Source organism: Serratia sp. DFXYC6 (assembly GCF_057196085.1).
Genome location: NZ_JBXUNV010000001.1, coordinates 219,974 through 674,783, shown reverse-complemented (window position 1 = coordinate 674,783; position 454,810 = coordinate 219,974). Strand labels below are relative to the sequence as shown.

The 454,810-nt window shown below is 60.0% G+C and carries 421 protein-coding genes, 10 tRNA genes, 2 other RNA genes and 2 pseudogenes (2 of these 435 cut by a window edge); 188 read left to right on the top strand and 247 right to left on the bottom strand.

Annotated features, from left to right (window positions below; translation table 11 throughout):
• On the bottom strand, positions 1–328 hold the 5' portion of the coding sequence (locus AC2CGQ_RS03350; RefSeq protein WP_015378478.1) for a type II toxin-antitoxin system RelE/ParE family toxin. The gene continues 26 nt to the left of window position 1, outside the view; the window shows 328 of its 354 coding nt (coding positions 1–328); it begins with the start codon at positions 326–328; its stop codon lies off the left edge, out of view.
• Between the two features lie 436 nt (positions 329–764).
• Between AC2CGQ_RS03350 and tcuC the strand changes: the two genes are divergently transcribed.
• Together tcuC and AC2CGQ_RS03340 are read left to right on the top strand one after the other, a co-directional pair.
• Positions 765–2,060 carry an MFS transporter gene (gene tcuC / locus AC2CGQ_RS03345; protein ID WP_004935508.1) on the top strand — a complete coding sequence of 432 codons (1,296 nt, stop codon included), beginning with the start codon at positions 765–767 and terminating at the stop codon, positions 2,058–2,060.
• Between the two features lie 26 nt (positions 2,061–2,086).
• Positions 2,087–2,893, top strand: a complete 807-nt coding sequence (locus AC2CGQ_RS03340) for a substrate-binding domain-containing protein (protein WP_484593473.1) — start codon at positions 2,087–2,089, stop codon at positions 2,891–2,893.
• On the opposite strand, the gene psrA is transcribed toward AC2CGQ_RS03340, so the two are convergent.
• The 3 genes from psrA to AC2CGQ_RS03325 form a co-directional block, all read right to left on the bottom strand.
• Positions 2,868–3,767: an L-proline-binding transcription factor PsrA gene (gene psrA / locus AC2CGQ_RS03335; RefSeq protein ID WP_351006496.1), complete on the bottom strand. Its 900-nt coding sequence runs from the start codon at positions 3,765–3,767 to the stop codon at positions 2,868–2,870. The genes AC2CGQ_RS03340 and psrA overlap by 26 nt on opposite strands.
• A gap of 104 nt (positions 3,768–3,871) precedes the next feature.
• Positions 3,872–4,237: a diacylglycerol kinase gene (locus tag AC2CGQ_RS03330; RefSeq protein WP_004935528.1), complete on the bottom strand. Its 366-nt coding sequence runs from the start codon at positions 4,235–4,237 to the stop codon at positions 3,872–3,874.
• A 219-nt stretch (positions 4,238–4,456) separates the two neighbouring features.
• The gene (locus AC2CGQ_RS03325) at positions 4,457–5,581 is read right to left on the bottom strand and encodes a hypothetical protein (RefSeq protein WP_016927031.1); all 1,125 of its coding nucleotides are present in this window, start codon (positions 5,579–5,581) and stop codon (positions 4,457–4,459) included.
• Positions 5,582–6,320: 739 nt separating this feature from the next.
• Here AC2CGQ_RS03325 and AC2CGQ_RS03320 point away from each other — a divergent pair.
• Genes AC2CGQ_RS03320 through spt form a run of 4 tightly spaced genes read left to right on the top strand, consistent with a single transcriptional unit; the run spans position 6,321 to position 10,422 of the window.
• The gene (locus AC2CGQ_RS03320; protein WP_033645743.1) at positions 6,321–8,060 is read left to right on the top strand and encodes a fatty acyl-AMP ligase; all 1,740 of its coding nucleotides are present in this window, start codon (positions 6,321–6,323) and stop codon (positions 8,058–8,060) included.
• The gene (locus AC2CGQ_RS03315) at positions 8,057–8,971 is read left to right on the top strand and encodes an NAD-dependent epimerase/dehydratase family protein (protein ID WP_099982717.1); all 915 of its coding nucleotides are present in this window, start codon (positions 8,057–8,059) and stop codon (positions 8,969–8,971) included. Before AC2CGQ_RS03320 ends, AC2CGQ_RS03315 begins: the two co-directional genes overlap by 4 nt.
• A gap of 31 nt (positions 8,972–9,002) precedes the next feature.
• Complete coding sequence (locus AC2CGQ_RS03310) at positions 9,003–9,263, top strand: acyl carrier protein (protein WP_015378483.1); 261 nt, start codon at positions 9,003–9,005, stop codon at positions 9,261–9,263.
• Entirely contained in the window at positions 9,250–10,422 is a 1,173-nt protein-coding gene (gene spt / locus AC2CGQ_RS03305) for a serine palmitoyltransferase (RefSeq protein WP_004935542.1), read from the top strand. Before AC2CGQ_RS03310 ends, spt begins: the two co-directional genes overlap by 14 nt.
• A 70-nt stretch (positions 10,423–10,492) precedes the next feature.
• Here the strand turns inward: spt and AC2CGQ_RS03300 are convergent, their stop codons facing one another.
• Positions 10,493–11,224, bottom strand: coding sequence for a nucleoside/nucleotide kinase family protein (locus AC2CGQ_RS03300; protein WP_015378484.1), 732 nt, complete (start codon positions 11,222–11,224; stop codon positions 10,493–10,495).
• A 372-nt stretch (positions 11,225–11,596) separates the two neighbouring features.
• On the opposite strand from AC2CGQ_RS03300, the gene AC2CGQ_RS03295 reads away from it, so the two are divergent.
• The 10 genes from AC2CGQ_RS03295 (at position 11,597) to AC2CGQ_RS03250 (ending at position 21,113) form a co-directional block, all read left to right on the top strand.
• Complete coding sequence (locus tag AC2CGQ_RS03295; RefSeq protein WP_015378485.1) at positions 11,597–12,322, top strand: nucleoside/nucleotide kinase family protein; 726 nt, start codon at positions 11,597–11,599, stop codon at positions 12,320–12,322.
• Between the two features lie 30 nt (positions 12,323–12,352).
• A complete protein-coding gene (locus AC2CGQ_RS03290) occupies positions 12,353–13,147 on the top strand; it encodes a nucleoside/nucleotide kinase family protein (protein WP_075686268.1) in 795 nt (264 codons plus the stop codon).
• Positions 13,148–13,219: 72 nt separating this feature from the next.
• Entirely contained in the window at positions 13,220–14,557 is a 1,338-nt protein-coding gene (locus AC2CGQ_RS03285; protein ID WP_004935553.1) for a lipopolysaccharide biosynthesis protein, read from the top strand.
• Positions 14,554–15,423 (top strand): hypothetical protein, encoded by an 870-nt coding sequence (locus AC2CGQ_RS03280; RefSeq protein ID WP_015378487.1) that lies wholly within the window; start codon positions 14,554–14,556, stop codon positions 15,421–15,423. Before AC2CGQ_RS03285 ends, AC2CGQ_RS03280 begins: the two co-directional genes overlap by 4 nt.
• 20 nt (positions 15,424–15,443) lie before the next feature.
• Positions 15,444–16,010 carry a YtfJ family protein gene (locus AC2CGQ_RS03275; RefSeq protein ID WP_021505888.1) on the top strand — a complete coding sequence of 189 codons (567 nt, stop codon included), beginning with the start codon at positions 15,444–15,446 and terminating at the stop codon, positions 16,008–16,010.
• 28 nt (positions 16,011–16,038) lie between these two features.
• Positions 16,039–17,109: an LPS export ABC transporter permease LptF gene (gene lptF / locus AC2CGQ_RS03270; RefSeq protein ID WP_484593472.1), complete on the top strand. Its 1,071-nt coding sequence runs from the start codon at positions 16,039–16,041 to the stop codon at positions 17,107–17,109.
• The gene (gene lptG / locus AC2CGQ_RS03265; RefSeq protein WP_015378490.1) at positions 17,106–18,185 is read left to right on the top strand and encodes an LPS export ABC transporter permease LptG; all 1,080 of its coding nucleotides are present in this window, start codon (positions 17,106–17,108) and stop codon (positions 18,183–18,185) included. The genes lptF and lptG overlap by 4 nt, the downstream gene beginning before the upstream one ends.
• A 102-nt stretch (positions 18,186–18,287) precedes the next feature.
• Entirely contained in the window at positions 18,288–19,037 is a 750-nt protein-coding gene (locus AC2CGQ_RS03260; protein WP_099982713.1) for a glycosyltransferase family 2 protein, read from the top strand.
• A gap of 407 nt (positions 19,038–19,444) precedes the next feature.
• A complete protein-coding gene (locus AC2CGQ_RS03255) occupies positions 19,445–20,203 on the top strand; it encodes an ankyrin repeat domain-containing protein (protein WP_021505891.1) in 759 nt (252 codons plus the stop codon).
• 136 nt (positions 20,204–20,339) lie between these two features.
• The gene (locus AC2CGQ_RS03250) at positions 20,340–21,113 is read left to right on the top strand and encodes an ankyrin repeat domain-containing protein (protein WP_484593471.1); all 774 of its coding nucleotides are present in this window, start codon (positions 20,340–20,342) and stop codon (positions 21,111–21,113) included.
• A gap of 93 nt (positions 21,114–21,206) precedes the next feature.
• Here AC2CGQ_RS03250 and AC2CGQ_RS03245 read toward each other — a convergent pair whose 3' ends face one another.
• Positions 21,207–22,514, bottom strand: a complete 1,308-nt coding sequence (locus AC2CGQ_RS03245) for a serine hydrolase domain-containing protein (RefSeq protein ID WP_484593470.1) — start codon at positions 22,512–22,514, stop codon at positions 21,207–21,209.
• A gap of 107 nt (positions 22,515–22,621) precedes the next feature.
• On the opposite strand from AC2CGQ_RS03245, the gene AC2CGQ_RS03240 reads away from it, so the two are divergent.
• Entirely contained in the window at positions 22,622–23,536 is a 915-nt protein-coding gene (locus AC2CGQ_RS03240) for a LysR family transcriptional regulator (RefSeq protein WP_484593469.1), read from the top strand.
• A gap of 158 nt (positions 23,537–23,694) precedes the next feature.
• On the opposite strand, the gene AC2CGQ_RS03235 is transcribed toward AC2CGQ_RS03240, so the two are convergent.
• Positions 23,695–25,509 (bottom strand): hypothetical protein, encoded by a 1,815-nt coding sequence (locus tag AC2CGQ_RS03235; protein WP_484593468.1) that lies wholly within the window; start codon positions 25,507–25,509, stop codon positions 23,695–23,697.
• Positions 25,510–25,862: 353 nt separating this feature from the next.
• Between AC2CGQ_RS03235 and AC2CGQ_RS03230 the strand changes: the two genes are divergently transcribed.
• Entirely contained in the window at positions 25,863–26,867 is a 1,005-nt protein-coding gene (locus AC2CGQ_RS03230) for a LacI family DNA-binding transcriptional regulator (protein ID WP_004935582.1), read from the top strand.
• 6 nt (positions 26,868–26,873) lie between these two features.
• Here the strand turns inward: AC2CGQ_RS03230 and araD are convergent, their stop codons facing one another.
• The 8 genes from araD to AC2CGQ_RS03190 form a co-directional block, all read right to left on the bottom strand.
• A complete protein-coding gene (araD, locus tag AC2CGQ_RS03225; RefSeq protein WP_021505898.1) occupies positions 26,874–27,566 on the bottom strand; it encodes an L-ribulose-5-phosphate 4-epimerase in 693 nt (230 codons plus the stop codon).
• Complete coding sequence (locus AC2CGQ_RS03220; protein ID WP_484593467.1) at positions 27,560–28,429, bottom strand: L-ribulose-5-phosphate 3-epimerase; 870 nt, start codon at positions 28,427–28,429, stop codon at positions 27,560–27,562. The genes araD and AC2CGQ_RS03220 overlap by 7 nt, the downstream gene beginning before the upstream one ends.
• Positions 28,416–29,903, bottom strand: coding sequence for an FGGY-family carbohydrate kinase (locus AC2CGQ_RS03215; RefSeq protein WP_484593466.1), 1,488 nt, complete (start codon positions 29,901–29,903; stop codon positions 28,416–28,418). The genes AC2CGQ_RS03220 and AC2CGQ_RS03215 overlap by 14 nt, the downstream gene beginning before the upstream one ends.
• A gap of 8 nt (positions 29,904–29,911) precedes the next feature.
• The gene (locus tag AC2CGQ_RS03210; protein ID WP_004935592.1) at positions 29,912–30,901 is read right to left on the bottom strand and encodes an ABC transporter permease; all 990 of its coding nucleotides are present in this window, start codon (positions 30,899–30,901) and stop codon (positions 29,912–29,914) included.
• Positions 30,898–32,388, bottom strand: coding sequence for a sugar ABC transporter ATP-binding protein (locus AC2CGQ_RS03205; protein ID WP_015378501.1), 1,491 nt, complete (start codon positions 32,386–32,388; stop codon positions 30,898–30,900). Before AC2CGQ_RS03205 ends, AC2CGQ_RS03210 begins: the two co-directional genes overlap by 4 nt.
• A gap of 54 nt (positions 32,389–32,442) precedes the next feature.
• Entirely contained in the window at positions 32,443–33,360 is a 918-nt protein-coding gene (locus AC2CGQ_RS03200) for an ABC transporter substrate-binding protein (protein ID WP_484593465.1), read from the bottom strand.
• A 136-nt stretch (positions 33,361–33,496) separates the two neighbouring features.
• The gene (locus AC2CGQ_RS03195; protein ID WP_049189181.1) at positions 33,497–34,564 is read right to left on the bottom strand and encodes a zinc-binding dehydrogenase; all 1,068 of its coding nucleotides are present in this window, start codon (positions 34,562–34,564) and stop codon (positions 33,497–33,499) included.
• A 284-nt stretch (positions 34,565–34,848) separates the two neighbouring features.
• Positions 34,849–35,802 carry a LysR family transcriptional regulator gene (locus AC2CGQ_RS03190; RefSeq protein WP_484593464.1) on the bottom strand — a complete coding sequence of 318 codons (954 nt, stop codon included), beginning with the start codon at positions 35,800–35,802 and terminating at the stop codon, positions 34,849–34,851.
• Positions 35,803–35,942: 140 nt separating this feature from the next.
• On the opposite strand from AC2CGQ_RS03190, the gene AC2CGQ_RS03185 reads away from it, so the two are divergent.
• Both AC2CGQ_RS03185 and AC2CGQ_RS03180 read left to right on the top strand, forming a co-directional pair.
• Positions 35,943–37,151 (top strand): M20 aminoacylase family protein, encoded by a 1,209-nt coding sequence (locus AC2CGQ_RS03185; protein WP_484593463.1) that lies wholly within the window; start codon positions 35,943–35,945, stop codon positions 37,149–37,151.
• A complete protein-coding gene (locus tag AC2CGQ_RS03180) occupies positions 37,148–37,936 on the top strand; it encodes an ABC transporter substrate-binding protein (RefSeq protein ID WP_015378505.1) in 789 nt (262 codons plus the stop codon). Before AC2CGQ_RS03185 ends, AC2CGQ_RS03180 begins: the two co-directional genes overlap by 4 nt.
• A 158-nt stretch (positions 37,937–38,094) precedes the next feature.
• Here the strand turns inward: AC2CGQ_RS03180 and tmaR are convergent, their stop codons facing one another.
• The 3 genes from tmaR to AC2CGQ_RS03165 form a co-directional block, all read right to left on the bottom strand.
• The gene (gene tmaR / locus AC2CGQ_RS03175) at positions 38,095–38,412 is read right to left on the bottom strand and encodes a PTS system regulator TmaR (protein ID WP_004935612.1); all 318 of its coding nucleotides are present in this window, start codon (positions 38,410–38,412) and stop codon (positions 38,095–38,097) included.
• A gap of 160 nt (positions 38,413–38,572) precedes the next feature.
• Positions 38,573–39,640: an FUSC family protein gene (locus tag AC2CGQ_RS03170; RefSeq protein ID WP_021505906.1), complete on the bottom strand. Its 1,068-nt coding sequence runs from the start codon at positions 39,638–39,640 to the stop codon at positions 38,573–38,575.
• Positions 39,641–39,734: 94 nt separating this feature from the next.
• Positions 39,735–40,502, bottom strand: coding sequence for an N-acetylmuramoyl-L-alanine amidase (locus AC2CGQ_RS03165; RefSeq protein WP_015378506.1), 768 nt, complete (start codon positions 40,500–40,502; stop codon positions 39,735–39,737).
• 176 nt (positions 40,503–40,678) lie between these two features.
• On the opposite strand from AC2CGQ_RS03165, the gene AC2CGQ_RS03160 reads away from it, so the two are divergent.
• The gene (locus tag AC2CGQ_RS03160; RefSeq protein WP_004935623.1) at positions 40,679–41,425 is read left to right on the top strand and encodes a S24 family peptidase; all 747 of its coding nucleotides are present in this window, start codon (positions 40,679–40,681) and stop codon (positions 41,423–41,425) included.
• A gap of 36 nt (positions 41,426–41,461) precedes the next feature.
• Here the strand turns inward: AC2CGQ_RS03160 and AC2CGQ_RS03155 are convergent, their stop codons facing one another.
• Positions 41,462–42,571 carry an SDR family oxidoreductase gene (locus AC2CGQ_RS03155; RefSeq protein WP_004935629.1) on the bottom strand — a complete coding sequence of 370 codons (1,110 nt, stop codon included), beginning with the start codon at positions 42,569–42,571 and terminating at the stop codon, positions 41,462–41,464.
• 258 nt (positions 42,572–42,829) lie between these two features.
• Between AC2CGQ_RS03155 and AC2CGQ_RS03150 the strand changes: the two genes are divergently transcribed.
• From AC2CGQ_RS03150 to sbcB, 3 genes are all read left to right on the top strand, one after another.
• Positions 42,830–43,036 (top strand): hypothetical protein, encoded by a 207-nt coding sequence (locus tag AC2CGQ_RS03150; protein WP_076740640.1) that lies wholly within the window; start codon positions 42,830–42,832, stop codon positions 43,034–43,036.
• A 54-nt stretch (positions 43,037–43,090) separates the two neighbouring features.
• Positions 43,091–43,279, top strand: coding sequence for a DNA polymerase III subunit theta (locus AC2CGQ_RS03145; RefSeq protein WP_004935635.1), 189 nt, complete (start codon positions 43,091–43,093; stop codon positions 43,277–43,279).
• A gap of 90 nt (positions 43,280–43,369) precedes the next feature.
• Entirely contained in the window at positions 43,370–44,797 is a 1,428-nt protein-coding gene (gene sbcB, locus AC2CGQ_RS03140) for an exodeoxyribonuclease I (RefSeq protein WP_484593462.1), read from the top strand.
• A 71-nt stretch (positions 44,798–44,868) separates the two neighbouring features.
• On the opposite strand, the gene AC2CGQ_RS03135 is transcribed toward sbcB, so the two are convergent.
• Together AC2CGQ_RS03135 and AC2CGQ_RS03130 are read right to left on the bottom strand one after the other, a co-directional pair.
• On the bottom strand, positions 44,869–46,236 hold the full coding sequence (locus AC2CGQ_RS03135) for an APC family permease (protein ID WP_004935642.1): 1,368 nt from the start codon (positions 46,234–46,236) through the stop codon (positions 44,869–44,871).
• A 535-nt stretch (positions 46,237–46,771) separates the two neighbouring features.
• Complete coding sequence (locus tag AC2CGQ_RS03130; protein WP_031300715.1) at positions 46,772–48,190, bottom strand: glutamine synthetase family protein; 1,419 nt, start codon at positions 48,188–48,190, stop codon at positions 46,772–46,774.
• Positions 48,191–48,585: 395 nt separating this feature from the next.
• Here AC2CGQ_RS03130 and puuR point away from each other — a divergent pair, with 395 nt between their 5' ends.
• The 5 genes from puuR (at position 48,586) to AC2CGQ_RS03105 (ending at position 55,040) form a co-directional block, all read left to right on the top strand.
• Positions 48,586–49,143 carry an HTH-type transcriptional regulator PuuR gene (puuR, locus tag AC2CGQ_RS03125; protein ID WP_004935648.1) on the top strand — a complete coding sequence of 186 codons (558 nt, stop codon included), beginning with the start codon at positions 48,586–48,588 and terminating at the stop codon, positions 49,141–49,143.
• A 157-nt stretch (positions 49,144–49,300) separates the two neighbouring features.
• Complete coding sequence (locus tag AC2CGQ_RS03120) at positions 49,301–50,812, top strand: sugar ABC transporter ATP-binding protein (RefSeq protein WP_099981787.1); 1,512 nt, start codon at positions 49,301–49,303, stop codon at positions 50,810–50,812.
• Complete coding sequence (locus AC2CGQ_RS03115; protein WP_075685454.1) at positions 50,809–51,804, top strand: ABC transporter permease; 996 nt, start codon at positions 50,809–50,811, stop codon at positions 51,802–51,804. Before AC2CGQ_RS03120 ends, AC2CGQ_RS03115 begins: the two co-directional genes overlap by 4 nt.
• A gap of 244 nt (positions 51,805–52,048) precedes the next feature.
• Entirely contained in the window at positions 52,049–54,037 is a 1,989-nt protein-coding gene (locus tag AC2CGQ_RS03110) for a ligand-gated channel protein (RefSeq protein ID WP_004935657.1), read from the top strand.
• A 55-nt stretch (positions 54,038–54,092) separates the two neighbouring features.
• A complete protein-coding gene (locus tag AC2CGQ_RS03105) occupies positions 54,093–55,040 on the top strand; it encodes a siderophore ABC transporter substrate-binding protein (protein ID WP_351006275.1) in 948 nt (315 codons plus the stop codon).
• Between the two features lie 33 nt (positions 55,041–55,073).
• Here AC2CGQ_RS03105 and AC2CGQ_RS03100 read toward each other — a convergent pair whose 3' ends face one another.
• Together AC2CGQ_RS03100 and AC2CGQ_RS03095 are read right to left on the bottom strand one after the other, a co-directional pair.
• Positions 55,074–55,862 (bottom strand): ABC transporter ATP-binding protein, encoded by a 789-nt coding sequence (locus AC2CGQ_RS03100; RefSeq protein WP_015378515.1) that lies wholly within the window; start codon positions 55,860–55,862, stop codon positions 55,074–55,076.
• Positions 55,859–56,941, bottom strand: coding sequence for a FecCD family ABC transporter permease (locus AC2CGQ_RS03095; RefSeq protein ID WP_031300718.1), 1,083 nt, complete (start codon positions 56,939–56,941; stop codon positions 55,859–55,861). Before AC2CGQ_RS03095 ends, AC2CGQ_RS03100 begins: the two co-directional genes overlap by 4 nt.
• Before the next feature lie 364 nt (positions 56,942–57,305).
• On the opposite strand from AC2CGQ_RS03095, the gene AC2CGQ_RS03090 reads away from it, so the two are divergent.
• A complete protein-coding gene (locus AC2CGQ_RS03090) occupies positions 57,306–58,406 on the top strand; it encodes a GGDEF domain-containing protein (RefSeq protein ID WP_015378516.1) in 1,101 nt (366 codons plus the stop codon).
• A 45-nt stretch (positions 58,407–58,451) separates the two neighbouring features.
• Here AC2CGQ_RS03090 and AC2CGQ_RS03085 read toward each other — a convergent pair whose 3' ends face one another.
• The 3 genes from AC2CGQ_RS03085 to AC2CGQ_RS03075 all read right to left on the bottom strand — a co-directional run bounded on the left by AC2CGQ_RS03085 (position 58,452) and on the right by AC2CGQ_RS03075 (position 61,314).
• Positions 58,452–59,930, bottom strand: a complete 1,479-nt coding sequence (locus tag AC2CGQ_RS03085; RefSeq protein WP_033632569.1) for an amino acid permease — start codon at positions 59,928–59,930, stop codon at positions 58,452–58,454.
• Between the two features lie 221 nt (positions 59,931–60,151).
• Positions 60,152–61,018 (bottom strand): DNA-binding transcriptional regulator YeiE, encoded by an 867-nt coding sequence (gene yieE / locus AC2CGQ_RS03080; RefSeq protein ID WP_484593461.1) that lies wholly within the window; start codon positions 61,016–61,018, stop codon positions 60,152–60,154.
• 98 nt (positions 61,019–61,116) lie between these two features.
• Positions 61,117–61,314, bottom strand: a complete 198-nt coding sequence (locus AC2CGQ_RS03075) for a hypothetical protein (protein WP_103085500.1) — start codon at positions 61,312–61,314, stop codon at positions 61,117–61,119.
• 192 nt (positions 61,315–61,506) lie between these two features.
• Here AC2CGQ_RS03075 and AC2CGQ_RS03070 point away from each other — a divergent pair, with 192 nt between their 5' ends.
• Positions 61,507–62,580, top strand: a complete 1,074-nt coding sequence (locus AC2CGQ_RS03070; RefSeq protein ID WP_075685460.1) for a YeiH family putative sulfate export transporter — start codon at positions 61,507–61,509, stop codon at positions 62,578–62,580.
• Positions 62,581–62,680: 100 nt separating this feature from the next.
• A complete protein-coding gene (gene nfo, locus AC2CGQ_RS03065) occupies positions 62,681–63,520 on the top strand; it encodes a deoxyribonuclease IV (RefSeq protein WP_016926988.1) in 840 nt (279 codons plus the stop codon).
• 61 nt (positions 63,521–63,581) lie between these two features.
• Here the strand turns inward: nfo and fruA are convergent, their stop codons facing one another.
• The 3 genes from fruA to fruB are packed head-to-tail and all read right to left on the bottom strand — an operon-like array spanning position 63,582 to position 67,350.
• Positions 63,582–65,267, bottom strand: a complete 1,686-nt coding sequence (gene fruA, locus AC2CGQ_RS03060) for a PTS fructose transporter subunit IIBC (protein WP_160125627.1) — start codon at positions 65,265–65,267, stop codon at positions 63,582–63,584.
• Between the two features lie 11 nt (positions 65,268–65,278).
• The gene (gene fruK, locus AC2CGQ_RS03055; protein ID WP_004935702.1) at positions 65,279–66,220 is read right to left on the bottom strand and encodes a 1-phosphofructokinase; all 942 of its coding nucleotides are present in this window, start codon (positions 66,218–66,220) and stop codon (positions 65,279–65,281) included.
• Positions 66,217–67,350, bottom strand: coding sequence for a fused PTS fructose transporter subunit IIA/HPr protein (gene fruB / locus AC2CGQ_RS03050; RefSeq protein ID WP_048324383.1), 1,134 nt, complete (start codon positions 67,348–67,350; stop codon positions 66,217–66,219). The genes fruK and fruB overlap by 4 nt, the downstream gene beginning before the upstream one ends.
• 247 nt (positions 67,351–67,597) lie before the next feature.
• Between fruB and AC2CGQ_RS03045 the strand changes: the two genes are divergently transcribed.
• The 3 genes from AC2CGQ_RS03045 to torA all read left to right on the top strand — a co-directional run bounded on the left by AC2CGQ_RS03045 (position 67,598) and on the right by torA (position 71,901).
• Positions 67,598–68,020, top strand: a complete 423-nt coding sequence (locus AC2CGQ_RS03045; RefSeq protein WP_033632563.1) for a nucleotide triphosphate diphosphatase NUDT15 — start codon at positions 67,598–67,600, stop codon at positions 68,018–68,020.
• Positions 68,021–68,253: 233 nt separating this feature from the next.
• A complete protein-coding gene (locus AC2CGQ_RS03040) occupies positions 68,254–69,414 on the top strand; it encodes a NapC/NirT family cytochrome c (RefSeq protein WP_033632562.1) in 1,161 nt (386 codons plus the stop codon).
• A 12-nt stretch (positions 69,415–69,426) separates the two neighbouring features.
• Positions 69,427–71,901, top strand: coding sequence for a trimethylamine-N-oxide reductase TorA (gene torA, locus AC2CGQ_RS03035; RefSeq protein ID WP_049242541.1), 2,475 nt, complete (start codon positions 69,427–69,429; stop codon positions 71,899–71,901).
• Positions 71,902–72,137: 236 nt separating this feature from the next.
• On the opposite strand, the gene AC2CGQ_RS03030 is transcribed toward torA, so the two are convergent.
• Positions 72,138–72,392 carry a YkgJ family cysteine cluster protein gene (locus AC2CGQ_RS03030; protein ID WP_019453627.1) on the bottom strand — a complete coding sequence of 85 codons (255 nt, stop codon included), beginning with the start codon at positions 72,390–72,392 and terminating at the stop codon, positions 72,138–72,140.
• 265 nt (positions 72,393–72,657) lie between these two features.
• Here AC2CGQ_RS03030 and mtr point away from each other — a divergent pair, with 265 nt between their 5' ends.
• Positions 72,658–73,902: a tryptophan permease gene (gene mtr, locus AC2CGQ_RS03025; protein ID WP_118891850.1), complete on the top strand. Its 1,245-nt coding sequence runs from the start codon at positions 72,658–72,660 to the stop codon at positions 73,900–73,902.
• A gap of 126 nt (positions 73,903–74,028) precedes the next feature.
• Positions 74,029–74,601 (top strand): elongation factor P-like protein YeiP, encoded by a 573-nt coding sequence (gene yeiP, locus AC2CGQ_RS03020; RefSeq protein WP_004935725.1) that lies wholly within the window; start codon positions 74,029–74,031, stop codon positions 74,599–74,601.
• A gap of 42 nt (positions 74,602–74,643) precedes the next feature.
• Here yeiP and uxuA read toward each other — a convergent pair whose 3' ends face one another.
• Positions 74,644–75,834 carry a mannonate dehydratase gene (gene uxuA / locus AC2CGQ_RS03015; RefSeq protein WP_004935728.1) on the bottom strand — a complete coding sequence of 397 codons (1,191 nt, stop codon included), beginning with the start codon at positions 75,832–75,834 and terminating at the stop codon, positions 74,644–74,646.
• 292 nt (positions 75,835–76,126) lie between these two features.
• Between uxuA and AC2CGQ_RS03010 the strand changes: the two genes are divergently transcribed.
• Complete coding sequence (locus AC2CGQ_RS03010; protein ID WP_484593460.1) at positions 76,127–77,599, top strand: mannitol dehydrogenase family protein; 1,473 nt, start codon at positions 76,127–76,129, stop codon at positions 77,597–77,599.
• Positions 77,600–77,661: 62 nt separating this feature from the next.
• On the opposite strand, the gene AC2CGQ_RS03005 is transcribed toward AC2CGQ_RS03010, so the two are convergent.
• On the bottom strand, positions 77,662–77,970 hold the full coding sequence (locus AC2CGQ_RS03005) for a type 1 fimbrial protein (protein ID WP_033632558.1): 309 nt from the start codon (positions 77,968–77,970) through the stop codon (positions 77,662–77,664).
• 318 nt (positions 77,971–78,288) lie between these two features.
• Here AC2CGQ_RS03005 and AC2CGQ_RS03000 point away from each other — a divergent pair, with 318 nt between their 5' ends.
• The 8 genes from AC2CGQ_RS03000 to yejF all read left to right on the top strand — a co-directional run bounded on the left by AC2CGQ_RS03000 (position 78,289) and on the right by yejF (position 88,660).
• Entirely contained in the window at positions 78,289–79,263 is a 975-nt protein-coding gene (locus AC2CGQ_RS03000) for a CobW family GTP-binding protein (RefSeq protein ID WP_033632557.1), read from the top strand.
• Between the two features lie 77 nt (positions 79,264–79,340).
• Positions 79,341–80,051, top strand: coding sequence for a phosphatase PAP2 family protein (locus tag AC2CGQ_RS02995; protein WP_048324390.1), 711 nt, complete (start codon positions 79,341–79,343; stop codon positions 80,049–80,051).
• A 410-nt stretch (positions 80,052–80,461) separates the two neighbouring features.
• Positions 80,462–81,037, top strand: coding sequence for a bifunctional murein DD-endopeptidase/murein LD-carboxypeptidase (gene mepS, locus AC2CGQ_RS02990; protein ID WP_025303553.1), 576 nt, complete (start codon positions 80,462–80,464; stop codon positions 81,035–81,037).
• A gap of 412 nt (positions 81,038–81,449) precedes the next feature.
• Positions 81,450–83,036, top strand: a complete 1,587-nt coding sequence (locus AC2CGQ_RS02985; RefSeq protein WP_015378532.1) for a cyclic di-GMP phosphodiesterase — start codon at positions 81,450–81,452, stop codon at positions 83,034–83,036.
• An 89-nt stretch (positions 83,037–83,125) separates the two neighbouring features.
• On the top strand, positions 83,126–84,934 hold the full coding sequence (locus tag AC2CGQ_RS02980; protein ID WP_021505924.1) for an extracellular solute-binding protein: 1,809 nt from the start codon (positions 83,126–83,128) through the stop codon (positions 84,932–84,934).
• Between the two features lie 9 nt (positions 84,935–84,943).
• Positions 84,944–86,035 (top strand): microcin C ABC transporter permease YejB, encoded by a 1,092-nt coding sequence (locus tag AC2CGQ_RS02975; protein ID WP_004935753.1) that lies wholly within the window; start codon positions 84,944–84,946, stop codon positions 86,033–86,035.
• On the top strand, positions 86,032–87,057 hold the full coding sequence (locus tag AC2CGQ_RS02970; protein ID WP_015378535.1) for an ABC transporter permease: 1,026 nt from the start codon (positions 86,032–86,034) through the stop codon (positions 87,055–87,057). Before AC2CGQ_RS02975 ends, AC2CGQ_RS02970 begins: the two co-directional genes overlap by 4 nt.
• A 1-nt stretch (position 87,058) precedes the next feature.
• Positions 87,059–88,660, top strand: a complete 1,602-nt coding sequence (gene yejF, locus AC2CGQ_RS02965; protein WP_076740596.1) for a microcin C ABC transporter ATP-binding protein YejF — start codon at positions 87,059–87,061, stop codon at positions 88,658–88,660.
• 8 nt (positions 88,661–88,668) lie between these two features.
• On the opposite strand, the gene AC2CGQ_RS02960 is transcribed toward yejF, so the two are convergent.
• The 3 genes from AC2CGQ_RS02960 to rsuA form a co-directional block, all read right to left on the bottom strand.
• Positions 88,669–89,013: a YejG family protein gene (locus tag AC2CGQ_RS02960; protein WP_004935763.1), complete on the bottom strand. Its 345-nt coding sequence runs from the start codon at positions 89,011–89,013 to the stop codon at positions 88,669–88,671.
• A gap of 594 nt (positions 89,014–89,607) precedes the next feature.
• Complete coding sequence (locus AC2CGQ_RS02955) at positions 89,608–90,804, bottom strand: Bcr/CflA family multidrug efflux MFS transporter (RefSeq protein ID WP_015378537.1); 1,197 nt, start codon at positions 90,802–90,804, stop codon at positions 89,608–89,610.
• Positions 90,805–90,845: 41 nt separating this feature from the next.
• Positions 90,846–91,559 (bottom strand): 16S rRNA pseudouridine(516) synthase RsuA, encoded by a 714-nt coding sequence (rsuA, locus tag AC2CGQ_RS02950; RefSeq protein ID WP_004935770.1) that lies wholly within the window; start codon positions 91,557–91,559, stop codon positions 90,846–90,848.
• 319 nt (positions 91,560–91,878) lie between these two features.
• Here rsuA and radD point away from each other — a divergent pair, with 319 nt between their 5' ends.
• Both radD and rplY read left to right on the top strand, forming a co-directional pair.
• Positions 91,879–93,636 carry a DNA repair helicase RadD gene (radD, locus tag AC2CGQ_RS02945; protein ID WP_004935773.1) on the top strand — a complete coding sequence of 586 codons (1,758 nt, stop codon included), beginning with the start codon at positions 91,879–91,881 and terminating at the stop codon, positions 93,634–93,636.
• 162 nt (positions 93,637–93,798) lie between these two features.
• Positions 93,799–94,083, top strand: coding sequence for a 50S ribosomal protein L25 (rplY, locus tag AC2CGQ_RS02940; RefSeq protein WP_004935776.1), 285 nt, complete (start codon positions 93,799–93,801; stop codon positions 94,081–94,083).
• 84 nt (positions 94,084–94,167) lie between these two features.
• Here rplY and yejK read toward each other — a convergent pair whose 3' ends face one another.
• Entirely contained in the window at positions 94,168–95,175 is a 1,008-nt protein-coding gene (yejK, locus tag AC2CGQ_RS02935; RefSeq protein ID WP_172574843.1) for a nucleoid-associated protein YejK, read from the bottom strand.
• Between the two features lie 211 nt (positions 95,176–95,386).
• On the opposite strand from yejK, the gene AC2CGQ_RS02930 reads away from it, so the two are divergent.
• The 4 genes from AC2CGQ_RS02930 to AC2CGQ_RS02915 all read left to right on the top strand — a co-directional run bounded on the left by AC2CGQ_RS02930 (position 95,387) and on the right by AC2CGQ_RS02915 (position 97,724).
• Positions 95,387–95,614 (top strand): YejL family protein, encoded by a 228-nt coding sequence (locus tag AC2CGQ_RS02930; RefSeq protein WP_004935782.1) that lies wholly within the window; start codon positions 95,387–95,389, stop codon positions 95,612–95,614.
• Between the two features lie 9 nt (positions 95,615–95,623).
• Entirely contained in the window at positions 95,624–97,405 is a 1,782-nt protein-coding gene (yejM, locus tag AC2CGQ_RS02925) for an LPS biosynthesis-modulating metalloenzyme YejM (RefSeq protein WP_484593459.1), read from the top strand.
• Between the two features lie 78 nt (positions 97,406–97,483).
• Positions 97,484–97,560: transfer RNA gene (locus AC2CGQ_RS02920), tRNA-Pro, on the top strand.
• Between the two features lie 34 nt (positions 97,561–97,594).
• Positions 97,595–97,724: non-coding RNA, RtT sRNA (locus tag AC2CGQ_RS02915), on the top strand.
• A gap of 47 nt (positions 97,725–97,771) precedes the next feature.
• On the opposite strand, the gene ttrA is transcribed toward AC2CGQ_RS02915, so the two are convergent.
• Genes ttrA through ttrB form a run of 3 tightly spaced genes read right to left on the bottom strand, consistent with a single transcriptional unit; the run spans position 97,772 to position 102,595 of the window.
• On the bottom strand, positions 97,772–100,843 hold the full coding sequence (gene ttrA / locus AC2CGQ_RS02910; RefSeq protein WP_484593458.1) for a tetrathionate reductase subunit TtrA: 3,072 nt from the start codon (positions 100,841–100,843) through the stop codon (positions 97,772–97,774).
• A complete protein-coding gene (gene ttrC, locus AC2CGQ_RS02905) occupies positions 100,836–101,861 on the bottom strand; it encodes a tetrathionate reductase subunit TtrC (protein WP_088381794.1) in 1,026 nt (341 codons plus the stop codon). Before ttrC ends, ttrA begins: the two co-directional genes overlap by 8 nt.
• Positions 101,858–102,595: a tetrathionate reductase subunit TtrB gene (gene ttrB / locus AC2CGQ_RS02900; protein WP_484593457.1), complete on the bottom strand. Its 738-nt coding sequence runs from the start codon at positions 102,593–102,595 to the stop codon at positions 101,858–101,860. The genes ttrC and ttrB overlap by 4 nt, the downstream gene beginning before the upstream one ends.
• Positions 102,596–102,824: 229 nt before the next feature.
• Here ttrB and ttrS point away from each other — a divergent pair, with 229 nt between their 5' ends.
• From ttrS to AC2CGQ_RS02885, 3 genes are all read left to right on the top strand, one after another.
• Entirely contained in the window at positions 102,825–104,543 is a 1,719-nt protein-coding gene (gene ttrS, locus AC2CGQ_RS02895) for a tetrathionate respiration histidine kinase TtrS (RefSeq protein ID WP_484593712.1), read from the top strand.
• Entirely contained in the window at positions 104,518–105,117 is a 600-nt protein-coding gene (gene ttrR, locus AC2CGQ_RS02890; protein WP_085337402.1) for a tetrathionate respiration response regulator TtrR, read from the top strand. Before ttrS ends, ttrR begins: the two co-directional genes overlap by 26 nt.
• 91 nt (positions 105,118–105,208) lie before the next feature.
• Positions 105,209–105,451: a DinI family protein gene (locus AC2CGQ_RS02885; RefSeq protein ID WP_004935803.1), complete on the top strand. Its 243-nt coding sequence runs from the start codon at positions 105,209–105,211 to the stop codon at positions 105,449–105,451.
• Between the two features lie 141 nt (positions 105,452–105,592).
• Here AC2CGQ_RS02885 and AC2CGQ_RS02880 read toward each other — a convergent pair whose 3' ends face one another.
• From AC2CGQ_RS02880 to AC2CGQ_RS02800, 17 genes are all read right to left on the bottom strand, one after another.
• Complete coding sequence (locus AC2CGQ_RS02880; RefSeq protein ID WP_072010098.1) at positions 105,593–107,095, bottom strand: phage tail fiber protein; 1,503 nt, start codon at positions 107,093–107,095, stop codon at positions 105,593–105,595.
• Positions 107,092–108,252, bottom strand: coding sequence for a tail fiber domain-containing protein (locus AC2CGQ_RS02875; protein ID WP_033632543.1), 1,161 nt, complete (start codon positions 108,250–108,252; stop codon positions 107,092–107,094). Before AC2CGQ_RS02875 ends, AC2CGQ_RS02880 begins: the two co-directional genes overlap by 4 nt.
• Before the next feature lie 50 nt (positions 108,253–108,302).
• Positions 108,303–111,890 carry a TipJ family phage tail tip protein gene (locus AC2CGQ_RS02870; RefSeq protein WP_166445273.1) on the bottom strand — a complete coding sequence of 1,196 codons (3,588 nt, stop codon included), beginning with the start codon at positions 111,888–111,890 and terminating at the stop codon, positions 108,303–108,305.
• 53 nt (positions 111,891–111,943) lie between these two features.
• Positions 111,944–112,570 carry a tail assembly protein gene (locus AC2CGQ_RS02865; protein ID WP_166445274.1) on the bottom strand — a complete coding sequence of 209 codons (627 nt, stop codon included), beginning with the start codon at positions 112,568–112,570 and terminating at the stop codon, positions 111,944–111,946.
• Positions 112,571–112,626: 56 nt separating this feature from the next.
• On the bottom strand, positions 112,627–112,986 hold the full coding sequence (locus AC2CGQ_RS02860) for a hypothetical protein (protein ID WP_166445275.1): 360 nt from the start codon (positions 112,984–112,986) through the stop codon (positions 112,627–112,629).
• A 39-nt stretch (positions 112,987–113,025) separates the two neighbouring features.
• On the bottom strand, positions 113,026–113,730 hold the full coding sequence (locus AC2CGQ_RS02855; protein ID WP_166445276.1) for a C40 family peptidase: 705 nt from the start codon (positions 113,728–113,730) through the stop codon (positions 113,026–113,028).
• A 9-nt stretch (positions 113,731–113,739) separates the two neighbouring features.
• Positions 113,740–114,492, bottom strand: a complete 753-nt coding sequence (locus AC2CGQ_RS02850; RefSeq protein WP_166445277.1) for a phage minor tail protein L — start codon at positions 114,490–114,492, stop codon at positions 113,740–113,742.
• A 9-nt stretch (positions 114,493–114,501) separates the two neighbouring features.
• Positions 114,502–114,840 carry a phage tail protein gene (locus tag AC2CGQ_RS02845; protein WP_004935824.1) on the bottom strand — a complete coding sequence of 113 codons (339 nt, stop codon included), beginning with the start codon at positions 114,838–114,840 and terminating at the stop codon, positions 114,502–114,504.
• On the bottom strand, positions 114,840–117,170 hold the full coding sequence (locus tag AC2CGQ_RS02840; RefSeq protein ID WP_166445278.1) for a phage tail tape measure protein: 2,331 nt from the start codon (positions 117,168–117,170) through the stop codon (positions 114,840–114,842). Before AC2CGQ_RS02840 ends, AC2CGQ_RS02845 begins: the two co-directional genes overlap by 1 nt.
• A complete protein-coding gene (locus AC2CGQ_RS02835; RefSeq protein WP_019453673.1) occupies positions 117,163–117,384 on the bottom strand; it encodes a hypothetical protein in 222 nt (73 codons plus the stop codon). Before AC2CGQ_RS02835 ends, AC2CGQ_RS02840 begins: the two co-directional genes overlap by 8 nt.
• Before the next feature lie 17 nt (positions 117,385–117,401).
• Positions 117,402–117,767: a hypothetical protein gene (locus AC2CGQ_RS02830; protein ID WP_004935834.1), complete on the bottom strand. Its 366-nt coding sequence runs from the start codon at positions 117,765–117,767 to the stop codon at positions 117,402–117,404.
• A gap of 125 nt (positions 117,768–117,892) precedes the next feature.
• A complete protein-coding gene (locus AC2CGQ_RS02825) occupies positions 117,893–118,348 on the bottom strand; it encodes a major tail shaft subunit (protein WP_016926946.1) in 456 nt (151 codons plus the stop codon).
• A 41-nt stretch (positions 118,349–118,389) separates the two neighbouring features.
• Positions 118,390–118,782: an HK97-gp10 family putative phage morphogenesis protein gene (locus AC2CGQ_RS02820; RefSeq protein WP_033632534.1), complete on the bottom strand. Its 393-nt coding sequence runs from the start codon at positions 118,780–118,782 to the stop codon at positions 118,390–118,392.
• Positions 118,779–119,168, bottom strand: coding sequence for a hypothetical protein (locus AC2CGQ_RS02815; protein WP_033632533.1), 390 nt, complete (start codon positions 119,166–119,168; stop codon positions 118,779–118,781). Before AC2CGQ_RS02815 ends, AC2CGQ_RS02820 begins: the two co-directional genes overlap by 4 nt.
• A 56-nt stretch (positions 119,169–119,224) precedes the next feature.
• Positions 119,225–119,665, bottom strand: a complete 441-nt coding sequence (locus AC2CGQ_RS02810; protein ID WP_004935847.1) for a lysozyme — start codon at positions 119,663–119,665, stop codon at positions 119,225–119,227.
• Positions 119,662–119,973, bottom strand: a complete 312-nt coding sequence (locus tag AC2CGQ_RS02805; protein WP_028127738.1) for a phage holin family protein — start codon at positions 119,971–119,973, stop codon at positions 119,662–119,664. The genes AC2CGQ_RS02810 and AC2CGQ_RS02805 overlap by 4 nt, the downstream gene beginning before the upstream one ends.
• A 572-nt stretch (positions 119,974–120,545) precedes the next feature.
• Positions 120,546–120,908 (bottom strand): antiterminator Q family protein, encoded by a 363-nt coding sequence (locus tag AC2CGQ_RS02800; protein ID WP_033632532.1) that lies wholly within the window; start codon positions 120,906–120,908, stop codon positions 120,546–120,548.
• Positions 120,909–121,149: 241 nt separating this feature from the next.
• On the opposite strand from AC2CGQ_RS02800, the gene AC2CGQ_RS02795 reads away from it, so the two are divergent.
• On the top strand, positions 121,150–121,827 hold the full coding sequence (locus AC2CGQ_RS02795) for a LexA family protein (RefSeq protein WP_060559965.1): 678 nt from the start codon (positions 121,150–121,152) through the stop codon (positions 121,825–121,827).
• Between the two features lie 75 nt (positions 121,828–121,902).
• Here the strand turns inward: AC2CGQ_RS02795 and AC2CGQ_RS02790 are convergent.
• The 4 genes from AC2CGQ_RS02790 to blaSPR form a co-directional block, all read right to left on the bottom strand.
• Positions 121,903–121,978: transfer RNA gene (locus AC2CGQ_RS02790), tRNA-Thr, on the bottom strand.
• A 6-nt stretch (positions 121,979–121,984) separates the two neighbouring features.
• Positions 121,985–122,072: transfer RNA gene (locus AC2CGQ_RS02785), tRNA-Ser, on the bottom strand.
• A 157-nt stretch (positions 122,073–122,229) separates the two neighbouring features.
• Positions 122,230–122,559 (bottom strand): osmotically-inducible lipoprotein OsmE, encoded by a 330-nt coding sequence (gene osmE / locus AC2CGQ_RS02780; RefSeq protein WP_004935874.1) that lies wholly within the window; start codon positions 122,557–122,559, stop codon positions 122,230–122,232.
• A gap of 102 nt (positions 122,560–122,661) precedes the next feature.
• On the bottom strand, positions 122,662–123,561 hold the full coding sequence (gene blaSPR / locus AC2CGQ_RS02775) for an SPR family subclass B3 metallo-beta-lactamase (protein ID WP_166445279.1): 900 nt from the start codon (positions 123,559–123,561) through the stop codon (positions 122,662–122,664).
• A gap of 82 nt (positions 123,562–123,643) precedes the next feature.
• Here blaSPR and AC2CGQ_RS02770 point away from each other — a divergent pair, with 82 nt between their 5' ends.
• Positions 123,644–124,546, top strand: a complete 903-nt coding sequence (locus AC2CGQ_RS02770) for a LysR family transcriptional regulator (protein ID WP_015378549.1) — start codon at positions 123,644–123,646, stop codon at positions 124,544–124,546.
• Between the two features lie 6 nt (positions 124,547–124,552).
• Here AC2CGQ_RS02770 and AC2CGQ_RS02765 read toward each other — a convergent pair whose 3' ends face one another.
• Positions 124,553–125,020 (bottom strand): nuclear transport factor 2 family protein, encoded by a 468-nt coding sequence (locus AC2CGQ_RS02765; RefSeq protein WP_033633619.1) that lies wholly within the window; start codon positions 125,018–125,020, stop codon positions 124,553–124,555.
• Between the two features lie 105 nt (positions 125,021–125,125).
• On the opposite strand from AC2CGQ_RS02765, the gene AC2CGQ_RS02760 reads away from it, so the two are divergent.
• Positions 125,126–125,704: a TetR/AcrR family transcriptional regulator gene (locus tag AC2CGQ_RS02760; RefSeq protein ID WP_033632529.1), complete on the top strand. Its 579-nt coding sequence runs from the start codon at positions 125,126–125,128 to the stop codon at positions 125,702–125,704.
• Here AC2CGQ_RS02760 and AC2CGQ_RS02755 read toward each other — a convergent pair.
• Together AC2CGQ_RS02755 and ompC are read right to left on the bottom strand one after the other, a co-directional pair.
• A complete protein-coding gene (locus tag AC2CGQ_RS02755; RefSeq protein WP_082996570.1) occupies positions 125,698–126,114 on the bottom strand; it encodes a VOC family protein in 417 nt (138 codons plus the stop codon). The genes AC2CGQ_RS02760 and AC2CGQ_RS02755 overlap by 7 nt on opposite strands.
• Before the next feature lie 151 nt (positions 126,115–126,265).
• Positions 126,266–127,396 carry a porin OmpC gene (gene ompC / locus AC2CGQ_RS02750; RefSeq protein ID WP_031300730.1) on the bottom strand — a complete coding sequence of 377 codons (1,131 nt, stop codon included), beginning with the start codon at positions 127,394–127,396 and terminating at the stop codon, positions 126,266–126,268.
• A gap of 695 nt (positions 127,397–128,091) precedes the next feature.
• On the opposite strand from ompC, the gene AC2CGQ_RS02745 reads away from it, so the two are divergent.
• The 4 genes from AC2CGQ_RS02745 to rcsB are packed head-to-tail and all read left to right on the top strand — an operon-like array spanning position 128,092 to position 133,074.
• Entirely contained in the window at positions 128,092–128,499 is a 408-nt protein-coding gene (locus AC2CGQ_RS02745; protein ID WP_015378553.1) for a DUF4186 domain-containing protein, read from the top strand.
• 54 nt (positions 128,500–128,553) lie between these two features.
• Positions 128,554–129,708, top strand: coding sequence for an MFS transporter (locus AC2CGQ_RS02740; RefSeq protein ID WP_031300733.1), 1,155 nt, complete (start codon positions 128,554–128,556; stop codon positions 129,706–129,708).
• A 20-nt stretch (positions 129,709–129,728) separates the two neighbouring features.
• Positions 129,729–132,431 (top strand): phosphotransferase RcsD, encoded by a 2,703-nt coding sequence (gene rcsD, locus AC2CGQ_RS02735; RefSeq protein ID WP_342140094.1) that lies wholly within the window; start codon positions 129,729–129,731, stop codon positions 132,429–132,431.
• A complete protein-coding gene (gene rcsB / locus AC2CGQ_RS02730; RefSeq protein WP_004935900.1) occupies positions 132,424–133,074 on the top strand; it encodes a response regulator transcription factor RcsB in 651 nt (216 codons plus the stop codon). Before rcsD ends, rcsB begins: the two co-directional genes overlap by 8 nt.
• 61 nt (positions 133,075–133,135) lie before the next feature.
• Here the strand turns inward: rcsB and rcsC are convergent, their stop codons facing one another.
• Both rcsC and gyrA read right to left on the bottom strand, forming a co-directional pair.
• On the bottom strand, positions 133,136–135,997 hold the full coding sequence (rcsC, locus tag AC2CGQ_RS02725) for a two-component system sensor histidine kinase RcsC (protein ID WP_033632526.1): 2,862 nt from the start codon (positions 135,995–135,997) through the stop codon (positions 133,136–133,138).
• Between the two features lie 166 nt (positions 135,998–136,163).
• Positions 136,164–138,806, bottom strand: a complete 2,643-nt coding sequence (gene gyrA / locus AC2CGQ_RS02720; protein WP_015378557.1) for a DNA topoisomerase (ATP-hydrolyzing) subunit A — start codon at positions 138,804–138,806, stop codon at positions 136,164–136,166.
• Between the two features lie 212 nt (positions 138,807–139,018).
• On the opposite strand from gyrA, the gene ubiG reads away from it, so the two are divergent.
• The 4 genes from ubiG (at position 139,019) to yfaE (ending at position 143,933) form a co-directional block, all read left to right on the top strand.
• A complete protein-coding gene (ubiG, locus tag AC2CGQ_RS02715) occupies positions 139,019–139,744 on the top strand; it encodes a bifunctional 2-polyprenyl-6-hydroxyphenol methylase/3-demethylubiquinol 3-O-methyltransferase UbiG (RefSeq protein WP_004935909.1) in 726 nt (241 codons plus the stop codon).
• A gap of 438 nt (positions 139,745–140,182) precedes the next feature.
• On the top strand, positions 140,183–142,471 hold the full coding sequence (gene nrdA, locus AC2CGQ_RS02710) for a class 1a ribonucleoside-diphosphate reductase subunit alpha (protein WP_004935912.1): 2,289 nt from the start codon (positions 140,183–140,185) through the stop codon (positions 142,469–142,471).
• A 67-nt stretch (positions 142,472–142,538) separates the two neighbouring features.
• Positions 142,539–143,669, top strand: a complete 1,131-nt coding sequence (gene nrdB, locus AC2CGQ_RS02705; protein ID WP_004935915.1) for a class Ia ribonucleoside-diphosphate reductase subunit beta — start codon at positions 142,539–142,541, stop codon at positions 143,667–143,669.
• 3 nt (positions 143,670–143,672) lie between these two features.
• Positions 143,673–143,933 (top strand): class I ribonucleotide reductase maintenance protein YfaE, encoded by a 261-nt coding sequence (yfaE, locus tag AC2CGQ_RS02700; RefSeq protein WP_033632524.1) that lies wholly within the window; start codon positions 143,673–143,675, stop codon positions 143,931–143,933.
• 59 nt (positions 143,934–143,992) lie between these two features.
• Here the strand turns inward: yfaE and AC2CGQ_RS02695 are convergent, their stop codons facing one another.
• Positions 143,993–144,145, bottom strand: coding sequence for a Hok/Gef family protein (locus AC2CGQ_RS02695; protein WP_004935921.1), 153 nt, complete (start codon positions 144,143–144,145; stop codon positions 143,993–143,995).
• Positions 144,146–144,376: 231 nt separating this feature from the next.
• Entirely contained in the window at positions 144,377–145,093 is a 717-nt protein-coding gene (locus tag AC2CGQ_RS02690) for an AraC family transcriptional regulator (protein WP_238545843.1), read from the bottom strand.
• Between the two features lie 221 nt (positions 145,094–145,314).
• Here AC2CGQ_RS02690 and AC2CGQ_RS02685 point away from each other — a divergent pair, with 221 nt between their 5' ends.
• Positions 145,315–146,523 carry an FAD-dependent oxidoreductase gene (locus tag AC2CGQ_RS02685; protein WP_484593456.1) on the top strand — a complete coding sequence of 403 codons (1,209 nt, stop codon included), beginning with the start codon at positions 145,315–145,317 and terminating at the stop codon, positions 146,521–146,523.
• 3 nt (positions 146,524–146,526) lie between these two features.
• On the opposite strand, the gene AC2CGQ_RS02680 is transcribed toward AC2CGQ_RS02685, so the two are convergent.
• Complete coding sequence (locus AC2CGQ_RS02680) at positions 146,527–147,723, bottom strand: nicotinamide mononucleotide deamidase-related protein YfaY (RefSeq protein WP_075684552.1); 1,197 nt, start codon at positions 147,721–147,723, stop codon at positions 146,527–146,529.
• Positions 147,724–147,968: 245 nt separating this feature from the next.
• On the opposite strand from AC2CGQ_RS02680, the gene tyrP reads away from it, so the two are divergent.
• Positions 147,969–149,177, top strand: a complete 1,209-nt coding sequence (gene tyrP / locus AC2CGQ_RS02675; protein WP_015378562.1) for a tyrosine transporter TyrP — start codon at positions 147,969–147,971, stop codon at positions 149,175–149,177.
• A gap of 61 nt (positions 149,178–149,238) precedes the next feature.
• Here the strand turns inward: tyrP and AC2CGQ_RS02670 are convergent, their stop codons facing one another.
• A complete protein-coding gene (locus tag AC2CGQ_RS02670; protein WP_004935943.1) occupies positions 149,239–149,778 on the bottom strand; it encodes a YfaZ family outer membrane protein in 540 nt (179 codons plus the stop codon).
• 338 nt (positions 149,779–150,116) lie between these two features.
• Here AC2CGQ_RS02670 and katA point away from each other — a divergent pair, with 338 nt between their 5' ends.
• Entirely contained in the window at positions 150,117–151,553 is a 1,437-nt protein-coding gene (katA, locus tag AC2CGQ_RS02665; RefSeq protein WP_015378563.1) for a catalase KatA, read from the top strand.
• Positions 151,554–151,596: 43 nt separating this feature from the next.
• Here the strand turns inward: katA and menE are convergent, their stop codons facing one another.
• The 14 genes from menE to AC2CGQ_RS02595 form a co-directional block, all read right to left on the bottom strand.
• The gene (gene menE, locus AC2CGQ_RS02660; protein WP_484593455.1) at positions 151,597–152,982 is read right to left on the bottom strand and encodes an o-succinylbenzoate--CoA ligase; all 1,386 of its coding nucleotides are present in this window, start codon (positions 152,980–152,982) and stop codon (positions 151,597–151,599) included.
• A complete protein-coding gene (menC, locus tag AC2CGQ_RS02655) occupies positions 152,970–153,953 on the bottom strand; it encodes an o-succinylbenzoate synthase (protein ID WP_484593454.1) in 984 nt (327 codons plus the stop codon). Before menC ends, menE begins: the two co-directional genes overlap by 13 nt.
• Positions 153,953–154,810: a 1,4-dihydroxy-2-naphthoyl-CoA synthase gene (gene menB, locus AC2CGQ_RS02650; protein ID WP_015378566.1), complete on the bottom strand. Its 858-nt coding sequence runs from the start codon at positions 154,808–154,810 to the stop codon at positions 153,953–153,955. The genes menC and menB overlap by 1 nt, the downstream gene beginning before the upstream one ends.
• 11 nt (positions 154,811–154,821) lie before the next feature.
• Positions 154,822–155,592, bottom strand: a complete 771-nt coding sequence (menH, locus tag AC2CGQ_RS02645; RefSeq protein ID WP_015378567.1) for a 2-succinyl-6-hydroxy-2,4-cyclohexadiene-1-carboxylate synthase — start codon at positions 155,590–155,592, stop codon at positions 154,822–154,824.
• Complete coding sequence (gene menD, locus AC2CGQ_RS02640; RefSeq protein WP_484593453.1) at positions 155,589–157,265, bottom strand: 2-succinyl-5-enolpyruvyl-6-hydroxy-3-cyclohexene-1-carboxylic-acid synthase; 1,677 nt, start codon at positions 157,263–157,265, stop codon at positions 155,589–155,591. The genes menH and menD overlap by 4 nt, the downstream gene beginning before the upstream one ends.
• 380 nt (positions 157,266–157,645) lie before the next feature.
• Positions 157,646–157,957: a stress response protein ElaB gene (gene elaB, locus AC2CGQ_RS02635; protein WP_004935964.1), complete on the bottom strand. Its 312-nt coding sequence runs from the start codon at positions 157,955–157,957 to the stop codon at positions 157,646–157,648.
• Positions 157,958–158,038: 81 nt separating this feature from the next.
• On the bottom strand, positions 158,039–159,070 hold the full coding sequence (gene idnD / locus AC2CGQ_RS02630) for an L-idonate 5-dehydrogenase (RefSeq protein WP_015378569.1): 1,032 nt from the start codon (positions 159,068–159,070) through the stop codon (positions 158,039–158,041).
• Between the two features lie 22 nt (positions 159,071–159,092).
• The gene (gene idnO / locus AC2CGQ_RS02625) at positions 159,093–159,857 is read right to left on the bottom strand and encodes a gluconate 5-dehydrogenase (protein ID WP_015378570.1); all 765 of its coding nucleotides are present in this window, start codon (positions 159,855–159,857) and stop codon (positions 159,093–159,095) included.
• A gap of 363 nt (positions 159,858–160,220) precedes the next feature.
• Positions 160,221–160,730, bottom strand: coding sequence for a DUF1097 domain-containing protein (locus AC2CGQ_RS02620; protein WP_015378571.1), 510 nt, complete (start codon positions 160,728–160,730; stop codon positions 160,221–160,223).
• 235 nt (positions 160,731–160,965) lie between these two features.
• Positions 160,966–162,210: an MFS transporter gene (locus AC2CGQ_RS02615; protein WP_015378572.1), complete on the bottom strand. Its 1,245-nt coding sequence runs from the start codon at positions 162,208–162,210 to the stop codon at positions 160,966–160,968.
• 137 nt (positions 162,211–162,347) lie between these two features.
• Positions 162,348–162,884 (bottom strand): DUF2938 family protein, encoded by a 537-nt coding sequence (locus AC2CGQ_RS02610; RefSeq protein WP_015378573.1) that lies wholly within the window; start codon positions 162,882–162,884, stop codon positions 162,348–162,350.
• A gap of 19 nt (positions 162,885–162,903) precedes the next feature.
• Positions 162,904–163,767, bottom strand: a complete 864-nt coding sequence (locus tag AC2CGQ_RS02605; RefSeq protein WP_049241827.1) for a DMT family transporter — start codon at positions 163,765–163,767, stop codon at positions 162,904–162,906.
• A 43-nt stretch (positions 163,768–163,810) separates the two neighbouring features.
• Positions 163,811–164,236, bottom strand: coding sequence for a cupin domain-containing protein (locus AC2CGQ_RS02600; protein WP_004935988.1), 426 nt, complete (start codon positions 164,234–164,236; stop codon positions 163,811–163,813).
• Positions 164,237–164,318: 82 nt separating this feature from the next.
• Positions 164,319–166,148 (bottom strand): thiamine pyrophosphate-binding protein, encoded by a 1,830-nt coding sequence (locus AC2CGQ_RS02595; protein ID WP_015378575.1) that lies wholly within the window; start codon positions 166,146–166,148, stop codon positions 164,319–164,321.
• Between the two features lie 347 nt (positions 166,149–166,495).
• On the opposite strand from AC2CGQ_RS02595, the gene AC2CGQ_RS02590 reads away from it, so the two are divergent.
• The 3 genes from AC2CGQ_RS02590 to AC2CGQ_RS02580 all read left to right on the top strand — a co-directional run bounded on the left by AC2CGQ_RS02590 (position 166,496) and on the right by AC2CGQ_RS02580 (position 168,136).
• On the top strand, positions 166,496–167,368 hold the full coding sequence (locus AC2CGQ_RS02590) for a LysR family transcriptional regulator (RefSeq protein WP_004935995.1): 873 nt from the start codon (positions 166,496–166,498) through the stop codon (positions 167,366–167,368).
• 123 nt (positions 167,369–167,491) lie between these two features.
• Entirely contained in the window at positions 167,492–167,752 is a 261-nt protein-coding gene (locus tag AC2CGQ_RS02585) for a type II toxin-antitoxin system RelE family toxin (RefSeq protein ID WP_085337386.1), read from the top strand.
• An 18-nt stretch (positions 167,753–167,770) separates the two neighbouring features.
• On the top strand, positions 167,771–168,136 hold the full coding sequence (locus AC2CGQ_RS02580; RefSeq protein WP_103085514.1) for a helix-turn-helix domain-containing protein: 366 nt from the start codon (positions 167,771–167,773) through the stop codon (positions 168,134–168,136).
• 62 nt (positions 168,137–168,198) lie between these two features.
• Here AC2CGQ_RS02580 and nuoN read toward each other — a convergent pair whose 3' ends face one another.
• From nuoN to lrhA, 14 genes are all read right to left on the bottom strand, one after another.
• The gene (gene nuoN / locus AC2CGQ_RS02575; RefSeq protein WP_004936000.1) at positions 168,199–169,656 is read right to left on the bottom strand and encodes an NADH-quinone oxidoreductase subunit NuoN; all 1,458 of its coding nucleotides are present in this window, start codon (positions 169,654–169,656) and stop codon (positions 168,199–168,201) included.
• A 6-nt stretch (positions 169,657–169,662) separates the two neighbouring features.
• The gene (gene nuoM / locus AC2CGQ_RS02570) at positions 169,663–171,192 is read right to left on the bottom strand and encodes an NADH-quinone oxidoreductase subunit M (protein WP_004936002.1); all 1,530 of its coding nucleotides are present in this window, start codon (positions 171,190–171,192) and stop codon (positions 169,663–169,665) included.
• A gap of 95 nt (positions 171,193–171,287) precedes the next feature.
• Positions 171,288–173,135 carry an NADH-quinone oxidoreductase subunit L gene (gene nuoL, locus AC2CGQ_RS02565; protein ID WP_015378577.1) on the bottom strand — a complete coding sequence of 616 codons (1,848 nt, stop codon included), beginning with the start codon at positions 173,133–173,135 and terminating at the stop codon, positions 171,288–171,290.
• Positions 173,132–173,434: an NADH-quinone oxidoreductase subunit NuoK gene (gene nuoK, locus AC2CGQ_RS02560; RefSeq protein ID WP_004936014.1), complete on the bottom strand. Its 303-nt coding sequence runs from the start codon at positions 173,432–173,434 to the stop codon at positions 173,132–173,134. The genes nuoL and nuoK overlap by 4 nt, the downstream gene beginning before the upstream one ends.
• Positions 173,431–173,988: an NADH-quinone oxidoreductase subunit J gene (gene nuoJ / locus AC2CGQ_RS02555; RefSeq protein ID WP_004936018.1), complete on the bottom strand. Its 558-nt coding sequence runs from the start codon at positions 173,986–173,988 to the stop codon at positions 173,431–173,433. Before nuoJ ends, nuoK begins: the two co-directional genes overlap by 4 nt.
• A gap of 13 nt (positions 173,989–174,001) precedes the next feature.
• Complete coding sequence (gene nuoI / locus AC2CGQ_RS02550; protein ID WP_004936019.1) at positions 174,002–174,544, bottom strand: NADH-quinone oxidoreductase subunit NuoI; 543 nt, start codon at positions 174,542–174,544, stop codon at positions 174,002–174,004.
• Between the two features lie 14 nt (positions 174,545–174,558).
• A complete protein-coding gene (gene nuoH, locus AC2CGQ_RS02545; protein WP_004936022.1) occupies positions 174,559–175,536 on the bottom strand; it encodes an NADH-quinone oxidoreductase subunit NuoH in 978 nt (325 codons plus the stop codon).
• A complete protein-coding gene (gene nuoG / locus AC2CGQ_RS02540; RefSeq protein WP_484593452.1) occupies positions 175,533–178,271 on the bottom strand; it encodes an NADH-quinone oxidoreductase subunit NuoG in 2,739 nt (912 codons plus the stop codon). Before nuoG ends, nuoH begins: the two co-directional genes overlap by 4 nt.
• 77 nt (positions 178,272–178,348) lie before the next feature.
• On the bottom strand, positions 178,349–179,695 hold the full coding sequence (nuoF, locus tag AC2CGQ_RS02535) for an NADH-quinone oxidoreductase subunit NuoF (protein ID WP_015378579.1): 1,347 nt from the start codon (positions 179,693–179,695) through the stop codon (positions 178,349–178,351).
• A complete protein-coding gene (gene nuoE, locus AC2CGQ_RS02530) occupies positions 179,692–180,243 on the bottom strand; it encodes an NADH-quinone oxidoreductase subunit NuoE (RefSeq protein ID WP_015378580.1) in 552 nt (183 codons plus the stop codon). The genes nuoF and nuoE overlap by 4 nt, the downstream gene beginning before the upstream one ends.
• A 2-nt stretch (positions 180,244–180,245) precedes the next feature.
• Positions 180,246–182,042, bottom strand: coding sequence for an NADH-quinone oxidoreductase subunit C/D (nuoC, locus tag AC2CGQ_RS02525; protein ID WP_004936036.1), 1,797 nt, complete (start codon positions 182,040–182,042; stop codon positions 180,246–180,248).
• Positions 182,043–182,138: 96 nt separating this feature from the next.
• A complete protein-coding gene (locus tag AC2CGQ_RS02520; RefSeq protein ID WP_004936039.1) occupies positions 182,139–182,813 on the bottom strand; it encodes a NuoB/complex I 20 kDa subunit family protein in 675 nt (224 codons plus the stop codon).
• Between the two features lie 15 nt (positions 182,814–182,828).
• The gene (gene nuoA / locus AC2CGQ_RS02515) at positions 182,829–183,266 is read right to left on the bottom strand and encodes an NADH-quinone oxidoreductase subunit NuoA (RefSeq protein ID WP_004936040.1); all 438 of its coding nucleotides are present in this window, start codon (positions 183,264–183,266) and stop codon (positions 182,829–182,831) included.
• A gap of 708 nt (positions 183,267–183,974) precedes the next feature.
• Positions 183,975–184,919: a transcriptional regulator LrhA gene (lrhA, locus tag AC2CGQ_RS02510; protein WP_004936045.1), complete on the bottom strand. Its 945-nt coding sequence runs from the start codon at positions 184,917–184,919 to the stop codon at positions 183,975–183,977.
• Positions 184,920–185,774: 855 nt separating this feature from the next.
• On the opposite strand from lrhA, the gene AC2CGQ_RS02505 reads away from it, so the two are divergent.
• Both AC2CGQ_RS02505 and yfbR read left to right on the top strand, forming a co-directional pair.
• Entirely contained in the window at positions 185,775–186,989 is a 1,215-nt protein-coding gene (locus AC2CGQ_RS02505; protein WP_004936047.1) for a pyridoxal phosphate-dependent aminotransferase, read from the top strand.
• Between the two features lie 107 nt (positions 186,990–187,096).
• Positions 187,097–187,696, top strand: a complete 600-nt coding sequence (yfbR, locus tag AC2CGQ_RS02500; RefSeq protein ID WP_015378582.1) for a 5'-deoxynucleotidase — start codon at positions 187,097–187,099, stop codon at positions 187,694–187,696.
• A gap of 27 nt (positions 187,697–187,723) precedes the next feature.
• Here the strand turns inward: yfbR and AC2CGQ_RS02495 are convergent, their stop codons facing one another.
• The 4 genes from AC2CGQ_RS02495 to yfbV all read right to left on the bottom strand — a co-directional run bounded on the left by AC2CGQ_RS02495 (position 187,724) and on the right by yfbV (position 191,421).
• The gene (locus AC2CGQ_RS02495) at positions 187,724–189,574 is read right to left on the bottom strand and encodes an SLC13 family permease (protein WP_076740584.1); all 1,851 of its coding nucleotides are present in this window, start codon (positions 189,572–189,574) and stop codon (positions 187,724–187,726) included.
• A 79-nt stretch (positions 189,575–189,653) separates the two neighbouring features.
• Positions 189,654–190,310 carry a sugar phosphatase gene (locus tag AC2CGQ_RS02490; RefSeq protein ID WP_076740583.1) on the bottom strand — a complete coding sequence of 219 codons (657 nt, stop codon included), beginning with the start codon at positions 190,308–190,310 and terminating at the stop codon, positions 189,654–189,656.
• Positions 190,311–190,327: 17 nt separating this feature from the next.
• Positions 190,328–190,822, bottom strand: coding sequence for a YfbU family protein (locus tag AC2CGQ_RS02485; protein ID WP_004936059.1), 495 nt, complete (start codon positions 190,820–190,822; stop codon positions 190,328–190,330).
• Between the two features lie 143 nt (positions 190,823–190,965).
• Entirely contained in the window at positions 190,966–191,421 is a 456-nt protein-coding gene (gene yfbV / locus AC2CGQ_RS02480; RefSeq protein WP_004936061.1) for a terminus macrodomain insulation protein YfbV, read from the bottom strand.
• Between the two features lie 358 nt (positions 191,422–191,779).
• On the opposite strand from yfbV, the gene ackA reads away from it, so the two are divergent.
• Positions 191,780–192,982: an acetate kinase gene (ackA, locus tag AC2CGQ_RS02475; RefSeq protein ID WP_004936063.1), complete on the top strand. Its 1,203-nt coding sequence runs from the start codon at positions 191,780–191,782 to the stop codon at positions 192,980–192,982.
• Between the two features lie 74 nt (positions 192,983–193,056).
• Positions 193,057–195,216, top strand: a complete 2,160-nt coding sequence (pta, locus tag AC2CGQ_RS02470) for a phosphate acetyltransferase (RefSeq protein WP_004936066.1) — start codon at positions 193,057–193,059, stop codon at positions 195,214–195,216.
• Positions 195,217–195,279: 63 nt separating this feature from the next.
• Here pta and AC2CGQ_RS02465 read toward each other — a convergent pair whose 3' ends face one another.
• The 5 genes from AC2CGQ_RS02465 to AC2CGQ_RS02445 all read right to left on the bottom strand — a co-directional run bounded on the left by AC2CGQ_RS02465 (position 195,280) and on the right by AC2CGQ_RS02445 (position 199,317).
• Complete coding sequence (locus tag AC2CGQ_RS02465) at positions 195,280–196,239, bottom strand: transketolase family protein (RefSeq protein WP_484593451.1); 960 nt, start codon at positions 196,237–196,239, stop codon at positions 195,280–195,282.
• On the bottom strand, positions 196,232–197,083 hold the full coding sequence (locus tag AC2CGQ_RS02460) for a transketolase (protein WP_004936071.1): 852 nt from the start codon (positions 197,081–197,083) through the stop codon (positions 196,232–196,234). Before AC2CGQ_RS02460 ends, AC2CGQ_RS02465 begins: the two co-directional genes overlap by 8 nt.
• A 13-nt stretch (positions 197,084–197,096) precedes the next feature.
• Complete coding sequence (locus tag AC2CGQ_RS02455; protein WP_004936074.1) at positions 197,097–198,476, bottom strand: PTS ascorbate transporter subunit IIC; 1,380 nt, start codon at positions 198,474–198,476, stop codon at positions 197,097–197,099.
• A 23-nt stretch (positions 198,477–198,499) separates the two neighbouring features.
• Positions 198,500–198,781: a PTS sugar transporter subunit IIB gene (locus tag AC2CGQ_RS02450; RefSeq protein ID WP_015378585.1), complete on the bottom strand. Its 282-nt coding sequence runs from the start codon at positions 198,779–198,781 to the stop codon at positions 198,500–198,502.
• A 92-nt stretch (positions 198,782–198,873) separates the two neighbouring features.
• Entirely contained in the window at positions 198,874–199,317 is a 444-nt protein-coding gene (locus AC2CGQ_RS02445) for a PTS sugar transporter subunit IIA (RefSeq protein ID WP_021505562.1), read from the bottom strand.
• Positions 199,318–199,627: 310 nt separating this feature from the next.
• Here AC2CGQ_RS02445 and AC2CGQ_RS02440 point away from each other — a divergent pair, with 310 nt between their 5' ends.
• Positions 199,628–200,647, top strand: coding sequence for a LacI family DNA-binding transcriptional regulator (locus AC2CGQ_RS02440; protein WP_004936083.1), 1,020 nt, complete (start codon positions 199,628–199,630; stop codon positions 200,645–200,647).
• Between the two features lie 55 nt (positions 200,648–200,702).
• Here AC2CGQ_RS02440 and yfcD read toward each other — a convergent pair whose 3' ends face one another.
• Both yfcD and yfcE read right to left on the bottom strand, forming a co-directional pair.
• A complete protein-coding gene (gene yfcD, locus AC2CGQ_RS02435; RefSeq protein WP_004936086.1) occupies positions 200,703–201,248 on the bottom strand; it encodes an NUDIX hydrolase YfcD in 546 nt (181 codons plus the stop codon).
• Positions 201,249–201,347: 99 nt separating this feature from the next.
• Positions 201,348–201,899, bottom strand: coding sequence for a phosphodiesterase (gene yfcE, locus AC2CGQ_RS02430; protein WP_004936089.1), 552 nt, complete (start codon positions 201,897–201,899; stop codon positions 201,348–201,350).
• A gap of 233 nt (positions 201,900–202,132) precedes the next feature.
• Here yfcE and yfcG point away from each other — a divergent pair, with 233 nt between their 5' ends.
• From yfcG to AC2CGQ_RS02415, 3 genes are all read left to right on the top strand, one after another.
• Positions 202,133–202,762, top strand: coding sequence for a GSH-dependent disulfide bond oxidoreductase (gene yfcG / locus AC2CGQ_RS02425; RefSeq protein WP_004936091.1), 630 nt, complete (start codon positions 202,133–202,135; stop codon positions 202,760–202,762).
• Between the two features lie 111 nt (positions 202,763–202,873).
• Positions 202,874–203,245: a dihydroneopterin triphosphate 2'-epimerase gene (gene folX / locus AC2CGQ_RS02420; protein ID WP_004936094.1), complete on the top strand. Its 372-nt coding sequence runs from the start codon at positions 202,874–202,876 to the stop codon at positions 203,243–203,245.
• 16 nt (positions 203,246–203,261) lie between these two features.
• Complete coding sequence (locus tag AC2CGQ_RS02415) at positions 203,262–204,176, top strand: TIGR01777 family oxidoreductase (RefSeq protein WP_004936096.1); 915 nt, start codon at positions 203,262–203,264, stop codon at positions 204,174–204,176.
• 7 nt (positions 204,177–204,183) lie between these two features.
• Here AC2CGQ_RS02415 and hisP read toward each other — a convergent pair whose 3' ends face one another.
• From hisP to AC2CGQ_RS02340, 15 genes are all read right to left on the bottom strand, one after another.
• Entirely contained in the window at positions 204,184–204,957 is a 774-nt protein-coding gene (gene hisP, locus AC2CGQ_RS02410; RefSeq protein ID WP_004936098.1) for a histidine ABC transporter ATP-binding protein HisP, read from the bottom strand.
• 20 nt (positions 204,958–204,977) lie between these two features.
• Positions 204,978–205,682, bottom strand: a complete 705-nt coding sequence (locus AC2CGQ_RS02405; RefSeq protein WP_004936100.1) for an ABC transporter permease — start codon at positions 205,680–205,682, stop codon at positions 204,978–204,980.
• A complete protein-coding gene (locus AC2CGQ_RS02400; protein ID WP_015378590.1) occupies positions 205,679–206,365 on the bottom strand; it encodes a histidine ABC transporter permease HisQ in 687 nt (228 codons plus the stop codon). Before AC2CGQ_RS02400 ends, AC2CGQ_RS02405 begins: the two co-directional genes overlap by 4 nt.
• Before the next feature lie 82 nt (positions 206,366–206,447).
• The gene (gene hisJ, locus AC2CGQ_RS02395; RefSeq protein ID WP_004936109.1) at positions 206,448–207,230 is read right to left on the bottom strand and encodes a histidine ABC transporter substrate-binding protein HisJ; all 783 of its coding nucleotides are present in this window, start codon (positions 207,228–207,230) and stop codon (positions 206,448–206,450) included.
• 304 nt (positions 207,231–207,534) lie between these two features.
• Complete coding sequence (locus AC2CGQ_RS02390) at positions 207,535–208,107, bottom strand: UbiX family flavin prenyltransferase (RefSeq protein ID WP_004936112.1); 573 nt, start codon at positions 208,105–208,107, stop codon at positions 207,535–207,537.
• Between the two features lie 139 nt (positions 208,108–208,246).
• Entirely contained in the window at positions 208,247–209,764 is a 1,518-nt protein-coding gene (gene purF, locus AC2CGQ_RS02385) for an amidophosphoribosyltransferase (protein ID WP_033632500.1), read from the bottom strand.
• 21 nt (positions 209,765–209,785) lie between these two features.
• The gene (gene cvpA / locus AC2CGQ_RS02380) at positions 209,786–210,286 is read right to left on the bottom strand and encodes a colicin V production protein (RefSeq protein WP_004936119.1); all 501 of its coding nucleotides are present in this window, start codon (positions 210,284–210,286) and stop codon (positions 209,786–209,788) included.
• Positions 210,287–210,520: 234 nt separating this feature from the next.
• Positions 210,521–211,258 carry a cell division protein DedD gene (gene dedD, locus AC2CGQ_RS02375; protein ID WP_015378591.1) on the bottom strand — a complete coding sequence of 246 codons (738 nt, stop codon included), beginning with the start codon at positions 211,256–211,258 and terminating at the stop codon, positions 210,521–210,523.
• Positions 211,259–212,524, bottom strand: coding sequence for a bifunctional tetrahydrofolate synthase/dihydrofolate synthase (gene folC, locus AC2CGQ_RS02370; RefSeq protein ID WP_033632498.1), 1,266 nt, complete (start codon positions 212,522–212,524; stop codon positions 211,259–211,261).
• 190 nt (positions 212,525–212,714) lie between these two features.
• Positions 212,715–213,623: an acetyl-CoA carboxylase, carboxyltransferase subunit beta gene (accD, locus tag AC2CGQ_RS02365; protein ID WP_004936126.1), complete on the bottom strand. Its 909-nt coding sequence runs from the start codon at positions 213,621–213,623 to the stop codon at positions 212,715–212,717.
• A 232-nt stretch (positions 213,624–213,855) separates the two neighbouring features.
• Positions 213,856–214,518: a DedA family protein gene (locus AC2CGQ_RS02360; protein WP_064289764.1), complete on the bottom strand. Its 663-nt coding sequence runs from the start codon at positions 214,516–214,518 to the stop codon at positions 213,856–213,858.
• Between the two features lie 78 nt (positions 214,519–214,596).
• A complete protein-coding gene (gene truA, locus AC2CGQ_RS02355) occupies positions 214,597–215,418 on the bottom strand; it encodes a tRNA pseudouridine(38-40) synthase TruA (RefSeq protein ID WP_015378593.1) in 822 nt (273 codons plus the stop codon).
• Positions 215,418–216,428: an aspartate-semialdehyde dehydrogenase gene (locus AC2CGQ_RS02350; protein ID WP_004936134.1), complete on the bottom strand. Its 1,011-nt coding sequence runs from the start codon at positions 216,426–216,428 to the stop codon at positions 215,418–215,420. Before AC2CGQ_RS02350 ends, truA begins: the two co-directional genes overlap by 1 nt.
• Positions 216,429–216,538: 110 nt before the next feature.
• Positions 216,539–217,660, bottom strand: a complete 1,122-nt coding sequence (gene pdxB, locus AC2CGQ_RS02345; protein ID WP_088381811.1) for a 4-phosphoerythronate dehydrogenase PdxB — start codon at positions 217,658–217,660, stop codon at positions 216,539–216,541.
• A 53-nt stretch (positions 217,661–217,713) separates the two neighbouring features.
• On the bottom strand, positions 217,714–218,487 hold the full coding sequence (locus AC2CGQ_RS02340; protein ID WP_015378596.1) for an AraC family transcriptional regulator: 774 nt from the start codon (positions 218,485–218,487) through the stop codon (positions 217,714–217,716).
• Positions 218,488–218,604: 117 nt separating this feature from the next.
• Between AC2CGQ_RS02340 and AC2CGQ_RS02335 the strand changes: the two genes are divergently transcribed.
• On the top strand, positions 218,605–219,525 hold the full coding sequence (locus AC2CGQ_RS02335) for a DMT family transporter (protein WP_004936141.1): 921 nt from the start codon (positions 218,605–218,607) through the stop codon (positions 219,523–219,525).
• Here AC2CGQ_RS02335 and AC2CGQ_RS02330 read toward each other — a convergent pair.
• The 3 genes from AC2CGQ_RS02330 to AC2CGQ_RS02320 form a co-directional block, all read right to left on the bottom strand.
• Positions 219,522–220,940, bottom strand: a complete 1,419-nt coding sequence (locus tag AC2CGQ_RS02330; RefSeq protein WP_004936144.1) for a sensor histidine kinase — start codon at positions 220,938–220,940, stop codon at positions 219,522–219,524. The genes AC2CGQ_RS02335 and AC2CGQ_RS02330 overlap by 4 nt on opposite strands.
• On the bottom strand, positions 220,927–221,601 hold the full coding sequence (gene tctD / locus AC2CGQ_RS02325; RefSeq protein ID WP_004936146.1) for a transcriptional regulator TctD: 675 nt from the start codon (positions 221,599–221,601) through the stop codon (positions 220,927–220,929). Before tctD ends, AC2CGQ_RS02330 begins: the two co-directional genes overlap by 14 nt.
• A gap of 167 nt (positions 221,602–221,768) precedes the next feature.
• A complete protein-coding gene (locus AC2CGQ_RS02320) occupies positions 221,769–222,014 on the bottom strand; it encodes a hypothetical protein (RefSeq protein WP_229705507.1) in 246 nt (81 codons plus the stop codon).
• A 360-nt stretch (positions 222,015–222,374) separates the two neighbouring features.
• Between AC2CGQ_RS02320 and AC2CGQ_RS02315 the strand changes: the two genes are divergently transcribed.
• From AC2CGQ_RS02315 to AC2CGQ_RS02305, 3 genes are read left to right on the top strand one after another with little or no spacing between them, the layout of a single operon-like run.
• Positions 222,375–223,355 carry a Bug family tripartite tricarboxylate transporter substrate binding protein gene (locus AC2CGQ_RS02315; RefSeq protein ID WP_082996553.1) on the top strand — a complete coding sequence of 327 codons (981 nt, stop codon included), beginning with the start codon at positions 222,375–222,377 and terminating at the stop codon, positions 223,353–223,355.
• Positions 223,356–223,370: 15 nt separating this feature from the next.
• The gene (locus AC2CGQ_RS02310; RefSeq protein WP_048324522.1) at positions 223,371–223,802 is read left to right on the top strand and encodes a tripartite tricarboxylate transporter TctB family protein; all 432 of its coding nucleotides are present in this window, start codon (positions 223,371–223,373) and stop codon (positions 223,800–223,802) included.
• A gap of 11 nt (positions 223,803–223,813) precedes the next feature.
• Positions 223,814–225,331 (top strand): tripartite tricarboxylate transporter permease, encoded by a 1,518-nt coding sequence (locus tag AC2CGQ_RS02305; RefSeq protein ID WP_082996552.1) that lies wholly within the window; start codon positions 223,814–223,816, stop codon positions 225,329–225,331.
• Positions 225,332–225,365: 34 nt separating this feature from the next.
• On the opposite strand, the gene AC2CGQ_RS02300 is transcribed toward AC2CGQ_RS02305, so the two are convergent.
• Together AC2CGQ_RS02300 and AC2CGQ_RS02295 are read right to left on the bottom strand one after the other, a co-directional pair.
• A complete protein-coding gene (locus AC2CGQ_RS02300; protein ID WP_082996551.1) occupies positions 225,366–225,995 on the bottom strand; it encodes a CatB-related O-acetyltransferase in 630 nt (209 codons plus the stop codon).
• A 156-nt stretch (positions 225,996–226,151) separates the two neighbouring features.
• Positions 226,152–227,147, bottom strand: a complete 996-nt coding sequence (locus AC2CGQ_RS02295) for a DMT family transporter (protein WP_048324527.1) — start codon at positions 227,145–227,147, stop codon at positions 226,152–226,154.
• A gap of 172 nt (positions 227,148–227,319) precedes the next feature.
• Between AC2CGQ_RS02295 and pdxR (AC2CGQ_RS02290) the strand changes: the two genes are divergently transcribed.
• Complete coding sequence (gene pdxR, locus AC2CGQ_RS02290; RefSeq protein WP_484593450.1) at positions 227,320–228,786, top strand: MocR-like pyridoxine biosynthesis transcription factor PdxR; 1,467 nt, start codon at positions 227,320–227,322, stop codon at positions 228,784–228,786.
• Here pdxR (AC2CGQ_RS02290) and AC2CGQ_RS02285 read toward each other — a convergent pair.
• The 4 genes from AC2CGQ_RS02285 to AC2CGQ_RS02270 are packed head-to-tail and all read right to left on the bottom strand — an operon-like array spanning position 228,783 to position 232,437.
• Positions 228,783–229,283 (bottom strand): protein disulfide oxidoreductase, encoded by a 501-nt coding sequence (locus AC2CGQ_RS02285; protein ID WP_015378604.1) that lies wholly within the window; start codon positions 229,281–229,283, stop codon positions 228,783–228,785. The genes pdxR (AC2CGQ_RS02290) and AC2CGQ_RS02285 overlap by 4 nt on opposite strands.
• A complete protein-coding gene (locus tag AC2CGQ_RS02280; protein WP_484593449.1) occupies positions 229,276–229,992 on the bottom strand; it encodes a DsbA family protein in 717 nt (238 codons plus the stop codon). Before AC2CGQ_RS02280 ends, AC2CGQ_RS02285 begins: the two co-directional genes overlap by 8 nt.
• Positions 229,989–232,025 (bottom strand): protein-disulfide reductase DsbD family protein, encoded by a 2,037-nt coding sequence (locus tag AC2CGQ_RS02275; RefSeq protein ID WP_088381814.1) that lies wholly within the window; start codon positions 232,023–232,025, stop codon positions 229,989–229,991. Before AC2CGQ_RS02275 ends, AC2CGQ_RS02280 begins: the two co-directional genes overlap by 4 nt.
• A gap of 49 nt (positions 232,026–232,074) precedes the next feature.
• Positions 232,075–232,437 carry a hypothetical protein gene (locus AC2CGQ_RS02270; protein WP_015378607.1) on the bottom strand — a complete coding sequence of 121 codons (363 nt, stop codon included), beginning with the start codon at positions 232,435–232,437 and terminating at the stop codon, positions 232,075–232,077.
• 205 nt (positions 232,438–232,642) lie between these two features.
• Here AC2CGQ_RS02270 and flk point away from each other — a divergent pair, with 205 nt between their 5' ends.
• The gene (gene flk, locus AC2CGQ_RS02265; RefSeq protein WP_044030780.1) at positions 232,643–233,671 is read left to right on the top strand and encodes a flagella biosynthesis regulator Flk; all 1,029 of its coding nucleotides are present in this window, start codon (positions 232,643–232,645) and stop codon (positions 233,669–233,671) included.
• Positions 233,672–233,675: 4 nt separating this feature from the next.
• Here flk and AC2CGQ_RS02260 read toward each other — a convergent pair whose 3' ends face one another.
• On the bottom strand, positions 233,676–234,131 hold the full coding sequence (locus AC2CGQ_RS02260) for a rhodanese-like domain-containing protein (RefSeq protein ID WP_484593448.1): 456 nt from the start codon (positions 234,129–234,131) through the stop codon (positions 233,676–233,678).
• Between the two features lie 93 nt (positions 234,132–234,224).
• Between AC2CGQ_RS02260 and pdxR (AC2CGQ_RS02255) the strand changes: the two genes are divergently transcribed.
• Positions 234,225–235,655 carry a MocR-like pyridoxine biosynthesis transcription factor PdxR gene (gene pdxR, locus AC2CGQ_RS02255; RefSeq protein ID WP_484593447.1) on the top strand — a complete coding sequence of 477 codons (1,431 nt, stop codon included), beginning with the start codon at positions 234,225–234,227 and terminating at the stop codon, positions 235,653–235,655.
• Between the two features lie 27 nt (positions 235,656–235,682).
• Here the strand turns inward: pdxR (AC2CGQ_RS02255) and AC2CGQ_RS02250 are convergent, their stop codons facing one another.
• On the bottom strand, positions 235,683–236,579 hold the full coding sequence (locus AC2CGQ_RS02250; RefSeq protein WP_484593446.1) for an endonuclease/exonuclease/phosphatase family protein: 897 nt from the start codon (positions 236,577–236,579) through the stop codon (positions 235,683–235,685).
• Between the two features lie 217 nt (positions 236,580–236,796).
• Between AC2CGQ_RS02250 and pepT the strand changes: the two genes are divergently transcribed.
• A complete protein-coding gene (gene pepT / locus AC2CGQ_RS02245; RefSeq protein WP_004936192.1) occupies positions 236,797–238,044 on the top strand; it encodes a peptidase T in 1,248 nt (415 codons plus the stop codon).
• On the opposite strand, the gene AC2CGQ_RS02240 is transcribed toward pepT, so the two are convergent.
• Entirely contained in the window at positions 238,041–239,153 is a 1,113-nt protein-coding gene (locus AC2CGQ_RS02240; protein WP_060559993.1) for an SLC13 family permease, read from the bottom strand. The two genes, pepT and AC2CGQ_RS02240, sit on opposite strands and share 4 nt — an antisense overlap.
• 152 nt (positions 239,154–239,305) lie before the next feature.
• Between AC2CGQ_RS02240 and apbE the strand changes: the two genes are divergently transcribed.
• Positions 239,306–240,337, top strand: coding sequence for an FAD:protein FMN transferase ApbE (gene apbE, locus AC2CGQ_RS02235; RefSeq protein WP_021505583.1), 1,032 nt, complete (start codon positions 239,306–239,308; stop codon positions 240,335–240,337).
• Positions 240,338–240,389: 52 nt separating this feature from the next.
• On the opposite strand, the gene AC2CGQ_RS02230 is transcribed toward apbE, so the two are convergent.
• Complete coding sequence (locus tag AC2CGQ_RS02230; protein ID WP_004936201.1) at positions 240,390–240,611, bottom strand: putative periplasmic lipoprotein; 222 nt, start codon at positions 240,609–240,611, stop codon at positions 240,390–240,392.
• 212 nt (positions 240,612–240,823) lie between these two features.
• A complete protein-coding gene (gene fabB, locus AC2CGQ_RS02225; protein WP_004936203.1) occupies positions 240,824–242,044 on the bottom strand; it encodes a beta-ketoacyl-ACP synthase I in 1,221 nt (406 codons plus the stop codon).
• A 170-nt stretch (positions 242,045–242,214) separates the two neighbouring features.
• Between fabB and mnmC the strand changes: the two genes are divergently transcribed.
• Positions 242,215–244,236 carry a bifunctional tRNA (5-methylaminomethyl-2-thiouridine)(34)-methyltransferase MnmC2/FAD-dependent 5-carboxymethylaminomethyl-2-thiouridine(34) oxidoreductase MnmC1 gene (gene mnmC / locus AC2CGQ_RS02220; protein WP_484593445.1) on the top strand — a complete coding sequence of 674 codons (2,022 nt, stop codon included), beginning with the start codon at positions 242,215–242,217 and terminating at the stop codon, positions 244,234–244,236.
• Between the two features lie 40 nt (positions 244,237–244,276).
• On the opposite strand, the gene AC2CGQ_RS02215 is transcribed toward mnmC, so the two are convergent.
• From AC2CGQ_RS02215 to prmB, 6 genes are all read right to left on the bottom strand, one after another.
• Positions 244,277–244,558 carry a YfcL family protein gene (locus AC2CGQ_RS02215; protein ID WP_004936209.1) on the bottom strand — a complete coding sequence of 94 codons (282 nt, stop codon included), beginning with the start codon at positions 244,556–244,558 and terminating at the stop codon, positions 244,277–244,279.
• A 32-nt stretch (positions 244,559–244,590) separates the two neighbouring features.
• A complete protein-coding gene (locus tag AC2CGQ_RS02210; RefSeq protein ID WP_015378615.1) occupies positions 244,591–245,148 on the bottom strand; it encodes an elongation factor P hydroxylase in 558 nt (185 codons plus the stop codon).
• A gap of 80 nt (positions 245,149–245,228) precedes the next feature.
• On the bottom strand, positions 245,229–246,035 hold the full coding sequence (locus AC2CGQ_RS02205; RefSeq protein ID WP_015378616.1) for a sulfite exporter TauE/SafE family protein: 807 nt from the start codon (positions 246,033–246,035) through the stop codon (positions 245,229–245,231).
• A gap of 3 nt (positions 246,036–246,038) precedes the next feature.
• On the bottom strand, positions 246,039–246,866 hold the full coding sequence (mepA, locus tag AC2CGQ_RS02200) for a penicillin-insensitive murein endopeptidase (protein ID WP_088381817.1): 828 nt from the start codon (positions 246,864–246,866) through the stop codon (positions 246,039–246,041).
• 5 nt (positions 246,867–246,871) lie between these two features.
• The gene (aroC, locus tag AC2CGQ_RS02195; protein ID WP_004936219.1) at positions 246,872–247,957 is read right to left on the bottom strand and encodes a chorismate synthase; all 1,086 of its coding nucleotides are present in this window, start codon (positions 247,955–247,957) and stop codon (positions 246,872–246,874) included.
• A gap of 65 nt (positions 247,958–248,022) precedes the next feature.
• Entirely contained in the window at positions 248,023–248,955 is a 933-nt protein-coding gene (gene prmB, locus AC2CGQ_RS02190) for a 50S ribosomal protein L3 N(5)-glutamine methyltransferase (RefSeq protein ID WP_484593444.1), read from the bottom strand.
• 170 nt (positions 248,956–249,125) lie between these two features.
• Between prmB and smrB the strand changes: the two genes are divergently transcribed.
• Complete coding sequence (gene smrB, locus AC2CGQ_RS02185; RefSeq protein ID WP_004936226.1) at positions 249,126–249,656, top strand: endonuclease SmrB; 531 nt, start codon at positions 249,126–249,128, stop codon at positions 249,654–249,656.
• Positions 249,657–249,725: 69 nt separating this feature from the next.
• On the opposite strand, the gene sixA is transcribed toward smrB, so the two are convergent.
• From sixA to AC2CGQ_RS02165, 4 genes are all read right to left on the bottom strand, one after another.
• Positions 249,726–250,208 carry a phosphohistidine phosphatase SixA gene (sixA, locus tag AC2CGQ_RS02180; protein WP_004936230.1) on the bottom strand — a complete coding sequence of 161 codons (483 nt, stop codon included), beginning with the start codon at positions 250,206–250,208 and terminating at the stop codon, positions 249,726–249,728.
• Between the two features lie 388 nt (positions 250,209–250,596).
• On the bottom strand, positions 250,597–252,762 hold the full coding sequence (gene fadJ, locus AC2CGQ_RS02175; protein WP_176326407.1) for a fatty acid oxidation complex subunit alpha FadJ: 2,166 nt from the start codon (positions 252,760–252,762) through the stop codon (positions 250,597–250,599).
• On the bottom strand, positions 252,762–254,072 hold the full coding sequence (gene fadI / locus AC2CGQ_RS02170; protein WP_004936237.1) for an acetyl-CoA C-acyltransferase FadI: 1,311 nt from the start codon (positions 254,070–254,072) through the stop codon (positions 252,762–252,764). Before fadI ends, fadJ begins: the two co-directional genes overlap by 1 nt.
• Positions 254,073–254,269: 197 nt before the next feature.
• Entirely contained in the window at positions 254,270–254,566 is a 297-nt protein-coding gene (locus AC2CGQ_RS02165; RefSeq protein ID WP_176326406.1) for a YfcZ/YiiS family protein, read from the bottom strand.
• Positions 254,567–254,971: 405 nt separating this feature from the next.
• Here AC2CGQ_RS02165 and fadL point away from each other — a divergent pair, with 405 nt between their 5' ends.
• Positions 254,972–256,294 carry a long-chain fatty acid transporter FadL gene (gene fadL / locus AC2CGQ_RS02160; protein ID WP_033632473.1) on the top strand — a complete coding sequence of 441 codons (1,323 nt, stop codon included), beginning with the start codon at positions 254,972–254,974 and terminating at the stop codon, positions 256,292–256,294.
• Positions 256,295–256,411: 117 nt separating this feature from the next.
• Here the strand turns inward: fadL and mlaA are convergent, their stop codons facing one another.
• From mlaA to ccmA, 10 genes are all read right to left on the bottom strand, one after another.
• Positions 256,412–257,170, bottom strand: coding sequence for a phospholipid-binding lipoprotein MlaA (gene mlaA / locus AC2CGQ_RS02155; protein WP_004936247.1), 759 nt, complete (start codon positions 257,168–257,170; stop codon positions 256,412–256,414).
• Positions 257,171–257,198: 28 nt separating this feature from the next.
• Positions 257,199–258,413, bottom strand: coding sequence for a c-type cytochrome biogenesis protein CcmI (ccmI, locus tag AC2CGQ_RS02150; RefSeq protein ID WP_015378621.1), 1,215 nt, complete (start codon positions 258,411–258,413; stop codon positions 257,199–257,201).
• Entirely contained in the window at positions 258,413–258,880 is a 468-nt protein-coding gene (locus AC2CGQ_RS02145) for a cytochrome c-type biogenesis protein (protein ID WP_015378622.1), read from the bottom strand. Before AC2CGQ_RS02145 ends, ccmI begins: the two co-directional genes overlap by 1 nt.
• The gene (locus AC2CGQ_RS02140) at positions 258,877–259,428 is read right to left on the bottom strand and encodes a DsbE family thiol:disulfide interchange protein (RefSeq protein WP_484593443.1); all 552 of its coding nucleotides are present in this window, start codon (positions 259,426–259,428) and stop codon (positions 258,877–258,879) included. The genes AC2CGQ_RS02145 and AC2CGQ_RS02140 overlap by 4 nt, the downstream gene beginning before the upstream one ends.
• Positions 259,425–261,395, bottom strand: a complete 1,971-nt coding sequence (locus tag AC2CGQ_RS02135) for a heme lyase CcmF/NrfE family subunit (RefSeq protein WP_015378624.1) — start codon at positions 261,393–261,395, stop codon at positions 259,425–259,427. Before AC2CGQ_RS02135 ends, AC2CGQ_RS02140 begins: the two co-directional genes overlap by 4 nt.
• Positions 261,392–261,886 (bottom strand): cytochrome c maturation protein CcmE, encoded by a 495-nt coding sequence (gene ccmE / locus AC2CGQ_RS02130; RefSeq protein WP_004936264.1) that lies wholly within the window; start codon positions 261,884–261,886, stop codon positions 261,392–261,394. Before ccmE ends, AC2CGQ_RS02135 begins: the two co-directional genes overlap by 4 nt.
• Positions 261,883–262,119 carry a heme exporter protein CcmD gene (gene ccmD, locus AC2CGQ_RS02125; protein ID WP_004936267.1) on the bottom strand — a complete coding sequence of 79 codons (237 nt, stop codon included), beginning with the start codon at positions 262,117–262,119 and terminating at the stop codon, positions 261,883–261,885. The genes ccmE and ccmD overlap by 4 nt, the downstream gene beginning before the upstream one ends.
• Complete coding sequence (locus AC2CGQ_RS02120) at positions 262,116–262,853, bottom strand: heme ABC transporter permease (RefSeq protein WP_004936270.1); 738 nt, start codon at positions 262,851–262,853, stop codon at positions 262,116–262,118. Before AC2CGQ_RS02120 ends, ccmD begins: the two co-directional genes overlap by 4 nt.
• A 120-nt stretch (positions 262,854–262,973) precedes the next feature.
• Positions 262,974–263,633: a heme exporter protein CcmB gene (ccmB, locus tag AC2CGQ_RS02115; protein WP_484593442.1), complete on the bottom strand. Its 660-nt coding sequence runs from the start codon at positions 263,631–263,633 to the stop codon at positions 262,974–262,976.
• On the bottom strand, positions 263,633–264,265 hold the full coding sequence (gene ccmA, locus AC2CGQ_RS02110; RefSeq protein ID WP_004936275.1) for a cytochrome c biogenesis heme-transporting ATPase CcmA: 633 nt from the start codon (positions 264,263–264,265) through the stop codon (positions 263,633–263,635). Before ccmA ends, ccmB begins: the two co-directional genes overlap by 1 nt.
• A gap of 228 nt (positions 264,266–264,493) precedes the next feature.
• On the opposite strand from ccmA, the gene AC2CGQ_RS02105 reads away from it, so the two are divergent.
• The 4 genes from AC2CGQ_RS02105 to AC2CGQ_RS02090 all read left to right on the top strand — a co-directional run bounded on the left by AC2CGQ_RS02105 (position 264,494) and on the right by AC2CGQ_RS02090 (position 267,561).
• Positions 264,494–265,420, top strand: coding sequence for a formate/nitrite transporter family protein (locus AC2CGQ_RS02105; protein ID WP_484593441.1), 927 nt, complete (start codon positions 264,494–264,496; stop codon positions 265,418–265,420).
• A 129-nt stretch (positions 265,421–265,549) separates the two neighbouring features.
• A tRNA-Arg gene (locus AC2CGQ_RS02100) sits at positions 265,550–265,624 on the top strand.
• A 418-nt stretch (positions 265,625–266,042) separates the two neighbouring features.
• Complete coding sequence (locus AC2CGQ_RS02095; protein ID WP_103085531.1) at positions 266,043–266,648, top strand: hypothetical protein; 606 nt, start codon at positions 266,043–266,045, stop codon at positions 266,646–266,648.
• A gap of 25 nt (positions 266,649–266,673) precedes the next feature.
• Positions 266,674–267,561 (top strand): MBL fold metallo-hydrolase, encoded by an 888-nt coding sequence (locus AC2CGQ_RS02090; protein WP_166730221.1) that lies wholly within the window; start codon positions 266,674–266,676, stop codon positions 267,559–267,561.
• Between the two features lie 214 nt (positions 267,562–267,775).
• Here AC2CGQ_RS02090 and AC2CGQ_RS02085 read toward each other — a convergent pair whose 3' ends face one another.
• The 4 genes from AC2CGQ_RS02085 to AC2CGQ_RS02070 form a co-directional block, all read right to left on the bottom strand.
• Positions 267,776–269,050, bottom strand: a complete 1,275-nt coding sequence (locus AC2CGQ_RS02085; protein WP_257212337.1) for a lactonase family protein — start codon at positions 269,048–269,050, stop codon at positions 267,776–267,778.
• Between the two features lie 20 nt (positions 269,051–269,070).
• Positions 269,071–269,871: a helix-turn-helix domain-containing protein gene (locus AC2CGQ_RS02080; protein ID WP_021505596.1), complete on the bottom strand. Its 801-nt coding sequence runs from the start codon at positions 269,869–269,871 to the stop codon at positions 269,071–269,073.
• Positions 269,872–270,574: 703 nt separating this feature from the next.
• On the bottom strand, positions 270,575–270,733 hold the full coding sequence (locus AC2CGQ_RS02075; protein ID WP_230201404.1) for a hypothetical protein: 159 nt from the start codon (positions 270,731–270,733) through the stop codon (positions 270,575–270,577).
• A 64-nt stretch (positions 270,734–270,797) separates the two neighbouring features.
• Positions 270,798–271,769 carry a hypothetical protein gene (locus AC2CGQ_RS02070; protein WP_088381821.1) on the bottom strand — a complete coding sequence of 324 codons (972 nt, stop codon included), beginning with the start codon at positions 271,767–271,769 and terminating at the stop codon, positions 270,798–270,800.
• Between the two features lie 227 nt (positions 271,770–271,996).
• On the opposite strand from AC2CGQ_RS02070, the gene AC2CGQ_RS02065 reads away from it, so the two are divergent.
• From AC2CGQ_RS02065 to dsdC, 3 genes are all read left to right on the top strand, one after another.
• On the top strand, positions 271,997–273,493 hold the full coding sequence (locus AC2CGQ_RS02065; protein WP_099981916.1) for a helix-turn-helix transcriptional regulator: 1,497 nt from the start codon (positions 271,997–271,999) through the stop codon (positions 273,491–273,493).
• Positions 273,494–273,627: 134 nt separating this feature from the next.
• Positions 273,628–273,879, top strand: coding sequence for a CsbD family protein (locus AC2CGQ_RS02060; RefSeq protein ID WP_004936297.1), 252 nt, complete (start codon positions 273,628–273,630; stop codon positions 273,877–273,879).
• Between the two features lie 466 nt (positions 273,880–274,345).
• Positions 274,346–275,275: a DNA-binding transcriptional regulator DsdC gene (gene dsdC / locus AC2CGQ_RS02055; RefSeq protein ID WP_484593440.1), complete on the top strand. Its 930-nt coding sequence runs from the start codon at positions 274,346–274,348 to the stop codon at positions 275,273–275,275.
• 11 nt (positions 275,276–275,286) lie between these two features.
• Here dsdC and AC2CGQ_RS02050 read toward each other — a convergent pair whose 3' ends face one another.
• Genes AC2CGQ_RS02050 through AC2CGQ_RS02040 form a run of 3 tightly spaced genes read right to left on the bottom strand, consistent with a single transcriptional unit; the run spans position 275,287 to position 276,853 of the window.
• A complete protein-coding gene (locus tag AC2CGQ_RS02050; protein WP_015378633.1) occupies positions 275,287–275,589 on the bottom strand; it encodes a hypothetical protein in 303 nt (100 codons plus the stop codon).
• 3 nt (positions 275,590–275,592) lie between these two features.
• A complete protein-coding gene (locus AC2CGQ_RS02045; protein ID WP_484593439.1) occupies positions 275,593–276,516 on the bottom strand; it encodes a DMT family transporter in 924 nt (307 codons plus the stop codon).
• A gap of 46 nt (positions 276,517–276,562) precedes the next feature.
• A complete protein-coding gene (locus tag AC2CGQ_RS02040; RefSeq protein ID WP_099981928.1) occupies positions 276,563–276,853 on the bottom strand; it encodes a hypothetical protein in 291 nt (96 codons plus the stop codon).
• A gap of 397 nt (positions 276,854–277,250) precedes the next feature.
• Here AC2CGQ_RS02040 and AC2CGQ_RS02035 point away from each other — a divergent pair, with 397 nt between their 5' ends.
• On the top strand, positions 277,251–278,402 hold the full coding sequence (locus AC2CGQ_RS02035) for a porin (RefSeq protein ID WP_015378636.1): 1,152 nt from the start codon (positions 277,251–277,253) through the stop codon (positions 278,400–278,402).
• Positions 278,403–278,458: 56 nt separating this feature from the next.
• Here AC2CGQ_RS02035 and mltB read toward each other — a convergent pair whose 3' ends face one another.
• Positions 278,459–279,547: a lytic murein transglycosylase B gene (mltB, locus tag AC2CGQ_RS02030; RefSeq protein ID WP_015378637.1), complete on the bottom strand. Its 1,089-nt coding sequence runs from the start codon at positions 279,545–279,547 to the stop codon at positions 278,459–278,461.
• 285 nt (positions 279,548–279,832) lie between these two features.
• Between mltB and AC2CGQ_RS02025 the strand changes: the two genes are divergently transcribed.
• Positions 279,833–280,288, top strand: a complete 456-nt coding sequence (locus AC2CGQ_RS02025) for a DUF805 domain-containing protein (protein ID WP_103085532.1) — start codon at positions 279,833–279,835, stop codon at positions 280,286–280,288.
• Here the strand turns inward: AC2CGQ_RS02025 and pgaD are convergent.
• From pgaD to pgaA, 4 genes are read right to left on the bottom strand one after another with little or no spacing between them, the layout of a single operon-like run.
• Positions 280,285–280,725, bottom strand: a complete 441-nt coding sequence (gene pgaD / locus AC2CGQ_RS02020) for a poly-beta-1,6-N-acetyl-D-glucosamine biosynthesis protein PgaD (RefSeq protein ID WP_015378639.1) — start codon at positions 280,723–280,725, stop codon at positions 280,285–280,287. The two genes, AC2CGQ_RS02025 and pgaD, sit on opposite strands and share 4 nt — an antisense overlap.
• On the bottom strand, positions 280,722–282,056 hold the full coding sequence (gene pgaC, locus AC2CGQ_RS02015; protein WP_015378640.1) for a poly-beta-1,6-N-acetyl-D-glucosamine synthase: 1,335 nt from the start codon (positions 282,054–282,056) through the stop codon (positions 280,722–280,724). The genes pgaD and pgaC overlap by 4 nt, the downstream gene beginning before the upstream one ends.
• Complete coding sequence (gene pgaB, locus AC2CGQ_RS02010; RefSeq protein ID WP_484593438.1) at positions 282,053–284,059, bottom strand: poly-beta-1,6-N-acetyl-D-glucosamine N-deacetylase PgaB; 2,007 nt, start codon at positions 284,057–284,059, stop codon at positions 282,053–282,055. Before pgaB ends, pgaC begins: the two co-directional genes overlap by 4 nt.
• Before the next feature lie 10 nt (positions 284,060–284,069).
• A complete protein-coding gene (gene pgaA / locus AC2CGQ_RS02005; protein WP_075686108.1) occupies positions 284,070–286,526 on the bottom strand; it encodes a poly-beta-1,6 N-acetyl-D-glucosamine export porin PgaA in 2,457 nt (818 codons plus the stop codon).
• 581 nt (positions 286,527–287,107) lie between these two features.
• On the opposite strand from pgaA, the gene AC2CGQ_RS02000 reads away from it, so the two are divergent.
• Entirely contained in the window at positions 287,108–287,545 is a 438-nt protein-coding gene (locus AC2CGQ_RS02000; protein WP_004936322.1) for a type II toxin-antitoxin system HicB family antitoxin, read from the top strand.
• Positions 287,546–287,819: 274 nt separating this feature from the next.
• On the opposite strand, the gene AC2CGQ_RS01995 is transcribed toward AC2CGQ_RS02000, so the two are convergent.
• The gene (locus AC2CGQ_RS01995) at positions 287,820–288,590 is read right to left on the bottom strand and encodes a CDP-diacylglycerol diphosphatase (protein WP_484593437.1); all 771 of its coding nucleotides are present in this window, start codon (positions 288,588–288,590) and stop codon (positions 287,820–287,822) included.
• 367 nt (positions 288,591–288,957) lie between these two features.
• Here AC2CGQ_RS01995 and ypdK point away from each other — a divergent pair, with 367 nt between their 5' ends.
• Complete coding sequence (gene ypdK / locus AC2CGQ_RS01990; RefSeq protein ID WP_099782600.1) at positions 288,958–289,032, top strand: membrane protein YpdK; 75 nt, start codon at positions 288,958–288,960, stop codon at positions 289,030–289,032.
• 66 nt (positions 289,033–289,098) lie between these two features.
• On the opposite strand, the gene AC2CGQ_RS01985 is transcribed toward ypdK, so the two are convergent.
• From AC2CGQ_RS01985 to AC2CGQ_RS01975, 3 genes are all read right to left on the bottom strand, one after another.
• Positions 289,099–289,623 (bottom strand): cytochrome b, encoded by a 525-nt coding sequence (locus AC2CGQ_RS01985; RefSeq protein ID WP_044030756.1) that lies wholly within the window; start codon positions 289,621–289,623, stop codon positions 289,099–289,101.
• 110 nt (positions 289,624–289,733) lie between these two features.
• Positions 289,734–290,963 carry an alanine transaminase gene (gene alaC, locus AC2CGQ_RS01980; RefSeq protein WP_004936329.1) on the bottom strand — a complete coding sequence of 410 codons (1,230 nt, stop codon included), beginning with the start codon at positions 290,961–290,963 and terminating at the stop codon, positions 289,734–289,736.
• A 119-nt stretch (positions 290,964–291,082) separates the two neighbouring features.
• Positions 291,083–291,622, bottom strand: coding sequence for a GNAT family N-acetyltransferase (locus AC2CGQ_RS01975; protein WP_015378646.1), 540 nt, complete (start codon positions 291,620–291,622; stop codon positions 291,083–291,085).
• Between the two features lie 168 nt (positions 291,623–291,790).
• Between AC2CGQ_RS01975 and AC2CGQ_RS01970 the strand changes: the two genes are divergently transcribed.
• The 3 genes from AC2CGQ_RS01970 (at position 291,791) to AC2CGQ_RS01960 (ending at position 295,557) form a co-directional block, all read left to right on the top strand.
• A complete protein-coding gene (locus tag AC2CGQ_RS01970) occupies positions 291,791–293,035 on the top strand; it encodes a DUF1479 domain-containing protein (RefSeq protein WP_172574867.1) in 1,245 nt (414 codons plus the stop codon).
• 99 nt (positions 293,036–293,134) lie between these two features.
• A complete protein-coding gene (locus tag AC2CGQ_RS01965; protein ID WP_033632451.1) occupies positions 293,135–294,826 on the top strand; it encodes a sensor histidine kinase in 1,692 nt (563 codons plus the stop codon).
• Positions 294,823–295,557, top strand: coding sequence for a LytR/AlgR family response regulator transcription factor (locus AC2CGQ_RS01960; protein ID WP_004936341.1), 735 nt, complete (start codon positions 294,823–294,825; stop codon positions 295,555–295,557). The genes AC2CGQ_RS01965 and AC2CGQ_RS01960 overlap by 4 nt, the downstream gene beginning before the upstream one ends.
• 4 nt (positions 295,558–295,561) lie before the next feature.
• On the opposite strand, the gene AC2CGQ_RS01955 is transcribed toward AC2CGQ_RS01960, so the two are convergent.
• Positions 295,562–295,894 carry a DUF2502 domain-containing protein gene (locus AC2CGQ_RS01955; RefSeq protein WP_033632450.1) on the bottom strand — a complete coding sequence of 111 codons (333 nt, stop codon included), beginning with the start codon at positions 295,892–295,894 and terminating at the stop codon, positions 295,562–295,564.
• 397 nt (positions 295,895–296,291) lie between these two features.
• On the opposite strand from AC2CGQ_RS01955, the gene AC2CGQ_RS01950 reads away from it, so the two are divergent.
• Complete coding sequence (locus tag AC2CGQ_RS01950) at positions 296,292–297,521, top strand: L-lactate MFS transporter (RefSeq protein ID WP_004936347.1); 1,230 nt, start codon at positions 296,292–296,294, stop codon at positions 297,519–297,521.
• A gap of 69 nt (positions 297,522–297,590) precedes the next feature.
• Here the strand turns inward: AC2CGQ_RS01950 and glk are convergent, their stop codons facing one another.
• Positions 297,591–298,553, bottom strand: coding sequence for a glucokinase (gene glk / locus AC2CGQ_RS01945; RefSeq protein WP_172574868.1), 963 nt, complete (start codon positions 298,551–298,553; stop codon positions 297,591–297,593).
• 310 nt (positions 298,554–298,863) lie between these two features.
• On the opposite strand from glk, the gene AC2CGQ_RS01940 reads away from it, so the two are divergent.
• Positions 298,864–300,111: an ion channel protein gene (locus AC2CGQ_RS01940; protein ID WP_021505606.1), complete on the top strand. Its 1,248-nt coding sequence runs from the start codon at positions 298,864–298,866 to the stop codon at positions 300,109–300,111.
• On the opposite strand, the gene AC2CGQ_RS01935 is transcribed toward AC2CGQ_RS01940, so the two are convergent.
• Positions 300,108–300,800: an aspartate/glutamate racemase family protein gene (locus tag AC2CGQ_RS01935; RefSeq protein WP_015378654.1), complete on the bottom strand. Its 693-nt coding sequence runs from the start codon at positions 300,798–300,800 to the stop codon at positions 300,108–300,110. The genes AC2CGQ_RS01940 and AC2CGQ_RS01935 overlap by 4 nt on opposite strands.
• Before the next feature lie 66 nt (positions 300,801–300,866).
• Positions 300,867–301,319 (bottom strand): multidrug/biocide efflux PACE transporter, encoded by a 453-nt coding sequence (locus AC2CGQ_RS01930; protein WP_004936357.1) that lies wholly within the window; start codon positions 301,317–301,319, stop codon positions 300,867–300,869.
• A gap of 99 nt (positions 301,320–301,418) precedes the next feature.
• On the opposite strand from AC2CGQ_RS01930, the gene AC2CGQ_RS01925 reads away from it, so the two are divergent.
• Complete coding sequence (locus AC2CGQ_RS01925; protein ID WP_044030749.1) at positions 301,419–302,288, top strand: LysR family transcriptional regulator; 870 nt, start codon at positions 301,419–301,421, stop codon at positions 302,286–302,288.
• Here AC2CGQ_RS01925 and AC2CGQ_RS01920 read toward each other — a convergent pair.
• The gene (locus AC2CGQ_RS01920) at positions 302,285–303,946 is read right to left on the bottom strand and encodes an alpha-keto acid decarboxylase family protein (RefSeq protein ID WP_075686008.1); all 1,662 of its coding nucleotides are present in this window, start codon (positions 303,944–303,946) and stop codon (positions 302,285–302,287) included. The two genes, AC2CGQ_RS01925 and AC2CGQ_RS01920, sit on opposite strands and share 4 nt — an antisense overlap.
• A 188-nt stretch (positions 303,947–304,134) precedes the next feature.
• On the opposite strand from AC2CGQ_RS01920, the gene mgrA reads away from it, so the two are divergent.
• Together mgrA and AC2CGQ_RS01910 are read left to right on the top strand one after the other, a co-directional pair.
• On the top strand, positions 304,135–305,124 hold the full coding sequence (mgrA, locus tag AC2CGQ_RS01915) for an L-glyceraldehyde 3-phosphate reductase (RefSeq protein WP_076740563.1): 990 nt from the start codon (positions 304,135–304,137) through the stop codon (positions 305,122–305,124).
• A gap of 222 nt (positions 305,125–305,346) precedes the next feature.
• Positions 305,347–305,757, top strand: a complete 411-nt coding sequence (locus AC2CGQ_RS01910; protein ID WP_103085537.1) for a DUF2502 domain-containing protein — start codon at positions 305,347–305,349, stop codon at positions 305,755–305,757.
• A gap of 41 nt (positions 305,758–305,798) precedes the next feature.
• Here AC2CGQ_RS01910 and AC2CGQ_RS01905 read toward each other — a convergent pair whose 3' ends face one another.
• Positions 305,799–307,034: an Nramp family divalent metal transporter gene (locus AC2CGQ_RS01905; RefSeq protein WP_004936371.1), complete on the bottom strand. Its 1,236-nt coding sequence runs from the start codon at positions 307,032–307,034 to the stop codon at positions 305,799–305,801.
• Positions 307,035–307,411: 377 nt separating this feature from the next.
• Between AC2CGQ_RS01905 and AC2CGQ_RS01900 the strand changes: the two genes are divergently transcribed.
• The gene (locus AC2CGQ_RS01900; protein WP_004936373.1) at positions 307,412–308,599 is read left to right on the top strand and encodes a NupC/NupG family nucleoside CNT transporter; all 1,188 of its coding nucleotides are present in this window, start codon (positions 307,412–307,414) and stop codon (positions 308,597–308,599) included.
• 118 nt (positions 308,600–308,717) lie between these two features.
• Here the strand turns inward: AC2CGQ_RS01900 and AC2CGQ_RS01895 are convergent.
• Positions 308,718–308,793, bottom strand: a tRNA-Ala gene (locus tag AC2CGQ_RS01895).
• Between the two features lie 59 nt (positions 308,794–308,852).
• Positions 308,853–308,928, bottom strand: a tRNA-Ala gene (locus AC2CGQ_RS01890).
• 308 nt (positions 308,929–309,236) lie between these two features.
• Between AC2CGQ_RS01890 and AC2CGQ_RS01885 the strand changes: the two genes are divergently transcribed.
• Entirely contained in the window at positions 309,237–310,022 is a 786-nt protein-coding gene (locus AC2CGQ_RS01885) for a formate/nitrite transporter family protein (protein ID WP_484593436.1), read from the top strand.
• Positions 310,023–310,087: 65 nt separating this feature from the next.
• Here the strand turns inward: AC2CGQ_RS01885 and gltX are convergent, their stop codons facing one another.
• Positions 310,088–311,503 (bottom strand): glutamate--tRNA ligase, encoded by a 1,416-nt coding sequence (gene gltX, locus AC2CGQ_RS01880; RefSeq protein WP_004936379.1) that lies wholly within the window; start codon positions 311,501–311,503, stop codon positions 310,088–310,090.
• A gap of 294 nt (positions 311,504–311,797) precedes the next feature.
• Between gltX and AC2CGQ_RS01875 the strand changes: the two genes are divergently transcribed.
• The 9 genes from AC2CGQ_RS01875 to AC2CGQ_RS01835 all read left to right on the top strand — a co-directional run bounded on the left by AC2CGQ_RS01875 (position 311,798) and on the right by AC2CGQ_RS01835 (position 316,712).
• Positions 311,798–311,873 (top strand) — tRNA-Val (locus AC2CGQ_RS01875).
• Between the two features lie 29 nt (positions 311,874–311,902).
• Positions 311,903–311,978: transfer RNA gene (locus AC2CGQ_RS01870), tRNA-Val, on the top strand.
• Between the two features lie 39 nt (positions 311,979–312,017).
• Positions 312,018–312,093, top strand: a tRNA-Val gene (locus AC2CGQ_RS01865).
• A gap of 7 nt (positions 312,094–312,100) precedes the next feature.
• Positions 312,101–312,176: transfer RNA gene (locus AC2CGQ_RS01860), tRNA-Lys, on the top strand.
• Between the two features lie 75 nt (positions 312,177–312,251).
• A non-coding RNA gene (locus tag AC2CGQ_RS01855) (RtT sRNA) lies at positions 312,252–312,375 on the top strand.
• Between the two features lie 199 nt (positions 312,376–312,574).
• Positions 312,575–313,582: a Fe2+-enterobactin ABC transporter substrate-binding protein gene (gene fepB, locus AC2CGQ_RS01850; RefSeq protein ID WP_049278047.1), complete on the top strand. Its 1,008-nt coding sequence runs from the start codon at positions 312,575–312,577 to the stop codon at positions 313,580–313,582.
• 213 nt (positions 313,583–313,795) lie between these two features.
• Positions 313,796–314,851, top strand: coding sequence for a Fe(3+)-siderophore ABC transporter permease (gene fepD / locus AC2CGQ_RS01845; RefSeq protein ID WP_015378660.1), 1,056 nt, complete (start codon positions 313,796–313,798; stop codon positions 314,849–314,851).
• The gene (gene fepG, locus AC2CGQ_RS01840) at positions 314,851–315,888 is read left to right on the top strand and encodes an iron-enterobactin ABC transporter permease (protein WP_004936405.1); all 1,038 of its coding nucleotides are present in this window, start codon (positions 314,851–314,853) and stop codon (positions 315,886–315,888) included. The genes fepD and fepG overlap by 1 nt, the downstream gene beginning before the upstream one ends.
• A 17-nt stretch (positions 315,889–315,905) precedes the next feature.
• Positions 315,906–316,712 carry an ABC transporter ATP-binding protein gene (locus AC2CGQ_RS01835; RefSeq protein ID WP_004936408.1) on the top strand — a complete coding sequence of 269 codons (807 nt, stop codon included), beginning with the start codon at positions 315,906–315,908 and terminating at the stop codon, positions 316,710–316,712.
• Between the two features lie 28 nt (positions 316,713–316,740).
• On the opposite strand, the gene AC2CGQ_RS01830 is transcribed toward AC2CGQ_RS01835, so the two are convergent.
• The 3 genes from AC2CGQ_RS01830 to budA form a co-directional block, all read right to left on the bottom strand.
• Positions 316,741–318,327 (bottom strand): ABC transporter substrate-binding protein, encoded by a 1,587-nt coding sequence (locus AC2CGQ_RS01830; protein ID WP_048324631.1) that lies wholly within the window; start codon positions 318,325–318,327, stop codon positions 316,741–316,743.
• 140 nt (positions 318,328–318,467) lie between these two features.
• Positions 318,468–320,153, bottom strand: a complete 1,686-nt coding sequence (gene alsS, locus AC2CGQ_RS01825; protein ID WP_033632440.1) for an acetolactate synthase AlsS — start codon at positions 320,151–320,153, stop codon at positions 318,468–318,470.
• Between the two features lie 32 nt (positions 320,154–320,185).
• Positions 320,186–320,965, bottom strand: coding sequence for an acetolactate decarboxylase (gene budA / locus AC2CGQ_RS01820; RefSeq protein ID WP_004936416.1), 780 nt, complete (start codon positions 320,963–320,965; stop codon positions 320,186–320,188).
• A gap of 451 nt (positions 320,966–321,416) precedes the next feature.
• On the opposite strand from budA, the gene AC2CGQ_RS01815 reads away from it, so the two are divergent.
• Positions 321,417–322,319, top strand: coding sequence for a LysR family transcriptional regulator (locus AC2CGQ_RS01815; RefSeq protein ID WP_048324636.1), 903 nt, complete (start codon positions 321,417–321,419; stop codon positions 322,317–322,319).
• On the opposite strand, the gene eutC is transcribed toward AC2CGQ_RS01815, so the two are convergent.
• On the bottom strand, positions 322,298–323,089 hold the full coding sequence (gene eutC / locus AC2CGQ_RS01810; RefSeq protein ID WP_484593435.1) for an ethanolamine ammonia-lyase subunit EutC: 792 nt from the start codon (positions 323,087–323,089) through the stop codon (positions 322,298–322,300). The genes AC2CGQ_RS01815 and eutC overlap by 22 nt on opposite strands.
• Positions 323,086–324,471, bottom strand: coding sequence for an ethanolamine ammonia-lyase subunit EutB (locus tag AC2CGQ_RS01805; RefSeq protein WP_004936427.1), 1,386 nt, complete (start codon positions 324,469–324,471; stop codon positions 323,086–323,088). The genes eutC and AC2CGQ_RS01805 overlap by 4 nt, the downstream gene beginning before the upstream one ends.
• A gap of 159 nt (positions 324,472–324,630) precedes the next feature.
• Between AC2CGQ_RS01805 and AC2CGQ_RS01800 the strand changes: the two genes are divergently transcribed.
• Both AC2CGQ_RS01800 and AC2CGQ_RS01795 read left to right on the top strand, forming a co-directional pair.
• Positions 324,631–325,179, top strand: a complete 549-nt coding sequence (locus tag AC2CGQ_RS01800; protein ID WP_015378665.1) for a nucleotidyltransferase family protein — start codon at positions 324,631–324,633, stop codon at positions 325,177–325,179.
• A gap of 52 nt (positions 325,180–325,231) precedes the next feature.
• On the top strand, positions 325,232–325,699 hold the full coding sequence (locus tag AC2CGQ_RS01795; RefSeq protein WP_484593434.1) for a FlxA-like family protein: 468 nt from the start codon (positions 325,232–325,234) through the stop codon (positions 325,697–325,699).
• 1 nt (position 325,700) lies between these two features.
• Here AC2CGQ_RS01795 and AC2CGQ_RS01790 read toward each other — a convergent pair whose 3' ends face one another.
• Positions 325,701–326,621 carry a LysR family transcriptional regulator gene (locus AC2CGQ_RS01790; protein ID WP_484593433.1) on the bottom strand — a complete coding sequence of 307 codons (921 nt, stop codon included), beginning with the start codon at positions 326,619–326,621 and terminating at the stop codon, positions 325,701–325,703.
• Positions 326,622–326,718: 97 nt separating this feature from the next.
• On the opposite strand from AC2CGQ_RS01790, the gene AC2CGQ_RS01785 reads away from it, so the two are divergent.
• Entirely contained in the window at positions 326,719–327,717 is a 999-nt protein-coding gene (locus tag AC2CGQ_RS01785) for a bile acid:sodium symporter family protein (protein WP_484593432.1), read from the top strand.
• A 28-nt stretch (positions 327,718–327,745) separates the two neighbouring features.
• Here the strand turns inward: AC2CGQ_RS01785 and AC2CGQ_RS01780 are convergent, their stop codons facing one another.
• The 3 genes from AC2CGQ_RS01780 to zipA all read right to left on the bottom strand — a co-directional run bounded on the left by AC2CGQ_RS01780 (position 327,746) and on the right by zipA (position 331,087).
• Entirely contained in the window at positions 327,746–327,961 is a 216-nt protein-coding gene (locus AC2CGQ_RS01780) for a DUF3820 family protein (RefSeq protein WP_004936441.1), read from the bottom strand.
• Positions 327,961–329,982, bottom strand: coding sequence for an NAD-dependent DNA ligase LigA (ligA, locus tag AC2CGQ_RS01775; protein WP_484593431.1), 2,022 nt, complete (start codon positions 329,980–329,982; stop codon positions 327,961–327,963). Before ligA ends, AC2CGQ_RS01780 begins: the two co-directional genes overlap by 1 nt.
• A gap of 79 nt (positions 329,983–330,061) precedes the next feature.
• Complete coding sequence (zipA, locus tag AC2CGQ_RS01770) at positions 330,062–331,087, bottom strand: cell division protein ZipA (protein ID WP_021505621.1); 1,026 nt, start codon at positions 331,085–331,087, stop codon at positions 330,062–330,064.
• A gap of 221 nt (positions 331,088–331,308) precedes the next feature.
• Here zipA and cysZ point away from each other — a divergent pair, with 221 nt between their 5' ends.
• The 5 genes from cysZ to crr all read left to right on the top strand — a co-directional run bounded on the left by cysZ (position 331,309) and on the right by crr (position 336,211).
• Entirely contained in the window at positions 331,309–332,067 is a 759-nt protein-coding gene (cysZ, locus tag AC2CGQ_RS01765; RefSeq protein WP_015378670.1) for a sulfate transporter CysZ, read from the top strand.
• 185 nt (positions 332,068–332,252) lie between these two features.
• Positions 332,253–333,221: a cysteine synthase A gene (gene cysK, locus AC2CGQ_RS01760; RefSeq protein ID WP_004936453.1), complete on the top strand. Its 969-nt coding sequence runs from the start codon at positions 332,253–332,255 to the stop codon at positions 333,219–333,221.
• A 399-nt stretch (positions 333,222–333,620) separates the two neighbouring features.
• Positions 333,621–333,878: a phosphocarrier protein Hpr gene (gene ptsH, locus AC2CGQ_RS01755; RefSeq protein WP_004936458.1), complete on the top strand. Its 258-nt coding sequence runs from the start codon at positions 333,621–333,623 to the stop codon at positions 333,876–333,878.
• Between the two features lie 46 nt (positions 333,879–333,924).
• Positions 333,925–335,652 carry a phosphoenolpyruvate-protein phosphotransferase PtsI gene (ptsI, locus tag AC2CGQ_RS01750; protein WP_015378671.1) on the top strand — a complete coding sequence of 576 codons (1,728 nt, stop codon included), beginning with the start codon at positions 333,925–333,927 and terminating at the stop codon, positions 335,650–335,652.
• A 49-nt stretch (positions 335,653–335,701) separates the two neighbouring features.
• Positions 335,702–336,211: a PTS glucose transporter subunit IIA gene (crr, locus tag AC2CGQ_RS01745; RefSeq protein WP_004936467.1), complete on the top strand. Its 510-nt coding sequence runs from the start codon at positions 335,702–335,704 to the stop codon at positions 336,209–336,211.
• A gap of 84 nt (positions 336,212–336,295) precedes the next feature.
• Here the strand turns inward: crr and AC2CGQ_RS01740 are convergent, their stop codons facing one another.
• The 10 genes from AC2CGQ_RS01740 to AC2CGQ_RS01695 form a co-directional block, all read right to left on the bottom strand.
• Complete coding sequence (locus AC2CGQ_RS01740; protein ID WP_031300569.1) at positions 336,296–337,618, bottom strand: ATP-binding protein; 1,323 nt, start codon at positions 337,616–337,618, stop codon at positions 336,296–336,298.
• A gap of 6 nt (positions 337,619–337,624) precedes the next feature.
• On the bottom strand, positions 337,625–338,305 hold the full coding sequence (locus tag AC2CGQ_RS01735; RefSeq protein ID WP_025303784.1) for a response regulator transcription factor: 681 nt from the start codon (positions 338,303–338,305) through the stop codon (positions 337,625–337,627).
• 252 nt (positions 338,306–338,557) lie between these two features.
• Entirely contained in the window at positions 338,558–339,439 is an 882-nt protein-coding gene (gene cysM, locus AC2CGQ_RS01730) for a cysteine synthase CysM (RefSeq protein ID WP_004936477.1), read from the bottom strand.
• Between the two features lie 81 nt (positions 339,440–339,520).
• On the bottom strand, positions 339,521–340,609 hold the full coding sequence (gene cysA, locus AC2CGQ_RS01725) for a sulfate/thiosulfate ABC transporter ATP-binding protein CysA (RefSeq protein ID WP_033632430.1): 1,089 nt from the start codon (positions 340,607–340,609) through the stop codon (positions 339,521–339,523).
• Positions 340,599–341,474: a sulfate/thiosulfate ABC transporter permease CysW gene (gene cysW / locus AC2CGQ_RS01720; RefSeq protein WP_033632429.1), complete on the bottom strand. Its 876-nt coding sequence runs from the start codon at positions 341,472–341,474 to the stop codon at positions 340,599–340,601. The genes cysA and cysW overlap by 11 nt, the downstream gene beginning before the upstream one ends.
• Positions 341,474–342,313: a sulfate/thiosulfate ABC transporter permease CysT gene (cysT, locus tag AC2CGQ_RS01715; RefSeq protein ID WP_060560017.1), complete on the bottom strand. Its 840-nt coding sequence runs from the start codon at positions 342,311–342,313 to the stop codon at positions 341,474–341,476. Before cysT ends, cysW begins: the two co-directional genes overlap by 1 nt.
• Positions 342,314–343,336, bottom strand: coding sequence for a sulfate ABC transporter substrate-binding protein (locus AC2CGQ_RS01710; protein WP_033632428.1), 1,023 nt, complete (start codon positions 343,334–343,336; stop codon positions 342,314–342,316). It abuts the gene before it with no gap.
• 200 nt (positions 343,337–343,536) lie between these two features.
• A complete protein-coding gene (locus tag AC2CGQ_RS01705) occupies positions 343,537–344,436 on the bottom strand; it encodes a Dyp-type peroxidase (protein ID WP_160125678.1) in 900 nt (299 codons plus the stop codon).
• A 177-nt stretch (positions 344,437–344,613) separates the two neighbouring features.
• Positions 344,614–345,201, bottom strand: coding sequence for an RpoE-regulated lipoprotein (locus tag AC2CGQ_RS01700; RefSeq protein WP_004936494.1), 588 nt, complete (start codon positions 345,199–345,201; stop codon positions 344,614–344,616).
• Between the two features lie 156 nt (positions 345,202–345,357).
• Positions 345,358–345,822 (bottom strand): DUF2919 domain-containing protein, encoded by a 465-nt coding sequence (locus AC2CGQ_RS01695; protein WP_048324662.1) that lies wholly within the window; start codon positions 345,820–345,822, stop codon positions 345,358–345,360.
• A 173-nt stretch (positions 345,823–345,995) separates the two neighbouring features.
• On the opposite strand from AC2CGQ_RS01695, the gene AC2CGQ_RS01690 reads away from it, so the two are divergent.
• Positions 345,996–346,394, top strand: coding sequence for a YgiW/YdeI family stress tolerance OB fold protein (locus AC2CGQ_RS01690; protein ID WP_004936500.1), 399 nt, complete (start codon positions 345,996–345,998; stop codon positions 346,392–346,394).
• 41 nt (positions 346,395–346,435) lie between these two features.
• Here AC2CGQ_RS01690 and AC2CGQ_RS01685 read toward each other — a convergent pair whose 3' ends face one another.
• Positions 346,436–346,861, bottom strand: a complete 426-nt coding sequence (locus AC2CGQ_RS01685; RefSeq protein ID WP_004936504.1) for a GNAT family acetyltransferase — start codon at positions 346,859–346,861, stop codon at positions 346,436–346,438.
• A 205-nt stretch (positions 346,862–347,066) separates the two neighbouring features.
• Here AC2CGQ_RS01685 and amiA point away from each other — a divergent pair, with 205 nt between their 5' ends.
• The 3 genes from amiA (at position 347,067) to AC2CGQ_RS01670 (ending at position 349,389) form a co-directional block, all read left to right on the top strand.
• On the top strand, positions 347,067–347,948 hold the full coding sequence (gene amiA, locus AC2CGQ_RS01680) for an N-acetylmuramoyl-L-alanine amidase AmiA (RefSeq protein ID WP_021505629.1): 882 nt from the start codon (positions 347,067–347,069) through the stop codon (positions 347,946–347,948).
• A 65-nt stretch (positions 347,949–348,013) separates the two neighbouring features.
• A complete protein-coding gene (gene hemF / locus AC2CGQ_RS01675; RefSeq protein ID WP_015378680.1) occupies positions 348,014–348,934 on the top strand; it encodes an oxygen-dependent coproporphyrinogen oxidase in 921 nt (306 codons plus the stop codon).
• Complete coding sequence (locus tag AC2CGQ_RS01670; protein ID WP_004936514.1) at positions 348,934–349,389, top strand: YaiI/YqxD family protein; 456 nt, start codon at positions 348,934–348,936, stop codon at positions 349,387–349,389. The genes hemF and AC2CGQ_RS01670 overlap by 1 nt, the downstream gene beginning before the upstream one ends.
• A 22-nt stretch (positions 349,390–349,411) precedes the next feature.
• On the opposite strand, the gene AC2CGQ_RS01665 is transcribed toward AC2CGQ_RS01670, so the two are convergent.
• From AC2CGQ_RS01665 to AC2CGQ_RS01650, 4 genes are all read right to left on the bottom strand, one after another.
• A complete protein-coding gene (locus AC2CGQ_RS01665) occupies positions 349,412–351,673 on the bottom strand; it encodes a TonB-dependent receptor domain-containing protein (protein ID WP_049243142.1) in 2,262 nt (753 codons plus the stop codon).
• Between the two features lie 122 nt (positions 351,674–351,795).
• Positions 351,796–353,922: a S9 family peptidase gene (locus AC2CGQ_RS01660; RefSeq protein WP_103086345.1), complete on the bottom strand. Its 2,127-nt coding sequence runs from the start codon at positions 353,920–353,922 to the stop codon at positions 351,796–351,798.
• A 54-nt stretch (positions 353,923–353,976) separates the two neighbouring features.
• On the bottom strand, positions 353,977–354,774 hold the full coding sequence (locus AC2CGQ_RS01655) for a TonB family protein (protein WP_172574870.1): 798 nt from the start codon (positions 354,772–354,774) through the stop codon (positions 353,977–353,979).
• A gap of 102 nt (positions 354,775–354,876) precedes the next feature.
• A complete protein-coding gene (locus AC2CGQ_RS01650; protein WP_031300575.1) occupies positions 354,877–355,716 on the bottom strand; it encodes a ChaN family lipoprotein in 840 nt (279 codons plus the stop codon).
• 177 nt (positions 355,717–355,893) lie between these two features.
• On the opposite strand from AC2CGQ_RS01650, the gene mmuP reads away from it, so the two are divergent.
• Together mmuP and mmuM are read left to right on the top strand one after the other, a co-directional pair.
• Complete coding sequence (gene mmuP / locus AC2CGQ_RS01645; protein WP_172574871.1) at positions 355,894–357,303, top strand: S-methylmethionine permease; 1,410 nt, start codon at positions 355,894–355,896, stop codon at positions 357,301–357,303.
• A complete protein-coding gene (gene mmuM, locus AC2CGQ_RS01640; protein WP_172574872.1) occupies positions 357,293–358,231 on the top strand; it encodes a homocysteine S-methyltransferase in 939 nt (312 codons plus the stop codon). The genes mmuP and mmuM overlap by 11 nt, the downstream gene beginning before the upstream one ends.
• Before the next feature lie 9 nt (positions 358,232–358,240).
• Here mmuM and AC2CGQ_RS01635 read toward each other — a convergent pair whose 3' ends face one another.
• From AC2CGQ_RS01635 to AC2CGQ_RS01605, 7 genes are all read right to left on the bottom strand, one after another.
• A complete protein-coding gene (locus AC2CGQ_RS01635; protein WP_156865800.1) occupies positions 358,241–358,585 on the bottom strand; it encodes a type II toxin-antitoxin system death-on-curing family toxin in 345 nt (114 codons plus the stop codon).
• Positions 358,582–358,791: a type II toxin-antitoxin system Phd/YefM family antitoxin gene (locus AC2CGQ_RS01630; protein ID WP_004936539.1), complete on the bottom strand. Its 210-nt coding sequence runs from the start codon at positions 358,789–358,791 to the stop codon at positions 358,582–358,584. The genes AC2CGQ_RS01635 and AC2CGQ_RS01630 overlap by 4 nt, the downstream gene beginning before the upstream one ends.
• Before the next feature lie 110 nt (positions 358,792–358,901).
• Positions 358,902–361,181: an NADP-dependent oxaloacetate-decarboxylating malate dehydrogenase gene (maeB, locus tag AC2CGQ_RS01625; protein ID WP_004936542.1), complete on the bottom strand. Its 2,280-nt coding sequence runs from the start codon at positions 361,179–361,181 to the stop codon at positions 358,902–358,904.
• Between the two features lie 214 nt (positions 361,182–361,395).
• Positions 361,396–361,569: an Rz1-like lysis system protein LysC gene (gene lysC / locus AC2CGQ_RS01620; RefSeq protein WP_004936544.1), complete on the bottom strand. Its 174-nt coding sequence runs from the start codon at positions 361,567–361,569 to the stop codon at positions 361,396–361,398.
• On the bottom strand, positions 361,550–361,930 hold the full coding sequence (locus tag AC2CGQ_RS01615) for a DUF2570 family protein (RefSeq protein ID WP_033632420.1): 381 nt from the start codon (positions 361,928–361,930) through the stop codon (positions 361,550–361,552). Before AC2CGQ_RS01615 ends, lysC begins: the two co-directional genes overlap by 20 nt.
• Positions 361,927–362,307, bottom strand: a complete 381-nt coding sequence (gene chiX / locus AC2CGQ_RS01610; RefSeq protein WP_459213968.1) for an L-Ala D-Glu endopeptidase ChiX — start codon at positions 362,305–362,307, stop codon at positions 361,927–361,929. Before chiX ends, AC2CGQ_RS01615 begins: the two co-directional genes overlap by 4 nt.
• A gap of 10 nt (positions 362,308–362,317) precedes the next feature.
• On the bottom strand, positions 362,318–362,644 hold the full coding sequence (locus AC2CGQ_RS01605) for a phage holin, lambda family (protein ID WP_004936551.1): 327 nt from the start codon (positions 362,642–362,644) through the stop codon (positions 362,318–362,320).
• 294 nt (positions 362,645–362,938) lie between these two features.
• Here AC2CGQ_RS01605 and chiB point away from each other — a divergent pair, with 294 nt between their 5' ends.
• Positions 362,939–364,438: a chitinase ChiB gene (gene chiB / locus AC2CGQ_RS01600; protein WP_021505639.1), complete on the top strand. Its 1,500-nt coding sequence runs from the start codon at positions 362,939–362,941 to the stop codon at positions 364,436–364,438.
• Between the two features lie 85 nt (positions 364,439–364,523).
• Here chiB and AC2CGQ_RS01595 read toward each other — a convergent pair whose 3' ends face one another.
• Entirely contained in the window at positions 364,524–365,465 is a 942-nt protein-coding gene (locus tag AC2CGQ_RS01595; protein ID WP_031300578.1) for a LysR family transcriptional regulator, read from the bottom strand.
• Between the two features lie 404 nt (positions 365,466–365,869).
• Between AC2CGQ_RS01595 and cbp21 the strand changes: the two genes are divergently transcribed.
• Positions 365,870–366,463, top strand: coding sequence for a chitin-binding protein/chitosanase CBP21 (gene cbp21 / locus AC2CGQ_RS01590; protein WP_484593430.1), 594 nt, complete (start codon positions 365,870–365,872; stop codon positions 366,461–366,463).
• A 63-nt stretch (positions 366,464–366,526) separates the two neighbouring features.
• On the opposite strand, the gene AC2CGQ_RS01585 is transcribed toward cbp21, so the two are convergent.
• The 6 genes from AC2CGQ_RS01585 to AC2CGQ_RS01560 form a co-directional block, all read right to left on the bottom strand.
• On the bottom strand, positions 366,527–367,489 hold the full coding sequence (locus AC2CGQ_RS01585; RefSeq protein ID WP_004936575.1) for a sugar-binding transcriptional regulator: 963 nt from the start codon (positions 367,487–367,489) through the stop codon (positions 366,527–366,529).
• A 95-nt stretch (positions 367,490–367,584) separates the two neighbouring features.
• A complete protein-coding gene (dhaL, locus tag AC2CGQ_RS01580; protein ID WP_004936578.1) occupies positions 367,585–368,241 on the bottom strand; it encodes a dihydroxyacetone kinase subunit DhaL in 657 nt (218 codons plus the stop codon).
• A 3-nt stretch (positions 368,242–368,244) separates the two neighbouring features.
• On the bottom strand, positions 368,245–369,246 hold the full coding sequence (locus tag AC2CGQ_RS01575; protein WP_004936581.1) for a dihydroxyacetone kinase subunit DhaK: 1,002 nt from the start codon (positions 369,244–369,246) through the stop codon (positions 368,245–368,247).
• Between the two features lie 29 nt (positions 369,247–369,275).
• Entirely contained in the window at positions 369,276–370,046 is a 771-nt protein-coding gene (locus AC2CGQ_RS01570) for an SDR family oxidoreductase (RefSeq protein ID WP_016926758.1), read from the bottom strand.
• A 35-nt stretch (positions 370,047–370,081) separates the two neighbouring features.
• Positions 370,082–371,350: an MFS transporter gene (locus tag AC2CGQ_RS01565; protein ID WP_004936588.1), complete on the bottom strand. Its 1,269-nt coding sequence runs from the start codon at positions 371,348–371,350 to the stop codon at positions 370,082–370,084.
• Between the two features lie 66 nt (positions 371,351–371,416).
• A complete protein-coding gene (locus AC2CGQ_RS01560; protein ID WP_004936590.1) occupies positions 371,417–372,529 on the bottom strand; it encodes an erythritol/L-threitol dehydrogenase in 1,113 nt (370 codons plus the stop codon).
• A 318-nt stretch (positions 372,530–372,847) separates the two neighbouring features.
• Here AC2CGQ_RS01560 and rpiB point away from each other — a divergent pair, with 318 nt between their 5' ends.
• The 3 genes from rpiB (at position 372,848) to tkt (ending at position 376,463) form a co-directional block, all read left to right on the top strand.
• A complete protein-coding gene (gene rpiB / locus AC2CGQ_RS01555; RefSeq protein ID WP_172574873.1) occupies positions 372,848–373,306 on the top strand; it encodes a ribose 5-phosphate isomerase B in 459 nt (152 codons plus the stop codon).
• Between the two features lie 193 nt (positions 373,307–373,499).
• Complete coding sequence (gene tal, locus AC2CGQ_RS01550) at positions 373,500–374,450, top strand: transaldolase (protein ID WP_004936597.1); 951 nt, start codon at positions 373,500–373,502, stop codon at positions 374,448–374,450.
• A gap of 18 nt (positions 374,451–374,468) precedes the next feature.
• Positions 374,469–376,463: a transketolase gene (tkt, locus tag AC2CGQ_RS01545; RefSeq protein ID WP_484593429.1), complete on the top strand. Its 1,995-nt coding sequence runs from the start codon at positions 374,469–374,471 to the stop codon at positions 376,461–376,463.
• Positions 376,464–376,513: 50 nt separating this feature from the next.
• Here tkt and nudK read toward each other — a convergent pair whose 3' ends face one another.
• Positions 376,514–377,089 carry a GDP-mannose pyrophosphatase NudK gene (gene nudK / locus AC2CGQ_RS01540; RefSeq protein ID WP_015378696.1) on the bottom strand — a complete coding sequence of 192 codons (576 nt, stop codon included), beginning with the start codon at positions 377,087–377,089 and terminating at the stop codon, positions 376,514–376,516.
• A gap of 358 nt (positions 377,090–377,447) precedes the next feature.
• Here nudK and narQ point away from each other — a divergent pair, with 358 nt between their 5' ends.
• On the top strand, positions 377,448–379,124 hold the full coding sequence (narQ, locus tag AC2CGQ_RS01535) for a nitrate/nitrite two-component system sensor histidine kinase NarQ (protein ID WP_015378697.1): 1,677 nt from the start codon (positions 377,448–377,450) through the stop codon (positions 379,122–379,124).
• A gap of 161 nt (positions 379,125–379,285) precedes the next feature.
• The gene (locus AC2CGQ_RS01530) at positions 379,286–379,918 is read left to right on the top strand and encodes a response regulator (protein WP_015378698.1); all 633 of its coding nucleotides are present in this window, start codon (positions 379,286–379,288) and stop codon (positions 379,916–379,918) included.
• Positions 379,919–379,950: 32 nt separating this feature from the next.
• Here the strand turns inward: AC2CGQ_RS01530 and AC2CGQ_RS01525 are convergent, their stop codons facing one another.
• Positions 379,951–380,229 carry a winged helix-turn-helix domain-containing protein gene (locus tag AC2CGQ_RS01525; RefSeq protein ID WP_004941750.1) on the bottom strand — a complete coding sequence of 93 codons (279 nt, stop codon included), beginning with the start codon at positions 380,227–380,229 and terminating at the stop codon, positions 379,951–379,953.
• A gap of 293 nt (positions 380,230–380,522) precedes the next feature.
• Between AC2CGQ_RS01525 and acrD the strand changes: the two genes are divergently transcribed.
• On the top strand, positions 380,523–383,660 hold the full coding sequence (gene acrD, locus AC2CGQ_RS01520) for a multidrug efflux RND transporter permease AcrD (RefSeq protein WP_004941747.1): 3,138 nt from the start codon (positions 380,523–380,525) through the stop codon (positions 383,658–383,660).
• 126 nt (positions 383,661–383,786) lie between these two features.
• Here the strand turns inward: acrD and ypfM are convergent, their stop codons facing one another.
• The gene (gene ypfM / locus AC2CGQ_RS01515; protein WP_100396732.1) at positions 383,787–383,846 is read right to left on the bottom strand and encodes a protein YpfM; all 60 of its coding nucleotides are present in this window, start codon (positions 383,844–383,846) and stop codon (positions 383,787–383,789) included.
• 216 nt (positions 383,847–384,062) lie between these two features.
• Between ypfM and AC2CGQ_RS01510 the strand changes: the two genes are divergently transcribed.
• Positions 384,063–384,542 carry a tetratricopeptide repeat protein gene (locus tag AC2CGQ_RS01510; protein WP_015378699.1) on the top strand — a complete coding sequence of 160 codons (480 nt, stop codon included), beginning with the start codon at positions 384,063–384,065 and terminating at the stop codon, positions 384,540–384,542.
• A gap of 9 nt (positions 384,543–384,551) precedes the next feature.
• Complete coding sequence (locus AC2CGQ_RS01505; protein ID WP_004941740.1) at positions 384,552–384,983, top strand: GNAT family N-acetyltransferase; 432 nt, start codon at positions 384,552–384,554, stop codon at positions 384,981–384,983.
• A 7-nt stretch (positions 384,984–384,990) separates the two neighbouring features.
• On the opposite strand, the gene AC2CGQ_RS01500 is transcribed toward AC2CGQ_RS01505, so the two are convergent.
• Positions 384,991–385,416 carry a GNAT family N-acetyltransferase gene (locus tag AC2CGQ_RS01500; RefSeq protein WP_031299895.1) on the bottom strand — a complete coding sequence of 142 codons (426 nt, stop codon included), beginning with the start codon at positions 385,414–385,416 and terminating at the stop codon, positions 384,991–384,993.
• A gap of 532 nt (positions 385,417–385,948) precedes the next feature.
• On the opposite strand from AC2CGQ_RS01500, the gene AC2CGQ_RS01495 reads away from it, so the two are divergent.
• The 5 genes from AC2CGQ_RS01495 to AC2CGQ_RS01475 all read left to right on the top strand — a co-directional run bounded on the left by AC2CGQ_RS01495 (position 385,949) and on the right by AC2CGQ_RS01475 (position 389,123).
• Complete coding sequence (locus AC2CGQ_RS01495) at positions 385,949–386,500, top strand: LuxR C-terminal-related transcriptional regulator (protein WP_015378702.1); 552 nt, start codon at positions 385,949–385,951, stop codon at positions 386,498–386,500.
• Between the two features lie 253 nt (positions 386,501–386,753).
• Complete coding sequence (locus AC2CGQ_RS01490; protein ID WP_004941730.1) at positions 386,754–387,140, top strand: ArsC family reductase; 387 nt, start codon at positions 386,754–386,756, stop codon at positions 387,138–387,140.
• On the top strand, positions 387,137–388,264 hold the full coding sequence (gene dapE / locus AC2CGQ_RS01485) for a succinyl-diaminopimelate desuccinylase (protein WP_015378703.1): 1,128 nt from the start codon (positions 387,137–387,139) through the stop codon (positions 388,262–388,264). Before AC2CGQ_RS01490 ends, dapE begins: the two co-directional genes overlap by 4 nt.
• The gene (locus tag AC2CGQ_RS01480; protein ID WP_004941723.1) at positions 388,261–388,935 is read left to right on the top strand and encodes a M15 family metallopeptidase; all 675 of its coding nucleotides are present in this window, start codon (positions 388,261–388,263) and stop codon (positions 388,933–388,935) included. Before dapE ends, AC2CGQ_RS01480 begins: the two co-directional genes overlap by 4 nt.
• 2 nt (positions 388,936–388,937) lie before the next feature.
• Complete coding sequence (locus AC2CGQ_RS01475) at positions 388,938–389,123, top strand: YpfN family protein (RefSeq protein WP_004941720.1); 186 nt, start codon at positions 388,938–388,940, stop codon at positions 389,121–389,123.
• Between the two features lie 30 nt (positions 389,124–389,153).
• On the opposite strand, the gene ypfH is transcribed toward AC2CGQ_RS01475, so the two are convergent.
• The 6 genes from ypfH to dapA form a co-directional block, all read right to left on the bottom strand.
• Positions 389,154–389,843, bottom strand: coding sequence for an esterase (gene ypfH / locus AC2CGQ_RS01470; protein ID WP_015378704.1), 690 nt, complete (start codon positions 389,841–389,843; stop codon positions 389,154–389,156).
• Between the two features lie 120 nt (positions 389,844–389,963).
• Complete coding sequence (locus AC2CGQ_RS01465) at positions 389,964–391,976, bottom strand: tRNA(Met) cytidine acetyltransferase TmcA (protein WP_172574875.1); 2,013 nt, start codon at positions 391,974–391,976, stop codon at positions 389,964–389,966.
• A 56-nt stretch (positions 391,977–392,032) separates the two neighbouring features.
• On the bottom strand, positions 392,033–392,902 hold the full coding sequence (ypfJ, locus tag AC2CGQ_RS01460; protein WP_028127776.1) for a KPN_02809 family neutral zinc metallopeptidase: 870 nt from the start codon (positions 392,900–392,902) through the stop codon (positions 392,033–392,035).
• 209 nt (positions 392,903–393,111) lie between these two features.
• Entirely contained in the window at positions 393,112–393,825 is a 714-nt protein-coding gene (gene purC, locus AC2CGQ_RS01455) for a phosphoribosylaminoimidazolesuccinocarboxamide synthase (protein WP_004941708.1), read from the bottom strand.
• A 170-nt stretch (positions 393,826–393,995) separates the two neighbouring features.
• Positions 393,996–395,048, bottom strand: a complete 1,053-nt coding sequence (gene bamC, locus AC2CGQ_RS01450) for an outer membrane protein assembly factor BamC (protein ID WP_015378707.1) — start codon at positions 395,046–395,048, stop codon at positions 393,996–393,998.
• 16 nt (positions 395,049–395,064) lie between these two features.
• Entirely contained in the window at positions 395,065–395,946 is an 882-nt protein-coding gene (dapA, locus tag AC2CGQ_RS01445) for a 4-hydroxy-tetrahydrodipicolinate synthase (protein WP_004941701.1), read from the bottom strand.
• A 110-nt stretch (positions 395,947–396,056) separates the two neighbouring features.
• Here dapA and AC2CGQ_RS01440 point away from each other — a divergent pair, with 110 nt between their 5' ends.
• Positions 396,057–396,662, top strand: coding sequence for a glycine cleavage system transcriptional repressor (locus tag AC2CGQ_RS01440; protein WP_369783268.1), 606 nt, complete (start codon positions 396,057–396,059; stop codon positions 396,660–396,662).
• Positions 396,663–396,664: 2 nt separating this feature from the next.
• Complete coding sequence (gene bcp, locus AC2CGQ_RS01435; protein ID WP_015378709.1) at positions 396,665–397,129, top strand: thioredoxin-dependent thiol peroxidase; 465 nt, start codon at positions 396,665–396,667, stop codon at positions 397,127–397,129.
• Between the two features lie 44 nt (positions 397,130–397,173).
• On the opposite strand, the gene AC2CGQ_RS01430 is transcribed toward bcp, so the two are convergent.
• Complete coding sequence (locus AC2CGQ_RS01430; RefSeq protein WP_015378710.1) at positions 397,174–398,250, bottom strand: AI-2E family transporter; 1,077 nt, start codon at positions 398,248–398,250, stop codon at positions 397,174–397,176.
• Positions 398,251–399,102: 852 nt separating this feature from the next.
• On the opposite strand from AC2CGQ_RS01430, the gene AC2CGQ_RS01425 reads away from it, so the two are divergent.
• Positions 399,103–399,318: a hypothetical protein gene (locus tag AC2CGQ_RS01425; protein ID WP_004941687.1), complete on the top strand. Its 216-nt coding sequence runs from the start codon at positions 399,103–399,105 to the stop codon at positions 399,316–399,318.
• Between the two features lie 6 nt (positions 399,319–399,324).
• Here the strand turns inward: AC2CGQ_RS01425 and AC2CGQ_RS01420 are convergent.
• A pseudogene (locus AC2CGQ_RS01420) lies at positions 399,325–399,519 on the bottom strand (hypothetical protein); the annotation flags it as partial.
• Here AC2CGQ_RS01420 and AC2CGQ_RS01415 point away from each other — a divergent pair.
• Together AC2CGQ_RS01415 and AC2CGQ_RS01410 are read left to right on the top strand one after the other, a co-directional pair.
• Positions 399,504–399,932 (top strand): annotated as a pseudogene (locus AC2CGQ_RS01415) (cupin domain-containing protein); the annotation flags it as partial. The pseudogenes AC2CGQ_RS01420 and AC2CGQ_RS01415 sit on opposite strands and share 16 nt — an antisense overlap.
• A 43-nt stretch (positions 399,933–399,975) precedes the next feature.
• Positions 399,976–400,428 (top strand): GNAT family N-acetyltransferase, encoded by a 453-nt coding sequence (locus AC2CGQ_RS01410; protein WP_049242895.1) that lies wholly within the window; start codon positions 399,976–399,978, stop codon positions 400,426–400,428.
• A gap of 2 nt (positions 400,429–400,430) precedes the next feature.
• Here the strand turns inward: AC2CGQ_RS01410 and AC2CGQ_RS01405 are convergent, their stop codons facing one another.
• The gene (locus AC2CGQ_RS01405) at positions 400,431–401,048 is read right to left on the bottom strand and encodes a LysE family translocator (protein WP_021504393.1); all 618 of its coding nucleotides are present in this window, start codon (positions 401,046–401,048) and stop codon (positions 400,431–400,433) included.
• 194 nt (positions 401,049–401,242) lie between these two features.
• On the opposite strand from AC2CGQ_RS01405, the gene AC2CGQ_RS01400 reads away from it, so the two are divergent.
• Complete coding sequence (locus tag AC2CGQ_RS01400; RefSeq protein ID WP_021504394.1) at positions 401,243–401,704, top strand: Lrp/AsnC family transcriptional regulator; 462 nt, start codon at positions 401,243–401,245, stop codon at positions 401,702–401,704.
• A gap of 34 nt (positions 401,705–401,738) precedes the next feature.
• On the opposite strand, the gene AC2CGQ_RS01395 is transcribed toward AC2CGQ_RS01400, so the two are convergent.
• The gene (locus AC2CGQ_RS01395) at positions 401,739–402,947 is read right to left on the bottom strand and encodes an NAD(P)/FAD-dependent oxidoreductase (protein ID WP_015378715.1); all 1,209 of its coding nucleotides are present in this window, start codon (positions 402,945–402,947) and stop codon (positions 401,739–401,741) included.
• Between the two features lie 163 nt (positions 402,948–403,110).
• The gene (locus AC2CGQ_RS01390) at positions 403,111–403,650 is read right to left on the bottom strand and encodes an RrF2 family transcriptional regulator (RefSeq protein WP_015378716.1); all 540 of its coding nucleotides are present in this window, start codon (positions 403,648–403,650) and stop codon (positions 403,111–403,113) included.
• Between the two features lie 339 nt (positions 403,651–403,989).
• Here AC2CGQ_RS01390 and bepA point away from each other — a divergent pair, with 339 nt between their 5' ends.
• Entirely contained in the window at positions 403,990–405,459 is a 1,470-nt protein-coding gene (gene bepA, locus AC2CGQ_RS01385; RefSeq protein WP_004941664.1) for a beta-barrel assembly-enhancing protease, read from the top strand.
• A 20-nt stretch (positions 405,460–405,479) separates the two neighbouring features.
• Positions 405,480–405,833: an arsenate reductase (glutaredoxin) gene (arsC, locus tag AC2CGQ_RS01380; protein WP_015378717.1), complete on the top strand. Its 354-nt coding sequence runs from the start codon at positions 405,480–405,482 to the stop codon at positions 405,831–405,833.
• 48 nt (positions 405,834–405,881) lie between these two features.
• On the opposite strand, the gene hda is transcribed toward arsC, so the two are convergent.
• Positions 405,882–406,583: a DnaA inactivator Hda gene (gene hda / locus AC2CGQ_RS01375; RefSeq protein WP_025159568.1), complete on the bottom strand. Its 702-nt coding sequence runs from the start codon at positions 406,581–406,583 to the stop codon at positions 405,882–405,884.
• A gap of 272 nt (positions 406,584–406,855) precedes the next feature.
• Between hda and AC2CGQ_RS01370 the strand changes: the two genes are divergently transcribed.
• Both AC2CGQ_RS01370 and AC2CGQ_RS01365 read left to right on the top strand, forming a co-directional pair.
• Positions 406,856–407,371 carry a hypothetical protein gene (locus AC2CGQ_RS01370; RefSeq protein WP_021504397.1) on the top strand — a complete coding sequence of 172 codons (516 nt, stop codon included), beginning with the start codon at positions 406,856–406,858 and terminating at the stop codon, positions 407,369–407,371.
• A 32-nt stretch (positions 407,372–407,403) separates the two neighbouring features.
• Positions 407,404–407,652 carry a GlsB/YeaQ/YmgE family stress response membrane protein gene (locus tag AC2CGQ_RS01365; RefSeq protein WP_004941647.1) on the top strand — a complete coding sequence of 83 codons (249 nt, stop codon included), beginning with the start codon at positions 407,404–407,406 and terminating at the stop codon, positions 407,650–407,652.
• 47 nt (positions 407,653–407,699) lie between these two features.
• Here AC2CGQ_RS01365 and uraA read toward each other — a convergent pair whose 3' ends face one another.
• Together uraA and upp are read right to left on the bottom strand one after the other, a co-directional pair.
• On the bottom strand, positions 407,700–408,989 hold the full coding sequence (gene uraA / locus AC2CGQ_RS01360; protein ID WP_484593428.1) for a uracil permease: 1,290 nt from the start codon (positions 408,987–408,989) through the stop codon (positions 407,700–407,702).
• Positions 408,990–409,065: 76 nt separating this feature from the next.
• Entirely contained in the window at positions 409,066–409,692 is a 627-nt protein-coding gene (gene upp / locus AC2CGQ_RS01355) for a uracil phosphoribosyltransferase (RefSeq protein ID WP_004941642.1), read from the bottom strand.
• Between the two features lie 255 nt (positions 409,693–409,947).
• Between upp and purM the strand changes: the two genes are divergently transcribed.
• The 4 genes from purM (at position 409,948) to AC2CGQ_RS01335 (ending at position 412,700) form a co-directional block, all read left to right on the top strand.
• Positions 409,948–410,985: a phosphoribosylformylglycinamidine cyclo-ligase gene (gene purM / locus AC2CGQ_RS01350; protein WP_016926726.1), complete on the top strand. Its 1,038-nt coding sequence runs from the start codon at positions 409,948–409,950 to the stop codon at positions 410,983–410,985.
• Entirely contained in the window at positions 410,985–411,623 is a 639-nt protein-coding gene (purN, locus tag AC2CGQ_RS01345) for a phosphoribosylglycinamide formyltransferase (RefSeq protein ID WP_021504400.1), read from the top strand. Before purM ends, purN begins: the two co-directional genes overlap by 1 nt.
• 113 nt (positions 411,624–411,736) lie before the next feature.
• The gene (gene speG, locus AC2CGQ_RS01340) at positions 411,737–412,288 is read left to right on the top strand and encodes a spermidine N1-acetyltransferase (protein ID WP_021504418.1); all 552 of its coding nucleotides are present in this window, start codon (positions 411,737–411,739) and stop codon (positions 412,286–412,288) included.
• Positions 412,289–412,484: 196 nt separating this feature from the next.
• The gene (locus AC2CGQ_RS01335; protein WP_084827287.1) at positions 412,485–412,700 is read left to right on the top strand and encodes a hypothetical protein; all 216 of its coding nucleotides are present in this window, start codon (positions 412,485–412,487) and stop codon (positions 412,698–412,700) included.
• 29 nt (positions 412,701–412,729) lie between these two features.
• Here AC2CGQ_RS01335 and AC2CGQ_RS01330 read toward each other — a convergent pair whose 3' ends face one another.
• From AC2CGQ_RS01330 to AC2CGQ_RS01315, 4 genes are all read right to left on the bottom strand, one after another.
• The gene (locus tag AC2CGQ_RS01330; RefSeq protein ID WP_166445306.1) at positions 412,730–413,542 is read right to left on the bottom strand and encodes a hypothetical protein; all 813 of its coding nucleotides are present in this window, start codon (positions 413,540–413,542) and stop codon (positions 412,730–412,732) included.
• Positions 413,543–413,776: 234 nt separating this feature from the next.
• On the bottom strand, positions 413,777–414,589 hold the full coding sequence (gene pstB, locus AC2CGQ_RS01325; protein ID WP_004941613.1) for a phosphate ABC transporter ATP-binding protein PstB: 813 nt from the start codon (positions 414,587–414,589) through the stop codon (positions 413,777–413,779).
• A gap of 28 nt (positions 414,590–414,617) precedes the next feature.
• On the bottom strand, positions 414,618–416,267 hold the full coding sequence (gene pstA, locus AC2CGQ_RS01320; protein ID WP_015378727.1) for a phosphate ABC transporter permease PstA: 1,650 nt from the start codon (positions 416,265–416,267) through the stop codon (positions 414,618–414,620).
• Complete coding sequence (locus AC2CGQ_RS01315; RefSeq protein ID WP_041922266.1) at positions 416,264–418,435, bottom strand: ABC transporter permease subunit; 2,172 nt, start codon at positions 418,433–418,435, stop codon at positions 416,264–416,266. Before AC2CGQ_RS01315 ends, pstA begins: the two co-directional genes overlap by 4 nt.
• A gap of 396 nt (positions 418,436–418,831) precedes the next feature.
• Between AC2CGQ_RS01315 and ppk1 the strand changes: the two genes are divergently transcribed.
• The 6 genes from ppk1 to AC2CGQ_RS01285 all read left to right on the top strand — a co-directional run bounded on the left by ppk1 (position 418,832) and on the right by AC2CGQ_RS01285 (position 428,421).
• Entirely contained in the window at positions 418,832–420,895 is a 2,064-nt protein-coding gene (gene ppk1, locus AC2CGQ_RS01310) for a polyphosphate kinase 1 (RefSeq protein ID WP_004941606.1), read from the top strand.
• A gap of 10 nt (positions 420,896–420,905) precedes the next feature.
• Positions 420,906–422,456 (top strand): exopolyphosphatase, encoded by a 1,551-nt coding sequence (gene ppx, locus AC2CGQ_RS01305; RefSeq protein ID WP_004941603.1) that lies wholly within the window; start codon positions 420,906–420,908, stop codon positions 422,454–422,456.
• Positions 422,457–422,637: 181 nt separating this feature from the next.
• Positions 422,638–422,820, top strand: a complete 183-nt coding sequence (locus AC2CGQ_RS01300; RefSeq protein WP_004941600.1) for a YfgG family protein — start codon at positions 422,638–422,640, stop codon at positions 422,818–422,820.
• Positions 422,821–422,923: 103 nt separating this feature from the next.
• The gene (gene mgtE, locus AC2CGQ_RS01295) at positions 422,924–424,357 is read left to right on the top strand and encodes a magnesium transporter (RefSeq protein WP_015378729.1); all 1,434 of its coding nucleotides are present in this window, start codon (positions 422,924–422,926) and stop codon (positions 424,355–424,357) included.
• 185 nt (positions 424,358–424,542) lie between these two features.
• Positions 424,543–427,872, top strand: a complete 3,330-nt coding sequence (locus AC2CGQ_RS01290) for a diguanylate cyclase (protein WP_118891791.1) — start codon at positions 424,543–424,545, stop codon at positions 427,870–427,872.
• A gap of 195 nt (positions 427,873–428,067) precedes the next feature.
• Complete coding sequence (locus tag AC2CGQ_RS01285; protein WP_004941591.1) at positions 428,068–428,421, top strand: DNA-binding protein; 354 nt, start codon at positions 428,068–428,070, stop codon at positions 428,419–428,421.
• Positions 428,422–428,429: 8 nt separating this feature from the next.
• Here AC2CGQ_RS01285 and alkA read toward each other — a convergent pair whose 3' ends face one another.
• The gene (alkA, locus tag AC2CGQ_RS01280) at positions 428,430–429,920 is read right to left on the bottom strand and encodes a DNA-3-methyladenine glycosylase 2 (RefSeq protein WP_099982101.1); all 1,491 of its coding nucleotides are present in this window, start codon (positions 429,918–429,920) and stop codon (positions 428,430–428,432) included.
• A 164-nt stretch (positions 429,921–430,084) separates the two neighbouring features.
• Here alkA and yegD point away from each other — a divergent pair, with 164 nt between their 5' ends.
• Both yegD and AC2CGQ_RS01270 read left to right on the top strand, forming a co-directional pair.
• Positions 430,085–431,437: a molecular chaperone gene (gene yegD, locus AC2CGQ_RS01275; protein ID WP_033632391.1), complete on the top strand. Its 1,353-nt coding sequence runs from the start codon at positions 430,085–430,087 to the stop codon at positions 431,435–431,437.
• Between the two features lie 49 nt (positions 431,438–431,486).
• Positions 431,487–432,053, top strand: coding sequence for a GNAT family N-acetyltransferase (locus AC2CGQ_RS01270; protein WP_075684606.1), 567 nt, complete (start codon positions 431,487–431,489; stop codon positions 432,051–432,053).
• Here AC2CGQ_RS01270 and AC2CGQ_RS01265 read toward each other — a convergent pair.
• Positions 432,050–432,667, bottom strand: a complete 618-nt coding sequence (locus AC2CGQ_RS01265; RefSeq protein WP_004941582.1) for a pyridoxamine 5'-phosphate oxidase family protein — start codon at positions 432,665–432,667, stop codon at positions 432,050–432,052. The two genes, AC2CGQ_RS01270 and AC2CGQ_RS01265, sit on opposite strands and share 4 nt — an antisense overlap.
• 61 nt (positions 432,668–432,728) lie before the next feature.
• On the bottom strand, positions 432,729–433,682 hold the full coding sequence (locus AC2CGQ_RS01260) for an aldo/keto reductase (protein WP_015378734.1): 954 nt from the start codon (positions 433,680–433,682) through the stop codon (positions 432,729–432,731).
• 272 nt (positions 433,683–433,954) lie between these two features.
• Between AC2CGQ_RS01260 and AC2CGQ_RS01255 the strand changes: the two genes are divergently transcribed.
• The 6 genes from AC2CGQ_RS01255 to baeR are packed head-to-tail and all read left to right on the top strand — an operon-like array spanning position 433,955 to position 444,940.
• A complete protein-coding gene (locus tag AC2CGQ_RS01255) occupies positions 433,955–435,208 on the top strand; it encodes an MdtA/MuxA family multidrug efflux RND transporter periplasmic adaptor subunit (protein WP_015378735.1) in 1,254 nt (417 codons plus the stop codon).
• Positions 435,208–438,327, top strand: a complete 3,120-nt coding sequence (locus AC2CGQ_RS01250; RefSeq protein WP_484593427.1) for an MdtB/MuxB family multidrug efflux RND transporter permease subunit — start codon at positions 435,208–435,210, stop codon at positions 438,325–438,327. Before AC2CGQ_RS01255 ends, AC2CGQ_RS01250 begins: the two co-directional genes overlap by 1 nt.
• On the top strand, positions 438,324–441,404 hold the full coding sequence (mdtC, locus tag AC2CGQ_RS01245; RefSeq protein ID WP_015378737.1) for a multidrug efflux RND transporter permease subunit MdtC: 3,081 nt from the start codon (positions 438,324–438,326) through the stop codon (positions 441,402–441,404). Before AC2CGQ_RS01250 ends, mdtC begins: the two co-directional genes overlap by 4 nt.
• Before the next feature lie 10 nt (positions 441,405–441,414).
• Positions 441,415–442,845, top strand: coding sequence for a multidrug transporter subunit MdtD (gene mdtD / locus AC2CGQ_RS01240; protein WP_103086182.1), 1,431 nt, complete (start codon positions 441,415–441,417; stop codon positions 442,843–442,845).
• Positions 442,842–444,224, top strand: a complete 1,383-nt coding sequence (gene baeS, locus AC2CGQ_RS01235) for an envelope stress sensor histidine kinase BaeS (protein ID WP_004941570.1) — start codon at positions 442,842–442,844, stop codon at positions 444,222–444,224. Before mdtD ends, baeS begins: the two co-directional genes overlap by 4 nt.
• A complete protein-coding gene (baeR, locus tag AC2CGQ_RS01230; protein ID WP_015378739.1) occupies positions 444,224–444,940 on the top strand; it encodes an envelope stress response regulator BaeR in 717 nt (238 codons plus the stop codon). The genes baeS and baeR overlap by 1 nt, the downstream gene beginning before the upstream one ends.
• A gap of 7 nt (positions 444,941–444,947) precedes the next feature.
• On the opposite strand, the gene AC2CGQ_RS01225 is transcribed toward baeR, so the two are convergent.
• Positions 444,948–445,337 (bottom strand): type II toxin-antitoxin system VapC family toxin, encoded by a 390-nt coding sequence (locus tag AC2CGQ_RS01225; protein ID WP_021504433.1) that lies wholly within the window; start codon positions 445,335–445,337, stop codon positions 444,948–444,950.
• Between the two features lie 3 nt (positions 445,338–445,340).
• Positions 445,341–445,604 carry an antitoxin gene (locus AC2CGQ_RS01220; RefSeq protein ID WP_004941563.1) on the bottom strand — a complete coding sequence of 88 codons (264 nt, stop codon included), beginning with the start codon at positions 445,602–445,604 and terminating at the stop codon, positions 445,341–445,343.
• Positions 445,605–445,941: 337 nt separating this feature from the next.
• Between AC2CGQ_RS01220 and AC2CGQ_RS01215 the strand changes: the two genes are divergently transcribed.
• From AC2CGQ_RS01215 to AC2CGQ_RS01180, 8 genes are all read left to right on the top strand, one after another.
• Positions 445,942–446,280, top strand: a complete 339-nt coding sequence (locus AC2CGQ_RS01215) for a YegP family protein (protein ID WP_004941561.1) — start codon at positions 445,942–445,944, stop codon at positions 446,278–446,280.
• A gap of 178 nt (positions 446,281–446,458) precedes the next feature.
• Positions 446,459–447,811: a prephenate-dependent tRNA uridine(34) hydroxylase TrhP gene (gene trhP / locus AC2CGQ_RS01210; protein ID WP_004941558.1), complete on the top strand. Its 1,353-nt coding sequence runs from the start codon at positions 446,459–446,461 to the stop codon at positions 447,809–447,811.
• Positions 447,812–448,277: 466 nt separating this feature from the next.
• Positions 448,278–449,183 carry a lipid kinase YegS gene (gene yegS, locus AC2CGQ_RS01205; RefSeq protein WP_015378742.1) on the top strand — a complete coding sequence of 302 codons (906 nt, stop codon included), beginning with the start codon at positions 448,278–448,280 and terminating at the stop codon, positions 449,181–449,183.
• A gap of 168 nt (positions 449,184–449,351) precedes the next feature.
• Complete coding sequence (gene manD, locus AC2CGQ_RS01200; protein WP_015378743.1) at positions 449,352–450,566, top strand: D-mannonate dehydratase ManD; 1,215 nt, start codon at positions 449,352–449,354, stop codon at positions 450,564–450,566.
• Between the two features lie 5 nt (positions 450,567–450,571).
• A complete protein-coding gene (locus tag AC2CGQ_RS01195; RefSeq protein WP_161800768.1) occupies positions 450,572–451,588 on the top strand; it encodes a Zn-dependent oxidoreductase in 1,017 nt (338 codons plus the stop codon).
• A gap of 90 nt (positions 451,589–451,678) precedes the next feature.
• Positions 451,679–452,968, top strand: a complete 1,290-nt coding sequence (locus AC2CGQ_RS01190) for an MFS transporter (protein WP_015378745.1) — start codon at positions 451,679–451,681, stop codon at positions 452,966–452,968.
• A gap of 52 nt (positions 452,969–453,020) precedes the next feature.
• Positions 453,021–454,526: a mannitol dehydrogenase family protein gene (locus AC2CGQ_RS01185; RefSeq protein WP_172574882.1), complete on the top strand. Its 1,506-nt coding sequence runs from the start codon at positions 453,021–453,023 to the stop codon at positions 454,524–454,526.
• Positions 454,507–454,810, top strand: partial view of an MFS transporter gene (locus AC2CGQ_RS01180; protein WP_021504436.1) — the 5' portion only. 1,028 nt of this gene lie beyond the right edge of the window; 304 of the gene's 1,332 nt are visible here — the first part of the coding sequence; its start codon is at positions 454,507–454,509; its stop codon lies beyond the right edge, outside the window. Before AC2CGQ_RS01185 ends, AC2CGQ_RS01180 begins: the two co-directional genes overlap by 20 nt.

Here is a 454,810-nt window from a genome sequence, read left to right as displayed (position 1 = left end):
GCCAATTCGTGAATTCCCGATCGGCAATCTGCAGCATTCGATCGTAAAAACGTTTTTCATCGCCCGCTTTATTGCCCGCGCAAAGCACCATGCCGACGCGGTACGGATCGAAGGCGAAGAATGCCCGCAACGGTTCGCCACGGCTCTGAATACGCAGCTCTTTCATGTTGCTGTAACGCGAGCCTTTAACCGTATCGGCATAGGGTCTGGGCAAGCCGGGCCCTTTTTCCCGCAGGACCATCAATGCAGCAAGCACGCAGGCCCGGTCGGCATCGCTGAGTGATCTGAACCAATGATCAAATGCATCCGTTGTTTTAATTTCCCACACGGGCCCCCTAAAATATAGATCAATAGCTATATAGATGTAAAGCTATAGCAGAGAGGCACTGGGATGGCATGCAAAGGCATGCGTTGTTACTGCAAGGCTGAACGTACATCCACGCATTTTGCAAACGCAGTGCGCGGCATTCACCTTTTTACGCGCGGTATCGAATAATCGTTCAGAGGCACGGGGCGCTTCCCCGCCGCCCCTTTATGAACCCTGTCACAAAAAGCGCATAACGTTTTCGGCGTTCTGCGCAGCGGGCGATGAGCGACAAACTTGTTAACGCCACGTTACATCGGGTTAGGCAACATTGTTAACGCCGATTGATGCGCTAAACGCATCGCGCCATGCGTTTATTGCGCTTATTTACTTTATTTTCCTGAGCGAGTCTTCAGCAACAGGCGCGGCGTCAGGCGCCAATAACAAACTGGAGATAACGATGCATTCCTCTACCTCACCCATGACCATCCGGGCCAGATCCGGCGCGATACTGCGCGTCACCTCCGGCAACTTTTTAGAGCAGTTCGATTTTTTCCTGTTCGGCTTTTACGCTACCTACATCGCACACACCTTTTTCCCGGCCAGCAGCGAGTTCGCCTCGCTGATGATGACCTTCGCGGTATTCGGCGCGGGCTTTTTGATGCGCCCGATCGGCGCCATCGTGCTGGGCGCTTACATCGATAAAGTCGGCCGCCGCAAAGGGCTGATCGTCACCCTGTCGATCATGGCCGCGGGCACCTTCCTGATCGTATTGATCCCCTCTTACCAGAGCATCGGGCTTTGGGCGCCGCTGCTGGTGCTGTGCGGGCGTCTGTTGCAAGGCTTCTCGGCGGGCGCGGAGCTGGGCGGCGTGTCCGTCTATCTGGCCGAAATCGCCACGCCGGGCCGTAAAGGCTTCTACACCAGCTGGCAGTCCGGCAGCCAGCAGGTGGCGATCATGGTGGCGGCGGCCATGGGCTTCGCGCTCAATGCGGCGCTGGAAGAAAGCGCCATTCGCGAATGGGGCTGGCGCCTGCCTTTCCTGTTCGGCTGCCTGATCGTTCCCTTCATCTTCTTCCTGCGCCGCAAGCTGGAAGAGACGCAGGAATTTACCGCTCGCCGTCACCACCTGGCGATGCGCGACGTGTTTAAAACCCTGCTGAAAAACTGGCCGGTGGTGATCGCCGGCATGCTGATGGTCGCCATGACCACCACCGCGTTTTACCTGATCACCGTCTATGCACCGACCTTCGGCAAAAAGGTGCTGCTGCTCAGCGCCTCCGACAGCTTGCTGGTCACCCTGCTGGTGGCGATCTCTAACTTCATCTGGCTGCCCATCGGCGGCGCGCTGTCGGATCGTTTCGGCCGCAAACCGGTGCTGGTCGCCATGACGTTGCTGACGTTGGCCACCGCCTACCCGGCGCTGAGCCTGCTCGCCGCCGCCCCCAGCTTCGGCATGATGCTGGCCGTGCTGCTGTGGCTGTCCTTCATTTACGGCCTCTACAACGGCGCCATGATCCCGGCGTTGACGGAGATCATGCCAACGGAAGTGCGGGTGGCCGGGTTCTCGCTGGCCTACAGCCTGGCGACGGCGGTGTTCGGCGGCTTTACGCCGGTGGTCTCCACCGCGTTGATCGAATACACCGGCGACAAGGCTTCACCGGGCTACTGGATGAGCTTCGCCGCGCTGTGCGCCCTGCTGGCGACGCTGTATATGTATCGCCGCATCGCCATGCCGCTGCAAACCGCGCGCTAAGCCGCCATCTCAAAAGGAATGATGCCATGCAAAAACTCACTCGTTCGATCCTCGCCGCGCTGGTGTGCGCCTCCTGCAGTACGGCGGCGCTGGCCAAAGACGTGACCGTCATGATCTCCGGCGGCTTCAAAGCCGCACTAGAGAAGCTGGCTCCGGAATATGAAGCTCAAAGCGGCGACAAAATCATTCTGGTGTCCGGCCCCTCGATGGGCAAAACGCCGCAGGCGATCCCCGCGCGGCTGGCGCGCGGAGAGCAAGCCGATGTGCTGATCATGGTGGGCGACGCGCTCACCCAACTGGAAAAAGAGCGCTGGACCCAGCCGGGTTCGCGCGTGGAGCTGGCCGATTCGCCGATCGGCATGGTGGTCAAACGGGGCGCGCCCAAGCCGGTGATAAAAACGGATGCCGACCTGCGCAATGTCTTGCTGCAGTCTGACTCTTTCGCCTATTCCGACAGCGCCAGCGGCCGCTATGTCAGCGGCCAACTGTTCAAAAAGCTGGGCATCGAGGAACAGGTGAAAGGGAAAGCGCATAAGGTTGAGCGCATTCCGGTGGCCTCTGAAGTGGCGCAGGGGAAATACGCGCTGGGCTTCCAGCAGGTGAGCGAATTGCTGCCCGTGGCGGGCGTGACCTTTATCGGCGAGCTGCCTGAAAATGTGCAGTACATCACCCGCTTCGCGGGCGCGGTAACCGCCAAGGCGGAGCACCGCCGCGAAGGCAAAGCGCTGCTGGACTTCCTCGCCTCCCCTCAGGCGCAGCCGACCATTCGCGCGACCGGCATGCGAACCGTGCCGGCGCCGCAGCCGGTCAGGCAGAGTGATACTGTTCAGTAATCAGCTTTTCCAGCTCGGCGGCGACGAAAGACTGCATGCGGCCGCCGCGTCTGATGAGACCCACGGTACGTTTCACCACTGGATCGACCAGCGGCACCGACGTCAACACCGAGTGCTCTGAAGCGGGCATCGACATGGCGGGCACGGCGGCAATGCCGATGCCCGCCTCAACCATGCCCAGCATGGTCGTCACATGGCGAGTTTCACACACGCTGGGGCGTTCCGGCACGAGGTGTTCCAGGCGCTGATCGAGCAGATTGCGATTGCCGGAGGTTTTATCCAGCGAGACGTAATCCTGCTGATAGAACTCTTGCCAGGTGAGGCTCTTTTTAGCGGCGAGCGGATGGTCGCGCCGGCAGGCGGCCACGTAGACGTCCCCCACCAACGGCACAAATTCAAGATTAGGCTGCAGCCGCCCGGCGAAGCAGATGCCGAAATCGGCCTGGCCGCCGGTGACCGCCTCGATGACATTACCTGCGCTGCCGTCGATCAGCTTGACGCGCACGCGCGGATAGCGCAGCCGGAAACGGCGTATCACGTCGGGCATGAAATAGTAGGCCGCCGAGGGCACCGTGGCGACGGTAACCAGCCCCACCCGCTCCTGGCTGACCTTGTCGATATCGGCCAACACCGCTTCGACGTTCATCAGCAGCTGATCCGAACGCTCGGCAAAAGCCTGCCCGTACAGCGTCAAGGTCACGCGCCGGGTGGTGCGATCGAACAGTTTGCTGTCCAGCGCGTTTTCCAGCTTCTCAATCCTGCGGCTCAGCGCCGACTGCGACAGGCAGATGGACTCTGCGGCCAGCCGAAAATTGCCGTACTCCACCAGCGCGCGAAACGCATAGAGATCGTTGAGATCAAAATTCACGGGCATAACGGCCAACTCTCCTTGCTGAAAATGGCAGAAGACGCAAAACAGCGATGATAACCGCTTATATCGCCACGTTCACCGACTGGGTGGTTGAACCACCCAAGCCCCTATCGCCCCAGCAGTACCATTCCCCAAATAATGATAGTCATCACCACGGCTACCAGCTGCGCTGCGCCGCCCAAATCTTTGGCGCGTTTGGATAACGGATGCAATTCCAGCGAAATGCGATCGACCACGGTTTCAATCGCCGTATTAAGTAGCTCAACCACCAATAGCAGAAAACTGCAGGTGATTAATAACAGCCTTTCTATATTTGTAATATCTAAACCAAATGTAACAACCAGTAAAATGGCGTTAATAACCAATAATTGGCGGAACGCATCTTCGGTAAGCACAGCATCAATAAACCCGGCCCAGGAATTCCTAATGCTGTAGGTTAATCGGCTTATTCCTTTTTTCTTTTCCACAGGCATACAATCAGCTCTCGTCAAAACTGCGACAGTCACTCGCAAATAAATCACGCAACGTGAATTTATCTCGAGTTTATTAATTAAAAACCTTAACCGTTCTCTTTCAGGAAACGATGCATTCACTCACTCGCCGTCCCCCTGCTCCTGAAACGCCACCGCCCGAAAATGCCCTGGCGCGGTTATTATTCTGGGAGCGTAAAAAGGGGACGCGATATCAGCCGCTTAAAGCGTTTTCTCGTACAAGCGGTAACGCTTGTACGGCACCGCGCCGATGCGTTCTAAAATCGTCCGCATGCCGGTATTGGTTTCCAGGATCCACGACATTTCCAGCGCGTCGATATTGCGCTTCGCGAAAGGCTCGCGCAGCGCCTCAATCAGCAGCAGCGCAATAATGGGCCCGATGCGGCTGAATTGATATTCCTGGCGTACGCCCATCAACGGCACGCGCGCGGTGCGCACGCCGCTGACTTTCAGGCGCCACAATAGCTTCGCCCAGCCGAACGGCAATAAACGCCCCTGCAGATCGGCAATCGCTTCGTTAATGTTCGGCAGACCGACGATAAAGGCGCAGGGGGCGCCATCCACCTCGGCGATATGGATCATATCGTCGGGCACCAGGAACTTCAGCTGATCCCCCATGGTGGCGAACTCGTGCTCGGTGAACGGGACAAACCCCCAGTTATGTTGCCACCCGGAGTTGAACACCTCGCGCAGCACCTGCATCTCCTCGCGAAAGCGCTTGCGATTGAGACGGCGGACGGTCACCTTTTTACGCACCTGATCCATCATCCGGGTTAACGACGGCGAAAAATGCAGGTCGGTTCTTTTCATCCAATAGGCAAGCAAATCAATCCCTTCACTGTAGCCCTGCTGCGCTATCTGGGCCGCGTAGTAAGGTTTCGCGTGCGTCATCAGGGCGGAAGGCGGGGTATCGAACCCTTCGACCAACAGGCCGCTTTCCTGATTGATATTGAGGCTGAATGGCCCGGTGATTTTACGCGCGCCTTTCGACCTCAGCCACTCCTCCGCTACCGTGAATAAGGTGCTAAACACGGCGGGATCGTCAACGGCGTCAATCATGCCGAAATGGCCGGTATCCTCACCATGCAGCTCCCGGTGCAGAGAATCGATTTGCGCAGTGATGCGCCCAACCACTTTGCCCTGTTTTTTGGCCACCCATGCCTGCCATTCAATATGGTCGGTCCCGGGATTCTTCTTTGACAGGTGCTCTTCGCGCTCTACATGCAGCGGCTCAATCCAGTTCGGATCATCGCGAAACAGTTGCGAGGGGAAAGCAATAAATTCTTTAAGTTCGCGTTTATCCAGAACTTTCTCAATACGGATCATAAATAGCCTTACGTTTTAATAAAATAATTAAATAAGCACGCGACAACGCCTTTAGCATTTTTTATGCTGTTGCCTTTTATTGAATTGTGTATTGCCTCCGGCTCACTGATAAGAAAAACCGAATATTCCCCCCCCGGCGAATCAGCAACGTGTTGCCTGACATTCACCCTGTGATGTCCATAATTGATAAAAAAAGGAAACAGAAAGCGGCGCAGCCAGGCTACGCTAATAGTGCTCTTTTATTATTTCGTGCTGTTATGGTAAAAGAAACTCGCCGCTTTTAGTGTACCGACTTTAATCAGGAGGTGCGCCGCCATTTTTACCACTTAATGCTATTTTTAAGATTAGCCTTAAATGAATCGTTCACTTTTGAATTTCTTGCGGCATACTGTTTAGGAAGTGTTTAAGTTCCAAGATAGCCATGCATGAGGTCATAACCTATGAGCCGACAGTTATTTCCTGCCCGACAGATGCAGACTAAAGAACGGCGAAGTCCGGATATTACAATAGTCTCTCATATCTCGCCAGGGTGCCGCTCAAGGCTGATGACTCGGGCTACTTACGTTCTGCCCGGTTAATAACCGGCATGCCGCTCGAGCACGGCAATATACGCTGTTCGCGGAATGAAGATGGTTGAATAACAAACTTATTCAAAACCTATTCATAGTAAAACATCAATTACCTCGCCAAGAGTGATTTCTCTCTTTTGGTGATTTTTAATCTATGGCTAAGTTTGTCTATGTCTGAAACAAGTTCCGTTCATTCTCTTCCCATGCGCTATGCGGACTTCCCCACGTTAGTGGACGCGTTGGATTACGCGGCACTCGGTAATACGGGAATGAATTTTTACGACCGTCGCAATCAACTCGTGACCGTTCTCGACTATCGCACGCTGCAGCAAAAAGCGATCGCGGGTGCGCGGCGTTTATTGTCCCTGAAGCTCAAGAAAGGCGATCGCGTGGCGCTTATCGCCGAAACCAGCCCGGGCTTCGTCGAAGCCTTTTTCGCTTGCCAATATGCCGGCCTGGTGGCGGTGCCGTTGGCGATCCCGATGGGCGTTGGCCAGCGCGACTCCTACACCGCCAAACTGAAAGGGCTGATCGCCAGCTGCAACCCCGCGGCGATCATCAGCAGCGAAGAGTGGACACCGCTCATCGCGTCGGCCACGGAAAACACGTCGGCGATGCACATCCTCAGCGACGCAGACTTTAACGCCTTGCCAGAACCGGAAATCGCGTTGCCGGCGCCTTCGCCCGACGATATCGCCTATCTCCAATACACCTCGGGCAGCACCCGCTTTCCGCGTGGCGTGATCATTACCCAGCGGGCGGCCATGGCGAACCTGAACGCGATCAGTCGCGACGGGATCAAGTTGCGCGCCGGCGACCGCTGCGTTTCGTGGCTGCCTTTCTATCACGATATGGGCCTGGTCGGTTTCCTGCTTACGCCGGTGGCGACCCAGCTGTCCGTCGACTACCTGCGCACGCAAGATTTCGCCATGCGCCCGATGCAGTGGCTGAAACTGATCGCCAAGAATCGCGGCACGGTGTCCGTCGCCCCGCCGTTCGGCTACGATCTGTGTCTGCGCCGCAGCAACGCCAAAGAGCTGGCCGATCTGGATCTTTCCAGCTGGCGGGTTGCGGGCGTGGGCGCCGAGCCGATCCCGGCCGAGCTGCTCGCCCAGTTTGGCGAACACTTCAGCAGCATCAACTTCGACAGTAAAGCCTTCATGCCGTGCTATGGCCTGGCCGAGAACACCCTGGCGGTGAGTTTTTCCGACCCTTGCTCCGGCCCGCAAACCAACGAGGTCGACCGCGATATTTTGGAATACGAGGGTAAAGCGGTCGCGCCGGGCAAGAAGACCCGCGCCGTCTCGACCTTTGTCAACTGCGGCCGTGCGCTGCCCGGCCACCGCATCGAGATCCGCAGCGAAACCGGGCAACCGCTGCCGGAACGTCAGGTCGGCCATATCACGATTTCCGGCCCCAGCCTGATGAACGGCTATTTCTGCGACGATGAGTCCCAGCAGCAGATCCAGGTGACCGGCTGGATGGACACCGGCGATCTCGGCTATCTGCTGGACGGCTATCTGTACGTCACCGGCCGCAAGAAGGATTTGATCATTATTCGCGGCCGCAATATCTGGCCGCAGGATATTGAGTACGTCGCGGAATCCGAACCGGAAATCCGTTCCGGCGATGCGATTGCCTTCGTGACCGAAGAACACGACGAAGCGGCCAGGATCATTTTGCAGATCCAGTGTCGAGTCAGTTCGGAAGAACGCCGTGAACAAATCGTGCATTCGCTGAGCGCGCGCATTCAAAGCGAGTTCGGCATCGCGGTGGACATCGAGCTGCTGCCGCCGCACAGCATTCCCCGCACGTCGTCGGGCAAACCCGCACGCGCGGAGGCCAAGAAACGCTGGCTGAGCGCTTCGCTCTACCCGCAAATGCCGCAGCTGGCCGGTTTCGCGCAATGAGCGGCACCGTGGCAGTGACGGGCGCGACCGGCTTTATCGGCCGGCACATCGTCCAGGAACTGCTGGCGCAAGGGTTTAGCGTGCGCGCCCTGACGCGGCAAGCCGGAAAAGCCGCCGCAGACAACCTGCAGTGGATCCCCGGCGCGCTGGAAGATCGGCCCTCGCTCACCGAACTGGTGCGCGGCGCGGAGTGCGTCGTGCATTGTGCGGGCCAGGTGCGCGGGCATGCGGAAGCGGTGTTCACCCGCTGCAACGTCACCGGCAGCCTGAATTTGATGCAGGCGGCCAAACAGAACGGCCGCTGCAATCGCTTCTTGTTCATGTCGTCGCTGGCGGCCCGCCATCCGGCGCTGTCCTGGTACGCCCATTCAAAACAGGCCGCCGAGCAGCAACTCATCGCCGCCACAGGCGATATCGCGCTGGGGATTTTCCGCCCGACGGCGGTTTACGGGCCCGGCGATAAAGAGCTGAAACCGCTGTTCAACGGCCTGCTGCGCGGCGTGCTGCCCCGGCTGGGCGCGCCTGACGCCAGGCTCTCTTTTCTGCACGTGAGCGATTTGGCAAAGGCGGTCAGCCAATGGGTGCAGACCGAACCCGCGCAGCCGAATATTTACGAACTGTGCGACGGCGTGGCCGAAGGCTATAACTGGCTGCGCCTGCGGGACATCGGCGCCGCCGTGCGTCACGGGCCGGTGCGGCTGGTGGGCATTCCGCTGCCGCTGCTGAAAGCCCTGGCGGATATCAGCGTGGTGTGGAACCGCCTGGTAAAAAAAGAGCCGATGCTGACGCGCAGCAAAATACGCGAATTAACGCATCGCGACTGGTCCGCCAGTAATCAGGCGCTGTCGCAACAGATTAATTGGTCTCCACAGGTGAGTTTGGAACGCGCGCTGCGTGAAGGGCTGTTTTAATTATTCCAAGTAGAGGTGTGTCAACGTTCTTATGCTAAATCGCGATGCTGTAATGGATTATATCCTGACGTGTTTGCAAGGTATCGTCGAAGGCGGAGTGGAAATAAAACCTGATAGCGATCTCGTCAATGATCTTGGCCTGGAATCCATCAGAGTCTTGGATCTGCTGATGATGCTGGAAGATGAATTAGATATCTCCATTCCTATCAATATATTGCTTGATGTCAGAACGCCTGAGCAACTGCTTGACGCGCTGCGCCCTTATCTGGAGAAAAACCATGGGACTGTATGATAAGTTTGCGCGGCTCGCCAATGACCGTGAACAATTTCAAACGTCCGGTCTGAATCCGTTCGGCACCTGTATCGACGAAGTGTATTCCGCCACCCAAGGGCGCATCGGCGATCAAAAGATTGTCCTCGCCGGCACCAATAATTACCTTGGCCTGACGTTCGATGCGCAGGCGATCGCCGCCGGCCAGGCGGCTCTGGCCGCGCTCGGCACCGGCACCACCGGCTCGCGCATGGCGAACGGCAGTTACGGATCGCACCTGACGCTGGAACGGGAGCTGGCGGAATTCTTCGATCGCCCGAGCGCCATCGTGTTCTCCACCGGCTATACCGCCAACCTGGGCGTCATCAGCACGCTGGCGGGGCCGGGTGCCGTGGTGCTGATCGACGCGGACAGCCACGCGAGCATTTACGACGCCTGCGCCCTCGGCGGCGCGGAAATTATTCGCTTCCGCCACAATGACGCCGCCGATCTGGAGCGCCGCATGGTGCGCCTGGGCGAACGCGCCCGCGAGGCGATCATTATCGTGGAAGGCATCTACAGCATGCTGGGCGACGTCGCCCCGCTGGTGGAAATCGTCGACATCAAGCGGCGATTGGGCGGGTATCTGCTGGTCGACGAAGCGCACTCCTTCGGCGTGATGGGCGAGCACGGCCGCGGCCTGGCCGAAGCGCTGGGCGTCGAGCAAGACGTGGATATCATCCTGGGCACCTTCAGCAAAAGCCTGGCTTCGATCGGCGGCTTCGCCGTCGGCGGCAAGGGGATGGACGTGCTGCGCTACAGCAGCCGGCCGTATATCTTTACCGCTTCGCCGTCGCCGTCCAGCATCGCTTCGGTGCGCACGGCGCTGCAAAAAATCGCCCGCCATCCCGAGCTGCGGGAAAAACTGTGGAGCAATGCGCACCGCCTGTACCACGGCCTCGCCGAGCTGGGCTATACCCTGGGGCCGCGCATCAGCCCGGTGGTGCCGGTGATGATCGGTTCAAAGGAAGAAGGGTTGCGTTTCTGGCGCGAGCTGATCGCCCACGGCGTCTATGTGAACCTGGTGCTGCCACCGGCCGCGCCGGCGGGCGTGACCCTGCTGCGCTGCAGCGTCAATGCCGCGCACAGCGATGAAGAAATCGACACCATCGTGCGCGCCTTTGCGGCGCTGAAAAAATAAAGCCTTTCCTTCTCGGCCGCGGCGGCGGTGCCGAAAATGGCCACGCCGCCCTGCCGAACCGATGCGCACCTCAGTGCGCAGCCGTTGATACTCCATCAGCCGAATAGCGATACCCCTGCGCCGCCATAAATTCCGCGATGGCTTTTTCCGCCGCCGAAAGCACCTCCTCGATCGGCCGATCGGCATCGAGATCCACGATGTCGGCGCCTTCGAACGTCAATAGCGGCGTGACGGCGATCTTCTTCTCCAGCGCCGCTTTGCGGTGATCGGGTTTGCGCGCGCAGGCCACGTCCAGACTGACATTCAGCTTGAGCACCAGATCCGGTTTTTGCCCCGCCATCCATTGAAACGCCGCCCGTTCACGCGCCGCCAGCCAACGGACGAAACGGCTGCCTTCAACGTCGACGGGAAAAACCGTGCCGTCGTAAGCGCCAGGGATCTGCGCCTGCGGAAAACGGTCGGTCAACACGATGAACCCTTGCCGGCGATACGCCAGCATGCGGCGAAAACGCAGCAGCCGCCGCCCCACGAAAGCGATGATCACCGCCGACGGCAACAGGCCGATCCGGGATTTTTTCGTTTTGACTTTTTTGGTATTGCTCTCGATAGCCTTGCCCACCGAGCGCCCGAGCAGCGGCAATTTCGCCGCCGCGCGCCCGACATTGCCCGCCTGTTTGCCCAGATGCACCTGCACCGCCGGGCCATAATGTTTCACATACTCGATCAGATGTTCACAAACGGTGGACTTACCCGATCCGTCGCTGCCGATAACCGCAATCAGCGGCGGAAATTTTGCACTCATAATAAGACTCTCTTTCAATACACCAGAAACGGCGTGCCATATTTGAAGCGAACGATCGCTTATCATTGCCGCGGTGGCTGCGTGAAAAAAAATTTGCCATACGCAGCGCCAAAAAGCACAAAAGATTAAGCGAAAATTGAAAACCTCTGCTCTTTTTTCGCCGTGAGCCATGCCGAGAATTAACATAAAAAGCGAAACCAGCCCACGCACGAAAAATTAGCACAAAATAACAAGAACAAACGCCATGAATATCAATTCAAATAACGAAAAGGAATACCGATCTCATTATTTTATCGCAGCAAAGCACAATAAATATCTTGAACCCAAGGCGTATTGGAATACAATAGTTTTTTTCGCATTGGATCAATTATTGTGAGTCAGCAGATAAGACCTTCATCTGATCGCTCGCCCGTGCGCGTAATAGCGATAACCGGCTGTGACGGCTCGGGAAAATCCACGTTAGCCGCCAGCCTGGTCAACGCTTTATCGGCACAAGAACCTGCCGAACTGCTGTATCTCGGCCAGTCTTCCGGGCGTATTGGCGAATGGATCAGTTCGCTGCCGATTATTGGCGCGCCCTTCGGGCGTTATTTGCTGAAGAAATCGGAACGCGTGCATGAGCGCCCTTCCACACCGCCGGATAATGCCACGGCGCTGGTGATATTTTTACTCTCCTATTGGCGCGTTTATAAATTCCGTCGCATGCTGAAGAAAAGCCGCAGCGGCGCATTACTGATCACCGATCGTTATCCGCAAGCCGAAGTGGCGGGGTTTCGTTTCGATGGCCCGCAGCTGGCGAAAACCGCCGGCGGCAATCGCTGGATCCGCTGGCTGAGAAAGCGCGAACAAAACCTGTACCAATGGATGGCGTCTTATCAGCCCTTATTATTAATTCGGCTGGATATTGACGAACAAACGGCCTATTCACGCAAACCCGATCACTCGCTGACGGCGTTGCGTGAAAAGATCGCCGTCATCCCGCACCTGACGTTTAACGGCGCTAACATATTGGATTTAGACGGCCGCGAACCGGCTGACCGTATTTTCGACGCATCGCTGCGCGCCGTTAAAATATCGCTGAGGGCCGCCAATGCCTAGCCGACAAATAACCTTTCCGTACCGAAACAGATGAAAAAAAATAAACTCACCGCCGAACAGGATACCTCTCCCACCTGCATCACCGGGCTGATTGCCGTGGTGGGCAGCGACGGTACGGGCAAGTCCACGCTGACCGCCGACCTGGTGAAAAACCTGCAGCAACATCGCCCCACGGAGCGGCGCTATTTGGGGCTGATCTCCGGCGAAGACGGCGACAAAATCAAGCGTTTGCCGTTCATCGGCGTGTGGCTGGAACGGCGCCTGGCGGCCAAATCCGACAAAACCCAGCGCATGAGCAACAGGCCGCCGGCGCTGTGGGCGGCGCTGATCATGTACGGCTTTTCGCTGTGGCGCGCATCCAACCTGCGCAAGGTGCGGCGGTTGGCGCAGAGCGGCGTTCTGGTGATCAGCGATCGCTACCCGCAGGCGGAAATCTCAGGTTTTTACTACGATGGGCCCGGCATCGGCGTGGAACGCGCAAAAGGGTGGCTATTAAGCCGCCTAGCGGCGCGCGAACGCCGTTTATATCAACGCATGGCCGTCAATCGGCCGGAGCTGATCATTCGCCTTGATATCGACGTCGATACGGCCTTTTCCCGCAAGCCCGATCACAGTTACGAAGAGCTGAAAGACAAGATCGCCGCCATGGTGCGCCTGCAATACAACGGTTCACGCATCATCGAGCTGGACGCCAGAGCCCCTTACGACGAGGTGCTGAGCAATGCGCTCAACGCCATTTCCGCCGTGGTGAACCCCGCGAAGCGCCCGCAGAGCGATCTCGGGCAACCCGGCGAGAACGCCGGTAAAGAAACTCAGGTTTATTAAACGAATACAGGGTAAACGCATGACTGCGGAACACAAAATGCAGCAAAACAACGATAACGGCTGGTTTGGGCTATGAAACGGTGGTTTTCCGACGGCGCGTTTCGTTCCATTTTACGTAATGCCGCCTACCTGGGCTCCGGCAGCGTCGCCAGCGCGCTGCTCGGCCTGCTGGCGCTCTCCTGCGCCGGTAAAGGCATGTCGCCTGAAATGTTCGGCGTGCTGGTGGTGATTCAGGCCTATACCAAAGCGGTCAGCGATTTCATCAAATTCCAGACCTGGCAGTTTGTGGTGCAATTCGGCACTCCGGCGCTGGAACATCAAAATACCGGGCGCTTCCGCGACGTCGTCGCCTTCTCCTTTGGCCTGGATATCGCCAGCGGCGTCATCGCCGTGCTGGGCGGCATGATCATGCTGCCGTTCTTGTCTCACGCTCTGGGGCTGGACAGCGAAAGCTTCTGGCTCGCCATGCTGTACTGCACCCTGATCCCATCGATGACCTCGTCCACGCCGACCGGCGTGCTCCGCGCCTTCAACCGCTTCGATTTAATCGCCATCCAGCAGGCGATCAAACCGTTCCTGCAGGCGGTGGGCAGCGTCATCTCCTATTATTTCGATCTGGGGTTCCCCGGCTTTATCGTCACCTGGTACGCCTCTAACCTGATCGGCGGCACGCTGTTTTGGTGGTTCACCGCGCGCGAGCTGCGCCGCCGCGATATCCATGGCGCGCTGAGGCCGCGCCTGTTCAACGTCGCGCGCCGCATCGAGGGCGCCTGGAATTTCGTCTGGACCACCAACATCGCCCATACCATCTGGGCCGCCCGCAACTCCTGCACCACCGTGCTGGTGGGCGTGGTGCTCGGCCCGGCCGCCGCCGGGCTGTTCAAGATCGCCATGACCTTCTTCGATGCGACGGGCACCCCGGCCAAGCTGCTGGAGAAAAGCTTCTATCCCGAGATCATGCGCCTGGATCCGCGCACCAAGACCCCGTGGCTGCTCGGCCTGCGCTCTTCGCTGCTGGCCGGCGGCATCGGCCTGGCCGTTGCGGTGTTGATGTTGCTGGTGGGCAAGCCGCTTATTTCCGCGGTATTCGGGCAGCAATACCTGGAAGCCTATGACCTGATTCAAATCATGCTGGGCGCGATCATCGTCTCCATGATGGGCTTCCCGCAGGAATCCTTACTGTTTATGGCGGGCAAACAGCGCGCCTTCCTGATCGCGCAGGCGACGGCCTCGGCGGCCTACATTGCGCTGCTGGTGTCGATGGCGTATGCCTTCGGCGTGCAGGGCGCCGCCTTCGCTTATTTACTTGGGCAATGTTTAGACGTTCTGTTATCCCTGATACCGACGATCGGCGCCTACCGCAATCGCTTTATGTTGGGGCTGAATGTGCCCAAAGAGAGTAATCAATGACCGCTAGCAATAATTGGAAAAAGTTCTCAGCCGAAACCACCCAGGCGCTGTTTGTCGCGGTGGAAGAGGACGACCTGGTTGAGGCGAATATCAGCCTGCCGCAGCAGATTGATCTGGAATGCTCCCCCGAGAGCATTCGGGACAACTACGCGCTGTGCCTGCAGTTTTGGGAAGACGGCTTTTCCCGCCGCGAGCTGCTGCAATTGGTGAACGGTTTCCTGCAAGACCCGCAGTTGGCGGCGGCTACCCGCATGCGCTACAAATATATCCGCGCCCGCTATAAGCACCTGCGCTTCGCCCAGCAGCTGTACGGCGCCCCGCACCGCGCCAACCGCCTGTTCCACACCACCACCGTGGTGCTCGGCCATTTTCAGGACGCGTTTCGCAACGGCAACCAGAAGAACCTGACGCTTTACGGCAACCTGCTGCGGCTGCTGCTCAGCAAGCCGGTGTGGTCTTACGTGCGCTATGCGCTGCGCCACACCCGGCTGGAAAGCGCACAGGGCTTTATCACCTACCGCCAGGAGCAAATGCGCCAGCTGCAAACGCTGATCGCCGGCCCGTCGCTGACCGGGCATCAGTTCCATGACGTGCGCAAAATCGTCAGCCGCCAGGTCTCGTTCTACGACACGCTGAGATCGATCGATCCCGACAACCGCGAGGCCCGACAGATCTCGCGCTTCCTGGCGGCGATTAACGGCCTGATGGGCGACCGGCATGACGTGATGGTGGCGGACAAGCTGGCCGGCGGCGATATCTATGATCGGCCGGCGATCCTGGATATCGACATCCGCCAGCGCCTGGAGCTGCTGCTGGCGCGTTTTCCGCTGTCGTTTTCCCAGCCGGCCATCGCGGCGGGCAGATAAGCGGGTTGCCCGGAGCCATGATGACGTTACGTCGCTTGCTGCCCCTTGCGCTGCTGCTGTCGCCGCTGACGGCATCTGCGCATAACTTCGTGCATGGCCGGCCGGTGGCGCCGATCGCCATCGCCGATCGCGGCGAGCTGCTGCTGCGCAACGGCGATTTCAGCTACCGGCCGTGGAACAGCGCAAAACTGGCGGGCAAGGTGCGGGTGATCCAGTACATCGCCGGGCGCACCTCCGCCAAAAAGAAGAACTCGCTGCTGATCAACGCCGTTAAGGACGCGAACCTGCCGGGCGATCGCTTCCAGCCGACCACCATCGTCAACACCGACGACGCGATACCGGGCTCCGGCTTCTTCGTGCGCGGCAAGATCGAGAAAAACAAGCGGCATTACCCCTGGGCGCAATTCATCGTCGACAGCGACGGGCTGGGGCGCATGGCCTGGCGGCTGCCGGAGGAGAGCTCCACCATCGTAGTGCTGGACAAGGCCGGGCGCGTGCAGTGGGCGAAGGACGGCGCACTCACCCCGCAGGAAGTTGACCAGGTGATCGCCCTGCTGCGCGCGCTGATCGCGCAGGAGACGCCATGAAGCGCACGCCGCCGGGAACCGATAACGCATGTCTTTGATTGAACGCTATATCACGGTTGAGATCCGCCGCCTGGTGATGATGATCGCCGGGTTTCTGATCTTCATGTTCGCCAGCTACTCCGCTCAGCGCTACCTGACCGACGCCGCCAACGGCACGCTGGCGCTGCGGGTGGTGGCCGACGTGGTTTTCTATAAATCGCTGATCGCGCTGGAGATGATATTGCCCGTCGCGCTGTATGTCTCGGTGGCGGTCGCGCTGAGCCAGATGTACAGCGATGCGGAGATCACCGCCATGCTGGCCGCCGGCGCCAGCCCGCTGCGGCTGTACAAGGCGGTGCTGATACTCGCCGTGCCGCTGGCGATAGCGGTCACGCTGCTGTCGCTGTATGGCAGACCCTGGGCGTACGCCAATATTTATCAGCTGCAGCAACAGTCGCAATCGGTGCTGGACGTGAGCCACCTGCAGGCCGACAAATTCAACGTCAGCGGCAACGGCCGCATGATCCTCGCCAGTCACGTCGACAAAACGGCCAACCACCTGACGGACGCCCTGATTTATGTGCGCGGCGGCCATCACACCAACCTGTACCGCGCGCAGTCAGTGGAGGTGCTCGACGCCTCCCCCGCCAGCCCCGCCGTGCGGCTGAAAACCGGCACCGCCTATGTGCTGGATCGTGAGGGCACCGACGACAACGGGCAGAACTACGACAACTTCGACATCGCGCTCAAACCGTTCTTGCCCAGCGCCGAGAGCCGGCACAAGTCGGCCTCGCCGGCGGAACTGGCGCGCTCCGCCGATCCGGGCGACGCCGCCGAACTGCAATGGCGCGAGAGCCGCGGGCTGACCACCGTGCTGATGGTGCTGCTGGCGATCCCCTTTAGCCGCATCAAGCCGCGGAAGGGGCGCTACGCCGCACTACTGCCCCTCACGGTTCTGTTTACCGTGATTTTCTATGGCGGCAACATTTGCCGCACGCTGGTGGCCAACGGCTCTCTGCCGACGATCCCCGGCGTTTGGCTGGTGCCGATAGCGATGGCTGTCGGTATCGCCCTGCTGCTGGCGCGCGACCTCTCCCTGCTGCGGAAACCCTCCCGATGACCCTTTTTAGCCGCTATCTGATCCGCAACGTGTTCATCGGCTTCGCCGCCGCGGCCGGGCTGCTCATCCCGCTGTTCACCACCTTTACGCTGATCAACGAGCTGGAGGACGTGACCCCAGGCGGCTACCGCTGGCAGCAGGCGCTGCTGGTGACCGTGATGACCCTGCCGCGCAGCCTGGTCGATCTGGGGCCGTTTATCGCGCTGCTCGGCGGCATCGTTGGGCTGGGGCAGCTCTCCAAGAGCCTGGAGCTGACGGCGATCCGTTCCGCCGGGATGTCGATATTCCGCATCGCGCTGGTGATGCTCGCCGCCGGGCTGCTGATGAACCTCTCGCTCGGCGCCCTCGATGAATGGGCCGCCTCGCCGCTGCAGCAACGCGCGCTGCAAATGAAGAATAACGCCCTGGCGCAGTCGAATAATAACGACGTTACCGTTAACCCGCTGTGGGCGCGGCGTGGCAACGAGTTTGTGACAGTGAAAACCGTCGATGAGAACGACCAGCCCCACGGCATTGAGATCTTCCGTTATCAAGCTAACCGCGCGCTGGAGTCTTACATTTACGCCGACAGCGCCAGCACCGCCGCCGACGGCAGCTGGCTGCTGCACAACGTGATGCAGAAAAGCTGGCAAGGCAGAAAGGAGACGATTGCACGACAAGACAGCCTGCTCTGGCGCTCACTGTTCGCCGTGCCGAGCCTGAAAGAGCTGACCCTGCCGGCGGGCAGTTTCTCGCTCCAACAGCTGGATCGCTATATCGATTACCTGCAAGGCTCGGGGCAACCCAGCACCGAATACCGCCTGGCGCTGTGGAAAAAACTCGGCCAGCCCCTGCTGGTGCTGGCGATGATTTTGCTGGCCATCCCGTTTACCTTCACCGCCCCGCGCGCCCCCGGCATGGGCAGCCGGCTAGCGCTTGGCGTCATCATCGGGCTGCTGACCTACATCGCTTACCAGATCGTTCTCAATCTGGGGTTGCTGTTCGCCCTCAACGCGCCCTTCACCGCCCTCGCCCCGCCGCTTTTGCTCCTGGCGTTGGCGCTGGTGCTGGTTTATCGGTTTGACCGGCGGGGTTAAGCATTTTCTGAGGTTGATAAGGGATAAGAAGAGAATCGCAATTTCCATTCCAGAGAAAACATCACGCACTCACCTGCTCGCGATTTTTAAGGATGTTAGTTAATGGCAAAGATAGCTGTTTGTATACTGACTTTTAACTCCTCTCGTTTATTACACGAGGTGCTTTCTCCACTCATGGGCATTGCGGATGAGTGGATTGTGGTGGACTCCGGCAGTACGGATAAAACGCTGTCTATTTGCCAAAGCTTTGGAATCAGCCCTATTTATCATCGTTTCGAGACTCACGGACGGCAAATGAACTTTGCGATTTCTCAAGCTCATCATGACTGGGTGTTGTGCCTGGACAGCGACGAAATCCTTGATGCCGAAACCATAGCGTCCATTTTAACATTCAAATCGCAGGAAAACCCACCGCCACAGCAAGCCTTTAGAATCAAAAGGAATTGGTTTGTTCTCGGACAGCCAGTCAGAACGATTTATCCCATCTCCTCACCGGACTACCCCGTTCGGCTGTTCAATAGAACGCAGGTCAGGTTCAATGATGCTCCGGTAGATGATGCCGCTGAAGGCTATATTCACACGTCGGTCATTCCCGGCAATGTTAAGCACGATACCTTTTACTCTCTCCATGAAATATTCAACAAGCTCAATAGCTATACGACAAGGGTAGTAAAATACAGAAACATTAGGCCCTCGATATTTCGTGGCATCGTTAGCGCGATCGGCGCATTTTTTAAATGGTACATACTGAGCGGGGCATGGAAGGAAGGCAAAGTCGGCGCCGTCACTGGCTTTTATGCCGTGGCCTACAGTTTCCTGAAGTATTTTAAATCCTGGTATGGCAAAGATTGATAATGTTAAGGACAGAAACAGGGGCGTTTCCCCGCCGCTACTGATCCTGGCGTTGGTTTATCGATTTGAGCGGCGAAGTTAACACCCTACAGCAGCCTTTAGAAAACAAGAACTTTCCGGTTAATAGTTGACCGGCTTTACAAATTGGCCTGAGCCGTTATTATCCCTTATTTGGTGTCCTAAGCGCCGTTAGCTATCGCTGGCTGCCGTTCGATAACATGCCCCTCAGGGGGCCATCGAGTGCAAGGAGTGCGAGCGCCCGCCTGAACAGGCCAAGACGCAGCAAGCAAAGGAAGAGACACACTATGTTTTCCAGTTTGAAACTGCTGTATATCGCCGATGATATTATTTCACCTGATGATTGAAGATCAGAAAGACGAGGATGTCTCCACTATCAGGGGGAGAATATGAGCAAGTTGATAATGGCAATGGCGTTACTGTTTACTGTTCTCATGATGCAAGGATGCAAAAAAAACATGGAATATGAACCACAGGATTTTTTTGAAGGCCAGCAACTGGACATCGCACAGCTGATTTATGATGGCGATGAAGTGAAACTGAAAGAGAAACTTCCCTCTGTCAGCAAGGAAGAACTGAATCGACCGGTTAAGGCAGACATGACCCTGCTGTTTTGGTCGGTGCTAAACTCAATCTATGATAAAAACACGCCAGAAAGGCTGAAAATAATAACCGACTTGGTAAAAGCTGGCGCAGACCCGCTGCAACCCAGACCAGAAGGAGGAAGCAGCCCAGCGGAATTCGTCATGAAAGCCGACAAGGGGATTTGGGTCAAAGCCATGCTCGACGGCGGTTTACCGCCAAACGCAAAAGATAAGGTATTCAATGAGCCCATTGTATTCCAAACAATCAAAGCCAAGAACACAGAAACGTTAAAGGTGATGCTGGATTACGGAGCGGATATAAATATCAGAGACTCCTTACAACAAACCTTATTAATGGATGCTTTTTTTAGCTCAGCCTTTGAGCACATGACCCTACTGCTCAATCGGGGTGCGAATCCTAACCCGGTAAATATAAACAATCTTTCGCTGTTAACAGCAGTGAATCGGCAAATCAAAGACAGCCAAGATGGCTCAGAATACAATGAACAGTGTAAGAAAATACTCGAGCTCATGCTTTTAAAAGGAGCAAAGGAAACGCAGTAATTTCACTAACTCGGATCTGACAGCTGCCGGTTATTTATACTGAAGCTGTCAGGTTACATCTGGCTTTCGATAAACACGCTATAGACCAAAAAACTGATTGAAGAGACGAGGATGCCACCATTCTCAGGGGGAGAGTATGAGCAAATTGATAATGGCAATAGCGCTACTGTTTACTGTCCTCATGGTGCAAGGATGCAACAAAAGCATGGAATATGAGCCACAGGATTTTTTTGAAGGCCGGCAGCTGGAAGTCGCACAGCTAATTTATGATGGCGATGAAGTGAAACTGAAAGAAAAGCTTCCTTCAATAAGTAAGCAAGAACTGAATCGACCGGTTAAGGCGGACATGACCCTGCTGTTTTGGTCGGTGCTAAACTCAATTTATGATAAAAACACGCCAGAAAGGCTGAAAATAATAACCGACTTGGTAAAAGCTGGCGCAGACCCGCTGCAACCCAGACCAGAAGGAGGAAGCAGCCCAGCGGAATTCGTCATGAAAGCCGACAAGGGGATTTGGGTCAAAGCCATGCTCGACGGCGGTTTACCGCCAAACGCAAAAGATAAGGTATTCAATGAGCCCATTGTATTCCAAACAATCAAAGCCAAGAACACTGAAACGTTAAAGGTGATGCTGGATTATGGTGCGGATATAAATACAATGGATTCATTGGGGAATACCTTGTTAATAAACTCCCTAGACTATCGCTCGTTTGATCATACGATTCTTTTATTGGAGAGAGGTGCAGATAATAAAATCAAGGGTAAGTTTGGTTGGACTATGGGCAATCAGCTTCAGCGCTTTATAGATAGAGGTGTAGGCGACACCGAGGATAAAGAAAAAATCAACAAGATAAAAGAATTGTTAATTAAAAACGGTGGAGACTGGCCTCCTCTACCTATAGAGAATTGAGACTCCCTTAAGGTCAGCGTCGAAGACATGTAATATGCCGCTCAGGGGCGAAATGGCAACCGCCCCTGCTCGCTCTGTCGATAGTTGCCGGGGTTAACGCAATTCCTTCGCTATCGAGCTAAACATCAGCGACGCCTCCAGCGGTTGCGCGCTGAAAGAAGGCTCCGCCTGAGGCCAGGTGGACCACTGGACGATCACCAGATTCTCCGCCTGATTGACCATGAGCATCTGGCCGAAGATCCCCAGCGCCCGCAGGGAATGCTTGAGGGAGGCCTGCGGAGCGGGTTCTACGTTAATCGCATTCACCGGCACTTCGTTGTTCCACCACTGGTAGCCGTAAATGCCGTCGGGGTGCGCCGCCGACACCGAGCCCGCCGCCCGCGTCCAGTTGGCCGACTGGGCTACCCAATCTTCCGGCAAGATCTGTTTGCCGTTCGGCAGCGTCCCGTTATGCAGAATGAATTCGCCGAAGCGCCCCCAGTCTTCCAGCGTGGCGTTAAAGCCGTGCGCACCCACGTCGTGCTGGCCTTTGGCGTAGGCATGCCACACGCCGTCGCTCGCCATGCCGTACGGCTGCCAGATGCTTTGTTCCAGATAGGTCGCCAGCGGCATGCCGGTGGCGCGTTCCAACACGTCGCCCAGCAACCAAGCGCCGCCGGAGGAGTAAGACCAGTTCTGCCCAGCCGGATGCGCACGCTGCAGGCCGGCTACCAGCTTGCGCACACAGGCGTAGGTGCCAGGCCTGGCTTCACACTCGGTCAGCTGCGCGAAGTCCGATTTCGGGTTGGTGTAATCCTCATTCCACGCCACGCCGGAGGTGTGGGTGATCAGCTGCCTGAGGGTCACGCCGTCCCACGCGGTGCCTTTCAGATCGGGTTCGTATTGCGTGATGAGATCGTCGAGCGAGCGGATCTTGCCCTGTTTAATCGCTACGCCCACCAGCGTGGCGACCACGGATTTGCCCACCGAGCGCGACGTCCACAGCGTGGCGTCGGTATTACCCTGCCCCAGATATTTCCAGGCGATTTTGCCGTCTTTCAATACCAGCATGCCGCTGACGTTCTGGCGCTGCAGATAATCCTGCAGGTGGTAGGTTTTGCCATTCACTCGATAGCTGGCGTCCGTTAGCGGTTTAGCGGCAGCCAGCAGCGGCGCAGCGTTACCGTGGTGGAACACATCCCCGGCATAGTTGCGGTAGTCATTACGAAAACCGATCACCCGGTCGCTCTGGCTCCAGGTGAGCATCTTGTGCGTGTCCGGCAATTGCGCATCGAAAGGCGCGGGACAGGCGCTGAGTTCGGTGCCCGCACAGGCGGCCAGCGCGGCGGGCGCCAACAGGCCGCTGCAGAGACTGATGACAACGCCCGCCAGCAGGCTGCGGTTAAACACTTTGCTTTTCATATTTTTTCTCGCTTAGCTCAGGAAGGTGTTCAGCTTAAAAAAACGCGGCCTATAATAAAAAACGCCTGATGGGGGAAAATCCCCCGAAAAATCGACGGGAGAACCGCGTGCCGAGCCTGATTTATTCCTTTGCCCAACTGGAAGCCTTCACCGCCGTGGCCGAGCACGGCAGCCTGGCGAAAGCCGCGCTCAAGCTGGGCAAAGACCGCACGACGCTGCGCGATTTGATTGATTTTCTCGAGGATGGCTTGGGCTATGCGCTGTTCCTGCGCGAGGGGCGCAGCCTGCACCTGACGCAGGAAGGCGAACAGCTACAGCGCCAGGCGCATCTGCTGATGCGGCAGGTGAAAGCGTTTGAGGCGTTTGCCAAAGACGTGCCGAAGAGCACGGCGCAGGAAATCTCGCTGGTCTACGATCCCTTCACGCCCCGTGCATTGCTGCAAGCGCTGATTGCCGCCATGGCCCAACGCAACACGCGCCTGAGCCTGATTAACGCCTCGCGCGACGAAGCTGAAAGCCTGCTGGCAAGCGGCCAGGCCGATCTGGGCATCTGCCAGGCGCGCAACCGCAGCGTAGGCGACGCCATGGAGTGGCGCGCCCTAGGGGCGATAGAGATGGATTTTTACGCCGCCAAAGCGCTTTTCCCCGGCGCGGAACAGCCGCTTTCGCTGCTGGAACTCTCCCTGACTCCGCAGGTAATTATGCACCCGGATTCTGACGAACCAGTGGCGCGCCGCCTGCAAATTTCCGGGCACACTATCTTCACCAACGAACTGGAAATGCTGCGCGCCCTGCTCGAACAGGGCTGCGGCTGGGGATTCTTGCCGACGCATATGCATGCCGAGCAGTGGAAAAACGTCAACACGCTGCGCACCGAAGTCGGCAGCCAGGGGATCAGCCAAACCATGGTGACCATCTGGAAGCCCGGCAATGACCGGCGGGCGTTGATTGATGAGACGTTGGGGTTGTTGCCGGGGTTGTGGCGAGGGTCGGAGAAGAACGTGTCTTTGAGCGGAAGTTGAAAAACAAGTAGTAGCTAGTTGAACGACGTTATTCTAGCAGTAGATCATAGAGCTCTTAATTGCATTGCATGTAAAATCTCTTTTAAACTAAAACTTTTCTCTTAGTACCCCTTAGTCACTGGTAAATCTAGGGAGGTTTTTAATCCTCCCTATTCATTCTATTCATCACAATAAATAATTGGAACTGCATTAACCTCTTTTACAGCATGCGAAAATGATGACAATATCCATAGCAGCTGGATTACATGAGGCTTAACCGGCTCTTTTTTTTGTAACTTAGTAAACTCTCGCTTTATTTCTTTTTTAGAGATAAATGAACAACTGAGGATGCATTTTCTATGCAACCTAACATCTTTAAAAAGTTCGTCAAGATACTTTTTAATATGTCTAGTGTTACCTTTTCTTATCCTTTTTATTCTGGTTGGTGCTGATTGTTTTTTATAAACACCATCGTAATATTTCCTAAATTTATTTTTGATTTTATCGGTAAAATCATCAGTACTAAAATACATGTAACCAAGGTTTTTTATACCTTGCCCAACAACATCATGAAGTTTACTTGCTGAAGTACTTTTATCACCATGCTTTGAATGAATAAAGCAAATACAAGATTCAGCCTTGTTAAATGTTATATGGTCTGCCCACTCATCAGCTAGATCATCACAAAATATGTAGTCATCATTAACATGAATTTTCTCCACTACATCAAACATAGAATCATTATGAAAATCAACCATTCCTTTAGAAAGCCCCCCTTTTTCACTTGAGACATTTTTTATATTACTTTTAGGGATGAGCATGTCTAATATACTATTGATTTCAGATACCCCTGAAGAGTCTTCGAAACAATTACCCATGAAATACATATAACTAGGATCAGTAAATGTAATGCTATAGAAACCATTTTTATATATGAAATTTTGCAAAGTTACATCTTTAGCCTTGGATGAAACTTTTAATTTTTTCAGAATAGTCGCGTCAATCGTTAATGTCTTGTTATTTTTTCTAATTTTAGCTTTACCAGCTGGAACAAAAATAGTCAGATCTTCTTCTATTTGGTAAACTCTCTCTAGTTTACGGAGTAACCGATTTACTTGCATATCATTTAGAATATGATCCGTTCCATCAGGCAACTTATATTTTATTATCGCCCCTTCTGATTGTAACTTCTCATATAATGAAGTGCTTTCAATTAACAATGCATTTGGCTTCGTTAAGTCTAAAACTTCACCTAACTCTTTTTGTTTGGCAAAATAACTCAGGAAGTCTTTAACCCCTCCTCCTTGCCTTATCAGACAAAGTTGAGCATAAGACCATTCCGCAACTTCATAAAAATTCACTCTCTGTGAAGCTTCTACTAGTCGTCCAGAACCAGATATTGTCTTAATTACCGCGCCTTGTCTGAGCTTCAAGTAATAAGGTATTGATCTACCTGCAGCATGAGTAGAGTAAGAACCTTTAAGATCTGCTGACTCTGCTGATCTATTCCGTATTGCCTTGTCTGAGTTAGTGATTGTTCTCGTGGATATTTTTTGAAAAGAAACCTCAAAATCATTAAAAGTACCTACTAATAAATCACTCGATACCAAGTTAAAATTCTTTTCAATTTTATCTGATATATTTGAGCAACTTTTTTTTATGATCGCTATACTGTTGTCAAACTCAAGAATCAATATAAATGCATAAATCTTATCTTGATAGTTATTTCCATCATCAACTTCACCAATGAAATACACAGGCCTAAGTGATGGAAAAATTCTCAATGAGTACTTGTACGGGATATCACCCTCAATTAATCTATTTTCCACCCTAAAATCATTTATTAGATAACCACTATCAGGGTCAATATTTTCATCTGATGAATCTAAAATTGAATTTATTTCCACATCTGTTATTGTTCTATTTAAATTATCCTCAGGTATAATCAAATCATAGAACTGGATGTTTTTGGTAAGTTCCAATCTATCAATCATAATAACTACCTCATAAAAATCAGATTGTTATTTCCCTTCAAAAAAATGTATTACCTAAAAACCACATCATTTATATTTACTTATAAATCATAATGTAGTCGTTATCAACATTCATCTTAGCAGGGCAGCCTTCTAAACCAGAATCCCCCCAGCTAGTCATCAACAAAGTAAATCCATGCGATATCATTTAAATTAAAATTAATAAAAATATCATTATTTCCAATATTAGCATTTTTATTTATTCCTGCATCACCACTAATCATTCAAAAAATACCCCCCCAACTCCCCCTAGCACCGCCCCCGCCCTTTCCCTACAATAAGGGATCTGTTGAGGCATAACGCAAGGAAAGACGGTGTCAAAAGCCAATCCCAATGCCACTATCGTGGATATCGCCCGCCGCGCCAGGGTGACCAATATCACCGTTTCCCGCGCCTTCAATAAGCCCGAGCTGGTCAAGCCGGAAACCCGCGAGCGCATTCACGCCATCGCCAAAGAGCTGAACTATGTACCCAACGCGTTCGCGCAGGGGCTGAAAAGCAGCAGCAGCCAGATTATCGGCATCGTCACCAGCAGCATGTATAACCCGTTCTATTCCGGCCTGATCAAGACCGTGTCGCGCATTGCGCGCCAGCAGGGTTATCAGATCATGCTGTTCGACACCGACGGCAGCGAAGAGGCGGAAATGCGCGCCATTCAGGCGCTGTTCGGCTACAAGGCGCGCGGCATCCTGCTGTCGGCGGTGCGCGACGACAAGCGCTACCGCCCCGCCTATCTCGAGCTGGCCGAGGTGTACGGCGTGCCGCTGATCCTGATCGACCGTGACCTTTACGATCAGCAGCTGAGCGGCGTGTTCCTCGATAACCGCGAGATCGGCGTGCTGGCCGGGCGTTATCTGGCGGAGCAGCCGGAGCAGAAGCTGCTGATTATCGGCGGCCCGGCGGATTCGGAAATTACGCTAACGCGCACCGCCGGCATCGTCGCGGCCTTGCAGGGCAGCGGGCGTGAGATTCATATCATCAACGGCGACTACGATTTCACCTCGCAAGAAAGCGAGGTGCGCGCCTATCTGGCGCAGCCGGAGAACCGCCCGGATTACATCATCGGCCTGAACGGCATCATCACGCTGGGCGCCATCGCCATCTGCCACGAGATGGGGCTTTATCAGCAGGTGAAATTCTTCTCGATAGACGAACCACCGCGCGCCGGCGCTTACGGCCTGCACATTCCGGGGGTGTATCACGATACGCAGAAACTGGGGGAGATCGCCGCGGAGCTGCTGTTCAGCGCCATTAACAGCCCGCGCGGCGAGTTGCCGGTGCGCAGAGAGTTCTTCACCGGCTCACTGTTGAATCGCTGACGGGCGCTATTGCCCGTAGTAGGCGTGTTTGCCGTGCTTGCGCAGGAAATGTTTGTCCAATAGCTCCGGCTGCATCGGGGCGATGGCCGGCGCCAGCTGGCGCGTCGCCATCGCCATGATCGCCACCTCCTCCAGCACCACCGCGTTGTGCACCGCATCCGCCGCGTCCTTGCCCCAGGCGAACGGGCCGTGGGAATAGACCAGCACCCCCGGCACCTGCTGCGGATCGCGCCCCGCCTGATTGAAGGTCTCGATAATCACCTTGCCGGTTTCCCCCTCGTAATCCCCGGCGATCTCCGCCTCGCTCATCGGCCGAGTGCAGGGAATGTCGCCGTAAAAGTAGTCGGCGTGGGTGGTGCCCAGCGCCGGGATCGGCTGCCCGGCCTGCGCCCAGATGGTGGCGTTGCGGCTGTGGGTGTGCACCACGCCGCCGATATCGGCGAAGGCGCGGTACAGCGCCAGGTGGGTGGCGGTGTCAGATGAAGGTTTGCGGTGCCCTTCGCGCACCTTGCCCTCCAGATCCACCACCACCAGATCCGCCAGCGTCATCGCCTCGTAGGCGATGCCCGAAGGCTTGATCACCACCAGCCCGCTCTGGCGGTCGATCGCCGAGACGTTGCCCCAGGTAAAGGTCACCAGCCCGTATGCCGGCAGGCTGAGGTTGGCGGCCAGCACCTGCCGCTTGAGTTCGTTCAGCATGCGATGCCTCCATTGATCATCTGTTGTTCGATCCAGGCCTTGGCCTGGGCGATGCGTTGCTTGTCCTGCCCGTCTTCGCGCGCCCACATCTCCAGCAGATAGGGGCCGCGATAGCCGAGCGCGTTGAGCACGGAAAAGGCGTGGGCGAAATCCACGCAGCCCTCGCCGAACGGCACGTCGCGGAACTGCCCGGCGCTGCCCGGCCCCACCGCCACGGTGTCTTTGAGGTGCACGGCGGTGATGCTGCCGATGCCCAGCGCCAGCTCGGCGGCGACGTCGTTGCCCCAGGCGCTGAGGTTGCCGAGATCGGGATACACCGTGAACCACGGGCTGTTGACGTGGCGGGCGATGTCGCGCCATTTGCTGATGCTGTTGATGAACGGCGTGTCCATCACCTCCACCGACAGCATCACCTGCGCCCTGGCGGCCTGCGCCGCCGCCCACTGCATGCCCTCGATAAAGCGCTCGCGGCTGTGGCGATCGGCCGGTTCGTAATAGACGTCATAGCCCGCCAGCTGGATGTTGCGGATGCCGAGATCCGTCGCCAGTTCCAGCGCCTTGCTCATCAGCACCCGCGCCCGTTCGCGGGTGGCGGCGTCGGCGCTACCGAACGGATCGCGCCGGTGCGCCGACAGGCACAGGCTCGGCACCGTCACCCCGCTGTCGAGCCGCGCCTGGATAAACGCCAGCCGCTGGCGGCGATCCCAGTCCAGCCGCTGCTGGCGCGCCGGCTGTTCGTCTATAGACATCTCCACAAATTCAAAGCCCAGCTCGGCGGCGGTGGCCAGCCGCTGCGGCCAGCTCAGTTCGGCGGGCAGCGCCTTTTCATACAGCCCCAGACAGGCGGCGTTAGTCGTTTGCATCAGTCACCTCACTCAAAGCCTGAGCGACCGCCAGATAGCGCGCCTGCTGGGCGCGCAGGCGCCGATGGGCGGCGGTCGCGGGATAATAACAGCGCAGTTTGGGCGGCGCGGCGGCGATCGCCTCGGCGAACCCGGCGTACTCCCCGGCGCCGACGGCGGCGCACAGGGCGGCGGCGCGGCAGCCGCTCTGGCGCGTTTCCACCACCTCAAGCGGCAGGTTGCCGGCGTCGGCGTACATCTGCATCCACACCTCGGACTGCGTCGGCCCGCCGGTCATGCGCACCCGCTCAATGCGCGGGTTCAGCTGCACCATGCGCTCCTGATGGATCAGGTGCGAGAACACGATGCCCTGGTAGATCGCCTGCACCACGTCCGCCATCTCGTGGTGGGCGCTCAGGCCGATCAGCCCGCCCGGCGTGTTGCCGCCGAGGTTGGAGCCGTACAGATACGGCAGGAACAGCAGCCCGCTGGGCTGCTCGCGGCGCTCGGCCACCCAGGCGTTGAACTGGGCGTAGCGCTGCCGGTCGTCGGCGCAGAACTGGCGCAGGAACCAGGCAAGGTTGCCGGCCGAGGTCGGGCTGCCTTCGTGCACGAAATAGCGGCCGTCGATGCAATAGCGCCCCCAGGCGTAGGGGTAATCGGCGGGAATGATGCGATCGGTCACGCAGGTGGCGATCGACCAGGTGCCCGCCACCGCGCTGAGCGTGCGATCGTCGGCCACGCCGGAGCTGAGCGCCGCGCCCACCACGTCGAACAGGCCGCCGTACACCGCAGTGCCCGCTCGCAGGCCGCACTGCGCCGCCGCAGCGGCCGTCACCCGCCCGGCCAGCTGCGCCGAGCCGATCACCGGCGCGGTCTTCTCCTGCGCCTCTTCGATGCCGAAGGCCGCCATCAGCGCCGGATCGTAAGCGCCGCTGCGCTGGTTAAACAGGTTGCTGCCGGAGATGTTGGTCACCTCGGCCGCCGCCTCGCCGGTGAGGCGAAAGCGCAGGTAGTCGTGCGCCATCAGGATGCGATCGACGGCGGCGTACTGCGCCGGTTGCCGCTGCTTCAGCCAGCGCAGCAGCAGCGCCGGGTGGCTGGGCCACAGCGGCTGCAGGCTGCGCGGGTAGGTCTGCGCGTCCACCCCGGCGCGGCGCAGCTCCGCCGCCGTGGCCGCCGCGCGGTTGTCCGAAGAGAGAATGCCGTTGCCGACCGGTTTGCCGTGGCGGTCGATGGCGTACAGCCCTTTGCCGTGCGCCGAAAAGCTGACGCCGCGCACCTGCCCGGCCGCCAGCCCCGCCGCGTGCAGCGTCTGGCGGATCGCCGCGCAAACGTCATCCCACAGCGCGTCCATATTGCGTTCGCTAAAGCCCGGCTGGGCGGCAATCGCCGCGCCGTCGCGCTCGGCGATCGCCAGCTCTTCGCCGCTTGCCCGGTACAGCCCGGCCTTGATCACCGTGCCGCCGACGTCTATGCCAAGAAAGACTGACATCGCGCCTCCTATTTGCGCCGCACGGAGCTGAGGTAGATGGCGGCCAGGATGATGCCGCCCTTCACCACGTTCTGGATATACGGCGACACGTTCATCAGGTTGAGGCCGTTGTTGAGCACCCCGAGCATCATCGCCCCCACCAGCGTGCCGACGATGGCGCCGCGCCCGCCGGAGATCGCCGCCCCGCCCAGCACTACGGCGGCGATGGCGTCCAGCTCGAAGCCTTCGCCGGCGTTGGGCTGCCCGCTCATCAGGCGCGAGGTCAGCACCAGCCCGGCCAGCGCGGCGGTCAGGCCGCTGATCACGTACACCAGCATCTTGTAGCGCGGCACGCGGATGCCGCTCAGGCGCGCCGCCTCTTCGTTGCCGCCCATCGCATAGACGTAGCGGCCGAACGGCAGCTGGTTGAGCATCAGCCAGGCCAGCACATACACGCCGAGCATGATCAGGATCGGCACCTGGATGCCCAGCACCGTGCCGCGGCCGAAGAAGGAGAAGACGTCGGGCAGGCCGGAGATCGGGTAGCCGCCGGTATAGAGCAGCGCCAAGCCGCGGGCGATGCCCATCGACGCCAGGGTGACGATGATCGGCGGCATGCGCAGGTAGGCGATGCAGGCGCCGTTGGCCAGGCCGAACAGCGCGCCGAGCGCCAGCGCGGCCACCATCGCCAGCGGGATCGGCACCGCCGCCAGCATCAGCCCGGCGGCGACCGAACCGGCCAGCGCCATCACCGGCCCCACCGAGAGATCGATGCCGCCGGTCAGGATGGCGCAGGTCATGCCCACCGCGATGATGGCGTTGATCGACACCTGGCGCGCCACGTTGGTCAGGTTGTTGACGCTGAGGAAGCTGTCGTTCAGCAGGCTCATCAGCACGAACAGGACAGCGAAGCCGATAAACGGCAGAACCGCCGGGTGATGCAGCAGTTTTTCCCAGCGCTTGCCGAGGCTGGGGCCGGCGGCGCGGCGCGCCACGGCGGGTTGTTCAATTCCGATCATAAGGCACTCCCGGTCGCGTGAAGCATGATGTGGTTGGATTCGATGTCGTCGCCGGTCAGCTCGGCGACGATGTGGCCGCCGCGAAACACCAGCACGCGGTCGCACACGCCGATGATCTCCGGCAGTTCGGAGGAAATCATGATGATGGAGATGCCCTGCTGGGTCAGTTGCTGCATCAGCTGGTAGATCTCGGCCTTGGCGCCCACGTCGATGCCGCGCGTCGGCTCGTCGAAGATCAGGATGTTGCAGTCGTTGTTGAGCCAGCGGGCGATCACCACTTTCTGCTGGTTGCCGCCGCTCAGGGTGCTGACGGCGGTCTCGGCGTCCGGGGTTTTCACCCCCACGGCGCGGATCAGCCGCTGCACCACGTCGCGATCCTTGCGGGCGCTGACGAAGATCTTGCCGCGCCGGTGGTGCCGGTTGAGGGTGATGTTCTGCGCCACCGAGAACGGCAGCACCAGGCCCTCGGTTTTGCGGCTCTCCGGCAGCAGGCCGATGCCCTGCGCCAGCGCCTGCGCCGGGGAGCGCAGCGCCGCCGGTTGGCCGCCGAGGCTGACGCGTTTGCGGTGGCAGCGGCTGGCGCCGATCAGCGCCGAGACGGTCTCGGTGCGCCCGGAGCCCACCAGCCCGGCGAAGCCGAGGATCTCGCCCTTGTGCAGCCGAAAACGGTCGGTCGCGCCGTGCTTCTCGCGCTGGATCTCCGCCTCCAGCAGCACCGTCTCGGTATCAACCGGATGCTGTTTCACCGGGAAGGCGTTCTCGATTTTGCGCCCGACCATCAGCCGCACCAGCTCTTCCACGTTGGTGTCGCCGGTGGCCAGCGTTTCGATGTAGGCGCCGTCGCGCAGCACGGTGATGCGATCGCAGATGGTGAAGATCTCGTCCAAATGGTGCGAGATAAACACCATGCCAACGCCCAGCAGCCGCAGATCGTTCATCACGCTGAACAGGTGTTCGGCCTCGCCCGGCGTCAGCGTGGCGGTCGGTTCGTCCAGCACCAGCACCCGCGCCTCCAGCGACAGCGCCTTGGCGATCTCAACGAACTGCTGCTGCGCCACGCTCAGCTGCTCCACCGGGCAATCGAGATCGATAGCCACCGTCAGCCGCTTGAAGATCGCCTCGGCCTTGCGCCGCATCGCCCGCCGATCCAGCAGGCCCCAGCGGTTCCTGATCTCCCGGTTGAGGAAGATGTTGTCGATGGCGCTCATGTAGGGAATCAACGAGAATTCCTGAAAAATAATGCCGACCCCGGCCTCGATCGCCTGGCGATAGTTGTTAAAGCGGCGCTGCTCGCCGTCGATAAAAATGTCGCCCTCGTCCGGCTGATGGATGCCGCACATGATTTTCACCAGCGTCGATTTGCCGGCGCCGTTTTCGCCCAGCAGGGCGTGCACCTCGCCGCGTTGAATGGCCAGATCGATGCCGTCCAGCGCCTTCACGCCGGGAAAGCTCTTTTTTATTCGCTTCAGTTCCAGTAAAGGTGTCACCGCATTGCCCTCCGCGCCGAACGCCCCGCCGCAGCGGGGCGAACCTGGCCGCTGTTACCAGCTAAAGCCGGCCGCATTGCTGCGGCCGATCAGCTTCACTTTGACCGGCACGGTTTTCGGCACCGTGGCGCCCCAGTAGCGGGCCAGCGCAATGCCGAGCGCGATGCGCAGCTGGTCGCGCGGGAACTGCGCCGAGGTGGCGATGAACGGCGAATTCGGCTTGAGGATCTCTTTGATGGCTTCCGGCTGGCCGTCGACGCTCACCAGCTTGACCTTGGCGCCGTTGCTTTCGATCGCCGCCAGGGCGCCGAGCGCGCCGACGTCGTTGACGCTGAAGATGCCCGCCAAATCCGGCGCCGACTGCAGCATGTTTTCGGTGACGGTCAGCGCGGTGTCGCGCTCCTGCTTGCCGTTTTGTTTGGTGACGATCTTGATGTCGGGGTATTTTTTCATCGCCGCTTCAAAGCCGCGCACGCGCTCCAGGATCGGCACCACCGGGATGCCGTCGAGGATCGCCACCTTGCCTTTGCCGCCCAGCGCTTTCGCCAGGTATTCGCCCGCCTGGAAGCCGGCGTCGTAGTTTTCCGAACCGACGAACGAGTCCAGCGGCCCTTCGGCCTGCGCGTCGATCGCCACCACCACCGCGCCGGCCTTATGGGCGGAGATCACCGCCGACTGCACCCCCACCGAATCGGTCGGGTTGATCAGCAGGATATCCACCTTCTTCTGCAGCATGTCTTCCACGTCGCCGATCTGTTTGGCGACGTCATGGCGCGCATCGGCCACGTACACCTTGGCGCCGATATCCGCCGCCGCCTGATCCAGCGCCTGCTTCATGGTGACGAAGTAGTCGTTGTTCATTTCCTGGAACGACATACCGATAGTGATTTGCTTGGCCAGCGCCCCATGGCTGGCCGCCAACATTCCACCGGCGACGATAAAAGGCAGGGTCTTTTTGAATAATGAAAACATAGCCAATTCTCCTGTAGGGAAGCTTCTTGTTGTGGTTATCAGAGCAACAGCATGTCTTTACGTTTGGCCGACCGGCCGGCCCCTCCATTGCGGACGGGCCGACGGTCGTGACTGCAACAGCGGTACGGCGGGAGGGTCAGGGAACCAGGATCACCTTGATGGAGTCGGTCGAGTCCGCCAGGGCGAAGGCTTCGTCCCAGTCGTTCAATGAATAGCTGTGGGTGACCACGCCGCTTGAGGTCACCAGCCCGCGCTCGAACAGATCGATGGCGATCTCATAGCTGTAGGGCGCCAGGTGCGCGCCGCGAATGTCCAGCTCCTTGCGATCGCCGATGATCGACCAGTCGACGGTGGTTTCCTTGCCGAACACGCTGAACTCCACGAAGCGGCCCAGCTTGCGGATCATCTGCAGCCCCTGGGTGACGCCGATCGGCGCGCCGGTGGCCTCGATGTAGACGTCGCAGCCGTAGCCGCCGGTCAGCGATTTGACGATCTGGTCGGCGTCTTCCTTCAGCGGGTTGATCACCACGTCGGCGCCAAACTCCTTCGCCAGCGCCAGCCGCTCGTCGATGGCGTCGATCACGATCAGTTTCTTCGGCGTTTTCAGGCGCGCCACCTGCACCATGCACAGCCCGAGCGGCCCGGCGCCGGCCAGCACCACCACGTCGTCCAGCTGTATGTCGCCGCGCGCCACGGTGTGAATGGCGCAGGCCATCGGCTCGATCAATACCGCGTCTTCATGGCTCAGGCTTTCCGGGATCTTGTGCACGATGGCGTTCTCGGAAAAGCGCATGTATTCCGCCATGCCGCCCTCCGCCACGTCTTTCTGGAAGCCGTAAATGTTATGCGTCTCACACATCCAGTAACTGCCGGATTTGCAGTAACGGCACTCCCAGCACGGCACGATCTGCTCGGCGATCACCCGCTCGCCGAGCTGGTATTTGCCTTCCGCGCCCTCGCCCAGCGCGGCGATGCGGCCGTAGAACTCGTGCCCCGGCACCACCGGCGGTTTGACCCACGGGTTCTCTCCCCAAAACATCTGCGCGCCGTTCTTGCACTTGCAGTCGCCTGCGCAGATGCCGCATCCTTCCACCTTGATCACCAGCTCGCGCGCCTTCGGCAGCGGCGTGGGCACCTGTTCGAAACGGTAATCCTGCGGGCCGTGGCAAACGACCGCGCGCATTTTTTCCGGCAACTGGCTCATCTATCCCTCCAATATTCTCGTTAAACGCTTGAAAATTATAAATGTTGACGTTGTCATTTTTATCAAACAAAAAACAAACTGAGTTATAAAATTATAAATTTCAATAAATTAACCATTACACATCCCGATAACTAAAAATGACAACGTGAACATAGAGCGACATATAACCAAAGCTGCAAAAATAATTATTTGAGCAAAATCACAGTTCGTTAACATTGCGGCTAAAAATGCTACAAATGCGGATCGCGATCCCATTTACGGGATCGGCGATCCGGGCAGATCCGCTAAATCAGCAGGCGCACGCGATCGTAGATCTGGCGATCCTCCGGCCGCGACGATCGCACCTGCTGGCGCAGGGTGCGCACCAGCGTGTCGATAAACTCATGGGCGGCGGCGTTCAGAATGCTGTTGCGCCGGGTGACGATATTCAGCTGCGCCGGTTGGCAGCTCTCCCGCAGCGCCAGCGGCTGCACGCGGGAGGCAAACTGCGGCAGCGCGGCGATCGGCCGCGGGCACCAGGTACACATCTCGGCGGACTCCACCAGCGCCTGCAGCATACCGAACGAATGCGCCTGGATAATGCGCTGGCGCGGCAGGCGCACGCCGTGGCGGTGGAACACCTCGTCGAGCAGCGCATCGAAACTTTCCTGGGTATAGCTCATCACCCAATCCTGCTCCAGCAGCTGATGCAGCGAGGTGCTGTGCGCCAGCGGGTGGCCGCGCCGCACCATGTACGCCGTTTCATACTCCAGCAGCGGCTCGCAGTGAAACTCCTGCGGCGCCGACGACGCCGGCAGCGGCGTGATGGCGAAATCCATCGTGCCCTCGCGCAGCTGCGACTGGGCGTTGGCCATCAGGCTTTCCGACAGTTCCAGCCGCACCGCCGGCACCTTGCTGCGAAACGCCATCACCGCCGGCGGCAGCACCGTCAGCATCAGCCAGGGGGTAATCGCCGCCTTGACCAGATCCGCCGCACTCCCGCGCAGCGCCGCCATTTCGCCCTGCGCCTGCTCCAACTGGTTCAGCACCAGCCGGGCGTGCGCCAGCAGGGTTTTGCCGTAGGGGGTAAAACCCAGCCCGGTCGGCGTGCGGATCAGCAGCGGCAGCGCCTGTTCTTGCTCCAGTTCGCGCAGTGCGCGGGTCACCGCCGCCTGCGACAGCCCCAGATGCCGCGCCGCCGCACGAATGCTGCCGCTGTCGGCGCTGGCCACCAGCGCCTGCAGTTGGTGCAGTTTCATGTCCACCTCCTGACAATCATAGGTTGTCAGCATAACCGAACGGCGGCTACCCGACAAAAACGGAGTTTGCTAGTCTCGATGCCTATCCCCTCTGCCCCGTTCCCCGCCCACTGGCCGGGACCCTTTTGCCGGAGACCGTGATGACGCATTCACTGGTACTGCCTGAGATCGCCGCCGTTCATGATGAGATGGTCGCGCTTCGCCGCCACATTCACGCCCACCCGGAGCTGGGCTTCCAGGAGTTTGCGACGTCGGATCTGGTGGCGCAGCGGCTGGAGGAATGGGGTTACCGCGTCACGCGCGGCGTAGGACAAACCGGCGTTGTCGCCACACTGCAGCGCGGGCCGGGAAAATCGCTCGGCATCCGCGCCGACATGGACGCCCTGCCGATTGCCGAAACGACCGGCTTGCCGCACGCCAGTACCCATTCCGGGGTGATGCACGCCTGCGGCCACGACGGGCACACCGCCATGCTGCTGGCGGCGGCGCGCTATCTGGCGCGGCAGCCGAACTTTTGCGGCACGCTGCACCTGATCTTTCAGCCGGCGGAAGAAGGCGGCGGCGGCGCCAGAGTGATGATTGAAGACGGCCTGTTTGAGCGCTTCCCCTGCGACGCGGTGTTCGCCATGCACAACGTGCCCGGCTTACCCACCGGCCACCTGGGCTTCGCCTGCGGCCCCTTCATGTGCTCGGCCGATACGGTGCACATCACCCTGCACGGCCACGGCGGCCACGGCGCGGTGCCGCAGAGCACCGTCGATCCGGTGGTGGCCTGCGCAGCCATCGTTATGAGCCTGCAAACCATCGTGGCGCGCAATATCGATCCGCAGGAAACGGCGATCGTCACCGTGGGGGCGATGCAGGCCGGCCAGGCCGCCAACGTGATCCCGGCGACCGCCACCCTGACGCTCAGCGTGCGCGCGCTGACGGCGGCGGTGCGTGCGCGGCTGGAACAGCGCATCACCGAACTGGTCACGGCGCAGGCCGCCAGCTTCGGCGCCCGCGCGGAGATCGACTATCAGCACGGCTACCCGGTGCTGGTGAACCACCCGGCAGAAACCGAGCTGGCGCGCGCGGTGGCGCTGGAATGGGCCGGAGAGAGCCGGGTGATCCCCACGCTGCGGCCGTTTACCGCCAGCGAAGATTTCGCCTTTATGCTGGAGAAGTGCCCAGGCAGCTACATCTCGATCGGCAACGGCCCCGCCACGCCGGGCAATTCTCTGCACAACCCCGGTTATGACTTCAACGACGACAGTCTGTCGTTGGGCGCCACTTACTGGGTCAAATTGGTCGAGCGCTTTTTGCGCTCGCCCCGCGGTTTAATTGCCAACACAGAGGAAATGACATGAAAATCATCAAAGGGCTGTTGTTGTTGCTGCCGCTGGCCGCGAGTTTTCCCGCACTGAGCGGTGAATTCAGCGGCAAAGTGATCAAGCTGGGCATCGATCCCACCTTTCCACCGCTGGAGTATAAAAATCCGCAGGGCAAGCTGACCGGCTTCGGCGTCGATATCGCCCAGGCGCTGTGCGACCAGATGCAGGCCAAATGCGTGTGGGTGGAAAGCAGTTGGGACGGCATGATCCCCGGCCTGCAGGCGAAGAAGTTCGACGCCATCGCCTCGTCGATGACCATTACGCCACAGCGCCGGCAGCAGATCGCTTTCTCCAGCAAAGTCTCCAACGCCCCGGCGCGGCTGGTGGCGCATAAAGGCAGCAATCTGCAGCCTACCGCCGCCTCGCTGAAAGGCAAATCGGTCGGCGTGCAGCAAGGTTCCAGCCAGGAGGCCTACGCCAACGCGCTGTGGCGGCCGGCCGGCGTCAACGTGGTGGCTTACCAAAGCCAGCAGGAGGTGAACGAAGATCTGGCCAACGGCCGCCTGGATGCGTCGCTGCTGGCCAGCGTCAGCGCCAGCGAATTCTTCAAAACGCCCGGCGGCAAAGACTTTGCCTTTATCGGCGCCGAATTGAGCGACAGCAAGTACTTCGGCGTCGGCGACGGCATCGGGGTACGCAAAGAGGATACCGCGCTGCTTAACGCCTTCAACGCCGCGCTGCAGGCGATCCGCGCCAACGGCACTTACAAGAAAATCAACGACAAGTATTTCGACTTCGACATGTACGGCGCGGAGCAGTAACACGCGTTCCCCGGCGGTCACCTGCAGATCCTGCAGGATGGGGAGGCGCCTTCGGCCGCCGGGGAACGCCCCAACGGAAACGGCAGTGTCGGCAAGAACGGAAAATCAGGCGGGATAAGGATGCGGGCCAGGCAAGACGCCTGGCCCGATAAGGCGGGTTACTTCACTTCGCCCATCGCTTTCAGCTTTTTGGACAGCTCGCGGCGTTCTTTGGACAGATCGGCATTTTTGATGATGTAGTCATCAACGCGATCTTCGTAGTCGCTGCGCATGTTGGCGATGATGCCCTGAATGTCTTCGATGCTCATGCCGGGCTTGATGTACTCACTCAGGTTGTCGAGCAGCAGCACGCGCTTCTGGTTATCACGAATTTTCTTTTCGTTGTCGACGATCTCGCGTTGCAGTTTGTTTTTGCGGCGGAACATACGCACAAACTCCAGCACGTCCTGGAAACTCGGCTTATTTGCATTATCCATCTTTATACCCTTGCTTTAGTAATACACAGATTCATTTGCTTACGGCCACATGGCACCAAGATACAGGTTTGTGGCGGTCCGGCACAACAGTGATTGGCTTATCTTACCCACTTTGCCCCGGCGGCCAAAACCCAAAGCGCCGCCTTCATGATCTGACCCCTTATTCGCGCCCGGCGGCGGTGCAGACCTGGAGCAGATCCCCCAACTCTTCCAACTGCTGCGCCAGCTCCATGCTGAGCCAGACATAGCCGTAAATCGGCGCTTCGCCGTGCTGGCCAAGGCTGACCTCTTGCATCAGCGTTTTCAGCTCGCCGGCGATCTCCGCCAACTGCCCCGCCGCCGCCTGCCGCTGCGCCTGCGGCCCTTCGCGCATCAGCACCGCCAACGACTCCAGCGAGCTCAGCGTCAGCAGCTGGGTGCTGCGCAGCGTGCGGGCGTTCAACATAATGAAGTGCGTTTCGCGCGAGGCCCAGTAGGCGTCGGCCATCAGTTCCAGCGTGCACACCAGATTGCGGCTGAGGGTTTGCACCGCCTCGAACACCGCTTTGGGGATGCGGGTTTCCTTGCTGGCGGGCACGATCAGGCTGCGCAGCTTCACCACCTGATTCAACAGATCCTTGAGCTGCGGCTCCAACCGCGGCCGCTCAATGACGTTCGGCGAAAAATACGCGCCGTAGATACGGGCGGCGGTTTGCAGACAGTCCGCCATTTGCATGCGCCACAGAATATAGGCGCGCTGCGGGTAGATGCTGGTGAACAGCAATGCCAGCAGCGAGCCGAAGATCACGTCGCCGCTGCGCCACAGCGCGGTGTGCATGTCGCCGGCGCCCGCGCCGCACACCACCGCCAGCGTGATCCCCACCAGCAGCGCCATATACGGCCGTTTGCCGAGCGTCAGGTAACCGCAGACGAACATCACCACGCCGCACCATGCCAGCATCAGCGGCAGCGAATAGAGTTCCAGATACAGGGCGATCAGGCCGGAAGCCGCGCCGAACACCGTGCCGGCAATGCGTTGCAGCGCCCGCTGCAGCACGTTGCCCCAAAACGAGATCGGCCCCATCACCACCACCAGGGTGATCAGCGGCCAGGTGCCTTCGGGCACCGCCAGCAGGCGGATCAGCAGAAAGGTCAGGATAAACGCCAGCCCGATGCGCACGCCGTGAACGATGCGATAGTGGCGATAGGTCAGCAGTTCAAGTGAAGAGATTTTTCGATCGAGGCGCACAGTGCCTCCGATAAACACCAGCCAGGCCGCTATTTTAGCGGAGGAAGCCCGGCAAGGAAAAGGCGAATGAGGCGTCCCTCATTCGCACTCAGGCTCAGGCGACGTATTTGTCGACCAGCGCGCGCAGAACGGCGGCGGTTTCAACATCCATCACGCCGTCATACTTCTGCGGACGGAAGTGCAGCTGGAACGCGCGCACCAGCTGGCGATAGCCTTCTGCGGTGTTCGCCGCCGAGGTATCGTAGCCGTATTGGGCGAACAGCTTCAGCAGTTCAGCCTGCGCCGGCAGGCCCTGGCTGCAGTACTCCTGCTGGCGCTGCTGCTTGGTCGCTTCGTCATACCAGGCGCCGACGCCGGCCTGATACAGCTGCTGCCACGGGAACTGCGGGCCCGGATCGCTCTTGCGGCCCGGCGCGATGTCGGAGTGCGCCACCACGTTCACCGGCGAGATGTCCGGATAACGCTGCAGGATGTTCTGCGCCAGTTGGGTGACCGCCTCGATCTGCTGCGGATTGAACGGCGGGAAGGTGATGTTTCCACCGTCGCCGCTCGCCAGGTTGACGATCTCGATACCGATCGAGGTGTCGTTGATATTGCTGCGGGTGCCCCACTGGCTGGTGCCGGCATGCCAGGCGCGCTCGTTCTCGTCCACCAGGTTGAAAATGCGCACGCCGCTGAAGCCGGCGGCCTGATAGGTGGCATCGGTCGGATCCGGCACCAGATAGTGCGCGCTGACCGATTTTCCGGTCAATGATGTCACCGAGTCGGCGAAGTTTTGCGCCGTGTAGTGCAGCACCAGAAAGCGCACGCGGTGGCCGAAGCTGGCGACCGATCGGTAGCTATTGTAATCAATCTTGTACATCGTAAAGTCCCTCTCTCGTTTGATTTCACTGAGCGGCCTCTCATCATGACAGGCCGCTCCGCACAGGTGAACCCTTGGCTCACCCTTTTTGTTTTAGCTAATTGCTAAATCATGCACAAGCGTTTTTTAGCAAAACCGTTATTTACCTTTTTGCTAAAGAGTGCGATCATTGCACGATGGAAACTAAAGAAATCAGGCGCAACAATCTGCGCGAATTAATGGCCCGCTACGCCCGGCAAGGCGTCAACCAGAATGAGTTCGCCACGCTGGTTGAGTCTTCCGCGCCGACGCTGAGCCAAATCATCGGGGAGAAATCCTCCCGCAATCTTGGCGACAATCTGGCCAGGCGGATCGAGGCCAGGCTGAATTTGCCCAAGGGCTGGTTCGACGTGTTTCATGAAAAGCAGCTGGTGCGCCCGTTTGACAACGTGGCGGCGGAGTCGGACTTCCAGCCCGCCCGTTTGAAACCGGTGGTATGGGAAGATACCGAACAAGACAAGGAAGAGTTTGTGGAGATCCCGCTGCTGGATATCGATTTTTCCGCCGGCGACGGCTGCTACGAAATCGTCGATCGCGAGGAGTTTTCGCTGATCTTCCGCCGTTACTATCTGCACAAGATGGGGGTGGCGGTCAACGCCGCGCGCATTATCCGCATCTCCGGCTCCAGCATGGAACCGCGTCTGCAGGACGGCGACGTGGTCGGCATCAATACCGACGACACGCGCATCCGCGAGGGCAAGACCTACGCCATCCGCCACGGCAATTTGCTGCGGGTGAAGGTGCTGATCGAACAGCCGGACGGCGGCGTCGTCATCCGCTCCCTCAACCGGGAAGAGTACCAGGACGAGCATCTCAGCTATCAGCAGCGCAAGGAGCAACTGGTGGTGCTCGGCCGCGTCTTCTGGTCGTCTTCGTCCTGGTAACGGACGGTAACCTCGGGCGCCCGTTGCGCCCGGCGGTTATTTGAAGTCCACCACCATCTGCTGCTGGATAGACAGCCCGCGCGTCGACTGCACGCAGCCGGCGATGTAGTCGGTGAAACGCGGCGGTTTCGGCATGCCCAGCTTGAGGATCTTCTCGTTGCTGAAACGCACGTTGAGCATGGCGAACGATCCGTACAGGCGCATCGCCTTCAGCATCAGCCGCTCGTTGCACGGGCCGAAAATGTCTTTCAGCTGGCGGCGCATTTTCACCAGCGCGTCATAGGTCACCTGCGCATACTCATCGCCCACCGGCGCTTTTTCCAGGGCCGCCGCCATGGCGTTGTCAATTTCGGCAAAGCTGACGCTGCTCTCCTCACCGGCGGAGATGTGATAAACGTCGTTCTCCAGCGTTTCGCTGTTCATCAGCATCACCAGCGCATCCGCGCAGTAGTCCGCCGGGATCACGTCGATATTGTCCTGCAGCGAGCACATGAACTTGCGCAGCATCAGCGCCATGCCAAACACCCAGAAAATGCTGCTGGAAGGCTGGCAGCCCAGGCGGGTGTGCCCCACCACGATCGACGGACGAGCGATGGTCAACGGCATTTGCGGGCAGCGCTGGCGCATCAGCTGTTCGATGGTGGATTTGGAACGGGTATATTCCACCAGGTGTTCGGCGTCTTCCTCAAACTCGCCGCTCTCCGCCACCAGCGAACCCGGCTCCGGCGAACAGGACATGGCGGTGCCGACGTGCAGGAAACGTTTTAATCCCGGCACCTGCGCCATTCTTTCGGCAAAGGCCAGAGTGCCTTCTACGTTTACCTTCCAAATGAGCGGGTTATTACCAAATGAAGCAACGGCCGCGCAGTTAATAACGTGCGTAACATTGTTAATACGCGCGTCAGTTAAAAAGTCGGCCGGTTCGGAAAGGTCGCCCAATAATATATTTTCAATCGTAATTTTAGACAGCAGATTCGCATCGATATTAAACTTTTCCATATTCGCGCGAATACGGGCCAGCCCTTGCTGCGCATCGTCTGCACGCACCAGCAAAAGATAATTAACAGACTGATTTTCAATCAATAATTTTTCGAGAACCGCACCACCAAGAAAGCCGGTAGCGCCGGTCAACAGTAGCGTTTTCATCATTGTCACCCACATTGGCATTGAATGTGGTTGATTGTATCCGCGGATATTTAAACAAATATTAAATAGAATTACGGCGCCCTTAAACACTTTTCTTAATATTATCTTAAGGAATCTTTTGAAACATCCATCATGGGTTTAGTAACAAAAGAACCGCGTAGACTCCATGATTAATCTCCGCCGTTTAAATACCATTGATGTAGTGCCTGATTAAATTTAACGGTCAATGTTATTTCTCTTCTCGTCCGTGGAGGACTTATGACCTATAACCAAAAAATCTGGTTGGGGGTTTTGCTGCTGTGCACCCTGTTTTGGGCGGCAGTGATAAGCGGCGCCTGTTCGCTGTATAATCGGACAGATCGCCTCAATGCGCACCAGGCGCAGAGCGAGTTCGCCGCCCGCCACAGTCTGCCCCCCTGCCCGCAGCAAAGCGTTCAGGCCTCCGCCGCCCCCCGGAATGGGTAGGGACAATATCCGCTAACGATCCTATTATGCCCTAAGGTTAACAGGGAGATAACGATGGCTCGAAAGCTGGATAGCTTACCGCAGGCGCAACGCGAGAAAATAGAAACCGATTTGCTGGCCATCAGCGTGATCTACAACGAGCGCTACGGCATCGCCTCGACCCAGACGGAAACGGAACAACAGATCCCCGACCACCTGCTCCCCTACTTTCATCAGCGGCTGGATTACTATCGCCGTGCGTAATTGCGCGCATTTCTCTAACCGCCGCTTGGCATCGCTCCCCACGCCGTTACAATAGAGGCATATTGTATCCGCCACTGAAGAGACGCGATTTTGAGCAGCAAGGCAACGGCCACATTTTATATTCACGATTACGAGACCTTCGGCAAGAGCCCGTCGCTGGACCGCCCGGCGCAGTTCGCCGGCGTGCGCACCGATATGGATTTCAACATTATCGAAGAGCCGCTGGTCATCTACTGCGCCCCGGCCGACGATTACCTGCCGGAACCCGAGGCGGTGATGATCACCGGCATCACGCCGCAGGTGGCGCGCGCCAAAGGCGTTAACGAGGCCGAGTTCACCCGCCAAATCCATCAGGCCTTCAGCATGGCCGGCACCTGCATTCTCGGTTACAACAACATCCGCTTCGATGACGAAGTGAGCCGCAATATCTTCTATCGCAACTTCTACGATCCCTACGCCTACAGCTGGCAAAACGGCAACTCGCGTTGGGATCTGCTGGATGTGATGCGCGCCTGCTACGCCCTGCGCCCGGACGGCATCGTCTGGCCGGAAAACGAAGACGGTTTCCCCAGCTTCCGCCTCGAACACCTCACGCACGCCAACGGCGTCGAACACACGCAGGCTCACGACGCGATGTCAGACGTATACGCCACCATCGCCATGGCCAAGCTGGTTAAGCAGGCGCAGCCGCGGCTGTTCGATTTCCTGCTGCAGCACCGCAACAAGCACAAACTGAACGCCCTGATCGACGTCGCCGAAATGACGCCGCTGGTGCACGTCTCCGGCATGTTCGGCGCGGCGCGCGGCAACACCAGCTGGGTGTCGCCGCTGGCCTGGCACCCGGACAACAAAAACGCGGTGATCATGTGCGATCTCGCCGGCGACATGACGCCGCTGCTGACGCTGAGCGCTGAGCAGCTGCGTGAACGGCTCTACACCCGCCGCGACGATCTGGCGCCGGATCAGACGCCGGTGCCGATCAAGCTGGTGCACATCAACAAATGCCCGGTGCTGGCGCCGGCCAAAACCCTGCTGCCGGAGAACGCCGAGCGGCTGGGCATCGATCGCCAGGCCTGCCTGCAAAATCTGCAGCTGCTGAAACAGCACCCGGAAGTGCGCGAGAAAGTGGTGGCACTGTTCGCCGAAGCCGAGCCGTTCAAAGGTTCCGAGGACGTCGACGCCCGCTTGTACGACGGTTTCTTCAGCGACGCCGACAAGGCGGCGATGAGGATTATCCAGCAGACCAAGCCGCAGAACCTGCCGGCGCTGGATCTGGCCTTCAGCGACGGCCGCATGAAAGAGCTGCTGTTCCGCTTCCGCGCGCGCAACTATCCGAATACGCTGGACGACGCCGAGCAGCGCCGCTGGCTGCAACACCGCCAGGAAACGTTGAGCGCGGAGCGCGTGCAGAGTTACCTGCTGCAGCTCGAATCGCTGTATAACCTGCACGAAGGCGACAAAGAGAAAACCGCCCTGCTGAAAGCGCTGTTCGATTACGGCAAAGAGTTGGTGGGATAAAACCCGCAGCAAGCAGAAAAGGAAAAGGCCGCGAAAGCGGCCTTTTTTGTGGCTGAGGAGACGGCTCGCGCTTAGGCGGCGTCTTCGCTCGCTTGCGGCACCGGCAGACGGAAGCTGCGGGTAACGAAGGCCAGGTAGATCAGACCGATGGCCGCCCAAACCAGGCCCAGCGTCATCGAGCTGGCTTCCAGGTTGATCCACAGCGCGCCGACGGTCAGTGCGCCCATCACCGGCAGGATCAGGTAGTTGAACGTGTCCTTCACGGTGCGGTTCATCTTGTCGCGAATATAGAACTGCGAGATCACCGACAGGTTGACGAAGGTGAAGGCCACCAGCGCACCGAAGTTGATCAGCGCGGTCGCGGTCACCAGGTCAAACGACACCGCGGACAGCGCGATGGCGCCAACCAGCAGCACGTTCAGCGCCGGGGTACGCCACTTCGGATGCACATAGCCGAAGAAGCGAGTCGGGAACACGCCGTCGCGGCCCATCACGTACATCAGACGCGAAACGCCCGCGTGCGCCGCCATGCCTGACGCCAATACCGTCACGCAGGAGAACACCAGGATCACCGACTGGAAGAACTTGCCCGCCACGTACAGCATGATTTCAGGCTGCGACGCGTCAGGATCCTTAAAGCGCGAGATGTCCGGGAAGTACAGCTGCACGAAGTAAGACACCACGATAAAGATGATGCCGCCGATCAGCGCCGTCAGGAAGATGGCTTTCGGGATCACTTTCTCTGCGTCTTTGGTTTCTTCGGACAGCGAGCTGATGCCGTCGAAGCCCAGGAACGAGAAGCACAGGATGGTCGCGCCGGTAATCATCGGCACCACGTGAGCGTTATCGGACCAGAACGGGCGGCTGCTGACCAGCGTACCGGCGCCTTCGCCGTGGTAAACGCCGTTGATCACCAGACCCAGGAACACGATCATGATCGCCACCTGTACCACCACGATGATGGAGTTCAGGTTGGCCACCAGCTTGATGCCGCGCAGGTTGAAAATCGTCATCAACCCGACCAGCACCGCCACGAAGATCCAGGACGGGACGCCCGGGAAGATCGCTTCCAGGTAAATCTTGGCCAGCAAAATATTGATCATCGGCATGAACAGGTAGTCCAGCAGCGATGACCAGCCCACCATAAAGCCGACGTGCGGGCTGATGGCTTTCTGGGCGTAAGTGTAGGCGGAACCGGCGGAAGGGAACTTCTTCACCAGCTTGCCGTAGCTCAGGGCGGTAAACAGGATCGCCAGCAGAGCGAAGGCGTACGCGGTCGCGACGTGACCATCGGTCAGGCCGGATACGATGCCGAAGGTATCGAAGATGGTCATTGGCTGCAGATAAGCCAGACCCATCATCACTACCGGAACTAATGTCAGGGTTTTACGCAGCTGAGTGCGCTGAGCCGGAGCGGCGTTAAGGGTGTTATCGGACATTGTTCAGCCCCCCCTTACCTTGAGCCTTGCGGATGGCGGACACGCCAAGACTTAAGGTTGCGGGGAAACTTCGCAACGAGCGACTTAATTCTAAAAGAAGGGGATTGTAAGCTGGATAACGGGTCGAGGTAACCTCGGCTGCTCCATAGTCGCTGCGGCCACAGCGGAAACCGGCGGGCACCGGCGCTAAAGTGAAAAATTGCCCCATCTTTCTAATCCTCATGAGTCACGACCATAAAGTTTTGTTTGATCGTGCACGAAACTATTTATCTATCCGGATCGGTGTCCGGCCTCGCTTGGTGTATGAAACGCTACGTTGGTAAAACTTAATGCAAAAAAAATAACCGACGCTTTCAAAACGTCGGCTATCTGCATTTGAGATATTTTGCACCAGAATGCCTCCGGATGACAAGATCCGGAAGCCCTCAAATACAAATTCTTTTTGTCGATCGAACGGAAAACCAGCCCGGCAGGCGAATTAATCCGCTACCGGCAGGCCGGTCGCCCGCACATACTTCTTACTTTATACGCCCATTCAGGCATTTTTCAACATCCAGTCGATCTCGGTTTCCGTCACCCGCCGTTCAAACTGCAGCAATTCGTCCGTCTTGCAGGCGTGATAAACCTGGGTGAAACGCTCGCCCAGATAGTGGGTCAACGCATGCTGATGTTCAAACTCGTACAGCGCATCGCTCTGGCGGATCGGCAGCGGCAGCCCCTCCTGCTCCAGCCCGTTGCCGGTCACCGGCTCAGGCAACGGCAGCGCGTTGTCCAACCCGTACAACATGCCGGCCAGGATCGCCGCCATCACCAGATAGGGGTTGGCGTCGGCGCCGGCCACGCGGTACTCCACCCGATGATTCTCCGGTTCGCCGCAGGGAATGCGCAGCGCCACGGTGCGATTGTTGTGGCCCCAGGCGGCCTGGATCGGCACATACATCCCCGGTTGGAAACGCCGATAGGCATTGACGTTCGGCGCCAGCAGCGCCATCGACGCCGGCATCAGGGTGATCATCCCGGCCAGCGCCTGTTTCAGCAACGGTGAATCCTCGCCTTCGCCGTCGGCAAACAGGTTGTTGCCCGCCCCGTCCTGCATGCTGACATGCACATGCATGCCGCTGCCGGCGTAATCCTCATAGGGTTTGGCCATAAAGGTGGCGTGCATACCGTGGTTCTCGGCCACCAGCCGCACCAACCGTTTCAGCGCCAGCGCGTGGTCGCAGGCCAGCAAGATGTCGTCGGAATGGCGCAGGTTGACCTCGAACTGCCCCGGCGACGCCTCCGCCACCGCGCCGTCCGCCGGCAGCCCCTGCAGCTTCGCCAACGCGTCGATATCGTTCAGCACCTCGGCGAAATGGTTCAGGTTATCGACGGAGTACACCTGGCTTTGGGTATTGCGCTCCTGAGTGCCGGGCGCACACGGCGGCTGCAAATCGCCTTCTGCGTCGCGCTGCCTGTCGATGAGATAGAACTCCAGCTCTACCGCTGCCACCGGGAACAAGCCGCGCTGTCGCAGCGCCTGCCACACGCGGTTCAGCACATTACGGGGTTCAACGTCAAAGGGAGTGCCATCTTCATCCAGCATGGTCAGCAACACCTGGCCGATATGCTCCGGATCGGCGGCCGACGGCGTCAGCGAACCGGGCACCGGCAGGCAAATGCGATCCGGCTCGCCGAGCTCCTGCCCAAGACCGGTCTCCTCCACCACGTTACCGAGGATGTCCATGGCGAACACCGACGCGGGGAAGTAGCTGCCTTTTTCCAGTTTTTTCAACCCTGAGACGGGTATACGTTTGCCGCGGAAGGAACCATTGAGATCGGTAAGAAGGATATCGACATACTGCGTGGCGGGATGGCGTTCCAAATAATGAGCAACCTCATTTTGGAACGCGCTACTTCGCCTCTCTTCATGATGCTGTGCAAAATGTTCAACTGCTGCGCTATTGGTTTGCATACGTCACCCGCCATTATGCTCTTAAGGCGCGTTAGCGCCCGTCCGCCGTTCGATTCAACACATGATTGGATTTCTCGCCAGGTCGCGCCGCTGCCGGGCGCTCAAAATAACATCCACAATATGAAACATAGTCTTAACAGAATGGGTTTGCAAATGTTACAATCCTGTTTGATTATTCACCACCGGCTGCTAAATTGATAAAATATTGACCGAAAAGGCCTTGCTGCCATTTTTACGTCAACTATTTCGTCCAACGCACCGAGAGTGAACATGGGCAATATATTTTCCAAACCTGCCCTAACTATCGATATCATGCAGCATCGTTATCGCCCAGACAGGCGCCCGATAACGATATTCATGTCTGCCTGTCGCCCCTACCAGAAGGAAGTACCGCTATGAGCGAAGCCAGCTTGGCACCGGGCAAACGCCTGTCACAGATCCGTCAGCAATTGGGTTTGTCGCAGCGCCGGGTCGCCGAACTGTCCGGGTTAACCCACAGTGCGATCAGCACCATCGAACAGGACAAGGTCAGCCCGGCCATCAGCACGCTGCAAAAGCTGCTGAAGGTGTATGGCCTGTCGCTGTCTGAATTCTTTGCCGAACCGGAGGCCGTCGACGAACCGCGCGTGGTGATCGACGCCGAGGATCTGATTGAGATCGGCAGCCAGGGGGTGTCGATGAAGCTGGTGCACAACGGCAGCCCGACGCGCAACCTGGCGATGATGCTGGAAACCTACCAGCCCGGCACCACCACCGGCGAAAAGATCAAGCATCAGGGCGAAGAGATCGGCACCCTGCTGGAAGGCGAGATCGTGCTGACCATCAACGGCCAGAGCTATTGCCTGAGCGCCGGTCAGAGTTACGCCATCAACACCGGCATTCCGCACAGCTTCAGCAATACGTCGGCTCGCGTTTGCCGCATCGTCAGCGCACACACCCCTACCACCTTCTGACCGCTTCTCGCACCGGCGCAGCCTGACGCGGGTTGCGCCCCTGCCCACCCACGATTTTTTCATCGCCGTTATGCCATTTTGTTGGTTGCCAACGGCGCAATCTATGTTACAACAGAGCAAAACAGCCATCTAAACATCTAAACGGCCTTAACACCCTATGTCAACCGCAACGCCTTCACGCCTCGAGATGCGCAATATCTCGATCGCCTTCGCCGGCTTCAACGCGCTGCAGGACGTGGACTTCACGCTGCAGGGCGGATCAATCCATGCGCTGGTCGGCGCCAACGGCGCGGGCAAGTCGACGCTGATGGCGATCCTCTCCGGCGCCCACGATCATTATCGCGGCGAGATCCTGATCGACGGCCAGCCGGTGGCGATCCACTCCCCGTTGCAGGCGCGCCGTCACGGTATTCACGTGGTGCAGCAAGAGGTCGACGTCGCGCTGATCCCCACGCTGTCGGTAGCGGAAAACATCATGCTGGACTGGCTGAACGAGCCGGGCCACTGGCTGAACTGGGCGGAGCTGCACCGCCGCGCCGTGCAGCTGCTGCAGCAATGGGCGCTGCCGCTCAACCCGCGCAGACGCCTGGCGGACTGCACGCTGGCGGAAAAACAGCAGGTGCTGCTGGCGCGCGCGCTGTCGCACCGCTGCCGTTTTCTGGTGCTCGACGAGCCGACCGCGCCGCTCGATCGCGCCGAGAGCGAGCGCCTGTTTAACGTGGTGCGCCGCCTGCAATCCGAAGGCATCGGCATCGTGTTTATTTCCCACCGCATCCACGAACTGAGCGACATTTGCGATCGGCTGACGGTGCTGCGCGACGGCCGGCGCGTCAGCGAAGACGCCATGCGCGGGCTGAGCGGCGAACAGATCGTCGAGAAGATGCTCGGCCATCGGCTGGACGACATTTTCCCGCCGCCGCGCCCGCCACACCCTGAGCGAACGCTGCTGCAGGTGCAGGGCTTGCACGATCGCCATAAGCTGCGCGACGTTTCGCTGCGGCTGCATGAGGGCGAGATCCTCGGCATCGCCGGGCTGGCCGGGGCGGGCAAAACCGAACTGTGCAAGGCATTGTTCGGCGCCAGCGCCGTGCAGCTCGAGCGCGGCAAACTGCGCGGGCAGCCCTGGGTGCCACGCGCGCCGCACCTGTCGGTCGAACAAGGATTGGCGCTGGTGCCGGAAGAACGCCGCAAAGAAGGCATTTTCATCGACGAGGCGATCCCGATGAACCTGAGCGTCAGCGCCGACGACAGCTTCTCGCGCTGGAGCCTGTTCAGCCGGCGGCAAGAGCTGCGCTGGGCGCGCGAGATCATGCAGCGTCTGAATATTCGCGCCTCCGGCCCTCAACAGCGGCTGGCGCGCCTGTCAGGCGGCAATCAACAAAAAGTGGCGATCGGCAAATGGCTGCGCGGCGACGCCGAGGTGCTGATCTTCGATGAGCCGACCAAGGGCGTGGACATCAAGGCCAAACAGGAGCTGTTCAGCCTGATCGACGGCCTGGCCCGCGCCGGCAAAGGCGTGATTTACGCCTCCGGCGAGTTCGCCGAGCTGATTGGCCTGTGCGATCGCATCTGCGTGCTGTGGGACGGCCGCATCGTGGCGGAATTGAACGCCGCCGACATCGACGAAGAAACCTTATTGCTCTATTCCACCGGAGGAACCCCTGCGTGAGTAAAGAATTTGCCTTGCGGCCTGCGCTGCCCTGGCGCCAACAGCTGTTTGATTTCCTCTACAAGTGGGGCATGCTGCTGACCGTCGCGGCGCTGATCGCCCTGTTTGGCCTGGCGTCGGACAACTTTCTCGATGCCAACAACATCATCAATATCCTGCGTTCGATCGCCATCGTGACGGTGATCGCCATCGGCGTCTCCATCTCGCTGTCGGTCGGCGGTTTCGATCTGTCGGTCGGTTCGACCGCCTCGTTGGCCAACGCGCTGGTGATTTCGCTGTTCGTCTGGCACGGTTTCGGCACCGCCGGCGCCATCGTGGTGACGCTGTTGCTGTGCACGCTGGTCGGCCTGTTCAACGCCCTGCTGATCGTGGTGCTCAAAATCCCCGATATGCTGGCGACGCTGGCCAGCCTGTTCGTGATCCAGGGCGTGGCGATGACCTACAGCTACGGCGGCTCCATCACCCAAAACATGGTGCTGCCGAATGGCGACATGGCCGAAGGCCTGATCCCGGAGGTGTTTTCCGCCCTCGGCCAGGTGCCGGTGATCGTGCTGATCATGCTGGCGGTCACCGTGGCGGTGCAGCTGTTCCTGTCGTTGACCAAGCACGGCCGCCGCATGTACGCCATCGGCGGTAACCCCGAGGCGGCGCGTCTGTCGGGCATCCGCACCGTGCGTTACAGGGTTGCCGCTTACGTCATTTCCTCCTGGCTGGCGGCGCTTGGCGGCATCTTACTGGCGTCACGTATTGGCTCTTCGCAGGTCAATGCCGGCGGCGGTTATCTGATGGACGCGGTGGCGGCGGCCTATATCGGCTTCTCGCTGGCCGGCGCCGGTAAACCCAATGCGCTCGGCACCCTGATCGGCGCGGTGATCCTCGGCGTGCTGCAAAACGGCCTGGTGATGCTGTCGGTGCCCTACTACGCCATGGACATTATCAAAGGCCTGGTGCTGGCGCTGGCGCTGGCCATCACCTACATCCAGAAACGCTGATCCTTCCCGGCGCACGCCCGCTGCGCCGCTTTTCCCTTTAATTCATCCGGTTACCCTTTTCCGTCAGCAGAACAAGCATACAAATGATATGAATTATCATTAGCGTTTACATTAAGAAAAAAATCCTTACAATACCCTCACGCAACGCTGACGAAGCGAAGTATTTCTCAGCGAACGATGAATAATTTCATTAGAAATTCAATTGGTTAATTACTTTCACTTCAATCCAGGAAAGGTTTACCTCATGGAAACGCCACGTTACAGCAAGCTCGCCGCTCTGGTGATCGCCTCACTCAGCGCCACCGCCGCGCTGGCCGCGCCGCAGGACGACACCCAGGACACCATGGTCGTCACCGCCTCCGGCTTTCAGCAAAAAATTCAGGACTCTGCCGCTTCCATCTCGGTGATCCCGCGCCAGCAGATCGAAGATAAAGCCTATCGCGACGTGACCGATGCACTGAAAGACGTACCGGGCGTAGTGGTCACCGGCGGCGCCAGCAGCAGCGACATCAGCATTCGCGGCATGTCTTCCAAGTACACGCTGATTCTGGTGGACGGCAAGCGCGTCGACACCCGCGGCACCCGGCCGAACAGCGATAACGCCGGCATCGAACAGGGCTGGCTGCCGCCGATGGAAGCCATTGAGCGCATCGAAGTGGTGCGCGGGCCGATGTCTTCGCTGTACGGTTCCGACGCCATGGGCGGCGTGATCAACGTCATCACCCGCAAAACCTCGCGCACCGAGTGGAAAGGCTCGCTGCACGGCGACGCCACCCTTCAGGAAAACCGCGATTCCGGCGATCTGTTCCAGACCAACGCCTACGCCTCCGGCCCGCTGGTTGAAGGCCTGCTCGGCCTGCGGGTCAACGGCCTGCTGTCGCGCCGCGCCGAAGATAAAATCACCAACGGTTACAACGAGCAGCGCATGCGCAGCGGCACCGCGGTGTTCACCCTGACCCCGGACGAGAAAAACGAATTCGACTTCGAAATCGGCCGCTCGCTGCAGGATCGCAACAGCACGCCGGGCAAATCGGTGGTAGCGGAACGCTGCAGCAAAGGCAAATGCACGCCGACATCGCGCAGCGAAAGCCTGTATACACGCACCAACTACGCGCTGACCCACAACGGCTATTACGACTTCGGCAACTCCACCAGCTACGTTCAGCGGGAAGAGACCAACAACCCGGGCCGCAAAATGAAGATGTACAACACCATCTTCAACACCCAGAACCAGTTCGAGCTGGGTTCACACATGCTGAACCTCGGCGGTCAGTATCGCTATGAAAAACTGAGCGACAGCGGCAACCAGCTTGAATCGGCACAAGGTCTCAGCAAGCTGACGCGCTGGAGCTGGGCGCTGTTCGCCGAAGATGAGTGGGCATTGACCAACGACTTCAGTCTGACGACCGGCATCCGCATGGATCAGGACGAAAACTTCGGCAGCCACTGGACGCCGCGCATGTACGGGGTCTGGCACCTGACCGAACAGTGGACGCTGAAAGGCGGCGTCTCCGCCGGCTACAAATCGCCGGATCTGCGCCAATCCTCCGCCAACTGGGGCCAGGTCACCGGCGGCGGCGTGCGTAAAGGCATCATCGTCGGCAACCCGGATCTGCAGCCGGAGAAGAGTCTGAGCGAAGAGATCGGCCTGATGTGGGATAGCCTGAAAGGCGTCAACGCCGGGGTGACCGTCTTCAACACCGACTTCAAGAACAAGATCACCGAAGTGCGCCGCTGCGAAGACACGCCGGACTGTAAGATCGGCAATGACGTCTACGACTTTATCAGCGATCGCGTCAACGTCGACAAAGCCAATATGCGCGGCGTAGAAGCCACCTTCGGCTGGCAGATCAACAAAGACTGGAAGTGGAACACCAACTACACCTACACCTCTTCCGAGCAGAAGAGCGGCGAGTTCCAGGGCAAGGCGCTCAACCAGATGCCGAAGCACATGGTTAACACCGTGCTGGATTGGCGCGCCACGCAGGACCTCAGCCTGTGGTCGCGCGTTAATTTCCGCAGCAAAACGTCTGAGTATCTGAGCCGTACCTCGATGGCCAAGAGCACGCCGTCCTACACCTTCGTCGATGCGGGCCTGAGCTACCAGGCGGCGAAAAACCTGCAGCTGACCGGCGGGGTCTACAACATCCTCGACAAGACCGTGGATTACGATCACTACAACACCACGCTGGACGGCCGCCGTTACACCGTCGGCATGACCTACAACTTCTGATGCCCCCGGGCGCGCGCTGCGCGCCCTTTTCATTCCATCACCGAGAGGAAGCTCCATGAGATTACGCCGCTCCCCCCTGATGATCGCCCTGCTGGCCGCGATGGCGCTGGCGGGTTGCCACAGCAAAACCGACGCGCCGGCGGCCTCGACCACCGTCAACGTCCAGCACCTGAACGGCAGCACCGAGGTGAAGAAACACCCGCAGCGCATCGTGGTGCTGGATTACGCCTCGCTGGAAACGCTGCAGCTGCTGGGCGTCGAACCGCTGGCGCTGCCCGGCAATCGCAAAAACTTGCCGGATAGCCTGAAACGCTATCAGGACGACAAATACCTCAATGCCGGCACCCTGTTCGAGCCGGATATGGCCGTGCTGCGCGCCGCCAAACCGGATCTGATCCTGATCGCCGGCCGGGCGTCCAAAGCCTATGACGAGCTGAACACGCTGGCGCCGACGCTGAATATGTCCGTCGATCAGCAGGATCAGTTGGGCAGCCTGAAACAGCGCACGCTGCAGCTGGGTGAGCTGTTCGATAAGCAGCAACAGGCGCAGGCGGCGGTCGATAAGCTGGATGCGCAGATCGCGGCGGTCAAACCACAGGCCGCCCAGGCCGGACGCGGGCTGGTGGTGCTGTTCTCCGGCGGCAAGATCAGCGCTTACGCCCCCAAGAGCCGTTTCAGCTTCGTCTATGACGCCCTCGGCTTCGCGCCCGCACTGCAGTCCGATGAAAAAGACGTGCGCGGCAATAAGCTGACGCCTGAGCAGGTGGCCAAACTGAACCCGGACTGGCTGTTCGTCATCGACAGAGACGCCGCGACCGGGCGGCCGAACGCGGTGGCGCCGCAGAAAATCCTTACCGGCACCGCGCTGAAGAAAACCGCGGCGGTGAAGAAAGGCCAGGTGGTCTACCTGCCGGCGGCCGAGGTTTATCTGTCCGGCGGCATCGTCACCGCTCAGCACGTCGTCGAACGCGTGAGCGAGGCGCTAACCCACGCTGCGCGATAAAAAAAGCCCGGCGATGCCGGGCTTTTTCCTGGATTAAATCGTCGGCTGGTTTACCAGGCCGTCTATCAGCACCTGCGGCGTGCCCTGCGAACAGCGCTCGATGCGCCCGCGCACGCCGTAGACCCGCGCCAGGCTCTGCGGCGTAATCACCTGATCCGGCGCGCCGTCGGCGATCAGATCGCCATCCTGCAGCATCAGCACGTGGTCGCCGTGACGCAGCGCGATGTTGATGTCATGCACCACTACCACCGTCACGATATTGCGCTTGCGGGTTTCACGGCGCACCAAATCCATCACGTGGAACTGATAGTTGAGATCGAGCGCGCTCAGCGGCTCATCCAGCAGCAGCAGCGACGGCTGACGGATCAGCGACTGCGCCAACCCCACCAGCTGTTTCTGGCCGCCGGACAGCTGATCGAGGTAGCTCAGCGCCAGGTGGGCGATGCCCAGCTGTTCCAGCAAAGCCATCACTTCCGCTTCGCTGCCGGCGTTGCTACGGCCGCCCGAGGCGCGCTGCGCCACGATGATCGACTCCAGCACGTGCAGATGCACCCCGGCGGGCAGCGACTGCGGCAGGTACACCACTTTCTCCGCCCGACGGGCGAACGGCATCTGCATCAGATCGCCGTCGTCCAGCCACAGCTTGCCCTGCGCCGGGTTCAGCCCGGCCAGCGAGCGCAGCAGCGTCGATTTGCCGCTGCCGTTCGGCCCCAGCAGCACGGTGATTTGCCCGCGCGGCAGCATCGGCACCGAGAGATTGTCGATCACCTGACGCTTCGGATAGCCCGCCGAGAAGTTTTCTATGCGCAAGCCCTGATTCATACGTTCCCCCGATGGCGCAGAATAATGCTCAGGAAGAACGGCACCCCGACCAGCGAGGTGACGATGCCCACCGGAATGATCACGCCGGGCACCAGATTTTTCGACGCCACCGAGGCCATCGACAACACCAGCGCGCCAATCAGCGCACTGGCCGGCAGGTAGAAACGGTGATCTTCGCCGAAGATCATGCGGGCGATGTGCGGCGCCACCAGGCCGATAAAGCCGATCGGCCCGACGAAGGCCACCGCCAGCGCCGAGAGAATGCTGATGCGCAGCAGCGTGGTCAGCCGCAGACGGCGCACGTCGATGCCGAAACTCACCGCCCGGTCTTCCCCCAGACGCAGCGCGGTCAGTTTCCACGAGCTCATCATCGACAGCGGCAGCAGCACGGCGAATACCCCGAACAGAATACCCAGCTTGTCCCACGAGGCGCGCGCCAGGCTGCCCATGGTCCAGAACACCAGCCCCTGCAGCGTGTCCTCGCTGGCGATGAATTGCATCATCGAGACCAGCGCGTTGAAGGTAAACACCAGCGCGATGCCGAACAGCACCACGCCGGAGGTGGCGACCCGCGTCCAGCGCGTGATGCCGTCGAGCATCAGCGCGGCGAACAGCGCAAAGATAAAGGCGTTGGCGGAGATGAACCACTGATCGGGAATACCCGGAATGCCGATGCCGAGCACGATCGCCAGCGCGGCGCCAAAGGCCGCGGCGGATGATACGCCGAGGGTGAAGGGGCTGGCCAGCGGGTTATTCAGGATGGTCTGCATTTCCGCCCCGGCCAGACCGAGCGCAAAGCCCACCACCACCGCCATCAGCGCATAGGGCAAGCGGATGTCCCAGACGATCACCCGCGTGCCGGCATCGGCCGCGGCGGGGTCAAGCAGCGTTTGCCACAAAGACGACAGCGACAGGCCGGATGGCCCCATGGTGAAATCCAGCAGCAGCGAACCCAGGATCGCCAGTGCCAACACGCCCATCATCAACAGGCGATGGCGAAGAATATGCTGATAACGCCCCATCACGCCGGCGTTGGGTTGCCCCTTGGCGTCAGTCATGGGATCGGTGGATACGCTCATTCGTTAAGATACCTGTTACAACCATCATGACAGCGGCGCGAAGGCGTCCGCCGTAAACCGGAAAGCGCGCGGCGACCGCCTGCGCGCAGCCGCCCACAATAAAGCAAACGATAATACTTATCAATCATATCAATAGGTGAAAACAGCGTTGTCGAAATGTAATAATTTGTTTTTTCTCGCCATTTTTCAAACCACCACGCTTTCCCCCGCCAACGGCCAGTAGGTTAATTATTCTGAAAATTATTCCTGATCCGACCAGACTCTGACAAATAGCGGCAAAACCACATAGAATCCAAAACCACAGCACCGCGCGTGCAAAAAACTTTCAGGCCGCCGCAAGAGCGGCCTTATTGACGAGGCTGTAATGAGAAGTCCATCTCCGGCGGTAACGCCCAAACGCCCGGCGCTGCTGAACTGGCTGTTGCACAGCCCGCTGCACGCCGATGACGAACCGTTTCAACGCCAGCTGCGTCTCACGCTGACGCCCTCTCCTCTCACCCCCTGGCTGAATGCCGTGGGGCCAGCCGCGCTGTTGGTGGGGTACGCCTGGCTGAACCAACCGCTGGTCGGTATCGGCCTGCTGCTGCTGTTGCTGCTGTTGACCGCCGGGCGTGCCAGGTTGGCGCAAAGGCGCCAACCCGCTTGGCCGAACGCCATGCTGGTGACGGTGTTGTTGTGGGCGCTGCTGGTTGGCGCCAGCGCCGCGCTGGCGATGCTGTCGGGCCGCTTCGTGCTGATCCTGTTCGCCGGCCTGACCATCACCGCCCTGGCCTGCTGGTTGATGCAGCGCCATGCCGCCGCGCCGCGCTTCGCGCTGCTTGAGGTGATCGCGCTGACGCTGCCCTACCTGCTGGCGGCGCCGCTGTCGCGCGTGCAAAATCTGTTTGTCATGGCGGATCTCGCGCCGCTGTGGCTGGTGCTGGCCCATGGCATGATCGCGCGCTACCACCGCCAGTTGGTGCAGCACGTCACGCTGGCCTGGGAGAAGCAGCAGGCATCGCACCGCGATCGCCTGACCGGCTTTCTCAACCGCGCAGGCGGCGAGGTGGTGATGCGCAGCATCTGCCGCCCCGCAACGGCGCAGCCGATCTCCCACCTGTTCATTCTTGAGTTCGGTCCGCTGGCGGCGCTCTACCAAAGCCATGGCGTCCAGATCGGCGACGACGTACTGCGCACCGTCGGCGAGCGTCTCAAGACGCTGATCCGCCCGAGCGACTACGTCTGCCGCTATACCGGCGGCCTGTTTTTGATTCTGGTGCACGATCTGCCCTACGGCGCGGAAAGCGAGTTTCTGGCGCGCATCGTGCCACCGCTGGAAGCGCCTTACGATTTTGGCGCATTCGGCGAGGTGAACATGCAGCTCAACGCCGGCATTGTGGCGCTGACGCAGCATTATGCGACGGTGGAAGATTTGATGAGTTCGGCGCAGCAGGCGCTGGCGGAAGCCAAAGGCGGGAAAAAGTAAAGCCAAACGCGGCGGGAACCCCCGCCGCGTATCACTCACCGAAAATTACTTCACGTCCATCTTCGGGAATTCCATTTCGCTGTACTTCACGACACGGGTGCCTTGCGACAGCTTGTAACCGAACCAAATCAGCAGGAACAGCGGAATGCCGATGTAGGTCGCGGTCACGCCGTACCAGTCAATCTTGTCTTGCAGGAAGGCCTGGTAATTCTGGCCCAGGGTAATGATCAGGCACAGCACGAAGGCGAAGATCGGCCCCAGCGGGAAGAACCCGGAACGGTACGGTAAGTCGTTGAGATCGCGCCCCTGCAGCATGTAACCGCGACGGAAACGGTAGTGGCTGATGGCGATGCCCAACCAGGCGATGAAGCCGGTCATGCCCGAGGTATTCAGCAGCCACAGGTAAACCGACTGGTTGCCGAACATCGAGGTCAGGAAGCACAGCCCGGCCACTACGCAGGTCGCGTACAGCGCGTTGCGCGGCACGCCGCCTTTCGACAGCTTGGCGAAGATGCGCGGCGCTTTGCCTTCCGATGCCAGGGTGTACAACATGCGGGTCGATGCGTACATGCCCGAGTTACCGGCGGACAACACCGCCGTCAGGATCACCGCGTTCATCACCGCCGCCGCCGACAGCAGGCCGGCATGCTGGAACACCAGGGTGAACGGGCTGACGCTGATGTCTTTCACGTCATTGCGCAGCAGGCTCGGATCGGTATACGGAATGATCAGGCTGATGATCAGGATGGCGAAGATATAGAACAGCAGGATACGCCAGAACACCTGACGCACCGCGCGCGGAATATTTTTACCCGGGTTTTCCGATTCGCCGGCCGCGATGCCGATAAGTTCAGTGCCCTGGAACGAGAAGCCGACGATCATGGCCACGCCGATCATCGCCGAGAAGCCGCCGGCGAACGGCGCATCTCCAATGGTCCAGTTCTGCCAGCCGGCATGCTCGCCGCCTTTCAGAATGCCGACAATCATCAGCACGCCGACGGCGATGAAAATAATCACGGTGCTGACCTTGATCAGCGCGAACCAGTATTCCGCCTCGCCGAACCCTTTCACCGAAATGTAGTTCAGCAGGAACATCAGGCCGAGAAACAGCGCGCTCCAGATCCAGCCGGGGGTGTCCGGGAACCAGTAGCTCATCACCAATTGCGAAGCCACCAGGTCAACGGCGATGGTCACCGCCCAGTTGTACCAGTAGTTCCATCCCAGTGCGAAGCCGAAGCCTTCTTCCACGTATTTGGCGCCGTAGGTGGAGAATGAACCGGAGACCGGCATAAAGGCCGCCAGTTCGCCCAGACTGGTCATCAGGAAGTACACCATCAAACCGATCAGAGCGTAAGACAGCAGCGCCCCGCCGGGGCCTGCCTGAGAAACCGTGGCGCCCGAGGCGACGAACAGGCCGGTGCCGATGGAGCCGCCGATGGCGATCATGGTCAAATGCCGGGCTTTCAGCTCGCGGCGCAATCCGGGAGCTTGCTGCCCCGATGTTTTTATATCCTGCTGAGCCATTCGTTCCCTATCTATCTGCTCTTCGAAAAATGAGGGCGGATTGTAACAAATACCCGCCGGTGAACTAGCAACATTGCACCGATATAAGATAGCTTCATAATTCAGAGGCAATTATTAGCCGCGCCCCTTATGGCCTTACTTACTCTCATTAATGTGAGCGCGCGCAGGTTTTTATGCTTTCTTTGGCCTGCGCGGCGATAGAAGACGTGACGCGCTGTCGATTACAGCACGCAATAGCTGAGAAAACGCTGCAACGCATTGGAAATGTGCTTTTGCCGATGGTGGATCAGGTACAGCGTGCGCCGCAGCGGCGGCAGCGGCACCGGCAGTTCCACCAGCGCGCCGCTGGCCAGCTGCTCCGCCACCACCCGCCGGGACAGGCAACTGATGCCGATACCGTGCCGCACCGCATGCTTGATCGCCTCCGAGTTGCCGAGCTCCATCACCAGCTGAAAGTGCGGCAGGTGCGCCAACAGCAGATGATCCAGCACCTCGCGAGTGCCCGAACCGCGCTCACGCAGGATCCAAGGCGCATTCGCCAGCGCCTCCAGCGTCGGCGGTTGACGGGTCAGCGGGTTATCCGGCGCAGCGAACACCACCAGCTCGTCCTCCAGCCACGGCTGCGTCACCAGCTCCGGCATATGGCAAGGCCCTTCGATCAGCCCCAGATCGACGCGAAAATCCGCCACCGCCACGATCACATCCTGGCTGTTGCCGACGTTCAGCTCCAGCGGCGTGGCCGGAAAGTCCCGGCGGTAACGGGCGATCATCTCCGGCAGCATATAGTTGCCGATGGTGCTGCTGGCGGCGATGCGCAGCGCCCCGCCATCATGGCGAAACAGCTGCTCGATCTCCCCCGCCTGCTCCAGCAGCGCCAGCGCCTTGGGGTACAGCAAGCGGCCGTGTTCGTTGATCACCAGCCGTTTGCCGACGCGATCGAACAGCTGCACGCCCAACTGCCCCTCCAGATCCGCCAGCGCCGCGCTGACCGCCGACTGCGACAGCGCCAGCACCACCGAGGCCTGAGTGGTCGAACCGCTTTTCAGCACTTCGGTGAAAACTTCCAGTTGACGCAACGTGATATGCATAGCCGTCCCGGTATTGAAAGAAGGTTCTGCCAGAGAACCCCAACATGGTGATGTGGGCAGCCCGGCCAGGCTACCCTGTTTGCGGCCAGATCGGCGCGCTATTTGCCCAAGGCGACCAGCTGCGCCGCCGCGGCCAGCACCGGCTCTTGCGGCGTGCCGGCTTCGTCCCGCAGTATCAATTGCAGCATCGCCACGAGATGCTCGCGGTCGATCGTCTTGTTTTCTTCAATCAACCGCCGCACCGCGCGGCCCACTTCCTGATCTACCTGCTCTCTGCGTTGATCGTCGGTATCCATTGCCTGCTCCTGTTAGTTGGAAAGTTGACGGCGGCTCGCCGCTCCTCCACACCCTAGCCGCAATGCGGCGTTATGCCAATGCCTGATCCCATACCACTTATTCAGATAGGTTATAAATATATAATCAATTTCTCTTTTATTCAGCCCAAACGTACTCTTAGCAGCAAGAAACAGACTGAAGGACTGACTTTTATGGCGACTGATACCACTCACACCTATCCCGAGCGACGCTTTCCGCTGTTTGGCCTGCCGCGGCTGGTGCCGGGGCTGGCGCTGACCGGCGCGCTCACCGCGCTGGCCGTCTGGGCCGGCGATATTCCCTGGGTGGCGGAGCTGGGGCTGGGGGCACTGACGCTGGCGATCCTGCTCGGTATTCTGGTGGGCAACACGCTGTACCCCCACTGGCAAACCGTTTGTCACAGCGGCGTACAGCTGGCCAAACAGCGTCTGCTGCGTCTGGGCATTATCCTTTACGGCTTCCGGCTGACCTTTCAGCAGATCGCCGACGTCGGCGCCAGCGGCATCATCATCGACGCGCTGACCCTGATCACCACCTTCCTGCTGGCCTGCTGGCTCGGCAAGAAAGTGTTCGGCATCGACAGCCAAACCGCGATACTGATCGGCGCCGGCAGCAGCATTTGCGGCGCGGCGGCAGTGATGGCCACCGAGCCGGTGCTGAAGGCCGACTCCAGCAAAGTGGCGGTAGCGGTCTCGACCGTGGTGGTGTTCGGCACCCTGGCGATCTTCGCCTACCCGTGGCTGTATCAGTTGAATGAACACTTCCAGTGGCTGCCGTTCAGCCAGGAAACCTTCGGCATCTACGCCGGCTCCACCATTCACGAAGTGGCTCAGGTGGTCGCCGCCGGGCACGCCATCGGCCCTGACGCCGAAAACGCGGCGGTGATCGCCAAGATGATCCGCGTGATGATGCTGGCACCGTTCCTGCTGCTGCTGTCGGGCTACATCAGCCGCGGCAGCGCAGGCAAGGCGGAAAAATCCGCCATCACCATTCCGTGGTTCGCCGTGCTGTTTATCGTCGTCGCCGGGCTGAACTCCTTCAACCTGCTGCCGGCCACGCTGGTGCGCCATCTGATCACCGCCGACACCTGGATGCTGGCAATGGCGATGGCGGCGCTGGGGTTGACCACCCACATCAGCGCCGTGCGCCAGGCCGGGGTGAAACCGATTCTGCTGGCCACGCTGCTGTTCGTCTGGCTGCTGGTCGGCGGCGGCGCGATAAATCAGCTGGTGCAACACTGGTTCTAATCTCCCCTTCTGCGGCCCGCTTCGGCGGGCCGCCGCTTTTCACCATTCAATCCGCCCGCCATCAATGCCATAATGTCACCGATAACACAGGAGAATGAAGATGAAGTTTGTCGGTGCACATGTCAGCGCGTCAGGCGGCGTGGATCAAGCAGTTATCCGCGCGCACGAATTGGAGGCGACCGCGTTCGCCCTGTTCACCAAAAATCAGCGTCAATGGAAGGCCGCGCCGCTGGCCGCCGACGTGATCGATAAGTTCAAGAGCGCCTGCGCCCAGTACGGCTTCGGGCCGGGGCAGATCCTGCCGCACGACAGTTACCTGATCAACCTCGGGCATCCGGTGGCCGAGGCGTTGGAAAAATCGCGCGAAGCGTTTATCGACGAGCTGCAGCGCTGCGAACAGTTGGGGCTGACGCTGTTGAACTTCCACCCCGGCAGCCACCTGCTGCAAATCGATGAAGATAAATGCCTGGCGCGCATCGCCGAATCGATCAACATCGCGCTGGACAAAACCGCCGGTGTGACGGCCGTGATCGAGAATACCGCCGGCCAGGGCAGCAATCTGGGCTTCAAATTCGAGCACCTGGCGGCGATCATCGACGGCGTGGAAGACAAAAGCCGCGTCGGCGTCTGCATCGACACCTGCCACGCCTTCGCCGCCGGGTACGATCTGCGTACCGAAGAAGAGTGCGAGCGCACTTTTAAGCAGCTTGGCGACATCGTCGGCTTTAATTACCTGCGCGGCATGCACCTGAACGATGCCAAGAGCGAGTTCAACAGCCGCGTCGACCGCCACCACAGCCTGGGGGAAGGCAACATCGGCAAAACGGTGTTCAGCTACATCATGCGCGATCCGCGTTTCGACAATATCCCGCTGATTCTGGAAACGGTAAACCCGGACATCTGGGCGGAAGAGATCGCCTGGCTGAAGGCGCAGCAGTAACGCGGCGCCCAAACGACAAAACCGGAGCCTGGGCTCCGGTTTTTTTATGGCTGGATCGCCGTTACGCCACACTGGCCGCCGGTACTTCAGCACGTTTCAGCAGGGCATAAGCCACCCCGGCCAACAGCGTGCCGGCGGCGATCGCCACCAGGTACAGCAACACCGGCGAAATCGCGCCCGGGATCAGCAGCACGAACAGCCCGCCGTGCGGTGCCATCAGCTTGGCGCCGAAGGCCATCGACAGCGCGCCGGTCAGCGCCCCGCCGGCGATGCAGCACGGCAGCACGCGCATCGGGTCGCGGGCGGCGAACGGAATCGCCCCTTCAGTGATGAAGCACAGCCCCAGCACCAACGCCGCCTTACCGCCTTCCTGTTCGGATTTCGGGAACTTGCGGCGCGCCAGCAGCGTCGCCAGCCCCATCGCCAGCGGTGGCACCATGCCCGCCGCCATGATCGCCGCCATCGGCGCATACACCGAAGAGCTGAGCAGCGCCACGCCGAACGCGTAGGCCGCTTTGTTCACCGGGCCGCCCATGTCGGTACACATCATGCCGCCGAGGATTGCCCCCAGCAGTACGGCGTTGGCGGTACCCAGCGATTGCAGCCAATGGGTCAGACCTTCCATGATCTTCGCCACCGGCGTGCCGACCACGTAAATCATGATGAGGCCGGTGATCAGGCTGGCGACCAGCGGAATGATCAAGATGGGCTTCAGCGCTTCCATACTTTGCGGCAGGCGCAGCTTGCTGCTGATCGCCTTGGCGACATAACCCGCCAGGAAGCCGGCGATGATGCCGCCGAGGAACCCGGCGCCGGTGCTCACTGCCAGCATGCCGCCGATCAGGCCCGGCGTCAGGCCCGGACGATCCGCGATGGAGAAGGCGATGAAACCGGCCAACACCGGCACCATCAGCGCAAAGGCGGAGCCGCCGCCGATCTGCATCAGCGCCGCCGCCAACGTGCCTTTGACTTCAAACGCCTTGATGCCGAACACGAAAGACAGCGCGATACACAGGCCGCCGGCCACCACCATCGGCAGCATGTAGGACACGCCGGTCAGCAGGTGACGATACGGGCCGTTGCCCTCTTTCTTTTTCGCCGCCGGCGCCGCGCCACCGCGCTGCTGCGGCTGGAACACTTCGGCTTCGGCCTGCGCCTTGTCCAGTTCCTGGGCGGTTTTCTTCAGCGCCAGACCGGTGGAAGTACGATACATCGGCTTACCGGCAAACTTGTCCAGATCCACTTCGATGTCCGCCGCGACGATCACCAGATCCGCCGCCGCCACTTCTTCCGGGGTGATGGCGTTGCCGGCGCCGACGGAACCGCGCGTTTCCACCTTCACCCACCAGCCGCGTTTCTTGGCTTCACTTTCAATGGCTTCGGCCGCCATAAAGGTGTGCGCCACGCCGGTTGGGCAAGCGGTGATCGCCACGATGCGTTTTTGCCCATTGGCTTTCACCGGTGCCGCCGCCTGCGGCGCCTGATAGGTTTCAGCTTCGGCCTTGGCACGCGCCAGAAACGCGTCCGGTTCCCGCACCGCCTGTTCTACCTCGCCCACATACACCAATTTGCCGTTCAGCCCGGCGTCAGCAGGAGCAGCCTGCCCCGCCACCGCCACCAGTTCGGCGTCCTGCAGTGACTCGACCAGCGTCAGGCCAGTTTTGGCCGCGGCGGCCTCCAGCATGCGTTTCGCCAGGTGGCCACGGGCCTGCCCCAGCGAACTGTCTACCATCAGCAGCGTTTTCATTCTGCCTCCTGCTATTGATTGAAAGGTTTCAGGTCGACGCGCGCCATCATCGCGGCCAACTGGGGACGATCGGTCACGCCGACGTTGCTTTGGCTGACCGCCAGCGCCGCTACCGCCGTGGCCAGACGCAGAGTGTGTTCGCTGGATTCGCGCATCAGCAGACCGTAAATCAGGCCGCCGACCATCGAATCGCCGGCGCCCACGGTGCTGACCACCTCACAGGACGGCGGTTTGGCGATCCAGGCACCGGACGCGTTAACCCACAGCGCGCCTTCCGCACCGAGGGAGATAACCACGTGGGCGATGCCCTGCTCGCGCAGCGCATGCGCGGCCTCAACCACGTCCGCCAGCGCCGGCAGCGGGCGGCCGGCCCAGATTTCCAGCTCGCGGCGGTTCGGTTTGACCAACCACGGCGAGGCCTTCAGCCCGGCGACCAGCGCTTCGCGGCTGCTGTCGAAAATGATGCACGGGCACTTGGCGCGCAGCTGGGTCATCCAGTCGGTAAATGCGTCAGGATCGACGCCGGCCGGCAGGCTGCCGCTCACTGCCACCATGTCAAACTGGCCTAGCCAGCTCAGCGAGTCGCTGACGAAGCGATCCCAGTCCTGCGGCGTCACTTCGAAGCCGGAGAAGTTGAAATCGGTCACTTCGCCGTCTTTTTCCGTCAGCTTGACGTTGATGCGGGTGCGCCCCGGCACCACCTGAAAACGGTTGGCGATCCCCAGATCGCTGAACAGCAACTGGAAACCGTCCTGATTATCTTTGCCCAGGAAGCCGCCGACGGTGACGTCGATGCCTAAATCTTTCAACACTTTGGCGACGTTGATGCCCTTACCGGCGGCGTGCAGGCCGGCGGTTTTTACCCGGTTGACTTCCCCGCGCTCGATCTGCGGGCAGAAACCCACCAGATCGTACGCCGGGTTCAGGGTGATCGTTGCTACTCTTCTGCTCATGCTGCGCCCTCGCCCAGTCCTTCATTAATCGCTTCGCCGATCGCCTTCAGCGCGGCTTCAGCATCTTCTCCATTGGCGGTAAAGCGCAGGTGATGCCCTTTCTTCACGCCCAGCGCCACCACCTTCATCAGGCTGCGCCCGTTGGCCGGCTTGCCGCTGCCGTCCAGGTTGGTGACGGTGATGTCACTGTTGAAACTTTTGATCACGTTGACCAACGCCGTGCCCGGCCGCGCGTGCAGACCATGCTCGTTGCGGATCACGAACTCGGCGCTCAGCACGCTGCTCTCCTCAGCCACTTCGCTGGTCAGCAGCGCCAGCACGCCGGCGGCATCCGCCTTCAGCAACCGTTCAGCTTTATTGGCCAGCAGCAGATCGCTGAGGTAGTTGAGCACCGCCAGCGGCTGCGCGTCGGCGACCGACACCGTCAGCAGCAGCGCCACCGGCTCGCCGTCTTCCGCGAAAGCCTGCGCCGGGCGGCTGACGGTGGCCGCGCTGGCCAGGTTGCCTTCGACGCTGTCGCTCAGCCAGATGCCCTGCCCCAGGTTCAGCGGCTTGCGGGTGATGACATCACTGACGAACTGCGCGTTAACCGCGCCGGCCTTTTGCAGCCGGCCGGCGTTCAGCGCCTGCAGCGTCATCAGGCTGTCGGCGGCGACGTCGAGCGCAATCAGCGAAACGTCGAACTGGAATTCGGCGCTCTGTTGTTCGCCCATCAGCAGGCTGCGCAGTTCCTCCGCAGAGGTGGTTTGCGCCAGCCGCTCCGCCACGCTGTCATCGCTCAGCACGTGGGTGAGCTGGCGCAGCAGCGCCAAATGCTCGTCGGAGCGGGCGGCGATGCCGATCGCCACATAGGCGGTCTGGCCTTCGCCCCACGCAATGCCCTGCGGGAACTGGAACACCTGCACGCCGGTTTTCAACACCAGATCGCGGGTATCGGTGGTGCCGTGCGGAATGGCGATGCCGTTACCCAGATAGGTGGACGTCTGCAGTTCGCGCTGCAGCATGCCGTCCACGTAACCGGCGCTGACGCAGCCGGCTTCGGTCAGGGCGGCGGCCACCAGGCGGATGGCCTCTTGCTTACCGTCGGCAACGGCGCCCAGATGAATGTCTTGCGGTGACAACTGGAACATGATTCTCCTCTCCTGCTGAATTGAATCGTTTCAGCTTAATTGAGAAAAAGGAGCGTTATCCGTTCGCCACAAGCGGCCGGACAACGCTGAAACGTTTCAAGGAGTGTGTGAGCAGCGCAAGGCGAAAGCAAGCTTTCTCCCTTTCGCCATTGCAGATTTTTGAGCTTACGCACACTTTTGCCGGCGTATTGGCCAGCGCCGGGGCAAAATGACATACTGTGCTGAAACCTTGCTGACGGAGAAAAGCATGAACGTAGTGACGGGCGTCGGGGTGATCATCGTCAACCCTCAAGGCGAGATTTTGTTGGGCAAACGCTGCGGTTCCCACGCGCCCTTTTGGTCGATCCCCGGCGGGCATCTGGATGCCGGTGAAACCTTCGAGCAGTGCGCCCAGCGCGAAATCGCCGAAGAGACCGGGTTGCTCATCGACCCGCCGCGCTTCGTTGGCGTCAGCAACAATCTGCAAACCTGGCGCGCCGAAGGCAAACACACGGTGTCAATCTGCCTGCAGGTGGATCACCCCGGCGGCGACGCCGAGCTGAGAGAGCCCGAGAAATGCGCCGAGTGGCGCTGGTGCGCGCCTGAAGCCCTGCCGGAACCCCATTTCGAAGCCAGCCGCACCGCCATCCGCCTGTGGCTGAGCGGCCTGGCCTACCTGCCAGCGGTCTGATCCAATGCGAGCGTGTGCTGCGCTCGCTTCCCCTGCCGCAGCGCCCTATCGTTATATAAATTAGAATATAACGCTATTTTTTGCGATATACGCCATTTTTTTGACTACGGATAACCCTATGGGGTTAACCCTCTTCTATCATTACCCCTGCAATCGACGTGGCATTCTGACCTCCGGTCGGTGGCCTTTTGGCAAGATTTTATTTTAAATTCATAATTATAAGCGGGTTTACCATGAGCAAAAAACTGACTGGCTTTGAAAAAAAGCGTCGGTGGGGATGGCTATGGCTTTTGCTGCTGGGGATTATCCTCGGCGCAGCGCTGTTGGCCGGGACCGCCACCGTCTTCCATAAAACCAGCGATACCGCCTTCTGCGTTTCCTGCCACACCATGCAACAGCCGCTGGCCGAATATCAGGGCAGCGTCCACTTCCAGAACACCAAGGGCATCCGCGCCGAGTGCGCCGACTGCCACGTGCCGCACCAGCCGATCGACTACCTGTGGACCAAGATCCGCGCGGTAAAAGACATCTACGGCGAGATGGTCGGCACCATCGATACGCCGGAGAAATACGAAGCGCACAAGCTGGCGATGGCGCAGTCGGTCTGGAAAACGCTGAAAGAGAACGACTCGGCCACCTGCCGCTCCTGCCACAGCTACGATGCCATGGACATCACCGCCCAGCGGCCTGAAGCGCGCCTGCAGCACCCGGTGGCGATCAAACAGGGCGAAACCTGCATCGATTGCCACAAGGGCGTGGCGCATATCCTGCCGGACATGAGCGGCGAAACCCAGGCCGGCGCCGCCGAGCTGGCGAAGGCCGCGGCGTTGACCGCACCGGACGCCACCACCCTCTACACCATCGCCACCGAGCCGTTCTTCCTCGGCGCCAACGACAGCCATAACGCCGGCAACCTGATGCCGTCCACCGAAGTGCAGGTGGTCAAGCAGGATGGCGACAAAGTGCTGGCCACCGTCAGTGGCTGGCAGCAGGACGGGGTCAGCGAAGTGTTCTACGCCGCGCAGGGCAAACGCATCCTCAGCGTGCTGCTGGGTGAGGAAGCACGCCAACAGCTGAAGACCGCCGCCACCCAGACCGATGCGGAAACCGGCCTGGTCTGGCATCAGGTTTCTCTGCAGGTGTGGCTGCCGCGCAAGCAGTTGATTGACGATCAGCAAAAAATCTGGCGCTACGCCGCGGACATGATGTCGGCCAACTGTACCGGCTGCCACGGGCTGACCGCGCTCGATCGCTTCAACGCCAACCAATGGATCGGCGTCATCAAAGGCATGGCGCCACGCACCTCGCTGACGCAGGAACAGCTGCGCGTGCTGACGCAATACGTACAAAAACACGCCAGCGACATGCCACCTGCCGCACCGGCCAAGCTTTAAGGGAGAAGCGCAATGAGCAACCAACAACCGTTAACCATGAGCCGCCGCCGCTTCCTGACCGGCGCCGCCGCGCTGGCCGCCGCCCCGCTGCTGGCGGGCTTATGGCCCAAAGCGGCGCTGGCGCAGGCCATCAGCGAAGCGCTGCCGCAGTTCATCGTCTTGCGTCAGGCGCAGAAAGGCATTCTGACCGGCGCCCACTGGGGCGCGTTTGAGGCCATCGTGCAGGACGGCAAGATGGTCGGCGTGCAGCCGGTGCAGGACGATCCGTATCCCAATGAGCTGATCACCATGGCGCCTTATCAGGTGCACGCCGAGAACCGCATCAAATATCCGATGGTGCGCAAAAGCTGGCTGGAAGGCGGCCCCGGCAGCCGCACCGAACTGCGCGGCCGCGACGAGTGGGTGCGCGTCAGCTGGGACAAAGCGACCGAGCTGGTGTGCAATGAGATCGTTCGCCTGCAGAAAGATCACGGGCCGCAGTCGATCTACGCCGGTTCCTATGGCTGGAAAAGCGTCGGTATGCTGCACAACAGCCGCACGCTGCTGCAGCGTCTGATGAACCTGACCGGCGGCTTCCTCGGCTACGCCGGCGACTACTCCACCGGCGCAGCGCAGGTGATCATGTCGCACGTGGTCGGCTCGATGGAGGTCTACGAACAGCAGACCGCCTGGCCGAACGTGATCGAGAACAGCGAGCTGGTGATCCTGTGGGGCTGTAACCCGATGGTCACGCTGAAAAACAGCTGGAACGTGCCGGATCACGTCGGCCAGACCGGCTTCGAGGCGCTGAAGAAGAAAGGCACCCGGGTGATCAGCATCGATCCGGTGCACAGCGACAGCGCCAAGTTCGTCAATGCGCAGTGGATCGCCCCGCGCCCTTATACCGACGGCGCCATGCTGATCGGCATCGCCCACACGTTGCTGACCGAGAAGCTGCATAACCCGGACTTCCTGAAAACCTACACCGTCGGCTTCGACAAGTTCCAGGCCTACCTGCTGGGCGAGAGCGACGGCGTGGCGAAAACCGCCGAATGGGCGGCCGACATCAGCGGTGTCGCTGCCGACACGCTGCGCGGTCTGGCGCGTGAGATGGCGAAGCATCGCACCATGATCATGGGCGGCTGGGGCATTCAGCGCCAGCACCACGGCGAGCAGCAGCACTGGCTGCTGGTGACGGTGGCGGCGATGCTCGGCCAGATCGGCCTGCCGGGCGGCGGCTTCGGCTTCAGCTATCACTATTCCTCCGGCGGCAGCCCGACCGCCAAGGGCGGCATCATCGCCGGCATCTCCGCCGGCAACGCGCCGAAGAACTCGCCGGCGCCGATCCCGGTGGCGCGCATCGCCGAATGCCTGAGCAACCCGGGCAAAACCATCGACTTCAACGGCGCCAAGGTCACTTACCCCGAGGTGAAAATGGTGTATGTGGCGGGCGGCAACACCTTCCACCAGCATCAGGACACCAATAACCTGGTCAAAGCCTGGCAGCGGCCGGACACCATCGTGGTCAACGAGCCTTACTGGACCGCTACCGCCAAGCATGCCGATATCGTGCTGCCGGCCACCACCAGCTACGAGCGCAACGATCTGGAAATGGGCGGCGACTATTCGCAGCTCTACGTGTTCCCGATGCATCAATGCGTGCCGCCACAACACGAGTCGCGTAGTGACTTCGACATCTTCTCGGCAATGGCGGCCAGGCTGGGCGTACAGGAAGCCTTCACCGAAGGCAAGGATGAAACCCAGTGGCTGAAAGGCATGTACGACGACATGAAGAACCAGGCGCGCGCCGCGCGGGTGGCGCTGCCGCCGTTCGACATGTTCTGGCAATCCAACAATTACGTGCGCTTCCCGGTGCCGGAGGCCAATAAGCAGTGGGTGCGCTTCGCCGACTATCGCGACAACCCGCTGCTGAACCCGCTGGGCACGCCGTCGGGCAAGATCGAGATCTACTCCGACGCCATCGCCAAAATGCATTACGAGGATTGCCCCGGCATTCCGACCTGGATGCCGCCGCACGAGTGGTATCGCGGGCCGGAAGCGGCCAAATATCCGCTGTCGCTCAATACCGCGCACCCGACCAACCGGCTGCACTCCCAGCTCGATAACACGCCGCTGCGCGAGAAATACGCGGTAGCGGATCGTGAAGCGATCCTGATCCACCCGCAGGACGCGCAGCCGCGCGGCATCAGCGGCGGCGATCTGGTGCGGGCGTTTAACGATCGCGGTCAGATCCTGGTGGGCGCGGTGGTCAGCGAAGACGTGCGGCCCGGCGTGGTGCGCATCAGCGAAGGCGCCTGGTTCGATCCGGCCGATCCGGCGCAGCCCGGCTCGCTGTGCAAGAACGGCAACGTCAACTGTCTGACCTTCGACATCGGCTCTTCCAGCCTGGCGCAGGGCAACTGCGGGCAGATGGCGCAGCTGCAGATCGAGAAGTATCAGGGGCCGGTATTGAAAAATACCGCGCACGCAGTGCCGCAAGGCGCCTGATCCCACGGTAAACAGAGGGCGCAACGCGTAATGCCGGTCAGTTAAGCCTGACCGGCATTTTTTATCCAGTCTCTGTACGCGCCGTGCAAAAGGAATAGCCTTAAATATCCGGTATTTCTCTGCGACCGCCATGAACGGCACCTGGAGAGACAGCCACTACGCCGTTCCCCCACACTGTTCGGGTCGGCTGCGATGGCGGCAGGCGCGACGCTGTGTCTGTGGCGGTTGAAAGACGCTTAAGGCGCGGTGTCCGCCTCCAGTCTGGCGAGGTAAATCAGCGCCTGATCGCGGTGATCGTGGCACATGTCGCGGCTCGGCTGCAGGCTGCCGCACACCTTCGGCCGCAGCGGCGAATGAAACAGGCCGCAGCGCAGTTGTTCATCCAGATGAATGCAGCGGGTATTGGCGGGCTTGCCGTTCGGCATGCCGGGGATCGGGCTGGATATTGACGGCGCGATACAGCAGGCGCCGCAGTCGCTGCGACAGTCCATCAGCGCTACTCCTGGTGGGCTGGGGGGAAAGAAGCGCGACAATAGCAGCCGCACGCGGCCACCGCCAGCAGAATCCCTGCGTCCCCGCGATCTTTACACTCATCGCTCTGCGCCGGCCGGCTGCACCCGATGGCGAATAAACGCCCAGCAAACCTTGATTTAAAGAAAAAAACGCGTGAAACGTGCAATTCCTTCGCTTTACATGCGCCATGCGCCCATGTACTATTGAGCTAGTACAAAAGAACTTCTTCCCTCAGGAGCACGCATGTCTACGGACACCATTCAGAAGCTGGCCCGCCCTTCCGTCCTCGGCGGCGCGATGATCATTGCCGGAACCGCCGTTGGCGCCGGCATGTTTTCCATTCCGATCGTCACTTCCGGTGTCTGGTTCAGCGGCTCCGTCGCGCTGCTGGTGTATACCTGGGCCTGCATGCTGCTGTCCGGCCTGATGATCCTCGAAGCCACGCTGCACTACCCGAGCGGCGCCAGCTTCAACACCATGGTCAAGGATCTGCTGGGCAAAGGCTGGAACGCCGTGAACGGCCTGTCGGTGGCGTTCGTGCTGTACATCCTGACCTACGCCTATATCTCCGCCGGCGGCTCGATCATCGCGCACACACTGGAGGGCATCGTCGGCGTCGGCCAGACTACCGCCGGCCTGGTGTTCGCGCTGGTGGTGGCGTTTATCGTCTGGCTCTCCACCCGCGCGGTCGATCGCCTGAGCACCATTCTGATCGGCGGTATGGTGATCACCTTCGTGATGTCGGTGGGCGACATGTTCACCCACGTGCAGCCCGCGGTGCTGTTCAACACCGGCGACGATCGGGCCAGCTATCTGCCTTACGCCCTGGCAGCGCTGCCTTACCTGCTGACTTCGTTCGGCTACCACGGCAACATTCCCGGGCTGGTGAAGTACTACCACAAGGACAGCGGCTCCGTGGTGCGCAGCCTGGTGTACGGCACCCTGCTGGCACTGGCGATCTACATCCTGTGGCAGTATGTGATTCAGGGCAATATCGCGCGCGACGCCTTCAAGCAGGTGATCGCCGAGGGCGGCAATATCGGCAGCCTGCTCAAGCAAATGGGCAACGTCTCCAGCAGCCAGACCGTCAGCCAACTGCTGAACGCCTTCTCCTATATGGCGCTGGCCAGCTCGTTCCTCGGCGTGTCGCTGGGCCTGTTCGATTATCTGGCGGACTTCTGCAAGTTCAAGGACGACGCCGTCGGGCGCAGCAAGACCGCGCTGGTGACCTTCGTGCCGCCGACCCTGGCCGCGCTGCTGTTCCCGAACGGTTTCCTGTACGCCATCGGCTTCGCCGGGCTGGCGGCCACCGTCTGGGCGGTGATCGTGCCGGCGCTGATGGCGCGCGCCAGCCGCCGCCGTTATCCGCAGGCCGGTTACCGTGCACCGGGCGGCAACGGCGTGATCCTGTTCGTCATCCTGTTTGGACTGATCAACGCCGCCGCGCATATTCTGTCGCTGTTCGGCCTGCTGCCGGTCTTCCAGTAATCCCCGACGGGAGGGCTGCCGCCCTCCCTTTCCCGCACTGTTTTTGCGCCGGGCTATTGCCTGAAATCGGCGGCGCGAGTACCTTGTCGCAACTTCTCTAATACTCTTCATTGCGGATGAATTGAAATGGCAAGAGCTAACGAAATTAAACGCGGCATGGCGATCAGCTACAACGGCAAGCTGCTGCTGGTAAAAGATATCGACGTGCAGAGCCCGAGCGCCCGCGGCGCCAGCACCCTGTACAAAATGCGCTTCTCCGACGTGCGCACCGGCCTGAAAGTGGAAGAACGCTTCAAGGGCGACGATATCCTGGACACCATTTCCCTGTCGCGCCGCAAGGTGAACTTCTCCTATATCGACGGCGAAGAATACGTGTTCATGGATGACGAAGACTACACCCCGTACATTTTCAAGAAAGACCAGATCGAAGACGAGCTGCTGTTCATTCCGGAAGGCGGCCTGCCGGGTATGCAGGTGCTGACGCTGGATGGCCAGGTGCTGGCGCTGGAGCTGCCGCAGACCGTGGATATGGAAATCGTCGAGACCGCGCCGGGCATTAAAGGCGCTTCCGCCAGCGCCCGCAACAAACCGGCCACCATGGCGACCGGCCTGGTGATCCACGTGCCGGAATACCTCAGCGCCGGCGACAAAATTCGCATTCATATCGCCGAACGCCGCTACATGAGCCGCGCAGACTAGTCGCGCCTACGGGGCCGATACTCGGCCCCGTTTCATTTTCCGCTACGGCAATTCCGGGAAAAAGCGCCGCTTGAGCGCCAGCTCGACGCCGCGCAGCTCCGCCAGCCCTTTCAACCGCCCGATGGCCGAATAGCCCGGATTGGTTTTCTTTTTCAAATCGTCCAGCATCTGATGCCCATGATCGGGGCGCATCGGGATCGGCCGCCGATCGCCCGCCCGCTGCCGACGCAGTTCTTCGGTCAGGATCGCTTCGATCACCGCCACCATGTCCACATCGCCCTGCAGATGCGCCCCCTCGTGGAAGCTTTTCGGGTTCTCCTCGCGGCAGGTGGCGCGTAAGTGGGTAAAGTGAATGCGATCGCCGAAGGTTTCAATCATCCGCACCAGATCGTTGTCGGCGCGCACGCCGTAGGAACCGGTGCACATGGTGAAGCCGTTATGAATGCTGTCGACGGTCTGCTTCAGCCACTGCATGTCTTCGATCGTGGAGACGATGCGCGGCAGGCCGAGGATCGGCCGCGGCGGATCGTCGGGATGCACCGCCAGCCGGATGCCGGCCTCTTCCGCCACCGGCACGATGGCGCGCAGAAAGACCGCCATGTTTTCGCGCAGTTGCGCCTTGTCGATGCCGTCGTATTCCGCCAGGCGGCGACGGAACTGCTCCAACGTGTAGCCTTCTTCCGCCCCCGGCAGCCCGGCGATGATGTTGCCGGTCAGCGTGGCTTTCTCCTCCTCGCTCATGGCGGCGAAATAGGCCGCCGCCTGACTGCGCTCTTGCGCCGTATAGTCCGCCTCGGCGCCGGCGCGCTGCAGGATGTGCAGCTCGAACGCGGCGAAGGCTACCTGATCGAAACGCAGCGCTTTGGAACCGTCCGGCAGCGGATAGGCCAGATCGGTGCGCGTCCAGTCGAGGATCGGCATGAAGTTGTAGCAAACGGTGTCGATGCCGCAGGCCGCCAGATTGCGCAGTGACTGCTGGTAATTGGCGATGTACCGCCGCCAGTCGCCGCTGTGGGTTTTGATCTCCTCATGTACCGGCACGCTCTCCACCACCGACCACACCAGCCCCTTTTCCGCCAGCAGCGCCTGCCGCGCGCGGATCTCGTCGATCGGCCAAACTTCGCCGTTCGCAATATGGTGCAGCGCCGTGACCACCCCGGTCGCCCCGGCCTGACGCACGTCATCCAAAGAGACCGGATCGTTCGGGCCATACCAACGCCATGTTTGTTCCATGTTGTGTCCTTATGCCTGTCTCGCATCGCGATGTTGTTATACCAGTTTAATTTAGATGTCGGCTAGCTTTAACTTACTCTTTCGCCGCGCGCTGTCAAAATTGAACCGTTCATTGGTTGATCCGCTTCACGATTCTGGCTTATTTTGGCCTGACCAATTCCCTTAACCTGCCGACAACTTTAGACTGGTGGCAGTTTTTTATCGTCAGCGCGCCCTTGTTGATGGGGCGACAAACTGGTCCGCTAACTTGACGCAAGTGGCCCGCCAGCTGTCTACTCGCTTTGGAGATGAGATGAATACGATCGCCAACACCCCGCTGCCGGGCGCCGTCCGGCAACCGAATTATGATCGCCGGGCCCTGCGCAGCCGCATCGTGCACCTGGGTTTCGGCGCGTTCCACCGCGCGCATCAGGCGCTGCTGACCGATCGGGTGCTGAACGCCCACGGCGGCGACTGGGGCATTTGCGAGATCAGTCTTTCCGGCGGCGTGCCGCTGTTTGAGGCGCTGCGGCAACAGGATCATCTGTACAGCGTGCTGGAGAAAGGCGCGGACGGCCATCAGGCCATCGTGATCGGCGCGGTGCATGAGAGCCTGCACCGCAAACTGGAGGGCATCGCCGCGGTGCTGGAGAAGCTGGCCGAACCGCAGGTGGCGATCGTCTCGATGACCATCACCGAAAAAGGCTACTGCATCGAGCCCGGCAGCGGACGGCTGGACCGACAGCATTCAGGGATCGTCGCCGATCTGGCGTGGCCGCATCAGCCGCAGACCGCGCCCGGCATTTTGGTGGAAGCGCTGCGGCTGCGGCGCGAACGCGGCCTGTCCGCCTTCTCCCTGCTTTCCTGCGACAATATTCCGGAGAACGGCCACGTGCTGCGCCGGGCGGTGCTCGATCTGGCGCAGGCGCGGGATCCGTCGCTCGCCGACTGGATCGCCACCGCCGCCACCTTCCCCTGCACCATGGTGGATCGCATCGTGCCGGCCGCCACGCCGGCCACGCTGGATGAGATCGCCGCCGCGCTGGGCGGCGTGCGCGACGAATGCGCCATCGCCTGCGAGCCCTTCATTCAATGGGTCGTGGAAGACAACTTCACCGCCGGACGCCCGGCGTGGGAGTTGGCCGGCGCCCAGTTGGTCAGCGATGTGCTGCCGTTTGAACACATGAAGCTGCGCATGCTGAACGGCAGCCACTCGTTCCTGGCTTACTTAGGCTACCTGGGCGGCTACCGCTATATCAACGAGTGCATGGCGGATGAGCACTACCGCCGCGCCGCCCTGCGGTTGATGCTGGACGAACAGGCGCCAACGCTGAGCGTCACCGGCATCAGCCTGTCCGATTATGCCGCACAGCTTATCGCGCGCTTCAGCAATCCGGCGCTGCAACACCTTACCTGGCAGATAGCCATGGACGGCACGCAGAAGCTGCCGCAGCGGCTGCTGGATGCCGTGCGCTGGCATCTGCGGCACGGCGGCGACTATAGCGGGCTGGCGCTGGGCGTGGCGGGCTGGATGCGTTACGTCGGCGGCGTCGATGACGCCGGTGAGCCGATCGACATTCGCGATCCGCTGGCAGACGTGCTGCAGCAGACGATCGCCGCCACAACGGACGATCGACGGCGCGTAGCGGCGCTATTGGCGTTGAAATCGGTATTCGGCGAAACGCTGGCGGCGCATGCGGCGTTTAGCGAAGCGGTGACGCAAGCCTATTTATCGCTGCGCGATCGCGGCGCGCGTGAAACGGTGAAGGAATGGGTGATGCGGTGAGGAGCCTGCAGGGCCGAGAATAACCATGCCGGCGTAACGTTACGCCGGCATGGCGGAACGACTTAACGATAAACGACCGTCATAACAGCGAGTTTCTTCTGTTGGTCTACCCACTTCATTTCGGTTGTGCCTAGATTTAGCGGAAGTTCTTTGCGTGTAGTATCAAAACCTGACAACGCTTGCTGGGCCTGATAACGCTGGCCGTTGCGGTAACATTGCGTATTCGCCTTAGAATCTGCAATATTGACCGTGCAAGGACTTTCAACGATAGAACCGACGAAGCGAATTACCCCGCCGGCCACTCCTGCCTGACTCACTGCCGTCCATGAAAACAACATTCCTACGATCAAAAATAACCGAAAGGTATTCATGGCAACCTCATTTTTAGTTAAGCCAATTTAACCATAGAGGATCTTGTTAGGAATAATCGCAAGGAAAGGGACGAGATTTGATCGTTAATCTCGTCATTAACAATGTAAAAACAAGCTACTAACAAAAATTAACCGCATCTAATACAGGGTTTTATCTAAGAATTTTCTTGTTATAAACGGTGGATTTTGTCGGTTGAAAAGCGCATGGTGACGTGCAAAATTTGCGAGATAGAGCACAAATTAAATCGCGGCCGTTTCACCGACACGGCTGCGTAACTCATTTATTAAGCAGGTTAATTTTTGCGCCAGGAATTATTAATGACTAAAACCAATTTGATTACCGGTTTCCTCGGCAGCGGCAAAACCACCACTATCCGCCATTTGCTGGCTCATAAGCCCGAACATGAACGCTGGGCGGTATTGGTCAATGAATTCGGCGAGATCGGCATCGACGGCGCGCTGCTGGCGGACAGCGGCGCGGTGCTCAAAGAGATCCCCGGTGGCTGCATGTGCTGCGTCAACGGCCTGCCGATGCAGGTGGGCTTGAATATGCTGTTGCAGCAGGCCAAACCGGATCGGCTGCTGATCGAGCCGACCGGGCTCGGGCATCCGAAACAAATCCTGTCGCTGCTGACCCAGGAGAGCTATGCCGGCTGGATCGATCTGCAGGCCACCCTGTGCCTGCTGGATGCCCGCCAGCTCAGCCAGCCCCGCTACCGCGACAACGAAAACTTCCGCGATCAGCTGGCCGCGGCCGACATTATTTTGGCCAGCAAAAGCGATACCTACCGGCCGGAAGACTGGCTGGCGCTGGAGGCCTGGAAGGCGCAAGACCCGCTGCAGCGGCCCTGCTACGCCATCGCGCAAGGCGAAGCGGATGTCGCGCTGTTGTCACTTCCGCGCACGAATCGTACAGAATTGCCGGACGCGCAGCATCATCATGGTCAGGCGAAAAAGCAGGGGCTGGCGGCGCTGCGGCTGCCAGAGCACGCCCGCTGGCGGCGAGCGTTGAATGAAGGGCAAGGCTTCACCAGCTGCGGCTGGATTTTTGACGGCGATACCCGGTTCGACACCGTCGGCTTCATGGAATGGGTGCGACTCGCGCCGGTCGAACGCGCCAAAGGCGTGGTACGCATCCCCGAAGGCACATTGCTGATCAATCGTCAGGGGCAGGATCTCAACATCGAAACCCGCCCGGTCGCGCCGCTCGACAGCCGAATTGAGCTTATCCACAGCGAAAATGTCGATTGGAATGCCCTGCAATCCGCCTTGTTTAAGATTCGTTTAAGTTAAACCCCGTACCGTTGCCCCCCGGATGCCGCAGGGCTGCCGGGTTTTATTTCGTTTTCATTTTTCCAACAGGTTATGTCATGACACGCCGCAATTTACCCCTCATTCTCTTCTTCAACTTACTGGGCGTTGCGCTGTTTCTGTCCTGGTTCCTGCCGGCCAATCACGGCGGCTGGTTTACCCTGGATTCGGCGATTTTCTTCTTCTTTAACCGCCATCTGGCCACCGACCCGGCGTTTTTACACCTGGTCGCCATCACCAACAACCGCGCGTTCGATGTGATTTCGCTGCTCGCCATGGGGCTGCTGTATCTGTACTTTTATCTGAAGCAGGACGCCGCAGGCCGTCGCCGTCTGGTGATCACCGGCGTGGTGATGCTGCTGACCGCCGTGGTGCTGAACCAGCTTGGCCACCTGCTGCCGGTGAAACATCCAAGCCCCACCCTGACCTTTGACAATATCCATCGCGTCAGCGAGCTGACCGGCATCCCCACCAAGGACGCTTCCAGCGACAGCTTCCCCGGCGACCACGGCATGATGCTGATTATTTTTTCCTGCTTTATGCTGCGCTATTTCGGCCGCGGCGCCTTCGCCGTCGCCCTGCTGATTACGTTGGTCTTCTCATTGCCGCGCGTGATGATTGGCGCCCACTGGTTTACCGATATCGCCGTCGGCTCATTGTCCGTGGTGCTGGTTGGCGCCAGCTGGGTGCTGATGACGCCTTGCAGCGACTGGATCGTCGATCGGTTGAATCGCCTGTTGCCCGGTAAGCACCGCCCCGGCCAACCATAATTTGTGTCTATGACTCATGCCGGGAGGCTTACGCCTCCCGCCCTCTTCCCCTCGCCGCGCGCAAAAATTTCCCCACCGTTCGTTAACGCTTTTGCAACCTGATTTCACGCCAGATTCATACATCGGACAATTGGCGTTTTTTATATGAAGATTTACATTATGTTACATCACAAATTCATATAAAAAAGACGGGAAAAAGGCTCGCAATCCCCTATTGGTTCCGGTAATCTCAGATGCGTTTGTGCCTGGTTTAAGTCGAATCAGTATGAAATCCGATAAAAATGTGCGTTCTCGCACGTTTTCAACGGTAACTGGTTGTCGATGCAACAGGTGCGGACTAGGCTCGTTTCGTTTGGCATTTTTCAGGTAGCGACTTTCGTCGTTAAGGACTTCAAGGGAAAACAACAACAATGGTCAAATCTCAACCGTTTCTGAGATATTTTTTGCGGGTAGTCCCTGCAATTGCCGCTGCGGTTATGCTGTCAGCGTGCAGCTCGACTCACACTTCGAACTTGAATAACGCACAAACTGAGATGCGTGCAGTTAATGACAAAGACGGTCTTTTACTGCAAGCCTCTCAGGATGAATTCGAAGCGATGGTCCGCAACGTTGACGTCAAGTCAAAGATTATGGATCAGTATGCGGATTGGAAAGGCGTTCGCTACCGCTTAGGCGGTGACACCAAGCGCGGCATTGATTGCTCGGCGTTTGTACAGCGCACCTTCCGCGAACAGTTCGGCATGGATTTACCGCGTTCGACCTATGAACAGGAAGATCTCGGCAAGAAAATTCAGCGCACCAAGCTGCGCGCCGGCGATTTGGTGCTGTTCCGCGCCGGTTCTACCGGGCGCCATGTCGGCATCTATTTAGGCAACGATCAGTTCGTTCACGCCTCCACCAGCAGTGGAGTCATGATTTCCAAGCTGACCGATAACTATTGGAATAAACGTTATCGAGAAGCGCGCCGGGTGCTGACCAACGGTTAACGGCGCAACGCCCTGAAGATCCTGAATACCAAACGAGCGATAAGCGCCGCCCACGGGCGGCGTTTTTTTTGGTTGTCGAACAGGTATCATCAAAATTGATCCCTGCCTTATCGTCACCTTTCCCTGCTTAACGCCGCCGCACGCCATTATTTTGATAAACTGTTGGCGGGAAATCGCCCCGTCGGGGAAAAACTCGCCTATTATCGTCAGATGACGGCAACGGCGCCCCGGCGTTATTTAAAACGTTTCCGCTGATATTATGCGCATGATATTTCTGTCGGCGACGCCGCATATTTAAATGGCGCCGCCGGTTGGTACGGGATAAAAAGGCAAAAATGAAAAAAAAGCCGTTGGCACAATCCATTAACTGGCTGCGCGACACGCCTGACGCCCGGTTGCAGAGGACTCGGTTATGGGCTTGAAAAGAGCTTTCGCCCGCAGCGTGTCTCACCGACAACGCAGCCTGGCTAAAAGCGGTGTCGCCGCCCTGGTATTTTTTACGCTATTCACCGCGGTCACGCTTTCTTTGATCAACCACCAGCGCACGCAATATCAACATAAGGTCGAAGCGCGCACGCAAAAGTTCACGCTGGGTTATATCTCGCATCTGACGGCGGTGATGCGGCAAATGATGCCGCTGCTGGACAAGCCTTGCCTCTCCAGCCAGTCGGATATCACCTACCAGGCGGCCTTTACCAGCGGCGTGCGCACCTTCCTGTTGGTGAAGGACGGCTACGCCTATTGCTCCTCCGCCACGGGCGACATGATGTTGCCGATGAAAAATATCTATCAGGATATCGACTGGGATCTGCCTTTGGATCTCAAACTGCAGCAGGGTACGCCGATGGTGCCAAATAAACCGGCGGTTGCGGTTTGGCTGCGACATCCCGGCGAAAAGGCCACTGGCATCCTCGCTACGCTGGACATCGATCTGATGCCCTACCTGCTGTTCACCTCGCACGACGAACAGGCGCCGGGCATCGCCATCGTGATGGGCAACCGCGCGCTGACCACTTTCAGCCCGAACCTGATGCCGGTCAATCAGCTACCGAAGGGCAAGGCGGATACCCTGACGCTGCCCAATCTGCCGCTGACCATCCTGTTCTACAACGAGAAACTGACCCCCAACGACATTCGCCTGACGCTGCTGGGCAGCCTGGTGCTGTCATTGATGACCGGCGTACTCTGCTACTACATGCTGCTGCTGCGGCAAAGCCCGGAACGCGCGCTGCTGCGCGGCATCAAGCGCAACGAGTTCTTTATCGAATACCAGCCGGTGTTCCATACCGATAGCAACAGCATAGGCGGGCTGGAAGCGCTGATCCGCTGGCAGCATCCGATCGAGGGCCGCATCCCGCCCGATGTCTTTATCCCCTACGCCGAAAGCAACGGGCTGATCGTGCCGCTTACCCGCCACCTGTTCAGGCTGATCGCCGAAGATGCGCCACAGCTCGCCAAAGCGCTGCCACGGGGAGGTAAAGTCGGCCTCAACATTTCCCCCGCCCACCTTAGCGCACCGTCGTTTCACCAGGACGTGTATGAACTGTTGACGCAGCTGCCGGGCGATTACTTTACGCTGGTGTTTGAAATCACCGAACGCGGCATGGTGGAAGAAGAGAGCGCGCTGACGGAGTTTGACTGGCTGCACAAACAGGGCATCGAGATCGCGGTGGATGATTTTGGCACCGGGCACAGCGCGCTTATTTATCTTGAGCGCTTCACCATGGATTATCTGAAGATTGACCGTGGCTTCGTCAACACCATCGGCCAGGATACGGTCACCGCGCCGGTGCTGGATGCGGTGATCTCGCTGGCGAAAAAGCTGAAAATGCTGACGGTGGCCGAAGGCGTGGAAACCGCCGAGCAGATGCAGTTTCTGCAAGAACACGGCGTCAACTTCATGCAGGGGTACTACTTCAGCAAGCCGCTGAGCATCGATGATTTCGTCGCTTACTGCAATGCTAATCAGGTCTTTGATTATCAGGAAAAAAATAGTTAATCTTTAAGCATCTTTACCCTGCGCCCGTCCGAAGAATGTTATGCTGGGCGCAGGTTGTACTTTATTCCACAGCAGGAGCTTACTGTCTGATGTCCGTGCGCATTTTCGCTGCTCTGGTGCTCTCGGCACTGAGCTTCGGTCTGCGGGCCGAAGCCCTCAACGAAAGCTACGCTTTCGCCCTTCTCGGTGAACCGAAATACGCCACCGACTTCAGCCATTTTGACTACGTCAATCCGGCGGCGCCCAAGGGCGGCGACGTGCGACTGGCGGCCATCGGCACCTACGACAACTTCAACCGCTTCGCTACCCGCGGCGTGCCCGGCGAGCGCACGATGGAGCTGTACGATACGCTGTTCACCAACTCCGACGACGAACCCGGCAGCTATTACCCGCTGATTGCCGAATCGGCCCGTTTCCCGGCCGACATGCGCTGGATGGAATTGGATATCAACGCCCGCGCGCGCTTCCAGGACGGCAGCCCGATCACCGCCGCCGACGTGGCCTTTACCTTCAATAAATTCATGACCGAAGGCGTGCCACAGTTTCGCTCCTATTACAAAGGCGTCACGGTCAAGGCCATTTCCCGGTTGACGGTGCGCATCGAGCTGCCTAAGGCGAACCGTGAGCAAATCCTCAGCCTGCTCAGCCTGCGCGTATTGCCGGAAAGCTTCTGGAAAAACCATAAGCTCAACGAACCGCTCAGCACCCCGCCGCTCGCCAGCGGCCCGTATAAAATCGGCGATTATCGCCTCGGCCAGTACATCACCTATCAGCGGGTGCGCGACTACTGGGCCGCCAATCTGCCGGTAAACCGCGGCCGCTACAACTTCGACAGCATTCGCTACGATTATTATCTGGACGATAAGGTATCGCTGGAAGCCTTCAAGGCCGGCGCCTACGATTTCCGCATCGAGCCGTCGCCCAAGAGCTGGGCCACCCAATATCAGGGCGGCAACTTCGCGCGCAACTACATCATCAAGCAGGACGAGACCAACCAGGCGGCGCAGAATACCCGCTGGCTGGCGTTCAATCTGCAAAAACCGCTGTTCGCCGATCGTCGGGTACGGGAAGCGATCGGCCTGGCTTTCGATTTTAACTGGATGAACAAGGCGCTGTATTACAACGCCTATCAGCGCGCCGACAGCTATTTCCAAAACACCGCCTACGCCGCCCGCGGCTACCCGGACGCCGCTGAACTGGCCTTGCTGGCACCGCTCAAGGGCCAGATACCGCCGGAGGTATTTACCAGTATCTACCAACCGCCCTCCTCCGACGGTAGCGGCAACGATCGACAAAACCTGCTGAAGGCGACCCAACTGCTGAAAGAAGCCGGTTGGGTGGTCAAAAATCAAAAGCTGGTCAACGCCAAAACCGGCCAGCCGTTCACCTTTGAACTGATGCTGCTGAGCGGCAGCAACTTCCAGTACGTGCTGCCGTTCCGCCACAACCTGCAGCGGTTGGGCATCGAGATGCAAATCCGCGAGATTGACGCCTCGCAGTACACCCGCCGCATGCGCGAGCGCGATTTCGACATGATGTCGACGGTGTATATGGCGATGCCGTTCCCCAGCGCCGATCTGCAAATTCTGTGGGATTCGCAGTACATCGATTCCAGCTATAACACCCCCGGCGTCAAAGATCCGGCGGTCGACAGCCTGGTCAGGCAAATCGCCGCCCATCAGGGCGACGAAAACGCCCTGTTGCCGCTCGGCCGCGCGCTGGACCGAGTGCTGACCTGGAACAACTACATGCTGCCGATGTGGTACTCCAGCCACGACCGCTACGCCTATTGGGACAAGTTCTCCACGCCATCGGTCCGCCCGGCCTATGCGATCGGCTTCGACAACTGGTGGTACGACGTCAACAAGGCGGCGCGCTTACCGGCTCAGCGGCAATAAGGAGTCGGAATGGCGGCCTATCTGATACGCAGACTGTTACTGGTGATCCCCACGCTGTGGGCGATCATCACCATCAACTTTTTTATCGTGCAAATCGCCCCCGGCGGTCCGGTCGATCAGGCCATCGCCGCCATTGAGCTGGGGCACGGCAGCGGGTTTGGCAGCGGCGGTGTCGGCGAAGGCCTGGGCCACGCCCGGACGGGCATCGCGGCTGGCGACGGCCAATATCGCGGTTCGCGCGGCCTGGATCCGGAGGTGATCGCCGAGATCACTAAGCGTTACGGCTTCGACAAACCGCTGCACGAGCGCTACTTCACCATGCTGTGGAACTATATGCGCTTCGACTTCGGCGACAGCCTGTTTCGCGGCGCTTCGGTGATGCAGCTGATCGGCCAGAGCCTGCCGGTCTCCATCACACTGGGCCTCTGGAGCACGCTGATCATCTATCTGGTGTCGATCCCGCTCGGCATCCGCAAGGCCGTCCACAACGGCAGCGCGTTCGATACCTGGAGCAGCACGCTGATTATCATCGGCTACGCCATTCCGGCTTTTCTGTTCGCCATTCTGATGATCGTGCTGTTCGCCGGCGGCAGCTACCTGGACTGGTTCCCGCTGCGCGGCCTGGTATCGAGCAACTTCGACACCCTCTCATGGCCGGCGAAGATCGCCGACTACCTGTGGCACATCACCCTGCCGGTGCTGGCGACGGTGATCGGCGGTTTCGCCACCCTGACCATGCTGACCAAGAACTCATTCCTCGACGAGATCCGCAAACAGTACGTCACCACCGCCCGCGCCAAGGGGCTGGACGAGAAAAAAATCCTCTACCGCCACGTGTTCCGCAACGCCATGCTGCTGGTGATCGCCGGTTTTCCGGCCACCTTTATCAGCATGTTCTTCACCGGCTCGCTGCTGATTGAAGTGATGTTCTCGCTCAACGGCCTGGGGCTGCTGGGCTACGACGCCACGCTGCAGCGCGACTACCCGGTGATGTTCGGCACGCTGTATATCTTCACCCTGATCGGCCTGCTGTTGAATATCCTCAGCGATATCACCTACACCCTGGTCGATCCGCGCATTGACTTCGAGGCCCGCCAATGAGCCGCCTTAGCCCGATCAACCAGGCGCGCTGGGCGCGTTTTCGCCGCAACCGCCGCGGCTACTGGTCGCTGTGGATCTTTTTGGTGCTGTTCACCCTGAGCCTGGCCGCCGATCTGATCGCCAACGACAAACCGCTGTTGGTGCGTTATGAAGGCCGGTTGTACCTGCCGTTTATGATTAGCTACAGCGAAACCGCCTTCGGCGGCGAACTGAATACCGAAGCCGACTATCAGGATCCGTTCGTGCAGCGGCAGATCGAACGGCACGGCTGGGCGGTCTGGGCACCGATCCGCTTCAGTTACGACACCATCAACTTCGCCACCGAGGTGCCCTTCCCTTCGCCGCCTTCGCGGCACAACCTGCTGGGCACCGACAGCAACGGCGGCGACGTGCTGGCCCGGGTGCTGTACGGTTTTCGCATTTCGATGTTGTTCGGTCTGGCGCTGACGCTGTTTTCCAGCCTGATCGGCGTGTGCGTCGGCGCGACGCAGGGGTATTACGGCGGGCGTTTCGATCTGTGGGGGCAGCGCTTTATCGAAGTGTGGTCGGGCATGCCGACGCTGTTTCTGATCATTCTGCTGTCGAGCATCGTCCAGCCCAATTTCTGGTGGCTGCTCGGCATCACCATCCTGTTCGGCTGGATGAGCCTGGTGGGCGTGGTGCGCGCCGAATTCCTGCGCACCCGCAATTTTGACTATATCCGCGCCGCGCGCGCCATGGGCGTGCCGGATCGGGTAATCATGTCCCGCCATATGCTGCCCAACGCCATGGTGGCGACGCTGACCTTCCTGCCGTTTATCCTCTGCGGCTCGATCACCACCCTGACGTCGCTCGATTTCCTCGGTTTCGGTCTGCCGATAGGCTCGCCGTCGCTCGGCGAATTGCTGCTGCAAGGCAAAAACAATCTGCAGGCGCCGTGGCTCGGCATCACCGCCTTCCTGGTATTGGCAGTGCTGCTGTCGTTATTAATCTTTATCGGCGAAGCGGTGCGCGACGCCTTTGACCCCAGCAAGGCGCATTGATATGGCCACTCCTTTGCTCGCTATTCAGGATCTCAGCATCGCCTTCCGTCAGGGCGACAGCGTCACGCCGGTAGTCAATGAACTGTCGCTGCAAATAGCGCCGGCTGAAACGCTGGCGCTGGTAGGGGAATCCGGCTCCGGCAAAAGCGTCACCGCCCTGTCGATACTGCGTCTGCTGCCCGCGCCGCCGGTGGTTTACCCTGCCGGCGATATTCTGTTCAACGGCGAGTCGTTGCTGCATGCGCCGGAGACTGACCTGCGCAAGGTGCGCGGCAATCAGATCGCGATGATCTTTCAGGAACCGATGGTGTCGCTTAACCCACTGCACACCATCGAGAAACAGCTGGCGGAAGTGCTGATGCTGCACCGCGGCCTGCGGCGCGAAGCCGCGCGCGCAGAGATCGTCGAATGCCTGGAGCGCGTCGGCATCCGCCAGGCCAAAACCCGGTTGCAAGACTATCCGCATCAGCTCTCCGGCGGTGAACGCCAACGCGTGATGATCGCCATGGCGGTGTTAACCCGCCCGAAACTGCTGATCGCCGACGAGCCCACCACCGCGCTCGACGTGACTATCCAGGCGCAGATCCTGACGCTGCTGCAAGAATTGAAGCAGGAGATGGGCATGGGGTTGCTGTTCATCACCCATAATCTGAATATCGTGCGCCGCCTGGCAGACAACGTGGCGGTGATGCGCCAGGGGCGCTGCATAGAGCAAAACGGCCGCGCGCAGCTGTTCAGCCGGCCGCAGCATCCCTACACGCAGCAGCTGCTGGCCGCCGAAGACGTCGGCGAACCGCTGCCGCTACCCACCGCGCGCCCCGGCGACGAGCGGCCGCTGCTCAAGGTGGAAGATCTGCAGGTGCGCTTCCCTATCCGGCGCGGCCTGCTGCGCCGCACGGTGGATTATCACTATGCATTGAAATCATTGAGTTTCGAGCTGCGCGCCGGGGAAAGCGTGGGGCTGGTGGGAGAATCCGGCTCGGGTAAAAGCACCACCGGGCTTGCGTTGTTGCGTCTGCTGGCCTCGCAGGGCGCCATCTGGTTCGACGGCGAACCACTGCACCCGCTCACGATGAAGCAGATGCTGCCCTACCGCAGCCGAATGCAAATCGTCTTCCAGGATCCTTATTCCGCCCTGAATCCGCGCCTGAACGTGCAGCAGATCATCGCCGAGGGGCTGGAAGTGCACCAGCGGCTTAGCGCCGAGCAGCGGGAACAACGCGTGATCGAGGTGTTGCGGGAAGTTGGCCTGGATCCGCAGCTTCGCCACCGCTATCCCACCGAGTTTTCCGGCGGCCAGCGCCAGCGTATCGCCATCGCGCGCGCGCTGATCCTGCAACCGCAGCTGCTGATCCTCGACGAGCCAACCTCTTCACTGGATAAATCGGTGCAGGCGCAGATCCTGACGCTGCTGAAATCGCTGCAGCAACGCCACCGGTTGGCTTATCTGTTCATCAGCCATGACCTGCAGGTGGTGCGTTCGCTATGTCACCAGGTCATCGTACTGCGACAGGGGGAAGTGGTTGAACAGGGAGACTGCCGGGCGATTTTCGCGGCGCCCGCAGCCGACTATACCCGTCAACTGCTGCAGTTGGCGGATTAGCGGCGAATTCAGAAGGGGTATTGCGCGCTGAGTGGTTCGGCGATCGCGGCACCGACGTTTTTCAGGCGGCACATGGTGGCGCTCTCGTCGCTGCGCTGCACGAACAGGCAAGGTTCCCCTTCCCATTCGACGATCGCACAGTCGACCTGAATCTCCTGCAGCGACAGATTGAGCTGTTGCATGACCTGCCAGGCCTCGGCCCCTTCATGGCTGAGCAGCTTCAGCCCAATCAGGTTGTTATCTTCGTCTATTCCGTTAAACGGAATCGGTTCGACCTTCACGCCGGTGAAACCGGATAGCCAACGATAACTTTGCGGCAAGCGATGCACTACCGAAAGTTGGATACTCTCCACATGAAATCCCTAGTTTGAAAAGGTGAAACACTTTTACCTGACAGGGTTACTAAGTTATAGCCGTTGACTCCCGACTCTGCCGCGCACAAATGTTATTTAAATGTAAATTTTGCCGCAAGCCATTAACCTGACCCCGTGCTTGCCGATGCCGTGCCACTTTTTGGCGCGCCGTGCGGTGTTATTTCACGGCATTTTGCGACTCAGCTCGCATTTTTGCGTTATATGTAACCCTTTCCCGCAGCGATCTCAACTCTTTTTTCTTGCAATGCGACTACTTTTTCGTCGCCATATTTTTACAATGAAGAAACATCTTACCCGTCACGTTAGCGCCGCCACCGCTGCTAATACCTTGATTTACATCAATCCTAATACAAACCCCCCGCGCGGCTCAGCCGACAGCGCGCCGCGCCTCCCGGGGAATATTGGGCGGCACGACGGCGGAATTTTTTAACAAAAAGCACACAGGTGAGAAAGTGGCCAGTTGATTAGCTTGCGTATATTTAGCAACAAATTTTTCATTGCCGGTTGCACCCTGAAATGGCAGGGCGCAACCCCGTGACGATGCGGAGCGACACGCCCCGAATCGGGAGAACGTCAGGCTGCGCGATCGCGCGGCCGGCTGGCGTAAACATAGAACAGCACCGCCACGATGCTGCACAGCGCCATCGAGGTGACCATTGGCCAAGCGCTTTTGCCCGGCGCCATCGACAGCACCGCCCCTACCAGCGCACCAATGCTGAAGCGCAACGTGCCGGCCAGGGAAGAAGCGGTGCCCGCCATATGCGGAAAATCATCCAGGATCACCGCCATGGCGTTGGAGGAGATCATCGCGATGCACCCCAGATAGACCGCAACGCCGATCACCAGCGCCCAGAAGCCCAGGCCCACGGTGCTCACCGCCATTAGCCACAGCCCCATCGCCAGCTGTACCAGCAGCCCCAGCTTGAACATCTTGACCGCGCCGAAACGCCGCACGTTGCGGCTGTTGATCAGCGTCGTCAGGAACAGGAAGACGATGTTCAGCGCAAAATAGTAACCGAAATGCTGCGGCGAAACGTGGTTCAGTTCGATGTAGACGAACGGCCCGGCGCTGAGGAACGAGAACATGCCCGCAAACGAGAAGGCGCTGGCCAACATGTAACTCAGCACCCGCTTATGGCGGAACAGCGAACCGAAGTTGCCCAGCGTGGTGCGCAGGTGGAACCGCTGGCGCCGCTCTTTCGGCAGCGTCTCCTTGATGAACAAGGCCACCAGCAGCGAACCGATCAGCGCCGCGGCGCCCATGGTCCAGAAGATGGCGTGCCAGCTGAACCACAGCAGCAGCGCACCGCCGATCATCGGCGCCAGCAGCGGCGCAATGGTCATCACCAGAATGACGAACGACATCATGCGCGAGAACTCATCCTTGGTGAACATATCGCGCATCAGGGCGTTGATCACCACGCTGGCGGCCGCCGCCGCCAAACCGTGCAGGAAACGCAGCCCGATCAGTTGATCGATCGACTGCGCCATGGCACAGGCGCAGCCGGCGATGGCGAAGATCAGCGTTCCCCACAGGATCACCGGCTTGCGGCCGATGCTGTCCGACATCGGCCCATAGAACAGCTGCCCGAAGGCAAAGCCGAGCATATAGGCGCTGAGCGTCATCTGCACGCTGCCGGACTCGACGCCAAACTGAGCAGCGATCACCGGCATACTGGGCAGGTACATGTCGATGGCCAACGGCATCAGCATGGACAACAGGCCCAGAATAAAAATCAAACCGAGATGAGAGGTTCGGTTCTGTTGCACGTTCCACGACTCCTTAATCGGCCGCAATCAATGATCGGTTATCAGTCCTGCAGGTGCGGCGCGCCCACGCTGGCGATCTCTTCTTCTGTCAATGGGCGGTATTCGCCCGGAGCCAGATCGTCATCCAGCACGATGGCTCCGATGCGCTCGCGGTGCAACGCGATCACCCGGTTGCCGACGGCGGCGAACATCCGCTTCACCTGGTGGTAGCGCCCTTCGCTGATGGTCAAGCGCACCACGTGCTCGTCGACCTGCTCCAGCGTCGCCGGCCGCGTCAGATCTTTCTCGTTGTGCAGTTGCACCCCTTCAGCGAAACGCTGCGCGGTGTCTTCCGCCAACGGGTGCTCCAACGTGACCAAATAGGTTTTCTCGCAGTGGTGGCGCGGCGACGTGACACGGTGCGACCATTGACCGTCGTCTGTCATCAGCACCAGCCCGGTGGTGTCGATATCCAACCGCCCGGCGGCGTGCAGCTTGTACGCGACCGGCTCATCGAGGAAATACAGCACCGTCGGATGATCGGGATCGTCGGTAGAGCAGACGTAGCCCTGCGGTTTGTTGAGCATGAAATAGCGCGGGCCGTTCTGCTGCTGCAGCGGATTGCCGTCGAACGCCACTTCTTGCTCCGGGGTCAGTTTGACAGCCCCGCTCTTCACTACCTCACCGTCCACGGTGACGCGTTTAGCCCGAAGTTCGCGCGCGACCAGCGCACGGCTGATGCCTAACTGCTGAGATAAAAACTTGTCCAATCGCATGGGATCTGCTTTGCCTGTCGTTGTTATGATCGCATTGATCGTATTGCCAAAATATGACGCCCGCCGTTGCACCGGGTGCAAATAGCAGGTTCAGGGGGGGAATCGCGTGGGGGAACAGCGATTGCTGTCACACAAGTATAGCGACACAACGCGTTGCCCGACAGAGGTAATTTTCACGCTTCTCGCACCGCGCGTGCGCAGAAGGCATAATAGTAGAAATTTTTCGGCCGCCCGGGGCGTAAAATGTCGCTGTTTCTGTGGGAACGGGGGCGACAAGACCTGTACCCGGCGGCCCATTCCACTCTACGGCGTTCATTTTATGGCCTTTACCCTACGCCCCTACCAACTGGAAGCGGTCGAAGCCACCATCAACCATTTCCGGCGGCGTCCCGAACCGGCGCTGATCGTGCTGCCGACCGGCGCCGGCAAAAGCCTGGTGATCGCCGAACTGGCGAAGCGAGCCCGTGGGCGGGTGCTGGTGTTGGCGCACGTCAAGGAACTGGTGGCGCAAAACCACGCCAAATACTGCGCCTACGGCCTGGAGGCGGACATCTTCGCCGCCGGTCTGCAACAAAAAGAGAGCGCCGGCAAAGTGGTGTTCGGCAGCGTGCAGTCGGTGGCGCGCAACCTGCCGCTGTTCGACGGCGCCTTTTCGCTGCTGATCGTCGATGAATGCCACCGCATCAGTGACGACGACGACAGCCAGTACCAACAAATCATCCAGCATTTGCAGAAAACCAACCCGCAGCTGCGGCTGCTGGGGTTGACCGCCACGCCCTATCGTCTGGGCAAGGGCTGGATTTACCAGTATCACTACCACGGTTTTACCCGCGGCGACGGCGCCAGCCTGTTTCGCGACTGCATCTATGAGCTGCCGCTGCGCTATATGATTAAGAACGGCTTCCTGGTGCCGCCTGAGCGGCTGGACATGCCGATTGTACAGTACGATTTCAGCCGGCTGGAGGCCAGAAGCAACGGCCTGTTCAGCGAAGCGGATCTGAACCGCGAGCTGAAGCGGCAAAACCGCGTCACGCCGCACATTATCAGCCAGATTGTGGAGTACGCCGACGATCGCAAAGGGGTAATGATCTTCGCCGCCACCGTCGAGCACGCCCGCGAGATCCACGGCCTGCTGCCGAACGGCGAGGCCGCGCTGGTCAGCGCAGAAACGCCGCCCGCCGAGCGCGATGCGCTGATCGAGGCGTTCAAACAGCAGCAGTTGCGCTATCTGGTCAACGTAGCGGTATTGACCACCGGTTTCGACGCGCCGCACGTCGATCTGATCGCGATCCTGCGCCCGACCGAGTCCGTCAGCCTGTATCAGCAGATCGTCGGCCGCGGGCTGCGGCTGGCGCCCGGCAAGGAGGATTGTCTGATCCTCGACTATGCCGGCAACCCGCACGATCTGTTTACGCCTGAGGTCGGCGTCAGCAAGCCGCACGGCGACAGCCAGCCGGTGCAGGTGTTCTGCCCGGCCTGCGGCTTCGCCAATCTGTTCTGGGGCAAGTGCACCGAGAACGGCGATATCATCGAGCACTACGGCCGCCGCTGTCAGGGCTGGCTGGAAGACGACGACGGCCACCGCGAACAGTGCGATTACCGCTTCCGGTTCAAGAGCTGCCCGCACTGCGGCGCGGAGAACGACATCGCCGCACGCCGCTGCCATCAGTGTCAGGAGGTGCTGGTCGATCCCGATGACATGCTGAAGGCGGCGCTGAAGCTGAAAGACGCGCTGGTGCTGCGCTGCGGCGGCATGGAACTGCAGAGCGGCCGCGATGACAAGGGCGAATGGCTGAAGGCCACCTATTACGACGAGGACGGCACCAGCACCAGCGAGCGCTTCCGCCTGCAGACGCCGGCGCAGCGCAAAGCCTTCGAGATGCTGTTCCTGCGCCCGCACCAGCGCGCGCCGGGCGTGCCGTTCGCCTGGCACACCGCCGCCGACGTGCTGGCGCAACAACAGGCGCTGCGCCATCCGGATTTCGTGGTGGCGCGCAAACGCGGCCAGTTTTGGCAGGTGCGCGAGAAAGTGTTCGATTATCAAGGCCGTTTCCGCCGCGCCAATCAATTGACCTGAGCGAACGGTCCCCAATCTGGACAGGTTTTCGTTGCCCTGCAGGCGGCTTTCCGTTAAAATGCCGCGCGCTTTACCTGGGCCTGCCCAGCGTTAAAGCGGATTCCCGAACTTGCTACTTGGGTCGCCTGTAGCAGGGTAAATTTTCTTTTAAGAGAAAAAACAATGTTCACTATCAATGCAGAAGTACGTAAAGACCAGGGTAAAGGTGCGAGCCGCCGCCTGCGTGCAGCAAACAAATTCCCAGCTATCGTTTACGGTGGCAAAGAAGCTGCAGTTTCCATCGAATTGGACCATGATTCTGTTAAGAACATGGAAGCTAAACCAGAATTCTACAGCGAAGCAGTAACTCTGGTTATCGACGGTAAAGAAACCAAAGTTAAGGTTCAGGCTGTACAGCGTCACCCGTTCAAGCCAAAACTGGCTCACATCGACTTCGTTCGCGTTTAATCGCTACGTTTTCGAACCTTTCGGGACGCCGAAATAAAGAACGCCGCAATTGCGGCGTTTTTTATTGTCTGCGATCCGGCGCGCTTACTTGCCGCTGCCGGTCCGGCGCTGCAGCTGATCGCGCAGGTTCGGCGGCGTGCCTCTGATAGTCAGCGTGTCGGTGGCCGCATCCCAGAAAATGCGCTCGCCCAACAGCATGGCGTCGAAATTCAGGCTGATGCCGCCGCCGCTGCCGGCAAATTTGGTCAGCTGGCGCAGCGTGCCGCGATCCGCCGGGAAGCTTTCCTCCAACTCATACCCTTGCTCGCTGGAGAACTGCATGAAGTCTTTCTCACCGACCGGCGACAGCTCCTGCGACAGGGCCTGCAGTTCAATCTCTTTGCCCGCCTGCAGCTGTTCGTTGCAGTAGCTGTACACCTGTTGGCGCACCGACTGGCGCTCGTTCTTGTCCAACTGCGCATCGGCGCAGTAGTCGTCCACCGCCTGCAGCAGCCCGCGGTTTTGCGCCTTGGTGTCCAACCCTTCGGACGCCGCCAGGAAATCCATGAAGAAGTCGGCGACCTTGCGGCCTACGCGCCCGCGCAGGAAGGTCAGATAGCGGGTCGATTCCGGGTTGGTTTCCCATTCGGTCAGATCGATGCGCGCGACGATATCGGCGTTGTTGATGTCCAGATAGTGCGTGGTGTTGATATCCAGCTCTTCGTTGACGCGCATGCTGTTACGGCTGTTCAGCACCGCGATCAGCAAGTACTCCACCGCCAGATAACGGTATTGGCCGAACAGCACCACGCCGCCTTCGGCAAACGGATACTTCGCCAGTTCGTCGCGCAGGCGGCCGGTCGCCGCGCGGCTGAAGGCCAGAAAGTCCTTATCGTCCTTGCGGCAAGTGCGCAGCGCTTCCGCCAGTTCGCTGCCTTCGTTGAACAGGCCCAAGGCCTTGCTCTTGGCGCTGTAGACGCGATGCAGTTCCGTCATCATTTCTTCCACCGCCGCGTTGGTGGGAAGCAAGGTATCACGCAACACCACGTCCAGCGTTTGCTCGTCGCGTTTCACCAATTGGTGCAGAGCGATCTGGTCGATATCCAGACTCATGATAAATCCTCCTGTTCTTTAGGCGCGTATTCAAACACTGAAGACCCCGCCCTGCAATACTAAAAAGCTGTGGCCAACCGGAAAGGCGCAGCGGGGCCCCGCCCCGGCGCGGGCGAACAATTTCCCGAATGACAGGAAGTGATAAAAGAGCGGAAAATCACTGCCCTATACGGTAAGATAGGGCACTTTGCAGATTACTAAGCGCAATTTTATGCCACAATCATCCCGTTACAGTGACGAACACGTTGAACAACTGCTCTCAGAGCTGGTCAATGTTCTGGAAAAACACCATACCCCCACCGATCTTTCCCTGATGGTGCTGGGCAACATGGTCACTAATTTGATCAACACCAGCGTTGCCCCCGCGCAGCGGAAAACCCTGGCGAGATCGTTCGCGGAAGCCTTGCAGGCTTCTGTCCGTGAAGATAAAGCACATTAATATTGACTTATGGTGACAAACCGTCAGCGTTATCGTGAAAAAGTCTCCCAGATGATCAGCTGGGGGCACTGGTTCGCCTTATTCAACATCCTGCTCGCCCTTGGGCTGGGCAGCCGCTACCTGTTTGTCACCGACTGGCCCGCATCCCTGCTGGGCCGGGTCTATGCCTTTGTCAGCCTGCTGGGGCATTTCAGCTTTATCGTGTTCGCCGGCTATTTGCTGGTGATCTTCCCGCTAACCTTCGTGGTGATGTCGCAGCGGCTGCTGCGATTTATTTCCGCCGCGTTGGCCACCATCGGGCTCACGCTGTTGCTGGTCGACAGCGAAGTGTTCTCCCATTTCCACCTGCACCTCAATCCGGTGGTGTGGGATCTGGTGGTCAACCCGGATCAAAGCGAGCTTTCGCGCGACTGGCAGCTGATGTTTATCTGCGTGCCGGTGATCTTCCTGGTGGAGATGCTGTTCGGCACCTGGAGCTGGCAGAAGCTGCGCAGCCTGAACCGCCGCCGCTTCGGCAAGCCGCTGGCGGCGCTGTTTATCAGCGCCTTTTTCGCGTCGCACCTGATTTATATCTGGGCCGACGCCAACTTCTATCGCCCGATCACCATGCAGCGGGCCAACCTGCCGCTCTCGTACCCGATGACCGCGCGCAAGTTCCTCGAGAAACACGGCCTGCTCGACCAGCAAGAGTATGAGCGCCGTCTGGTGCAACAGGGCAACCCGGAAGCGGTATCGGTGGAGTATCCGCTCAGCGATCTCAGCTACGGCGATAAAGGCAGCGGCTATAACCTGCTGATGATCGTAGTGGACGGCATTCGCGCCAAAGACGTGGCGCAGGACATGCCAACCCTGACCCGCTTCGCCCAGGAAAACGTGCGTTTCAGCGATCACTACAGTTCGGGCAACCATGCCGATACCGGGCTGTTCGGCCTGTTCTACGGCATTTCCCCGACCTATCTGGACAGCGTGCTCGCTGGCCGCAAGCCGTCGGCACTGATCAATGCGCTCGGCGATCGGGGCTACCAGCTGGGGCTGTTCTCCTCCGATGGCTTCAATGCCAGCCTGTATCGCCAGGCCCTGTTGACCGACTTCTCGCTGCCGACGCCGGCGCCGCAAAGCGACGCCCAGACCACCCAGCAATGGCAACGTTGGTTGGCAGACCAGGGTAGCAAAGAGCCGTGGTTCTCCTATATCAACTTCAGCGGCGCCGAGCCGACCGAAGGCGACAAAAAACCGGTTCCGGCCGACTTTATTCGGCGCTACCGCACCGGCGCGCAAGATGTGGATGCCCAGATAGGCCAGGTGCTGGACACGCTGAAACAGCGCGGCCTGCTGGATAAAACCGTGGTGGTGATCACCGCCGAGCACGGCGTCGAGTTCAACGACAGCGGCAAAGGCCAATGGGGCGCCGGCACCGCCTTCAACCAGGCGCAACTGCAGGTGCCGTTGGTGATCCACTGGCCGGGGACCCCGGCGCAGACCATCAGCAAGCTGACCGGCCATAACGACGTCATGCGCACCTTGATGCAACGCCTGCTGCACGTGCAAACCGCGCCGAAAGACTATTCGCAAGGCGAGGATCTGTTCACCGCCCAGCGCCGCAACAACTGGATCGCCACCGGCGATGGCAACCAGCTGGTGATCACCACGCCGACACAAACGCTGATGCTGGACAACAATGGCAACTATCGCGTCTACGATCAGAACGGCGAAGAGATAAAGGACGAGAAACCGCAGCTTGCTCTGCTGTTGCAGGTGTTGACCGATGTAAAACGCTTTATCGCCAACTAACTGCTTAAAACTAAAGCAATCAAGTGGCGAGGCGCTTGCATTAACATCGGGAATCGGTAGTATGATTTTTCATAGCGTCGGCATGTAGCGCAGCCTGGTAGCGCACCGTCATGGGGTGTCGGGGGTCGGAGGTTCGAATCCTCTCATGCCGACCAAATTCAAGAAAACCTGCTGTTACAGCAGGTTTTTTTTCGTCTGCACGTCGAGAGGATGAGAATCTCCGCAGGAGGTTTGAGCCGAACGAAGTGAGACCACGTTGCTTTAGCAACGGCCCGCAGGGCAAGCATCGAAGATGCGCATAATCCTCTCATGCCGACCAAATTTAAGAAAACCTGCTGTTACAGCAGGTTTTTTTTCGTCTGCCGTTTACGCGGAAAGTTTGACGATCGCCGCCGGAATACCCTGACGCACCGCCGCACCGGTCACCCAATCCAGCCAGGTATTCGGCACTTCGCGCGTCGGATCGGCAAACCCCAGATCGTTGAGGTTGATGCCGGCGGCGATGCGCTCATCCATCGCCAGCGGTTCGCCATCCAGGTAGTGCTGGCTGGCCCCCATCTCCCGGTGGCCGTAGCCGTGTTCCACCGCGATCACGCCGGGCATCACCCCCGCCAGCAAACTGATCTGCGCCTCGCGGCTGCCGCCCGGCGTGCTGATGCGCACCCAATCACCGTGTTGAATACCGAAACGCGCCCCGTCCGCCGGGTTCAAGGCCACCAGGTTCACCGGCTTCACGTCGTGCAGGCGCCGGATCACCGCGGTGGAGCTGCTCATCACATTCGATTTGAAGGACATCAGGCGCAGCGGCCACTGCCGTTCTGGGTAGAACGCTTCCACCGCGCGGCCGTCCGACAAACGCGCCGGGTAGCAGGTGGGGCAGCCGCTGAAACGCTCGCCGGTGATCGCATGCCGGTGCTTCGCCACTTCCGCATTCCAGATCTGCAGCGGTTTCTCCCAGCGGTTGCCCACGCTGCCGTCGCGGCGGCCGCTGTCGTGATCGGCGAAGCGGCCGCCGCGGCTGTAGATAAACGCCACGCGGTCGATCTCATCGGCGCGCAGCGTCTGCGCCAGCTGCGGCAGCAAGCGATCGACACCGCTCAGCGCCAGTTCGTCCGCCCTCGCGGCCGGCACCGGCGCCTTGCCGGCAAACGCCACGTTGGCGGCGGCGCGCAGATAATAATCCTCCGCACGGTTGAGCGGCAGCAGCCCGCCCTGGCCGTCGCCGATAGCGCGATCGCCGAACCCCGGCAATGCCAGGCGTTTGGCGATGGCAATGCAAAACGCCTCCATGGAAATCGGCTGCCCTTGCGCCGTTTGCGCAGTCGCCGGCGTCACTATCGGCCAGCGCGCGGTGGTGGTCTTACTGGCGACGCCGCCCCAGGGGGCGCTGAATCCCCAACTCTCAAAATTATGGGTGTCCGGGACGATATAGTCGGCCAGCGCCGTCGTTTCGTTGATAAACGCATCGATAGCGATAAACAGCGGCAAACGCGCCGGATCTTTCAGCCGCTCCTCCGCCACGCCGCGCAACCCGGCGATACCGTACAAGGGGTTGGTCATGTTCGAGATCCAGGCTTTCAGCCCGTACGGGTACCCTGCCAGCGCCGAGGTCAGCAGCTCGGTCAACTGCCCGGCGACGAACGGATACCAGGGCGCTTTGGCCGGCCAGGGCGAAATGCCCGCCGCCACTTTTTCGCGGTATTCGTCGGAGGTTTCATAGGCGGCCTTGCTGCGCGCGATATTCAGCCCTTTCGGTTTTACCAGGCCAGGAAACTCGACCAGGTTATAGCGCGGCCCCTCGGCGAAGCCGTTGAATTTACCGCCGCCGACGAACACGCCCCCCGCCAGGCTCAGGTTGCCGATCAGCACGTTAAGCATCATCACCGCCCAGGTATTGTAAAACCCGTTCGCCGCCATCATCCCGCCATGGGCGATCACTGCCGCCTTGCGCCCGTGGGCGGTAAAGGCCTCGGCCAGTGCCGCGATGCGTGCCACCGGCACACCGCATTGCCGGCTGTACGCCTCCGGCGACAGATTGTCGGCGGCCTCTTTCAAACACTGGAAGCCGCTTTTCACCTCCACCTGCGCGCCATCGTACAGCGTCACCGTACGGGTTACCCACAGCTCGGCGCTGTCGCACGTCTCGGCCGCCACCAGCTCACCCGCGCCGTTGACCACCAGCGGTGACGCCGACCCGGTGCCGTTGAGATCGGCCAGCGTCAGGTGCTGCCCCGCGCGCGGATGCTCGCTCTCGGCGATCACCAGATGCGTGGCATTGGTCCAGCTCTTCTCGCCGGCGCGTTGCATGGCGGCCTCAGACGGGATGGCGAGATAATCGGTCTGATAACGCCGGTGGTCGAGGATCCAACGGATCATCGCCATCGCCAGCGCCGAGTCGGTACCCGGCAATATCGGGACCCAATGGCCATGATCGTCCGCCAACGTGGTGGTCAGCGGCAGCGCCGGCGCCACCACCGCATAACGGAATTCGCTGCGCAATCTGGCGCTGGCCAATTGCCGGGCCTGGCGCTTGAACGGGTTGCCGGACTGCGCCGGCGAGGTCCCCATAAACAGCGCGAATTCAACCTGTTCCCAGTCCGGTTTCACGTGCGGGTTCTTGTCCAGATCGCTCATCAACGCGCCGGAACCGGCACGGTAGGCCAGCCCGCAGTAAGCGCCGTGCGCGCCGAAGTTTTTGCTGCCGAAACTGTTCTGGGCGAAGCGCCGCAGGAAGCTATCGCGCCCGTCGTCACCGGCGTTGGTCACCAATAGCTGGTTGGCTTTCGGCCCCAGCCCCGGCCGTCGGGCATCGATCGGCGTCTCCAGATCGCGGATCGCCCGCAGGCCGTCCACATGCCCCTCGCCGAACAGATTGCCGCCCTCCACCACTTCGGCGATCAACTGCTCAAAGCTGATGCGCTGCCACTTGCCCTCGCCGCGTTTGCCGACGCGCTTCATCGGCTCCAGCACGCGCATCGGGCTGTAAAGCCCCTCCAGCAGCGTGGCGCCGCGTGCGCAGGCGGTGGAACGGGCATCGAGGCCGCGTTCGCCACCCAACTGCGCCAACGCATCCTGCAGCGGCAACGCAGAGTCGACGTGCCGTTCCTGAGACAGCGGATGATAAGGGTTGCCAGCAATGCGCAATACCCGGTCGGTCTGCCTGTCCACCCGTACCCGCACGCCGCATTGCGTCCAGCAGCCGAAACACTGGGTCATCGAGATGGCCTGCTGCGGATTGCCTTGCCATTCCGGCATTGCCCGGCCTTCGGGCGACAGGGAGTTGCCGTTGATGCGATCCAGAGTCACCCGCCCTGAGGTGCCGTGAATCAAGCCGTCGATCGCCCGTTTGGCGACTTCGCGATAGCTCAGGCCGAAAGCGGACAATCCGCCGAAGGCCAGGCCCACTTTCAACCACTGACGCCGGGTGAGTTTAGCCATGTTGTTTTCTCCGCAGTAAAAACGCCTGTGCTTCACGCACCATGATCATTAACGCCAGCCACAAGCCGAAGGTGCCGACGATCGCCAGCAAACCGTCGGTGCCGAGCGGCAGGCTATAAGAGGAGTTAGACGCGCTGTATTTCGGGATGGTTTGTACCTCGATCAACAGCGTCCAGCGCATCAGCCAGCTCAGCACCAGAGCACCGGCCACCAGCAGCGGCGCACCGCCGCGCGGCAAGCGCCGATAGCCGGCCCAGGCGGCGCACGCCAGCGTCAGCCCCCACAGCGCAATCCATCCTGCGGCATACCGGCGCGCCATCGCCTGCGTCTGCAGCCAGTGGCGTACCGCCGCGCCGGATAACGTATCGCCGCATACCCACAGCAGGATCGCCCCGCCGAGCAGCAGCAGTGTCAGCAACATCCCGCGCGCCAGCGGCGCCTGCTGACCGGGCCGTTCGCGCATCGCCAGCAGCAGCAAAGCCAAGAGCGCCTGCAGCGCGCTGAGGAACATCACGATCGGAAACCCGTAGCTGAACCAGATTGGGCGGGCGCGCACGATGGAAACCTCTCGCCCGGTGTACAACAGCAGGCCGATAGCCACCAGCGCGCAGGCGGGCGCTATCCCACGCAACAGCGCAACCGGTCTGCCCGTCAGCCGCGTAAATTCAATCGCGATAAACCACAGGCCGATCAGCAGGGTAAACAGCGGCAAGAACAGCGCGCCCCACGGCATCCACGACCAGGGCGTCGGGTAGGCGTAGAAATGCCAGAAACGGGCGGTTTGATGCAGGTCGGCGGTCAACGCCAGCGGCGCGGTAATGGCGCACGTCAGCCCGATAAACAGCGCCATGCGCTCCAGATGCGCGGCGTTATCTCCACCGCGCCAGCGCCACACGCAGGCCAGCAGCGCGGCGCAGGCGGCGATGCCGATAAAGAAGAAATATTGTACGGCCCACGGCAGCCAGCTCACCGCCTGCGGCTGGCTCAGCACTTCTGCGATCATCAGTTGGCGGCTCATCGTCTTTCTCCCCATAAGGCGACCTGCGCCCGCCCCGGCAGCGGCGTGACGAAGGCGTCATCCAGCCCCAGATAGAACACGTGGGGCGCGGTTTGGTGTTCCGGCTTGAGGACTTTTATCTCGGCCTCGTGGCGCCGCAGCAGCTTGCTCAGCATGCTGTGCGGATCGCGCATATCGCCGATGATCCGCGCCCCTCCCACGCACGACTCCACGCATGCCGGCAACAATCCCGCCTCCAGCCGGTGCACGCAAAAGGTGCATTTGTCCGCCGTTTGGGTTGTGTGATTGATAAAACGGGCATCGTACGGACAGGCCTGTACGCAATAGGCGCAACCCACGCAGCGTTTGTTGTCGACCACCACGATCCCGTCCTCGCGCTGAAAGGTGGCCTGTACCGGACATACCGGCACGCAGGGCGGGTTGTCGCAGTGATTGCACAGCCTGGGCAACAGCACGTTGGTCGCAGCGGCTTCGCCTTCGAGGCTGACCTGATACTGGTTTACCGTGGTACGAAACTCCCCGTGCGGCGTCTGGTTTTCAATGGCGCAGCTCACGGTACAAGCCTGGCACCCTACGCAGCGCCGCAGGTCGATCAGCATCGCGTAACGGCGGCTCGCATCCCCCTCGCGCCGCGTCGGTGCTAACGTCAGCCCGGCCTCCGCCACGGAGATCAGCGAAGCCCCCGCCGTCAACACGCCCAGCCGCTGTAAAAACTGCCGTTTACCGAAATCCATGCGCCTCTCCCACGTCCTGGGCATCACTCCGATCACGCTATTGATGCCCGTTAGATGAATAAACAATGTCGATGATTTACAGTGTAAAAATGACATTGGGCTCAGCTCTATTGTGGTTAACCACATACCGGACCTAACGTTGATCTAAAACAAGTGACGGCAGGCAGATTGCCCATCAGGAGGGGCCGTGAGGGTCGTGTTATTACTGCTGCTCAGTCTCGGCTGGGGGATGGCTGCACAGGCGGGCGAGTGGTCGGTCGGCGTGCTGGCGATGCGCGGCGATGCGGCGACCGCGCGTGACTGGCAGCCGCTGATCGACAGGCTCAACGGCAGCGTCGGCGGTGAGCGCTTCCGCCTGCAGCCGCTCGATCTGGCGCAGATGCGCGAAGCGGTCAATCGGGGCAGCGTGCAGTTCGTGGTCACTAATCCGGCGCAGTTCGTGCAGTTGAACAGCCACTATCATCTGCGCTGGCTGGCGTCGTTGCGCGCCGCCAACGGCGATCGGGCAACGGGCAACATCATCGGCAGCGTGATTTTGGTGCGGCGCGACAGCGGCATAACGACGCCGCAGGCGCTGATGGGCAAAACGGTGGGCGCCATCGCTCCGCAGGCCTTCGGCGGCTATCTGACCGGCTATAAGGCGCTCAGCGATGCCGGTATGCGGCCCGAGCGCGATTTTCACCTGCGCTTTACCGGGTTCCCTGCCGACGCCCTGCTCTATCTGTTGCGCGAGCGCGCCATTCAGGCCGCTATCGTTCCCGTCTGTCTGCTGGAGAAAATGGGTCGGGAAGGCTTGATCAACCCGGCGGATTTTCGCCCGCTGTTGCAATGGCCCACATCGGTTCCCTGCGTCACCAGCACGCCGCTTTATCCCAACTGGTCGTTCGCCGCCCTGCCCGGTCTGGATAACTCACTGGTGGATGCAGTAGCAAGAGCCTTGCTGACCGCACCGCCGCAGTCTCCCTTTCAGTGGGGCGCACCGGCCTCGACCAGCGCAGTGGAAGCGCTGCTGCGCGCCGTCAATCAGCACCCGGAACAGCGGCGCCTGTGGCTGGATATCAAGAGCTGGCTGATCCAGCATCAGACGGCCGTCAGCCTGTCGCTGGCGGTGCTGGCGCTGTTGATCGTCAACCATATCTGGATCGCGCTGCTGGTGCGCCGGCGTGGGCGACAGCTGCTCCATGCCGGAGAACAACTGCGCCGTCAGGAGCAGGCGCTGGAGAACGCCAGGCAGTTGAACGTGCTGGGAGAGATGGCCTCCGGCTTTGCGCATGAGCTCAACCAGCCGCTGGCAGCCATTCGCCACTATGCGCAAGGGTGCCTGATCCAACTGCGCAAAACGGACGCCGGGCACCCGCTGCTGACGCCGCTGGAAAATATTGATCGGCAGGCGCAGCGCGGCGGCGAGACGATTCATAACCTGCGCCAGTGGGTGCAGCCCCCCACCGAGAAGGTAGACAAGGCGAGCTGGCGCCCCATCTCGATAAACGAAACCGCCGAGCGGGTGTGGGCACTGCTGCGCCTGACGCAACGCTACCCCGACCTGAAACTGTTCAACAACGTGGCGCCTTCGCTGACGCTAACCCTGCCGCCGGCGCTGCTGGAACAGCTGCTGGCGAACCTGCTGCTGAACGCGGCGCAGGCCGGCGCCAACGCCGTCTGGCTTTCCGCCGACGAACACGAACGGGCGCTCGATGTGCGTTTGCAGGACAACGCGGGCGGGATGAGCGCGGCCGGGCTGGAGCAGGCTTTCCGCCCCTTCAACACCACCAAGGCCGGCGGCATGGGGCTGGGGTTGGCCATTTGCCGCCGCCTGGCCCGGTATGGCGGCGGCGAGATCCAACTGGCTAACCGCCCCGCCCCCGACAGCCGCAATGGGCTATGCGTCACCCTGCATTTCATATTTAACGATGAGGAAAACCATGCCGCTAATTCATCTGGTGGATGATGACGTCGCCGTCACCGACGCCTGCCATTTTTTACTGACCAGCCTCGGCCACGACGTGCAATGCTGGAATGACAGCACCGACTTTTTGGCGCAGGCCGATCTGTTTCAGACCGGGATCGTCTTGCTGGACATGCGGATGCCGAAACTCGATGGGCACCAGGCCTACGCTGAACTGCGCCGCCTCGGCAGCACGCTGGCGGTGGTGTTCCTGTCCGGCCATGGCGACGTGCCGATGGCGGTGGAGCAGATGAAGTACGGCGCGGTGGACTTCCTGCAAAAACCGATCGCCGCTGAACCGCTGATCGCCGCCCTCGAACGGGCGCGGCAGGTCTCGGCCAAAGCCTGGCGACGCCATGAAACTTGCGGCCGCTACCGCACGCTCACGCCGAAAGAACGCGACATCGCGCAGCTGGTGGTACGAGGCATGATGAACAGGGAAATGGCGGAGCGGTTGAATATCGCCCTGCGCACCGTAGAGGTTCACCGGGCGAAAGTGATGGAGAAAATGCAAGCCGCCAGCCTGGCGGAATTAGTGATTCAGTTGCAGGGGTTACCGCACGCCGCGCACGAATGAACGCATCATGCAAAATTCCGCGCCCCCTCTTGCCAACCGGCCTTCCTCAGGCCAGAATACTGTACATTAAATCAGTGTTTACAGGTGAGTCATGTTTGTAGAATTGGTGTACGACAAACGCAACGTCGCTGGGCTGCCCAACGCCGCCGAGATTATTCGCAACGAGCTGGAAAAACGCGTGCATGCGCTGTTCCCGGAAGCTGACGTGCGCGTGAAACCGATGCAGGCCAACGGCCTGAACTCCGACGCCAGCAAAAGCGATCGTGAGAAGCTGAACCGAATGTTGGAAGAGATGTTCGAAGAAGCGGATCAGTGGCTGGTCACTGATATTTGACGAGCAGTAACCCCCAGCGGGAACCTTGCCAGGCGGAACGGGCCGCGTGTTTGCCCGAGCCTCTCGGTGATAATGCCGGCGCCGATGCATTAGACGGCCAATAACCTACTGCACCGGCATTTTACCTGGCATCCACTTTATTTATGAAACCGCGTTGGTTTCCGATGACGTGTCATCGTTTGATACCAGCGCCTCCGGCGGCAGCACTTCCACCCTTTCGCGCGCCGGCATGGCGAGGCGCAGATCGATCCAGCGCCCTTCAGGGATATCCATCGCTTCGCCGGCCACGACCGTTGCGGTATCGATGTCAAAACGGCGTTTGCTGATTTTCACCGTGATGCCACCGTCGCTATCGGTAGCGGTTTCCACAAAGCACAGGCGGTTACCATTGACATCCTGCGGCACCTCAATGGTCCAGCCCTCCTTTGCCAACCCCAGTGAGCCATTCAACTGATAAACGCCGACGGAGATTCGCTCTGCGCTCACCCCGTCCGCCTCACCATTAACCGCCGCGCAACCGGCCAGCGCAAAGCCGCCTTCCAGATAGTCAGCCTGCATATGCTCAGGCGCAGCGGACAATCTGGCGATCGGCGAGGCTTTCTTGATAAAACCGTTGCCGTCAACCGTGGTGTTGGCTTCCGACCACATCCAAACCCAGGGGGTAAACGCGGTGCCATTCCAGCTGCGCACGGCAATTTTCCCCGTTTGCGCAGCACTCACGCCATAGCCGTAACAGGTTTGCACCGTTCGATAGCTGTCGTCGGTTCCCGCTTGCGTCACTGCCCATGAGCGCGTATCGAGGAAATAAGTCCCGGTATCTTTGAATGGATTACCGATCGGATCGGTAGCCGCATACCCCCGGCGGCTTTGCATTTGCGCATTGAAGTTTCCTTTGGAAGCTGCTGACACGCCTTTTGTTAATCCCCAATATTTCAAGTCTGAAATGTCGGCCACCCCTGGGAGATCTGTCGTGCTGAATAATCGAGACCAAGAAATGGTTGAAGCGGCTGCGGGGGTTGAACTACCGACCCAAGCTTTCCGTTCAACCGATGTTGCAAAATACGCACTCGACGGCCCACCATCAACGGGTAAAACCAATACGCCGCCAGTTGCCCCGCCAGGCCTGTTGGCGGTCGCGATGGTATAGCGACGAATACTTGACTGATTATTCGAAGAAAAAATATCAGCTGTATGAACAGGACCAGAAGCAAAACCAGCGGCGGTAACGACTTTGCTATTTTCGGCTGCATTCTGCTCACTGACTTTTGCCGCCGCTGCTGATGCTGCTGATTTGTCGGCAGACAAAGCCGCCTCGGCACGCAAGCGATCGACGGTTTGCACAATCTCCGGCGTGATATCGCTTTCCCCTGGCCGGCCTAGGAAATCATTGAGCGTGCCAGGCAAGGAATCGTTATAAACTTCGATAGCCCCCACTCGCTCCGGCTGCGCACCATACACAGAGATAATGACCTCGTAAGCGCCCGCCTCCACGGGTAGGGAATATTTACCGCTATCATCCGTCACTGATTGTGATTTAGCCAAGCTCAATACCGTTGACGAGGTCCTGACTGCGCGCAGGGTAATGGTTACGCCGGAACGAGGATCGCCGTAAGGGCCTTTTAATACGCCGCTGATTAATGTCATTGCACTTTCTCCATGAGTTCTTTGATTAATTCATCCTGGCGATCGATTCTATCCAGAGCCTGATTCAATGCGGCCAGGGCCACATATCCCAGCGTTGAATAATCGACGGATTTTACCCGAGTAACAGTTTCGCCGTTTTGCAATTCTAAAGAACCACCTTCAGCAACAACCTGGGGAAGTTTCTTTTCAATTTCTTGTGCGATACCACCGATAAATGGCTTGCCATCACGCTTGCCGGTGTAGAGTTTTAAACCGCGAATGAGTGTTATAGGGTCTTCAATTTCTTTTACTTCCGTTTTAATTCTAAGGTCTGAGCCGGTCACCCAATTTCCGGTTAAATTATTAAAGTCTCCATTATTCTGTAGACGCACCTCATGCCAGACATTGGCGTAATCCTTAAATGAAATCGCACCATAATCAGTTACGCCAATTTCGCGACGACAAAACATTTGCATGGCAGTGACAACGCCACCTGCTGTTGTCATGACCGATAGTAATGTCGGGCCATCTACAGTTCCGGTAGATCTGGTAAACGTCTTTTCAGCACGAACATTAGACGACCCCGTATCACCAGAGTTTAAATGAATGCCATTTCGCCCCATCATGGTATCATCAAATGTCGTTGACTTACGGAAACGTGAATATCCCCCCACGTCAAGGTTTGCCGTTTGCCCTGTCACCAAAGAACCCTGTAAAGACAGTGAACCTTTAATTTCCTGGGCAGCGCTAATCGTCTTGTCTAACTTATTATTGAGTGAAGCTGTAATATTATTCCAAGCCGGACCGCCATAGGTGCTGCCATCCGGCAACTTAACGGTAATATTTCCGGTATTGCTGAAGACCTGCTGCCAGTTCTCTTTATCGAGGTTCAGCCCACGCAGGGCTTTGGCCGTCTCGGCAGCCAACTGGGCGGTGATGGCGTTCATCGCGTCGCGCGGAACGGCATACCATGCTGCGCCCGCCTGCGTTGGGCCATCATAGGCTTTAATCAGCGTGGCCTGTGTGGCGTTGTCAACGGCTTTCACCGGCAGCGTATAGGTGACGCCGCCGACCACGCTCACGATGAAATCACCGGATTTTAATTCGGTATTAAAGGCCGTTCCGGTACCTTTTACTATTATGGAATTACTCGTTAGGGTGAGAGTGCCTACTGGCATAAGTATCCTCCTAAATTAGCCTGATAAAAACCTCGTTACGGAGGTGATGATTACTCCAGCGCAAAGGCCGTATATTGTGGCGTGGCAAAGATATTCACAATAAAAGTCGTTGAGTGCGATTGTCCTTGGTCAAGCTCTCCTGAGGCAAGCTGCCAAAAGGCAGTCGAAGACTTCCCAATTAATGCATCGACATAAACGATGGATACCGAAGGTTGTCCGCTACCTGAACTGGAACTAACGGGAACCTCTGGCATATAGCCTCCACCGGTTGCATTTTGCCTAACCCCGCCATAACCGTGAGGATAGCCGCGTCCGCTTCTTCTAATTTGAATCTGTCCAAAAACACGAACGGGAATAACATTATTACCGCCAAAACGTAATAACCGACTCGCATTAGTATGATAACCCGTCCAGCTTAACATCGAGCCATCCATGATCGCGCCCTCGATATTCGCAGCGGAAAGTTTCCCCTCAATGGAACAGTTTTCAAGAATTCGACAATTGCCAATCACACCATTTTTAAACTCACCGGTGTCGGCATATATTGCTCCACGGGCGCTAATGTTATTGAATTGTGCCCCACCGTCTTTATTTATCGCCCAGCCACGCTGCCCACTTACCCAATTAGAAGACTGGATATGCTGTGCGATCTTTGCGCTATCGATAGTGCCATTGCGAATAAACGCGTCGCTAATAAACACCTGTCCATCCACCACGGCAAACGGCGAATACTGATTGCTGTTGTTGCCGCTCATCAGCACGAACTGGTTGGCGTTAAAGCCGACGCGGGTGGTGACCGGCCTGCCGTTTTCCGCCAATACCGCGATCGACATGCCGGCGTTGTAGAAGGTGCCGTTCACCCGCACGCCCGCTTTCAGCGTATGGATGGCCGTGGCGCCATCGGCGTCTACCGTCGCCGTCAGTTTGTCTTCCAGCACCGCCGCGACGTCGTCAATCTGCGCCTGCACCTGGGTTTTCATCTCGGCCAGCCCGCGATCGACCTCCGCGATGGTGGTTTTCACCACCATGATATCGGCGCGCACCGTGCCGTACTGCGCCCACTGGTGATCCACCGTCGCATTGTTGGCCAGCGCATTCTGCAAGATGGCGTCGATGTTGGTGTCGATATCGCCCACCAGCCGCTCGCCGTCTTTCGCGGTCAGAAGATCGTCGCCGATGTTCTCGAGATAATCACCGGCGTCCGCGTTCGCCTGCCCGGCGCTCCAGCCAGTCCAGTCGCCCTGATTGCCCGTGCGGTCTTGCAGGCGCGCGCGGAACCAGAAGCCCTGGCCCGCCTTCAGCCCGATCATGGCGTGGGTGTGCAGCGGATACGGGATATCGGCCAGCAGCATCGCATTATTCCCGGCGGCGTTGTCCGCATACTGAATTTCGGTCTTGAGCGTATCTTCAGCGCCGATGGGGAACGCCCAGTCAAGCTGGATGCCCCACAGCAAAGGCGATGCCTTGAAGTCGACCGGCATCGGCGGTTTACCCTCTTTGCCCTTGAGGTAGGTTTCCATCGAGGTCGCCCAGACAGACGACACATTGCTGGCGTTGATGGCCCGCACCCGCACCCGATAACGACCGGCGTAAATCCCCGGCACTTCAAAGCCGAGCGCCGAGGTGCGCGGCACCGACACCCAGTTGCCGTTATCTTTGCGCCATTCCGCCTCATAGGCGATGGCATTTTCAACCGCGCCCCAGGCGGCGCGCAGGGTGGTAATGGCGATACCCTGGCTCACCGAGGAGTAGCTGTCGATGGTGATGTTTTTCGGTGGCGCCTGCACGCCGGGCGGAATGATGGAGATCGGACGATCGTCGATACGCGCGCCGGTATCAATGCGGGCGTACTTGTTCGGATCGTGTTCCGCGGCGTTGACGGTATAAGTGTTATCGCCGTTGTCGGCGATGCCCACCACGCGGTAAAGCTGCACCGCCAGATCGTCCGCATCGATGGACCATACCGCTTCCGGCGCCGGCGTCTCGCTGTAGGCAGTGGTGACGGTCACTACGCGATCATTCACCGCCTGCATGGTGCGCGCCTGCGCTTTACCTGAAGGCAGGTTAACGATCAGGCGATCGCCGGCTTTAGCGCCCGGCTTCCTGTCCAGCGTCAGTTTACGTCCGTCCACGCCGCTAAGGCGCCCGCCAATCACCCGCCCGGCCAGCATCTGGTCCGCCACGCCGACGATATGCCCCGGCATGGGGATCATACCGTCCAGCCCCACGGAGAAGCTGACCGTACGATCCTTGCTGTTGGTCAACAGCGCCCAGCGGCCGCGGCGGTTCGCTTCGCTCGGCGTGGTGCAGCCGATGGCCGTCAGCTCGGTCTGGTTCACGTCGTAGCGGCGTACCAGATCGCTGTCGAATACCGCCTCTATCGCATCGGCGTAATGGTTGCCCGGATCGGACCAGCTGACCATCGCCGTACTGTAGCGGGTGCGTTCGCTGGCGGACGAGTAGGTAAACTTGCCGTCGATCACGTTGGCGCGGGTGTAGGTGAAGTCCATATCGCGCGGCATGTCCGCCAGGGCGACCATTTGGTTTTGCCCCCAATAGGTCATGCCGCGGAAGATGCCGGCCAAATCGCTCAGTACCGTCCAGGCCTCTTCCCGTGACTGCAGATAAACGTTGCAGGTGAAGCGCGGCTCCATGCCCTCGCCGCCGCGCCCGTCCGACACCGGCTGATCGCAATACTGCGCGATGCGGTACAGTTCGGACTCGGAGACCTGGGAGGCGTCGATGCGATCGCCCAGGCCAAAGCGCTCGGCCAAAATAATGTCGTAAAACACCCACGCCGGGTTATCGCTGTAGGCCCACTGAAAGCCGCCGCTCCAGATGCCGGTATAGCTGCGCGTTTGCGGATCGTAATTGTCCGGCACGCGGATCAGGCGGCCGCGCGGTTTGCAGCTGATCTTCGGGATGTTGGGGAACTGCTTTGAATCAAACTCAACGTAAAGCAGCGCAGTGTTCGGATAGCGCAGCTTGGCGTCGATGATTTCGGTCAGCGCCTCGATGTTCATCCGGTCGGCGATCCGGGCGCTGTTGGCGTTAGGCGTCAACCGGCGCACGCGCAGCTGCCATCCCGTGGTGGCCTTCGGCAAATTGATGCGGTGCGAACGTTCATACAGCGAGGTGGTTTTATCGTCGATCGCCGCCGTTAACACCTCCTGGTAGCTGCCGCCGTCGGTCGCCACATCGATGGCGTACTCGATGCGATAGCCGTTGACGTCGCCGTTGTCCGCCTGCTTTTGCAGCATGGGCCACCCCAGACGCAGTCGAACGGCGGAAAGCTGCAGGTTAGAGACGGAGCGCACCCACGGCGCGCCGCTTTTCAGTTCGCTGCCAACCGAGATCTCATTCTCAACGGCGGGAATACCCTGGATATATTCCTGCGCCTGCGAGCCAGGGCGGAATTCCCAGCGGAAACCGGGAAAGTTTTCTGTTCCGTCGCTGCTCAGCACCGGCGTACCGTCAACAAAAATGTTTGTGCCATCCAGCCCGCCGGCAAACTCCCCTTCGCCTAATGCGAACAGCATCTTCGCTCTGGCGATCGACTGAATGCTGTCCGGCGATTCTACCGGCGTGTGGCCGCCACCGCCGCCGCCTTTACGCCCACGGATCATGTTCTGTGCCATATTTCGCCCATAAAAAAAGCCGCTATTGCGGCTGTCTGTTCAAACGGAAGTTGTTATTGCTGGTCTTCGGTATAAATGCCTGCGGAGATAATCGCCCCACCAATTTCACGCGTGCCGTACAGCACGCCGACGGGGTTGCCCTGCGCCGTGGTGTTGACCGGCCCGCCAAAGGCATAGCTCGGTTTATTTTCCGGGCCTTGCCGCATGCGCAGCCCGCCCATTTGCGGGGAGAGCATTTGGAGAATGCCGCCGAGGGCCATGGAAGCGCCGGCCATCGCCGCCATGCCAGTTGTCCCACCGGCCGTAAATGCCCCCATGGCACCAGCCGCAGTCCCCGCTGAAACATACATAGCCACGGCAACCAGCGCCACGCCCAGCACGGTCTGGAATAAGCCTGCGCGCTTGCTCCCAATCACAACGGGAACAAGGTGAATATCTTCCGCCCCTTTGGTGAACTCCAGCTCATCCTGCCCGACATTGCGTTTACCGACGAAAATAGAAAATGTCAGGCCGCGTTTGTGCGCCTCAAGCATGTAGCGCTCGAAACCGGGTAACAAGTTCTTCATTGCATCAATGGCCTTGGGTACCGTCGTAGCCCGATATTTGAACTCTCTCCCAAAAGCTTTGATCAACGGTCCGTGAAATCTTACCGTTCTGAGTGGAATTTCAATTAACGACATGTAATTATCCCCATAAAAAAGCCATCAATTGATGGCTTTGATTACTATGTTCGTTTTTACAAACATGATTTAATATCTGCTATTACTTCATCATTTCTATACGTTAGCATTCCGAGCATTGGTCTCGAACCTTCACCACGATATATAACCTTGCTGCCTAATGCCTCTGGTATAATGTCAATATAGTCACCGCCATTAATCAGAGCTAAAGAAACACCACCGTCCCTGGCTGGCTTTTCTGTTGTTTCAATTCGTAGCATATTAAACGTTCTCATGTCTGATTTCTCAGCGATGCAAACGGATAAATTCTTTACATCCTTTTTAGACGTAAACTCAGCAGTAACCTTTTTTGTTAGTTCCGGATTTGCACAACCTGCCAACATCAACAACGTGATGGGTAATAGGAGTTTCTTCATCAGTATTCCCTCTGTTATTTTTTTCATCATAACAGAGAATTACATCATTTCTCTATGCCGCAACACCTTCACCGTTCGCTCTTTCCAATACCCGCCGTAAGGCACCCGCTGGCTGAGCATGCCGTACATGTGGTGCAGCAACAGGCCATCTGCCAGCAGAATGCCGGCGTGGTTGGCCACCGGTGCCGAAACCTGCATGATCGCCATATCCCCGGGGCGCGGCGGGCCATCGAACTCGCGAAAGCCGCAGGCATGCCAGTTTTCCAGATAGCGGTTTTCACCCTGCTCCCACCACGGGTAATCAACGCGGTAATCCTGCAGCGTTATGCCGTGCTCCTGGCGGAAATAGCTCATGACCAGCCCCCAACAGTCGGTATGCCCCAGCACGAACTGGCGGCCCACCAGCGGCAGTTCGCCGCGCGGCAAAATGGTGCGCAAATCCCCCTCCGGCCAGCTGGCGATCGCCCAGGGCAACTCCATCGCGTCGCACTGCGCCTTGTCCAGCTCACTCGGCTGCGTTGTGGCGTCCGGGTGGCTGTGCACAATGAGGGTGATGGTGCCCCATTCGGCGGCGGCCACGTAATCTTCCGGCGCCAGATGAAACTGCTCGGTGGGGTTGTCTGCCAGGTTTCGGCACGGAAAATAGCGCTCCACGCGGGATTTTTGCGCCACCACGCCGCAGCATTCGCGCGGGTACTCAGCCCTGGCGTGCGCCATAATGGCCGTCGCGGTTTTTTCTTTCATGCTCGCCCCCTACTGCCGGATCAACGCCGCGCCGGGGAAGCCGCCGAACGGCAGCGGCTCGTGCTCGCCAAAGCGTTTTTGGCAGTCGCTCAACAGCCCGCCGCAGCGATCCTGACTCGGATCCTCCACCGGGTTGCCTTTGTCGTCAAAGTAACGGCTACCGGCGTAATCGCAGCCGTTACCGGTGCGATAGCCGCCGCGCGAGCACCAGGTGCACAGGCTGTGGATTTGCCGAGTCGGGATGCGCAACCCCCGCAGGTCCGCCGGGCTGGAGAGTTCGAACTCCACCGCCTCATCGCTTTCCGTCGCCTTGCGATCGATGTAGAACACCTGCAGCTTTTCCTGCAGCGGATCGGCCGAAGAGTTCCCTTGCGGGAAATTGCGGGCGTCAAGGTAGTGCACCAGCGTGTCGTGGATCCGCACCTTGGCCTGCGCCATGTCCTCAAACTGCAGGCAGAGCGCGCTGATCAGGCCGTTGATATTGGCGACCGACAGCTTGGGCGCGTTGCCCTGGCTGTCGGCGGAGATCTCCAATCCTTCTATGCTAAACGGCCATGGGCCGTACTCCTGCCCCTGCCACCAGATCGATTTCGCCGGCAGTTTGCTTTCATCACCGCCGGCGGCGGCCAGCTCTTGCGGCGTAAAAGGCAGAGTATCGCAATGAAAGCGCAGAATATCGGCGCCAAACCGGGTGCCGTCTACCTCAATCAGGCGGATGCGGTTGCCCGGTTCCAGCTTTTGCAAATCTGAATTCAGCATCATCTCCCCCGGTTAAACGTGAAAAGCCTCGGTAAACGTGGCCGTCAGTGAATAGTTGTCCCCGCCCATCGCGACCGGTTTATAACCCTCGCAGCGGTAAAGGCCGGGAACCTGCGTCGGTGGCGTCCATTGGAAGGACTTCACCCCATGATGATTTTCCAGAAAGACGATAATCGGCGTGATGTAGTCATACTTGCCGACAAAGGTCAGATCCCAGGAGCGCACGATCGGGTTAATGCCGTCGCCGGAGACCTGCGCATAGCCGTCGCCGAACTGCGCCTTTCTGACGCGAAAGCGCATATCGCCGGCGGCATTGACGCGCGCCGGAAATTCAAATGTCTGAATGCCCATTACATCCCCTTGATTGCTTTCCAAATCGGCTGGCCCGGCATCAAGTTACGGTTGATTACCTTTTGGCTTTCCTGCGCGGCGATATTGCCCATCCGTTTACCGAACTCGCCCCATCCCGGATCGGCCTGCGAACTGACGTTGCCGCCGTTCTCTATGGTGATGTAGACATTCGGCGCCGCCGCAGACTGCTGGCCGCCGCCGATCGCCCGCACGCCGAGCGAACCGTCCGCGCCGCGTTTGAGCGGCATAATGGCCTCCGGCCCGGCTTCGCCCATCAAGCCGGCGCCTCTGGCGAACGCGAACAACGTGGGATTGCTGACGATCTGGCCGCTGAATGCGCTCAGCGAGGGCGAGGCGTACACGCCGCCTTTGGCGTTGGGGACATAGCCTTGCCAACCGGTCGGCATGCCCATCGCGCCTGAACCGGCCGCGCCCGCGCCGGCGCTTGCAGCCCCGCCCAGCAAGCCGCTGCCGATATTCATAAAGGTGGAAAGAATGGTTCTGGTCAACAGCGCCTGCATCGCCAGATCGATCAGTTGCTGAATGATGGACTGCGTCATGGAGGTCAACAGGCCGAGCATGCTTTGCTTAAAGTTTTGCGTCCCGGTCAGCAGATCGAACATCATGCCGGAGGTCCGTTCCCGCGTCATGTCCACCAGCCCCAGCGCCATCTTGTGCACGCGGCTCTGCCCGCCGAACAGACTCAGCGCCTGCTGATACTGAGCGTCCGACGATTCCTGCGTCGCCGCCTGCATCAGCTGTTCATAGCGCTGTTTATCCAGAATGCCTTGCTGGTAGTAGGCCTGGTATTGCGCCTGCTGCTGCACCAGTTGATTGTTAAGGCGCACGGCAGGATCCACATCACCGGCAATGTTCATGCCCGGCGCGGCGAGCGCATCGGTTTCAGCCTTCAACCGCTGGCGCGTCGTTTCTTGCTGCTGCATCCGGCTGGCGGTCTGGTACTCGCGTTCGGTCAACAGCCGCCCGTCATACAACGCCTTCAGCGCCTTGCCGATCTCTTGCTCTTTGCGCACCGCCGCCTGCCCTGGCGCGTATTGTTCAGCGAGCTGTTGCCGCTGCCGCTGATACTTCTCGGCGTTCAGCGCCATCGCACGCTGCACATCGGCCTGCCCGGCACCGGCCGCCTTGGCCGTTGACGCCAGCTTGGCCTGCGCGCTTTGTTCATCCTGGGTGATTTTTTCGAGGCTGCTCAGATGCGCCTGCTCGATTTCCTGACGCAGTTGTTGGTACTGATCAAGAGCCTGCTGTCGCTCACGTCCAAGATTACCTGTATTTACAATATCCAATGTATAAGCAGGGGGCGGAGAGGGCATCAACTGCGCCTGCGCAGTTGCAGTAGCGGGCAAAATATTACCTGCTGGCTGATTAAATTGACGAGCTGCCCCTGTCAAAACAAGAAGGTTAGCTTGGTCAATATTTTGCATACTAGTGCGAGTATTTTGAATCCCGATGTCTATTGACTCGAGAGCCGCTTCTGCACGCACCCGCGTAGCTTGCAGTTGCTTTTCAACACCAAATATGTCACCCAGCCGACCTGGGTTACTCTGTATTCGTTCTATTCGCTTGTTTGCATAATCCAACAAGTTCTGCTGCTTATCTCGCTCACCAAGCTGTTCCTCGAGCTGCTCACTGAGATCTAATTTTCTCAGGGCAAGTTGCTTACTAGACAGTTTGATAAGCTCTGACGTAGTTAGAATCGCAGCATCTTTCAGACTCACCGCAGCCTCTTTGGCTTGCATTGTTTGCTCATAAAAGTATGCCATCCCCAATCCCGCCTGGATGGCGACACCGATCGGGCCACCAAGCATCCCCAGCGCGACGCGAGAGGCAGAACCGACGCCCGATGTCGCCTGAGCCGCCCCACGCGCCGCCGCAGCCTGATCGCGCCAGGCCGCCGCGCTGTCATTCAGGCCGCCGGCCAGTTTCAGCATCTCCTCCGCCCGGCTGCCGCCTTCGCCGGAAGCGCTGCTCGCCTGGCGGGCCGCGTCGTCCAACTGTTTCATCTGCGCCGTCGCGGCGACGGTGATGGACGCAAGTTCGGTGAGCGCCTGCCCATACTGGCGCGAGGTGGCGGCGAGGCCCTGCAGCGACAGTTCAACGCCGGCCAGCCCAGCCAGTTTCCCCGCCAGGCCGCCAAGCGTGCCGCCGATGCGTTGATACGACTCGTCGGTCTTCTTCGCATCCTGCTGAGCCTGGCGGTTAAATTTGGCGGATTGTTCCCCGGCGGTGCGGTAAGCCGCCGTCAGTTTGTTTTTAAAGTTGGTGTCATTCAGTTGCAACCCGACGACCAACTGTGCGGTATCAGCCATTTCCCAGCACTCGCATAACGTCAGCACACTGCATATCAATACTGCTTTGCGCGGGCTGACCGGATTGATGAACGGGGGCACTCTCCGCCGCATCGGCCGTCATGCCTTGCAGTTTGAAGTATGCCCGCCAGTGATTCAGGATGTGCGCCGGCAGCGCGGCGATCTTGCGAGGATCCGACTCACCCCAGCGATCGGCCAGTTGGAACACCAACATCAGCCAGGGCGAGTCAGTCAGTTTTTTTCCGCTTCCTCCAGGCTACCGACCGCATGGCGCTTGACGGCACCGATGGCTTCGACCAGCGTTGGGTTGTCGTGCGCCGCCAGCAGATCGTCTACACTCGGCAAGGCGCCGGCCGGGATACGTTTGCCGTCCGGCGTCATCAGGCATGACAGCAGCAGCTGCACGTTGAGCTGAGCGGCTTTGCTCATGTCACCGCTGTCGATGGCGGCCTTCATGCCGTCTTCGTTTTCCTGCAGCTCCGCCGCTTTCAGGCGGCGAATAAAGGCTTTGGCGCCAAAAATCTGCGTTTCAATCACGTGATCGTCGGATTTCAGCAGCGCCGCTTTCAGCGCTTTCAGATCGTATTTCTCACTCATCGGTTTTTCCTTGTTCAATTCAGTTTACTCTGCGCATCAGCGGGTTGCCGCAGACCGCATGGCCCGCGGCGGAAGCGATCGCGCCGAGCGCCCTCAGACGTTAACCCAGCGCGATCGTCGGCTCGTCACACCTTCGGGGTGACCGAGCCCCAGGTGTTGCTGTTTTGCTTGCCCTGGACGGTAATCTGAATGACTTCGCTCGCCGGGGCGGTGATCTCATTCATTTTCCAGCCGGACAGCGACAGGATGGAGGTGGAGGTGCGGCCGTTCGGCAGCTCGACGTAGAACTGCACCGTTTCGCGCTTGTCCGCCGCATTCAGCAGCGCCGCGAAATCGGCGTTGGACGGATCGTCGATGAAACCGATGGACTTCTCCGCGCCTTCCGGCAGGTCGGAAATAAACTGCTTGGCGGTATCCAGCAGCGTGGTGCAATCGACAAAACCGCCGGTTTGCCCCATTTCACCCACCGCTTTACAGTTGGTCAGCGCCTTCATGGCCGTCGGTGCAGCCCCGACGGTGCCCCATTTGACGATAGTGCCGGCAGGCAGCATGGCGTATTCTGGCGAGGTTTTATCAGCCATAGTTTTTCTCTCTCTTTTTTGATGAAGGATGGTAGCGGTCGCTACCGGTTTTCGATGCCATAGCGGACGTGAGCCGCCAGGATGCGTAACACTTGGTGCTTATGGTGATCCAGCGCAGGGCGAATAAACGGGGCGGCGGCTTGCGTTGCCGTGCCGTACTCCTGCGCCAGGGCTCTGTGGTAATGCTGTTTACTGGGGCCGACACGCAACGTCACCGCGTTCCATCCGGTAACGGCCGGACGTATCGCGATGCCGGCGCTCAGCGATGGCTCGCTGTTTGACGCCCCCCGCTCGGCACACTGCTGCATCGTGCTGAGCAGCGGCGCCAGCGCGGCGTGGCCTGCCTCCGGCAGAATGTGACTGGCGACCTCGCGCCGAATCGCTTCCAAGCGGCGAGCCAATTCCGCCATGCCGGAAACGTTTATGGCGATCACGCCGCCACCTCGGAATGGGTAATGAGGTAATCGCGCGCCATCCGATACTGAACGCGGTTATCCGCCAAGGGCGTGGCGCTCTGCAAAAGGGTGCTGCGCGTAACCGCCTGTACCGGCCATTGGCCGATATGACCATGTCGAACCCCTTCCCAGGCGTTCAAAACCGCCTTATCCAGAGCGATCAGCCGGGAGTAATCGTCGATCACGTACAGCACGATCTGAAAACGGCTCTGCACCAGCGAACTGTCAACCAGACCGGTGTTCACTTTCAGATCGCTGATCTTCTGATAGGTCACACCTTCTTGCTGCGGATCCGGCAAGATCAGCGGATGAACCGCCAGATGGGTTAGCGCGGCCAGCGAGCGTTGGATTTCATCTTCAATCATTTGGGCAAGGTCTCCGTCGTTTTGAGGGGGAATCGTTTTACAGACGCATTCAGGCATCAGGAAAGGAACAGCGCGCGTTCCGCCGCACGCCGGGCAACCAGCCCATCGAGCCGCACACCGCCCGCATTCACCCATCGGCCGAACTGGTCGGCCGCCCCCTGCCGATCGCCGGCATTCAGCCGGCGCAGCAGCGTCGATTTCTCCAGCGCACGCAAGCCCAGGTTATAGGCGAAGCTCACCAGCGCATCGAACTGCCCCTGCGTGATCGTCACCGCCACCAGCCGTTCGACGCCCTGTTCGAATTGGGCGACACCGCACACCAGCAAACGCTCGGCCGTTGCGGCATCGATCGCCATGCCGGCCCCCACTTTTCGTCCCGCTACCGGTTGAGTCCACCCATAGCCGATGGTCCAAACGCCGACCGAGTCCTGATAAGCCTGCAACCGCAGGCCTTCGAAACGCTTAATCAGCGCCATGCCATCGTCACTTATCTTCATTGATTTCCTCCTGACGCTTTATTGAGAAATCGGCGTTCCAATGCCTTGATCAGCGATGCTCCCGACCACCCCGCCATGCCGCATACGCCGCCCATCACCTCCGAAGGCCAGTCGTAATGCAGCGCAATCATCACCATGGTCAAGCCAGCGAAAATAGAGACGAACAGCTGCAAAAACAGCGTCCTCCAGCTAAAAGTTTCGCCGTTCAAAACCTTGAAGGAATAGCTGGCGATCGCCCCCAGCAGCGTCATGCCGAAAGCAAGCAGCATTGAAAGGATGTTTGGTTCATTTTTCCAAGGCATAATCATCACCCTCCCCTTACCGGGGCATAGCCCGATCGTCGGGAGTCATGGAAAAGAGCGGCTAAATGCGGCGCCCCTCTTCGTCATTCCTGTTCCATTTAAAAAGCGGCCATTTACGCTATCGAAAATGGCTTATCCATTCTGTTCAACCTGAGCAGATAAATAAGAATTGCGCCGCTTTATAAAGGAGAAGGATTAGCCTCCCGTCGTGGTCATTCAACGACAGTCATTATTCAGTGAGTGATTAACCGTTTTGACAAGGAGGCTAAAAATGAAAAAACCCGCCTGAGCGAGATTTAGTTATTGTGCGGCGGCGCCGGCAACGACTCAGTTTTATCAGATTACGCGTTTATTTGCGTACGCGTGAGTCTTTTATTATAAAAAAACAGAACCCCGCCGGAGCGAGGTTTAGTTATCGTGCGGCGGCGCCGGCAACGACTCAGTTTTATCAGATTACGCGCTTATTTGCGTACGCGTGAGTCTTTTTTTAAATTATTGCAACGCGCATACGCTATTGTTATTCCTGATGTCACAGTGAAACGAGAAATAAACCCTCATCAACTTCAACGACAGCAGTTTCAGCGATCCATACTCAACTTTATATCCAACATCGCCAGGCATCCCCCGATGAATCCCTCCGCCGTTTGCATCTCTTTGCGTATCGTACCGTCTGAACATTTCCTTTTCAGGGCGATCTTACGCAGAGATATGCCATAAACATGGTGGGCAATGATGAGATCGAACTCTTCGGGTTTGTATTTCTTCAATCTGCCCACGCAACCGTCGATCACCAGGCCATCATCATCGCAGCAGGAACGTTCACCTTTCGATTTATAGGACAACAGCCCTCTGAACCCGGCAGCAATGGGGGAATAATCGATGCCGCTGTTATCCCTGGCCCATACGCCCCACCGCTCCAACACTTCATTCATATCTCTCATGCTTCCACCTCCTTTGGGCGTTTGCCACATCGCCAGGGCTCCATGTCGTTGACCGACGTCGGTCGAGCCGCTCTTCTGCTCGGCGTGCGCCAACACGCAACAACCGCTCCGCCCGGCGTGCTCGCCGAGGGTATTACACCAAATACTGTATAAATAACCAGTACCAAGTATACCCAGAGGTATCTTTTTTTCAATAGCGAAAATCCATTTACCTACAGGTAAATTTAGGTACGATGACCCCATGAAAAACGAGCAAAAAATGCACCTCCAGGAGATGCGGCGAGAGCGCCTGATCATCCTGATCGATAACCTCGGCGTCGGGGGGCAAAAGCGCCTTGCGGAGGCGCTCGGTATTGCCGCGGACTATGTCTCTCGCCTGCTCTACCCGCCGGGCAAGAAAGGCAAAAAGGGCATCAGTGGCGATATGGCGCGAAGGATTGAACAGTACTTCGCCGTGCAAATCGGCTGGCTGGATGGCCTGGAGCAAATCGGGCTACGCCCCGTCAGGCAGAAGACATCACAGACCTTGGGTAAAACGCTGCCGCTGCTGGCATGGACATTGCCGTTATCTCATGAACAGCTTCGCAAAGGAACGACCGTCCACTACCCGGCAATGGTGCAATGCAGCGCTCAGGCCTACTGGTTGCCGGTGCGGGATGACACGATGAACGGCTCTGCCGGCGCCAATTACCCAAAGGGCGCCTTGATACTTGTCGAACCCGTTACTGCCGGCATAACCGAGCTTATGTCCGGCGATAAGGTGATAGCGAAACGATGTGACAGCGCGGAGCTCATCTTTAGAAGGTATGTCGAGGAAGCCGGGCATCGATGGCTTAAGGGAAGCATGCCGGGTTGCCCGGCGCAGAATGCCGATGAGTACGCGATTATCGGGGTGGTGCTTGGCGCCTGGCTGCCCTAGCCCATGCGTGCCGCGTTGAGAACCGCATAAAGCAAAAAACCGCCAACCTTGCGGCTGGCGGTTTTTTGGCACTCATGGTGCCGGCTACCGGAATCGAACTGGTGACCTACTGATTACAAGTCAGTTGCTCTACCTACTGAGCTAAGCCGGCTGAATTTGGCGGAAGGACAGAGATTCGAACTCTGGGAGCTGTTACACTCGACGGTTTTCAAGACCGTTGCCTTAAACCACTCGGCCATCCTTCCAATGGGCGCTGATATTAGCGATACCGTTATGAAATGTCTATCATTTTGATGCAAAAAAATGGCATGGGCGGTGCAGTTGCCTAAACTTCAGGCCTTAAACGCTTAAAAAATGAAAAGCCCCGCAAAAGCGAGGCTTTTATGTTCGGCTGAAACGCGATTACTTCGGCTGCGAATCGTAGTCGGAACAGGTTTGATATCCCTTGTTCATGACATGGCCCGTGTCGTTGTAGCTGACAAAGTACGTTTGCACCTTGCCATCGCGCGGCGCGACCGCATAGGTGTCGCAGGTGCCTTGCGCATGAATCAGCGTGGCGGACGTCGACGGCGGACCGGCAATCGCCCGCACCTGCTGCTTGGTCATCCCTACTTTGACATCGCTGACCACCGGCTCATTGACATAGCTGGTTGCGCGGTCATAGGCGGTGCAGCCGGCAAGAATGGAAAATACCGCGGCAGTGCCGACGGCCAAAACCAACTTCTTCGTCATAGCTTGTCCTCTTGGAGTGCATTTGTTGTTCCCTAAGTCTAGAAGCGAGAAGGCTTTTCTACAAATTCCCGTTTGTCGATCGGTGCGGTTTATGCTTGTCGATCAGCGTTTGACGTTTTCCTGTCGTTTCAGCTGCTCTTCAAACCCCTGCTGTGACTCCTGCACGTAACGCTGCAGCCCTGCGGGATCGATAAATGCCTGCGTATCGCCGGCCTGCAAACGCCGCCATTTGTCGGCTAAAGCGAAACGCGTCCCTTTATTGGCGATAAATATATCCGCCTGCACCCGTGCCAAACGGGCGAAACTGCCGCGAATGTCCTCAATCAGCTGCGGATAGTTTTTGTTGCCGATCAGGTAGTAATCCGGTGTAGCCAGGCTGTCAGCATAGATAAAGCGATACGGCTTGCCGTTATGCCGTAGCGTGGTCAACCACGACGTCGCGCCCGGCAGATGCCCCGGCGTCATCATCGCGGTCAGCGTCAGGCCGCCAAGGGTGATGCTGTCGCCATCGGCAACCACAATATCCGTTTGCACGGCCGGGAAAGTGAGCATATCCCCCAACGCGAAATCCTGCCGCCCACCTAACGCCAACTGCCGCGCATTGGCCGCGCTGGCCACCAGCCTCGCGCCGCTCCAGCGTTTCAGCTGCGCAATGCCGCCGGCCTGATCGAGCCTTGCATGGCTGTTCAGGATATATTTCAGATCCTTAATGCTGAACCCCAGCCGTTCGATATTCGCTTTGATGCCCGGTGCACTGCTCTCCAACCCCGCATCGATCAAAATCAATCCCTGCGGCGTGCTCAACAATACCGACGACAGGTTGCTCGTGCCGACGTAATACACCTGCTCAAAGATCTGGAACGGCGTTATCGGCTGCGCCCACTCTTCAAACAGCGAGTATGGCGGAGCGCTAGACAACGGCTGCGCCGGGTCTAACTTCGCCTGCGTGGAGAAGCTCAAGGAAAAGGCCATCGCCATCAGATAATGCATGCTTTTTTTCATTTTTCTCTTCTGTCTGTGTCAACCGGGCAGGAGTATACTCGGCCTGATATTGAACAGTATTCAATTAAAAAAAGGACAATTGATGAATATTCTACAAATGGACATGAATCTGCTGAAAGTGCTGTATCTGCTGATGGTAACGGGTTCCAGCCGTAAAACCGCCGAGCGGCTGGGCATCAGCACCTCCGCCGTCAGTCATGCGCTGGCTCGCCTGCGGGAAGTGTTGGATGACCCGCTGTTTCGCCGAGAAGGACATCGCCAGGTTCCCACCCTGTTTGCACTGTCGTTGAAAGACAAGTTGGCGCCGCTGTTCTCCTCGCTGGACAGTGAAATGTTCGGCCAACAACCGCAGGCGCCGCGTCGCTTCACGCTGGTGGCGCCCCCCGCTCTGCACCCTATTCTGTTGCCTTTGCTGGCGGAAAAGGGCGCCGCTTGCCATGCCGATATTCACTGCCAAAACTTTGAACGACGCGCCTGGCGCGAAGAGCTGCTTGAGGGGAGCGTCGATCTGGTGCTGGCGGTGGGCGATCATCAACAACGCACCAGCGCACTGCATTATGAAGCGCTTGGGCGCACTCGCCTGATTGCGCTGTATGGCCCGCCGCTATACCCAGTCCTGCAAGATAAACGCGCGCTGGCCTTCAGCGAACTGGCGGATTACGCGCATTATTATTGCCATCCGTGGCCACAAACGGAAAACGAGCTGGATCGGCAGCTTGAGCGCCAGGGGTTGCACCGCCGCATTGCCCTGAACTGCGCCGACTACGCACAACTTCCACCGGTGCTGCGCCGCGCGCCGTTGCTGGCGGTAGTGCCTCAACCATGGTTTACCGCCCAGCCCGACAAGCACGGGTTAAGCGCGCTGCCGATTAGCGATAACCTGGCTATCGGTCACCTTTTTTCTCAATACCGAAAAGGCGAGCCGGAGTGGCGAAAGCGGCTGATTTCCGCCATCCACGCCGAGCTGCGACACTACTACCGCTAAGTAGGATCAGAAACCGAAATCGCTCAGCGCCGGGACATCGTCCGGGCGCCGACCGAGCGGCCAATGAAAACGCCGATCCTGTTCGCGAATCGGCATGTCGTTGATGCAGGCATGGCGGTTAATCATCAACCCTTCCTGATTGAACTCCCAGTTTTCATTGCCGAAGCTGCGATACCAGTTGCCGGAATCGTCGCGCCACTCATAGGCGAAACGCACCGCGATGCGCGCGCCGTCAAACGCCCACAGTTCCTTAATCAGCCGATACTCCAGCTCTTTCGCCCACTTGCGTTGCAAAAATGCGACCACCGCCGCGCGGCCGTCGACAAACTCTGCGCGATTACGCCAATGGGTATCGAGAGAATAGACCTGCGACACCCGCTCAGGATCGCGGCTGTTCCAGGCATCCTCCGCCAACCGCACTTTTTCGCTGGCCGATTCACGGGTGAAAGGCGGCAATGGGGGTTTAATGCTCATGATCATCTCCTGCGTAATAATGTAGACAACTCTGTCTACATTATTACGCTAGCGCATGTAGACAGAGTTGTCTACAATCACTCGAAAATAGCCTGGGAGAAAATGATGACCGCCGATCGCAATACCTTACCCGCCCGCCAGCGCATCCTGTTGACGGCTCACGATCTGTTTTATCAGGAAGGGATCCGCGCCACCGGCATCGATCGCATCATCAAAGAATCAGGTGTCACTAAAGTGACGTTTTACCGCCACTTTCCCAGCAAGAACGATTTGATTACGGCGTTTTTAGCCTATCGCCACCAGCAGTGGCTCACCTGGTTCAGCACAGCGCTGGATCGCCATGTGGCACAAACCGGCGGGTTGCTGCCGGCGCTGGCGCCCTGCCTGGCGGAATGGTTCGACGATCCGCGCTTTCGCGGCTGCGCGTTTATCAATACGGCGGTGGAAATCGCCGATCTGCTGCCGGAAAGCCTGCAAATCGCCGGCTGGCATAAACGGCAAATGGCGGATGAACTGGCGCGTCACCTGCCCGCCGGCCCACAGCGGGAACAGCGGGCGGCAATGCTGGCGATGCTGATCGACGGCGCCATCGTCAGAGTGCAGATAGAGCGGCAACCGCAGGCCGCGCTGCAGGTGCTGAATGCCGCATTGAACATGTTGGCGCAAGGCGGGTTCGATCAGTAATTGGCCCAAATGCCCGGCGTCACCAGTTCCAACAGATGGGCGTCGGGATCGCGAAAATAAATGCTCTCCCCGCCGTGTTCCCAGCGCATCCGCCCCTCAATCTCCACGCCGTTGACCACCAGATGCCGTTCCCAGTGCGGCAACTGCTCTTTCGCCACCGCCAGCCCGATATGCGCCGGCCCCACGCCATCGTGCGCAGGAATAAACCCGGTCGGGTAGTGCGCCCCACGCAGCGAATCACCTTCGATAAACAACAACAGTACGCTTCGATCGCCGACGTTGTAGGCGCGAAACCGTTCGTTGGCGGCCATCGTCGGCAGCTTCAGCACCTCCCGGTAAAACGCGTCCGCGCGTTCAATATCGCTGACGTACAGCACCGTTTCTATCACCCTGTCGATTTTGAGTTCCATAATAGCCTCCGCTCTGTTTTCCATTCTGACAGCGTAGGTCGAACGGAGGCGAGCCAAAGCGCTTCCCGAGCCGACAACGGATCAATCCGTGCTTTATAGGCAAAAAAAAACGCGGCCCGAAGGCCGCGCTGTGTCATTCACACGCTGGTGCTTAGAACTGGTAAACCAGGCCCACGGCAACCACGTTGTCGGTGTTGATGCCGGCAGCGTCGGTGAAATCGTTGTTGTCCACCAGGTTGATTTTGTAATCAACATAGGTAGACATGTTTTTGTTGAAGAAGTAGGTCGCACCCAGGTCGACGAATTTGACCAGGTCTTGATCGCCGTAGTCCTTGCCGTTGCCGGCGCGGCCCAGGTCTTTACCTTTGGTCTGGTTATAGCCCACGAACGGACGCAGACCGAAGTCGAACTGGTAGTGCGCATAGGCTTCGAAGCTCTGCGCCTTGTTGGCGTAGCCGTAAACGCTGCTGTCGGAGCTGCCGAAACGCGCCGCGTTGTAGGACTGGGTGAACATCACCGCCAGATAGACATCGTTGGCGTCATATTTCAGACCGCCGGAGTAACCTTCCGCCTTGTCGCCGCGGCCCATGATGTTCTGGTGACCGTTACCGCCGTTCTGCTCGCTGGTGCGGCGAGAGTTAAAGAAGGCGCCCGCGGCGCTGATGCCGTAGCCCATGTCATAGCTCATGGACATGCCGTAGCCTTCGCCGTTTTGGCCCAGAACGTCACGACCGTTGTTGGTCTCTTCGCCGTTGCCGTTTTTACCTTGGTACTGCAGGGCGAAGTTCAGGCCGTCAACCAGACCGAAGAAGTCGTTGTTACGGTAGGTCGCCAGGCCGCTGGAACGCTGGAACATGAACTGGTCGGCGCCGTAGGTCATACCGTCGAACTCGGGCTGCAAGTCGGTATACGCCGCGACGTCGTACAGCACGCCGGTGTTACGGCCGTAGTCGAAGGAGCCGTAGTCGCCGAATTTCAGACCGGCGAAGCCGTAACGGGTGAAGTTCTTGTTGTCCTGGCTTTCAGCGTGGTTCAGGTTCGCCTGATATTCCCACTGGCCGTAACCGGTCAGCTGATCGCTGATTTGCGTTTCGCCGCGCAGGCCAAAACGCATATAAGACTGATCGCCGTCCACGCCGTTGTTGCTGGAGAAATAGTGAAGCCCGTTTACTTTACCGTACAAATCCAGTTTATTACCGTCTTTGTTGTAGATTTCCGCCGCGCCTGCTGTGCCTGCAACCAGCAGTGCGGGTACCATCAGAGAGAGTACTCGAAGTTTCATCGTTATTATCCTCGTTAATTATGTCGAGCTACGGCCACTGCCCTTTTCGAGCATTATTAGCACGACTGTGCATTACCATTCTGGTAACAAGGGTTATATTAATCCAGAAAGAAAATGATACCAAGTATCCGATAGTGTTTCATTGTAATTAATAAAGGTTTCAAAATGTAAATACGCGCGAACTTTCACAAAACATTACAGACAAACAAAATAAAGCACTTAAAGATAAAAAATAGACTAACTGATAAAAAATCATGTAGTTATACATATCTTTAAGAAAAAAAAGCCAACCATACAATTGAGCGAGACAATAAGCACATTGTGCCAAAACGCGAACCACGCGCAGCCGCTATAATCACCTCGCTATCATCATTATTTTCATTATTACCTTCATTATCCGAAGATAATTTCTGCATTCCTTTAACCGGCTTCTGGCCGGTTTTTTATTTTCCTCCCTACTCTCCTCACAATTTCAGCCCGTACAAATAGCACGCAAATAAATAACCCAATGATATAGTTTCATTAATTTACTTTCGCACTAATTGCTAATCTTTTTCCTTATTTTAGCCTACAAATTGAACTTGCTTTTCATTTCGTGCTTTATCTCATCGATTATTTCCCGCCGCAGGCACAATTAGCCGCAGAGATTCAGTTCTGGTAATCTGAAAAAAGCGCACCTTCAGCGAGTAAAATTCATGATGCCCTTTCAACCCGACGTGCTGTGGCGGCGGCTGCAGAGTTCCCCCTTCCGCGCTCGCTTCCGTTTAAATGCCAAGGACCAGACTTATCTCGAGGGTAAGGGATTGCCGCTGATCCTCAGCCATGCCCGCGATTTTATCGACCGCCGCCTGGCCGCCGCCCACCCTAAAAACGACGGCAAGCAAACCCCGATGCGTGGCCACCCGGTGTTCGTCGCCCAGCACGCCACTGCCACCTGCTGCCGCGGCTGTCTGGAAAAGTGGCACGGCATACCGCAGGGCGTCGCACTGGACGAACAGCAAAAGGACTATATTGTCCAGGCTATCGCGCTGTGGCTGGTGCGCAGAGGCGGTGCCAGGGATGTGTCAGGCACGAATATTTTCGACCCGGATCGCGGATTGTGATAAAAACTGTCAGTAACTTTCACCATTCTTTTGACCCAAGATCCTGACGCTTACATGACAGCCACCTTGTGCAATGAACAGCAAACGCCCGGCGTTCCTCAACAGATCGCCACCCGTCTGGCCTTTTTCGTCGCCGGTCTCGGCATGGCCGCCTGGGCGCCGCTGGTCCCCTTCGCCAAAGCGCGCATCGGTATCGATGACGGCTCGCTCGGCCTGTTGCTGCTCTGTATCGGCGCCGGCTCCATGTTGGCGATGCCGCTGACCGGTTTCCTGACCGGCAAACTGGGTTGCCGTGCGGTGATCCTGATGGCCGGGCTCGGGTTGTGCATCGATCTGCCGCTGTTGGCGCTGATGGACTCCCTCGGCGGCATGGCCGCGGCGCTGCTGCTGTTCGGCGCGGCGATCGGCATGATCGACGTAGCGATGAACGTGCAGGCGGTGATCGTCGAACGCGCCAGCGGCAAGGCGATGATGTCCGGTTTTCACGGTTTCTTCAGCATCGGCGGCATTGCCGGCGCCGGCGGCGTCAGCGCGCTGCTGTGGCTGGGGCTGACGCCGCTGCAATCCACCCTGCTCACCGTGCTGGCGGTGATCGCGCTGCTGACGCTGGCCAGCCGCCATCTGCTGCGTGAGAGCGGCGCCGATGACGGCGGGCCGATGTTCGTCTTGCCGCGCGGCTGGGTGATGTTCATCGGCATTTTGTGCTTTATCATGTTTTTGGCGGAAGGATCGATGCTCGACTGGAGCGCGCTGTTTCTCACCACATTGCGCGGCGTCGAACACAGCCAGGCCGGTCTGGGCTATGCGCTGTTTTCCATCACCATGACGCTCGGCCGGCTCAATGGCGATCGGGTGGTTAACTCGCTGGGCCGCTACCGGGTGCTGCTGCTGGGCAGCCTGTGTGCCGCTCTCGGCCTGAGCCTGGCCATCGCCTTCAATCACGCTACCGTTTCGCTGGTCGGTTTCATGCTGGTCGGCCTGGGCGCCTCGAACGTCGTGCCGATCCTGTTCAGCGCCGCAGGCAACCAGCGCGACATGCCGGCCAACTTGGCGATCGCTTCCGTCACCACCGTCGGCTATGCCGGTATTCTGGCCGGCCCGGCGCTGATCGGCTTCATCGCTCAGTTTTCCAGCCTGACGGTGGCCTTCGCTTGCGTAGCCGCTCTGCTGTTGGCGGTGGCCGCCAGCGCCAGGGCCGTCACTCGCTGATTCAGGAATGCGCAGCCACTATGCAAAATAAACAATTGACCATAAGCTCCAGCAACATTACCCGCTGCTTCCTGCTGTTTATCGTGCTGCTGACGATCGGCATCGGCCTGTATGGCTACAACTACACCAACGCCTGGCTGGCGGAAAAGAAGTACACGCTGAACAGCATCGCCGGTTCGCTGCAAAAGCGTATCGATGCCTACCGCTATATGACCTATCAGGTCTATGACAAATTCGGCAATGCGCCGGCGCAGAATGTCGATCCCGGTTTGCAGGAAACCCGCCTGCGGCCCGATGTCTATTATGTCGAGAAACCGCACAAGAAAACCGACGCGGTGATCTTCGGCAGCCATGACGAAAACACGCTGGCGATGATCGCCAACATCTCGGACTACCTGGACACCCGCTGGGGCGCCAAGACCGAGAACTACGCCATGTATTACCTCAATGGTCAGGACAATAGCCTCAGCCTGATCACCACCCAGCCGCTCAAAGAGCTGGCTTCGCGCTTTCGGGAAAGCTACCTGACCACCTCGGCGGACGAACGCCGCGCCGAGATGCTGCAACAGGCCAATATGCTCGACGAACGCGAGAGCTTTTCCGACCTGCGCAAGCAGCGCTTCCAGAACGCCTATTCGTTCTCGATTCGCACCACTTTCAATCAGCCGGGGCATCTGGCGACGGTGATCGCCTTCGATTTGCCAATCAACGACATCATTCCGGCCAATCTGGCCCGCGCCAATTTCCTGCTGCTGCCGGACGATGTCGATCTCGACGATAGCGCCATCCCGGCGGAAACCGTCCTCGGTACCCATGCGACGATGAGCGGCGGCTGGGTGGAATTCAGCGCCGCTCTGCCCAATGCGCCGCTGAAGGTGATGTATCGCGTTTCGGCCATCAATCTGGCCATCGATCTGCTGCGCAACAACATTTGGCTGATCGCAGTCAACTTGCTGCTGCTGGCGCTGTCGATGCTGAGCATCTACTTTATCCGCCGCCAGTACATTCGCCCGAGCGAAAACATGGCGGTAGAGCTGGAGGCCGAGCGCGCGCTGAATCAGGAGATCGTCTCCAGCCTGCCCTCCGGCCTGCTGGTCTACAGCTTCGCCAACAATACGGTGATCGCCAGCAACAAAATCGCCGAGCACCTGCTGCCGCACCTCAGCCTGCAAAAGATCGCCCATATGGCCGAACAGCATCACGGTGTGATCCAGGCGACGGTCAACAACGAGGTGTATGAAATCCGCATTTTCCGCAGCCAGCTGTCGCCGGACACCTACCTGTTCCTGATGCACGATCAGGATAAAGAGGTGATGGTGAACAAGCGGCTGCAGCAGGCGCGGCGCGAATACGACAAGAACGTGCAGGCGCGCAAACTGATGTTGCACAACCTGGGCATCGAACTGAATCAGCCGGTGCGCCAGATGCACGATCTGGTCGACAGCCTGCGCAACCAGCCGGATGAGGAACAACAGCAGGCTCTGCTGGGCCAACTGACGGCGGCGTCGTCGTCGGTGCTGGGATTGATCGATAACATCACTCTGCTGACGCGGCTGGAAACCCAGGACTGGCAACCCACGCGCGAGCCGTTCAACCCGGCGGCGATGATCGACGAGTTGCTGCTGGAAGCCCTGCCCGCCCTCAATCAAAAGGGGCTGGCGCTGTTCAAGCATTTCCAGCTGGACGTCGAGCAGAACTATATCGGCGATGCCAACGCGCTGCGCAAGGTGATCTCGCTGCTGGTGCATTACGCCATTATCACCACCGCCTGCGGCAAGGTTTCTCTGGTTATCGACCATGAGCCCGAGCACCCTGACCGCCTGATTTTCCAAATCAACGACACCGGCTCCGGCATCTCCAACGAAGAGATCAGCAACCTTAACTATCCGTTCCTCAGCCAGACGCTGGTGGATCGCTTCAACCACGGTTCCGGCCTCACTTTCTTCCTGTGCAATCAGCTGTGCAAAAAGCTTAACGGCCAGTTGGACATTCGCAGCAAGGTGGATATCGGCACTCGCTACACCATTCGCGTCGCCATGGAGATGGAGAAAAAAGAGCCGCAGGAGCAGGAAAAGCTGCTCGACGGCGTCACCGCCTTGCTGGACGTCACGTCGGATGAAGTGCGCGGCATCGTGACCCGTCTGCTGCAGGCCTACGGCGCCGACTGCCTCGTCGCCGAAGATCGCGCGGTCAACCGCGATTATGACGTGCTGCTGACCGATAACCCGCAGCGTGCCGATGATTACACCCTGTTGCTGGCGACCGATGAGCCGGGCTGGCAAGCGCTGGATAAACGCTACATTCGGGTGAACTATAATCTGAACGGCGCATTAATCGACGCCGTGCTGATGCTGATCGAACAGCAAATGGCCGCGCTGGAACAGGAAGAAAGCCCGCTTTCATTGAGCTCAGAAGATATCCAACTCTATGAAAAACAATTGAAATCAAGTGATTACTATGGGCTGTTTGTCGATACAGTACCCGACGATGTCAAAAAACTGTATACTGAGGCGGGCAGCAGTGATTTCAATGCGCTGTCACAAACCGCACACCGCCTGAAAGGCGTGTTTGCCATGTTAAATCTGCTTCCCGGCAAGCAGCTGTGCGAATCGTTAGAACAGCGCATCGCAGAAGGTGATGCGCCCGAGATCGAGAATAACATCAGTCAGATTGATTTTTTCGTCAGCAGACTGCTGAAGCAAGGTAGCCAACAACATGAATAACCTGAACGTAATTATTGCTGATGACCATCCTATCGTACTGTTTGGCATCCGGAAGTCACTTGAGCAAATTGAATGGGTGAATGTCGTTGGGGAGTTCGAAGACTCAACCGCACTGATCAACAATCTGTCCAAGCTGGACGCTAACGTGCTGATCACCGATCTGTCGATGCCGGGTGACAAATATGGCGACGGCATCACGCTGATTAAATACATCAAGCGCCACTATCCGCAGTTGTCGATCATCGTGCTGACCATGAACAACAACCCGGCGATCCTGAGCGCGGTATTGGATCTGGATATCGAAGGCATCGTGCTGAAACAAGGCGCGCCGACCGATCTGCCGAAGGCGCTGGCCGCCCTGCAAAAAGGCAAGAAGTTCACGCCGGAAAGCGTCTCCAAACTGCTGGAGAAGATCAGCGCCAGCGGCTATGGCGACAAACGCCTGTCGCCGAAAGAGAGCGAAGTGCTGCGTCTGTTCGCCGAAGGTTTCCTGGTGACCGAAATCGCCAAGAAACTCAACCGCAGCATCAAAACCATCAGCAGCCAGAAGAAATCGGCGATGATGAAGCTGGGCGTCGAGAACGACATTGCCCTGCTCAACTACCTCTCGTCCGTCAGCATGACGCCGTTGGACAAAGACTAAAGCCCGCCTCACGGCAGGTTAACGCCAAACAGGCACGGCATCCGCCGTGCCTGTTTGCTTTTCAGGCCTCGCTGCGGTTGTAGCGTACCTGCTGGCTGTAATAAGCCAATGTCTGCTCCAGCGTCTCCAGCGTAACCGGTTTCGACAGGCAATTATCCATGCCCGCCTCGAGGCAGCGCTGTTTCTCTTCCGCCAACGCGTTCGCCGTCACGCCGATCACCGGCGCGCTGAACTGCATCTGCCGCAGCGCCTGCGTCAGGCGATAGCCGTCCATGTTCGGCATATTGACGTCAGTCAGCACAATATCGACATGGTGCTGTTTCAGCACGCCGAGCGCGTCGACACCGTCGTTGGCGGTCACCACCTGATACCCCAGCGACCCCAGCTGATCGGAAAGCAGGCGACGGTTGATCGGATGATCGTCAACCACCAGCAGATAAATATCGCCGTTGTCCGCCGCACTGGCCTTGGCGGGCACCGGCAGCTGCACCAGCGCCTCTGCCGCGCCGTGGCCGACGCCGAACAACCGGTTGATTAAGGTCAGCGTTTCACGCGGCGTAGAGGTGCTGTGCATCCAATAGCCCGGCCGGGTTTCCTGCGATGGACCGATATGTTCGGTGGAGAATTGGATCTGAGCCAGCAGCGGCGTGTTCAGCATCAGCGGGTAATCGCTGAGCATCACCTCGCCGGCGGCGGTATCCTGCCCGTCATAGCGCTGGATATCGGCGCCGTAGCCGCCCAGAATCGCCATCAGGTAACTTTCCAGGCGCTGATTGCGGATATCCAGCCACAGCCGCCGGCCCTGCCAGGTATCGCTGGCCTGCGGGATCGGGAACTGGGCGTTAAACAATGGAATGCGAATGCTGAACAAGCTGCCCAGCCCCGGCTCGGACTCGACGGAGACGTCGCCGTCCATCAGGTTGACCAACTTCTCGCAGATCGCCAGCCCCAAACCGGTTCCCTGGAAGTGGCGCTGCACGCCGGTCCCCACCTGGAAGAACGGATCGAACAGGCGCGAGATTTCCTTCTCCGGGATGCCGACGCCGGTATCGCGCACGCTGAACTCCAGGTAACTGCCGCGGGTGCAGACCTGCAGCACGATACAGCCGGTATCGGTGAACTTGATGGCGTTGTTCACCAGGTTGGAGAGCACCTGCTGCAGCCGAACCGGATCGCCGAAAATGCGCTCCGGCACGTTCTGTTCGATAAAGCAGTACAGCCCCAGACGTTTCTTCACCACCAGCGGCAAATAGTTGCCGGCGATATGGGTGATCACCTCCAGGCAGGAGAACTCGCGCGGTTCGATCTTCAACTGCTCGGACTCGATTTTGGAGAAATCGAGAATATCGCTGATGATTTTCAGCAGCAGGCCGGAAGAGTTATTCATCGCGTTGACCAGCCGATCGACCCCTTGCGGCAGCGCCTTGGTCTGCAGCAAATCGAGGTTGCCGATAATGCCGTACAGCGGCGTGCGCAACTCATGGCTGACGGTGGCCAGGAACATCGATTTGGACTGGCTGGCCTGCTCCGCCGCCGCCGCCATCTCCTGCAGCGACTCTTCCATCTTCACGCGCGCGCTGACGTCCACCAGTACGCAGATCGCCACCTCTTCGTTACGGTAGCGCGAGTGGACAAAGCTGATCTGCAGGTTGTTATTGTTGCTGGTCATCACATCGACGAAATTCGCCTGCTGTTCGCAAATGATGCGCGTAATGCGATCGCGATCTTCGTGGGTCAACAGGTTGATGTAGTTATGCGCCAGTTCGTTACTCAGGATATTGGTGCCGTCGCTGATACGCAGGATGCAGATGCCCACCGGCGCCGAGGCGACAATCTTGCGGTTGAACTGCTCGTGTTCTTCCAGACGGAAGGCGTTCTCCTCCGCCGGCAAGAACATCTTGCGCTCAAACAGCCAGGCCAGCGTGAACAGCACGATAGCCGATAACAGGTTCAGCAACAGCGCGTTGAGGATCAGCATCTTGAAGCGTTCCACCACGCTCTTCACCGGCAGCGCATAAACGATGCTCAATGACGAAGGCGGCAACGCTTTCTTCAGGATCAGGTCGCGGTAATTGTCGACATAGCCGAAGTAGGCATGATCTGCGGGATAGTGGTTAAGTGAGGCGGCATAGCGATCGCCGTCCGCCAGGCGCAGCACCGGCTCGTTATTCTCATCCAGCAGCGTGACGCCGATCGGCAGGCTGCCGGCGGTAACGAAATCTTCCAGCCGGACGGTTTGCTCGATGCCCAGCAGCGCCTCCAGCTTATTACCGATATAGAGAGGCGTCAGCACATACAGATAACCGATGTCGGGCCGCTGCGCGCTGGGGCTGATCCAATACAGGTTGTTGTCTTTGTCCTGATTCTTGGCGTTGCGGTATTTCAGAATGCGCTCATGCAGCGACTTCAGCACGTTTTCCCGATTGGCGCTCGCGTTGCCGCCGCCGAACTCCGCCATACACAGGCTGTCGCCGCCGATGAAGAACACCCGGTTAAGATCGTAGGCCGCCACGAAGTTCTCTTTCCAATACTGGATCAGGCCGCTCAGCGAATCGAGCGAACTGCGGTAGGTGGTGCTCAGCGCGCAGTTGGACTCCGGGTACAGCGGAAAGAATTGCGGCGGGCTGCCTTTGCCGGGAAACACGCCGCTGAACATGTCCAGACTGCTGACCGAACCGTTGAGGCGATTCTCCGCCATATACTTGATGTCGCGGATGATGTCGGCGGAATGGCGGATGTAGCCCTGCGCCTGATCGAAGCTGAGGTTGTACTCCTGGCGGATGTCCGATTCTTTCTGATGCAGGATATTCAGAATATAAAAGGTGGTGAGCAGCGCCCCCAACGACCACAGCAAAATCGCCAGCACCCGGAACAAATAGCGGGATATTTTCAGCGTAGTTCGAAAAGAGGCTAAGTATTTCAATCGGATACCATACGAAAGTCAGTGACGGCGCGCGTTGTCGCCGGCGCGGCGGCCGGCGGCTCGGTGCGCCAATTAAACCATATAACTGAAAAAGGGCCTAGCATCGCTGCCAGGCCCTTTTGTCTCAGTGCATTACGGTGTCGGCATGCCGACGCCCTCACCTTGCTTAAACGTTGTCGTCGTCCATCGGCTCAGCCGCGTCGTCGCCATCGTCCAGCGGCGTGCTGTCTTCTTCCACCGCTTCCGCGCCCGGTTCCAGGCTGTCCAGCTCTTCGTCTTCCACCGGTTCGGCCACGCGCTGCAGACCGACGACGTTTTCGTCTTCCGCCGTGCGGATCAGCGTCACGCCCTGGGTGTTACGACCGACCACGCTGACTTCCGAAACGCGGGTACGCACCAGCGTGCCGGCATCGGTGATCATCATGATCTGATCGCTGGTTTCCACCTGCACCGCGCCGACCACCTGGCCGTTACGCTCGCTCACCTTGATGGAGATAACCCCCTGGGTGGCGCGTGACTTGGTCGGATACTCGGTCACCGCGGTGCGTTTACCGAAGCCGTTTTGCGTCACGGTCAGGATGTCGCCCTCGCCGCGCGGCACGATCAGTGAGATCACGCTGTCGCCTTCGCCGAGGTTGATGCCGCGCACGCCGGTCGCGGTACGGCCCATCGAACGCACCTGCGTTTCCGGGAAGCGCACGACTTTACCGTTGGCGGAGAACAGCATCACTTCGTTGCTGCCGTCGGTCAGATCGACGCCGATCAGCTCGTCGCCCTCGTTGAGGTTGACGGCGATGATGCCGGCGCTGCGTGGGCGGCTGAACTCGGTCAGCGCAGTTTTCTTCACGGTACCGCTGGCGGTGGCCATGAACACGTGGCGCCCTTCTTCATACTCGCGCACCGGCAGAATGGCGGTGATACGCTCATCGGCCTCCAGCGGCAGCAGGTTGACGATTGGGCGACCGCGCGCGCCACGGCTGGCTTCAGGCAGTTGGTACACCTTCATCCAGTACAGGCGGCCACGGCTGGAGAAGCACAGGATCGTATCGTGGGTGTTGGCCACCAGCAGGCGATCGATAAAGTCTTCTTCTTTAATACGCGCCGCAGATTTGCCTTTGCCGCCGCGGCGTTGAGCTTCATAGTCGGACAGCGGCTGATACTTCACGTAGCCCTGATGAGACAGGGTCACCACCACGTCTTCCTGGTTGATCAGGTCTTCGATGTTGATGTCGGAAGTATTGGCGGTGATCTCGGTGCGGCGGCCGTCGTTGTACAGCTCTTTGACCGCCACCAGCTCTTCGCGGATCACTTCCATCAGGCGCTCTGGGCTTTCCAGAATAAAGATCAGCTCGGCGATAAAGTTGAGCAGTTCTTTATATTCGTCCAGCAGCTTCTCGTGCTCCAGGCCGGTCAGTTTCTGCAGGCGCAGATCCAGAATCGCCTGAGCCTGCTGCTCGGTCAGGTAGTATTTTCCGTCGCGGATGCCGAACTCCGGCTCCAGCCACTCAGGGCGGGCGGCGTCGTCACCGGCGCGCTCCAGCATGGCGCTGACGTTGCCCAGATCCCACGGTTGCGCCACCAGCGCAACTTTCGCTTCGGCCGGGGTCGGCGCACGGCGAATCAGCTCGATGATCGGATCGATGTTGGCCAGCGCGATGGCCAGCGCTTCCAGGATATGGGCGCGGTCGCGGGCCTTGCGCAGTTCGAAGATGGTGCGGCGGGTAACCACTTCGCGGCGGTGACGCACGAAGGCTTCGAGGATGTCTTTCAGGTTCAGCAACTTAGGCTGGCCCTGATGCAGCGCAACCATGTTGATGCCGAAGGTGACCTGCAGTTGCGTCAGCGCATACAGGTTGTTCAGCACCACTTCGCCGACCGCGTCGCGTTTGACTTCGATCACGATGCGCATGCCGTCTTTATCGGACTCGTCGCGCAGCGCGCTGATGCCTTCCACGCGTTTTTCTTTTACCAGCTCGGCGATCTTCTCGATCAGACGCGCCTTGTTCACCTGATACGGGATTTCGTGAACGATGATGGTTTCGCGCCCGGTCTTGGCGTCGGCTTCCACTTCCGCGCGCGCGCGCAGGTAGACTTTGCCGCGCCCGGTGCGGTAGGCCTCTTCAATGCCACGGCGGCCGTTGATGATCGCCGCCGTCGGGAAGTCCGGCCCCGGGATGTGTTCCATCAGCCCTTCGATGCTGATGTTTTCATCGTCGATATAGGCCAGGCAGCCGTTGACGACTTCCGCCAGGTTGTGCGGCGGAATATTGGTGGCCATGCCCACGGCGATGCCCGACGAGCCGTTGACCAGCAGGTTCGGGATCTTGGTCGGCATGACGGCCGGGATCTGCTCGGTGCCATCATAGTTAGGCACGAAGTCGACGGTTTCTTTTTCCAGATCCGCCAACAGTTCGTGAGCAATCTTGGACATGCGCACTTCGGTATAACGCATCGCCGCCGCGGAGTCGCCGTCGACGGAACCGAAGTTACCCTGGCCGTCCACCAGCATGTAGCGCAGTGAAAACGGCTGAGCCATACGCACGATAGTGTCGTAAACCGCGCTGTCACCGTGCGGGTGATATTTACCGATCACGTCCCCGACGACACGGGCCGATTTCTTGTATGGTTTATTCCAGTCGTTACCCAATACGCTCATCGCGTACAGAACGCGGCGGTGAACCGGCTTCAGTCCATCACGAACATCTGGCAGCGCACGTCCGACAATAACGGACATCGCATAGTCCAGATACGAGTTTTTCAACTCGTCTTCGATGTTTACCGGTGTGATTTCTCTGGCAAGGTCGCTCATGGAGCTGCTATCCCTCTACTAATGATTCATCTGCCCGCTGCCATAGTGGCAAAGGTGTAAAACTATATCACAAAGCACGCTTTACGGGAAAATAACCGCCGCTGTTTCACGGAAATTGTGCAGATAAGTGCGCTAAAAACGCATCGGCACAGACGATGCCGCGCCGGAACATGTATAATCCGCGCAACGAGAACAAGGAGCCAGACAAGCCCATGAACGCAGAATCATCCAGCCGAGTGCAAAACGTTGACCACCAGGAAATCGCCAAGTTCGAGGCCGTCGCCTCCCGCTGGTGGGATCTGGAAGGCGAGTTCAAACCGCTGCACCGCATCAACCCGCTGCGCTTGAACTACATCATGCAGCGCGCCGGCGGCATTTTTGACAAGCAGGTGCTCGACGTGGGCTGCGGCGGCGGCATTCTGGCGGAGAGCATGGCGCGCGAAGGCGCCAAGGTAACCGGGCTGGACATGGGCGCGGAGCCGCTGCAGGTCGCCCGGCTGCACGCGCTGGAAAGCGGCATGGACGTCACCTATGTGCAGGAGACGGTGGAAAGCCACGCTCAGGCCAACCCGCAGCGCTACGACGTGGTCACCTGCATGGAGATGCTGGAGCACGTGCCCGATCCGGCCTCGGTGGTGCGCGCCTGCGCCCAACTGGTGAAACCGGGCGGCCACGTGTTCTTCTCCACCATCAACCGCAACACCAAAGCCTGGCTGATGGCGGTGATCGGCGCGGAGTACGTGCTGAAGATGGTGCCGCAGGGCACCCACGATCATAAGAAGTTCATTCGCCCTTCCGAATTGATCGGCTGGGTCGACGGCACGCCGCTGCGCGAAAAGCACATGATCGGCCTGCATTACAACCCGATCACCGATCATTTCAAGCTTGGGCGCAACGTTGACGTGAACTACATGGTGCACACCCAGCACGAAGGTTGAGCGCTGTAAACCGCGCCGGCCCTGCGTTATCGGGGTTCGGCGCCAACGCGCTGTTAGGAAAAATACCTAATTTCCGCGACTTCGATCAAAATCGTGGTTGTAGACAGTTTTTTAGAATATTAAATCAGATCAATATGCCGTTTTTTTCTAACGTTTAATAAAGCGCCAAACGATCGGTTTTTTCAGTTTTTAAGGAAAATCTGATCTCGCTTATTGACAAGCTTGTCGCGCCAGTCACGGCGCGCACTGCGAACGGCAAGTTACATTTCACCCCCAAGTTATCCACAAATTAGGCCGGTTTTGTTCACTTGCAAACGCCGTTTTTTCTCACTATCTTGTTACCTCACCGACATACAACCCCTATATATAGTGTTTACATACTGAGCAGAGCGACTACACTTCTGCTTAGGGGCACCATACGGACAGGTAAAACACCACATGAACCAAAGTCTGCTTGTAACTAAACGCGATGGCCGTAAAGAGCGCATCAACCTCGACAAAATCCACCGGGTCATCGATTGGGCCGCAGAAGGATTGCACAACGTCTCGGTTTCTCAAGTAGAGTTGCGTTCCCACATTCAGTTTTATGACGGCATCAAAACCGCCGACATTCACGAAACCATCATCAAAGCCGCTGCCGATCTGATCTCCCGCGATGCGCCGGACTATCAGTACCTGGCCGCTCGCCTGGCGATCTTCCACCTGCGCAAAAAGGCTTACGGCCAGTTCGAGCCGCCGAAGCTGCACGCTCACGTGACGCGCATGGTCGAGATGGGCAAATACGATAAACATCTGCTGGAAGACTACAGCGCTGAAGAGTTCGAGCAGATGGACTCCTTTATCGATCACTGGCGCGACATGAACTTCTCTTATGCCGCCGTCAAGCAGCTGGAAGGCAAGTATCTGGTGCAGAACCGCGTCAGCGGCGAGATCTACGAAAGCGCCCAGTTCCTGTACATGCTGGTGTCCGCTTGCCTGTTCTCCAACTACCCGCGTGAAACTCGTCTGGACTACGTCAAACGTTTCTACGACGCGATTTCCACCTTCAAGATTTCGCTGCCAACGCCGATCATGTCCGGCGTGCGCACCCCAACCCGTCAATTCAGCTCCTGCGTGCTGATCGAGTGCGGCGACAGCCTGGACTCCATCAACGCCACCTCCAGCGCCATTGTGAAATACGTTTCGCAACGCGCCGGTATCGGCATCAACGCCGGCCGCATCCGCGCGCTGGGCAGCCCGATCCGTGGCGGGGAAGCTTTCCATACCGGCTGCATTCCGTTCTACAAACACTTCCAGACCGCCGTCAAATCCTGCTCGCAGGGCGGCGTGCGCGGTGGCGCGGCAACGCTGTTCTACCCAATGTGGCACCTGGAAGTGGAAAGCCTGCTGGTGCTGAAAAACAACCGTGGCGTTGAAGGCAACCGCGTGCGTCACATGGACTACGGCGTGCAGCTGAACCGCCTGATGTACCAGCGTCTGATCAAGGGCGAAGACATCACCCTGTTCAGCCCGTCCGACGTGCCGGGGCTGTATGACGCATTCTTCGCCGATCAGGACGAATTCGAGCGTCTGTACACCCAGTACGAAAAAGACGACAGCATTCGCCAGAAGCGCGTGAAAGCGGTTGAGCTGTTCTCGCTGATGATGCAAGAGCGCGCCTCTACCGGCCGCATCTACATTCAGAACGTCGACCACTGCAACACCCATAGCCCGTTCGATCCGCAGATCGCGCCGGTGCGTCAGTCCAACCTGTGCCTGGAAATCGCCCTGCCGACCAAGCCGCTGGAAGACGTCAACGACGAGAACGGCGAAATTGCGCTGTGCACCCTGTCCGCCTTCAACCTGGGCGCGATCGACAGCCTGGACGATCTGGAAGAGCTGGCGACCCTGGCGGTGCGTTCACTCGACGCCCTGCTGGATTATCAGGATTATCCGATCAAGGCCGCGCACCGTGGCGCGATGGGGCGTCGCACCCTGGGCATTGGCGTGATCAACTTCGCCTATTACCTGGCGAAGAACGGCGTGCGCTACTCCGATGGCAGCGCCAACAACCTGACCCACAAAACGTTCGAAGCCATTCAGTACTACCTGCTGAAAGCCTCCAACCGCCTGGCTCAGGAACAAGGCGCTTGCCCGTGGTTCAAAGAAACCACCTATTCGCAGGGTATCCTGCCGATCGACACCTACAAGAAAGACCTGGATGCGATCTGCAACGAACCGCTGCACTACGACTGGGAAACCCTGCGTAAAGAGATCCAGGAAACCGGTCTGCGCAACTCGACGCTGTCCGCCCTGATGCCGTCGGAAACCTCTTCGCAGATTTCCAACGCCACCAACGGCATCGAGCCGCCGCGCGGCCACATCAGCATCAAGGCGTCGAAAGACGGCATCCTGCGCCAGGTGGTGCCGGAGTATGAGCGTCTGAAAGACAACTACGAGCTGCTGTGGGAAATGCCGAGCAACGACGGCTATCTGCAGCTGGTGGGGCTGATGCAGAAATTCATCGACCAGTCGATTTCGGCCAACACCAACTACGATCCGACCCGCTTCCCGGGCGGCAAGGTGCCGATGAAGCAGCTGTTGAAAGACCTGCTCACCACCTACAAGTTCGGCGTGAAAACGCTGTACTACCAAAACACCCGCGACGGCGCGGAAGACGCCCAGGAAGATTTGCAGCCTGCCAAGGCCGGCGATGATGACTGCGAAAGCGGCGCCTGCAAGATCTAAAGTTTGACCTAGCGGGCCGGAATTTTCCGGCCCCTTCATTTAGCCACGTTACGATGGATTCAGGCTTATGGCTTACACCACTTTTTCTCAGACCAAAAACGACCAGCTGCAAGAGCCGATGTTCTTCGGCCAGTCGGTAAACGTTGCGCGTTTCGACCAGCAAAAGCATGAAATCTTCGAAAAACTGATCGAAAAACAGCTCTCCTTCTTCTGGCGCCCGGAAGAGGTTGACGTCTCTCGCGATCGCATCGATTATCAGGCGCTGCCGGAGCACGAGAAGCACATCTTCATCAGCAACCTGAAGTATCAGACCCTGCTGGACTCCATTCAGGGCCGCAGCCCGAACGTCGCCCTGCTGCCGCTGATCTCGATCCCTGAACTGGAAACCTGGGTGGAAACCTGGTCGTTCTCCGAGACCATCCACTCCCGTTCCTACACCCACATCATCCGCAACATCGTCAACGATCCGGCGCTGGTGTTCGACGACATCGTCACCAACGAAGAGATCAAGAAGCGCGCGAAAGACATTTCCGGCTACTACGACGATCTGATCGAGATGACCAGCTACTATCACCTGCTGGGTGAAGGCACCCACCAGGTGAACGGTAAAACCGTCACCGTCAATCTGCGTGCGCTGAAGAAGCAGCTGTACCTGTGCCTGATGAGCGTGAACGCGCTGGAAGCGATCCGCTTCTACGTCAGCTTTGCCTGCTCCTTCGCGTTCGCCGAGCGCGAATTGATGGAAGGCAACGCCAAGATCATCAAGCTGATCGCTCGCGACGAAGCGCTGCACCTGACCGGCACCCAGCACATGCTGAACCTGATGCGTTCCGGTGCGGACGATCCTGAAATGGCGGAGATCGCCGAGGAGTGCCAGCAAGAGTGCTACGATCTGTTCGTGCTGGCCGCTCAGCAGGAGAAAGAGTGGGCGGAATACCTGTTCCGCGACGGCTCGATGATTGGCCTGAACAAAGACATCCTGTGCCAGTATGTGGAATACATCACCAATATCCGCATGCAGGCGGTCGGCCTCGGTCTGCCGTTCGAAACCCGCTCCAACCCGATCCCGTGGATCAACGCCTGGTTGGTGTCCGACAACGTGCAGGTAGCGCCGCAGGAAGTGGAAGTGAGCTCTTACCTGGTTGGCCAGATCGACTCGGAGATCAACGCCGACGACCTGAGCGACTTCGAACTGTAAGCGATGGCGACGCCTACCGTAACGCTGCGCGCCGCCGGCACGCAGCTCTCTTGCCCTAACAGTGAAAACTGCCTGCTCGACGTGCTGGAACTGCACGATGTGCAGGTAGAGTACCAATGCCGCTCCGGCTATTGCGGCGCCTGCCGCCTGAAGCTGGTGAAAGGTGAAGTGGCCTACCGCCAACAGCCGCTGGCGTTTATCAACGCCGGCGAAATCCTGCCCTGCTGCTGCATACCGCTGACGGATATCGAGCTGGAAATGTAAAGTCGGGTGCCGGAAACCGCGCCTGGAGACCAGAAGGCGGGGTTGCCCCCGCCCTAGGATTACCGCTTCACCTCACACGCCAACCTGATCAGGATAGTGATATTTTCCTGGTAGATTTTCAGTTCGCACAGCGAATCTCTTATCATCCAGATAAATAACAAAACCGTAATACATACAACGGTTAGCGAGTGAAATACATGCCTTAAGCGCATGCTTGCCTCCTTGCTGTGAAGGGGCTACCATACCGGTGTCTAGGCGGTATGTGCAGCCCCATTCTGATTGAGAGTCAGTCTGGGGCTTTCATCTATCCGCCTTGTCACACAATGCCCAAGACGAACAGTCTCAAGCACCCGTCAAGAGAGTAACAGCATTCCCTCACCGCGAATATCCCCTATAAGATTATGATTAATCAGGGATATATAACTATCCTCAAAGTATTTCGCTTAGCGCCCCTTTCCCGCCGATGTGGAAAAATAACGCGCCGGGGAATCGCCGAAGGCTTTACGAAACATGGCGATAAAATTGCTCGGCGAGGCATACCCCAGCGCCTCCGCAATCTGCAGCACCGTTTCGCCTTCGGCCAGCTTCGCCAACGCATATGACAACCGAGCCTGCTGACGCCACTGGGCAAAACTCAACCCCGTCTCGCCGATCATCAGCCGCCGCAGGGTACGCGGCGACATCGCCCCCCATTCAGCCCACGCCTCCAGTGAACGTTCGCTCCCCGGTTGCGCCAGCAAGGCCTGCAGAACGCCGGCCAGGCGCGGATGGGACGACATCGGTAAATACAGCGGCTCCGTCGGCGCCAGCCGTATCTCATCCCGCATCACCTGCGCCATACGATCCTGTTCCAGGGTAAGCGCGCTGCGTTTGTCCCAACCTTCCGCACGCTGAGCCAGCGCCTGCAGCACGGCGCTGATGCCGATAACGCAAGGTGTATTCGACAGATCGTGGCAGGCCTCCGGCGCCAGCAGCAAACTCCAGCCGCTCAGCGCGCCGCAGACCTGCACCCGGTGCTCCGTCCCCGGCGGGATCCAACCCGCCCGCTGCGGCGGCAGCACCCAATCGCCCTGCGCCGTGCGTACATGCAGCAAGCCGCTTTCGACGCACAGCAACTGCCCGCGCACATGCTGATGCCAGTCGTATTCTCGCGTGCCCAACCGATACTCCCGGCCTGCCGCGTCGCGGCCGCCAAGCGCGATAAGCCAGGGGCCCGCGGACCATTCGCTGCAGTCAGCGTCGAGGGCATGAAGGTTTGCATCCATATTGGCCACTAATCACTATTTTTAGTCCAGATACCGTTATACCAACCTTTTCCTGCGCCGACATAATGAAATGCTTCCGGCCGCGACCGTCTGTGGCCACTGTTTCACGAGGGAATATGATGACAACACTCAGCATTGGCATTATCGGCGCAGGGCCCGGCGGCCTGTGTCTGGCTCAGGGACTGCGCCGCTTCGGCATCCACGCCACGGTATTTGAACGCGACGCCACGCCGCAGGCGCGCGATCAGGGCTACCGGCTGCGCATCGATCCGTCGGGCCAGCAGGCGCTGGCCGCCTGCCTGCCGCCGGCACACTACCGGTTGCTCTGCGCCGGCAGCGCGCAAAACAGCGGCGAGAGCAATCTATGGGATCCGCAGCTTGCCCCGCTCACCGGCCGACGCCCCGAGCACTGGTTGCCCTCCAGCCAGCGACAAACGCAAGAACCGAGCGGCGATCTCGGCATTCATCGCCAAACGCTGCGCGAGATCCTGCTTGCCGGCCTGCAAGACCAGGTGCGCTTCGGCCATACCTTGCGTGAATTTGCACAAACGCCGCAGGGCGTGGAACTGCAGTTCGCCAACGGCGAGCAAGTGCGGGTCGATGTGCTGATCGCCGCCGACGGCGTCAACTCGCTGGTGCGGCGGCGCTGCCTGCCTGAGGCGGGGCCCAAAGACAGCGGCGCGGTCACCCTTTACGGTAAAACGCCGCTCGATGCGGCGACCGGAGCCCAATTGGCCCCCGAACTGCTGAACGGCGTATCGGTGATCTTCGCCGACGGCGTGTCGCTGGTGCTTGAACCGATGCGCTTTCAGGCCCCCATGGCGCAGTTGGCGGCCGACTACGCGCCCGATTGCCGCCTATCACCGGTCGACGACTATCTCTATTGGGCCTGCATCGGATCGGCTGGGCGTCTCGGCGGGCCGGTGCGAACTGAGGGAACCGCTGCGCTGCAGGCGCGCGTACGACATATCTCGCAGGGATGGGCGCCCGCCTTGCAAACGGCGTTAGCGCTGGCGGATCCCCTGTCGCTCAGCGTGCGGACGGTGCAGGTTACGGCGGCGATGCCAGAATGGCGCAGCGAACGCATCGCCTTTCTCGGCGACGCCGTGCACGCCATGAGCCCGGCGGGTGGGCTCGGCGCCAACACCGCGCTGGTAGACGCCGCCAGCCTGGCGGCGCATCTGGCGCACTCAGACAGCGCCGCGCAGGCGCTCAGGAACTACGGTACAGAGCTGCAAACGCGAGGCGCGGCGGCAATACGTCTTTCACGCCTGGCGTCCGAACGGCTACAACAAAACAGTGAGGCAGACAACTCAGCGCCATGAGCGTCACTCGATAATGTCCACCACCTCCAGCCAGGCGTTTTTACCGCACGCCTGGCCCCCATTCAGCCAGCGGCGCAGCATATCCAACGCCAGCATCGCGACCGACTCCTGCCGCAGCCGCAGGCCGTGGCGCGACGCGCGATAACGCACGGTCTGGCCAATGCCGCCGCGCGGCGTGTGCAGCGCAATGCTCACCTGCTCATCGCGCATGGCGCTGACCGCCAACGCCAACGGTGCACCGGTCAATTCCGCCAGCGAGCGGGCGCGCGCCAGCGTCGTTTCCAGCGTTTCGATGCAGTGCGCCGGCAGCAGCTCGCCACCCGCCAGCGGCGCCCCTTCGCTCTGCAGCTGCAGATTGATCAAACCGCCGCTGAACTGCTCGCTCAACGCCAGCTTCAGCCCTTGCTGATTCAGCCGCTGCGTCAGCGTCGCCGGCAACCCGTCGGTGCCTTCAAAGATGCAGTTGTCCCCCGCCACTTCGCGCACGCGTCGCCAGGCCAGCTCCATCTCCGCACGCCGGCTTTCCGGCCCGGTCAGCTTCAGTTCGATGATCGGGCTGGAGGAACGGTAACCCAACACCACATCCGGCGGCAGCGGCAGGCTGTCCAGCTCGGCGGCCAGATCGCTCTCGGAGGTGCCGAAGGTCGTCAGGCGCAGGCACAGCGGCGGCGCCGGCAAGGTGAAGCGCTGGCGCAGACGCGGCACGATCTGCTGTTCGACCATCACTTTGAATTCCGACGGCACGCCGGGGGTGAAGAACATCAGGCATTGGTTCAGCTGCAGCGCGAACCCGCAGGCGGTGCCTACCGGGTTATCCAGCATTTCCGCGTTGGCCGGGATCTGCGCCTGCTTGCGGTTGGAAGGGGCCATCGGCCGCCCGCGCTCGGCGAAATAGGCTTCCATGCGCGCCAACCAGTCAGCCCGTTCGACCAGCTCTACACCGCTGGCTTTCGCGGCGGCCAGCGCGCTGAGATCGTCGCTGGTCGGCCCCAGGCCGCCGTTGACGATCAACACATCGGCGATGTGGCTGCGTTCCTGCAGGATCTCGATCAACGCAGAGAGGCTGTCCCCAACCGTTTCACGCCCGCTCATCGGCACGCCCTGCTGGAACAGGTAGTCCGCCAGCCAGGCGGCGTTGGTATCAATAATTTGCCCGTGCAGCACCTCATCGCCGGTGCTGAGCATCTCCACCCTTAACATTGATCTCTCCCACATTTTTTGGTCATTCCACTATAGAAGCCCGTAAATAACTTTTCACTAGCCGCCTGCGGATAATTTCAGCCATGGGTTCGTTTCTCATGCGCCATGCAGCCCACTGCAATGTAAAAATTAATGTACATCATGCGTAACGTCGGTTTGACACAAATTAGGGCTTCCACTATCCTGCCATCCTCATAAATCGTTACCTATAATTTTCAAAATCTTTCGGCTGGTAGAGAAAAAACGTGAAGAATCGCACTCTTGGCAGTGTTTTTATCGTGGCGGGCACCACCATTGGCGCCGGGATGCTGGCGATGCCGCTGGCGGCGGCCGGCGTCGGCTTCGGCGTCACGCTGGCCTTACTGGTCGGGCTGTGGCTATTGATGTGTTACACCGCGCTGCTGCTGGTAGAGGTTTACCAGCATGAGCAGGCGGATACCGGTCTGGGTACCCTCGCCAAACGTTATCTCGGCGGCGGCGGCCAGTGGCTGACCAGCTTCAGCATGATGTTTCTGATGTACGCCCTCACCGCCGCCTACATCAGTGGCGCCGGCGAATTGCTCGCCACCAGCATCAGCCAATGGACATCGCAGGACTTCCCGGTGTCGCTCGGCGTTCTGTTGTTCACCCTGGTGGCCGGTGGCGTAGTGTGCATCGGTACCCACTCGGTCGACTTGTTCAACCGCATCCTGTTCAGCGCCAAAGTGGTATTTCTGGTGGTGATGCTCGGCCTGATGTTGCCGAATATCCACCAAACCAACCTGATGACGTTGCCGCTGGAGCAAGGCCTGGCGCTGTCGGCCATTCCGGTGATCTTCACCTCTTTCGGTTTCCACGGCAGCGTGCCGAGCATCGTCAACTACATGGGCGGCAACATTCGCAAACTGCGCTGGGTGTTTATCATCGGCAGCGCCATCCCGCTGATGGCCTATATCTTCTGGCAACTGGCGACGCTGGGTAGCATCAGCTCCGACACCTTCGTCGGCATTCTGGCGCAGCAGGCCGGGCTGAATGGCCTGTTGCAGGCGGTGCGTGATGCAGTAGCTTCGCCGCACGTTGAACTGGCGGTGCACCTGTTCGCCGATCTGGCGCTGGCGACCTCGTTCCTCGGCGTGGCGCTTGGGCTGTTCGATTTCCTGGCCGACCTGTTCAAGCGGCAAGATAACGTGCGCGGCCGCCTGCAAACCGGCGCCATCACCTTCCTGCCGCCGCTGGCCTTCGCGCTGTTCTACCCTCGTGGTTTCGTGCTGGCGTTGGGATTCGCCGCCATCGCCCTGTCGGTGCTGGCGCTGCTGCTGCCTTCACTGCTGGTGTGGAAGACGCGTCAAAAGCATCAGGCGCAGTATCGCGTCTGGGGCGGCACCCCTGCGCTGGCGCTGGTGTTTGTCTGCGGGGTAACGGTGATCGCCATCCAACTGGGCATCGCCAGCGGCATGCTGCCGGCGGTCGGGTAAGCGACGAAAGACAAAGAATGATAAAGAGAAAGGGGCCGCAACGGCCCCTTTTTGCTGAGCGTCAGAAGCTCAGCCCTACGCCGACATAAGGACCATCGGCCAGGGTGTTGTCGCGACGCCCGTCTTTGCCTTCCATCTGCATGTAACGGTAGCCCACGTCCACGCTCAGCGGACGGAACTTCCAGCGCAGGCCGCCGCTAGCTTCGTTATAGGCCTTCACGCCGCTGGTGAAAGACTCAGGGGCAAAGTAACCTTCGCCGTGCAGGCTGAAGTAACGGTTAATTTCCCACTCCAGGCCGCCGCCCAGCGCCACCGCCCCGCCGCTCTTCCCGTCTTTCGGGCTGAGGTACAGCGCTTTGGCACCCACGGTCGCCGTCAACGGCCCCAGCGGCACGCCGAAGTTCAACCCCACGCTGCCGACGTTGCCGTCGTGGTCGCTGCGCGCCCAGTTGCCGGTCAGGCCCAGACCTGAAGAGCCGGTGCTCATGCCAACGCCCAGGTTGGTGTAGTGCTGCCCGGCTTCGCCCGACACGCTGATGGCGTTCGCCGCGCCGGTCACCAACAGCAATCCTGCCGCGCACGCGACCCAAGTCTTTTTCATCATCTTTCCCTCTGGTTTGTCATCCGTATCGAATGATCGAATCAACGCATAATAATAACGTCACGAGTCTATACCAAAGCGCAATGCGTATTTAAGGGATAAAAGCGAAAAAATTCTTCAATAATCAAATAAATGTAAATATTTGCAAACAACAATCTATATTCGTCAAGGCGATGCCAACGATAACCGAGACCTATTTGCCGTCGCTCGGCAATAGGGCTACAACTAGTAGTGGCTTTGACCAAGGTCAGGGGAAGAAGCCCCGCCAAAGGACTATGCTGATGAACGCTTAAACCGCCCGAGTCTTTACTTAAATGCACTACGATAAGGAGCAAGTGATGAGCAAGAAAGGACTGACCACCGCAGCCGGCGCCCCGGTTGTCGATAACAATAACGTGATCACCGCAGGCAAACGCGGCCCGATGCTGTTGCAGGACGTGTGGTTCCTGGAAAAACTGGCCCACTTCGACCGTGAAGTCATCCCCGAGCGCCGCATGCATGCCAAGGGATCCGGCGCCTACGGTACCTTTACCGTCACCCACGACATCACCCGCTACACCCGCGCCAAGATCTTCTCCGAAATCGGTAAGCAGACCGACATGTTTATCCGCTTCTCCACCGTCGCCGGTGAACGCGGCGCCGCCGACGCCGAACGCGACATTCGCGGCTTCGCCATGAAGTTCTATACCGAAGAAGGCAACTGGGATCTGGTGGGTAACGATACGCCGGTGTTCTATCTGCGCGATCCGCTGAAATTCCCCGATCTCAACCACGTGGTGAAACGCGATCCGCATACCAACCTGCGCAACCCGGTCTACAAGTGGGACTTCTTCTCCCACCTGCCGGAATCACTGCACCAGCTGACCATCGACTTCAGCGATCGCGGTATTCCGAAGTCCTACCGCCACATGCACGGCTTCGGCAGCCACACCTTCAGCTTTATCAATGCCGCCAACGAGCGCTTCTGGGTGAAATTCCACTTCCGCTGCGAACAAGGCATTGAAAACCTGATGGATGAAGAAGCGGAAGCGATCATCGCCAAGGATCGCGAAAGCTCACAGCGCGATCTGTTCGAGGCGATCAAACGCGGCGACTTCCCGCGCTGGAAGCTGCAAATTCAGATCATGCCGGAACACGAGGCCTCGCAGACGCCCTATAACCCATTCGATCTGACCAAGGTGTGGCCGCACGGCGACTACCCGCTGATCGACGTCGGTTATTTCGAGCTGAACCGCAATCCCGACAACTACTTCTCCGAGGTCGAGCAGGTGGCGATGAACCCCGCCAACGTGGTGCCGGGCATCAGTTTCTCGCCGGATAAAATGCTGCAGGGCCGTCTGTTCTCCTATGGCGATGCGCACCGCTACCGTCTGGGCGTCAACCACCACCAGATCCCGGTGAACGGCGCCAAGTGCCCGTTCCACAACTACCATCGCGACGGCGCGATGCGCGTGGACGGCAACAGCGGCAATGGCGCCACCTACGAACCAAACAGCTTCGGCCTGTTCCAGGAGCAGCCGGACTTCAGCGAACCACCGCTGAGCATTGAGGGCGCGGCCGACCACTGGAACCATCGTGAAGACGACGATTACTACAGCCAGCCGCGCGCGCTGTTCAACCTGCTGAGCGCCGAAGAGCACCAGCGCATGTTCACCCGCATCGCCGGCGAACTGTCGCAGGTGCCGGAACAGATCCAGCGCCGTCAGGTCGAGCTGTTCACCAAGGTGCACCCGGACTACGGCGCCGGCGTCGCCAAGGCGTTGGGGCTGAAATAACCTTCTGCAGCCATCCACTCAGCCGCCCTTTCGGGCGGCTTTTTTATGCCTGGGAGAGACGCTGCGCCACCCACTGCTGCAACTGGCGGCGAGAAATCTTGATGCCGCCGTTTTTCAGTTCCTCGGGCAACGGGAGCAACGCCACCGGGCGTTGGAAATTGGCCAGCTGGTTCTGCGACCAGGCGAGCAGCGCCCCCAACGACAGCGCCGGATCGCCGTCGATCACCGCCACCGGCCGCTGGCCGAACTCAGCGTCCGCCATCGGCACCACAAACGCCTGCATGATCTGCGGGTGCGCCGCCAGCACACGTTCGATATCCTCGGGCTGCACCCCTTCGCCGCCGCTGAAAAACAGGTTGTCCAGCCGGCCGAGAATGCGCAGTTCCCCCTCCGCCATCACGCCGCGATCGCGGGTCGCGAACCAGCCCTGCTCATCGGCCAACGGCTGCAGATGCCCATGACGCCAGTAGCCGAGCGCCAGGCTGTCGGCGCGGATCCAGACCTCTTCGTCCACCAGTTTTACTTCGCGGCCGCCGAGCGGCAGGCCGACGCCTGGCCGCGCATCGGCGCGCTTGGCGCACACCGTGGAGGCCAGTTCGGTCAGCCCGTAGCCGCACCAGCAGCGGATCCCCGCCGCCTCCGCCCGTTCGGTCAGCTCCACCGGGATCATCGCGCCGCCGAGCAGCACCGCTTTCAACGTCATGTCCGCCAGCGGTTGCGCCAACAGCCGCCACAGCTGTGTCGGCACCAGCGAGGCGTGCGTGCAGCCAGCCAATGCCTCGGCCAGCGGGTGCATCTCGCGCACCGCCAACCGCGCACCCGCCGCCAGCCAGCGCCAGACGATGCCCTGACCGGAGACGTGAAACAGCGGCAGTGACAACAGCCAGCAATCCTCGCGTTGAAAATCCATCAGCTGCAACACCCCGGCGGCGCTGGCCAGATGATTGGCGTAGCTGTGCGCCGCCGCCTTCGGCATACCGCTGGAACCGGAAGTCAACGTCAGCGTCGCCAGACGCTGCGCCTCCCACGTCGGCAGGTCTGGCCAACGCGGCTCGGTCGAGGGCGGCGTCAATCGAATCACCTCTTCCGGCAGCGCCGGCAACGAGTCCGGGCCGAAGACAAAGGTCATATCCAATTCCGGCAACAGCTGCGCCAGCAGCGGCGTCGGCAAGGCGGGATTGAGCGGCAACAGGCGCGCGCCACATTGCAGCAGCGCCAGATAGGCCAGCAGCAGCGGATAGCTGTTTTTACCGCACAGCGCCACGCCGCAGCCCGGTTCAACGCCCTGATGCTGGAAATCCGCCGCCAGCTCATCCACCTGGCTTTGCAACGCCAGCCAGCTCAGCGGCCGTTCGCCGAGCAACAGCGCCGTCGCCTGCGGCTGAAGGCGCGCCCAGTGCCGCCACGGCCAATCGCTTAACCGCGCCATAGACACTCCAGCGCCGAAACATCCAGCAGCGGCAACGCGCTGCCCGGCCACGGGCGCAGCACCTGCGCCTTCATCAACCCCAGCGTGTCCAGCCCCGGCACGGTGTCCGGCGTCAGCCAATGGGCGATGCGCGCCAGTTGGGTCAACCCCAGGCTGGATTCGAGGCTGGAACTGATCACCGCCGTCAGCCCCTCCGCGTGCGCCTGCGCCACCAGCGTCTGGCAACGCGCCAGGCTGCCGACCAGCGTCGGTTTGATCACGATGGCCGCCACGCCCGGCTCGGCCTGCACCACAAAATCCGCCTCGCGCACGCTCTCATCCCAGGCGATGGCAATGCCGGTCGCCCGGGCGAAGTCGCGCGATTCATCACGGGTCTTGCAGGGCTCCTCCAAAAAAGCGATGCGATCGCGCCACGCTGGGTTAACGTACCTGGCGAAGCCGTCGGCCTTGGCGCGGGTCCAGCTGCGGTTGGCGTCCAGCCGCAGCCGCAGATCCGGCAGCGCCTCCAGCAGCACGTTGACGATCATGCCGTCACGCACCGCCTCATACAGCCCTACTTTCACCTTGGCGACTTTCTCGCCCGGCAAAGCGCTCAATGTCTCGAACAGCTCGTCCGGATCGCCGGTGCACAGCGGCGCCTTGCGAAAATCCGCCTGCGTCGGCAAACGCTGCTCCAGCTCGGCCTGCGCGCAGCTCAGCCCAAAGGCCACCGAGGGCAGCTCGCTGTCATCCGGTTCGTTGCCCGCCAGCCACGCCTGCAGCCAGTCCAATGCGGCCCGTTCGGCCTGCGCCGGCGTTTCCCGGCTGAACTCCGGCAGCGGCGCGATCTCGCCCCACCCCTCACGCTCGCCCTGACGCAGCTGCACCACCCATCCGTCACGCGTTTTCAACCGCTGATTGCGCAGCACCACGCCCGCCTCCATCGGCAGGCTGTAACGGTATAGCGCCGCGCTGCGGTTTGCCCCGCTCATTACGGGTTACGCTTGAATTTGCTGAAATCCGGCTGGCGCTTCTCGTTGAACGCGTTGCGCCCTTCCTGCCCTTCGTCGGTCATGTAGAACAGCATGGTGGCGTTGCCCGCCAGCTCCTGCAAACCGGCCTGGCCGTCGCAGTCGGCATTCAGCGCCGCCTTCAGGCAGCGCAGCGCCATCGGGCTGTTCTGCAGCATTTCGCGGCACCAGCGCACCGTCTCTTTTTCCAGATCGGCCAGCGGCACCACGGTATTGACCAGCCCCATGTCCAGCGCGGCGGCGGCGTCATACTGGCGGCACAGGAACCAGATTTCGCGCGCCTTCTTCTGACCGACGATGCGCGCCATGTAAGACGCGCCCCAGCCGCCGTCGAACGAGCCCACTTTCGGGCCGGTCTGGCCGAAGATGGCGTTATCCGCCGCGATGGTCAGATCGCACATCATGTGCAACACGTGGCCGCCGCCGATCGAATAGCCGGCCACCATCGCCACCACCGGTTTCGGGCAGGTGCGGATCTGGCGCTGGAAGTCCAGCACGTTGAGGTGGTGTACGCCGCTGTCGTCGCGATAGCCGCCGTAGTCGCCGCGCACTTTCTGATCGCCGCCGGAGCAGAATGCCTTATCGCCGGCGCCGGTGAGAATAATGACGCCGATGCCGTCGTCGTAACGGGCGTTGGCCAGCGCGTCGAGCATCTCTTTGACCGTTTGCGGGCGAAACGCATTGCGCACCTGCGGCCGGTTGATGGTGATTTTGGCGATGCCGTCGGCGGACTTGTGATACAGAATGTCTTCGAAATCGCCGGTGCAATCCTGCCAGGCGATGGCGGCATACAGCTGTTCTTCATTCGGATAAAGCATGTTCGGTTCCTTTAACCAGGGTTAACGAGAAAGGTCTGCAGCTCGGCGACGAACTCCTGCGGATTGGCCAGATGCGCGTTGTGGCCGGCCTGCGGCACGATGCGCAACGGCAACCCGGCGTCGCGCGCCAGCCGTTGAAATTTGGGGTCGTTCTCACCGCACAGCACCCGCAGCGGCACGGTCAGTTGGCGCAGCTGCGGCGCCAGATAGGGCTGCCGCCCGAGCGACGTGGCTTCGAGCATGTCGGCGATCGCCGGGCCGCTGTTGATCGAACGCGCAGCGATCAGCGCCTGGCGGTGCACGTGGCTAAGCTCTTTGAACACCGGTTGCTGATACCAGTCCGCCAGGACTTCGGCAATCGGCTCACTGCGAAAACGCGCCGCCCATCGCGCATCCTGCTCGCAACGGTCACGGCGCAGTTGTTCGTCCTCAAGCCCCGGATTGCCGCCCTCGACCAGCACGCCTTGCAGACCGTCGTGGCGTCCGTGGCAAGCGTGATACATGGCGATGCGCCCGCCAAGCGAGTAGCCCACCAGCCAATAACGTTCGATATTGCGCAGTTGCAGGGTCGCGGCGATTTGCGCGCTGATGTCGTCGAAGCCGCGGCAGCTCACCGCCACGGAATCGCCGTGGCCGGGCAGATCGATGGCCAACGACGGCCATTCCGGGCAGCGCGCGGCGATCACCCGCCATTCATTGTTGTTGCCGAGCAGGCCATGCAACCATATCAGCCAGGGGCGGCCCGCTTCGCCCTGTTGCAAAATTCGCGTCGCCAGCATCATTGCACCGCCATCTGTTGCACCAGGTATTGCAGGCTTTCGGCCCCTGCGCTCGGCGGCACCTGCAGCTCTATCAACGTGGCGCCGCCGCGCCGCCAGCCTTGCTCAACCGCCTGTTGCAGCTGGCTCCAGTTTTCCGGCCGCGCATAGTCAAGCTGGAACATCGCCGCCGCGTGGCTGAACTCAACGTTCTGCGGCATGCAGTAAAAGCGCTGACGCTCCTCTTCCGGCGTCGGCAGCAGCGAGAAAATTTGGCCGCCGTTGTTATTGACGACGATCAGCACCGTCGGCGCCGAACAGTGGCGCAGCAGCGCCAGCGCATTGAGGTCATACAGGGCGGAAAGGTCGCCCACCACCGCCAACGTCGGCCTGGCGGTGGCGCGCTGTACGCCGGCGGCGGTGGAAATCAGACCGTCGATGCCGCTGGCGCCGCGGTTGCTGAATACCGGGTAAGCGGCAGGCAGCATCGTTAACGCGTCGATCAGTCGCACCACCAGGCTGTTGCCGAGAAACAGCTGGCCGTTCTCCGGCAGCAGTTCCGGCAGGCGGTGCGCCAGCTGCGCTTCGCCAAAGTTATCGTGCAGATGCGTGGACGCCGCCGTCAGCGCTTTATCCGCCAGCGCTGCCAGCCCGGCGGCCCACGGCGCGCGCGGTTGCGCGGGATGCTGCGCCAACCACTGCGCCACGCCGGCGCGCAGGCGCCGCCCCCGGTGTTGGGCCGGATCGAGCCGCCCCGGCAGCTCGTCGATAATCCAATATTCTTCCGGCTGACACTGCGCCTGCCATTGCAGCAGGCGTTTGCCGGTCAGGCTGCCGCCGAACTGCACCACCAGCTGCGCATCTTGCAGTACGCGCTGCGCCTGCGGATGCGCGAGCCACAAATCGGCGCAGGGCAGCGGTTGCCCGGTCTGCGACAGCACATCGCCGATCAGTGGCCAGCCCAGCGTTTCGGCCCAGCCGGCCACCTGCGCGCCCTCTTGTGCGCTCATGCGACCGGCCAGCACCACGCCGCGCTTTTGCCGCCAGGAGAACCAGTCCGGCTGCGGCGACGGCGCCGTACGCGTCTCGCTTTCCTGCAGCCACGGACGATCGCTCTGCCACCAGTCGCCCAGCGCGGCGGACCAATCGGCATAGTGACGCTCATCGCCGCCGTACAGCGGTTCGGCGAACGGGCAGTTGATATGCAAAGCGCCATGCTGCAGGCGCGCCATCGCGCTGTCGACGCTGGAGGCCAGCCACGCGGCCGGAATATCCGGCGTCGGACGCGGCAGATCGATCGCCAACGTCGGGTGGCTGCTGTAGAGACCGTTTTGACGGATCGCCTGATTGGCGCCACAGTCGATCAGTTCCGGCGGCCGATCGGCGGTGAGAAACACCAGCCGTTCACCGGTCAGGCCGGCTTCGATCAACGCGGGATAAAGGTTCGCCGCCGCGGTGCCGGACGTAACGATCACCGCCACCGGCTCACGCGCCGCCTTCGCCAGCCCGAGCGCCAAATGGCCGAGCCCGCGCTCATCAAAATGGGTATGGCAGATAAACGATCGGTTGGCCGCGGCGGCCAGCGTCAGCGGCGTGGAGCGCGATCCCGGAGCGATACAAACATGCCGCACCCCATGGCGGGCCAGCGCCTCGAGCAGCACAGCCGCCCACCGGCGATTAAAAACACTTGTCGACATAGTTCGCTCACAAGTCAGTTAGCAGAGATCGTCCCCGGCGCAGCCGACGGACGCCGCGCCTGTAGTTACGTTCTGTATTATATGAGGTGTTATTTTCACGGCTTTTGCGCCAGCGCAAGAACGCCGTATATCCCTGGGTGTTTACACCAGATAATTGTTTGATTTAGAACAAAAAACAAACAATTAAAACACAAACACTTTACACTTGCGGCGACGCCGGCTCAATCCGTCCATACAAAAACAAGGGAGATAAAGGTGCTCCAACGGCGGCCAGCGGGAAGTATAGGCGGGATAAGGGAAAGCGATCGGGGAAACGGCGGGATGAACGACACAGTCTGCAGAAAAGCACGAGGCGGCCTGCGCCGCCCCGATGACATGATTTATTTGCGGGCCAGCAGCAGCCCCAGCACCAGCCCGACGGTGGCACCGATGCCTACGCTGTGCCAGGGTTTATCCCGCACGTAGTCGTCGGTGCGGTGCACCGCTTCTTTGGCGCGCGCATAGTAGGATTCGCCGGTGTTCGCCCAGCGCGCCTTGACCTCACTCAGCGCCTGCTCGGCGTGCGACTTGATGTCAATGTAGGCCTGATCCGCGCGATCGCCGGTGTATTGCAACACTTCTTCCAGCGTCTCGGTCAGCATTCTCAGATCGTCATCCAGCGTAGTTTGCTCAGCATCCGAATGTCTTGCCATAGTGAGATCTCCGTGGTTGAAAAATTAAGCGTTCCTACACTATAGACAAGGATCGTCGCCTGCGGCCATCGGACTTTTACCCTAAAACACCAATTGCACCTTGGCGGCCTGGCGCTTGTCGCCGGCAAACTCCAGCGCCTGCGCCAGTTGGTCCCCGGCGAATTCCGCCGACAACAGCGGCAGCGGATCGACCACATCGCCAGCCAGCCAGGCCACCGCCAGCGCGAATTCCGCCACGAAGCGAAACGATCCGAGCAGGTTCAACTCTTTGGCGATCAACAACATCAGCGGGAAATCAGGGAAGCTGCCGCCCATGCCGACCTGCACCACGGTGCCTGTGGCGCGGGTGATCTCCAGACAGCGCTGCAGCGACAGCGGATGTCCCGCCACTTCGAAGGCGACATCGAAATAGCCCTTGTCCTGCTGATAGTCGCTAAAATCGTCGTCCGCGGCATGCAGGCACCGATTGGCCCCCATTTGGCTGGCGATCGCCAGGCAGCGCGGACTGAGATCGGCGCAGACAATCTCGGCGGCGCCCAGCGCTTTCAGCGCCGCCACCAGCAGACAGCCGATCGGGCCGACGCCGGACACGAAGACCTTTTTTCCCGTCACGTCACCGGGCTGCTTCGCCGCGTGGACAGCCACCGCCAGCGGTTCGGCGAACACCATCACCCTGTCGTCGCGATCGGCGGCGTAAGGAATGCACTGCGCGCTATCCACCACTTTGTATTGGGTAAAAGCGCCGTCGACGTGCGGAAAATACATCGCGCTGCCGAAAAAGCGCATCTCGACGCATTGATTGCTTTGCTGCTCCAGACAGTATTTGCACTGCCCGCAGGGTTTGCTGGGATTGAGCGCCACCTTCTGCCCGGCCGGCAACTGTGGCGAATCGCTGGCGACCACCTCACCGATCACCTCATGGCCCAGCACCATCGGCTGACGCACCTGAAAATTGCCGACCTTGCCTTCCTGGAAGTAATGCAGATCCGAGCCGCAGATGCCGCCGCGGCTGATTTTCACCAGCGTTCCCTGCCCTCGATAATCCACTTCTTGCGCGATCACCGCCACGTCTCGCTTGCCGTTGACCACACAGGACTGAGTTTGAATTTTCATCGCAAGACTCCACGGAAAAAGATTACACCGCCGCCGACATGCCGCCATCGACAAACAGCAGTTGCCCGTTGACGAAGGCGGAGGCGTCGGCAGCCAGGAACACCGCCGCGCCGATCAGCTCCTGCGGATCGCCCCAGCGCGCGGCGGGCGTGCGTTGGGTCAGCCAGGCGGTGAAGGCCGGATCGTCGGCCAGCGCCTGCGTCATCTCGGTTTTGAAGTAGCCGGGGGCAATGCCGTTGACCTGAATGTTGTAGCGCGCCAGCTCCACGCACATGCCGCGCGTGAGCATTTTCACCGCCCCTTTGGACGCCGCATAAGGGGTGATGGTGTCGCGGCCCAGCTCACTTTGCATCGAGCCGATGTTGACTATCTTGCCGCGCCGGCGCGGCACCATGTAACGCGCCACGGTCTGCGACACGATGAAGACCGCCTTCTGGTTGACGGCAATGATGTCGTCCCAGTCTTGCTCCGGAAACTCGGTGAACGGGTGGCGGCGCTGGATGCCGGCGTTGTTGATCAAAACGTCTATCGCGCCGATGTCCGCTTCGATACGGGCGATGGCGGCATGCACCGCCTGAGAATCGGTGACATCGAACGCCGCCGCCTCGGCGCTCAGCCCCTCTTCGCGCAAACGTTCGGCGGCGTGCAGGGCATGTTCTTCGGTGGTGGCGTTGACCAGAATATGCGCGCCTTGCTGCGCCAGGCCGCGTGCCAGCAGAAAACCGATGCCGCGCGAGGCGCCGGTGATCAAGACGGTCTTGTTATCCAGTGAAAACAGATTGTTCATAGTGATTCCCGGCCATCAGGCCTCCAATCGGACAGGCTTCTATCTCAGCCGATTGTTACCGGTAAAAACGTGATGGAAATCACTGAAAATCATGTTACGAAACCCTGTTACCCTTAACGTGATCTCACGCAGGCAGTCAGCGGGTAAAACTTATCTATCTGATTGAAAAACGGCTATTTTCAATAGAAGTACATTCATTGTTATCGCTAAATCGATGGGTTAACATGCCGCTATCCCCCTTACCGCGCCGCCCGTGAAGGCCACCGAATGAAACACCTCCGCGTTACGCGACAGGACATCGCACAATGGGCCGGCGTAACCCAAACTCCGGGTAACCAAACGCTGGTGGTGAACTGCCGTCTCTCACTCGGCGGCACCGTTTGAGCCGGCATTCGGGCTAATCGGCGGCGTAGCGCGGGCTTTTTCGCTGCGCGCCGCCCACCACAGACCGCTGTTTTTCATCGCATAGCCGAATAGCAGGCCCACCAGCAGGGAAAGCGTCACCAGCGGCCAATCGCCGCCGCCGGCGAAGGTCGCACAGGCGCCGATAAAGGTGCCGGGCACGAACCCCAGCCACTGCTGTTTGGCCTGAATGCACATCAGGAACGCCACGACGCCGGTCAGTAGATACCCCAGCAGATTCCACTGCGGCGCCAGTTCGCTGCCGTGGATGATCGCCATTGCCCAGAAGACGCCGCTGCAGCAGGTCAACGCGCCGATCAACAGCCCTTTCAGCCCGCCCTGCGGGCAGGCGAAATACGCCGTGCAGCCGAGAAAACCGGCCCAACCGATCAGCCCCAGGCTGACGGCAACCCAGCCCCAAACGCCGGAGAGGATCCCGGTAGTAACGGCAATGGCGAAAAGAACGTTCATAAAGTGACCTGCGGCAAAAATAAAGCGCGCAGTTTACCCGAAGCGAGTGATTTTTTCGTGATTAAAATCACAATAAAAATGCAAACAAAGAAATGGAAATATCAAAAAAGCAATGTTTATCACAAAAAAAAGCCAGCGTGACGAGCACGCTGGAATAACACAACACCAGGGAAATCACGATCTCAAATGAAATGCCTACATGCGACGCCTGTCGCCCCCCTCCCGAACGCCGGTTTCAGCGTGGGAAGCCCGCACGCGTTACCATGACGCTCAACATCAAACAAATCACGGCGCTGCTCAGGAATAACAAGTGGGTCGCCAAATGCAAATCGGCGTGGTCGATCACAACGCCCAACAGGATCGGCACCCAGTTAGCGATATACGCGATCACGTAAAACAGGGAGATCAAACGCGCATGGCTGGCTTTCGGTGAAATCAGATTCACCAGCGTGGCGCTGCCGACGAAGATCGCGCCATAGGCGTAACCGGCGATCACCATGCCTGCGGCGGCCAGCGCCAGCGAATGGATCTGAATCGCCACGGCGAACACCCCGACCGACAAAGCCTGAGCCAGGCAGCCGAACATCAGCGAATGGCGGGCGTTGATGCGACGACTCAAAATCTGGCTGATGCCGGCAATCACCAGATAGACGGCGACCACATAGCCAAAGACGCCACGGCTCTGCATATCCAACAGTTTTTCGGCGACGCTCGGCCCTATCGCCAGAATGCTGGCGGCAACCGCCCAACAAATGAACAATGCCCCGGCGCACAGGAAGAATTTACCGCCGGTCGCGCGCAGGCCATCCGCCAGAGAGCTTTTCGCCACCGGCGCGTTATCCGCCGCTGCGCTATCGGCCTGCGCCGTCACCGCCTCTCGCGGCCAGCGCAGCATCACGCCCAGTGCGGCGACGGCGGCAATGGCCATGATGATGATGAACGGCAATGACGTGGTATGAAAACCGGTTTGCAGTGCGACGCCGCTAAAGATCGGGCCCAGGGCCAATCCGGTGGTAAAGGACAGCGTCGCGATCAACGCCGCATTTTTTCCGCCGTCCTGCGGCCCGAAACGCACCAACGCGATATTCGCCGCACCGGTCAGGGCGCCGGTGCCGACGCCGGCCAGCAGCCGTGCCATAAACATCATGAAGAACGACGACGCCACCGAAAACAGCAGCGCGCCAAGCAACACCACCAACAGCGCCGGCACGATCATGCTGCGCAGGTCTTTTACTTTCCCCGCCATATTGCCTACGCCGAACAGCGAAATCAGCACGCCGGCGGCATAAGCGCCGTAGATGATCGTCAGGCTGACCGAGCTCAACGCCAGCTCATGTTGATAAAGCGGATAAAGTGGCGTCGGCGCGCTGCTGTTCAACAGCGCTGACATCAATGCCAACGCCAGAAACAGCAAGATAGCGAAATGCGATGTACCCGCCTTCGCTTTAGCCGTTTCTTCAACGGCGATACTTTCTGACATGTTCAACTCCCGAATCGATCAGGCATTCGCCCTAAATAAATGCGTCTTCCCGCATGCCACGCGGCTTCAGGAAGCGCGCTTATCATAGCGTTGGGCTATCACGCCCAAAATAGCCAAGAATGCATCATCGTGATTCATTAATGCAGCATCGCAGCGTCAGGCATGCATTTCTGCAGCATGCGATGCCGCCAAGCGATGGCGCAACCGCCCAATGCCACGCCATACACTGCATGGTTGGCCAGGCTGGCGATCAGCAAAGCCGGATTTTTGCCGGCCATTCCCCAAAGCCCCAACCCCACCGAGGGATAAATGAAGCACAGCGAGATCAGCGAACAGGCCAGGCCATACGTCAGCGCCCCAACGAGCAGGCCGCCCCCCGACTTAACGCGCGGGCAGATCAGGCAATAGAACGGGATCGCCAGGCTAATGCCGGCAAAATAGTGCGCGCCGTAGCCCATCATCAGAGCCTCTGGCACATCGGGAATGTCGCCAGGCCGCAAAAACCAAAATTGCCCCTGCAGCCATTGATTCATCAGTTTGCCGATGAAGGCCAGGTTGAGCTTGCCGATGAGACCGACGCTGGAGGCGACACTGTTCACCCCATCCATCGTCAGCGTCGCCACTATGCCAAACAAGACCGCCATCGCCATGGCGCCAACCGGACGCATGTTCATTGTTTCGTTCCTTATCACGTTATGCCACCGCCGCCTGCTCGGACTTGGCCGAAGCACGCTTGCGCACCGCCAACGCGCCGGACAACACGATCAGCGCCATACCGGCGGCGGCGATATAAGACAGCCGCTCGCCAAATATCAGATAGCCAAGCAGCGTAGAGAAAATAATGGTGCTGTAAGAGAGAATGCTGACAATCACCGCATTGCCACCCCCGTAGGCGCGAGTCATGGCGATCTGCCCCAGACTGCCGAAGACGCCAATGGCGCAGACGCACAGCAGCATTGCGCCGTCCAGCAAGGAAAAGCCCAGCAACGCAGTCATCAGGCCGCCAACCAGCGTTCCCACCAGCGAGAAATAGAACACCACGCGCAGTTCCGGCTCACCGCGTCGCACCAGCTTGCCGACGTTAAAGTAAGCCAGCGCGGTTAACAAACCGGCCGCCAGCCCGACCAGCGTGGCAACGTACTCCCCGTTGGGGGCGTCGGGGCGCAGCAAGACCAAAATGCCGGCAAAGCCCAACAGCACGGAAAACAACAGCCGACCGGTCAGCTGCCCTCGGGTCGTGATGAACGCGATCGCCGACTGAAAGAGGGGGTTGGTATAACCCAACGTGGTGGCGGTGGCGATCGGCAGATGTATCAGCGAATAAAAACCGCAGTACATCGCCGCATTGCCTATCGCCGCCCGCTTCATATGCAATCCGAGATGACGGGTGCGAAAACCGAGGCGCTGGATCTTGATCAGCGCCGCGACGATCAGCACATTGATGAGAGAACGATAAAAAATGATGTCGAAAAATCCGACCGTCGTCGACGCCAACTTGATGCAAGCACCCATCAGCGCAAAGAATCCGCTGGCGACGACCATCCACAAAGCTACCATGATCTTCTCTTATTAACGGCCTTTGGACAGGGCCGTATCAACACTACCCGGCGGCTTTCACCGTCAACGGTTTATCGTCCGCGCAAGCGAAGAACACCAGCATTTCTGCACCTTGCTCGCCGGAAACGCCCTGATGCACGATATCCACGGTATCGGTAAACGAATCCCCCTGCCGGAACGTGCGGCGTTCACCGGTTTTCCTGACGGTGAGCGAAACGCTGCCGCCGCTCATGTACACTGCGCTGATGCAAGGATGCGTATGCCAGGCCAGTACCTTGTTCGGCTCTACCGTCACCTTCAGCATGGTGATCTGCGGCGCGCCTGCGGGATACTGACGATATGCCGAGCCCTCCCATGCGCTGTCGGTCTTGAGCAACGTCGTTTTGACGATGCCTTCGCCATGCCCCTCGGCAGCCTGAACCGGCCCCTGAAATACTGCCAACAATGCCAAAATGCCCCACTTAACCATCTTATCGCTCCCTGACTGCCGCGAGTAAAAATGCCAGGCGCCGCGCGCGGTGAACCTGGCGAGTTGAAAAAACAGCGTTGTGCTACAGTCCTTTGATGCGCTGCTCGTATTCTGCGATGCTCTCGGCGTAGTAGCGGTTAGGCGCCGCAAAGTTGCCCACCATCACTTCGATGAGGTACGGCCCCGGATGTTTCGCTGCGGCGCCGAGGGCCTCGTCCAGATCCTCCAGCGTCTCCGCCTTCGCGGAGGCGACCCCCAGGCTGTTGGCAAACGCTTTCCAGTCATGGTTGGGCAAGGCGGTATAGTCGGCGGAAATGCCGCGATTTTGCAGCGTGTCGATGTGCATGGCGCCGTGCGCGCTGTTGTTCATCACCACGAACACCACCTTCACGCCATAACGCGCGGCGGTCTGAATTTCGATGCCGTGCATCAGCATGCAACCGTCGCCGGTCACCACGAGGCAATCCCGCTGCGGTGCCGCCAGCTTGATGCCGATGCCCGCGCAAATGGCCCACCCCATCGGCGCCAGGGAGCTGGAGGTGTGATAATCCCCCCGCCCGGCCGCCAGCCAGTGATGCGCCATGAAAATGCGGTGTGCGCCCGAATCGACCACGACGTTGGTATCCGGATTCATGCGGCTGCGAATGTGTTTAATCGCATCGCCGGGATACAGCCGGCTTTCGCCCTGGGCGATGCGCGCCTGCAACGTCGGCTGCGGCTGTTCCAGCGGCAGTGCGCGAACCCCTTCCAACCAGGCGTCACGCAGGTGAGCCGCGTCGCCAAGCCGCGCGTCCTCATCGCCAACCGCGGCCAACAAACAGTGCAACGTACCGCTCAGGCTGGAAAATATCTGCAGATCCGGCTGGTAATGCGAGCTCACTTTGTCGAAGTCTTCGTCGATCGCCACCAGCGTTTTATTGCCGTGCAGTCTCGGGTTCCAGTTCAGACTGTCGCGCTGGCTGAGATCGCAGCCCAGCACCAGCAGCACGTCAACGCCTTCACCGTTGAGGGTTTCTACCGCGCGGGCATGGCCGGCAAAACCGTAGACCCCTAATGCCAGGGCGTGCCCTTCGGGAAACGCGCCCTTGCCGGACAACGTCGTGGCGACAGGCAAGCGGTATTTTTCCGCTACCCGCAACAACAGCGCGGCATCCTGTGGATTGTTCATCCGGTTGCCTACCAGGCAGGCGACGTTGAGGCCGCGCAGCAGATAATCATGCAGCAGCTGTTCCACCGCTTGCACATCCACGGCCGCTTCACGGTGCTGCGGCACTCGCTCAGGCTGGTCGCGACGATCGCCGAACGCGGTTTTCTTCTGCATGTCGACCGGCACGCTCAGATAGGCGCGCCCTTTCCGCTGTGGGTTCAGGCTGGAGAGGCTGCGGCGCAGCTCATGCTGCAAGGTCAGGTTGTTTTTCGTTTCTATCGCGGCGCAAAGCAACGGTTTGACGATGGTCAGCTCATCGATGCCGCTGTTGCTGCCGTCCTGAAAAGCGCCCTGCGCCTCATGATAGGTGGCGATGCTGCCGGCCAGGTACAGCACGGGGATCTTATCGGCTTGCGCGGCGGCCATCGCCGGCAGGAAATTCATGGTGCCGGGGCCTGAAATGCCCAAACAGACGCCAAACTTTCGGCTGGCGCGGGCATAGCCATCGGCCATAAATCCGCATGCGGTTTCATGGGCACCGACGATGCCGACAATCTCGGAACGGTCAATAGAAGTGATTAACGGATAAACCAGTTTGCCAGGGACCAAAAAGATATGTTGAATGCCGCGCGCTGCAAGGCCTTGAATAATGACATCGGCGTTGTTGCGTTCCATCTTCTCGGCGCCTGGCGCCACGGTAACTCTGACTCCGTCCTCCGTCGCCAACGCAACGGGGGGGCACAGCATCTCTGCGTGAGACTCCATTTTTTTATATCCAGTCATATCATCGTGAGCTAACTTGATTCAGAGTCGATCCCACTTGGCGGTCGCCCAGAAATAACGGGAACCGGCTCTTATTCGTATTGCTTATGCATTAGGGTGGCCTTGGTGTAAAATGTGCGTCGGGTCGCAGCATAAGCGCCGATAAGAATAAGCATTACCAGACAAAAATAAAGGTGCAAAACCGCTTCACGGTGATGCATTTATACATATCCTGAAACATTATAAATAATGATGATACGAAGCATTTTTTTCGGTCTCCACACCAGAATAAACACCGCATCACACCGCTTCCTTCCCCCTCCCGCCAGTCTGTACAGAGGAGGTGTGCAATGAACTGGGACGACGCCCGATTTTTTCTCGCCGTTGCGCGCTGCGGCACGCTACGCAAAGCCGCCAGCCAGCTGCATGTCGATCAGGCGACCGTCGGCCGACGGCTCTCCGCTTTCGAAGATGCGCTCGGCTCCAAGCTGTTTATCCGCACGCCGAAATCCTTCGCCCTCAGCCCGCTGGGGGAGGAAATGCTGGCGGACGTGATGAAGATGGAAAATGCGGTGCAGGCGATCAACCGTAAAGCCGCCAGCGGTGACGAAAGCCTGTGCGGCAACGTGCGCATCGCCACCACCGATACCCTGGCCGAAGCCTTCGTGATGCCTGCGCTGCAAGATCTGCGGGAACGCTATCCGGCCATCACCGTCACGCTGCTGACGGCGGTCAACATCGCCGATATTTCTTACCACGGCGCAGATCTGGCGATCCGCGGCGCCCGTCCCGATGACGATGAGCTGATCATCAAACGGTTAGCCACCATCGAAATGGGCCTGTATGCCACTCAGCACTATTTGGCGCGGCGCGGCATGCCGGTCAAGGGCGAACAGTTGCGCGGCCACGATCTGCTGATGTTCCCGCGCGAGCTGGTGCCGCGCCACTGGAACAATTTCTGCGGCGAGGCCCTGCACGAGCCCAACGTCGTGCTGCAATGCAATTCGCAGCTGCTGCTGCGTTCCGCCACCCGCAGCGGGCTGGGCATCGGCCTGCTCTCCGCTTTTTTGGCGGACAAAGACCCGGAACTGGTGCGTCTGTTCCCGGAGAACAAAGACTGGGTGGATATCTGGCTGGTGCTGCATCCCGATTTGCAACGCGCCGCCCGCGTGCGCGCGGTAGTGCAGGCGCTGGAAACGTCGTTTAGCGCCCATTACGGCTGAGTGCCGGCGCATGAAAAGGTAGCGCTAAGCATCACGCCTCTTTCTTCGGCAAGGTTGAGATAATAAGATATAAAGCTTATTATCTAATCATCGCACAGGACGTGCGTTCGGCCCGAGGGAACCATGGCAAAGATTAGCTGGTCACGCAAAGCACTTAAACAATTGATGACGCTGCCTGCTCAGAACCGGTTGGCCATTGCGGCAAAGGTTGAAGAATTAGGCGCTTTCCCTGCGGTCCGACTGGACATTAAAAAACTGCACGATGCTGATAACCAGTACCGCCTGCGCGTAGGAAACTACCGCATCATTTTTGAGATCGTCGATGAAGAACCTATTGTGTGTCTGATTCAGCAGGTAAAACGCAGAACATCGACAACTTATTGAAAGTCAGAGGTATGCCGAATGGCGAAGCTGCAGTATATCCATGATGACTCAGGCAAACCGCTCTATGTGGTTTTACCGCTTGATGAATACAAAAAGCTGGTGAGCCAGCGAAATGACGACGAGTCTATTCCCTATCGCGCCGATGAGCATGATGATGAAACCGTACCTCATGAAGTCGTTTCCATCATGCTGAATCAAGACGTCAGCTTGATTGCCGCCTGGCGGATTTTCCGTGGCCTCTCACAATACGATGTGGCGGAGAAATTGGGCACAACACAATCTGCCGTTTCCCAATGGGAAGCGCCGCACTCAAAACCACAAAAGAAAACCCGGGAAAAGCTGGCTGCACTCTATCGCTGCCAACCCGCACAAATGATCTTGTAAGCCCTTTTCCCGCCGATAAAAAAAAGGCCGCCGAAGCGACCTTTTTACTGTCTGAAGCGTTATCAGAACGTCGGCTGCGCCATCTGCACCAGCGAAATCAGCGGCTGCGGATAAACCCCCAACAGCAGCACCAGCGCGGCGGAGATCAGCACCACGACGCCACCGGCGGTCAACGCCCAGTTGTTCGGGGTGTCGCGCTGCAGCGATTCCGGTGCGCTGAGGAACAGGCTGACGGTCACGCGCAGGTAGTAGTACAGACCGATGGCGCTGCCTACCACGACTGCGCCGGTCAGCCACCACAGGTGTGCGCTGACGCCCATCGCGATCACGAAGAACTTACCGATAAAGCCCAGCGTCATCGGGATACCTGCCAGCGACAGCATCATCACCGTCATCACCGCGGACAAGATTGGCTTGTGCCAGAACAGACCACGGTAAGAGAACAGCGAATCCGCATCCGGGCCGCGGTATGGGCTGGACATCAGGCTGACCACGCCGAAGGCGCCCAGGCTGCTGAACAGGTAACCGGCCAGATAAACGCCGGCGGTTTCCAGCGACAGCTGATGGGTTTGCACCGCAATCAGCGCCACCAGCAGGTAGCCCAGGTGAGCGATCGACGAGTAGCCCAGCAGACGCTTGATGTTGGTCTGGCTGATGGCCATCAGGTTACCGAACAAGATGGAGCAGAACGCGATGATCGACAATACCATGCGCAGCGCTTCGTTGTCGGCGGCCGGGGCATACAGGAACAGACGCATCACGACCGCGAAGATCGCGATCTTGCTGGCGGTCGCCAGGAAGGTCGAGACCGGCGCAGGCGCGCCCTGATACACGTCCGGCGTCCACAGTTGGAACGGCACCAGCGACAGCTTGAAGCCCAGACCGACGATCATCATGCCCATACCGGCCAGGATCAGCGGCTGGTGCATCATGTTTTCCTGCAGGCTCTTGCCGAGGCCGGCCAGCGACAGATCGCCGGACTCGGCATACAGCAGCGCCATGCCGAACAGCAGGAACGACGACGCGGCGGCGGACAGCAGCATGTACTTGATGGCGGCTTCCAGCGGGCGCTTCTGGCGATAGGCGTAGCCCACCAGGCCGAACAGCGGCAGCGAGATCAGCTCGATACCGATGAACAGCGAAGCCAGATGGTTGGCGCTCGCCAGCAGGATGCCGCCCAGGGCGGCGATCAGCACCAGCAGGTAGAACTCTTCGCGGTTATCCGGATAGCCGACCAGCCACGGATAGGCGAAGGTGCAGGTCGCCAGACTCGCCAGCAGCACCAGCCCGGTGTAGAACATCGAGTAGCCGTCAACCCGCAGCAGCGGGGTGACGTCCATTGGGCCTGCCTGGCCGACAAAGTACAGCGAAAGCAGCGCCAGGTTGAGACCGATCACGGTCAGGGTGGCGTTGATAAAGTGGTCGCGTCGCCACGCAATGCCTAGCATCACAACCACCACCGTCAATCCGACGATCAACAGCGGCAGCAGTGCGATCAGTTGTTGAGGAGTTATTGTCATGGCGAATTACGGCCTTGTTGTTGAAATTGCTGAAACTGACGAACCAAACCAGTGTTGCACGTTGCTCATCGCCGCGTTGGAAGTATCCAGAATCGGCTGCGGGTAAACCCCCAGCAGAACCAGCAACACCACCAGCAGCAGAATGATGAACAGTTCGCGCGCGGTCATGCCCTGCAGCGGCTGGTCTGACTTAGGCGCACCGTAGTAAGCGCGCTGCATCATGATCAGCGAGTAAACCGAAGCGAACACCAGACCGAAGGTGGAGATCACGGTGATCACCGGCACCACCTGGTAGCTGCCGAACAGAATCATGAATTCGCCGACGAAGTTACCGGTGCCCGGCATCCCCAGCGTAGCCACGGCGAAGAACAGCGACAGCGCAGGGATGAACTTGATACGCCCCCACAGGCCGCCCATCTGACGCATGTCGCGGGTGTGCAGGCGCTCATACAGCTGGCCGCAGATGATAAACATACCGGCGGCGGACAGGCCGTGCGCGATCATCTGGATCACGGCGCCCTGGTAAGCCAGCTGGCTGCCGGTGTAGATGGCGATCAGCACGAAGCCCATGTGCGAGACCGAGGTGTAAGCGATAAGACGCTTGATGTCGGTCTGCGCGAACGCCATCCAGGCGCCGTAGAAGATACCGACCACGCCCAGCCACATGGCGATTGGCGCGAACTCGTGTGAAGCCTCAGGGAACAGCGGCAGGCTGAAACGCAGCAGGCCGTAGGCCGCGGTTTTCAGCAAGATGCCCGCCAGGTCGACGGAACCTGCGGTCGGCGCCTGGCTGTGCGCATCCGGCAACCAGCCGTGCAGCGGCACCACCGGCATTTTCACCGCGAAGGCGATGAAGAAGCCCAGCATCAGCAGATATTGCACGTTGTGGGACATCGGCGTTTGCAGCAGGTCTTCGTAATCGAAGGTCCACACGCCGGTGGCGTTGTAGTGCACGAACACCAGGCCCAGGATCGCAATCAGCATCACCAGACCGCTGGCCTGGGTGTAGATGAAGAACTTGGTCGCCGCGGTGATGCGGGTTTTACCGTCCGACGCCTTGTGGCCCCACAGCGCGATCAGGAAGTACATCGGCACCAACATCATTTCCCAGAAGAAGAAGAACAGGAACATGTCGATGGCGAGGAACACGCCGATAACGCCGCCCAGGATCCACAGCAGGTTAAGGTGGAAGAAGCCCTGATACTTCTGGATTTCACGCCAGGAACAGAGGATCGCCAGCACGCCCAGCAGACCGGTCAACACCACCATCAGCAGTGACAGACCGTCCAGCGCCAGGTGGATGGAGATGCCGAAGCGCGGGATCCACGGCAGCAGGAATTCGCTCTGCCACTGCGGAATGCCTTTCGGCGTGGTCAATGTATAGCCGCCCTGCATCCACAGCTGCAGAGAGAGCGCCAACGTCAGCCCCATTGCGATCAGCGCTATCCAGCGCGGCACCTTAGTACCGAAGCGCTCAAGCTGCCAGCACAGCAGACCGCCGATAAAGGGGATAAGAATTAGCCAAGGTAATAGCATGGCGTTTTGTGTCCCTTATACGAATAATTTCAAACTTTGTACGTAGCGCCTGCCCGGCGCTACGCCCGAAAAATGCGTCTGTTTAAATTATTCAATTAAACCAGAATCAACAGAGCCAATACGACCACTGCACCCACACCCATAGACGCTATATACCAACGCACCTGGCCGTTCTCGCTCACCGTCAGACCGCGGTTCCCCCAGCGGGAGAAGACGGCCGGCAGGTTCATCAGCGAGTTCAGCGGATCGCGTTGCAGCAGCTTCGCAATGCCCAGGTACGGCTTGACGAACACTTTGTCATACAGCCAGTCGAAGCCCCAGGCATGGAACCACCAGGTCGAGAAGAAACGCCCCGGCGCGCTGTTGGCAATGCTGTTGACCAGGCTGCGTTTGCCCAGCCACAGCGCGGCCGCCAGCAGAATGCCGACGATAGCCACCACGCCGGAGGTGATTTCAAGCGTCAGCACGCTGCCGTGCGCCAGTTCGGTCGTCTCCGGCAGCACACCCTGCAACGGCGGCACGATCATCGCGCCGACGAAGGTGGACAGCACCAGCAGAACCAGCAGCGGCAGGTGGTGAGTGATGCCTTTACCGGCATGCGCTTTGATTTTCTCTTCGCCATGGAACACGATGAAAATCATACGGAAGGTGTACAGCGAGGTCATGAACGCACCGACCAGGCCGGCAACCATCAGGTTGATGTGGCCGTTGGCCATCGCGCCCGCCAGGATCTCGTCCTTACTGAAGAAGCCGGCCGTGACCAGCGGCAACGCAGACAGCGCCGCGCCACCCACCAGGAAGCAGACGTACACCAGCGGGATGCTCTTGCGCAGGCCGCCCATCTTGAAGATGTTTTGCTCGTGGTGGCAGGCCAGGATCACCGAACCGGACGACAGGAACAGCAGCGCCTTGAAGAACGCGTGAGTCATCAGGTGGAAGATCGCCGCGTCCCATGCCTGCACGCCCAGCGCCAGGAACATGTAACCGATCTGGCTCATGGTGGAGTAAGCGAGCACGCGCTTGATGTCGGTCTGCACCAGCGCGGCGAAGCCGGCCAGCAGCAGAGTGACCGCACCGACGATGCCCACCAGGTGCAGCACTTCCGGCGCCATCAGGAACAGGCCGTGCGTGCGGGCGATCAGGTAGACGCCTGCGGTCACCATGGTTGCCGCGTGGATCAGTGCAGAAACCGGGGTTGGGCCCGCCATCGCGTCCGCCAGCCAGGTTTGCAACGGCAGCTGCGCCGATTTACCGACCGCGCCGCCCAGCAACATCAGCGTCGCCCAGGTGATGGCCGTATCGCCCACCGCCAGTTTCTGCGGCGCCAGGATCATCAGCTCGCGGATGTTCAGCGTGCCCAGCTCGTTGTAGAGGATGAACAGCGCGAACGCCAGGAACACGTCGCCCACGCGGGTGACGATAAAGGCTTTCATCGCCGCCGCGCCGTTGGCCGGATCTTTGTAGTAGAAGCCGATCAACAGGTAGCTGCACAGGCCCACGCCTTCCCAACCCAGATACATCAGCAGCAGGTTGTCCGCCAGCACCAAGACCACCATGCTGGCGATAAACAGGTTGGTGTAGGCGAAGAAGCGCGAATAGCCCTCTTCACCGCGCATGTACCAGGAAGCGAACATGTGGATGAAGAAGCCGACGCCGGTGACCACCGACAGCATGGTCAGCGACAGGCCGTCCAGCACCAGAGTCACGCCGATATTGAAGTTGCCGACGGCCATCCAGGTCCACAGGCTTTGCTCGAACAGCTGCACGCCGGCGGCTTTCTGGGCGAAGAAATCCATCGCCACATACACCGTGACCAGCGCAGCCAGGCCGATAGAGCCCACGCCGACGGTGGCCGCCGTGTTCTCAGACCAGCGACCGCGGGAAAATGCCAACAGCAGGAACCCGATCAGCGGTAGCAGAATTGTTAAATATAATAGGTTCATCCGCGCATCTCACTGACAGTATCAATATTCAGGGTATGACGACGACGGTAGAGCTGCAGCAGCAGCGCCAGGCCGATACTGGCCTCGGCTGCCGCCAGGCTGATCGCCAGGATGTACATCACCTGCCCGTCCGCCTGGCCCCAGTAGCTTCCCGCCACGATAAACGCCAACGCCGCAGCGTTGATCATCACTTCCAGGCTGATCAGCATAAACAACAGGTTGCGGCGCACCAGCAGCCCGGTCAACCCGAGCACAAACAGGATAGCCGCCAGGATCAGGCCGTGTTGAAGAGGGATCATGCTTGCTCCTCCGATTTTCTTCTCGCCATTTCGCCACCCACCGGCGCGTTGCTCAGCACCTCGCCAGGCTTGTGCTCGCGGCCGATATGGAAGGCGACAACCAGCCCCGCCAACAGCAGCATTGAAGCCAGCTCAACCGCCAGTACGTAAGGCCCGAACAGGCTGATGCCCACCGCCTTCGCGTCGACCATCTCACCGCTGATGCCCTGATCGGATACGCTGCGGATCGCAACGATCAATACCACCAGCAGCGCCAGTGACAGCAGGCCAGGCCCGATCCACACCGTCGGTTTCATCCAGTCGCGCTCTTGCTGCTGCACGTTGCCGAGGTTCAGCATCATCACCACGAACACGAACAGCACCATGATGGCGCCCGCATAAACGATGATTTCCAATGCGGCGGCAAAGTAGGCGCCGAGAGAGAAGAAGACTGCCGAGATCGCCAATAACGAGACGATCAGATACAGCAGCGCATGCACAGGGTTGGTATGGGTGATCACGCGAATCGTCGCGGCCACCGCAATCAAACCTGCCAGATAAAATGCAATTTCCATGCTTGCTGGCTCCTTAGGGCAACAGACCTTTGACGTCGATCGGTTTGGCTTCGTTTTCGGCTTCGCCTTTGGCTTTGCCGTCAATCGCCATACCGGCCATCCGGTAGAAGTTATATTCCGGATATTTACCCGGCCCCGAGATCAACAGATCTTCTTTTTCGTACACCAGATCCTGACGCTTGTACTCGCCCAGTTCGAAATCCGGCGTCAGCTGGATAGCGGTAGTCGGGCAAGCCTCTTCGCACAGGCCGCAGAAGATGCAGCGCGAGAAGTTGATGCGGAAGAACTCCGGATACCAACGGCCATCTTTCTGTTCTGCCTTTTGCAGCGAGATACAGCCGACCGGGCAGGCAACCGCACACAGGTTACAGGCGACGCAGCGCTCTTCGCCGTCCGGATCGCGCGTCAGCACGATGCGGCCGCGGTAGCGTGGCGGCAGGTACACCGGTTCTTCCGGATACATCTGGGTTTCGCGCTTGGCGAAGGCATGCATGCCAATCATCCAAATGCTGCGCATCTGGGTGCCGAAACCAACCACTAACTCTTTCAATGTCATGGTTTATTCACCCCTTATTGAGCGTTGTACAAAATGACCGCGGCGGTTGCCAGCAGGTTCAGCAGCGTCAGCGGCAGGCACACTTTCCAGCCGAAGGACATCACCTGGTCATAACGCGGACGCGGCAGCGCGGCGCGGATCAGGATGAACATCATCATGAAGAAGGCCGTTTTCAACGCGAACCAGATGAATGGCGGCAGGAACGGACCCTGCCAGCCGCCGAAGAACAACGTCACAATCAGGGCGGACACGGTGACGATACCGATGTATTCCCCCACGAAGAACAGACCGAACTTCATGCCGGAATATTCGATGTGGTAACCGTCGGCCAGTTCCTGCTCGGCTTCCGGCTGGTCAAACGGGTGACGGTGACACACCGCCACACCGGCGATCGCGAAGGTCACGAAGCCGAAGAACTGCGGAATGACGTTCCAGACGTGCGCCTGAGATTCAACGATGGCCTGCATGTTGAACGAATCCGCCTGCATCACCACGCCCATCAGCGACAGGCCGATGAACACTTCGTAGCTCAGGGTTTGCGCGGAGGCGCGCATCGCGCCCAACAGCGAGTATTTGTTGTTGCTCGACCAGCCGGCGAACAGCACGGCGTACACCGCCAGGCCGGCCATCATCAGGAAGAACAGAATACCGATGTTGAGATCGGACACCGCCCAGGTCGGGCTGACCGGCACGATGGCAAATGCCAGCAACAGGGAAGTAAAGGCGATCATCGGCGCCAGGGTGAAGATCACCCGGTCGGAGAATCTCGGCACCCAGTCTTCCTTGAAGAACATTTTGATCATGTCGGCGACCAGCTGCAGCGAGCCGCCCCAGCCTACGCGGTTCGGTCCGTAACGGTTCTGGAACAGGCCGAGCAGGCGGCGTTCGCCGAAGCTCATGAACGCCCCGCACGCCACGACCACCAACAGGATCACGACCGCTTTAAGAATGGCGATCAAGATGTCGATCACCTCAGGGGTAAACCAGCTCATCGTGCCGCCTCCCGCAGATTGTCTACCTTAGCACCCACCAAGATCGGCGGGATCCCTGGCAAGCCGAGCGGCAAACCAACCTGGCCCTGGGTCAGGGTTTCACTCAGACGCACCGGCAGACGCAGAGTCTGGCCCGCGCAGCTGAACTCCACCAGGCTGCCCGCATTAACGCCAAGCGTCGCCGCATCGGCCGGGTTGACCATCACGTAGGCTTCCGGCATACGCTGCTGGATCACGTGAGAGCGCTGCGACATTTCATCGCTGCCGAACAGGTGGTAATAAGGCGCGACACGCCAGCCGTCGACCGGATTGAACGCGGCAGGCACGCGGTCGAAGTAACCGAGGCTGCCCTCCCCCGCTTCGATCAGGCGCACGCCCGGATCGCCGTGGCGCAGTTTGCCGCCCACTTCGGCCTGGAACTTGTTCCATGCCTGCGGTGAGTTCCAGCCTGGCGCCCAGGCGAACGGGATCTGCTGACGATCGGCCAGCGGGCTGTTGTTCCCTTCCATCGAGAAGGCGAACATGGTGTCTTTATCCTGCGGCTGACGCGGCTCGTGCACGCTGATGTTGGCGCGCATGGCGGTACGGCCGCTGGAACGGTGCGGCGAACGTGCCAGCTTCTGACCGCGAATGCGGAACGTCGCGTCCGGCGCGGCATCGACAATGCCCTGCAGCTGCGGCAACGCGGCGACGCAAGCGGCGATCACGTCATCGAGCTGGGTCCAGTCCACGTGGCGGCTGGTGTAGGTGGAGTGCAGCGAGTGCATCCAGCGCCAGCTTTCCAGCATCACGGTGAACTGATTCTTCTTGGCGTCGTCGTAATAAGCCGGATCGTATACCTGGAAGAAGCGCTGCGCGCGGCCTTCCTGGTTGATCAGCGTACCGTCGCTCTCGGCGAAACTGGCCGAGGAGAGGATCAGATTGGCTTTGTCCATGATCGCGGTGCGCTGGTGGTCGGCGACGATCAGGTTATTGACCTTGGCCAACGCCGCGTCCACTTGCGCCGCCGGCGCATGGCGATAGAGATCGTTTTCCATCACGATGGCGGTGTCGGCTGCGCCGCTCGCCAGCTGTTCCAGCGCCTGATCGAGCGAACCGCCGCCGATCATCGCCAGGCCCATGCTGTTGGCTGCGCCCGCCACGAAGGTGATGCCGACATCGGAACCGCGGCCCTTCAACGCTTTGGCGATGTTGGCCGCCGCTTCGATGATGGCTTCGCTGCCGGCGTTGCTGCCGGTCACGATCAGCGGTTTGCGTGCGCCGGTCAGCGCCTGCACGATGATATCGACTTTCTTGTTCAGGCCTTCAGCCAGATCGTTCACCGCCGGCGCTGCGCTATCCAGCGCGTGAGCGATGGCGAAGCCGAAGCGCGCCTGCTCGTCTACCGGCGCGCGGTAGTTCCAGGCGGCGATGTCATCCAGACGAGTGTTGTCGACGTTGGTGGTGAACAGCGGGTACTTGGCGTGCTGACCGATGTTCTGCACCGCCGCGATCTGCCAGTCGGCCACGCGTTGCGCCGCCGCCATCGCGCGGGCTTTGCCCTTGACGGCCTGTCGCACGGACAGCGCGATGCGCGCGCCGGTTTGCGTCAGGTCTTCGCCCAGCACCAGCACCGCGTCGTAATCTTCGATCTCACGCAGCGCCGGCGTATGAACGCCGCCGTTCTTCAGCACGTTCAGCATCAGCGCCAGACGTGATTGCTCCGCCTGAGCGATACCGGTGTAGTAGTTCTCGACGCCGACCAACTCGCGCAGTGCGAAGTTGCTTTCCAGGCTGGCGCGCGGGGAGCCGATGCCGATGGTTTTCTTCGCCTGACGCAGGATGTCCGCCGCGCCCTGCATCGCCTGCTCGGCGTTCAGGGTGATCCAGTCGTCGCCGCGCAGCTGCTGCGGTTGACGCGGACGATCTTTCTGGTTGACGTAGCCGTAACCGAAACGGCCGCGGTCGCACAGGAAGTAGTGGTTCACGCTGCCGTTGTAACGGTTTTCGATACGGCGCAGCTCACCATAGCGCTCGCCCGGGCTGGTGTTACAGCCGATGCTGCACTGCTGGCAAATGCTCGGCGCGAACTGCATGTCCCATTTACGGTTGTAACGCTCGGAGTGCGTTTTGTCGGTGAAGACGCCGGTCGGGCACACTTCCACCAGGTTGCCGGAGAACTCGCTTTCCAGCGTGCCGCTTTCCGGGCGACCGAAGTAGACGTTGTCGTGCGCGCCGTACACGCCGAAGTCGGTGCCGTCCGCATAGTCTTTGTAGTAACGCACGCAGCGATAGCAGGCGATGCAGCGGTTCATCTCGTGCGAGATAAACGGCCCCAGTTCCTGGTTGTTGTGGGTGCGCTTGGTGAAGCGGTAGCGACGGAAGCTGTGGCCGGTCATTACCGTCATATCCTGCAGGTGACAGTTACCGCCTTCCTCACACACCGGGCAATCGTGCGGGTGGTTGGTCATCAACCACTCAACCACGCTTTCACGGAACTGCTTCGCTTCGCCGTCATCGATAGAGATAAAGGTGCCATCGGATGCCGGGGTCATACAGGACATCACCAAACGGCCGCGCGTATCTTCCGCGTTTTGGTATTGCTTTACCGCACATTGGCGGCAAGCGCCGACGCTTCCCAGCGCCGGATGCCAGCAAAAGTAAGGAATATCAAGGCCGAGGGAGAGACAAGCCTGCAGCAGGTTGTCCGCCCCGTCTACCTCATACTCTTTGCCGTCTACATGAATCGTAGCCATAGTCAGCATGCTTCCAAGTGGCCTGCCTTGCGGCAGGCGTTAATCAAAAATTCTGGCCGTGTTCGGGCGAATTCGGCTTACCAGCGCTGCTTCAGCAGATTGTTCGGCTGAATGCCGCCAATCGCATGGGCGTTGCCGAAGTGCTGCACGGCGATACCCGCCTCGAACTCTTCACGGAAATATTTAATCGCGCTTTGCAGTGGCTCTACGGCACCTGGCGCGTGGGCGCAGAAGGTTTTGCCCGGGCCGAGGGAACGGCACAGCTGTTCGAGGGTTTCAATATCCCCCGGCTGCCCTTCGCCGTTTTCCAACGCACGCAGGATCTTCACGCTCCACGGCAGGCCGTCGCGGCATGGCGTACACCAGCCGCAGGACTCGCGGGCGAAGAACTCTTCCAGGTTGCGCACCAGCGGCACCATGCCGATTTCGTGGTCTACCGCCATCGCCAGCGCGGTGCCGAGACGGCTGCCGGCTTTACCGATCGCGCCGTATTCCATCGGCAGATCGAGATGATCGGCGGTCAGGAAGTCGGTGCCCGCGCCGCCCGGCTGCCAGGCTTTGAAACGCAGACCGTCGCGCATGCCGCCGGCGTAGTCTTCCAGGATCTCGCGCGCGGTGGTGCCAAACGGCAGCTCCCAGACGCCCGGATTTTTCACCCGGCCGGAGAAGCCCATCAGCTTGGTGCCTTTGTCTTCACTGCCGGAGATGCCGGTGTACCACTCCACGCCGTTCGCCAAAATGGCCGGCACGTTGCACAGCGTTTCGACGTTGTTGACGCAGGTCGGCTTGCCCCACACGCCGGCGCTGGCCGGGAATGGCGGCTTGGAGCGCGGGTTGGCGCGGCGGCCTTCCAGCGAGTTGATCAGCGCGGTTTCTTCGCCGCAGATGTAACGGCCGGCGCCGGTGTGCACGATCAGCTCGAAATCAAATCCGGTGCCGAGAATGTTCTTGCCCAGATAGCCGGCTTCGGTGGCTTCCGCGATGGCGCGACGCAGGTGCGCCGCCGCTTCGATGTACTCACCGCGCAGGAAGATGTACCCGCGGTAGGCTTTCAGCGCGAACGCGGAGATCAGCATGCCTTCCACCAGCAGGTGCGGCAACTGCTCCATCAGCAGGCGGTCTTTATAGGTGCCCGGCTCCATCTCATCGGCGTTACACAGCAGGTAACGGATGTTCATGGATTCGTCCTTCGGCATCAGGCTCCACTTCAAACCGGTGGAGAAGCCCGCGCCGCCGCGGCCCTTCAGCCCGGAATCTTTCACCAGGCCGACGATCTCGTCCGGGGCCAGGCCTTTGAGGGCCTTCTCTGCGCCGGCATAGCCGTTTTTGCTGCGGTATTCGTCCAGCCACAGCGGCTGCTTGTCATCGCGCAGACGCCAGGTCAGCGGATGCGTTTCGGGAGTGCGTACAATGTGCTTGGTCATTGGTACTGCTCCAGTAGCGTCTCGATATCTTCAGGCTTCAGCTGACTGTGCGTGTCGTCATCAATCATCATGGTCGGCCCTTTATCGCAGTTGCCCAGACAGCAGGTCGGCAACAGCGTGAAGCGGCCATCAAAGGTGGTTTGACCCGGCTTGATGTTCAGCTTCTTCTCGATAGCGGCCTGAATGCCTTGGTAACCGGTGATGTGACAAACAACGCTGTCACAATAACGGATCACGTGACGTCCTACTGGCTGACGGAAAATCTGGCTGTAGAACGTGGCCACGCCTTCTACGTCGCTGGCGGGGATGCCCAGCACTTCCGCGATGGCGTAAATCGCACCGTCCGGAACCCAGCCGCGCTGCTTCTGCACAATTTTCAGTGCCTCGATGGAAGCGGCGCGCGGATCCTCGTAATGGTGCTTTTCGTGCTCGATCGCATCACGTTCTTCCGCGCTCAGTACAAATGCATCAACGCCGCTCTGAGGAGCGGCTGCGTTGATGGGCTCGAGCGCATCATTGACTGCGTGATTGTCTTTTTGATCATGCATAGTTAGCGGTCCACATCTGACATTACAAAATCGATACTACCCAGATAGACGATCAGGTCGGAAACCAGGCTGCCACGGATGACCGATGGGATCTGCTGCAGGTGCGCAAAGCTCGGCGTACGTACCCGGGTGCGATAGCTCATGGTGCTGCCGTCGCTGGTCAGGTAGTAGCTGTTGATCCCTTTGGTGGCTTCAATCATCTGGAATGATTCGTTGGCTGGCATCACCGGGCCCCAGGAAACCTGCAGGAAGTGGGTGATCAGCGTTTCAATGTGCTGCAGCGTGCGCTCTTTCGGCGGCGGCGTAGTCAGCGGGTGATCGGCCTTGAACGGGCCTTCCGGCATGTTGTTCAGGCACTGTTCGAGGATGCGCAGGCTCTGGCGCAGCTCTTCCACCTTCAGCATCACGCGGGTGTAGCAGTCGCTGGTGCCGTCGCCGACCGGCACTTCGAAGTCGAAGTTCTCGTAGCCGGAGTACGGACGCCATTTACGCACGTCGAACTCAACGCCGGTCGCGCGCAGGCCGGCGCCGGTCACGCCCCACTCCAGCGCTTCTTTGGCGTTGTAAGACGCGACGCCGATGGAGCGGCCTTTCAGGATGCTGTTCTTCAGCGCCGCTTTCACGTAGGAGTCCAGACGCTTCGGCATCCAGTCGAGGAATTCACGCAGCAGGCGATCCCAGCCGCGCGGCAGATCGTGCGCGACGCCGCCGATGCGGAACCAGGCCGGGTGCATACGGAAACCGGTGATCGCTTCCACCAGATCGTAGATCTTCTGACGGTCGGTAAAGGCGAAGAACACCGGGGTCATCGCGCCGACGTCCTGAATGAAGGTGGAGATGTACAGCAGGTGGCTGTTGATGCGGAACAGTTCGGACAGCATCACGCGGATGGTGTCGACGCGCTCAGGCACCTTGATGCCGGCCAGTTTCTCGACCGCCAGCACGTAAGGCATTTCGTTCACGCAGCCGCCGAGGTACTCGATGCGGTCGGTGTACGGAATGTAGCTGTGCCAGGATTGACGCTCGCCCATCTTCTCGGCGCCGCGGTGGTGATAGCCGATATCCGGCACGCAGTCGACGATCTCTTCGCCGTCCAGTTGCAGAATGATGCGGAACGCACCGTGCGCGGACGGGTGGTTCGGGCCGAGGTTGAGGAACATGAAGTCTTCGTTCTCGGTGCCGCGCTTCATGCCCCAGTCTTCCGGCTTGAAGGTCAGCGCTTCCATCTCCAGATCTTCTTTCTGCTTGGTCAGCACGAAAGGATCGAATTCGGTGGCGCGCGCCGGGTAGTCCTTACGCAGCGGGTGCCCTTCCCAGGTCTGCGGCATCATGATGCGCGACAGGTGCGGGTGGCCGTCGAAGGTGATGCCGAACATTTCCCAGGTTTCGCGCTCGTACCAGTTGGCGTTCGGGAACACCTTGGTCGCCGTCGGCACGTGCAGGTCTTTTTCAGACAGCGCCACCTTCAGCATGATGTCGCGGTTGCGTTCGATGGAAATCAGATGGTAGAAAACGGAGAAATCCGCAGCGGGCAGGCCGTCGCGGTGGGTGCGAAGACGTTCGTCCACGCCATGCAGATCGAACAGCATGACATACGGCTTCGGCTGTTTTCTCAGGAACGTCATTACTTCCAGTAACTGGTCAGGTTTAACCCATACCACGGGCATGCCGGTGCGGGTGGCCTGAACAGTAAAGGCTTCCGGCCCAAAACGGTTGCGCAGTTCGCCGATCACCGGGTCGTCAAGGTGATCTCGGGTCTGCCAGGCAGGCAAGGCGTCGTGCGTCGTCAAATCTGTCATAATTTTTTTTCACCACACTAAAGGGTTATTCGCCGCAAGTTTCACTTTTCGCTGTGTTAACCAATAGCGCACTAAGATGGACGTTAAATGAACGTCTTAAATCTCGTCAGGCGTCCGGAGGTTGGTCACCGCGATGCGCTCGCCGTGTTTACGCTCTCTTTCAGACTGCATATTGGCGCGGTAAACGCCCTGATCGCCGACAACCCACGACAGCGGGCGACGTTCTTTGCCGATAGATTCCTGCAGCAGCATCAGCGCTTGCATGTAAGCTTCCGGACGCGGTGGGCAGCCAGGAATGTACACGTCGACCGGCAGGAACTTGTCCACGCCCTGCACCACGGAATAGATGTCGTACATGCCGCCGGAGTTGGCGCAGGCGCCCATCGAGATCACCCACTTGGGCTCCAGCATCTGCTCGTACAGGCGTTGGATGACCGGGGCCATCTTGGTGAAGCAGGTGCCGGCCACCACCATCAGGTCAGCCTGACGCGGGGAGGCGCGCAACACTTCCGCACCGAAACGCGCCACATCGTGAACGGCGGTAAACGACGTCACCATCTCCACGTAACAGCACGAAAGGCCGAAGTTATACGGCCAAATAGAGTTTTTACGCCCCCAGTTCACCATGTCATGCAGCGCATGTTCGAGTTTACCCATGTAAACCGTGCGGTGGACCTGTTGTTCCAGGGGATCGGCGACGATCTCCTGTTTTTGCAGGGGATAACGGTCGTTCTCACCGTTCGGGTCTATGCGGGTGAGCGTATAGTCCATCTTAATGCCTCGCTGTTACTGCGGATGACTGTTGGTGTTAGTGATCGTGCTTGGTTTGCTGCGGCGTTGGGAACGCGCCGGAGTCCAATCCAACGCGCCGATGCGCACCAGATAAACCAGACCGGCCAATAGCACCAAAATGAAAATGGCGGCTTCGATAAAGCCCACCCAGCCGCTCTCGCGAATCGAGACCGACCAGGCATACAGGTATAAGGCTTCAACGTCGAAAATAACGAAGAACATGGCCACCAGGTAAAACTTGGCGGACAAGCGCATGCGCGCCGTGCCGACGGAGTCGATACCTGATTCAAACGGGGTGTGTTTGGCGCGCGCCCGGGCTCTCCCGCCCAAGAAGAACGCACCCAGCAGCATTAAGCCGCAAAGCCCGATAGCCACGACGAGAAATACGGCGAGCGCCCAGTGATGAGCGATAACTTCAGTGGTTGTTGACATACTCTATGCTTACTCATCAAAAGTGGCGTCGATCGCACTGCTCTTGTCACCGGCAGTTAGTGCGCCACATCGATTTAAGGGAAGGATAAATAACCACACAAACAAACTGCTTTTACAGCGAGTTAGGCAGCGTTTTTCTGTGGGCTTTTTACTCCTTTCTATAACCTTTTGTCAACTTTGACAAAAGTATCTACACACTAGTTTACATACGTATCATTTGATTAACATTTGATGCGCCAGGGACAGGCTAAATCGTGTCAGTTAATTTTTGTGTAGAAACAGATAGATATAAACCAACATGCACATTTCAGTTTTACTATACCATTGTCTCAGGAATTCCCTGTTCTTCCACTCACTACCTAGGGGTATTTTTTTGATCCAGGACACGTTTTCAGCATAAATCCTCAAAAAAAGTGTGGCCCTTTAACAATTTTCCTCAAATTAAGCCGCAAAAACGGCCGCCATAAGCTAACAAAATAACCCTAACATTACCATGCCTTTAACTCATTCAATCTTATTGTTCAAAAAATAAACCCAGCATCTTAAACCCGGTCAAATTCTCTTTTCAGCAACGCTTAAAAGTTAATAAAACAGCCAACTCATAACAAAATCGTCATTAAATCCCTATAACAGTAAAAATCGCCAAAAAACGGCCAAAAAAAACCTCCGCCGAAGCAGAGGTTTTTCATCAGATATCACGCCGCGGCGTTATTCTTCTTCGTCCACCAGGCTGGCATCATCCTGATCGCCCTGGAGACCGGCTTCCGCGCCGTTGAAACCATAGCCGTCATTGCCGCCCTGCATCGCGCTGAAGATGGCCATTGCCAGTTCGTTGCTGCACTGCGCGTTTTTGCACAGCGCATACTGGGTATCCGGCAGCGGCGGCAAACCTTCCACCGCGCCCAGCACCCGCAGATCGGGGCTCATCATCTCGATCGGCCGCGCGGTCACACCCAGACCGGCCTTACAGGCCGCCCGCACCGCAGACAGCGTGGAGGCGACGTAGGCGATACGCCACGGGATACCGGCTTCGTCCAACTGTTTGATCGCCAGCGCGCGGAACGGGCTTGGTTCATCCATCACCACCAGCGGGATAGGTTCGCCGGCCTGATAGTGGTAATCGGCAGCGCAGTACCACAGCGTCGGCGACGTGCGCAGCACGATGTGCGGGTGCCCGGCCGGATCGGCCGTGGTCACCGCCAGATCGATCTCACCCTCTTCCAGCAGATCGACCATCGTCGTGCTGCGCTTTACGCGCACGTCAATGGCCAGCTTCGGATAGATGGCGGTCACGCGGTTCAACAGGAAAGGCAGAATGGTATCGGCGGTGTCGTCGGAAGCGCCGATGGTCAGAACACCTTTAATATTGTTGTACATCAGCGAGGTACAGGCTTCGTCGTTAAAGCGCAGGATCTTCCTGGCATAACCGAGAAGCTGAATACCATGCTCAGTCAGGAGTTTGTTGCGCCCATGGCGGGCAAACAGTTCTTTGCCGACCAGTTGCTCTAATCGCTGCATTTGTTGGCTGACGGCTGATTGCGTACGGCAAACGGCAACAGCCGCCGCCGCGAAGGTATTCAAATCAGCAACCGCAACAAAGGTTCTTAGCAGATCGAGGTCGAGATTAAGTATCGGACGATTTGCAGTTGTCATAGTGTATTCTTCACTTTTTTAAATTCTAATTTACGAACTACTACCCTGGTGTGTTTCTCAGACGCCGTTGAAAAGGACGGAGCCTGTTATGACAGTACCCCACTCATAAGTGGAGGGCAAAAAAATTACTTATGATTCGTTACCTCTATCGCCTTTTAAAATGCGATCTATCGATGGTGCTTATAGAACGCGGGGGACTGAATACCGGTGGAAAGGGAAAACCCCCACCGTACCTGAGATTTTACTCATTGATACCGCCTAATTTCCACTCCATTCGTGCTACTGAGAATCCTTATCAACCGGCGTTCAGACTGCATTACAGAGTAAGAAAAATAAATAATTAACGGCACCAACTTCGTGTTATCACTCAATGAATTTAATAAATTCAATCAGTAAGATTTTTACTTTAAATAATAATCCTATAACCACATAAACAATGCTTAAGCTGAAATATAAAGTAAAGCTAATGTAAATATGCCATTTTCTTAGTGTGGTGCGCTAACCGGCAACCCGCTATCAGACAACTCCGGTATTATCGTTCCTTTACAGTTTATTGAAGCCCATTCTCACTTTCGGCTTATCATTTCACTGCTACCGGCCGCGATCGCCGGCACGTCTCGTTTATCGACACGCAATTTAACAGAACAAAACCCTAGTAAAATTATAGTTCATGAAATTATGAACCACAAAATAACTTTACCTTTGCTTATCATAACTAAAATCCCCCTTTACGACATGCATTTGCACCAAAGGCGTGCAAAACCCTTCAAAAGCAACTACGCCAGGAGTACATTGGGCGGGTTGCGGCGTCCCACGGTAGGAGCGCCCCTATCCCAGCAAAAGGCTCAACTTTTTATGTCCCCCATTGAGAAATCCAGCAAACTGGACAACGTCTGCTATGACATTCGCGGCCCGGTGCTTAAAGAAGCTAAACGTCTTGAAGAAGAAGGCAACAAAGTCCTGAAACTGAACATCGGCAACCCTGCCCCGTTCGGTTTCGACGCCCCGGACGAAATCCTGGTCGACGTGATCCGCAATCTGCCCACGGCGCAAGGTTACTCCGACTCCAAGGGCCTCTTCTCGGCGCGTAAAGCGATCATGCAGCACTATCAGGCGCGCAACATGCGTGACGTGACCGTTGAGGATATCTACATTGGCAACGGCGTCTCCGAGCTGATCGTTCAATCCATGCAGGCGCTGCTCAACAGCGGCGACGAAATGCTGGTGCCGGCGCCGGACTATCCGCTGTGGACCGCCGCGGTCTCGCTGTCCGGCGGCAAGGCCGTACATTACCTGTGCGATGAGCAGGCCGGCTGGTTCCCGGATCTGGACGACATCATCAGCAAGATCACCCCGCGCACCCGCGGCATCGTGATCATCAACCCGAACAACCCGACCGGCGCGGTGTACAGTAAAGCGCTGCTGGAGCAGATCGTCGAGATCGCCCGCCAACACAACCTGATCATCTTCGCCGACGAAATCTACGACAAGATCCTGTATGACGAAGCGGAGCATCATTCGATCGCTGCGCTGGCGCCGGATCTGTTGACCGTGACCTTCAACGGCCTGTCGAAAACCTACCGCGTGGCGGGCTTCCGTCAGGGCTGGATGGTGCTGAACGGGCCGAAGAAGCACGCCAAAGGCTATATCGAAGGGCTGGAGATGCTGGCTTCGATGCGCCTGTGCGCCAACGTGCCGATGCAGCACGCCATTCAGACCGCGCTGGGCGGTTATCAAAGCATCAGCGAATTCATTCAGCCCGGCGGCCGTCTGTACGAACAGCGCAACCGTACCTGGGAACTGCTCAACGACATTCCGGGCGTCTCATGCGTGAAGCCGCAAGGCGCGCTGTATATGTTCCCGCGCATCGATGCCAAACGCTTCAATATCCATGACGACCAGAAACTGGTGCTGGATCTGCTGCTGCAGGAAAAAGTGCTGCTGGTGCAGGGGACCGCATTCAACTGGCCCTACCCGGATCACGTGCGTATCGTCACCCTGCCGCGCGTAGACGAGCTGGAAATGGCGGTCGGCAAGCTGGGCCGCTTCCTTGAAGGCTACCATCAGTAATCGCCTGGGGCGCAGCGCCTTGCTGCGCCCTTCTCTCATTGCCCGGTTGCAAAATTCGCCGTCACTGCTTCACAATGGGGCCCTCACTTGCCGTTAAAGAGAGCACCATGAGCCAGAGCCATTTCTTCGCCCATCTGTCCCGCCTGAAACTGATCAACCGCTGGCCACTGATGCGCAACGTGCGTACCGAGAACGTCTCCGAACACAGTCTGCAGGTGGCCTTTGTCGCCCACGCATTGGCGGTGATCAAGAACCGCAAATTCAACGGCAACCTCAACGCCGATCGCGTTGCGCTGCTGGCGATGTACCACGACGCCAGCGAAGTGATCACCGGCGACATGCCGACGCCGATCAAGTACTACAATCCGCAGATCGCCCATGAGTACAAGAAGATCGAAAAGATCGCCCAGCAAAAGCTGCTGGACATGATCCCCGCGGAACTGCGCAACGATTTCCGCACCATTCTCGATGAGCACTACTACAGCGAAGATGAAAAACAGGTGGTGAAGCAGGCGGACGCATTGTGCGCCTACCTGAAATGCCTGGAAGAACTCTCTGCCGGCAACAACGAATTCACCCTGGCCAAGGCGCGGCTGGATAAAACCCTGGAGCAGCGCCGCAGCCCGGAAATGGACTACTTCATGGAGGTATTCATTCCCAGTTTCAGCCTGTCATTGGACGAAATCAGCCTCGACAGCTCGCTGTAACCCCGCCGGCGCAGCCTCGCTGCGCCGTTAAAAACCGTAGAGCCACGGCACCACAATCACGCTGACCGCCATCACCAACAGGGTGAACGGCACGCCGAGCCGCACGAAATCGCCGAACTTGTAATTGCCCGGCCCCAGCACCAGCGTATTGACCGGTGAAGAGACCGGCGTCATAAAGGCGGCGGACGCGGCGACGGCGATAATCATCGCGAACGGGTATGGCGATACCCCCATTTCGCGCGCGGCGGCAATGGCGATCGGCGCCATCAGCACCGCCGTCGCGGTGTTGGAAATAAACAGGCCGATGGTGGCGCACAAGACGAACAGGCACAGCAGCATCACGCGCGGCCCCGCGCCGCCGGCGACGTCCATCAGCCCGCTGACAATCAGATCCACCCCGCCGGTCTTTTGCAGCGCCTGCGCGAACGGCATCATGCCGACAATCAAAATAATGCTCGGCCAATGGATCGATTTATAGGCGCTCTCCATATCGATGCAGCGGAACTTGCCCATCAGCAAGCAGGCGATCAGCGCCGCGATTGGGTTGGGGATTTCGTCGGTCAGCATCATCGCCACCATCAGCGCCAGACAAAACAGCGCGTGCGGGGCCTGCGTGATGGCCGGCGCCACTTCGTCCACCTCGGCCGGCAGATTGAGCACGATAAAGTCGTGGGTTTTGGCCTGCAGCTGACGAATCGCCTTCCAGTCGCCGATCACCAGCAAGATGTCGCCCAGTTCCAGCGGCTCGTCCACCAATTTGCCGCCCAGCGTCTCGCCGTGGCGGCGGATGCCCACCACGTTCAGATCGTAGCGGCTGCGGAACGCCGCTTCGCGCAGGCTTTTGCCCAGCAGCGCCGAGTCCGGGATCAGCGAGACCTCCGCCATGCCGACGTTGCGCGACTGTTCCGAGAAGTAATCGCCGCGCAGCACCATCGGCTCCAGCCGCTGTTCGCCGCAGAATTCGCGCAGATCGACCTGGCTGTCCGACATGTCGATCAAGAGGACGTCGCCCTCGCGCAGCTCGGTGCTGCCGGAGGCGCTGACCATCACCCGCCGGAAGCGTTTCCAGCGCTCGATGCCCACCACGTTGGCGCCATAGCGCGCACGCAGGTGCAGCTCGTCCAGCGAACGCCCGATCAGCGGCGAAGCGCTGCGGACAGCCAGCCGCCGCGCACGGCCGGTCAGCTTGTAATCGCGGATCAGGTCACGGAAGGAGCGGCGCTGCCAGTCGTCGCCGGCTTTGCCCGTGTCACTGCTGCCCAGCCAACGGCGGGCGATCAGCATGTAGCCAACGCCCAGCGCCAGCACCACCAGGCCGATAGGCGTCACGCTGAAGAAACCGAAACCATGGATGCCTTCGCGCACCAGTTCGCTGTTGACCACCATGTTGGGCGGCGTGGCCACCAGCGTCATCATGCCGCTGATAAGCCCGGCGAAACTGAGCGGCATCATCAGCCGCCCCGGCGCGATCTTCATTCTCGCCGTCACGCTGAGCACCACCGGGATAAAGATCGCCACCACGCCGGTCGAGCTCATAAATGCCCCGAGCCCGGCGACCGTCACCATCAGCAGCATCAACATTTTGGTTTCGCTGCTGCCGGCGACTTTGACCAGCCAGTCGCCCACCTGATAAGCCACGCCAGTGCGCACCAGCCCTTCGCCGATCACGAACAGCGCGGCGATCAAAATCACGTTGGGATCGCTGAAACCGACCGTCGCCTCCTGCAGGCTGAGCGTGCCGCTCAGCACGAAAGCGATGATCACCAACAGCGCCACCACGTCCATACGCAGCTTGTTGGTGGTAAACAGCACGATGGCAATCAGCAGTAAACTCAGCACCCACAGTAATTCGCTGTTCAAAACGGCCTCATCCGGCAAATGTCCAAAGGCCTAAAAAATAGCATAAAAAAACCCCGCCGAGGCGGGGTCTAATCAATTAGGGTGAAGATAATGCCACTTAGGCCAGCCGGCGAACGATCGCGCCCTGCGCCGTTTTATCGACGGCGATCTGCGCCAGCGAATCCAGCCGCAGGTCGACCTGCTCCAGCTTCGGCGCATCGGCCGGGGCGTTGACCGCAATCACCTGGCAACCCGCCGCCAGGCCGGAGAGAATGCCGGCCGGTGCGTCTTCGACCACCACGCACTCGTGCGGCGCCAGCCCTAGGCGCTCGGCGCCCAGCAGATAGGCGTCGGGCTGCGGTTTACCGTGTTTAACCTGCTCAGCGGTGATGAACACCGCCGGCTGCGGCAAGCCGCCGGCCTGGCGGCGGGCGCTCGCCACCGGCACCGAACCGGAGGTGACGATCGCCCAAGGGATGCCGAGCGCGTTCAGGCGCTCCAGCAATGCAATGGCGCCCGGCAGCGCGCGAACGCCGTCGGTATCCTGCGCTTCCACCTGCTCCAGCAATTGGAATTCACGCTGAATTTCCGCTTCGCTTTCGCCCGGCATAAAGTGGCGCAGAGAAGTAATGGCCTGTTTACCGTGAATGAAGTCCAGCACCGTTTGCGGGTCGACGCCGCGGCGCTCGGCCCAGTGCGTCCAGGCGCGCTCTACCGCCGGCAGCGAATCCACCAGGGTGCCATCAAGATCGAACAGAAAACCCTTACACTCCACAGAAAACCTCTTCTTAATCAAGCATTGATGATTTGCGCTATCTCAACGGCGCTCAAATGATACTGGCGCGGGCAGGCCTGCCAAATCGCCAGCATACGCTGATATTTTTCCCACATTTTGGTCTGGGCGTTAAAACCGTGGCTGCCGGAATCAAAGTGAGTATAGCGCCCCTCGGTGCTAACCAGGAAACGCACGTAACTCAGGTAGCGCGCCTCGGTCGCGGCATCGAAACCGAGAAACGCCAGGCGGCGCTCGTCCAGATCCTGCTTCTCTTTCAGGTTGCCCCAGGAAACCTGCAGCGCATGATGCATCTCCATCACGTTGATGATGGTGCGGCACACCTCTTCGCTCAGTTCGCCGAAGTCGCGATCCAGCTCGCGCATTTGCAAACCGAAGCCGCGTTCGACGATGGTTTGCAACCGGCGATAACGATCGCCGTTGTCCGGATCGAGCAGGGTCATCATCTTGTACTGATTCGACAGGATCAGCCGCTGGGCGTTGGTCATTTCCATCAGGATTTCCTCATTTCTGTGTGATGGCGGGAGCATCGCACAGCGCAAGAACGCAGGAAATCACAACTCGACCGTTCTTTGATTTAAACCGGGGTTATTGGCGCTTTGACGAGAAAGGCCGCATCAGCGCGGCCTTTTTTCATTTACAGATCGTCGAGGAAGGTTTTGTCCAGCTGCTTGAAGGCGCGCTTGAGCAAATCAGCCAACGTCTGATAGGTCGGCGTGCCTTCGAGCGGCGCTACCGCCTGCCCGGCTTCCGTCAGCTTGTTGCGCACCTCATGGAACCATTGCAACAGCGTCGGCGGCAGCGGCGTAACAGAGCGGCGCCCCAGCCACCACAAGCCCTGCATCGGCAGGCTGCAAGCGAACAGCGCGGTGGCGATCGCCGGGCCGAGCTGGCCGCCGAGCGCGATCTGCCAGGTCAGCGTGAAAATCGCCAACGGCGGCATGAAACGAATAGCGAAACGGGTGGCACGCGCAACGCGGTTCTCCGGAAAGACCGGTGCCAGACGTTTGTCTGACGGCCAGGTTTTCATATAATGCTGCCCGCGCTGGAAGACCTGAAACCAGCTTACGGAACCGGACGGTTTGCTCGTCATTGCGTACCTCAACGTCACGTAAAGAAACTAAAAGCGTGCTGCCAGAGACCATACTAAAAAATTTGAAGCTTTAAATTTATTTTGTGTTTGCACCGGGCTATCGGTATCCTAAGCCGGCCTTGTGGCCGGTAGAAGATGACGTAAATTTTGTCAACTTTTAGCCCTATAAAAATCAAGATTATTTAAACCGCAGAGAAATCATCGGTTTTTCCATCATCCTGTGATTTGTGCACTTCACATGATGTTAATCATAAATGTCATCGGCACTATGCGCTACGCTTGTTGTCTGATTGACGATTAATTCACCACGTGTGTTCGATTTTCTTTTAACAACACGACTATTTAAGTAGGTACTTCCATGTCGAGTAAGCTAGTACTGGTTCTTAACTGCGGCAGTTCTTCTCTGAAATTCGCCATCATCGATGCCGTTAACGGCGACGAATTCCTCTCCGGTTTGGCCGAGTGTTTCCACCTGCCTGAAGCTCGCATCAAGTGGAAAATGGACGGCGCCAAACACGAAGCTGCCCTGGGGGCCGGCGCTGCACACAGCGAAGCGCTGAACTTCATTGTTAATACTATTCTGGCACAAAAACCAGAGCTTTCCGCGCAGCTGACCGCCATCGGCCACCGCATCGTGCACGGCGGCGAGAAGTTCACCGCCTCCGCCGTGATCAACGACGAAGTTCTGCAGGGTATCAAAGATTCCGTGCCGTTTGCACCACTGCACAACCCAGCTCACCTGATCGGCATCGCGGAAGCGCTGAAATCCTTCCCTCACCTGGCTGACAAGAACGTTGCCGTGTTCGACACCGCGTTCCACCAGACCATGCCGGAAGAATCTTACCTGTACGCCCTGCCGTACAGCCTGTATCGCGACCACGGCGTTCGCCGCTACGGCGCACACGGCACCAGCCACTTCTACGTGACTCAGGAAGCCGCGAAGATGCTGAACAAGCCGGTGGAAGAAGTGAACGTGATCACTTGCCACCTGGGCAACGGCGGTTCCGTCACCGCAGTGCGCAACGGCCAGTGCGTTGACACCTCCATGGGTCTGACCCCGCTGGAAGGCCTGGTAATGGGCACCCGCAGCGGTGACATCGATCCGGCTATCATCTTCCACCTGCACGATTCTCTGGGCATGAGCGTTGATCAGATCAACAAGATGCTGACCAAAGAATCCGGTCTGCTGGGCCTGACCGAAGTCACCAGCGACTGCCGTTACGTTGAAGACAACTACGACAGCAAAGCCGACGCCAAACGCGCCATGGACGTGTTCTGCCACCGTCTGGCCAAATACGTCGGCGCCTACAGCGCGCTGATGGAAGGCCGTCTGGACGCGGTGATCTTCACCGGCGGCATCGGCGAGAACGCCGGCATGGTGCGTGAGCTGACCCTGAACAAACTGGGCCTGCTGGGCTTCGAAATCGACCACGACCGCAACATGGCCGCTCGCTTCGGCAAATCCGGCGCCATCACCAAAGACGGCAGCCGCCTGGCGCTGGTGATCCCGACCAACGAAGAGTTGGTCATCGCGCAGGACGCATCCCGCCTGACCGCGTAATGCTCTCAAAACACCGTCAGCCCAGGCTGACGGTGTTGTTTTAGCCTCATGTTAATCGTGAAGAGGACTATTCTGTGTCACGTACTATTATGTTGATCCCCACCGGCACCAGCGTCGGCCTGACCAGCGTCAGCCTGGGTGTCATCCGCTCCATGGAGCAAAAAGGCGTTCGTCTGAGCGTGTTCAAACCTATCGCTCAACCGCGCACCGGCGACAACGCACTCGACCAGACCACCACCATCATCCGCAGCAACTCCACCATCCCGGCGGCCGAACCGCTGCGCATGGATTACGTTGAGGGCCTGCTGAGCTCCAACCAGCAAGACGTGCTGATGGAAGAGATCGTGGCGCGCTACCACGAGAACACCAAAGACGCGGAAGTGGTGCTGATCGAAGGCCTGGTGCCGACCCGCAAACACCAGTTCGCCAATGCGCTGAACTACGAGATCGCCAAAACCCTGAACGCCGAGATCGTCTTCGTGCTGGCGCTGGGCAACGACTCCCCGGCGCAGCTGAAAGAGCGCATCGAACTGGCGCGCACCAGCTTCGGCGGCAGCAAGAACAAAAACATCACCGGCGTGATCATCAACAAGCTGAACGCACCGGTCGACGATCAGGGCCGCACCCGTCCTGACCTGTCCGAAATCTTCGACGACTCCACCAAGGCCAGCATCGCCCATGTCGATCCTGCGCAGCTGTTCGCCAACAGCCCGCTGCCGGTTCTGGGCTGCGTGCCGTGGAGCTTCGATCTGATCGCCACCCGCGCCATCGACATGGCTCGCCACCTGAAGGCCCGCGTGGTCAACGAAGGCGACATCATGACCCGCCGCGTGAAGTCCGTGACCTTCTGTGCGCGCAGCATTCCGCACATGCTGGAACACTTCCGCCCAGGCTCCCTGCTGGTGACCTCCGCAGACCGTCCTGACGTACTGGTCTCCGCCTGCCTGGCGGCGATGAACGGCGTGGAAATCGGCGCTATCCTGCTGACCGGCGGCTACGCCATCGACGAGCCGATCAAGAAGCTGTGCGAACGCGCCTTCCAGACCGGCCTGCCGGTGTTCATGGTCGACACCAACACCTGGCAGACCTCGCTGAGCCTGCAGAGCTTCAACCTCGAAGTGCCGGCGGACGACCACCAGCGCATCGAGAAAGTGCAGAACTACGTGGCCAGCCACATCAGCACCGAGTGGATCGATTCGCTGACCGCCACCTCCGAGCGTTCACGCCGCCTGTCTCCACCGGCGTTCCGTTACGAGCTGACCGAACTGGCGCGTAAAGCCGGCAAGCGCATCGTGCTGCCGGAAGGCGACGAGCCGCGCACCGTGAAAGCGGCGGCCATCTGTGCCGAACGCGGCATCGCGGAATGCGTGCTGCTCGGCAACCCGGACGAGATCCAGCGCGTCGCGGCGGCGCAAGGCGTTGAGCTGGGCAAAGGCATCGAAATCGTCGATCCGGTCGCCGTGCGTGAAAACTACGTGCCGCGTCTGGTTGAGCTGCGCAAGAGCAAGGGCATGACCGAAGTGGTCGCGCGCGAGCAGCTGGAAGACAACGTGGTGCTCGGCACCCTGATGCTGGAACAAGGCGAAGTCGACGGTCTGGTCTCCGGCGCGGTTCACACCACAGCCAACACCATCCGTCCGCCGTTGCAGCTGATCAAAACCGCGCCGGGCAGCTCGCTGGTATCCTCCGTGTTCTTCATGCTGCTGCCTGACCAGGTACTGGTCTACGGCGACTGCGCGATCAACCCGGATCCGACCGCCGAGCAGCTGTCTGAAATCGCCATCCAGTCTGCGGATTCCGCCGCCGCCTTCGGCATCGAGCCGCGCGTAGCGATGATCTCCTACTCCACCGGCAACTCCGGTGCGGGCAGCGACGTCGAGAAAGTGCGCGAAGCGACCCGTCTGGCGCAGGAAAAACGCCCGGACCTGATCATCGACGGCCCGCTGCAGTACGACGCCGCCATCATGGCCGACGTTGCCAAATCCAAGGCGCCGAACTCACCGGTGGCCGGCCAGGCGACCGTGTTCATCTTCCCGGATCTGAACACCGGCAACACCACCTACAAAGCGGTACAGCGTTCCGCTGACCTGGTCTCCATTGGGCCGATGCTGCAAGGCATGCGCAAGCCGGTGAACGACCTGTCGCGCGGCGCACTGGTTGACGATATCGTCTACACCGTTGCGCTGACGGCGATCCAGTCTTCCCAGGCTGACGCTGCCGCCGCCAAGGCCTGATATTCTTCAGGTTGAGCGATAAAAAAGCGCCGGTCATTGACCGGCGCTTTTCTTTTGCGTTCCCTAACGCGCCAGCAACTGCCCGGCGGCCTCCAGAATATGTTCGGCGGTCAGACCATACTCCTGCTGTAAAAACGCCTGGGTGCCCACCTGGCCGTAACGCTCCTTCACCCCCACGCGCCGCATCGGCGTCGGGCACTCCTCCGCCAACACCTCCGCCACCGCCGATCCCAGCCCGTTATGAATGCTGTGGTTTTCACAGGTGACGATGCGTCCGGTCTTGGCCGCGTAGGTTTTGATCAGTTCACGGTCGATAGGCTTGAGGGTGAACATATCGATCACCGCCGCGCTGACACCTTGCCGCGCCAGCATCTCCGCCGCCTTCAGCGCCTCCGCCACCATGATGCCGTTGGCGATCAGCGTGATATCGTCGCCGTCGCGCAGCAGGTTGCCCTTGCCGATGGTAAAGCGCGAGCCGTCCTGGTAGATGCGCGTCGCCTGCTTGCGGATGGTGCGCACCCAGTAGAAGCCGCGCAGATCCATCAGCTGGCGCAGAATGTCGGCGAACATGGTGGCGTCGGTCACCTCCAGCACCACCGAATGCGCCAGCCCGCGCACGATGCCCATGTCTTCGAACGACATGTGAGTGCCGCCGTTGTGGCAGGCGCTCACCCCCGCGTCGGAGGCGATCACCTTGACGTTGTTGCGCTGGTAATCCAGCGACATGAACAGCTGATCGAAACAGCGGCGGCTGGCGAAGGCGGTAAAGGTGTGCACGAACGGCACCCGGCCGGTGAGCGACAGCCCGGCGGCGACGCCGATCACGTTGGCCTCCATGATGCCGCAGTTGATCACGTGCTGCGGGTGATCCTTGTGCACGCCGTCCATCGCCATCGAGCTCATCAAATCCGCCTCCAGCGCGATGATCGGCGCGCCCGCTTCAATCTGCCGCCGCACCGCGCCGGCGTAGACTTTGCGCATTTCGACGGTGTCGTTTTCCAACTGCGTCACTACGTTAAACATGGGCGGCCTCCAGTTCGGCGATGGCTTTTTCGATCTCCAGCTGCACGTCCGGCGTCAGGCGCAGGTGGTGTGAGTTCGACAGGTTTTCCAGATAGGTCACGCCCTGTCCCTTGATGCTGTCGAGCACGATCGCCAGCGGCCGCTGTTCACCGCCGCGCGCCGGCGCTACCGCCGCCAGCAGCGCCGCGATGTCGTCACCCTTGACAGTCTGCACCTCAAAGCCGAAGGCGCGGAACTTGGCGGCCAGATCGAACGGTTGGATCACCTCGTCCAGCGCGCCGTCCAGCTGTTGCTTGTTGTAATCGATGAACAGCGTCAGGTTGTTCAGGTTGTGGTGGGCGATAAACTGGAACGCCTCCCAGCACTGCCCTTCGTTCAGCTCCCCGTCGCCGAGGATGCTGAACACCCGGTTGCGCCGCCCCGCCAGCCGGTGGGACAACGCCATGCCGGCGGCGATCGACACACCCTGCCCCAGTGAGCCGGTGGTGGCGTCCACGCCGCGCGTGCGCAGCCGGTCCGGGTGGCTCGGCAGGCGCGTGCCGTTCTGGTTGAGGGTCTTCAGTTCCGCCAGCGGGAAGTAGCCCTTGATCGCCAGCGTGCTGTACAACGCCGGGCCGGCGTGCCCTTTCGACAGCACGAAGTCATCGCGCTCCGGCCAGTCCGGATCCGCCGGATCGATGCGCATCACGCCGCCGTACAGCACCGCCAGCGTCTCCACCACCGACATGCAGCCGCCATAGTGGCCGAAGCCCAGCCCGGTCAGCGCTTTCAGCGTTTCCAGGCGGATCGCGCGCGCCAGGGCACGCAGCTCTTCAATTTCCGTTTCGCTCGTTGTGTCGTTCATCACTCTGCCCTCGTTATTTCTCGACGCGGTCAGCGGCCGGCGCGCCTTTGCGTTTTCCCAGGAAGTTATGCGCCACCAGCAGCGCGAACACGGCGACAATCGCCAGCATGATCATCTCTTTCGACATAAAGCGTGCCATATTGCCCAGCAGGATGCCGATCGCGCCGAAGTCGGCGTCGGAGAAGGTGGTGTTGGCAAAACCCAGCGCCCCCAGCACCGGCAGCAGCAGCACCGGCAGGAAGGTGATCAGCAGCCCGTTGGCAAAGGCGCCCAGCATCGCGCCGCGCCGCCCGCCGGTCGCGTTGCCGAACACCCCGGCGGTAGCGCCGGTGAAGAAATGCGGCACCACGCCGGGCAGGATCAGCACCATCTTCAGTTGCCCCAGCAGGAACAGCCCGGCCAACCCGCCAAGGAAGCTGAACAGGAAGCCGATCAGCACCGCGTTGGGGGCATAGGGATAAACCACCGGACAATCCAACGCCGGCCGCGCGTTAGGCACCAGTTTTTCCGAGAAGCCGGTGAACGCCGGCACGATCTCCGCCAGAATCAAGCGCACGCCCTGCAGAATGATGAACACCCCGGCGGCGAAGGTGATGGCCTGGATAATCGAATACACCAGGTAGTTCTGGCCGCCGCTGAGCTCGCTTTCCACATAGGCCCGCCCGGCGCAGATCGCCAGGATCAGATAGATGACGATCATGGTCATCGAGATCGAAATAGAACTGTCGCGCAGGAAGCTGAGATTTTTCGGTAGGTTCATCTCCTCGGTTGAGCGCGAATTTTTGCCCACCTTCGAGCCGATCCAGCCGGACAACACATAGCCCAGGGTGCCGAAGTGGCCGAAAGCGATATCGTCGTTGCCGGTGATGCGGCGCATATAGCGCTGGGCAATCGCCGGGAAGAACGCCATCACCAGCCCCAGGGTCAACGCGCCGGTAAACACCAGCTGCACGCCCTCGAAGCCTGCCACCGTCAGGATGATGCCGATCATGCAGGCCATGTAGAAGGTGTGGTGGCCGGTGAGGAAGATGTATTTCAGCCGGGTGAAGCGCGCCACCACGATGTTCGCCACCATGCCGAACGCCATGATCAAGGCGGTGGAAGCGCCGTATTTCTCCAGCGCGATAGAGACGATCGCTTCGTTGTTCGGAATGATGCCCTGAATATTAAACGCGTGTTCGAACATGCCGCCCAACGGATTGAGCGACCCGACCAATACCGTGGCGCCGCCGCCCAACACGATAAAGCCGAGAATGGTTTTTACCGTGCCTTTCACCACGTCGGAAAAGGATTTCTTTTGCGCCAGCAAACCGATCAGCGCAATAAGCCCGACCAGCACCGAAGGCACCTTTAATATATCCACCACAAACTTGAGCGTTTCCTGGATAAACATATCCACCTCGCCAATCGTTTTATTCAGAGGATTGAGTGGGCTTCGAAGTAAGCGCGCAGCTTGGCTTCCAGCTCATTGATGTCGATGATGTTGCTGATCACCACCAGCTGCTCGGCCGGCACGCTGGCGCTGTCGGCAATGTCTTTTGCCATCACGAACACGTCGGCCGCGCCGGGAGTGGCGGACGACAGATCGGAGTGTTCAACCTCGGCCTCCACCCCCATCTTTTTCAGCACCTTTTTAATGTTCATTTCCACCATAAAGCTGCTGCCGAGACCTGAACCGCAAATCGCCATGATTTTCATGATATCCACCTGTTGAATTTAGCGTGTAGGGTAGCGCCGCCGGTCATATTCCCGGCGTTGTTAGCATTAATAATGTTCCTGGTGATTAAACGTTAATAGCGGGCGATAATATCCTCGATTTGCCGTTTATCTTTGGCGTGAAATAACGCCTCCATGGCCTGGTTATCGGAAAATAATTCCGCCAGTTGCGAAATCAATTCGATGTGGCTGTTGCCGTCGGGTGCGGAAAGCATCACCACCACCTGAACCGGATCGTTATCCGCGGAATGAAAGTTCACCCCCTGATGGATCTTCAACAGCGATAACCCCAGCGCGCTGGCGCCTTCCTCCGGCCGGGCGTGTGGCATGGCGATGCCCGGCGCCAGGACAAAGTAAGGGCCGAGCTTCTCCTGCTGATGAAAGATGGCCGTCAGGTAATTCGGCGTAATCACACCGTCTTGCAGCAGCGGCTGCGCGCTCAGCGTTACCGCCTGGCGCCAGTCCTCCACCCGTTCGCACAGCTGTATATGATCGGCGGTCAGCCACTCTTTCAGCACGTTATCCTCCCGAGAGTCGATGATTGCGGCCGGTGATTAATTCACCGGCGACGGTAAAACTTTAATCAACCCCTCCTGGCCACACAGTGATGGATATCACAAAGATAGCGCTACCAAAGCGCTATCATGCAGATCTGTGATAGCGCTATCAAAACGCCGTGCTGCGGTATGACGTTAACCACAATTTTTTCTCGCTCTTTCGGGTAACGGGGTAGAATGTGCCGCATACGGGGATCGTCGAAGCCGCGCCGTCGGCTTCCCACCCTCACCATTTTTATGCGCCGCGCGCGCATTTCAGTCGGGATTTGGCATGTCGATCGGTAAAAAACGACGCAGCACGGGCAGGGTGACGTTGGCTGATGTAGCGCAGCTGGCGGGCGTCGGCACCATGACGGTGTCGCGCGCGCTGCGCACGCCGGAGCAGGTTTCAGACAAACTGCGCGAGAAGATTGAAGCCGCGGTGAGCGAGTTGGGGTATCTGCCCAACCTGGCCGCCAGTTCGCTGGCGTCGGCCTCCTCCTACACCATCGCCATGGTGGTGCCCAGCCTGTCCGAATCCGGCTGCGCCGAGATGTTCGCCGGCCTGCAGAAAGTGCTGCAGCCCGCCGGCTATCACATCATGCTGGCGGAGTCGCAGCACCACCTGGAACGCGAGGAGAAACTGCTGGAGACCCTGCTCTCTTACAACCTGGCGGCGGCGGTGCTGCTCAGCGTCGAGCATTCGCAAAATGCCCGCAACGCGTTGATCGCCGCCAACATTCCGGTGGTGGAGATCGGCGCCGTGCGCGCCGATCCGATCGACATGAGCATCGGCATCGATTACGTGGCGGCCATGTATCAGCTGACACAAACGGTGATCGCCAGCGGCTATCAGAATATCGGGCTGCTGTGCGCCAATCAGGAACAGTGGATTTTCCAGCAGCACCTGCAGGGCTGGCACAAGGCGCTGCTGCGCAACCATATGTCGCCGCATCGGGTGATCAACGCCGCGCAGCCCGCCAGCTTCAGCACCGGCGCGCAGCAGCTGCCGGAATTCTTGCTGGCCTGGCCGGAGCTGGACGCGCTGGTGTGCGCCTCGGACGAACTGGCGGGCGGCGCGCTGTATGAATGCCAGCGGCGGCGCATCAAGGTGCCGGACAATCTGGCGGTGGTGGGATTCGGCAACAGCGAGTTCAGCCGGGTGTGCCAGCCGCCGCTGACCACCATGACCATTCCGCATCGCGATATCGGCATTCAGGCCGGTCAGGCGCTGCTGGCGAGGCTGAACGAGCAACCCTGGCAGCCGGCAGGTTCCCTGCCCGCCACGCTGTGCCGCCGCGACAGCTGCTGAATCCACAGCATAAAAAAAGCCGGTCGATGACCGGCTTTCCTCACGCGTTGGCGTCTCAGTGGTTATCGAGCGGCTTACCGTAATCCTGCTCGTTGTTGCGCGTCAGCCACAGCGACAGCGCCTTCAGCGAATCCGGGGTAAATTCGTCGCAGCGCGCGGTGATCTCTTCCGGCGTCAGCCAGCACACTTCAGCCACTTCTTCTTCCTGCAGCGCGAACGGGCCGTGCGACACACAGCTGAACAGCGCGCCCCACACCCGGCACTGCTCTTCTTCGAAGTAGAACAGACCGTGTTCGGCGAAAGGCACGCCGGCGATGCCCAGCTCCTCTTCCGCCTCGCGGCGCGCCGAGTCCAGCACGTTTTCACCGCTTTGCACTACGCCGCCCGCCGTCGCGTCCAGCCAGCCCGGGTAGAAGTCCTTGATCTCGGTGCGACGCTGCACCAGAATTTTTCCCATCCCATCATGCACCACAATATAGGTAGCACGATGACGCAGCCGCTCCGCCCGCATCTGTTGACGACTGGATTGCGCAATCACCTCGTTTTGCTCGTCGACGATATCAACCCATTCGGTATCTGCAGCCTGACCCTGTTCCGCCATCCTCTAAAACCTTCTATTTTGGCGCGATGCATCCCGCGCGCTGGTTAATCAATGAGTGTTTTTCAAAGATTTTTATTGTGTGTGTATAAATTAGTGCGTTTAGCGTGTTAACGCCACCTCCGCGACGACCTTGCCGTCGTCGAGCGCCAGCACGCGCAAAGTGCCCCGATCCAACATGCCGTAGCTGGCCGGAAAACCCCCTTTCGGGATGCTGACCGAGCCCGGATTGAAGCAATAGATCTCACCCTGCCGCTCCGCCTGCGGCAGATGCGTATGGCCGTAGGCCAGGACGTCACCGCGGGATAACGGCGGCAGTGCCGAGGGATGATAAAGGTGACCGTGGGTCAAAAACAATCGTCTTTTTTGCAGTACAACCTGTTGCCAGGGCGCCTCGATAGGGAACGTCAGCAGCATCTGATCGACCTCGCTGTCGCAATTGCCGCGAACGGCGATGATCTTGTCGCTATAGCGATTCAATCGTTCGGCAACCTGAGCGGGCTGATACCCGGCCGGCAGCGCGTTGCGCGGGCCGTGATTCAGCAAATCGCCCAGAAGAATCAGCCAGTCGGCGCCCTGTTGTGCGAACAATTCCAGCACGCGTTCGGTAGCCGGCAGCGATCCGTGGATATCCGAGGCGAACATCAGCTTCATAACCTTGTCCTATAGAGGGAAATAAGCGCCATTTTACCGCGCCGGCGCCGTGCGGCAAACCGCCGCCCGCTCCGGTGGAGAATTGTGATCCAACTGTGCAGATAGCATCGGACGAATCCCACATAGCCTGCTATCCTTAGCTGCTATTGTTGGATCTCTGATATACCTTTGTGCGCGGCGAAGACCGCAGCAACGTGTAATGAATTACAGATCACCTTACCGCAGGAGGCAACATGATTGACCTGTATTACGCGCCTACTCCCAATGGTCACAAGATCACCTTGTTTCTGGAAGAGGTCGGCTTGCCCTACCGTATCCATCGCGTAAACATCAGCGCCGGCGAGCAGTTCAAACCGGACTTTCTGAGCATTTCTCCCAACAACAAAATCCCGGCGATTGTCGATCAGCAACCGGTGGACGGCGGCGCGCCAATCAGCCTGTTCGAGTCCGGGGAAATCCTGCTGTATCTGGCGGAGAAGACCGGCAAGCTGCTGAGCAAGGGCCTGCGCGAACGCGCCGCCACCCTGCAGTGGCTGTTCTGGCAGGTGGCCGGGTTCGGGCCGATGCTCGGGCAGAATCACCACTTTAACCACTACGCGCCGCAGCCGGTGCCTTACGCCATCGAGCGTTACCATCTGGAAACCAAACGGCTGTACGGCGTGCTGGACGCTGAACTGCAAAAACACCCGTACCTGGGCGGCGATAACTACAGCATCGCCGATATCGCCACCTACCCGTGGGTGGTGTCGCATCCGCGCCAGCGCATCGATCTGGCAGATTACCCGGCGGTGCGCAACTGGTTCGAGCGCATCAGCAACCGCCCGGCGACCGAGCGCGCCTACAAACTGGCCGAACAAGCCTAATCGCCTCCTCCGACTCCCCGTCGGCCGGGGAGTCACATCGTCCTCACGTTATCATTTCCTTACTTTCCGTGTATTCTGAACGCTAATAATCAGACCTATGGAGAATCTCTGATGTCTTTCAGTCAACCCGACGCCGTTATTCGCATTAAAAATCTGCGGCTGCGCACGTTCATCGGTATCAAGGAAGAGGAAATCAACAACCGGCAGGACGTTCTGATCAACGTGGTGATCCACTACCCGGCGGACAAGGCGCGCAACAGCGAAGACATCGCCGACGCGCTCAACTACCGCACCATCACCAAAGCGATCATCCGCCATGTGGAAGATAACCGTTTCGCGTTGCTGGAAAAATTAACGCAGGATGTGCTCGACATCGTAAAAGAACACGCCTGGGTAACCTATGCTGAAGTGGAGATAGATAAACTTCTGGCTCTGCGCTACGCCGATTCGGTCTCCATGACCATGAGCTACCGCCGGGGCTAACTCAGGGAGGTAGACCATGCGGATCCTGATCACCGGCGCAACGGGATTGATAGGCAGCAGCCTGACGGCAAGACTGCTGGCGCTTTCTCACCACATTACGGTACTGACCCGCGACGAGCGGCGCGCCCGAGCCAAACTGGGCGACCGGCCGAGCTATTGGCAAACGCTGGACGACCGGCAGTCGCTGGATGACTTCGACGCGGTGATCAACCTGGCCGGCGAACCTATCGCCGACAAGCGCTGGAGCGCGCAGCAGAAAGAGCGCCTGTGCCGCAGCCGCTGGGATCTGACCGAACGCCTGGCACAGCTGATCAAAGCCGGCAGCACACCGCCCGGCGTGCTGATTTCCGGTTCCGCCGTCGGCTACTACGGCGATCAGGGGCAGGCGGTGGTCACCGAAGAGGAGCCGCCGCACGACGAATTCACCCACCAGCTGTGCCAGCGCTGGGAAACGCTGGCGCTGCAGGCGCAGAGCGACGCCACCCGCGTCTGCCTGCTGCGCACCGGCGTGGTGCTGGCGCCACAGGGCGGCGCGCTGGCCAAAATGCTGCCGCCGTTCCGCTTCGGGCTCGGCGGCCCGATCGGCGACGGCCGCCAATATCTGCCGTGGATCCATCTCGACGACATGGTCAACGGCATTATTTATCTGCTGGATCACGCCACGCTGACCGGCCCGTTCAACATGGTCGCCCCCTACCCGGTGCATAACGAACAGTTCGCCGCCCAATTGGCCAACGTGCTCGATCGCCCGGCGTTTCTGCGGGTGCCGGCATTCGTCATGCGTTTGTTGATGGGGGAAGCGGCGGTGCTGGTACTCGGCGGCCAGCGGGCGGTGCCGAAGCGCCTGGAAGAAGCCGGCTTCCACTTCCGCTATCTGGAGTTGGAACAGGCGTTGGATGACGTTGTCAATCAGCGGGCCGAAGCCCGCTGATCTGAGGTTACTTCAACGCGCCGGACAGGAACTGCTGCAGGCGCGGGCTTTTGGGGTTGCCGAACAGCTCGGCCGGCGGCCCCTGTTCTTCAATCAACCCTTTGTGCAGGAAGATCACGTGGTTGGAAACGTGGCGCGCAAACTCCATTTCGTGCGTCACCACCACCATGGTTTTTCCCTCCTCCGCCAACTTCTGCATGATGCGCAGCACCTCGCCCACCAGTTCGGGATCCAGCGCCGACGTCGGTTCGTCAAACAGCAGCACCTCCGGCTCCATCGCCAATGCGCGGGCGATAGAGACGCGCTGCTGCTGGCCGCCCGACAGGTGCACCGGGTATTTTCCGCGCGCCCGCTCGTCGATGCCCACTTTGTCCAGGTAGCGCACCGCGCGCTCGTGCGCGTCGGCCTTGCTCAGCCCCAACACCTGCACCGGCGCTTCCATCACGTTCTCCAGCACCGTCATGTGGCTCCACAGGTTAAAGTGCTGGAATACCATGGTCAGGCGGGTACGCAACAGCTGCAGCTGCTTCTTATCGAATACCTTCAGCTGGCCGTCCTTGTCGCGCACCATGCGAATATCTTCGTTGTTCAGACTGATCGAACCTTCGCTCGGCTTCTCAAGGAAGTTGATGCAGCGCAGAAAGGTGCTTTTGCCGGAGCCGGAGGAGCCGATGATGCTGATCACATCCCCGGCGTTGGCCGCCAGCGAGACGCCCTTTAGCACTTCGTGGTCGCCATAGCGTTTGTGCAGTTCCGTGACGGCTAATTTATTCTCAGACATGGTTTTCTTCCCGTCATTTATCAGTGACTAACGTGTGCCATCCAGCGTTTCTCAGCCTTGCGGAACAGGCTGATTAACACGTAGGAGATGATCAGATACAGCACCGCCGCGATGCCGAAGGCGTAGAACGGCTGATAGGTCGCGGCGTTGATGTCGCGCGCGATCTTCAGCAGATCCGGCACGGTGGCGGTAAACGCCAGCGCGGTGGAATGCAGCATCAGGATCACCTCGTTGCTGTAAGCCGGCAGCGCGGTGCGCAGTGCCGAAGGTAAAATGATGCAGCGGTACATCTTGAAGCGCGAGAAACCGTAGGCGTTGGCGGCCTCGATTTCACCGTGCGGCACCGAGCGGATCGCCCCGGCGAAGATCTCGGTGGTATAGGCGCAGGTGTTGAGCGTCAGCGCCAGGATGGTGCAGTTGAGCCCGCTGCGGAAAAACGCATTGAGAAACTCGCTGCCGCGCACGATCTCAAGGCTGTACATGCCGGAGTAGAACACCAGCAGCTGCACGTACAGCGGCGTACCGCGAAACACATAGGTGTAGAGCCACACCGGGAAACGCACCCAGCGAAGGGAAGACACGCGCGCCACCGCCATCGGGATCGCCAGCAGCCCGCCCATCACCACCGAGGCGATCAGCAGCCACAGCGTGATCGCCACGCCGGTGAAGCGGTAGCCGTCGCTCCACAGCAGCGACTGCCAATACTGTTGCAGGATCTCAATCATAGCTCGGCCCTCTTGACGCCCAGTGAGTAACGCCGTTCAAGCCACAGCAGCACGCCGTTGGAAACGGTAGTGAAGACCAGATACACCACGCCGGCCACGATGGCGAAGAAGAACGGCTGATAGGTGCCTTTCCCCGCCAGCTGAGTGGCTTTGACCACGTCGTTTAGGCCAAGGATCGACACCAGCGCCGTCGCCTTCAGGATCACCTGCCAGTTGTTGCCGATGCCCGGCAGGGCGAAACGCATCATCGCCGGGAACAGAATGCGCCGGAAGATCTGCGCGCCGCTGAAGCCGTAGGCCGTCGCCGCTTCGATCTGCCCTTTCGGCACCGCCAGATAAGCGCCGCGGAAGGTCTCGGTAAAATAAGCGCCGTAGATAAAGCCGAGGGTTATGATGCCGGCACCGAGCGGATCGATATCGATCTGCGCGAAGCCCAGCAGCGTGGTGATATTGTTCAGCGCGATTTGCAGACCGTAAAAGATCAGCAGCATCAGCACCAGATCGGGCACGCCGCGGATCAGCGTGGTATAGGCGCCGAACAGGCCGGAGATAAAGGGGTTATGAGACAGTTTGCCACCGGCGCCGATCAGGCCGATCACCACCGCCAGCAGCACGGAACTGAGGGCCAGCTCCAGCGTCACCAGAGCCCCCTCGAAAATCAGTTGGGAATAGCCTTGCAGCATCTACTTCACCCTGTGGTCTAGGATCCGAACCATCGGGGCCGGCACGCCGGCCCCGCAGTCACAGCATGGAACGGTAAGCGGATTACCCGCCGTAGACGTCAAAGTCGAAGTACTTTTTCGCGTATTTGTCGTAGGTGCCGTCTTTGCGCATCTCGGCGAAGGCTTTGTCCAGCGCCGCTTTCAGCTCGGTATCGGTCTTGCGCAGCCCCATGCCGGTGCCGACGCCGAAGAACTTGTCATCCTTCACCGATTCGCCGGCGAACGCATAGTCTTTGCCCGGCGGCTGTTTCAGGAAGCCGTCGCTGCCCGCCACTTCATCCTGGAAGGCGGCGTCGATACGCCCGGAAGCCAAATCGGCGTAAACCAGATCCTGGTTCTGGTAAGGCACGACGGTGATGCCCTTCGGCTGCCACATGGCGTTGGCGTAGGCTTCCTGGGTAGTGCCCTGCAACACGCCCACGCTCTTGCCTTTCAGGGCGTCCACGGTAGGCAACAGCTTGGATCCTTTCGGCGCGATCAGACGCGCGTTGGCGGCATACAGCTTGTCGGTAAAGGCGATTTCCTGCTGGCGTTTTTCGGTGATGGACAGCGAAGAGATGATGGCGTCGATTTTCTTCGCCTTGAGGGATGGGATCAGCGCGTCGAAGTCGCTCTCCACGAAGGTGCATTGGGTATTGATGCGTTTGCACAGCTCTTTGGCCAAATCGATGTCAAAGCCAACCAATTCGCCTTTGGCGTTTTTGGATTCAAACGGTGCGTAAGTCGGATCGGTGCCAATCTTCAGCGTGGAAGGAATGGCGGCAAAGGCGCTGCTGGCGGCGCTCAAAGCCAGAACTAACGGCAAAATCAAAACCCGCTTTTTCATAAATTACCCTCAAATTGATTTTTTTGATGCCACTACGGGCATTACTTTTCCCCACCAAATCAATTTGCAGTAATCGTGCCACATTAGGTGCTACGGGCGGAGGGAACGGCTCCGGCCTTCACAATACTGTTTCCTGGGACGATAACCGCAAAATTAAATCGGCCGCTCGGGGCCGCGCCACTGGCAGCCGCGATAAGGCGGCGCCATGAAACAGTGAACGTGATGAAGTGGGATCATTATGGTGCATGCGCCGCCCTAATTCAGTGCGGTGTTGCACAAATGTACCAATTTGGGGATGAAAATGTTAATCAGCGCCCTGCCAGCGGGTGAACAGATCGGCCGGCAGTTCGATATCAAACTGATCGATCACCCGATTGACGGTCTGATCGATGATGTCTTCCACGCTTTTCGGCTGGTGGTAAAACGCCGGCACCGGCGGCATGATCACCGCCCCCATCTCCGCCGCCTGCGTCATCAGCCGCAGGTGCCCAAGGTGCAGCGGCGTTTCCCGCACGCACAGCACCAAACGGCGGCGCTCTTTGAGCACCACGTCGGCGGCGCGGGTCAGCAGCCCGTCGCTGTAGCTGTTGACGATGCCGGACAGGGTTTTGATCGAACATGGCAGGATCGCCATACCCAGGGTTTTGAAAGAGCCGGAGGAGATGGCGGCGGCGATATCGCGCGCATCGTGAACCACATCGGCCAGCGCCTGCACTTCACGCAGGCTGTACGGCGTTTCCAGCGCCAGCGTCTGTCGTGCAGCGTTGCTCATCACCAGATGGGTTTCCACCTCTGCGACGTCGCGCAAAACCTGTAACAGGCGCACGCCGTAGATCGCGCCGCTGGCGCCGGAAATGCCGATGATGAGTCGTTTCATGAAAAATGGCCTCTGCCGTAAAAAGTAAAAAATAAGATCAGGCAGACTTTGCCGCAATGGCGAGGGATAAGCAAGTTCACAGGAGCAAGGCGCACCGCCGCAGACGCGGCGATGCCCCCTGATGGATCAACGCAGGCGGTTAGCCTTCGTTATGCAGTTCCAGATTTTCCGCTTCGGTTTGTCCCCGCAGCGCCTTGGCGTCGTCGTTACGCAGCGACTCCAGGTATTCCAGATAGCTTTGATCGACGTCTTTGGTCACGTAGATGCCGTTGAATACCGAGCATTCGAACTGGGTGATGTCCGGGTTTTCTTCACGCACCGCTTCGATCAGATCGTCGAGGTCCTGGAAGATCAGCCCATCGGCGCCGATGATTTGGCGGATTTCATCCACTTCGCGCCCGTGGGCGATCAGTTCGTTGGCGCTCGGCATGTCGATACCGTAGACGTTAGGGAAACGCACTTCCGGCGCGGCGGAAGCCAGGTACACGCGCTTGGCGCCCGCTTCGCGCGCCATCTCGACGATCTGCTCTGAAGTCGTGCCGCGCACGATGGAATCATCCACCAACAGCACGTTCTTGTCGCGGAACTCGGCGCGGTTGGCGTTCAGCTTGCGGCGCACCGACTGACGACGCGCCTGCTGGCCCGGCATGATAAAGGTGCGGCCGACGTAGCGGTTCTTCACAAAGCCCTGGCGGTAGGGTTTGTCGAGAATGCGCGCGATCTCCAGCGCGATGTCGCAGGAGGTTTCCGGGATCGGGATCACCACGTCGATGTCCAGATCTTCCCATTCGCGGGCAATCTTCTCACCCAGCTTCTGGCCCATGCGCACGCGGGCGCTGTAGACCGAGATCTTGTCCATAAAGGAGTCCGGGCGCGCGAAATAGACGTATTCGAACAGGCACGGATTGGTTTTCGGATTCTCTGCGCACTGGCGGGTGAACAACTGGCCCTTGGTGGTGATGTACACCGCTTCGCCCGGCGCCACGTCGCGCAGGAATTCAAAGCCCAGGGTATCCAGCGCCACGCTCTCGGAAGCCACCATATACTCGCTGCGGCCATCTTCCAGCGTGCGCTTGCCGATCACCAGCGGACGAATGCCGTACGGGTCGCGGAACGCCAGCAGGCCGTGGCCGATAATCATCGCCACGCAGGCGTAAGCGCCGCGCAGTTGCTGATGCATGGCGGCGACCGCGGTAAAGATGTTGTCGGCCTCCAGCGGATAATGCGGGAAGCGATCCAGCTCGCTGGCCAGCACGTTCAGCAGGATTTCCGAGTCGGAGGTGGTGTTGACATGGCGGCGGCCGCTTTCGAACAGCTTTTGGCGCAGCTCATGGGCGTTGGTCAGGTTGCCATTGTGGGCCAGCGTAATGCCGAACGGCGAGTTGACGTAGAAAGGCTGGGCCTCAGAGGCGCTCGAGCTGCCGGCCGTCGGGTAACGCACATGGCCAATGCCCATGTTGCCCTGCAAGCGTTGCATATGGCGCGCCTCAAATACATCCTTCACCAGGCCGTTGGCTTTGCGCAAACGGAACCCGTTGTGGGCGTCAATGGTGACGATGCCTGCGGCATCCTGGCCACGGTGCTGAAGCACCGTCAGCGCATCATAAATCGACTGGTTTACCGGCATGAAACCGGCGATACCGACAATACCGCACATGTTGTCTTTTCCTCATCAGCGCTACCGCCCCGGCAATTGGGTCGGCAAGAAACTCGACGTGCTCTGCAGGTAGTCAAAGAACCACCTGATGACGTAACTGAACTGGGGAATGAGCTGCGACTGTTTCCAGTCGGCACTCTGTGAAAAGCCGGTAAAGGTATCCAGGAAGAACAGGATCGCCGCGACGATCAATACTCCGCGCAGCGCGCCGAAGCAGATGCCCAACACCCGGTCGGTGCCCGACAACCCGGTTTTCTCTACCAGTGAGCTAATCACATAGTTAACAATAGCCCCTACGATCAAGGTCGCGATGAACAAAATCGCGATCGCGATGCCGTTTCGCACCAGTTCATCTTCAAAACGAGTGAAATAGACCGCAAGGTAAGAGTAGAAATGGCTGGCAACAAAAAACGCACATCCCCATGTCACAAGTGACAATGCTTCGCGAACAAACCCTCGGATCAGGCTCACCAGAGCCGAAAATCCAATCACCGCTATAATGACGTAATCAATCCAGACCATGAACTATTCCAATGATGAATCGCCCCTGCATCCAATTCGCGGCGAATTCTAACAGAAAAAGAAAACGTTTGCGTAGGGGATTTCCTACCACGTTACAAATAAAAAGCGGCGATCAAAAAATTCCCAATCGCCGCGCCTACATAGGTGATTTCGCCTGTAAAAGGCGCGGTTTTTCTCGCTTTCTCTCCACCACTCCTTAATTCAGGGGCGCATCGTGCTGCGCCCCTGCGGGGTTTAACGGCCGTACGGCTTCACCTGCCCGCTCAGCCCGCTGATCGAGTTCAGCGACGGCAGCGCCGCCTGCAGCTTCTGCTTGGAGGCATCCGGGCCGACGTAGATGCGGGTGATCTGCCCCTGCACCGGCGTTGACGGCACGGTAAAGGCGCGATAGCCCGAGAGGCGCAGCGAGGCGACAATCTCGTTCGCCTTGGCGGCATTTTTCAACGCCCCGAGCTGCACAACGTAGGCTTGCCCGGCCGGCGCTTTTTCTTCCGCCGGTTTCGGCTGCGGCGTCGGTTCAGGTTTCGGCGTCGGCTCCGGCTTCGGTACCGGCTTCACTTCCACCGGTTTCGGTTGCGGCGCCGGTTTCGGTTTCACTTCCACCGGTTTGGTTTCTACCGGTTTCGGCTTGGGCTGCGGCACCGGCTGAGGACGCGTCTCGACCGGTGGCGGCGCCACCTGCGCCGGCTGCTGAGCACCTTGCCGCACCGCCTGCTGCGCCGCCGCTTCGTTGGCCGCCTGCTGTTCGACCAGCGCGCCCGCCCCTTCCGGCGGCTGCGCCGGTAGCGGTTGTGTCACCGGTGGCAGCACGTCGTTCTCTTCGACGTCGCCCGCCTTCGGCACCAACGGAATGGCCGCGAATTCATCCTCGTAATGCTTCTTTTTACCGTCCAGCAACCCTGGCAGGATGATCACCCCCAGCGCCACCAGAATCACGGTTCCGACCAGTCGGTTCTGAAATTTACTCGCCACTCACACTCCCCGCATCTCGTCTGACGCCGCCATCACCTGCGCCACGGTGTGGAACGATCCACAGACGATCACAATATCCTGTTTATCAGCATCCTGCATAGCCTGCCGCCAGGCAGTTTCGACATCATTAAAGCGGCGCGGTTCCGTCAGATGTTGCGCCAGCTGTTCGACGCTGGCGCCGCGCGGCCCGTCGAGCGGCGCGCAGTACCATTCATCCACCTGCTCGCTGAGGCAGGCCAGCGTGCCGGCGATGTCCTTATCCGACAGCATGCCCACCACCGCGCGCACCTTGCCGCCGTTGCGCGGCAGTTTGGCCAGACGCCCGGCCAGATAGCCGGCGGCGTGCGGATTGTGCGCCACATCGAGGATCAGCGTCGGCTCACGCCGCACGATCTGGAAGCGCCCAGGCAGCGTCGCCTGCTGCAGGCCGGTGAAAATCGCGCGTTCGTCGATTTCCAGCGGAGAACAGTTGAGCGCCGCCAACGCGGTAGCGGCGTTGGCCAGCGGTACGTTCGGCGTCGGCAGATCGGTCAGCAGCGTGTCGCCGCCCTGCCACTGCCAGCGATCGCCCTGCTCGCTGAAGCGCCAGGCTTCGCCGCGGCGAGACAGCGGCGCGCCCAGCGTTTCGGCAACCTGGCGAATGCTGTCCGGCATGTCGGGTTCACCGACCACCGCCGGTTTGCCGCTGCGAAAAATACCGGCCTTTTCACGGCCGATGCTTTCGCGATCGTTACCCAGCCAGTCGGTGTGATCGAGCGCAATGCTGGTGATCACCGCCACGCTCGGATCGACGATGTTGGTGGCGTCGAGGCGCCCGCCCAGGCCCACTTCCAGGATCACCACGTCGAGCCGCGCCTGTTTGAACAGCTGCAGCGCCGACAGGGTGCCGAATTCGAAATAGGTCAGCGACGTTTCGCCGCGGCCGGCTTCAATGGCGGCGAACGAGCGGCTGTGCTCCGCTTCGCTCAGCTCTTCCCCCTGAATGCGCACGCGTTCGGTATAGCGCACCAGATGCGGCGAACTGTAGACGCCGACGCGCAGGCCGGCGGCCAGCAGAATAGCTTCAAGGGTGCGACAGGTGGTGCCTTTGCCGTTGGTGCCGGCAACGGTGAACACCGTGGGTGCGGGGGTCAGTAAATCCAGATGCGCCGCGACGCGCTGTACGCGCTCAAGGCCGAGTTCGATCGCCTGGCTGTGCAGACGTTCCAGATAATAAAGCCACGAGCTTAATGGCGACGTGGCTTGGGGAATTTGGTGGTTTTGCATGAGTCCCATCACTGAACTTGGGTTCATTAATCCATCAGGGCACCACCCTCACCGCGGTAAAGGCGATGCGCTTCGTGACTGCCGCCAGCCTGCCAACCGCAGCGGATAGGCTACGGCCGGCGGAGAGCGGGCATCAGCCGTCACTTAGCCACAAAGTGGCGGCTGAGCCCGGGCGGGATCTGTCTTTGCCTCAGGCGTCGGCCTGCTGCTCCGGCTCAATGACCGGCGCGGCCTCATCGAAATGCGGCTGCGGCTGGTTGGTCAGCTTGGACAGAATGCTCGCCAACGTTTGGCGCATTTCCGGACGGCGAACGATCATGTCGATCGCGCCTTTTTCGATCAGGAACTCGCTGCGCTGGAAGCCCGGTGGCAGTTTCTCGCGCACGGTTTGCTCGATAACGCGCGGGCCGGCAAAACCGATCAGCGCTTTCGGCTCGGCGATATTGATGTCGCCCAGCATCGCCAGGCTGGCGGAGACACCGCCCATGGTCGGGTCGGTCAGCACGGAGATATACGGCAAGCCGCGCTCCTGCATTTTGGCCAACGCCGCGCTGGTTTTCGCCATCTGCATCAGCGACATCAGCGCTTCCTGCATACGCGCGCCGCCGCTGGCGGAGAAGCACACCAGCGGACAGTTGTCCTCCAGCGCCTGCTCAACCGCACGCACGAAACGCGCGCCGACCACGGAAGACATCGAGCCGCCGATGAAGGCGAATTCGAAGGACGCGGCGACGATCGGCATACCGTACAGCGTGCCCTTCATCACCACCAGCGCGTCTTTCTCGCCGGTCGCTTTCTGTGCGGCGACCAGACGATCTTTATAGCGCTTGGAATCCTTGAATTTCAGAACGTCCTTCGGCTCCAGATCGCTGCCCAGCTCCACTTCGCTGCCTTCATCCAGCAGGGTATGCAGACGCGCGCGCGCGCCCATACGCATGTGATGGTCGCACTTCGGGCACACTTCCAGATTCCGCTCCAGCTCGGCGCGGTAGAGAACCTGGCCGCAGCTGTCGCATTTAGTCCAGACCCCTTCAGGAATGCTCGCCTTACGGGTTTGTGTGATATTGCTCTTGTTAAGAATTCGTTCAATCCAGCTCATCGATGACCTTTCTGTTTGAACCTGGCACACGCCAGTCCGCTGTTCATGCTTTAACAATCCCCCCGAAAACACCCCAATGAAAAAATGCCCGTTCGCGGCGCGGCAAGCGCGGCGACTGAGGCATCGGCTTCAGGGTTGTTCGCAGGAACAGACCATAATGTCGCTCATTAAACCATATCGGCCCGACGCTGTGGACAAAAAACTGGTCGAACCGACAGGTTAAGCGATGTTTTTACTGTTTTTGCTGGCGGGCGGCCGCGCGCTTGTGGCGCCAAATTTCAATCACGCCCGGCAGAATCGAAACGATGATGATCCCGACGATCAACAGTTTCAGGTTCTCCTGCACCACCGGCAGATCGCCGAACAGGTAGCCAGCATAAGTGAAGAGCAGCACCCAAACCAGTGCGCCAATCACGTTGTAGGCGGCGAAGTGGCGATAGGACATATGCCCCATACCGGCGACGAACGGCGCAAAAGTACGCACGATCGGCACGAATCGCGCCAGAATAATCGTTTTCCCGCCGTGCTTCTCATAAAACTGATGCGTTTTATCCAGGTAGCTGCGGCGGAAAATTTTCGAATTCGGGTTGCTGAACAGCTTCTCGCCGAACAACCGCCCGATAGTGTAGTTCACCGCATCGCCGAGGATCGCCGCCGCCACCATCAACGCCACCATGGTGTGCACGTTCAGATCGTTGGTCGGCAACGCCGCCAACGCGCCGGCGACGAACAGCAAAGAATCCCCCGGCAGGAACGGCGTCACCACCAGACCGGTTTCACAAAACAGGATCAGGAACAGAATAGCGTAGACCCACATGCCGTATTGTGCGACCAGTTCGGCCAAGTGCACATCAATATGCAGAATGAAATCAATAATAAACTTGATGATGTCCATAAATTCTCTCATTGATGCCGGGCGTTTCAATCACCCGGCAGAAGCACAAGGGAGCGACGCTTTCAGGCGTGCCGGCGTTTAATCGTCGGGCAAAAACAGCGGCCCCATCGGCGGCCGCGGCAGACCAAAGTGGTCAGGGTAATCCACGGCAACCAGATACAGCCCCTCGGCTCGCGCCGTCGCCGCCGCCAGATTGCGATCCTTCAGCGCCAGCAACTCGGCCATCCAGTTCTCATCCTGATTGCCGCAGCCGATCTCCATCAGGCTGCCGACGATGTTGCGAACCATGTGATGCACGAAGGCATTCGCCTTGATATCTACCACAATATATTCGCCGTAGCGCGTAACCTTAACGTGTTTTACGCAGCGCCACGGGGTGCGCGACTGGCATTGCACCGCGCGGAACGACGTGAAATCGTTCTCGCCCAGCAGCGCCTGCGCCGCCCGATGCATGCGATCGGCGTCCAGCGGGTGATAAAAATGCGTTACCCCCTGCTGCAGCACCGCCGGCCGGTAGCGATGGTTGAAAATGATATAGCGGTAGCGGCGCGCGGTGGCGCTGAAACGCGCGTGAAAATCGTCGGCAACGGGGCTCACCCAACGCACCGCAATATCCGGCGGCAAATGGGTATTCACCCCCATCGTCCAGGCGGCGTCCTTGCGGCGCGCAGTGGTTTCGAAGTGCACCACCTGCCCGGTGGCGTGCACCCCGGCGTCGGTACGCCCGGCGCACAGCACGGTAATCGGTGCATCCGCCACCTTGCTCAACGCCTGCTCCAGGCGTTCCTGCACGCTGGCCACTTCTTGCTGCCGCTGCCAGCCGTAATAACGGCTGCCGTCATATTCGATGCCCAGCGCTACCTTCAGCGTCGGCTGAGCGGGCGAGACCACCTCAGACATCAGTACATCTGCTCCTGCACCAGACGCTCGGCGGTTTCGATAGCCATCAACGCGCCGCCGAAGCGCACATTGTCCGCCACCGTCCAGAACTGCAGCAGCTCGGGGATGCCGTAATCGTTACGCAGGCAACCGATGCTGAGCGCATCGCTGCCGGAAGCGTCGGTGACCTGGGTCGGGTAATCGTCCTCTTCGCTCAGCTGAATATCTTCGACCTCTTCGAGCTCGCTGCGCGCCTCTTCGGCGGACAGCGGGCGCAGCGCTTCCAGGTGCACCACCTGCGCGTGACCATAAAACACCGGCGACTGAACGCAGCTCACCGAAATCGGCAGCCCTTCATCCTGCAGCACCTTGCGCACCTGATCGACGATCAGGCGCTCTTCGCGCACGCTGCCCTGCTCGTCGGCGACAAGCGGCAGCAGGTTGAACGCCAGCTGTTTACCGAAAACGCCTTCCTCGGCCGGAATGCCGTTCAGCAGGCGCGCGCTCTGGCCGGCCAGATCGTCCACCGCCACCTTGCCGCGCGACGATACCGACATCAGCGTGGTGACGTGCAGACGCGACAGCCCCGCCTGTTCGGTCAGCGGTTTGATCGCCGTCAGCAGTTGGCTGACCATGCTGTCGGCCACCGCCACGATATTGCGGTTACGGTAATCCGCCAGCACCTGCGGGTTCACGCCCGGCACCACCAGCGGCACATCCGGCTCCATGGCGAACAGGCCGCTGGTGTCGATCACCAGGCAGCCCATGTTGCCGGCTTCTTCGGCATAGCGCGCGGAAGCGTCGCTGCCGGCGACGAAGAAGGCCAGCTGCGCCTGCGACCAGTCGAACTCTTCGGCATTTTGCACCAGAAGAGACTTGCCGTTGAAGCGCACATTGGCGCCCGCGCTGCGTTCGCTTGCCAGAGGATAGAGCTCACCCACCGGGAACTGGCGTTCCTGCAACAATTCCAGCAACGCTTCACCTACCGCGCCAGTGGCGCCGAGCAGCGCGATATTCCAGCCGTCAGACATCGGGTTTTCTCCAGAGTATTTCATTCATAAAAGCACACGGGCAGTGCAATCACCGCCCGATAATCTTTACCGCTCACTGTAGCGGCGTTGGCTTAAGACAACCTTACGCCCTACGCCACGCTGAAGCCCAGCTTGCCGAGCAGCTCGGCGCTGGCGCTGTCATCGCATTGCACGGCCAGCGAAGACCACTCGCGGCGCTCCTGGTAGTGCTTGCGCAGGCGATCGAATTCGCCCGGTTGCCCGGCGACTTTGCGCAATGGCGCATCATCGCGGCGCACATCATACACCAAGTGCATCAATCGTTTTAACCGCGCTTCATCCAGCGGCCCGTTGAGGCGGATCTGGCTGAACTCCGGCACCGGCAGTAGCGAGGCCAGCGCCACCTGCTGCGGCTGCCCCAGATGGCGGCTGAACGCTTCGAACACCTGGGTGGTGCCGCGCGCCTTGCCTTCCAGCGTATACCCGGCGATATGCGCGGTGCCGATATCCACCCGCGCCAGCAGCGGCAAGGCGAGGTCCGGCTCCGGTTCCCACACGTCCAGCACCGTGCTCAGCTTTTTGCCCTTTTCCAGCGCCTGCAGTAGCGCGGCGTTATCCACCACCGGCCCGCGGCAGGCGTTGATCAGAATGCGGTTGTCCGGCAGCGCCGCCAGCAGGTCGGCATCCGCCAGATGCAGCGAATGGTATGGGCCGGATTTATTCAGCGGCGTATGGAAGGTCAGCACATCGGCCTCGGCCACCAGCTTCTCCAACGGCCAGAACTCCCCGGCGTCGCCGCGATCGGCGCGCGGCGGATCGCACAGCAGCGTGCGCACGCCCAACGCTTTGAGGCGCGCGTCCAGGCGGGAACCGACGTTGCCCACGCCGACGATGCCGACGGTTTTATCCCGCAGGTGGAAGCCGTCGCGTTCGGCCAGCAGCATCAAGGCGGAGAACACATACTCGACCACCGCGATGGCGTTGCAGCCCGGCGCGGCGGAAAACCCGATGCCCTGCCGTTGCAGCCAGGCGTCATCGATGTGATCGGTGCCTGCGGTGGCGGTGCCGACAAAGCCGATGCGGCTGCCGGCCAACAGGGCTTCATTGACCTTGGTGACCGAACGCACCATCAGCGCATCGGCATCCGCCAGCGCCTCAAGCGGGATCGGACGCCCCGGCACCGCCTGCACGTCGCCCAGGCGGCTGAACAGCTCGGCCGCGTACGGCATATTTTCATCAACCAGAATTTTCACTGCGTTCTCCGACGGTTTACGGCTATTGGTCTGAGAAATAGTGTGCCACTGAATCAGGCACGGCGAAAGCGCTCAGGGGTGGTGCCGGCGATCTGCTGGAACATGACGATAAAGGCCGACGCGGAGCTGTAGCCGACGTCCAACGCCACGTCCTGCACGGTTTTGCCCTGCTCGAGCAACGACACGGCATGCAGAAAACGCAGGCGCTGGCGCCACTCGCTGAACGACATGCCCAGATCCTGCTGGCAGCGGCGCGACAGCGTGCGCTCGGTGGTGTAGACCCGCGCCGCCCACGTTGCCAGCGAGGTGTTGTCCGCCGGGCAATGCTCCAGCGCTTCCAGCACCGGCGCCAAAAATTTGTCGTCCGACGACGGCAGATAGGTTTGCTGACGCGGCGACAGGCGCAGCTGGTCGATCAGCACCTGACAGAGGCGCAAATCCTCCTCCGCCTGCGGAATGTACTGCTTGCGCGCATAGAAATCCTCGGCGATGGCACGGAAGATGGGCGTTACGCTCACCAGACAGGGGTCGGCCGGCATGCCGGCGCACAGCGCCGGCGTAATGTCCACCATGCGGCACTGCGCCAGTCGCTGGTTGTAGCAGGAGTGTTCGATGCCCGCCGGCGCCCACAACACGAACTCCGGCGGCGCCAGAAAGCGCTGCCCGCCGATGCGCAGCACCATCACCCCGGCTTTGACCCACATCAACTGGCCCCAGGTGTGGCTGTGCGGCTGGAATTCGGTGCGCGCGTTAAACTCTTCACAGCGGAACTGCACCGGGTTGGGCGCCGGGATCAGCGACTCAGGGAAATGGCGGATTTCTGGCATGGTTTCGTCCCGTGATTTGTCTTGTTTACGCCGATTTTTGTCTGGATATCGCTATATATGATAAACCGGACACGCGTAGACTAGCCAGCATGTTGGACGTTATTGAGAATAATTATCATGAATATGCTCTTCCCACTGTTGGCCGTGCTGATATGGTCGATTAATGCCGTTGTCAGCAAACTCTCCGCCACCGCCATCGATCCGGCGGCCATTTCACTTTACCGCTGGCTGCTGGCGCTGATCGCCCTGACGCCGTTCGTGCTGCCGGGCGTGCTGCGCAATTGGGCGCAGGTACGCGCCAACTGGTGGAAACTAATGATCCTCGGCTTGCTGGGCATGGTGCTGTATCAAAGCCTGGCCTATTACGCGGCGCACAGCGTCAGCGCGCTGTTTATGGGCATCATCGTGTCGCTGATCCCGCTGCTGACCATCCTGATCAGCATCGTCCTGCTGCGCATTGCGCCGACCGTCGGCGTGCTGCTCGGCAGTATTCTCTCCTTCGGCGGTTTGATCTGGCTGGTCAGCGGCGGCCAGCCCGGCGTGCTGCTGCAGCACGGTATCGGCAAGGGGGAATTGATGATGCTGCTCGCCACCGCCTCTTACGCGCTGTATGGCGTGTTGACCAAACGCTGGGCCATCGCGCTGCCGAACTGGCAATCGCTGTACGTGCAGATCCTGTTCGGCGTGCTGCTGCTGCTGCCTAATTTCCTGATGGCGCAGGATGTCGGCTTGAACGGCCATAACCTGCCGCTGGTGCTGTTCGCCGGCATTCCGGCTTCGATCATCGCCCCGTTCCTGTGGATCCAGGGCGTGATGCGCCTGGGCGCCAACACCGCCTCGATCTTCATGAACCTGGCGCCGGTGTTTACCGCCGCTATCGCCGTGCTGTTCCTGCATGAGCAGTTGCACGGTTATCACCTGATCGGCGGCGGCATTACCCTGCTGGGCGTTATCCTGTCGCAGCGGCTGCGCACGCCGCTGACGCGTAAAGCCAAAGCCCCGGCGGCCGACGTCGAGTCCTGCAAAGAACAGGCTTAAGGCAACAGCCTGAAACGCACCCGTACCAACAGACCGCCCAGCGCGGCGGAGCTCAACAGCTCCGGGCGGGTGCCGTGATAGGCGGTGATGTCCTTCACCAGCGCCAGCCCCAGGCCGGCGCCCGGCTGATCGCCCACGTTGTCCAGCCGGTGAAATGGCTGCAGCGCCAGCGCCTTGTCCTGCAAGGCGATGCCGGGGCCGCTGTCTTCAATCTCCAGCACGCCTTCCCCCGTCGCCTTCTCCTGCGTGAGGCGAGCGGTGACCACGCCCTGACGCGGTGTGTATTTCAACGCGTTGTCCAACAGGTTGGCGCACAGCTCGGCCAACAGCAGCGGTTCCCCCGCCACCTGACACGCCGCTTCACCTTCGAAGCCGAGATCGATCTGTTTGCTGCGCGCCTGCGGCAAGCGAGAGAAACAGGCGTCGCGCAGCACCTGCGCCAGGTTGACCGGCTGCAGCTTGCGCTCGGCCTGGTGCTCGCTGGCCTTCAGGCGTGAGAGATACAGCAGGCGGTCGGTCAGTGCCACGGTATTGTCCAGCGTCGCGCTCATCGCCTGCAGGCTTTCGCGCCACTGCTGCGGCCGATCGCTGGCCAGCGCCACCCCGACCTGAGTCTTCAACACCGCCAGCGGCGTGCGCAGCTGGTGGGAAGCGTCGGCGCTGAAACGTTCCTGACGCGCCACCATCAGCCGCAGCCGTTCGATATAGCGATTGAACGCCACCAGCAGCGGCTGCATCTCCGACCACGGCAATACCCGCGGCAAGGGCGTCAGCTCGCCCGGATCGCGCCGCAGCATGATGCCGGAGAGTTTACGCATCGGCTTCAACACCCGCTTGAGCAGCGCGAACGCCAGGATCAGGGTCAACACCACCACCGTGCCCTGACTCAGCAGCGCCGCGATCATCATCTGCCGCGCCAGGTAACGGCGCGACTCCAGGGTTTCCGCCACCAAAATGGTCGCCATGCCGCTCACCCCCGACTCGTTGACCGGCTGAAACAGCGCCGCCACGCGGATCGGCCGGCCGAGATATTCCGCATCGTAAAAATGCACCAGCGCCGGGTAGAGCGTGGAGCGCGGGATATGGGGCGGCAGCGACGGCAAATCGTCATAACCCGAGATGCTTTTTCCCTGCGGCGAAATCACCTCGTAATACAGCTGATCGTTCATGTTCCGCTCGAAGCTGTCGAGCACCACATAGGGCACATCGACCGCCAGCTTGCCTTCGCGCACCACCAGTCGCTCCGCCACGGTGCGCGCCGACGCCAGCAGCGTGCGATCGTAAGCCAGAGTGGCGGCGCTCATGGCGCTGAAATAGTGGGTGTAGATGGAGATACCGCCCAACGCCAGCAGCGGCAGGCCAAAAAACAGCAGCAGTTGATAGAACAGCGAACGCGGGGCGTTAAACCACCGCATTGCACAGCTCCAGGCTGTAGCCCAGACCGCGCAGCGTGACGATCGCCACGTCGCTGCCCTGCAGCTTTTTCCGCAGGCGGTGTACGTAAAGCTCGATGCTCTCCGGATTGGCCTCGTCGGACAGCGTAAACACCTGCTCGAACAGCTGTTGTTTGGCCACCGGGCGGCCGCGCCGATGCATCAGCGCGGTCAACACCGCCAGTTCGCGCGGCGTCAGCGCCAGCGGCTTGCTCTCCAGCAGAAAATAGCCTTCGTCATGGTAGGTCAACGCGCCGTACTGCAACGCCGGCTGTGGGGCGCCGACGCTGCGGCGCAGCAGCGCCCGAATACGCGCCTCCAGCTCGTCCAATTCGAACGGCTTGGTGAGGTAATCGTCCGCCCCCAGATTCAGACCCCTTACCCGATCGGCCACGTCGGTGCGCGCCGTCAGCAACAGCACCGGCAGATCCTGCCCGCGCTTGCGCAGGCGCGCCAGCAAATCCAGGCCGTTCAAACGCGGCAACGCCACATCCAACACCGCCAGCGCATAACGCTCGTTGAGCAACAGATGATCGGCCGCCACGCCGTCCGGGGCGACGTCGACGGCAAACCCGGCGCCGGTCAGCGCCTTTTGCAACCAGTGAGACAGCTCGGGGTGATCTTCAACCAATAACAGTCGCATGTTCCCATTCCATTGATTTACCTGAACAACCTGGCGCCGACACGGCGTCCGTTAACAGGCTGATAACAAAGGATGGCATGGAAAATAAGGGGATAAAAGAGCGCCGCGCCGCCAGTTTTGGGAGCTGGCACACAATTATGCGTATGGAGCGCGATCGCAGGGCGGCGTCAGATCAGCGGAATGGGGCTATCGGCAACGGCAATGTCCAGCACCGGGCGCAGCTTGTCGGCGGTAAACGGCGAAGAAACCAGCACGGAGCGGTTGTTGGCGGCAAACACCAGATCGATGCCGGTCACGCAGGCGGTCATCTGACAGGCATACTTTTCACCGTCAGCGTTGACGAAATGCAGCTCAAACACGCCAACCTCGGCGCGCAGGCGCTTCAAACGACACTGCCCGCTTTCTCCCGCCATCTCGGCGTAGACCTCAGGCAACCGTTTAATTGCGCATACTTTGGCGCTGTCCCTGCCACCAAACAATTTCCCTAACGAAAACATATTACTGCGTCTCTATTCATTTCACTGATCATGATTTTATCGCAAAAGCAGAACGGCAAACCTGATATTACGCAGGATTTTGGCCGGTTTAGCGCCCTGTTCTTGCCCTCGTTTCTATGGTAGCGCACCCGCCATTCGCTGGCGACAAGAGACCCTAATCACAGACTGGAAACTTTTCCGGCCACTGAAAGGTAAATGAAAGGTTGTTGTTTTAACAATCCTGCAACCGCACCCGGCGGGATTTCACAACCAGAACAATACCGAGGGCAAGTCACAATGAAAAAAATAATGACCCGAACCTTTACCGCCGCCGCCCTGTTGCTGGCGGCCTCTCAGTCCTTTGCCGCAGAGGCGCCCAAACGCACCGAATGCATTGCGCCGGCCAAACCCGGCGGCGGCTTCGATCTGACCTGCAAACTGATTCAGGTGTCGCTGCAGGATACCAAGGCCATCGATAAACCGATGCGCGTCACCTATATGCCCGGCGGCGTCGGCGCGGTGGCCTACAACGCCATCGTCGCACAGCGCCCGGCGGAGTTCGGCACCGTGGTGGCCTTCTCCGGCGGCTCGCTGCTCAATCTGGCCCAGGGCAAGTTCGGCCGCTACAACGTGGACGACGTGAGATGGCTGGCGGCGGTCGGCACCGACTACGGCATGATCGCAGTGCGCGCCGACTCGCCTTACAAAACCCTGAAAGACCTGATGGACGCTTTCCAAAAAGATCCCAACAGCGTGGTGTTCGGCGCCGGCGCCTCCATCGGCAGCCAGGACTGGATGAAAACCGCGCTGCTGGCGCGTGAAGTCGGCGTGGATCCGCGCAAGATGCGCTACGTGGCGTTCGAAGGCGGCGGCGAGCCGGTCACCGCGCTGCTGGGCAACCATATTCAGGCGGTTTCCGGTGACCTGAGCGAGATGGTGCCTTACCTGCAGGGCGACAAGATCCGCGTGCTGGCGGTGTATGCCGAGCAACGTCTGCCGGGCCAGCTGGCCGACATTCCGACCGCCAAAGAGCAGGGATACAGCCTGGTGTGGCCGATCATTCGCGGCTTCTACGTCGGGCCGAAAGTCAGCGATGAAGAGTATCAGTGGTGGATCGACACCTTCCAGAAAATGATGGCGACCGAGGAATTCAAGCAGCAGCGCGATCTGCGCGGCCTGTTCGAATTCAACCTGACCGGCAAAGAGCTGGACGCCTACGTGAAGAATCAGGTTGCCCAATACCGTGAGCAGGCGAAAGTGTTCGGCCTGGCCAAATAACCGCAGGGGAAAACCATGAGCGATCGTATTTTTGCCGGCTTTTGGCTGCTGCTGTGTATCGGCGGGCTGTTCATCGGCTGGGGCATCCAGAGCGAATACAGCTATGAACCGCTGGGGCCGCGCCCGTTCCCGCTGGCGATCCTCAGCCTGATGGCGCTGTGCGCGGCCCTGCTGTTGCTGCGCCGCCCGCAGGCGGTGGAGTGGCCGCACAGCAAGGTGCTGCAGCGGCTTCTGGTGCTGGTGATCACCCTGGTGCTGTATGCCTGGGGCTTTGAATGGCTCGGCTTCCCGCTGGCGACCGCGCTGCTGACGTTCAGCATCGGCCTGTTGTTTCAGGCCAGCCTGCCGGCGGCGGCCATCTCCGGCGTCATCATGGGCGCAGCGTTGTACTACGCCTTTGACCAACTTCTCGATGTCACACTGCCGCTCGGCGCCTGGCTGAGCTAACGGGAGCGATGATGGATACCTGGATGTATTTGACCCAAGGGTTTGAAGTGGCGCTGGTGCCGCAGAACCTGATTATCGCCCTGATCGGCTGCTTCGTCGGCACCATCGTCGGCCTGTTGCCGGGGCTGGGGCCGATCAACGGCGTGGCGATCCTGCTGCCGCTGGCGTTCGCCCTCAAACTGCCGGCCGAATCGGCGCTGATCCTGCTGGCGACGGTGTATATCGGCTGCGAATACGGCGGGCGCATCTCGTCGATTCTGCTCAACGTGCCGGGCGACGCGGCGGCGATCATGACCGCGCTGGACGGCTACCCAATGGCGCAGCAGGGGCGCGCCGGCGTGGCGCTGTCCATCTCGGCGGTCAGCTCGTTCGTCGGCTCGATGATCGCCATCGGCGGCATCATCCTGTTCGCGCCGCTGCTGGCACGCTGGTCGCTGGCCTTCGGCCCGGCGGAATATTTCGCCCTGATGGTGTTCGCCATCGCCTGCCTCGGCAGCATGATGAGCCAGAACCCGCTGAAATCGCTGCTGGCGGCGCTGATCGGCCTGGGGCTGGCGACGGTGGGCGTCGACGCCAACACCGGCGTTTACCGCTTTACCTTCGACAGCGTGCACCTCTCCGACGGCGTGCAGTTTATCGTGGTGGTGATCGGCCTGTTCTCGGTCAGCGAAATCCTGTTGATGCTGGAAAGCACCAGCGCCGGGCAAAAGCTGGTGCGTAAAACCGGCCGGTTGCTGTTCAACCGCAAAGAGGCGGCGCAGTGCGCGGGTCCGACCCTGCGTTCGTCGGTGATCGGTTTCTTCGTCGGCATTCTGCCGGGCGCCGGCGCCACTATCGCCAGCGCGCTGACCTACATGACCGAGAAGAAAATCAGCGGCAACAGCGATACCTTCGGCAAGGGCGATATCCGCGGCGTAGCAGCGCCGGAAGCGGCCAACAACGCCTCGGCCTGCGGTTCGTTCATTCCGATGCTGACGCTGGGGGTGCCGGGTTCCGGCACCACGGCGGTGATGATGGGCGCGCTGACGCTGTACAACATCACCCCCGGCCCGGCGATGTTCACCGAACAGCCGGATATCGTCTGGGGGCTGATCGCCGCGCTGCTGATCGCCAACGTCATTTTGTTGATCATGAACCTGCCGCTGGTCGGTCTGTTCACCCGCATGCTGACCATCCCGCTGTGGTTCCTGGTGCCGGCGATCGCCGCGGTTTCGGCGGTGGGGGTTTATGCGGTGCACAGCACCACCTTCGACCTGCTGTTGATGGTCGGGTTGGGCGTGTTCGGCTACATTCTGCGGAAAATGCATTTCCCGATGTCGCCGCTGATTCTGGGCTTTGTGCTGGGTGAGATGCTGGAACAAAACCTGCGCCGCGCGCTGTCGATCAGCAACGGCGAGTTCGGCATTCTGTGGAGCAGCAGCATCGCGCAAACGCTGCTGGTGCTGGCGGTGGCCGTGCTGGCGCTGCCGCCGCTGCTGCGCCTGATGCGCAAACGCCGCCAACCGGCGACCGAGGCCAAGGCCGAGTAACGCGAAACGGGCGGGGATCCCCCGCCCGTTATGTTTAACGGCCTAAGGCCGCCATTCTTCTTTCCAACGCCCCGATATCGTTATCGGCAAGCAACGGCTGGATCGCCGCAAACTCCGCCTCGGACAAGTCATAGAGGCGCAAGGCAAGCAACCGTGCGATGACTTCCGGCGCGAACCGCCAACGGATAAACCTCGCCGGGTTACCGCCGACGATGGCATAAGGCGCAACATCGCCGGCCACCACGCTGCCGGCGGCGACGATCGCCCCCTCGCCTATCGAGATCCCCGGCATCAGCATCGCCCGCATGCCGATCCAGCAGCCGTCACCCAGCCGGGTATCACCTTTGGGACGGTATGCCTGCTTGATGGTTGCCATAAACGGGTACAGGCTCAGCCAGTCGATGCGATGGGTGTGATTACCGCCCATCAGGATCACCGCTTCGGCCGCGATGCACACATAATCGCCGATCAGCAGGCGATCTATTTCGCCCAGCGGCTGCCATTGGCGGCTGACCGCGTCGCCGTGCAGATAGCGCACCACCGAGCGTTCGAAGCCGCTATCCCAGCAGTCGCTGTAGTAGCTGTGGGTGCCTTTGACGATGATATTCGGGTTGGTCACCGTCTGATGCAACAGTTCGGTTTGGGACCAGTGTTTTTCGGACATGGCGTATTCTCTTGTTACCGGAATAAAAGCCACGGAACGGAATGTCTGTGGCCGTGTTGTCGTTCACTCAACACGGCCATTCAAGCGATAAGCGCTCGTTTCAATCTCGGGTTATTCATCATTAGTGCCTCCCTTGCGAGGCACAAGGGTAACCGATCACGCCTCGGCGGTCTTGCTTTTCAACAGCAGCACCCCGCCCATCACCAATGCGCTGCCCAGCAGCTGCAGCTGATTCATGCTTTCCCCCAGCAGGAAATAGGCGATCACCGCGGTGAACACCAGTTCCAGCGACAGGATCAGGTTGGCCACCGCCAGCGGCAGCGTTTTCAGGCTGATGTTATACAGCCCGAAACCCAACAGCGTCGGCCCGGCGGCCAATGCCAGCAGCAACAGCCAGCCGCTCCACTGGATGCCTTGCGCGCCGTGCGACAGGAACCACAAATCGCCGGCCATGCCGTGGAACGCCGCCAACGGGAACGCCGTCAGCGCCGCGTTGAACGCCAGCTGATACAACGCCGAAAAACCGAACACGTACAGGATGGTGTTCCACACCGGATAGCCGCGTTCGCTGGCCACCCGCCCGCCGAGGGTATACAGGGTATAGCCGATGCCCGACAGCATCCCTACCAGCAGCCCCAGCAGATCGAAGTGGCTGTTCCCCATGCTGTCGCCGTTGCTGACCAGGAAGCAACCGCCCAGGCTGATGGCGATCACCAGCAGTTGGCGCAGCGTCAGGCGCTCGCTGTACATCACCCAGCCGAGGAACACGGTAAAGCCCACCGAACAGTAGGTCAGTATGGTCGCCACCGACGCGCCATTCAGCGCTACCGACAGCGTCCACAGGCTGTTGAACAGCGCCAGCAGCAGCCCATAAAGCGCGTAGAACACCACCTGCTCACGGCGCAGACGCGCCCACTGCGGTTTCACCAGCAACAGCAGCGGCAACAGCACCAGCGCCACCAGCGCCGCGCGCCAGAACGCCAGCACGAAGGTCGGCAGCTGATAGTACTCGGTCAGCGCGCGGATGATGATGGCGGTAAAGGCCAGCAGCATGGCGCTGATAATGGCGATGACGTAACCCTGGCTGCTGCCCTGAAAGAGACGTGCGCCGGGCAACGCCGGCCGGGCGGAAACGCCTGACGGTAATGACATGAGATCCTCGGGAAAATGGCGACATAAATGCTCAGGCGCACAGTGTAACGCGGCCATTTTTTCCCACTATAGCCACTTTTCGGCGTTGTCATGCAGGCCACTTTTCTGCGCTTGAAGCCCTGTAGACATGGGGTATAGTAAAAAACCATCTCCCTAACCGGGCCAATTTCGCATGCACATCCCGTTAGATCGCGAACAGGACGTTCCGCTGTATTTGCAGATCGAAGAAGCGCTGCGGCGCGCCATCCTCACCGGCGTGTTCGTGGATGGCGACAAGCTGCCCTCGACACGCACGCTGGCTGCCGAATTGGCGGTCAGCCGTTTGACGGTGGATAACGCCTATGCCGAACTGGCGGCCAAGGGCTTTTTGCACCAGCGGCGCGGCAGCGGCGCCTATGTCGCGCACCCGCAGGCGCAAACGCGCCCGGCCCGGCCGACCAGCAACGCCCCTTTCCCGCTGGAGAGCTTCACCACCCTCACCTCGCGGCTGGACGGCTATGCCGACGCCCCGCTGCCGGAGGGGCTGATCAACTTTGCCGCCGGCGTCGGCAGCCCCAAGATATTTCCGCTGGAGGCGTTTCGCAAAGTGCTGCTGTCGGTGCTCAGCCGCCACGCGGAAGAAGCCTTCAGCTACGGCGAATACTGCGGCTACTACCCGCTGCGCGATACGCTGAGCCGCATTCTCAGCGCCCAGGGCATCCCCACGCAGGCCGAACAGGTGCTGATCACCAACGGTTCGCAGCATGCCATCAGCCTGGTGGTGCAAAGCCTGCTGGCGCCGGGTGATACGGTGATCGTCGAAGAGCCGACCTACGCCGAAGCGCTGGGCCTGCTGCGCCAGCACCGCATCAATATCGTCTCCGTGCCCGGCGATCGCCACGGCATGCTGGTCGATCGACTGCCCGAGCTGCTGGAACGCCACCGCCCTAAACTGATCTACACCATCCCCAACTTCCACAACCCGACCGGCCGCTGCCTGAGCGAGGCCCGCCGGTGGCGCCTGCTGGCGATCGCCCAACAGGCCGGCGTGGTGATCCTGGAGGACGACTTCGTCGGCGATCTGCGTTATCAGGGCAAACAGCTGCCGTCGCTGCGAGCGCTGGCGCAGCCGGGCGCGGTGATCTACGTCAGCACCTTCTCCAAAATGCTGCTGCCCAGCATGCGCATCGGCTATCTGGTGGCGGACAGCGAACACTATCAACGTTTCGCCAGGCGCAAGCACGTCGACAGCTTCACCAGTTCCAGCCTGATCCAGCGGGCGCTGGACGCGTTCGTCACCGTCGGCCGTTACGACAAGCAGCTGCGGCGCGCCGGGCGCGTCTACCGCCTGCATCTGGAAGTCATGATCGACGCGTTGCAACATCGGCTGCCGCCGGGGTGCCGTTTCGAAACGCCGCAAGGCGGCTTGTTTATCTGGCTGACGCTGCCGAAGGCGGTGACCACCGCCGAGCTGATGCCGGTGGCCTGGCGACACGGGGTGACCTTCGCGCGCGGCGAATGCTTCTATGCGCAGGAACAGCTGGGCGCACACGGCCTGAGGCTGAATTTTGCCGCCAACTCGCCGCCGCAGATTGAAGAAGGTATCGCCCGGCTGTGCCGGGCGATTGAGGAAGTGATAGCGGAGAAAAGCACCGGTTAGACGGCGGCCCACCACAGCCGCAGCTTCATCCCCCAGTAGCTGGTCCAGCCGGTGGTGCTTTGCACCACCTTGCCCTGCGAGATCACCACGAAGGTCGGCGTGACGCCAATCCGCCACTGCGCCGACAGCGCGCCGGCCGGATCGTTGACCACCGGCAGCGCCAGCCGTTTACGCGCCAGCCACTGCTTCACCTGGGCATCATCGCCCGATCGCAGCGCGACGGTCAGCACGTTGCCGCCCGCCGCCTGCAAGCGGGCGACGTCCGGCGTGGTGAAACGGCAAACGCCGCACCAGCTGGCCCAAAAGTAAACCAGCAGCGGCCGCTCATGGCTGAGCTGCGCCAACGACACGCGCTCGCCGTCCAGCGAGGTCAGCGTCTGGGCATCGAAGGCCGGCGGCGCCTGCGGCGCATTCAGCCAATCCATCACCGTCACCACCGCCAATGCAATCAGCGCCAGCAACAACAACTCGCGCCCCCAGCGCTTGAGCTTAGCCATTGTTAGCCTTCGCCAACAGCTGTTTCACCATCGCTTCCAGCTCTTCATACGACACCGCCCCCGGCAGCATTCGATCGCCGATCAGCGTCGCCGGCGTCCCTTGTACGCCCAGTTGCTCCGCCAACGCCATATTGGTGCGCAGCGTGGTCATGCTCTGTTCGCTCGGCGCCACCGCCTTGACGCCGGTTTTCTCTTGCGCGGCGGCGATGCTGGCATTGTCGTGGAAGCCCTTTTTCGCCATCAGCCGCTGGTGCAGGGCCCAGAATTGATCCGGGTGCTGTTGCCAGGTGGTGAGCGCCACGCGCGCCGAACTGACCGAGCTTTCGCCCTTGAACGGCAGCAGCTTCACCACCAGCGCTACGTCCGGATATTGCTTGACGATTTTCTCCAACATCGGATCAAAACGCTTGCAGTACGGGCAGTTATAGTCGGTAAAGGTCACCAGCGTCAGTTTGGCGTTGGCGGCGCCCAGGCGCGGGCTGGCCGGATCCTGGTACAGCGTTTTGGCGTTCTGCTTGATAGCCTGGCTGATTTGCTCGCCGGCGGTTTGCTGCTGCCAGGCGTCCACCGCCTGCGCCAGAATGTCCGGATTGGACACCAGCGTTTCGCGGATCATCTCTTTGATACGCGCCTCTTGCGCCGGGGTAAAAGGCTCGGCGGCCCACGCTGGGGCGGCGATGATCATCAGTAAAATCAGTAGTTTTTTCATTGTTCGGTTCCTTTGGCATGGGAAAGCGTTTGCAGCACGGCGTCACGGGTCAACAGCGGGGATAGCACCACGCCGTCCGGGCTGCCGGGGCCATAGACTTGGTTGAAAGGCACGGCGACGCTGCCGCGCTTTTGCAGGAAGGCGCCGATGTCGGCCGATGGACGGCTCCAGTCGCCGCGCAGCGCGACCACATCGTCGGCGCTCAGCGCGCGCTGTACGTCATCACGCAGCAGCACATTGAATTTGTTGGCTTTACAGGTCACGCACCAGTCGGCTGTCACGTCGACGAACACCCGCTTATGCTGCGCCAGCGCCTCGGCGATCGCTTGCTCGCTCAGCGGTTGCCACTGCACCCGATCCTGCAACGGCTGGCGCCACAGGCCGGCGCTCAGCGATCCGGCCAGCAGGACCACACCCGCCAGCACCACAGTGCCCGCCGCCAGCTTGGCCGCCAAGCGTGCCCCCTGTTGGCGCCATACCGCCAGCAGCAACGCCAGCAGCGCCAACGCCCCCAGCCACAGCGTGGCCTGCACGCCGATATGGTTGCTCAGCAGGCTCAGCAGCCACAGCGACGACGCCAGCATCAGCAGCCCCATCGCCAGCTTGACGGTATTCATCCAACGGCCGGGGCGCGGCAAACGCAGCGCCAGCGACGGCCAGGCGGCGATCAGCAGCCACGGCAGGCTCATGCCGATGCCGAGCGCGATGAACATGCCCCACAGCACCGGCAGCGACGCCGCCAGCGCGAAGGCCACCGCCGTGCCGAGAAACGGCGCCGAGCACGGCGTCGCCAGCAGCGTGGCGAACGCGCCCTGCCAGAAATGGCCGCTCAGACCGCGCCCGTTATGGGTCGCCAGCGAGGTATTCAGATCGGACGAGAGACGCAAATGGAACAGGCCGAACAGGTTGGCGCTGAACAGCAGCGTCACCAGCACCATAAAGCCGATAAACCACGGATTCTGGAACTGAATGCCCCAGCCGAGCGCGTGGTTGCCGAGCCGCAGCAGCGTCATCAGCAGGGCCAGCGCCATAAACGAGGCGACGATGCCCAGCGACGACGCCAGGAACTGCAGACGAACGCTGCGCCGATCGCGCCGCTCCACCTGCAGGATGGAGCCGAGCTTGATGCCCAGCACCGGCAGCACGCACGGCATCAGGTTGAGGATTAACCCGCCCGCCAGCGCCATCAATACCGCCTGCCACAACGGGAACGCCGCACCGGCGGGCGCGGCCAACGCATCGCCAATCGGCAGCGTAATCTGCTGCGCCATGCCGCCGTCGTCGATCACCAGCGTCAGCGTTTTGCCGCGCAGGTCCGGCGCCGCATCGCCCCAGCCATCGCTGACCGGCACTCGCGCCAGCAACCGATCGCCGTCGGTTTCAACCTGCGGCTTGCCGAGATCGGCATCCGCCAGCGTATCGAAGAACAGCGCAGGCTGTTGCCAGCCGGCGGCGCGTTCGGCGGCAATCTGCAGCTCGCCGCTGCGATACCCGGCCTTGACGTTATCCGCCAACCCGGCGGTGATCGGCACCTGCCCCATCGCCTGCGCGAAATCGTGATTAAACTGCGGATCGTGAGGCGTCGCCAGATCCAGACTGAACGGGTAGTCGGTCAGAATGCAGACGTTGCTGCAGGTGGACAGCGTCAGCGTACCCGCCAGCGGGCCGGATACCTGGCCTGACATCACGATCGGCAACGTGACCCGATCGTGATAACCCTGGGTGGAAATGCCGGCCACCTCGAAACGCTGCGGCGTCGGCCAGTGCCAGGTCGCCGGCGGTGGGTTGCCTTGCCAGACGATAGCCGGCGCGATGCCGCCTTCGCCCGGAGAGCGCCAATAGGTTTTCCAGCCTTTTTGCAGCTCGACCGACAGCAGCAGGCGGGTCTCACCCGGCTGTGACGTGTCGGCGCGCAGCCGCACCTTGGCATGATCGTTGGCCGGATTTTGCAGCCAGCCGCTGTCCGCCGCCTGCAAGGCAGGCAGCCACAGCATAAACAGGCAAGCGCAGGCCAGCCTGATGATTTTCAACATGTTAATTCTCCATAAATGATTAATTCACCACGAAAAACGGGCGATTAACTCATTCACGGAAGACGCATAATCGAAGGTGCACCCTGAGGGTGGGTGGTGAAATGGCGCGAGGAGGAGGAATGCGCAGACGCGCGGCGATGGTCGGCGCCAACAGCGCCAGCAGCAGACCCAGCCCGAACAGCACGGTTTCGAACATCACCGGCGGCGCGGCCAGCAATGACTTGGCACTCAGCTCACAGGGCGTCGGCTGCGCTTCGGCGGCCTCATCGCCGGATTGAACGGCGGTGGCGGCCGGGATCCCCAGCGTTTGCTGCAGCGCATGCAGGCCCGCCATGCGCTGGGTCATGCACGTCAGCACCACCAGGCAAGCCAGGCATAAAAACCATTTTGCAATCCGCTGCCGTTTAACCATGCCATCCTCATGTTCAGATCTGGGGTTATCTTAGCGGCGCGGGCGCGATTAGCAACGTTTTGTCGGTAAAGAAATGTCTGAGCGGCGGTATTGATGGCGGCGATTTACAGGTATCATAGTGGGTAAGCCTGCGCTTTTCGCCGGGTACGATGACGATTCTCTCCTCCAGGCATTCTGCGGGGATACACAGCGAAGGACTGGTGATATGCAACCTTTGAGTGGGCCGGGCACCCCAATCGCCGGCGAACGCCCCCCCTCCCCGGGCAAAACGGCGGCCACTGACGATCAACCCCTCTCTCCGGCGCAGCGCACGACGCTGGAAAAACTGATCGTGAAAATCATGACGCTCAGCCCGGTCAAATCGGCGGAGATCTGGGCGTCTCTGCGTCACGATCTCGGCGCCGACAAAGGCGGCGAACTGCTGGCGCGCCATTTTCAACCGGCGGAACAGCTGCTGCAAACGCGCCTGACGCAGGCGCAGCAAAACCATGCCGGGCGTCAACTGCTGCAACAGCTGGCCGAATTGCTGCCGCAGGGCAATAACCGCCAGGCGGTCAGCGACTTTATTCGTCAGCAGTTCGGCCATACGGTGTTGAGCCAACTGAGCCCACCGCAATTGCAACAGGTACTTAATCTGTTGCAAACCGGCGGCCTGACCATTCCCCAGCCGCAGCAAACCGCCACCAGCGATCGCCCGCTGCTGCCCGCAGAGCATCAAAGCCTGCAGCAGCAGATCACCAAACTCAGCGCCGCCACCGGCGAAGCGCCGGCTAAAATCTGGCAAACGCTGTTCGATCTGGCGGGCGTGAAAACCAACGATCCGCTGCCGGCGCGCCACTTCCAGCTGCTGAACCAGTTTTTACAGGTGAAGGTGGCGCTCAGCCCGCAGAACGCGCCGACGCTGAACAACCTGCTGGCGGCGCTCAAGCAGCCGGCGGACGAGCGAGAACTGCAGCAGATGAACGACTATTGCCAGGCGCGCTTCAACTGCGGCGCCAATGCGCCGCTGACGCATCCGCAAATGAGCGACGCCATTCATCAGCTGTTTGCCCGCCGTCTGGATAAAGCCGGCCAGGCGCAGCCGATCGCCAGCCACCCTGTCGAACCGCAGCCGCTGCTCAACCCGCTGATCGCCGCCTTGCCTCTGCCGCTGCAAAAAGCGCTGAGCAAGCCGGCCGTAGCGCTGATCCTGCTGCTGTTGGCGTTGGCGATCGTGCTGGCGCTGGTGTTTTAACGCCTCAGGCGCAGCCGCAGTCCTCAGCAGCCGCCCGATCGCGCAACGATCCCGGCTGTTCTCCGATGACCAATGGATGGCCATCGCGCAGCCAGAAGTCCAGCCCACCGATCAGCTCCTTCACCCTGAATCCCAGTTTCGCCAGCTTGTAAGCACCTTTGGTGGATCCGTTGCAGCCAATGCCGTCGCAGTAGGTCACATACACTTTCCGGCGATCCAGCTGCGCCGTGCCGGCTTCATCCATCAGGCGATGCGGCAAACTGAGCGCACCGGGGATATGCCCGGCGGCGTACAGCGCCTCCGCGCGGGTGTCGATCACCACCATCCCGTCCACGCCATTGCGCAGATCTTCCGCCACATCCCAGGCATCAGCATAGCGGCTCAGTTTAGCCGCCAGATAGGCCAGGCTTTCTTCCGGCGCCGCCGGCGGAAAAGCCAGCATCAATGATTCTTTCGACATATCACTTACTCCCGTGCATCAAGACAGATGACAATAGTGCCCCATTTTGGTCTTATGATTGATACCCATTATCCACAGATGATAAGACCCATTATGCGGCACACGCTGATCACGCTGTTTCAGCAATCGCCCCAGGCCGTCGGCACGCTGCGCGAACGTCTTTGTGCGGCATTGCGGCAGGCCATCCACCACGGCGCATTGAACATTGGGCAACGCCTGCCCTCCAGCCGAGTGCTGGCTGGGGATCTGAACCTCTCAAGGGTGACCGTCGAAGCAGCGTACGGCCAGTTGGAGGCGGAGGGGTATTTGCAGCGCCGCGTCGGCCAGGGCACATTTGTGGCTATCCACATCGCCAAATCGCCGCCGCCGCCCCGCACCGCCATGCCGCGCCTTTCGCAACGCGGCCAACAGATCGTGCAAACCGGCGGCTGCCGCGATCCGCAGCAGCCACAGGCGTTTGCCGCCGGCTCGCCGGATCTGCGCGCGTTTCCGCTAGCCTTGTGGAAGCAACTGACCGCACAGCGCCTGCGGCTACAGGGAGAAAGCCTGCTGCGCTACGGTGACCCGCAGGGCTATTTGCCGCTGCGTGAAGCGATTGCCGCCCACGTCAACCAAACGCGCGGCGTAATCTGCGATGCAAACCAGGTTATCGTGCTGACCAGTTCACAGCAGGCGCTGCAGCTGATCGCCACGTTGCTGCTGGACAGCGGCGACAGCGTCTGGATGGAAGAACCGGGTTACGCCGGGGCGAGAAACGCCTTTATCAGCGCCGGCGCCGCCCTGACGCCGGTGGCGGTAGACGGCGACGGCCTGCGCGCTGAGCCCTCCTTGCCCGAGCCGCGTTTGATTTATTTGACGCCCTCGCACCAATACCCAACCGGCGCAGCGCTCAGCCTGGCGCGCCGCTTGGCACTGCTGACGCTGGCGGAAAAGCAGCAGGCCTGGATCATTGAGGACGATTACGACAGCGAGTTTCATTACGACGGCCTGCCGATACCGGCGATGCAGGGTCTGGATCGCCGTGGCCGGGTGCTGTACCTCGGCACCTTCTCCAAATCGCTGTTCCCTTCGCTGCGGTTGGCGTACCTGATCGTACCGCCCACGCTGGTTGAAGCGTTCGTCACCGCACGCACGGTGTATGACGGCCACAGCGCGCAGCTGATGCAGGCGGTCACCGCCGAATTCATCCGCCAGGGGCACTTCGCCGCGCATATCCGCTACATGCGCCAACTCTACCATAGCCGGCGCGATGTGTTGCTGGCGGCAGTACGCGAAAAACTCGACCACTTCGCCACCCCCGCTCCCGCCGCCGGCGGCCTGCAGCTCAGCGTCTGGCTGCCGCCCGGCCAGGAGGCAGCGCTCAGCCGGCAAGCGCGGCGGCTCGGCATCCTTACGCCCGGGTTAACAGCGCAATACCAAACGGTTCAGGCGCAGCGCGACGGGTGGCTGCTGGGCTTTTCGGCCCTGACACCGGGCGAGATCCGCAGCGCCGTCGAGCGGCTGGCGCGGATCACCGTGGCTTAGCCTGGCCCCAATGGGACGCCGATCGGCTTATTGTTCGGTCAGGCGCATCTCCGCCACCAGCGGCAGGTGGTCGCTTACCGCCGGCCAATGCACGCCGTTCCAGTCGCCGCTGGTGTTCGGCACCGTCAGGCTGTCCAGATGCCAGCGCTGCGCGTTGCCGGTGAAGATGTAATCCACCTTGATTTCGGCGTTTTCCGCCGGCCAGCTGCGGCCGTCCTGCCCGTTGGGCATGATATCGTTCCAATAACGGCTCAGCTCCAGCCAGGTGACGCTGCCCGGCACATCGTTCATATCGCCGAACAGCAGCTTGATGCCGCGCACTTCGATGGTGCGATCGTTCAGCTCCCGTACCTGATCCAGACGCATCGTCGGATCTTCCTTGGTATCGAGGTGGGTGTTGAACAGGGTGATCGGCGTCGGGAACTCCGGCACATCAACCTTGGCGCTGAAGGCGATGCGCTGTTCGCGCTGGCCGGACGGCAGCGGATAGATCACGGCGTCGTGCAGCGGATACTTCGACAGAAACGCCAGGCCGTATTCACCGCCGTCGAAATCGATTGCCCGGCCGAACACCGCCTGCATGCCGGTCAGTTTCGCCAGTTCCGCCGCCTGATCGACCCGCCCGCTGCGGGCGGTGAGTTTATCCACCTCCTGCAGCGCCACCACGTCGACATTCATCGCGCGAATCGCCTTGGCGATGGCGGTCATGTCGCTGACCTTGCCGGCGGCGATATTGAAGCTGGCGACGCGGATCTTCGGCGCCTGCTCCAGTTCGTAGGTTTTGTTCTTCAGGCCGCCCAACGCGCTGACCACTTCGCGGCTGTTGGCGTTGCTGTTGGCGTGCCCGGTATCGGCAGACGACCAGGCGCTGTGAGAGATGCCCAGGGACAGTAAGGTGATAAGCAGAGCGTGACCGGTGTGCATGAATTCTCCTTGAGGGACAGATAAATGTTATGTGGGCGCTTCCTGGCCCACAGCTAACACCGATTTTGCCGCAGAAACCTGCGACTATTTCCTAGTTGCACCGCTATTTTTCGTTTCTGCGCGATGCTTCGCATTCTGGCGGTTTACGCATTGCACCGTTGGACAAACGGCTGATTTCGTTTTAAAACCGGTAGATTGCCAACCGCGAGGAGTTCCGATGACCAGCCCGATTGCCGAACAGCTTACCGAACGTTTCTTCCGCTATCTGGCGGTGACCAGCCAGAGCAACGCCGCCGCAGCCACCCTGCCCAGCACGCCGGGGCAGCATGAGATGGCGCAACTGTTGGCCGACGAGCTGCGCCGGCTCGGCCTGGCCGACGTGCAGATCGACGAGCACGCCACCGTCACCGCCCGCAAGCCCGGCACCCAACCCGGCGCGCCGCGCATCGGCTTCATCACGCATATCGACACCGTGGACGTCGGCCTGTCACCCGAGATTCGCCCGCAGCGCCTGCGCTTCACCGGCGAAGATTTATGCCTGAACGCCGAGCAAGGCATCTGGCTGCGTACCGCCGAGCATCCGGAGATCCTGCCCTACCGAAACGAAGAGATCCTGTTCAGCGACGGCACCAGCGTGCTGGGCGCCGACAATAAGGCGGCGGTCACCGTGGTGATGACGCTGCTGGCCAACCTGACCGCAGCCGATCGCCACGGCGATATCGTGGTGGCGTTCGTGCCGGACGAAGAGATCGGCCTGCGCGGCGCCAAAGCGCTGGATCTGCAGCGTTTCCCCGTCGATTTCGCCTACACCATCGACTGCTGCGAACTGGGTGAAGTGGTGTACGAGAATTTCAACGCGGCGGCGGCGGAGATCCGCATCGAGGGGGTGACCGCCCACCCGATGTCGGCGAAAAACGTATTAATCAACCCGATACGCATCGCCAACGACATCATCAATCGATTCGATGTGCAGGATACTCCGGAGCACACCGAGGGGCGCGAGGGTTATTTCTGGTTCACCGATCTGGCCGCCAACGCCAATCAGGCGACGCTGAAGGTGTCGATTCGCGACTTCGATCGCGCGGCGTTCGAGGCGCGCAAGGCCCGCCTTGAGGAGACGGTGCGCCAGGTGGCGGCCAACTATCCGCGCGCCAACGTCAGCTGCAGCGTCAGCGACATCTACAGCAACATCAGCAACGCCATCGGCGAGGACCGGCGCGCTATCGATCTGATCTTCGGCGCCCTCGCCGCCCACGGCATCCCGCCGAAGGTGATCCCGATGCGCGGCGGCACCGACGGCGCGGCGCTCTCCAGCCGCGGCATCCTGACGCCCAATTACTTCACCGGCGCGCATAACTTCCACTCGCGCTTCGAGTTTTTACCCGTCAGCGCCTTCGTGAAATCCTATCAGGTGACCCGCAGCATTTGCCTGCTGGCCGCGCGGCAAAGCGGCCAACCGGCTTAGCTCATCACCCAGCCGAGCAACGCGGCCCATGCCAACAGCGGCAGCGAATAATAGTGGAAGCGCAACCAGATCTTGCGCTCCCCCGCCATGCGCAACGCAATCAGGTTGGCGAGCGATCCGATCGCCAACCCGAAGCCGCCGGCGTTGACCGCATAGGCCAGCTGAGCGCTGGAGGGCACATAGTTGAGCAACAGTATGGTGGCCGGCACGTTGCTGACGATCTGCGACAGCCCGACGCCCAACGCATACACGCTCCCCTCGCTCAGCCCGGCGATGGCGGCGAACGCCGGCTGAAGCGGCGGCAAACGGGTAAACAGGCCGACATCGATGAACATGGCGGCGAACACGAAAATCAGGCTCCAGTCGATCTGCAACAGCACTCGGCGCGCCAGCAGCAAGAAACCGGCGAACACCGCCAGCAGCCCATACAACGGCAGATCGAAATCGAGACACAGCAGGAAAACCGCATACAGCCCTACACAGCTCAGCAACAGCGGCCGCTGGTAGGGATAGCCCTCGGTATTCGGCGTTTTCACGATGTCGCGCGCCGGGAAGCTGAACCAGGTCAGCGCCAGCAGGCTCAACATCATTGCGGCGCCAAACGGCGCCATCTGGCCGATGAAGCCGAGGAAAGAGAGACCGGAGCGGCTCCACAGCAGGATATTTTGCGGGTTGCCGATCGGCGTCAGCAACGAACCGGCGTTCACCGCCAGCGCCTGGAAGATGATCAGGCGGCCAACCGGCAGCGCCGACAGCTTTTTCAGCGTGATGGTGAGCGGAATGACGATAAACAGCGCTACGTCGTTAGTCAGAAATGACGACAACAGCGCGGCGGAGAACACCAGGAACAGCGCCAGCCGCCGTTCGCTGTGCAAGCGGTTGATAATCTTGCGGCCGACAAAATCGAAGTAGCCGCTGACCTCCACCCCTTTGGTCAGCAGCATCAGCCCCAACAGGGTGATGAGGGTACGGCCGTCGATAAAACCACCCAGCGCTGCCAGCGGCTGCGGATGAAAGGCGAACATCGCCACGCCGGCCAGCAGCAATGCATGCAAGAAACGGTCTTTGGCAAAGGGATGGATGAGCCGGGAAATGGCGGTTGAACTCATAGCGGCAGTGTGAACCTCACCGAAAAGAATGGGCAGACGTTAGCTCAGACGCGGCTTCAGCGCCAGCAAAATGCTATTTTACCTTTATCCGCTTTCCATTTGCCGCGCATTACTTTATTTGTAGCGGCTTTCACGGTTTCAAAGGACATGTTATGGCTTCCCTGTTCGCCAAAGGAGCGCTGTTGAGCGCCTTATGCGCCCTGCTCGCCGCCTGCGACGACGCCTCCTCCCGCCCGCAAATCGATATTGACGGCAAAACCATGGGCACTTTCTACAGCGTAAAAGTCAGCGGTGACGTCGCGATCGGCAAACAAGAATTGCAGCGGCAGATCGACACGGTGCTCGAACGGGCCAACGACGACATCTCGACCTACCGCGCCAATTCGGTGCTGTCGAGGTTTAACCGCAATGTTAGCCTCGAACCGCAGTCTATCCCGCGCGGCATGGCGGACATCGTGTTGATGGCTCAACGCATCGGCCGCGATACCGGCGGCGCCATGGACATCACCGTCGGCCCCTTGGTGAACCTGTGGGGGTTCGGTCCCGACAAACATCCGGTCAAGGTGCCGGAACAGGCGCAGATCGACGCGGCAAAGCAGCGCACCGGCCTGCAGCACCTGAAGCTGATCAGCGACAACCGCGGGGAGTGGCTGCAAAAAGATCTGCCGGGCATGTATGTCGATCTCTCGACGCTGGGCGAAGGCTATGGCGCCGATGAGCTGGTGCGCCTGATGAACCGTCACGGCATTACCAACTACCTGGTATCGGTCGGTGGTGCGGTCTCTTCACGTGGCGTCAACGGCCAGGGCAAGCCCTGGCGGGTGGCGATCCAAAAGCCGACCGACCGTGAAAATGCGGTACAGGCGCTGGTGGATCTGCACGGTTACGGCATCAGCACCGCCGGCAGCTACCGCAACTACTTTGAACAAAACGGCCAGCGTTACTCCCATGTCATCGATCCGACCACCGGCAGGCCGATCAACCACCGGCTGGTTTCCGCCACGGTGATCGCCCCGACCGCGCTCGAGGCCGACGGCTGGGATACCGGTTTGATGGTGCTGGGCCCGGAGAAAGCGTTGCAGCTCGCGGAAGAGAAAGGGCTGGCGGTCTACCTGATCAGTAAAACCGACGACGGCTTCAGCGCCGTGATGACGCCGCAGTTCAAAGCGTTTTTGGTGCAGTGAGATAAAAAAAGCCCGGCACGCAATGGCCGGGCTTGGTCCTGTTCCGCGCCGATCACTTGGTCAGCGCGATGATGCCAAGGGTCAGACCGGCAACCGCCGCCGCGCCGCCGGCGATCGCGCCCGCGGTTTCCCAGTTATCCTGAGTGGTACCCTTCATGCAGGTGTTGGTGTGCACCAGACGCCCCTGGTCATCATAGACCGGCACGCAGGGAGAATCGGTGGCGCATCCGGCCAACACGGCCGACAGTAACCCAACCGCAATTAACTTTTTCATACTTCTTGCCTCAATGTTCGATCACTTTAGAAAGCTACGCCGAGCGATAATCATGCTACCAGGCTATTGTATGCCCAACGCGTGTAATGGCGAGGTAATGATGTGTCAGGGGATGTGATTTGGGAAAACTCCGAGCGCCCGTCAAATGGGCTTAGGGCAGTAAAAAGCCCGCGAAAACGCGGGCTTGATGGCGAGGTGAAGCTCAGGCGGAATTATTTCGCCAGTTTGCGCATCACCAGGGTGGCGTTGGTGCCGCCGAAGCCGAAGCTGTTGGACATCACGGTGGTCAGCTCGCGCTGAGTCGGCTGAGTCACGATGTTCATGCCGACCGCCTGTTCATCCAGGGTTTCGATGTTGATGCTCGGCGCGATAAAGCCGTGCTCCAGCATCAGCAGGCTGTAGATCGCTTCCTGCACGCCCGCGGCGCCCAGCGAGTGGCCGGTCATCGCCTTGGTGGAGGAGATGGCCGGGGTATTGTCGCCAAACACTTCACGAATGGCGCCCAGCTCTTTCACGTCGCCTACCGGCGTAGAGGTGCCGTGCACGTTGATGTAATCGATCGGCGCATCCAGATCCTGCATCGCCATCTTCATGCAGCGCACTGCGCCTTCGCCCGAAGGGGCAACCATGTCGGCGCCGTCGGAAGTCGCGCCGTAGCCGACGATTTCCGCATAGATGTGCGCGCCGCGCGCCAGCGCGTGCTCCAGCTCTTCAACCACCACCATGCCGCCGCCGCCGGCGATGACGAAACCGTCACGATCGGCGTCATAGGTGCGAGAGGCTTTTTCCGGCGTGTCGTTGTATTTGGTGGACAGCGCACCCATCGCGTCGAACTCGCAGGCCATTTCCCAGCACAGCTCTTCGCCGCCGCCGGCGAACACGATGTCCTGTTTGCCCAGCTGGATTTGCTCAACCGCGTTACCGATGCAGTGTGCGGAGGTCGCGCAAGCGGAGCTGATGGAGTAGTTCACGCCGTGGATTTTGAATGGCGTCGCCAGGCAGGCGGAAACGCCGGAAGCCATGGCTTTGGTGACCACGTATGGGCCAACCGCTTTCAAGCCACGCGGGCTGCGCATCGCATCGGCGCCGAACACCTGGAAGCGCGGAGAACCGCCGCCGGAACCGGCGATCAGGCCCACGCGCGGGTTGTTTTGATACTCTTCTTCCTTCAAACCGGAAGAAGCGATCGCTTCTTGCATCGCCAGGAAGGCATAAATGGAAGCGTCGCTCATGAAACGCACCGCCTTGCGGTCGATCAGGCCGGTAGTGTCGAGCTTAACTTGCCCCCATACGTGACTACGCATGCCGGAATCTTTCAGCTCCTGGGAGAAAGTGATCCCAGAACGTCCTTCCTGCAGGCTTGCCAGGACCTCCTGCTGGTTATTACCAATGCTGGAGACAACTCCCAGGCCAGTAATCACTGCACGTTTCATTCAATACCTCTTCCACTATTTACCTACGGGATTTTGCATCGCACTTTAGCGTACAGATGTAAGCCGAACAAGTCCGATCAGCGTTTTTCAGCTTTATTGTCGTCCAGTTTGCGCCGGGGCGCCAGCGCCGTTAGAATTCGCGGCATCCCTTGAATTTCGAGCCATTGACCGTGAACCACGCCCCCATCCAAACCGCAACGCTAACCTGGAACGAACAGGGTACACCTGTTTCGAAACAGTTTGATGACGTCTATTTTTCCAATCAGGATGGGCTGGAAGAAACCCGCTACGTCTTCCTGCACGGCAATCGGCTGCCGCAACGTTTCGCCGCCCATCCGCGCTCGCTGTTTGTCGTGGCGGAAACCGGGTTCGGCACCGGGCTCAATTTCCTCACGCTGTGGCAGGCCTTCGCCGGCTTCCGCCAGGCCGAGCCGGACGCGACGCTGCAGCGCCTGCACTTTATCAGCTTCGAAAAATTTCCCCTGCAGCAGGCTGACCTGGCGGCGGCGCATGCGCGCTGGCCGGAGCTGGCGCCTTACGCCGACGAACTGCGCGCCCAATGGCCGCTGCCGTTGCCGGGGTGCCATCGCCTGCTGTTGGCCGAAGGCCGCATTACGCTCGATCTGTGGTTCGGCGACGTCAACGATCTGCTGCCGCAGTTTGACGCCAGCATGAATAACCAGGTGGATGCCTGGTTCCTCGACGGCTTCGCACCGGCAAAAAATCTCGACATGTGGACCGATCAACTGTTCGTCGCCATGGCGCGTTTCGCCCGGCCGGGAGGCAGCTTCGCCACCTTTACCGCCGCCGGCTTCGTGCGTCGCGGCTTGCAACAGGCCGGTTTTCAGGTCAACCGCTGCAAAGGCTTCGGCCAAAAGCGTGAGATGCTCGCCGGCGAACTCCCGGCCGATGCGCAGCCCGCCGCACATCCGGCGCCCTGGTATCGACGCCCGGCGGCGGACAACACCGCCGACGTCGCCCTGATCGGCGGCGGCGTCGCCAGCGCGCTCACTGCGCTGGCCCTGCTGCGGCGCGGCGCCACCGTCACGCTGTACTGCGCCGACGAACAGGCGGCGGAGGGGGCATCCGGCAACCGCCAGGGCGCGATTTATCCTTTGCTGAACGGCAGCGGCGACGCGCTGGAGAGTTTCTTCAGCGCCGCGTTTCCCTTCGCCCGTCGCCAGTACGACGCCCTGTTGCAACAAGGCGTCGCCTTTGATCACCAGTGGTGCGGCGTCAGCCAGTTGGCCTATGACGACAAAAGCGGCGCCAAGATCGCCAATATGCTGAAAACCGACTGGCCGCAGGCCTTGGCGACGGCGGCCGACCGCGAGACGCTCAGCGATCGGTGCGGCGTCGATACCGGCTTTGGCGGCATCACCTACCCGCTAGGCGGCTGGCTGTGCCCGGCCGAGCTGACGCGCGGCGCTATCGCGCTGGCGCAGCGTCAGGGCTTGGTCTGCCACTACCGGCACGATGCACAGAGGCTGACGCAGGAAGAAAACGGCTGGCGCATCGATTTCGCCCACGGCGAAAGCCGCAGCCATGCGACGGTGATCCTGGCCAACGGCCACCGGCTGGCCGAACTGGCGCCGACGGAAGCCCTGCCGCTGTATTCGGTACGCGGGCAGGTGTCGCATATCCCAAGCTCGCCGGCCCTCGGTCAATTGAAACAGGTCTTGTGTTACGACGGCTACCTGACGCCGGTTAATGCCAACAACGGCCAGCACTGCATCGGCGCCAGCTATCAGCGCGGCGACATCGCCACCGACTACCGCGAGCAGGAGCAACAGGAAAACCGTGAACGCCTGCTGCGCTGCCTGCCGGAACAGGCCTGGCCGCAGCAGGTGGACGTCAGCGCTCAGCAGGCGCGCTGCGGCGTGCGCAGCGCCACCCGCGATCATTTGCCGATGGTCGGCGCGCTGCCGGACTATCAGGCCACGTTGACGCAGTATCAGGATTTGCAGCGGCAGAACCAGCGCGGCGAAACCGTCGCCGATGCGCCGGTCTATCCCGGCCTGTTCGCTATCGGTGGGTTGGGATCGCGCGGGCTATGTTCGGCGCCGTTGGCGGCGGAAATTCTGGCGGCGCAGCTGTTCGGCGAACCGTTACCGGGCGACGCGCGTCTGCTGGCGGCGTTAAATCCGAATCGAATGTGGGTGCGGAAATTGCTGAAAGGCCGTGCGGTTTAATCAACCTTGAGGGGCGCGGCGACGCGCCCCGGCATGACGATCAGGCGGCAGGGGTTGCAGCCTGATAGAGGTTTTCCCACATGCCGCGCACCAGGATCTGATCCGGCGGCGAGAGTTCCCCGGCGGCGATCGCTTTGTGCAGGCTCTCCTCCACCCGCGCTTTCAGCGCTGCGGCGGTGTGTTCGCCCTGCTCTTCCGCTTCGGCCACCGCCAGCGTCAGATGACCGCGCAGGTAGCCACCGGCAAACAGTTCATCATCGCTGGCGTGCTCTACCATGTCATCAATCAGCGCCAAAATGCGCGCTTCAAATTCTGCGATCATCAAATTTCCTCATTAAATAACGGGCTGTGGCGTCAGTTGAGATCTTCCGGATACGGAAAATGCTCGGCCGCCAACGGTGGCGTATTGTAGAACGATTGCAGCGCCTGAATAAAGCGCGCAGGCCTTGTGGGTATTCCCTGCTCCAGCAGCGCCAATACCCGGGCGCGCACCTTGCGTTGGAACGCAATGCGATCCGGCTCGCAGTCGCCGTTCAGGTTGTCGCAGCTGACGTTGAACGGGAAACCGGCCGCCACGCAGAACATCCATTCCAGTGCCTGCGGTTTGATCTCCACGGCTTCGAATTCGCTCTGGGTCTGCGCGTCGCGCCCGTCCGGGCAATACCAATAACCGAAGTCCACCAATTGACGGCGCGCTTCACCGGCGATGCACCAGTGCGAGATTTCGTGCAGGCCGCTGGCGTAGAAGCCGTGGGCGAACACGATGCGGTGATACGGCAGTTCGTCGTCGGCCGGCAGGTAAATGGGTTCGTCGTCGCCCTTCACCAGGCGGGTGTTGTAGTCATCGCTGAAGCACCGATTGAAGATCGCGATCAACTGCTCATAGTGATGACGGGTCTGTGTGTCTGACATAAAAATTCTATAACCACAAAAATAAAGAGGCCATTATATCCGATAAGACAGGGCGCGTAAGCAGCGCACCCTCTTCATCTTTAACCGTGCAAGAAGGCGGACAGCCACTGCTGAATCTCTGCGCCGTGATTGTCGTAAAGCAGCTTGAGGCTCATCACCAGCGAGACGATCACGATCATCGGCCGAATCAGTTTCTGCCCGCGAGTCAGCACCATGTGCGCGCCCAAACGCGCCCCCAGCACCTGCCCCACCAGCATCACCAGACCGATGCTCCACACCACCTTGCCGCCGATGATGAACAGCGCCAGCCCGCCGACGTTGGAGGTAAAGTTCAGCACCTTGGCGTGCGCCGTGGACTTGGCGAGGTTGAAACCGCACAGCGTCACATAGGCCAGCGCGTAGAATGAGCCGGCGCCGGGGCCGAAGAAGCCGTCGTAAAACCCGACGCAGCCGCCGGCCACCAGCCCGAACGGCAAGGCGCCGAGGCGGCGTTGACGATCTTCCTCACCCAGGCGCGGCATCAGCAGGAAGTAGAGACCGATGCCGATCACCAGCAGCGGCAACATCTGCCGCAGCACATCGGCGCGCATATGCTGCACCAGAATGGCGCCGGCGATCGAGCCGATCAGCGTCAGAAAAATCGTCAGCTTCTGGTCGTTGAGGTTCACCGCTCGCCGACGAATGAAGTACAGACTGGCGGAGAAGGAGCCGCCGACCGACTGCAGCTTATTGGTCGCCAGCGCCTGCGCCGGAGGAACCCCCACTGCCAGCAAGGCCGGCACCGTCAGTAATCCGCCGCCGCCGGCGATAGAGTCGATAAACCCCGCCAGCAGCGCTACCGCAAACAACACCCCGAGCATCTCGGGGCCAATGACGAACCAGTCCATGAGTTATTCCGCTGAGAAATGGTGATCCAGCAATGCCTGACAGGTCGGCGGCAACGGCGGCGGCACGGATTTGCCCGGCTTCGCGTTAGGCTGATGCGGCACGAACCAGCTCGCCAGTTCGGCGCCGCAGCCATCGCCCGGCGGCGGCGTATCCTGCTCCTGGCACTCCAGGCTGCCGGCCGGGCAACGCAGGCGCACGTGCATGTGCGCACGGTGGCCGAACCACGGCCGCACCTTGTGCAACCAGGCGCGATCGGCGCCGGCGTCCAGACACAGACGCTGCTTGATCGCCGGGTTGACGAAGATACGCGTCACCTCCGCATCCTGCGCCGCCAGCTTGATCAGCGACTCAATTTGCGGTTGCCATTGGTTCGCCACCACCTGCTTGCCGTCGCCCGACACCAGGTCGATCGGCTGCGGCTTGAGCAATTGCTGCGCGCTCCAGCGTTGGCGCGGCAGCTGCAGCCAGATGTCGACGTCGAGCCCAGACTGGTGGCTGGCGTGGCCGCTGCTGAAGCGCCCGCCGGCCGGCATCGCCATATCGCCGATCAGCACCGTGCCCAGCGCTTTCTGGTTCGCTTTGCTGCTGAGGCGCTGTATGAACGCCAGCAGATCCGGGTGGCCGAAATAGCGGCGCTGGTCGGTACGCATCACCTGGTAGTTCGGTGAGTTCAGCGGCAACGGCTGCGCGCCGATGACGCAGCCGTTGGCGAAACCGCCCACCGCCTGCGGCGCGCCGGCCACCGGATGATCGATTTTCTGCCACGGCGTCAGCGCCATGGCAGAGGCGGAGGCCGTCAGGGCCACCAGGCCCAACATCCAGTTTTTCATGGCGATTACCAGCGCGGTACGTCGGAAACCACATCACCGTTTTGCGCGCGCTGGCGCAGCAGGTGATCCATCAACACGATCGCCATCATCGCTTCGGCGATCGGCACGGCGCGGATGCCCACGCACGGATCGTGGCGACCACGGGTGACCATTTCCACCGCTTCGCCCTGGCGATTGATGGTGCGCCCCGGCACCATAATGCTGGAGGTCGGCTTCAGCGCCAGATGCGCGATCACCGGTTGGCCGCTGCTGATGCCGCCGAGAATGCCGCCGGCATGGTTGCTCTGGAAGCCTTCCGGGGTGATTTCATCGCGGTTTTCGCTGCCGCGTTTGGTCACCACGGCGAACCCGTCGCCGATCTCCACGCCTTTCACCGCGTTGATGCTCATCAGCGCGTGCGCCAGATCGGCATCGAGGCGGTCAAACACCGGCTCACCCAGGCCAACCGGCACGTTTTCAGCAATCACGCTGACCTTGGCGCCGATGGAGTCACCCTCTTTTTTCAGCGCGCGCATCAGTTCGTCCAGCGCTTCCAGCTTGTCCGGATCCGGGCAGAAGAACGGGTTCTGTTCGACCTGATCCCAGTCTTTCAGCTCGCAGGTCACGTCGCCGATCTGCGCCAGATAGCCGCGCACCTGCACGCCGAACTTCTGCTGCAGGTATTTCTTGGCGATAGCACCCGCCGCGACGCGCATGGCGGTTTCACGCGCCGAAGAGCGGCCGCCGCCGCGATAGTCGCGCAGACCGTATTTCTGTTCGTAGGTGTAGTCGGCATGCCCGGGACGGAACACGTCTTTGATGGCGCTGTAGTCTTGCGAGCGCTGATCGGTGTTTTCAATGATCAGACCGATGCTGGTGCCGGTGGTCACGCCTTCGAATACGCCGGAGAGAATGCGCACCTGATCCGGTTCACGGCGCTGGGTGGTGTAACGCGAGGTGCCCGGACGACGGCGGTCCAGATCGTGTTGCAAATCGGCTTCGGTGAGCGGGATGCCGGGCGGCACGCCGTCGACGATACAACCCAGCGCCACCCCGTGAGATTCACCGAAGGTGGTGACGCGGAAAATCTGCCCAATACTGTTTCCTGCCATCACGGCTCCTTACCGTTAGTCTTTTATCGTTATGCGGCCCGCCATGCGGGCCTTGGAAATGCGGCTTAGCTGCGATAGAGGCTGAAGTGATCCTTGCAATCCACCAGCTGCTGCTTGGTCAGCATGAACACGCCGTCGCCGCCGTTTTCGAATTCCAGCCAGGTGAACGGGATGTCCGGATATTGTTCCATCAGATGTACCATGCTGTTGCCCACTTCACAAATCAGCACGCCGTCGTCGGTCAGGTAGTCCGGCGCGCACGCCAGGATGCGGCGCACCAGCTTCAGGCCGTCGCTGCCCGCCGCCAGCCCCAGTTCCGGCTCAAAGCGGAACTCCTGCGGCAGATCCGACATGTCTTCCGCATCGACGTAAGGCGGGTTGGTGACGATCAGATCGTACTGGATCGCGGGAACGTCGCGGAACAGATCGGAACGGATCGGGATCACCTGATGTTCGACGCCGTGCGCCTGAATATTGCGCTCGGTTACCGCCAGCACTTCGCTGGAGATGTCCACCGCGTCCACTTCCGCTTCCGGGAAAGCGTAGCCGCAGGCGATGGCGATGCAGCCGCTGCCGGTGCACATGTCGAGGATATGGCGCGGCGGGTGCGGGATCAGCGCGCTGAAACGATCGTTGATCAGCTCGCCGATCGGTGAACGCGGCACCAGCACGCGCTCGTCGACGTAAAATTCCATGCCGCAGAACCAGGCCTTGTTGGTCAGATAGGCGACCGGGATGCGTTCGTTGACGCGGCGGATCACGCGCTCAACGATGCGATGGCGCTCGCTGGAAGTCAGACGGGCGATGTGCATGTCCTCCGGAATGTCCAACGGCAGGAACAGGCTTGGCAGCACCAATTGCACCGCTTCGTCCCACGGATTATCGGTTCCGTGACCATAATAGATATTGGCGGCGTTGAAGCGGCTTACCGTCCAGCGCAGCATATCTTGAATGGTGTGCAGTTCGTTCACTGCTTCGTCGACGAAAATTTTGTCCAATTTGCCCTCCGGCAGGCGCTGTGTTTCATGATTTAGCCGCATAGTTTGCCATGAAGCCCGCGACAAATCACGCTTGCCCCTCGCGCTTTTCACTCTGGCCCGAGTTTTGCGTCGACAGCGCTCATTCACAAGGTAAACTAGCGAAATAAACGATTTCCGGTGAATGAAGCATGAAGAACAAGCCCCCTCTGAGCAAAGACGAACAACAGCTCTTCAGAGAGTCGGTGGCGGGCGCGAAAAAGCTGCGCCAGGACACCATCGTCCACCGCCCGCCGAAGCCCAAGGTCAAACAGATTGCGCCGCAGCGATTGCTGCAGGAGCAGGTCGATGCCAGCTATTATTTTTCAGATGAATACCAGCCGCAGCTGGAAGAGGAAGGTCCGACGCGCTACGTGCGCCCCGGCAGCAGCCCGTATGAGCTGAAGAAGCTGCGGCGCGGCGATTATTCGCCGGAGCTGTTTCTCGATTTGCACGGCCTGACCCAGCTGCAGGCCAAGCAGGAGCTGGGGGCGCTGATCGCCGCCTGCAAACGCGAGCACGTGCACTGCGCCTGCGTGATGCATGGGCACGGCAAGCATATCCTCAAGCAGCAAACGCCGCTGTGGCTGGCGCAGCACCCCGACGTGCTGGCGTTCCACCAGGCGCCGAAGGAATGGGGTGGCAACGCCGCCATCCTGCTGCTGGTGGAGCTGGCCGAGTAACCCCCCACAGAAACGACTCAGGGCGATGTCAGACATCGCCCTGAGTTTATTCCGCACCGCATCCGCGGTTCACACTTTGGCCATCACCTGTGATGGGCTGACCTGCCATTCAAACTTGCCGTAGCTGCCGTCCGCCGGCAGATCGACGTTGGCGATCGCCGAGGTCGCGAACATCGGCGGGCACTCGCCCGGGCACAGTTCGGCCACCAGATACCCCACCAGCGGCAGGTGCGACACGATCAGCACCGAGCTCACCCCTTGCATCGCCAGCGCCTGCAGATAGCTGCCGACCTGTTCGGCGTTGCCGCCCGGCGTCAGCTCGGGCAGCACTTCTTCGCCCTCCGGCAGCGTCAAGGCTTCACGCACCGTCGCCAGCGTCTGTTCGGCCCGCAGATAGGGGCTGACCAGCACGCGTTCAATATCCACAGACTTGGTGTTCAACCAGGCCGCCATCTGACGGGACTCGTCGCGGCCGCACAGGGTAAGGGGCCTTACCGCATCGCTGGCTGCCTCGAGCGCCGCCTCTCCGTGACGCATAATCAAAACTTGCATATTGCACCGCTGTTGTTGACAAAGTAACGCTATACAGAAACGCCGTGCGTGCTGTACCGCCGAGTTTTCCAACCCAAAGCCAAAGCTTTAAAACGATAACGCGCCGTCTCTTTATGGCGGCCGGGCATTTTGCCTGAAAGTTTGCCTAAAGAAAACGCTGTTTTTTACAGCAACCCTCCCCGGGCAAACCTCGATTGCTCACAGAACAATCAATTCAACGGGTTAAATTTTAACCTTGCCGCCATGAAATTTATTGATGGCGGTCAAGCTAACTTACCGCTGCCTCAGCCTTGCTGTACAGCCTCACCGGCTGACGCTGTCGCAAGGAGTGATGGCGATCACAACGCGACCCTGTTGCAACTATAGTGCAAATCGGGCCGCCCTGCGTTCAGCTCCCCAGCGGGTAAAAGCGTTCGCCCTGCTGCGCCATGCGCTGCAAGCGCTCGCACGGCGCGAAGTGCTCGCCGTGCTGCTGGCGCAGGTAGTCCAGCGTCTTCACCACTTTCTCGGCGCCGAGCTCGTCCATATAGCGGAACGGGCCGCCGAGGAACGGCGGGAAACCGATGCCGAACACCGCACCGATATCGCCGTCGCGCGCGCTGCGGATCACGCCTTCATCCAGGCAGCGCGCCGCTTCGTTCAGCATCATCATCACGCAGCGCTGGGCGACGGTCGCCGGCAGCATGTGCGCCTTCGGCGTGACGCCGAGCAACGTATACAATGAGGTATCCGCGCGCTTACGCCGCTGACGCTGCTGCCCTTCGCTCGGGTAGAGATAGAAGCCGCGGCCGTTCTTGCGCCCTTTGCGCCCGTCTTTCAGCACCGCATCGAACGCGGCCGGCGCGGCGAAACGCGGCCCCAGCGCCTCGACCAGCACGGGAATGATTTTGGTGCCGACGTCGATGCCCACTTCATCCAGCAGGGTGATAGGGCCGACCGGGAAGCCGAAGTCCACCAGCGCTTTGTCCAGCGATTCAATGGGCTCGCCTTCCAGCAGGCAGCGCGCCGCTTCGTTGATGTACGGCGCCAGGATGCGGTTGACATAAAAACCGGCGCTGTCGCCCACCACGATGGCGGTCTTGCCCTGCTTGTGCGCCAGCGCTACGGTGGTGGCGATGGTTTGTTCGCTGGTGCCGGCGTGCGGGATCACTTCCACCAGCGGCATTTTATCCACCGGGCTGAAGTAGTGCAGACCGATCACCTGCTGCGGCCGCTGGGCCTGTTCGGCGATGTGGCCGATAGGCAGCGAAGAGGTGTTGGAGGCGAACACGGTATGCGGCGCGCAGTTCGCTTCGACCTCAGCCACCATTTTCTGCTTCAGCGCCAGATCCTCAAACACCGCCTCGACCACGATATCCACCTGCTCGAAGCCGGTGTAATCGGTGGAGCCGGAGATCAGCATCATCTGCTTTTGCCGCTCCGCCGGGCGCATGCGCTTGCTGCGTACCCGTTTGCCGAGCACGTCCCAGCTGTATTTCAGCGCATGATTGATGCCGGTTTCATTGATGTCTTTGATGCGCACCGGCAAACCGCCGCGCGTGGCGGTGACACAGGCGATGCCGCCGCCCATCAGGCCGCCGCCGAGAATGCCGACGCGATGCAGGGCATGCGGCTGAGCATTGCCGCCCCGCTCTTTTTTCAGCGCGGTGGAGGCGAAGAACAGGCTGCGCAACGCCGCCGACTGCGGCGTCATCGCCAGCTCGCCAAAGGCGCGCGCTTCGGCCTCATAGCCGCTGGCGCTGCCGTGATCCAGCCCGGTGCGCACCACCTGAATAATGCGCTCCGCCGCCGGGTAGTTACCGTGGGTTTTCGCCAACGTTTTCTTGCGCACGATGCTGAACAGCAGATTTCTGCCCAACGGGCCATTGAGCAGGCGATCCTGCCACGGCAGCTCGCGCTGATGTTTCCAGCCCTGTTTCACCCGCTCGATGGCGGTCTGCAACAGGATCGATTGCGGCACGGCGTCGTCCACCAGCCCCATGCGCAGCGCCTGGCGGGCGCGAATGTGCTTGCCGGTCAGGATCATGTCCAGCGCCTTGGCGGCGCCTATCAGGCGCGGCAGGCGCTGAGTGCCGCCAGAGCCCGGCAGCAGGCCCAGCTGCACTTCCGGCAGACCGAGCGCGGTTTTGTCATCCAGCGAACAGACGCGGCCGTGGCAGGCCAGCGCCAATTCCAGCCCGCCGCCCAGGCAGGCGCCGTGGATGGCCGCTACCACCGGCACCGGGAAAGCGGCGATCTGCGCCAGCGTGCTCTGCCCTTTCTTGGCCAGCGTTTCCGCCTCTTTGGCGCTGGTGCAGGCGGCGATCATGGTGATGTCGGCGCCGGCGATAAACGAGTCCGGCTTGCCGGAAACGATCACCAGCCCTTCCAGTGCAGTGTGCTGCTGCGCCCGGATCAGCGCGTCGTTCACCTGTTCGACGAACTCGGCCTTGAGCGTATTGACCTTGTCGCCCGGCACGTCGATGGTGATCACCCCGATGTTGTCGGGGCGGATCGTCAGTTGAAAGGCCGACGGTTTGGCGCGCTGTTCATGCAATGCGTTTTCGAAACTCATTATTCCACCTCCACGATCATCGCGGCCCCTAACCCGCCGGCGGCGCAGGCGGTGGTCAGGCCCAGCCCGCCGCCGCGGCGTTTCAGCTCACGCAGCGTCTGGGTGATCATGCGCGCGCCGGTGGCGGCGAACGGGTGGCCATAGGCGATGGAACCGCCCAGGACGTTGAATTTGTCCATGTCCACCTCGCCGATCGCCTGGCTGCGGCCAAGCTTCTCACGGGCGAACGCTTCGCTGGCGAACATCTTCAGGTTAGCCAGCGTTTGCGCGGCGAAAGCTTCATGCATATCGATGAGCGTCAGATCGGCCAGACCGATGCCGGCGCGATCCAGCGCCAGCGGCGTGGCGTAGGAAGGCCCCAGCAGCATGTCTTCCCACACGTCGATGGCGGCGAAAGCGAAACTGCGCAGATAGCCGAGCGGCTGCAGGCCCAGCTCTTTGGCGCGCGATTCGCTCATCATCAGTACCGCCGCCGCGCCGTCGGTCAACGGCGTGCTGTTGGCCGCAGTGACGCTGCCGTGTTTGCGATCGAACGCCGGTTTCAGCTTGGCGTAGGACGCCAGGCTGGAGTCTTTACGGATGTTGTTGTCTTCGGAAAGCTGCGCGCGGTATGGCGGCACGTAGGCGGTCATCACCTCATCGCGCAGCCACCCCTCCCGCCAGGCCTTGGCCGCCAGCTCGTGGGAACGGTGCGCCAGCGCATCTTGCGCTTCACGGGTGATGCCGTGGCTTTTCGCCATCTGTTCGGCGGTATCGCCCATGCGCAGGCCGGTGGAATACTCCGCCACCGCCGGCGGCACCGGCATCAGATCGCGGAATTTCAGCCGGCTGAACAATTTGAGGCGCTGCGACAGCGTGCGCGCCTTGTTGACGTCCACCAACGTGCGCGCCAACGCCTTGCTGACGCCGATCGGCAAGACGGAAGAAGAGTCCGCCCCGCCGGCGATGCCGACGCTGATGCTGCCGGCCATGATGCTCTCCGCCACGTTGGCGATCGCCTGGAAGCTGGTGGCGCAGGCGCGCGACACGCTGTAGGCGTCGGTATGGACGCTCATGCCGGTGCCCAGCACGATTTCACGCGCGATGTTCGGCGCCTCGGGCATTTGCACCACCTGGCCGAACACCAACTGCTCGATAAGCTGCGGATCGATACCGCTGCGCGCCAACAGCTCGCTCACCGCCGTTTTCCCTAAATCCACCGCCGGAATGCCGTGATAGGCGGTCGCCTGTTTGGCAAAGGGGGTACGCAGTCCATTCACAATCGCAATGCGGTCACCATGACGGGTCACCAACGGCAGTGCCTTACTCATAAATGCTCCTGAAGAAAATAACGTCAGCGCAATGGGCAGAAAGAGGTCTGACCTGATGAGGTCATTGTTAACCAAACGGTTACATTTGGCAAACCGGCAGAGATCAAAACTGCGAGCAGGCGCACTTTCTATCGGGAGGGGGTACGGGAAAGGAAATCCCCGGCGCACAACAGGCGGCGCCGGGGGTAAAGTCGGGATTAACGCAGGCCGAGCTGGAAGATCAGAGTTTCCGCCTGGCAGGCGAAGGTGAAATCGGCCTCCAATTGCACGCCGCCGTCAACCGGTTTAATGCTACTGCTGATGTCACAAGGGTCGGATTCGACCGCGCGCGCCTTTTCGCTCAGGGCCGCCAACATCGCCTCCGCATCGTGTTTATTACTGAACACCTGGCTGTAGGATGCGGTGCAATCGGTGTTATCCATCACGGTGCCGACATCCACGCAGCAACACGCGGCGGTTTCCTGGGCGCTGCATTTATTAATTGCATCTGACATGATTGGTTCTCCTCAAGGGCCTCGGTTATCAGCCCAAATTGCCGTTTCACTCACCGGCACAAAGCCACAAAATTCTGCAGGTATTTTACGCTTCCGCGCCGGCAATCACTAGCACTTACTTTTACTGGGTGTTTTAAGTGATGGAAATCACAAATAAAAATGAGCGACTGCTAAGGAATGGTAAGAATTTTGTTATTTACCGCTGGCTTTTTGTTAAGCAGATCTCTTTTTTGATATCAGGTTGGAAATATTTCAAAAACAAACTTGCAACATTTTCACAGGTCAGACCTATACTTCAGCCACTGGTCTGATTTGTCTGAACGATAACGGACCCTACAATCCCGCGCTCCTTGTTACTTCGTGTAACAATAGTTTAAATAATAAACACATAATGAGGTTTTGGTCATGAGCCAGAAAAACCTATTGACTAAATCAGCTCTCGCAGCTGCAGTGGCAATTATTTCTTCAAACGTGTCTGCCGCAGGATTCCAGCTGAATGAGTTCTCATCAGCTGGTTTAGGACGTTCGTATTCTGGCGAAGGCGCCATGGCGGATACGGCGGCCTCCGCAAGCCGCAACCCGGCGTTGCTGATGATGTATACCCGCCCGGAACTCTCTTTCGGCGCAGTCTTCATCGATCCGGACGTCGATATCAGTGGCCAATCCCCTTCCGGCGCCAGTCTGGATGCGAAAAACATCGCGCCGACCGCCTGGGTGCCGAACCTGCATTATGTTCACCCGATTAACGATCAATTCGCCGTAGGCGGCTCGGTCACCAGCAACTTCGGTTTGGCGACCGAATACAACGACGGTTACGCGGCGGGTTCCATGGGCGGCAAAACCGACCTGGAAACCTTGAACCTTAACCTGAGCGGCGCTTATCGCCTGAACAAGAACTTCAGCTTCGGTCTGGGCTTTGACGCCGTTTATGCCAAGGCCAAACTCGAGCGCTATGCCGGCGATCTGCCAAAACTGATCGCCGGATCGGGCCAGTTACCGCCGCAGTTGGCCGGCCCGGTTTCGCAGATCCCGGCAGATACCCAGATTTCGCACCTGAAAGGCGACGAATGGGGCTTCGGCTGGAACGCCGGTATTCTGTACGAAGTGGATGAAAACAACCGTTACGGCTTCACCTATCGCTCAGAAGTGAAAATCGACTTTGACGGCGATTACAAAAGCAGCCTGCCTTCAGCCTTCAACCCGTTGCTGGCCTCTAAAGGTCTGCCGTGGGGCACCAACGGCACCACCATTCCGGGTTCTCTGAGCCTGCACCTGCCGGAAATGTGGGAACTGTCCGGCTACAACAAAGTGGCGCCGCAGTGGGCTATCCACTACAGCCTGGCCTACACCAGCTGGAGCCAGTTCCAGGAGCTGAAAGCCACCGGCAACAACGGCCAGACGCTGTTCCAGAAGCATGAAGGCTTCAAAGACGCTTACCGCATCGCGCTGGGCACCACCTACTTCTACGACGATAACTGGACCTTCCGTACCGGTATCGCCTTCGATGACAGCCCGGTGCCTGCCCAAAACCGTTCGATCTCCATTCCGGATCAGGACCGTTTCTGGCTGAGTGCCGGTACCACCTATGCGTTCAACAAAGACGCCTCGGTTGACGTCGGCGTGTCCTACATGCACGGCCAGAAAGTCACCATCAATGAAGGTCCTTACACCTTCACCTCCGAAGGCAAGGCCTGGCTGTACGGCGCCAACTTCAACTACCGCTTCTAATCTCGCCTGAGATGGATGCCAAAGCGCCCCGCGGGGCGCTTTTTCTTTGCCTGTCGCTCGCCGCGGGCGTAAAAAAACCCGCCAGACGGCGGGTTTTCATTGGCATAAGGCCGGCGGTTACTGCGAGTCGATCTCGTCCAGATCGCCCTGAATCGCCTTGGCGTTCGGGTTCTCTTCCGGCTTGAGCGAACCGCCGTTGGCGATGAAGTCGTGGCGCTGGAAGTAAGCTTCGCGCACCATGACATAAGGATCGGAGGAGTTGCGCAGCAGGCCGTCGGAATCCAGCAGTTGAGCGCGGGTTTCGATACCCTCGACCACCCATTTGCCCGCCGACATCCAGAAGGTCAGGTAACTCAGCATCGGATACAGCGTATCCGCAAAGTCGCCGCCGTCTTCACGCAGCGTGAAGCTGCCGTAGCCCGGCAGCATCACGTACGGACCGTAGCCCACATCGTAATGCCCCAGCGTGCTGCCGAAGCGGTTCGGCTCTTCGCGCGCCAGTTTCGGGTTGGCCATGCCGGCCACGTCGATCAGGCCGCCCATCCCGAGCAGGGTGTTCAGGAAGAAACGGTTGAAGTGGATCATCCCGCGGTAGGGATCGCCCTTGAGGAAGGCGTTGACCATGCTGGCCGGCTCTTCCAGGTTGGAGGTGAAGTTGCTGATGCCGTTACGCGCCGGCATCGGCACGTAGTCACGCCAGGCCACCGCGACCGGACGCAGGATATAAGGATCCAGGACGTTGTAGTTGAAGTCGAACATCGTCCGGTTAAATCCTTCCAGCGGATCGGAACGCCCTTGCGGATCGTTGTCTGGCGCGCTGGCACAGCCCACCAGTAATACCGTTGCGAATGCCACCCCAGTCAGGCGAAAGTTCATATTTTTCTCCATAAAAACACGTTCGGTCTTATTTTTCAGGGACCTGCTTGTTTATCTGAACGCTAACCTGCTCTTTACCGCTGAATGTCTGCAGCGAGCTTTCGCCGAACCAGTCCCCCGGCTGCGGCGTGGCCAATCCGTCCTGTGAGAGGCGCACACGCACCTGCACCTGATGCTGCGCCGAGAGCAGACGCTCGGGCATCATGGCGTTGCTGTCATCCAGTGAGAAAGACAGCGGAAAACGGCTCAGCGGCAATTGTTTTACCGCGACCGGCACCGGGCTGACGCCGTCGGTGACCGAAATGACCAGCGTCCCCTGCGGCGGCATGGCTTTCGCCGCCTGCGGTGACAGCGCAACGGTCACATTCAGTTTAACATTTTCTCCGCCTGCCTGGGCTTTTGCTTGTGCAATACTGCGCTTTATCACTTCCGCGCGCGGATCGTTGGCCGGCAGCAGCTGCAGCATCACCTGCCAGGCGCCGATCGCCTGCTTGAAATCGCCCTGTTCGAAGGCATTGAACGCCAGCAGGCTCAGCACCCGCGGATCGCCGTGGTTTTCCGCGATCATGCGCCGCAACAGCTGCGCCGCCTGCTTGTTATCCTCCGGATCGTTGGAGCGCGTCAAGACCTCGGCATAGCCGAGCCGCACTTCCAGACTATTCGGATCCAATTGATAAGCATGAGCAAACGCCTGCGTAGCGGTGGTGGCATTATTCAGCGCCATGCCGACGCGCCCCAGCATCATCCAGTCACTGATGTTGCGATCGTCCTGTTGCAGCGCGGTGCGCAGCCCCAGCCCGAGGCGAGCAATCTCTTCCATGCTCAGCGGTTTGGCGCGCTCATTGGCAACGCGCTCGCGCAATTCCGGCATTTGCGCCTGCACCAGACGCCAGTCCAGCACCTGCGCCAGCCCGCCGGTTTTCAGATAAAAGCCAACGGTCACCGCCAGCAGTAACAGCACGCCCGGCACCAGCGCCCAGCGGTTGATCGGCTTCGCCTGCGCCATCTGCTCGGCCGGGATGTCGTTCAACAGGTTCTGTTGCAGCTCTTTGACCAGTTCCGGGCGCTCGGCTACCACGCCCTGCTGCTCATCCTGCTCCAACTCGCTGAGGCGATCCTGATAAAACGCCTTGTTCAGCGCATCGCGCGTGGCGGCGCTCTGCTTGCCGCGGCGCATCGCCGGCACCACCAGCAACGCGGCAGCGCCGGCCAGCAACACGCAAATAATCAGCCAAAAAGCCATTAGGGTTTCTTCCTGTCAGTCTCTTGCAACAGCGCCGCCAGGCGCTGCCGTTCCCGTTCGGAGAATGCATCGTCCACCGCCGCGTCGGGCTTGCGACGGGTGCGCAGGATCACCACTGCCCCGCCGATCAATACGAACAGCAGCGGGCCGATCCACAAGATCAGCGTCGCCGGCGTTACCGGCGGCTCGTAGGTGACGAAGTTGCCATAACGCGCCACCATGTAATCGATGATCTGCTGCTTGCTTTGCCCCTGCATCATCAGCTCGTACACCTTGGTGCGCATGTCGGCGGCGATAATGGCGTTGGAATCGGCAATGCTGTTGTTTTGGCATTTCGGGCAGCGCAGCTGTTCGGTCAACTCGCGATACTGCTGCTCCTGCTCGACGGAGTTGAAGCGATAGGTATCGATCGCCGCGGCGGCGCTCCAGCTCAGCAGCGCGGCGCATAGCAGAACAATCAGCCTCATGCCTCACCCCCGTACTTTTTATACAGCGGCAGCACTTCCTGCTGCCAGACGCGCTCATTCATGTCGCCGGCGTGGCGATAGCGAATAATCCCCTGGCCGTCGATAAGGAAGGTCTCAGGCGCGCCGTACACCCCGAGATCCAACCCCAGCATGCCGTCGCCGTCGTACAGACTGAGGGCGTAGGGATTGCCGAGAGAGTTGAGCCAGGTCACCGCCTTGGTGCGATCGTCTTTGTAGTTCAGGCCGACCACCCGTACGCCGCGCGCCGCCAGCGTATTGAGATACTGGTGTTCCGCGCGGCAGGTCGGGCACCAGGTGGCCCAGACGTTGAGCAAGATCGGCTTGCCGTCGCGCAGCACCGCCTGATCGTAGGTTTTGCCAGGCTGATCCAGTGATTCCAGCCTGAAGGTCGGCACCGGCTTACCGATCAGCGCCGACTCCAGCATGGTCGGATCTTCGCCGCCCGCGTTGCGCGTCAGCTGCACCATCAGGGCCGCCACCAGCAGCAGGAAGAGCACCAACGGGATAAACAGCAGCTTACGCTTCATGATTGCGCCTCCAGTTTGCCTTCACGCTTGAGCTTTTTGCTCATGCGATAACGCGGGTCGAGAATGCACAGCAGGCCGCCGATCGCCATAAAGACACCGCCGAACCAGATCCAGCGCACGAAGGGTTTGTAATACAGGCGCACCGCCCAGGAACCGTCTTCCAGCTCCTCGCCCAGCGCCGCGTACAGATCGCGGCTGAACCCGCCGTCGATCGCCGCCTCGGTCATCATGCTGCGCGCCACGCTGTAGTAACGTTTCTCCGCGTGCAGCGTCGCCTCCGGCTTGCCGTTGCGCGTGACGTCGATGATGCCGACGCCGCCGCTGTAGTTCGGGCCGCGAATGTCATGCACGTCGCGGAACACGAAGTGATAGTTGTGGATATCCACGCTGTCGCCGGCCTTCATCCGCACGTCGCGCTCCACGCTGTAATTCTGGCTGAAGGCGATGCCGATTACCGTCACCGCCACGCCGAGGTGGCCGAGCACCATGCCCCAGTGGCTGCGAGACAGCTGCCGCAGACCGCGCCAGAAACCGTGGCGGTGGGTGGCGCGCTCATGCAGCTCCATCAGCGTCAGGATGATCACCCACAGCGCCATAATCAGGCCCACCACCGTCATGCCGGCGATGCTGTCCTGCAGCAACCACGGCAGCAGAATCGACAGCACCAGCGTCGCCAGCAGCGCCACGCCGAGGCGGCGCCACAGCTTGCCCGGCTCATCGCGGCGCCAGCGCACCAGCGGCCCGATGCCCAACAGCAGCGCCAGCGGCGCCATCAGCCAGGTGAACATGGTGTTGAAGAACGGCTCGCCGATCGAGATGCTGCCCAACCCCAGCTGTTTGTGCACCAGCGGCAGCAGCGTGCCCAACAGCACCACCAGCATGGCGGCGATCAGCAGCACGTTGTTGCCCAGCAGGAAGGTCTCTCGCGAGAAAGTCTCGTGCTGCACCCGGCTGCGCACCTGGCCGCCCTTGACCGCGTACAGCAGCAGCGAGCCGCCGATCACGATCACCAGATAGGCGAGAATAAACATGCCGCGCGCCGGATCGGAGGCGAAAGAGTGCACCGAGACCAGCACGCCGGAGCGCACCAGGAAGGTGCCCAGCAGGCACAGCGAGAAAGCGGTGATCGCCAGCAACACCGTCCAGGCTTTGAACGTGCCGCGTTTCTCGGTCACCGCCAGCGAATGCATCAGCGCGGTGCCGGCCAGCCACGGCATAAAGGAGGCGTTCTCCACCGGATCCCAGAACCACCAGCCGCCCCAGCCCAGCTCATAGTAGGCCCAGGCCGATCCGAGCACGATGCCCAGCGTGAGGAACACCCAGGCGGCGGTGGTCCACGGGCGTGACCAGCGCGCCCAGGCGGTGTCGAGCCGGCCGGCCATCAGCGAGGCGATGGCGAACGCGAAGGCGACCGAGAAGCCGACATAGCCCATGTACAGCAGCGGCGGGTGGAAGATCAGGCCGATATCCTGCAGCAGCGGGTTGAGATCGCTGCCGTCGATCGGGAAGTTCGGCAGCGTGCGGGTGAACGGATTGGAGGTCATGATGATGAACAGCAGGAAACCGGCGGTGATCATCCCCATCACCGACAGCACCCGCGCCACCGCATCCTGCGGCATCGCCCGGCTGCACAACGCCACCGCCAGCGACCAGCAGCTCAGCAGCAGCACCCACAGCAGCAGCGAACCTTCATGCGCCCCCCAGGTGGCGGCGATGCGGTAATACACCGGCAGTTGGGTATTGGAGTTGGTGGCCACGTAGGCGACGGTAAAATCGTTGACCACGAAAGCATGCACCAGGCACAGGAACGCCAGCGCAATCGCCGCGAACATGCCATAGGTCAGCGGCCGAGCCACCGCCATCATGCGGCTGTCCTGCCGCGCCGCGCCCCACTGCGGGTAAATGCTCAGCAGCAGCGCGATCGCCAGCGCCAGGCACAGCAGAAAACTGCCCAGTTCCGGCATCATGACTTGGCGCCCTCAGCCTGCGGCGCGTTATACGCTTCCGCCGGCCCTTTGTGATTCTCTTTCATCGCGTCGGCCACTTCCGGCGGGGTGTATTTCTCGTCGTGCTTGGCCAGCACTTCGCGCGCGTTGACCACGTTGCCCTCGCCCAGCACGCCCTGCGCCACTACGCCCTGCCCTTCGCGGAACAGGTCCGGCAGAATGCCGGTGTAGGTCACGCCGATCGCGCCGCGCGCATCGTAAATCTTGAAGCTGACCTGCAGCGTATTGGGATCGCGTTTCACCGAGCCGGGCATCACCATGCCGCCGATGCGCAGCCGCTGGCCGACTTCGGGCTTCTCATGGTTTTCGCCCTTACCCTGCAGGATTTCACCCGGGGTGTAGAACAGATCGATGTTGGAGCGCAGCGCGTACAGCATCAGGGTTGCGGTCAGCGCGATGCCGATCAGCACAACGATCGCCAGATAAAGGCGGCTTTTACGACGTGGATTCACAATGATTTCTCCCGCGGTGCGGCGGATTTTTGTTTTGACTGTTGCGCATGGCGAATGCGCCGTTCGCGCGCCTGACGGCGGCCGATCTCGGCGAGCAACTGCCGCCGCTGCCAGACGGTGTGCGCCACCAGCCCCAACAGCGAAATCAGCGTGGCGGCGACCGCCAGCCAGACATAAAAGGCATAACCGCCCATGGCGAAAAACGCCGACCAGGAATCAAACGCGGCATTCATGACTGACGCTCCTTATTCACCAGCCCGGCAACCCACGGGCGCTGGCGCTCCTGGAACAGGATCAGATTGCGCAGGCGCATCAGCGTCAGCGTGACGAACAACAGCAGATAGCCGAGGATCGCCCAGCGCAGCGGGGTGCGCATGCTTGGCGCGATGGATTGCTGCATATTGGTCGAACCCTGATGCAACGTATTCCACCATTCGACGGAGAAATGGATGATCGGGATATTCACCACGCCGACCAGCACCAGAATGCCGGCGGCGCGGCCCGCCAGGCGGCGGTCTTCGAAGGCGTTATACAGCGCGATGACGCCCATATAGAGGAACAGCAGCACCAGCTCGGAGGTCAGCCGCGCGTCCCATACCCACCAGGTGCCCCACATCGGCTTGCCCCAGGCGGAGCCGGTCACCAGCGCAATAAAGGTGAACACCGCGCCGATCGGCGCCATCGCCGCCACCACGGTATCGGACATTTTCATCTGCCACACCAGGCCGATAAACGCCGCCACCGCCATCGAGGCGTAGATGCCCATCGACCACATGGCCGCCGGCACGTGAATATAAATGATGCGGAAGCTGTCGCCCTGCTGATAATCCTTCGGCGCGAAGCCAAAGCCCCATGCCCAGCCAAGCAGCAGGCAGGCCGCCGCCGCCAGCCCCAGCCAGGGGATAAAGCGGCCGCAGACGTGATACAGCCGTTCAGGCCGCGCCAGTTGATGTAACCATTTCCACATTGTCGTCAGTGCTCACGGTAATTTTTATGCGTCGACCGCCTCGAGCGTTCGAAACGGCGAAAATCTTCTGCGGGGTACGCTCTTGCCGGCCTTGCCCCGTCTGTTCATTCAATTTGTTAGCTAGTGCACGCTCACTCGCAGCGCCGCTGCGGCGGCAAACGGCGCCAATGTCACGCTGCCCGCCAGCATCGCGCCGAGTATCGCCAGGTAACCATCAATCGGCATACCCATCGCGGCGGCGTCGATCGCGCCGGTGGCGAAGATCAGCACCGGGATATACAGCGGCAGCACCAGCAGGCTGAGCAGCACGCCCCCTTTGCGCAGGCCGACGGTCAGCCCCACGCCGATAGCGCCGATCAGGCTCAGCGTCGGCGTGCCGAGCAGCAGCGTCCCCGCCATCGCCAGCCAGGTTTGCATATCAAGCGACAACAGCAGCGCCACCAGCGGCGACAGGAGCAGCAGCGGCAATCCCGTCACGACCCAGTGAGCACACACTTTGCCCAGCACCGTCATCGGCAGCGGCGTCGGCAGCAGCAACAGCTGCTCCAGCGAGCCATCGAGGAAATCGTCGCGAAACAGCCGCTCCAGCGACAGCAGCGAGGCCAGCAGCGCCGCCACCCACACGATGCCCGGCGCAATGCGCGCCAGCAGCTGCGGTTCAGGGCCAATCCCCAGCGGGAACAGCGTGATCACAATCAGGAAAAACCACAGCGGGTTGACGATCTCCGACCCTTTACGGCAGGCGATCTTCAATTCGCGACGCACCAGAGTCAAAAACATCACAAACTCCCCGCGTCGTGTTCCGCCAAACGAATTTTGCCCACCGTTTGGCTGACGCCGGCCAAATCCTGATGGGTGGTCAACAATACCATGCCGCCCCGCTGTGCATGTTGCTCAAAAAGGCTAATCAACTCGGCCACGCCCTGTTTATCGATCGCCGTTAGCGGCTCATCGAGGATCCACAGCGGCGCCGCGCTGAGCCACAGGCGCGCCAACGCCACGCGCCGCTGCTGCCCGGCGGAAAGCTGCGCCACCGGCAGATCTTCGTAGCCCACCAACCCCACCTGCTCCAGCGCGCGCCAGATGGCCTGCTGCTCGGCCGCGCCGCGCACCGCCTGATAAAACTGCAGATTTTCGAAGGGTGTCAATACGGCTTTGATGCCCGGTTGATGGCCGATAAACAGCAAATCTTGCTGATACGCCGCGCGATCGCGCAGCGTGTTACGCCCGCGCCAGCACACCTCACCGCCGTCCGGCCGCGCCAGACCGGCGAGGATGCGCAGCAAACTGGTCTTGCCCGCGCCGTTCGGCCCTTCTACCTGAATGATATCGCCCGGCTGAACTGAAAAGCTTAGTTCGCTAAACAGGATGCGCTCATCGCGCACGCAACTCAGACTTTTGGCTTCCAGCATCGGGGAACTCATATTTTTCTTTGGGATAGCGAATCATAGCATAAGCCTTTCCCCACACGCAGCCTGCGGCGGGCGCGCCGGGGGCCAATATGGCGAGCAGGATCAAGAATGCGCGGAAAAAAGCGGCGGATTTTAACTCTTGTTACCTTTTTCTGTATTTCGCCGCATTTAGGCCGGGCAACTACGCTTAATGACGTGACCTCACCCTTATTGAGCAGGAGCGACAGCATGAACGAACAGCAACGCCAGGAGCATGAGCAGGATGAAACGATGCGGGTAGAGAGTGAAGAGCAGGAACAGGGCAAGCGCGAAATCGAAGTCAGGGAAGAGAATCTGCCGTCGCGCGCGGCGGCGGTGCATGAACAGATCCGGATGGAAGGCGAAAAAGAGCTGGAGCGCGACGGGCTGGCGCTGCTGTGGTCGGCGATCGCCGCCGGGCTGTCGATGGGCGCCTCGCTGGCGGCAAAAGGCATTTTCCACGCCCGCTTGCCGGACGATCCCAGCCGCTTTTTCATTGAGAACCTCGGCTACACCTTCGGTTTTATCATTGTCATTATGGCGCGCCAGCAGCTGTTTACCGAAAACACCGTCACGGCGGTGTTGCCAATCATGCATAAGCCCACGCCGCGCAACCTGCTGATCCTGCTGCGTCTGTGGGGCGTGGTGCTGCTCGGCAATCTGATCGGCACCGCGCTGGCGGCGCTGGCGTTTACCCATATGCCGCTGTTAGATGCCGAAACGCGCCGCGCCTTCATCAGCCTGGGTGAAGAGGTGATGCGCCATACGCCGGGAGAAATGTTCGCCAACGGCATCCTGGCCGGCTGGATCATCGCCACCATGGTATGGATGTTCCCGGCCGCCGGCGCGGCGAAAATCTGGGTGATCGTGTTGATGACCTACCTGGTGGCGATTTGCGATTTGACGCATATCGTGGTCGGCTCGGTGGAGATCCTCTATCTGGTGTTCAACGACGCGATTGGGTGGCAGGAATTCGTCTATCCGTTCGCCCTGCCGACGCTGGCGGGCAACATCATCGGCGGCACCTTTATCTTTGCGCTGATAAGCCACGCGCAAATCCGCAACGATTTGAGCGCCAAAAATAAGGCGGCGCGCGTGCAAGAGGAAAAACGGCGCCACGGCGGGGAAAAACCGTGATCGCCGTCGGTTAGCCGAGGAAATTTCGGCGCTAACTGGCGAGGTATTGAGCAAACGCGCCGCTAAGCGCTTATTCTGCGGGTAAAAAAAGGTATAATGCCCCGGCAGCTTCGGTTGCCGGCCCGCAGCGTCCCCGTAGTTAAACGGATATAACAAGCCCCTCCTAAGGGCTAGTTACTGGTTCGATTCCAGTCGGGGACGCCATTTTTCCTTACCTCTTGCCGGGCTATCACCACTCTGCCACTCATCGTGCACCGTCCCCTAAAGCACTCCATAGGAAACTCATCGACCAAGACTAACGAAAGAACCATTAAAACCACATATAAACTCACGGTAAAAATCACTCCAAAGAATAAATTTAGCTAAAACATTAAAATTTTAAATTAATTAACTAATTAACCATAAAAAATATAAATTAAATAAAAGTTAAGTTTCATTCTCACGATAAAAACAGTCAAAAACACAAGAAAACATATAAAAAACAAATTAAATAGCAAGTAGAAATGCTCGCGATAAAATTAAAGACTTAATTTAGAAAAACCGAATTGTTTAATTGAAAAAAAACGCCCTGCTGATATATTCCCGAAATACACATCTCCCATTAAAAATCATTGGTATTTAAATGTCGATAAAGAAAGGACTCATTGGCTGGCTTGGCGCATTCCTGGCCTTTGATATCAGCATATTGGTTTCAGTCATGATACAGCAAGTCTCGTTATCGGAAAGTATCGAAATAGCCAAAATAGCCAGTACATTCTTAGCTCCTCCCTTATTACTTCTGCTATCTACGGTTATCCCGCCGGACGCCAAGGCGTCACTCGCCTTCTGGCGGTTTAAGTATGCCTTGCCGGGTCACAGGGCATTCAGTAAATATATGTATAGTGACAATCGTATTGATGAGCGATGGCTACAAGAAAATATAATCCCCTTGCCTTCCACAGCCAGAGAACAAAACGTTGAGTGGTATAGAATTTATAGAAAACATCATAAAGAAGAAGCCATTCAGGATATCAATAAACGCTTTCTGCTTTTTCGCGATCTGGCGACAATATCGTTTTTATTTCTCATCATTCTCCCGTTAATCTTGCGCGCTACCCATGTGGATGTGACTATCTGGCCGATCATCATCGTCTTTCTGATTCAATACCTCATGAGCGCAATCGCCGCTCAGCAGATGGGCATCCGTTTAGTCTGCACGACACTGGCCATTGAGGCTTCGAAGAAATAATCACTCTCAGGAATAAGGAAAGTCCATGTCATTAATCAAGAGTTTCTCAGTCAATAATGGCGACATGTTCTACATTAGGCATAACACCGATAATTTTACGATCATTGATTGCCATATCAACCGCGATAATGCAGAGAACATCATCGCAGATATAAAGAAGCAGGCTGCCGACAAGGGAATAAGCCGTTTTATCAGCACGCATCCGGATGAAGACCACTTCGGCGGAATTGAGCTTCTTGATGCCGCATTCAAGATATACAACTTTTATGTAGTCAAGAATAAGACCATCAAAACAGATGAAACCGTTTCCTTTAAAAAATATTGTGAATTGCGAGATGGAGATAAAGCATTTTACATTTCAAAAAACTGTAAACGTAAGTGGATGAACCTCAGCGACGAAGCAAGAAAAAGCGCAGGGATATCGATCCTATGGCCAAACCTCGGCAATACGCATTTTATCTCAGCCTTGGCGTCTGCCGAAAATAATGGAACAGAAACCAATAACATATCAGCAATCATTAGATATGAAACCAGAGATGGCGCAAGCGTGATGTGGCTCGGCGACCTGGAAACGAAATTTATGGAAAACATCATCAATGATGTTGAGTTACAGGAAACCACCGTTGTTTTCGCCTCTCACCATGGCAGAGCATCAGGAAAAATACCCAACTCCTGGTTAGAAAAAATAAAACCTAAAGTGATCATTATCGGAGAGGCCCCCTCTCGTCACTTGAATTATTATACGGGTTACAAGACAATTACGCAGAATTGTGCCGGTGATGTCACTATGGAGTGTGTTGGCCGTAAAGTTCATTTCTACGTCTCCAGTGAAAATTATCAAAATGATAAGTTTGATAACGAAGATGCTGACAACGTAGAACGAGGACGCTATATCGGTTCAGTTAGCATATAATATTAATCATAGTCTCTCTTAAACCTTACATGGAGGGGGCTATCCCCCCCATACATTTCCGGCCATTAATGTACCGTCTTTCAAGGAGCCCTTGCGCCTAAATTATCAGGCAATGGCGCATAGTACGTTGGCGGCTTTAATCCAACGCGATGCAAATAACGCATTCCCTCTCTCTAATAAACACGCCGCCAGAGACTTAACCCCCCGATTGACACTAATTAAAAAACTTAATATCCGTCGGCGTAGCAATCGTCGCCGCCTCGCCTCTGGCCTTCAACTCACCCGTCTCATCATCGAAATCGAACAGCGTAACGGTATTGGTGAACACATTCGTGACATAAAGATGGTTGCCGGTGGCATCGAAAGCGAGCGCACGCGGTTCAATGCCGCCAGCGTCATAGCGCGTCGTCTCCCCTGGCAGCCCATCCCCATCAATTTTTAATACCAGCAAATGGTTATCGGCACCGCGATTGGTGGCAATAAGATATCTGCCGCTCGGGCTGAGGATAATGGCTCCGCCGCTTTTCGCCTCCGCTGAATCCTGCCCGCCGTTCAGTTTCACTTTCCCTTGTTGCGTCAATCGATGGTCGCTGACGGTAAACACCTCGATTTCACCTGCCATTTCGGTGATGACATAGGCATACTCGCCTTTCGGCGAGAACACCATGTGCCTTGGGCCGGCGCCTGGCGCAAAGCTGACATCGCGCGATGCGTCCGCCTGCAGCGGCAGTGCGCTATCCGAGCGATAGCGATAGGCGTGCAGCTTGTCCCCACCGAGATCCGCCGCATACAGATATTTACCATCGCGGCTGAAGGTGGTTGAGTGCGCATGGCCCCCTTCCTGACGCCCCTGCACGGCGCCAGAACCTGATATAAACGGATAATGCTGCACCCGTTCACCCAGTTTGCCGTCACTGCCAATTGGCAATACCGTCATCCCCGCGCCGCCTTTGGCGACGGAGTAGTTGGCGACAAACAGAAACTTGCCATCCGGACTGAGGGTGGCATGCGTCGGCTGCTGGCCCGCACTGCTCACCGTATTCAGCACCCGCACGCTGCCAGCTTCGTCTATTGCCAAGGCGGTCACCGTTCCCGCGTTCTCCTCATTGGTGGCATAGGCGAAACGGCCATCGCGAGATTTTACGATCCACGATGGGCTGTTCATTTTAACCACGTCGAGCAGCGTTAACGTGCCGTCGCCATTAACCGCCAGGCGATAGAGCCCTTCACTGGGTCTTGCCGGTTTCTGCACCGCGGGCGCATTCGGAATATGGGTCCAGGTACCGACTAACGCTATTTGCTGATGTTCCCGATTATTGGCCATCGCATTTCCTGAAAACATGAGAGAAATTAACACCGCAGTTAATTGAATGGCTTGCCGGCCTGAGCCGGCAACGATTGTTCGACCAAGTTCAGACAATATAGAAGGTAGCATAAAGCGAGCTGGATGGCGCTTATTAATCGAGTCGAGAGTTTTTTCTCTATTCATGATGTCTTCTTGCCTCATCACTATGTCACAGGAATAAGTATATCGACATTGACAACCTTGCCATTTAGATCCTCTTGCCTATATAACTCTATAAAAAAGCTCTCCCTCATTTTGACATTGATGGCAGGCAGATAAGCGTCATACATTACATCGAAAAAGTCAATATATTCTGAAAACTCCCCCGTAAAGGGGATGACAATATATTTACCCATAGGGATATAGAAGTTAAAGATGGAATGAAAAACCTCTTGCCCTTTGCTGTTGGAATGCCATTTATTACTCCTGTTCTTTTCCACATTACATCCCCCCCGCTGCTTGCTTAACCATTTTTCATTGGTCCGTGCAATGTCGCCGGTATCTCTGAATTTTCTTATAGAATGAAAAATCAGTGATTTGTAATGCTTTAACATCTCAATGTCATCCGGCATGACCGTGTGGTAGAAGTAGGGTTTCTTATCGTTGCCATACGGCGGGATCTGCGTGGAAAAATCCCATCCCCGGCTGTTTCTAAAGCTGTTGGGCGTTTCGCCAAAGAAACGTTTGAATGCCCGCGTGTAACATTGCTGAGAGGCAAACCCGGATGCCAGGGCGACATCCAATATGTTCCCTTGGTGCTGTTTGAGCAAAATAGCAGAGCGACTCAGTTTTCTATTCCTTATATAAGTCCCTAGCGTTATACCAAAATAATGCTTAAACAGCCGTTGCAAATGCCATTTAGAGTAACCTGAGATAATGGAAACCTTTTCAACTGTCAGCCCCTCGACAATATTCTTTTCCATATACTCCAACACCTGCAAAAGAATATCTTTTCTGTAATCCATATGTGCTCCTTGCTTTTATAAGATTTGCGTCCTTTTTATTAAAATCGTTAACCAACCAAACCAAGTCATTAAGATTAATCCTAAAAAAAACCAGCCTGTCAATTCATTTTTTTCGGCATAGGAAAAACTATCGCATAAATAACTGAAAATGATCATGTTATATAAATCTCTCCGCAAGAAACCCATAAAACAAAATCAACTCGCGTAAAGTGCACTCATCAAAGATGCACTTGACACACCAGGCAGAATCACACTTTTTGCTAATTGTTTTACCTTAAAGTGTTTTTTTACAGCCAGATTGCATGGCCGAATAGGAATTTCATCATCACAAATGAAAACGCATTTTATATGCTTGGCCCGCCGATAAAACGTACTGCGAAAGAGATATAAAGTATGACCGACAGTAAAAGAAGACGGGAGGGATAAGCTCAAGGCTGAACATCGGTCTCAATAATCTCGCGTCGCAATAGTGCGTTTCTTTTTTATCGTTCCTGCGCAGAGAAAACGGATATTTTAACCAACCTTGCTCGATGCCCTGTTTTACAAACCACGCCCATTGGGAACCCTGCCTACTCCCATGAATCGCCCATCTCTCCCCCGGTAAAATGCCGAGCCGACTCGCCCGCACCTTGTTGTCAGAACGGCCTGCGGCCGCAAACAAAAAGCCCAGCACGCGAGGCTGGGCTTTTCATTAACGGCCTGATTAATCAGCCAGGTTGTCGATCTCTGCGGACCTGTGCTTGCGCAACAGGTACAGCAGCAAAGATACCCGCCGCTCGGTGCGTTCCGGGGTATCCGGCGGCAGGTTGTAGCGCAGGGTATAACGCTCGTTGTTCTCGTTGCAGAAATCGATGACGAGCACGGGAGCAGAGGCCCCCGCTACTTTTCGATAATTCAGCGAGATGCACGACAAGTTTTTTTTCATCTCAACTTACCGCGACAGTGCGGCGGGTTGATTCGGCAATCCGCCCCACGCCGGCGCTCAACGCAGCGCCCAACAGCAGTACCAACAGCGAACCCCACGCGGCGCGAGACAGCTGTTTGGCCGCTTCATCGGCCGCTTCACGCGCTTTCTGCTCGGCCTCGGCCTTGAGTTTTTCCACCTTCTGCACCGCCTGCTGGTAAGCCTGGGCGTAGTTATCGACGATTTGGCTCGCTTCATCGCGGCTCTTGCCGGTGCGTGCCGCAACGATATTCACCAGCGCGTCCTTATCGGCGGCGCTCAACGCCGGCTCACCGGACTGCTTGACGCGCTCGAACCACTGCTTAAGCTCGGTGGCGGCCTGCGCCGGATCGGCCGCGGCATCCACGGCCGACTGTTTGCCGTCGGCGGCCGCCCGATTGGCTTTCTGCTCCAACCGAGCAGGATCCAGCTCCGGCTTACCGCTCTGCTTAAGCGTGGCGTTCAACTGATTTTCCAGGCTTCCCCAGTCAAGGCTGATGCCCTTTTTATCCAGCTGTTGCTTGAGGCCTTCGCCTACGTTTGGCGCTGCCGCCGCCAGGCCGCTGCCTGCCAGCGAAAGCCCTTTACCCACCGCGCTTCCCGCCAGCCCCACTACGCCGCTCGCCAATGAAACCATCAGCCAGGTGGTCAACAAGGTGGTGATCGCCCAACTCAGCAAGCCATGCAAGCCGCCGCGATTCGGTGCGGAGCGGCCGGCGACGAACGCGCCTGCGGCCAGCGATGCCAGCGTTGAAACCAGCAGCCAGATCCCGGTGCCGGTGCCAAAGCCGCTCAGCGGGTTGCCCTTTTGCATCATATCCACGGCCTGGGCACCAATAGCCGTGCCCAGCACGCTGAAGGTCAGATAAGTCACCAGCGCCACGGCACTCCCGGCCAATATCGAGCCCCATGACACCTGAAACGCTAAGCGATTTGATTCATAGACAGTGGTCATCGTTGTTCCTTATATTTTCTGGACAAGTGATTGCACGCACGGCGGGTAACCGCGCAGACAAATTCAGTCTGCCGCGCGGCGTCGTCGGCCGTCCCGGTTCATTTGCATCAGAATGCCTGGTGCATTCACACCCTGCGAATACGCACGTTATGCACTAAGCTGCTCAGCGAATAGCGTAACCCGCGGCCGCCTTAAGAGGCCGCCCCCTTCTGTCTAGCGGAGAACACATGAGCCAATCCGTTTTGGCCAGCGAAACCCACAGCGGCCACCTGCAGCAAATCATCTCCGGCTTGTCCGACGGCGTGATCCTGACGGATACCGATCAAACCTTGCTATGGGCCAACGAGGCCGCGTTGACCATGCATGGCGTGAGTCATCAGAAAGCTCTGGGGGCCAATGCCGGCGAGTACGCGGCGCGTTTTGCCCTGCGCTATCGCAACAATCATCCGCTGGTTTTGGAACAGTACCCGCTGAACCGGGTTGCCGAAGGCGAAACCTTCACCGATGTGGTGGTGGAGGTTCGGCAGGTCGACGATCCGGACAGCTTCTGGGTGCACCGCCTGCGGAGCCTGATTATCACCGATGCGCAGGGGCAACCGGAGCTGCTGGCGCTGATCCTGAGCGACGCGACGGAGTGGGCCAGCGCCGAACAGCGCTTTGAAAAAACCTTCAACGCCAATCCGGCACCGGCAGTCATTTGTCGGCTAAGCGACCTGCGTTACGTCAAGGTCAACCAGGGGTTCCTTGATATGACCGGTTACCAACGTGAACAGGTCATGGGGCGTTCGGTTTATGAACTCGACGTTCTGGAACAGGCGGAGCACAAAGAACTGGCCGTTCAGCGCCTGGGGGAAGGCGCTACCATTCCGCAGATGGAGGCCGAGCTGAAGCTGCCCGGCGGAGGAAGCAAGCTGGTGGTGGTTGCCGGCCAACCCTTGGATATCAATGAAGACGACTGCATGCTGTTCACGTTTACCGATCTCGAACCCCGGCGCCAGGCGGAATCGGCGCTGCGAGAAAGTGAAGAACGGTTTGCCAAGGCATTTCGCCTGAGCCCGGTGCCGACGTTGTTATGTACCGCGCACGAGCGGCGCGTGCTGGATGTCAACGAAGCCTTCACCCGCACCACCGAGTACGACGCCGAAGACTTGATCGGCAAGACGGTCGGAGAGATCCCGTTTATTGACGATCCGGAGGCGAACCGCCGTTTGTTTGCCGCCCTGGAAAAAAGCGGCAACGTCGAAGGGCTGGACATCCGGGTGCGCAAGAAAGGGAGCGAGTCGATTGACTGTGTGGCCTCGGCGGATGCCGTCAGCATCCACAACGCGCCCTGTTATCTGCTGGTGCTCATGGACATTACCGAACGCAAACGCTCGGAGCTGGAGCTGGTAAGCGCCATCGAAGAAGTGATGCAGGACGCCTCCTGGTTCAGCCAAACCCTGATCGAAAAACTGGCCAACGTGAAAAGCATCAACCGGCCCGACCAGGCTGGATTTACCGCCAGCGACCTCACGCCGCGCGAGCGCGATGTGCTGGAATTGATTTGCGAGGGGCTGCCGGACAAGAAAATCGCGGCGCGTCTCAATCTGGCGCTCAACACCATCCGCAACCATGTCGCGACGGTCTATTCCAAACTCGGCGTGCATAGCCGCAGCGAAGCCATCGTCTGGGCCAGAGAACGCGGGCTGTTTACCGGCGGGCTGGCCTTGAGGAATGGCAAGTAACCTGCAAATGCACTACCCAAACCGATACAAACGCCCCTTATAGGCCACAAGTGAAGTGCATAACATGGCGGTGCAAATGCAGGCTTCCGTCCTGTGCGGAAGCCAAACGGATCGAACCTTAGGAGCGCATCACAATGAACAGCGAAAAAGCCAATGGCATGATGGAAAAAGTGGCGGGCAAGGCGCAGGAAATCGCGGGCGACGTCACCGGCAACGAACGTTTGCAGGCCGAAGGCGCCGCGCGCCAGGCAGCGGGCGTGCTGCAAGAAAAATACGGCGATGCCCTGAGCTGCGCCGGCAACATGATGAAGAAAAACCCCCTCGCCGCATTGGCCCTCATTGCCGGCGCAGGCCTGTTGACCGGCCTGCTGCTGCGCCGCCGTTGATGCGCGCCGGCGAACAAACCGCTTTTCCCTGAATGCCGCGCCCGGTGGGTAGCCACCGGGCGCGGTTCTATCGGCCTGAGGGACGCAGTATTATCGATTGATGCCTCCGCTCGTTTGCCGCTGGGATTAACGCGTATTCTGCGTCGCCATGCGACGGATTATTATGGCGAAACCGTTATATCCCGCATGGAACATGAGCCTTTATCGTTCAGGCTGTCGCACACCGTCTTTACTCGCTGCTTATACGGCACGTCTTTTTATTATATTCGTCCTATTGCAGATTATCATCACCCTCTCACTCAACGCGCCCACCGCCTGTTATTTCCGGTTGTTATGCAAGCCAGTTAATTTCCCTGCAACATAACGATATTTCTCAGCGTAAAAACTGAATATATCAATCAGCCTGGGTTTATCCTCCGCGCCATTAAATGTTAATATTGCCGGATTATGCGCACGGAGAAATAGCATGTTCCCCAGTAAAAAACATTCGCAGCGGGCAACCCCGCTGACCAGCTATCAATTTTCCCGGCTGCATACTTTCGAATGCGTCGCACGTCATTTATCTTTTGCGCTGGCGGCACAAGAATTGTCGATCACCCCCAGTGCAGTGAGCCACCGCATTAATTTGCTCGAAAAGGAATTGGGGTTTCTGCTATTCCAACGCTTTCATCGCAGAATTACGCTGACGCCGGAGGGCGAGCGCATGCAATGGGCGCTGGACAGCTCCTTCAACACCTTGAATCAGGAAATCCTGGACATCAAAAATCGCGAGTTGACGGGGACCTTGACCCTCTACTCGCACCCGTCCCTGGTGCAATGTCTGCTGCTGCCGCGCATCGGCGACTTTATCGCCCAGCACCCCACCATTCACCTCAATATTCTGACCGGGCAGGAAATCATCAACCTGGCCAACCGCGGCGTGGATCTGGCGATGTACTTCGGCAAACTGCCCTCGGGGCGGCATCTGGACGAAGCCTTTATGCAGGAATCAATGGTGCCGATCTGCACGCCGCAGTACGCCGCCACGCATAACCTGTACGATGCGCCGGAAAACCTGGCCCACTGCACGCTGCTGCACGATCGCTACAACTCCGGCGAAGATGAGTGGCAAACCTGGTCGCAACACTTTGCGCTGGGGCTGGATACCGACAGTAAAAGCATGGAGTTCGACCGTTCCGATCTTGCAGTGCTGGCCGCGACGCGGCACCTTGGCGTCGCCATGGGGCGGCTCAATCTGGTGCAGGACTGGATCAAAAGCGGCGAACTTATCATTCCGTTCACCGACATGACCGCGCCCTGCGAGCACTGCTATTTTACCTCGACCATCTCCGAACGGCAGTGGCCGAAGATCCTCGCATTTAAGCAGTGGATCATGAAAATCTCCCCTCTGGTCTGATGGCCAGAGGATTATCGCCATACTTTGGGGGAATAAGAAAAATGCAGCGCGCAGGCGTAGAGCCGGCCGGCCTTTGAATAAGAGATATTTTTGCGGTTTTTATCCCAGGTCAGCAGAGAATTATTGGCAAAATAATAAACCTCCAATTGCATCCCATTAGCCAACCTCGACCAGCCTCGGCTTCTTATCACGGTAAAATCACCGTTATCGCTGAGCGTAATCAGCGGCACGCCCCAGGCATAGCGGGATATTTGCAGCTGAATAATGAATTGGCTTTCGCAGCTTATTTGGTAGTTCTGTACATCAACATCCATAATTTATATTTTTGGTGCCACCCTTCGGTCAACATAAATAAGATATGAACAACTCACTACGATTAACCCCAGTACGATCAACACAGCACCCAATAAAAATTCAATTTGCAACGGTTCGCCGAGAATGACGGCCCCCGCCAGGATGCCGAATACCGGCGTCATAAAGGTGAGAATGCCCAGCGAGGAAGCCTGATAACGGCGCAACAGTGAAAACCAGATCAGGTAGCTGAAAAACGACACGATCACCGTTTGGAACAACAGGCTGCTCCAGGCCACGGGGCTCAGGACGACGTGCAAATTGTCCGTCGCCAGCGCCAGCAGCGACAGCAGCACACAGGCGCCCGTCAACTGGAACAGCAGCGTCTGTTTGGCCGGGCACTCCGCCAGGCGCGTGGTACGGATCACCAGGGTAGAACTGCCCCAGGCGATCCCCGCCAGCAGGCCGTAGAGATCGCCCTTCAACCGAGCTGCGTCGCCGCTGCCCTCAGCCATGCCCGATATGGCCAGCACCACGCCGCCAAAGGCGATGAGCATGCCAAGCCACTGCACCGGCGACAGGCGTTCCTGGCGAATCAGAAAATGCAGGCCGAGAGCGGAAAACAGCGGCGCGGTGTACAAAAACACCGCCATATGCGAAGCGCTGGTATAGCGCAGCCCTTCGGAGACAAAAAAGAACTCCAGCGCGAACAATGCTCCTACGCTCAGACCGGCGCTCAGCGTGGCGCGATCCCAGGTGAAACACTCGCCGCGGCAACGCGCCAACAGGTATACCCCCAGCGCGGCGAGCCCCGAACGAATGGCAATTTGCAGCACCGCCGACACATCCGCCTCGGCAGCCTTGATCGCCACCTGCTGCATTCCCCAGATAGCGCAAAGCATCACCATGGCGGCGGCAGCCCTGCCGTCAATACCGATTCTTACATTCATAATAGGGTTCTCGTCGCCGTTGAAATAATAACAGGCTGCCGTCGCGTTATTCTTTATACACCACGATTTCCTGATAAAGTTTAATAACCTCGCCGTCGCTGTCGACGGAGTCGGTATATTCAGTTTGCTGCGCTAAATGAATCACCCTCCATCCTTTGCGCGCCAGTTCCGGGATCGTCAGGCGCCCCACGCCGCGGCAGGAAAACAGGGTGTCGTCAGACAACCTGAGTTTACTAACCTCTGCATAATCATAAGCTTGAGAATGACAAACGTGCGATTCCGCCGCCATCGCCGGTAATGAAAACAGCCCCACCAACAACATTAACAGATTCCTCATGGCGACCTCCAAATCGCTTATTCCTGCCGACCGATTACGCAGAAAGCGGCTAACGTTAATACGGCGGTGACAGGCTTTAATTAATTATCTCTTGCACGGATAAAATTACAGGCTGACGCCGATGACTGACAAATGAAAAATATAAACCTTGGCGTTAGATGAATTCATCCGAATCGAAAGGCATGAAAAGCGGCCCTTTTCACCGCACGAAATGGTCAAAAACCGGCCAATAATTAGCAAGAAAAGTAATTATTTATTTTACCGTTTATGTTACAAATGCCGCCCGCCGCTAAAACACCAAAAAAACCGTCAAAATGCGTGAAAACGCAGCGTTCTGCGCAAAACATCGGCATGGCGGCGCTGATGGGGGCGGTCATACATAAAACAGGGATAACACATGGCAATGAAATTGCGCGTATTGACTCAAGCGGTGGCGCTGGGTCTGGCGATCGGCAGCGCGTCGTTCGCCGCTCAGGCGGAAATCACCCTGCTGAAGCAGGATCCGCAGGCTGGCGATCCGCTCAGCCGCCTGAACTTCACCGTTGGCGGCAGTATCCGTCCGCAGTTCAACAACATGACGGGCGACGGTGACAAGGGCTCCTACAAGCGTAACGGCTTCGACGGCGGCACCCGCTTCCGTTTCGCGGCGGACTACTACCTGTTCGACGATATCAGCTGGATCAGCTACTACGAGCTGGGCGTGAACATTCCGGCGCTGTTCGACTGGGATCACCACTATGCCGACGGCGCGAGAAACACCAGCCGCCGCATGCTGTACACCGGCCTGAAAAGCAACACCTGGGGCCAGATGACCTTCGGTCAACAGAACAGCGTTTATTATGACGTGGTGGGCGCCAAAACCGATATCTGGGACTACGACATGCTGGCCCAGGCACCGGGCAACGGCATCAACGGTGACTACGACGGCTCTTACCGCTCACGCAAAATGCTGAAGTACAAGAACCGCTTCGGCGATGCGGACGTTTACGCTTCGTACCTGTTCAGCGACAGCGACTATCTGCCGGGCAACGGCCTGCGCTACAAGCGCAAAGGCGGCGGCTCACTGGGCGTGGATTACCACATTACGCCGGACCTGACCTGGGGCACCGCCTGGAACTACACCCGCGCCGAAATGCGCAATCCGTCCACCAGCGGCAGCAAGAGCTATGACCAGAACATTTTCGGTACCGCCATCAGTTGGAAACCGGACAACTGGACCCTCACCTTCGGCGGCGGTTACTACAACGACTTCCTGACCACCAAGAAAGCCGACATCAATAATTACTTCGCCGGCGACGCATGGGGTATCGAATACCTGGCCGGTTATACCGTGCCGGTTGGCCAGTACGCGGTGAAATCGGTGATGCCGTACTTCATGGGCGACCGCCTGGAATACATCACCGGCCGCAACTACCAGCGCATCGACAACGGCCTCGGGGTTACCGTGCAGTTTGACTACGGTTTCCGCGTTGACGTGGAGCACGTGCTGACATCGAGCACCGACAACCTCGGCGATATGACCGTGGTGCGCCTGCGCTACGATTTCTGATTGCTCTGAACGCAAAAAAGGCCGCGCAAGCGGCCTTTTTCGTTATTGACGCAGCGTCAGAAGCCGCCGCGCGCCGAGCGCCCGACCGCCTCGCCCAGCTGCCATACCGCCATGGCGTAATGGGTGCTGTGGTTATAGCGGGTGATGACGTAGAAGTTCGGCAGGCCATACCAATACTGGTAGCCGGTGCCGATGTCCAGCCGCAGCAGGCTGGCTTCCTGATTATCGCCGAGCGAGCCCTGCGGGCTTAGGCCGGCTTCCGCCAGCGCGGCAACCGAGTAGCGCGTCTTGAAGCCGTTTTCCAGCCCCGGTGCCTGGCCGTTGGCCTGAATGGCGACCGGTTCGCCTTTGGACCAGCCGTGCGCCTTGAAGTAATTGGCCACGCTGCCGATGGCATCGACCGGATCCCACAGGTTGATATGCCCATCGCCGTTGAAGTCGACCGCATAGCTTTTGAAGGAAGAAGGCATGAACTGCCCATAGCCCATCGCGCCGGCAAAGGAGCCGCGCAGTTCGAGCGGATCGTCGCCTTCGGTGCGCGACATCAGCAGGAAGGTTTCCAGCTCACCGGCGAAGTAATCGGCGCGGCGCGGGTAGTTGAAGGCCAACGTCGCCAGCGCGTCGATAATGCGGGTTTTACCCATTACGCGGCCCCAGCGGGTCTCCACGCCGATAATCCCCACGATGATCTCCGGCGGCACGCCGTACACCTGCCAGGCACGCTGCAGCGCATCCTGATATTGATTCCAGAACACCACGCCGTTTTGCACGTTATCCGGGGTGATGAACTTGTTGCGGTAGCGCAGCCAGGAGCCATTCGGCCCGGTTGGCCCCTGGGTAGACGGCGTCGGCGCCTGCCTGTCCATCAGCCGCAGCACCGAATCCAAACGCCGTGCCTGCGCCAGCACGTCGTGCAGCTGCTGCCGATCAAAGCCGTGTTCCTGCACCATCTTATCGATAAAGCGCGCGGTATTCGGGTTATTGGCGAAATCCCCCCCCAGCGGCGCGCCGCTGTGCGCCGGGCTCAGCAAAAAGCCGCCCTTTACCGGGGTGCTCTGCGGCGTAGCGGTGGTACTGGGTTTCGGCGTGCTGCTACAGGCAGCAAGCAAGGTAATCAGCGGTAAAAGCGCAACCAGGTGACGCATCGGATATCCATATAGCCATGCAAGAGATAAGTGGGAGTTATGTTAATGCATTGTTCAACGCGAACAAACAGGATTATGCCGCCAATTACCGCGCCAGGTAGCCAAACGTGCCAAATTGTGACGTTTTGCACGGTGAAGGGACGCCCGATGCGGCCGCGTGGAATCTCAACCGCAACTAAATGAGAAAAATTATCACCTTGACGCCCGCATTTACCCCGATAAAATGCCCGGCTGCTTGCCATCCGGCCACCGCCGGGCGGTCAATGATTATGACAACGGATTGTGATGGACTCTCTCGGACAACTCGCCAAAGACCTTTATCGTGGGCGCATCTCGCGCAAACCCTTTGTTTTTTCGCTGGCGATCTTCGTCGTTGGCATCGTGCTACTGTCGTTTCTGTCGACCTATCTGGATAAAAACCATTTTCGCGCCCATGCGCACGGCGATACCGAGGAATTCGTCTCGGTGCTGCTGTATCTGCTGTGCATCATGGTGTGGGCGCTGTTCTGTTTTGGCCTGGTGGCGTGGTTTATGGCCAAAACCGCGTTTCGGCTCAACGATATCGGCCTGCCCGGATGGGCGCTGGCCGTGGCGTGCTATGTGTGTTCGATGCTGAACAATTACTCTCCCGGCCCGGTGGCGCGCTGGCTGCCGCTGTTCAGTCTGGCGGGGATGATCTGCGCCCTGCTGTTGCCGCCCGACGGGCTGCGCCGCAAGCCGGACGGCAACGCTGACGATTAACGCAGCTGCACCACCTTGTTCGCTGCCGGTTCGGCCGCCGTCAGCCTGCCGCTAACCTGGCTGATACCGCCGCCGCTGTTGTGGGACACTACGGCGATCGGCAAACGCCGCAACTGCCGGGTCAGCTCCGGCGTGATATAGCCGATGTGGGTGTTCTGTTGCTGTTTCCGCCAGCGGTCGGCCGCCCTGCGACGGGAGAAATACTGGTTGTATTTGGCCCAGGCGATCAGAGTGACGGCATTGAACAACGCCACAATGATATACAGCGAGATCACTTCCAGCAGCGACAGGGCGGAGCCCACCCCGTGCTGATCCATCACCGACATCAGGCCGCGGCTGAACAGATAAAGAAAGCCGCACCAGGCGAAAAGCGTCAGCAGGCTGTCTACCACGCGCGGCAGCAGGCCGCGCTCGGAATAAATCAGGACGTCCGTCATTCTTTGATCCTCCCAATGCCCCGGTCGGGGCTTATCCAGCGCGCACGCCCGCGCCGAGCTTTCAACATCACTTTGGAAAACGCCACCAGCGTGGTCAGCAAGCTGAGCAGCCAATACACCAGCGGATACCAGATGATCCAGAACAACGAGCGGCCAAAGCCCTTCTCATAGCGCTTCTCCAGCAGCAGACTGACGGTGAACTGCAGCAAGCACACCACGCCCAGCACCAGGCCGGTAAACGCCGGCGTCAGCAGCGAGTGAATGCGGATGCCCTCCGGCAGCGGTATCGCCAGTCCAACCAGAAAAATCAGCACGCTGACCAGGTAAGTGAACGCCCACAGCGTGGAGAGGCAATACTCGGCGAACAGCAGCCACATATGCCGGTGCTCCCAGGCCCACAGGTTGCGCAGATTCTTTAAAAACACCTCGGCGCCGCCCTGCGCCCAGCGCAGGCGCTGCTTCCATAGCCCGCGCAAGGTCTCCGGCATCAGGATCCAGCACAGCGCTCGCGGTTCGAAGAAGATAGCCCAGTGCTTCAGCTGCAGCTTCCAGCTGATGTCGATGTCTTCGGTGATCATGTCCTGACTCCAGTAACCGACATCGGTAAGCGCTTGCTTACGAAACGCCGCGACCACGCCGGAGATGGTGAACAGGCGGCCATAAACGCGCTGCGTGCGCTTGATAAGGCCGATGATCGACGAAAACTCACCGACCTGGATGCGGCCGATCAGCGTGGAGCGCGTGCGGATGCGCGGATTGCCGGTCACCGCGCCGACATGCGGATTGGCCAACAGCGGCGCCACCAAATAGGCTGCCGCATCGCGATCCAGCAGCGCATCGCCGTCGATGCACACCAGATACTCGCTGCGCGCCGCCGCTGCGCCCGCCTGCAGTGCAATCGCCTTGCCCTGATTTTGCGCCAGATGGATCACTCGCAGCCGGGGGAACTCCAGCGTCAACTGGTCCAACACCTCGGCGGTGTCATCGCTGGAGCCGTCGTTGATGGCGATCACTTCGATATTGTCATAGCGCTGCGCCATCGCCGCCGAAATGGTTTCACGCGCGTTCAACCCTTCGTTGAAACAGGGGATCAGCACGCTGATCGACGGGTTGCCCGGCAGCGCCGGCGCGGGCATGTCCGGGCTCCAGCGCCAATGCCGCTCGCGATGCAGCCAGAAATAGATGCCGCCGGCGATCCAGATGCCGGACATGAACAACGGCCAGAAGAACACGAAGTTGAGCAGCATTTCGCCGGTAAACAGCAGGACGATGCCGAAAGGCACGCTCAACACCAGACACAGGATAAATAAGGCAATTAAACGATCTGTCATGGCAGTGGGAACCAGGCTGAGGACAACACCGGGCGAACGGCGTCCAGCTTAGGCCGATCGTCGAGGAAGTTGTCGGGGTAATAACCAAAGCTCTGAGCGCCATTGCGCTGCAGGCGACGCATCCATTCGGCCAGCAGTTGACCGTCATCCAGGCTGATTCGGCGCTCCTTGCGCCAGTCGACAGCCTGCAACTCAAACACCGTTTTATCGAGCGCGCCGGGGTAAGCGGCCACTTTGCCCACCAGTTGATCCAGCCAGCGGCCGCTGTCGGCGCGCGGCACGTTTTCCATCAGCGGCATCGCCATCGGCGCTACCCAGTCGTAGGCCTGCAGGAAATCCGCTAAATTCTGGCCGAACCAGGCTTCACTGGCGGGATCGAGTACCGGCATCGCATAAATATTGCGCGCGGTTTGCACCTGCGGACCGCGGATCGCCCGCACCCGTTCGGCCAGCGACTGGGTAAAGTCGATCAGCGCCCGGCTCTTGAAGCGCGTCCAGCGCGCCATCGCCTGCGGATCCTGACGAATCGCCGCCACCGAATCGGCGAAACCGGCCTGGCGATAGGCCGCAACGGCTTCGGGGCCGGCATCTTCGAAGTCCGACAGCAGCGCATCGTCGTGGAACAGGATCCCTTTGAAAGTGGCGTGGGCCGCCAGATCCTCGTAGATCTCACCGATGCGCTGGCGCGCCACCGGACTGAACGGCGACAGGCGACGATACTGCTTGTCGTCTACCGACAGCTGCCCGCTTTGCGGATCGAGGCGCTGCACGCGCGGCACGTCAGACCCCAGCTCGAACGCCAGCACCGGCATCCAGGCATACACGGCCACGCCGGTGCGCGACGAGAGCTGCCAGGAGACCCGGTTGAACAGGTCGGCCTTCATCGGCAGCCAGCGGTTGGGGAAATAGAGCTCGCGCACGTTGCCGTCGCCTTTTGGATCGGCGAACGCCTGCAGGAAAACGGTATTAATGCGCAGGTCGTAGATGCGCTGGATCAGCTTGTCGAGATTTTTGGCCTGCTGCTGCGGATCGGGATCGTAGAGGTAGTCGAGATCGACGTGCGCCACCCGCATGATCTGTCGGTTCTGTATCTGCGTCAGCTGCTGGGCGAAGCTCGTCAGCGACGGATTGCCGGCCACCAGCATGCGCGGCACGTTCTCAGGCGCGTTGACGTCTCCCAGCCCGTTCTCCAGCGTCAGCGCCATGCGGTAACCGTGCTTGCGCGCGATATCCAGCGCCACGCCGCCGGCCGCACCGTACGGCCAGACCCACACGCGCGGCGCCTTACCGGTGGCAGCGGTGATGCGCCGGGTGATCAACGCCACGTCCTTCTCGATGCGTTGGCGGTATTCCGTCTCGCTTTCATAGCGGCCCTGCTTGGCGTCGTACAGCCGATTGGCGACCGCCGGTTCGGTATTGCCCTGCGGGTTGGCGATGCCGCCATAATGCGAGGCGTAGGTATGCGCGCCGATCTCCACCAGCCCGGAGTCCGACACTTCCCGCACCTGCTGCCAGGTGAGGAAGCGAGCGCGCGGCGTCATCAGGCCGCCGAAATCGACCGGCTTGTCGGCCGGCGCATCCAGCCAAACGCCGACCGGCGCCAGCACCGCCGGCCAGTTGTAGGCCTTCAGCAACGGGAATACCCGGCTGTAGAAGCTGCGGTAGCCGTCGTCGAAAGTCAGCAGCACCGCCTTGTTAGGCAACGCCGGGCCGCCGTTCTGCGCCTGCAGGATCTGTTCGACCGACACCGGCTGATAGCCGTTTTGCTTCAGCCAGGCGAACTGTTCGTTAAGCGCGCTGGTGCGCACCGACATGTAGCGCTGGTCCGCCGCGCCGTCTTCCACGTCGTGATACGCCAGCACCGCGTAGCGGTTGGCCGGCCACGGGCGTTCCATTGGCCCCACGGATCGCTCCGCCGGCGGCGTGAAGCGCGGTACGTCCGCCTGACTGCAGGCGGTGGTCAGCAACGCGGCCAGCACTAAAAGCGAGGATCGAATAAGCATGATGATTCCTTTAAAAACGATAATTCAGATCAAACGTCACGCCGATGTTCCGCTCGCGTTTGCCGTCGTACGGATGCTTCTCAAACTGCAGCATCACGCCGGCGTCCAGCACTCCGTTCCAGCTGACGCGCTGGCCGTAACCCAGCTGGGTGATCGGCTTGCGCGCATAGTCCCGCTGCCAATAGCTGCCGGCGCCGGCCTGGAACTGCTGGCTCCACTCGGTCTGATAATGGCGATACAGGGTGTGATCGAGCGTTAACGACGGCAGCAGCGTGAAGTCGCGCTTCGGGTTGTAATACGGCACGTTCTCCTGGCTGTTGCGGCTGCCGGACAGCGTCAGGTTCATGTCCAGCCGATAACGGGCGCCGGCGAGCAGCCGTTGCCGCCCTTCCAGGCCGTATTCCAGCCGGTTGTTGCCGTCCGAGAAGTGCGAAGGCGCCACGCTGGCGCGCAGCTCGCGGCTTTCGTTCTGCTGCCAACGCAGCCACAGGTTGCCGCCGTTGGCGCTGATGCCGTTGGTCAACGCGCGCAGCGGCGTCTCGGCCGACAGGCGCGCCACCGAACCGCCGAGGCGCCATTGATCATTCAGGTCATACCAGGATGAGAGGCGCAGGCCGAGCTCATTGCCGTGGCCGTAGTTGCGGTTGGCCACCTCGGCCTCCAGCCACAGATCGCGCGAGCGCCACTCGGCACCGGCGCTGAGATCGCGGTTGATGCCCTTGCCCTCGTCGAACTGGCCGGTGTTGAATCCCCAGCCGGTGAACAGCCGCCAGTTGTCGTCGATCGGCGGTGAATAGAGCGCGGCGTGTATGCCGAAATCGTGGCTGCCGCTGACCGGCCCGTCGGAATCGATGCCCTGATTGCCGCTGATGCGCAGTTCAGACATATGGTGAATGCGGCGCGAACGTTCAAACTGCTGAGCGGCGACGCTTTCCGGCGCGCGCTGGATGACGTCGTCGGCCAGCAAATCCAGTTGGCGCCACTCCTGCAACCCCTGCGCGACATAGCCCTGCTGGATCTCCAACGGCAGGCTGCGCGGCTCCAGCCCTTCCACCTGTTTCAACTCCTCCTCGGCGCGACGCGGCCAGCCGCGCGCCAAATAAACGCTGGCCAAGGAGATGCGCAGACCCTGATTGCCCGGCGCCGTTCGCGCCAGATGGGTCAGCTGCCGTTCGGCCTCGGCCAGATCGCGTTGATAAACCCGCGACTGCGCCAGCAGCGATTGGCCGACCAGCCAATCATCGTTGTAGGCCAGCGTCGGCAGCTGGTACAGGCGGGTCGCGTAGGGATAGCGCTGGCTGACGCGCTGCGCCAGCAGCGCCGCCTGATCGATGCGTTCGTTCTCCGCCTGCGCGTAAAACAGATCGGTTTCGTCTTCGGCGGTCACCGCCTGCGGTGCGGCGGCGTTCAGGCGGCCGAAAATGGCCTGCGCCTTGTCCGGCTGCTGCAGATAGAGGTAGGCGGACGCCGCCCAGCGCTGGGCATAATCCGGCACCGTGCGCCCTTCCGCCTGCAGGGTTTGATACTCGCTCACCACGTCGGCCATTCGATAACGCGCCAGCAGCGCGCCAAGGCGATCGATACGCGCCTGTTGGTAGCTGTCCTGCGCCTCCGGCAGCGGCCGCCACTGCGTCAGCAGTTGGTCATAGCGCGCCAGCGCGCGATCGGCGATGACGAAACGTTCCTGTTCGCCGCGAGCATCGATAAACGACAACCGCACCAGCTCGGCGGCTTCATCCGCCTGCAGGCGCCGCTGCTGCACGGGCGGCAATGTCAGCCCCTGGCTTTCACGCAGCGCCGGATCCGCAACCCGATTCGCCGCCAGCAGCGTCACGTAATAAGCCTGAATTCCGGTGTCGGACGGCGCCAGCGCGCGGGCATGAGTGGCGTTTTCCAGCGCCGCCCAGCTGCGGCCGGCGGCCTGGTCCACATAGGCGCGCGTCAGATACCACGTCGCCGGCTCCAGCAGCTTCTCCGCTTTGGCCGCCTCCGTTTGCGCCTGCGCATCCTGCCCGGCATCCGCCAGCGTCATCACATAGCCACGCTGTAAGCCGCCGTCGGCGGGAGCGAGCTGCAACGCCGTACGCCACAGTCGCAGCGATGGTTGCCACTGCTTCAGGTTGCGATAGGCGCGAGCCGCCGTCGCCAGACTGGCGCTATCCCGCTGCAGCGCGGCGCCGTCGGCACGCCAAAGCGCGACTACCTCTTCATCGTGGCCGGCCCACCCGGCCACCTGGATATAATCGGCTCGCTGCTGCAGGCTCAACCCCTCCTGAGCGCGCCGCTGCGATAAATACGCCAGCACCGGCGCAGTATCGCCCGATCTGGCCTGACGGATCAGCGCGTCATAGCGTTCATCCGCCAGCGCGGTGGCCGGCAGGGATAAACCGATAAACAGCAATGACGCCGCATATTTGGTGGCGTGGCGTTCGGTAAAGCGTAATGAACGCGAGTTAACTTTAGGCACGAGGTATTCCTTTAATCCGTGAGCTGCTGTCCTGGCAAAGTAGAAATGCGAGCAGGCACCCGAAAAGTCGGCTAGAGCCGCCGGGTAATAAGCATGGAGTAATGAATATTTCTGTCTGGCGCACGCTTAAATAGAATCGAATGCGCCTTTGCCTAAAAAGAGTATTTTATAAATCTGCCAATGAATACCGCAGCCAGGTGATATCTGCCTGAAACTGGAATTTCACAATTATCAATAAGTGAAATAACAAAAATTAAAATAATATAAATCAATAAGATAAAACACATTAATGACCAATATTCTTAATTTCACTCTTTCGTGTGAAATTGTATAAAAACCGGTGTGATATTTGATTTTAATTCTCATTATCACCGATCGACAGGAATATTAATCCAAACATCCAATTAAATAACCTGCCTTGTTGGAGAAAATAACAAGATTATTGTTAACACGAAAATTAAATTTGCCTGCTAATAATTATTCAATTCAATTTAAATTCTCCCACGGATACATTCATGCTGGCTATCTCCCGAGCATGCCGTCACAATAGCGCCTCATTCTGGTTTCAATCAGGGATTGCCATGTACAGCCACTACCCCGCCCATTACACCTTCGATAGCGACAGCGACGCCTGGCAGATCGGTTTCCACGACTTCCCCGAGTGGCAATCTGCCTGCTATAAACGCGAAGACATCGAGCTGGAAGCGCAGGAAAGCCTGCTGGCCGCCATCGCCGCCGCGATGGATGAAGGGCTGCCCCTGCCCGCCCCTTCTCCTTCGCAAACCGATGATTTGAGGGTACATCTGCCGGCGCTGGTGGCGCTGAAGATCGAACTGCACAACGCGATGCTGCGCAAAAACACCGGTAAAGCGGCGCTGGCGCGCAAGCTGGGTTTCAACGGCGGGCAAATGGAGCGGTTACTGGATATCGGCTACGCCTCGAAGGTGGAAGCGCTGGAGCAGGCGTTGTATCTGCTGGGCTACGAAGTGCGCGTGACGATAAGCGAAGTTTGCCAATAAGTTAGCGGCAGGTAAGCGAAATATTATCCAGGGGGGCTAAATTTCCCCCGTTTTGCGCCGATATGATGGCTACCTAATCACTTGTCGCAACAACGAAGGCTAAAAATGGAGTGGAGTCGCCGTCATATTTGGGCCGTTATTCTGCTGTCTTGTCTCGTTTTTTGGGTCATTTTGGCGACCGGCATCAACGCCGTCGCCTGAGCGCCTGCCACCGTATTGCAATACCCGATTTTAAAGCCCGCCACACGGCGGGCTTTTTGTTCACGACGTATCGCTAACTGGAATGCGTGGTAAAGTTCTTACAAGAAAAATCAAGCAAATTCTCAGTGTGCCCCGTATTGTTTTTCATCGCCCCTTCCTCGTCAGCCAATAAAATAAACCCTTGTTGTTTATCTTCAAAAGTAACGGGGACGACCGCCACACCAAACTTTCTCATATCCGCGTTTTTTTCAATCAGATCATGACCTATATTGATAAATGGAAACACACCGTCCAAATCCGCTTGCCTTATTCGCATACCTAAATAATGTTGCCCAACCAAGTTGTCTTTCAACGGTGTCCATTCATCCCCAATATTAGGTAGCTGGCGGTCTATACTGCGTCTGACATGCGGTTTCAAGCATGAAATGTGAATGTGCAATTGCCCTTGAGTACGGCCTCGCTGCGAGTTTATTGTTAAAGCATAAGCTTCTCGTGGCAATGAAGAGCCATAAACCTCTTCCAGAACATGTCGATTCTGCCAAGCCAACGCAAAATAATTTGGCGTATCAGCTAATAACAGTTCCGGACTTTCGACTCCCGCCATTTTCAACGTTGGCACGAGCAAATAATGATAGCGGCTTTCAAGATCGCGTACGATGGCATAGCCACGAGCGACACCTTCATCCATTGAAACTTTATCGCAGGGAAATGGTGTTCCTAAATATTGATAGTTAAACACACATAGATTATTCACTACGCGCCACAAAGCATTACTGGCAAAAGCAGACGGCGGGGCCGCTATCAAAAAAAGCACCGATGCTTTAAAAAAAAACTTTAATAACAAAAAATTAAAAATCCTTTTCGATTGTAGCCAGCCTACGTTACAACGCTATCCTAGCGTCGAAACTTACTATAGGTAAACATAAATAAAAAGCGTTATAAAACAGCGCACCCTGTTTAAAAAATAGCCTAAAATTGTGATCAAAAACACAGTATTGAAATCAGACCAGTATTGAGAGTACATTAGCGCCGATCCTGTCGCGGTTCGGATTTTACCTCACGGAGCATGAGGCGCGACAACCGGACAACCCGCGCTCGAGGACGTTGTTCTTCCGCTTGGAAGAATCCGCCCGACAAGCAGGTTGCCCATAAAATACTCAGCACAACAATCGGGATCATTGCTGGCGAGGACTCCAGACAGGAGTTGTTCAGTGAAATATTTTTTGATGGGCGTGTCATTCATGCTGGTTGCCTGGGTTGGCACCTTCATGTTGATGGTTGCCTGACAGCAGCCACACCAGGAACACAGACAAAGGGACGCGCAAGCGTCCCTTTGTCGTTTCGGCTAGCGCTCATTTGCCCGGCATCATGCGGCGCAGGGTGTCGTCCTTGCGCAGGTAGTGGTGATACAGCGCCGCCAGCGCATGCGCGCCAATGATAAAGTAGCCAACGTTTGCCAGCGTCTCATGCACCGTTTTGACCAGCTTGCGCATCACCGGATCCGGCGTCACCCACTGCGGCATCGGCCAGCCCAGCAAAGACCACGATTTCCCACCGTAGGCCAGGGTTAACATGCCCAGCAGCGGCAACATCAGGAAGACCACGTACAGCAGCCAATGGAAAATCTTCGCGCCTACCTCCTGCCACTCCTCCAGCGGAGGCGTGGTTGGCGGCGCAGCGTGGAAAGAGCGCACCGCCAACCGAATCAGCATCAGGGCAAAGACCGATACCCCAAAGTTGAAATGCAGATTTTTGACCATCGGCACCCACGCCTCCGGCACCGAATCTTTCAGCAACATCGCCGCATAGGTGAGGATCACCATCAGCAACGTCAGCCAATGTAAAACAATTTGCGATCGCGCGTAGCGGTTGCTCATACACTCTGTCCAAAAAATAAAATTCAGCGTAGTTGAGCATAATGGGGAAATAATGAAGAAAACCTTGGGACGGAAAAAATAAGGCCGGGCGAACGCCCGGCCTGACAGGGTTATTTGGCGCTGCCGGCTTTACCCGGCTTCAGCAGCCCGTCCGCGCGGAACATCGCCTTGATGCCGCGCACCGCCTGGCGGATACGATCCTGATTCTCGATCAGCGCGAAGCGCACGTGGGTATCGCCGTAGTCGCCGAAGCCGATGCCCGGCGAGACGCAGACCTTGGCTTCCGCCAGCAGGCGCTTGGCGAACTCCAGCGAACCGAGGTGGGCATAAGGCTCGGGGATTTTCGCCCACACGTACATCGACGCCTTCGGGTTTTCCACCATCCAGCCGGCCTCGTGCAGCCCCTTCACCAGCACGTTGCGGCGCTGCCGATACTGCTCGGCGATATCGCGCACGCACTGCTGATCGCCTTCCAGCGCGGCGATGGCCGCCACCTGCAGCGGCGTGAAGGTGCCGTAGTCGTGATAACTTTTGATGCGCGCCAGCGCGCTGACCAGCTCAGGGTTGCCGACCATGAAACCGATGCGCCAGCCGGCCATGTTGTAGCTTTTCGACAGGGTGAAGAACTCCACCGCAATGTCTTTCGCCCCCGGCACCTGCATGATCGACGGCGCTTTCCAGCCGTCATAAACGATGTCGGCATAGGCCAGGTCGTGGATCACCAGCACGTTGTACTGTTTGGCCAGCGCCACCACCCGCTCGAAGAAATCCAGCTCCACGCACTGCGCAGTCGGGTTGGACGGGAAGCCGAGGATCATCATTTTCGGGCGCGGAATGGTTTCCCGAATGGCGCGCTCCAGTTCACTGAAGAAATCCACGCCGTCCACCAGCGGCACCGAACGCACCTGGGCGCCGGCGATCACCGCGCCGTAAATGTGGATCGGGTAACTGGGGTTCGGCACCAGCACGGTATCGCCGTGATCGAGGGTCGCCAGCATCAGGTGTGCCAGCCCCTCTTTCGAACCGATGGTGACGATGGCTTCGCTTTCCGGATCGATATCCACCTGATAACGATCGGCATACCAGCGCGAAATGGCGCGGCGCAGGCGCGGAATGCCGCGCGAGGTGGAATAACCGTGGGTGTCGTCGCGCTGGGCGACGGCGCACAGTTTTTCCACGATGTGCGGCGGCGTCGGGCCGTCGGGGTTCCCCATGCTGAAATCGATAATATCCTCACCGCGACGGCGTGCGGCCATCTTCAGTTCGGCGGTGATGTTGAATACGTAAGGGGGAAGACGTTCAATGCGCGTAAAACGGCGCTGTGGACTGTTATCAGCCATAGGGGATTCCTCGATAAACGTTAGCGCCCGGACCGTCCGAGCGACGCTGGCCAGCGAACTGACCGAATATCGAACATAGCGCAGCGCCGGCGAGCTTGTCGATACCCGGCGCGATATTTTTATTTGCCGCCCTGAAACTCCGCCGCCAACAGCCCGAACAGCCAGTCGTCGCGCCACTCTCCCGCCAGGCGGAAATTATCGCGCAGCGTGCCTTCCAGCTGAAAACCACACGACTCCAGCAGGCCGCGCGAGGCGAGGTTGCCGGAGGTCACGGTAGCGGTCAGCTTGTGAAAACCGCAGGCGTTCACCGCAAAATCCAGCACCGCCCGCAGCGACTCCTTACCATAGCCCTTGCCCTGGCCGGAGGGCAAACTGCCATATCCCACCTCCGCCTGCCGATACGGCAGCCACTGCGGGCGAAAGCCGGTAATGCCCACCGCCTCCCCGCTGTGCTTCTCACGCATCACCAGACACAGCCACTGATCGCCGTGTTTGTCCCAGGCCGGCAGCCGCGCGTCGAAACGCTCGCGGATCGCCGCTTCGCTGAGCGGATCGGCGATATAGCGGATCACCTCAGGATCCTGGTAAAGGCGCAGAAACAGCGGCCAGTCCTCGGCGGTTATCGACTGTAAGTACAAGCGTTCAGTGACCAGCTTCATAAAATCTCCGAAAAACGAAAAAGAGGAACTTACGAATGAAAGATATCTCTTTATTTTCCCCGATTGGTTGCCGATAATCATTCACGTTAAAACCACAAAACCATAACGTCTTGCCCGATTCCCTACAACCGTCCGCCGCAGTGACTCACGCGGCACCAGGAGAACACCATGGCCTCTTTAGTCATCGATGATATTCCGCAGACGATCGTTAACGTCAAGCGCCAGCTGCGCCAGGCCTTGCCGAACTACCGCGAAGTTTTTCTGGCGCTGGAGGAGAACATCCGCGGCCAGGTCGACCAGATCCGCCGCGAACTGGCCGCCGGCCATAATCCGGTGCCGCAGATCGACGCGGAAGATATCCTGCAGCAGCGCGTCAGCGATCAACAGATAGCGCTGATCAAGCAGCGCGGCGCCTGCGCCATTCGCGGCGTGTTTCCCCGCGCCAAGGCCGAGGGCTGGAACCGGGAAATCGGCGACTATCTCGAGCGCAACAACTTCGTCGAGCGGTTGAAAAACGCCGCCGAAGACAACTATTTCGGCAAGCTGGCCGCCAGCAAGCCACAGATTTATGGCATCTATTGGTCAAAGCCGCAGGTCGAAGCGCGGCAGGATGCGCGCATGCATGCGGTGCAGGTGTTCCTCAACGGCCTGTGGGCCACCGAAAGCAACGGCAAGCAGCATTTCGATCCGACCCGCATCGCCACCTACGCCGATCGCACTCGCCGCCGCCCGCCGAACTCCTCGTCGCTGGGCCTGTCGCCGCACGTCGACAGCGGCACCATCGAGCGCTGGCTGGACGAGAATTTCCGCTATGTGTATCGCCACGTGTTCTCCGGCGACTGGCAGCAGTACGATCCCTTTGCCGCCGACGGCCGCACCGAAGTGCGCGAAATAGCCTCCCCGGCAGTCTGCTCGATGTTCCGCACCTTCCAGGGCTGGACGGCGCTGACGCCGCAACGCACCAACGCCGGCACGCTGAACCTGGTGCCGATCGCCAACGCCATGGCCTATGTGTTGCTGCGCGCGCTGCAGGACGACGTCGCCGACGACGATCTGTGCGATGCGGCGCCGGGCCGCGCGCTGTCGATCTCGGAAAAATGGCATCCCCTTTTATTAAGTGGGATTTCCCCTATTCCCGATCTGGAGCCGGGCGACACGGTATTTTGGCATTGCGACGTGATCCACGCGGTGGAGAACGAGCATAACGGCGAGTTCGACAGCAACGTGATGTACATCGCCGCCGCGCCGGGCTGCGCGAAAAACGACGCCTACCTGCAGCGCCAACTGCCGAGCTTTATCGACGGCAGAACGCCGCCGGACTTCGCTCCCGACGACTTCGAAGTGGATTTTGACGGCCGCGCCACCGCCGATCTGCTGACGCCGCTGGGCAAAACGCAGCTCGGCATGCGCTGACCGCCCGCCCGTGGCACGCGCCACGGGCCTCTTTCGCTGTGGTATACTGCCGTCATCCGTAGGCCGCAGCGAGAACCCGTCGTGCACCCTTTTTTTGAAATGCTGTTGGCGGTGTTTGATCGCGCCGCGCTGATGTTGATCTGTCTGTTTTTTCTGACCCGCACCCGGCTGTTCCGCCAACTGCTGCAAAAAGAAGACCATACGCCGCTCGAGCTCGGCATCGTCACGGCGATCTTCTCGCTGTTCGCGCTGTTCAGCACCTACTCCGGCATCAACGTTGAGGGATCGCTGGTCAACGTGCGCGTCATCGCCATCATGGCCGGCGGCATCCTGTTCGGCCCCTGGGTGGGGATCGTCACCGGCATCATCGCCGGGGTGCACCGCTATCTGATCGACATCGGCGGCATCACCTCGGTGCCCTGCCTCATCACCAGCATCATCGCCGGCATCAGCGCCGGCTACATCAACCTCAAGGTGAGAAAAGAGCAGCGCTGGCGCGCCGGCATCGTCGGCGGCATGCTGTGCGAATCCCTCACCATGCTGCTGATCGTGCTGTGGGCCAAGCCGACCGAGCTTGGGCTGGATATCGTGTCGCAGATCGCGCTGCCGATGATCCTCGGCACGGTGTGCATCGGCCTGATCGTGCTGCTGGTGCAGAGCGTCGAAGATGAAAAAGAGGTGATCGCCGCACGCCAGGCCAAGCTGGCGCTGGATATCGCCCACAAGACGCTGCCCTATTTCCGCAACATCAACAGCGAATCGCTGGCCACCATCTGCGATATCATCCGCCAGGACATCCGCGCCGACGCGGTGGCGATCACCGATACCCATCAGGTGCTGGCTTACGTTGGCGTGGGGCGCGAAGCCTACCCAATCGGCCGCGAAGGGCTGAGCCGCGTTACCCGCGAAAGCATTCGCCACGGCAAAATCATCATCAAAAACAACCTGGAAAACCCGGCCGCGCCGCAGATCCATTCGCAGCTGGTGGTGCCGCTGTGGGAAAAGGGCGAAGTAACCGGCGCGCTGAAAATTTACTACTGCCACGCTCACCAGATCACCAACACGCTGAAGGTGATGGCGGTCGGGCTGTCGCAGATCATCTCCACCCAGATGGAGGTTTCGCGCATCGAGCATCTGCGCCAGATGGCGGATAAAGCCGAAATGCGCGCGCTGCAGAGCAAGATTAACCCGCACTTCCTGTTCAACGCGCTGAACGCCATCTCTTCCTCTATCCGCCTGAATCCGGACACCGCGCGCCAGCTGATCATCAACCTGTCGCGCTACCTGCGCTACAACCTGGAGCTGAACGACGAACTGATCGATATCCGTAAGGAACTGCATCAGATTCAGGACTATATCGCCATCGAACAAGCGCGCTTCGGCGCCAAGCTGACGGTGATTTACGACATCGACGACGACGTCTCGGTGCGCATTCCGAGCCTGCTGATCCAGCCGCTGGTGGAGAACGCCATCGTGCACGGCATCCAGCCCTGCAAGGGTAAAGGGGTGGTGGTGATCGCGGTGAAAGATCAGGGCGATCGGGTGAAAATTTCGGTGAAGGATACCGGCCACGGCATCAACCAGGAAACCATCGACCGGGTGGCGCGCAACGAGATGCCGGGCCACAATATCGGCCTGCTCAACGTGCATCACCGCGTGTCGCTGCTGTACGGTGAAGGGTTGCATATCCGCCGCCTGGAGCCGGGCACCGAAATCGCGTTCTATATCAGCAAAAACGGCGGCAAGCTGCATCAGGAACCGAGCGCGCCGCCGGTCGGGGAGGCCTCATGAAAGCTATCATCGTGGAAGACGAATTCCTCGCGCAGGAAGAACTCAGCTACCTGATCAAGAAACACAGCAATATCGATATCGTCGCTACCTTCGAGGACGGCCTCGACGTTCTGAAATACCTGCAAACCCACCAGGTCGACGCCATTTTCCTCGACATCAACATCCCGTCGCTGGACGGCGTGCTGCTGGCGCAAAACATCAGCAAGTTCGCCCATCGGCCGTCTATCGTGTTCATCACCGCCTATAAAGAACACGCGGTGGAAGCCTTCGAGATCGAGGCGTTCGACTATATCCTCAAGCCCTATCACGAGGCGCGCATCGTCACCATGTTGCAAAAACTGGAGGCGCTGCATCATCGCCCCGCCGGCGCGGCGGAACCGACCAGCGCGCCGAGCCGCGGCAGCCACAGCATCAACCTGATCAAAGACGAGCGGATCATCGTTACCGACATCAACGACATCTATTACGCCGCCGCCGATGAAAAGGTGACGCGGGTCTATACTCGCCGGGAAGAATTCGTGATGCCGATGAACCTCACCGAGTTTTACGGCCGGCTGCCGGAAGAGCATTTCTTCCGCTGCCACCGCTCTTACTGCGTTAACCTGGCCAAGATCCGCGAGATCGTGCCCTGGTTCAACAATACCTACATTCTGCGGCTGAGCGATCTTGAGTTTGAAGTGCCGGTCAGCCGCAGCAAGGTGAAAGAATTTCGCAAGCTGATGCGCCTGTAAGCGCTTACCAGCGCGGGCCCGGACGGTAGTAATAGCCGGGCGGCGGTGGTGGCGGCATACGGTAATGCGGCCGATCTCGCCAGTCGCGCCGCGGCGGCCCGTAGTAAATCACCCGTGGCGGCGGGCCATAATAGTACCCGCGCGAACGTTCATACCGGTGATGATCGGCCCACCAGCGCGGATCGCGCCAGCGATAGCCGTCCCAGTAGTGGCCGCGATGATCGCGATCGCCGATATGCAACGACAGGCCCGGCACGTTCACGCCGATGGAGACGTCGGCCTGGCTCGCCAGCGGCAGCGCCAGCAGCGCAGCCAGTAACAACAGCGTTTTTTTCATTTCATGGACTCCTGCAGAGCGGACCTCGTCCGATCGCAGATAACATAGTCCCGCGCTCGCCGCCGCTCTATAGGCGCAATGCCGATTTACGCCTTGCAGACGCATCCTTCACAATTTCACCACAATCGTTCACCGGCGATTAACAATAAATCGTTGATATCTTTGATGTAGATCACGTGTTACTCCCGGCATTTCACGCGCTTTTAGGCGTAAAAACGGCAACTCACGCCGTATAAAATGCATTTCATTCCTTCTGCCGTGCAATTCATTCCCGATCCGCCGTCCGCCGGGGGGGCTGGCCATATAATAAGCCCAGACCGCGGGAACACAGATTCACCCCGCAAATTTCAGCCAGCGGCTCACGCCCGGCAACGCACACACAGGAAGGAGACCGGCCATGAACACCAAACCGGCAAATCGCAGCTTAATCGTTCTCGGCACCATCATCTGTCAGATGGGTCTGGGCACCATCTACACCTGGAGCCTGTTCAACCAGCCGCTGGTCGACAAGTTCCACTGGGGACTGGCGGACGTCGCCACCACCTTCTCCATCACCAGCTTCTTCCTGGCCTTCGCCACGCTGTTCGCCGGCAAGCTGCAAGAGCGCTTCGGCATCCGCAACCTGACGCTGTGTTCCGGCATCCTGGTCGGCCTGGGCCTGATCGCCAGCGCCCATGTCAGCTCGCTCGACATGATCTACCTGCTGGCCGGCGTGGTGGTGGGCTTTGCGGTCGGTATCGCCTACATCTCCACCCTGTCCAACCTGATTAAGTGGTTCCCGGCCAACAAAGGCCTGATTTCCGGCATCTCCGTCGGCGCCTTCGGCAGCGGCAGCCTGCTGTTCAAATACGTCAACGCCGCCCTGATCGCCGACGTCGGCGTTTCAGGCGCCTTCTTCTACTGGGGTGCCATCGTGATGGGCCTGATCGTCGTCGGCTCCCTGTTGCTGAAAGAGCCGGTGCTGGCAACCAGCGCCGCACAGCCAGGCGCCAACGGTCTGGGCAACGACTTCAGCGTGCGCCAGATGCTGGCCACCAAAGAAGCTTACCTGCTGTTCACCATCTTCTTCGCCGCCTGCATGAGCGGTCTGTACCTGATTGGCATCGTGAAAGACATGGGCGTTCAGCTGGCCGGGATGGATTTGGCCACCGCCGCCAACACCGTGTCCGCCGTCGCCATCTTCAACACCGCCGGCCGCATCATTCTGGGTACGCTGTCTGATAAAGTAGGCCGTATGCGCGTCATCAGCTTCACCATGCTGGTTACCGTGCTGGCGATTGTCGCGCTGAGTTTCATGACCCTGAACCACACGCTGTTCTTCATCTGCGTTGGCGCGGTGGCCTTCTGCTTCGGCGGCAATATCACCGTGTTCCCGGCGATTGTCGGCGACTTCTTCGGCCTGAAGAACCACAGCAAGAACTACGGCATCATCTATCAGGGCTTCGGCCTGGGCGCGCTGGCCGGTTCGTTCGTCGCCAAATACTTCGGCGGCTTCCACGCCACCTTCATGGTGATTGGCGTCCTGTCTGCCGCTTCTTTGCTGATTACACTGTTCATCAAAGCGCCGAAAGCGGTGGAAATGGAAAGCGAAGAAACCGCACAGGCGGCGGAGCTGGCCAAAGCCTGATCCCCTGCGAAAACGACAAGGGGCGCAACCTGCGGGTTGCGCCCCTTTTTTATTGCCCCGCCGCGCGGCTTACAGCCGCATGCCCAGCGTCTGGCGCAGATGCGCGCCGGCCCCCAACAGGCCCGGCTGGCCATGGGTTATCATGAACACCGGAATGTCTCGCACATAGTCACGGAAACGCCCTTTGTCTTCGAAGGCGGCGCGGAAGCCCGAGGCCTTGAAGAATTCCATAAAGCGCGGCACGATGCCGCCGGCGATGTACACACCGCCGAAGGTGCCCAGATTCAGCGCCAGGTTGCCACCGAAGCGCCCCATGATCACGCAAAACAGCGACAGCGCGCGGCGGCAGTCGATACAGCTGTCGGCCAGCGCCCGCTCAGTGATGTCCTTCGGCTCCAGTTTCCCCGGCAGGCGGTTGTCCGCCTTGACGATGGCGCGATACAGATTGACCAGGCCCGGCCCGGACAGCACGCGCTCGGCGGAAACGTGCCCCACTTCACCGCGCAGCACCTCCAGAATAATGTCTTCTTCTTCGCTGTTCGGCGCGAAATCAACATGGCCGCCCTCGCCCGGCAGGCTGACCCAGCGGCGATCGACCTGCACCAGGTGGGCGACGCCCAGCCCGGTGCCGGCGCCGTACACCGCGATCGGTTTGCCCGGCTGCGCATCGCCGCCGCCAAACTGCAGCACGTCGTCCGGCGAGAGCATCGGGATCGCCATCGAGACGGCGGTGAAATCGTTGATCACTTCCAGGTGACTCAGCCCCAGGCTGGCCTTCATTTCTTTGATCGAGAACGCCCAGCTGTGATTGGTCATCGCGACCCAGTCTTCGGTCACCGGGCAGGCGATCGCAATACAGGCGTCCTGCACCTCGATCTCGCACTCTTTCAGGTATTGGCGGATCACCGCCTCCAGGCTGTCGAACTCCAGGCCGGAATAGGTTTTCGCCTGGGTAATCTCACCCGTCGCAACAGTGCACAACGCCAGGCGGGCATTGGTGCCGCCAACATCACCCACGAGGGCATAGGTCATTGATTTCGTCTCCGCAAAATGAAAAATAAAACGCTGCCCACACTGTAAAATCCTGCTGCGAAAACAACAATCACCCGCCTCGGATCTGCACCTCAATAGCGATCCGGATCACAAAAAACGTTTCAGCTTGTCCGCTATGCCGCGATTTGAAACAAATTGCGGCAAAAAACGCCCCCCGGCGACTGTTAACCGTCATCGCCGCCGGGCAATATCAATGCGTGCCTGCGCGCCGATAGTCTGGCAAGCTGTGGCCACTGCCCAACCACCCGCACTCCCTGCCCCGCAGGGAGGCATCGACAAGGGATTATTCATGCTGCATCCGCGCGCCAATGCCATGTTGGCCTTTGCTTTGCCTGCGCTGATTATCGGTTCCGTTTCCAGTCTGGTGCTGCTGTTGGTGATGAAAATTGCCGCCGCATTGCAGCAATTACTGTGGGTGACGCTGCCCGATGCGCTGAGCCTGGACGCCCAGTCGCCCTGGTGGCCGGTTGCGATGCTGACGCTGACCGGCGTGGCGGTCGGCCTGATCGTGCGTTATATGCCGGGTCACGCCGGGCCGGATCCGGCGACGGAATCGCTGATCGGCATGCCGCTGCCACTCTCCGCCTTGCCGGGGTTGGGGTTGGCGCTGATTGTCGGCCTGGCCGGCGGCGTCAGTCTGGGGCCGGAGAACCCGATCACCGCCATCAACATCGCACTGGTGGCGGCGGCCGGCGCGCGCCTGCTGCCGAAGGTGCCGCGCATGGACTGGATCATCCTGGCGGCGGCAGGCACCATCGGCGCAATGTTCGGCACACCGGTCGCCGCCGCGCTGATCTTTTCGCAAACCCTGGCCGGCAATAACGAAACGCCGCTGTGGGATCGGCTGTTCGCCCCGCTGGTGGCTGCCGCCGCCGGCGCGGTCACCACGCAGATGTTCTTCGTGCCCAATTTCGCCCTGCAGCTCGATGCCTACGACGTGACGCGGCTGCCGGACATTTTCAGCGGCGCCATCGTGGCGCTGATCGCCATCGCGCTCGGCATGGTGGCGCTGTGGTGTTTCCCGCACGTTCACCGCCTGTTCCATTCAATGAAGAATCCGGTGTTGATGTTAGGGCTGGGCGGCTTTGTGCTGGGCCTGCTGGCGCTGTTGGGCGGAGAGATTACCCTGTTCAAGGGGCTGGATGAGATGAAACGCCTGGCGGTGGACGACAGCTATTCGGTGCCGGCGCTGTTGACCATTACCCTGACCAAGCTGGCGGCGCTGGTGATCGCCGCCGCCTGCGGTTTTCGCGGCGGGCGCATCTTCCCGGCGGTGTTCGTCGGCGCGGCGCTGGGCCTGATGCTGCACCAGCATGTTCCGGCGGTGCCGGCGGCGATCACCGTCTCCTGCGCCATCATGGGGCTGGTGCTGGTAGTGACGCGCGACGGCTGGCTGAGCCTGTTTATGGCGGTGGCGGTGGTGCCGGATCTGCACCTGCTGCCGGTGTTGTGCATCGTGATGCTGCCCGCCTGGCTGGCGCTGGCGGGCAAGCCGCTGATGCTGGTAAACCGCCGGCAACCGCCGCGCGACGATTAGGCCAGCGCGAACGCCGCGGCGGCGCGGGCGTGGATTGCAGTGGTGTCGAACACCGGCACCGACGCATCCCGCTCGCTCACCAGCAAGCCTATTTCGGTGCAGCCGAAAATAATCCCCTGCGCCCCCTGTTGTTCCAGATCGCTGATAATCCGGCGATACTCGTCGCGCGAGGCGTCGCGAATTTTACCGAGGCACAGCTCGTCATAGATGATGCGGTGTACGATGTCGCGATCGGCGCTGACCGGCGTCACCACGTCGATGCCGTGCAATTCCTGCAGGCGGCCGCGGTAAAAGTTTTGCTCCATGGTAAAGCGCGTGCCCAGCAGCCCAACGCGGCAAATGTTTTTTTCCCGCACCTGCAGCGCCGTGGCATCGGCGATGTGAATCAGCGGCAGACCGCTGGCCTGCTCGACCGCCTCCGCCACCTTGTGCATGGTGTTGGTGCAGATCACGATAGCTTCGGCGCCGGCGGCGCGCAAAGCCACCGCGGCGGCGGCCAACAGCCGACCGGCGCCGTCCCAATCGCCCTGGTGCTGCAAGCGCTCAATCTCCTGGAAATCGACGCTGTAGAGCACGATTTTGGCCGAATGCAGCCCGCCAAGGCGCGCCTTTACCTGCTCGTTGATGGTGCGGTAATACGGAATGGTGGATTCCCAGCTCATGCCGCCCAGCAGACCCAACACTTTCATCCTTCGTTCCTCAGCATTTCCGACGATCCTCTGACCTTACCTGAGAATCGTCGGTCTGACGACGCCTTATTTGGCGCCGGAATTGATCGGCTGGCGCGCCTCGAACCAGCGCTGACGCAGCATGTCGTACAGCCAGTTATAGGCCATGGTGTACGGCAGGAAGAACAGGAAGAAACCGATTTCCAGCATAAACGCCTGCGTCCAGGAGATGCTCAGCATCCAGGCGGCGATCGGCACGCCGATCAGGATAAAACCGGCTTCAAAGCCGACGGCGTGCAGCGCACGCACCTTCAGGTTACGCACCACCCGGCTGACCGGCCACAGGCGGTCGAACACCGTGTTGTAAACCATGTTCCACAGCATCGCGACGGTGGAGAGCATTACCGCCAACGCACCGACCTGCACCATTGAACGGTTCAGCAGCCACGCGCCCAGCGGGGCGCAAACCATCACGGCGATGGCCTCGAAACCGACGGCGTGGACGATACGTTCAATGAGAGACTTGTTTTGCAGTTGCATACATCACCTTTTTTTCAACAGTTGTTGCGAAAGCCAGGTGATTATCATCGCTTTTTTGGGTAGATTAAAAATAGATTCCATCGATAAAGTAGATAGATCATGCACTATTCCCCGGAAGCGTTGCACGCGTTTGTCGAAGCCGCCGCCCTCGGCTCGTTTTCCGCCGCCGCGCGCAAACTGCGCAAAAGCCAATCCACCATCAGCACCGCCATCGCCAATCTGGAAGCCGACCTGGCGCTGACCCTGTTCGATCGCGGCGCGCGCCAGCCGGTGCTCACCGCTGCCGGCCGCAAAGTGCTGGGACATGTGCAGGCGATCCTGGCCGCCAGCGAACGCCTCGACGCCCTGAGCATTCAGTTGGCGGGCGAGGTTGAACCGCGCCTGAGCATGGTGTTTTCCGATACCTACCAGCCCAAGCATCACGATCGGTTGATGCAACTGTTCGAACAGCGCTACCCGGAGATTGAGCTGGAATGGATGATCGCTGAGGAAGGCGACGTAATCGATCTGCTGCAAAGCGGCCGCGCGCATTTGGGCATGGTGGAAGTGCAAAAAAGTTATCCGCCGGATATCGCCTTCTCCCGGCTGCCTGAGCAGACCGAAATGGGGCTGTTCGTCGCCCATCAGCATCCGCTGGCGCAGGTCGCTGCGCCGACGCCGGAGCAATTGTCCAGCACCCGCCAGTTGATCCTGAACACCTACACCGGCGCCGAGGCGGCCAGACAAGGCGGGCTGGTCTGGTCGGCACCCAGCTATCTGCTGTTGCTCGAGATGGCGGAACAGGGATTCGGTTGGGCGGTGTTGCCGCACTGGTTGGTGCAGCAATACGGCCACGGCAGGCTCACCCAGCTGCGGCCGCGCGGCTGGCCCAAACTGATTTCGGTGGATGCGGTCTGGTCCAAACTGACCCCGCCGGGCCCGGCGGGGTTCTGGATGCTGGAGCGCCTGCTGGGCGACACCCTGCCTTAAGCGGCGGCGTTGCGCGCCTGAATGGCGCGAGAGACGGTATCGAGGAGTTCCGGAATGTCCATCTTCGGCAGCATCACTTCGATGAAGGCCAGCCGCTCGTCGCCCGCTACCTCGCGCAGCGCCTGACGCAATCCGTCCGGATCGCTGACCCGCAACGCCTTCACCGGCCGATCACCGGCCAACGCCTTCGGCAACTGCGTCCAGTTCCAGCGCGCGATATCGTTATAACTTTGCTCCGGCCCGTGGATCGCGCGCTCAACGGTATACCCCTGATTGTTCAACACGAAGATCACCGGTTTAAGCCCGTCGCGCAGCATCGATCCCAGTTCCTGCACGGTTAACTGCGCGGCGCCGTCGCCGATCAGCAATACTGCCCGGCGCTGCGGTTCGGCGGTCTGCACGCCGAACGTCGCCGGCAGGGTATAGCCGATCGATCCCCAGAGCGACTGTACGATCAGACGGCAGCCACGCGGCAACGTCAGCGCCGCCGCGCCGAAACAGGCGGTACCCTGATCGGCCAGCACGATATCCCCCGGCCGCAGGAAATCCTGTACTTGCCGCCAGAAGGCGTGCTGATCCAGCCCTTCCCCATCGCCTTCCGGCAGCGCCGGGCGGACGATCGGCGGCAACGGCCAACGCGACGCCAGCGACAGGCTCAGGCGGTGCAATGCCTGCACCGCCTCGCGCATCGGAATGCGGCTAAAGCGCTGCCGCCCGACCCAGGCTTCGAACGGTTGAATATCGATGCATTTTTCCACCGGCAGGTGATGCGTGAACCCCGCGGTAATGGTGTCGGTCAAGCGTACGCCGACGTTGATCACCACATCCGCGTTTTCGATCAATTGTTTCACCGCCGGATCGCTGGCGCCGCCGCAGTAGGTACCGACAAAACCGGCGCGATTCTCGTCCAGCAGGCCCTTGCCGAGCAACAGCGTCGCATGCGGCATATCGACCTCCTGCAGCCACTCGTCCAGCGCCGCTTCGGCGCCGAAGCGATCGGCCAGGAAGTCCGCCAGCAGCGACACCCGCCGTGCCGACAGCAGCTTTTCGCGCGCCGCGGCGATAAACGCCTGCAATGCGCTCTGCGACAGTTTGGCCTGGCGCAGCATCAGCGGCGCCGGTTTACTCGGCAGCGGCGCCTGCGCGACGTCGCTGGGCAACATCAGGTAAACCGGGCGATGCTCCAGCAAGGCGGCGCCGATCAGGCGGTCTATCTCCAGCGCAGCGTTGTCGGCGGTCAGGTCGGCCTGCGCGACGGTCACCTCTTTGGCTATCCGGGCGAAATGAGTGAAGTCGCCATCCCCCAGCGAATGATGCAGCAAATCACCGGCGCGCTGGGCGCGCTGCGCCGGCGTGCCAACCACGTGGATCACCGGCAGGTATTCGGCGTAGCTGCCGGCCACCCCGTTCAACGCGCTCAGCTCCCCCACGCCGAAGGTGGTGAGCAGCGCGGCCGCCGGTTTGCAGCGCGCATAGCCGTCAGCCGCATAGGCGGCGTTCAACTCGTTGGCGCAGCCTACCCAGGTGATTTGCGGATGCGCGAGGACGTGATCGAGAAATTGCAGGTTGTAATCCCCCGGCACGCCGAAGAAATGACGGATGCCGATTTGGGCCAGACGATCGAGCAGATAATCGGCCACCGTATAGGTCTGAGTCATGATCATCACCTGTCTGCAGCTGAAGCGATTATCTTAATTATCGAAGATGCCGTTCAAATTTCGAACAATCATCCCGGCATCGAACGGCAACCTGGCGTTACATGCCGGCGTCGTGATCGCTCCCGCGGCAACGCGGTGTGGAAACGTATACACTCAAAGCACTTCACCTTTCGCCGACAAGGATAACTATGTCTTACCCAGCCTCCCCCTCGCGTTATCAAGCTATGGAATACCGGCGCTGTGGCCGCAGCGGGCTGAAGCTGCCCGCCGTCTCACTCGGCCTGTGGCACAACTTCGGCGACGCCACTTTGTACGACAACGCCCGTACCCTGATCCGCTGCGCCTTCGATCGCGGCATTACCCATTTCGATCTGGCCAATAACTACGGCCCGCCGCCCGGCGCCGCCGAGGAGAACTTTGGCCGCATTCTCAACGCCGATCTGCGGGCCTGGCGCGATGAGCTGATCGTCTCCTCCAAAGCCGGTTACACCATGTGGCCCGGCCCCTACGGTGATTGGGGCTCGAAAAAGTACCTGGTCGCCAGCCTCGATCAGAGCCTGAGGCGCATGGGGTTGGAGTATGTGGATATCTTTTATCATCATCGGCCGGATCCGGACACGCCGCTGGAAGAAACCATGGCGGCGCTGGATCTGCTGGTGCGCCAGGGCAAAGCGCTGTATGTCGGCCTGTCCAACTACCCGGCCGAGCGCGCGCGACAGGCCTTCGACATTCTGCAGCAGCTCGGCACGCCGTGCGTGATCCACCAACCGAAGTATTCGATGTTGGAACGCGGGCCGGAGACGGCGTTGCTGGATACGCTGGAAGAACATGGCGTCGGCTCTATCGCCTTCTCGCCGCTGGCGGGCGGCCTGCTGACCGATCGCTACCTGCACGGCATCCCGCAAGATTCTCGCGCCGCCAGCGGCAGCCGCTTCCTGCAGCCGGAGCAGCTGACCGCCGAGCGACTGGACAAGGTGCGCCGCCTCGATGCGCTGGCGCGGCAACGCGGGCAGAAGCTGTCGCAGATGGCGCTGGCCTGGGTGCTGCGCGGCGATCGCGTGACCTCAGTGCTGATCGGCGCCAGCAAGAATGCGCAGATAGAAGACGCGGTGGGCATGCTGGCCAATCGTCACTTCAGTGAAGAAGAGCTCGCGCAGATCGAGAACATCTTATTGTAATCGTTTACAAATTCCGCCGTTCAATCGAGCGGCGATACTCCAGAAAAATCTCAAATCTTAACCTCCTGCATCATTTTCAGAGTGGCTCTCAGATTCAACCCTATACGCCGGCGCTATGATGCCGATATTGCAGCAAAAATAACGATAAGGCCGCTTTTAAACTGATGAACGCGCTTCATAAAGTGACAAACGGCCAGGCCGCGCAAGCGGGAAGGAGAAGCCATGTTTAAACCTCTGCTCTTGGCCGCCATTTTGGCGGCGACGGTACTGCCCGCCGCACAGCATGCGCATGCCGAAGGGATCAGCATCGATCTGATGCCGGGCGTTTCATTGCGCATCGGCGATCAGGATAACCGCGGCCGCTATTGGGATGGTTACGATTGGCGGGATCGCGACTGGTGGCAAGGCCATCAGGGCCGTTATCTCGGCGACCGCAGCCGTCGCGGTTACTACTGGGACGGCTATCGCTGGCGCGATGGCGACTACTGGCGTAAACACTATTACTATCATGAAGGACGCTATCGTAAATACGACAAACACTACGATAAGCACCACTGGAAGAAAGAGAAAAAGCACCATCACGATCATGACCGCGATCGCTGGCGCCGCCACGGCGATGACGACCGCGATTAACAACGACGGGCCGGCGCAACGCCGGCCCGCACTGTTTTCGCTTACAGCACGCTGCCGATCAACAGGTAGCCGTTCAATCCCACCACCACCAGTACGATCAGCTTGCCCAGATTTTGCACCAGCGGGCCGTTGACCATTTCCCCCATCAGCGCCCGATTGCCGGTGAAAGCCAGCAGCGGCACCAGCGCCAGCGCAATGCCGAAGCTGAGCAGCACCTGGCTCAGCACCAGAATGCGCGTCGCATCCATCCCCAACATGATGACGATAAACGACGGCAGCATGGTCACCGCGCGCCGCAGCCACAGCGGAATATGGAAACGCACGAACCCCTGCATCACCACCTGCCCCGCCAGCGTGCCCACCACGGTAGAAGAGAGGCCGGCGGCCACCAGGCTCAGGCCGAACACGGTGGCGGCGGCGTGCCCGAGCAGCGGTTGCAGCGTCAGGTAAGCCACGTCGAGATCGGCGATGCCGCTGTGGCCGCTGAAATGAAACGCGGCGGCGGCGGTGGCCATCATCGCCAGATTAACGAAACCGGCGATGGTCATAGCCACGGCGACGTCGACTTTGGTGGCGGCATAGCGTTCCGCCTTGTCGTGCTCGCCGCCGATTTGGGTGAGCGACGAATGCAGATAGATCACGTGCGGCATGATGGTGGCGCCCAATACCCCGGCAGCCAGGAATACCGCATCGCCGTTAGGCAAATCGGGCAGCGCCATCCCCTTCAGCAGCGGCGCCAACTGCGGCTGGGAGAACGCCAGCTCGACGATGTAAGCGGCGGCGACGAACAACAACAGCCCACCGATCACCAGCTCCAGTGGCTTTTGCCCGCGTTTTTGCAGCATCAGAATTAAAAAGGTGGCGATGCCGGTCAGCACTGCGCCCTGCAACAGAGAGACACCGAGCAGCAGCTTGAAGCCGATCGCCGCGCCGATAAACTCAGCCAGATCGGTCGCCATGGCGATGATCTCCGCCTGTACCCAATAGGCCCACACCGCCGGCCGCGGAAAGCGATCGCGAATATGCTCGGCCAGATTTTTTCCGGTGGCGATGCCCAGCTTGGCGGACAACAGCTGGATCAGCATCGCCATCACGTTGGCCCAAACCACCACCCACAGCAGGCTGTAGCCGAATGAGGCGCCGGCCTGGATATTGGTGGCGAAGTTGCCGGGATCGATATAGCCGATAGCGGCGATAAAGGCGGGCCCCATGAGCGAGAGTTTGATTTTTCTGGCGGAGCGACCGGAGGTGGTTTCAACCACGCGACTGTTCAGCATATGTTGAACCCTTACTGAAATTACGTTTATCTCCACTCTATATAAATGATAATAATTATCAAGCGCATTTAGAGCGGTAAAACTTATCTCTGTAATAGCCAACATTAACGGTTTTATCGAAGGGTTCAGCGCGGAGCTTGCCGATTTCCGTGCTTTTCTGATGGGATTTTGGCTGCAATACCCCTGAAAGACAGGTTAGCACAAGAATACGAATTTCCTATTGCTGCTTTAACATCTTGATTTTTTATGCTTTTGCGCAACACTTTAGGAGAACTCCCACTATGATTTTCCATATTTGCAATAGAAGTCTCGTTTTTAAACGTAGCGTTACATAAAATGACAGCCGAAATTCAGCCTGCCTCAAATTTGGAGCAAACATGTCCCATATTGCGCACTTTGCGTTGGCGATAGTGGTGGTAGCGATCCTGGCCCTGTTGGTGTGCCGCGATCGTAAAAGCATCCGCATTCGCTATGTTATTCAACTACTGGTTATCGAAGTACTGCTGGCCTACTTTTTCCTGCATTCGGAAGCGGGTTTGGGCTTCGTAAAAGGATTCGCCGCGCTGTTTGACAAACTGCTCGGGTTTGCGGGACAAGGGACTGATTTCGTGTTCGGCGGCATGGGCGACAAAGGCCTGGCGTTCTTCTTCCTGAAGGTGCTGTGCCCGATCGTCTTCATTTCGGCGCTGATCGGTATTCTGCAGTACATCAAGGTGCTGCCGTTCATCATCCGCATTATCGGCACCGTGCTGTCGAAAGTGAACGGCATGGGCAAGCTGGAGTCGTTCAACGCCGTCAGCTCGCTGATCCTGGGCCAATCCGAAAACTTCATCGCCTACAAGGATATCTTGGGCAAGATGTCGGAAAAGCGCATGTACACCATGGCGGCGACCGCGATGTCTACGGTTTCCATGTCCATCGTCGGCGCCTATATGACCATGCTGGACGCCAAATTCGTGGTGGCGGCGCTGGTATTGAACATGTTCAGCACCTTTATCGTGCTGTCGCTGGTCAACCCGTACGACACCAATAAAGAAGAAGAGCTGCACCTCGGCAACCTGCACGAAGGCCAGAGCTTCTTTGAAATGCTGGGTGAATACATCCTGGCGGGCTTCAAAGTAGCGATTATCGTCGCCGCGATGCTGATTGGCTTCATCGCCCTGATCGCCGCGCTCAACGGTGTGTTCAGCGCCATTTTCGGCCTGAGCTTCCAGGAAATCCTCGGTTACTTCTTCTATCCGTTCGCCTGGATCATGGGCATTCCTAAGCACGAAGCCCTGCAGGTCGGCAGCATCATGGCCACCAAGCTGGTTTCCAACGAATTCGTGGCCATGATGGAACTGCAGAAAGTCTCTGCCGAGCTGTCGCCGCGCAGCCTGGGGATCCTGTCGGTGTTCCTGGTGTCCTTCGCCAACTTCTCTTCCATCGGCATCGTGGCCGGTGCGATCAAGGGCCTGAACGAACACCAGGGCAACGTGGTGTCACGCTTTGGCCTGAAGCTGGTGTACGGCTCTACGCTGGTCAGCATCCTGTCCGCTTCCATCGCGGGTCTGGTGCTGGGCTAAGCCTCGAACCGACTGCGATAACAAGGCGCCTGCGGGCGCCTTTTTTATTGGCCGGCATTCGGCGAAGGTTAAATGACACAAAGCAAAAAGCCGACCCTAAGGTCGGCTTTTTAAATGGTGGTGGAGCTAGACGGGATCGAACCGTCGACCTCTTGCATGCCATGCAAGCGCTCTCCCAGCTGAGCTATAGCCCCACAAAAGTGGTACGCTTTGACCGGCGTTACGGTATCCTCAACCTTTCTGAGAAGAAGGTTGGTGGAGCTAGACGGGATCGAACCGTCGACCTCTTGCATGCCATGCAAGCGCTCTCCCAGCTGAGCTATAGCCCCGTTCCACAATCACTTTGTGCTGTGAACGGGGCGCATAATATGAAACCCGCTCAAAGCTGTCAACGGCTAAATTGAATTACTGAATCAAGCGTTGAAAAAGCCGCCAAATCAGCATCTTTGGCGCCAAAAAATCATCACTTTGTGCAGAGTTCATCCATTTTGCGCGCTACATCTCAAAATGGCGAAAGACCCTGCATATCACGTTGATTTTTAATTAACAGAATGTTAGCGAAATGCGCTTGAGTCGGACTCCCGAGCGGCATAGACTGCCCGCGCCATAAACTTCATTACTATAAACCGAGTCCGTCATGTCTTTGCATTCACCAAAAGAAATCGCCGCCCTCGCCGTTCAGGCCGGGGTAAACAAAAGCCGCACCCCGCTCGCTAATCTGCTGATTCTGGGCTTTCTCGCCGGCGCCTTTATCGCCACCGGCTTTCTGCTGGATATTCACGTCATCGGTACCCTGCCGGCCGAATGGGGCTCTTTCGGCGCGCTGTTGGGCGCCGCGGTGTTCCCGATCGGCCTGATCCTGACCATTCTGGCCGGCGGCGAGCTGCTGACCGGCAACATGATGACCTTGCCAATGGCCTGGTTCGCTCGTGAAATCCCCGCCATCGCCGTGCTGCGCAACTGGTTTTGGGTCACCCTGGCCAACCTGGCCGGCAGCGTGGCCGTCGCCTACTTTTTCGGCCACCTGCTGGGCCTGACCGAAGGCGCGTTTTTGCATAAGACGCTGGCGATCGCGCAGGCCAAAGTGGATGCGGACTTCCTGCACGCCTTCATCTCCGGCGTCGGCTGCAACTGGCTGGTGTGCCTGGCGGTGTGGTTAGCCTTCGCCAGCAAGGATGTGCCGGGCAAAGTGATCGGCATGTGGTTCCCGGTCATGGCTTTTGTCGCCATCGGTTTCCAGCACGTGGTGGCGAACATGTTCATCATCCCGGCGGCCATCTTCGCCGGCGGCATGGGCTGGGAGCAGTACCTGCCTAATTTCGTCGCGGTATTTCTCGGCAATGCGCTGGGCGGCGCCGGCTTTGTCGGGCTGATGTATTTCCTCGCCTATCGCCCCGGTTTGCCGGCCAGCGAACACGCCTGACAACCGCCATGAAAAAAGCCCCGGGATTGCTCCTCGGGGCTTTTGCTTTATGGCGTAGCAGCGAATCAGGCTTGCGCTTCGCGCTCGGCGATATAAGCCAGCGCCATGTCGATGCGCTGCAGCGAACGCTTCTGGCCGATCGCATGCACGGTCACGTCCATGCCCGGCGACTGGCCGGCGCCGGTCACCGCGACGCGCAGCGGCATGCCGACTTTGCCCATGCCAACACCCAGCTCATCCGCCGTGCCCTGAATGGCGTCATGCACGTTTTCCGGCGTCCAGACGGTGATGGCGGCCAGCTTGGCGCGCACAGCTTCCAGCGGCTGACGCGCCACCGGACGCAGGTGCTTCTTGGCCGCGTCGGCGTCGAACTCGCTGAAGTCTTCGTAGAAGTAACGGCAAGACTCCGCCATCTCTTTCAGCGTTTTGCAGCGCTCGCCCAGCAGCTTGACGATATCCTTCAGTTCTGGCCCGTTGCGGGTTTCAATGCCCAGTTGCTCAACGTGCCATGCCAGATGCACCGCCACTTCTTCCGCCGGCATATGGTTGATGTAGTGATGGTTCAGCCACTGCAGCTTCTCGGTGTTGAAGGCGCTGGCGGATTTGTTGATCGCTTCCAGCGTGAAGAACTCTTTCATCTCGTCGATGGAGAAGATCTCCTGATCGCCGTGGGACCAGCCCAGACGCACCAGGTAGTTCAGCAGCGCCTGCGGCAGATAGCCGTCGTCGCGGTACTGCATCACGCCCACGGCGCCGTGACGTTTGGACAGCTTTTTACCGTCGTCGCCGAGGATCATCGACACGTGCGCGTATTCCGGCACCGGCGCGCCCAGCGCTTTGAGAATGTTGATCTGGCGCGGGGTGTTGTTGATGTGGTCTTCACCGCGGATCACATGGGTGATTTCCATGTCCCAGTCATCGACGACGACGCAGAAGTTATAGGTTGGCGAACCGTCGGTGCGGCGGATGATCAGATCGTCCAGCTCCTGGTTGCTGAATTCGATCGGGCCGCGAATTTTATCGTCGAAGATCACCGACCCTTCCTGCGGGTTGCGGAAGCGCACCACGTGCGGTTCGTCGTCGGTGTGGCTGCACTGGCTGTCGCGGCAGTGGCCGTCGTAACGCGGCTTTTCGCCATTTTCCATCTGCTTCTCGCGCAGCGCTTCCAGACGTTCCCTGGAGCAATAGCATTTATAGGCCGTGCCCTGCTCCAGCATCTCATCGATGACCGCGTTGTAGCGATCGAAACGCTTGGTCTGGAAATACGGGCCTTCATCCCAATCCAGGTTCAACCAGTTCATGCCATCCATAATTGCGTCGATCGCGTCCTGGGTAGAACGTTCCAGATCGGTATCTTCGATACGCAGAACGAACTCACCGCCCGCATGGCGGCTGAACAACCAGGAATAAAGTGCGGTACGCGCGCCGCCGACGTGAAGATAGCCGGTCGGGCTCGGTGCAAAACGGGTTTTGATTTTCATTGGGTTCACTGCCTTATTACGCAACGCGTGTCGGCGGTTGCCGACGATTGCTCGGAATTGAAAAAAGAGTGGACGACATTGTATCACCACGCGCTAATTCCTCAACGCCGACACGATATTGCGCCGGTCGATTTCGCGCGTTTTGCGGCGAGTTTCGCATAGCATCGCGCAAAGAATCGGCGCTGCTGGCGATTATTATCGCGCCCTGCCTAAATTTGCGGCGAACGATTGAAATCATTTTAAAAACCGTTGACTCACTTTGAACTATCCCTATAATGCGACTCCAACAAGACGGGGCGATTAGCTCAGTTGGTAGAGCATCTCCTTTACACGGAGGGGGTCGGCGGTTCGAGCCCGTCATCGCCCACCATCTTGTTGAGAAAAAATGAGAACGAATGAGGGTGATTAGCTCAGTTGGTAGAGCATCTCCTTTACACGGAGGGGGTCGGCGGTTCGAGCCCGTCATCACCCACCATCATTCTCTCGTTTAGCAGTAACCTGGAAGTCCTGAAGTGGGTGATTAGCTCAGTTGGTAGAGCATCTCCTTTACACGGAGGGGGTCGGCGGTTCGAGCCCGTCATCACCCACCACATCTGCGGGTCGTTAGCTCAGTTGGTAGAGCAGTTGACTTTTAATCAATTGGTCGCAGGTTCGAATCCTGCACGACCCACCAATTCAGAAAAAAGCGCCTTTTGGCGCTTTTTTCGTTTCTGCGCCACCTGCTCCCGACTTCATCTTCTCGCAGGCATAGTTTACCGAGTCGTGCAGGATGAAGAACCGTAGAGGTTCGAGCATCGCGCAGCGATACGACAACGCGCAGCGTTGCCCGCAGGGTGAGGCCACAGGCCGAATCAATCCTGCACGACCCACCAATTCAGAAAAAAGCGCCTTTTGGCGCTTTTTTCGTTTCTGTCACTCCGCTTCTTCTTTCTATTCTTTCCTTCACCACGCGCTGAGATACGAATGGTTATCATTTTGGCGGCTTGAATGGTAAATTAGCCGGCATCCACCACGCAGCCAATCCGCCGCCGGATTGATACGCCTTAGTTCAAGGAAAGAAAGAGCCCGCTCATGACCCTATCCTTACGCCAGCTGTTCATTGCATTTATCGCCACTTCCAGCCTGTTGCTCAGCGGCTGCGGCCCGGACGACAAGAGCGACGGACAGCAACCGTCCGCCCCCGCTGCCGACGGCAGTTGGCCGCGCACCATCGACAGCGTCAAAGGGAAGTTCACGCTGGAAAAACCGCCGCAGCGCATCGTGTCCACCAGCGTCACCATCACCGGCACGCTGTTGGCTATCGACGCCCCGGTGGTCGCCAGCGCCGCCACCAGCCCAAATCCCCTGGTGGCCGATAAACAAGGTTTCTTTACCCAGTGGAGCGAGGTGGCCAAACAGCGCCACGTCGAGCGGCTGTACCAGGTGGAGCCCAATGCCGAAGCCGTCGCCGCCGCCGCGCCGGATTTGATCGTCGTCGCCGCGACCGGCGGTGATTCGGCGTTGAAACTTTATGACCAGCTGTCCGCCATTGCGCCGACGCTGGTGCTCGACTATGGCGACAAAAGCTGGCAACAGCTGGCCAGCGAGCTCGGCGAGATCACCGGTCATGAAGCCGGCGCCAAACAGGCGGAAGATCGTTTCGAGCAGCGCGTGGAGCAAGTGAAACAGGCGATCGCGCTGCCGCCACAGCCCACCACTCCGCTGGTGTATGCCGACAACGGCCGCGAGGCCATGCTGTGGACGCCGGGTTCCGCCCAGGGCAAACTGCTGACCCAGCTCGGCTTCCAGCTGGCCACCCCGCCGGAAAGCGCCAAAGGCAACACCAGCATGGGTAAACGCCATGACATCATCCAGATCTCCGGCGAAAAAATGGCCGAAGGCCTGAATGGCAAAACCCTGATCCTGTTCGCCACCAATGAGCGCAAAGTGCAAGAGGTGCTGACCAACCCGTTCCTCAAACATCTGGAGCCGGTGGAACAGCGGCACGTCTACGCCGTCGGCAACGACACCTTCCGCCTCGATTACTACAGCGCCACCAACATGCTGAATCAAATCGAACGGTTGTTCAAAAAGCCCTGAATCACGCCGTCGGCAGGTCAGCCCCCTGCCGACACTTGCAGCAAGCGGGGCGAACGTTCACATTCAATCAATTGAAATATCAATAGTTATTAACATCGTCAACGCACCTTTGCCACCAACCGGCGGGTGCATGCGGGCGTAAACTCGTGCTACTATTGCCCCCGCATGAACGCAAATAACAATGAGAATAAAAATCATACAGGAGTTACCGGTGTGAACGTACCCACTCCGACTGAGCGGACGCTTTCGTCCGCACCGCACGCAGCTTACGCCAGTGGCTTCAAACGCATCGCCGGGTTCGGTATCGGTTTGGCGCTGTTGCTGCTGTGCATCATGGCCAGCCTGATGCTGGGTTCCAAAGCCATCCCCTTCCATACCGTCTGGCTCAGCCTGCAGGGCGCCGCGAGCGGTTCCGACAGCACCATCATTCTCAATGCCCGGGTGCCCCGTACGCTGGCGGGCATCCTGGCCGGCATGGCGCTCGGCGCCGCCGGCGCGCTGATTCAGGCGCTGACGCGCAACCCGCTGGCCGATCCCGGCGTGCTCGGCATCAACGCCGGCGCCAGCTTCGCCGTGGTCATCGGCATCATGTTTTTCGGCGCCGCCACCACCGAAAGCTACATGGCCTACGCCTTTGCCGGCGCAGCCCTCACCACCCTGCTGGTCTACCTGATCGGCACGCTGGCGGGCGGGCGCATCAACCCGGTGCGGCTGACGCTGGCCGGCGTGGCGATCGGCGCGGTGCTGCTCGGCATCACCACCGGGCTGTCGCTGATCGATCCGCAAACCTTCGACCAACTGCGCTTCTGGCAGGCCGGCACGCTGGATATCCGCACGCTGTCCACGCTGCCGGTGACCGCCCCCGCCATTTTGCTCGGCTGCCTGCTGACGCTGCTCATCGCCCGGCCGCTGAATACCATCGGTATGGGGGAAGATCTGGCTATCGCACTCGGCGCGCGCGTGGTGCTGACTCAGGTGATCGCGGTGATCGCCATCACGCTGCTGTGCGGCGCGGCAACCGCCACCGTCGGCCCAATCAGTTTCATCGGCCTGATGGTGCCGCATATCGCCCGTTGGTGGGTCGGCCCCGACCAGCGCTGGATCCTGCCCTACTCCATGCTGCTGGCGCCGATTTTACTGCTGTGCGCCGACGTGGTCGGCCGCTTGCTGGCGGCCGGTGAGCTGCGGGTTTCCATCGTGGCGGCCTTCATCGGCGCGCCGGTGCTGATCTGGCTGGTGCGCCGCAAGAAAACGCTGGGGGGTCTGTGATGAGTCTGCCGCATACGCTGCATATCGGCCGCCCGGACGGCGTCATCAACGGGCGCCTGCCGCTGCGCCTGCTGCTGGTCAACCTTTCACTGTTGGCGCTGTGTCTGGCGATGGCCGTCGCCGCCCTGTGCTACGGCACGCTGCAACTTTCGCTGGAGCAGGTTTTTGCCGCGCTGACCGGCGAGGCGCCGAAAAACCTGGTGACCGTAGTCACCCAATGGCGCTTGCCCCGCATCGCCATGGCGCTGTTGTTAGGCGCCGCGCTCGGCATGAGCGGCGCCATTTTCCAGTCAATTATCCGCAACCCGCTCGGCAGCCCGGACGTGATCGGCTTTAACATGGGGGCTTACACCGGCGCGCTGATCGCCATCACCCTGTTCAACGGCGGCTACTATTACATCGCCGGCGGCGCGCTGGCCGGCGGCATTCTCGCCGCGCTGGCCATCTATCTGCTGGCCTGGCGGCAAGGCATCGCCGGCTTCCGGTTGATCATCGTCGGCATCGCCATCAGCGCGGTGCTGGTCTCCACCAACACCTGGCTGATCATCACCGCTTCGCTCGAGCGCGCCATGGACGCCGCCATGTGGCAGGCCGGTTCGCTCAACGGCATGACCTGGCAAAAAGCCCAGCCCGCCACGGCGTTCATCGTGCTGGCGGCCGCGGCCGCGCTGCTGATGGGCAAACGGCTGCAGCTGCTGGAAATGGGCGATGACACGGCGCGCGCGCTGGGCGTTAACGCCGAAGGCAGCCGGCTGTGGCTGATGCTGTTCGGCGTCACCCTCACCGCCGCCGTCACCGCCACCGCCGGGCCGATTTCCTTTATCGCGCTGGCGGCGCCGCAGATCGCCCGTCGCCTCGCCGGCCAATCCTCGGTCACCCTGACCTCCTCGGCGCTGATGGGCGCGGCGTTGCTGCTCGGCGCCGACGTGGTGTCCCAACATCTTTTCGCGCCGATCCAACTGCCGGTCGGGGTTGTGACCGTCTGCATCGGCGGCCTGTACCTGATTTGGCTGCTCATCCGAGAGGCCCGCAGATAATGAAGAGTGATAATGCCATGAGCCACCGCCTGCACGCCTCGCACCTGAAGCTGGGCTACGACAATAAAATCATCGCTGACGATCTGAGCGTGGCGATCCCCGACGGCGCCTTCACGGTGATCGTCGGGCCGAACGCCTGCGGCAAATCGACGCTGTTGCGCGCCCTGTGCCGCCTGCTGAAACCCAGCGCCGGCGAGGTGATGCTGGACGGCAAGAACATCAGCAGCTTCGCCACCAAGGCGCTGGCGCGCGAGCTTGGGCTGCTGCCGCAAACTTCGATCGCGCCGGACAGCATCACCGTGGCGGACCTGGTGTCGCGCGGCCGCTATCCGCACCAAAGCCTGCTGAAACAGTGGACGCAGGCCGACAAACAGGCGGTGGAAGCCGCCATGGCGGCCACCAACGTCAGCCAGCTGGCGGATCGCAGCGTCGACGAGCTGTCCGGCGGGCAGCGTCAGCGCGTCTGGGTGGCGATGGCGCTGGCGCAGCAAACCCCGCTGCTGCTGCTGGATGAGCCGACCACCTATCTGGACATCGCGCACCAGATCGAGCTGCTGGATCTGTTCCGCCAGCTCAACCGCGAGCGCGGTCAAACCCTGATCGCGGTGCTGCACGATCTCAACCACGCCTGCCGCTATGCCGACCATATCATCGCCATGCGCGACGGCAAGATCGTGGCGGAAGGGAAACCGGCGGAGATCATCACCGCCGAACTGGTGGAGCGGGTGTTCGGCATGCCGTGCATGATCATCGACGATCCGCTGTCCCACACGCCGCTGGTGATCCCGCGCGGCCGCTACCACTGCGACGCGCCGCAGGCATGAAAAAGGCCGGGTTAACCCGGCCTCTTGGTTACTTCTCCAGCGACACCTGTTTGAAGATGTGTTTGCCGAATGGGTCTATCTCGTAGCCTTTCACTTCCTTGCGCACCGGTTCGAAGATGGTCGAGTGCGCGATCATCAGCGCCGGCATCTGATCGTGCATCATCACCTGCGCCTGCTGATACATCGCCACCCGTTTGGCGTGATCGTTCTCCTCGCGCGCCTGCAGGATCAGCTGGTCGAACGGTTTGTAGCACCATTTCGCCGAGTTGGAGCCGCCGAGCGAAGCGCAGGTGAACAGCGGGCCGAAGAAGTTGTCCGGATCGCCGTTGGCGGTGGTCCAGCCCATCAGCGCGGTCTGGTGCTCGCCGTTTTTAATCCGCTGCAAATACTCGCCCCACTCGAAGGTGACGATTTTGGCGCGCACGCCGATCTTGGCCCAGTCGGCCTGGATCATCTCCGCCATGCGCTTGGCGTTGGGGTTATAGGGCCGCTGCACCGGCATCGCCCAAAGATCGATATCGAACCCCTGCCCCAGCCCGGCCTCCTGCAGCAGCTGCTTCGCCCGCTCCGGCGAATACGGATAATCTTCAAGCTGCGCGTTGCTGCCCCATTGGGTCGGCGGCAGCAGATTCTTGGCCGGCTGGCCGGCGCCGTGGAACACCGCGTCGATGATCGCCGGCTTGTTGACAGCCAGCGCCAACGCCTGGCGCACCTTGACGTTATCCAACGGCTTCTTCTGGGTGTTGAACGCCAGGAAGCCGATATTCAGGCCGGATTTTTCCATCACCTGCAGGTTGCCGTCCTGCCGCATGCGCGCCAGATCCGCCGGGTTGGGGAACGGCATCACCTGGCACTCGTTCTTTTGCAGTTTGGCGTAACGCACCGTCGCATCCGGCGTGATCGAGAACACCAGCCGATCGATCTTCGGTTTGCCTTCCCAGTAGCGGTCGAACGCCTTGTAGAGGATTTTTGCGTCCTTCTGGTACTGCACCAGCTGGAACGGCCCGGTGCCGATCGGATCGTTGTCCACCCGCTGCGGCGTGCCGGCCTTCAGCATCGCGTCGGCATATTCCGCCGATAAAATGGTGGCAAAATACATGCCCAGATCGGCGACGAACGGCGCCTCGGCGCGGGAGAGCTCAAAGCGCACGGTGTGGTCATCCACCTTGACGATCCGGTCGATCAGCGTGCCGAACTCCATCGACTCGAAGTTGGTGTAGGCACCGTTGGAGACCTTGTGATACGGGTTGTTGGCGTCCTTCTGGCGCATAAACGAGAAGATGACGTCATCGGCGTTGAAATCGCGGGTGGGGGTAAAATATTTATTGCTCTGGAATGCCACGCCCTTGCGCAGGTGGAAGGTATAGCGCTTGCCGTCTTCGCTGACCTCCCAGCTTTCCGCCAGGCTGGGTTGCAGCTCGACGGTACCGGGTTTGAAATCCACCAGCCGGTTATAGATCGCCGCCGAGCTGGCATCCACCGTGGTGCCGGAGGTGAACAGCTGCGGGTTGAAGCCTTCCGGCGAGCCTTCAGAACAGTAGACCAGCGTATTGGCCCGCGCGCCGCCGGCAATCGCCAACGCCAGCAGCCCGATCGTTATTGCTTTTCTTTTCATTGCGCTATCCCCAGTGGTGAAAAAACAGCCCAACGGATAGCAATAAATCATGCAGTTAGCGATGTAAAGGACAAATTCCGCGCATAAAAACGGGCAGGCGCGCAAGCGGCCTGCCCCGGTGAAACCACGCGATGATGAAATTAAATCATCTGGCTGAAGTTCATCTGCGCCATCAGCTTATAGTTGTCGGCGTAGTCGACCGGAATGGCCACCACCACCGGCCCCTGGATCGCCATCGCCTTGCGCAGCATCGGCCGCAGATCGTCCACCGACTGCACGGCGAAACCGACCGCGCCGCAGGATTCCGCATAGGCCTTGAAGTCAATCGGCCCGAACTCCACGCCGGATTTGCGCTGGTATTTGTTCACTTCCTGCATCTCCACCATGTTGTAGGCGTTATCGACCCAGATCACGTGCACGATGTTGTTTTTCAGCCGCACCGCGGTCTCCAGCTCCATGCTCGACTGCATGAAGCCGCCGTCGCCGGAGATCGACACCACCTTGTCGCCGGGGCGCACCAACGCCGCGCCGATGGCCCACGGCAGCGCCACCCCCATGGTTTGCTGGCCGTTGGAGATCAACAGCTGGCGGGCGCGGAAGCTGTAAAGATAGCGGGCGATCCAGATGTGGAAACTGCCCATGTCCACGCACAGCGTCACGTCGTCGCTGACGATGTCCTGCAGCTCCTTGACGATGCGCAGCGGGTGGATCGGCATGCCGCCGCGGCGCGCGGCGCGCTCCGCCAGTTCTGTGCGCTGGCGGCCGAGATCGGTGAGGATCAGCTCCACCTCCGGCGGCACGCAGACCGCCTCATTGAACGTTTCGGTCATCATGTTCAGCGTGGCGCTGATGTTGCCCACCAGTTCGACGTCCGGCCGATAGCAGGTGTCGATATCCGCCGGCAGCACGTCGATGTGCACCAGTTTCAGCCGCCCATGACTGTTCCACATGCAGGGATCGTATTCGATCGGATCATAGCCGACGCTCACCACCAGATCGGCCTTCTGCAACAGCTGATCGGCCGGCTGGTTGTTGAACAGGCCGACGCGGCCGGCGAAGCGGGCGAAGTGGTTGACGTCAATCACCCCCGCCGCCTGATAGGTGCCGACCACCGGCATGTGGGTGCGGTACAGCAGATGGCGCACCGCCTCGCTGTTCTCCGGCCGGCTGGCCTGCAAACCGAGCAGCAATACCGGGCATTTGGCCTGGCGGATCAGCTTCACCGCCGCCTGGATGTCGTCCGCCGCCGCGGCCCCCATGCGCGGCAAGCGGCAGCCGGCCAACACCGGCGCGCTGACCGGTTCATTGACGATATCCATCGGCAGGCTGATGAACGAGGCTCCTGGGCGGCCGAACTCGGCGCGGCGGAAGGCGTTGGCGATCACCTCGGAAATCGCCGAGCCGGCGTGCACTTCGGCGCAATACTTGGTCACCGGCCGGAACATGCTGACGGTATCCATGCTCTGGTGCGTCTGCTTCAGGCTGTCGGCGCGCTTCACCGCCCCGCCGAAGGCCACTACCGCGTCCCCCTCCGAGGTGGCGGTGGCCAGCCCGGTGATCAGGTTGGAGCTGCCCGGCCCGGAGGTGACCAGCGCCACCCCGGCCTTGCCGGTCAGGCGGCCGACCGCCGCCGCCATAAAGGCCGCGTTGGCCTCATGCCGCACCACCACCGTTTCAATCGATGGCGCGTCCTCCAGCGAGTCGAACACCCGGTCGATCTTGGCGCCCGGAATGCCGAAAACGTGTTTGACGCCCTGCGCTTCCAGGTTTTTCACCACCAAGTCGGCGCCGCATTGCCAGTCATTGCCTGTTTTTTCCTGTGCCATGGTTCCACCTCCTAAGAAAACGATCGCCGGGGTTAGCCCTCGGCGGAACGAATCGCACGATCCAAATCCTCTGGGCAGAGGTTGGCGCGCAAGAAATCCGCATCATGCGGCAACTGAAGATTGAGACGGGTGATGACGCCGAACTGCAGGCGGCCATGATCGAGCTGGTAATCCAGCACGTGGCCGCCGCCGCTGCGGTCGTCGGTAACGAAGTGTTCGTGATAGCCGGCCACGCCGATGCCCTGCATGTAATCCGGCGAGCGGAAGCCGACCAGCGTGCCGCGCCGTTGATGAAACGAGAAGGTCGGCTGCTCTTCTATCGCTTCCAGCATCGGGCGATAGGGCCGTTCCTGACGCGGCACGGTGCGGGTTTCCACGTGGCTGAACTCACCGTCGACCCGCACCGCGCAAAACAGGTTCGGCGAGGCGACCTGTTCATCGATGCATTGGTGCAGCTGCGCCTTGGTGATCGGCCGGTCGAACTGCTGGCTGATACTGGGCTGGAAAAAGGTGACGACGGCGAAAGGGGTTTTCTGTTGCAAACCGGCTGGGCGGGCGCTGCCGTCGGCGCGCAGCTGGTGTATTTCCTGGTCGAAAGCGATCAGTTCGCCATCCAGGTGATTGAAGGTGCCGAGGCCGAAATCACCGTGTTTGAGCAACTCGGCAATGGTGGTTTCACCCTCGTAGACCCCGTCGATGAGCGCGCTCATCAGCGAGATTTGATAGATTTCGCCCTCCCCGGCGTTGATCGACTGCCTGGCAAAACCCTGCGCCAAATGGCGCGCACAGGAACACCCGTGTTTTTCGTTCATGACTCACTCCTCCACCAGCGCGGGATCGCGATCCTGCGCGTTCAAAAGACCCACCGACGGTGGGCCAAGATGCCCCCCAAGGCGCGTTCATCAATTGGAACGATTCAGCCTGAGGCGACAAAAAAACCGGCACGGCTGGCCGGCCGATATCCAGAACCCACGGCATGACGTGTGAAAGTAAAGGCTCACTAATCATTAATGCCGAGTCGGATATCAAATTGAACGGTTAATCTGGTGTTGGAGCGACAATCAACTCCGCAGGCGGCTCATGCAGCCTGGGAAAAACATCTGTTATTTAGTGCTAAGCGCCGCCAGGTTTATGCGTTTTCTCTCTATACGGCAGGGATGCAGCGGCGTTGAAGCCCGCCGTCAACCCGCAACCAGAGTAGCCGCAGCGCCGCCGACAAAGAAGCGGGTATTCATAAGAAACGCTTTTGCATATAATGCAAAAATGAATGACGCCCGTTATGTTGAACATCTGCCGATCTTTCTCGACGTGGCCCGCCTGGGCAGCTTTTCCGCCGCCGCTCGCCGGCTGGGCATGGTGCCCTCCTCGCTGGTGCGCCATATCGACGCCTTGGAAAGCGCGCTCGGCGCCACGCTGTTCGTCCGCTCCACCCGTGGGCTGCTGCTGACCGACGCCGGCGAGCTGCTGCTGACGCGCGCCGCCGCGCTGATGACGGACATTACCGGCATTCACGCCGAGCTGAGCGCGTTAAACGAAACGCCGCAAGGCACGCTGCGCATCAGCTGCCTGCCGACCTTCGGCAAAACCTATGTGCTGCCGCTGCTGCCGACGCTGGCGGAACGCTATCCTCAGCTGTCTATCGATCTCGATCTGACCGAACGCCAGACCGATCCGACGCAGGAACGGCTGGACGCCGCCCTCCGCATCGGCGAGCAGAAGGACAGCGCGCTGTACGCCAGCCGCATCGCCACGCAACGCTGGGTGATGTGCGCCAGCCCCGCCTACGTCGCCCGCTATGGCCTGCCGAGCGATCTGGAAGCGTTGCCGCAGCATCGGCTGATCGCCCGCTACCACAAACAGCAGCCGGCCTGCTGGGCGCAGATCCTCGACGCGGCGCTGATGAGCCGCTGCACCATGGCGCTGCGCTGCGACGACTTCACCGCGCAGCGCCAGGCGGCGCTGCTCGGCCTCGGCATTGCCTTCCTGCCCAACTGGGTGGTGGGGCCGGACGTGCAGAATGGGCAACTGGTTCAGATGCTCGAAGATCCGCGCCATGAGCAGCAAGGCATCTATCTGCTGCGCCCGATGGCGAAGGTGTCCGCCCGGCTGGCGGCCTTCACCGCCCTGCTGCAGCAAACCCTCGGTCAGCCGCCCAGCTGGGGGTAAAGCGGTGTCACCCGGTTGTGCAGCGCCGGATTGTCGCTCTCGTCCTTCAGCTCGATGCCGCTCAGCCGCCGCTGGAACGCCTGCTCCAGCAGCCAGGCCAGACGGAACGCTGCCTGCGGGTAATCCAGCCCCTCCGGCCGCACGTTGGAGATGCAGTTACGCTCGGCGTCCGTTCTGCGCGCATTCGGCTCCCAGGTCAAATAAATGCCCAGGCTGTCCGGCGACGACAGCCCCGGCCGTTCGCCGATCAGCACCGCCACCGCCCGGGCCTGCAGGCATTCGCCAATCTCATCCCCCAGCGCCACTCGCGCCTGATGCGCCAACACCACCGGCGCGATCGCCAGCCCCAATGTATCGAGATAGGGCCGCAGCGCCTGCAGCAGCGGCAATGCCTGGCGGTGCACCGCCTTGGAAGAAAGGCCATCCGCCACCACCAGCAGCAGATCGGTCCGGCGCGGCGGCACGCCGAGCAGCAGGCGGCGGCTGTCCGGCGCCAATCGCCGCCCCAGATCCGGACGGCGCAGATAGGCGGCGCGGTCAACGGCCTGGCTGTGCACCGCCAGCGTGGGCCAACCGGCATCGTGCAGATCCGCCGCCAGCCGTTCGCTGTCGAAAGGCTGATGCACCGCGTCGCGCGCCTGGGCATGGGCCAGGCCGAAGCGCAGCAGCTCGTCGGTCGGCAGGCTGGCGCCGGTGCGCCCCAACGCGATGCGCGCGTCGGTAAAGGCGCGCAGCGAGTCCCAACTGTTGACGTGAACCGGTTTGCTCATGTGCGTTCTCCCTGCAGCGCCAGCAACAGCGGGTGATTGGCGGCGGCGTCGCGCAGCCGCCCGCGCTCGTCGGTGATGTTCATCGCCGCCAGCCAGGCGGCGAACTCCGGCGCGTGCTTCAGCCCCAGCAGTTCGCGGATATAGAGCGCGTCGTGGAACGAGGTGCTTTGGTAGTTGAGCATGATGTCGTCCGCGCCCGGCACGCCGATCAGGAACGTCAGCCCGGCGGCGGCCAACAGCGTCAGCAGCGTGTCCATGTCGTCCTGATCGGCTTCGGCATGGTTGGTGTAGCAGACGTCGCAGCCCAGCGGCAGGCCGAGCAGCTTGCCGCAGAAATGATCCTCCAGCCCGGCGCGGATAATTTGTTTGCCGTCATACAGGTATTCGGGGCCGATAAACCCCACCACGGTATTGATCAGCAGCGGCGAGAAATGGCGCGCCACCGCATAGGCGCGCGCCTCACAGGTCTGCTGATCGACGCCGTGATGCGCGTTGGCGGACAGGCAACTGCCCTGCCCGGTTTCGAAATACATCACGTTATCGCCCAGCGTGCCGCGCCTGAGGCTCAGCGCCGCCTGCTGCGCTTCCGCCAGCAGCGCCAGACTGATGCCGAAACCGCGATTGGCCGCTTCGGTACCGGCGATCGACTGAAACACCAGATCCACCGGCGCGCCGCGCTCCATCAGCCGCAGCGTGTTGGTCACGTGGGTCAGCACGCAGGATTGGGTGGGTATGGCGAAGCGCTGGATCACATCGTCCAGCATGTAGTTAAGTTTTTCCAGCAGCGGCAGGCTGTCGCTGGCCGGATTGATGCCGACCACCGCGTCGCCGCTGCCGTACAGCAGACCGTCCAGCATGCTGGCGGCGATGCCCTGCAGGCTGTCGGTCGGGTGATTGGGCTGCAGCCGCACGCTGAGGTGGCCCGGCAGGCCGATGGTATTGCGAAAGCGCGTCACCACCCGGCATTTCTTCGCCACCAGGATCAGATCCTGATTGCGCATGATCTTGCTTACCGCTGCCGCCATCTCCGGCGTAATGCCGGCGGCCACCTGCGCCAGCATGGCGCTGTCCGCCTGCTCGCTCAGCAGCCAGTCGCGAAAATCGCCGACCGTGAGGTGCGAGATGGGCTCAAAGGCGGCGGCGTCGTGGCTGTCGATAATCAGGCGCGTCACCTCGTCCTGTTCGTACGGCACCAGCACCTGCTGCAGGAACGCCTTGAGCGGCACATCCGCCAGCGCGATGCGCGCCGCCATGCGCTCTTCGGCGCTCTCCGCCGCCACCTCCGCCAGATAATCGCCGGAACGCGCCGGCGATGCTTTCGCCATCAGCTGGCGCAGATCGCCAAAGCGATAGCCGCGTTGGCCCACCGTTGCCTGAAACATAGCCCCCTCCCTTGCCCTGCGTGACGAGATAAAAGCCCTGCACCAAGTGTAGTCAGTGGGAAAAGAAAATTATTTTGCACGCGATCGCCGCCATCACGCTTTCCCCCATTTCACCCGTTGCCGCTTCGGGTTACAGTAGCCGCGAAAACAGGAGGGGTGATGGATCCGCAACGGCAAATTATCGACTGGCTGCAACAAGATAACGCGCGCATGGCCGCCCTGCGCACCGTGCGCCGGCTCGGCTTGAATGACTGGTGCCTCGGCGCCGGCTTTGTGCGCAATCTGGTGTGGGATCGGCGCCATGGCTATACGGAGCCCACGCCGCTCAACGATATCGACGTGATCCACTTCGATGCGGAGCGTGCGGACGCTGAGCGCGATCGCATGCTGGAGGTGCGTTTGCAACAGTGGCTGCCGCGACCTTGGTCGGTCAAGAACCAGGCGCGCATGCACCTGCGCGGCGGCCGGGCGCCTTATCGCGACAGCGAAGAGGCCATCAGCTTCTGGACCGAAGTGGAAACGGCGATCGGCGCGCGCCTGAACGCCGACGACAGCATCACGCTGGTGGCCCCCTTCGGGCTCGCGGCGCTATTCGACGACACCATTACCTTTAACGCGAAAAACGGCGATCGCGCGGCCTATGCCCAGCGCGTGCTCGACAAAGGCTGGCTGCAGCGTTGGCCGCGCCTGCGGCAGGTAAAGATTTAGCCGCCGCTGCCGATACCCTGAACAGCGATATACCGACTCAGGGAGAGCATTCATGTCGACCACCATCACCATGATCGTACCGATCAAAAATACCGTTCCCGGCGTCAGCAACGTGTTCAGCGCGCCGGGCCATCAGGGCGAACTGCTGATGGCCAAACCGGTCAACAACCAGCCGCAAGGCGGCAAGATGGAGAAAAACGAACGCGCCAACGGCAATGACGAACCGGTCAACCTCAACGAAAGCCGCGCCTCGGCCCGCATCAAGGCGCTGAACCGGCAGATTCAGTCGCTGCAGCAAAAGTTGGTGGAGCTAAAGGACTCCGACGCCGATCCTAAGGAAATAGAAAAACAGAAGCAGCTGATCGAAGCGCAGATCAAGATGTTGCAGGCCGAGATCTCGCGCATCCAGAAAGAAGAAATGGAAAAGCAGCAGCAGGAGCAGATGGAAAAAACCGCGGCGCAAGCCGGCGACGGCGTAAACCGCCCGACGCCGCTCAACGCGGTGGACGTCTATATCTGAGTCAATATGCCGCGTTTTCCTGCCGGCGCTGGTGCAGCAGCGCCGCCTGCTGACGCGCCACCTGCCAGATGGCCTCCGCCGCCGGCGTCAGCGAGCGGTTCTTGCGCCGCACCAGCATCAACGCGCGGTTGATCTCCGGCACCAGCCGCCGCACCCGGAGCCGCCCCCCTTCCGGCAGCGGCAACGCCAACGCCGGGAAGATGCTGATGCCGATCCCCTCCGCCACCATCGGGAACAGCGTGGCCGGATGGCCGATTTCCTGCACTACCTGCGCCTCCACGCCCTGCTGCCTCAGCGCGCTGTCGATCAACGGCCGGCTGCCCGACGCATAGTCCTGCAACACCAGGCGGCAGCCGTTCAATGCCGACCAACGCACCGCCTGCTGCGCCGCGAACGGATGATCGTCGCGGCACAGCAACAGGAACGGTTCATGCAGCACCGCTTCGCACTCCAGATCCACCGCCTGCACCGGATCAACCACGATGCCGAAATCCACCTCCGCGTTGCGCACACTGTTCAGCACCTGCTGCTGCGCCTGATCGCGCAGCATGATGCGGATCTCCGGGTATTCGCGCTCGCCGGCGGCGATGCACTGCGGCATCAGATGGGCGGAAATGGTTTGGCTCGTCGCCACCCGCACCGTGCCGCTGCGCTGTACGCCAAAGCTGCGCACATCCAGCAGAGTGGTCTGCAGCTCGTCCAGCAACCGTTCGACCCGGTTGGCCAGCCGCAGGCCGGCATCGGTCAACACCACTTCACGCGTGGTGCGATCCAGCAGGCGCACGCCGACCTCCGCTTCCAACTCTTTCACGCTGTGGCTGACCGCCGATTGCGTCAGGCCGATCGCCTCACCGGCGCGGCTGAAGCTGCCGTGGCGGGCGATGGCGACGAACACCCGCAGCTGTTTGAGTGAGTAATTCATGTGTTTTATTCATATATGAATTAAATAAATCAATTTAATTATTATATGTCCGCGCGGGAGAATAGCCCTATTGATTTTCGACCCTGAGCGCACCGCCATGAGATTTCTGCCCGATCGTTTTACCCTGACGCTGATCGCTACCGTGCTGCTGGCGTCGTTCCTGCCGGCGCGCGGCGAGTTCGTCGGCTGGCTCAACGCCCTGACCATCGCCGCCATCGCCCTGCTGTTCTTCATGCACGGCGCCAAGCTGTCGCGCGAGGCCATCCTGGCCGGCAGCAACAACTGGCGGCTGCATCTGTGGGTGATGTTCAGCACCTTCATCATTTTTCCGGCGCTGGGCATGCTGTTCGCCTGGTGGGCGCCGATCGACGTCAGCCCCGAGCTGTATGCCGGTTTCATCTACCTGTGTATCCTGCCGGCCACCGTGCAGTCGGCCATCGCCTTCACCTCGCTGGCGGGCGGCAACGTGGCGGCGGCGGTGTGCAGCGCCTCCGCTTCCAGCCTGCTGGGGATCTTCGTGTCGCCGCTGCTGGTCGGCCTGCTGATGAATGTGCACGGCGATACCGGCAGCCTGCGGCAGGTGGGCTCGATCGTGCTGCAGCTGCTGGTGCCGTTCGTCGCCGGCCACCTGCTGCGGCCGCTGATCGGCGGCTGGATCGAACGCCATCGGCCGCTTATCGGTAAAACCGATCAGACCTCGATTCTGCTGGTGGTGTACGCCGCCTTCAGCGAGGCGGTGACGCACGGCATCTGGCATCAGGTAGGGATGGGCTCACTGGCGTTTATCGTCGGCGGCAGCATCGTGCTGCTGGCTATCGTGCTGGTGGTAAACACTTACATGGCGCGCTGGCTGGGGTTCAGCAAAGCGGACGAGATCACCATCGTATTCTGCGGTTCGAAGAAGAGCCTGGCGAACGGCATTCCGATGGCCAATATCCTGTTCCCGACGGCGACGGTGGGGATCATGGTGCTGCCGCTGATGGTGTTCCATCAGGTGCAGTTGATGACCTGTGCAGTGCTGGCCAAAAGGTATCAGCGCAAGCAGCAGGCGCAACAGGCAGTGCCCAACGCCAACGCGCAGGCGTCGCGCGGGTAAAAAAAAAGACGGGCCGAGGCCCGTCAGTTCAGCTTTTCTTCAACGGCTTGACCAGGTGGTCAAGCCCTTCGATTTTAATCGCCAGCGTCATCTCCATCAGCATGCCGAGCTTGCCTTTGGGGAATTCACCCTTGCGGGCGAACCACAGCAGGTACTCTTCGGGCAGATCGATCAGCACCCGCCCCTGGTACTTGCCGAACGGCATCACGGTATTGGCGATCTCCAGCAGGTTTTCTTTTTCCATCACTCACCCAGCAGGCGGATCATTTCCGCTTCGTCGATCACGGCGATACCCAGCTCCTGCGCCTTCGCCAGCTTGGAACCGGCCGCCTCGCCGGCGATCACCAGGTCGGTTTTCTTCGATACGCTGCCACTGACCTTGGCGCCCAGCGCCGTCAGGCGATCTTTGGCTTCGTCACGCGACAGCTGGCTCAGCGAACCGGTCAGCACCACGGTTTTGCCGGCGAACGGGCTGTCTATCTCTTCCGCCACCACCACCACCGGCGCCGGCCAATGAATGCCGATCTCGGCCCCCACCAGCTCGTTGATGACCTGCTGATTGAGCGCTTCATCGAGGAAGTTGCGGGTGTGTTTGGCCACCACTTCACCGACGTCCGGCACTTCTTTCAACGCCTCGATATCGGCGGCGAACAGCTTCTCCAGCGAACCGAAATGCGCCGCCAGGTTGGCAGCGGTCGCCTCACCGACCTCGCGAATGCCCAGCGCGTACAGGAAGCGGGCGAAGGTAGTCTGCTTGGATTTCTCCAGCGCGTTGACCAGGTTCTGCGCCGATTTCGGCCCCATGCGATCCAGGCCGGTCAGAATGCCGGCGGACAGGCGGAACAGATCGGCCGGATTCTTCACGTACTCCTTGTCCACCAGCTGCTCGATGATCTTGTCGCCCATGCCCTCTACGTCCAGCGCGCGACGGGAAACGAAGTGCTTCAACGCCTCCTTGCGCTGCGCACCGCAGATCAGCCCGCCAGTGCAACGCGCCACGGCCTCGCCTTCCACGCGCTCAACGTCGGAACCGCACACCGGGCAATGCAGCGGGAACACCACTTCGCGCGCATCCTGCGGCCGGCGGTCTTCCAGCACCCCCACCACCTGCGGGATCACGTCGCCGGCGCGGCGCACTATCACCGTATCGCCGATGCGCAGCCCCAGACGCTCGATTTCATCGGCGTTGTGCAAGGTCGCGTTGCTGACGGTCACCCCGGCCACCAGCACCGGCTCAAGGCGCGCCACCGGCGTAATCGCGCCGGTGCGGCCAACCTGAAACTCCACTTCGCGCACCACGGTGATCTGCTCCTGCGCCGGGAATTTGAACGCCGTCGCCCAGCGCGGCGCACGCGCCACGAAGCCCAGCGTTTCCTGCAGATCGATGTCGTCAATCTTGATCACCACGCCGTCAATATCGAAACCGAGCTGTGCGCGGTCCCGCTCGACCTGGCGATAGAACGCCAGCACTTCCTCGCTGCCGGTGCGGCGCTGGGCGCGATCGCTGACCGGCAGGCCCCAGGCCTTGAACTGCATCAGGCGCTCAAAGTGGCTGCGCGGCAGCTCGCCGCCTTCCAGCAGGCCAACGCCATAGCAGAAGAAGGTCAGCGGGCGTTTGGCGGTAATGCGCGGATCGAGCTGGCGCAGCGAGCCGGCGGCGGCGTTGCGCGGGTTGGCGAATACCTTGCCGTCTTTGCGCCGGGCTTCTTCGTTCATCTGTTCAAACCCGGCCTGCGGCATGAACACTTCGCCACGCACTTCCAGCCGGCGCGGGATGTTGTCGCCGGTCAGGCGCAGCGGGATGGCTCGAATGGTGCGCACGTTGGTAGTGATGTTCTCGCCGGTGGTGCCGTCGCCGCGCGTCGCCGCGCGCACCAGCTCGCCGTCTTCATACAGCAGGCTGACCGCCAGGCCGTCCAGCTTCAGCTCGCAGCAGAAGGTCAGCGGATCGCTGCTTTTGAGCCTGTCCTGCACGCGCTTGTAAAACGCCAGGAAGCTCTCTTCGTCAAACACGTTGTCCAGCGACAGCATCGGCACTTCGTGACGCACCTGGTCGAACGCCGCCAGCGGCGCCGCGCCCACGCGCTGGGTCGGCGAATCGGCGGTGATCAGCTCCGGATGCGCGCTCTCCAGCTCGCGCAGCTCGCGCATCAGGCGGTCATATTCCGCATCCGGCACTTCCGGCGCATCCAGCACATGATACTGGTATTCATGATGGCGCAGTGTGGCTCGTAGTTGATTGATTTGTTGGATTATCGATTCCATGGCTCACCATCAAAGATAAAAAACCCCCGGCTAGCGGGGGCTTTGTTGTTACGGATGTTCAGTGCGCGCGGCAATCCGGTCAGGCGTTGTTTTCCAACACTTCACGGATACGCGCTTTGTAGGTTTCCAGCTTCTGCGGCGTCATCATGCGACGCTCGTCGTCCAGCACCACGCCGCCCACGTCGTCGGCGATGCGCTGTGCCGACTGCAGCATCAGCTTGAAGTTCTGATTGGCGTCGCCGTAAGACGGCACCATCATGAACATCGACACGCCCGGTGTGGAGAAGTCGGACATCATGTCAGGATCGAACGACCCCGGCTTGACCATGTTCGCCAGGCTGAACAGCACCGGGCCGCTGCCGGCCGGGCTGATATGGCGGTGGAAGATGCCCATCTCGCCAAACTGGAAGCCCGCCTGCAACACGCTCTGCAGCAGCACTTCGCCGCCGATTACGCCGCCCTGATGGGCCGCGACGTGCAGCACCAGCACGGTCTCTTTCAGCTTGGCCTGAATTGGCGCAGCCGCCGGCTGTTGTGGCTGTGGCGCAGGCTCCTGCGCCGGCTTCACTTCCGGCGCGGGCTGCACAGGGGCCGGCTCGGCGTGGAATGCCGGTTCAGCCCCCTGCGGCGCCTCATGTTCATGCGGCAGATCGTCGACGCGCGGCTCACGGCGCGCGGCCGGTTGCGGTTGCTGCGGTTCGGCCGGTTCTTCGTCCGGCGCGTAGTTGTTCAGCAGGATGTCATCGTACTCCGGCCGCTGAGACAGCGGAGGCGGCGTCTGATGAGCAGTCGGCTGAACGGCGCGGGGCGCAGGCGCAGCCGCCGGAGCGGGCTTCGGCGCGGCCACGGGTTCTTCGCGTGCGGCATCGAAATGGCCGAATGACGGCTCGTCTTGCGGGTGAGCGGCGCGTACGCGCACCTCACCGACGCCTTCTTCGAGATCGTCGATCGGAGTTTGTTCACGTTCCTTTTGGGAACGTTTGGCTGGGCGATCGCGGAAGAGCGCTGACCGTTCTTTGCGACTGGTCCACAGACCGTGCAATAACAGCGCTATTATGGCGATCGCGCCAACAACGATTAATATCAGACGCAAATCCTGCATCATTGCTATCTCTGTTGTTCCAATACATTGCCACCGCGGCAAACATTCACTCTTTAACTCTATTTGCCCGCGCACACAAGTGCAAGTCCGTGCTGAACTTTATGCCAATAAAGATGATTATACTGCCTTTTTCTGCTGGTTTTTCAGCCAACCCTACCCTAGCCAGTGGAAAATCATCCCTATATGATAATGATGCCTGTTCAGACAACGAGATAACTTAAGATATGTCCTATACGCAGCCCTCTCCCCGATCGACCAGCGGCATTCACTATTTCGCCGAAGGCTGGCGTCTGATTTCGCGCCCGGGGATTAAACGCTATGTGGTTCTGCCGTTGCTGGTCAACGTGCTGCTGATGGGTTCCGCTTTCTGGTGGCTGTTCAGCCGCCTCGGCGACTGGATCCCGGCGATGATGAGCCACGTTCCCGACTGGCTGCAATGGTTGAGCTACCTGCTGTGGCCGCTGGCGGTCATTTCGGTGCTGCTGGTGTTCAGCTATCTGTTCAGCACCCTCACCAATCTTATTGCCGCGCCGTTCTGCGGCCTGCTGGCCGAACAGCTCGAAGGCAGCCTGACCGGCAAACCGCTGCCGGACACCGGCCTGCTCGGCATCGCCAAAGATCTGCCGCGCATCATGGCGCGCGAATGGCGCAAGCTGATGTATTACCTGCCGCGCGCGCTGCTGCTGCTGGCGCTGTACTTCGTGCCCGGCATCGGTCAAACGGTGGCGCCGGTGCTGTGGTTCCTGTTCAGCGCCTGGATGCTGGCGATCCAGTATTGCGACTATCCGTTCGACAACCACAAGGTGAGCTTTGCCGATATGCGCCGCGCACTGCGCCAGCACAAAACCGACAACCTGCAGTTCGGCGCGCTGGTCAGCCTGTTCACCATGATCCCGATCCTCAACCTGGTGATCCTGCCGGTCGCCGTCTGCGGCGCCACCGCGATGTGGGTCGATCGCTACCGCTCGCAATTCGTCCGATAACCGCCGTTTTTTTCCGCCGATAGCGCGGAAATTTTCGACAGGGCGCGCATTTCGCGCCCTTATCATTGTGCTTAAAACTTATTTCCTAATAACATATAGATATACCAATTCTTTACTTCCCTGCCGGTACTGTTAGCGTATGCTTTCGATGTTCCCCACATTTTCATAGAGTTAAAGGACGGGCTATGAGCAAGATATATGAAGACAACTCATTAACAATCGGCCATACGCCGCTGGTTCGTCTGAACCGTATCGGCAACGGACGCATTCTGGCCAAGGTTGAATCACGCAACCCGAGCTTCAGCGTCAAATGCCGCATCGGTGCCAATATGATTTGGGATGCGGAACAACGCGGCGTGCTGACCGCCGGTAAAGAACTGGTGGAGCCGACCAGCGGCAACACCGGCATCGCGCTGGCCTTCGTGGCCGCCGCGCGCGGTTACAAGCTGACGCTGACCATGCCGGAAACCATGAGCATCGAGCGCCGCAAGCTGCTCAAGGCGCTGGGCGCCAACCTGGTGCTGACCGAAGGGGCGAAAGGCATGAAGGGCGCCATCGCCAAGGCGGAAGAGATCGTCGCCACCGATCCGAACCGTTACCTGATCCTGCAACAGTTCAGCAACCCGGCCAACCCGGCCATCCATGAAAAAACCACCGGCCCGGAAATCTGGGAAGACACCGACGGGGAAGTCGACGTGTTCATCTCCGGCGTCGGCACCGGCGGCACGCTGACCGGCGTTAGCCGCTACATCAAAAACACCAAAGGCAAAGCCATCACCACCGTGGCGGTAGAGCCGACCGACTCGCCGGTCATCAGCCAGGCGCTGGCCGGTGAAGAGCTGAAGCCGGGCCCGCACAAGATCCAGGGCATCGGCGCCGGCTTCATTCCGGGCAACCTCGATCTGGATCTGGTGGATCGCGTCGAGAAAGTCTCCAACGACGAAGCCATCAGCATGGCGCGACGCCTGATGGACGAAGAAGGCATCCTGGCGGGCATCTCCTCCGGCGCAGCGGTCGCGGCGGCGGTGAAACTGGCCGAAGAACCGGCGTTCGCCGACAAGACTATCGTGGTCATCCTGCCCTCTTCCGGCGAACGTTATCTCAGCACCGCGCTGTTCGCCGATCTGTTCACCGAGCAGGAATTGCAGCAGTAATTCCGCCACTGCACAAATCGCTAAAAAAGCACCCTGTAGGGTGCTTTTTTGTGGACTGGATCAAACTTTATAGCAGTCCAAGATTGCTTTTGCCCGTCGCCTTTAGTATTTAACGGTGCATTATTTCGATGCGCAAAATTAATCACTCTCCGAGCCCGGTCGAGGCTGAATCGATTTACTCATCTGTCGCCGACGCGGCGAATCGGGCATAATGGGGAGCGGATTGGAACGACGTCTAAAGCCGAGTTTTTTGATCTGAAGTGCCTAACGCGTCGTTTTCTGTTGCATCAACGTTCGCCCCTGTCCATAGTCAGGCGCTATAACCAGACAAGTTAAAGTCAGCCCCCTGGGCTAAACTTTAACTCCACAACATTAATCCAATAAGTTGGGGAAACATCAATGTTCCAGCAAGAAGTTACTATTACCGCTCCGAATGGTCTGCATACTCGCCCTGCCGCTCAGTTCGTTAAAGAAGCCAAAGGCTTCACGTCTGACATCACCGTGACCTCCAACGGCAAAAGCGCCAGCGCTAAAAGCCTGTTCAAACTGCAAACTCTGGGGCTGACTCAAGGGACCGTAGTGACCATCTCCGCTGAAGGTGAAGACGAGCAGAAAGCCGTTGAGCACTTGGTAAAACTGATGGCAGAGCTTGAGTAATCGGCCCGTCTTTTTAGTTAACACCAGTCAAGAGTAAGGTAGGGTTATGATTTCAGGCATTTTAGTATCACCGGGCATCGCTTTTGGTAAGGCTCTCTTGCTGAAAGAAGACGACATCGTCATCAACCGGAAGAAAATCTCTGCTGATCAAGTAGAGCAGGAAGTCTCGCGTTTTCTGGCCGGCCGCGCGAAAGCGTCCGAACAGCTGGAAGCGATCAAGACCAAAGCTGGCGAAACCTTCGGCGAAGAGAAGGAAGCTATCTTCGAAGGCCACATCATGTTGCTGGAAGACGAAGAGCTTGAGCAGGAAATCATAGCCCTAATCAAAGACGATCTGGCCTCCGCTGACGCCGCCGCCTACACCGTGATCGAAGGTCAGGCGAAAGCGCTGGAAGAGCTGGACGACGAATACCTGAAAGAACGCGCCGCCGACGTGCGCGACATCGGCAAGCGCCTGCTGCAGAACATTCTGGGCATGCCGATCGTCGATCTGGGCTCCATTCAGGACGAAGTGATCCTGGTGGCCACCGATCTGACCCCGTCCGAGACCGCGCAGCTGAACCTGGACAAAGTGCTGGGCTTCATCACCGACCTCGGCGGCCGTACCTCCCACACCTCCATCATGGCGCGCTCCCTGGAGCTGCCGGCGATCGTCGGTACCAGCGACGTGACCAAGCAGGTGAAAAACGACGACTACCTGATTCTGGACGCGGTTAACAACAAAATTTACGTTAACCCGACCGCTGACGTTATCGATCAGCTGAAAGCCGCCCAGAACCAATACATCACCGAGAAAAACGATCTGGCCAAGCTGAAGGACCTGCCGGCGATTACGCTGGACGGCCATCAGGTTGAAGTCTGCGCCAACATCGGCACCGTGCGCGACGTCGCAGGTGCAGAGCGCAACGGCGCGGAAGGCGTCGGCCTGTATCGTACCGAGTTCCTGTTCATGGACCGCGACTCGCTGCCGACCGAAGACGAGCAGTTCCAGGCTTATAAAGCCGTGGCGGAAGCCATGGGCTCGCAGGCGGTGATCGTCCGCACCATGGACATCGGCGGCGACAAAGACCTGCCGTACATGAACCTGCCGAAGGAAGAGAACCCGTTCCTCGGCTGGCGCGCCATCCGCATCGCGATGGACCGCCGTGAAATCCTGCACGCCCAGCTGCGCGCCATCCTGCGTGCCTCGGCGTTCGGCAAACTGCGCATCATGTTCCCGATGATCATCTCCGTGGAAGAAGTGCGCGATCTGAAAGGCGAAATCGAGACGCTGAAGGCGCAGCTGCGCGAAGAAGGCAAGGCGTTTGACGAGAGCATCGAAGTGGGCGTGATGGTGGAAACACCGGCCGCGGCGGTCATTGCTCACCACCTGGCGAAAGAAGTCGACTTCTTTAGTATTGGGACAAACGATCTAACCCAGTATACTCTGGCGGTAGATCGCGGCAACGAGCTGATTTCTCATCTCTATAACCCGATGTCCCCATCAGTGCTTGGCCTGATCAAACAGGTTATTGATGCATCTCACGCGGAAGGCAAGTGGACCGGCATGTGCGGCGAACTGGCTGGTGATGAGCGTGCTACACTGTTGTTATTGGGCATGGGGCTGGATGAGTTCAGCATGAGTGCGATTTCAATCCCGCGCATCAAGAAAATTATTCGTAACACGAATTTCGAAGATGTGAAGGCGTTGGCAGCGCAGGCCTTGGCACAGCCAACGGCACAAGACCTGATGAATTGCGTCAATAAATTCATCGAAGAAAAAACGCTCTGCTAAACTTCCACGACACTGGAACGCCGCCCAATTTAATGCTTAGGAGAAGATCATGGGTTTGTTCGATAAACTGAAATCTCTGGTTTCTGATGACAAGAAAGACACGGGCACTATCGAGATCGTCGCTCCCCTTTCTGGCGAAATCGTCAATATCGAAGATGTGCCGGACGTAGTGTTCGCTGAAAAAATCGTTGGCGACGGTATCGCCATCAAACCGGCCGGCAACAAAATGGTTGCTCCGGTTGACGGCACCATCGGTAAGATTTTCGAAACCAACCATGCATTCTCTATCGAATCCGACAGCGGCATTGAGCTGTTCGTCCACTTCGGCATCGATACCGTAGAACTGAAAGGCGAAGGCTTCAAACGCATCGCCGAAGAAGGCCAGCGCGTCAAGAAAGGCGACGTCGTTATCGAGTTCAACCTGCCTCTGCTGGAAGAGAAAGCCAAGTCGACCCTGACGCCGGTCGTTATCTCCAACATGGACGAGATCAAAGAGCTGATCAAACTGTCCGGCAGCGTAACCGTTGGCGAAACCCCGATCATCCGCATCAAGAAGTAATCGAAGTTATCGCGAATGAGCAGTAAAAAACGGCGCCCTCGGCGCCGTTTTTTTATCCCTTCAGGGTATCCCCATCTCGCTGCGTCATGACGACCAGCGCGGCACGCGCAGAGTGATGATCAGCCCCTCTTTGTCGCCGTTGCGAGCCTCAACCTGGCCGCCGTGCGCCAGCACCACCTTGCGGGTAATCGCCAGCCCCAGGCCGTAGCCCTTGCCCGACAGCGCCGATTTCACGCGTACGAAAGGATCGAAGATGCTCGACAGCTTCGACTCCTCGACGCCCGGCCCCTGATCGCTGACGGCGATCTGAAACTGATTGTCGACGCGCGACAGCGCTACCGTCACCCGCTGGCCGTGGCTGGAGAAGCGCAACGCATTACGCACGACGTTATCCACCGCACGCCGCATCAGCTCCGCATTGCCCTTGACGGTGTACTCCACGTCCGATTCGGCCTGCAGCACGATATCCACGCCGGGCACCTGCGCCTCGTAGCGCGCATCGCTCACCACCGCGTCCACCAGGCCGTACAGATCGAAATACTCTTCGTCCGGCAGGCTGCTGTGTTCGGTACGCGACAGCGCCAGCAGCTCGCCGATCATTTTGTCCAACCGCCCCGACTCATGTTCGATGCGCTTCAGCGAGGTTTCGACGTTGCCGGCATTCTGCCGCGCCAGACCGATGGCCAACTGCAGGCGCGCCAACGGTGAACGCAGTTCGTGCGAGACATCGTGCAACAGCTGCTCGCGGGCGCTGACCAGCAGCTCCAGCCGCTCGGCCATGGTATCGAAATCGCGCGCCACGTCAGATAGTTCGTCATGACGCCGCCGCATATTCGGGTACAGCCGCACCGACAGATCGCCCTGCGCCACCCGATCCAGGCCGCCGCGCAGCTGGCGCATCGGCCGGGTCAGGTTCCAGGCCAGCACGGCGCTGAACAGCAAACCGCCCAGCCCGCCGACCCACAGCATCGGCGCAGGAATGTTGAAGAAGTGGGAACGCCGCTCCGGCCGATACTCTTCCCGCAGCCCGCGCACGTTATAACTCAGCCAGTAACCCTGCCCTTCTCCGGTCTGCACCCAGGCGGAAATCGCTTTCGGCATCCGTCGCCCTTCAAACACCGGTTCTTCCGGCTCAGGCGGCGGTTGGGTCATCGGCGTAACGGACAGCAGACGCCGATCGTCCTCCGGCCAGTCGCGCATCAGGGCTTCCAGCGCCGGCATGCCGCCACTGCGCAACTGGGTGGCGGCGGAGGTCAGCTGCAGGCCTATCGCCCGCCGCGCCATGGAATTCTCCGGCGGCACATAGCGGTCGCCATAAAGAGAAAACGCCACCCACAAGGCCTGCGTCATGATGAGAAAGGTCAGCCAAAAGCCGAGCAAAATTTTCCAGAACAGTCTTCCGCGCATGTCTGGTTACCGTATGCGATAGCCGATGCTGCGCACCGTCTCGATGCTCAGCTTACTGCCGGCCAGCGCGCTCAACTTCTGGCGGATATTGCTGATATGCACGTCCACGCTGCGATCATAGGCCTCGCGCGGGCGCCCCAGCCCCTTCTCGGACAGTTCGTCCTTCGACACCACGCGGTCCGGCGCGCGCAGCAACAGCTCCAACAGATTGAATTCCGAAGCGGTCAGATCAAACGCCTTACCGCGCCATTCGCTGCTGCGGGTTGAAGGGTTCAGCGTCAGCTCGCCGAAGCTGATGGCGGCTTCGTCGTCCGCCTCTTGCGGCCGCTCTTCGAAACGGCGCAGCACCGCGCGCAGACGCGCCACCAATTCGCGCGGGTAGCACGGTTTGGGCATGTAATCGTCGGCGCCCATCTCCAGGCCAATCACCCGATCGATGTTGTCGCCTTTGGCGGTCAGCATAATGATCGGCAGCCGGCTCTTTTTACGCACGTCGCGCAGCACGTCGATGCCGCTCATGTCCGGCAGCATGATGTCGAGGATCATCGCGGTATAATCGCCCGACAGCGCGCCCTCTACCCCCGCCTTGCCGGTCAGCACCAGCGTGGCGTCGAAACCTTCGCCCGTCAGGTACTCGCTCAGCATGGTGCCAAGCTCCAGGTCATCGTCGACCAGTAAAATTTTCATGCCTTGCTCCTTCACCGATTTTCGTTATTTTCCCGCCAATTCCGCCGGCCCGCAGCCGGTTTTACTCAATCCTTACACATCGCTCTTGGCGTCTCGCCACCGTTAGTGTGGCCGCTGTCGCGCGATCTCTCTACTTCAGTCAGGGGATTGGCGCACGAGCAAGTGGCAGCTACCACGCAAGCGAGGCTGCCGTCTGTCGGAAGGAAAGGGGGAAAGATTCTCCCGACGGAACATACCGCCGGGAAGGAACGGTCAGTCGAACACGCCGGTGGAGAGGTAACGGTCGCCGCGATCGCAGACGATCGCCACCACCACGCTGCCGGGATTAGCCGCCGCGACGCGCAGGGCGCCGGCCACCGCACCGCCGGAGCTGACGCCGCAGAAAATGCCTTCACGCTGCGCCAGCTGGCGCATGGTCTGCTCGGCATCGCGCTGCTCGATATCCAACACCTGATCCACCAGCTCCGGGCGGAAAATACCCGGCAGGTAAGCGGGCGCCCAACGGCGAATGCCGGGGATGCTGCTGCCTTCCGCCGGCTGCAGGCCAATGATCTGCACCTGCGGATTCTGGCTCTTCAGGTAACCGCCCACGCCGGTAATGGTGCCGGTGGTGCCCATGCTGGAAACGAAGTGCGTGATGCGCCCTTCGGTCTGGCGCCAGATCTCCGGGCCGGTGGTGGTGAAGTGGGCATAGGGATTGTCGAAATTGTTAAACTGATCCAGCACTTTGCCCTGCCCCTGGCGCTGCATCTCCAGCGCCAGATCGCGCGCCCCTTCCATCCCCTGCTCACGGCTGACCAGGATCAGTTCCGCACCGTAGGCGCGCATCGCCGCCTGCCGCTCCAGGCTCATGTTCTCCGGCATCAGCAGCTTCAGCGCATAACCTTTCAATGCAGCGATCATCGCCAGTGCAATGCCGGTGTTGCCGCTGGTAGCCTCGATCAGCACGTCGCCGGGCTTGATCTCACCGCGCAGCTCCGCCTGCTGGATCATCGCCAACGCGGCGCGATCCTTCACCGATCCCGCCGGGTTATTGCCTTCCAGTTTGACCCATACCTCGCTGCCCGCCTGGGCGGCCAGCCGTTGCAGTTGTACCAGCGGGGTATTCCCGATGCATTGTTCGAGCGTTGTCACGATCTTTGCCTGTGTGTTGGTGTGCGTAAAGTAAAAAGGCAACCCCGGGGTTGCCTTGAAGAAAAGGACTGCTAAAACCTATCAGGCGCTTTTGGCTAACGCAACAGGTTGCAGCAGTTGATCGCCAGCATACAGCCGCGCATTGAGGCTGCCGACGTAATAACGGCCGCCGCGCACCGGCGTAGCGTTGCCTTCCGGCAGCACCACGCCGATCGGTTCCTGGTGCCAGCCGATCGGCTGCACCGTCAACTGCCAGAAATGGCCGCGCGGGCTGACTTCCAACACCTGAACCGGCAGTGGGCAGCGCTCGCTGCTCTCGGTCGCCACTTCCATTTCCCACGGGCGCAGGAACAGATCGACGCTGCCCTGGTGCATCGGCTGGAACGACAGCGGCCACTGGTGCGCGCCGACGAACAGCTGGGAGCCACGAATTTCGCCGTTCAGACGGTTCACTTCCCCCATAAACTCCAGCACGAAGCGGCTGGCCGGCTCGCGCATAATCTCCTCCGGCGAGCCAACCTGTTCGATATTGCCCTGGCTCATCACCACGATGCGGTCAGCCACTTCCATCGCCTCTTCCTGATCGTGGGTGACGAAAACGCTGGTGAATTTCAGCTCTTCATGCAGCTGACGCAGCCAGCGGCGCAGCTCTTTGCGCACCTGCGCATCCAGCGCGCCGAACGGTTCATCCAGCAGCAGAATCTGCGGTTCCACCGCCAGGGCGCGCGCCAGCGCCACGCGCTGTTTCTGGCCGCCGGACAGCTGCGACGGGTAGCGGGTAGCCAGGTGGCCCAGCTGCACCATGTCCAGCAGCTGAGTGACTTTCTGTTTGATCGCCGCGGCGTTCGGCCGCTCGCGGCGCGGCAGCACGGTCAGGCCGAAGGCGATATTGTCGAACACCGTCATATGGCGGAACAGCGCATAGTGCTGAAATACGAAGCCCACACGCCTGTCGCGCGCGTGCATGTGGCTGACATCGGTGCCGTGGAAGCCCAGCTTGCCGCCGCTCTGGCTTTCCAGCCCGGCGATGATGCGCAGCAGCGTGGTCTTGCCGGAGCCGGATGGCCCGAGCAGCGCCACCATCTCGCCGGAAGCAATATCGAGCGAGATATCGTTCAATACCTTGGTGCGACCGAAGTACTTGTTGATGCCGTTAATCTCAATGCTCATGATTTTCCTCCCGCTCGAGACGCGCGTTTTGACGTTCCAGACGCCACTGCAGCGCACTCTTCAAAAATAGGGTAACGATCGCCATCAGGGTCAACAGGGCGGCGGCGGTAAAGGCCCCGACGGTGTTGTAATCCTGCTGCAACAGCTCAACCTGCAGCGGCAGGCTGTAGGTTTCGCCGCGAATCGAACCGGACACCACCGACACCGCGCCGAACTCGCCGATGGCGCGCGCGTTGGTCAGCACCACGCCGTACAGCAGCGCCCAGCGAATGTTGGGCAGCGTCACGCGGCGGAACATCTGCCAACCGGACGCCCCCAGCAGAATGGCGGCCTCGTCTTCCTGGCTGCCCTGGCTGAGCATCATCGGCACCAGCTCGCGCACCACGAAAGGACAGGTGACGAAGATGGTCACCAGCACCATGCCCGGCCAGGAGAACATGATCTGGATGTTATGCGCATCCAGCCAGCCGCCCAGCAGACCGTTGCTGCCGTAAAACAGCAGATAAATCAGCCCCGCCACCACCGGTGAGACGGCGAACGGGATATCGATCAGCGTCAGCAGCAACTGGCGGCCGGGGAAGGTGAAACGCGTCACCAGCCACGCCAGCAACGTGCCGAACACCAGGTTGAACGGCACGGTGATCAGCGCGATCAAGACCGTCAGCCAGATGGCGTGCAGCATGTCCGGATCGAGCAAGTTGCTCCACATCGCGCCAACCCCTTTGGAGAAGGCCTCGGCGAAAATCGACATCATCGGCACCACCAGCAGCAGCACCGAAAACAGCGCGCCGATGGCGATCAACGTCCACTTGCCCCAGTTGACGCGCGGGCGCTCGGCGCCGTTGAAGGCGGAAACATCAGCCATCAGTGCCCTCCTCCCAAACGTCTGCCGAAGCGGCTTTGCAAGACGTTAATGCTGAACAGCAGCAGCAGCGACGCCGCCAGGATCACCGAGGCGATGGCGCTGGCCGCCGGGTAATCGAACTCCTGCAAACGCACAAAAATCATCAGCGAGGTCACTTCCGTCTTCCAGGCGATATTGCCGGCGATGAAAATCACCGCGCCAAACTCGCCCAGGCTGCGGGTAAAGGAAATGGCGGTGCCGGCCAGCAGCGCCGGCGCCACCTCAGGCAACACCACGCGGCGAAAGCTCTGCCAACGCGTGGCGCCCAGCGTCTCGGCCGCCTCTTCGTATTCCGGCCCCAGCTCTTCCAAAACCGGCTGCACGGTGCGCACCACAAACGGCAGGCTGGTGAACGCCATCGCCACCGCAATCCCAAGCCAGGTGAAGGTGACCTTAATGTCAAAGTGCGCCAGCCACTGACCGTACCAGCCCGTGGAGGAAAACAGACCAGCCAGCGTCAGGCCGGCCACCGCCGTCGGCAGCGCGAACGGCAGATCGATCAGGCCGTCCAGCAGCGAACGGCCGGGAAAACGGTAGCGCGTCAGGATCCAGGCCATCAGCATGCCGAACACCGCGTTGAACAGGCTGGCGACGCCGGCGGCCAGCAGCGTCACTTTGTACGCCGCCACCACCTGCGGGTTGGAAATCACTTCCCAATATTGCGCCAGGCTCATCTGCGCCAGCTGCATCACCAGCGCACTGAGCGGCAGCAGCAGGATCAAACAGGTATAAAACAGGCTGCTGCCGAGGCTGAGGCCAAATCCGGGCAGCACCCGTTTACTGGACGACAACGCCAACATTTACTTGCGCCCTGCCGCTAGCAGCTGATCCAACTCGCCGCCGGTGGCGAAGTGAGTTTTCATCACCTGCGGCCAACCGCCGAACTGGTCTTCCACCCGGAACAGTTGGGTGTCCGGGAACTGCCCCTTCGCCGCCGCCATCGCTTTCTGGTCATAGACGCGGTAGTAGAAGCTGGTGATCACCTGCTGCGCCGCCGGGCTGTAGAGGTAGTTCAGATAGGCTTTGGCCGCCTGCTCGGTGCCGTTGCGCTCTACGTTTTTGTCGACCCAGGCCACCGGGAACTCCGCCAGAATATCGACCGGCGGCACGATCACTTCGTACTTGTCTTCACCGTATTGCTTGCGGATGTTGTTCACTTCGGACTCGAAGCTGATCAGCACGTCGCCCAAACCGCGCTCGACGAAGGTGGTGGTCGCGCCGCGGCCACCGGTATCGAACACCAGCACGTTTTTCAGGAAGCGGGTCATGAAGGCGCGGGTCTTGGCCGCATCGTTGCCGTCAGCCTGGCTGGCGGCGCCCCAGGCGGCCAGATAGGTATAACGGCCGTTGCCGGAGGTTTTCGGGTTCGGGAACACCAGCTTCACGTCGTCACGCACCAAATCGTTCCAGGTGTGGATGCCCTTCGGGTTGTCCTTGCGCACCAAAAACGCCATGGTGGAATAGAACGGCGAGCTGTTGTTCGGCAGGCGCGCCTGCCAGTCTGCCGGGATCAGCTGCCCGCGATCGTGCAGGATCTGCACGTCTGTGACCTGGTTGTAGGTCACCACGTCGGCGCGCAGGCCCTGCAGGATCGCCAGCGCCTGCTTCGACGAACCGGCGTGCGATTGTTTGATGGTCAGCTTGTCGTTCGGATGCTGTTGATTCCACTGCTGTTCAAAGCCGGGATTCAGCGCGACGAACAATTCACGGGAAACGTCATAAGAGCTGTTCAGCAATTCCGCCGCCGACGCGGCGCCGCTCGCCAACAGCGCAGCCGCCAGCCAACCTTTCAGCACGAGATTTTTAACCCGGTTTTGTTTCATTCTGCACCTTATCACTGAGTCATTCCTTCAGGCTTTCGCCTTATTGACGACCAGTGTATTTATAACTCGGTGCGGAGCTGTAACGCTTTTATATACCGTTTAGTGATTTACAAGCATCAAACGCTATAAGGCAGGGAATGCGAGGCGTTTTGGGAAGGGAAAACAGACCGAAGCCGGACGCGCCGGCTTCGGCGACGGCGTCAAAGTGACAGCAGGCGCGTCAGCGATGGCGCAAAGTAGTAGCTGCCGGTCACCGCACGGCTGAAGCGCAACATCGCGTCGCGTTTGCCGTCCAGATCGCCGAACATGCTCAGCAGCTGCTGCTCGATATTGTGCAGGCGCGCACAATAGGCGATGAAGAACAGGCCGTGCTTGCCGCTGGCGGTGCCGTAAGGCAGGCTCTGGCGCAAAATTTTCAGGCCCTTGCCGTTCTCTTTCAGATCGACGCGGCTGACGTGCGAGGTATCCGGGCGCTGATCGGCCGGCAGCTCTTCGCTGTCGTGCTTGGTGCGGCCGATGATCTGCTCCTGCTGTTCGGTGGTAAAGCGCTGCCACTGGCGCAGGTTGTGCTCGTAGCGTTGCACCAGCACATAGCTGCCGCCGGCGTCCTCTTCGCCTTCGGCGATCGTCGCCACTGCCGGGCGCTGGTCGCCCTGCGGGTTTTCGGTGCCGTCGATGAAGCCGCTCAGATCGCGCTCTTCCACCCAGCGGAAGCCGTGGGTTTCTTCTTCAATCTTGATGACATTGCCGAACGCCGCCAGCGCCGCCTGCGCCAGCGTGAAGTTGACGTCGTGGCGCAGCGACTGGATGTGGATCAGCATATCGCGCTGGGTGGCCGGCGCCAACCCTTTGCCGAGCGGCGTGAACGGCTTCAACTCTTTCGCGCCCTGGCCGCTGGAGAGATCGTGCCAAACGTCGTAACCGAAAGCGATCACCGCGCCGAGGCGCGCATCGGGGAACTGCTGCTGCAGCTCGCTCAGGATCTGACAAAACTGCTTGCAGCCCTGGCGCAAGTCGGCGAATTCGCCCTGTACGCTGGCTTCCATAAAAATGGCGAAACGGCAGTGCTCCAGCAGAATGCCGCTCTGAACCTGTGTCATGTTGTTATCCTCAATACCAAAACCAGGCAACAGGTATGGCGGTTGACGCGCGGGTTCCCTGTTACAAACGCGCGCTATCATACCGCAAGCGCGGACGATTGCCTTGCAGCAGCGCAAAGAAAATAGGGGTAATAGCTTGAAAAGGCAGGCGCCGCGAACCGGCGCCCGTTGAACACGTTACTGCTGCGGCTTGGCGTGCCAGATGATTTTGCTGACCGTCCAGCTTTTCAGGGTGTCGTCCGGCGGAATGATATCCTGCGCCCCGGCCCACTTGCCGCTGAAGATGTAGGTGACGTACTTGCTCTGCTCCGCCACGCACTCCACTTTACCGGCGTCTTCGCCGCTGCCCGGCTTACAGGAGCCGAACGCCTTGCTGTACATATCGCCGAACGGCGTGCCGAGCTTGTTGCCCCACTCCGTCGCCACTTTCGGATCCAGCACGTCCACGCGCTGCAGGCGCCCTTTCGGTTCGCCGGTGATCACCAGTTTCACTTCGTCGCCGGACAACGCCTGGTAATAAGAGACGATCTGGCCGTTGTTGGTCGCCATGCCGCCGCGCAGGCGGTAGTTGCCGTCCAGCCCGTCATTGATGGCGCTTTCCGACATCGGCGTGCCGGCGTTGAGCTTGCCGACGCCCTTGGCGCCGACCTCCAGGCTGCTGCCGAACCAGTTGAACGGCGACAGGCTGGACCAGGAGAAATTGGACATGCTCGAACAGCCGGTCAGTAACAACGGAAGCCCTAACAACAGGGGGCGAATATTCATCTCTAGCTCCTTAGACATCAATGGCACGGCGCGGTAGCCCGCGCCTGCCGCACTCGGCGTTTTGCTGCATGCCAGCCTCTCACAACGGCCCGCACTACGCCAACGGTTGCCAGCTTGGAGTGCGGAAAATGCGAAAAGTGCCGCACTTCTCGGCAATTAGTCGGCCTGCTCCGCCGGCGCGAAACAGGCTTTCAAGCGCGCATTCAGCAGCAGATAGCTCAGCGCCAGCGCGTCGAGCAACACCAACGCCAGCTCCAGCCCCGGCGCATCGCCGTCCTGGCGCCACAGGCTGAACAGCGAGCCGCCGAGCGACGCCAGCAGCGAGACAGCCAGCCCCCAGCGCCAGCCGCGCCACAGCCGCGGCCATTGGTGGCGACGGCCGCTCAGCAAAAACGCCAGCGCCGCCGGCAGGCCGAGCAGCATGCCGTACCAAAAACGTTGGGTATCCGGATAAAACAGCGCCAACAGGCTTTCGCCCTGCTCACGTGAAGCGCCGGCCATCACGAACAACAGCCAGGTGCGCGCCTGCAAAATCAGCACGGCCCAAAATCCCAGCGGCAGCCGCAGCGCGCCGTGCTGATCGTAATCGTCCGGGGAAAACCGGGGGGAGAATGGCTTCAACGCTCGTTCCTTGCCACAGAATAAAAACTATGGCTACAGATGGGCGCCGGCGATGGGAATTTCAATGCGTCGGCTTAAGAAGCTCTTAAGATCGGCGTGTTTTAATCCTTATCACTTAGCAAGCACCCGATATCAGCGGGATGTGATTTTCAATAACGATAAGGAAGCGCAACATGAAAAAACTGACTCTGGCCGCTCTGATCGCGCTGTGCAGCGCACCGGTACTGGCGCAACAAGGCGGGTTCCTCGATCCGGCCGCGCCGCAGGCACAAACGCAACCCGCTCCGCAGGGCGGTTTCTCCGGCCCCAGCGCGGCGCTGACCACCGTGGACAAGGTGAAATCGCTGAGCGACGACACCTGGGTGATGCTGCAGGGCAACATCGAGCAGCGCATCGGCGACGATACCTACACCTTCCGCGACGCCACCGGCACCCTGACGGTCGAGATCGATCGCAAGCGCTGGAACGGCCAAACCGTCACACCGAAAGACAAGGTGCAGTTGGAAGGGAAAGTGGATAAAGACTGGAGCAGCGTGGAAGTGGACGTAAAAACCGTCAAAAAGCTGCCGTAATGCGCTGCGGCGGGCGGGCTATACCGCCGTCCGCCGCTCGATCAATATTCCTGATCTTCGATCAGCCGCTTGCCCAGGCTGGTGATGCCCTGGATTTCGTAGCCGAGCTTCTCGTACATCTCAACCACCGTGTCGTTGTCTTCGCGCACCATGATCTGGATCTTCGGGCAGCCGCGGGCGATCAGCTTCTTCTCCAGACGGTTGATCAACGCATTGGCGATGCCGCGCCCGCGATAGTCGGGATGCACCCCGAGGTAATACGCCGAGCCGCGGTGCCCATCATAGCCGCCCATCACCGAACCGACCACTTCGCCGCCGACTTCCGCCACCAGGAACAGCTCCGGGTCGTGGTTCAGCTTGCGCTCGATGTCCATTTCCGGATCGTTCCAGGGGCGCAGCAGATCGCAGCGCTCCCACAGGGTAATGACTTCTTCAAAGTCGTCTTGTCGAAATACGCGAATTTCCATCGATGTTGGCCGCTGTTAATTAAGGTGTTTATCTGATTATCGCGTGATTATTCACTTACGCAATATCAAACTGCGATTTAGCGCGCTATTTTGCCCGGAAATCGCCGGTAACAGGCGTAATAAATGGAAATAGTTATCGGGTCGATTAATGATTATCAATACGATATAACGTCGCAAAATAGAAACGTCGACGGAGCGTTGCGTAATGAAAAAGCAGGGTAAACCCTTCCTCAATTTTAAACCGCTTGCCGTTTCCCCGACGCGACGCCAACTTTTGCTTTCCGGTCTGGCGGTGGCGCTGTTCGGCGTGAAAAGCCAAAACGCCAAGGCGGAAGGCCTGCTGCGCAATCAGCACAGCAAACCGGCGGCGAAACCGGCCGGCGGCAAAAAGCGGGTGATGATCGATCCCGGCCACGGCGGCATCGACTCCGGCGCGGTCGGCCATGAAGGCTCGCAGGAAAAACACATCGTGCTGGAAATCGCCAACCACGTGCGCCGATTCCTGCATGAGCACGATCACGTCGAGGCGCGCCTGACGCGCGAAGAAGACGAATTCATTCCGCTGTTCCAGCGGGTGGAGATCGCCCACCAGCACCAGGCCGATCTGTTCATTTCCATTCACGCCGACGGTTTCACCAGCCCGTCGGCCTCCGGCGCTTCGGTGTTCGCCCTCTCCAACCGCGGCGCCAGCAGCGCCATGGCGCGCTACCTGTCCAACCGTGAAAACGCCGCCGACGACGTGGCGGGCGGCAAGTACAAGGATCAGGACAACTACCTGCAGCAGGTGCTGTTCGATCTGGTGCAAACCGACACCATCAACAACAGCCTGACGCTCGGCCGCCACGTGCTCGGCCAAATTCGCCCGGTGCACCATCTGCACAGCGACAGCACCGAACAGGCGGCGTTTGCGGTGCTGAAATCCCCGTCCATCCCCTCGGTGCTGGTGGAAACCTCATTCATCACCAACCCGAACGAAGAGCGGCTGCTGGGCACCACCGCGTTTCGCGAGAAAATCGCCCGCGCCATCGCGGACGGCATCATCAACTTCTTCGACTATTTCGACGCACACCAACGCAAACCCCGCTGATGCCGCGGGCGGCGAATAAGAGTATACTCAGCGCCTTGTTCAGCCAGACGCTATAAAGACCCCGCATGAGTTTACCTAACATCGCTGAAGTAAAATCCTTCCTGCTGGCGCTGCAGGATCACATCTGCGCGCAGCTCGCCCAGGCCGACGGCGGCGCCGTGTTCACCGAAGACCAATGGACGCGTGAAGAAGGCGGCGGCGGCCGCAGCCGCGTGCTGACCAACGGCGCGGTGTTCGAACAGGCAGGGGTCAACTTCTCGCACGTCTCCGGCGCCACTCTGCCGGCCTCGGCGACCGCGCACCGTCCGGAACTGGCCGGGCGCAGCTTCCAGGCGATGGGCGTCTCGTTGGTTATCCACCCGCTCAGCCCCTATGTACCCACCAGCCACGCAAACGTGCGCTTCTTCATCGCCGAAAAACCGGGCGAGGCGCCGGTGTGGTGGTTCGGCGGCGGTTTTGACCTGACGCCGTTCTACGGTTTCGCAGAGGATGCCGTGCACTGGCACCGCACCGCGGCCGAGCTGTGCGCGCCGTTCGGCGACGAGGTTTACCCGAAATACAAGCAATGGTGCGACGATTACTTCTTCATCAAGCACCGCAACGAAGCGCGCGGCATCGGCGGCCTGTTCTACGACGATCTGAACACCCCTGATTTCGACCATTGTTTCGCCTTCACCCGCGCGGTGGGCCAGGGCTTCCTCGACGCCTATCTGCCGATCGTCGAAAAACGCAAGGCCTTGACCTGGGGCGAGCGCGAGCGCCAGTTCCAGCTGTATCGCCGCGGCCGCTATGTGGAATTCAACCTGGTGTGGGATCGCGGCACGCTGTTCGGGCTGCAAACCGGCGGGCGCACCGAGTCCATCCTGATGTCGATGCCGCCGTTGGTGCGTTGGGAATATAACTACCAGCCGGAGGCCGACAGCCCGGAAGCGGCGCTGACGCGCGATTTCCTGCCGGTGCGCGACTGGCTGCAGGAGCCGAAATGATGCAGATTTGGGTCGATGCGGACGCCTGTCCGAACGTGATCAAAGAGGTGCTGTTCCGCGCCGCCGATCGCACCGCCATCACCGTCACGCTGGTGGCGAACCAGCCATTGCGCACGCCGCCGTCGAAGTACATCCGTTCGCTGCAGGTGGCGGCCGGTTTCGACGTGGCCGATAACGAGATCGTGCGCCGCTGCGAAGCGGGCGATCTGGTGATCACCGCCGACATCCCGCTGGCGGCGGAGGTGATAGAGAAAGGGGCGGTGGCGCTGAACCCGCGCGGCGAGCGCTATACGCCGGACACCATCCGCGAGCGCCTCAACATGCGCGATTTTATGGATACCCTGCGCGCCAGCGGCATTCAGACCGGCGGCCCGAACGCCCTGAACCAGCGCGACCGCCAGCAGTTCGCCAACGAGCTGGACAAATGGCTGCTGCAGGCGAAACGGGCGCAGTGACTGCGCCCTGCTCTGCTGCGGTTTAGAAGCGCACCTCCCCGCCGAAGATATAAGTCCGCCCACGGGCGGTGTTGGCGGCCGTCGCGTCATCCCCTTGGATCGGCAACATATTCAGTTTGTTCAACGCCTCGGAATAGCTCTTGTTCATCACGTTTTGCACGCTAAATTTCAGCATGACGTTGCGGTTGATCTGATAAGTGCTGTACAGGTCAATAATGGTAGGAATGTTCGGCATCTCTTGCTTCAGGATTTCACCGGTCACTTCGCTCTGTTCATAATCCGGCGACAAGCGACGCGTTTTGCCCGTGTATTTCACGATGCTGCCGACGGTTAGCGATTCATCAAGGAAACGCACCCCGGTATCCAACGTAAAATACATGTCCGGCAATTCATTGATATCCCCGGCGCCGAAATAGGTGCTGGCGATGGAGGTCGGCTGCTCGGTGTGTTGCTTGCTGAAAGAGACGCGGGCGAATGCTCGACCGGCGTCATAGTTGGCTTCAACCTCAACACCATGCATGCGCACCGGCGTCAGAGAGTTGACGTAGATATACATGTTGTCCGAGTAATCTTCGCTCGCATCGGCCCAATCGTTTTCCAGATTTTCGCGATAACTGCATTTCCGCCCATTGCGGCATACCATGTAGGACTCGCTGAAGATGTAATTACGTACCTTACTGGTATAGCCCACGACCTTAAGGCGCAATGAATCTTCCTTCACCAACAGATCGTGTCCGTTGGCATTGAAGCCGGCCTGCCAGGTTTCCGCCCGTTCCCCCTTGAGGAACGGGTTCATCGATGCGCCACCCGAGTTGGAATAGAACACTTCTTGAATGTTCGGCGCACGCATCGATTTGCTGTAGCTGACGAATGGCTGCAACCACGGCGTCACCTGCGCCGATAGCATGACCGAAGGATTGAACCCTTGCTCTTTCAAATTGATGTTCGCGGCCCCTTGCGGGAAGCATTCCACGCGATAATCGCATTCAGGCTTGTAGCCGGTCAGCTTGTTGCTGGTGTAGTTCAGATTGAGATCGAGTTGATAAATATCCCGGTTAAGCTGCAGGCCGGTATATAAACTGCCGATTCGCTGCTCGCCGGATGGCGCGAAGGTGTTATTTTCTATCGCCTCCTGCGCCGTCTGCGCATTCTCTATCGCCGATTCAACATGTTTGCGGTATTGGTTGCGCATCAGCTTGCCGCCATAACTGAAGGCTACATCAGTATCCAGCAGGCTGAATCGGCTGGTGTTGTTGATATCCAGCGCATCGGAGCGGTTTTTTGCATTGGTGTTAAAGAAGGTGAATAGCGAACCGCCGTCGTATTTCTGATTGCCTTTACTGGTGCTGACGGTGAAGTTTAAATCCACCAGCTCCGAAAACGGCGCATAGTGATATTTGAGGTAGAGGTCATGACTATCGATATCGCGCCGAGAAAAGCGGTTTTGGTAGTTCCTGGCGGAAAACTCAATGCTATTGAACTCGTTAGGCTTGATATCCAGTTTGAACAGCTGTGACTTGGGATTTTGCTTCATAAATTCATCGTACCCAAAATCTTCGCTGCTGATACCGTCGCCATTGTTGAAGTTCGAATAAATAGAGCTCCCACTGACCGCGGCCATCGCGCCAATGCTGCCGGTATCGGTAAACGCCTGTCCCTTACCGGCGACGGCGATCATGCCGCTGCGGCCAATGCCGTTGCTGCCGACCGAGAATTTGGTTCTCACGCCGAAAGGATTGCCGGAAAAGATCACATCATCAACACCGATAGTGCGGAAGTTGGCGCTGCCCGCCAACGCGTTTACGCCGCTGCCGCCGCTGTTCTCACCGCGCGCCACGTCCACGCCGACGATGAAATTGGGGTCAATCAAAACGCCCGCCTGGTTATTGGTCGAACCGTGCGATATCACGCCAGACGTGGAAGTACCGTAATAGTTTTGGGTAATGCCATCGACCATGGTGTTGACCCGACCAAAGCCGCTCAGGCCGCGAATATTGACGCTGACCGCCCCCTGACTGGGGTCGATCTGGGTATAGGTGCCCGGCATGCTACGCAGAATGCTGTCTACCGACTCCAGATTTTTGTTTTCGTCGCGCGAGCTGAACGCGCCAGGCCTCGCCAACGCCTCTTTTTCACTGCTCTTGCCGCCGTCGGCGGCCGAGACGTTAAGCGGGCTGAACGCCACGCTGCCTTTATTATTTTCCGCCTGTTCCTGCGCGGCCGCAGCCGGCCCGTACAGCGCCAGTCCCGCGCCGATCAGGCTCGCTATCATTTTGATTTTCATATATCCCCAGAAATAGCCAATAAGGTTTGATGGCCGACAATGCCCAGCAAAAAGCCCGCCGAAACGCGCGGTAAAAGATTGTTATTGTTTTATTGCGCCGCAGCGTGCCGCGGCGCTGAAGGTTATTTCTGCGTCTGCCGATCCGCCGCCAAAATAAAGGCGTACTCCAGCGCGCCGTTTTCCAGCCGCGCCAGGCGGCCCGATTTGCCGCCGTGGCCGGCGGTCATGTCGGTGGAGAGCAGCAGCAGCGAATCGCCCTGTTTGAAACGCCGCAGCTTCGCCACCCATTTGGCCGGCTCCCAATACTGCACCTGCGAGTCGTACAAACCGCTGGTGACCAGCAGGTTCGGATAATGCTGCTTGCGCACGTTGTCGTACGGGCTGTAGGACTTCATCAGCGCATAGGCGGCCGGCTGGTGCGGGTTGCCCCACTCCTCGTATTCCCCGGTGGTCAGCGGAATGCTGTCATCCAGCATGGTGGTCACCACGTCGACGAACGGCACCTGCGCCACCACCGCGTTGTACAGCTGCGGCGCCTGATTGATCACCGCCCCCATCAGCAATCCGCCGGCGCTGCCGCCCATGGCGTAGATGCGTCCCGGTTGGCCGTAGCCGCCGTTGATCAACGCCTGGGTGGCGTCGATGAAATCGTTGAAACTGTTCGGTTTTTGCGTCAGCTTGCCCTGTTTGTACCAGCTCTGCCCCAACTCGCCGCCGCCACGCACGTGGATCAGCGCATAGACGAAGCCACGATCCAGCAGGCTGATACGGTTGGCGCTGAACGCCGGATCCATGCTCATGCCGTAAGCGCCATAGCCGTAGACCAGCAGCGGGTTATGCCCGTTTTTGAACAGCGATTTGCGATATACCAGCGAGACCGGCACCTTCACGCCGTCGCGCGCCGTGATCCAAATGCGTTCGCTGTGATACAGGCTGGGATCGACGCCTTTCACTTCCTGTTGCTTGAGCAGGGTGCGCTCGCCCTTGTTCAGATCCCACTCATAGGTGCGGGTCGGCGTGGTCATCGCCGAATAGCCGTAGCGCAACCGATCGCTGTCCGGCTCCGGGTTATAGCCCAGCCAGGCCATGTAGCTGGCGTCGTCGAACGGGATGGCGCGCTCGGTTTTACCGTCCCAGCTGATTTGCCGCAGCTGCACCAGTCCGTTGGCGCGTTCCTGCACCACCAGCCAGTCGCGGAACAGGCTGAAGCTCTCCACCTCGTGCTGCGCCTGCGGCGCAATCAGCGTCTGCCAGGGGGTGCCCGCCGCCGCCGTGCGGTACAGGCCGAAGTTCGGATCCTGATGGTTGGAACGCAGATAGAACTCTCCGCGGTAGTGATCGAGGTAATACTCGCGGCCGTTTTGCCGGACGGCGAACAGCTGCGGCTCGCGCTGCGGCTGGTTGGCGTCGATCAGGCGCACTTCGGAGGTGGTGTTGCCGCTGATGGTGAGTATCAAGTAGTCACGCGAAGAAGAACGGCTGAGGCTGAGGTAGAACGCCGGATCGTTCTCCTGGTACACCAGCTTATCTTCCGCCGTCGGCGTACCGTACTGATGGCGATAGACCTGGTACGGCAACAGCGTTTGCGGGTGGTTGCGCACGTAGAACAGGGTTTGGCTGTCGTTGGCCCACACCATGTTGCCAGAGGTGTTTTCCAGCGTTTCCGGCGACCAACGCTCACTGTCTATCTCGCGCAGGGAGATGCGGTATTGGCGACGGCCCTGCAGATCTTCGGCTACCGCCAGGCGGCGGTTGTCCAGACTGACGTCCAGCGCCCCCAGGCGATAATAGGCATGGCCTGCCGCGCGCTGATTGGCGTCCAACAGGGTTTGCCACGGCGTGTCGCCGGTGAGCGCCTGGCGCTGATACCGCGCGAAATCTTTACCGGCGGCGTAGCTTTCCTGATAGCGATAGCCGTTGAGCTGATACGGCACCGAACGATCGTCAGGACTCATGCGGCCCAGCATCTCCTGATACAGCGTGGCGCGCAGCTTCTGGTACGGCGCCATCATCTGCTCGGTGTAGCGGTTCTCCGCCTTCAGGTAGTCCAGCACCTTCGGCTCTTTTCGGCTGTCGTCGCGCAGCCAGTAATAATCGTCGGTGCGCGTCTCGCCGTGGGCCGTCAGCGCTTTCGGCGCCCGTTCCGCCAACGGCGGCTGCGGTTGCGCCAGCGCGGCGCCGGCGACGCCTAAAGAAAGCCAGAGCGCGGCCGCGATGCGGCGACGCGGGGTGAATAACAGCGGATTCATAATCCCTCACGAAGTTTGAAAAGGCGGACGGCGGCGAGGCGGCGTCTGCGGGCATTAACGGCGGGCGTTCAGCTCCGCCAGATTGAAATCGATCGGCATCGTTACCCTGACGGCCCCCTGCTGCAGCATCTCCGGCGGCGGCGGCGGCAACGGCTGCGCGCGCGACACCACCGCCACCGCTTCCCGATCCAGCGACGCGGTGCCGGAACGCGCCAGCAGGATCACGTTCGATACCCGCCCCTGCGCGTCGACGCTGAAACTGACCTGCGGCATGCCGCTGCGCCGGCGGTTGCGGGCATCCGGGGGATATTCCTTGATGCGGTTCAGCTTGCCTTTCACCAGACTCTCCCACGACAGCTTGGCCTGCGCGCTGCTGTTGGCATCGCTGTTGATCGGCGCGGCGGTTTGGTGGGAGAGCGTCTGCGCCTGCGGCGCGGCGGCACTGGACGCGGCGGCGTTGCGCGTCTCTTTGGCCTGTTCCTGCGGTTTCGGCTGCGCTTTTTGCGGGGGGCGGTGTTCGGCGTGCTTCTTCTGCGCCGTCACGATCTTCACTTTATCGGCGCGCGCCAGCTTAGGCAGATCCGGCTGTTGCTGCTGCTCAGCGGGCTGCGCCGCGGCGGACTCCGCCTGCTGCACGCCCAGCGGCAGCGGTTTGCTTTCCGGCGCTTCAATCTGCGCCGCCCAGCTCATCATCACCGCCGGCGGCGGCAGCTCGACCGGCTCCAGCGCCGTCTGCGGCCAATAAAACAGCAGCACCAACGCCGCGTGCGCCGCCAGGGCGAGCAGCAGGCCGCGCGCCCAGCGCGGCTGCGGCAGCTCAAAGGCCGGAAGGGAATAAGACTGACTTAACATAGGGGCATTAGCTTGCTTAATTGCGAATGATTGCAGATCACATTTACTAATGATAATCATTTGCAACTATAATTAACACCCCTTTTCACTGCCTTAACGTATTCATTTCACTGATGGTGTGATCCACAGGTAGTCCGCTGTGTTCGCATCGACCTGTACGCCCGGCTCCGCCAGCATCAGCACCGTCGGCGCCGCCGCCGGTTGCAGATCCCGCACGTGCAGCGGCACGCCCACCGATTTGGCGGCGTGATAGCCGCCGGCGATTAACAGCGCGGGCGTGGGCGCCGCCAGCAAACGTTCCGCCATGCGCCGATCGCGCTGCTGCTGGATCGCCAACATCGCGTGCAGTTGGTCGGCCTCAATCTTGCCGCCGTGCGAAGTGCGGATGGTCTCTTCCAGCGCCTTGCGCACCGCCGGCTGCGCCGATAGCTGCCCCGCCGGGAACTGCGGCTGCTGATAGAACGCCGTAATCTCGCTGCGATCCAGGTTGGCTGACCACAGCGGGTATGGCGCGCGCATCGCCGCCATCGTCACCCCGCCATACAGTTCCCACTTCCAGCCCGGCTGCCAGGCGATCAGCTCCGCCACGCGGCCGTCACGCACTGTGGGGTCGCTCTGCAGCCACCGCTTGACTTTGTCCACCTGCGCCTGCTGGTTCGGGTTGATCATCTCCATCAGCACGCTGCCCTGCGGCCGCCGCGCCGGCAGTTGCTGCACCAGCCATTGCTCAACCTGATGGTGGTAAGGATTGTCATGTTTTTCCCCGACGATCACCCGCGGCTGCTGCGCCAATCGCGTCAACAGCTGCTCCGGCGTCAGGCTCGCACCGCTGTGCAGATCGGTGATGCTCCCCAAACTCGCGATGTCATTGGCCGGTGCCTTCACCGGCGTTTGGCTGCAGGCGCCGAGCGCCAAGGCCGCCAATAAAATCAGATATCTCATCATGTTGTCCCATTAGCGAAAATGGCGACATTATAGATAATAATTATCATTTGCATATAGATCCGACTTAACGATTTTTTTACGCGGCGATCGCCGGTGGCGCATTGCGTTAAAAAGGCATTACGGGTATAACCAATAGCCATTCAGATATTTAGACGTCTATACGGATAGATTATTATGCACGCATCGGCGCCCGCCGCAGGGCAGTTCAAACGCAGCATGAAGGCCCGGCACCTGGTGATGTTGTCGCTGGGCGGCGTGATCGGCACCGGGCTGTTTTTCAACACCGGCTACATCATCTCCACCACCGGCGCGCTCGGCACCCTGCTGGCTTACCTGATCGGCGCGCTGGTGGTGTATCTGATGATGCTGTGCCTGGGTGAGCTGTCTGTGGCGATGCCGGAAACCGGCGCCTTTCACGTCTACGCTTCGCGCTATCTGGGGCCGGCCACCGGCTATGCCGTCGCCTGGCTGTATTGGCTCACCTGGACGGTGGCGCTGGGCTCCAGCCTGACCGCCGCCGGATTCTGCATGCAGTACTGGTTCCCGCAGTCGCCGGTGTGGCTGTGGTGCCTGATCTTCTGCGCGGCGATTTTCCTGCTCAACGTCGTGACCACCCGTTTTTTTGCCGAAAGCGAATTCTGGTTTTCGCTGATCAAAGTGGTGACCATTCTGGCGTTCATCATTCTGGGCGGCGCCGCCATGTTCGGCCTGCTGCCGATGAAAGACGGCACGCCGGCGCCGTTCCTGCATAACCTGACCGCTTCCGGCTGGCTGCCGCACGGCACGCTGCCGATCCTGATGACCATGGTGGCGGTGAACTTTGCCTTCTCCGGCACGGAACTGATCGGCATCGCCGCCGGTGAAACCGAGAACCCGGAGGAAGTCGTGCCGCTGGCGATCCGCACCACGGTGATCCGCCTGATGCTGTTCTTTATCGGCACGGTCTTCGTGCTGGCGGCGTTGATCCCGATGGATCAGGCGGGGATCGTTAAAAGCCCGTTCGTGCTGGTGTTTGAACGCATCGGCGTGCCTTACGCCGCCGATATCTTCAACTTCGTGATCCTGACCGCCATCCTGTCGGCGGCCAACTCCGGCCTGTATGCCTCGGGGCGCATGCTGTGGTCTCTGGCCCACCAGCGCACCCTGCCGGCCTACTTTGCGCGCGTCAATGCGCGCGGCATTCCGATCAACGCCCTGACCTTCAGCATGCTCGGCGGCGTGCTGGCGCTGCTGACCAGCGTGATCGCGCCGGATACGGTGTTCGTCGCCCTGTCGGCGATCTCCGGCTTTGCGGTGGTGGCGGTGTGGCTGAGCATCTGCGCCGCCCACTATGCTTTCCGCCGCGCCTATCTGCGCAGCGGCCAGCCGATAAGCGGCCTGAAATACCGCGCCCCCGGCTATCCATTGACGCCGATCCTCGGCTTTGCGTTGTGCCTGCTGGCCTGTATCGGGCTGGCGTTCGATCCGGAGCAGCGCATCGCGCTCTACTGCGGGCTGCCGTTCGTCGCCCTGTGCTACCTCACCTATTTCCTGACCCGGCGCGCCGGGCAAAAAACCGCTTTGGGAGAACAACATGTCGGTTAACAACCCCGTCGCCCGCCTGCTGGCCGAACAGCCGACGCTGATCCTGGACGGTGCGCTGGCCACCGAACTGGAAGCGCGCGGCTGCGATCTGACCGATCCGCTGTGGTCAGCCAAGGTGCTGATTGAAAATCCCGAGCTTATCTATCAGGTGCATCTCGATTATTTCAACGCCGGCGCTCAATGCGCCATCACCGCCAGCTATCAGGCCACGCCGCAGGGCTTCTTGCGCCGCGGCCTGGATCAGGAGCAATCGCTGGCGCTGATCGCCAAAAGCGTGCAGCTGGCGCAACGCGCGCGCCGTGATTATCTGGCCGAACACCCGCAGGCCGCGCCGCTGCTGATCGCCGGTTCTGTAGGCCCGTACGGCGCCTATCTGGCCGACGGCTCGGAATACCGCGGCGACTATCGGCTGGCGCAGGATGACTTCATTGCCTTCCACCGCCCGCGCCTCGCCGCGCTGGCCGCCGCCGGCGTCGATCTGCTGGCCTGCGAAACGCTGCCGTCGTTCGCTGAACTGCAGGCGCTGCTGACGCTGCTGCAGGAGTTCCCGACGCTCGGCGCCTGGTTCGCCTTCACCCTGCGCGACAGCCAACACCTCAGTGACGGCACGCCGCTGACGGAGGTCATGTCCGCACTGCGCGGCAACCCGCAGGTGCTGGCCATCGGCATCAACTGCATCGCGCTGGACAAGGTCGCCCCGGCGCTGCGTCAGCTGAGCGCGCTGGCCGACAAACCGCTGTTGGTCTACCCGAACTCCGGGGAGCATTACGATGCGGTGAGCAAAACCTGGCACGCCTGCGGCGACGAACACGGCAGCCTGGCCGATCGGGCGGTAGAGTGGCGCGCGCTCGGCGCGCAATTGATCGGCGGCTGTTGCCGCACTACCCCGCAGGATATTCGCGCCATCGCCGCGCGCTACAAGAAATGAGAAAGGAGGTTATTCGGTTAGCCGGCGTAAATGTTCAACGTTGAGGCGGCCTTGGGCTGCTTCAACCGTAATTTCGACCAGTTCTGCGTCTTCCCGCAGTGCAATGCCATTAATACCGAGAAATAGCGCCATGCTTTGGAAGGCCGTGCGCTTATTGCCATCAAGAAAAATGTGACCGTGGCTGATGGAGATGAGATAGAACGCGGCCAAACGGTAAACGTCGGTGACGTTCTCATAGTGGTAAGCATTGAGCACGCGGTTGGCTACAGCCTCAACCTTGCTGCCTTCCTGGCGGCCGTGAGGCACAATTTCAGCATTGAATTCCGCAATATCCTCTGCGGTCAAAAAGATCATCTATTCGCCAGCGCCTTAATCGTATCCGCGTGTTTAGCCTGAATGCGCGCTTTCACTTTGGCTTTGACCAAAACCTCATAGTCGGCCTTACTGATGATGTAAACCTCATCGTGTCCGCGGCGCGTCACTTCCACCGGCTGTTTTTGCGCTTCCAAAAGCACCTCGGCCAAATTGTTTCTCGCCGCCGTGTAGCTAATCGTAGTCATTTTCTTTACCTGTACATGTACATATTTGACGATTATTTGTACCGCGTCCGCTGGAAATAAAAAAGCCCCCGGCGCCTACGGCGCAGGGGGGCCAGTCATTCATCCCGGCCTTACAGCGGTTCGGTCTGGGCTTCCACCACCGCCAGCGCCACCATGTTGACGATGCGGCGCACCGAGGCGATCGGCGTCAGGATGTGCACCGGCTTGGCGACCCCCATCAGCACCGGCCCGACGGTCACCCCTTCCGAGCAGGAGACGCGCAGCAGGTTGTAACTGATGCGCGCCGCTTCCATGTTCGGCATGATCAGCAGGTTGGCCGAACCTTTCAGCGGGCTGTCCGGCATCAGATCGTGACGGATACTTTCCACCAGCGCGGCGTCGCCGTGCATTTCGCCGTCGATCTCCAGCTCCGGCGCCAGCTCGTTCACCAACTCCAGCGTTTTGCGCATCTTGCGCGCCGCCGGGCAATCAGACGAGCCGAAGCTGGAGTGAGACAGCAGCGCCACCTTCGGTTCGATGCCGAAGCGGCGCACGGTTTCCGCCGCCATCAGGGTGATCTCCGCCAGCTGCTCCGGCGTCGGATCGTCGTTGACGTAGGTGTCGGCGATGAAGGTGTTGCCGCTCGGCAGCAGCAGCGCGTTCATCGCGCCGGCGACGTGCGCGCCTTCACGGAAGCCGAACACGTTCTTCACCACGTCGTAATGCTCGTGGTAGCTGCCGATGGTGCCGCAGATCATCGCATCCGCTTCGCCGCGGTGCAGCATGATGGCGGCGATCAGCGTCGGGTTGCCGATCACCGCGCGGCGCGCCTGCTCTTGCGAAACGCCGCGGCGTTTCATGATCTGGTAGTACTCGCCCCAGTATTCGTTGAAGCGCGGATCCGACTCGTTGTTCACCACTTCGAAATCTTTGCCCGGCGTCAGCTGCAGGCCCAGCTTTTTCAGGCGCATCTCGATCACGCTCGGCCGGCCGACCAGGATCGGGAAGGCCAGCCCCTGCGACACCAGCTCCTGCGTGGCGTGCAGCACGCGCTCTTCCTCGCCTTCCGCCAGCACCACCCGCTTCATCTCTTTGCGCGCCTGCGAGAAGATCGGTTTCATGAACAGGTTGGTTTTGTAGACGAACTCCGCCAGCTTCTCCACATAGGCGTCGAAGTCTTCGATCGGGCGCGTCGCCACGCCGGAATCCATCGCCGCCTTGGCCACCGCCGGCGCGATCTTGACGATCAGACGCGGATCGAACGGTTTCGGAATGATGTATTCCGGCCCGAAGGAGAGATCCTGATCGTCATACGCGGAAGCCACCACGTCGCTCTGCTCCGCCAGCGCCAGATCGGCGATGGCATGCACGCAGGCCAGCTTCATCTCTTCGTTGATGGTGGTAGCGCCCACGTCCAGCGCGCCGCGGAAAATGAACGGGAAGCACAGGACGTTGTTCACCTGGTTCGGGTAGTCGGAACGGCCGGTACAGATGATGGCGTCCGGGCGCACCGCTTTGGCCAGCGGCGGCAGAATTTCCGGTTCCGGGTTGGCCAGCGCCATGATCAGCGGATCGCGCGCCATGGTTTTCACCATATCCTGCGTCAGGACGCCCGGGCCGGAGCAGCCGAGGAAGATGTCGGCGTTCGGGATGGCATCGCCCAGCGTGCGCTGGCCGTTATCCTCGATGGCGTAGGCGGCTTTGGTCTGTTCCATATTGGCGTCGCGGCCTTTATAGATGACGCCCTTGGAGTCGCAGACGGTGATGTTCTGCTGACGCAGCCCCAGCGCCACCAGCAGGTTCAGGCAGGCGATGGACGCCGCGCCGGCGCCGGACACCACCAAACGCACGTCGGAGATGTTCTTCTTCACCACACGCAGGCCGTTGAGCACCGCGGCGGTGGTAATGATCGCCGTGCCGTGCTGGTCGTCGTGGAACACCGGGATCTTCATGCGCTCACGCAGTTTCTGTTCGATGTAGAAACACTCCGGCGCCTTGATGTCTTCCAGGTTGATGCCGCCGAAGGTCGGTTCCAGCGCGGCGATAATGTCGATTAACTTGTCAGGGTTATGCTCATCCACTTCGATATCAAATACATCGATACCGGAAAACTTCTTGAACAAAACGCCCTTGCCTTCCATCACCGGCTTACCGGCCAACGCGCCGATATTGCCCAGACCCAGTACCGCCGTGCCGTTGGAAATCACCGCCACCAGGTTGCCGCGCGCGGTGTATTTGTAGGCCGCCAGCGGATCTTCGGCGATCTCGAGGCAAGGCGCGGCTACGCCCGGCGAATAGGCCAGCGCCAGATCGCGCTGAGTCGCCAACGGTTTGGTAGGGGAAACCTGGATCTTCCCTGGGACAGGAAACTGATGGAAATCAAGGGCACTCTGTTTGAGCTGTTCGTCCATTATGGATTCCTTTGTTTTTTGCTTTTATGTTGAGGTAAGGCTTTGAGGCTGCGCCCTGCCGTGGGCCATGGCGCCCAATTACAATGACAGGGCACAGCCTTGAAGTATAGTGAGAGAAACATCACAAACTTTGAAGCGCGCCATAACCTTGGTCGAAAGAGCGTTTTAAAAGTAAAAAAAGAAGGCCTGCGGGACGAGCAGAGAAACGCCGCCGTCAGCGCGGCGGCAGCGTGGCGCGCCAGGCGTTGAGCGTCTCCACCTGGCCGGCGCAAATGTGTAACGAGGTTTGTAATGCCAGGGCATAGCTCACCGCATCGCCCCAGGTCTCCCCCTGCAACTGCGGCTGCTCACAGGGCGCGAACACCGACTCAGGGGGCAACAGCGGCATGGCCTGCGGCGCCGGTGGCCGGGCGCAGGAGCTCAAGCACAGTGCCAGGCAGAGGCCGAGCGGCGCAGGGATCGTTTTTAATCGCTTCACGGTATTTCCTCTGATAAGCCTCGTGTTGCTGGCGCAGCTGCTGTTCCTGCCGCTGCTGCGCCGCCATCAGCGCGCGATTTTGCGCGTCCTGTGTCTGCAAGGTGGCGATAAGCCCCGCCTGCTGCGCCAGGCTTTTTTGCAGTTCCGCCGCCTGTTGCCGCGCGGACGCCAACTGGTGCGACAACAGCGAGCTGTAGCCGCCGAGGCAGATGGCCGCCAGCAACAGCAGCAGCAACCCGCCCTGCATCAGTTTCTGCAGCCAGCCGCTCATGCCGGGTAGTCCCGAAACGCCAGCTGGAAGTGCGGGCCGTCCTTGAGGGTTTTCCATTCGCCGCCCCATTCGACGTTGATGCCGCATTCACGCGCCGCGCGCCGCACCGCCACCGCAATCTGCGCGTAGTAATCCCACTCCCAGGAGACCACGCCCGCCGGCATCGCCACCACGTCCACCGCGTGCCCGGTCAGGTGGCGACTGCGCAGCGTTTGGCTGCTGCCGGCGCGCACCATTTCCCGCTGGCGCGCCATGCTGCGCAGCCCCTCGCTGACGGAAAACGGCACCAGCGAATAACGCAGCGCCAGGCGAATAACGCGCACCAGATCCGGGTGCACGCCGCGCAGGTTCTCTTCGCTGCGGGCGGTAAAACGAATATCTTCAATGTCATTTAACATTTTTAAACCCCGTCTTTTTGCCGATGAATTTTTTAATTAAGGCGTTGATGTAATCCGCCCCCATAAAACCAATCAGTACGCTGGCCAAATTCGCCCACTTTAATTCCAGGCCCATCAACGCCAGCGCATCGCGCACCGTCCAGGCCAATAACGCGCACATCGCCGCATTCAATAAGCGTCGCCGAATGCCCACGTTGCGGTAGGCGCCATGTAATAGCGCCATCACGCCGGCCAGAATGGCGTTCAATACCGGCTGAAGATATTCACATACTCGCTGGACTATTAAGCCAACAGCGTCAGGCTCTATGCTGGACATAGCTCATCTCCTTTTTTATTTTTAATTAAATGCCAATCACGGCCGGTGGGACATCGGATAATCAGAATCTAGTTAAGGATGCTATTACAAAGCAAATGAATAAATACAGGCCCTATGGTCGAATTCATTCACGCTGAACGTTGACACAACACATAAACGCCAAGACAGGCGGCAGTGAATAAAAAATTCATTCTTATGGTGATTTATTTCGACTTTTGTTTTTACGAAAAATAAACATTAATGGCGGTGGGAAATACTTCCCCATCATAAAAACATCCACTCTGGAGAAATACTATGTCCACACGCAAAGCCGTTATTGGGTATTATTTTATTCCAACCAACCAAATCAATAATTACACCGAGACCGATACGTCCGTCGTGCCATTCCCGGTTTCCAACATTACGCCGGCCAAAGCCAAACAGCTGACGCACATCAACTTCTCGTTCCTGGATATCAACAGCAACCTGGAATGCGCCTGGGATCCGGCCACCAACGACGCCAAGGCGCGCGATGTGGTCAACCGTTTGACCGCGCTCAAAGCGCATAACCCCAGCCTGCGCATCATGTTCTCCATCGGCGGCTGGTACTACTCCAACGATCTGGGCGTATCGCACGCCAACTACGTCAACGCGGTGAAAACCCCGGCGTCGCGCGCCAAGTTCGCCCAATCCTGCGTGCGCATCATGAAGGATTACGGTTTCGACGGTGTGGACATCGACTGGGAGTATCCGCAGGCGGCGGAAGTGGACGGCTTCATCGCCGCGCTGCAGGAGATCCGCACCTTGCTGAATCAGCAAACCGTCGCCGACGGCCGCCAGGCGCTGCCGTATCAGTTGACCATCGCCGGTGCCGGCGGCGCCTTCTTCCTGTCGCGCTATTACAGCAAGCTGGCGCAGATCGTCGCGCCGCTCGATTACATCAACCTGATGACCTACGATCTGGCCGGCCCCTGGGAGAAGGTAACCAACCACCAGGCGGCGCTGTTCGGCGACGCGGCCGGGCCGACCTTCTACAACGCGCTGCGCGAAGCCAATCTGGGCTGGAGCTGGGAAGAGCTGACCCGCGCCTTCCCCAGCCCGTTCAGCCTGACGGTCGACGCCGCGGTGCAGCAGCACCTGATGATGGAAGGCGTGCCGAGCGCCAAAATCGTCATGGGCGTGCCCTTCTACGGCCGCGCCTTCAAGGGCGTCAGCGGCGGCAACGGTGGGCAATACAGCAGCCACAGCACGCCGGGCGAAGATCCGTATCCGAGCACCGACTACTGGTTGGTGGGCTGTGAAGAGTGCGTGCGCGACAAGGATCCGCGCATCGCCTCCTATCGCCAGTTGGAGCAGATGCTGCAGGGCAACTACGGCTATCAGCGGTTGTGGAACGACAAGACCAAAACCCCTTATCTGTATCATGCGCAGAACGGGCTGTTCGTCACCTATGACGATGCCGAGAGTTTCAAATACAAAGCGAAGTACATCAAGCAGCAGCAGCTGGGCGGCGTGATGTTCTGGCATCTGGGGCAAGACAACCGCAACGGCGATCTGCTGGCCGCGCTGGATCGCTATTTCAACGCCGCAGACTACGACGACAGCCAGCTGGATATGGGCACCGGGCTGCGCTACACCGGCGTCGGCCCCGGCAACCTGCCTATCATGACCGCGCCGGCCTATGTGCCGGGCACCACTTACGCGCAGGGCGCGCTGGTGTCCTACCAGGGCTACGTCTGGCAGACCAAGTGGGGTTACATCACCTCTGCACCGGGTTCAGACAGCGCCTGGCTGAAGGTGGGCCGCGTAGCGTAAACCATAAAAAAACCCCGTAGCCGAATGCTGCGGGGTTTTCATTGAGTTAACCGTTTGATTTTCGCGTCCCTTCGTCTCTATTCCTTCAGTTGTGGCACCATGGATAGCCGCCATCCCGCACCACTTCGCGGCCCATCAGGCTGTAGACATCGCTTTTACGCGTCAGCCGCTCATGCCACCAGTTAAACCCGGCGCCCTTGCTGGCCGGATGCCACGCCAGCCAAATCATTTCGTCGCCCTTTTGCATCTCCACCGGCACCGTCACCAGTTCGCCGCTGGCCAGTTCTTTTTCGATCAGCGCAGGCGGCAGAAAAGCGTGGCCGATGCCGCGCTTGAGCAGCGCCAGGTTGCTTTCCACATCGCACACCACCAGTTGACGCTGCAAGGGCAGCGTACCGTGATTGCGCTTGGGCAGCTCATGGCTGCTGTCGGCGATCGCGACCACGATGTCGTTCAACCGCTGTTTCTTGCACACCGGCTTTCTCTGCGCCGCGAACGGGTGCGAAGGCGATACGCACAGCACAAAGTTGAGCTTGCCAAGCATCAGGGTTTTGGCCTGCACGCTGTCGGGAATTTGGCCGATGGCGATGATCAGATCCGCCCGGTTGTTCTTCAGCGCATCCCAGGTGCCGTTCAACGCTTCCCGCTGCACCGAGATATTGGCGTTCGGGCAATGCTGAATATAGTCGCGGATATCCTGCGTCAGCGTTTCCAGCGGGAAGAAGGTGTCTACCGCCAGGCGGATATTATTGTCCAGCTTGGGAATGTTGCGCACCCGGCTTTCCAGATCCTGCACCGCATTTAAAATCCAACTGCCTTCCTGCAGGAGAAATTCCCCTTCATCCGTCAGGGTAATCATGGGGCCATTGCGATGAAAAAGTTTCACGCAGAGTTTGCTTTCAATATTGGAAACCCGATAAGAGATCGCCGAAGGCGTTTTATGCAGCGCCTCCGCCGCCATAGAGAAAGATCCGGTGTTCTTGATGGTGCTGATTATTTTAATCGCGTCCAGGGATAATCTAGTCATACAAATTCCTCTTTAAAATAAAATAAGAAAAATGACACTAAATTCCCAAGGTGGTGGCGCACAAAAATCGATCAAATCAAACAAGGGTACTCAACGCAACAAGCAATATACTTCATAAATGAGAGCGCTATCTTAAATACTATTCATCACTACTTGATATAAATTTCATCATAGCGCCGTGCTTTTGCACTGTGACAGTTAAATAAATTCGGCCTAACGATCAAAGATTGTCATCATAATATTTTTCGTTAATAGCCGGTAAAACATTCCGATCTACGGCCAAACCAGAATGGTAAAAATAAAACAAGCCGACAGAAATGGTTATTTCCAATTGCGTTATTAGTCTCTCATTTTTTCGGTGAAATACGCTCAACTTACAACATAATTTCAGTCAGGAGTGACTTATGAACAAAACTTCCCGTACCCTGCTCTCTCTGGGCCTGCTGAGCGCGGCCATGTTCGGCGTTTCACAACAGGCGAATGCTCACGGTTATGTCGAATCGCCGGCCAGCCGCGCCTACCAGTGCAAACTGCAGCTCAACACGCAGTGCGGCAGCGTGCAGTACGAACCGCAGAGCGTCGAAGGCCTGAAAGGCTTCCCGCAGGCCGGCCCGGCTGACGGCCATATCGCCAGCGCCGACAAGTCCACCTTCTTCGAACTGGATCAGCAAACGCCGACGCGCTGGAACAAGCTCAACCTGAAAACCGGCCCGAACTCCTTTACCTGGAAGCTGACCGCCCGTCACAGCACCACCAGCTGGCGCTATTTCATCACCAAGCCGAACTGGGACGCTTCGCAGCCGCTGACCCGCGCTTCCTTTGACCTGACGCCGTTCTGCCAGTTCAACGACGGCGGCGCCATCCCTGCCGCACAGGTCACCCACCAATGCAACATACCGGCAGATCGCAGCGGTTCGCACGTGCTCCTTGCCGTGTGGGACATAGCCGACACCGCTAACGCCTTCTATCAGGCGATCGACGTCAACCTGAGCAAATAATCGGTCAAATGAGGAGATCGTTGAGGGTTCAGCCTGGCGCTGAACCCTTTTTTGCAGGTGTCGCTATTGCGACATGTTGAGGATAGTGCGCACATTGAGCGCGCTGGTGGCGATAATGTCGATGGCACCGGTGCGCAAAGCGCCCAAAATCGCCAGCGCCTTGGTATTCTCGGAAGCAATGGCGATCACGCAAGGGATTTTGCGCAGCTCATCAATGCTCAGCCCGATCACTCTGTCATTCATCACCGTGTCGACATGCTGCCCCTGAGCATTGAAAAAGTCATAGCCGGCGATGTCGCCGATCACGCCCTGATTGAGGCTGGCGTCGATAATCTCGTGCGGCGTAAACCACCCCAATTTCACCATATAACTGTTTTCATTCATGTCGCCAATGCCGACTAACGCCACATCGGCCTTACGCGCACGATCCAGCGTTTCCTTGATCGTGCCGTTCTGCATGAAGGCGTCTTTCAGCGCGCGATTTTCGACGTAGGCCGGCGCATAGAGCGTCTCGCTGCTGCCGCCGAACTTCTTCGCCAAGCGCCGGCTGATATGGTCGGCGTTGATCGCGTCGCCCGGACGGTGGGTGCCGCCGATGCCGCAGATGAACTTGCAGTTGCGTTCCGTCACGCTGCCGACATGATCGGCGATCGCCGCCACGTTGCGTCCCTGGCCGACCGCCAACACCATATCGTCTTTCAGCGACATCGCCAGATAGTTGGACACCAGCGCCGCCACCTGCCGACGCTGTTCCTCTTCGTCCTGATGGTCGAGCGCGATCAACGCGCGGCTGATGGGAAAACGTTCCATCATCTGCTGTTCCAGCCGGGTGCTGAATACCGGGTGATAACGCACGTTGATCTCGACGATGCCTTCTTCCTTGGCGCGCTTGAGCAAACGACCGACTTTGATCCGTGAGATGCCGAACTTTTTGGCGATCTCTTCCTGCGTGATCTCATCCTGATAATAAGCAACGGCGATTTCGGTCAGCAGTTCGTTATCCTGGGACACAGTTTGTTTTTCCATCCGTTAGACGTTTCCCCACGGCAGGCCGGTTGATGATGGCGGAGGGACGATACACGCCCCTCCGACAAGGCTGAATGCCCGCTAGTATAACGCGTTCAGGCGGCAACGGTATTCAGTCGTTGCTCCACCTCGTCCGCCAATCGGGTCAAGAGCAGGCAGCAAGATACCGCGCCGGCGTCCAGTACGCCGCGCGAACGCTCGCCCAGACGGCTGGCGCGGCCGATTTTCGCCACCAGCTCGCGGGTGGAGTCCCGCCCGCGCTCTGCGGCGATTTTCATTTGTTCCAGCGCAGCGGCAAAGTCGTCACCGCGTCCCACCGCTTGCTCAAATGCCGCCACCGCCGGTATCAGCGTATCCATCAGACACTTGTCGCCCACGCCCGCGCTGCTGATGTCCTGCAGTTCGCGCAACCCGCCGTGCAACATCGCCAAAAATGCCTGCTTGTCCAGCACGCTGCGCTCACGGACGCTCTCCGCCATGCCCATGAACAGGCTGCCGTACAGCGGCCCCATCGAACCGCCGATGCCCTCCATCAGCGCATCCGATACCGCATCGAACGCCTGCGCCAGCGTGAGCTCGCGGCCGCGAATGGCATCGCCGCACATCGCGAATCCCTTCGACATATTAATGCCGTGGTCACCGTCGCCGATGGCGCCGTCGATTTCGCTCAGATACTCGCGGTTGCTGACAATGGTTTCTATCAGCCCCGTAACGATCTCACTGCCGTACCGGGTTGAAATTTGTTCCGTCATGATTCACTCCACCTGGGTTAAGCCTAAAGATTGCGCCGGCATGTCCAGCAGCGTTTTCAGTTCGTCATCCAGCGTCATCAGCGTCAGCGTCACGCCCATCATTTCCAGCGACGTGAAGTAATTGCCGACGTAGCGCCGATGCACCCGCACGCCTTTCGCCGTCAACCGACGCTCTATTTCGGCATAATAGATATACAGCTCCATCACCGGCGTGGCGCCAAGCCCGGAGATCAGCAACGCCACCTCCTGCCCCTGTTCCAGCGGCATGTCGTTGAGCACGAAATCGAGCATGGTGCCGGCCATCGCCGACGCCGATTGGATCGGCGATACCTCAATGCCCGGTTCGCCGTGATGGCCGATGCCGATCTCCATCTTGCCGTCTTCGATATGAAAATTGGGTTTGCCGACCGCGGGAATGGTGCAGGAACTGAGGCCGACGCCGATCGAACGACACCGGTCGATGGCCTTTTGCGCCGCGCCGATCACGCCGTCCAGATCGTATCCCTTGGCCGCCGCCGCCGCGCCGACCTTCCACATCAGAATTTCGCCGGCCACGCCGCGCCGTTTATCGATCTCACTGGCCGGCGCCGAGGCGACATCATCGTTGGCCACCACGGTTTTCACCCGTATGCCGGCCGCCGTGGCCTTCTTGATCGCCATCTTGACGTTCATGTTGTCGCCAGCGTAGTTGCCGTACAGGCAAGCGACGCCCGCACCGCTGTCCGCCGCCTTGAAAGCGTCGAGAAAAGCCCCCGCCGTAGGCGATGAAAAAATCTCGCCAATCGCGACGGCATCCAACATGTTTTTGCCGACATACCCCAGGAACGCCGGCTCGTGGCCGGAACCGCCGCCGGTGACGATGCCCACTTTGCCGGCGATCGGCGCAGGCGGATATTTCAACACCCGCGCATTGTCGGTGGCGGCATAATAGTTCGGGTGGGCCAGCCTGTAGCCCTGAATGGCGTCTTCCACTACGTGATCGGGATCGTTAATGATTCTGTTCATCGCGGCCTCTCTGTCGCCTGAATAAGAAATTATTGAATGGTGTAACCGCCGTCGACCACCAGGTTGGCGCCGGTGATCATCGCCGCCGCGTCGCCGGCCAAAAACAGGGCGCTGGCGGCGATATCTTGCGGCTCGGCGAAACGCCGCAGCGGGATTTTCTGCTTCATTTGTTCCGCCACCTCGCCTGACCAGGCCTTACGGCCCAGCTCCGTCAAAACCACGGTGGGCGAAATGGCGTTGACCCGCACGTTGTGCGGCCCCCACTCCAGCGCCAACACCTGGGTCAGACCGATTACGCCCGCCTTGCTGGCGCAATAGGCCAGGTGATTAGGCAAAGCCACCACCCCGGCCTGCGAGGCGAGATTGATGATGCTGCCGCCGCGCTGGCGAATGAAACGGCGCCCCACCGCCTGGCAGGTAAGAAACACGCCTTTCAGATTGACCGCCAGGGTTGCATCCCACGCCGTTTCCGGCAGCTCCTCGGCCGGATGCAGCGCAACGATGCCGGCACTGTTGACCAGCACGTCCAGCCGCCCGAAATGCGCCTCAATCTGCGCTATCGCCCGCTCCACCGACGCGGCATCGGTGACGTCGGCCACGACGCCCACCGCCGCCTCGGCGTCCAGCTGTCGCGCCACTTCAGCAACCTGCGGCGCCCGATCGAGCAGCGCCACGCGCGCGCCGTTTTGCAGATAGCGTTCGGCAATAGCGAGGCCGATCCCCGCAGCGCCGCCGGTAATCAGCGCCACCTTGCCCTGCAGCGAGAGCTCGCGCGGCGCCGTAGTTTGATGATTAATCATAAATTTCCCCTTAAAACTGTGAACTTCACCCTCGGTCAGGATATTTTCGCCAAACTCGCGCCGCGTTCTTCCTGCGCCGTCGCGCTTTCCTTCGGCAGCGTGACAAATTTCATCAGCACGCCGCTGAACAGGTACAAACCGGTAAAGATCCAGATCACGCCAACGGTGCCGAGGCTGCCGATAAACAGCCCCACCACCGCCGGGCCGACAAAGGTGCTCAGGCCGGCACCCAGATTGAGAATCGACATCGCCGCGCCCTTATTGTCCGGCGCCAGCGACGGCATGATGGCCGACAGCGGCACGAACGCCGCCAGGCAGGCGCCGAACAACCCCGCGGCGCACACGGTCAGCAGGTAGTTGGCGCCGAAGAATTGCGGCACGTAGTAGAACATCAGCGTGGTCAAGGCACAGCCGACGCAGCCAAACCACATCACCACATTGCGCCAGCCGAGCCCGTCGCTGATCACGCCGAAAATCAGGTTGAAAATGATGTTGACCGTCCACAGCGCGGCGTACATCTGCAGCCAATGCGTGCGGGTGAACCCCATATCCATCATGTACATGGGCATGAATACGACGAAGCCGTAAGCCGCAGAGGTATTAATGGTGCGCACGATGCCGCCCAGGCCAATCTTCGGGTTTTCAAACGCGATGGTGATGCCCTTCAAGACATAACCCAGCGACGCTTTTTCCCGGTTGCCGCTCTGTGCCGCGCCGTCGTCGCGATTGAGCATCAGAGCAATCACCGCGCCCAGCACGACGAAAATCAGCGCGCTCCACAGCGTGTGGATCTCGCCGAGATAAGGCAGCATGATGCTGGAATACAGCACGCCCAGCACGCTGAGCCCGCCGCTGTAGACGAACCAGAAAATCCCCACCGCCGACCCCAGCCTTTCCGGCGGCGCCTCATACGCCACCCACACCAGAAAACCGTAGGCGAACAACGGATAACCCAAGCCGCGCAGCGCATAGGTCGGCACCATGATCGCCAGGTTGTTGCTCGGCAGGCCGAACGTCAAAAAACACACCGAACCGAACAGAAACAGCAGCAGGCCGGCCAACATCACCCGCCGGGCGGTAAAGATTTCCGCCAACACGCCGGAAAACCAGGCGGCGATGGCGGCCGCAAAGCCATAAACGCTGAACAGCAGCGCCGATTCCTGAATGCTCAGCCCTTTGCCAATCAAATAAGGCGACAGCCAGCCCTGTTCCAGCCCTTCGCCCATCATGAACACCAACACGCCGGCATAGCCCAGCAGCAGTTTCGGTGACAGACCAATGCGATGAATCAGTCCATGCAACATAGAACACCCCAGCACATGTGATTATGGAGGCGCAGGCTCGCCCGCACCCGAGGAACGACGCAGGTTTCAGAGGTTTGGATTAAGCACCACTTTGATTGAACCGATACCGCGCTTCATCAGCTCGAAACCTTCGGCGAACTGTTCCAGCGGCAACGTATGCGTCACCACGCCTTCGGTCGGCAGATCGCCATTGGCGATGCCTTCGATCACCAGCGGATAGCAGTAAGGGCCGAGGTGCGAACCGAGCACGTCCAGTTCCTTGCGGTCACTGATGATGCTCCAGTCGACGGTCACCGGATCCTTAAACACGGAAAATTCGACGAAGGTGCCGAGCTTGCGGATCAGCGTCAGGCCCTGTTCCACGGACTTCTGTGCGCCGGTCGCCTCGATGTAGATGTCGCAGCCGTAGCCCTCGGTCATCGCTTTAACCGCGGCGGGCACGTCGTCACGGGTGGGATTGAGCGTCACATCCGCGCCGAAGCGCTTCGCCAAGGCCAGACGTTCGTCGGACAGATCCAGCACCACCAGCTTCGAGGGCCCGGATTTCTTGATGGCCCCGATCATGCCCAGCCCCAGGGTGCCGGCGCCGGCCAACACCACCACATCGCCCAGTTTGATATTGGCGCGTTGCACCGCATGGAAGGAGCAAGCATAGGGTTCGATCAGAATGGCTTTTTCGATCGGCAGGTCGGCCGGCACATGATAGTTAATCGCCTCTTTGGTGAACTTCATGTACTCGGCCATGCCGCCGTTAACGTTTTTCTGGAAACCGTACAGGTCATGCTTTTCGCACATCCAATACTGACCGCGGTTGCAGAAGCGGCATTGCCAGCAGGGAACGATTTGTTCTGATATCACGCGATCGCCGAGATTGAAGCCCTCGACGCCTTCACCGTACCCCACGACATGGCCGATGAATTCATGGCCGGGGATCATCGGCGCCTTGATGTACGCCGGTTGTTTTTCATCGCCCCAGAAGCTGGGCGCCCCTTCGAACGCTTTAACATCACCGGCGCAGATGCCGCAGGCTTCGATCTTCACCAGGATCTCTTTCGGGCCGATCTTCGGTACCGGCACCTGTTCCAGGCGGTAATCTTTCGGGGCGTACGCCACAACCGCCTTCATGATCTCGGGGATACCGGCCGCCATTTTCGCCTCTGTTATGCAGGTCTGACACATAGCACTCTCCTCTGGTAGGGAAACTTCTTTTGATCATTAACACGAACAAAGAACAAATGAACACTAACGCTATGCGTTCAATTTGCCCACAGTGAACTTATCAAAGTGTGATATCGCTCAAAAACCCGTCTCCACTAGAGTGAACAACGATTAAAAGCCCTTTTTTAGTGACTAAGATCACCTTTTACAGTGGCAAACTGAAAAGCCAGGCAAAAAACAAAAGAACACAGATTGAACATTTGATTAAACAGGGATACGGTAATGAACGTGGCGCCACCGAGGATCGCCACCCTTTTCGTTACCAATCAGGAGATCGCTATGCTGCCTATCGCCATCGGCGCCGATGATGCCGCCATTGAACTGAAAGATCTGATCGTTGCCCACCTGCAACAACGGGACATCCCCGTCATTGACTACACGACGGATCGCGTCGCAGAAACGGGGATCTATCCCGATATCGCCTATCGCGTCGCGCAGGCGATACGGGAGGAAAAACATCGGCGGGGCATCCTGCTGTGCGGCACCGGCATCGGTATGAGCATCGTGGCCAATAAAGTGCCCGGCATTCGTGCGGCGCAATGTCACGATACCTACTCCGCCCAGCGGGCGCGCAAAAGCAATGATGCTCAGATCATCACGCTGGGCGCGCGGGTCATCGGCGCCGAACTGGCGAAAGCCATCGTCGATGCCTGGCTGGAATCGGAGTTTGAAGGGGGAGGATCGGCGCCGAAAGTCGAGCGGATCGGCTATTACGAAAACGCGGCCGGACGGCATTAAACCGCCTGCCGTCTCGATGGCGGTCGCGCGCAAGCCGCGCTCCGCCTGGGTTTATTCGGCATTCATTGTTATTATCCATCGCAACAATCAGAAAAAGCGCATTTTCATTCTCGATCCGATGATGCAGTGTGTTCCCCCTATGATGAAAAAGGTTCTCATTTCCCTACATTGAGCTTGGTCAAGGAGCTTATCAATGAATCAATTAGACGCACTCAAGCAGCTGACCACGGTGGTCGCCGACAGCGGCGATATCGAATCCATCCGCCAGTTCGAACCCCAGGACGCCACCACCAACCCTTCGCTGATCCTGAAAGCCGCCGCGCTGCCGCAGTACAAGGCGCTGATCACCGAAGCGTTGGAGTATGCCCGCCGCCAGGGCGGCAGCAAGGAAACCCAGCTGATCAACGCCAGCGATAAGCTGGCGGTCAATATCGGCGTCGAGATCCTCAAAAGCGTGCCGGGCCGCATCTCCACCGAAGTGGACGCCCGCCTGTCGTTCGACCGCGGCATGTGCGTCGCCAAAGCGCGCAAGCTGATCGCCATGTACCAAGAACAAGGCATCGACAAATCGCGCATCCTGATCAAACTGGCTTCCACCTGGGAAGGCATCAAAGCCGCCGAAGAGCTGGAAAAAGAAGGCATCAACACCAACCTGACGCTGCTGTTCTCCTTCGCCCAGGCCCGCGCCTGCGCCGAAGCCGGCGTGTATCTGATCTCGCCGTTCGTCGGCCGCATCTATGACTGGTACCAGGCCAAACAGCCTGCCGCCGACTACGACGCCGATCAGGATCCGGGCGTGAAATCGGTGCGCACCATCTATGAATACTACAAGCGTCATCGTTACCAGACGGTAATCATGGGCGCCAGCTTCCGCAAGGTTGAGCAGATCCTGGCGCTGGCCGGCTGCGATCGCCTGACCATCGCGCCAAACCTGCTGGAACAGCTGAAAAACAGCGAGCAGCCGGTCGAACGCAAGTTGACCCCGTCTACCGAGGGCTTCCACCAACCGGCTCCGCTGGCCGAAGCGGAGTTCCGCTGGCTGCACAACCAGGACGCCATGGCGGTGGAAAAACTCGCCGAAGGCATTCGCCTGTTCGCCGTCGACCAGCAGAAGCTGGAAGACATGTTGGCCGCTCAACTGTAATCGCACTGGAGTTTCGTTATGTCTTCTCGTAAAGAGCTTGCCAACGCTATCCGCGCACTCAGCATGGACGCCGTACAAAAAGCAAATTCCGGCCACCCGGGGGCCCCTATGGGCATGGCGGACATCGCCGAAGTCCTGTGGCGTGACTACCTCAACCACAACCCGACTAACCCGCACTGGGCTGACCGCGACCGTTTCGTGCTCTCCAACGGCCACGGCTCCATGTTGATTTACAGCCTCCTGCACCTCACCGGCTACGACCTGCCGATGCGCGAGCTGGAAAACTTCCGTCAGCTGCATTCCAAAACCCCGGGCCACCCGGAGTACGGCTACACCCCGGGCGTTGAAACCACCACCGGCCCGCTGGGCCAGGGCATCGCCAACGCCGTCGGCTTCGCCATCGCCGAACGCACCCTGGCGGCGCAGTTCAACCGCCCTGGCCACGACATCGTCGACCACCACACCTACGCCTTCATGGGCGACGGCTGCATGATGGAAGGCATCTCGCACGAAGTCTGCTCCCTGGCCGGCACCCTCAAGCTCGGCAAGCTGACCGCCTTCTACGATGACAACGGCATCTCCATCGACGGCCACGTCGACGGCTGGTTCACCGACGACACCGCCCTGCGCTTCGAAGCCTACGGCTGGCACGTGGTGCGCAACGTCGACGGCCACAACCCGGACGCCATCAAGGCGGCGATTGAAGAAGCGCGCAAGGTGACCGACAAGCCGTCGCTGCTGATGTGCAAGACCGTTATCGGCTTCGGTTCGCCGAACAAGGCCGGCACCCATGACGTGCACGGCGCCGCGCTGGGCGCCGCCGAAGTGGCCGCCACCCGCGAAGCACTGGGCTGGAAATACGCCGCCTTTGAAATCCCGCAGGACATCTACGCCCAGTGGGACGCCAAAGAAGCCGGTCAGGCCAAGGAAGCGGCCTGGAACGACAAGTTCGCCGCCTACGCCAGGGCCTTCCCGGAACTGGCCGCCGAGTTCAAGCGCCGCATGAACGGCGAGCTGCCGGCCGACTGGAAAGCCGACGCCAGGGCGTTCGTGGAAAAACTGCAGGCCAACCCGGCCAACATCGCCAGCCGCAAGGCGTCGCAGAACGCGCTGGAAGCGTTCGGCAAGGTGCTGCCGGAGTTCCTGGGCGGCTCCGCCGACCTGGCGCCGAGCAACCTGACCATGTGGTCCGGCTCGAAAGCGCTGAACGTTGACCCGGCGGGCAACTACATTCATTACGGCGTGCGCGAGTTCGGCATGACCGCCATCACCAACGGCATCGCGCTGCACGGCGGTTTCCTGCCGTACTCGGCGACCTTCCTGATGTTCGTGGAATACGCCCGCAACGCGGTGCGCATGGCGGCGCTGATGAAGCTGCGCAATGTGTTCGTCTACACCCACGACTCCATCGGTCTGGGCGAAGACGGCCCGACCCACCAGCCGGTGGAGCAGCTGGCGAGCCTGCGCGTGACCCCGAACATGAGCACCTGGCGCCCGTGCGACCAGGTGGAATCGGCGGTGGCGTGGCAGTACGGCATCGAGCGCAACGACGGCCCGACCACCCTGGTGTTCTCGCGCCAGAACCTGACCCAGCAGCCGCGCACCGCAGAGCAGCTGGCGAACGTGTACCGCGGCGGCTACGTGCTGAAAGACTACGCGGGCACGCCGGACGTTATCCTGATTGCCACCGGCTCCGAAGTGGGCATCACGGTGGAAGCGGCGGACAAACTGACCGCGGCGGGCCGCAAGGTGCGCGTGGTGTCGATGCCGTCGACCGACGCGTTCGACAAGCAGGATGCGGCGTACCGTGAGTCGGTGCTGCCGGCGGCGGTGACGGCGCGCGTAGCGGTGGAAGCGGGTATCGCGGACTACTGGTACAAGTACGTGGGCCTGAACGGCGCTATCGTGGGCATGACCACCTTCGGTGAGTCGGCGCCGGCGGAGCAGCTGTTCGCCGAGTTCGGCTTCACCGTGGACAACGTGGTGGCCAAGGCGCAGGCGCTGCTGAAGTAAGCCGCCGGGCGCAAGCCGATAAAAAAGCCGGTCATCATGACCGGCTTTTTTTATTCCATCACCCGATGAATCTGCAAATACTGCAGTAGCATGATGGTTTTGCCGTCTTTAATCCGGCCATCGGCGATCATCGCCACCGCGTCGCGAAACGGCAGTTCGATCACTTCGATATCTTCATCTTCAATGCCGCCGCCGGCCGCGCGCCGCTCATCGTCATGGTATTCGGCGATAAAGAAGTGCACGATCTCGGTCACGCCGCCCGGCGACATGTAGGCTTCGAAGATTTTTTTGACCTCGCCCACCTGAAAACCGGTCTCTTCCACCGCTTCGCGGCGCGCGCACTGCTCCGGCGAATCGGCGTCCAGCAGGCCGGCGCAGGCCTCGAGCAGCATGCCGCTTTCGTTGCCGTTGACATAGGTCGGCATGCGGAACTGGTTGGTCAACACCACCGTGCCCTTGGCGCGGTTGTACAGCAAAATGGTGGCGCCGTTGCCGCGATCGTAAACCTCGCGCATCTGTTGCACCGAACCGCCATTTTTGCGTTTCAGATCAAACGTGTACTTGTGCAGCACATACCAGTTGTCCGACAACAGCTCTTTCTTCACATTCTCAATTTTCGACGACATGACCCTTTTTCCTTGAGTTGCAACGTGAAAATCATACCGCGATTACGCTGCGCCGCAGCAGACGATTTGCAACAAAAATCACAACGCCTCTCCGGGCAAACCAGGATTAAAAATACATCGTGGGCGGACGCATAATCTGACAGACGAATTGCATCCGCAAAGACAAATCCTCAGTGGAAACCGAGCTGCGGCTGAACATCGGCGGGCATTTCGCTATTCATTTGATTACACGACGACAATTGTTCCCGTTTTGTTGACAACTTGATACAAATCGCGGTGCAATTTAGTTGCAAAAGTTATAGTTTTGCTTTCGAATGAAACTGGCGCAGCCCTCACCTGAGAGAAAAGGATTCCGTGATTGCTTGTTAAACGTTCCGTGACCGGCAGCCTGGCCAGGGCGCTGTTCGGCATCGTGATACTGTCGGTGCTCGCCACCGGGTTGGCGTTGACGACCGTCGCCGGCAGCCAGAGCGATGCCGAGGCGATCAACATTGCCGGTTCGCTGCGCATGCAAAGCTACCGCCTGGCCTTTGATCTCGATCGACAGAGCCCGGAGCTGGAGCTGCACCTGCAGCAGTACCGGCAATCTTTGCAGGCGCCGGCGCTGCAAAAGCTGGCGCGCTTTTACGTCCCGGCCGAGGTGCGCAACCACTATCTGGCGCTGCAACGAACATGGCAAGCGATGGAGCGGCAGATCCGTGACGGGCAAGCGGCCGCCTACCGGGCGGAGGTCGCCGGCTACGTCAACCGTGTCGATCATTTTGTTTCCGCTCTGCAGCGTTATTCCGAGTTGAAACTCACCCTGGTGGCCGCCGTCAGCGTGCTGGGCTACGCCGCCATCATCGGTCTGGTGCTGTTTTGCATCCGCTTTATGCGCCGCCAGGTGGTCATGCCGCTGCAGCATCTGGTCGACGCCAGCCAGCGCGTGCAACAGCGCGACTTTCGCCACCCGCAGCTGGACGTGGCGCTGCCGAACGAGCTCGGCGTGCTGTCGCAAACCTTCAGCGCCATGTCTGACGAGCTGGCCCGGCTCTATCAGTCGCTGGAGCTGAAAGTGCAGGAAAAAACCCAGCGCCTGCAGCAGGCCAACGAAACGCTGGAGGTGCTGTATCGCTGTTCACAGGCGCTGAGCGTGCGCCAGATCGATCAGCAGGCATTCGAGAATGTGCTGCGCATCGTGCGCCAAAGCGAACGACTGCGCTGCATCCGGTTGAACGTGGCGGACGATCATGGCCAGTGGCAACTGAACGAAGGAGAGCCGGCGCCGGCGCAAACCTGGAGCGCGCTGCCGATCACCCAAGGCGATAAACTGCTGGGTGAATTGCGATGGCAGCCCGAAGCGCAGCCGCCGCATCCTCACCTGATGCAGAGCCTGGCCAACATGCTGGGGCGTGGCGTCTACTTCAACCGGGCGCAAAAGCAGCACCAATATCTGCTGTTGATGGAAGAACGTGGGACCATCGCCCGCGAGCTGCACGATTCGCTGGCGCAGACGCTGTCGTTCCTACGCATCCAGCTGACGCTGCTCCGGCGCGCCGCCGACGATCCGGCGGCGCAGACGATTATCGACGATTTCGATCGCACGCTGGCCGATGCCTATCGCCAGCTGAGAGAATTACTGGCCACCTTCCGCCTCAACATTCAGGAGGCGGATCTGAATGCCGCGCTGGAGCAACTGCTGCAGCCATTAAAGGCGCTAACCACCGCGCGGATTCAGTTACACTGTCGGCTGCCCTCGCAGGCGCTCAACGCCCAGCAGCAGGTGCACGCGCTGCAGATCGTGCGCGAGGCGGTGCTCAATGCCGTCAAGCACGCAGGAGCGAGCGAGATCGCGGTGTGTTGCGAGGTCAACGCCGCAGGCGACAACGTATTCAGCATTACCGACGACGGTTGCGGTATCGCCAGTCTGGAAGAACCGGAAGGGCATTACGGCTTGACCATCATGAGCGAACGCGCGGCGCGACTGGGAGGAACGCTGCGCATCCGGCGCAGAAGCCGCGGCGGCACGGCGGTCTGCCTGACATTCTCGCCCTGACCTTGCGGCTGTTCACTCTGCGTTACGGTTGCCGCCGGGCAGAAGGCCGCCCGGAGAGGTTTGCGGTGCAGAATGCCGCTATTTTTGAAGAGACAGTCCCACTGTGAAGCACGCCTCCGGGCGCGTTTGAGTGGCTTTACTTGCTACAGGGAGCATATTTCATGGTGATGAAGCAATACCGAGTCATGATCGTTGACGATCATCCGTTGATGCGGCGCGGCATCAAACAACTGCTGGGACTGGATGCGCGATTTGGCGTGGTGGCAGAGGCCGGCAACGGCAGCGAGGCTGTTGCGCTGGCGCTGCAGCACGCGCCGGACGTGATCTTGTTGGATCTGAACATGAAGGGCATGTCCGGGCTGGATACGCTGCAGGCTCTGCGCGACGAAGGCGTGGACGCACGCATCATCGTGCTGACGGTCTCCGACGCGCGCAGCGATCTGTATGCGCTGATCGACGCCGGCGCCGACGGTTATCTGCTGAAAGACAGTGAACCGGAGCAGCTGCTGGAACACATCAGCGCCGCCGCCGAGGGGCAAAACGTGATCAGCGACGCCATGGCCGACTATTTGCTGGCGCGCAGCGAGCAGCGCGATCCCTTCACCGCCTTGACCGAACGCGAACTGGACGTCTTGCAAGAGGTGGCGCGCGGCCTGTCCAACAAACAGGTGGCGGCGCAATTGCATATCTCTGAAGAAACCGTGAAGGTGCACATCCGCAACATACTGCGCAAGCTGGACGTGCGTTCTCGCGTGGCGGCGACGGTGATGTACCTGGAGTACAAAAGCCACTGATCGCCCCGCCCCGGCCAATACGCCGGGGCCGCTTACTCGATGGCGCTGAGCAGCGCCTGATGGTGCTGATGCACCCAACTCTTGTTGAACGGCCCCCAGCTTTCCAACTGATAAAAACCGTCGTTGTTGCGCACGCCCTGCTGCACGAACTGCAGCTCGACGCCCATGCCGGGCAGCGCCTTCAGCACATCCTGCAACGTGCGGCGCGGCCAGCCGGTCAGCGCCATCAACCGCGGCACATTGGGCCGCTCACTGTGGCTGATCAGCCAGCATAAATAAAGCCGACGGGCAAATACCGGGTTAATTCCCATGCCAAGCTCCTGCTGTAAGGTGGATCCAGTTTTTATTTTTCGGCTCCCTGCGGCGAAGACATGCGCAAGGCCTTTGATAGTAATAAAAATGTCTTAATAGCGTACAATTATCGACACCGGGGCACCCACGCCGTTTCCCGCTACCGTTATTTACACTATCTCCTTTTTTTCTCCACGCTTTCCTCGACTATCCCGAGTAAAGTGCAATAGCGCCGGAATCCTTCCCTGCCGCTGAAATGCATATTTCCGATGCGTTTTAAAGATAGAACAAGTCATAACGAGGTTCGCGCTGCATGGCCAATTTTTTTATTGATCGCCCGATTTTCGCCTGGGTGCTGGCAATTATTCTTTGCCTGACCGGGGCATTGGCGATTTTTTCTTTACCGGTAGAACAATACCCGAATTTGGCGCCGCCGAACGTGCGCATCAGCGCAACTTATCCAGGCGCCTCGGCGCAAACGCTGGAAAACACCGTCACGCAGATCATTGAACAGAATATGACCGGCCTCGACAACATGATGTATATGTCGTCGCAGAGCACCAATACCGGCCAGGCGACCGTCACGCTGACGTTCGAAGCCGGCACCGACCCCAACGAAGCGATGCAGCAGGTGCAAAACCAGCTGCAGGCGGCGATCAAACGTTTGCCGCAGGCGGTGCAGAATCAAGGGGTCACGGTCTCGAAATCCGGCGACACTACGCTGATGATGGTGGCGTTCGTCTCCACCGACAACAGCATGGACAAGCAGGACATCGCCGATTACATCGTCTCCAACCTGCAGGATCCGCTCAGCCGCATCAACGGCGTCGGCAGCATGGACGTGTATGGCTCACAATACGCCATGCGCATCTGGCTCGATCCCAACAAGCTCAACAGCTATCAGCTCACGACCCAGGACGTGGTCAAGGCCATTCAGTCGCAGAACGCCCAGGTGGCGGTCGGCCAGTTGGGCGGCACGCCGTCGGTCGATAAACAGGCGCTGAACGCCACCATCAACGCCCAGTCGCAACTCCAGACGCCGGAACAGTTCCGCCAGATCACCCTGCGGGTCAATCAGGACGGTTCGCTGGTGACGCTGGGCAACGTCGCCACCGTTGAGTTGGGCGGCGAGAACTACAACTACCTCAGCCGCTACAACGGCATGCAGGCCGCCGGCATGAACATCAAGCTGGCCTCCGGCGCCAACGAACTGCAGACCGACCAGTTGGTGAAGGACAAGATCGCCGAGCTGTCACAATACTTCCCGCACGGGCTGGAGGCCAAAGTGGCCTATGAAACCACCCCGTTCGTCAAAGCCTCGATCAAGGACGTGGTGAAAACGCTGCTGGAGGCCATCCTGCTGGTGTTCCTGGTGATGTATCTGTTCCTGCAGAACTTCCGCGCCACGCTGATCCCCACCATCGCCGTGCCGGTGGTGCTGATGGGCACTTTCGCCATCCTCTCCGCCTGCGGCTTCAGCATCAACACCCTCACCATGTTCGCCATGGTGCTGGCGATCGGCCTGCTGGTGGACGACGCCATCGTGGTGGTGGAGAACGTCGAGCGCGTGATGAGCGAGGAAGGCTTGCCGCCGCGAGAGGCCACGCGCAAATCCATGGGGCAAATCCAGAGCGCGCTGGTCGGCATCGCCCTGGTGCTGTCGGCGGTGTTCGTGCCGATGGCGTTCTTCGGCGGCACCACCGGCGCCATCTATCGCCAGTTCTCCATCACCATCGTCTCCGCCATGGTGCTGTCGGTGCTGGTGGCGATGATCCTGACCCCGGCCCTGTGCGCGACGCTGCTTAAACCGATCGCCAAAGGGCACCATCACGGCAAGCGCGGCTTCTTCGGCTGGTTCAACCGCATGTTCAACCGCAATGCCGATCGCTATGAGCGCGGCGTGGGGCGCATTCTGCACGCCAGCGGCCGCTACATGGTGATTTATCTGCTGTTGCTCGGCGGCATGGCGCTGCTGTTCATCAAGCTGCCGACCTCGTTCCTGCCGCAGGAAGACCGCGGCATCTTCACCGTACAGGTGCAGTTGCCGGCGGGCTCGACCCTGCAGCAAACCTCCAAAGTGGTGGAAAAGGTCGAGCGGTACTTCCTCACCGAAGAGAAACAGGACGTTTTGTCGGTGTTCGCCATCATCGGCTCCGGGCCCGGCGGCAACGGCCAAAACGTGGCGCGCCTGTTCGTGCGGCTGAAAGACTGGGATCTGCGCACCTCGGGTGCCAACAGCTCGTTCGACATCATCGACCGCGCCACGCTGGCATTCAACAAGATTAACGAAGCCCGGGTGATCGCCAGCAGCCCGCCGGCGATCACCGGTCTCGGCAACTCCTCCGGCTTCGACATGGAGTTGGAAGACCACGCCGGGCTCGGCCACGCCAAACTGATGGCGGCGCGCGATCAGCTGCTGCAGCTGGCGGCGCAAAACCCGCTGCTGTCGCGCGTGCGCCACAACGGCCTGGACGACAGCCCGCAGCTGCAAATCGATATCGATCAGCGCAAGGCTCAGGCGCTGGGCGTATCGATCGACGACATCAACAATACCCTCTCCACCGCCTGGGGCTCGACCTACGTCAACGACTTCGTCGACCGCGGGCGGGTGAAAAAAGTCTACGTGCAGGCCGCAGCGCCGTTCCGCATGCTGCCGGATGACATCAACAAATGGTATGTGCGCAACAGCGCGGGCGGCATGGTGCCGTTCTCGGCCTTCGCCAGCTCGCACTGGGAGTACGGTTCGCCACGGCTGGAGCGCTATAACGGCAGTTCGGCGCTGGAGATCGTCGGCGAGGCGGCCAACGGCGTCAGCACCGGCACCGCCATGGCGGAAATGGAAAAACTGGTCAGCCAACTGCCGACCGGTTTCGGGCTGGAATGGACGGCGATGTCCTATCAGGAACGGCTGTCCGGCTCGCAGGCACCGGCGTTGTATGCCATCTCGCTGCTGGTGGTGTTCCTGTGCCTGGCGGCGCTGTACGAAAGCTGGTCGATACCGTTCTCGGTGATGCTGGTGGTGCCGCTGGGGGTGATCGGCGCGGTCGCCGCCACCTGGCTGCGCGGCCTGGAGAACGACGTCTATTTCCAGGTCGGCCTGTTGACCATCATTGGGCTGTCGGCGAAAAACGCCATTCTGATCGTCGAGTTCGCCAATGAGCTGAACCATAAAGGGCAGGATCTGATGTCGGCGACGCTCGACGCGTCCCGCATGCGCCTGCGGCCGATCCTGATGACCTCGCTGGCGTTCATCTTCGGCGTGCTGCCGATGGCTACCAGCAGCGGCGCCGGTTCCGGCAGCCAGCATGCGGTCGGCACCGGGGTGATGGGCGGCATGATCTCCGCCACCCTGCTGGCGATTTTCTTCGTGCCATTGTTCTTTGTGCTGGTTCGCCGCCGTTTCCCGGGTAAAGCGCATCCGGCAGGCAATACGCCGGCCACCGGGGACTGATCCGCGAGATATAAAAAAAGCAGCGTCGGGTTACCGATGCTGCTTTATTTCGAACGAAAATCTCGTTCCCAAGGTGTTTCAGTGACTTTCCAATGACTCAACCTTGCCATCTGCTTCAACGCTGTGTCAGTTGCCCAACATCTCATCAATGAAGTCTTTCCAGTTTCCTAATTCACGATCAACCATAATACTTTACAACCTCAATTATTTGACGAAGCGGATTCTACGCCTGTTTTTTGACCATGTGAAGGGAAACGGGAACGATGCCGGGCTCGGAAACCGGGCTTAGCGCACATTTTCGTATTTATCTGATCAATGTTCAGTGCAGCTATTCCCTTGTGATATCAATTTCTCCACGATAGCGTGTAAAAGGTATAAAAATACGCCAATGGAGCCCAGATCATGTCCACTTCTTTGTCTCTCTTAGAGTTAAAAACGCAGGGCCGCTATCAAGAGGCGACCGCGCTGGCGCTAAGGCAACTGGCGGCAGAGCCGGAAGCGGCAACGCTGCACTTTCAGCTGGCCTGCCTGTATGACGTACAGGGCCTGGAGCAACAGGCCATTCCCTGTTACCTCGCGGCGTTGGCTCGCGATTTGCCGCCCGCCCAACGCCGCGAGGCCTGGCTGGGTCTCGGCAGCACCTACCGCGCCCTGGGAGAATATTCGGCGTCGCTACGGGCTTTCGACGACGGCCTGGCCGAGTTCCCGCAGGCCAACGAGCTGATGCTGTTTCGCGCCATGGCGCTGTACAACCTGGGTGAAAATAAACGGGCCGTGACCGATCTGTTGCTGCTGCTGGCGGAAACCTCGTCAGACCCCGACATCCGCGGTTATCAACGCGCCATTCGGCACTATGCCGCCGATCTCAGTCTTATCGGTTAGAGGAAAACGATGGAAATTATCACCGACCCGAGTCGCCGCGCCATCGACTGGCAGCGGCTGTGTGAATTGCTGGAGGCCGCCGGGCTGGGCAAGCGCGATCCGCACACCTTGCGGCGCGTTTACCAACACAGCCAGTTTTGCTATTGGGGGTTTATCGGCGACGAGTTGATCGCCACTGCACATGCCATCAGCGATCTGACATCGGTCGCTTACCTGGCGGACGTGGCGATCGATCCGCGTTTTCAGGGACAAGGGCTGGGGCGCAGGTTGATGGATCGGGTGATGCAAGATCTGGCGCCGCTCGGCAAGATTTTCATCTATTCCGTGCCGGAAAAGCTCGCCTTCTATAAAAAGTACGGCTTTCACGATTTGACCACCGGCATGGTGTATGCGGACGGCGCTGCGCTGCAGCGCCTGCAACAAGGGGGCTACGTGCGTTAAATGTGCATCACAAGGTTTTGCTCATAAAGATACGGCGGGTTCCCGGCGGCAAGCAAGGCACTTCACCCATACGCTGCCAGCCATGCCGTTGATAAAAGTCCGGCGCCTGAAAGCTGATGGTGTACAACACGGCGGAAAGGCAACCGCGCCGACGGCCTTCCTGTTCGAAGCGGCGCAACAGTTCGCTGCCCAACCCCGCGCCGCGCAGCGCTTCCGGCAGATAAAAGAGATCGAGAAACAGCAGCCCTAACGATGAGCGTCCGGTAATCCCTCCCAGAACTTCCCCACTGTCGGGATCTCTTACCACCACCGCCAGCGGCAGACGATCGCCGTAGCCGACATGTTGATCGTTAAAACGGTCCAATCCCTCCGCGATACAGGACGTTATTTCCTGCGTTACCCGCTCGGAAATTTCGATATGACATTTTTTCACGCCGGCTCTCCGGATCAATCATCCATGTTCACACTCTGATTACAGCTTAAAACATCGCAGTTTCTTTGTTTAGAATTATCTTTGTCTCAATTTCAACGTTAATTTTTTCATGACCTCATCGCCGACTCTGGTGACGTTCAAAATAAAGCCACCCATCGTGACAAAACCAAGAAAAATCTTAGTTATTAATTCGTTAAGCCCAAACAGCCATTCTTAAATGATCGTCAAAACCGATCATTTTACATATTTTGATAGCCTTGATCTATGTTAATTCCTTTTAATTACCGAGGTATTAATAGAAGATGTCTATTCTATTAACCTTACCTTGCTTAAAAATTCGGTTGAAAAAAAAGATTTACTCTTTATAAATCATGCTAGTATATAACCTTCCCTTCAAAGCTCGCGCCCAGATAACGCTCATTCATTTGCGGCGCAAGAAAAGTTCAACATGCAATTATTTGGATTTTTTCTTTTTTTATGTTTTAAGATAGCCATCCTCACCGGGAAATAAAAAGTAAAGGATTATAATAAAATGGAAATTGATATTTTCAGCGAGTGTGCTTATACCACCGTCGGCATCCGACAACTCATTAACCAAACCTGGGCGGAAAAACGCGCGCCGGCCGGCTTTAGCCGCAGAAGGGTCTGCTTTATCGATGTCACCATCGCCAACTTTGAAGCGCGTTACCGCGATGAATATGCCAACCCCAATACCTACAAAATAATCATTATTACCGACTGCCTGCATGAGATGGTGATTGTCGACAATAAGACCATTATATTATCAAACCTTATATCATTGATCCGCTTCAGCCACCTGATCGGCGACTTATATAAGCGTTACAGTCACTATACCGAGCCGCCGCAACTCTCTCAGCGCGAATCGCATTTTCTCTCGGAGTGGTCAACGGGAAAATCGCTGGCCGACATCAGCAATGCCATGAATATCAGAAATAAAACCGCCAATCATTACAAATCACGAATCATGAAAAAACTCGGCGCCAGCAGGATAAAACCGCTGTTGCATATTACCCGCGTACGGTGTTTGACCGAGCGTTTAAACATAAGAATCAATAAAGAGTAGTTCTCTCTCCCCCGCGCCGCATTGGCGGCAGAACGTGTTCGCCGGCGCCTTTTAACAGCCCCGCCGGCGAAGATAGCCGTTTCATCAATTTGCCAACCTCTCTCCCTGGCGCCCAATCGTCTCTCGCGCGCATCGTTGTCTGGATCTCGCCGCCGCTTTACTGGCATTATCTCTGCTATCGCCGGGCGGCGAGAAGGCCTAAGACCGCGCCCGCCGCTCAGTATCGACTCGACGAGACAGGTAGCTTTACGCCATGGCAAATAAACCGCAACAGACAACGCTGACGATGTACGGCATCAAAAACTGCGACACCATCAAAAAAGCCCGCCGCTGGCTGGAAGATCAGGGCATAGCCTATCATTTTCACGACTACCGCGCCGACGGCCTGACCGAACAGCAACTGCGCGGTTTCGTCGCGCAACTGGGTTGGGAGCCGCTGCTCAATACCCGCGGCACCACCTGGCGCAAGCTGGATGAAGCGCAGCGCAACGCCTGTGATAACGCCGACGCCGCCATCGCGCTGATGCTGGCGCAGCCGGCAATCATTAAACGTCCGCTGCTGGACGACGGCAACGGCCACGCTCTGCTCGGTTTCAACGCCGACGCTTACCAACAATTTATCGCCGAGGTTGCCGTATGACTTGCCCGGTTATCGAACTGGCCCAGCAGTTGATCAAACGCCCTTCCCTCAGCCCGAGTGACGAAGGCTGCCAGCAACTGATGATCGAACGCCTGCAGGCGATCGGCTTCACCGTCGAAGCCATGGACTTCGAAGACACCCAAAACTTCTGGGCCTGGCGCGGCGAAGGGCAAACTCTGGCGTTTGCCGGGCACACCGACGTAGTGCCGACCGGCGATGAAAAACGCTGGGACAACCCGCCGTTTGAACCGGCAATCCGCGACGGCATGCTGTATGGCCGCGGCGCGGCGGACATGAAAGGCTCGTTGGCCGCGATGGTGGTGGCCGCGGAACGCTTTGTCGCCGCCAACCCGAATCACCGGGGCCGCCTGGCATTTCTGATCACTTCGGATGAAGAAGCCAGCGCCACCCACGGCACGGTTAAAGTGGTCGAAGCGCTGATGGCGCGCAACGAGCGGCTGGATTACTGCCTGGTCGGCGAGCCGTCCAGCACCGAACGCGTCGGCGACGTGGTGAAAAACGGCCGTCGCGGCTCCATCACCGCCAACCTGCATATCCACGGCGTACAGGGGCACGTCGCCTATCCGCATCTGGCGGACAACCCGGTGCACCGCGCCATGCCGGCGCTGAATGAACTGGTGGCGATCGAATGGGATCGCGGCAACGAGTTCTTCCCGCCGACCAGCATGCAGATCGCCAACGTGCAGGCCGGCACCGGCAGCAACAACGTGATCCCGGGCGATCTCTACGTGCAGTTCAACTTCCGGTTCAGCACCGAACTCACCGACGCGATGATCAAGCAGCGCGTGGAAGAGCTGCTGGAACGCCACCAGTTGAATTACAGCATCGAATGGCGGCTGTCCGGTCAACCGTTCCTCACCTCGCGCGGCGCGCTGGTGGATGCGGTGGTCAACGCCGTCGAGCACTATTCTGAATTGACGCCGCAGCTGCTGACCACCGGCGGCACCTCCGACGGCCGCTTCATCGCGCAGATGGGCGCGCAGGTGGTGGAACTGGGGCCGGTCAACGCCACCATCCACAAGGTCAACGAATGTGTCAACGCCGCGGATCTGCAGCTGCTGAGCCGCATGTATCAACGCATCATGGAGCAATTGGTCGCATGATCACCGCAGAGATGCTCACCGGCCGTTCGACCGAACACCTGGCGCCGCTGAGCGGCAACCATCGGCTGCAGCCGCAGGCGGTCAATGCCTTCCTGGCGATGCAGCAGGCCGCGCGTGAAGCCGGATTCGATCTCCAGCCCGCCAGCACCTTCCGCGACTTCGACCGCCAGTTGGCGATTTGGAATGGCAAATTCTGCGGCCAGCGGCCAGTATTAGATAAGGACAGTCAACCGATCGACGTCGCGCCGCTGTCCGCCGCCGAACGCTGTGAGGCGATCCTGCGCTGGTCAGCCCTGCCTGGCGCCAGCCGCCATCACTGGGGCAGCGATTTGGACGTGTACGATCCGTCGCTGTTGCCGGAAGGGCAAAAGCTGCAGCTGGAGCCGTGGGAATATGAAGAAGGCGGTTACTTTGCGCCGCTCAACCAGTGGCTGACGGCGCATATGGCCGAGTTCGGTTTCTATCGCCCCTTTACCGAAGACAGCGGCGGCGTGGCGGTGGAGCCGTGGCATCTGAGCTACCGGCCGCTGGCGCAAGAGGCTGAACATTTGCTGACCCCGGCGTTGTTGCTGGCGGCCTGGCAAGACAAGGAGGTCGCCGGTGTCGAATGGCTCGAACGCCATCTGCCCTCGATTTTTTCGCGTTTCATACGCAGTGAAGGAAAGGAGTAGCTATGCAATGGTTAGCTGATTACTGGTGGATTATTCTGCTGGTTCTGGTGGGGATGGTCGTCAGCGGCATCAAGGAACTGCGCCGCGTCGACGTGAAAAGCTATCTGGCCAACAAGCCGGAGATACCGCCGCACCGCGACAACAACGCCCAGTGGGATGACGAAGACGACTGGCCGAAAAAGAAATGACATCAGGGCGCTCATCGGCGCCCTGAGTTTTTAGCGAAAGGCGATCAGCTCGCCGCGCTTGCCGGACAATGCCTCGTCCCAGTAGCGCTGCGGCACGTAATAATGCAGTCTTTCCAGCGCGGCGTTCATCATGCCCTGATTGATCGCATGCCCGACGTTCTCTTCCACGTCGAGCGTGAAATCCACGCCGTTGGCCCGTAACGCTTCCGCCGCCGCGTGAGCGTGTTGCACCGCGATCACCGCGTCCTCTTCACCGTGGATCAAATGCACCACGCTGTCGCCGAAAGCCTGCTCAGGCAACTGGGCGAAACGCCCGCTGAACGCGACCACGCGCCCGGCCAGCCGGGTTTCCGCTTTTAACGCCTCAAGTGCCATGATCGCCCCCTGCGAGAACCCCACCAGAGCAGTGCCGGCATAGCCCACGCCGCTCAGCTGCTGCCAATGACGCACCACGGCCACAAACTGCGGCATCACGTCTGCGATGCGGGCCGCGCGGTTCTCTTCGGTCACGTCCTGTACCGAAAACCACTGGCGCCCGGCGCCGTTGCCAAACGCTTCGGGACCACCGATGCTCACCACCTGGGCCTGAGGAAAGTCTTTGGCGAAGTAGCTGCCGATCTCCCCCATCGCCACCGGGTTGTCGCCGACACCGTGAAACAGCAAGATCAGCTGCGCCGCCGGGGTCGCCGGGCTTTGGACAACGAAATGCTCATGTTTCATCGATGACTCCTTAATAGTAACCAAACCTGGTGTGGCGACAGTCGCCGCCGCACCGCTGACAGTGACTATACGCCGTTGAGAAATCGGGAAAATCGGGTTTTATTGAGCGAGTTATTCAATTTATTGCAACGACTGCGCCCAGTCGCGCCAGTAGCGGCAGTGTTGCGCATTCAACTGTTCCAGCGCCTGCGCCGTTTCGTGCCGCCAGTGGCGCAGCAAGGCTTTCTGGCCGCTTACGCCCGCCTGCTCCACGCAGGCCGCCGGAGATTGCCGCCGTTGCAGATGGCCGCGCAGCGCGGGCAGCGGCAGACTGCTGGCCAACAGCAAACGCTGCAATGCCCCCAGGCTGGCCTCCAGCGGCCGATGGGCGAAAGCGAAACCGGCCAGCTCGCGCCAGTCCTCTTCACCGAGCGACGTGTCGCCGTCATCGCCCGGGATCGCCAGCACGAGTTCGATGCGCTGCCGCAGCCAGGGCCAGTCGCGCGCCAGGTGCTTGTGCGCCGCGTGCCGCAGCGCCTCCCCTTGCTCGCTCAGGGGCAAGATAGCCATCGCGGTATAACAGCCGCTGCTGGCCTCCGGCTTGCTGCCGATACGCACCAGCTCGAAACCGCAGGATTGCCAAAAGCGCCACAGCGGCTCGGTATAGCCGAAGCTGACCGACAGGAAGTCCAGCCCCTGCGCCTGGCGGCGTTGCCGCTCGACCAGCTGACGCGCGATACCCTGCCGCCGCAGCGTCGGCAGCGTCGCGATGCGGGTAATGCGCCGTGACCGCAGCGTCGGCGCCCACCACTGGCCGCCATGCGCCGCCAGCGACTGCGCCACCAGGTTGCCGCGCGGCCGGCGGCGGCCGGCCCACACGTCGTGCGCCAACTCGGCGCTCAACCCGCCTTCGTCCGCCAGCCACACGGCACCGGCCACCTCCTGTCCGGCCTGCGCCAGCCCGAAATGCATGCCGGGCGCGTCCATCAGCCGGCGTAAGTCCAGCGGCGAGGTGCGGTAATGCGCGCTGCTCAGCAGAGCATAGAAACGCGCCAGCCGCTGCGGATCGGCGCACAGTTCACGCTGCTCCGCCTGGCTGTAATCGATCGCCTGGCCATCCACCGGCCAGGCGGGCAGCTCGTTGAACAACAGCGCATTGTCCGTGACCCGTTCCAACGCATCGCCCTGCGCCCAGCGCATCGGCTGTTGCAGACTCAACGCCTGATAGGACGGCAGCCCGGCGCAAAACTTCAGCAGAAAACCGCGGCCGGTGCCTTCATAGCCCTGCACCGTGGTGGTCAGCAACACGCGCGGGAAATAGCCGATCAGCTGTTGCAACAGCGGCGCGGGGATCGCCGCCGCTTCATCCACCAGCAGCCAGCCCACGTCACTGACGTCCCCCTCCCGGCACTGCGCCAGCAAGGCATCGGGCGCCCAAAACTGTGCGCGCCCCTGCGCCCATTCCCCGGCCACCTCTGTGGCGGCGCGGCTCGGCCCGGTGATCCAGCAGGTCAGCGGCGACTGCGCCATCAGCATGCCGGCCAGCGTCGATTTGCCGCGGCCGCGGGCGGCGGTCAGCACCCACACGCCGGACTCGGCCTGCAACAACGCCGTCAAGATCGCCTGTTGTTCCTCGGTCGGCCCGCCATCCGGCGGCTGCCAACCTTCACGCGCCGGCAGCGCGGCCAACGTCAGGGGCTCATCCTGCCGCCAGACAGTCACTTCGCTGTCGTCGGCCAAATGATGCTGCAGATGATGAATGAAATGCGGCGTGGTGATCGGCTGCGGACAATCGCTCCAGCGCAGGCTGTCGCCGTCCGGCAACTGAGGCCATTGCCGCCAGGGCGGCGTCAACAGCAGCAGCCAGCTGCCGGCGCGCAATGCGCCGCACAGCGCCGCCAACGCCTCCACGTCGAGCGACTGACCGGCATCAAACACCGCGTGCAGCCGCTCCTGCCCCAGCAATTGGCGCACCGCGCGGCTCGGCAAAGCCGACAGGCCGGGCGGCGGGTTTTCCCCCACCCACGGCCAGTCGCCCGGCAGCGTCGCCGCCAGCCGCTGCGCCTGTTCGCGGCACCACTCGGGTTCACCGCTGAGCACCAGCAAACGCCGGATGCCCTGCCGCCGCATGAGTTGTTGCGCTGCCTGTAGCATAAGGCTGTATCTCAATCCGAAAAAAATGCCGGAGTCAGGCTCCGGCACTTGAGGCGTTAACGGGATGCAAAGGTGTTGCAGGTATTGGGATCGCCGCTGTCGAAGCCCTGTTTAAACCAGGTGTAGCGCTGCTGCGAAGTGCCGTGGGTGAAGCTGTCCGGCACAACGCGGCCCTGGCTCTGCTGCTGCAACCGGTCGTCGCCAATCGCCTGCGCGGCATTCAACGCCGCCTGCAGGTCACCCTCTTCCAGCATCTGCTGCTTCTCGGCGTATTTGCCCCACACGCCGGCAAAGCAGTCCGCCTGCAGCTCCATTTTCACCGACAGGCGGTTCACTTCCGCCTGGCTGGCGCCTTGCTGCATCTGGCGCACCTTCGGCTCGATGCCCAGCAGGTTCTGCACGTGGTGGCCGACTTCGTGCGCCACCACATAGGCCTGAGCGAAATCACCGCCGGCGCCCAGCTTGGTCTTCATGTCCTGATAGAAAGACAGATCGATATACACCGTTCTGTCGCCCGGGCAGTAGAACGGCCCCATCGCCGCCTGACCGGTGCCGCAGCTGGTGCGCGTTACGCCGCGATACATCACCAGCTTCGGCGGTTGATAGGTTTTGCCCATGCGCTGGAAAATCTCTTTCCAGTTATCCTCGGTCGAAGCCAGCACCACTGAGGTGAATTTGGCCAGCTCATCGTCTTTCGGACTGATGCTGGCGCTCTGTTGTTGACCCTGAGGAGCGACGTTACCGCCGTTCAACAGCGGCGACAGATCGATGCCGTAATAACCGGCCACCAGCACCACTACCAGAATAACGATGCCGCCCTTGCCACCCACCGGCACGCGGAAACCGCCGCCACCGCCGCCCAAACCTGAAGACTGCCCGCGACGATCCTCAACATTGTCACTTTCCCGACGCCCTTGCCAACGCATAAATACACTCCAGATATTTCCCCTGCTCGTTGAAGTTGCGCCGCGATCGTAAGCGCAAAGGCAGCTTCAAGCCTGAGTGGGATAGGTTTTAGTCATCTCACATCCATCATTATAAATGGTCTGCCGCGGAGGAAATGTAGAAATTTTCTGGAAAAACGCAGAATAGCGGGACGATCCGGCCGGATCGCCCCGAATGACGGTGCCGACGCTTAGTCGAGTTTCACGCCGATGCGGCGCGCCACTTCTTCGTAGGCTTCGATCAGGCCGCCCAGGCTTTGACGGAAACGGTCTTTGTCCATCTTGTCCAGGGTGTTTTTGTCCCACAGGCGGCTGCCGTCCGGCGAGAACTCATCGCCCAGCACCACTTCGCCGTTGAACAGACCGAACTCCAGTTTGAAGTCGACCAGGATCAGGCCGGCGTCGTCGAACAGCTGGGTCAACACGTCGTTGGCGCGGTAGCTCAGCTCGCGCATGCGCGCCAGATGCTCTTTGCTCACCCAGCCAAAGGTTTCGCAGTAGGATTCGTTCACCATCGGATCGTGCATGGCGTCGTTTTTCAGGAACAGATCGAACAGCGGCGGGTTCAGCACCAGACCTTCTTCAATGCCCAGACGCTTCACCAACGAACCGGCGGCGCGGTTGCGGATCACGCACTCCACCGGCACCATGTCCAATTTCTTCACCAGCACTTCGTTGTCGGACAGCAGACGCTCCATCTGGGTCGGGATGCCGGCTTCTTCCAGTTTGCTCATGATGAAATGGTTAAACTTGTTGTTCACCATGCCTTTGCGATCGAACTGCTCAATGCGCTGACCATCCAGTGCTGACGTATCGTTGCGGAACTCCAACACCAACAGATCGGGATTCTCGGTGGTGTAAACGGTTTTTGCCTTTCCGCGATACAGCTCAGCTAGCTTTTGCATCTTACTTACTCCAGTGATGTATCCCCGTTGTCTCCCGAGCGCGGCCCGAAATTAGGGGGTATAGAATTGACCTAATGAATTCTTTGGCGTGCCGGACACTATTGTGCCAAACCTGCGACGCAAACGATACCGTATAGACAAAACAAAAAGGGGCCGAAGCCCCTTTTTGATTAGTTAACGCTGGTTTTGCTGAAGGCTGACTGGAATGCCGCCACCAGTGCGTCGTTTTTCGACTGGGTGAGCGGTTTGCCTTTCGGATCGATGAATTGCAGGCTGGTGCGGTTGTTGAGATCGCCGACCTGCAGTTTGTAATCGCCTTCCGTCAGTTCAGGATCCTTGACGCCCAACGCATCCCAATCGCTGCTGCTCAGGGACTTGTAAGTCACGGCGACGGTGCCCTGCGGACGGCTGCGGTCACCCACTTTCATCCCCAGTTTTTCGAGCGCCGGCGGCAGGCGATCCCACACGACAGTGTACGGGCCGCGCACCACCAGCATCGGCAGGCCGGTATCATCGGCACCGCTCTGCACGTCCAGCGCGCCGAAGCGGCTGGCCGTCTGGGAGCTCGCCAGGTTATCCTGCTTGTCCAGGCCTTCGATCAGGGTGTTGATCATCATGCCGTTGTAGCGCTGGATCTCAGACTGATCGGTCACCTGTTCGGTCTTGCCCTGCTGCTGCAGGCCAACGCTTTTCACCACCAGCGCCTGCTGATAGCCCTGCTGCTGCACGCTGATCTGATAACGGCCTTCGTACTGGTTGTCTTCGTCCAGACGGTTCCACTTCACCCAGTCGGTGGTCAGGGTCTGACCGGCGTCCTGACGGGAAGCGATCGCGATGTTCTTCGCCTGCAGCAGGCTGACCACGCGCGACCACAGGTTCTGGTTCTGCGGGCTGTTTTCCAGCAGCAGCGTGCCGCTGTCGCCGGCGTATTGCGCGCGTGAACCGCTCAGCAGCGCCAACGGCTGCACCGGCGGACGAATGTCCAGCTGCTTGCCGACGTTGCCTTGCACCGTTGTGGCCGGCACGTCATAGTTGCCGCTCTGCACCGGCAGGATCATGCCGGACGGCGCGTTCAGCGCCTTGAGCGGAGCCGCGTCGAGGTAGGCCTCGTCGCCGCTGACCTGGCGCTTGTAGCGCTGATCGCTGCTGCAGGCTGCCAGCATCATCACCAATGAGATGCCCACTACTTTTGCTACCGTCGACTTTTGCAATGAATAAGCCATCAAATTTCCCTTAGAGTTACAGCAAGCCGACGCTTTTCAGCGCGCGCTCCACCACCGGGCGGGCGGCTTCGCTCAACGGCGTCATCGGCAGACGCAGCGTATCGGTTGCCATCAATCCCAACGCCTTACAGGCCCACTTCACCGGAATTGGGTTTGCTTCTACAAATAGATCCTGATGCAACGGCATCAAGCGCTGATTTAAGCGGCGCGCTTCGGCAAATTTGCCCTGCGCCGCCAGCGCGCAAAGTTCCGCCATCTCGCGCGCGGCCACGTTGGCCGTCACGGAAATCACCCCTTTGCCGCCCAGTTGCATGAAGTCCAGCCCGCTGGCGTCGTCGCCGCTCAGCAAAATGAAATCTTCATCGTCAACCAGCACTTGGATCTGACTAACGCGACTTAAGTTCCCCGTCGCTTCTTTTACAGCAACAATATTCTTGATTTTCGCCAGCCGAGCGATGGTCGGCGGCAGCATGTCGCAGCCGGTGCGCGAAGGCACGTTATACAGGATCTGCGGCAGTTCGGTGCTCTCTGCGATCGCCTTGAAGTGCTGATACAGCCCTTCCTGCGTCGGCTTATTGTAGTACGGCGTTACCGTCAGGCAGCCCACCACGCCGGTGTTGGCGAAGCGGGTGGTGAGCGCGATGGCTTCGGCGGTGGCGTTGGCGCCGGTGCCGGCGATCACCGGAATGCGGCCGTCGGCCAACTCCAGCGTCTGCAGCACCACGTCAACGTGCTCGTCATGGGCAAGCGTTGCGGACTCGCCGGTGGTCCCTACGGAAACGATCGCCGCGGTGCCACTGGCTACATGATAATCGATCAATTTTTTCAGGCTCGCGCGATCGACAGCACCTTTGTCGTCCATCGGCGTAACCAGTGCAACAATACTTCCCGTAAACATTGGCCGTCCCCTCCACAAACAAGTCACTCATGGTACTTTTGCTGCCTATCCAAAAGCAAGCGCACAACCGCGTTGTAAGCGCTTGGCAGGCGGTTTTTTTTATGTTTACCATGGTAACCCCATTAAGCACGACAGGAAGCGCTATTTTGCCTCAGTCAGACGAACACTATCTCGTGATTACCGCGCTCGGCGCCGACCGCCCCGGTATCGTCAATACCATCACCCGCCACGTCAGCAGTTGCGGATGCAATATCGAAGATAGCCGTCTGGCCATGCTGGGAGAGGAGTTCACGTTCATCATGCTGCTGTCCGGCAGTTGGAACGCCATCACCCTGATCGAATCCACCCTGCCGCAAAAAGGCGCGGAGCTGGATCTGCTGATCGTGATGAAGCGCACAAACTCGCACGAAAGGCCGCCGATGCCGGCCACGGTGTGGGTGCAGGTGGAAGTGAAGGACTCGCCGCACATCATCGAACGCTTTACCGATTTGTTCGACTCCAGCCAGATGAATATCGCCGAACTGGTCTCGCGCACGCAGCCGGCGGACGGCGACCTGCCGCCGCAGCTGTATATCCAAATTACCGCCCACAGCTCCGGCGATCGGGACGCCTCAAATATTGAGCAAGCCTTCCATCGCCTATGTACAGAATTGAACGCGCAAGGCAGTATTAGCGTGGTGAACTATCCACAGCATGACGAGAAAGATGGAGAGTAGTGATGAGCCCATTGAAAGCCGGTGACACAGCGCCGAAATTTAGTTTGCCTGACCAGGACGGTGAGGAAATTAATTTGGCCGACTTCCAGGGACAGCGAGTATTGGTCTATTTCTATCCGAAGGCGATGACGCCGGGCTGCACCGTGCAAGCCTGCGGCCTGCGGGACAACATGGACGAATTAAAAAAGGTCGGCGTCGAAGTGCTGGGCATCAGCACCGACAAACCGGAAAAACTGTCGCGCTTCGCCGAAAAGGAGCTGCTCAACTTCACGCTGTTGTCTGATGAAGATCATCAGGTGTCACAACAGTTTGGCGTGTGGGGCGAGAAAACCTTCATGGGCAAGACCTACGACGGCATTCACCGCATCAGCTTCCTGATCGATGCCAACGGCAAGATTGAAAAAGTGTTTGATGATTTCAAAACCACCAATCACCACGACATCGTTCTGAACTACCTGCAGCAGTAATTCTCACGAAGCGCAGCGGCCTGCTGCGCTTCGTTTCTTCCCTGTCAGTCGGCCTTGTCTTCCACCTCGACCCGCAGTTCATCCGGCCAGGCATGGATCACCGCCTTCACCAGCGTCGCCAGCGGTATGGCGAAAAACACGCCCCAAAAGCCCCACATCCCGCCGAACACGATCACCGACAGGATAATCACCAGCGGATGCAGGTTGACCGCTTCGGAGAACAAAATGGGCACCAACAGGTTGCCGTCCAGCCCCTGCACCACCAGATAGGCGACGATCAGCGTCCAGAAATCGGCGCCGACGCCCCACTGGAACAGCGCCACCACCACCACCGGTATGGTGACCAGCACCGCGCCGATGTAGGGGATCAGCACCGAAAACCCCACCAGCACCGCCAGCAGCAGCGAGTAGCGCATGTCCAGCACGGCGAACACCAGGTAAGTCGCCACGCCGACAATCACCATCTCCAGCACTTTGCCGCGAATGTAGTTGGTGATCTGCTGATTCATCTCGTTCCAGACTTGCCCCGCCAGGCCGCGATTGCGCGGCAGCACGCGGCGCACCGCGTTCAGCAGCTGTTCTTTGTCCTTCAGCAGGAAGAACATCATCATCGGCACCAGGATCAGATAGATAGCCAACGTCAGCAGGCCGACCAGCGACGCCAGCGAGAATTTCACCACCGATTCGCCCATGCCGGACAACCGGCTGCGCAGGTTTTCCGCCATCATGTCGATGATGCCGGCATCCACCAGCGCCGGATAACGCTTCGGCAGCGTCGCGGCGAAGTTATAGAACTGATTGAGCATGCCCGGCAGATCGCTCATCAGATTGATGCCTTGCTGCCAGGCGGTCGGCGCGACGACGAACACCAGCAGCATGGCGACGCCCGAGAACACCAGCAGCATGATGCTCGCCGCCCAGGTGCGCGAACAGCCGATGCGCTGCAGGCGCGCGGTCGGCCACTCGAGCAGATACGCCAGCACGATGGCAACCAGCAACGGGGTCAGAATGCCGTGCAAAAAATAGAGAATAAGGAACCCGGCAACCAGGATCACCAGCAGCGCGATGGCCTGAGGATCGGTGAATCGGCGGCGGTACCACTGTAATAACATCTCCAGCATCAGAGCGGGCTCCTTGAGATTTGGCGGGCGGGCATGGCGATTCCTGTGATGGGCCTGATTAAAGCATAGATAGAACGGGCGCACGCGGGATGTGCAAAGCACTCAGAGTACTCAAAGTTCGCCATACATCAACAGCGATCTGGCTGATTTTATCGCACGGGCAGACGATCGACGCAAAAATCCGCAGACGCGGCGACTGACTCGATGAGCGGCCCCGAACGGGGCCGCGGAAGATTACAGCGAAGTAGCGACAGAAAGGGGCGAACCGACCGCCAATGCGAACAACAACACACAGCCAATCGCGATCGCCGCCGCCAGATCATTTTTCATTGTCCCGTCCCCTGATGCTTAAACTGGTTATCGTCACGAACTCTGTCGGTTCTACGTTCACGGCCTTTTCCGATGCACGTCATTAAAAACCCCCGCCTAAGCGGGGGAGAAAACGTTCTGGTGCATCAAGTGTTACAAGGAGGTCATGAGGGATTGCTAACCCTAAATGACTATTTCAAGCTAGGATTATTCCCAGAACATGGCAAGCGATCGCGTCGAGGTTATCCGCACTTTGGGATAAACCTCATAAAAAAATCCCGCACGGCAGCGGGATGAAGGGATGATAACGTCATGAATTTTTTATGCGGACAATGAGGCGGTATTGTCGTCATTTGGCGACAATACCGCGCCGGCACGGTGGTCACAAGGGAAATTTGGCCACGGTGAGGAAATCAGAATTTCGCCAATGCCCGCGATCGTGCGCCCGTCAGCATCAACGAAAAAATGGGATTTTCGTCAGACAGCCACCGGGAAAAAACCGGTAGCATGGCCGATATAATCCCAAATGCCGTAGGGGGAAAAATGAACAGCAAACCGTGTGAATTTGATGAAGCCATCTGTCTGGCGATCGGGCGTGGTGTTTGTGAAGTCGTCAAGATAGGAGATGAAATCAGCATCTTCTCCCTGCTGGAAGCCATCGAGAGCTTCATCGAACGGCAGGCGCTCAGCGAAAGCGAAATCGCGGCGGCGGACGACGCGCTGGATTTGATCACCGGTTTGGTTCGCCGCCAGTGCTGACGCCTGTTACGAGGCGCGGCCGATGAGCCGTTGCTCTACCGTGACGCCGGGCATCATTTGCCGTAAACCGGCAATCAATTCGTCGCCCGCCTCGTGCAGCGCCGCCAACGGCATCGCCGGCAGGCTCTCCAGGATGAACCACATCCGCTCGGCCTCGGCGCTCAACCGGGTTCTGACCCCCTGGCGCCAATCCCAGCATCGCCATCCTGTGCAAGCTCGCGGCGGCGCTGGGCCTGTCGGTGGCGGACATCGTCAACGTCACCCGCGCGCCCGCCGCCTACCTGATTGAAAGCCAAGATATTCCCACGCTGTGGCATGGCGATCGCGGCGGCTCGGCACGTTTGCTCGCGGGCACCCAAGGCCCGAACATGATAGAACTGTGGCGGTGGGAAATGGCGCCGGGGGAAGCCTATGCATCGGGCGGCCACCCGACGGGCACCTTCGAGCTGCTGCACGTTGAGCGAGGCGTCTTGAGCCTTGCCGTCGAACAGACCGAGCTCATGATTGCGCCGGGCTGTTCGGCGGTCGCCAAAACGGACGGCCCACATCGGTACGCCAACGAAGGCGAAGACACGCTGATTTTCACCATGACGGTCGCCGAACTGCACGCCTGAACGGCGACCCTGACCTGAACGCTTGCACAGGAGAAGAGCCATCATGACAACCCCTGCCCCACTGGAGTGGCAGCGTGCGGACTATCTCGTCAGCACCGATCCCGCCCTGCTGGATCTCGATGCCATCCACGCTTTTCTGACCCGTTCGTCATGGGCGGAAGGAATCGATAAAGAAACCGTTCGCCAGTCCCTCGCCCACAGCTTGTGTTTCGGTTTGTATCACGGCGCCAGGCAAATCGGTTTCGCCCGGCTGATCACCGATTACGCCACTTTCGGCTATCTGTGCGACGTGTACGTGCTGGAAACATTCCAAAAAAGCGGGCTGGGCCTGTGGCTGGCGGAATGTTGCCAGGCCCATCCGCTGATGGCGACGCTGAGGCGAGTCATGCTGGTCACCAGCACCGCCCCCTGGCTCTATGAGAAAGTGGGCTATTCGGCCATCAACCGCCCCGATTTTGTCTGGCAGATCGCCCGGCCGGACATCTACCGACGGTAATGCTATTTCAGCGCCTGCTCGGCCAGCAGCCCGAGGGCGATGACGATCATCGCCGCGCCGGAGATGCGCCCCACCACCTTTGCGGCCTGCGGACGCGTGCGCAGCACCGACTGCGAACCAAACCCCACCAGCAGATACACCAGGCCGCAGCTGATCAAATGCACGACGCCCAACGCCAGCATCTGCATCGGCACCGACCATTCGGCTCGGGTGTCGGTAAATTGTGGCAGCAGCGCCAGAAACAGCAGAAACACCTTGGGGTTCAGCCCGCTGACGCACACGCCTTTGCCGGCCCAGCGCAGCCAGGAATCAGAACGCTGATCTTCACCGGCGCCGGGCACCGGCGGGTGCAACAGCATGTTGAAACCGATCCACAAGAGGTAAGCCGCCCCCAACAGGGTGAGCGCCGTCAGCGCCAGCGGGTTGCCGACCAGCAGCGCGCCGACGCCCGCCACCACGATCGCAATCATCAACAAATGGCCAAACAGCAAACCGGCGACGGCGGGCACTACCACCCGACCGCGAATACCCGCCGAGATCACATAGGCCCAATCCATACCCGGCGTGATCACCAACAAAATCGACACCGCCCAAAACGCGGCGAACAGAGCGAGCGTCATGCCGGCGCCCTCTCAAACGCACCGCGCCACACCGAACAGAGAACCATTGCGCTTTCCTCGTGGAAGAAGAACGGCCTCCGCCTGCCGCGGGGGCCGTCAAAACCGTTCAACAGATGGCAAGAATATCCTCATGACGTTAAAATGTGCTTTCAATTACTTGCCTTAAATCGGCATAAACGGGGAAATTTTTCCAAATGGATAAGATTGATCGCAAGATTCTTGCTGAATTGCAGACCGACGGCCGGTTGTCGGTGACCGAGCTGGCCGAGCGGATCGGTTTGAGCGTGTCTCCCTGTCACCGCCGGGTGCGGGCATTAGAGGAGTCTGGGGTGATCAGGGGTTACCGCGCCCAACTCGATCCCGGCAGCCTGGGCTATAACTTTTCCGCTCTGGTGTTCGTCACCATGCGCGAAGGCGATCGCCGCGCCGTTGAAACCTTCGAAAACGCCATGGTGGACATTCCCCAGGTGGTGCAAGCACAGCGGTTGTTTGGCGATCCCGACTATCTGCTGCACGTTATAGCCCGCGATCTGCCCGCCTTCCAGCAACTTTACGACGAGAAGCTCTCCGCCCTGCCGGGCGTGCAACGCCTGAGCTCCACGCTGGTGATGAAAACCGTGGTGCCGGAACGCTCGTTCCTGCCGTTGGGAAAATGAGGACGGGAACGTTGCCGCTCCCGTTTTGACGACCTTAAGGCACAATCACGAAATCCGGATTGGCGATGGCGAACAGCGCCTCGCGATCCGCCGCCGGCGGATAAATCCACTGCGTGTTGATCTCCTGCTTAATCTTTTTGCCTTCCTGGCGGGTAAAGCGCACCTGGCGCTGCCAGCCTTCGGTATAGAGCGCGCCCCAGGGCCCCAAATCCAGGCAGGTCACATACTTCGGCTGGCTGTACGGATGCGTCGGCAACCCCGCCAGCTCCGCCGCCGCATTGTGGCCGGCCACGCGGCCAAGGCTCATCGCATGCTGGCAGGTCATCAGGTTGTGATTACCGAGATCGTCGGTCGCCGCCTTCACCGTATCGCCGGTCACGAAAATGCCCGCCGCCGCCGGCGCGCGCAGGAAGGCATCGCCGATCACCCGGCCGCTGCCGTCGCGCTCGCCAGGGATCTGCTCGGTCAGCGGATGCGCCCGCACGCCCGCCGCCAGGATCACCGTGTTGGCAGCGATACGCTCACCGTTCGACAGCATCACTCCCTCAGCGTCGATGGCCGAGACGCGCAGGCCGGCCCGCGCTTCCACGCCGCACTCCGCCAACGCCTGGCGTATCACCGCCCCCGGCTCTGCCCCCATCCCCGCGCCTACTTCCGGCGCGGTATCGACGATCACCACGCGCACGTTCTCGTCTTTGCCCAGCGCATCCCGCAGCCGCTGCGGCATCTCCGCCGCGCTCTCCAGCCCGGTCAGCCCCGCGCCCACTACCACGGCAGTGTTGCGCGCAGGCGTCGAAGGTTTGGCCGCCAGCGCATTGATATGGGCGCCCAAACGCTGAGCGCTTTCCAGCGTATCGACGTTGAAACCGTATTCGGCAAAGCCCGGCACCGCAGGCACGGACAGCCGGCTGCCGGTGGCCCACACCAAACGATCGTAGGCCAACTCAAGGGGTTCCCCCGCCGTCGGCGCCACCGTGAGCGTTTTAGCAGCGGCATCGATACGCTCAACAACCCCGGCCAGGTGTCGCACGCCAACGGCGGCGAGCTGCGCGGAAATGTCCGGGTTCATGTTTTCCAACACCGCTTCATACAGGCGCGGGCGGATGGTGACCGTTGGGGTCGGCGAGACCATGAGCACCTCGATATCGTCATGCTTACCGGCGAGGGTAATGGCGCGCATGGCGGATACGGCGGCCCAAAAACCGGCAAAACCGGAACCGGCAATCACTATTTTCTGCGTCATGGGATGACTCCTTCATACAGGGTTAACCGGGCGATAAGGCTTGCCCGCAGTGTTTTCGGATGAACGATGCCGTTCCGCTCCCGTAACAGGGTGCAGAAGGCCCGCCCGCCCCTTCCGAAGAGGCGGGAAAAGTGTGTTTCGCTTTTTTAAGGAAAGGCGGAGCTTAGGTTTTGGCGCGCGCCGTTTTGCCGCTGCGCGCGGTGCGTTCCGTCATGCGTTCGTCGAGCCAGAGGTTGACCTCACCGAAGAAGCCTTGCGGCGCTTTGCGGCCAAAGCGGGCCGCGACGTCGCCGAGGGTCTGCGCCGCCAGCGCATCGCGCATCGCCTTCTCCGCCTGCAGCATCACCGCATGGATAGCGCATTTGCCGGAGACCGCCCAATCCGGCGGGGAATCATCGAACACCGCACAGCGCCCGCGCACCTCCTGGCAATCGAACAGCGGCTTGTGCCCCTCGATGGCGTCGATAATTTCCAGAAAACTGATCTCGTCCGCCGGACGGGCCAGCCGGTAACCGCCGCGCACCCCTTCGCTGGCGGCGACGATCCCCGCCTTTTCCAGCTTGGGAAAAATCTTGGCCAGAAAGCTGGGGGAGATGCCCTGCAGCTCGGCGAGTTCGCGGCTGCTGAGCGCGCGCTGGTTATCGCCGACCAGCCACAGCAGGCAGTGGATGCCATATTCAACGCTGGTTGTGATGTACGCCATATGTCCGTTTTCGACCGTCAGTGAATCTTCAATAACGCAGACTATATGAGTCTGCGTTTATCCTGTCAATAAAACACGGATCAACTTTGTCCGCGTTCAATTCAAAATGCATGTCGCCAGCGACGAAAAAGCGCCCTTCAAAATGAAAAATAAAACTTTTTTGCTCGATTCGCGCTCGGCTAACGTTTCCTTGTCGCCTGCGGCTGACTATGATGTGATGGGTGCCGCCGCCGCGGTTTGTGAGCCGCCGCACTTTCGCGCGGATTGCGCCGCGGGAATAAAGAACTCTTGTCTGCTGCTGACGTCTTAGAAATGATTATTTAAGGGAAACGCCTGACTATGACCAACCGGTTGACCAAAACCGCGTTAGCGGTGCTGCTGCTCAGCACGCTGAACGCCACCGCCCTGGCGCCAGCACAGGCGGAAAGCCAGGACCAGTTGCCGGATATGGGCACCTCCGCCGGCGGCACCCTGAGCATCGGACAAGAGCTGGCGATGGGCGATTTCTATGTGCGCCAACTGCGCGCCAGCGCCCCGCTGATCAACGATCCGCTGCTGAGCCAGTACATCAATCAGCTGGGCAACCGGCTGGTGGCCAGCGCCTATTCGGTGCGCACGCCGTTCCATTTCTATCTGGTGCGCAACGACGAAATCAACGCCTTCGCCTTCTTCGGCGGCAACGTGGTGCTGCATTCCGCCCTGTTCCGCGTCAGCGACAACGAAAGCCAGCTGGCCTCGGTGCTGGCGCACGAAATCTCGCACGTCACCCAGCGCCACCTGGCGCGCGCCATGGAAGATCAGCAGCGCAACGCCCCGCTGACCTGGGTGGGCGCACTCGGTTCCATTCTGCTGGCGATGGCCAACCCGACCATGGGCATGGCGGCGCTGAGCGGCACCATGGCCGGCACCCAGCAAGGCATGATCAGCTTTACCCAATCGAACGAACAGGAAGCCGACCGCATCGGCATTCAGGTGCTGCAGCGCGCCGGTTTCGATCCGGAAGCCATGCCCGACTTCCTGCAGAAACTCTCGGATCAGTCGCGCTACGCCTCCAAGCCGCCGGAAATGCTGCTGACGCACCCGTTGCCGGACAGCCGCCTCTCCGACGCGCGCAACCGCGCCAACCAGATGCCGAAACACATCGTGCAGTCTTCGCAGGACTACCTGATGGCCAAGGTGCGCGCCCTGGGCATGTACAGCTCGGAAGGCTACGGCCTGAACGAAGAGCTGCTCGGCTCACTCAGCAAGGGCAACGTGCGCGAACAGGCGGCCGCCAAATACGGCCGCGCCATTCTGTTCTATGAAGCGAAAAAATACGACGACGCGCGCAACATCATTCAGCCGATGCTGGCGCAGGATGCGAAAAACGTCTGGCTGATCGACCTGATGACCGACATCGATCTCGGTCAGAAACGCGCGCCGCAGGCCATCGCCCGCCTGCAGGCGGCCAACGCCGCCCAGAACAACAACCCGGTGCTGCAGCTCAATCTGGCCAACGCCTATGTCGAAGGCAACCAGCCGGCGCAGGCGTCGAAGATCCTGAACCGCTACACCTTTGCCCATCCGGACGATCCGAACGGCTGGGATCTGCTGGCGCAGGCCAGCGCCGCTCAGGGGCTGCGCGATGAAGAGCTGTCGGCCCGCGCCGAAAGCCTGGCGCTGACCGGCCGGCTCGATCAGGCCATCGGCCTGCTCAGCAATGCCAGCTCGCTGCAGAAACTCGGCAGCCTGAAACAGGCGCGCTACGATGCGCGCATCGACCAGCTGCGCCAACTGCAACAGCGCTTCCGCCAATACCAGCGCAGCTGATTCAACAAGGAATGAACGCCATGAAAAACGTCACGATTTACCATAACCCGCGCTGCTCCAAGAGCCGTGAAACCCTGGCGCTGCTGGAGCAGCACGGTGTCGATCCCAAGGTAGTGCTGTACCTCGATACGCCCCCTACGGTCGATGAGCTGAAAAAACTATTGAAAGAACTGGGCTTCACATCGGCGCGCGATCTGATGCGCAAAAAAGAAGATCTGTACAAGGAATTGAAGCTGGCGGACGACAGCCTGAGCGAAGAGCAACTGCTGGCGGCGATGACGGCAAACCCGAAACTGATCGAACGACCGATCGTGGTGAAAGGCAGCAAGGCGCGCATCGGCCGGCCACCGGAGCAGGTGCTGGAGATTTTGTAAATTCGAATTCGGGCGCGGACTATTGCGCCCTTTCTTTTACGGTAGCGGCTACAGCCCCAGGATCTCTTTAACGAACGGAATGGTCAGCTTGCGTTGGGCGGTGATCGAGGCGCGATCGAGCTGATCGAGGGTCATAAACAGCGTGCGCATCTCGCGATCCAGCCGCTTCAGCAGGAAGCGGCCCACGTCTTCCGGCAGCTCGAAGCCGCGCAGTTTGCCGCGCAGCTGCAGCGCCAGCAGCTTCTCTTCGTCCGACAGCGGCTGCAGCTTGTAGATCTGCCCCCAGTCCAGACGCGAAGCCAGATCCGGTAAACGCAGGTTCAGCTGACGCGGCGGGCGATCCCCGGTGATGAACAAACGGGTGCGGCCGGTTTCCAGGATGCGGTTGTAAAGGTTGAAGATCGCCATCTCCCACTCTTCGTCGCCGGCGATGCATTCGATATTGTCGATGCAGACCAGCGCCAGCTGTTCCATGCCGTCCAATACTTCAGGCACGAAGTAAGCGCGCTTGTCGAGCGGCACATAGCCCACCGCTTCCCCCTTCTGCGAAAGCTCGGCGCAGGCCGCATGCAGCAAATGGCTGCGCCCGCCGCCTTCACGCGACCAGAAATAGATATAGCTGCCATGTTCCTGACGGACGGCGGATTGGATCGCGGCTAATAGGGATGGGTTCTCGCCCGGATAAAAACTGGCGAAAGTTTCATCATCGGGAAGATAAAGTGGCAGTGAAAGCTGTGCCGGCGTATTCAGAGAAGCACCTCAACCAAAACTGGCAGAAAAACGTGGGCAGTTTAACACAGAAAACGGGCGCTGTTGAACCGGCAGGATCTTATGCCGCAATAGTGAACAATGCCTAAGCGCCGCTTGATTGGCTGCGGCTCCCACCAAGGCAAGAATTATCCGATATCATTCCCTAAGCCCATGCCTGCGCAGGTTAAATTTGTCATTTAAGCCAAATCTGGCCTAGTATAGGTAGGCTAAACGCAATCACCATCAACAAGGTTTCTGCAAGGATATAGACGATGAAAGTATGGAATAAAGTGCTGTTGGCCTCCTTTATCGGGTTGTTGGTTGCCGGCTGTGATGACTCGTCCAAGGTTGACGCCAACCTGGATAAAGCCAAAGACAGCGCCGAGCAGATGAAAGACGCCGCCCAGAAAAAAGCGGACGATCTGACGGACAAGGCGAAAGCGACGGCGGATGAAATCAAAAAAGAGGCCGCCACGCAGGCTGACCAGCTGAAGGACAAAGCTTCGGCGATTAAAGATGAAGCCGCCAAGCAGGCGGACGCCATCACCAACGACGCCAAGGCCAAGGCCGCCGCGATCAAAGATGACGCCGGCAAGCAGAGCCAGCAGTTGGTGGATCAGGCCAAGGCCATCAAGAACGACGCCATCAACGGCGCCAACGATTTGACCGAGCAGGCCAAGGCCAAGACCGAAGCCATCAAGAACAGCGCCGAAAACAAAGCGCAAGAGTTGAAACAAGAAACAGATGCGGCGGTGAACGGCAATACGCAACCGGCCGCCCAGCAATAAGCCATACTCAGCAATAAAGTAAGGAGCAGTAAATGGGGATTATTTCCTGGATTATCTTCGGCCTGATCGCCGGTATTTTAGCTAAGTGGATCATGCCCGGCAAAGACGGCGGCGGCTTTATCCTGACCGTTGTGCTGGGGATCGTCGGCGCCGTGGTCGGCGGCTATATCAGCACCTTCTTCGGCTACGGCAAGGTTGACGGCTTCAACTTCGGCAGCTTCGTGGTGGCGGTTATCGGCGCCATCGTGGTGCTGTTCGTGTACCGCAAAATTCGCAGCTGAGGCGAATGCCATCAGTCAAAAGGGCAGCCCCTGGGCTGCCCTTTTCGTTACTTCTGCTCTGCCGGTTCGTCCGGCGCGTCGAGCACCTCTTCTTCCTTGCGGAACAGGCTGATGACCTTGAACAGCAGGCTCAAGCCAATGCCGACGATGGTCGCCAGCGCCATGCCTTTCAGCTCCGCCGCGCCGATGTGCACCTTGGCGCCGCTCACGCCGATAATCAGGATCACCGAGGTTAAAATCAGGTTTTGCGCTTTGTTGTAATCCACTTTGGACTCGATCAACACGCGAATGCCCGAGGCGCCGATCACGCCGTACAGCAGCAGGGAAACGCCGCCCATCACCGGCACCGGCACCGCCTGGATCGCCGCCGCCAGCTTGCCGATGCAGGACAACAGGATCGCCAGCACCGCCGCGCCGCCGATCACCCAGGTGCTGTAGACCTTGGTGATGGCCATCACGCCGATGTTCTCGCCGTAGGTGGTGTTCGGCGTGGAGCCGAAGAAGCCGGAGAATACCGTCGAGATGCCGTTGGCGAACATCGAGCGGTGCAGGCCCGGATCGCGGATCAGGTCTTTTTTCACAATGTTGGCGGTCACCACCAGGTGGCCGACGTGCTCGGCGATCACCACCAGCGCCGCCGGCAGAATGGTGAAGATGGCGAACCACTCAAAGCGCGGGGTGTAGAAGGTCGGCAGCGCGAACCAGTGCGCCTCGCGGATCGGAGTCAAATCCACCACGCCCATGAAGAATGACAACGCATAGCCCACCAGCACGCCGATCAGGATCGGGATAATCGCCAGGAAGCCGCGGAACAGCACTGAACCGAGCACCGTGACCGCCAGCGTCACCAGCGAAATGGTGATGGTGGTCGAGTCGGCGCTGGCGCCTTCATCCGGCAGCAGCCCCGCCATATTGGCCGCCACGCCCGCCAACTCCAGGCCAATGACGGCGACGATCGCCCCCATCGCCGCCGGCGGGAACATCACATCCAGCCAGCCGGTGCCGGCCTTTTTCACGATCAGCGCCACCAGACAGAACAGCACGCCGCACATGATGAAACCGCCTAACGCCACTTCATAACCGAGCGGCAACAGCAGCAGCACCGGCGAGATAAACGCGAAGCTGGAACCGAGGTAGGCCGGGATCTTGCCTTTACAGATGAACAGATACAGCAGCGTGCCGATGCCGTTGAACAGCAGCACGGTCGCCGGGTTGATCTTGAACAGGATAGGCACCAGCACGGTGGCACCAAACATGGCGAACAGGTGCTGGAAGCTGAGCGGAATGGTCTGGAGCAGCGGCGGGCGCTCGCTGACGCCGATGGCGCGACGGGTCATGTGTGTTTTTCCTCGGTTTATTGGTTTTATAGGTTTTAGTCAAAAAAAAGCCGACTCATTAAGTCGGCTCAAATGTTTACTTGGTACCAAATATCTTGTCGCCCGCATCGCCCAGGCCAGGCACGATGTAGCCCTTGTCGTTCAGACACTGATCGATGGAAGCGGTGTACAGTTCAACGTCCGGGTGCGCTTTCTCCAGTGCGGCGATGCCTTCCGGCGCCGCGACCAGAACCAGCACCTTGATGCTGTGACAGCCGGCTTTCTTCAGCAGATCGATAGTGGCGATCATCGAACCGCCGGTGGCCAGCATCGGGTCGACGACCAGCGCCATGCGCTCTTCGATGTTGGAAACCAGCTTCTGGAAATACGGCACCGGCTCCAGGGTTTCTTCGTCGCGGTATACGCCCACCACGCTGATGCGCGCGCTCGGCACGTGCTCCAGCACCCCTTCCATCATGCCCAGACCGGCACGCAGGATTGGTACTACGGTAATCTTTTTCCCTTTGATCTGGTCCACTTCAACTGGCCCGCACCAGCCTTCGATGGTGACTTTTTCCGTCTCCAGATCGGCGGTCGCTTCATAGGTCAGTAAACTACCCACTTCTGAGGCCAGCTCACGGAAGCGTTTGGTGCTGATGTCATTTTCGCGCATCAGGCCAAGCTTGTGTTTTACCAGCGGGTGTTTCACCTCAACGATCTTCATCATTTTTCTCCTATTAAGGTGGTTGCGGCCAAAAAAATCGCGGGATTATACCTCCTTTTTTTCGCCGCGCCACCCACAATAGCCCGATCGGGATCAACAAAAGTTTGAATATCAGTATAGATGACGAAAAAGCAGAGCCGGTTCACAAGCCGCTCGCAAACGTTTGCCTGCGCTGTTAGAATTGCCGCGCCTTATTCCGGAATCAACATCGGAAGCACAGTTTTCAAACCGCAAACCGTCGTGGGGAATCGCGCAGTGACCGACAAAACCTCTCTCAGCTATAAAGACGCAGGTGTCGATATCGATGCAGGCAACGCATTGGTAGATCGCATCAAAGGTGTAGTTAAACAGACCCGTCGCCCGGAAGTGATGGGCGGTCTGGGCGGGTTTGGCGCCCTGTGTGCGTTGCCGCAGAAATACCGCGAGCCGGTGCTGGTTTCCGGTACCGACGGCGTGGGCACCAAGCTGCGTCTGGCGATGGATCTGAAACGCCACGACACCATCGGCATCGATCTGGTGGCGATGTGCGTCAACGATCTGGTGGTTCAGGGCGCCGAGCCGCTGTTCTTCCTCGACTACTACGCCACCGGCAAACTGGACGTAGACACTGCGGCCAGCGTGATCACCGGCATCGCCGAAGGCTGCAAGCAGTCCGGCTGTGCGTTGGTGGGCGGCGAAACCGCTGAAATGCCGGGCATGTACCACGGCGAAGATTACGACGTGGCCGGTTTCTGCGTCGGCGTAGTCGAAAAATCCGAGATCATCGACGGTAGCAAAGTGCAGTCCGGCGATGCGCTGATCGCCCTGGGCGCTTCCGGCCCGCACTCCAACGGCTACTCGCTGGTGCGCAAGATCCTGGAAGTGAGCAACACCGATCCGACCGCCACCCAGCTGGAAGGCAAACCGCTGGCCGACCACCTGCTGGCGCCGACCAAAATTTACGTGAAGTCCGTGCTGGAGCTGATCGAGAAGGTGGACGTCCACGCCATCGCTCACCTCACCGGCGGCGGCTTCTGGGAAAATATTCCACGCGTGCTGCCGGAAGGCATGCAGGCGGTGATCGACGAAGCCAGCTGGCAGTGGCCGGCGGTGTTCACCTGGCTGCAGCAGGCCGGCAACGTCAGCCGTCATGAAATGTACCGCACCTTCAACTGCGGCGTAGGCATGGTCATCGCCCTGCCGGAAGCCGAAGTGGAAGCGGCCATCGCGCTGCTGACCGCGGCAGGTGAAAAAGCGTGGAAAATCGGTAAACTGACTGCCTCTTCCGACGAACAACAAGTGGTCATCAACTGATGAAAAAGATCGTGGTGTTGGTCTCCGGCCAGGGGAGCAATCTCCAGGCCCTGATTGACGCCTGCCAGCAGGGCCGCATCGCCGCCGAGATCGTGGCGGTATTCAGCAACAAGGCGCAGGCTTACGGCCTGCAGCGCGCCGAAGCGGCGGGCATCGCCGCCCAGGCGCTGGATGCCAAGGCTTACGCCGATCGCACGGCGTTCGACGCCGCGCTGGCGGACGCCATCGACCAACATCAGCCCGATCTGGTGGTGCTGGCCGGCTACATGCGCATCCTCAGCCCGCAGTTCGTGCAGCGCTATGCCGGTCGCATGCTGAACATTCACCCTTCCCTGCTGCCGAAATACCCGGGGCTGCATACGCATCGTCAGGCCATCGACAACGGCGACAGCGAACACGGCACCTCGGTGCACTTCGTGACCGAACAGCTCGACGGCGGCCCGGTGATCTTGCAGGCCAAGGTGCCGATTTTCGCTGACGATGAAGAGGATGACGTGGTTGAACGGGTGCAAACCCAGGAACACACGATCTATCCGCTGGTGGTGAGCTGGTTCGTCGACGGCCGCCTGGCGATGCGCGACGGCGCCGCCTGGCTGGACGGCGAACGCCTGCCTGAGCAGGGGCACGCCGCCGACTGATGCGCGCAGCCTGAACCTTGCCTAAACGGCGCCCACGCGGCGCCGTTTTTTTTCGCCTTCATCCATTCTGTGAAGTTATACTTTGCACAATTTCACGGCACAGAGGAGCCCACATGTCCAGCACTGCCAGCGTCAGATTACGCCCATTGGAACGGGACGATCTGTCGTTCGTCCACCAGATGGACAACAACGCCAGCGTTATGCGCTATTGGTTTGAAGAACCCTATGAAGCCTTTGTCGAACTTTCCGATCTCTACGACAAACACATCCACGATCAGAGCGAGCGCCGCTTTATCATCGAGCACGAAGGCGCCAAGGTCGGCTTGGTGGAACTGGTGGAGATCGATCACATCCACCGCCGCGCAGAATTCCAGATCATCATCGATCCCGCCCATCAGGGCAAAGGCTACGCCAGCACCGCCGCCCGGCTGGCGATGGACTACGGCTTCTCGGTGCTGAACCTGTACAAACTGTACCTGATCGTCGACAAGGAGAACCCGAAGGCGATCCACATCTACAGCAAGCTGGGCTTCAACGTGGAAGGCGAGCTGATCGACGAGTTCTTCGTCAACGGCGAATACCGCACCGTGCTGCGCATGTGCATCTTCCAGCCGCAATATCTGGCGAAGTTCAAAACGCCCAATGAGAAGCCGCTGGTAAAGTGACGCTTAGCGAGAAAAAAGTGAAAACCCGCCCAGGCGGGTTTTTTATTGGCAAATAAGCGACTAGTATTAAGGCATGCTATTTTATCGTCAGGAAACAACCTGATGAATACGAAAATAAATAATATTCCTCAAGATAATTAATCGAAAAATAATTAATAGTAAGAATTACCCTCTACCTCTACAAAGGAAAAATGCCATGACGACCGTCTCAAACCTGCTGCTTTTTATCGGCCTGGCGATGCTCGCCATCGCCGCCGGCCTGAATACCTATAGCGGCTACGCGCCTGCAGATCCCAATAGCACCCCGCTGTTTTCCCCGCTCTGGTGGACGCGTTGGTTCCCGCTCTATGCCTCGGGCGCTGCGTTGCTGCTGGTGGGGGTGGTGCTGCGACTCGCCGATAAAACGCGTTAAGAGCCATGTTCTGATATGGCGCTTAGAAGTTAATTATCTTTCTTGCCCAGCCTACGCATCAGCCATCCACGCTGTGGCTTTTCGGCCGGTGGCAAATCAGCAACGGTCTCCAAAGTGATATCAGGTACGTTTTCCTGTGCCGCAACATTGCACGCATGCTGACAATGCGCCTGATATTCCGCTTCGTTCTGATACAGGTGGGGCTGCCACTTCAGCCAGAAAGCCTTGGCATGCTGCAGGGTTCCCCATTCATTAATTGACCAAGCCACAACGAACAACGCCAAGAACAAATAGGCGAAAAAGAATAATGAAAACAAAAATATATTACTGGCAGTGGCTTCGCTTGCCCCCAACGGAAGCACGCTGGTATAGACACCGTAAGCGATAGCCAACGCACTGACGACAAAGAATATCAGCACAAAAAAGCGCTGCTTACACAGCTGGTTGACATCGAGGGCAAATACTTTGTTGTCTTCATTTTTGCTAGCTGTAAGCGAAGTACGACGCAAGAAACTGTTCAACGCAAGGTCGTTCAATGCCACCGGTCCACGGCCCAAATAGTCCACTAGTTGATGCGCCACCCATATCGGCAGGCGGATCCCAATACTTTCATATAGCGCTTTAATTTGCAGCAACGTCATGCCACTCTGCGGCGCATCCCGCAATTTCTGAATACGTGACAGGACGGACACGCGTTTTACATCGCTGACGCTATCAAACTGGCAACGTCGTCGGGAATCATATCCCTTTAACCAACGTAAAAACCACCATGCCACTCCAGAGATCAGTAGGGGTAATAACTGGAGAGATAATTCTTTGATATAAACCTCATCAATATTCATGCTTATAATTTCCTTTTATAGACAGTTATTAATCCATCGATAAAACGCAGAAACAAATGAAATGATGAATTAAAAAATCACCAAGGGTACGATTTTTATCGAGAACCCTCTATATAGCATGAATAATGTAGGAAAAATAATTATGAAAGGATTTTTATTGCGATACCGAACCATATCTGCTGGACTTTAAATTCAATGAGCGGCGTAAACCCACCGGTTTGCGCCGCTCATCCCTCACCCATACCGCCCGGTAATATAGTCTTCGGTGCGGCGCTGGCGCGGCGAGGTAAAAATCGCGTCGGTGTCGTTGTATTCCACCAGCCGCCCCTGATGAATAAAGGCGGTGTAGTCGGAGACGCGCGCCGCCTGCTGCATGTTGTGCGTCACCAGCACCACGCTATAGCGCTGCTTGAGTGCGGAAATCAGCTCTTCGATGGTCAGCGTGGAGATCGGATCCAGCGCCGAGGTCGGCTCGTCGAGCAGCAACACCTCCGGCTCGATGGCGATGGCGCGCGCGATCACCAGGCGCTGCTGCTGGCCGCTGGACAAGCGGAACGCGTTTTCGCGCAGCCGGTCCTTCACCTCATGCCACAGCGCGGCGGCGCGCAGCGAACGCTCCACCGCCTCATCCAGCAAACGCCGGTCGCGCACGCCCTGCAGCCGCAGGCCGTACACCACGTTTTCATAGATCGATTTCGGGAACGGGTTCGGCCGCTGGAACACCATGCCCACCCGCCGCCGCAGCGCCGCCACGTCGATCTGCGCGCCGGAGATCGCCGCGCCGTTCAGCTGCAGTTCGCCCTCGATACGGCAGTTGTCCACCAGATCGTTCATGCGGTTGAAACAGCGCAGCAGCGTCGATTTACCGCAGCCCGAGGGGCCAATCAAAGCCGTCACCCGGTGCTTCGGGATACGCAGCGAAATATCATGCAGCACCTGTTTGTCGCCATAAAACAGGTTCAGGCCGTTGACCGCCAGCGCGGTCTGTTCATCGTCGAGATGCTGGACATCCAGCCGGGGCAAACTGCCTGGCGTCATCAAACCCATTACGCACTCCCCAAAAATAGCGTCATTGTTACTGCGACCATGCTCGGTACCGCTCCCTCAACGAATGGCGGATACCCATCGCCGCCAGATTCAAACTCACCACGATCGTCACCAGCAGGAAGGCGGTGGCGAACACCAGCGGCCGCGCCGCCTCCACGCTCGGGCTCTGGAATGCCATATCGTAGATCTGGAAGCTCAAATGCATGAACTTCCGCTCCAGGTGCAGATACGGGAAAATCTCGTCCACCGGCAGCACCGGCACCGATTTCACGACCCCCACCAGCATCAGCGGCGCCGTCTCACCGGCGGCGCGCGCCACCGCCAGGATCAGGCCGGTCATCATCGCCGGCGCCGCCATCGGCAGCACGATGCGCCACAACGTCTCGGCCCGGCTGGCGCCCAGCGCCATCGAGCCCTGCCGCAGCGAGGCGGGAATGCGCGACAGCCCTTCCTCGGTGGCGACGATCACCACCGGCAGCGTCAGCAGCGCCAACGTCAGCGCCGCCCACAGCACGCCGGGCGTACCGAAGGTCGGGTTGGGCAAGGACTCGGGATAGAACAGCTGATCGAGCGTGCCGCCAATCATGTAAACAAAGAAGCCGAGGCCAAAAACGCCGTAGACGATCGAAGGCACGCCGGCCAGGTTGACCACCGCGATGCGGATCACCCGCGTCAGCAGATTGTTGCCGGCATATTCGTGCAGATATACCGCCGCAATTACGCCAAACGGCATCACCACGATCGACATCAGGATCACCATCAACACCGTGCCGAAAATGGCCGGGAACACCCCGCCTTCGGTATTCGCTTCGCGCGGGCTGTCGGTGAGGAACTTCTTCACCTGCTCGCCCCAGTGTGCCAGCTTCTCGGTGGTGTTCATGGCGTTCGGGTACCAGGCATCGCGCACCTGGCTGAGCGGAATGGTCAACGTCTGCCCGTGCATGTCGCGCAGCAGCAACGCATCGCGCTGGCGATCGCGGTTCAGCCCCGCCAGACGTTCGGACAACAGCTGATACTGCCGCTGCAGTTCCAGCCGTTCGGCCTTGATGGCGTCCTGTGCGCGGGCGTCCAGCTTATCGTCGCGCTGCAGGCGCTTTTCCCGCAGCCGCAGCGCGTCAAACTGCTGATTGATGCGCGCCATGTCGCGGAATTGAATGTCGTGCGCCTGGCGCGAGAGCGCGGCGATTTGCGGCAGGCGCTGCTGCAACGCCTGCCCCAGATTGCGGCCAGTCAGCGGTTGCCCGTCTTCCAGCAGCCCCGCCAGATAACCGTAAGCGGTGCCGTGGCTGTCGCGTTCCAGCACCAGCAGGCTGCGCGGCGTGCTTTGGCTGTGGACATCGCTGGCCAGCAAGGTGCGGAAATCCTGCCCCTCGCGCTCGCGGTTGCCGACCTTAATCAGATAGCGTTCGACGCTCTGCGCCTCGCCCGGCGGCGTAACGCCCGCCTCGGCCAGCTGGCGCCGGGAAATGCTTTGCTGCTGGTACAGCTCACCGATCACCGTCACCGGTCCGGCGCCGTTCTGATTGAGTTCGAACTGATAAACCGGGCTCGGCCAGAAATAGCGCATCCCCTGCCCGGCCAGCAGCAACAGAATGCCGATCAGCGCCAGCAGGCTGACGGCCACCGAACCGGCGGTCAGCCATATCCACGGCGACCCGCTCTTCACCCAGTTCTTCATGGCGCCTCCTGATTCGGCGTGTAGCGCTTGCGCAGCCGCAGGCGCACCGCCTCCGCCAGCGTGTTGAACACGAAGGTGAAGACAAACAGCACCAGCGCGGTCAGGAACAGCACGCGGTAATGGCTGCTGCCGGAGACCGCCTCCGGCATTTCAATGGCGATGTTGGCCGCCAGCGCGCGCAGCCCCTGGAACAGGCTGCCGTCGATAATCGGCGTGTTGCCGGTAGCCATCAGCACGATCATGGTTTCCCCCACCGCGCGGCCAAAGCCGATCATCAGCGCGGAGAAAATGCCGGCGCTGGCGGATGGCAGCACCACCTTGATCACCGTCTGCCACTGGGTAGCGCCCAGCGCCAAAGAACCCTGGCTCAGGGTCGCCGGCACGCTGAACAGTGCGTCCTCCGCCAGCGAGAAGATGATCGGCACCAGCGCGAAGCCCATCGCCACACCTACCACCAGCGCATTGCGCTGGTCATAATTATCCCCCAGCCAGAAATGCAGCGGCTCACCGAACAACGCCACCTCCAGCCGCGGCCCCAGGTTGAGCGCCAGCCACACCGTCAACGCCAGCAGCGGCAGCAGCAACAGCAGATCGACGCCCGGCCGGCAGCGCGGCATAAAGCGATGGGTCAACGCGCCGCACAGCAGCACCGCCGCCGCCAGCAGCAGCGGCAACGCCAGCACCGCCAACAGATACTGCTCGATGATCGGCGCCAGCCAAATGCCGGCCACCAGCCCGATCACCACCGTCGGCAGCGCGCCCATCACTTCGATAGCCGGTTTGATCACCCGCCGCAGCCCCGGCGTCATAAAGTAAGCGGTATAGATGGCGCCGGCCAAGGCCAGCGGGATGGCGAACAGCATCGCGTAAGCCGCCGCCTTAAAGGTGCCGAAGATCACCGGCATCAGGCTGAATTTGGGTTGGTAACTGTCTTCGCCGGAGGTGGACTGCCAGACATAGGCCGGCTGCGGGTAGTTCTCATACCACACCTTGCCCCACAACGAACGCCAGGTAACGTCCGGATAAGGGTTGTCGAGCGCATAGCGCTGCCAGCCCTGCGCGCTCTCCAGCAGCAGGCCATCGCCGCGCGGCGCGAACGCCATCTGCCGCACCTCGGCGCCCAAACGGGTATTCAGCAGCGGCTGCGGTTGAATGGCGGAGAACAGCGAGAAGCCGCCATCGGGCCGCAGGGTGGCGAACACCCGGCGGTAAGGCTCAGCCACCGTCAGCTCCTGCCCGTCGGCGCCGTGGTCGAAATGCTGCACCGGCGTCAGACGCCAGCGCCGATCTTTTTCCACCTCGAACCACTCGCGCAGATTGCCGTCGGCGCCCTTGATCAGCAGCGCGCTGCCGCCGGGCAGCGCCGTCATCTGATACGGGGCGTGTTCGCCAAGGGTACGCGTTTCACGCAGCTGCAGCTGTGCGCCGTCGATCTGATAACGCGCCAGCCGGTTGCCGGTCAGCAGATAAAGCTGGCGGCCATCCGGCGTCAGCACCAGCTGCTCCCCGTCGTGCTCCAGCGGCCGCTCGCTGAACTGCGGCGGCCGGTCGGGGCTGAAGCGGCCGAACACCAGCCGCCGATCGTCGGTCACTCCGGCCAGCAGATACTGCCCGCGATGCGCATCCGCCAGCGACAGCAGCTTCAGCGGCTTGCGCTGTGGATCCAGCGCCAATGGCTGCTGCCCGAGCGGGAACTGCCACTGCGGCCGGCCGTTTTCAGCCGTGGCGAAATCCGCGCGCGCCACCACAAACCGGCCGTCAGCCTGCGCCAGCGCAAACAGATCGCGCTCGCCGGCGGCCTGCGCGAGCAGCGTCGGTTTGGCCAACAGCGTCTGCTGCGCCAGCGGCATCTGGGCCTGGCCGCTCGGCGCCGGCGTCAGACGATAAAATTGCCCCGCGCCCTGCGCGTCGATGCGATAACCGACGCGCTGCTGCACGTCCATGCCCAGCGCCAGCGCCGGGGCCGATACCGTGAACGGCAGCGGCTGCGCCTGGCCGAGCGAGGCCGGTTTGAACAACGGCAGCACCGCAAACAGCAGATAAACGAAGATCAGCATCAACGTCATCAGCACCATCAGCCCGCTGGCGGTCACTGCCGCCTGCACGCCGCGGTCGATGCGCCCGCGCATGCGATCTCGGGGATGTTGATTGGCCGTCGTCTGTGTCATGTGTCTCGCTGTCGCTGATGTAATCGGGCTTGCGCCGTAAGATAACCGGGCATCTTATGTCAGTTTTATGACGTTTGCATGACAAAGTTACCCGCCATAACTCAGGTTTTTTACACTGCCATCAGACAATATGAATTTGATATATTGCTGAAAAATGACCATAAACACGCTTTATAACGCCAAGAATAAGCCTGCTAACCGTCATTTCATGCTGATCGTTTCACTGCCGGGCATCCCGCCGCGGGGAAAATTTATTGCCGCCGAAAAACGCCGCGCGCCAACGCAATGGATATGTTGGACTTTCCTGTCAATCTCTCGCAATAATGATGAAGGACACTAGAGCGGCATCCGGGCGCTGCGTCCCGGATCCTATTCTAAATTTGAACTGGAGTGGCAATGGGTCAGGAAAAGCTCTACATCGAAAAAGAACTAAGCTGGTTATCCTTTAATGAGCGCGTGTTGCAGGAAGCCGCAGATAAGAGCAATCCCCTGATTGAACGTATGCGTTTTCTGGGCATTTACTCCAACAACCTCGACGAGTTCTATAAAGTCCGCTTCGCCGATCTCAAACGGCGCATCCTGATCAGCGAAGAGCAAGGCTCCGCCGGTTCCTCACGCCATCTGCTGAAAAAGATCCAGGCCAAGGTGCTGAAAACCGATCAGGAGTTCGACGGTCTGTACAACGATCTGCTGCTGGAAATGGCGCGCAACCAGATCTTCCTGATCAACGAACGCCAGGTGTCCGAGAACCAGCAAATCTGGCTGCGGCAATATTTCAAACAGCACCTGCGCCAGCACATCACGCCGATCCTGATCAACCACGACACCAACCTGGTGCAGTTCCTGAAAGACGATTACACCTATCTGGCGGTGGAGATCATCCGCGGCGCGCGCATCGACTATGCGCTGCTGGAAATCCCGTCGGACAAGGTGCCGCGCTTCGTCAATCTGCCGCCGGAAGCGCCGCGCCGCCGTAAGCCGATGATCCTGCTCGACAACATCCTGCGTTACTGCCTGGACGATATCTTCAAGGGCTTCTTTGACTACGACGCGCTCAACGCCTATTCGATGAAGATGACCCGTGACGCCGAATACGATCTGGTCACCGAAATGGAATCCAGCCTGCTGGAACTGATGTCCTCCAGCCTGAAACAGCGCCTCACCGCCGAGCCGGTGCGCTTCGTTTATCAGCGCGACATGCCGAACGAGATGGTAGAGCTGCTGCGCGGCAAGCTGGGCATCTCCAACTACGATTCGGTGATCGCCGGCGGCCGTTACCACAACTTTAAAGATTTCATCAGCTTCCCGAACGTCGGCAAGGCCAACCTGGTCAACAAGCCGCTGCCGCGCCTGCGCCACATCTGGTTCGACGGTTTCCGCAACGGCTTCGACGCCATTCGCGAAAAGGACGTGCTGCTCTACTACCCGTACCACACCTTTGAACACGTGCTGGAGCTGCTGCGCCAGGCGTCGTTCGATCCGAGCGTGTTGGCGATCAAAATCAACATCTACCGGGTGGCGAAAGACTCGCGCATCATCGAATCGATGATCCACGCCGCGCACAATGGCAAAAAAGTCACGGTGGTGGTCGAGCTGCAGGCGCGCTTCGACGAAGAGGCCAACATTCATTGGGCGAAGCGCCTGACCGAGGCCGGCGTGCACGTGATCTTCTCGGCGCCGGGGCTGAAAATCCATGCCAAACTGTTCCTGATTTCACGCCGTGAAGGCGATGAAATTGTGCGCTATGCTCATATCGGTACCGGCAACTTTAACGAAAAAACCGCGCGCATCTACACCGACTATTCGCTGTTGACCGCCGACTCGCGCATCACCAACGAGGTACGCCGGGTATTCAACTTTATCGAGAACCCCTACCGCCCGGTCACCTTCGATAACCTGATGGTGTCGCCGCAGAACTCGCGCCTGAAGTTGTATGAGCTGATCGACAACGAAATCGCCAACGCCCAGGCCGGGGAACAGGCCGGCATTATGTTGAAAATAAATAATCTGGTGGATAAAGGGCTGGTAGATCGGTTATATACCGCGTCCGGCGCCGGCGTGAAGATCCGTCTGCTGGTGCGGGGCATGTGTTCCCTGATTCCCAACCTGCCGGGGATCAGCGACAATATTCAGGTGATCAGCATCGTCGATCGCTTTTTGGAACACGATCGGGTTTACGTTTTCGACAACAAAGGTGACAAACGGGTGTATCTGTCCTCCGCCGACTGGATGACCCGCAACATAGATTACCGTATCGAAGTGGCGGTATCGCTGCTGGATCCGGCGCTGAAACAGCGCGTTCTGGACATTCTGGAGATCCTGTTCAGCGATACGGTCAAGGCCCGTTATGTGGATAAAGAACTGAGCAACCAGTACGTGCCGCGCGGCAACCGCCGCAAAGTGCGCGCCCAGGTGGCTATTTACGAGTATTTAAAAGCTCTGGAACAACCAGGACAGTAGGCCAGCAACTATGCCGCTAAAAAACACTGCAACGAACAAACCGCAGGAAATCGCCGCCATCGACCTCGGGTCGAACAGTTTCCACATGGTGATCGCCCGCGTCGTCAACGGCGCCTTACAGGTATTGGGCCGTTTAAAACAGCGGGTGCACCTCGCCGACGGATTGGACAGCAACAACGTACTCAGTGAAGAGGCGATAGAACGCGGCCTGGCCTGCCTGGCGCTGTTTGCCGAACGGCTGCAGGGCTTCCCGGCGGATAACGTCACCATCGTCGGGACCCATACCCTGCGCCAGGCGGTGAACGCTGAAGTGTTCCTCAAGCGCGCCGCCAAAGTGATCCCCTACCCGATCGAAATCATCGCCGGCCAGGAAGAAGCGCGCCTGATCTTCATGGGCGTGGAGCACACTCAACCGGAGAAAGGCCGCAAGCTGGTGATCGACATCGGCGGCGGCTCCACCGAGCTGGTGATCGGCGAAGACTTCGAGCCGCTGCTGGCGGAAAGCCGCCGCATGGGCTGCGTCAGCTTCGCCCAGCTGTTCTTCCCCGGCGGCGAGATCAGCAAAAACAACTTCCGCCGCGCGCGGCTGGCGGCGGCGCAGAAGCTGGAAACGCTGGCCTGGCAGTACCGCATTCAGGGCTGGCAGTATGCGCTGGGCGCCTCGGGCACCATCAAGGCCGCCCACGAAGTGCTGGTGGCGATGGGCGAAAAAGACGGTCTGATCACCCTCGAACGCCTGGAAATGCTCGCCGAACAAGTGCTGCAGTTCAAAAGCTTCGGCTCACTGAGCCTGCCGGGGCTGTCGGAAGATCGCCAATCGGTGTTCGTGCCGGGGCTGGCTATCCTGTGCGGCGTGTTCGATGCGCTGGCGATCCGCGATCTACGCTTGTCCGACGGCGCACTGCGCGAAGGCGTGCTGTATGAAATGGAAGGCCGCTTCCGCCACCAGGACATCCGCAGCCGCACCGCCAAAAGCTTGGCCGATCACTACAACATCGACCGCGAACAGGCCAAGCGGGTGCTGGAAACCACCGAACTGCTCTATTCGCAGTGGATGGCGCAAAACACCAAGCTGGTGCATCCGCAATTGGAAGCCCTGCTGAAATGGGCCGCCATGCTGCACGAAGTGGGGCTGAGCATCAACCACAGCGGCATGCATCGCCATTCGGCCTACATTCTGCAAAACTCCAACCTGCCTGGCTTCAACCAGGAACAGCAGCTGCTGTTGGCGGCGCTGGTGCGTTTCCACCGCAAGGCGATCAAGCTGGAAGAGCTGCCGCGCCTCAACCTGTTCAAAAAGAAACACTACCTGCCGCTGATCCAACTGCTGCGTCTGAGCACCCTGCTCAACAACCAGCGCCAGTCGACCACCACGCCGGAAACGCTGCGCCTGACCACCGACGACAACCACTGGACGCTGCGCTTCCCGGCCGGCTACCTGGCGCAAAACAACCTGGTGCAGCTGGACTTCGAGCGCGAGCAGGCCTACTGGAACGACGTCGTCGGCTGGAAGCTGCTGATCGACGAAGAAGGCTCGCAAGACGAACAGCGCTCCGCCTGATCCCCCGCCCCCTGCCAGCCAGGGGGTTTTTCTTTCCGCCCTCGCTCCGCCAACCTAAACGAAACCCTAATACGCCGCGCCGCTCGCCGGAAAAAAATGGACAACTTTTGTCATCAGCGCCTAAAATCCGGTTACAAATTCTCGAGCGAATAACACAGGACACCGGCATACCGGGTGATATATGCGCAAGAAAACCACCGGACAGATGACGAAGATAGTGTTGTTTATCAGCTTTATCATTTTAGTCGGCCGACTGCTGTACGCCGCCGTGGTGGCGGTGCCTCATCATCAGGAAAAAAAACAGGCCGCTGCGCAAAACGCCGCCGAAGTCAGCGCGCCGCAACAGGACGCCTCCTCTGAATAACCGCCGCGCCCCGTCCGTTTCATAAAAATGACTCCGGCACTCGCTATGCTCTATCTTTTAATGAGCCTGCGTCAGGAACGCCGAGCGCCCGTTAAGGAACACCATGTCAGCCGCAACCCATAACGTCAAAAAAGTCGCTGAACACCGCCAGCGCATTCTCACTCTGCTGTTGAACAATAAGGAATTGGTCGACGGCATTCTCGGCCGGCCAGGGGATGAACACGCCCTCAGCCAAAGCGAACTGCTGAACCAAACGGCGGAAATCACCGGCCTGCTGGACGACATGCACGCCGCCGACCTGGCGGACCTGCTGGAGGCGCTGCCGCAGGACGAACGTATGGCGCTGTGGCGGCTGGTGGGCAACAGCAAGCGCGGCCAGACGCTGGTGGAAGTCGCCGAACCGGTCTGGGACAGCCTGATCGAAGAAATGAGCGACAAAGACCTGCTCAAAGCGATCAAAACGCTGGACGTGGACGAACAGGCCTACCTGGCGCAATACCTGCCGCGTAACCTGATGGGCCGGTTGCTGACCTCGCTGGAGCCGGAGCAGCGCGCCCAGGTGCGCGAGATGAGCCAGTACGCCAAAGACAGCGTCGGCTGGATGATGGATTTCGAACTGGTGACGGTGCGGCCGGACGTCACGCTCGGCGCGGTGCACCGTTTTTTGCGCATGCGCAAAACCATTCCCGACGCCACCGATAAACTGTTCGTCACCGATCGCAAAAACACCCTGCTGGGCGAACTGCCGCTCACCGCGGTGCTGCTGAACGACCCGGAGATCCCGGTACGCGAAGTGATGGACAGCGATCCCGCCACCTTTCAGCCTGAGGACAAGGCCGATGAAGCGGCCGGCGCATTCGAACGTTACGACCTGATCAGCGCCCCGGTGGTTGACGCCAAGGGCAAACTGATGGGCCGCCTGACCATCGAAGAGATCGTCGACGCCGTCAACGAAGAGAGCGACACCAACCTGCGCCGCATGGGCGGTTTGAGCCCGGAAGAAGACGTGTTCGCCCCGGTCAGCAAGGCGGTTAAAACCCGCTGGGCCTGGCTGGCGATCAACCTCTGCACCGCGTTTGTCGCCTCGCGGGTGATCGGCCTGTTCGAGCACACCATTTCCCAGCTGGTGGCGCTGGCGGCGCTGATGCCGATCGTCGCCGGCATCGGCGGCAACACCGGCAACCAGACCATCACCATGATCGTGCGCGCGCTGGCGCTGCACCAGATCGAAGTCGGCAACATCTCGCGCCTGATGCTCAGAGAGCTGGGCGTCGCCATCATCAACGGCGTGGTGTGGGGCGGCATCATGGGCGTGATCACCTGGCTGCTGTACGGCGACGCGGCGATGGGCGGCGTGATGACGCTGGCGATGCTGCTCAACCTGCTGCTGGCGGCGCTGATGGGCGTGGTGATCCCGATGACCATGCTCAAACTGGGCCGCGATCCGGCGGTCGGCTCGAGCGTGCTCATCACCGCGCTGACCGATACCGGCGGCTTTTTCATCTTCCTCGGCCTCGCCACCCTGTTCCTGCTGTAAGACGCTCAAAGCCGGCCCCGCGCCGGCTTTTTCGTCATTCTGTCGCCGGGTTTGCGCTAACGCAGTAAAGTCGGCCCTCCCGATAGGTTTTCCTCCCGCGCTGTACTACCCTTTTTCAATAAATCATCTTGATTCATCCACGTCATGAATCCAATCACAGGCAGAGGTCATCGGTAAGGATGTCTATGGATATCAGCGCGCCGAACGCGTTCGGCACACACAAAGGCGTTATGCTGACACATTCTCTGTTCGTGGCGCTGGCGACATTTTTGCTCGCCTTGCTGAGCCTGTCGTTATCCAGTGAGGCTCATCACTTCACGCCGCTGTGGTTCCCGACCGCCGCCGCGATCGCCGTGCTGTATCGCCATCCTCCGCGTCATTGGGGTTTGCCGCTGCTGGCCAGCGGCACAGGCATCGTACTCGCCAGCTTCCTGCTGTTCGGCTTCAGCGCCATTCCGGTCAAGCTGGCCGCCATCAACCTGCTGGAAGCGGCAGTGTGCGCTCTGCTGCTGCGCCGCACGCTGCCGGCGATCGATCCGCTGAGCGATCTGGGCTGTTGGCTGCGCTTCGTGGTCTGCGCGGTGATCTTTACCCCGTTGTTCAGCGCGCTGCTGGCCGCCGGACTAACCCCCACGCCGGACCTGACGTTTTGGCAATCGTTCGGCACCTGGTTCATCTCTGAAGCGATAGGGGTGCTGTCGCTGGCGCCGCTCGGGCTCACCTATCACCGCCGTCTGTTGGCCGGGCTGAATCCGTATCCGCTGCTGTTGACCCTGATGGGCTCGCTGGCCTTCAGCTATCTGGCGCTGACGCATCTGCCCTTCCCCTTTACCTTCGTCATCCTGCCGCTGCTGTGGGCGGCTATCGCCCTGTCGCGCTTCGAAACCTTCACCGTCTGTTTCTGCACTCTCCTGCTGATCACCGTCCTGCTGTCGCTGGGTCTGCTGCACCTTCAGTCTTCCCAGCACACTTTCCTGGGCGAACTCGGCCTCTATCTGCCGATGTTGCTGATCCTGATCCCGGCGCACGCCATGGCGATGGTGATGCACACCTTCCGGGTGGAAAAGCAACATATCGTCGAGAGCGAAAGCCGCTTTCGCAGCGCGCTGGAGTATTCCGCCATCGGCATGGCGCTGGTGTCGCCGGAGGGCAAATGGCTGCAGGTCAATCAGGCGCTGTGCAAGCTGCTCGGCTATCCGCCCGAAAGACTTTATCGCCTGACCTTTCAAGAGATCACCCACCCGGACGATCTGAACGCCGACCTGACCCAACTGCACGAACTGCTCGACGGCCATATCAGCAGCTACACCATGGAGAAGCGCTATATCCGCAGCGACGGGCAGACGGTCTGGGCGCTGCTGGCGGTCTCGCTGGTGCGCGACGGCGAAGGCCGGCCGTTGTACTTCATCTCTCAGGTGGAGGATATCAGCGACCTTAAGCGCAGCGAGGCGGAGAACAACCGGTTGGTGGAGCGCATCACGCTGGCCAACCAGGTGGGCGGCGTCGGTATCTGGGAATGGGTGATGAGCCAGGAAAACTTCACCTGGGATCAGCGCATGTTCGAACTCTACGATCTCCCCCCCGACCAAACGCCGACGCTGGCGTTGTGGCGCACCCTGCTGGTGCCGGAAGATCGCGAGCGTACCGATCGCGAGCTGGCCGAGATCCTGGCGCAGCCGCGACCGTTCGTCATGGAATTTCGCATCACTACGCGCAGCGGCAAAGTGCGCCATATCCGAGGCCAGGGCAACGTGATCCTCGACGATCAGGGCCGGCCGCTGCGCCTGATCGGCACCAATATCGACATGACCGAGCTCAAGAGCCTCGCCGAGGCGCTGCACGAAGAGAAAGAGCGCCTGCACATCACCCTCGACGCCATCGGCGAAGGGGTGATCTCCACCGACAGCCACCTGCGCATCACCTTTATGAATCCGGTGGCGGAACAGATGTGCGGCTGGCCACTCGACCTGGCGATCGGTATGCCCGTCGCCGGCGTGGTGCGCCTGACCAACGGCAAAGACGGCCCGGAAATCGAAAACCTCACGCAATACCCACGGCAATGGCCGGCGGATTATGCGCTGGTGCTGCACAGCCGCGACGGGCGTTATTTCGACGTACAGCAGTCGGTCTCACCGCTGAAAACCCTCGACGGGGAAACCATGGGCGCGGTGATGGTGCTGCAGGACGTCACCGCCTCGCGCGAGCTGATGAAAAAACTCAGCTACAGCGCCTCGCACGATGCGCTGACCGGATTGCCGAACCGCACCCGCTTCGAGAAACAGCTGAAAGCGGCGATCGTCGCCGGCGGGGAACCGTCGTCGCCGCATTCGCTGGTGTTCCTCGATCTGGATCGGTTCAAGGCGGTGAACGACACCGCCGGCCATGCGGCGGGAGATGCCCTGCTGCGGGATATCGCCCAGCTGATGCGGCACCAACTGCGCGGCAGCGACTGCCTGGCGCGTTTGGGCGGCGACGAGTTCGGTCTGATCCTGTACGACTGCCGGCTGGAACAGGCCAAATCGCTGGTGCAGCAAGTGGTTAATCAAATCAGCCAGCACCCGTTCTATTGGGAAGGGAAGATTTATCGCGTCGGCGCCAGCGCCGGCATCACGCGCATCAGTGCCGACGCCAAAAGCAGCGAACTGTTGGCGCAGGCCGATATCGCCTGCTATACCGCCAAGCACCAGGGGCGCGGCCAGGTTTATCTGTACGAAACGCGGCAGAAACAGCTGCTGGAGCGGCAACACGAGGTACTGAGCCAGCAGGAAGTGCAGACGATCATCAGCGAGGGGCAACTGCGGCTGCTGACTCATGCGGTCGCGCCGCCGGCGACGCCGCTGTCGGCCGCGTTTCACCAGGTGAAGCTGCAGGTGATGGCGCCGGACGAGCGCCCGCTGTCGCACGAGGCGTTCATCACCGCCGCGCAGCTGTACGGCCTGATGCCGGACATCGACCGCTGGACGGCGGCGCAACTGCTGGTGAAATATGCCGACGACATCAAACGCAAAGGGCTGTCGCTCGCGCTGCCGCTGGCCATCGACAGCCTGCTGAGCGCCGACTTCCAGCGCTACCTGACGGAAACGGTGCGCGCTTCCTCGCTGCCGCCGCAGGCGCTGCTGTTCAGCGTCGATGAGGCCGCGATACTGGAGCACGCCGCACAGTGTCGGGCATTTCTCCGCGAACTGCAGCAGCAGGGCTGCCGGCTGATCGTCAACGGCTTCGGACATAACATCAATGCGTTCGATGAACTCAGCGATCAGAAGATCGACATCATTCGCATCGATGAGCGCTTTATCACCAACGTGCACTGCAACCAGATGGACGAGCTGATGGTCTCGATGCTCAACGGCGCGGCGCATCGCATTAAAGCGCAGACCTTCGCCGGGCCGGCTCACCAGCCGGTGACGCTGCAGGCGCTGCGCGACATCGGCGTCGATCTGGCGGACGGCGACCAGGTGGCGCTGGAGCAGCCGCTGGCGGTGTTGCTCAGCGACGGCTATTTCGGCATCCGTTAACCTTCTCCCCCCTCTCAGGCGCCGTCTCCCAGGCGGCGCCTCGCATCTCGTTCGTTACATGATATTAACCAAGACAAGATTAGTGATATAAATAACACCTGAAGCTTAAACGATTAAGTAAGATGAAGCGCCCATGCGACTATCAGCGTATCCGTTGATTTTCCTCGGCATGTGATGGCTCAGGGATAAGGGACTATGGAAAAGAAATGGTTTTCCGCCAGGGAACTGATGGGTAAGGCGGGGTTGCCTTCAACTCCGCAAGGGGTCAATTTGATGGCCCGGCGTGAAGGCTGGGTCAGCCGCCGCCGCAGCGGCGTACAGGGCAAAGCGCTGGAATACCATATCGACAGTCTGCCGTTCGGCGCGCGCAGCCTGTCGGCGTTGCGCGAAACCGACCATCCGGATTACGACGTCAAACGCCAGGATCCGATACGGGTCTGGATCGAGTATTACTACCACCTGACGCCGGCCGAGCGGGAAAAGCTGCTGGCGTTCCTGATGCGCGAGGGCATGAGCCGCCTGCTGCAGCTGATCGACACCCCTCGCTAGCTCTGCGTTCAACTCTCCCCTTCCGGCGCCCAGCCGTCGTTGTGCCACAGATGCAGCGTGGCGTAAGAACGCCACGGGCGCCAACGTTCAGCGTAGCGTTCAATCTGGCGCGGCGTCATGCCGGGAAAACGCTGTTTGATCAGGTAATCACCGGCCAGGAACACGTCCGGCCACGACCAGGCGCGCATCGCGATATAGCTGGCGGTCCAGTTGCCGATGCCCGGCAGCGCGGTCAGCGCCTCGATGCCCTGTTCGATATCCAGCACGTTATCGAGCTGCAGCCGCCCTTCGCCCAGCGCGCGGGCGATCTCGATCAGCGCCGCCGCGCGCTTCAGTTGCACCCCGAGCGGGCGCAGTTCTTCGGGCTGCAGCTGCGCCACCCGTTCTGCGGAGGGGAAGACATGGGTGATGCCCTCATACGGCGTCGCCAGGGTTTCCCCCCAGCGTTCAGCCATCCGCCCGGCGAAGGTCGCCGCCATTTTTACGCTGACCAACTGGCCCAGCACCGCCCGCGCCGCCTGCTCGAAACTGTTCACGCAGCCCGGCAGGCGCAATCCCGGCGCATCGGCCGCCAGCGAGCCCAGCGCCTCATTGATGCGGTCCGGCGCGGCATCCAGATCAAACAGCAGGCGCACCCGGCGCAACACCTCCGTCGTCACCAGACTGAGCGCAGGCGCGATCTCTACCCGAACCCGATTGCGCGCTTCTTCCGGCTGCACGCTGACCCAGCCGCGGTGTTCCGTGCCGCCCTGGCTGACGGCGATCGAGCGCAGGTAGCGGCGTCCGTCGACCCGCTCCACGCCCTGCACGGCGCGCGCCTGCAAGAAATTCAGCATGCGCTCCCAGTCATAGGGCGGCCGATAGCCCAGGTGAAACACCAGCCCGCTGGCGGCGGCCCGTTCACCGCGCGCGCCGCCGCTGCGCAGCGCTGACGGGATCAGGCGGTAGCGCGCCTTGAACAGCTCGTTGAAACGCCGCAGGCTGCCGAATCCGGCGGCGAACGCCACCTCGCTGAGCGGCAGATCGGTGTCCGCCAGCAGGCGTTTGGCCTGCAGCAGCCGATGCGACTGCGCGTAATCGATCGGTGAGGCGCCAAACTGTTCGGCGAAAATGCGCCTCAGATGGCGATCGGAAATGCCCAGCCGCGCCGCCAGCGCTTCGCAGCTGTGTTCAGACAGATACCCCTGCTCGATGAGCTGCACTGCCACCTGCGCATAGCGGTTGCCCAGATCGATCAGCGCCAGACCGGGCGCCAGCTCCGGCCGGCATTTGAGGCAGGGGCGAAATCCCGCCAACTCTGCCGCCGCCGCGCTCGGATAAAAGGTGCAGTTTTCCAGCTTCGGCGTGCGGGCGCTGCACACCGGGCGGCAATAAATGCCGGTGGAGGAAACGCCGACGAAAAAACGGCCGTCGAATTTGCGGTCACGCGCGCGCAGCGCGTCGTACAACGCTTGCTGTTGAGTATTCATGGCAACGCTCGGGGTCGGTTTTTTCTGCATTATGGGGCTCGGCTGGCGTGCTGACGTGCGGAATTCGGACATTAAGTTAAGCACGCCGCAGCCGCGCCCGCTAAATTTTTCGACACTCGCGCATTGGCGCATTGCCCGCCGGCCTCGTCTCGGGTAAAGTCGCCCCCCTTCATTGGCATGGGGACAAAAAAGAGATGTTTATTGGATTCGATTACGGGACCGCCAACTGTTCCGTTGCAGTGATGCGCGACCACGGCCCCGAGCTGTTGACGCTGGAAAACAACGCGCCCTATCTGCCTTCGATGCTGTGCGCGCCGACCCGCGAAGCGGTGAGCGAATGCCTGCACCGCCATTGGCAGATCCCAACCGGCAGCGAAGAAAACCAGCAGTTGCTGCGCCGCGCCATCAGTTACAACCGCGAAGAAGACATTCCGGTCAACGGCGACAGCGTGCTGTTCGGCCTGCAGGCGCTGGCGCACTACATGGAAGATCCGGAAGAGGTGTACTTCGTGCGCTCGCCGAAATCCTTCCTCGGCGCCAACGGCCTGAAGCCGCAGCAGATCGCGCTGTTCGAAGACCTGGTGTGCGCCATGATGTTCCACATCAAACGCCAGGCGGAAAATGTGCTGCAGACCGGCATCGATCAGGCGGTGATCGGCCGGCCGATCAACTTCCAGGGCATCGGCGGCGACGAAGCCAACCGGCAGGCGCAGGGCATTTTGCAGCGCGCCGCCGAACGCGCCGGTTTCAAGGACATTGAATTCCAGTTCGAGCCGGTGGCGGCGGGGCTGGACTTCGAGGCGACGCTGAGCGAAGAGCAAACCGTGCTGGTGGTGGACATCGGCGGCGGCACCACCGACTGCTCGGTGCTGCTGATGGGGCCGCAGTGGCGCGACCGCGCCGATCGCCAGCAGAGCCTGCTGGGCCACAGCGGCTGCCGGGTCGGCGGTAACGATCTGGACATCATGCTGGCCTTCAAACAGCTGATGCCGCTGTTCGGCCTCGGCGGCGAAACCGCGAAGGGCATCGCCCTGCCGGCGCTGCCTTACTGGAACGCGGTGGCGACCAACGACGTGCCGGCGCAAAACGACTTCTACAGCGCCGCCAACGGCCGCGTGCTGCGCGATCTGATCCTCGACGCGGCGGAGCCGGAAAAGGTGAAACGCCTGCTGAAAGTGTACCAGCAGCGCCTGAGCTACCGACTGGTGCGGGCGGCCGAAGAGAGTAAGATAGCCCTGTCCGGCCAAACGGCCATCAGCGCGCCGCTCAATTTCGTGCAGGCCGATCTGGCGGAGAGCATCAGCCAGGATCAGCTCGCCGACGCCATCTCGCAGCCATTGATGCGCATCCAGGAGCAGGTCAGCGCCGCATTGGCCAGCAGCCAGACCGCGCCGCAGGTGATCTACCTGACCGGCGGCAGCGCGCGTTCACCGCTGCTGCGCGCCGCGCTGCAACAGCAGCTGCCGGGCATTCCGATCGTCGGCGGCAACGACTTCGGCTCGGTCACCGCCGGGCTGGCGCGCTGGGCGCAAACGCTGTTCCGTTGACAGCCCAAGGGCGCGGCTCGCCGCGCCTTTGTTTATTGGAGGCCCTATCATGTCCACCTTGCTTACCCTCGACAGCGCCAGGCTGCGGCTGCGCCCCTGGCGTGACGACGATCTGCCGGCCTTCGCCGCGCTCAACGCCGATCCGCAGGTGATGCGCTATTTCCCGGCGCTGATGACGGCCGAGGAAAGCCGCGCGCAGGCCGAACGCATCCGCGCCTTCATGCAACAACACGGCTGGGGGCTGTGGGCGGTGGAAGTGAAAGACGGCGCGCCTTTTATCGGCTTTGTCGGGCTGGCGCGGCCGGGTGACGACCTGCCCTGCTCCCCCTGCGTGGAGATTGGCTGGCGGCTGGCGGCGGCTCACTGGGGCAACGGCTACGCCGCTGAGGCGGCGCGCGCCGCGCTGGCGTGCGCCTTCGACACGCTGCACCTGCCGGAAGTGGTGTCCTTCACCGCCGAAGATAACCAGCCGTCGCGCCGGGTGATGACGCGCATCGGTATGCGCTTCGACGGTGAAACCTTCCTGCACCCGCGCCTGCCGGCGGGCCATCCGCTGCAACAGCACGTCTTGTACCGGCTTAACCGGCAAACGTGGCGCGAACGCCACGGCGATTAATACAGCGTATCCTTCAGCCGCTGCGGCAGCGCGCTGTCGTACTCCTCACCGTCGAAGCGCGTTTGGCTCACCGCGGCCAAGATTTGGCCGGGGCTGGGCAGCGCCGAACGTTCGAGGCGGCGGCCCTCTTCCCACAACCCCGAACGCAAGATCGCCCGGCTGCACTGGAAGAACACCGCCTCCACCCGAATGCGCAGCACCGAACGCGGCAGCTGGTTGCGGTGGGCGAAGCGCTGCAACACCGCCGGCGCCACCACGATCTCCGCCCGCCCGTTAATCCGCAGCGTTTCGCCGATGCCGGGGATCAGCAACAGCAGCGCCACCCGGTTATCGTGCAGGATATTGCGCAGGCTATCGATGCGATTATTGCCGCGCCGGTCCGGCAACAGCAGGGTTTTCTCGTCTTCGATCTGGATAAAACCGGCCGGATCGCCGCGCGGGGAGACATCCATGCCGTCCGGCCCGACCGTCGAGAGGGCGGCAAACGGCGCCGCCTCGATAAACGGACGGTACGCCGGGTGGATATAGCTGACTTCTTTAAAAACCGAGGGCGCGGCAGGTTTGCCGTAAAGCTGTTCCAGCGCCGCGAGGTCGTTGATGATATCGCCAGACATTGCAGTTTCCTGAATAAGTCATATTGACCCCTTCAGCATAGAGCAAAATCGCCGGCGGCTCTTACTCAGCGCTGGCGTGGTTCAGCGTCTGAATGTCGTCCGCATCCAGCGTCAGGCGGGTGGCGCTGACCAACTCATCCAGCTGCGGCAACGAGGTGGCGCTGACGATCGGCGCGGTGATGCTCGGACGCGCAATCAGCCAGGCCAGCGAGACCTGCGCCGGAGAGCTGCCGTGTTTACCTGCCACCTGATCCAGCGCCGCCAGAATGCGGAAACCGCGCGGGTTCAGGTAGCGTTCGACGATGCGATCGCCGCGCTGGCTTTTGCCCTCGTCTGCTTTGCTGCGGTATTTGCCGGTCAGGAAGCCGCTGGCCAGCGCAAAGAAGTTGATCACCCCGAGACCATGGCGCTGCGCCACGCCTTCCAGCTCGGCTTCATACCCTTCGCGCGCATACAGATTGTATTCCGGCTGCAGGGTTTCGTAGCGCGCCAATCCGTTGCTTTCGCTCACCCGCAGCGCTTCTTCCAGGCGATCCGCCTGATAGTTGGAGGCGCCGATCGCCCGCACCTTGCCGGCCTTGATCAGCGCATCGAACGCCGCCAGCGTCTCTTCCAGCGGCGTATCGCGGTCATCGTCGTGCGACTGGTAGAGATCGATATAATCGGTTTGCAGACGGCGCAGCGAATCTTCCACCGCCTGCTGAATATAGCGCGGCGACAGCCCCTGTTTGCCTTCGCCCATCGGTTTGCCCACCTTGGTGGCGATGATCACCTGGTCGCGCTTGCCGCTCTTCTTCAGCCATTCGCCGATGACGGTTTCCGATTCGCCGCCCCGGTTGCCCGGCGCCCAGCTGGAATAAACGTCGGCGGTATCGATAAAGTTGAGCTGATTGTCCACCAGCGCATCCAGCAGATTGAACGAGGTCGCTTGATCCGCCGTCCAGCCGAACACGTTGCCGCCAAAGGTCAACGCCGGCACCTGAATGCCCGAACGGCCCAGTTGTTTCTTGCTCATCACAAAGGCTCCATGGGTTAAATGATTTGCCTGTTAATTATTAGCGCCAAATGCAGGAAATCGTTAAAACGTATTGGCTATAAGCCGGAATAAATCACTTATAAACATAGCACGCGCAAATCACCCACTTATTAAGACAATGCTGACGGTTCCTCCATATTTCCTTCATTTTTATGCCGTCTTCGCTGGCTAAACTAGTATCCTGTAAGGAGTGTCATTTTTGTGGCAATGAGTGCCCGCGCCCCTGCCTTTTGGAGAGAATTTTCACCACCATGAATGCAAAACCCCAACGTCGTTCCCTGCTGCTGCGCCTGCTGGCTGCGGCGATTGCGATCATCGTCGCCGTTCTGGCCTGGCGCCATTTCAGCGCAGCCCAACCGACCGCCGGGACGACGCCGGGCGCGCACCAGGCCGCCGGTAAAACGGGAGCGGGCCGCGCGGCGGGCGGCAGACGCGGCGCGCCGATGTCGCCGGTGCAGGCGGCGACAGCCACGCAACAAACCGTGCCGCGCTATCTTTCCGGCTTGGGCACCGCCACCGCCGCCAATACCGTGACCGTCACCAGCCGGGTCGATGGCCAACTGATGGCGATCCACTTTACCGAAGGCCAGCAGGTCAAAGCCGGCGATCTGCTGGCGGAGATCGATCCCCGGCCGTTCCAGGTGCAGCTGACCCAGGCTCAGGGGCAGTTGGCAAAAGATCAGGCCACGCTGGCCAACGCCCGGCGCGATCTGGCGCGCTATCAGCAGTTGGTGAAAACCAATCTGGTTTCCCGTCAGGAGCTGGATACGCAGGCCTCGCTGGTGCAGCAAACCGAAGGCGCCATCAAAGCCGATCAGGGCGCGGTCGACAGCGCCAAACTGCAAATCACCTACAGCCGCATCACTGCGCCAATCGACGGCCGCGTCGGGTTGAAACTGGTCGACGTCGGCAACTACGTCACCAGCGGCAGCACCACCGGTCTGGTGGTGATCACGCAGACGCACCCGATCGACGTGGTGTTCACGCTGCCCGAAGGCAACATCGCCGATCTGCTCAAGGCGCAAAAAGCCGGGCCGGTGAGCGTCGAAGCCTGGGATCGCACCAACCAGAACAAGCTGACGACCGGTTCGCTGCTGAGCCTGGACAACCAAATTGATACCGCCACCGGCACCATCAAGCTGAAAGCGCGTTTCGCCAACGAAGATGACGCGCTGTTCCCCAACCAGTTCGTCAACGCGCGGCTGCAGGTGGATACCCTGCACGATGCGGTGGTGATCCCGACCGCCGCGCTGCAGATGGGCAACGAAGGCAACTTCGTCTGGACGCTCAGCGAAGACAACAAGGTCAGCAAACATCGGGTCACCGCCGGCGTGCAGGACAGCCGGCAGGTGGTGATCAGCGCCGGCCTCAACGCCGGCGATCGGGTGGTGACCGACGGCATCGATCGCCTGACCGAAGGCATGCAGGTGGAAGTGCTCGCGCCGAGCGACGCGCCTGCGACGTCAAAAGCCAAGCGCGAACCTGACGTTCAGAGGAAGTCCTGATGCAGGTGATGCCTCCCAACGCCGGCGGCGGTCCGTCCCGCCTGTTTATTCTGCGCCCGGTCGCCACCACGCTGCTGATGGTGGCGATATTGCTGGCGGGGATTATCGGCTATCGCGCGCTGCCGGTATCCGCCCTGCCGGAAGTGGACTACCCCACCATCCAGGTGGTGACGCTATACCCCGGCGCCAGCCCGGACGTGGTCACCTCCGCCATTACCGCGCCGCTGGAACGCCAGTTCGGCCAGATGTCCGGCCTGAAGCAAATGGCGTCGCAAAGCGCCGGCGGCGCCTCGGTGGTGACGCTGCAATTCCAGCTGACGCTGCCGCTCGACGTCGCGGAGCAGGAAGTGCAGGCGGCGATCAACGCCGCCACCAACCTGCTGCCGAACGATCTGCCCTACCCGCCGATTTACAGCAAGGTTAACCCCGCCGATCCGCCGATCCTGACGCTGGCAGTGACCTCCACCGCCATGCCGATGACGCAGGTGGAAGACATGGTGGAAACCCGCGTGGCGCAAAAAATTTCTCAGGTGACCGGCGTCGGCCTGGTGACCCTGGCCGGCGGCCAACGCCCGGCGGTGCGTGTAAAATTGAACGCCGCGGCGGTCGCCGCCTATGGCCTGAACAGCGAAACCATCCGCGCCGCCATCAGCAACGCCAACGTCAACTCGGCGAAAGGCAGCCTGGACGGCCCGACCCGCTCGGTCACCCTGTCCGCCAACGACCAAATGAAATCCGCCGACGACTATCGCCAGCTGATCGTCGCCTATCAGAACGGCGCGGCGATCCGCCTGCAGGATATCGCCACCATCGAACAAGGGGCGGAAAACACCCGGCTGGCGGCCTGGGCCAACCAGCAGCAGGCGATCGTGCTGAACATCCAACGCCAGCCCGGCGTCAACGTCATCACCACCGCCGACAGCATCCGCGAAATGCTGCCGACGCTGATTAAAAGCCTGCCCAAGTCGGTCGATGTCAAGGTGCTGACCGATCGCACCACCACCATCCGCGCCTCGGTCAGCGACGTGCAGTTCGAGCTGCTGCTGGCGATCGCGCTGGTGGTGATGGTGATCTACGTGTTCCTGCGCAACGTGCCGGCGACCATTATCCCCAGCGTGGCGGTGCCGCTGTCGCTGGTGGGCACCTTCGCCGCCATGTACTTCCTCGGCTTCTCCATCAACAACCTGACGCTGATGGCATTAACCATCGCCACCGGTTTCGTGGTGGATGACGCCATCGTGGTGATCGAGAACATCTCGCGCTACATCGAGAAAGGGGAAAAACCGCTCGACGCCGCGCTGAAAGGGGCCGGCGAGATCGGCTTCACCATCATCTCGCTGACCTTCTCGCTGGTGGCGGTGCTGATCCCGCTGCTGTTCATGGGCGACATCGTCGGCCGCCTGTTCCGCGAGTTCGCCGTCACGCTGGCGGTGGCGATTTTGATCTCCGCCGTGGTATCGCTGACGCTGACGCCGATGATGTGCGCCCGCATGCTCAGCCACGAATCGCTGCGCAAGCAGAACCGCTTCTCCGCCGCCTCCGAGCGCTTTTTCGAGCGCGTGATCGCGCGATACGGCCAGTGGCTGAAAACGGTGCTGAACCACCCCTGGCTGACGCTCGGCGTGGCCGTGGGCACCCTGGCGCTGACGGTGTTGCTGTACCTGCTGATCCCGAAAGGCTTCTTCCCGGTGCAGGACAACGGCATCATTCAGGGCACGCTGGAGGCACCGCAGAGCGTTTCGTTCAGCAACATGGCCGAGCGCCAGCAGCAGGTCGCGGCGCAGATCCTCAAAGATCCGGCGGTGGAAAGCCTGACCTCGTTCGTCGGCGTCGACGGCAGCAACGCCACGCTCAACAGCGGCCGGCTGCAGATCAACCTGAAGCCGCTGAGCGAACGCAGCGACCGCATTCCGGCGATCATCAGCCGCCTGCAGCAGCAAACGGCGCAGTTCCCCGGCGTGAAGCTGTACCTGCAACCGGTGCAGGATCTGACCATCGATACCCAGGTCAGCCGCACCCAATACCAGTTCACCCTGCAGGCGATGTCGCTGGACGATCTCAGCCTGTGGGTGCCGCAGCTGATGGATGAGCTGAAGCGCACCCCGCAGCTGGCGGACGTCACCAGCGATTGGCAGGATCAGGGGCTGGTGGCCTACGTCAACGTCGATCGCGATTCGGCCTCGCGCCTCGGCGTCACCATGAGCGACGTGGACAATGCGCTGTACAACGCCTTCGGCCAGCGCCTGATCTCCACCATCTACACCCAGGCCAACCAATACCGCGTGGTGCTGGAGCACGACGTCAGCGCGACACCGGGGCTGGCGGCGCTCAATGAGATCCGTCTGAGCGGCAACGACGGCGCCGTAGTGCCGCTGAGCGCCATCGCCAAAATCGAAGAGCGCTTCGGCCCGCTGTCGGTCAACCATCTCGATCAGTTCCCGTCGGCCACCGTTTCGTTCAACGTCGCCGACGGCTACTCGCTCGGCGAGGCGGTGGACGCGGTCACCCAGGCGGAAAAAAATCTCAACATGCCAAGGGACATCACCACCCAATTCCAGGGGGCGACCCTGGCCTTCCAGGCGGCGCTCGGCAGCACGCTGTGGCTGATTTTGGCGGCGGTAGTGGCGATGTACATCGTGCTGGGCGTGCTGTATGAAAGTTTCATTCACCCGGTGACCATCCTCTCCACCTTGCCGACCGCCGGGGTCGGCGCGCTGCTCGCGCTGATGATGGCCGGCAGCGAGCTGGACGTGATCGCCATCATCGGCATCATCCTGCTGATCGGCATCGTGAAGAAGAACGCCATCATGATGATCGACTTCGCGCTGGCGGCGGAACGCGAGCAGGGCTTATCGCCGCGCGACGCCATCTATCAGGCCTGCCTGCTGCGTTTTAGGCCGATCCTGATGACCACGCTGGCAGCCCTGCTCGGCGCGCTGCCGCTGATGCTGAGCACCGGCGTCGGCGCGGAGCTGCGGCATCCGCTCGGCGTCTGTATGGTCGGCGGTTTGATCATGAGCCAGATCCTGACGCTGTTCACCACGCCGGTGATCTACCTGCTGTTTGACAAACTGGCGCGCAACACGCATCGCCAGCCGGATACGCAGGAGCTGCCGTGAAATTCTTCGCCCTGTTCATTCACCGGCCGGTGGCCACCACCCTGCTGACGCTGGCCATCGCCATCAGCGGCGCGATCGGCTTTCGCCTGCTGCCGGTGTCGCCGCTGCCGCAGGTGGATTTTCCGGTGATTTCGATCAGCGCGTCGCTGCCGGGCGCCTCGCCGGAAACCATGGCGTCCTCGGTGGCAACGCCGCTGGAGCGCGCGCTGGGCCGCATCGCCGGGGTTAACGAAATGACCTCGATGAGCTCGCTCGGCAGTACCCGGGTCATTTTGCAGTTCGATCTCGATCGCGATATCAACGGCGCCGCGCGCGACGTGCAGGCGGCGATTAACGCCGCGCAAAGCCTGCTGCCGACCGGCATGCCGAGCCGCCCCAGCTACCGCAAGGTCAACCCATCCGACGCGCCGATCATGATCCTGACGCTGACCTCGGACACCTACAGTCAGGGGCAGCTTTACGATTTCGCCTCCACCCAGCTGGCGCAGAAGATCAGCCAGACCGAGGGCGTCGGCGACGTTTCCGTCGGCGGCAGCTCGCTGCCGGCGGTGCGGGTGGAGCTGAACCCTTCGGCGCTGTTCAATCAGGGCGTGTCGCTGGACACCGTACGGCAGGCCATCGCCAACGCCAACGTGCGCCGCCCGCAGGGCGCCGTGGAAAACCCGCAGCAGCGCTGGCAGATCCAGGCCAACGACGCGCTGAAAACCGCCGATGCTTATCGTCCGCTGATCATTCATTACAACAACGGTTCGGCGGTGCGTTTAGCCGACGTGGCCGAGGTCAAAGACTCGGTGCAAGACGTGCGCAACGCCGGGATGACCGACGCCAAACCGGCGATCATTCTGGCCATCAGCCGCGCGCCGGACGCCAACATCATCGAAACCGTCGATCGCATTCGCGCCGAACTGCCCGCCCTGCAGGAGAATATCCCGGCTTCGATTCAACTCAACGTCGCGCAGGATCGTTCGCCGACCATCCGCGCGTCGCTGGCCGAGGTGGAGCAGTCGCTGGCGATCGCCATCGGGCTGGTGATCCTGGTGGTGTTCATCTTCCTGCGCTCCGGGCGCGCCACGCTGATCCCGGCTGTCGCCGTACCGGTGTCGCTGATCGGCTCGTTCGCCGCCATGTATCTGTGCGGGTTCAGCCTCAACAACCTGTCGCTGATGGCGTTGACCATCGCCACCGGTTTTGTGGTGGACGACGCCATCGTGGTGCTGGAAAACATTTCCCGCCACGTCGAGGCCGGCATGAAACCGATCAACGCCGCGCTGCTGGGCGCGCGGGAGGTCGGTTTCACCGTGCTGTCGATGAGCGTTTCGCTGGTGGCGGTGTTTATCCCGCTGCTGCTGATGGAAGGCCTGCCCGGCCGGCTATTCCGCGAGTTCGCCGTCACTCTGTCGGTGTCGATCGGGCTGTCGCTGATCGTCTCGCTGACGCTCACGCCGATGATGTGCGCCTACCTGCTGCGCCACCAGCCGCCGCGTTCGCAGCGGCGGGCGCGCGGCTTCGGTAAAATGCTGCTGGGGCTGCAGCAGGGCTACGGGCGCTCGCTGAACTGGGTGCTCGGCCACTCGCGCTGGGTGCTGGCGGTGTTCCTCGCCACCGTTGCGCTCAACGTTTGGCTGTATATCAGCATCCCGAAAACCTTCTTCCCGGAACAGGATACTGGCCGCCTGATGGGCTTTATCCAGGCCGACCAAAGCATTTCGTTCCAGGCGATGCGCGGCAAACTGGAAGACTTCATGAAAATCGTGCGCGAAGATCCGGACGTGGAAAACGTCACCGGTTTTACCGGCGGTTCGCGCACCAACAGCGGTTCGATGTTCATCTCACTGAAACCCCTGTCGGTACGCAGCGACGACGCGCAGAAAGTGATCGCCCGCCTGCGCGCCCGCCTGGCCAAAGAACCGGGCGCCAGCCTGTTTCTGATGGCGGTGCAGGATATCCGCGTCGGCGGCCGGCAGGCCAACGCCAGCTATCAATATACGCTGCTGGCGGACGATCTCGCCGCGCTGCGCGAATGGGAGCCGAAGATCCGCACCGCACTGGCCGCATTGCCCGAGCTGGCGGACGTCAACTCGGATCAGCAGGATAAAGGCTCGGAGATGGATCTGGTCTACGATCGTGAAACCATGGCGCGCCTCGGCATTTCGGTGTCCGACGCCAACAACCTGTTGAACAACGCCTTCGGCCAGCGACAGATTTCGACCATCTACCAACCGCTCAACCAATACAAAGTCGTGATGGAAGTGGCGCCGCCCTACACCCAGGACGTGAGTTCGCTGGACAAAATGTTCATCATCAACAACGAAGGCAAAGCGATACCGCTCTCCTACTTCGCCAGTTGGCGGCCGGCCAACGCGCCGCTGTCGGTCAACCATCAGGGGCTGTCCGCCGCCTCGACCGTCTCCTTTAATCTGCCGGACGGCGGCAGCCTGTCGGACGCCACCGCCGCGGTCGAGCGCACCATGACTCAGCTCGGCGTGCCGTCTACGGTGCGCGGCGCGTTCGCCGGCACCGCCCAGGTGTTCCAGGACACCCTGAAGTCGCAGCTGATCCTGATCCTGGCGGCGATCGCCACGGTGTACATCGTGCTCGGCGTGCTATATGAGAGCTATATCCATCCGCTGACCATCCTTTCCACGCTGCCTTCCGCCGGCGTGGGGGCGCTGCTGGCGCTCGAGCTGTTCGGCGCGCCGTTCAGCCTGATCGCGCTGATCGGCATCATGCTGTTGATCGGCATCGTGAAGAAAAACGCCATCATGATGGTCGACTTCGCGCTCGAGGCGCAGCGCAACGGCGGCATCAGCGCCCGCGAGGCGATTTTCCAGGCCAGCCTGCTGCGTTTCCGGCCGATCATGATGACCACGCTGGCGGCGTTGTTCGGCGCGCTGCCGCTGGTGCTGACCCGCGGCGACGGCGCGGAGCTGCGCCAGCCGCTCGGCATCACCATCGCCGGCGGCCTGGTGATGAGCCAACTGCTGACGCTGTACACCACCCCGGTGGTCTACCTTTACTTCGACCGGCTGCAGGCGAAGTTCCGCCGCAACAAGCAACTGGCCCCGCTGCCCCATTAATGGCCGACCGATGCTGATGAAACACACCGCCACGGTACGCTGGCAACTCTGGATAGTGGCATTCGGCTTCTTTATGCAGACGCTGGATACCACTATCGTCAACACCGCCCTGCCCTCGATGGCCGCCAGCCTGGGGGAGAACCCGCTGCGCATGCAGTCGGTGATCGTCTCCTATGTGCTGACGGTGGCAGTGACGCTGCCGGCCAGCGGCTGGCTGGCGGACAAGATCGGCGTACAGCGGGTGTTTTTCAGCGCCATCGTGCTGTTTACCCTCGGCTCCCTCCTCTGCGCCCGCTCGGAAACCCTGAACGAGCTGATCGCCTCGCGCGTGATTCAGGGCGTCGGCGGCGCGATGATGGTGCCGGTCGGGCGCCTGACGGTGATGAAGATCGTGCCGCGCGAGCAGTACATGGCGGCGATGACTTTCGTGACGCTGCCGGGCCAGATCGGCCCGCTGATGGGGCCGGCGCTGGGCGGTTTCCTGGTGCAATACGCCAGTTGGCACTGGATTTTCCTGATCAATATTCCGGTGGGCATCGTGGGCGCCATCGCCACGCTGCTGCTGATGCCCAACTACCAAATGCAGACCCGCCGCTTCGATCTCAGCGGCTTTATCCTGCTGGCGATCGGCATGGCGTCGCTGACGCTGGCGCTCGACGGCCATAAAGGCATGGGGCTGTCCGTCGGCGCCATCGCCGGTCTGGTGGCGCTGGGCGCAGCGGCGCTGTTGGGGTATGTTTGGCATGCCTACGGCAATAGCCGCGCCCTGTTCTCGCTGCGGCTGCTGCGCACCCCGACCTACAAAATCGGGCTGCTGGCCAGCCTGCTGGGGCGCATCGGCAGCGGCATGCTGCCGTTCATGACGCCGCTGTTCCTGCAGGTGGGCATGGGTTTCACGCCGTTCCACGCCGGGCTGATGATGATCCCGATGATCATCGGCAGCATGGGCATGAAGCGCATCGTGGTGCAGGTAGTCAACCGCTTCGGCTACCGCAACGTGCTGGTGGCCGCCACGCTGCTGCTGGCGCTGGTCAGCCTGAGCTTCCTGCTGGCGGCGATGCTCGGCTGGCTGTGGCTGCTGCCGGTGGTGCTGTTCTTCCAGGGGATGATCAACTCACTGCGCTTCTCGGCGATGAACACCCTGACGCTGAAAGATCTGCCGGACCGGCTGGCCAGCAGCGGCAACAGCCTGCTGTCGATGGTCATGCAGCTGTCGATGAGCCTCGGCGTCAGCGTCGCCGGCATCTTGATCGGCAGCTTCGCCCATCACCAGGTGGTGGCCGATAGCCCGGCCATCCACAGCGCATTTATTTACAGCTACTGCTGTATGGCGTTGATTATCGCTCTGCCCGCGCTTGCCTTCGCGCGCGTGCCGGCCGATAGCGCGCCCAACCGCACGCTGACCAAAGAGCCGGGTACCGGCTCAACGAGGTTGCAATGAGGATAGGCATTACCGGAAAACTGTTCCTGGCCATTTTCGCTACCTGCATGCTGGTGTTGATCACCATGCATTGGGGGGTGCGCGTCAGCTTTGAGCGCGGCTTTATCGATTACATCAAGAGCAGCAACGAGCAGCGCATCAACATGCTGAGCGAAGCGCTGGAGGAACAGTACAGCCATCATGGCAACTGGATATTCCTGCGCAACAACGATCAGGTGGTCTACCAGATCATGCGTTCGTTCGAGCAGAATAGCGACAGCAGCCACAATCTGCCGCCCAAGGGGTGGCGCACCCAGTTTTGGGTGGTAGACAGCCAGTTCAATCGCTTGGTCGGGCATTCGGGCCCCTTGCCGAAGGAGGGGCCGCGCCACCCGATCCGCTACAACAACGAGATCGTCGGCTGGGTGCTCACCACCCCGGTCGAGCGCCTGACGCGCAATACCGACATCAACTTCGATCGCCAGCAGCGGCGCACCAGCTGGATTATCGTCGCGCTCTCCACCCTGTTGGCGGCGGCGGTGACCTGGCTGCTGTCGCGCGGCATGCTGGCCCCGGTCAAGCGCCTGGTGGCGGGCACCCACCGCCTGGCGGCGGGCGATTTCACCACCCGCGTGGCGGTCAGCAGCCAGGATGAACTGGGCAGGCTGGCGCACGACTTCAACCAGTTGGCCACCTCGCTGGAAAAAAACGAGCAGATGCGCCGCGCCTTTATGGCCGATGTATCACATGAGCTGCGCACGCCGCTGGCAGTGCTGCGCGGCGAGCTGGAGGCGCTGCAGGACGGCGTGCGCCAGCCGACGCCGGCGTCGCTCAGTTCGCTGCAGGCCGAGGTATCCACCCTGACCAAACTGGTCGACGACCTGCACCAGCTGTCGCTCTCCGATCTCGGCGCGCTGGCCTATCGCAAGGCGTCGGTGGACTGCGTGCACCTGGTGCAGATCGCCGTCGCCGCCTTTCGCGAACGCTTCCGCGCCAAAGGGCTGGAGATCGTCACCCATCTGCCGGCCCAGGCGCCGCTGTTCGGCGATCCCGATCGCCTGAACCAACTGTTCAATAACCTGCTGGAAAACAGCCTGCGTTACACCGACGCCGGCGGCCGGTTGGAGATCGGCGTCGAACTGCAGCCGGGGCGGCTGCTTCTTTACTGGCAGGACAGCGCGCCGGGCATCAGCGATCAGCAACTGACGCGCATTTTCGAACGTTTCTACCGGGCGGAAGGTTCACGCAACCGCGCCAGCGGCGGTTCCGGGCTGGGGTTGGCGATCTGCCACAACATCGTGGAAGCACACGACGGGAAAATCCGCGCCGAGCATTCGCCTTTAGGCGGCGTGCGCATTACAGTAGAATTTGCTACCCCGATAAAAAATAAGGCGCCCTGATGGACATTCAGAATCAACCCCTGCAGATCATGATTGTTGAAGATGAGCCCAAGCTGGGCCAGCTGCTGGTGGATTATCTCCAGGCGGCGGGCTACGCCACCCGCTGGCTGACCAACGGCAATGAGGTGGTGCCGACCGTGCACCAGCATCCGCCGGCGCTGATCTTGCTCGACCTGATGTTGCCGGGGGCCGACGGCCTGACGGTGTGCCGCGAGCTGCGCCGCTTCAGCGACGTGCCCATCGTGATGGTGACGGCGAAAATTGAAGAGATTGACCGCCTGTTGGGGCTGGAGATCGGCGCCGACGATTACATCTGCAAACCCTACAGCCCGCGCGAAGTGGTGGCGCGGGTGAAAACCATCCTGCGCCGCAGCTATCGGCCACAGGAGAACGCGCGGGAAGATGATCTGCTGCACATCGATGAACCGCGCTTCCAGGCCAGCTATCAGGGGCAGTTGCTGGATCTGACGCCGGCGGAGTTCCGCCTGCTGAAAACGCTGGCCAGCCAGCCGGGCAACGTGTTTTCACGCGAGCAGTTGCTGAACAACCTGTACGACGACTACCGGGTGGTCACCGACCGCACCATCGACAGCCACATCAAAAACCTGCGCCGCAAGCTGGAACTGATCGATGGGGAAAAATCCTTTATCCGCTCGGTATACGGCGTGGGCTACCGCTGGGAAGCCGAGCCTTGCCGGCTGATGAATGGGGTTTAGGGGGAAATCAGCGCGTCCAGTCTTCAACCGCCAACCCGGGCACCATGGCGAATGCGCGATCGTTGGTCACCAGCGTCGCGCCACGGCTCTGCGCGTGAGCGGCGATCAGTTGATCCATCGCGCCCATGATTTTGCCCTTTCTCTCCATGTTTGCCCGCATTTCACCGTAGCAGCGGGCGGCCTCGCTATCCCATGCATAGACCGTCACCGCAGCAAGAAAGGCCTCGACCATGCTTTGCAACGCCTTGTTCCGCCGTTTAGCCACACCGTAACGCAGTTCCGCCTCCGTGACGCTGGAAATACATACGGCAGAAGGCGGGAGCTTTTCCATGACGTTAAGCACCTGCGGATGCTGCCGAAACAAGTGGCTGACGGTGTTGGTATCAAACATGTACATCGCCTACTCTTCCTCTGAGAAGGGATCGCGGTCGGCAACCCCTTGCTGACGATCTTCCGCGCCAAGAAACTCTTGCGGCACCGGCGTTTGGGCGATAATGCTCAGCAGCGGTGCCCAGCTGTCCGGCTTTGCCGGATATTTGGATAAAATCACGTTGCCCTCCCGATCGCGACGGATATAGACACGATCCGTATCAAATTCAAATTCCACCGGTAACCTCACCGCCTGATTTCTGCCGTTTTTAAACAGCTTTGCGATCCTTTCCATCTCGACACCTCCACAGCAGGCATAGGCCAAAGCATATGCCTGTAGCGTGTCGATGCCAAGATGTATCGCTCATTTTTCATCCGCATTGACGAAACGGCCAAACAGTAACGCACAATCTCACGGGGTGACACCCTGTTCCCCTCGTTATGCGGCGCACTGCGCAATCACGCCTTCTCCCTTAGCTTCCCGTGCGGCGCTGTGCCTCTCGGGCGAAAACTCCGCGCCGGCGCAAAAAAACTGCGCATTTTTTCAACTAAGCTGCTGTGAGGTTTAGCCGCCGATTTTCAAGCGATTGGCTACACTTACATCACGAATCGGAACCTACAGGAGAAGAACTATGGCAATCGGTCATTACGAGCTGAAAAAAGCAAAGAACGGACAGTACCACTTCAACCTGAAAGCCAGTAACGGCGAGATCATTCTGGCCAGCGAGATGTATGCCAGCAAAGCCTCGGCGGAGAACGGCATCGCCTCGGTGCAGACCAATTCACCGCACGAAGCGCAATACGAACTGAAGCACAGCGCCAGCAATCAGCCCTACTTTGTGCTGAAAGCCAAGAACCATCAGGTGATCGGCGTCAGCGAAATGTACAGCTCCGAAAGCGCGGCCAAAAACGGTATCCAGTCGGTGATAAAAAACGGCCCGACCACCGATATCCGCGATTTGAGCGCCTGATCCCCCGTTTCACCCGCGCGGTGGCGGCCACCGCGCGTTTTCCGTTTGACCGGGATCAATCTCCCTTGAATAAATCCGGTTAACTGCTGATTTCTTGCCGCGCTGCGGCTACAATCCCCCGCTTTTACTGCGCCATCAGGTGGCGTGGTGCTGACCTGAAATCAGACCGAGACACACTATGTTTACACCAGAACTTCTCTCCCCGGCCGGCACGCTGAAAAATATGCGTTACGCCTTCGCCTACGGCGCCGATGCGGTTTACGCCGGCCAGCCGCGCTACAGCCTGCGGGTGCGCAACAACGAGTTCAACCACGAGAATCTGGCGCAGGGTATCAACGAAGCGCATGCGCTGGGCAAAAAGTTCTACGTGGTGGTGAACATCGCCCCGCACAACGCCAAGTTGAAAACCTTCCTGCGCGATCTGAAGCCGGTTATCGATATGGGCCCGGATGCGCTGATCATGTCCGATCCCGGCCTTATCATGATGGTGCGCGAAGCCTTCCCGCAGATGGACATCCACCTGTCGGTGCAGGCCAACGCCGTTAACTGGGCGACGGTGAAGTTCTGGAAGCAAATGGGCCTGACCCGCGTGATCCTGTCGCGCGAACTGTCGCTGGAAGAGATCGCCGAGATCCGCGCCGAAGTGCCGGACATGGAGCTGGAGATCTTCGTCCACGGCGCGCTGTGCATGGCCTACTCCGGCCGCTGCCTGCTGTCCGGCTACATCAACAAGCGCGATCCCAATCAGGGCACCTGCACCAATGCCTGCCGCTGGCAGTACAAAGCGGAGGAAGGCAAAGAGGACGACACCGGCAATATCGTGCACCTGCACGAGCCGATCCCGGTGCAAACCGTCGAGCCGACGCTGGGCATCGGCGCGCCGACCGACAAGGTGTTCATGCTGTCTGAAGCGCAAAAGCCAGGCGAATATATGAGCGCCTTCGAGGACGAACACGGCACCTATATCATGAACTCCAAGGATCTGCGCGCCATCCAGCACGTGGAGCGTCTGACGCAGCTCGGCGTGCATTCGCTGAAGATCGAAGGGCGCACCAAGTCGTTCTACTACTGCGCCCGCACCGCACAGGTCTATCGCCGCGCCATCGACGACGCGGCCGCCGGCAAACCGTTCGATCCGACCCTGCTCACCACGCTGGAAGGCCTGGCGCACCGCGGCTATACCGAAGGCTTCCTGCGCCGCCACGTGCACGAAGCGCAGCAGAATTACGACTACGGCTCCTCGCTCTCCGAGCGCCAGCAGTTCGTCGGCGAATTCACCGGCGTGCGCCGTGATGGCTGGGCGGAAGTCGACGTGAAGAATAAGTTCGCGCTCGGCGACAGCGTCGAAATGATGACGCCGGGCGGCAACGTGGTGTTCACCCTCGAGAGCATGCAAAATAAGAAAGGCGAATCGATTGAGGTGGCGCCGGGCAACGGCCATATCGTTTATTTGCCGATCCCGCAGGATATCGATCTCAATTATGCGTTGCTGATCCGCAATTTGGCGGAAGAAAATAGCGCCGGGGCATAAAAATGAATCGCTGTCATTCGGCGGCGATTTTTAGCAAATATTAGAATTGGATCACATCAATGCGCGCGCAGCTTGGTTACTATCACGCTGCTTAAAACGAACAACGAAAATATTTGCATAGCAATACTAGGAACCACCTCCTTAGCCGGCCCAATCTCCCTTGGGCTGGCTTTTTCTTTATGGGTGCGCCTATTTTTTCCACCATGCCTATTTCCATAACTTATTCCCGTTATCCGTTTTAATAATAATAATCACGCCGCTTCGATATATAAATAACGCTACAGCGATTAATCCTCGCTTCTTTAACACTTCGCTTATTTCTGCGTAAAATTCAGATAAATTCGCATTGCTTCATATTCACTGAGCGTCGGCAAATAACCGGAATTAGCTGAATATTCTGATGGCCTGGTGGCGGCAGCTGGTTTATCTTGAGGCATTCTTGGTTTTCCGCCGGAGGATATCGGCAATGCCTCAACACTCACATGCGTCCGCCCTGCTTATCATCAACGGCAAAGGCGCCGGTAACGAAGAGCTGCGTCAGGCGGTCAACCGGCTGCGCAAAGAACAGATAACGTTGCACGTGCGCGTCACCTGGGAGCACGGCGATGCCGCGCGCTATGTCGCGGAAGCCGCGCAGCTCGGCGTCGGCACCGTCGTCGCCGGCGGCGGTGACGGCACCATCAACGAAGTGGCCGCCGCGCTGGTGCAGCTGCCGGCGCACAACCGGCCGGCGCTGGGCATCCTGCCGCTCGGCACCGCCAACGACTTCGCCATGGCGTGCAATATCCCTCCGTCCCCCGAACTGGCGCTGCAGCTGGCGATCAAGGGCCGCTCGGTGCCGATCGATCTGGCGAAGGTCAACGGCGAGCGCTATTTCATCAACATGGCCACCGGCGGCTTCGGCACCCGCATCACCACCGAAACGCCGGAGAAGCTGAAAGCGGCGCTGGGCGGCGTGTCCTACTTTGTGCACGGCCTGCTGCGCATGGATACGCTGCAGGCCGACCGCTGTGAAATCCGCGGGCCGGACTTTCGCTGGGCCGGCGAGGCGCTGGTGATCGGCATCGGCAACGGCAAACAGGCCGGCGGCGGCCAGGAACTGTGCCCCAGCGCGCTGATCAACGACGGCCTGCTGCAGCTGCGCCTGCTGATCGCCGATGAACTGCTGCCGGCGCTGGTCGCCGCCCTGTTCAACGACGAAGAGAGCAACAGCATCCTCAGCGCGGCGCTGCCGTGGCTCGAGATCGACGCGCCGCATGAGATGACTTTCAACCTCGACGGCGAACCGCTCAAAGGCCGCCATTTCCGCATCGAAGTGTTGCCGCAGGCCATCGAATGCCGCCTGCCGCCTAACTGCGCCCTGCTGGGCTGACCTTGTCGGGCGCAGCCGCTGCGCCCCGCTTCTTCCCCTCTGTTCACCCGCTTCCGCGCACGATCAAATGTGATCCTCTCCGGCAAATTCATTAATTCATACTTGTATGGTAGTTAGTTCATGGCGTATTTTCGCGCTATCTCTCCGCAGCTACAGGATGTGAAGGTTATGAAAATCGTCAACGCCGAGGTGTTCGTCACCTGCCCGGGGCGCAACTTTGTCACGCTGAAAATCACCACCGATGACGGCATCATCGGCCTCGGTGACGCCACGCTGAACGGGCGCGAATTGCCGGTGGCCTCTTACCTGAAAGATCACCTCTGCCCGCAGTTGATCGGCCGCGACGCGCAGCGGATCGAGGACCTCTGGCAATTCTTCTACAAAGGCGCTTACTGGCGGCGCGGCCCGGTGACCATGTCCGCCATTTCCGCCGTCGACATGGCGCTGTGGGACATCAAGGCCAAGGCCGCCAACATGCCGCTGTATCAGCTGTTGGGCGGTGCCTCGCGCTCGGGAGTGATGGTGTATTGCCATACCACCGGCCACTCGATCGACGAAGTGCTCGACGACTACGCCAAACATAAAGAGCAAGGCTTCAAGGCGATCCGCGTTCAATGCGGCGTGCCGGGCATGAAAACCACCTACGGCATGGCCAAGGGCAAAGGCCAGGCTTATGAGCCGGCCACCAAGGGCGACTGGCCGGAAGAGCAGCTGTGGTCGACGGAAAAATACCTCGACTTCACCCCCAAATTGTTCGACGCGGTGCGCAACAAGTTCGGCTTCAACGAACACCTGCTGCACGACATGCACCACCGCCTGACGCCAATTGAAGCGGCGCGCTTCGGTAAAAGCGCCGAACCGTATCGCCTGTTCTGGATGGAAGATCCGACGCCGGCGGAAAATCAGGCCTGTTTCCGCCTGATCCGCCAGCATACCGTCACGCCGATCGCTGTCGGCGAGGTGTTCAACAGCATCTGGGACTGCAAACAGCTGATCGAAGAACAGCTGATCGACTACATCCGCACCACCCTGACGCACGCGGGCGGCATTACCGGCATGCGGCGCATCGCCGACTTCGCCTCGCTGTATCAGGTGCGCACCGGTTCACACGGCCCTTCCGATCTGTCGCCGATCTGCATGGCGGCGGCGCTGCACTTCGATCTGTGGGTGCCGAACTTCGGCGTGCAGGAATACATGGGCTATTCCGAGCAAATGCTCGAGGTGTTCCCGCACAGCTGGACGTTCGACGACGGCTATATGCATCCGGGCGACAAGCCGGGCATCGGCATCGAGTTCGATGAGAAGCTGGCGGCCCGTTACCCCTATGAACCGGCCTACCTGCCGGTCGCGCGTCTGGAGGATGGCACCTTATGGAACTGGTAAACACCATGCGCAGCGTCGTGATCGAACAGCCCGGGCGCCTGGCGCTGCAGACGCGCGCGCTGCCGCAGCCGGCGGCCGGCGAGGTGCGGGTCAAGGTGAAATTCGCCGGCATCTGCGGCTCCGACGTCCATATCTATCACGGCCATAACCCGTTCGCCCGCTATCCGCGTGTGATCGGCCACGAGTTCTTCGGCCTGATCGATGCGCTGGGCGAAGGCGTCGATCCGGCGCGCCTCGGCGAACGCGTCTCGGTAGACCCGGTGGTGAGCTGCGGCCACTGCTATCCCTGTTCGGTCGGCCGCCCCAACGTCTGCACCTCGCTGCAGGTGATCGGCGTGCACCGCGACGGCGGCTTCAGCGACTATGCCTGCGTGCCGGCGCGCAACGCCTATCCGGTTCCGCCGGCCATCAGCGATCGCCACGCCGCGATGATCGAACCCTTCAGCATCGCCGCCAACATTACCGCCCATCTGCAACCGCGCCCCGACGATATCGCGCTGATCTACGGCGCCGGGCCGATGGGGCTCACGGTGATCCAGACGCTGAAAGGGGTGTACGGCGTCAGGCAGGTGTGGGTCGTCGATCGCATCGCCGAGCGGCTGGAGATGGCGCGCGCCAACGGCGCCGACCAAACATTCAACAACGCCGAGGCCGCATTGCCGCAGGCGCTGCAGCAGCGCGGCGTTCAACCGACGCTGATCGTCGATGCCGCCTGCCACCCCGCCATTTTACCGGAGGCGATCGCGCTGGCTTCGCCGGCGGCACGCATCGGCATCATGGGCTTTTCCGGCGACGCCTGCACCCTGACCCAGCAGAGCATCACCAGCAAGGAGCTGTCGATCTTCTCCTCGCGCCTGAACAGCGCGCGCTTTCCGCAGGTGATCGCCTGGATGGCGGACGGCAAGCTAGACCCGCAGCGGCTGCTCACTCACTGCGTGCCCGCCGACGACGTCGAACGGGCGATGCAGATGTTCGAGCGGGATCAGCGCACCTGCTGCAAGGTGCTGCTGCAGTTTGAGTAACGCCAAGGCGGCATCGGGGCATGGGCGGCGCCCGCCGCCCATGCAAACAACGAAGCATCACGATTAAAACGACACCCAGTGGAGCGCTTTATGTTTAAAAACCTGCGTTGGACCATCGTGTTCCTGCTGTTCATGGTCTACATGATCAACTACCTCGACCGCGTGGCGCTGTCGATCACCGTGCCGATGATCGAACAGGATCTGATGCTGAACGCCGAACAGTTCGGTCTGATCTTCGGCAGCTTCTTCTTCGGCTACGCCATTTTCAACTTCGTCGGCGGGCTGGCGGTCGACCGCTTCGGCCCGACATTGGTGCTGGGCGTGGCGGTCGGCCTGTGGTCCATCTTCTGCGGCATGACGGCGATCGCCACCGGTTTTTACTCAATGCTGATCCTGCGCGTCCTGTTCGGCATGGCCGAAGGGCCGATCTGCGCCTCGGCCAACAAGATGATCAACGGCTGGTTCCCGAAGAAACAGGCGGCGACCGCCGTGGGCCTGCTCAGCGCCGGTTCGCCGTTGGGCGGCGCGGTGGCCGGGCCGATCGTCGGCTATCTGGCGCTGGCGTTCGGCTGGCGGCCGGCGTTTATGATTATCTGCGCCATCGGCATCGTCTGGATGCTGGTGTGGTTCTTCGTGGTGGCGGATAACCCGGCGAAAAGCCAACGCGTCAGCAACGAAGAACGGGCGCTGATCGCACGGTTGAAACAGGAAAATCTCGGCGAGGAAAGCGCCTTGAGCGACGCCCCGCACGGGCTGGGCTACTACCTGAAGCAGCCGATCATTCTGGTCACCGCCTTCGCCTTCTTCTGCTACAACTACATCCTGTTCTTCTTCCTGAGCTGGTTCCCCTCGTATCTGGTGCAGGCACACAACCTGAACATCAAAGAGATGAGCCTGACCACGATGATCCCGTGGATCGTCGGCTTCGTCGGGCTGGCGCTCGGCGGCTATATTTCCGACAAGATCTTCAACATCACCGGCAAATTGCTGCTGTCGCGCAAGATCGTGCTGGTCACCAGCCTGCTGGCGGCGGCGGTGTGCGTGGCGTTGGCGGGCACCGTCAGCAGCGTGGTGCCGGCGGTGATGCTGATGTCGGTGTCGATCTTCTTCCTCTACATTACCGGCGCTCTCTACTGGGCGATCATCCAGGACGTGGTGCATAAATCCCGGGTCGGCGGCGCCAGCGGGTTCATTCATTTGATCGGCAGCGTCTCCGGCATCATCGGGCCGATCGCCACCGGCTACATCGTGCAGAACACCGGCAAGTTCGACAGCGCCTTTATGCTGGCGGGCGGCGTCGCCGCGCTGGGCGCGCTGCTGGTGCTGCTGGTGATCAAGGCGCCGCGCGCAACGGCGGGCGTGCAAATCTTAAAACCCTAACGCCAGACGGGGCGGCTTCGCCCCTTTGCTTACCTCTCCAGGGACATTGAACATGAGACTTTCCGACCACAGCGCGCTGCCGGCCGCCGTTATCCGGCCCGGCTACGCACGTGAGCGCGTGAAACCGCGCATGGCGCATATCGGCTTCGGCGCGTTTCACCGCGCGCACCAGGCGATGTACGCCGACAGGCTGGCCAGCGAGCACGGCAGTGACTGGGGCTACTGCGAAATCAGCATGCAGCACGGCCGGCAAAAGATCGCCGATCTACGGCAACAGGACCTGCTGTTCTCGGTGGCGGAGATGGACGACGACGGTTGGCGGGGCCGGGTCATCGGCGTGGTGCGCCAGGCGCTGCACCTGCAAACCGACGGGTTGGCGGCGGTGCTGGCGGCCCTGACGCAGCCCGAGATCGCCATCGTCTCGCTGAGCATCAGCGAAAAGGGCTATTGCCACCACCCCGCCAGCGGCCGACTGATGGCGGAACACCCGGCGATCGCGCATGATATCGCCCACCCGGCACAGCCGCAGTCGGCGCCGGGGCTGCTGCTGGCGGCGCTGCGCCTGCGCCGTGAACGCGGGCTGCCGCCGTTCGCCGTGATGTCCTGCGATAACATGCCGGCCAACGGCCGGGTCACGCGCCAGGTGCTGGTCGAACTGGCGCAGCGGCAGGATCCGGCGCTGGCCGACTGGGTGCGTCAAGAGGTCGCCTTCCCTTCCACCATGGTGGATCGCATCGTGCCGGCGGTAACGCCGGAGACCCGCCGGCAGTTGCGCACCTGGCTGGGCGGCGTCGAAGATGAGGTCGGCGTAGCCTGCGAGCCGTTCAGCCAGTGGGTCATTGAAGATCGATTTCCCCAGGGGCGCCCGGCCTGGGACAAGGTCGGCGCCGAACTGGTGAGCGACGTGCTGCCGTACGAGGAGATGAAGCTGCGCATGCTGAACGGCAGCCATTCGTTTCTCGCCTACCTCGGCTACCTGGCCGGTTATCAGCACATCGGCGACTGCATGCAGGATGCGGATTTTGTCCGCGCCGCCCGTCACCTGATGCTGGCGGAACAGGCGCCGACCCTGCAGGTGCCGAACGTCGATTTGGCGCAGTATGCCGACTCGCTGCTGCAGCGTTACCGCAATCGCGCGTTGAAACACCGCACCGCGCAGATCGCCATGGACGGCACGCAGAAGCTGCCGCAACGGCTGCTGGACGCGATCCGCTGGCATCTGGCGCACGGCAGCCGCTTCGACTGCCTGGCGCTGGGCGTCGCCGGCTGGATGCGCTACGTCGGCGGCCGCGATGAACAAGGCGAGCCGATCGCCATCAGCGATCCGCTGCGCGAGCGCCTCGCCGCGTTGGTCGCCGGCAGCGAGGAAGGCCGGCCCCGCGTCCTGGCGCTGCTGCAACTCGACAGCGTCTTCGGCCGCGATCTGCCCGATTCGCCTGACTTCGTCCACGCCGTCAGCCACGCTTATCACCAACTGCTGAGCCTGGGGGCCAAAGCCGCCGTCGCCGCTCTGCCGCTTACCGACCGGAAGGTTTCCGATGACCGTCACCACGCATAACGCCGTCAATACCGGCAATCAACCGCTGCTGCGGCGCGTCGCCAGCGCGTCGGCCATCGGCACCGCCGCCGAATACTATGATTTCTTCGCCTACGGCACCGCCGCGGTGCTGTTCTTCGGCCAGCTGTTTTTCCCCAGCGCCGATCCGCTGATCAGCACGCTGGCGGCCTTTGCCACCTACGCGGTCGGTTTCCTGGCGCGCCCGCTGGGCGGCATCGTGTTCGGCCATATCGGCGACAAAGTCGGCCGCAAGAAGGCGCTGGTGATCACCATCCTGATCGTCG

Bases quoted from the DNA above. Each gene is read 5' to 3' on its own strand.
- tcuC (WP_004935508.1), top strand. From the start codon at position 765: ATGCATTCCTCTACCTCACCCATGACCATCCGGGCCAGATCCGGCGCG.
- AC2CGQ_RS03340 (WP_484593473.1), top strand. From the start codon at position 2,087: ATGCAAAAACTCACTCGTTCGATCCTCGCCGCGCTGGTGTGCGCCTCC.
- psrA (WP_351006496.1), bottom strand. From the start codon at position 3,767: ATGCCCGTGAATTTTGATCTCAACGATCTCTATGCGTTTCGCGCGCTG.
- AC2CGQ_RS03330 (WP_004935528.1), bottom strand. From the start codon at position 4,237: ATGCCTGTGGAAAAGAAAAAAGGAATAAGCCGATTAACCTACAGCATT.
- AC2CGQ_RS03325 (WP_016927031.1), bottom strand. From the start codon at position 5,581: ATGATCCGTATTGAGAAAGTTCTGGATAAACGCGAACTTAAAGAATTT.
- AC2CGQ_RS03320 (WP_033645743.1), top strand. From the start codon at position 6,321: ATGTCTGAAACAAGTTCCGTTCATTCTCTTCCCATGCGCTATGCGGAC.
- AC2CGQ_RS03315 (WP_099982717.1), top strand. From the start codon at position 8,057: ATGAGCGGCACCGTGGCAGTGACGGGCGCGACCGGCTTTATCGGCCGG.
- AC2CGQ_RS03310 (WP_015378483.1), top strand. From the start codon at position 9,003: ATGCTAAATCGCGATGCTGTAATGGATTATATCCTGACGTGTTTGCAA.
- spt (WP_004935542.1), top strand. From the start codon at position 9,250: ATGGGACTGTATGATAAGTTTGCGCGGCTCGCCAATGACCGTGAACAA.
- AC2CGQ_RS03300 (WP_015378484.1), bottom strand. From the start codon at position 11,224: ATGAGTGCAAAATTTCCGCCGCTGATTGCGGTTATCGGCAGCGACGGA.
- AC2CGQ_RS03290 (WP_075686268.1), top strand. From the start codon at position 12,353: ATGAAAAAAAATAAACTCACCGCCGAACAGGATACCTCTCCCACCTGC.
- AC2CGQ_RS03285 (WP_004935553.1), top strand. From the start codon at position 13,220: ATGAAACGGTGGTTTTCCGACGGCGCGTTTCGTTCCATTTTACGTAAT.
- AC2CGQ_RS03280 (WP_015378487.1), top strand. From the start codon at position 14,554: ATGACCGCTAGCAATAATTGGAAAAAGTTCTCAGCCGAAACCACCCAG.
- AC2CGQ_RS03275 (WP_021505888.1), top strand. From the start codon at position 15,444: ATGACGTTACGTCGCTTGCTGCCCCTTGCGCTGCTGCTGTCGCCGCTG.
- lptF (WP_484593472.1), top strand. From the start codon at position 16,039: ATGTCTTTGATTGAACGCTATATCACGGTTGAGATCCGCCGCCTGGTG.
- lptG (WP_015378490.1), top strand. From the start codon at position 17,106: ATGACCCTTTTTAGCCGCTATCTGATCCGCAACGTGTTCATCGGCTTC.
- AC2CGQ_RS03260 (WP_099982713.1), top strand. From the start codon at position 18,288: ATGGCAAAGATAGCTGTTTGTATACTGACTTTTAACTCCTCTCGTTTA.
- AC2CGQ_RS03255 (WP_021505891.1), top strand. From the start codon at position 19,445: ATGAGCAAGTTGATAATGGCAATGGCGTTACTGTTTACTGTTCTCATG.
- AC2CGQ_RS03250 (WP_484593471.1), top strand. From the start codon at position 20,340: ATGAGCAAATTGATAATGGCAATAGCGCTACTGTTTACTGTCCTCATG.
- AC2CGQ_RS03245 (WP_484593470.1), bottom strand. From the start codon at position 22,514: ATGAAAAGCAAAGTGTTTAACCGCAGCCTGCTGGCGGGCGTTGTCATC.
- AC2CGQ_RS03235 (WP_484593468.1), bottom strand. From the start codon at position 25,509: ATGATTGATAGATTGGAACTTACCAAAAACATCCAGTTCTATGATTTG.
- araD (WP_021505898.1), bottom strand. From the start codon at position 27,566: ATGCTGAACGAACTCAAGCGGCAGGTGCTGGCCGCCAACCTCAGCCTG.
- AC2CGQ_RS03220 (WP_484593467.1), bottom strand. From the start codon at position 28,429: ATGCAAACGACTAACGCCGCCTGTCTGGGGCTGTATGAAAAGGCGCTG.
- AC2CGQ_RS03215 (WP_484593466.1), bottom strand. From the start codon at position 29,903: ATGTCAGTCTTTCTTGGCATAGACGTCGGCGGCACGGTGATCAAGGCC.
- AC2CGQ_RS03210 (WP_004935592.1), bottom strand. From the start codon at position 30,901: ATGATCGGAATTGAACAACCCGCCGTGGCGCGCCGCGCCGCCGGCCCC.
- AC2CGQ_RS03200 (WP_484593465.1), bottom strand. From the start codon at position 33,360: ATGTTTTCATTATTCAAAAAGACCCTGCCTTTTATCGTCGCCGGTGGA.
- AC2CGQ_RS03195 (WP_049189181.1), bottom strand. From the start codon at position 34,564: ATGAGCCAGTTGCCGGAAAAAATGCGCGCGGTCGTTTGCCACGGCCCG.
- AC2CGQ_RS03190 (WP_484593464.1), bottom strand. From the start codon at position 35,802: ATGAAACTGCACCAACTGCAGGCGCTGGTGGCCAGCGCCGACAGCGGC.
- AC2CGQ_RS03185 (WP_484593463.1), top strand. From the start codon at position 35,943: ATGACGCATTCACTGGTACTGCCTGAGATCGCCGCCGTTCATGATGAG.
- AC2CGQ_RS03180 (WP_015378505.1), top strand. From the start codon at position 37,148: ATGAAAATCATCAAAGGGCTGTTGTTGTTGCTGCCGCTGGCCGCGAGT.
- tmaR (WP_004935612.1), bottom strand. From the start codon at position 38,412: ATGGATAATGCAAATAAGCCGAGTTTCCAGGACGTGCTGGAGTTTGTG.
- AC2CGQ_RS03165 (WP_015378506.1), bottom strand. From the start codon at position 40,502: ATGTACAAGATTGATTACAATAGCTACCGATCGGTCGCCAGCTTCGGC.
- AC2CGQ_RS03160 (WP_004935623.1), top strand. From the start codon at position 40,679: ATGGAAACTAAAGAAATCAGGCGCAACAATCTGCGCGAATTAATGGCC.
- AC2CGQ_RS03155 (WP_004935629.1), bottom strand. From the start codon at position 42,571: ATGAAAACGCTACTGTTGACCGGCGCTACCGGCTTTCTTGGTGGTGCG.
- AC2CGQ_RS03150 (WP_076740640.1), top strand. From the start codon at position 42,830: ATGACCTATAACCAAAAAATCTGGTTGGGGGTTTTGCTGCTGTGCACC.
- AC2CGQ_RS03145 (WP_004935635.1), top strand. From the start codon at position 43,091: ATGGCTCGAAAGCTGGATAGCTTACCGCAGGCGCAACGCGAGAAAATA.
- AC2CGQ_RS03135 (WP_004935642.1), bottom strand. From the start codon at position 46,236: ATGTCCGATAACACCCTTAACGCCGCTCCGGCTCAGCGCACTCAGCTG.
- AC2CGQ_RS03130 (WP_031300715.1), bottom strand. From the start codon at position 48,190: ATGCAAACCAATAGCGCAGCAGTTGAACATTTTGCACAGCATCATGAA.
- puuR (WP_004935648.1), top strand. From the start codon at position 48,586: ATGAGCGAAGCCAGCTTGGCACCGGGCAAACGCCTGTCACAGATCCGT.
- AC2CGQ_RS03120 (WP_099981787.1), top strand. From the start codon at position 49,301: ATGTCAACCGCAACGCCTTCACGCCTCGAGATGCGCAATATCTCGATC.
- AC2CGQ_RS03110 (WP_004935657.1), top strand. From the start codon at position 52,049: ATGGAAACGCCACGTTACAGCAAGCTCGCCGCTCTGGTGATCGCCTCA.
- AC2CGQ_RS03105 (WP_351006275.1), top strand. From the start codon at position 54,093: ATGAGATTACGCCGCTCCCCCCTGATGATCGCCCTGCTGGCCGCGATG.
- AC2CGQ_RS03100 (WP_015378515.1), bottom strand. From the start codon at position 55,862: ATGAATCAGGGCTTGCGCATAGAAAACTTCTCGGCGGGCTATCCGAAG.
- AC2CGQ_RS03095 (WP_031300718.1), bottom strand. From the start codon at position 56,941: ATGAGCGTATCCACCGATCCCATGACTGACGCCAAGGGGCAACCCAAC.
- AC2CGQ_RS03090 (WP_015378516.1), top strand. From the start codon at position 57,306: ATGAGAAGTCCATCTCCGGCGGTAACGCCCAAACGCCCGGCGCTGCTG.
- AC2CGQ_RS03085 (WP_033632569.1), bottom strand. From the start codon at position 59,930: ATGGCTCAGCAGGATATAAAAACATCGGGGCAGCAAGCTCCCGGATTG.
- yieE (WP_484593461.1), bottom strand. From the start codon at position 61,018: ATGCATATCACGTTGCGTCAACTGGAAGTTTTCACCGAAGTGCTGAAA.
- AC2CGQ_RS03075 (WP_103085500.1), bottom strand. From the start codon at position 61,314: ATGGATACCGACGATCAACGCAGAGAGCAGGTAGATCAGGAAGTGGGC.
- AC2CGQ_RS03070 (WP_075685460.1), top strand. From the start codon at position 61,507: ATGGCGACTGATACCACTCACACCTATCCCGAGCGACGCTTTCCGCTG.
- nfo (WP_016926988.1), top strand. From the start codon at position 62,681: ATGAAGTTTGTCGGTGCACATGTCAGCGCGTCAGGCGGCGTGGATCAA.
- fruA (WP_160125627.1), bottom strand. From the start codon at position 65,267: ATGAAAACGCTGCTGATGGTAGACAGTTCGCTGGGGCAGGCCCGTGGC.
- fruK (WP_004935702.1), bottom strand. From the start codon at position 66,220: ATGAGCAGAAGAGTAGCAACGATCACCCTGAACCCGGCGTACGATCTG.
- fruB (WP_048324383.1), bottom strand. From the start codon at position 67,350: ATGTTCCAGTTGTCACCGCAAGACATTCATCTGGGCGCCGTTGCCGAC.
- AC2CGQ_RS03045 (WP_033632563.1), top strand. From the start codon at position 67,598: ATGAACGTAGTGACGGGCGTCGGGGTGATCATCGTCAACCCTCAAGGC.
- AC2CGQ_RS03040 (WP_033632562.1), top strand. From the start codon at position 68,254: ATGAGCAAAAAACTGACTGGCTTTGAAAAAAAGCGTCGGTGGGGATGG.
- torA (WP_049242541.1), top strand. From the start codon at position 69,427: ATGAGCAACCAACAACCGTTAACCATGAGCCGCCGCCGCTTCCTGACC.
- AC2CGQ_RS03030 (WP_019453627.1), bottom strand. From the start codon at position 72,392: ATGGACTGTCGCAGCGACTGCGGCGCCTGCTGTATCGCGCCGTCAATA.
- mtr (WP_118891850.1), top strand. From the start codon at position 72,658: ATGTCTACGGACACCATTCAGAAGCTGGCCCGCCCTTCCGTCCTCGGC.
- yeiP (WP_004935725.1), top strand. From the start codon at position 74,029: ATGGCAAGAGCTAACGAAATTAAACGCGGCATGGCGATCAGCTACAAC.
- uxuA (WP_004935728.1), bottom strand. From the start codon at position 75,834: ATGGAACAAACATGGCGTTGGTATGGCCCGAACGATCCGGTCTCTTTG.
- AC2CGQ_RS03010 (WP_484593460.1), top strand. From the start codon at position 76,127: ATGAATACGATCGCCAACACCCCGCTGCCGGGCGCCGTCCGGCAACCG.
- AC2CGQ_RS03005 (WP_033632558.1), bottom strand. From the start codon at position 77,970: ATGAATACCTTTCGGTTATTTTTGATCGTAGGAATGTTGTTTTCATGG.
- AC2CGQ_RS03000 (WP_033632557.1), top strand. From the start codon at position 78,289: ATGACTAAAACCAATTTGATTACCGGTTTCCTCGGCAGCGGCAAAACC.
- AC2CGQ_RS02995 (WP_048324390.1), top strand. From the start codon at position 79,341: ATGACACGCCGCAATTTACCCCTCATTCTCTTCTTCAACTTACTGGGC.
- mepS (WP_025303553.1), top strand. From the start codon at position 80,462: ATGGTCAAATCTCAACCGTTTCTGAGATATTTTTTGCGGGTAGTCCCT.
- AC2CGQ_RS02985 (WP_015378532.1), top strand. From the start codon at position 81,450: ATGGGCTTGAAAAGAGCTTTCGCCCGCAGCGTGTCTCACCGACAACGC.
- AC2CGQ_RS02980 (WP_021505924.1), top strand. From the start codon at position 83,126: ATGTCCGTGCGCATTTTCGCTGCTCTGGTGCTCTCGGCACTGAGCTTC.
- AC2CGQ_RS02975 (WP_004935753.1), top strand. From the start codon at position 84,944: ATGGCGGCCTATCTGATACGCAGACTGTTACTGGTGATCCCCACGCTG.
- AC2CGQ_RS02970 (WP_015378535.1), top strand. From the start codon at position 86,032: ATGAGCCGCCTTAGCCCGATCAACCAGGCGCGCTGGGCGCGTTTTCGC.
- yejF (WP_076740596.1), top strand. From the start codon at position 87,059: ATGGCCACTCCTTTGCTCGCTATTCAGGATCTCAGCATCGCCTTCCGT.
- rsuA (WP_004935770.1), bottom strand. From the start codon at position 91,559: ATGCGATTGGACAAGTTTTTATCTCAGCAGTTAGGCATCAGCCGTGCG.
- radD (WP_004935773.1), top strand. From the start codon at position 91,879: ATGGCCTTTACCCTACGCCCCTACCAACTGGAAGCGGTCGAAGCCACC.
- rplY (WP_004935776.1), top strand. From the start codon at position 93,799: ATGTTCACTATCAATGCAGAAGTACGTAAAGACCAGGGTAAAGGTGCG.
- yejK (WP_172574843.1), bottom strand. From the start codon at position 95,175: ATGAGTCTGGATATCGACCAGATCGCTCTGCACCAATTGGTGAAACGC.
- AC2CGQ_RS02930 (WP_004935782.1), top strand. From the start codon at position 95,387: ATGCCACAATCATCCCGTTACAGTGACGAACACGTTGAACAACTGCTC.
- yejM (WP_484593459.1), top strand. From the start codon at position 95,624: ATGGTGACAAACCGTCAGCGTTATCGTGAAAAAGTCTCCCAGATGATC.
- ttrA (WP_484593458.1), bottom strand. From the start codon at position 100,843: ATGGCTAAACTCACCCGGCGTCAGTGGTTGAAAGTGGGCCTGGCCTTC.
- ttrC (WP_088381794.1), bottom strand. From the start codon at position 101,861: ATGAGCCGCCAACTGATGATCGCAGAAGTGCTGAGCCAGCCGCAGGCG.
- ttrB (WP_484593457.1), bottom strand. From the start codon at position 102,595: ATGGATTTCGGTAAACGGCAGTTTTTACAGCGGCTGGGCGTGTTGACG.
- ttrS (WP_484593712.1), top strand. From the start codon at position 102,825: ATGGCTGCACAGGCGGGCGAGTGGTCGGTCGGCGTGCTGGCGATGCGC.
- ttrR (WP_085337402.1), top strand. From the start codon at position 104,518: ATGCCGCTAATTCATCTGGTGGATGATGACGTCGCCGTCACCGACGCC.
- AC2CGQ_RS02885 (WP_004935803.1), top strand. From the start codon at position 105,209: ATGTTTGTAGAATTGGTGTACGACAAACGCAACGTCGCTGGGCTGCCC.
- AC2CGQ_RS02880 (WP_072010098.1), bottom strand. From the start codon at position 107,095: ATGACATTAATCAGCGGCGTATTAAAAGGCCCTTACGGCGATCCTCGT.
- AC2CGQ_RS02875 (WP_033632543.1), bottom strand. From the start codon at position 108,252: ATGCCAGTAGGCACTCTCACCCTAACGAGTAATTCCATAATAGTAAAA.
- AC2CGQ_RS02870 (WP_166445273.1), bottom strand. From the start codon at position 111,890: ATGGCACAGAACATGATCCGTGGGCGTAAAGGCGGCGGCGGTGGCGGC.
- AC2CGQ_RS02865 (WP_166445274.1), bottom strand. From the start codon at position 112,570: ATGTCGTTAATTGAAATTCCACTCAGAACGGTAAGATTTCACGGACCG.
- AC2CGQ_RS02860 (WP_166445275.1), bottom strand. From the start codon at position 112,986: ATGAAGAAACTCCTATTACCCATCACGTTGTTGATGTTGGCAGGTTGT.
- AC2CGQ_RS02855 (WP_166445276.1), bottom strand. From the start codon at position 113,730: ATGAAAGAAAAAACCGCGACGGCCATTATGGCGCACGCCAGGGCTGAG.
- AC2CGQ_RS02850 (WP_166445277.1), bottom strand. From the start codon at position 114,492: ATGATGCTGAATTCAGATTTGCAAAAGCTGGAACCGGGCAACCGCATC.
- AC2CGQ_RS02845 (WP_004935824.1), bottom strand. From the start codon at position 114,840: ATGGGCATTCAGACATTTGAATTTCCGGCGCGCGTCAATGCCGCCGGC.
- AC2CGQ_RS02840 (WP_166445278.1), bottom strand. From the start codon at position 117,170: ATGGCTGATACCGCACAGTTGGTCGTCGGGTTGCAACTGAATGACACC.
- AC2CGQ_RS02835 (WP_019453673.1), bottom strand. From the start codon at position 117,384: ATGTTGGTGTTCCAACTGGCCGATCGCTGGGGTGAGTCGGATCCTCGC.
- AC2CGQ_RS02830 (WP_004935834.1), bottom strand. From the start codon at position 117,767: ATGAGTGAGAAATACGATCTGAAAGCGCTGAAAGCGGCGCTGCTGAAA.
- AC2CGQ_RS02825 (WP_016926946.1), bottom strand. From the start codon at position 118,348: ATGGCTGATAAAACCTCGCCAGAATACGCCATGCTGCCTGCCGGCACT.
- AC2CGQ_RS02815 (WP_033632533.1), bottom strand. From the start codon at position 119,168: ATGATTGAAGATGAAATCCAACGCTCGCTGGCCGCGCTAACCCATCTG.
- AC2CGQ_RS02810 (WP_004935847.1), bottom strand. From the start codon at position 119,665: ATGAAGATAAGTGACGATGGCATGGCGCTGATTAAGCGTTTCGAAGGC.
- AC2CGQ_RS02805 (WP_028127738.1), bottom strand. From the start codon at position 119,973: ATGATTATGCCTTGGAAAAATGAACCAAACATCCTTTCAATGCTGCTT.
- AC2CGQ_RS02800 (WP_033632532.1), bottom strand. From the start codon at position 120,908: ATGAGAGATATGAATGAAGTGTTGGAGCGGTGGGGCGTATGGGCCAGG.
- AC2CGQ_RS02795 (WP_060559965.1), top strand. From the start codon at position 121,150: ATGAAAAACGAGCAAAAAATGCACCTCCAGGAGATGCGGCGAGAGCGC.
- osmE (WP_004935874.1), bottom strand. From the start codon at position 122,559: ATGACGAAGAAGTTGGTTTTGGCCGTCGGCACTGCCGCGGTATTTTCC.
- blaSPR (WP_166445279.1), bottom strand. From the start codon at position 123,561: ATGAAAAAAAGCATGCATTATCTGATGGCGATGGCCTTTTCCTTGAGC.
- AC2CGQ_RS02770 (WP_015378549.1), top strand. From the start codon at position 123,644: ATGAATATTCTACAAATGGACATGAATCTGCTGAAAGTGCTGTATCTG.
- AC2CGQ_RS02765 (WP_033633619.1), bottom strand. From the start codon at position 125,020: ATGAGCATTAAACCCCCATTGCCGCCTTTCACCCGTGAATCGGCCAGC.
- AC2CGQ_RS02760 (WP_033632529.1), top strand. From the start codon at position 125,126: ATGACCGCCGATCGCAATACCTTACCCGCCCGCCAGCGCATCCTGTTG.
- AC2CGQ_RS02755 (WP_082996570.1), bottom strand. From the start codon at position 126,114: ATGGAACTCAAAATCGACAGGGTGATAGAAACGGTGCTGTACGTCAGC.
- ompC (WP_031300730.1), bottom strand. From the start codon at position 127,396: ATGAAACTTCGAGTACTCTCTCTGATGGTACCCGCACTGCTGGTTGCA.
- AC2CGQ_RS02745 (WP_015378553.1), top strand. From the start codon at position 128,092: ATGATGCCCTTTCAACCCGACGTGCTGTGGCGGCGGCTGCAGAGTTCC.
- AC2CGQ_RS02740 (WP_031300733.1), top strand. From the start codon at position 128,554: ATGACAGCCACCTTGTGCAATGAACAGCAAACGCCCGGCGTTCCTCAA.
- rcsD (WP_342140094.1), top strand. From the start codon at position 129,729: ATGCAAAATAAACAATTGACCATAAGCTCCAGCAACATTACCCGCTGC.
- rcsB (WP_004935900.1), top strand. From the start codon at position 132,424: ATGAATAACCTGAACGTAATTATTGCTGATGACCATCCTATCGTACTG.
- gyrA (WP_015378557.1), bottom strand. From the start codon at position 138,806: ATGAGCGACCTTGCCAGAGAAATCACACCGGTAAACATCGAAGACGAG.
- ubiG (WP_004935909.1), top strand. From the start codon at position 139,019: ATGAACGCAGAATCATCCAGCCGAGTGCAAAACGTTGACCACCAGGAA.
- nrdA (WP_004935912.1), top strand. From the start codon at position 140,183: ATGAACCAAAGTCTGCTTGTAACTAAACGCGATGGCCGTAAAGAGCGC.
- nrdB (WP_004935915.1), top strand. From the start codon at position 142,539: ATGGCTTACACCACTTTTTCTCAGACCAAAAACGACCAGCTGCAAGAG.
- yfaE (WP_033632524.1), top strand. From the start codon at position 143,673: ATGGCGACGCCTACCGTAACGCTGCGCGCCGCCGGCACGCAGCTCTCT.
- AC2CGQ_RS02695 (WP_004935921.1), bottom strand. From the start codon at position 144,145: ATGCGCTTAAGGCATGTATTTCACTCGCTAACCGTTGTATGTATTACG.
- AC2CGQ_RS02685 (WP_484593456.1), top strand. From the start codon at position 145,315: ATGATGACAACACTCAGCATTGGCATTATCGGCGCAGGGCCCGGCGGC.
- AC2CGQ_RS02680 (WP_075684552.1), bottom strand. From the start codon at position 147,723: ATGTTAAGGGTGGAGATGCTCAGCACCGGCGATGAGGTGCTGCACGGG.
- AC2CGQ_RS02670 (WP_004935943.1), bottom strand. From the start codon at position 149,778: ATGAAAAAGACTTGGGTCGCGTGCGCGGCAGGATTGCTGTTGGTGACC.
- katA (WP_015378563.1), top strand. From the start codon at position 150,117: ATGAGCAAGAAAGGACTGACCACCGCAGCCGGCGCCCCGGTTGTCGAT.
- menE (WP_484593455.1), bottom strand. From the start codon at position 152,982: ATGGCGCGGTTAAGCGATTGGCCGTGGCGGCACTGGGCGCGCCTTCAG.
- menC (WP_484593454.1), bottom strand. From the start codon at position 153,953: ATGAGCGGGGCAAACCGCAGCGCGGCGCTATACCGTTACAGCCTGCCG.
- menB (WP_015378566.1), bottom strand. From the start codon at position 154,810: ATGCTTTATCCGAATGAAGAACAGCTGTATGCCGCCATCGCCTGGCAG.
- menH (WP_015378567.1), bottom strand. From the start codon at position 155,592: ATGATGCTGGCGACGCGAATTTTGCAACAGGGCGAAGCGGGCCGCCCC.
- menD (WP_484593453.1), bottom strand. From the start codon at position 157,265: ATGTCGACAAGTGTTTTTAATCGCCGGTGGGCGGCTGTGCTGCTCGAG.
- elaB (WP_004935964.1), bottom strand. From the start codon at position 157,957: ATGGCAAGACATTCGGATGCTGAGCAAACTACGCTGGATGACGATCTG.
- idnD (WP_015378569.1), bottom strand. From the start codon at position 159,070: ATGAAAATTCAAACTCAGTCCTGTGTGGTCAACGGCAAGCGAGACGTG.
- idnO (WP_015378570.1), bottom strand. From the start codon at position 159,857: ATGAACAATCTGTTTTCACTGGATAACAAGACCGTCTTGATCACCGGC.
- AC2CGQ_RS02620 (WP_015378571.1), bottom strand. From the start codon at position 160,730: ATGAACGTTCTTTTCGCCATTGCCGTTACTACCGGGATCCTCTCCGGC.
- AC2CGQ_RS02615 (WP_015378572.1), bottom strand. From the start codon at position 162,210: ATGTCAGAAAGTATCGCCGTTGAAGAAACGGCTAAAGCGAAGGCGGGT.
- AC2CGQ_RS02610 (WP_015378573.1), bottom strand. From the start codon at position 162,884: ATGAACATGCGTCCGGTTGGCGCCATGGCGATGGCGGTCTTGTTTGGC.
- AC2CGQ_RS02605 (WP_049241827.1), bottom strand. From the start codon at position 163,767: ATGGTAGCTTTGTGGATGGTCGTCGCCAGCGGATTCTTTGCGCTGATG.
- AC2CGQ_RS02600 (WP_004935988.1), bottom strand. From the start codon at position 164,236: ATGGTTAAGTGGGGCATTTTGGCATTGTTGGCAGTATTTCAGGGGCCG.
- AC2CGQ_RS02595 (WP_015378575.1), bottom strand. From the start codon at position 166,148: ATGGAGTCTCACGCAGAGATGCTGTGCCCCCCCGTTGCGTTGGCGACG.
- AC2CGQ_RS02590 (WP_004935995.1), top strand. From the start codon at position 166,496: ATGAACTGGGACGACGCCCGATTTTTTCTCGCCGTTGCGCGCTGCGGC.
- AC2CGQ_RS02585 (WP_085337386.1), top strand. From the start codon at position 167,492: ATGGCAAAGATTAGCTGGTCACGCAAAGCACTTAAACAATTGATGACG.
- AC2CGQ_RS02580 (WP_103085514.1), top strand. From the start codon at position 167,771: ATGGCGAAGCTGCAGTATATCCATGATGACTCAGGCAAACCGCTCTAT.
- nuoN (WP_004936000.1), bottom strand. From the start codon at position 169,656: ATGACAATAACTCCTCAACAACTGATCGCACTGCTGCCGCTGTTGATC.
- nuoM (WP_004936002.1), bottom strand. From the start codon at position 171,192: ATGCTATTACCTTGGCTAATTCTTATCCCCTTTATCGGCGGTCTGCTG.
- nuoL (WP_015378577.1), bottom strand. From the start codon at position 173,135: ATGAACCTATTATATTTAACAATTCTGCTACCGCTGATCGGGTTCCTG.
- nuoK (WP_004936014.1), bottom strand. From the start codon at position 173,434: ATGATCCCTCTTCAACACGGCCTGATCCTGGCGGCTATCCTGTTTGTG.
- nuoJ (WP_004936018.1), bottom strand. From the start codon at position 173,988: ATGGAAATTGCATTTTATCTGGCAGGTTTGATTGCGGTGGCCGCGACG.
- nuoI (WP_004936019.1), bottom strand. From the start codon at position 174,544: ATGACATTGAAAGAGTTAGTGGTTGGTTTCGGCACCCAGATGCGCAGC.
- nuoH (WP_004936022.1), bottom strand. From the start codon at position 175,536: ATGAGCTGGTTTACCCCTGAGGTGATCGACATCTTGATCGCCATTCTT.
- nuoG (WP_484593452.1), bottom strand. From the start codon at position 178,271: ATGGCTACGATTCATGTAGACGGCAAAGAGTATGAGGTAGACGGGGCG.
- nuoF (WP_015378579.1), bottom strand. From the start codon at position 179,695: ATGACCAAGCACATTGTACGCACTCCCGAAACGCATCCGCTGACCTGG.
- nuoE (WP_015378580.1), bottom strand. From the start codon at position 180,243: ATGCATGATCAAAAAGACAATCACGCAGTCAATGATGCGCTCGAGCCC.
- nuoC (WP_004936036.1), bottom strand. From the start codon at position 182,042: ATGACAGATTTGACGACGCACGACGCCTTGCCTGCCTGGCAGACCCGA.
- AC2CGQ_RS02520 (WP_004936039.1), bottom strand. From the start codon at position 182,813: ATGGACTATACGCTCACCCGCATAGACCCGAACGGTGAGAACGACCGT.
- nuoA (WP_004936040.1), bottom strand. From the start codon at position 183,266: ATGTCAACAACCACTGAAGTTATCGCTCATCACTGGGCGCTCGCCGTA.
- lrhA (WP_004936045.1), bottom strand. From the start codon at position 184,919: ATGACAACTGCAAATCGTCCGATACTTAATCTCGACCTCGATCTGCTA.
- AC2CGQ_RS02505 (WP_004936047.1), top strand. From the start codon at position 185,775: ATGTCCCCCATTGAGAAATCCAGCAAACTGGACAACGTCTGCTATGAC.
- yfbR (WP_015378582.1), top strand. From the start codon at position 187,097: ATGAGCCAGAGCCATTTCTTCGCCCATCTGTCCCGCCTGAAACTGATC.
- AC2CGQ_RS02485 (WP_004936059.1), bottom strand. From the start codon at position 190,822: ATGGAAATGACCAACGCCCAGCGGCTGATCCTGTCGAATCAGTACAAG.
- yfbV (WP_004936061.1), bottom strand. From the start codon at position 191,421: ATGACGAGCAAACCGTCCGGTTCCGTAAGCTGGTTTCAGGTCTTCCAG.
- ackA (WP_004936063.1), top strand. From the start codon at position 191,780: ATGTCGAGTAAGCTAGTACTGGTTCTTAACTGCGGCAGTTCTTCTCTG.
- AC2CGQ_RS02465 (WP_484593451.1), bottom strand. From the start codon at position 196,239: ATGTTTAACGTAGTGACGCAGTTGGAAAACGACACCGTCGAAATGCGC.
- AC2CGQ_RS02460 (WP_004936071.1), bottom strand. From the start codon at position 197,083: ATGAACGACACAACGAGCGAAACGGAAATTGAAGAGCTGCGTGCCCTG.
- AC2CGQ_RS02455 (WP_004936074.1), bottom strand. From the start codon at position 198,476: ATGTTTATCCAGGAAACGCTCAAGTTTGTGGTGGATATATTAAAGGTG.
- AC2CGQ_RS02450 (WP_015378585.1), bottom strand. From the start codon at position 198,781: ATGAAAATCATGGCGATTTGCGGTTCAGGTCTCGGCAGCAGCTTTATG.
- AC2CGQ_RS02440 (WP_004936083.1), top strand. From the start codon at position 199,628: ATGTCGATCGGTAAAAAACGACGCAGCACGGGCAGGGTGACGTTGGCT.
- yfcD (WP_004936086.1), bottom strand. From the start codon at position 201,248: ATGGCGGAACAGGGTCAGGCTGCAGATACCGAATGGGTTGATATCGTC.
- yfcE (WP_004936089.1), bottom strand. From the start codon at position 201,899: ATGAAGCTGATGTTCGCCTCGGATATCCACGGATCGCTGCCGGCTACC.
- yfcG (WP_004936091.1), top strand. From the start codon at position 202,133: ATGATTGACCTGTATTACGCGCCTACTCCCAATGGTCACAAGATCACC.
- folX (WP_004936094.1), top strand. From the start codon at position 202,874: ATGTCTTTCAGTCAACCCGACGCCGTTATTCGCATTAAAAATCTGCGG.
- AC2CGQ_RS02415 (WP_004936096.1), top strand. From the start codon at position 203,262: ATGCGGATCCTGATCACCGGCGCAACGGGATTGATAGGCAGCAGCCTG.
- hisP (WP_004936098.1), bottom strand. From the start codon at position 204,957: ATGTCTGAGAATAAATTAGCCGTCACGGAACTGCACAAACGCTATGGC.
- AC2CGQ_RS02405 (WP_004936100.1), bottom strand. From the start codon at position 205,682: ATGATTGAGATCCTGCAACAGTATTGGCAGTCGCTGCTGTGGAGCGAC.
- AC2CGQ_RS02400 (WP_015378590.1), bottom strand. From the start codon at position 206,365: ATGCTGCAAGGCTATTCCCAACTGATTTTCGAGGGGGCTCTGGTGACG.
- hisJ (WP_004936109.1), bottom strand. From the start codon at position 207,230: ATGAAAAAGCGGGTTTTGATTTTGCCGTTAGTTCTGGCTTTGAGCGCC.
- AC2CGQ_RS02390 (WP_004936112.1), bottom strand. From the start codon at position 208,107: ATGAAACGACTCATCATCGGCATTTCCGGCGCCAGCGGCGCGATCTAC.
- purF (WP_033632500.1), bottom strand. From the start codon at position 209,764: ATGTGCGGTATTGTCGGTATCGCCGGTTTCATGCCGGTAAACCAGTCG.
- cvpA (WP_004936119.1), bottom strand. From the start codon at position 210,286: ATGGTCTGGATTGATTACGTCATTATAGCGGTGATTGGATTTTCGGCT.
- folC (WP_033632498.1), bottom strand. From the start codon at position 212,524: ATGCAAAACCACCAAATTCCCCAAGCCACGTCGCCATTAAGCTCGTGG.
- accD (WP_004936126.1), bottom strand. From the start codon at position 213,623: ATGAGCTGGATTGAACGAATTCTTAACAAGAGCAATATCACACAAACC.
- AC2CGQ_RS02360 (WP_064289764.1), bottom strand. From the start codon at position 214,518: ATGGACATCATCAAGTTTATTATTGATTTCATTCTGCATATTGATGTG.
- truA (WP_015378593.1), bottom strand. From the start codon at position 215,418: ATGTCTGAGGTGGTCTCGCCCGCTCAGCCGACGCTGAAGGTAGCGCTG.
- AC2CGQ_RS02350 (WP_004936134.1), bottom strand. From the start codon at position 216,428: ATGTCTGACGGCTGGAATATCGCGCTGCTCGGCGCCACTGGCGCGGTA.
- AC2CGQ_RS02340 (WP_015378596.1), bottom strand. From the start codon at position 218,487: ATGCCAGAAATCCGCCATTTCCCTGAGTCGCTGATCCCGGCGCCCAAC.
- AC2CGQ_RS02335 (WP_004936141.1), top strand. From the start codon at position 218,605: ATGAATATGCTCTTCCCACTGTTGGCCGTGCTGATATGGTCGATTAAT.
- AC2CGQ_RS02330 (WP_004936144.1), bottom strand. From the start codon at position 220,940: ATGCGGTGGTTTAACGCCCCGCGTTCGCTGTTCTATCAACTGCTGCTG.
- tctD (WP_004936146.1), bottom strand. From the start codon at position 221,601: ATGCGACTGTTATTGGTTGAAGATCACCCCGAGCTGTCTCACTGGTTG.
- AC2CGQ_RS02320 (WP_229705507.1), bottom strand. From the start codon at position 222,014: ATGGCGGGAGAAAGCGGGCAGTGTCGTTTGAAGCGCCTGCGCGCCGAG.
- AC2CGQ_RS02315 (WP_082996553.1), top strand. From the start codon at position 222,375: ATGAAAAAAATAATGACCCGAACCTTTACCGCCGCCGCCCTGTTGCTG.
- AC2CGQ_RS02310 (WP_048324522.1), top strand. From the start codon at position 223,371: ATGAGCGATCGTATTTTTGCCGGCTTTTGGCTGCTGCTGTGTATCGGC.
- AC2CGQ_RS02305 (WP_082996552.1), top strand. From the start codon at position 223,814: ATGGATACCTGGATGTATTTGACCCAAGGGTTTGAAGTGGCGCTGGTG.
- AC2CGQ_RS02300 (WP_082996551.1), bottom strand. From the start codon at position 225,995: ATGTCCGAAAAACACTGGTCCCAAACCGAACTGTTGCATCAGACGGTG.
- AC2CGQ_RS02295 (WP_048324527.1), bottom strand. From the start codon at position 227,147: ATGTCATTACCGTCAGGCGTTTCCGCCCGGCCGGCGTTGCCCGGCGCA.
- pdxR (WP_484593450.1), top strand. From the start codon at position 227,320: ATGCACATCCCGTTAGATCGCGAACAGGACGTTCCGCTGTATTTGCAG.
- AC2CGQ_RS02285 (WP_015378604.1), bottom strand. From the start codon at position 229,283: ATGGCTAAGCTCAAGCGCTGGGGGCGCGAGTTGTTGTTGCTGGCGCTG.
- AC2CGQ_RS02280 (WP_484593449.1), bottom strand. From the start codon at position 229,992: ATGAAAAAACTACTGATTTTACTGATGATCATCGCCGCCCCAGCGTGG.
- AC2CGQ_RS02275 (WP_088381814.1), bottom strand. From the start codon at position 232,025: ATGTTGAAAATCATCAGGCTGGCCTGCGCTTGCCTGTTTATGCTGTGG.
- AC2CGQ_RS02270 (WP_015378607.1), bottom strand. From the start codon at position 232,437: ATGGTTAAACGGCAGCGGATTGCAAAATGGTTTTTATGCCTGGCTTGC.
- flk (WP_044030780.1), top strand. From the start codon at position 232,643: ATGCAACCTTTGAGTGGGCCGGGCACCCCAATCGCCGGCGAACGCCCC.
- AC2CGQ_RS02260 (WP_484593448.1), bottom strand. From the start codon at position 234,131: ATGTCGAAAGAATCATTGATGCTGGCTTTTCCGCCGGCGGCGCCGGAA.
- pdxR (WP_484593447.1), top strand. From the start codon at position 234,225: ATGCGGCACACGCTGATCACGCTGTTTCAGCAATCGCCCCAGGCCGTC.
- AC2CGQ_RS02250 (WP_484593446.1), bottom strand. From the start codon at position 236,579: ATGCACACCGGTCACGCTCTGCTTATCACCTTACTGTCCCTGGGCATC.
- pepT (WP_004936192.1), top strand. From the start codon at position 236,797: ATGACCAGCCCGATTGCCGAACAGCTTACCGAACGTTTCTTCCGCTAT.
- AC2CGQ_RS02240 (WP_060559993.1), bottom strand. From the start codon at position 239,153: ATGAGTTCAACCGCCATTTCCCGGCTCATCCATCCCTTTGCCAAAGAC.
- apbE (WP_021505583.1), top strand. From the start codon at position 239,306: ATGGCTTCCCTGTTCGCCAAAGGAGCGCTGTTGAGCGCCTTATGCGCC.
- AC2CGQ_RS02230 (WP_004936201.1), bottom strand. From the start codon at position 240,611: ATGAAAAAGTTAATTGCGGTTGGGTTACTGTCGGCCGTGTTGGCCGGA.
- fabB (WP_004936203.1), bottom strand. From the start codon at position 242,044: ATGAAACGTGCAGTGATTACTGGCCTGGGAGTTGTCTCCAGCATTGGT.
- AC2CGQ_RS02215 (WP_004936209.1), bottom strand. From the start codon at position 244,558: ATGATCGCAGAATTTGAAGCGCGCATTTTGGCGCTGATTGATGACATG.
- AC2CGQ_RS02210 (WP_015378615.1), bottom strand. From the start codon at position 245,148: ATGTCAGACACACAGACCCGTCATCACTATGAGCAGTTGATCGCGATC.
- AC2CGQ_RS02205 (WP_015378616.1), bottom strand. From the start codon at position 246,035: ATGGACTGGTTCGTCATTGGCCCCGAGATGCTCGGGGTGTTGTTTGCG.
- mepA (WP_088381817.1), bottom strand. From the start codon at position 246,866: ATGAAAAACTGGATGTTGGGCCTGGTGGCCCTGACGGCCTCCGCCTCT.
- aroC (WP_004936219.1), bottom strand. From the start codon at position 247,957: ATGGCAGGAAACAGTATTGGGCAGATTTTCCGCGTCACCACCTTCGGT.
- smrB (WP_004936226.1), top strand. From the start codon at position 249,126: ATGAAGAACAAGCCCCCTCTGAGCAAAGACGAACAACAGCTCTTCAGA.
- sixA (WP_004936230.1), bottom strand. From the start codon at position 250,208: ATGCAAGTTTTGATTATGCGTCACGGAGAGGCGGCGCTCGAGGCAGCC.
- fadJ (WP_176326407.1), bottom strand. From the start codon at position 252,762: ATGAGTTTCGAAAACGCATTGCATGAACAGCGCGCCAAACCGTCGGCC.
- fadI (WP_004936237.1), bottom strand. From the start codon at position 254,072: ATGAGTAAGGCACTGCCGTTGGTGACCCGTCATGGTGACCGCATTGCG.
- AC2CGQ_RS02165 (WP_176326406.1), bottom strand. From the start codon at position 254,566: ATGTCAGATGCAATTAATAAATGCAGCGCCCAGGAAACCGCCGCGTGT.
- fadL (WP_033632473.1), top strand. From the start codon at position 254,972: ATGAGCCAGAAAAACCTATTGACTAAATCAGCTCTCGCAGCTGCAGTG.
- mlaA (WP_004936247.1), bottom strand. From the start codon at position 257,170: ATGAACTTTCGCCTGACTGGGGTGGCATTCGCAACGGTATTACTGGTG.
- ccmI (WP_015378621.1), bottom strand. From the start codon at position 258,413: ATGGCTTTTTGGCTGATTATTTGCGTGTTGCTGGCCGGCGCTGCCGCG.
- AC2CGQ_RS02145 (WP_015378622.1), bottom strand. From the start codon at position 258,880: ATGAGGCTGATTGTTCTGCTATGCGCCGCGCTGCTGAGCTGGAGCGCC.
- AC2CGQ_RS02140 (WP_484593443.1), bottom strand. From the start codon at position 259,428: ATGAAGCGTAAGCTGCTGTTTATCCCGTTGGTGCTCTTCCTGCTGCTG.
- AC2CGQ_RS02135 (WP_015378624.1), bottom strand. From the start codon at position 261,395: ATGATGCCGGAACTGGGCAGTTTTCTGCTGTGCCTGGCGCTGGCGATC.
- ccmD (WP_004936267.1), bottom strand. From the start codon at position 262,119: ATGAATGCCGCGTTTGATTCCTGGTCGGCGTTTTTCGCCATGGGCGGT.
- AC2CGQ_RS02120 (WP_004936270.1), bottom strand. From the start codon at position 262,853: ATGTGGAAATGGTTACATCAACTGGCGCGGCCTGAACGGCTGTATCAC.
- ccmB (WP_484593442.1), bottom strand. From the start codon at position 263,633: ATGTTTTTGACTCTGGTGCGTCGCGAATTGAAGATCGCCTGCCGTAAA.
- ccmA (WP_004936275.1), bottom strand. From the start codon at position 264,265: ATGCTGGAAGCCAAAAGTCTGAGTTGCGTGCGCGATGAGCGCATCCTG.
- AC2CGQ_RS02105 (WP_484593441.1), top strand. From the start codon at position 264,494: ATGAACGAACAGCAACGCCAGGAGCATGAGCAGGATGAAACGATGCGG.
- AC2CGQ_RS02095 (WP_103085531.1), top strand. From the start codon at position 266,043: ATGTCGATAAAGAAAGGACTCATTGGCTGGCTTGGCGCATTCCTGGCC.
- AC2CGQ_RS02090 (WP_166730221.1), top strand. From the start codon at position 266,674: ATGTCATTAATCAAGAGTTTCTCAGTCAATAATGGCGACATGTTCTAC.
- AC2CGQ_RS02085 (WP_257212337.1), bottom strand. From the start codon at position 269,050: ATGAATAGAGAAAAAACTCTCGACTCGATTAATAAGCGCCATCCAGCT.
- AC2CGQ_RS02080 (WP_021505596.1), bottom strand. From the start codon at position 269,871: ATGGATTACAGAAAAGATATTCTTTTGCAGGTGTTGGAGTATATGGAA.
- AC2CGQ_RS02070 (WP_088381821.1), bottom strand. From the start codon at position 271,769: ATGACCACTGTCTATGAATCAAATCGCTTAGCGTTTCAGGTGTCATGG.
- AC2CGQ_RS02065 (WP_099981916.1), top strand. From the start codon at position 271,997: ATGAGCCAATCCGTTTTGGCCAGCGAAACCCACAGCGGCCACCTGCAG.
- AC2CGQ_RS02060 (WP_004936297.1), top strand. From the start codon at position 273,628: ATGAACAGCGAAAAAGCCAATGGCATGATGGAAAAAGTGGCGGGCAAG.
- dsdC (WP_484593440.1), top strand. From the start codon at position 274,346: ATGTTCCCCAGTAAAAAACATTCGCAGCGGGCAACCCCGCTGACCAGC.
- AC2CGQ_RS02050 (WP_015378633.1), bottom strand. From the start codon at position 275,589: ATGGATGTTGATGTACAGAACTACCAAATAAGCTGCGAAAGCCAATTC.
- AC2CGQ_RS02045 (WP_484593439.1), bottom strand. From the start codon at position 276,516: ATGAATGTAAGAATCGGTATTGACGGCAGGGCTGCCGCCGCCATGGTG.
- AC2CGQ_RS02040 (WP_099981928.1), bottom strand. From the start codon at position 276,853: ATGAGGAATCTGTTAATGTTGTTGGTGGGGCTGTTTTCATTACCGGCG.
- AC2CGQ_RS02035 (WP_015378636.1), top strand. From the start codon at position 277,251: ATGGCAATGAAATTGCGCGTATTGACTCAAGCGGTGGCGCTGGGTCTG.
- mltB (WP_015378637.1), bottom strand. From the start codon at position 279,547: ATGCGTCACCTGGTTGCGCTTTTACCGCTGATTACCTTGCTTGCTGCC.
- AC2CGQ_RS02025 (WP_103085532.1), top strand. From the start codon at position 279,833: ATGGACTCTCTCGGACAACTCGCCAAAGACCTTTATCGTGGGCGCATC.
- pgaD (WP_015378639.1), bottom strand. From the start codon at position 280,725: ATGACGGACGTCCTGATTTATTCCGAGCGCGGCCTGCTGCCGCGCGTG.
- pgaC (WP_015378640.1), bottom strand. From the start codon at position 282,056: ATGACAGATCGTTTAATTGCCTTATTTATCCTGTGTCTGGTGTTGAGC.
- pgaB (WP_484593438.1), bottom strand. From the start codon at position 284,059: ATGCTTATTCGATCCTCGCTTTTAGTGCTGGCCGCGTTGCTGACCACC.
- AC2CGQ_RS02000 (WP_004936322.1), top strand. From the start codon at position 287,108: ATGTACAGCCACTACCCCGCCCATTACACCTTCGATAGCGACAGCGAC.
- AC2CGQ_RS01985 (WP_044030756.1), bottom strand. From the start codon at position 289,623: ATGAGCAACCGCTACGCGCGATCGCAAATTGTTTTACATTGGCTGACG.
- alaC (WP_004936329.1), bottom strand. From the start codon at position 290,963: ATGGCTGATAACAGTCCACAGCGCCGTTTTACGCGCATTGAACGTCTT.
- AC2CGQ_RS01975 (WP_015378646.1), bottom strand. From the start codon at position 291,622: ATGAAGCTGGTCACTGAACGCTTGTACTTACAGTCGATAACCGCCGAG.
- AC2CGQ_RS01970 (WP_172574867.1), top strand. From the start codon at position 291,791: ATGGCCTCTTTAGTCATCGATGATATTCCGCAGACGATCGTTAACGTC.
- AC2CGQ_RS01965 (WP_033632451.1), top strand. From the start codon at position 293,135: ATGCTGTTGGCGGTGTTTGATCGCGCCGCGCTGATGTTGATCTGTCTG.
- AC2CGQ_RS01960 (WP_004936341.1), top strand. From the start codon at position 294,823: ATGAAAGCTATCATCGTGGAAGACGAATTCCTCGCGCAGGAAGAACTC.
- AC2CGQ_RS01955 (WP_033632450.1), bottom strand. From the start codon at position 295,894: ATGAAAAAAACGCTGTTGTTACTGGCTGCGCTGCTGGCGCTGCCGCTG.
- AC2CGQ_RS01950 (WP_004936347.1), top strand. From the start codon at position 296,292: ATGAACACCAAACCGGCAAATCGCAGCTTAATCGTTCTCGGCACCATC.
- glk (WP_172574868.1), bottom strand. From the start codon at position 298,553: ATGACCTATGCCCTCGTGGGTGATGTTGGCGGCACCAATGCCCGCCTG.
- AC2CGQ_RS01940 (WP_021505606.1), top strand. From the start codon at position 298,864: ATGCTGCATCCGCGCGCCAATGCCATGTTGGCCTTTGCTTTGCCTGCG.
- AC2CGQ_RS01935 (WP_015378654.1), bottom strand. From the start codon at position 300,800: ATGAAAGTGTTGGGTCTGCTGGGCGGCATGAGCTGGGAATCCACCATT.
- AC2CGQ_RS01930 (WP_004936357.1), bottom strand. From the start codon at position 301,319: ATGCAACTGCAAAACAAGTCTCTCATTGAACGTATCGTCCACGCCGTC.
- AC2CGQ_RS01925 (WP_044030749.1), top strand. From the start codon at position 301,419: ATGCACTATTCCCCGGAAGCGTTGCACGCGTTTGTCGAAGCCGCCGCC.
- AC2CGQ_RS01920 (WP_075686008.1), bottom strand. From the start codon at position 303,946: ATGACTCAGACCTATACGGTGGCCGATTATCTGCTCGATCGTCTGGCC.
- mgrA (WP_076740563.1), top strand. From the start codon at position 304,135: ATGTCTTACCCAGCCTCCCCCTCGCGTTATCAAGCTATGGAATACCGG.
- AC2CGQ_RS01910 (WP_103085537.1), top strand. From the start codon at position 305,347: ATGTTTAAACCTCTGCTCTTGGCCGCCATTTTGGCGGCGACGGTACTG.
- AC2CGQ_RS01905 (WP_004936371.1), bottom strand. From the start codon at position 307,034: ATGCTGAACAGTCGCGTGGTTGAAACCACCTCCGGTCGCTCCGCCAGA.
- AC2CGQ_RS01900 (WP_004936373.1), top strand. From the start codon at position 307,412: ATGTCCCATATTGCGCACTTTGCGTTGGCGATAGTGGTGGTAGCGATC.
- AC2CGQ_RS01885 (WP_484593436.1), top strand. From the start codon at position 309,237: ATGTCTTTGCATTCACCAAAAGAAATCGCCGCCCTCGCCGTTCAGGCC.
- gltX (WP_004936379.1), bottom strand. From the start codon at position 311,503: ATGAAAATCAAAACCCGTTTTGCACCGAGCCCGACCGGCTATCTTCAC.
- fepB (WP_049278047.1), top strand. From the start codon at position 312,575: ATGACCCTATCCTTACGCCAGCTGTTCATTGCATTTATCGCCACTTCC.
- fepG (WP_004936405.1), top strand. From the start codon at position 314,851: ATGAGTCTGCCGCATACGCTGCATATCGGCCGCCCGGACGGCGTCATC.
- AC2CGQ_RS01835 (WP_004936408.1), top strand. From the start codon at position 315,906: ATGAGCCACCGCCTGCACGCCTCGCACCTGAAGCTGGGCTACGACAAT.
- AC2CGQ_RS01830 (WP_048324631.1), bottom strand. From the start codon at position 318,327: ATGAAAAGAAAAGCAATAACGATCGGGCTGCTGGCGTTGGCGATTGCC.
- alsS (WP_033632440.1), bottom strand. From the start codon at position 320,153: ATGGCACAGGAAAAAACAGGCAATGACTGGCAATGCGGCGCCGACTTG.
- budA (WP_004936416.1), bottom strand. From the start codon at position 320,965: ATGAACGAAAAACACGGGTGTTCCTGTGCGCGCCATTTGGCGCAGGGT.
- AC2CGQ_RS01815 (WP_048324636.1), top strand. From the start codon at position 321,417: ATGAATGACGCCCGTTATGTTGAACATCTGCCGATCTTTCTCGACGTG.
- eutC (WP_484593435.1), bottom strand. From the start codon at position 323,089: ATGAGCAAACCGGTTCACGTCAACAGTTGGGACTCGCTGCGCGCCTTT.
- AC2CGQ_RS01805 (WP_004936427.1), bottom strand. From the start codon at position 324,471: ATGTTTCAGGCAACGGTGGGCCAACGCGGCTATCGCTTTGGCGATCTG.
- AC2CGQ_RS01800 (WP_015378665.1), top strand. From the start codon at position 324,631: ATGGATCCGCAACGGCAAATTATCGACTGGCTGCAACAAGATAACGCG.
- AC2CGQ_RS01795 (WP_484593434.1), top strand. From the start codon at position 325,232: ATGTCGACCACCATCACCATGATCGTACCGATCAAAAATACCGTTCCC.
- AC2CGQ_RS01790 (WP_484593433.1), bottom strand. From the start codon at position 326,621: ATGAATTACTCACTCAAACAGCTGCGGGTGTTCGTCGCCATCGCCCGC.
- AC2CGQ_RS01785 (WP_484593432.1), top strand. From the start codon at position 326,719: ATGAGATTTCTGCCCGATCGTTTTACCCTGACGCTGATCGCTACCGTG.
- AC2CGQ_RS01780 (WP_004936441.1), bottom strand. From the start codon at position 327,961: ATGGAAAAAGAAAACCTGCTGGAGATCGCCAATACCGTGATGCCGTTC.
- ligA (WP_484593431.1), bottom strand. From the start codon at position 329,982: ATGGAATCGATAATCCAACAAATCAATCAACTACGAGCCACACTGCGC.
- zipA (WP_021505621.1), bottom strand. From the start codon at position 331,087: ATGATGCAGGATTTGCGTCTGATATTAATCGTTGTTGGCGCGATCGCC.
- cysZ (WP_015378670.1), top strand. From the start codon at position 331,309: ATGTCCTATACGCAGCCCTCTCCCCGATCGACCAGCGGCATTCACTAT.
- cysK (WP_004936453.1), top strand. From the start codon at position 332,253: ATGAGCAAGATATATGAAGACAACTCATTAACAATCGGCCATACGCCG.
- ptsH (WP_004936458.1), top strand. From the start codon at position 333,621: ATGTTCCAGCAAGAAGTTACTATTACCGCTCCGAATGGTCTGCATACT.
- ptsI (WP_015378671.1), top strand. From the start codon at position 333,925: ATGATTTCAGGCATTTTAGTATCACCGGGCATCGCTTTTGGTAAGGCT.
- crr (WP_004936467.1), top strand. From the start codon at position 335,702: ATGGGTTTGTTCGATAAACTGAAATCTCTGGTTTCTGATGACAAGAAA.
- AC2CGQ_RS01740 (WP_031300569.1), bottom strand. From the start codon at position 337,618: ATGCGCGGAAGACTGTTCTGGAAAATTTTGCTCGGCTTTTGGCTGACC.
- AC2CGQ_RS01735 (WP_025303784.1), bottom strand. From the start codon at position 338,305: ATGAAAATTTTACTGGTCGACGATGACCTGGAGCTTGGCACCATGCTG.
- cysA (WP_033632430.1), bottom strand. From the start codon at position 340,609: ATGAGCATTGAGATTAACGGCATCAACAAGTACTTCGGTCGCACCAAG.
- cysW (WP_033632429.1), bottom strand. From the start codon at position 341,474: ATGGCTGATGTTTCCGCCTTCAACGGCGCCGAGCGCCCGCGCGTCAAC.
- cysT (WP_060560017.1), bottom strand. From the start codon at position 342,313: ATGTTGGCGTTGTCGTCCAGTAAACGGGTGCTGCCCGGATTTGGCCTC.
- AC2CGQ_RS01710 (WP_033632428.1), bottom strand. From the start codon at position 343,336: ATGAAACAAAACCGGGTTAAAAATCTCGTGCTGAAAGGTTGGCTGGCG.
- AC2CGQ_RS01705 (WP_160125678.1), bottom strand. From the start codon at position 344,436: ATGACACAGGTTCAGAGCGGCATTCTGCTGGAGCACTGCCGTTTCGCC.
- AC2CGQ_RS01700 (WP_004936494.1), bottom strand. From the start codon at position 345,201: ATGAATATTCGCCCCCTGTTGTTAGGGCTTCCGTTGTTACTGACCGGC.
- AC2CGQ_RS01690 (WP_004936500.1), top strand. From the start codon at position 345,996: ATGAAAAAACTGACTCTGGCCGCTCTGATCGCGCTGTGCAGCGCACCG.
- AC2CGQ_RS01685 (WP_004936504.1), bottom strand. From the start codon at position 346,861: ATGGAAATTCGCGTATTTCGACAAGACGACTTTGAAGAAGTCATTACC.
- amiA (WP_021505629.1), top strand. From the start codon at position 347,067: ATGAAAAAGCAGGGTAAACCCTTCCTCAATTTTAAACCGCTTGCCGTT.
- hemF (WP_015378680.1), top strand. From the start codon at position 348,014: ATGAGTTTACCTAACATCGCTGAAGTAAAATCCTTCCTGCTGGCGCTG.
- AC2CGQ_RS01670 (WP_004936514.1), top strand. From the start codon at position 348,934: ATGCAGATTTGGGTCGATGCGGACGCCTGTCCGAACGTGATCAAAGAG.
- AC2CGQ_RS01665 (WP_049243142.1), bottom strand. From the start codon at position 351,673: ATGAAAATCAAAATGATAGCGAGCCTGATCGGCGCGGGACTGGCGCTG.
- AC2CGQ_RS01660 (WP_103086345.1), bottom strand. From the start codon at position 353,922: ATGAATCCGCTGTTATTCACCCCGCGTCGCCGCATCGCGGCCGCGCTC.
- AC2CGQ_RS01655 (WP_172574870.1), bottom strand. From the start codon at position 354,774: ATGTTAAGTCAGTCTTATTCCCTTCCGGCCTTTGAGCTGCCGCAGCCG.
- AC2CGQ_RS01650 (WP_031300575.1), bottom strand. From the start codon at position 355,716: ATGAGATATCTGATTTTATTGGCGGCCTTGGCGCTCGGCGCCTGCAGC.
- mmuP (WP_172574871.1), top strand. From the start codon at position 355,894: ATGCACGCATCGGCGCCCGCCGCAGGGCAGTTCAAACGCAGCATGAAG.
- mmuM (WP_172574872.1), top strand. From the start codon at position 357,293: ATGTCGGTTAACAACCCCGTCGCCCGCCTGCTGGCCGAACAGCCGACG.
- AC2CGQ_RS01635 (WP_156865800.1), bottom strand. From the start codon at position 358,585: ATGATCTTTTTGACCGCAGAGGATATTGCGGAATTCAATGCTGAAATT.
- AC2CGQ_RS01630 (WP_004936539.1), bottom strand. From the start codon at position 358,791: ATGACTACGATTAGCTACACGGCGGCGAGAAACAATTTGGCCGAGGTG.
- maeB (WP_004936542.1), bottom strand. From the start codon at position 361,181: ATGGACGAACAGCTCAAACAGAGTGCCCTTGATTTCCATCAGTTTCCT.
- lysC (WP_004936544.1), bottom strand. From the start codon at position 361,569: ATGCCGCTGTTGCCCCCTGAGTCGGTGTTCGCGCCCTGTGAGCAGCCG.
- AC2CGQ_RS01615 (WP_033632420.1), bottom strand. From the start codon at position 361,930: ATGAGCGGCTGGCTGCAGAAACTGATGCAGGGCGGGTTGCTGCTGCTG.
- AC2CGQ_RS01605 (WP_004936551.1), bottom strand. From the start codon at position 362,644: ATGTCCAGCATAGAGCCTGACGCTGTTGGCTTAATAGTCCAGCGAGTA.
- chiB (WP_021505639.1), top strand. From the start codon at position 362,939: ATGTCCACACGCAAAGCCGTTATTGGGTATTATTTTATTCCAACCAAC.
- AC2CGQ_RS01595 (WP_031300578.1), bottom strand. From the start codon at position 365,465: ATGACTAGATTATCCCTGGACGCGATTAAAATAATCAGCACCATCAAG.
- cbp21 (WP_484593430.1), top strand. From the start codon at position 365,870: ATGAACAAAACTTCCCGTACCCTGCTCTCTCTGGGCCTGCTGAGCGCG.
- AC2CGQ_RS01585 (WP_004936575.1), bottom strand. From the start codon at position 367,489: ATGGAAAAACAAACTGTGTCCCAGGATAACGAACTGCTGACCGAAATC.
- dhaL (WP_004936578.1), bottom strand. From the start codon at position 368,241: ATGACGGAACAAATTTCAACCCGGTACGGCAGTGAGATCGTTACGGGG.
- AC2CGQ_RS01575 (WP_004936581.1), bottom strand. From the start codon at position 369,246: ATGAACAGAATCATTAACGATCCCGATCACGTAGTGGAAGACGCCATT.
- AC2CGQ_RS01570 (WP_016926758.1), bottom strand. From the start codon at position 370,046: ATGATTAATCATCAAACTACGGCGCCGCGCGAGCTCTCGCTGCAGGGC.
- AC2CGQ_RS01565 (WP_004936588.1), bottom strand. From the start codon at position 371,350: ATGTTGCATGGACTGATTCATCGCATTGGTCTGTCACCGAAACTGCTG.
- AC2CGQ_RS01560 (WP_004936590.1), bottom strand. From the start codon at position 372,529: ATGTGTCAGACCTGCATAACAGAGGCGAAAATGGCGGCCGGTATCCCC.
- rpiB (WP_172574873.1), top strand. From the start codon at position 372,848: ATGCTGCCTATCGCCATCGGCGCCGATGATGCCGCCATTGAACTGAAA.
- tal (WP_004936597.1), top strand. From the start codon at position 373,500: ATGAATCAATTAGACGCACTCAAGCAGCTGACCACGGTGGTCGCCGAC.
- tkt (WP_484593429.1), top strand. From the start codon at position 374,469: ATGTCTTCTCGTAAAGAGCTTGCCAACGCTATCCGCGCACTCAGCATG.
- nudK (WP_015378696.1), bottom strand. From the start codon at position 377,089: ATGTCGTCGAAAATTGAGAATGTGAAGAAAGAGCTGTTGTCGGACAAC.
- AC2CGQ_RS01530 (WP_015378698.1), top strand. From the start codon at position 379,286: ATGGTGATGAAGCAATACCGAGTCATGATCGTTGACGATCATCCGTTG.
- AC2CGQ_RS01525 (WP_004941750.1), bottom strand. From the start codon at position 380,229: ATGGGAATTAACCCGGTATTTGCCCGTCGGCTTTATTTATGCTGGCTG.
- acrD (WP_004941747.1), top strand. From the start codon at position 380,523: ATGGCCAATTTTTTTATTGATCGCCCGATTTTCGCCTGGGTGCTGGCA.
- AC2CGQ_RS01510 (WP_015378699.1), top strand. From the start codon at position 384,063: ATGTCCACTTCTTTGTCTCTCTTAGAGTTAAAAACGCAGGGCCGCTAT.
- AC2CGQ_RS01505 (WP_004941740.1), top strand. From the start codon at position 384,552: ATGGAAATTATCACCGACCCGAGTCGCCGCGCCATCGACTGGCAGCGG.
- AC2CGQ_RS01495 (WP_015378702.1), top strand. From the start codon at position 385,949: ATGGAAATTGATATTTTCAGCGAGTGTGCTTATACCACCGTCGGCATC.
- AC2CGQ_RS01490 (WP_004941730.1), top strand. From the start codon at position 386,754: ATGGCAAATAAACCGCAACAGACAACGCTGACGATGTACGGCATCAAA.
- dapE (WP_015378703.1), top strand. From the start codon at position 387,137: ATGACTTGCCCGGTTATCGAACTGGCCCAGCAGTTGATCAAACGCCCT.
- AC2CGQ_RS01480 (WP_004941723.1), top strand. From the start codon at position 388,261: ATGATCACCGCAGAGATGCTCACCGGCCGTTCGACCGAACACCTGGCG.
- AC2CGQ_RS01475 (WP_004941720.1), top strand. From the start codon at position 388,938: ATGCAATGGTTAGCTGATTACTGGTGGATTATTCTGCTGGTTCTGGTG.
- ypfH (WP_015378704.1), bottom strand. From the start codon at position 389,843: ATGAAACATGAGCATTTCGTTGTCCAAAGCCCGGCGACCCCGGCGGCG.
- AC2CGQ_RS01465 (WP_172574875.1), bottom strand. From the start codon at position 391,976: ATGCTACAGGCAGCGCAACAACTCATGCGGCGGCAGGGCATCCGGCGT.
- ypfJ (WP_028127776.1), bottom strand. From the start codon at position 392,902: ATGCGTTGGCAAGGGCGTCGGGAAAGTGACAATGTTGAGGATCGTCGC.
- purC (WP_004941708.1), bottom strand. From the start codon at position 393,825: ATGCAAAAGCTAGCTGAGCTGTATCGCGGAAAGGCAAAAACCGTTTAC.
- bamC (WP_015378707.1), bottom strand. From the start codon at position 395,048: ATGGCTTATTCATTGCAAAAGTCGACGGTAGCAAAAGTAGTGGGCATC.
- dapA (WP_004941701.1), bottom strand. From the start codon at position 395,946: ATGTTTACGGGAAGTATTGTTGCACTGGTTACGCCGATGGACGACAAA.
- AC2CGQ_RS01440 (WP_369783268.1), top strand. From the start codon at position 396,057: ATGGTAACCCCATTAAGCACGACAGGAAGCGCTATTTTGCCTCAGTCA.
- bcp (WP_015378709.1), top strand. From the start codon at position 396,665: ATGAGCCCATTGAAAGCCGGTGACACAGCGCCGAAATTTAGTTTGCCT.
- AC2CGQ_RS01430 (WP_015378710.1), bottom strand. From the start codon at position 398,250: ATGCTGGAGATGTTATTACAGTGGTACCGCCGCCGATTCACCGATCCT.
- AC2CGQ_RS01425 (WP_004941687.1), top strand. From the start codon at position 399,103: ATGAACAGCAAACCGTGTGAATTTGATGAAGCCATCTGTCTGGCGATC.
- AC2CGQ_RS01410 (WP_049242895.1), top strand. From the start codon at position 399,976: ATGACAACCCCTGCCCCACTGGAGTGGCAGCGTGCGGACTATCTCGTC.
- AC2CGQ_RS01405 (WP_021504393.1), bottom strand. From the start codon at position 401,048: ATGACGCTCGCTCTGTTCGCCGCGTTTTGGGCGGTGTCGATTTTGTTG.
- AC2CGQ_RS01400 (WP_021504394.1), top strand. From the start codon at position 401,243: ATGGATAAGATTGATCGCAAGATTCTTGCTGAATTGCAGACCGACGGC.
- AC2CGQ_RS01395 (WP_015378715.1), bottom strand. From the start codon at position 402,947: ATGACGCAGAAAATAGTGATTGCCGGTTCCGGTTTTGCCGGTTTTTGG.
- AC2CGQ_RS01390 (WP_015378716.1), bottom strand. From the start codon at position 403,650: ATGGCGTACATCACAACCAGCGTTGAATATGGCATCCACTGCCTGCTG.
- bepA (WP_004941664.1), top strand. From the start codon at position 403,990: ATGACCAACCGGTTGACCAAAACCGCGTTAGCGGTGCTGCTGCTCAGC.
- arsC (WP_015378717.1), top strand. From the start codon at position 405,480: ATGAAAAACGTCACGATTTACCATAACCCGCGCTGCTCCAAGAGCCGT.
- AC2CGQ_RS01370 (WP_021504397.1), top strand. From the start codon at position 406,856: ATGAAAGTATGGAATAAAGTGCTGTTGGCCTCCTTTATCGGGTTGTTG.
- AC2CGQ_RS01365 (WP_004941647.1), top strand. From the start codon at position 407,404: ATGGGGATTATTTCCTGGATTATCTTCGGCCTGATCGCCGGTATTTTA.
- uraA (WP_484593428.1), bottom strand. From the start codon at position 408,989: ATGACCCGTCGCGCCATCGGCGTCAGCGAGCGCCCGCCGCTGCTCCAG.
- upp (WP_004941642.1), bottom strand. From the start codon at position 409,692: ATGAAGATCGTTGAGGTGAAACACCCGCTGGTAAAACACAAGCTTGGC.
- purN (WP_021504400.1), top strand. From the start codon at position 410,985: ATGAAAAAGATCGTGGTGTTGGTCTCCGGCCAGGGGAGCAATCTCCAG.
- speG (WP_021504418.1), top strand. From the start codon at position 411,737: ATGTCCAGCACTGCCAGCGTCAGATTACGCCCATTGGAACGGGACGAT.
- AC2CGQ_RS01335 (WP_084827287.1), top strand. From the start codon at position 412,485: ATGACGACCGTCTCAAACCTGCTGCTTTTTATCGGCCTGGCGATGCTC.
- AC2CGQ_RS01330 (WP_166445306.1), bottom strand. From the start codon at position 413,542: ATGAATATTGATGAGGTTTATATCAAAGAATTATCTCTCCAGTTATTA.
- pstB (WP_004941613.1), bottom strand. From the start codon at position 414,589: ATGGGTTTGATGACGCCAGGCAGTTTGCCCCGGCTGGATGTCCAGCAT.
- pstA (WP_015378727.1), bottom strand. From the start codon at position 416,267: ATGAAGAACTGGGTGAAGAGCGGGTCGCCGTGGATATGGCTGACCGCC.
- AC2CGQ_RS01315 (WP_041922266.1), bottom strand. From the start codon at position 418,435: ATGACACAGACGACGGCCAATCAACATCCCCGAGATCGCATGCGCGGG.
- ppk1 (WP_004941606.1), top strand. From the start codon at position 418,832: ATGGGTCAGGAAAAGCTCTACATCGAAAAAGAACTAAGCTGGTTATCC.
- ppx (WP_004941603.1), top strand. From the start codon at position 420,906: ATGCCGCTAAAAAACACTGCAACGAACAAACCGCAGGAAATCGCCGCC.
- AC2CGQ_RS01300 (WP_004941600.1), top strand. From the start codon at position 422,638: ATGCGCAAGAAAACCACCGGACAGATGACGAAGATAGTGTTGTTTATC.
- mgtE (WP_015378729.1), top strand. From the start codon at position 422,924: ATGTCAGCCGCAACCCATAACGTCAAAAAAGTCGCTGAACACCGCCAG.
- AC2CGQ_RS01290 (WP_118891791.1), top strand. From the start codon at position 424,543: ATGGATATCAGCGCGCCGAACGCGTTCGGCACACACAAAGGCGTTATG.
- AC2CGQ_RS01285 (WP_004941591.1), top strand. From the start codon at position 428,068: ATGGAAAAGAAATGGTTTTCCGCCAGGGAACTGATGGGTAAGGCGGGG.
- alkA (WP_099982101.1), bottom strand. From the start codon at position 429,920: ATGCAGAAAAAACCGACCCCGAGCGTTGCCATGAATACTCAACAGCAA.
- yegD (WP_033632391.1), top strand. From the start codon at position 430,085: ATGTTTATTGGATTCGATTACGGGACCGCCAACTGTTCCGTTGCAGTG.
- AC2CGQ_RS01270 (WP_075684606.1), top strand. From the start codon at position 431,487: ATGTCCACCTTGCTTACCCTCGACAGCGCCAGGCTGCGGCTGCGCCCC.
- AC2CGQ_RS01265 (WP_004941582.1), bottom strand. From the start codon at position 432,667: ATGTCTGGCGATATCATCAACGACCTCGCGGCGCTGGAACAGCTTTAC.
- AC2CGQ_RS01260 (WP_015378734.1), bottom strand. From the start codon at position 433,682: ATGAGCAAGAAACAACTGGGCCGTTCGGGCATTCAGGTGCCGGCGTTG.
- AC2CGQ_RS01255 (WP_015378735.1), top strand. From the start codon at position 433,955: ATGAATGCAAAACCCCAACGTCGTTCCCTGCTGCTGCGCCTGCTGGCT.
- AC2CGQ_RS01250 (WP_484593427.1), top strand. From the start codon at position 435,208: ATGCAGGTGATGCCTCCCAACGCCGGCGGCGGTCCGTCCCGCCTGTTT.
- mdtD (WP_103086182.1), top strand. From the start codon at position 441,415: ATGCTGATGAAACACACCGCCACGGTACGCTGGCAACTCTGGATAGTG.
- baeS (WP_004941570.1), top strand. From the start codon at position 442,842: ATGAGGATAGGCATTACCGGAAAACTGTTCCTGGCCATTTTCGCTACC.
- baeR (WP_015378739.1), top strand. From the start codon at position 444,224: ATGGACATTCAGAATCAACCCCTGCAGATCATGATTGTTGAAGATGAG.
- AC2CGQ_RS01225 (WP_021504433.1), bottom strand. From the start codon at position 445,337: ATGTACATGTTTGATACCAACACCGTCAGCCACTTGTTTCGGCAGCAT.
- AC2CGQ_RS01220 (WP_004941563.1), bottom strand. From the start codon at position 445,604: ATGGAAAGGATCGCAAAGCTGTTTAAAAACGGCAGAAATCAGGCGGTG.
- AC2CGQ_RS01215 (WP_004941561.1), top strand. From the start codon at position 445,942: ATGGCAATCGGTCATTACGAGCTGAAAAAAGCAAAGAACGGACAGTAC.
- trhP (WP_004941558.1), top strand. From the start codon at position 446,459: ATGTTTACACCAGAACTTCTCTCCCCGGCCGGCACGCTGAAAAATATG.
- yegS (WP_015378742.1), top strand. From the start codon at position 448,278: ATGCCTCAACACTCACATGCGTCCGCCCTGCTTATCATCAACGGCAAA.
- manD (WP_015378743.1), top strand. From the start codon at position 449,352: ATGAAAATCGTCAACGCCGAGGTGTTCGTCACCTGCCCGGGGCGCAAC.
- AC2CGQ_RS01195 (WP_161800768.1), top strand. From the start codon at position 450,572: ATGCGCAGCGTCGTGATCGAACAGCCCGGGCGCCTGGCGCTGCAGACG.
- AC2CGQ_RS01190 (WP_015378745.1), top strand. From the start codon at position 451,679: ATGTTTAAAAACCTGCGTTGGACCATCGTGTTCCTGCTGTTCATGGTC.
- AC2CGQ_RS01185 (WP_172574882.1), top strand. From the start codon at position 453,021: ATGAGACTTTCCGACCACAGCGCGCTGCCGGCCGCCGTTATCCGGCCC.